At 43.0% G+C, this 461,373-nt stretch carries 447 protein-coding genes, 3 tRNA genes and 1 riboswitch (1 of these 451 only partly in view); of the genes, 256 read left to right on the forward strand and 194 right to left on the reverse strand.

Going from position 1 to position 461,373, the window contains the following annotated elements:
• A partial coding sequence (locus tag BMX50_RS05050) for a transposase (protein WP_143065093.1) occupies positions 1–339 on the forward strand: 339 nt, incomplete at its 5' end.
• 364 nt (positions 340–703) lie between these two features.
• The gene (gene abc-f / locus BMX50_RS05060; RefSeq protein ID WP_091208672.1) at positions 704–2,293 is read left to right on the forward strand and encodes a ribosomal protection-like ABC-F family protein; all 1,590 of its coding nucleotides are present in this window, start codon (positions 704–706) and stop codon (positions 2,291–2,293) included.
• 407 nt (positions 2,294–2,700) lie between these two features.
• Here the strand turns inward: abc-f and BMX50_RS05065 are convergent, their stop codons facing one another.
• The 7 genes from BMX50_RS05065 to BMX50_RS05095 all read right to left on the reverse strand — a co-directional run bounded on the left by BMX50_RS05065 (position 2,701) and on the right by BMX50_RS05095 (position 13,764).
• Complete coding sequence (locus BMX50_RS05065; protein WP_091208675.1) at positions 2,701–3,789, reverse strand: efflux RND transporter periplasmic adaptor subunit; 1,089 nt, start codon at positions 3,787–3,789, stop codon at positions 2,701–2,703.
• A 4-nt stretch (positions 3,790–3,793) separates the two neighbouring features.
• Positions 3,794–7,045, reverse strand: a complete 3,252-nt coding sequence (locus BMX50_RS05070) for an efflux RND transporter permease subunit (RefSeq protein ID WP_091208677.1) — start codon at positions 7,043–7,045, stop codon at positions 3,794–3,796.
• 7 nt (positions 7,046–7,052) lie between these two features.
• Complete coding sequence (locus BMX50_RS05075; RefSeq protein WP_091208681.1) at positions 7,053–8,450, reverse strand: TolC family protein; 1,398 nt, start codon at positions 8,448–8,450, stop codon at positions 7,053–7,055.
• 165 nt (positions 8,451–8,615) lie between these two features.
• Positions 8,616–9,011, reverse strand: a complete 396-nt coding sequence (locus BMX50_RS05080; RefSeq protein ID WP_091208684.1) for a hypothetical protein — start codon at positions 9,009–9,011, stop codon at positions 8,616–8,618.
• Positions 9,012–9,615: 604 nt separating this feature from the next.
• A complete protein-coding gene (locus BMX50_RS05085; RefSeq protein WP_091208687.1) occupies positions 9,616–11,874 on the reverse strand; it encodes a response regulator in 2,259 nt (752 codons plus the stop codon).
• A 23-nt stretch (positions 11,875–11,897) separates the two neighbouring features.
• The gene (locus tag BMX50_RS05090) at positions 11,898–12,494 is read right to left on the reverse strand and encodes a TlpA family protein disulfide reductase (protein ID WP_091210321.1); all 597 of its coding nucleotides are present in this window, start codon (positions 12,492–12,494) and stop codon (positions 11,898–11,900) included.
• A gap of 184 nt (positions 12,495–12,678) precedes the next feature.
• Positions 12,679–13,764 (reverse strand): acyltransferase family protein, encoded by a 1,086-nt coding sequence (locus BMX50_RS05095; protein ID WP_091208689.1) that lies wholly within the window; start codon positions 13,762–13,764, stop codon positions 12,679–12,681.
• A gap of 171 nt (positions 13,765–13,935) precedes the next feature.
• Here BMX50_RS05095 and BMX50_RS05100 point away from each other — a divergent pair, with 171 nt between their 5' ends.
• The 7 genes from BMX50_RS05100 to BMX50_RS05130 all read left to right on the forward strand — a co-directional run bounded on the left by BMX50_RS05100 (position 13,936) and on the right by BMX50_RS05130 (position 21,452).
• The gene (locus tag BMX50_RS05100) at positions 13,936–14,388 is read left to right on the forward strand and encodes a carboxymuconolactone decarboxylase family protein (protein WP_091208692.1); all 453 of its coding nucleotides are present in this window, start codon (positions 13,936–13,938) and stop codon (positions 14,386–14,388) included.
• Between the two features lie 35 nt (positions 14,389–14,423).
• A complete protein-coding gene (locus BMX50_RS05105) occupies positions 14,424–14,768 on the forward strand; it encodes a YciI family protein (RefSeq protein WP_091210322.1) in 345 nt (114 codons plus the stop codon).
• Between the two features lie 48 nt (positions 14,769–14,816).
• On the forward strand, positions 14,817–16,061 hold the full coding sequence (locus tag BMX50_RS05110; protein ID WP_091208695.1) for an RNA polymerase sigma factor: 1,245 nt from the start codon (positions 14,817–14,819) through the stop codon (positions 16,059–16,061).
• A gap of 404 nt (positions 16,062–16,465) precedes the next feature.
• Positions 16,466–17,338, forward strand: coding sequence for a hypothetical protein (locus BMX50_RS05115; RefSeq protein ID WP_091208698.1), 873 nt, complete (start codon positions 16,466–16,468; stop codon positions 17,336–17,338).
• 129 nt (positions 17,339–17,467) lie between these two features.
• Complete coding sequence (locus BMX50_RS05120; RefSeq protein WP_244280865.1) at positions 17,468–20,215, forward strand: DEAD/DEAH box helicase family protein; 2,748 nt, start codon at positions 17,468–17,470, stop codon at positions 20,213–20,215.
• A gap of 256 nt (positions 20,216–20,471) precedes the next feature.
• Positions 20,472–20,945, forward strand: a complete 474-nt coding sequence (gene greA / locus BMX50_RS05125; protein ID WP_091208700.1) for a transcription elongation factor GreA — start codon at positions 20,472–20,474, stop codon at positions 20,943–20,945.
• 114 nt (positions 20,946–21,059) lie between these two features.
• Positions 21,060–21,452, forward strand: a complete 393-nt coding sequence (locus BMX50_RS05130; protein WP_091208703.1) for an HIT family protein — start codon at positions 21,060–21,062, stop codon at positions 21,450–21,452.
• A 137-nt stretch (positions 21,453–21,589) separates the two neighbouring features.
• Here the strand turns inward: BMX50_RS05130 and BMX50_RS05135 are convergent, their stop codons facing one another.
• On the reverse strand, positions 21,590–22,090 hold the full coding sequence (locus BMX50_RS05135; protein WP_091210324.1) for an RICIN domain-containing protein: 501 nt from the start codon (positions 22,088–22,090) through the stop codon (positions 21,590–21,592).
• Between the two features lie 252 nt (positions 22,091–22,342).
• Here BMX50_RS05135 and BMX50_RS05140 point away from each other — a divergent pair, with 252 nt between their 5' ends.
• On the forward strand, positions 22,343–24,916 hold the full coding sequence (locus BMX50_RS05140) for a TonB-dependent receptor (protein WP_091210325.1): 2,574 nt from the start codon (positions 22,343–22,345) through the stop codon (positions 24,914–24,916).
• 191 nt (positions 24,917–25,107) lie between these two features.
• Here BMX50_RS05140 and BMX50_RS05145 read toward each other — a convergent pair whose 3' ends face one another.
• Entirely contained in the window at positions 25,108–26,379 is a 1,272-nt protein-coding gene (locus tag BMX50_RS05145; protein ID WP_091208706.1) for a DUF1501 domain-containing protein, read from the reverse strand.
• Positions 26,380–26,397: 18 nt separating this feature from the next.
• On the reverse strand, positions 26,398–28,335 hold the full coding sequence (locus BMX50_RS05150; RefSeq protein ID WP_091208708.1) for a DUF1800 domain-containing protein: 1,938 nt from the start codon (positions 28,333–28,335) through the stop codon (positions 26,398–26,400).
• Positions 28,336–28,502: 167 nt separating this feature from the next.
• Here BMX50_RS05150 and BMX50_RS05155 point away from each other — a divergent pair, with 167 nt between their 5' ends.
• The 4 genes from BMX50_RS05155 (at position 28,503) to BMX50_RS05170 (ending at position 31,347) form a co-directional block, all read left to right on the forward strand.
• On the forward strand, positions 28,503–28,874 hold the full coding sequence (locus BMX50_RS05155) for a hypothetical protein (protein WP_091208711.1): 372 nt from the start codon (positions 28,503–28,505) through the stop codon (positions 28,872–28,874).
• 165 nt (positions 28,875–29,039) lie between these two features.
• The gene (locus tag BMX50_RS05160) at positions 29,040–29,939 is read left to right on the forward strand and encodes a LysR substrate-binding domain-containing protein (protein WP_244280867.1); all 900 of its coding nucleotides are present in this window, start codon (positions 29,040–29,042) and stop codon (positions 29,937–29,939) included.
• A gap of 77 nt (positions 29,940–30,016) precedes the next feature.
• Complete coding sequence (locus BMX50_RS05165; protein WP_091208714.1) at positions 30,017–31,027, forward strand: NAD(P)/FAD-dependent oxidoreductase; 1,011 nt, start codon at positions 30,017–30,019, stop codon at positions 31,025–31,027.
• Positions 31,028–31,029: 2 nt separating this feature from the next.
• The gene (locus tag BMX50_RS05170) at positions 31,030–31,347 is read left to right on the forward strand and encodes a 2Fe-2S iron-sulfur cluster-binding protein (protein WP_091208717.1); all 318 of its coding nucleotides are present in this window, start codon (positions 31,030–31,032) and stop codon (positions 31,345–31,347) included.
• Positions 31,348–31,609: 262 nt separating this feature from the next.
• Here the strand turns inward: BMX50_RS05170 and bshC are convergent, their stop codons facing one another.
• The 6 genes from bshC to rpmB all read right to left on the reverse strand — a co-directional run bounded on the left by bshC (position 31,610) and on the right by rpmB (position 36,772).
• Positions 31,610–33,277, reverse strand: coding sequence for a bacillithiol biosynthesis cysteine-adding enzyme BshC (gene bshC, locus BMX50_RS05175; protein WP_317040865.1), 1,668 nt, complete (start codon positions 33,275–33,277; stop codon positions 31,610–31,612).
• 132 nt (positions 33,278–33,409) lie between these two features.
• A complete protein-coding gene (rimO, locus tag BMX50_RS05180) occupies positions 33,410–34,744 on the reverse strand; it encodes a 30S ribosomal protein S12 methylthiotransferase RimO (protein ID WP_091208719.1) in 1,335 nt (444 codons plus the stop codon).
• Between the two features lie 108 nt (positions 34,745–34,852).
• Positions 34,853–35,818, reverse strand: a complete 966-nt coding sequence (ftsY, locus tag BMX50_RS05185) for a signal recognition particle-docking protein FtsY (protein ID WP_091208722.1) — start codon at positions 35,816–35,818, stop codon at positions 34,853–34,855.
• Positions 35,819–36,013: 195 nt separating this feature from the next.
• Entirely contained in the window at positions 36,014–36,178 is a 165-nt protein-coding gene (locus tag BMX50_RS05190) for a DUF4295 domain-containing protein (RefSeq protein ID WP_022830074.1), read from the reverse strand.
• A 95-nt stretch (positions 36,179–36,273) separates the two neighbouring features.
• Positions 36,274–36,456, reverse strand: a complete 183-nt coding sequence (rpmG, locus tag BMX50_RS05195; protein ID WP_022830075.1) for a 50S ribosomal protein L33 — start codon at positions 36,454–36,456, stop codon at positions 36,274–36,276.
• A gap of 82 nt (positions 36,457–36,538) precedes the next feature.
• Positions 36,539–36,772, reverse strand: coding sequence for a 50S ribosomal protein L28 (rpmB, locus tag BMX50_RS05200; RefSeq protein WP_022830076.1), 234 nt, complete (start codon positions 36,770–36,772; stop codon positions 36,539–36,541).
• Between the two features lie 616 nt (positions 36,773–37,388).
• Here rpmB and acs point away from each other — a divergent pair.
• Positions 37,389–39,290 (forward strand): acetate--CoA ligase, encoded by a 1,902-nt coding sequence (acs, locus tag BMX50_RS05205; protein ID WP_091208724.1) that lies wholly within the window; start codon positions 37,389–37,391, stop codon positions 39,288–39,290.
• 5 nt (positions 39,291–39,295) lie between these two features.
• Here the strand turns inward: acs and BMX50_RS05210 are convergent, their stop codons facing one another.
• Positions 39,296–40,612, reverse strand: a complete 1,317-nt coding sequence (locus BMX50_RS05210; protein ID WP_091208726.1) for an amino acid permease — start codon at positions 40,610–40,612, stop codon at positions 39,296–39,298.
• Positions 40,613–40,814: 202 nt separating this feature from the next.
• On the opposite strand from BMX50_RS05210, the gene BMX50_RS05215 reads away from it, so the two are divergent.
• The 5 genes from BMX50_RS05215 to BMX50_RS05235 all read left to right on the forward strand — a co-directional run bounded on the left by BMX50_RS05215 (position 40,815) and on the right by BMX50_RS05235 (position 52,048).
• On the forward strand, positions 40,815–42,560 hold the full coding sequence (locus BMX50_RS05215) for a PQQ-dependent sugar dehydrogenase (protein ID WP_091208730.1): 1,746 nt from the start codon (positions 40,815–40,817) through the stop codon (positions 42,558–42,560).
• A gap of 62 nt (positions 42,561–42,622) precedes the next feature.
• The gene (locus BMX50_RS05220) at positions 42,623–44,293 is read left to right on the forward strand and encodes a tetratricopeptide repeat protein (protein ID WP_091208733.1); all 1,671 of its coding nucleotides are present in this window, start codon (positions 42,623–42,625) and stop codon (positions 44,291–44,293) included.
• Between the two features lie 117 nt (positions 44,294–44,410).
• On the forward strand, positions 44,411–46,009 hold the full coding sequence (locus BMX50_RS05225) for a S8 family peptidase (RefSeq protein WP_091208736.1): 1,599 nt from the start codon (positions 44,411–44,413) through the stop codon (positions 46,007–46,009).
• 12 nt (positions 46,010–46,021) lie between these two features.
• The gene (locus BMX50_RS05230) at positions 46,022–47,530 is read left to right on the forward strand and encodes a carboxylesterase/lipase family protein (RefSeq protein WP_091208738.1); all 1,509 of its coding nucleotides are present in this window, start codon (positions 46,022–46,024) and stop codon (positions 47,528–47,530) included.
• A 258-nt stretch (positions 47,531–47,788) separates the two neighbouring features.
• On the forward strand, positions 47,789–52,048 hold the full coding sequence (locus BMX50_RS05235; protein ID WP_091208741.1) for a hybrid sensor histidine kinase/response regulator: 4,260 nt from the start codon (positions 47,789–47,791) through the stop codon (positions 52,046–52,048).
• A gap of 236 nt (positions 52,049–52,284) precedes the next feature.
• Here the strand turns inward: BMX50_RS05235 and BMX50_RS05240 are convergent, their stop codons facing one another.
• Both BMX50_RS05240 and BMX50_RS05245 read right to left on the reverse strand, forming a co-directional pair.
• On the reverse strand, positions 52,285–52,515 hold the full coding sequence (locus BMX50_RS05240) for a hypothetical protein (RefSeq protein WP_091208744.1): 231 nt from the start codon (positions 52,513–52,515) through the stop codon (positions 52,285–52,287).
• A gap of 32 nt (positions 52,516–52,547) precedes the next feature.
• The gene (locus BMX50_RS05245) at positions 52,548–53,483 is read right to left on the reverse strand and encodes a DUF6268 family outer membrane beta-barrel protein (protein WP_091208747.1); all 936 of its coding nucleotides are present in this window, start codon (positions 53,481–53,483) and stop codon (positions 52,548–52,550) included.
• Between the two features lie 184 nt (positions 53,484–53,667).
• On the opposite strand from BMX50_RS05245, the gene BMX50_RS05250 reads away from it, so the two are divergent.
• The 3 genes from BMX50_RS05250 (at position 53,668) to BMX50_RS05260 (ending at position 56,091) form a co-directional block, all read left to right on the forward strand.
• Complete coding sequence (locus tag BMX50_RS05250; RefSeq protein WP_091208750.1) at positions 53,668–54,546, forward strand: helix-turn-helix domain-containing protein; 879 nt, start codon at positions 53,668–53,670, stop codon at positions 54,544–54,546.
• 93 nt (positions 54,547–54,639) lie between these two features.
• Entirely contained in the window at positions 54,640–55,683 is a 1,044-nt protein-coding gene (locus tag BMX50_RS05255) for an NAD(P)-dependent alcohol dehydrogenase (RefSeq protein WP_091208751.1), read from the forward strand.
• An 81-nt stretch (positions 55,684–55,764) separates the two neighbouring features.
• Positions 55,765–56,091, forward strand: coding sequence for a hypothetical protein (locus BMX50_RS05260; RefSeq protein WP_208864653.1), 327 nt, complete (start codon positions 55,765–55,767; stop codon positions 56,089–56,091).
• A 73-nt stretch (positions 56,092–56,164) separates the two neighbouring features.
• On the opposite strand, the gene BMX50_RS05265 is transcribed toward BMX50_RS05260, so the two are convergent.
• A complete protein-coding gene (locus tag BMX50_RS05265) occupies positions 56,165–57,397 on the reverse strand; it encodes an MFS transporter (RefSeq protein ID WP_091208754.1) in 1,233 nt (410 codons plus the stop codon).
• Between the two features lie 228 nt (positions 57,398–57,625).
• Between BMX50_RS05265 and BMX50_RS05270 the strand changes: the two genes are divergently transcribed.
• From BMX50_RS05270 to BMX50_RS05280, 3 genes are read left to right on the forward strand one after another with little or no spacing between them, the layout of a single operon-like run.
• The gene (locus BMX50_RS05270; RefSeq protein ID WP_091208756.1) at positions 57,626–58,453 is read left to right on the forward strand and encodes a hypothetical protein; all 828 of its coding nucleotides are present in this window, start codon (positions 57,626–57,628) and stop codon (positions 58,451–58,453) included.
• The gene (locus BMX50_RS05275; RefSeq protein WP_091208759.1) at positions 58,450–59,412 is read left to right on the forward strand and encodes a hypothetical protein; all 963 of its coding nucleotides are present in this window, start codon (positions 58,450–58,452) and stop codon (positions 59,410–59,412) included. Before BMX50_RS05270 ends, BMX50_RS05275 begins: the two co-directional genes overlap by 4 nt.
• Positions 59,413–59,440: 28 nt before the next feature.
• Positions 59,441–59,824 carry a hypothetical protein gene (locus BMX50_RS05280; protein ID WP_091208762.1) on the forward strand — a complete coding sequence of 128 codons (384 nt, stop codon included), beginning with the start codon at positions 59,441–59,443 and terminating at the stop codon, positions 59,822–59,824.
• Between the two features lie 172 nt (positions 59,825–59,996).
• On the opposite strand, the gene BMX50_RS05285 is transcribed toward BMX50_RS05280, so the two are convergent.
• Complete coding sequence (locus BMX50_RS05285; RefSeq protein WP_091208765.1) at positions 59,997–62,261, reverse strand: TonB-dependent receptor; 2,265 nt, start codon at positions 62,259–62,261, stop codon at positions 59,997–59,999.
• A gap of 301 nt (positions 62,262–62,562) precedes the next feature.
• Here BMX50_RS05285 and BMX50_RS05290 point away from each other — a divergent pair, with 301 nt between their 5' ends.
• Together BMX50_RS05290 and BMX50_RS05295 are read left to right on the forward strand one after the other, a co-directional pair.
• A complete protein-coding gene (locus BMX50_RS05290; RefSeq protein ID WP_091208768.1) occupies positions 62,563–63,687 on the forward strand; it encodes a sensor histidine kinase in 1,125 nt (374 codons plus the stop codon).
• Positions 63,688–63,689: 2 nt separating this feature from the next.
• Positions 63,690–64,400 (forward strand): LytR/AlgR family response regulator transcription factor, encoded by a 711-nt coding sequence (locus BMX50_RS05295; RefSeq protein WP_091208771.1) that lies wholly within the window; start codon positions 63,690–63,692, stop codon positions 64,398–64,400.
• Between the two features lie 104 nt (positions 64,401–64,504).
• Here the strand turns inward: BMX50_RS05295 and BMX50_RS05300 are convergent, their stop codons facing one another.
• From BMX50_RS05300 to BMX50_RS05320, 5 genes are all read right to left on the reverse strand, one after another.
• Positions 64,505–65,401 carry an SDR family oxidoreductase gene (locus BMX50_RS05300; protein WP_091208773.1) on the reverse strand — a complete coding sequence of 299 codons (897 nt, stop codon included), beginning with the start codon at positions 65,399–65,401 and terminating at the stop codon, positions 64,505–64,507.
• A 75-nt stretch (positions 65,402–65,476) separates the two neighbouring features.
• Positions 65,477–66,055, reverse strand: coding sequence for a Crp/Fnr family transcriptional regulator (locus tag BMX50_RS05305; protein ID WP_091208776.1), 579 nt, complete (start codon positions 66,053–66,055; stop codon positions 65,477–65,479).
• 127 nt (positions 66,056–66,182) lie between these two features.
• Entirely contained in the window at positions 66,183–67,004 is an 822-nt protein-coding gene (locus BMX50_RS05310) for an alpha/beta fold hydrolase (RefSeq protein WP_091208779.1), read from the reverse strand.
• 262 nt (positions 67,005–67,266) lie between these two features.
• On the reverse strand, positions 67,267–67,644 hold the full coding sequence (locus BMX50_RS05315) for a VOC family protein (protein WP_091208781.1): 378 nt from the start codon (positions 67,642–67,644) through the stop codon (positions 67,267–67,269).
• 64 nt (positions 67,645–67,708) lie between these two features.
• Positions 67,709–68,515, reverse strand: a complete 807-nt coding sequence (locus BMX50_RS05320) for a helix-turn-helix transcriptional regulator (RefSeq protein WP_091208784.1) — start codon at positions 68,513–68,515, stop codon at positions 67,709–67,711.
• A 105-nt stretch (positions 68,516–68,620) separates the two neighbouring features.
• Between BMX50_RS05320 and BMX50_RS05325 the strand changes: the two genes are divergently transcribed.
• Complete coding sequence (locus BMX50_RS05325; protein ID WP_091208787.1) at positions 68,621–69,097, forward strand: hypothetical protein; 477 nt, start codon at positions 68,621–68,623, stop codon at positions 69,095–69,097.
• A gap of 49 nt (positions 69,098–69,146) precedes the next feature.
• Here BMX50_RS05325 and BMX50_RS05330 read toward each other — a convergent pair whose 3' ends face one another.
• Genes BMX50_RS05330 through BMX50_RS05340 form a run of 3 tightly spaced genes read right to left on the reverse strand, consistent with a single transcriptional unit; the run spans position 69,147 to position 72,926 of the window.
• Positions 69,147–69,449: a hypothetical protein gene (locus tag BMX50_RS05330; RefSeq protein WP_091208790.1), complete on the reverse strand. Its 303-nt coding sequence runs from the start codon at positions 69,447–69,449 to the stop codon at positions 69,147–69,149.
• Positions 69,450–69,490: 41 nt separating this feature from the next.
• Positions 69,491–71,308, reverse strand: coding sequence for a serine hydrolase domain-containing protein (locus BMX50_RS05335; protein WP_091208793.1), 1,818 nt, complete (start codon positions 71,306–71,308; stop codon positions 69,491–69,493).
• Entirely contained in the window at positions 71,295–72,926 is a 1,632-nt protein-coding gene (locus BMX50_RS05340; RefSeq protein WP_091208795.1) for an amidohydrolase, read from the reverse strand. The genes BMX50_RS05335 and BMX50_RS05340 overlap by 14 nt, the downstream gene beginning before the upstream one ends.
• Positions 72,927–73,053: 127 nt before the next feature.
• On the opposite strand from BMX50_RS05340, the gene mutL reads away from it, so the two are divergent.
• The 5 genes from mutL to cysS all read left to right on the forward strand — a co-directional run bounded on the left by mutL (position 73,054) and on the right by cysS (position 79,225).
• On the forward strand, positions 73,054–74,913 hold the full coding sequence (gene mutL, locus BMX50_RS05345) for a DNA mismatch repair endonuclease MutL (protein ID WP_091208798.1): 1,860 nt from the start codon (positions 73,054–73,056) through the stop codon (positions 74,911–74,913).
• Positions 74,914–74,931: 18 nt separating this feature from the next.
• On the forward strand, positions 74,932–75,657 hold the full coding sequence (locus BMX50_RS05350; RefSeq protein ID WP_091208801.1) for a rhomboid family intramembrane serine protease: 726 nt from the start codon (positions 74,932–74,934) through the stop codon (positions 75,655–75,657).
• A gap of 33 nt (positions 75,658–75,690) precedes the next feature.
• Entirely contained in the window at positions 75,691–76,563 is an 873-nt protein-coding gene (locus BMX50_RS05355) for a rhomboid family protein (protein ID WP_091208804.1), read from the forward strand.
• Positions 76,564–77,673: an endonuclease/exonuclease/phosphatase family protein gene (locus BMX50_RS05360; RefSeq protein WP_091208805.1), complete on the forward strand. Its 1,110-nt coding sequence runs from the start codon at positions 76,564–76,566 to the stop codon at positions 77,671–77,673. It begins immediately after the preceding gene.
• An 85-nt stretch (positions 77,674–77,758) separates the two neighbouring features.
• Positions 77,759–79,225: a cysteine--tRNA ligase gene (cysS, locus tag BMX50_RS05365; RefSeq protein WP_091208808.1), complete on the forward strand. Its 1,467-nt coding sequence runs from the start codon at positions 77,759–77,761 to the stop codon at positions 79,223–79,225.
• A gap of 16 nt (positions 79,226–79,241) precedes the next feature.
• On the opposite strand, the gene BMX50_RS05370 is transcribed toward cysS, so the two are convergent.
• Positions 79,242–79,916, reverse strand: a complete 675-nt coding sequence (locus tag BMX50_RS05370) for a hypothetical protein (RefSeq protein WP_091208811.1) — start codon at positions 79,914–79,916, stop codon at positions 79,242–79,244.
• Positions 79,917–80,189: 273 nt separating this feature from the next.
• On the opposite strand from BMX50_RS05370, the gene BMX50_RS05375 reads away from it, so the two are divergent.
• Positions 80,190–81,053, forward strand: a complete 864-nt coding sequence (locus tag BMX50_RS05375; RefSeq protein WP_091208813.1) for a Cif family virulence factor — start codon at positions 80,190–80,192, stop codon at positions 81,051–81,053.
• 301 nt (positions 81,054–81,354) lie between these two features.
• Here BMX50_RS05375 and BMX50_RS05380 read toward each other — a convergent pair whose 3' ends face one another.
• Both BMX50_RS05380 and BMX50_RS05385 read right to left on the reverse strand, forming a co-directional pair.
• Complete coding sequence (locus BMX50_RS05380) at positions 81,355–82,317, reverse strand: AAA family ATPase (protein ID WP_091208816.1); 963 nt, start codon at positions 82,315–82,317, stop codon at positions 81,355–81,357.
• Between the two features lie 4 nt (positions 82,318–82,321).
• Positions 82,322–83,791, reverse strand: coding sequence for a peptidylprolyl isomerase (locus BMX50_RS05385; protein WP_091208819.1), 1,470 nt, complete (start codon positions 83,789–83,791; stop codon positions 82,322–82,324).
• A gap of 177 nt (positions 83,792–83,968) precedes the next feature.
• Here BMX50_RS05385 and BMX50_RS05390 point away from each other — a divergent pair, with 177 nt between their 5' ends.
• The 4 genes from BMX50_RS05390 (at position 83,969) to BMX50_RS05400 (ending at position 86,049) form a co-directional block, all read left to right on the forward strand.
• Positions 83,969–84,562, forward strand: a complete 594-nt coding sequence (locus BMX50_RS05390; protein ID WP_091208823.1) for a hypothetical protein — start codon at positions 83,969–83,971, stop codon at positions 84,560–84,562.
• A gap of 23 nt (positions 84,563–84,585) precedes the next feature.
• Positions 84,586–85,170: a non-canonical purine NTP diphosphatase gene (locus tag BMX50_RS05395; RefSeq protein ID WP_208864654.1), complete on the forward strand. Its 585-nt coding sequence runs from the start codon at positions 84,586–84,588 to the stop codon at positions 85,168–85,170.
• Positions 85,171–85,349: 179 nt separating this feature from the next.
• Entirely contained in the window at positions 85,350–85,517 is a 168-nt protein-coding gene (locus BMX50_RS34440; RefSeq protein WP_167667819.1) for a hypothetical protein, read from the forward strand.
• Positions 85,518–85,566: 49 nt separating this feature from the next.
• A complete protein-coding gene (locus BMX50_RS05400) occupies positions 85,567–86,049 on the forward strand; it encodes a hypothetical protein (protein ID WP_091208828.1) in 483 nt (160 codons plus the stop codon).
• A 148-nt stretch (positions 86,050–86,197) separates the two neighbouring features.
• Here BMX50_RS05400 and BMX50_RS05405 read toward each other — a convergent pair whose 3' ends face one another.
• Positions 86,198–87,331 (reverse strand): lactonase family protein, encoded by a 1,134-nt coding sequence (locus tag BMX50_RS05405; protein WP_091208831.1) that lies wholly within the window; start codon positions 87,329–87,331, stop codon positions 86,198–86,200.
• A gap of 81 nt (positions 87,332–87,412) precedes the next feature.
• Positions 87,413–88,831, reverse strand: coding sequence for a pseudouridine synthase (locus BMX50_RS05410; RefSeq protein WP_091208834.1), 1,419 nt, complete (start codon positions 88,829–88,831; stop codon positions 87,413–87,415).
• A gap of 246 nt (positions 88,832–89,077) precedes the next feature.
• Between BMX50_RS05410 and BMX50_RS05415 the strand changes: the two genes are divergently transcribed.
• The 5 genes from BMX50_RS05415 (at position 89,078) to BMX50_RS05435 (ending at position 95,345) form a co-directional block, all read left to right on the forward strand.
• Positions 89,078–89,848, forward strand: a complete 771-nt coding sequence (locus tag BMX50_RS05415; protein WP_091210329.1) for a lytic transglycosylase domain-containing protein — start codon at positions 89,078–89,080, stop codon at positions 89,846–89,848.
• 215 nt (positions 89,849–90,063) lie between these two features.
• The gene (gene uvrA / locus BMX50_RS05420) at positions 90,064–92,910 is read left to right on the forward strand and encodes an excinuclease ABC subunit UvrA (protein WP_091208836.1); all 2,847 of its coding nucleotides are present in this window, start codon (positions 90,064–90,066) and stop codon (positions 92,908–92,910) included.
• Positions 92,911–92,948: 38 nt separating this feature from the next.
• Positions 92,949–93,260 (forward strand): type II toxin-antitoxin system Phd/YefM family antitoxin, encoded by a 312-nt coding sequence (locus BMX50_RS05425; RefSeq protein WP_244280869.1) that lies wholly within the window; start codon positions 92,949–92,951, stop codon positions 93,258–93,260.
• Positions 93,257–93,511: a Txe/YoeB family addiction module toxin gene (locus BMX50_RS05430; RefSeq protein WP_091208842.1), complete on the forward strand. Its 255-nt coding sequence runs from the start codon at positions 93,257–93,259 to the stop codon at positions 93,509–93,511. Before BMX50_RS05425 ends, BMX50_RS05430 begins: the two co-directional genes overlap by 4 nt.
• A gap of 46 nt (positions 93,512–93,557) precedes the next feature.
• Positions 93,558–95,345 carry a DUF885 domain-containing protein gene (locus tag BMX50_RS05435; protein WP_091208844.1) on the forward strand — a complete coding sequence of 596 codons (1,788 nt, stop codon included), beginning with the start codon at positions 93,558–93,560 and terminating at the stop codon, positions 95,343–95,345.
• A 127-nt stretch (positions 95,346–95,472) separates the two neighbouring features.
• On the opposite strand, the gene lpxB is transcribed toward BMX50_RS05435, so the two are convergent.
• The 3 genes from lpxB to surE are packed head-to-tail and all read right to left on the reverse strand — an operon-like array spanning position 95,473 to position 97,630.
• Entirely contained in the window at positions 95,473–96,588 is a 1,116-nt protein-coding gene (lpxB, locus tag BMX50_RS05440; RefSeq protein ID WP_091208847.1) for a lipid-A-disaccharide synthase, read from the reverse strand.
• 2 nt (positions 96,589–96,590) lie between these two features.
• Positions 96,591–96,854, reverse strand: coding sequence for a hypothetical protein (locus BMX50_RS05445; protein ID WP_091208850.1), 264 nt, complete (start codon positions 96,852–96,854; stop codon positions 96,591–96,593).
• A 2-nt stretch (positions 96,855–96,856) separates the two neighbouring features.
• On the reverse strand, positions 96,857–97,630 hold the full coding sequence (gene surE, locus BMX50_RS05450; RefSeq protein WP_091208853.1) for a 5'/3'-nucleotidase SurE: 774 nt from the start codon (positions 97,628–97,630) through the stop codon (positions 96,857–96,859).
• 98 nt (positions 97,631–97,728) lie between these two features.
• Between surE and BMX50_RS05455 the strand changes: the two genes are divergently transcribed.
• Positions 97,729–98,274, forward strand: coding sequence for a Uma2 family endonuclease (locus tag BMX50_RS05455; protein ID WP_091208855.1), 546 nt, complete (start codon positions 97,729–97,731; stop codon positions 98,272–98,274).
• Between the two features lie 29 nt (positions 98,275–98,303).
• On the opposite strand, the gene BMX50_RS05460 is transcribed toward BMX50_RS05455, so the two are convergent.
• Positions 98,304–98,489 carry a CsbD family protein gene (locus BMX50_RS05460; protein ID WP_091208858.1) on the reverse strand — a complete coding sequence of 62 codons (186 nt, stop codon included), beginning with the start codon at positions 98,487–98,489 and terminating at the stop codon, positions 98,304–98,306.
• An 87-nt stretch (positions 98,490–98,576) separates the two neighbouring features.
• Positions 98,577–99,587, reverse strand: a complete 1,011-nt coding sequence (locus BMX50_RS05465; RefSeq protein WP_091208861.1) for a dipeptide epimerase — start codon at positions 99,585–99,587, stop codon at positions 98,577–98,579.
• Between the two features lie 27 nt (positions 99,588–99,614).
• Here BMX50_RS05465 and BMX50_RS05470 point away from each other — a divergent pair, with 27 nt between their 5' ends.
• Positions 99,615–100,631, forward strand: a complete 1,017-nt coding sequence (locus BMX50_RS05470) for a hypothetical protein (RefSeq protein WP_317040866.1) — start codon at positions 99,615–99,617, stop codon at positions 100,629–100,631.
• On the opposite strand, the gene BMX50_RS05475 is transcribed toward BMX50_RS05470, so the two are convergent.
• From BMX50_RS05475 to BMX50_RS05495, 5 genes are all read right to left on the reverse strand, one after another.
• A complete protein-coding gene (locus BMX50_RS05475; RefSeq protein WP_091208865.1) occupies positions 100,600–101,229 on the reverse strand; it encodes a rhomboid family intramembrane serine protease in 630 nt (209 codons plus the stop codon). The two genes, BMX50_RS05470 and BMX50_RS05475, sit on opposite strands and share 32 nt — an antisense overlap.
• Positions 101,230–102,975: a M14 family zinc carboxypeptidase gene (locus BMX50_RS05480; protein WP_091208868.1), complete on the reverse strand. Its 1,746-nt coding sequence runs from the start codon at positions 102,973–102,975 to the stop codon at positions 101,230–101,232.
• A gap of 64 nt (positions 102,976–103,039) precedes the next feature.
• Complete coding sequence (locus tag BMX50_RS05485) at positions 103,040–103,441, reverse strand: ribonuclease E inhibitor RraB (protein ID WP_091208871.1); 402 nt, start codon at positions 103,439–103,441, stop codon at positions 103,040–103,042.
• Between the two features lie 19 nt (positions 103,442–103,460).
• On the reverse strand, positions 103,461–103,814 hold the full coding sequence (locus BMX50_RS05490; protein ID WP_091208873.1) for an MmcQ/YjbR family DNA-binding protein: 354 nt from the start codon (positions 103,812–103,814) through the stop codon (positions 103,461–103,463).
• Positions 103,811–104,551, reverse strand: coding sequence for a hypothetical protein (locus BMX50_RS05495; protein ID WP_143065094.1), 741 nt, complete (start codon positions 104,549–104,551; stop codon positions 103,811–103,813). The genes BMX50_RS05490 and BMX50_RS05495 overlap by 4 nt, the downstream gene beginning before the upstream one ends.
• Positions 104,552–104,628: 77 nt before the next feature.
• On the opposite strand from BMX50_RS05495, the gene pepT reads away from it, so the two are divergent.
• A complete protein-coding gene (pepT, locus tag BMX50_RS05500) occupies positions 104,629–105,879 on the forward strand; it encodes a peptidase T (RefSeq protein ID WP_091208879.1) in 1,251 nt (416 codons plus the stop codon).
• 109 nt (positions 105,880–105,988) lie between these two features.
• On the forward strand, positions 105,989–106,483 hold the full coding sequence (locus tag BMX50_RS05505) for a GNAT family N-acetyltransferase (RefSeq protein WP_091208880.1): 495 nt from the start codon (positions 105,989–105,991) through the stop codon (positions 106,481–106,483).
• A gap of 6 nt (positions 106,484–106,489) precedes the next feature.
• Here the strand turns inward: BMX50_RS05505 and BMX50_RS05510 are convergent, their stop codons facing one another.
• Genes BMX50_RS05510 through BMX50_RS05520 form a run of 3 tightly spaced genes read right to left on the reverse strand, consistent with a single transcriptional unit; the run spans position 106,490 to position 107,788 of the window.
• Positions 106,490–106,681, reverse strand: a complete 192-nt coding sequence (locus BMX50_RS05510) for a hypothetical protein (RefSeq protein WP_091208883.1) — start codon at positions 106,679–106,681, stop codon at positions 106,490–106,492.
• A complete protein-coding gene (locus BMX50_RS05515) occupies positions 106,671–107,249 on the reverse strand; it encodes an ATPase (protein WP_091208885.1) in 579 nt (192 codons plus the stop codon). The genes BMX50_RS05510 and BMX50_RS05515 overlap by 11 nt, the downstream gene beginning before the upstream one ends.
• A 20-nt stretch (positions 107,250–107,269) precedes the next feature.
• Complete coding sequence (locus BMX50_RS05520; RefSeq protein WP_091208887.1) at positions 107,270–107,788, reverse strand: GNAT family N-acetyltransferase; 519 nt, start codon at positions 107,786–107,788, stop codon at positions 107,270–107,272.
• Between the two features lie 69 nt (positions 107,789–107,857).
• On the opposite strand from BMX50_RS05520, the gene BMX50_RS05525 reads away from it, so the two are divergent.
• A complete protein-coding gene (locus tag BMX50_RS05525) occupies positions 107,858–110,218 on the forward strand; it encodes a S9 family peptidase (protein ID WP_091208889.1) in 2,361 nt (786 codons plus the stop codon).
• Positions 110,219–110,311: 93 nt separating this feature from the next.
• Here BMX50_RS05525 and BMX50_RS05530 read toward each other — a convergent pair whose 3' ends face one another.
• Together BMX50_RS05530 and BMX50_RS05535 are read right to left on the reverse strand one after the other, a co-directional pair.
• Positions 110,312–110,527, reverse strand: coding sequence for a DUF6358 family protein (locus BMX50_RS05530; protein ID WP_091208892.1), 216 nt, complete (start codon positions 110,525–110,527; stop codon positions 110,312–110,314).
• On the reverse strand, positions 110,527–110,841 hold the full coding sequence (locus BMX50_RS05535; protein ID WP_091208895.1) for a rhodanese-like domain-containing protein: 315 nt from the start codon (positions 110,839–110,841) through the stop codon (positions 110,527–110,529). Before BMX50_RS05535 ends, BMX50_RS05530 begins: the two co-directional genes overlap by 1 nt.
• Positions 110,842–110,957: 116 nt before the next feature.
• Between BMX50_RS05535 and BMX50_RS05540 the strand changes: the two genes are divergently transcribed.
• The 3 genes from BMX50_RS05540 to BMX50_RS05550 all read left to right on the forward strand — a co-directional run bounded on the left by BMX50_RS05540 (position 110,958) and on the right by BMX50_RS05550 (position 115,239).
• Entirely contained in the window at positions 110,958–112,076 is a 1,119-nt protein-coding gene (locus BMX50_RS05540) for a DUF4407 domain-containing protein (RefSeq protein WP_091208897.1), read from the forward strand.
• 245 nt (positions 112,077–112,321) lie between these two features.
• Positions 112,322–112,957: a DNA-3-methyladenine glycosylase family protein gene (locus tag BMX50_RS05545; RefSeq protein ID WP_091208899.1), complete on the forward strand. Its 636-nt coding sequence runs from the start codon at positions 112,322–112,324 to the stop codon at positions 112,955–112,957.
• 338 nt (positions 112,958–113,295) lie between these two features.
• Positions 113,296–115,239: a glucosidase family protein gene (locus tag BMX50_RS05550; RefSeq protein ID WP_091208902.1), complete on the forward strand. Its 1,944-nt coding sequence runs from the start codon at positions 113,296–113,298 to the stop codon at positions 115,237–115,239.
• Between the two features lie 115 nt (positions 115,240–115,354).
• Here the strand turns inward: BMX50_RS05550 and BMX50_RS05555 are convergent, their stop codons facing one another.
• Positions 115,355–117,334 carry an alpha-ketoacid dehydrogenase subunit alpha/beta gene (locus BMX50_RS05555; protein ID WP_091208906.1) on the reverse strand — a complete coding sequence of 660 codons (1,980 nt, stop codon included), beginning with the start codon at positions 117,332–117,334 and terminating at the stop codon, positions 115,355–115,357.
• A gap of 59 nt (positions 117,335–117,393) precedes the next feature.
• On the opposite strand from BMX50_RS05555, the gene BMX50_RS05560 reads away from it, so the two are divergent.
• A complete protein-coding gene (locus BMX50_RS05560; RefSeq protein WP_091208908.1) occupies positions 117,394–118,245 on the forward strand; it encodes a DUF4198 domain-containing protein in 852 nt (283 codons plus the stop codon).
• A gap of 359 nt (positions 118,246–118,604) precedes the next feature.
• Here the strand turns inward: BMX50_RS05560 and BMX50_RS05565 are convergent, their stop codons facing one another.
• From BMX50_RS05565 to BMX50_RS05585, 5 genes are all read right to left on the reverse strand, one after another.
• A complete protein-coding gene (locus BMX50_RS05565; RefSeq protein WP_091208911.1) occupies positions 118,605–119,912 on the reverse strand; it encodes a carbohydrate porin in 1,308 nt (435 codons plus the stop codon).
• A gap of 41 nt (positions 119,913–119,953) precedes the next feature.
• Positions 119,954–120,601: an HD domain-containing protein gene (locus BMX50_RS05570; RefSeq protein WP_091208913.1), complete on the reverse strand. Its 648-nt coding sequence runs from the start codon at positions 120,599–120,601 to the stop codon at positions 119,954–119,956.
• Between the two features lie 53 nt (positions 120,602–120,654).
• Positions 120,655–120,894, reverse strand: a complete 240-nt coding sequence (locus tag BMX50_RS05575) for a helix-turn-helix domain-containing protein (protein ID WP_091208916.1) — start codon at positions 120,892–120,894, stop codon at positions 120,655–120,657.
• Between the two features lie 272 nt (positions 120,895–121,166).
• Positions 121,167–121,664, reverse strand: coding sequence for a hypothetical protein (locus tag BMX50_RS05580; RefSeq protein ID WP_091208919.1), 498 nt, complete (start codon positions 121,662–121,664; stop codon positions 121,167–121,169).
• Complete coding sequence (locus tag BMX50_RS05585; RefSeq protein ID WP_091208922.1) at positions 121,665–122,840, reverse strand: THUMP domain-containing class I SAM-dependent RNA methyltransferase; 1,176 nt, start codon at positions 122,838–122,840, stop codon at positions 121,665–121,667.
• 88 nt (positions 122,841–122,928) lie between these two features.
• Between BMX50_RS05585 and BMX50_RS05590 the strand changes: the two genes are divergently transcribed.
• Both BMX50_RS05590 and BMX50_RS35105 read left to right on the forward strand, forming a co-directional pair.
• Positions 122,929–123,297 (forward strand): DUF3127 domain-containing protein, encoded by a 369-nt coding sequence (locus tag BMX50_RS05590; RefSeq protein ID WP_091208925.1) that lies wholly within the window; start codon positions 122,929–122,931, stop codon positions 123,295–123,297.
• Between the two features lie 151 nt (positions 123,298–123,448).
• The gene (locus tag BMX50_RS35105; RefSeq protein ID WP_091208928.1) at positions 123,449–123,661 is read left to right on the forward strand and encodes a GDCCVxC domain-containing (seleno)protein; all 213 of its coding nucleotides are present in this window, start codon (positions 123,449–123,451) and stop codon (positions 123,659–123,661) included.
• A gap of 28 nt (positions 123,662–123,689) precedes the next feature.
• On the opposite strand, the gene BMX50_RS05600 is transcribed toward BMX50_RS35105, so the two are convergent.
• From BMX50_RS05600 to BMX50_RS05630, 7 genes are all read right to left on the reverse strand, one after another.
• A complete protein-coding gene (locus BMX50_RS05600; RefSeq protein WP_091208930.1) occupies positions 123,690–124,424 on the reverse strand; it encodes a metallophosphoesterase family protein in 735 nt (244 codons plus the stop codon).
• A complete protein-coding gene (arsB, locus tag BMX50_RS05605) occupies positions 124,424–125,509 on the reverse strand; it encodes an ACR3 family arsenite efflux transporter (protein ID WP_091208933.1) in 1,086 nt (361 codons plus the stop codon). The genes BMX50_RS05600 and arsB overlap by 1 nt, the downstream gene beginning before the upstream one ends.
• A gap of 102 nt (positions 125,510–125,611) precedes the next feature.
• Positions 125,612–125,941, reverse strand: coding sequence for an ArsR/SmtB family transcription factor (locus BMX50_RS05610; RefSeq protein WP_091208936.1), 330 nt, complete (start codon positions 125,939–125,941; stop codon positions 125,612–125,614).
• Between the two features lie 70 nt (positions 125,942–126,011).
• The gene (locus BMX50_RS05615) at positions 126,012–126,428 is read right to left on the reverse strand and encodes an arsenate reductase ArsC (protein ID WP_091208939.1); all 417 of its coding nucleotides are present in this window, start codon (positions 126,426–126,428) and stop codon (positions 126,012–126,014) included.
• Between the two features lie 10 nt (positions 126,429–126,438).
• Positions 126,439–126,933 (reverse strand): GNAT family N-acetyltransferase, encoded by a 495-nt coding sequence (locus BMX50_RS05620; protein WP_091208941.1) that lies wholly within the window; start codon positions 126,931–126,933, stop codon positions 126,439–126,441.
• A gap of 37 nt (positions 126,934–126,970) precedes the next feature.
• Positions 126,971–127,534: a DUF6428 family protein gene (locus BMX50_RS05625; protein WP_091208944.1), complete on the reverse strand. Its 564-nt coding sequence runs from the start codon at positions 127,532–127,534 to the stop codon at positions 126,971–126,973.
• A gap of 59 nt (positions 127,535–127,593) precedes the next feature.
• On the reverse strand, positions 127,594–127,923 hold the full coding sequence (locus BMX50_RS05630) for an ArsR/SmtB family transcription factor (protein WP_091208948.1): 330 nt from the start codon (positions 127,921–127,923) through the stop codon (positions 127,594–127,596).
• A 190-nt stretch (positions 127,924–128,113) separates the two neighbouring features.
• Here BMX50_RS05630 and BMX50_RS05635 point away from each other — a divergent pair, with 190 nt between their 5' ends.
• Both BMX50_RS05635 and BMX50_RS05640 read left to right on the forward strand, forming a co-directional pair.
• Positions 128,114–129,925, forward strand: coding sequence for a sensor histidine kinase (locus BMX50_RS05635; RefSeq protein WP_091208950.1), 1,812 nt, complete (start codon positions 128,114–128,116; stop codon positions 129,923–129,925).
• A gap of 137 nt (positions 129,926–130,062) precedes the next feature.
• Positions 130,063–130,755, forward strand: a complete 693-nt coding sequence (locus BMX50_RS05640) for a response regulator transcription factor (protein ID WP_091208952.1) — start codon at positions 130,063–130,065, stop codon at positions 130,753–130,755.
• A gap of 7 nt (positions 130,756–130,762) precedes the next feature.
• Here the strand turns inward: BMX50_RS05640 and BMX50_RS05645 are convergent, their stop codons facing one another.
• Positions 130,763–131,494: a hypothetical protein gene (locus tag BMX50_RS05645; RefSeq protein ID WP_091208955.1), complete on the reverse strand. Its 732-nt coding sequence runs from the start codon at positions 131,492–131,494 to the stop codon at positions 130,763–130,765.
• Between the two features lie 322 nt (positions 131,495–131,816).
• Here BMX50_RS05645 and BMX50_RS05650 point away from each other — a divergent pair, with 322 nt between their 5' ends.
• The 8 genes from BMX50_RS05650 (at position 131,817) to BMX50_RS05685 (ending at position 143,726) form a co-directional block, all read left to right on the forward strand.
• Complete coding sequence (locus BMX50_RS05650; RefSeq protein WP_091208957.1) at positions 131,817–132,548, forward strand: hypothetical protein; 732 nt, start codon at positions 131,817–131,819, stop codon at positions 132,546–132,548.
• Between the two features lie 78 nt (positions 132,549–132,626).
• Positions 132,627–135,401 (forward strand): TonB-dependent receptor, encoded by a 2,775-nt coding sequence (locus BMX50_RS05655; protein WP_091208962.1) that lies wholly within the window; start codon positions 132,627–132,629, stop codon positions 135,399–135,401.
• Between the two features lie 9 nt (positions 135,402–135,410).
• Positions 135,411–136,586 carry a DUF4249 domain-containing protein gene (locus BMX50_RS05660; protein ID WP_091208965.1) on the forward strand — a complete coding sequence of 392 codons (1,176 nt, stop codon included), beginning with the start codon at positions 135,411–135,413 and terminating at the stop codon, positions 136,584–136,586.
• Positions 136,587–136,615: 29 nt separating this feature from the next.
• Positions 136,616–137,764 carry a DUF4249 domain-containing protein gene (locus tag BMX50_RS05665; RefSeq protein WP_167667820.1) on the forward strand — a complete coding sequence of 383 codons (1,149 nt, stop codon included), beginning with the start codon at positions 136,616–136,618 and terminating at the stop codon, positions 137,762–137,764.
• 49 nt (positions 137,765–137,813) lie between these two features.
• Positions 137,814–140,201, forward strand: a complete 2,388-nt coding sequence (locus BMX50_RS05670; RefSeq protein WP_091208970.1) for a hypothetical protein — start codon at positions 137,814–137,816, stop codon at positions 140,199–140,201.
• A 186-nt stretch (positions 140,202–140,387) separates the two neighbouring features.
• Positions 140,388–140,461: transfer RNA gene (locus BMX50_RS05675), tRNA-Asp, on the forward strand.
• A 189-nt stretch (positions 140,462–140,650) separates the two neighbouring features.
• Entirely contained in the window at positions 140,651–141,958 is a 1,308-nt protein-coding gene (locus BMX50_RS05680) for a site-specific integrase (RefSeq protein WP_091208973.1), read from the forward strand.
• A gap of 388 nt (positions 141,959–142,346) precedes the next feature.
• Positions 142,347–143,726 (forward strand): PAS domain-containing protein, encoded by a 1,380-nt coding sequence (locus BMX50_RS05685; protein WP_091208975.1) that lies wholly within the window; start codon positions 142,347–142,349, stop codon positions 143,724–143,726.
• 41 nt (positions 143,727–143,767) lie between these two features.
• Here BMX50_RS05685 and BMX50_RS05690 read toward each other — a convergent pair whose 3' ends face one another.
• Positions 143,768–144,136, reverse strand: a complete 369-nt coding sequence (locus BMX50_RS05690) for a winged helix-turn-helix transcriptional regulator (protein ID WP_091208978.1) — start codon at positions 144,134–144,136, stop codon at positions 143,768–143,770.
• Positions 144,137–144,196: 60 nt separating this feature from the next.
• Between BMX50_RS05690 and BMX50_RS05695 the strand changes: the two genes are divergently transcribed.
• A complete protein-coding gene (locus BMX50_RS05695) occupies positions 144,197–144,940 on the forward strand; it encodes an SDR family oxidoreductase (RefSeq protein WP_091208981.1) in 744 nt (247 codons plus the stop codon).
• A gap of 255 nt (positions 144,941–145,195) precedes the next feature.
• Positions 145,196–145,501: a helix-turn-helix domain-containing protein gene (locus BMX50_RS05700; RefSeq protein WP_091208985.1), complete on the forward strand. Its 306-nt coding sequence runs from the start codon at positions 145,196–145,198 to the stop codon at positions 145,499–145,501.
• Positions 145,502–145,612: 111 nt separating this feature from the next.
• On the opposite strand, the gene BMX50_RS05705 is transcribed toward BMX50_RS05700, so the two are convergent.
• The 12 genes from BMX50_RS05705 to BMX50_RS05760 all read right to left on the reverse strand — a co-directional run bounded on the left by BMX50_RS05705 (position 145,613) and on the right by BMX50_RS05760 (position 155,509).
• On the reverse strand, positions 145,613–146,158 hold the full coding sequence (locus BMX50_RS05705) for an SRPBCC domain-containing protein (protein WP_091210330.1): 546 nt from the start codon (positions 146,156–146,158) through the stop codon (positions 145,613–145,615).
• Between the two features lie 57 nt (positions 146,159–146,215).
• Positions 146,216–146,506 carry a hypothetical protein gene (locus tag BMX50_RS05710; RefSeq protein ID WP_091208987.1) on the reverse strand — a complete coding sequence of 97 codons (291 nt, stop codon included), beginning with the start codon at positions 146,504–146,506 and terminating at the stop codon, positions 146,216–146,218.
• Positions 146,507–146,522: 16 nt separating this feature from the next.
• Positions 146,523–146,813 (reverse strand): hypothetical protein, encoded by a 291-nt coding sequence (locus BMX50_RS05715; protein WP_091208989.1) that lies wholly within the window; start codon positions 146,811–146,813, stop codon positions 146,523–146,525.
• A gap of 341 nt (positions 146,814–147,154) precedes the next feature.
• Positions 147,155–148,387, reverse strand: coding sequence for an MFS transporter (locus BMX50_RS05720; protein WP_091208992.1), 1,233 nt, complete (start codon positions 148,385–148,387; stop codon positions 147,155–147,157).
• 84 nt (positions 148,388–148,471) lie between these two features.
• Positions 148,472–149,380, reverse strand: a complete 909-nt coding sequence (locus BMX50_RS05725; RefSeq protein ID WP_091208995.1) for a helix-turn-helix domain-containing protein — start codon at positions 149,378–149,380, stop codon at positions 148,472–148,474.
• A gap of 179 nt (positions 149,381–149,559) precedes the next feature.
• Positions 149,560–150,108 carry a hypothetical protein gene (locus tag BMX50_RS05730; protein ID WP_091208998.1) on the reverse strand — a complete coding sequence of 183 codons (549 nt, stop codon included), beginning with the start codon at positions 150,106–150,108 and terminating at the stop codon, positions 149,560–149,562.
• Between the two features lie 146 nt (positions 150,109–150,254).
• Complete coding sequence (locus tag BMX50_RS05735) at positions 150,255–151,256, reverse strand: quinone oxidoreductase family protein (RefSeq protein WP_091209000.1); 1,002 nt, start codon at positions 151,254–151,256, stop codon at positions 150,255–150,257.
• Positions 151,257–151,374: 118 nt separating this feature from the next.
• The gene (locus tag BMX50_RS05740; RefSeq protein WP_091209003.1) at positions 151,375–151,665 is read right to left on the reverse strand and encodes a hypothetical protein; all 291 of its coding nucleotides are present in this window, start codon (positions 151,663–151,665) and stop codon (positions 151,375–151,377) included.
• Positions 151,666–151,706: 41 nt separating this feature from the next.
• Positions 151,707–152,324, reverse strand: coding sequence for a TetR/AcrR family transcriptional regulator (locus tag BMX50_RS05745; RefSeq protein ID WP_091209006.1), 618 nt, complete (start codon positions 152,322–152,324; stop codon positions 151,707–151,709).
• Between the two features lie 54 nt (positions 152,325–152,378).
• A complete protein-coding gene (locus tag BMX50_RS05750; protein ID WP_091209009.1) occupies positions 152,379–153,254 on the reverse strand; it encodes a PhzF family phenazine biosynthesis protein in 876 nt (291 codons plus the stop codon).
• Positions 153,255–153,362: 108 nt separating this feature from the next.
• Positions 153,363–154,457: an alkene reductase gene (locus tag BMX50_RS05755; protein WP_091209011.1), complete on the reverse strand. Its 1,095-nt coding sequence runs from the start codon at positions 154,455–154,457 to the stop codon at positions 153,363–153,365.
• A 56-nt stretch (positions 154,458–154,513) separates the two neighbouring features.
• On the reverse strand, positions 154,514–155,509 hold the full coding sequence (locus BMX50_RS05760; protein WP_091210331.1) for a cyclase family protein: 996 nt from the start codon (positions 155,507–155,509) through the stop codon (positions 154,514–154,516).
• Between the two features lie 206 nt (positions 155,510–155,715).
• Here BMX50_RS05760 and BMX50_RS05765 point away from each other — a divergent pair, with 206 nt between their 5' ends.
• The 10 genes from BMX50_RS05765 to BMX50_RS05810 all read left to right on the forward strand — a co-directional run bounded on the left by BMX50_RS05765 (position 155,716) and on the right by BMX50_RS05810 (position 165,808).
• On the forward strand, positions 155,716–156,141 hold the full coding sequence (locus tag BMX50_RS05765) for a MarR family winged helix-turn-helix transcriptional regulator (RefSeq protein ID WP_091209013.1): 426 nt from the start codon (positions 155,716–155,718) through the stop codon (positions 156,139–156,141).
• A 44-nt stretch (positions 156,142–156,185) separates the two neighbouring features.
• The gene (locus tag BMX50_RS05770) at positions 156,186–157,049 is read left to right on the forward strand and encodes an NAD(P)H-binding protein (protein WP_091209016.1); all 864 of its coding nucleotides are present in this window, start codon (positions 156,186–156,188) and stop codon (positions 157,047–157,049) included.
• A gap of 325 nt (positions 157,050–157,374) precedes the next feature.
• Positions 157,375–158,304 (forward strand): AraC family transcriptional regulator, encoded by a 930-nt coding sequence (locus tag BMX50_RS05775; RefSeq protein WP_167667821.1) that lies wholly within the window; start codon positions 157,375–157,377, stop codon positions 158,302–158,304.
• 152 nt (positions 158,305–158,456) lie between these two features.
• Positions 158,457–159,320: an AraC family transcriptional regulator gene (locus BMX50_RS05780; RefSeq protein WP_091209021.1), complete on the forward strand. Its 864-nt coding sequence runs from the start codon at positions 158,457–158,459 to the stop codon at positions 159,318–159,320.
• 57 nt (positions 159,321–159,377) lie between these two features.
• The gene (locus BMX50_RS05785) at positions 159,378–159,980 is read left to right on the forward strand and encodes a short chain dehydrogenase (protein WP_091209024.1); all 603 of its coding nucleotides are present in this window, start codon (positions 159,378–159,380) and stop codon (positions 159,978–159,980) included.
• A 251-nt stretch (positions 159,981–160,231) separates the two neighbouring features.
• Entirely contained in the window at positions 160,232–160,936 is a 705-nt protein-coding gene (locus BMX50_RS05790; RefSeq protein ID WP_091209026.1) for an alpha/beta fold hydrolase, read from the forward strand.
• Between the two features lie 60 nt (positions 160,937–160,996).
• The gene (locus BMX50_RS05795; RefSeq protein ID WP_091209029.1) at positions 160,997–162,067 is read left to right on the forward strand and encodes an L-dopachrome tautomerase-related protein; all 1,071 of its coding nucleotides are present in this window, start codon (positions 160,997–160,999) and stop codon (positions 162,065–162,067) included.
• Positions 162,067–164,574, forward strand: coding sequence for an excinuclease ABC subunit UvrA (gene uvrA, locus BMX50_RS05800; protein ID WP_091209032.1), 2,508 nt, complete (start codon positions 162,067–162,069; stop codon positions 164,572–164,574). The genes BMX50_RS05795 and uvrA (BMX50_RS05800) overlap by 1 nt, the downstream gene beginning before the upstream one ends.
• A 290-nt stretch (positions 164,575–164,864) precedes the next feature.
• Positions 164,865–165,257, forward strand: a complete 393-nt coding sequence (locus BMX50_RS05805) for a VOC family protein (RefSeq protein WP_091209035.1) — start codon at positions 164,865–164,867, stop codon at positions 165,255–165,257.
• An 11-nt stretch (positions 165,258–165,268) separates the two neighbouring features.
• Entirely contained in the window at positions 165,269–165,808 is a 540-nt protein-coding gene (locus BMX50_RS05810; RefSeq protein WP_091209037.1) for a dihydrofolate reductase family protein, read from the forward strand.
• A gap of 152 nt (positions 165,809–165,960) precedes the next feature.
• Here BMX50_RS05810 and BMX50_RS05815 read toward each other — a convergent pair whose 3' ends face one another.
• The 3 genes from BMX50_RS05815 to BMX50_RS05825 all read right to left on the reverse strand — a co-directional run bounded on the left by BMX50_RS05815 (position 165,961) and on the right by BMX50_RS05825 (position 167,975).
• On the reverse strand, positions 165,961–166,569 hold the full coding sequence (locus BMX50_RS05815; RefSeq protein WP_091209040.1) for a Crp/Fnr family transcriptional regulator: 609 nt from the start codon (positions 166,567–166,569) through the stop codon (positions 165,961–165,963).
• Positions 166,570–166,667: 98 nt separating this feature from the next.
• Positions 166,668–167,474: a PhzF family phenazine biosynthesis protein gene (locus BMX50_RS05820; protein WP_091209041.1), complete on the reverse strand. Its 807-nt coding sequence runs from the start codon at positions 167,472–167,474 to the stop codon at positions 166,668–166,670.
• Positions 167,475–167,618: 144 nt separating this feature from the next.
• Positions 167,619–167,975, reverse strand: coding sequence for a hypothetical protein (locus BMX50_RS05825; protein ID WP_091209044.1), 357 nt, complete (start codon positions 167,973–167,975; stop codon positions 167,619–167,621).
• 105 nt (positions 167,976–168,080) lie between these two features.
• On the opposite strand from BMX50_RS05825, the gene BMX50_RS05830 reads away from it, so the two are divergent.
• The 4 genes from BMX50_RS05830 to BMX50_RS05845 all read left to right on the forward strand — a co-directional run bounded on the left by BMX50_RS05830 (position 168,081) and on the right by BMX50_RS05845 (position 170,379).
• Positions 168,081–168,440 carry a winged helix-turn-helix transcriptional regulator gene (locus BMX50_RS05830; RefSeq protein WP_091209047.1) on the forward strand — a complete coding sequence of 120 codons (360 nt, stop codon included), beginning with the start codon at positions 168,081–168,083 and terminating at the stop codon, positions 168,438–168,440.
• 153 nt (positions 168,441–168,593) lie between these two features.
• On the forward strand, positions 168,594–169,160 hold the full coding sequence (locus tag BMX50_RS05835; protein WP_091209050.1) for a Crp/Fnr family transcriptional regulator: 567 nt from the start codon (positions 168,594–168,596) through the stop codon (positions 169,158–169,160).
• Positions 169,161–169,468: 308 nt separating this feature from the next.
• Positions 169,469–169,831 carry a response regulator gene (locus BMX50_RS05840; RefSeq protein WP_091209052.1) on the forward strand — a complete coding sequence of 121 codons (363 nt, stop codon included), beginning with the start codon at positions 169,469–169,471 and terminating at the stop codon, positions 169,829–169,831.
• A gap of 20 nt (positions 169,832–169,851) precedes the next feature.
• Positions 169,852–170,379: a DUF892 family protein gene (locus BMX50_RS05845; RefSeq protein ID WP_091209055.1), complete on the forward strand. Its 528-nt coding sequence runs from the start codon at positions 169,852–169,854 to the stop codon at positions 170,377–170,379.
• 137 nt (positions 170,380–170,516) lie between these two features.
• Here BMX50_RS05845 and BMX50_RS05850 read toward each other — a convergent pair whose 3' ends face one another.
• Positions 170,517–170,885 carry a YybH family protein gene (locus tag BMX50_RS05850; RefSeq protein ID WP_091209058.1) on the reverse strand — a complete coding sequence of 123 codons (369 nt, stop codon included), beginning with the start codon at positions 170,883–170,885 and terminating at the stop codon, positions 170,517–170,519.
• Between the two features lie 86 nt (positions 170,886–170,971).
• Positions 170,972–171,970: an MBL fold metallo-hydrolase gene (locus BMX50_RS05855; protein WP_091209061.1), complete on the reverse strand. Its 999-nt coding sequence runs from the start codon at positions 171,968–171,970 to the stop codon at positions 170,972–170,974.
• Positions 171,971–172,085: 115 nt separating this feature from the next.
• On the opposite strand from BMX50_RS05855, the gene BMX50_RS05860 reads away from it, so the two are divergent.
• Together BMX50_RS05860 and BMX50_RS05865 are read left to right on the forward strand one after the other, a co-directional pair.
• Positions 172,086–172,442, forward strand: a complete 357-nt coding sequence (locus BMX50_RS05860; protein WP_091209063.1) for a winged helix-turn-helix transcriptional regulator — start codon at positions 172,086–172,088, stop codon at positions 172,440–172,442.
• Between the two features lie 334 nt (positions 172,443–172,776).
• Positions 172,777–173,559, forward strand: a complete 783-nt coding sequence (locus BMX50_RS05865; protein WP_091209066.1) for a hypothetical protein — start codon at positions 172,777–172,779, stop codon at positions 173,557–173,559.
• 63 nt (positions 173,560–173,622) lie between these two features.
• Here BMX50_RS05865 and BMX50_RS05870 read toward each other — a convergent pair whose 3' ends face one another.
• Complete coding sequence (locus BMX50_RS05870; RefSeq protein ID WP_091209068.1) at positions 173,623–174,327, reverse strand: LytR/AlgR family response regulator transcription factor; 705 nt, start codon at positions 174,325–174,327, stop codon at positions 173,623–173,625.
• Entirely contained in the window at positions 174,302–174,934 is a 633-nt protein-coding gene (locus BMX50_RS34445) for a sensor histidine kinase (RefSeq protein ID WP_167667822.1), read from the reverse strand. The genes BMX50_RS05870 and BMX50_RS34445 overlap by 26 nt, the downstream gene beginning before the upstream one ends.
• Before the next feature lie 876 nt (positions 174,935–175,810).
• Here BMX50_RS34445 and BMX50_RS05880 point away from each other — a divergent pair.
• The 12 genes from BMX50_RS05880 (at position 175,811) to BMX50_RS35040 (ending at position 181,173) form a co-directional block, all read left to right on the forward strand.
• On the forward strand, positions 175,811–176,209 hold the full coding sequence (locus tag BMX50_RS05880; RefSeq protein WP_091209072.1) for a single-stranded DNA-binding protein: 399 nt from the start codon (positions 175,811–175,813) through the stop codon (positions 176,207–176,209).
• 80 nt (positions 176,210–176,289) lie between these two features.
• The gene (locus tag BMX50_RS05885; RefSeq protein ID WP_143065096.1) at positions 176,290–176,655 is read left to right on the forward strand and encodes a hypothetical protein; all 366 of its coding nucleotides are present in this window, start codon (positions 176,290–176,292) and stop codon (positions 176,653–176,655) included.
• Positions 176,656–176,659: 4 nt separating this feature from the next.
• Complete coding sequence (locus BMX50_RS05890; RefSeq protein ID WP_091209078.1) at positions 176,660–176,905, forward strand: hypothetical protein; 246 nt, start codon at positions 176,660–176,662, stop codon at positions 176,903–176,905.
• Positions 176,886–177,509, forward strand: a complete 624-nt coding sequence (locus BMX50_RS05895; protein ID WP_091209081.1) for a PRTRC system protein E — start codon at positions 176,886–176,888, stop codon at positions 177,507–177,509. The genes BMX50_RS05890 and BMX50_RS05895 overlap by 20 nt, the downstream gene beginning before the upstream one ends.
• 9 nt (positions 177,510–177,518) lie before the next feature.
• Positions 177,519–177,734, forward strand: coding sequence for a PRTRC system protein C (locus tag BMX50_RS05900; protein ID WP_244280872.1), 216 nt, complete (start codon positions 177,519–177,521; stop codon positions 177,732–177,734).
• A gap of 2 nt (positions 177,735–177,736) precedes the next feature.
• On the forward strand, positions 177,737–177,910 hold the full coding sequence (locus BMX50_RS34450) for a hypothetical protein (RefSeq protein ID WP_167667823.1): 174 nt from the start codon (positions 177,737–177,739) through the stop codon (positions 177,908–177,910).
• 113 nt (positions 177,911–178,023) lie between these two features.
• Positions 178,024–178,890 carry a hypothetical protein gene (locus tag BMX50_RS05905; protein WP_091209087.1) on the forward strand — a complete coding sequence of 289 codons (867 nt, stop codon included), beginning with the start codon at positions 178,024–178,026 and terminating at the stop codon, positions 178,888–178,890.
• Positions 178,891–178,898: 8 nt separating this feature from the next.
• On the forward strand, positions 178,899–179,648 hold the full coding sequence (locus tag BMX50_RS05910) for a hypothetical protein (protein ID WP_091209090.1): 750 nt from the start codon (positions 178,899–178,901) through the stop codon (positions 179,646–179,648).
• Positions 179,645–180,469, forward strand: a complete 825-nt coding sequence (locus BMX50_RS05915; RefSeq protein ID WP_091209092.1) for a PRTRC system ThiF family protein — start codon at positions 179,645–179,647, stop codon at positions 180,467–180,469. Before BMX50_RS05910 ends, BMX50_RS05915 begins: the two co-directional genes overlap by 4 nt.
• A gap of 4 nt (positions 180,470–180,473) precedes the next feature.
• Positions 180,474–180,614, forward strand: a complete 141-nt coding sequence (locus BMX50_RS34455) for a hypothetical protein (protein WP_167667824.1) — start codon at positions 180,474–180,476, stop codon at positions 180,612–180,614.
• A gap of 107 nt (positions 180,615–180,721) precedes the next feature.
• Positions 180,722–180,931: a macro domain-containing protein gene (locus BMX50_RS35035; protein ID WP_091209095.1), complete on the forward strand. Its 210-nt coding sequence runs from the start codon at positions 180,722–180,724 to the stop codon at positions 180,929–180,931.
• 11 nt (positions 180,932–180,942) lie between these two features.
• Positions 180,943–181,173: a macro domain-containing protein gene (locus BMX50_RS35040; protein ID WP_262494030.1), complete on the forward strand. Its 231-nt coding sequence runs from the start codon at positions 180,943–180,945 to the stop codon at positions 181,171–181,173.
• A 205-nt stretch (positions 181,174–181,378) separates the two neighbouring features.
• Here the strand turns inward: BMX50_RS35040 and BMX50_RS05930 are convergent, their stop codons facing one another.
• Together BMX50_RS05930 and BMX50_RS05935 are read right to left on the reverse strand one after the other, a co-directional pair.
• Positions 181,379–181,912 (reverse strand): hypothetical protein, encoded by a 534-nt coding sequence (locus tag BMX50_RS05930; RefSeq protein WP_091209101.1) that lies wholly within the window; start codon positions 181,910–181,912, stop codon positions 181,379–181,381.
• Positions 181,913–181,994: 82 nt separating this feature from the next.
• Positions 181,995–182,273: a helix-turn-helix domain-containing protein gene (locus BMX50_RS05935; protein WP_091209104.1), complete on the reverse strand. Its 279-nt coding sequence runs from the start codon at positions 182,271–182,273 to the stop codon at positions 181,995–181,997.
• Between the two features lie 375 nt (positions 182,274–182,648).
• Between BMX50_RS05935 and BMX50_RS05940 the strand changes: the two genes are divergently transcribed.
• From BMX50_RS05940 to BMX50_RS05955, 4 genes are all read left to right on the forward strand, one after another.
• Positions 182,649–182,927 (forward strand): hypothetical protein, encoded by a 279-nt coding sequence (locus BMX50_RS05940; protein WP_091209106.1) that lies wholly within the window; start codon positions 182,649–182,651, stop codon positions 182,925–182,927.
• 141 nt (positions 182,928–183,068) lie between these two features.
• Positions 183,069–183,623, forward strand: coding sequence for a TlpA family protein disulfide reductase (locus tag BMX50_RS05945; RefSeq protein ID WP_091209110.1), 555 nt, complete (start codon positions 183,069–183,071; stop codon positions 183,621–183,623).
• A 9-nt stretch (positions 183,624–183,632) separates the two neighbouring features.
• Positions 183,633–186,839 (forward strand): SusC/RagA family TonB-linked outer membrane protein, encoded by a 3,207-nt coding sequence (locus BMX50_RS05950; protein WP_091209112.1) that lies wholly within the window; start codon positions 183,633–183,635, stop codon positions 186,837–186,839.
• A gap of 6 nt (positions 186,840–186,845) precedes the next feature.
• Positions 186,846–188,219 carry a RagB/SusD family nutrient uptake outer membrane protein gene (locus tag BMX50_RS05955; protein WP_091209115.1) on the forward strand — a complete coding sequence of 458 codons (1,374 nt, stop codon included), beginning with the start codon at positions 186,846–186,848 and terminating at the stop codon, positions 188,217–188,219.
• Between the two features lie 25 nt (positions 188,220–188,244).
• Here BMX50_RS05955 and BMX50_RS05960 read toward each other — a convergent pair whose 3' ends face one another.
• From BMX50_RS05960 to BMX50_RS05970, 3 genes are all read right to left on the reverse strand, one after another.
• Complete coding sequence (locus BMX50_RS05960; protein WP_091209117.1) at positions 188,245–188,565, reverse strand: hypothetical protein; 321 nt, start codon at positions 188,563–188,565, stop codon at positions 188,245–188,247.
• A gap of 137 nt (positions 188,566–188,702) precedes the next feature.
• Positions 188,703–189,191 carry a MauE/DoxX family redox-associated membrane protein gene (locus BMX50_RS05965; protein WP_091209120.1) on the reverse strand — a complete coding sequence of 163 codons (489 nt, stop codon included), beginning with the start codon at positions 189,189–189,191 and terminating at the stop codon, positions 188,703–188,705.
• A gap of 76 nt (positions 189,192–189,267) precedes the next feature.
• Positions 189,268–189,834 carry a Crp/Fnr family transcriptional regulator gene (locus tag BMX50_RS05970; protein ID WP_091209122.1) on the reverse strand — a complete coding sequence of 189 codons (567 nt, stop codon included), beginning with the start codon at positions 189,832–189,834 and terminating at the stop codon, positions 189,268–189,270.
• 170 nt (positions 189,835–190,004) lie between these two features.
• Between BMX50_RS05970 and BMX50_RS05975 the strand changes: the two genes are divergently transcribed.
• Both BMX50_RS05975 and BMX50_RS05980 read left to right on the forward strand, forming a co-directional pair.
• The gene (locus BMX50_RS05975) at positions 190,005–191,270 is read left to right on the forward strand and encodes an aminotransferase class I/II-fold pyridoxal phosphate-dependent enzyme (protein ID WP_091209124.1); all 1,266 of its coding nucleotides are present in this window, start codon (positions 190,005–190,007) and stop codon (positions 191,268–191,270) included.
• A 75-nt stretch (positions 191,271–191,345) separates the two neighbouring features.
• Positions 191,346–192,524 (forward strand): hypothetical protein, encoded by a 1,179-nt coding sequence (locus tag BMX50_RS05980; protein ID WP_091209126.1) that lies wholly within the window; start codon positions 191,346–191,348, stop codon positions 192,522–192,524.
• On the opposite strand, the gene BMX50_RS05985 is transcribed toward BMX50_RS05980, so the two are convergent.
• Entirely contained in the window at positions 192,521–192,754 is a 234-nt protein-coding gene (locus BMX50_RS05985) for a hypothetical protein (protein ID WP_167667826.1), read from the reverse strand. The two genes, BMX50_RS05980 and BMX50_RS05985, sit on opposite strands and share 4 nt — an antisense overlap.
• A 291-nt stretch (positions 192,755–193,045) precedes the next feature.
• On the opposite strand from BMX50_RS05985, the gene BMX50_RS34190 reads away from it, so the two are divergent.
• The 29 genes from BMX50_RS34190 (at position 193,046) to BMX50_RS06120 (ending at position 215,690) form a co-directional block, all read left to right on the forward strand.
• A complete protein-coding gene (locus tag BMX50_RS34190; RefSeq protein ID WP_143065097.1) occupies positions 193,046–193,315 on the forward strand; it encodes a hypothetical protein in 270 nt (89 codons plus the stop codon).
• A gap of 345 nt (positions 193,316–193,660) precedes the next feature.
• On the forward strand, positions 193,661–194,599 hold the full coding sequence (locus BMX50_RS05990) for a hypothetical protein (protein WP_091209132.1): 939 nt from the start codon (positions 193,661–193,663) through the stop codon (positions 194,597–194,599).
• A 138-nt stretch (positions 194,600–194,737) separates the two neighbouring features.
• Positions 194,738–195,136, forward strand: a complete 399-nt coding sequence (locus tag BMX50_RS05995; RefSeq protein ID WP_091209134.1) for a plasmid mobilization protein — start codon at positions 194,738–194,740, stop codon at positions 195,134–195,136.
• Positions 195,137–195,452: 316 nt separating this feature from the next.
• Positions 195,453–196,403 carry a relaxase/mobilization nuclease domain-containing protein gene (locus BMX50_RS06000; protein WP_091209137.1) on the forward strand — a complete coding sequence of 317 codons (951 nt, stop codon included), beginning with the start codon at positions 195,453–195,455 and terminating at the stop codon, positions 196,401–196,403.
• A gap of 12 nt (positions 196,404–196,415) precedes the next feature.
• Positions 196,416–197,057: a ParA family protein gene (locus tag BMX50_RS06005; RefSeq protein ID WP_091209140.1), complete on the forward strand. Its 642-nt coding sequence runs from the start codon at positions 196,416–196,418 to the stop codon at positions 197,055–197,057.
• On the forward strand, positions 197,041–197,355 hold the full coding sequence (locus BMX50_RS06010) for a hypothetical protein (RefSeq protein WP_143065098.1): 315 nt from the start codon (positions 197,041–197,043) through the stop codon (positions 197,353–197,355). The genes BMX50_RS06005 and BMX50_RS06010 overlap by 17 nt, the downstream gene beginning before the upstream one ends.
• Positions 197,352–197,630 carry a hypothetical protein gene (locus BMX50_RS06015; protein ID WP_091209145.1) on the forward strand — a complete coding sequence of 93 codons (279 nt, stop codon included), beginning with the start codon at positions 197,352–197,354 and terminating at the stop codon, positions 197,628–197,630. The genes BMX50_RS06010 and BMX50_RS06015 overlap by 4 nt, the downstream gene beginning before the upstream one ends.
• The gene (locus BMX50_RS06020) at positions 197,627–197,920 is read left to right on the forward strand and encodes a DUF4134 family protein (protein WP_244280874.1); all 294 of its coding nucleotides are present in this window, start codon (positions 197,627–197,629) and stop codon (positions 197,918–197,920) included. The genes BMX50_RS06015 and BMX50_RS06020 overlap by 4 nt, the downstream gene beginning before the upstream one ends.
• A gap of 141 nt (positions 197,921–198,061) precedes the next feature.
• Complete coding sequence (locus BMX50_RS06025) at positions 198,062–198,367, forward strand: DUF4134 domain-containing protein (RefSeq protein ID WP_073404471.1); 306 nt, start codon at positions 198,062–198,064, stop codon at positions 198,365–198,367.
• A complete protein-coding gene (locus tag BMX50_RS06030) occupies positions 198,367–198,654 on the forward strand; it encodes a plasmid transfer protein (RefSeq protein ID WP_091209147.1) in 288 nt (95 codons plus the stop codon). Before BMX50_RS06025 ends, BMX50_RS06030 begins: the two co-directional genes overlap by 1 nt.
• Entirely contained in the window at positions 198,632–201,046 is a 2,415-nt protein-coding gene (locus tag BMX50_RS06035) for a TraG family conjugative transposon ATPase (RefSeq protein WP_091209150.1), read from the forward strand. The genes BMX50_RS06030 and BMX50_RS06035 overlap by 23 nt, the downstream gene beginning before the upstream one ends.
• A 1-nt stretch (position 201,047) precedes the next feature.
• Positions 201,048–201,713: a hypothetical protein gene (locus BMX50_RS06040; protein WP_091209153.1), complete on the forward strand. Its 666-nt coding sequence runs from the start codon at positions 201,048–201,050 to the stop codon at positions 201,711–201,713.
• Positions 201,710–202,372 carry a hypothetical protein gene (locus tag BMX50_RS06045; protein ID WP_091209156.1) on the forward strand — a complete coding sequence of 221 codons (663 nt, stop codon included), beginning with the start codon at positions 201,710–201,712 and terminating at the stop codon, positions 202,370–202,372. Before BMX50_RS06040 ends, BMX50_RS06045 begins: the two co-directional genes overlap by 4 nt.
• Before the next feature lie 35 nt (positions 202,373–202,407).
• Entirely contained in the window at positions 202,408–203,028 is a 621-nt protein-coding gene (locus tag BMX50_RS06050) for a hypothetical protein (RefSeq protein ID WP_244280876.1), read from the forward strand.
• Positions 203,025–203,804 carry a hypothetical protein gene (locus BMX50_RS06055; protein WP_091209161.1) on the forward strand — a complete coding sequence of 260 codons (780 nt, stop codon included), beginning with the start codon at positions 203,025–203,027 and terminating at the stop codon, positions 203,802–203,804. The genes BMX50_RS06050 and BMX50_RS06055 overlap by 4 nt, the downstream gene beginning before the upstream one ends.
• The gene (locus BMX50_RS06060) at positions 203,801–204,955 is read left to right on the forward strand and encodes a TraJ family protein (protein ID WP_091209164.1); all 1,155 of its coding nucleotides are present in this window, start codon (positions 203,801–203,803) and stop codon (positions 204,953–204,955) included. The genes BMX50_RS06055 and BMX50_RS06060 overlap by 4 nt, the downstream gene beginning before the upstream one ends.
• Before the next feature lie 64 nt (positions 204,956–205,019).
• Positions 205,020–205,634: a conjugative transposon protein TraK gene (gene traK / locus BMX50_RS06065; RefSeq protein WP_091209167.1), complete on the forward strand. Its 615-nt coding sequence runs from the start codon at positions 205,020–205,022 to the stop codon at positions 205,632–205,634.
• Positions 205,612–206,016 carry a hypothetical protein gene (locus BMX50_RS06070; protein ID WP_091209170.1) on the forward strand — a complete coding sequence of 135 codons (405 nt, stop codon included), beginning with the start codon at positions 205,612–205,614 and terminating at the stop codon, positions 206,014–206,016. The genes traK (BMX50_RS06065) and BMX50_RS06070 overlap by 23 nt, the downstream gene beginning before the upstream one ends.
• Before the next feature lie 4 nt (positions 206,017–206,020).
• Positions 206,021–207,166 carry a conjugative transposon protein TraM gene (gene traM, locus BMX50_RS06075; RefSeq protein ID WP_091209172.1) on the forward strand — a complete coding sequence of 382 codons (1,146 nt, stop codon included), beginning with the start codon at positions 206,021–206,023 and terminating at the stop codon, positions 207,164–207,166.
• Position 207,167: 1 nt separating this feature from the next.
• On the forward strand, positions 207,168–207,962 hold the full coding sequence (locus tag BMX50_RS06080) for a DUF4138 domain-containing protein (RefSeq protein ID WP_091210333.1): 795 nt from the start codon (positions 207,168–207,170) through the stop codon (positions 207,960–207,962).
• Positions 207,963–207,973: 11 nt separating this feature from the next.
• Positions 207,974–209,947, forward strand: coding sequence for a type IV secretion system DNA-binding domain-containing protein (locus BMX50_RS06085; protein ID WP_091209175.1), 1,974 nt, complete (start codon positions 207,974–207,976; stop codon positions 209,945–209,947).
• Positions 209,948–209,967: 20 nt separating this feature from the next.
• On the forward strand, positions 209,968–210,378 hold the full coding sequence (locus BMX50_RS06090) for a hypothetical protein (RefSeq protein ID WP_091209177.1): 411 nt from the start codon (positions 209,968–209,970) through the stop codon (positions 210,376–210,378).
• Positions 210,375–210,812, forward strand: coding sequence for a M23 family metallopeptidase (locus BMX50_RS06095; RefSeq protein WP_091209180.1), 438 nt, complete (start codon positions 210,375–210,377; stop codon positions 210,810–210,812). The genes BMX50_RS06090 and BMX50_RS06095 overlap by 4 nt, the downstream gene beginning before the upstream one ends.
• A complete protein-coding gene (locus BMX50_RS06100) occupies positions 210,796–212,004 on the forward strand; it encodes an ArdC family protein (protein WP_091209182.1) in 1,209 nt (402 codons plus the stop codon). The genes BMX50_RS06095 and BMX50_RS06100 overlap by 17 nt, the downstream gene beginning before the upstream one ends.
• Before the next feature lies 1 nt (position 212,005).
• The gene (locus BMX50_RS06105; protein WP_091209185.1) at positions 212,006–212,782 is read left to right on the forward strand and encodes a DUF4099 domain-containing protein; all 777 of its coding nucleotides are present in this window, start codon (positions 212,006–212,008) and stop codon (positions 212,780–212,782) included.
• Entirely contained in the window at positions 212,782–213,375 is a 594-nt protein-coding gene (locus BMX50_RS06110) for a hypothetical protein (protein WP_091209188.1), read from the forward strand. The genes BMX50_RS06105 and BMX50_RS06110 overlap by 1 nt, the downstream gene beginning before the upstream one ends.
• The gene (locus BMX50_RS06115; RefSeq protein ID WP_091209191.1) at positions 213,359–213,817 is read left to right on the forward strand and encodes a PH domain-containing protein; all 459 of its coding nucleotides are present in this window, start codon (positions 213,359–213,361) and stop codon (positions 213,815–213,817) included. The genes BMX50_RS06110 and BMX50_RS06115 overlap by 17 nt, the downstream gene beginning before the upstream one ends.
• A gap of 134 nt (positions 213,818–213,951) precedes the next feature.
• Positions 213,952–214,257: a hypothetical protein gene (locus BMX50_RS34195; protein ID WP_143065099.1), complete on the forward strand. Its 306-nt coding sequence runs from the start codon at positions 213,952–213,954 to the stop codon at positions 214,255–214,257.
• A gap of 161 nt (positions 214,258–214,418) precedes the next feature.
• The gene (locus BMX50_RS06120) at positions 214,419–215,690 is read left to right on the forward strand and encodes an amidohydrolase family protein (RefSeq protein WP_091209194.1); all 1,272 of its coding nucleotides are present in this window, start codon (positions 214,419–214,421) and stop codon (positions 215,688–215,690) included.
• Positions 215,691–215,837: 147 nt separating this feature from the next.
• Here BMX50_RS06120 and BMX50_RS06125 read toward each other — a convergent pair whose 3' ends face one another.
• Positions 215,838–217,076 carry an IS110 family RNA-guided transposase gene (locus BMX50_RS06125; protein ID WP_091209198.1) on the reverse strand — a complete coding sequence of 413 codons (1,239 nt, stop codon included), beginning with the start codon at positions 217,074–217,076 and terminating at the stop codon, positions 215,838–215,840.
• Positions 217,077–217,248: 172 nt separating this feature from the next.
• On the opposite strand from BMX50_RS06125, the gene BMX50_RS06130 reads away from it, so the two are divergent.
• The 4 genes from BMX50_RS06130 to BMX50_RS06140 all read left to right on the forward strand — a co-directional run bounded on the left by BMX50_RS06130 (position 217,249) and on the right by BMX50_RS06140 (position 219,603).
• Positions 217,249–217,809 carry a GNAT family N-acetyltransferase gene (locus BMX50_RS06130; protein ID WP_143065100.1) on the forward strand — a complete coding sequence of 187 codons (561 nt, stop codon included), beginning with the start codon at positions 217,249–217,251 and terminating at the stop codon, positions 217,807–217,809.
• A 99-nt stretch (positions 217,810–217,908) separates the two neighbouring features.
• Entirely contained in the window at positions 217,909–218,349 is a 441-nt protein-coding gene (locus BMX50_RS06135) for a hypothetical protein (RefSeq protein ID WP_091209205.1), read from the forward strand.
• 94 nt (positions 218,350–218,443) lie between these two features.
• A complete protein-coding gene (locus tag BMX50_RS34200) occupies positions 218,444–218,692 on the forward strand; it encodes a hypothetical protein (RefSeq protein ID WP_143065101.1) in 249 nt (82 codons plus the stop codon).
• A gap of 2 nt (positions 218,693–218,694) precedes the next feature.
• Positions 218,695–219,603, forward strand: a complete 909-nt coding sequence (locus BMX50_RS06140; RefSeq protein WP_167667827.1) for an SOS response-associated peptidase — start codon at positions 218,695–218,697, stop codon at positions 219,601–219,603.
• 19 nt (positions 219,604–219,622) lie between these two features.
• On the opposite strand, the gene BMX50_RS34860 is transcribed toward BMX50_RS06140, so the two are convergent.
• From BMX50_RS34860 to BMX50_RS06165, 5 genes are read right to left on the reverse strand one after another with little or no spacing between them, the layout of a single operon-like run.
• Complete coding sequence (locus BMX50_RS34860) at positions 219,623–220,228, reverse strand: cupin domain-containing protein (protein ID WP_244280878.1); 606 nt, start codon at positions 220,226–220,228, stop codon at positions 219,623–219,625.
• A gap of 26 nt (positions 220,229–220,254) precedes the next feature.
• Entirely contained in the window at positions 220,255–223,467 is a 3,213-nt protein-coding gene (locus tag BMX50_RS06150; RefSeq protein ID WP_091209211.1) for an error-prone DNA polymerase, read from the reverse strand.
• Positions 223,464–224,966 carry a Y-family DNA polymerase gene (locus tag BMX50_RS06155; protein WP_091209215.1) on the reverse strand — a complete coding sequence of 501 codons (1,503 nt, stop codon included), beginning with the start codon at positions 224,964–224,966 and terminating at the stop codon, positions 223,464–223,466. Before BMX50_RS06155 ends, BMX50_RS06150 begins: the two co-directional genes overlap by 4 nt.
• Complete coding sequence (locus BMX50_RS06160) at positions 224,959–225,690, reverse strand: ImuA family protein (protein ID WP_091209217.1); 732 nt, start codon at positions 225,688–225,690, stop codon at positions 224,959–224,961. Before BMX50_RS06160 ends, BMX50_RS06155 begins: the two co-directional genes overlap by 8 nt.
• A gap of 10 nt (positions 225,691–225,700) precedes the next feature.
• Positions 225,701–226,015 (reverse strand): hypothetical protein, encoded by a 315-nt coding sequence (locus tag BMX50_RS06165; RefSeq protein ID WP_143065102.1) that lies wholly within the window; start codon positions 226,013–226,015, stop codon positions 225,701–225,703.
• 127 nt (positions 226,016–226,142) lie between these two features.
• Here BMX50_RS06165 and BMX50_RS06170 point away from each other — a divergent pair, with 127 nt between their 5' ends.
• Both BMX50_RS06170 and BMX50_RS06175 read left to right on the forward strand, forming a co-directional pair.
• The gene (locus BMX50_RS06170) at positions 226,143–226,412 is read left to right on the forward strand and encodes a hypothetical protein (RefSeq protein ID WP_091209223.1); all 270 of its coding nucleotides are present in this window, start codon (positions 226,143–226,145) and stop codon (positions 226,410–226,412) included.
• Positions 226,412–227,005: an alpha-ketoglutarate-dependent dioxygenase AlkB family protein gene (locus BMX50_RS06175; RefSeq protein WP_091209227.1), complete on the forward strand. Its 594-nt coding sequence runs from the start codon at positions 226,412–226,414 to the stop codon at positions 227,003–227,005. Before BMX50_RS06170 ends, BMX50_RS06175 begins: the two co-directional genes overlap by 1 nt.
• On the opposite strand, the gene BMX50_RS06180 is transcribed toward BMX50_RS06175, so the two are convergent.
• The 4 genes from BMX50_RS06180 to BMX50_RS06195 all read right to left on the reverse strand — a co-directional run bounded on the left by BMX50_RS06180 (position 227,006) and on the right by BMX50_RS06195 (position 228,304).
• Positions 227,006–227,575 carry a hypothetical protein gene (locus BMX50_RS06180; protein ID WP_091209230.1) on the reverse strand — a complete coding sequence of 190 codons (570 nt, stop codon included), beginning with the start codon at positions 227,573–227,575 and terminating at the stop codon, positions 227,006–227,008.
• Positions 227,568–227,798 (reverse strand): hypothetical protein, encoded by a 231-nt coding sequence (locus BMX50_RS06185; protein WP_091209232.1) that lies wholly within the window; start codon positions 227,796–227,798, stop codon positions 227,568–227,570. Before BMX50_RS06185 ends, BMX50_RS06180 begins: the two co-directional genes overlap by 8 nt.
• A 100-nt stretch (positions 227,799–227,898) precedes the next feature.
• Complete coding sequence (locus BMX50_RS06190) at positions 227,899–228,096, reverse strand: DUF2188 domain-containing protein (protein ID WP_091209235.1); 198 nt, start codon at positions 228,094–228,096, stop codon at positions 227,899–227,901.
• 16 nt (positions 228,097–228,112) lie between these two features.
• On the reverse strand, positions 228,113–228,304 hold the full coding sequence (locus BMX50_RS06195) for a hypothetical protein (RefSeq protein ID WP_091209237.1): 192 nt from the start codon (positions 228,302–228,304) through the stop codon (positions 228,113–228,115).
• A gap of 111 nt (positions 228,305–228,415) precedes the next feature.
• Between BMX50_RS06195 and BMX50_RS06200 the strand changes: the two genes are divergently transcribed.
• Genes BMX50_RS06200 through BMX50_RS06220 form a run of 5 tightly spaced genes read left to right on the forward strand, consistent with a single transcriptional unit; the run spans position 228,416 to position 230,904 of the window.
• Positions 228,416–228,688: a hypothetical protein gene (locus tag BMX50_RS06200; protein ID WP_091209240.1), complete on the forward strand. Its 273-nt coding sequence runs from the start codon at positions 228,416–228,418 to the stop codon at positions 228,686–228,688.
• The gene (ku, locus tag BMX50_RS06205) at positions 228,685–229,455 is read left to right on the forward strand and encodes a non-homologous end joining protein Ku (protein ID WP_091209243.1); all 771 of its coding nucleotides are present in this window, start codon (positions 228,685–228,687) and stop codon (positions 229,453–229,455) included. The genes BMX50_RS06200 and ku overlap by 4 nt, the downstream gene beginning before the upstream one ends.
• An 18-nt stretch (positions 229,456–229,473) precedes the next feature.
• Positions 229,474–229,716, forward strand: coding sequence for a hypothetical protein (locus BMX50_RS06210; protein ID WP_091209246.1), 243 nt, complete (start codon positions 229,474–229,476; stop codon positions 229,714–229,716).
• Positions 229,717–230,256, forward strand: a complete 540-nt coding sequence (locus BMX50_RS06215) for a lipocalin family protein (RefSeq protein ID WP_091209249.1) — start codon at positions 229,717–229,719, stop codon at positions 230,254–230,256. It abuts the gene before it with no gap.
• A gap of 12 nt (positions 230,257–230,268) precedes the next feature.
• Positions 230,269–230,904, forward strand: coding sequence for a hypothetical protein (locus tag BMX50_RS06220; protein ID WP_091209251.1), 636 nt, complete (start codon positions 230,269–230,271; stop codon positions 230,902–230,904).
• A gap of 13 nt (positions 230,905–230,917) precedes the next feature.
• On the opposite strand, the gene BMX50_RS06225 is transcribed toward BMX50_RS06220, so the two are convergent.
• Positions 230,918–231,709: an HAD-IIA family hydrolase gene (locus BMX50_RS06225; protein WP_091210335.1), complete on the reverse strand. Its 792-nt coding sequence runs from the start codon at positions 231,707–231,709 to the stop codon at positions 230,918–230,920.
• A 338-nt stretch (positions 231,710–232,047) separates the two neighbouring features.
• On the opposite strand from BMX50_RS06225, the gene BMX50_RS06230 reads away from it, so the two are divergent.
• On the forward strand, positions 232,048–232,890 hold the full coding sequence (locus BMX50_RS06230; RefSeq protein WP_091209254.1) for an NmrA family NAD(P)-binding protein: 843 nt from the start codon (positions 232,048–232,050) through the stop codon (positions 232,888–232,890).
• A 153-nt stretch (positions 232,891–233,043) separates the two neighbouring features.
• Here BMX50_RS06230 and BMX50_RS06235 read toward each other — a convergent pair whose 3' ends face one another.
• The 6 genes from BMX50_RS06235 to BMX50_RS34205 form a co-directional block, all read right to left on the reverse strand.
• Positions 233,044–233,427 carry a response regulator gene (locus BMX50_RS06235; RefSeq protein WP_091209257.1) on the reverse strand — a complete coding sequence of 128 codons (384 nt, stop codon included), beginning with the start codon at positions 233,425–233,427 and terminating at the stop codon, positions 233,044–233,046.
• Between the two features lie 314 nt (positions 233,428–233,741).
• Positions 233,742–236,636 carry a DNA ligase D gene (ligD, locus tag BMX50_RS06240; RefSeq protein WP_091209259.1) on the reverse strand — a complete coding sequence of 965 codons (2,895 nt, stop codon included), beginning with the start codon at positions 236,634–236,636 and terminating at the stop codon, positions 233,742–233,744.
• Positions 236,633–236,881, reverse strand: a complete 249-nt coding sequence (locus tag BMX50_RS06245; RefSeq protein ID WP_091209262.1) for a hypothetical protein — start codon at positions 236,879–236,881, stop codon at positions 236,633–236,635. Before BMX50_RS06245 ends, ligD (BMX50_RS06240) begins: the two co-directional genes overlap by 4 nt.
• Positions 236,878–239,526, reverse strand: coding sequence for a DNA ligase D (gene ligD, locus BMX50_RS06250; RefSeq protein ID WP_091209265.1), 2,649 nt, complete (start codon positions 239,524–239,526; stop codon positions 236,878–236,880). The genes BMX50_RS06245 and ligD (BMX50_RS06250) overlap by 4 nt, the downstream gene beginning before the upstream one ends.
• A 5-nt stretch (positions 239,527–239,531) precedes the next feature.
• The gene (locus tag BMX50_RS06255; RefSeq protein WP_143065103.1) at positions 239,532–239,729 is read right to left on the reverse strand and encodes a hypothetical protein; all 198 of its coding nucleotides are present in this window, start codon (positions 239,727–239,729) and stop codon (positions 239,532–239,534) included.
• Between the two features lie 58 nt (positions 239,730–239,787).
• Positions 239,788–239,961: a DUF3606 domain-containing protein gene (locus BMX50_RS34205; protein WP_143065104.1), complete on the reverse strand. Its 174-nt coding sequence runs from the start codon at positions 239,959–239,961 to the stop codon at positions 239,788–239,790.
• Between the two features lie 61 nt (positions 239,962–240,022).
• Between BMX50_RS34205 and BMX50_RS06260 the strand changes: the two genes are divergently transcribed.
• From BMX50_RS06260 to BMX50_RS06270, 3 genes are read left to right on the forward strand one after another with little or no spacing between them, the layout of a single operon-like run.
• A complete protein-coding gene (locus BMX50_RS06260; RefSeq protein WP_091209270.1) occupies positions 240,023–240,250 on the forward strand; it encodes a hypothetical protein in 228 nt (75 codons plus the stop codon).
• Between the two features lie 17 nt (positions 240,251–240,267).
• Positions 240,268–240,498 carry a hypothetical protein gene (locus BMX50_RS06265; protein ID WP_091209273.1) on the forward strand — a complete coding sequence of 77 codons (231 nt, stop codon included), beginning with the start codon at positions 240,268–240,270 and terminating at the stop codon, positions 240,496–240,498.
• Positions 240,499–240,501: 3 nt separating this feature from the next.
• Positions 240,502–240,903: a DUF5655 domain-containing protein gene (locus tag BMX50_RS06270; protein WP_091209276.1), complete on the forward strand. Its 402-nt coding sequence runs from the start codon at positions 240,502–240,504 to the stop codon at positions 240,901–240,903.
• A gap of 76 nt (positions 240,904–240,979) precedes the next feature.
• Here the strand turns inward: BMX50_RS06270 and BMX50_RS06275 are convergent, their stop codons facing one another.
• Positions 240,980–241,903, reverse strand: coding sequence for an EamA family transporter (locus tag BMX50_RS06275; protein ID WP_091209279.1), 924 nt, complete (start codon positions 241,901–241,903; stop codon positions 240,980–240,982).
• Positions 241,904–241,997: 94 nt separating this feature from the next.
• Between BMX50_RS06275 and BMX50_RS06280 the strand changes: the two genes are divergently transcribed.
• A complete protein-coding gene (locus BMX50_RS06280) occupies positions 241,998–242,615 on the forward strand; it encodes a CGNR zinc finger domain-containing protein (RefSeq protein ID WP_091209281.1) in 618 nt (205 codons plus the stop codon).
• 112 nt (positions 242,616–242,727) lie between these two features.
• On the opposite strand, the gene BMX50_RS06285 is transcribed toward BMX50_RS06280, so the two are convergent.
• Complete coding sequence (locus BMX50_RS06285) at positions 242,728–244,815, reverse strand: PAS domain S-box protein (protein WP_208864656.1); 2,088 nt, start codon at positions 244,813–244,815, stop codon at positions 242,728–242,730.
• A gap of 157 nt (positions 244,816–244,972) precedes the next feature.
• Between BMX50_RS06285 and BMX50_RS06290 the strand changes: the two genes are divergently transcribed.
• The 3 genes from BMX50_RS06290 (at position 244,973) to BMX50_RS06305 (ending at position 247,424) form a co-directional block, all read left to right on the forward strand.
• Positions 244,973–245,782 carry a helix-turn-helix transcriptional regulator gene (locus BMX50_RS06290; protein ID WP_091209285.1) on the forward strand — a complete coding sequence of 270 codons (810 nt, stop codon included), beginning with the start codon at positions 244,973–244,975 and terminating at the stop codon, positions 245,780–245,782.
• A gap of 13 nt (positions 245,783–245,795) precedes the next feature.
• Positions 245,796–246,245, forward strand: a complete 450-nt coding sequence (locus BMX50_RS06295; RefSeq protein WP_091209287.1) for a hypothetical protein — start codon at positions 245,796–245,798, stop codon at positions 246,243–246,245.
• 573 nt (positions 246,246–246,818) lie between these two features.
• On the forward strand, positions 246,819–247,424 hold the full coding sequence (locus tag BMX50_RS06305) for a hypothetical protein (protein ID WP_091209290.1): 606 nt from the start codon (positions 246,819–246,821) through the stop codon (positions 247,422–247,424).
• A gap of 226 nt (positions 247,425–247,650) precedes the next feature.
• On the opposite strand, the gene BMX50_RS06310 is transcribed toward BMX50_RS06305, so the two are convergent.
• Genes BMX50_RS06310 through BMX50_RS06320 form a run of 3 tightly spaced genes read right to left on the reverse strand, consistent with a single transcriptional unit; the run spans position 247,651 to position 253,555 of the window.
• A complete protein-coding gene (locus BMX50_RS06310; RefSeq protein WP_091209292.1) occupies positions 247,651–249,990 on the reverse strand; it encodes an ATP-binding protein in 2,340 nt (779 codons plus the stop codon).
• Complete coding sequence (locus BMX50_RS06315; RefSeq protein ID WP_091209294.1) at positions 249,990–251,468, reverse strand: metallophosphoesterase family protein; 1,479 nt, start codon at positions 251,466–251,468, stop codon at positions 249,990–249,992. The genes BMX50_RS06310 and BMX50_RS06315 overlap by 1 nt, the downstream gene beginning before the upstream one ends.
• A gap of 29 nt (positions 251,469–251,497) precedes the next feature.
• On the reverse strand, positions 251,498–253,555 hold the full coding sequence (locus tag BMX50_RS06320) for an ATP-binding protein (RefSeq protein ID WP_091209296.1): 2,058 nt from the start codon (positions 253,553–253,555) through the stop codon (positions 251,498–251,500).
• A 366-nt stretch (positions 253,556–253,921) separates the two neighbouring features.
• Between BMX50_RS06320 and BMX50_RS06325 the strand changes: the two genes are divergently transcribed.
• The 9 genes from BMX50_RS06325 (at position 253,922) to BMX50_RS06365 (ending at position 269,374) form a co-directional block, all read left to right on the forward strand.
• Complete coding sequence (locus tag BMX50_RS06325; protein WP_091209297.1) at positions 253,922–254,395, forward strand: hypothetical protein; 474 nt, start codon at positions 253,922–253,924, stop codon at positions 254,393–254,395.
• A complete protein-coding gene (locus BMX50_RS06330; RefSeq protein ID WP_091209299.1) occupies positions 254,385–258,050 on the forward strand; it encodes a DUF6079 family protein in 3,666 nt (1,221 codons plus the stop codon). Before BMX50_RS06325 ends, BMX50_RS06330 begins: the two co-directional genes overlap by 11 nt.
• 1 nt (position 258,051) lies before the next feature.
• On the forward strand, positions 258,052–260,691 hold the full coding sequence (locus BMX50_RS06335; protein ID WP_091209302.1) for a DNA methyltransferase: 2,640 nt from the start codon (positions 258,052–258,054) through the stop codon (positions 260,689–260,691).
• A 17-nt stretch (positions 260,692–260,708) separates the two neighbouring features.
• A complete protein-coding gene (locus tag BMX50_RS06340) occupies positions 260,709–263,510 on the forward strand; it encodes a helicase-related protein (protein ID WP_091209304.1) in 2,802 nt (933 codons plus the stop codon).
• A complete protein-coding gene (pglZ, locus tag BMX50_RS06345) occupies positions 263,503–265,344 on the forward strand; it encodes a BREX-3 system phosphatase PglZ (protein WP_091209306.1) in 1,842 nt (613 codons plus the stop codon). The genes BMX50_RS06340 and pglZ overlap by 8 nt, the downstream gene beginning before the upstream one ends.
• Complete coding sequence (locus tag BMX50_RS06350; RefSeq protein ID WP_091209308.1) at positions 265,337–266,050, forward strand: hypothetical protein; 714 nt, start codon at positions 265,337–265,339, stop codon at positions 266,048–266,050. Before pglZ ends, BMX50_RS06350 begins: the two co-directional genes overlap by 8 nt.
• 617 nt (positions 266,051–266,667) lie before the next feature.
• Entirely contained in the window at positions 266,668–267,939 is a 1,272-nt protein-coding gene (locus tag BMX50_RS06355; RefSeq protein ID WP_091209310.1) for a site-specific integrase, read from the forward strand.
• Between the two features lie 429 nt (positions 267,940–268,368).
• Positions 268,369–268,842, forward strand: coding sequence for a hypothetical protein (locus BMX50_RS06360; RefSeq protein WP_091209312.1), 474 nt, complete (start codon positions 268,369–268,371; stop codon positions 268,840–268,842).
• Positions 268,826–269,374 carry an XRE family transcriptional regulator gene (locus BMX50_RS06365; RefSeq protein ID WP_091209314.1) on the forward strand — a complete coding sequence of 183 codons (549 nt, stop codon included), beginning with the start codon at positions 268,826–268,828 and terminating at the stop codon, positions 269,372–269,374. Before BMX50_RS06360 ends, BMX50_RS06365 begins: the two co-directional genes overlap by 17 nt.
• Before the next feature lie 416 nt (positions 269,375–269,790).
• On the opposite strand, the gene BMX50_RS06370 is transcribed toward BMX50_RS06365, so the two are convergent.
• The 3 genes from BMX50_RS06370 to BMX50_RS06380 all read right to left on the reverse strand — a co-directional run bounded on the left by BMX50_RS06370 (position 269,791) and on the right by BMX50_RS06380 (position 273,989).
• Positions 269,791–271,014: a YozE family protein gene (locus BMX50_RS06370; protein WP_091209316.1), complete on the reverse strand. Its 1,224-nt coding sequence runs from the start codon at positions 271,012–271,014 to the stop codon at positions 269,791–269,793.
• Positions 271,015–271,250: 236 nt separating this feature from the next.
• Entirely contained in the window at positions 271,251–272,303 is a 1,053-nt protein-coding gene (locus tag BMX50_RS06375) for a hypothetical protein (RefSeq protein ID WP_091209318.1), read from the reverse strand.
• Between the two features lie 87 nt (positions 272,304–272,390).
• The gene (locus BMX50_RS06380; RefSeq protein WP_091209320.1) at positions 272,391–273,989 is read right to left on the reverse strand and encodes a reverse transcriptase domain-containing protein; all 1,599 of its coding nucleotides are present in this window, start codon (positions 273,987–273,989) and stop codon (positions 272,391–272,393) included.
• Positions 273,990–274,452: 463 nt separating this feature from the next.
• On the opposite strand from BMX50_RS06380, the gene BMX50_RS06390 reads away from it, so the two are divergent.
• From BMX50_RS06390 to BMX50_RS06400, 3 genes are all read left to right on the forward strand, one after another.
• On the forward strand, positions 274,453–275,589 hold the full coding sequence (locus tag BMX50_RS06390; protein ID WP_091209324.1) for a WYL domain-containing protein: 1,137 nt from the start codon (positions 274,453–274,455) through the stop codon (positions 275,587–275,589).
• 674 nt (positions 275,590–276,263) lie between these two features.
• Entirely contained in the window at positions 276,264–277,238 is a 975-nt protein-coding gene (locus tag BMX50_RS06395; RefSeq protein WP_091209326.1) for a DUF4238 domain-containing protein, read from the forward strand.
• Positions 277,239–277,384: 146 nt separating this feature from the next.
• Complete coding sequence (locus BMX50_RS06400; protein WP_143065105.1) at positions 277,385–279,085, forward strand: hypothetical protein; 1,701 nt, start codon at positions 277,385–277,387, stop codon at positions 279,083–279,085.
• 1 nt (position 279,086) lies between these two features.
• Here BMX50_RS06400 and BMX50_RS06405 read toward each other — a convergent pair whose 3' ends face one another.
• The gene (locus BMX50_RS06405; protein WP_091209330.1) at positions 279,087–279,854 is read right to left on the reverse strand and encodes a hypothetical protein; all 768 of its coding nucleotides are present in this window, start codon (positions 279,852–279,854) and stop codon (positions 279,087–279,089) included.
• A gap of 339 nt (positions 279,855–280,193) precedes the next feature.
• Here BMX50_RS06405 and BMX50_RS34460 point away from each other — a divergent pair, with 339 nt between their 5' ends.
• Positions 280,194–280,352 (forward strand): hypothetical protein, encoded by a 159-nt coding sequence (locus tag BMX50_RS34460; RefSeq protein WP_167667828.1) that lies wholly within the window; start codon positions 280,194–280,196, stop codon positions 280,350–280,352.
• Positions 280,353–280,694: 342 nt separating this feature from the next.
• Here the strand turns inward: BMX50_RS34460 and BMX50_RS06410 are convergent, their stop codons facing one another.
• Together BMX50_RS06410 and BMX50_RS06415 are read right to left on the reverse strand one after the other, a co-directional pair.
• On the reverse strand, positions 280,695–281,456 hold the full coding sequence (locus BMX50_RS06410) for a LytR/AlgR family response regulator transcription factor (RefSeq protein ID WP_091209331.1): 762 nt from the start codon (positions 281,454–281,456) through the stop codon (positions 280,695–280,697).
• Complete coding sequence (locus tag BMX50_RS06415) at positions 281,453–283,480, reverse strand: tetratricopeptide repeat-containing sensor histidine kinase (RefSeq protein ID WP_167667829.1); 2,028 nt, start codon at positions 283,478–283,480, stop codon at positions 281,453–281,455. Before BMX50_RS06415 ends, BMX50_RS06410 begins: the two co-directional genes overlap by 4 nt.
• A 215-nt stretch (positions 283,481–283,695) precedes the next feature.
• Here BMX50_RS06415 and BMX50_RS06420 point away from each other — a divergent pair, with 215 nt between their 5' ends.
• From BMX50_RS06420 to BMX50_RS06465, 10 genes are all read left to right on the forward strand, one after another.
• Entirely contained in the window at positions 283,696–284,244 is a 549-nt protein-coding gene (locus tag BMX50_RS06420) for a hypothetical protein (protein ID WP_143065106.1), read from the forward strand.
• A gap of 15 nt (positions 284,245–284,259) precedes the next feature.
• A complete protein-coding gene (locus tag BMX50_RS06425) occupies positions 284,260–284,823 on the forward strand; it encodes a hypothetical protein (RefSeq protein WP_091209338.1) in 564 nt (187 codons plus the stop codon).
• A complete protein-coding gene (locus BMX50_RS06430; RefSeq protein ID WP_091209340.1) occupies positions 284,820–286,649 on the forward strand; it encodes an RCC1 domain-containing protein in 1,830 nt (609 codons plus the stop codon). Before BMX50_RS06425 ends, BMX50_RS06430 begins: the two co-directional genes overlap by 4 nt.
• A gap of 565 nt (positions 286,650–287,214) precedes the next feature.
• The gene (locus tag BMX50_RS06435; RefSeq protein WP_091209341.1) at positions 287,215–287,541 is read left to right on the forward strand and encodes a helix-turn-helix domain-containing protein; all 327 of its coding nucleotides are present in this window, start codon (positions 287,215–287,217) and stop codon (positions 287,539–287,541) included.
• Positions 287,531–287,779: a hypothetical protein gene (locus tag BMX50_RS06440; RefSeq protein WP_208864657.1), complete on the forward strand. Its 249-nt coding sequence runs from the start codon at positions 287,531–287,533 to the stop codon at positions 287,777–287,779. Before BMX50_RS06435 ends, BMX50_RS06440 begins: the two co-directional genes overlap by 11 nt.
• A gap of 176 nt (positions 287,780–287,955) precedes the next feature.
• Positions 287,956–288,363, forward strand: coding sequence for a plasmid mobilization relaxosome protein MobC (mobC, locus tag BMX50_RS06445; RefSeq protein WP_091209345.1), 408 nt, complete (start codon positions 287,956–287,958; stop codon positions 288,361–288,363).
• Positions 288,348–289,619 carry a relaxase/mobilization nuclease domain-containing protein gene (locus tag BMX50_RS06450; protein WP_091209347.1) on the forward strand — a complete coding sequence of 424 codons (1,272 nt, stop codon included), beginning with the start codon at positions 288,348–288,350 and terminating at the stop codon, positions 289,617–289,619. Before mobC (BMX50_RS06445) ends, BMX50_RS06450 begins: the two co-directional genes overlap by 16 nt.
• A 3-nt stretch (positions 289,620–289,622) precedes the next feature.
• A complete protein-coding gene (gene mobC, locus BMX50_RS06455; protein ID WP_091209349.1) occupies positions 289,623–291,560 on the forward strand; it encodes a conjugal transfer protein MobC in 1,938 nt (645 codons plus the stop codon).
• A gap of 201 nt (positions 291,561–291,761) precedes the next feature.
• Positions 291,762–292,238: a MauE/DoxX family redox-associated membrane protein gene (locus tag BMX50_RS06460; protein ID WP_091209351.1), complete on the forward strand. Its 477-nt coding sequence runs from the start codon at positions 291,762–291,764 to the stop codon at positions 292,236–292,238.
• Between the two features lie 96 nt (positions 292,239–292,334).
• Entirely contained in the window at positions 292,335–292,628 is a 294-nt protein-coding gene (locus BMX50_RS06465; RefSeq protein ID WP_091209353.1) for a hypothetical protein, read from the forward strand.
• A gap of 43 nt (positions 292,629–292,671) precedes the next feature.
• On the opposite strand, the gene BMX50_RS06470 is transcribed toward BMX50_RS06465, so the two are convergent.
• From BMX50_RS06470 to BMX50_RS06480, 3 genes are read right to left on the reverse strand one after another with little or no spacing between them, the layout of a single operon-like run.
• Positions 292,672–294,012 carry a RagB/SusD family nutrient uptake outer membrane protein gene (locus tag BMX50_RS06470; protein ID WP_091209355.1) on the reverse strand — a complete coding sequence of 447 codons (1,341 nt, stop codon included), beginning with the start codon at positions 294,010–294,012 and terminating at the stop codon, positions 292,672–292,674.
• 15 nt (positions 294,013–294,027) lie between these two features.
• Positions 294,028–297,261, reverse strand: a complete 3,234-nt coding sequence (locus BMX50_RS06475; RefSeq protein ID WP_091209357.1) for a SusC/RagA family TonB-linked outer membrane protein — start codon at positions 297,259–297,261, stop codon at positions 294,028–294,030.
• Positions 297,262–297,290: 29 nt separating this feature from the next.
• Positions 297,291–298,721 (reverse strand): TlpA family protein disulfide reductase, encoded by a 1,431-nt coding sequence (locus BMX50_RS06480; protein WP_091209359.1) that lies wholly within the window; start codon positions 298,719–298,721, stop codon positions 297,291–297,293.
• A gap of 495 nt (positions 298,722–299,216) precedes the next feature.
• Between BMX50_RS06480 and BMX50_RS06485 the strand changes: the two genes are divergently transcribed.
• On the forward strand, positions 299,217–299,435 hold the full coding sequence (locus BMX50_RS06485; protein WP_091209361.1) for a helix-turn-helix domain-containing protein: 219 nt from the start codon (positions 299,217–299,219) through the stop codon (positions 299,433–299,435).
• Between the two features lie 38 nt (positions 299,436–299,473).
• Here the strand turns inward: BMX50_RS06485 and BMX50_RS06490 are convergent, their stop codons facing one another.
• Positions 299,474–299,734: a hypothetical protein gene (locus BMX50_RS06490; protein WP_091209363.1), complete on the reverse strand. Its 261-nt coding sequence runs from the start codon at positions 299,732–299,734 to the stop codon at positions 299,474–299,476.
• Between the two features lie 391 nt (positions 299,735–300,125).
• On the opposite strand from BMX50_RS06490, the gene BMX50_RS34465 reads away from it, so the two are divergent.
• On the forward strand, positions 300,126–300,302 hold the full coding sequence (locus BMX50_RS34465; RefSeq protein ID WP_167667830.1) for a hypothetical protein: 177 nt from the start codon (positions 300,126–300,128) through the stop codon (positions 300,300–300,302).
• 430 nt (positions 300,303–300,732) lie between these two features.
• Here BMX50_RS34465 and BMX50_RS06495 read toward each other — a convergent pair whose 3' ends face one another.
• The 7 genes from BMX50_RS06495 to BMX50_RS06525 form a co-directional block, all read right to left on the reverse strand.
• Positions 300,733–301,803, reverse strand: coding sequence for a serine hydrolase domain-containing protein (locus BMX50_RS06495; protein ID WP_091209365.1), 1,071 nt, complete (start codon positions 301,801–301,803; stop codon positions 300,733–300,735).
• A 5-nt stretch (positions 301,804–301,808) separates the two neighbouring features.
• A complete protein-coding gene (locus BMX50_RS06500; RefSeq protein ID WP_091209367.1) occupies positions 301,809–302,198 on the reverse strand; it encodes a hypothetical protein in 390 nt (129 codons plus the stop codon).
• A 10-nt stretch (positions 302,199–302,208) separates the two neighbouring features.
• A complete protein-coding gene (locus BMX50_RS06505; RefSeq protein ID WP_091209369.1) occupies positions 302,209–302,940 on the reverse strand; it encodes a hypothetical protein in 732 nt (243 codons plus the stop codon).
• A gap of 44 nt (positions 302,941–302,984) precedes the next feature.
• Complete coding sequence (locus tag BMX50_RS06510; protein ID WP_091209371.1) at positions 302,985–303,200, reverse strand: hypothetical protein; 216 nt, start codon at positions 303,198–303,200, stop codon at positions 302,985–302,987.
• 57 nt (positions 303,201–303,257) lie between these two features.
• Positions 303,258–304,073, reverse strand: a complete 816-nt coding sequence (locus BMX50_RS06515) for a sterol desaturase family protein (RefSeq protein WP_091209373.1) — start codon at positions 304,071–304,073, stop codon at positions 303,258–303,260.
• A 97-nt stretch (positions 304,074–304,170) separates the two neighbouring features.
• Positions 304,171–304,950, reverse strand: a complete 780-nt coding sequence (locus BMX50_RS06520; protein ID WP_091209375.1) for a LytR/AlgR family response regulator transcription factor — start codon at positions 304,948–304,950, stop codon at positions 304,171–304,173.
• Positions 304,947–305,969 carry a sensor histidine kinase gene (locus tag BMX50_RS06525; RefSeq protein WP_091209377.1) on the reverse strand — a complete coding sequence of 341 codons (1,023 nt, stop codon included), beginning with the start codon at positions 305,967–305,969 and terminating at the stop codon, positions 304,947–304,949. The genes BMX50_RS06520 and BMX50_RS06525 overlap by 4 nt, the downstream gene beginning before the upstream one ends.
• 595 nt (positions 305,970–306,564) lie before the next feature.
• On the opposite strand from BMX50_RS06525, the gene BMX50_RS06535 reads away from it, so the two are divergent.
• Entirely contained in the window at positions 306,565–309,618 is a 3,054-nt protein-coding gene (locus BMX50_RS06535; protein WP_091209381.1) for a lantibiotic dehydratase, read from the forward strand.
• 6 nt (positions 309,619–309,624) lie between these two features.
• Here the strand turns inward: BMX50_RS06535 and BMX50_RS06540 are convergent, their stop codons facing one another.
• Both BMX50_RS06540 and BMX50_RS06545 read right to left on the reverse strand, forming a co-directional pair.
• Entirely contained in the window at positions 309,625–310,359 is a 735-nt protein-coding gene (locus BMX50_RS06540) for a LytR/AlgR family response regulator transcription factor (RefSeq protein ID WP_091209383.1), read from the reverse strand.
• Positions 310,356–311,375: a sensor histidine kinase gene (locus BMX50_RS06545; protein WP_091209385.1), complete on the reverse strand. Its 1,020-nt coding sequence runs from the start codon at positions 311,373–311,375 to the stop codon at positions 310,356–310,358. The genes BMX50_RS06540 and BMX50_RS06545 overlap by 4 nt, the downstream gene beginning before the upstream one ends.
• 389 nt (positions 311,376–311,764) lie before the next feature.
• Between BMX50_RS06545 and BMX50_RS06555 the strand changes: the two genes are divergently transcribed.
• The 22 genes from BMX50_RS06555 (at position 311,765) to BMX50_RS06670 (ending at position 330,084) form a co-directional block, all read left to right on the forward strand.
• Entirely contained in the window at positions 311,765–312,973 is a 1,209-nt protein-coding gene (locus BMX50_RS06555; protein ID WP_143065107.1) for a hypothetical protein, read from the forward strand.
• Between the two features lie 98 nt (positions 312,974–313,071).
• Positions 313,072–313,923 carry an RteC domain-containing protein gene (locus BMX50_RS06560; RefSeq protein ID WP_091209391.1) on the forward strand — a complete coding sequence of 284 codons (852 nt, stop codon included), beginning with the start codon at positions 313,072–313,074 and terminating at the stop codon, positions 313,921–313,923.
• Positions 313,924–314,081: 158 nt separating this feature from the next.
• Positions 314,082–314,621, forward strand: coding sequence for a hypothetical protein (locus tag BMX50_RS34210; RefSeq protein ID WP_143065108.1), 540 nt, complete (start codon positions 314,082–314,084; stop codon positions 314,619–314,621).
• Between the two features lie 11 nt (positions 314,622–314,632).
• Positions 314,633–314,980, forward strand: coding sequence for a DUF4134 domain-containing protein (locus tag BMX50_RS06570; protein WP_091209396.1), 348 nt, complete (start codon positions 314,633–314,635; stop codon positions 314,978–314,980).
• Positions 314,977–315,312, forward strand: a complete 336-nt coding sequence (locus BMX50_RS06575; RefSeq protein ID WP_091209398.1) for a DUF4133 domain-containing protein — start codon at positions 314,977–314,979, stop codon at positions 315,310–315,312. The genes BMX50_RS06570 and BMX50_RS06575 overlap by 4 nt, the downstream gene beginning before the upstream one ends.
• On the forward strand, positions 315,299–317,746 hold the full coding sequence (locus tag BMX50_RS06580; RefSeq protein ID WP_091209400.1) for a TraG family conjugative transposon ATPase: 2,448 nt from the start codon (positions 315,299–315,301) through the stop codon (positions 317,744–317,746). Before BMX50_RS06575 ends, BMX50_RS06580 begins: the two co-directional genes overlap by 14 nt.
• A 29-nt stretch (positions 317,747–317,775) precedes the next feature.
• Positions 317,776–318,150, forward strand: a complete 375-nt coding sequence (locus BMX50_RS06585) for a hypothetical protein (RefSeq protein ID WP_143065109.1) — start codon at positions 317,776–317,778, stop codon at positions 318,148–318,150.
• Positions 318,151–318,155: 5 nt separating this feature from the next.
• Positions 318,156–318,839 (forward strand): conjugal transfer protein TraI, encoded by a 684-nt coding sequence (locus BMX50_RS06590; protein WP_091210336.1) that lies wholly within the window; start codon positions 318,156–318,158, stop codon positions 318,837–318,839.
• Complete coding sequence (locus BMX50_RS06595; protein ID WP_143065110.1) at positions 318,826–319,464, forward strand: hypothetical protein; 639 nt, start codon at positions 318,826–318,828, stop codon at positions 319,462–319,464. Before BMX50_RS06590 ends, BMX50_RS06595 begins: the two co-directional genes overlap by 14 nt.
• Positions 319,451–320,083 carry a hypothetical protein gene (locus BMX50_RS06600; protein WP_091209406.1) on the forward strand — a complete coding sequence of 211 codons (633 nt, stop codon included), beginning with the start codon at positions 319,451–319,453 and terminating at the stop codon, positions 320,081–320,083. The genes BMX50_RS06595 and BMX50_RS06600 overlap by 14 nt, the downstream gene beginning before the upstream one ends.
• Positions 320,084–320,085: 2 nt before the next feature.
• Positions 320,086–321,210, forward strand: a complete 1,125-nt coding sequence (gene traJ, locus BMX50_RS06605) for a conjugative transposon protein TraJ (RefSeq protein ID WP_091209408.1) — start codon at positions 320,086–320,088, stop codon at positions 321,208–321,210.
• Between the two features lie 51 nt (positions 321,211–321,261).
• Positions 321,262–321,870 (forward strand): conjugative transposon protein TraK, encoded by a 609-nt coding sequence (gene traK / locus BMX50_RS06610; RefSeq protein ID WP_091209410.1) that lies wholly within the window; start codon positions 321,262–321,264, stop codon positions 321,868–321,870.
• Positions 321,867–322,058 carry a hypothetical protein gene (locus BMX50_RS06615; protein ID WP_091209412.1) on the forward strand — a complete coding sequence of 64 codons (192 nt, stop codon included), beginning with the start codon at positions 321,867–321,869 and terminating at the stop codon, positions 322,056–322,058. The genes traK (BMX50_RS06610) and BMX50_RS06615 overlap by 4 nt, the downstream gene beginning before the upstream one ends.
• A 2-nt stretch (positions 322,059–322,060) precedes the next feature.
• Positions 322,061–323,158 (forward strand): conjugative transposon protein TraM, encoded by a 1,098-nt coding sequence (gene traM, locus BMX50_RS06620; protein WP_091209414.1) that lies wholly within the window; start codon positions 322,061–322,063, stop codon positions 323,156–323,158.
• A gap of 16 nt (positions 323,159–323,174) precedes the next feature.
• The gene (locus BMX50_RS06625) at positions 323,175–323,954 is read left to right on the forward strand and encodes a hypothetical protein (RefSeq protein ID WP_091209416.1); all 780 of its coding nucleotides are present in this window, start codon (positions 323,175–323,177) and stop codon (positions 323,952–323,954) included.
• Positions 323,955–324,183: 229 nt separating this feature from the next.
• Positions 324,184–324,471: a hypothetical protein gene (locus BMX50_RS34215; RefSeq protein ID WP_143065111.1), complete on the forward strand. Its 288-nt coding sequence runs from the start codon at positions 324,184–324,186 to the stop codon at positions 324,469–324,471.
• Positions 324,472–324,488: 17 nt separating this feature from the next.
• Positions 324,489–325,088, forward strand: a complete 600-nt coding sequence (locus BMX50_RS06635) for a hypothetical protein (RefSeq protein ID WP_091209420.1) — start codon at positions 324,489–324,491, stop codon at positions 325,086–325,088.
• Positions 325,089–325,461: 373 nt separating this feature from the next.
• Positions 325,462–326,526, forward strand: coding sequence for a DUF932 domain-containing protein (locus tag BMX50_RS06645; RefSeq protein WP_091209422.1), 1,065 nt, complete (start codon positions 325,462–325,464; stop codon positions 326,524–326,526).
• Positions 326,527–326,978: 452 nt separating this feature from the next.
• The gene (locus BMX50_RS06655; protein WP_091209426.1) at positions 326,979–327,356 is read left to right on the forward strand and encodes a hypothetical protein; all 378 of its coding nucleotides are present in this window, start codon (positions 326,979–326,981) and stop codon (positions 327,354–327,356) included.
• Positions 327,357–327,491: 135 nt separating this feature from the next.
• On the forward strand, positions 327,492–328,028 hold the full coding sequence (locus BMX50_RS06660; protein ID WP_091209428.1) for an OmpA family protein: 537 nt from the start codon (positions 327,492–327,494) through the stop codon (positions 328,026–328,028).
• A gap of 216 nt (positions 328,029–328,244) precedes the next feature.
• Complete coding sequence (locus BMX50_RS06665; protein WP_143065112.1) at positions 328,245–329,783, forward strand: hypothetical protein; 1,539 nt, start codon at positions 328,245–328,247, stop codon at positions 329,781–329,783.
• A 58-nt stretch (positions 329,784–329,841) separates the two neighbouring features.
• The gene (locus tag BMX50_RS06670; RefSeq protein WP_091209432.1) at positions 329,842–330,084 is read left to right on the forward strand and encodes a hypothetical protein; all 243 of its coding nucleotides are present in this window, start codon (positions 329,842–329,844) and stop codon (positions 330,082–330,084) included.
• Between the two features lie 134 nt (positions 330,085–330,218).
• On the opposite strand, the gene BMX50_RS06675 is transcribed toward BMX50_RS06670, so the two are convergent.
• From BMX50_RS06675 to BMX50_RS06685, 3 genes are all read right to left on the reverse strand, one after another.
• Complete coding sequence (locus BMX50_RS06675) at positions 330,219–332,024, reverse strand: chloride channel protein (protein ID WP_208864658.1); 1,806 nt, start codon at positions 332,022–332,024, stop codon at positions 330,219–330,221.
• Positions 332,025–332,059: 35 nt separating this feature from the next.
• Complete coding sequence (locus BMX50_RS06680) at positions 332,060–332,458, reverse strand: response regulator (protein ID WP_091209435.1); 399 nt, start codon at positions 332,456–332,458, stop codon at positions 332,060–332,062.
• 68 nt (positions 332,459–332,526) lie between these two features.
• The gene (locus BMX50_RS06685) at positions 332,527–334,227 is read right to left on the reverse strand and encodes a tetratricopeptide repeat protein (RefSeq protein WP_091210337.1); all 1,701 of its coding nucleotides are present in this window, start codon (positions 334,225–334,227) and stop codon (positions 332,527–332,529) included.
• A gap of 960 nt (positions 334,228–335,187) precedes the next feature.
• On the opposite strand from BMX50_RS06685, the gene BMX50_RS06690 reads away from it, so the two are divergent.
• Positions 335,188–335,652 carry a DUF2147 domain-containing protein gene (locus BMX50_RS06690; protein ID WP_091209436.1) on the forward strand — a complete coding sequence of 155 codons (465 nt, stop codon included), beginning with the start codon at positions 335,188–335,190 and terminating at the stop codon, positions 335,650–335,652.
• A 25-nt stretch (positions 335,653–335,677) separates the two neighbouring features.
• On the opposite strand, the gene BMX50_RS06695 is transcribed toward BMX50_RS06690, so the two are convergent.
• Positions 335,678–336,256 (reverse strand): DUF4396 domain-containing protein, encoded by a 579-nt coding sequence (locus BMX50_RS06695; RefSeq protein ID WP_208864659.1) that lies wholly within the window; start codon positions 336,254–336,256, stop codon positions 335,678–335,680.
• A gap of 341 nt (positions 336,257–336,597) precedes the next feature.
• On the opposite strand from BMX50_RS06695, the gene BMX50_RS06700 reads away from it, so the two are divergent.
• Positions 336,598–337,836, forward strand: coding sequence for a cation:proton antiporter (locus BMX50_RS06700; RefSeq protein ID WP_091209440.1), 1,239 nt, complete (start codon positions 336,598–336,600; stop codon positions 337,834–337,836).
• Between the two features lie 7 nt (positions 337,837–337,843).
• Complete coding sequence (locus tag BMX50_RS06705; RefSeq protein ID WP_244280881.1) at positions 337,844–339,166, forward strand: DUF389 domain-containing protein; 1,323 nt, start codon at positions 337,844–337,846, stop codon at positions 339,164–339,166.
• Positions 339,167–339,206: 40 nt separating this feature from the next.
• On the opposite strand, the gene BMX50_RS06710 is transcribed toward BMX50_RS06705, so the two are convergent.
• The 4 genes from BMX50_RS06710 to BMX50_RS06725 form a co-directional block, all read right to left on the reverse strand.
• Positions 339,207–340,583, reverse strand: a complete 1,377-nt coding sequence (locus tag BMX50_RS06710) for an ATP-binding protein (RefSeq protein WP_091209444.1) — start codon at positions 340,581–340,583, stop codon at positions 339,207–339,209.
• Entirely contained in the window at positions 340,580–341,260 is a 681-nt protein-coding gene (locus tag BMX50_RS06715; RefSeq protein WP_091209446.1) for a response regulator transcription factor, read from the reverse strand. Before BMX50_RS06715 ends, BMX50_RS06710 begins: the two co-directional genes overlap by 4 nt.
• A 144-nt stretch (positions 341,261–341,404) precedes the next feature.
• Positions 341,405–342,631 carry a Na+/H+ antiporter NhaA gene (gene nhaA / locus BMX50_RS06720; protein ID WP_091209448.1) on the reverse strand — a complete coding sequence of 409 codons (1,227 nt, stop codon included), beginning with the start codon at positions 342,629–342,631 and terminating at the stop codon, positions 341,405–341,407.
• A 72-nt stretch (positions 342,632–342,703) separates the two neighbouring features.
• Positions 342,704–344,233: an ammonium transporter gene (locus tag BMX50_RS06725; RefSeq protein ID WP_091209450.1), complete on the reverse strand. Its 1,530-nt coding sequence runs from the start codon at positions 344,231–344,233 to the stop codon at positions 342,704–342,706.
• Positions 344,234–344,582: 349 nt separating this feature from the next.
• Between BMX50_RS06725 and BMX50_RS06730 the strand changes: the two genes are divergently transcribed.
• The gene (locus BMX50_RS06730) at positions 344,583–344,765 is read left to right on the forward strand and encodes a hypothetical protein (protein ID WP_091209452.1); all 183 of its coding nucleotides are present in this window, start codon (positions 344,583–344,585) and stop codon (positions 344,763–344,765) included.
• Between the two features lie 596 nt (positions 344,766–345,361).
• On the forward strand, positions 345,362–345,931 hold the full coding sequence (locus tag BMX50_RS06735; RefSeq protein WP_091209454.1) for an RNA polymerase sigma factor: 570 nt from the start codon (positions 345,362–345,364) through the stop codon (positions 345,929–345,931).
• Positions 345,932–346,133: 202 nt separating this feature from the next.
• Here the strand turns inward: BMX50_RS06735 and BMX50_RS06740 are convergent, their stop codons facing one another.
• Entirely contained in the window at positions 346,134–347,072 is a 939-nt protein-coding gene (locus tag BMX50_RS06740) for a serine hydrolase domain-containing protein (RefSeq protein WP_167667831.1), read from the reverse strand.
• An 835-nt stretch (positions 347,073–347,907) separates the two neighbouring features.
• Between BMX50_RS06740 and BMX50_RS06745 the strand changes: the two genes are divergently transcribed.
• Genes BMX50_RS06745 through BMX50_RS06755 form a run of 3 tightly spaced genes read left to right on the forward strand, consistent with a single transcriptional unit; the run spans position 347,908 to position 350,630 of the window.
• Positions 347,908–349,659, forward strand: a complete 1,752-nt coding sequence (locus BMX50_RS06745) for a hypothetical protein (protein WP_091209459.1) — start codon at positions 347,908–347,910, stop codon at positions 349,657–349,659.
• Positions 349,656–350,375, forward strand: coding sequence for a hypothetical protein (locus tag BMX50_RS06750; protein ID WP_091209461.1), 720 nt, complete (start codon positions 349,656–349,658; stop codon positions 350,373–350,375). Before BMX50_RS06745 ends, BMX50_RS06750 begins: the two co-directional genes overlap by 4 nt.
• 12 nt (positions 350,376–350,387) lie before the next feature.
• On the forward strand, positions 350,388–350,630 hold the full coding sequence (locus BMX50_RS06755) for a hypothetical protein (RefSeq protein ID WP_091209463.1): 243 nt from the start codon (positions 350,388–350,390) through the stop codon (positions 350,628–350,630).
• Here the strand turns inward: BMX50_RS06755 and BMX50_RS06760 are convergent.
• Positions 350,627–350,992: a hypothetical protein gene (locus BMX50_RS06760; RefSeq protein ID WP_091209465.1), complete on the reverse strand. Its 366-nt coding sequence runs from the start codon at positions 350,990–350,992 to the stop codon at positions 350,627–350,629. The genes BMX50_RS06755 and BMX50_RS06760 overlap by 4 nt on opposite strands.
• A gap of 1,205 nt (positions 350,993–352,197) precedes the next feature.
• On the opposite strand from BMX50_RS06760, the gene BMX50_RS06765 reads away from it, so the two are divergent.
• The 3 genes from BMX50_RS06765 to BMX50_RS06775 are packed head-to-tail and all read left to right on the forward strand — an operon-like array spanning position 352,198 to position 354,861.
• Positions 352,198–352,908: a COG1470 family protein gene (locus tag BMX50_RS06765; RefSeq protein WP_244280882.1), complete on the forward strand. Its 711-nt coding sequence runs from the start codon at positions 352,198–352,200 to the stop codon at positions 352,906–352,908.
• A gap of 23 nt (positions 352,909–352,931) precedes the next feature.
• The gene (locus BMX50_RS06770) at positions 352,932–353,912 is read left to right on the forward strand and encodes an ABC transporter ATP-binding protein (protein ID WP_091209469.1); all 981 of its coding nucleotides are present in this window, start codon (positions 352,932–352,934) and stop codon (positions 353,910–353,912) included.
• Positions 353,893–354,861: an ABC transporter permease gene (locus tag BMX50_RS06775; protein WP_091209471.1), complete on the forward strand. Its 969-nt coding sequence runs from the start codon at positions 353,893–353,895 to the stop codon at positions 354,859–354,861. Before BMX50_RS06770 ends, BMX50_RS06775 begins: the two co-directional genes overlap by 20 nt.
• A 133-nt stretch (positions 354,862–354,994) precedes the next feature.
• Here the strand turns inward: BMX50_RS06775 and BMX50_RS35185 are convergent, their stop codons facing one another.
• Entirely contained in the window at positions 354,995–355,114 is a 120-nt protein-coding gene (locus BMX50_RS35185; RefSeq protein WP_394332298.1) for a hypothetical protein, read from the reverse strand.
• Positions 355,115–356,008: 894 nt separating this feature from the next.
• On the opposite strand from BMX50_RS35185, the gene BMX50_RS06785 reads away from it, so the two are divergent.
• The 5 genes from BMX50_RS06785 (at position 356,009) to BMX50_RS06805 (ending at position 362,302) form a co-directional block, all read left to right on the forward strand.
• Complete coding sequence (locus tag BMX50_RS06785; protein ID WP_091209476.1) at positions 356,009–356,209, forward strand: Arm DNA-binding domain-containing protein; 201 nt, start codon at positions 356,009–356,011, stop codon at positions 356,207–356,209.
• Positions 356,196–357,263: a hypothetical protein gene (locus BMX50_RS06790; RefSeq protein WP_091209478.1), complete on the forward strand. Its 1,068-nt coding sequence runs from the start codon at positions 356,196–356,198 to the stop codon at positions 357,261–357,263. Before BMX50_RS06785 ends, BMX50_RS06790 begins: the two co-directional genes overlap by 14 nt.
• A 411-nt stretch (positions 357,264–357,674) precedes the next feature.
• Positions 357,675–358,457 (forward strand): Cthe_2314 family HEPN domain-containing protein, encoded by a 783-nt coding sequence (locus BMX50_RS06795; protein ID WP_091209480.1) that lies wholly within the window; start codon positions 357,675–357,677, stop codon positions 358,455–358,457.
• A gap of 38 nt (positions 358,458–358,495) precedes the next feature.
• Positions 358,496–360,412: a hypothetical protein gene (locus BMX50_RS06800; protein ID WP_091209482.1), complete on the forward strand. Its 1,917-nt coding sequence runs from the start codon at positions 358,496–358,498 to the stop codon at positions 360,410–360,412.
• 96 nt (positions 360,413–360,508) lie between these two features.
• Positions 360,509–362,302: a DUF4365 domain-containing protein gene (locus tag BMX50_RS06805; protein WP_091209484.1), complete on the forward strand. Its 1,794-nt coding sequence runs from the start codon at positions 360,509–360,511 to the stop codon at positions 362,300–362,302.
• On the opposite strand, the gene BMX50_RS34470 is transcribed toward BMX50_RS06805, so the two are convergent.
• Positions 362,299–362,640 (reverse strand): hypothetical protein, encoded by a 342-nt coding sequence (locus BMX50_RS34470; RefSeq protein WP_167667832.1) that lies wholly within the window; start codon positions 362,638–362,640, stop codon positions 362,299–362,301. The genes BMX50_RS06805 and BMX50_RS34470 overlap by 4 nt on opposite strands.
• Positions 362,641–362,733: 93 nt before the next feature.
• Here BMX50_RS34470 and BMX50_RS06820 point away from each other — a divergent pair, with 93 nt between their 5' ends.
• Both BMX50_RS06820 and BMX50_RS06825 read left to right on the forward strand, forming a co-directional pair.
• Positions 362,734–364,404 (forward strand): ATP-dependent nuclease, encoded by a 1,671-nt coding sequence (locus BMX50_RS06820; protein ID WP_091209488.1) that lies wholly within the window; start codon positions 362,734–362,736, stop codon positions 364,402–364,404.
• Positions 364,401–365,828 (forward strand): UvrD-helicase domain-containing protein, encoded by a 1,428-nt coding sequence (locus BMX50_RS06825; RefSeq protein WP_091209490.1) that lies wholly within the window; start codon positions 364,401–364,403, stop codon positions 365,826–365,828. The genes BMX50_RS06820 and BMX50_RS06825 overlap by 4 nt, the downstream gene beginning before the upstream one ends.
• Here the strand turns inward: BMX50_RS06825 and BMX50_RS06830 are convergent.
• Both BMX50_RS06830 and BMX50_RS06835 read right to left on the reverse strand, forming a co-directional pair.
• Entirely contained in the window at positions 365,822–367,450 is a 1,629-nt protein-coding gene (locus BMX50_RS06830; RefSeq protein ID WP_091209492.1) for a hypothetical protein, read from the reverse strand. The two genes, BMX50_RS06825 and BMX50_RS06830, sit on opposite strands and share 7 nt — an antisense overlap.
• A gap of 128 nt (positions 367,451–367,578) precedes the next feature.
• On the reverse strand, positions 367,579–368,910 hold the full coding sequence (locus tag BMX50_RS06835; RefSeq protein WP_091210338.1) for an ATP-binding protein: 1,332 nt from the start codon (positions 368,908–368,910) through the stop codon (positions 367,579–367,581).
• A 108-nt stretch (positions 368,911–369,018) separates the two neighbouring features.
• Here BMX50_RS06835 and BMX50_RS06840 point away from each other — a divergent pair, with 108 nt between their 5' ends.
• The gene (locus BMX50_RS06840; protein ID WP_091209495.1) at positions 369,019–369,897 is read left to right on the forward strand and encodes a hypothetical protein; all 879 of its coding nucleotides are present in this window, start codon (positions 369,019–369,021) and stop codon (positions 369,895–369,897) included.
• A 30-nt stretch (positions 369,898–369,927) separates the two neighbouring features.
• Positions 369,928–370,869 (forward strand): phage exclusion protein Lit family protein, encoded by a 942-nt coding sequence (locus BMX50_RS06845; RefSeq protein WP_167667833.1) that lies wholly within the window; start codon positions 369,928–369,930, stop codon positions 370,867–370,869.
• On the opposite strand, the gene BMX50_RS06850 is transcribed toward BMX50_RS06845, so the two are convergent.
• The 3 genes from BMX50_RS06850 to BMX50_RS06860 form a co-directional block, all read right to left on the reverse strand.
• Complete coding sequence (locus tag BMX50_RS06850; protein ID WP_167667834.1) at positions 370,866–371,741, reverse strand: hypothetical protein; 876 nt, start codon at positions 371,739–371,741, stop codon at positions 370,866–370,868. The genes BMX50_RS06845 and BMX50_RS06850 overlap by 4 nt on opposite strands.
• A gap of 313 nt (positions 371,742–372,054) precedes the next feature.
• Positions 372,055–372,495 (reverse strand): hypothetical protein, encoded by a 441-nt coding sequence (locus BMX50_RS06855; protein ID WP_091209501.1) that lies wholly within the window; start codon positions 372,493–372,495, stop codon positions 372,055–372,057.
• A gap of 218 nt (positions 372,496–372,713) precedes the next feature.
• The gene (locus BMX50_RS06860) at positions 372,714–373,007 is read right to left on the reverse strand and encodes a helix-turn-helix domain-containing protein (RefSeq protein ID WP_091209503.1); all 294 of its coding nucleotides are present in this window, start codon (positions 373,005–373,007) and stop codon (positions 372,714–372,716) included.
• A 391-nt stretch (positions 373,008–373,398) separates the two neighbouring features.
• Between BMX50_RS06860 and BMX50_RS06865 the strand changes: the two genes are divergently transcribed.
• On the forward strand, positions 373,399–373,968 hold the full coding sequence (locus BMX50_RS06865) for an RNA polymerase sigma factor (RefSeq protein WP_091209505.1): 570 nt from the start codon (positions 373,399–373,401) through the stop codon (positions 373,966–373,968).
• Positions 373,969–374,040: 72 nt separating this feature from the next.
• Here the strand turns inward: BMX50_RS06865 and BMX50_RS06870 are convergent, their stop codons facing one another.
• The 8 genes from BMX50_RS06870 to BMX50_RS34220 form a co-directional block, all read right to left on the reverse strand.
• Positions 374,041–375,252 carry an efflux RND transporter periplasmic adaptor subunit gene (locus BMX50_RS06870; RefSeq protein ID WP_091209507.1) on the reverse strand — a complete coding sequence of 404 codons (1,212 nt, stop codon included), beginning with the start codon at positions 375,250–375,252 and terminating at the stop codon, positions 374,041–374,043.
• Positions 375,245–376,510 carry a heavy metal-binding domain-containing protein gene (locus BMX50_RS06875; protein ID WP_091209509.1) on the reverse strand — a complete coding sequence of 422 codons (1,266 nt, stop codon included), beginning with the start codon at positions 376,508–376,510 and terminating at the stop codon, positions 375,245–375,247. Before BMX50_RS06875 ends, BMX50_RS06870 begins: the two co-directional genes overlap by 8 nt.
• Positions 376,485–377,714: a TolC family protein gene (locus BMX50_RS06880; RefSeq protein WP_091209511.1), complete on the reverse strand. Its 1,230-nt coding sequence runs from the start codon at positions 377,712–377,714 to the stop codon at positions 376,485–376,487. The genes BMX50_RS06875 and BMX50_RS06880 overlap by 26 nt, the downstream gene beginning before the upstream one ends.
• A complete protein-coding gene (locus BMX50_RS06885) occupies positions 377,714–379,606 on the reverse strand; it encodes an efflux RND transporter permease subunit (protein ID WP_091209513.1) in 1,893 nt (630 codons plus the stop codon). The genes BMX50_RS06880 and BMX50_RS06885 overlap by 1 nt, the downstream gene beginning before the upstream one ends.
• A complete protein-coding gene (locus BMX50_RS06890) occupies positions 379,603–380,877 on the reverse strand; it encodes an efflux RND transporter permease subunit (RefSeq protein ID WP_091209515.1) in 1,275 nt (424 codons plus the stop codon). Before BMX50_RS06890 ends, BMX50_RS06885 begins: the two co-directional genes overlap by 4 nt.
• A 51-nt stretch (positions 380,878–380,928) precedes the next feature.
• Positions 380,929–381,177, reverse strand: coding sequence for a heavy metal-binding domain-containing protein (locus BMX50_RS06895; protein ID WP_143065113.1), 249 nt, complete (start codon positions 381,175–381,177; stop codon positions 380,929–380,931).
• Positions 381,178–381,301: 124 nt separating this feature from the next.
• A complete protein-coding gene (locus BMX50_RS06900) occupies positions 381,302–381,685 on the reverse strand; it encodes an HYC_CC_PP family protein (RefSeq protein WP_143065114.1) in 384 nt (127 codons plus the stop codon).
• Positions 381,686–382,035: 350 nt separating this feature from the next.
• Positions 382,036–382,365: a hypothetical protein gene (locus BMX50_RS34220; protein WP_143065115.1), complete on the reverse strand. Its 330-nt coding sequence runs from the start codon at positions 382,363–382,365 to the stop codon at positions 382,036–382,038.
• A 173-nt stretch (positions 382,366–382,538) separates the two neighbouring features.
• Here BMX50_RS34220 and BMX50_RS06910 point away from each other — a divergent pair, with 173 nt between their 5' ends.
• Genes BMX50_RS06910 through BMX50_RS35110 form a run of 3 tightly spaced genes read left to right on the forward strand, consistent with a single transcriptional unit; the run spans position 382,539 to position 383,730 of the window.
• Positions 382,539–382,907 (forward strand): ArsR/SmtB family transcription factor, encoded by a 369-nt coding sequence (locus BMX50_RS06910; protein WP_091209523.1) that lies wholly within the window; start codon positions 382,539–382,541, stop codon positions 382,905–382,907.
• Positions 382,904–383,509: a mercuric transport protein MerTP gene (gene merTP, locus BMX50_RS06915; protein WP_091209524.1), complete on the forward strand. Its 606-nt coding sequence runs from the start codon at positions 382,904–382,906 to the stop codon at positions 383,507–383,509. Before BMX50_RS06910 ends, merTP begins: the two co-directional genes overlap by 4 nt.
• A 14-nt stretch (positions 383,510–383,523) precedes the next feature.
• On the forward strand, positions 383,524–383,730 hold the full coding sequence (locus BMX50_RS35110; RefSeq protein ID WP_091210339.1) for a GDCCVxC domain-containing (seleno)protein: 207 nt from the start codon (positions 383,524–383,526) through the stop codon (positions 383,728–383,730).
• Positions 383,731–383,734: 4 nt separating this feature from the next.
• Here BMX50_RS35110 and BMX50_RS06925 read toward each other — a convergent pair whose 3' ends face one another.
• The 20 genes from BMX50_RS06925 to BMX50_RS07020 all read right to left on the reverse strand — a co-directional run bounded on the left by BMX50_RS06925 (position 383,735) and on the right by BMX50_RS07020 (position 404,051).
• On the reverse strand, positions 383,735–384,148 hold the full coding sequence (locus BMX50_RS06925) for a bleomycin resistance protein (RefSeq protein WP_091210340.1): 414 nt from the start codon (positions 384,146–384,148) through the stop codon (positions 383,735–383,737).
• Between the two features lie 275 nt (positions 384,149–384,423).
• Positions 384,424–386,511, reverse strand: a complete 2,088-nt coding sequence (locus BMX50_RS06930; protein ID WP_244280883.1) for a copper-translocating P-type ATPase — start codon at positions 386,509–386,511, stop codon at positions 384,424–384,426.
• A gap of 11 nt (positions 386,512–386,522) precedes the next feature.
• Positions 386,523–389,198: a multicopper oxidase domain-containing protein gene (locus BMX50_RS06935; protein ID WP_091209528.1), complete on the reverse strand. Its 2,676-nt coding sequence runs from the start codon at positions 389,196–389,198 to the stop codon at positions 386,523–386,525.
• Positions 389,199–389,210: 12 nt separating this feature from the next.
• Positions 389,211–389,669, reverse strand: coding sequence for a heme-binding domain-containing protein (locus BMX50_RS06940; protein WP_091209529.1), 459 nt, complete (start codon positions 389,667–389,669; stop codon positions 389,211–389,213).
• 5 nt (positions 389,670–389,674) lie between these two features.
• Complete coding sequence (locus BMX50_RS06945) at positions 389,675–390,247, reverse strand: DUF3347 domain-containing protein (protein ID WP_091209531.1); 573 nt, start codon at positions 390,245–390,247, stop codon at positions 389,675–389,677.
• Between the two features lie 127 nt (positions 390,248–390,374).
• A complete protein-coding gene (locus BMX50_RS06950) occupies positions 390,375–390,875 on the reverse strand; it encodes a DUF3347 domain-containing protein (RefSeq protein ID WP_091209533.1) in 501 nt (166 codons plus the stop codon).
• A 77-nt stretch (positions 390,876–390,952) separates the two neighbouring features.
• Positions 390,953–391,363 carry a hypothetical protein gene (locus tag BMX50_RS06955; protein ID WP_091209535.1) on the reverse strand — a complete coding sequence of 137 codons (411 nt, stop codon included), beginning with the start codon at positions 391,361–391,363 and terminating at the stop codon, positions 390,953–390,955.
• A gap of 76 nt (positions 391,364–391,439) precedes the next feature.
• Positions 391,440–392,690 (reverse strand): hypothetical protein, encoded by a 1,251-nt coding sequence (locus BMX50_RS06960; RefSeq protein WP_091209537.1) that lies wholly within the window; start codon positions 392,688–392,690, stop codon positions 391,440–391,442.
• Between the two features lie 95 nt (positions 392,691–392,785).
• Positions 392,786–393,424, reverse strand: coding sequence for a hypothetical protein (locus BMX50_RS06965; protein ID WP_091209539.1), 639 nt, complete (start codon positions 393,422–393,424; stop codon positions 392,786–392,788).
• A gap of 233 nt (positions 393,425–393,657) precedes the next feature.
• Positions 393,658–394,077 (reverse strand): HYC_CC_PP family protein, encoded by a 420-nt coding sequence (locus BMX50_RS06970; protein ID WP_091209541.1) that lies wholly within the window; start codon positions 394,075–394,077, stop codon positions 393,658–393,660.
• Positions 394,078–394,189: 112 nt separating this feature from the next.
• Positions 394,190–394,642, reverse strand: coding sequence for a DUF305 domain-containing protein (locus BMX50_RS06975; protein WP_091209542.1), 453 nt, complete (start codon positions 394,640–394,642; stop codon positions 394,190–394,192).
• A 64-nt stretch (positions 394,643–394,706) separates the two neighbouring features.
• Entirely contained in the window at positions 394,707–395,042 is a 336-nt protein-coding gene (locus tag BMX50_RS35115; protein WP_091209544.1) for a four-helix bundle copper-binding protein, read from the reverse strand.
• Positions 395,043–395,115: 73 nt separating this feature from the next.
• Positions 395,116–396,603, reverse strand: coding sequence for a TonB-dependent receptor (locus tag BMX50_RS06985; protein WP_091209545.1), 1,488 nt, complete (start codon positions 396,601–396,603; stop codon positions 395,116–395,118).
• Between the two features lie 11 nt (positions 396,604–396,614).
• Positions 396,615–397,178: a helix-turn-helix domain-containing protein gene (locus BMX50_RS06990; protein WP_091209547.1), complete on the reverse strand. Its 564-nt coding sequence runs from the start codon at positions 397,176–397,178 to the stop codon at positions 396,615–396,617.
• A 65-nt stretch (positions 397,179–397,243) separates the two neighbouring features.
• The gene (locus BMX50_RS06995) at positions 397,244–397,717 is read right to left on the reverse strand and encodes an HYC_CC_PP family protein (protein ID WP_091209549.1); all 474 of its coding nucleotides are present in this window, start codon (positions 397,715–397,717) and stop codon (positions 397,244–397,246) included.
• A 108-nt stretch (positions 397,718–397,825) separates the two neighbouring features.
• Positions 397,826–398,038 carry a heavy-metal-associated domain-containing protein gene (locus BMX50_RS07000; RefSeq protein ID WP_091209551.1) on the reverse strand — a complete coding sequence of 71 codons (213 nt, stop codon included), beginning with the start codon at positions 398,036–398,038 and terminating at the stop codon, positions 397,826–397,828.
• Positions 398,039–398,050: 12 nt separating this feature from the next.
• Positions 398,051–400,291, reverse strand: a complete 2,241-nt coding sequence (locus BMX50_RS07005; protein WP_091209553.1) for a heavy metal translocating P-type ATPase — start codon at positions 400,289–400,291, stop codon at positions 398,051–398,053.
• Positions 400,292–400,383: 92 nt separating this feature from the next.
• Positions 400,384–402,024, reverse strand: coding sequence for a dolichyl-phosphate-mannose--protein mannosyltransferase (locus BMX50_RS07010; RefSeq protein ID WP_091209555.1), 1,641 nt, complete (start codon positions 402,022–402,024; stop codon positions 400,384–400,386).
• A gap of 95 nt (positions 402,025–402,119) precedes the next feature.
• Positions 402,120–403,124 carry a hypothetical protein gene (locus BMX50_RS07015; protein ID WP_167667835.1) on the reverse strand — a complete coding sequence of 335 codons (1,005 nt, stop codon included), beginning with the start codon at positions 403,122–403,124 and terminating at the stop codon, positions 402,120–402,122.
• A gap of 552 nt (positions 403,125–403,676) precedes the next feature.
• A complete protein-coding gene (locus BMX50_RS07020) occupies positions 403,677–404,051 on the reverse strand; it encodes a response regulator transcription factor (RefSeq protein ID WP_091209560.1) in 375 nt (124 codons plus the stop codon).
• Positions 404,052–404,338: 287 nt separating this feature from the next.
• Here BMX50_RS07020 and BMX50_RS07025 point away from each other — a divergent pair, with 287 nt between their 5' ends.
• The 4 genes from BMX50_RS07025 (at position 404,339) to BMX50_RS07040 (ending at position 412,046) form a co-directional block, all read left to right on the forward strand.
• Positions 404,339–405,451 (forward strand): FecR family protein, encoded by a 1,113-nt coding sequence (locus tag BMX50_RS07025; protein WP_167667836.1) that lies wholly within the window; start codon positions 404,339–404,341, stop codon positions 405,449–405,451.
• A 150-nt stretch (positions 405,452–405,601) separates the two neighbouring features.
• On the forward strand, positions 405,602–409,120 hold the full coding sequence (locus BMX50_RS07030; protein WP_091209564.1) for a SusC/RagA family TonB-linked outer membrane protein: 3,519 nt from the start codon (positions 405,602–405,604) through the stop codon (positions 409,118–409,120).
• A 17-nt stretch (positions 409,121–409,137) separates the two neighbouring features.
• The gene (locus tag BMX50_RS07035; protein ID WP_091209566.1) at positions 409,138–410,520 is read left to right on the forward strand and encodes a RagB/SusD family nutrient uptake outer membrane protein; all 1,383 of its coding nucleotides are present in this window, start codon (positions 409,138–409,140) and stop codon (positions 410,518–410,520) included.
• 20 nt (positions 410,521–410,540) lie between these two features.
• Entirely contained in the window at positions 410,541–412,046 is a 1,506-nt protein-coding gene (locus BMX50_RS07040) for a TlpA family protein disulfide reductase (protein ID WP_091209568.1), read from the forward strand.
• 37 nt (positions 412,047–412,083) lie between these two features.
• Here the strand turns inward: BMX50_RS07040 and BMX50_RS07045 are convergent, their stop codons facing one another.
• The 7 genes from BMX50_RS07045 to BMX50_RS07075 all read right to left on the reverse strand — a co-directional run bounded on the left by BMX50_RS07045 (position 412,084) and on the right by BMX50_RS07075 (position 417,951).
• Entirely contained in the window at positions 412,084–412,455 is a 372-nt protein-coding gene (locus BMX50_RS07045) for a hypothetical protein (protein WP_091209570.1), read from the reverse strand.
• A complete protein-coding gene (locus tag BMX50_RS07050) occupies positions 412,452–412,925 on the reverse strand; it encodes a MauE/DoxX family redox-associated membrane protein (RefSeq protein WP_091209572.1) in 474 nt (157 codons plus the stop codon). Before BMX50_RS07050 ends, BMX50_RS07045 begins: the two co-directional genes overlap by 4 nt.
• A 338-nt stretch (positions 412,926–413,263) precedes the next feature.
• Entirely contained in the window at positions 413,264–415,204 is a 1,941-nt protein-coding gene (gene mobC, locus BMX50_RS07055; protein WP_091209574.1) for a conjugal transfer protein MobC, read from the reverse strand.
• A gap of 11 nt (positions 415,205–415,215) precedes the next feature.
• Positions 415,216–416,448 carry a relaxase/mobilization nuclease domain-containing protein gene (locus BMX50_RS07060; protein WP_091209576.1) on the reverse strand — a complete coding sequence of 411 codons (1,233 nt, stop codon included), beginning with the start codon at positions 416,446–416,448 and terminating at the stop codon, positions 415,216–415,218.
• Positions 416,415–416,825: a plasmid mobilization protein gene (locus BMX50_RS07065; RefSeq protein WP_091209578.1), complete on the reverse strand. Its 411-nt coding sequence runs from the start codon at positions 416,823–416,825 to the stop codon at positions 416,415–416,417. The genes BMX50_RS07060 and BMX50_RS07065 overlap by 34 nt, the downstream gene beginning before the upstream one ends.
• 181 nt (positions 416,826–417,006) lie before the next feature.
• The gene (locus BMX50_RS07070; protein ID WP_091209580.1) at positions 417,007–417,279 is read right to left on the reverse strand and encodes a hypothetical protein; all 273 of its coding nucleotides are present in this window, start codon (positions 417,277–417,279) and stop codon (positions 417,007–417,009) included.
• 66 nt (positions 417,280–417,345) lie between these two features.
• Positions 417,346–417,951, reverse strand: a complete 606-nt coding sequence (locus BMX50_RS07075) for a ParA family protein (RefSeq protein ID WP_091209582.1) — start codon at positions 417,949–417,951, stop codon at positions 417,346–417,348.
• A gap of 166 nt (positions 417,952–418,117) precedes the next feature.
• Here BMX50_RS07075 and BMX50_RS07080 point away from each other — a divergent pair, with 166 nt between their 5' ends.
• A complete protein-coding gene (locus BMX50_RS07080) occupies positions 418,118–419,305 on the forward strand; it encodes a hypothetical protein (protein WP_091209584.1) in 1,188 nt (395 codons plus the stop codon).
• Between the two features lie 103 nt (positions 419,306–419,408).
• Here the strand turns inward: BMX50_RS07080 and BMX50_RS07085 are convergent, their stop codons facing one another.
• Positions 419,409–419,735, reverse strand: a complete 327-nt coding sequence (locus BMX50_RS07085; RefSeq protein WP_091209586.1) for a hypothetical protein — start codon at positions 419,733–419,735, stop codon at positions 419,409–419,411.
• A 299-nt stretch (positions 419,736–420,034) separates the two neighbouring features.
• Between BMX50_RS07085 and BMX50_RS07090 the strand changes: the two genes are divergently transcribed.
• Positions 420,035–420,108 (forward strand) — tRNA-Asp (locus BMX50_RS07090).
• A gap of 290 nt (positions 420,109–420,398) precedes the next feature.
• The gene (locus BMX50_RS07095) at positions 420,399–420,755 is read left to right on the forward strand and encodes a hypothetical protein (RefSeq protein WP_143065116.1); all 357 of its coding nucleotides are present in this window, start codon (positions 420,399–420,401) and stop codon (positions 420,753–420,755) included.
• Between the two features lie 220 nt (positions 420,756–420,975).
• Here the strand turns inward: BMX50_RS07095 and BMX50_RS07100 are convergent, their stop codons facing one another.
• Both BMX50_RS07100 and BMX50_RS07105 read right to left on the reverse strand, forming a co-directional pair.
• Positions 420,976–423,162: a M56 family metallopeptidase gene (locus BMX50_RS07100; protein ID WP_091209590.1), complete on the reverse strand. Its 2,187-nt coding sequence runs from the start codon at positions 423,160–423,162 to the stop codon at positions 420,976–420,978.
• On the reverse strand, positions 423,159–423,527 hold the full coding sequence (locus BMX50_RS07105) for a BlaI/MecI/CopY family transcriptional regulator (protein WP_091209592.1): 369 nt from the start codon (positions 423,525–423,527) through the stop codon (positions 423,159–423,161). Before BMX50_RS07105 ends, BMX50_RS07100 begins: the two co-directional genes overlap by 4 nt.
• Positions 423,528–424,160: 633 nt before the next feature.
• Between BMX50_RS07105 and BMX50_RS07110 the strand changes: the two genes are divergently transcribed.
• Complete coding sequence (locus BMX50_RS07110) at positions 424,161–425,399, forward strand: site-specific integrase (protein WP_091209594.1); 1,239 nt, start codon at positions 424,161–424,163, stop codon at positions 425,397–425,399.
• Between the two features lie 175 nt (positions 425,400–425,574).
• Positions 425,575–425,931 carry a helix-turn-helix domain-containing protein gene (locus tag BMX50_RS07115; protein WP_091209596.1) on the forward strand — a complete coding sequence of 119 codons (357 nt, stop codon included), beginning with the start codon at positions 425,575–425,577 and terminating at the stop codon, positions 425,929–425,931.
• 6 nt (positions 425,932–425,937) lie between these two features.
• Here the strand turns inward: BMX50_RS07115 and BMX50_RS07120 are convergent, their stop codons facing one another.
• From BMX50_RS07120 to BMX50_RS07135, 4 genes are all read right to left on the reverse strand, one after another.
• The gene (locus BMX50_RS07120; RefSeq protein WP_244280887.1) at positions 425,938–427,122 is read right to left on the reverse strand and encodes a Fic family protein; all 1,185 of its coding nucleotides are present in this window, start codon (positions 427,120–427,122) and stop codon (positions 425,938–425,940) included.
• A gap of 171 nt (positions 427,123–427,293) precedes the next feature.
• Positions 427,294–428,178 (reverse strand): twin-arginine translocase subunit TatC, encoded by an 885-nt coding sequence (gene tatC, locus BMX50_RS07125; protein ID WP_091209599.1) that lies wholly within the window; start codon positions 428,176–428,178, stop codon positions 427,294–427,296.
• 18 nt (positions 428,179–428,196) lie between these two features.
• Positions 428,197–429,228 (reverse strand): hypothetical protein, encoded by a 1,032-nt coding sequence (locus BMX50_RS07130; RefSeq protein ID WP_091209601.1) that lies wholly within the window; start codon positions 429,226–429,228, stop codon positions 428,197–428,199.
• A complete protein-coding gene (locus BMX50_RS07135; protein WP_091209603.1) occupies positions 429,204–429,542 on the reverse strand; it encodes a PadR family transcriptional regulator in 339 nt (112 codons plus the stop codon). The genes BMX50_RS07130 and BMX50_RS07135 overlap by 25 nt, the downstream gene beginning before the upstream one ends.
• Before the next feature lie 184 nt (positions 429,543–429,726).
• Between BMX50_RS07135 and BMX50_RS07140 the strand changes: the two genes are divergently transcribed.
• From BMX50_RS07140 to BMX50_RS07200, 13 genes are all read left to right on the forward strand, one after another.
• Positions 429,727–430,563: an ATP-binding cassette domain-containing protein gene (locus BMX50_RS07140; protein ID WP_091209605.1), complete on the forward strand. Its 837-nt coding sequence runs from the start codon at positions 429,727–429,729 to the stop codon at positions 430,561–430,563.
• Positions 430,564–430,566: 3 nt separating this feature from the next.
• Positions 430,567–431,358 carry a hypothetical protein gene (locus BMX50_RS07145; protein ID WP_091209608.1) on the forward strand — a complete coding sequence of 264 codons (792 nt, stop codon included), beginning with the start codon at positions 430,567–430,569 and terminating at the stop codon, positions 431,356–431,358.
• 12 nt (positions 431,359–431,370) lie between these two features.
• Positions 431,371–431,772, forward strand: a complete 402-nt coding sequence (locus tag BMX50_RS07150; RefSeq protein ID WP_091209610.1) for a GntR family transcriptional regulator — start codon at positions 431,371–431,373, stop codon at positions 431,770–431,772.
• Positions 431,756–432,490, forward strand: coding sequence for a hypothetical protein (locus BMX50_RS07155; RefSeq protein WP_091209612.1), 735 nt, complete (start codon positions 431,756–431,758; stop codon positions 432,488–432,490). Before BMX50_RS07150 ends, BMX50_RS07155 begins: the two co-directional genes overlap by 17 nt.
• A gap of 20 nt (positions 432,491–432,510) precedes the next feature.
• On the forward strand, positions 432,511–433,398 hold the full coding sequence (locus tag BMX50_RS07160) for an ABC transporter ATP-binding protein (RefSeq protein ID WP_091209614.1): 888 nt from the start codon (positions 432,511–432,513) through the stop codon (positions 433,396–433,398).
• Between the two features lie 12 nt (positions 433,399–433,410).
• Complete coding sequence (locus BMX50_RS07165; RefSeq protein WP_091209616.1) at positions 433,411–437,046, forward strand: ABC transporter permease/M1 family aminopeptidase; 3,636 nt, start codon at positions 433,411–433,413, stop codon at positions 437,044–437,046.
• An 830-nt stretch (positions 437,047–437,876) separates the two neighbouring features.
• Complete coding sequence (locus BMX50_RS07170) at positions 437,877–439,031, forward strand: hypothetical protein (RefSeq protein ID WP_091209618.1); 1,155 nt, start codon at positions 437,877–437,879, stop codon at positions 439,029–439,031.
• Positions 439,032–439,102: 71 nt separating this feature from the next.
• On the forward strand, positions 439,103–439,390 hold the full coding sequence (locus tag BMX50_RS07175; protein ID WP_091209620.1) for a helix-turn-helix domain-containing protein: 288 nt from the start codon (positions 439,103–439,105) through the stop codon (positions 439,388–439,390).
• An 8-nt stretch (positions 439,391–439,398) separates the two neighbouring features.
• A complete protein-coding gene (locus BMX50_RS07180) occupies positions 439,399–440,625 on the forward strand; it encodes a primase-helicase family protein (protein WP_091209622.1) in 1,227 nt (408 codons plus the stop codon).
• A 252-nt stretch (positions 440,626–440,877) separates the two neighbouring features.
• The gene (locus tag BMX50_RS07185; protein WP_091209624.1) at positions 440,878–441,795 is read left to right on the forward strand and encodes a toprim domain-containing protein; all 918 of its coding nucleotides are present in this window, start codon (positions 440,878–440,880) and stop codon (positions 441,793–441,795) included.
• A 207-nt stretch (positions 441,796–442,002) separates the two neighbouring features.
• Positions 442,003–442,380: a plasmid mobilization protein gene (locus BMX50_RS07190; protein ID WP_091209626.1), complete on the forward strand. Its 378-nt coding sequence runs from the start codon at positions 442,003–442,005 to the stop codon at positions 442,378–442,380.
• The gene (locus BMX50_RS07195; protein WP_091209628.1) at positions 442,370–443,350 is read left to right on the forward strand and encodes a relaxase/mobilization nuclease domain-containing protein; all 981 of its coding nucleotides are present in this window, start codon (positions 442,370–442,372) and stop codon (positions 443,348–443,350) included. The genes BMX50_RS07190 and BMX50_RS07195 overlap by 11 nt, the downstream gene beginning before the upstream one ends.
• Before the next feature lie 38 nt (positions 443,351–443,388).
• A complete protein-coding gene (locus tag BMX50_RS07200) occupies positions 443,389–443,991 on the forward strand; it encodes a hypothetical protein (protein ID WP_091209630.1) in 603 nt (200 codons plus the stop codon).
• Between the two features lie 384 nt (positions 443,992–444,375).
• Here the strand turns inward: BMX50_RS07200 and BMX50_RS35190 are convergent, their stop codons facing one another.
• On the reverse strand, positions 444,376–444,897 hold the full coding sequence (locus tag BMX50_RS35190) for a GtrA family protein (protein WP_091209632.1): 522 nt from the start codon (positions 444,895–444,897) through the stop codon (positions 444,376–444,378).
• Between the two features lie 1,036 nt (positions 444,898–445,933).
• On the opposite strand from BMX50_RS35190, the gene BMX50_RS34475 reads away from it, so the two are divergent.
• The 3 genes from BMX50_RS34475 (at position 445,934) to BMX50_RS07215 (ending at position 447,146) form a co-directional block, all read left to right on the forward strand.
• A complete protein-coding gene (locus BMX50_RS34475; RefSeq protein ID WP_167667837.1) occupies positions 445,934–446,092 on the forward strand; it encodes a hypothetical protein in 159 nt (52 codons plus the stop codon).
• Positions 446,089–446,751: an ATP-binding cassette domain-containing protein gene (locus tag BMX50_RS07210; protein WP_091209634.1), complete on the forward strand. Its 663-nt coding sequence runs from the start codon at positions 446,089–446,091 to the stop codon at positions 446,749–446,751. The genes BMX50_RS34475 and BMX50_RS07210 overlap by 4 nt, the downstream gene beginning before the upstream one ends.
• 89 nt (positions 446,752–446,840) lie before the next feature.
• Positions 446,841–447,146 (forward strand): hypothetical protein, encoded by a 306-nt coding sequence (locus BMX50_RS07215; RefSeq protein ID WP_143065117.1) that lies wholly within the window; start codon positions 446,841–446,843, stop codon positions 447,144–447,146.
• 476 nt (positions 447,147–447,622) lie between these two features.
• Here the strand turns inward: BMX50_RS07215 and BMX50_RS07220 are convergent, their stop codons facing one another.
• From BMX50_RS07220 to BMX50_RS07230, 3 genes are all read right to left on the reverse strand, one after another.
• Positions 447,623–447,820 (reverse strand): hypothetical protein, encoded by a 198-nt coding sequence (locus tag BMX50_RS07220; RefSeq protein ID WP_091209638.1) that lies wholly within the window; start codon positions 447,818–447,820, stop codon positions 447,623–447,625.
• Complete coding sequence (ccsA, locus tag BMX50_RS07225) at positions 447,807–448,478, reverse strand: cytochrome c biogenesis protein CcsA (RefSeq protein ID WP_394332299.1); 672 nt, start codon at positions 448,476–448,478, stop codon at positions 447,807–447,809. Before ccsA ends, BMX50_RS07220 begins: the two co-directional genes overlap by 14 nt.
• 1,165 nt (positions 448,479–449,643) lie before the next feature.
• Positions 449,644–449,717, reverse strand: a tRNA-Ala gene (locus BMX50_RS07230).
• Between the two features lie 210 nt (positions 449,718–449,927).
• On the opposite strand from BMX50_RS07230, the gene BMX50_RS07235 reads away from it, so the two are divergent.
• The 5 genes from BMX50_RS07235 to BMX50_RS07255 all read left to right on the forward strand — a co-directional run bounded on the left by BMX50_RS07235 (position 449,928) and on the right by BMX50_RS07255 (position 456,979).
• Positions 449,928–451,130 (forward strand): PQQ-dependent sugar dehydrogenase, encoded by a 1,203-nt coding sequence (locus tag BMX50_RS07235; protein ID WP_091209640.1) that lies wholly within the window; start codon positions 449,928–449,930, stop codon positions 451,128–451,130.
• A gap of 242 nt (positions 451,131–451,372) precedes the next feature.
• A riboswitch (cobalamin riboswitch) is annotated at positions 451,373–451,573 on the forward strand.
• Between the two features lie 104 nt (positions 451,574–451,677).
• Positions 451,678–453,762: a TonB-dependent receptor gene (locus tag BMX50_RS07240; protein WP_091209642.1), complete on the forward strand. Its 2,085-nt coding sequence runs from the start codon at positions 451,678–451,680 to the stop codon at positions 453,760–453,762.
• 2 nt (positions 453,763–453,764) lie between these two features.
• Positions 453,765–454,907 (forward strand): YncE family protein, encoded by a 1,143-nt coding sequence (locus BMX50_RS07245; RefSeq protein ID WP_091209644.1) that lies wholly within the window; start codon positions 453,765–453,767, stop codon positions 454,905–454,907.
• Between the two features lie 29 nt (positions 454,908–454,936).
• On the forward strand, positions 454,937–455,824 hold the full coding sequence (locus BMX50_RS07250; RefSeq protein WP_091209646.1) for a cell surface protein: 888 nt from the start codon (positions 454,937–454,939) through the stop codon (positions 455,822–455,824).
• A gap of 42 nt (positions 455,825–455,866) precedes the next feature.
• On the forward strand, positions 455,867–456,979 hold the full coding sequence (locus BMX50_RS07255; RefSeq protein WP_091209649.1) for a DUF5074 domain-containing protein: 1,113 nt from the start codon (positions 455,867–455,869) through the stop codon (positions 456,977–456,979).
• A gap of 62 nt (positions 456,980–457,041) precedes the next feature.
• On the opposite strand, the gene BMX50_RS07260 is transcribed toward BMX50_RS07255, so the two are convergent.
• Complete coding sequence (locus tag BMX50_RS07260) at positions 457,042–457,290, reverse strand: hypothetical protein (protein ID WP_091209651.1); 249 nt, start codon at positions 457,288–457,290, stop codon at positions 457,042–457,044.
• Positions 457,291–457,987: 697 nt separating this feature from the next.
• Here BMX50_RS07260 and BMX50_RS07265 point away from each other — a divergent pair.
• From BMX50_RS07265 to BMX50_RS07270, 5 genes are all read left to right on the forward strand, one after another.
• Positions 457,988–459,199 (forward strand): MFS transporter, encoded by a 1,212-nt coding sequence (locus tag BMX50_RS07265; protein WP_208864660.1) that lies wholly within the window; start codon positions 457,988–457,990, stop codon positions 459,197–459,199.
• Between the two features lie 170 nt (positions 459,200–459,369).
• Positions 459,370–459,576, forward strand: a complete 207-nt coding sequence (locus BMX50_RS34235) for a hypothetical protein (RefSeq protein WP_143065118.1) — start codon at positions 459,370–459,372, stop codon at positions 459,574–459,576.
• 43 nt (positions 459,577–459,619) lie between these two features.
• Positions 459,620–459,748 (forward strand): hypothetical protein, encoded by a 129-nt coding sequence (locus tag BMX50_RS35045; RefSeq protein WP_256464355.1) that lies wholly within the window; start codon positions 459,620–459,622, stop codon positions 459,746–459,748.
• A gap of 45 nt (positions 459,749–459,793) precedes the next feature.
• Positions 459,794–459,958, forward strand: a complete 165-nt coding sequence (locus tag BMX50_RS34480; protein WP_167667838.1) for a hypothetical protein — start codon at positions 459,794–459,796, stop codon at positions 459,956–459,958.
• A gap of 238 nt (positions 459,959–460,196) precedes the next feature.
• A protein-coding gene (locus BMX50_RS07270) for an inorganic phosphate transporter (RefSeq protein WP_091209653.1) crosses the window boundary here: on the forward strand, positions 460,197–461,373 show its 5' portion. 248 nt of this gene lie beyond the right edge of the window; 1,177 of the gene's 1,425 nt are visible here — the first part of the coding sequence; it begins with the start codon at positions 460,197–460,199; its stop codon lies off the right edge, out of view.

A 461,373-nucleotide genomic window follows, 5' to 3' on the forward strand; every position in this document is an offset into this window, starting at 1 on the left:
GTTACAACCAATGAATTCAAAGACATTAATGACCCGAAGAAATTTGCCTGCTATTCAGGTGTGGCCCCCTTTACAGATGAATCCGGTAGAGTTGTCAAAAAAGCCAGGGTCTCACACATGGCTAATAAGAAGGTGAAGACATTGCTGCATTTGGCAGCAATAGTTGCTATACAACATAATAGCGATCTAAAACGCTTCTACGAACGTAAAGTAGAACAGCAAAAGAAAAATAAAATGAGTGTAATTAATGCTGTCAGAAACAAACTCATCCTAAGAATCTTCGCATGTGTCAATCAAAATAGACCCTATGAAAAAAATTATCAAACATCTATTGCCTAAATCATAGAAATCGACGAACCAGCGGAGGGATAGGTGCGCCGGAGGCGAGGAGAAATCTTCTACGCCCTGCCTTTACAGGCATAGTTGTAGAGCCTGATGCAGAAGATTTCTCTTTCGCTCCACCACGCAGCCCGCCCTGCTCTATCGAAATGACATTTCTTTTTAAAACAGGCTCCATAGCAGCCTCCTGTTGGCCATTTAATTGGTTTTTGCGATTGAATAAGCCATTTATAATATAAAATGCTACCTTTGCCCCGGTAACCAACCACTCCCTCTATGTGATAAATAATTTCTTTCAGGACAAATAAACCAGTGCCGTTGTTGCAACGCCCCTGTATTTATTCACCTTTTTAAGAAAGAAATTATGCTTATTCTTCACGATATTACCTATATACACCCCAACCGTGATCTTTTATTTGCCGGTATTGATCTCGTAGTTAACAAACATGATAAAATAGCCCTTATAGGCAACAACGGCACCGGAAAATCAACCCTGCTTAAAATCCTGGCCGGAAATTTAAAACCAGCCAGTGGTGTTGTTAAAACTGATTCGCGGCCGTATTTTGTACCCCAGATTTTCGGTCAGTACAATGAACTTACCGTTGCCGAAGCTCTGCAAATAGCTGATAAGCTAAACGCCCTGCAACAGATTCTTGACGGTAATGTAACCGACGAGAACATGACCATACTCAATGACGACTGGGCCATTGAAGAACGCTGCACCGAAGCTTTTATTCACTGGCAACTTACCGATATCGATCTGGCGCAAAAAATGGGCTCGCTTAGTGGCGGTCAAAAAACAAAGGTATTTTTGGCAGGTATAGCCATTCATCGCCCTGATATAGTTTTACTGGACGAACCAAGCAATCACCTGGATGTCGCTGGGCGCAAACTGCTTTATAACTATATCCAAACAACAAATAATACTTTGTTGGTAGTTAGTCATGACCGTATCCTGCTTAACCTGCTCAACACGGTATGTGAACTCAGCAAACGCGGCATAACCGTTTACGGCGGCAACTATGATTTTTATGCCGAACAAAAATATATTGAAAGCGAGGCCCTGAATCAGGATGTAAGGAGTAAGGAGAAAGCTCTCCGTAAGGCCAAAGAAACCGAACGGGAATCCCTTGAACGGCAGCAAAAACTGGATGCGCGCGGCAAAAAGAAACAGGAAAAAGCCGGTGTACCCACCATTATGATGAAAACCCTGAAAAACAGCGCCGAAAAAAGCACCTCAAAAATGCAGGGGGTACACGCCGAAAAAACCGGAATCATTGCACAGGAACTGAGCCAGCTGCGCACCCAACTGCCTGATATCGATAAAATGAAGATGGACTTTGATAACTCCGCGCTTCATAAAGGTAAAGTGTTAATAACCGCCAGGGAGTTGAATTTTGGATATGATGGGCAATCACTTTGGAACCCGCCGCTTAGCTTTCAAATAGTTAGTGGCGAAAGGTTAGTGATCAGGGGGTCAAACGGTTCTGGTAAAACAACGCTGATAAAAATGCTGCTTGGAAAACTGGAGCCACAATCCGGAACCATTGAACAGGCAAAAGTTAAAGCCATATATATTGATCAGGATTATTCGCTGATCAATAACAAGCTCAGCGTTTACCAGCAAGCCGAAGAATTTAATTCCGGGGCATTGCAGGAGCATGATATCAAAATCCGGCTTAACAGGTTTCTGTTTACCCGCGAGGATTGGGATAAACCGTGCAGTGCCCTCAGTGGCGGCGAAAAAATGAGGCTGATGCTTTGCTCGTTAACCATCGGCAATCAGGCACCTGATGTGATCATCCTAGATGAGCCTACCAATAACCTCGATATTCAAAATATCGAAATATTAACCGCAGCCATTAATGATTATCGCGGTACGCTGATCGTAGTATCACACGATGAATATTTTTTAAAGCAGGTTAATGTGGAGCGGGAGATTTTGATAGGATAAAAACAAAAACGAGGGCCTGTGCGATTCCCCTCTTGAGAGGGGCGGAGGGGTGTGTTTCCTGCTTTGATAAGTCAATCGTCCAAACACACCCCTGCTACCGCTCTTTCCTTTCGCGCCCCCTCTCAAAAGAGTAATAGCCCATGAAAAGACATAAGTGAAGAATTAACCGCCATATCGACTCACCCCGACATCGCTACGCTCGTCACCCCTCTCTACGCAAGCGTAAAGAGGGGATTTTAATTTGTTTTTTTTCTTACCCTCTTTATCCGAAGGATAGAGAGGGTTGTCCAGCGTAGCGTAGACCGGGTGAGTCAACTGTACGGCTTGTCATTTCCCGTCACTGTCTTTTTATGGGCCATTACTCTCAAGAGGGGATTTGAAAATCCAGGTTCAATTATTAAAGATTTCTAATTTATCACCGCACCATCCTTAATCTCATCACTTGCGTTTTTAAGGATAGTATCATTGGCTTTCAAATTACCGAATACCTCTGTCGAATCATGCCTTGTAAGTCCCTCCTTGATGTCGGTTAAAACGGCTTTGCCATTTTTTACTGCAATCACATATTCCCGCTCGGTAGAACGGATAATGGCGTTATTGGGAACCAATAATGATTTTGCGCCCGAGAGCATCGGGATTTTTACTTCGGCATACATGCCCGGCTTCAATATTCCATTTTGGTTTTGCACGTCTATTTCAATAGCTTCAGAACGCATGCTCCCTAAAGCGTTGGCCGAGCGACTAATTTTAGCTGTTTGCTCCTGCCCCGGCATAGCATTAAAAGTGAATTTTACCTGTTGTTTCAGGTCAACTTTATCTACAAAATCTTCGGGGATGTAAACCTCTAAACGCAGTTTGCGGGTATCCTGCAAAATAAGCATAGGCAAATCTGTACCTTTACCCGGAGCCACCAAAGCTCCCGGAGATACGTTACGCTGAATGATCATACCATCAAAGGGAGCACGGATGTTCAGGTAATCCTGCATGGTGCGTACAGATGCCACGATTGAGCTTTCCGAACGGGCCATAGCGTCATCAGCCTTCATTTTTGACAAAGCGTTATCTAATTCAAGCGGAGATACCGAGCCGGGCTCTTTCGCGGCTTCTTTTAAACGCTGATATTTTTCCTTGCTGGCTACGGCATTTTCTTTGGCCTGCATATATCGCGAGTCGGCAGCCTGCAGTTGTGATTCCATTTCTGGTGCTTCTAAGGTTACCAATAATTGTCCCTTTTTAACCAGTGTACCCCGATCAACAAAAACAGTTTTCACAAACCCATTTATTTTCGGAAACAGGTTCACCTCGTTATAAGGCTTTAATTGCCCCGGAAGGCGGGCTTCGCTCGACAATGCTTTTTCCGACACTTTACCGGTTTCATACTCGGTTGCTTTTTGGGTGGATTTTTTGTTTTCTGTAAGGTCCACCGGTTTTTGATTGCCTGCACACGCGGCCATCAGACTGATACTGCTTAGCAGTATGATATATTTTAGTTTCATGATATTAGCTATTGGAAGTTTCAAGTTGTTGCGGTTGGTTAACGTTTACATCTTTTAATAGAGAAGGGGAATCGTATGTTGTATTTTGCTGAACCCAGGCAAATACCTGCGGCAGTATAAACAACGCGGCCAGGGTTGAGGCAAACAAACCACCTATTACAGCGCGACCTAATGGTGCAGTTTGCTCTCCGGCTTCACCCATACCTGATGCCATCGGAACCATGCCTGCCATCATGGCTAAACTGGTCATAAGGATCGGCCTTAACCTGATAGAGGCACTGGTAATGGCTGCCCTTGTAGAGTCCTTATAATCCAATCTCAGGGTTTCGGCATTGGTTACGATCAGAATGGCATTGGCTACCGATACCCCCGTAGACATAATCATGCCCATATAACTTTGCAGGTTAAGCGTTGAACCTGTAAGCAGCAAAGCCGTTAACGAACCTAATATTACCGCCGGTACGGTAGATAACACCGTAAGGGATAATTTGAACGACTGGTAATTGGCAGCCAGCAGTAAAAAGATCACCAAAATGGCAAACATCAAACCGTTTTGTAAGCTATCAAGCGTTTCAGTCAATAAGCTCGACATACCTTTAACTTCCGCAATCAAGCCTTTAGGCGGAGCACCTACCGATTTAATTACTTTTTGTACCGCGGCGGTAGCTGTACCCAGATCTTTTTTATAAATATTAGCACTCACAGTTAAAAAGCGGCGCGGGCCGGTACGGTCGTACTCGCCGGGAACGTAGTTAACCTTAAAGCTGGCAATATCGCCCAATACCGGTGTGCTTTGGCCTTTTACCAGTGGAATTTCCTTCAGCTCATCCATGGTATTCATCACATACTCCGGAATTTGTACCTGCACCTGGTAAGTATAGGCCGATTTATCATCCAACCAAAGGTTCTTTTCGGTAAAACGGCTTGATGATGTACTGGCCGTAACCGAGCGGGCAACATCTTTAATATCCAGGCCTAACTGAGCGGCCTTCAGCCTGTCGAGCGTTATGGCAACAACCGGGAATTTTAAAGGCTGGGTAATCTGCACATCTCTTAAATAATCTATCTTTTTAAGCCCTGCCAAAACTTTGTTGGAGTAACCTTGTATTTGCGCCATATCCTTGCCGGCTACCCTTATTTCGATAGGGGTTGATGCGCCCTGGCTCATGATCTTTTCAGTCATGTCAATAGGTTCAAAAGTGATGCGCAAATCAGGTAAGCGCGATGCTATATTTTTACGTAATGCATCTTTAAGCTCATCCATGTTGATATGGTAATCCTCGTCAAGGTTAACCTGCAATACGGCCTCGTGCGTACCGGTATTAAACACATAAAGGTTACTGGTACCGTAGCTGCTGGGCACAATGCCCACATAGCCTGACGTAATTGCCACGTGATGATTAACCGTACTGTCGATGATCTGCAATACCTGTTTCAGCCCATCTTCGGTACGTTCAAGCCTTGTACCGTCCGGCTCTTTAATCCTGATCTGGAACTGCCCGTTGTTAAGTTTCGGCATCATATCTTTACCAATGGTAACAAAACAAATACCGGCAAGCGCCAGCACCGCAACAAGGTAAACAGGTACAATTATCCGTTTATTTGGCATCCATTTTTTGAGGATGTTCATAAAGCGCATTTTTATCCGTTCAAACAGATCGTTTTTTTCGGGATGTTGTTCTTCCTGCTGCAGGTGATGGTTTACCTGTCCTTCCTCCGGCCTGTCCATAGCTTCGCCAGCGTGGGCGTGCAGTTTGCCATGCTCGTAATGCTGATATGTTTCGGCCTTGATAAGCCAGTTCGACATGATGGGCACCAGCGTTTGCGCTATAATGTACGATACGATCATGGTTAAACCGATAGACAACGACAACGGCAGGAACATGGCTTTAGGTACGCCATTCATCATAAATGACGGCGCAAACACCGCCAGGATACAAAGCAGGATCAGCAACAGCGGAAAGGAAATTTCCTGGCAGGCATCAAAAATTGCCTGTGCTTTACTTTTACCCATCTCCAGGTGTTGGTGAATATTCTCGATAGTCACCGTGGCCTGGTCAACCAAAATACCAATGGCAAGCGCCAGACCGCTCAGGGTCATGATATTAATGGTTTGGCCGAATAAGCCAAGTAGCAATACGCCTAATAAAATAGATACCGGGATAGTGATCACTACAATCAAGCTGCTGCGCCAATCGCGCAAAAACAGTAACACCATTAAGCCTGTGAGCAGCGCTCCTAACCCACCCTCGGTTAACAAGCTTTTTACCGCGTTTATTACGAATATAGATTGATCAAACTCGTACGAGATCTTAACGTCATCAGGCAAAAGGCCTTGTATTTCGGGGATTTTCTTTTTCAAAGCTTGTACCACGCTCCATGTGCTGGCATCGGCAGTTTTTACTACCGGCAGATAAACGGAGCGTTTACCATTGATCAGGGCGTAATCCACGGTAACGTCGGTGGCGTCAGCAACGCGGGCTACATCTTTTACTAAAATGGGGACACCATTTTTGGTTACTACCGGAATGTTGCCAAACTCATCGGTTTGGTTGATCAGCGTATTTACAGTAGTTACAAACATGGTATTACCCAACCTCAGGTTACCCGACGGCGACATTACGTTGAACTTAGCCAGCGCGCTCACCACCTCATCGGGGGTAAGGCCATAACTTCTGAGTTTGTTAGGATCAACATTTAAGGTGATCGACCTGGCGTTTGAACCAAACGGCGGAGGGGCCGATAAACCCGGAACGGTGGCAAACATCGGCCTTACCTTAGTTGCAGCCATATCGTAAATATCCTTCAGGCTGCGGTTTGGAGCAGATAGCACCAATTGCCCTACAGGTAATGATGAAGCATCAAACCTTACCACCTGCGGCGGCAATGCGCCCGGCGGGAAAAAGCTCATCACACGGCTTACCTGCAAAGCCACCTGGGCCTGTGCTTCGGCCATATCTGTGCTTTCGTAAAAGCTCAGCTTCACCATGGTTAAGCCCTGGATGTTTTTACTGGTGATACTTTTGATGCCGTTCACATACAGGAACTGATCCTGCAAACGGGTAGAAAAGAACCCCTCCATTTGCTGGGGCGACATGCCCCCGTATGATTCAATTACATAAATGGTGGGCAGGTTTAATTTCGGGAAAATATCTATTGGTATATTGATAGCACTAAGCACCGCGAAAATGAGCAGGCTCAAAGTAACCACCACCGTTGTGATGGGCCTTTTAAGTGCGGATGTGACCATTGACATAGCTAAATTATTTTAAAAGGTTTAATACAGAACTTACCTGGTTTTCGGTAATGGCTTTCTGGAACAGCGCGTTCGAGTAAGCATATTTAGCCTGTACATAATCTGTTTCGGCGCGGTAAAGGATGTTTAGCGCGGCATTGAGTTCGATAATATCGGTTAAGCCGTTTTTATATAACGACAGCTTTTGGCGATAGCCATCGGTTGCGGCTTTAAGCTGATGAGGAATTTCCAGCAGGCGTTCGTGCGCTGTTTGCAATTCAACATTTGATTGATTGGCACTTACAGCCAGCAATTGCTTTTGCTCTTCCAGCTTTTTCCGGGTATAATCGGTATTGGCGCGCTGCGTCCGCAGTTTTAACTGCCGGCGGCGGATATCAAACAGGTTATAGGAAACACCTATACCTACCAGATAATTATTCCTGTCGAAACCCCAGCCGCTGCTCAGGCTATTAAAATGATCGTTAGCATCAACACTTGAGCCTCTGCCCCAAACCGCACCCTCGAGCATTATTTTAGGATTGTAACTTTTACTAACAAGTTTTTCCCGTTGCAGGCTATTTTGATACACTGATTTATAGTAGTTGATCAGCGGGTGATTGGCGGTGTCAACTTCGGTTGGCAGCAGGTTGTTTTCGGTACTGACCAGCTCCTGCTCAAGAGTGGTATCAGGTACAATAGTTTGATAAGGCAAGCCACTAATAGCCGACAATTGCAACTGAACCTGTTTTAACTGGTTATTGAGCTCAATATAATTTAAGCGGGCTTTAGATAGCTCAGCTTCTGCTATACTGGTATCAACTCCTGCACGCACCCCGCTTTTAGCAAGTGATTGTACCGAGCGCCGGATCTCCTGATTTCGCCTGATGTTGCGGGCCTGGATAGATAGAAAGTTCTCCAGTTTTAACAATAGCAGATAATTGCCAATAGTGTAAGCCTGCAACTGGTACTTTGAATCGGCAAACTGGTTTTGTTGCACCTGGATATCAGAGTTGGCCACTTTGTTCTGCGCTCCATAAGCCCCGAAGTTATAGATCTCCCAGTCGAGCGCGGCAACGCCTACATTGGCAGATACCGTGGTAGTATTACTTTCGGTACGCACACCTCTCGAGTTTGAGGGGATAATACCAAAACCAAAATACGGACCAGCCACGTTATTGTTGGTACCGTAATCGGCCTGGTAATTTAATTTAAGGTTGGGCAGCCAGCTGCTGCGGGTTTCGGTTGCCATGGCTCTTTTTATGGCTATTGCTGCCGAATCGGTTAGTAAAGTTGGTGCGTTTTGATTAACGCTACTGAGCAACGTTTTTAAGCTAACCGGAGTGTTATTTTGCTGTTGCTGTGCATAACTGCAGGCTGTTATAAACAAGCCCACCAGTAGGCAGCAGCTTTTCTTTGAAATTAACATATATAAATTCCGAAAAATGCTTACCTACATTTACGGGTATAAAAAACTGATCACAAATGATAGTCAAAACCTATTGCGGTTAATACCAATAAATGAGGAATGAATTAATTAAAAAATGGATAAGCAGGATGTAGCTGTGGACGGGACATCCACTGCATAATTACATCAGATCCGGAAGTTACAAAGGAAAAGGTAAACGTATTGGCGGTCTATCAGCAACCTAAGCGCACTTACATATGGCTTAGGACTTAATTTCCATAGCTGGAATACGAAAAACAGTAAGGTAAACGATCCTATGACTGCTGTAAGCCAATCGGTAGCTGATTTTTTTTCTTCGAGGGTTGATTTATCCGGCCGTTGAACATAGCTTGATTCGTTGAAGCTACTGCGTACTGTTTCAATTTTTCGTTTAAAAACCGAATTAAATGCGGTTGAATGTGCACCTCTTAATTCCGTTAACCGGGGCAGAAAAAAAACATGGCTGCTTGCAATAAGCAGATAAAAAACCATCACTGACATTACCAGTAATGATTTTGAAGCCTCATGTTTCCTCTTTTTCAATATATTAGCTTGTACAATACAAAAATGAGAAAAAATGCCAATTTGTTTTGCAACAGTATTGTTGCAATTATCCTTTTATAAAAAGCAGTATGGACTTTGACTTGCACTCTTTTTATTTGCGCGATTGGCATGTTGCCCCCCGGCTCACTCTCGTCCCGCTACCCGGGGTGTAATTAAAATAGGGGACATGCGAGTGTTTAAATCCGGTGAAATCTGAAAGTGAAATAACATCTCCACCACGTCATTGCTTTAAGGTACGAAGAAATCTCCGACAGGCAGGTAACGATCTTTGTTCTATTGACTAACATTGTCGCGCTCCTGGCCGCGCGGGGCCAGGTACTTTTGTCTTGATACAAAAGTACCCAAAAAATCAAGTCAGCAGATAGGCTTCTTTGCGCACAAGGCCTTTGCCCTGCAAATCGGCCAGAACCACGGGCTGCAATTATTTTGCCCCGCTGTGCTCCCGCCTTCCCAATGCTTCTGCAAAAACTTGCTATGCCCCTTCCTGCACTCAAGGCCACCATTGTTCCGCCCGCTTTCACCCGAAGCTTACCTGCTGACGGGAACATCCTTCATTTATTATATCAGGGGGTAGTATTTTATATCAATCCTGACGGACTGCAGCTTTATTAGCCGTTACGGTATACCATTTTGAAAGCTTATTCATGAGCTCATCAAGCTTCACAGGTTTGCTGAGATAGTCGTCCATACCGGCCTGCAAACAATCCTGCTCATCGCCGGTCATGGCGTTGGCCGTTAGCGCTATGATAACCGGCTGCTTAATATCTTCCTTGCGGATTACGCGGGTGGCTTCAAGCCCATCCATAACAGGCATCTGCATATCCATTAATATCAATCCATAATCATTTTGATAAAGAGCCTCTATGGCATCGAGCCCGTTTTTGGCGATACCCGGTTTATAGCCCATTTTACTTAAAATGTGCTTAATAACATGCTGATTAATCTCATTATCCTCGGCAATCAAAATATTGAAGGGGTACTTATCACTAAAGTCGACCGATAATTTGGTTTTAAGCTGTTTATCGTCATTTTGCCCCGAACCGTTCTTAAGCGCTATGAAAACCTGTTTACCAAGTACCTGTTGCTTTATCGGCTTGCTCATAACAGATGTGAAAAGCGCCCTTCTGTCTTTGATAAAATCTTCGCCAATTGAGCTTAACAATATAATTGGCAAGTGGCTGTATTCATCCTTGATAATTTTTGCCAGCATAGCGCCATCCATTACCGGCATATGCATATCAGTAATAACCAGGTCGATATCTTTATTTTTTTGCAATATCACCAATGCCTCGGCGGCAGATTCGGCTGTTATTGCTTTAAGGTTCCAATTATCAAACTGCCGTTCAAGGATAGACAGATTGGTATGGTTATCATCAACCACCAGTATTTTTTTACCCTGTAATTCAGTAAGATCGAAACTTGCAGATTGTTGATTAGCGCTCTCACCTGGATAGGCATTTATCGTAAAAGTAAATTTTGCACCTACGCCAGGTAAACTTTGAACGCCTATGGTCCCGCCCATTAGTGTAACCAATTTTTGGCAGATTGCCAGGCCTAAGCCCGTACCGCCATACTTGCGGGTAGTGGATGAATCAACCTGCGAAAACGCGCGGAACAGACGATGGAGTTTATCTTTCGGAATACCAATGCCGGTATCCCAAACATCAAACTGTAATTTCAGCAAACCATCAAATTGTTTTTCCACGCAGCTAACATGAATACCTACTTCGCCTTTTTCGGTAAACTTAATGGCATTATTTACCAGGTTAATAAGCACTTGTTTAAGCCGTAACGGATCGCCGATAATACAGGGCGCTACCTCTTCATCTATCTCATAAACAAGATCAAGCCCTATTTGCCCGGCCTTAACGGCAAACATGTCCATCACGTCTTCAATACTTTGCCGCAGACTAAAATCTTCCTGTTCAAGGTCGAGACTACCCGCTTCTATCTTCGAAAAATCAAGGATATTATTGATCACATGGATCAGTGTTTCGCCGCAGTTGATGATGGTTTCGGTAAACATCCGCTGCTCCTCATTAAGCTCTGTTTCATTTAGCAGGGCCGACATGCCGATAACCCCATTCATAGGCGTACGGATCTCGTGGCTCATGGTAGCGAGGAATATACTTTTTTCCTGATTAGCCTGGTCGGCCGCCAGACGAGCTTTTTGAAGCTCCAGGTTTGAGTGGTTCAGTTCTTTATTTGCAGCCGCCAAAACCTCTTCGTTGTACTTGCGCTCCAGGGATAGCTGAGCTTCGCGCTGCAGATCGGCCATTTGCAGGGTTTGCACAATTCTTAATTCATTGTATTTGCGCAACTGGTATGCCCAAAGGCCGCAAATAAACATGATCACCCCGGTAAGCAATATGTGGATTACAAACGTTTGAAGGTCGAAATAATTGAGCTGCGTAAAAAATATATTTCCAAACCCAATATCCTGTAGGTAGCTAAAAGTGGCATGATGTATAATAACTACTATAAGCAGCGGTATTTGCAGCTTCCAGTTTTGGTAGGTGATAAGCAGAGCGCTTGAAATAAATGCGAAAAAATGCATTTCAAACATGCCATGCATCTGGTAAATATACTGGGCCATGAAAATGCCCAGTACAGCGGCCAGCACATACTGATACAAAGCAGATTGGGGCAGGGCTATTTTTGCGGTATAGTAAGCCAGCAGGCAAAGGCCGCCAACACCAAAAGCTATAAGCCAGGTACCGTAAAAAAAAGCCAGTGCCAAACCAACGGCAAAATGCACAGGCAGAAAATAGTCCATCAACCTGTCTGATCGGTCCTTGATCTCGGTTTGGAAATTAATGTTATGAGCTATGGCTGCTGTCACTTGTATTTAAAAATAGGGATATGTTAATTATGACAATCGGGCAAGCGACAGCCATATGATGTTAGCGCCAATTTATTAAATGTGAGTCGGGTATTGCTACTAAGTAAACCGTTAATTGCTATTTTGGCAAAGCTCGTTTTTTCGTTGGTACAGTAACGGCTTATATTGTAATTGCCACGATAGTATAGTTTACTTGCGGTATCAATCAGCGCAACCTGTGGTGTTGAGTAAACCCCGCAGGCTTCGGCAACGGAAGGATCAAATATTACCGGCAGTTTCATGCCAAATTTATCCAGGATCTCGCCCTCGGTAAAATGCTTGCTACTCATGATCACGATAGCAAAATTTACCTGCCCGCGATATTGCTCAACAATGGCTTTAAATTGTTTAACATTAAATCTTGAGCAGGGACAATCCGGGTTAAAAAAATGCAGAAACAACGGTTTGCTGTGGTCTTTATAATGCTTTGGATTAATGGAAATAACCGTACCTTGTTTTACCGGTTTATAGTTTTCGGGCACCGGCGTAGGTAGCTGATATTGCAATTCATTATACCAAAATAATGCGCCAATAACAGCAAGTAATATTACAAGCCAACCAATAACTAACGTTTTCCTCATTGTGCCAAAGCCCCCTGCATGCCATCCCAAACGAATGAAAAATGCAAAAAACCAACAGTAAACATACTGTTTTTTTAGTGTATAAGAAACACTTTTTCAGCATTTTAAACATACAGGTTTTAAATTTACCCGTTAACGAAACCCGGCTTTAATCTTTAATTAAACCTATCAACTGCCACTCATTTTATTTAATAGCCTGTTTTCTTCTTTCGGTTAGATAGCGGCGTAAAGGAACATCGTATACCTTCATAACAAGATAGGCAAATGTAACCAGGATAATTAAACCGGGTGCAATGATATAGGCTAAGTGAAGCGCATCGGGTTTATTTGCTGCGTAATAACTACCAAACATCCACATTACAAAGTAATGCGTCATGTATAACGGATAGGAGATATTGCCAGAAAAAACACAGATTTTACGCAGGCCTTCATTAAGAACAGTTCCCGCCCCCAGTGCAACAAGTAAGGGGAAATAAATGATAACTATAAAAGGCTCGCTAAGCCAGTTCCAGGATGAGAATGGCGATAGGAAAGCCAGCATTAATAAAACCGAAAGACCAATAAAACCAAGCCTGTTTTTAATGATCAGGTTATGCCGGTAAACCAGCAAACCGGCGGTAAAAGAGTAGGCTATACGCACACCTCCATCCCAGAAAGTTTCGCCGCTCCAGCCGCCCATCAAATTACCTGAACGGTTGGCCACATAGCAAATTGCCGCCGCCGAAATCACAACAAGCACTATCAGGTAGCGACGGTGAAGGCGGCATAGTACAAGGGCATAAACAATGTTAGCCACATACTCCCAAAATAACGACCATGCGGGCGCATTAAAACCAAACAAATTAAAATACCTCTCGCTCATGATTGCGTTAGGAATCATGAATATCGAACTAAGAAACAACAGTAATATACTCCCCGCACTACGGGCAATAGGCTGTGCATTAAACGGATCAAATATAAAACCCAGCAAGCCTAATACTGAGCCAAAAACAACAAGCGGATGCAGCCTGATTAATCTTGATTTAAAAAACTCCTTTATACCCATCTTACCTATCCTATCATCATAAGCGTAGCCAATTACAAAACCCGACAAGCAAAAGAAAAAGTCGACCGCCAGGAAACCGTGACCTATAAAATCCTTGCTGTAATCAGAGTAAGCTATCTCCATAAAATGGAAGGTAACAACAGCTATAGCAGCTACGCCGCGCAGACCGTCAAGAATTTCAAAATGCTGTTTAGTTTTAAGGATTCCGGGATTTAGTTTTTCCATATTAAATTATCCAGGTTAGTTGCAGGAGCCTGGTTTGCTAAATAAACAAAAATATGCCGGATGAAAAACCCTGATTTTATTCTGACAAAAAAATAAAAATATTTTTCTCCATTTTGTCCAATCCACAAAACATGGTTGTCATTCGGTTTTAACAACATAATTTAAAACAAAATGGAACAGAGACTTAGCATGTGGGAAAAAGGACAGAACGCCTTAAAACCATTATTTGGCATGGGCGCTTATATTAAAAAAGCATCAATTGAAGAGGCTTTGCTTGAACTGGTAAACTTCAGGGTATCCCAAATTAACAAATGCGCTTATTGCCTCGATATGCATTATAAAGATGCCCGTGCCAATGGCGAAACCGAACAACGCTTATACGGCCTGAGCGCATGGGAAGAATCACCTTACTACACCGACCGTGAAAGGGCCGCCTTTGCCTGGGCAGAAGCGGTTACTGCCTGCCACGTAACTGATGAGGTATATGCAACCGCTAAAACCCAGTTTAGCGACACAGAACTGATAGACCTTACCATGGCCGTTACCACCATTAACACCTGGAACCGCCTTAACCTTTCGTTCCCTAACGTAGCAGGCACTTACCAGGTTGGTCAGTTTTCATAAAACAGCTTATATTAACCATGTTAAAACATAGCCTTATGAATGAGTTTTTGTTAGTGATCCACAGGGATCTGAAAAGCAAGGATGCAAGCCCTTCGCCCGAGCAAATGCAGGCGGCTATAAAACCTTTCCAGGATTGGATAGGCGGTATTGCAGCCCAAAACAAACTGGTTGGCGCTCCTAAACGCTGGGATGGCGACGGCCGGGTGATCAAACAAAATACTGTGATCAATGGCCCCTACGCCGAAATCAAGGAATCAATTGGAGGCCTGTTCCTGATCAGGGCCGAAGATTATGATGACGCCGTTGAAATAGCCAAAGGCTGCCCGGTTTTGCAATGGGGAGCTACTGTTGAAGTACGAATGGCTGTGCCTACTGTATAAAACCGAAAATGCCTTTGTACCTTTGCAAAGGCATTTTTATTTTAACCTATGCAACCTAAAGAACTCCTACCTCATTTGTTCCGCACCGAATACCAAAAAATCGTAGCGGTACTTTGCCGCCTTTTTGGTATCGAACATATTGAAATTGCAGAAGATATTGTTAGCGATACTTTTCTTTCGGCCACAGAGAACTGGAGCCTGAAAGGTTTGCCGGATAACCCTGCCGCCTGGCTTTATACCGTCGCCAAAAATAAAACCAAAAACTACCTTAAACACGATACCATTTTTAAGCAAAAGCTTTCGCCCGAAATAAAATATACTACCGACAGTACCGGTGAAATAGAGATTGATCTGTCAACCAAAAACATCGCCGATAGTCAGTTGGCCATGATCTTTACGGTTTGTAACCCGGTTATCCCTGCCGAATCGCAGGTGGCGCTTGCTCTTAACCTGCTTTGCGGTTTTGGGATACAGGAAATTACCGATGCCTTTTTAGCAAACAAGGAGATTATTTACAAACGGATAAGCCGCGCAAAAGAAAAGTTGAAAGAGGCGGGTATCCAAATTAAACAGCCAACCCTGAACGAGATCAATAACCGACTTGAAAATGTTTTGACAACTGTTTACCTGCTGTTTTCTGAAGGATATTACTCAACTTCCCAAAACATCACCCTTCGCCATGATCTTTGTGCCGAAGCAATGCGGCTTAATTTTCTGCTGATAGAAAATCCCGCTACCAATACCCCGGCTGTAAATGCCCTGTTTGCACTAATGTGTTTTCATGCCTCGCGGTTTGAGGCCCGCACCAATGATGATGGTGCCATGGTCCTTTACGAAGATCAGGACGAATCACTTTGGGACAAGGATTTAATTAATCAAGGCATTTATTACCTAAACCAGGCCTCAACCGGAACAACGTTAACTAAATATCATTTGGAGGCGGGCATTGCCTATTGGCATACTATTAAAGAAGATACGGCCGAAAAATGGGAGAATATATTGCAGTTGTACAATAACCTGCTTATCATGGAATATTCGCCGATAGCAGCACTGAACCGAACTTTCGCCCTTGCAAAAACCAATGGCAAGCAAGCCGCAATTGCCGAAGCCGAAAAACTGAACCTGAGCAATAATCATTTTTATTATTCATTACTGGGCAACCTATATACCGGCATAGATAACCCAAAAGCGTTGCAGCACTATGAAACGGCTGTGAAACTGGCTACATCAGCAAGTGACAAAGCGACAATAGCCATTAATATAAACCGGCTTAAACAGTATCAGAACCAATAATATCTAATGATAGAAACCAACTTATCAAACAAAAATTTAAAAGCGCCATACGCCGGGGAACCGGCGAAACGCATCTGCTGATTCAAAACCATCCGGAGATTGATTTTTCGGGGGAGATCATCAAAGCTTGTGTTAAGAATTTCGCGCACGACGGTCAATGTGAACACAGCAGGGAAGAGTATCTTGTTGAATTAATCAACCTATCAGGTAAAAAGGACAAAATAAAGAAAGCTGTACTGAAAGCCCTTTTAAAACCTCAAAATGATACCTGGACACTAACACAGCTTTTTGACCTGGCTAAAATATTTGCCCTTGAGGGGGATTCCGAAGCAAAACATGCTATTTATGATGGCTTCGTTCATAATCCTATCTGGAGATCGGACTGGGCTGGTACATACCAGATCATGGAACTTGATGGCCTGGAAGGCCTCAAATTTATTGCAGAAGAATTTGGCAAACGCCTTGAAAAAGATCCGGAAGATTGGCAGGACGATGACCTCATTAAAAGCTTTCAAAAAGAAAACCCGGAAATTGATGTATGGGCCGAACTTGATGCCGCCGCTACACAAAATCGTTTTATCAAGATATATACTGATGATGTACGGCGCAATATAGATCAGCGCAATGAACGGGTTAAACCCACTCTCATTTATAAAAACATAGTTGAAGAAGCCCTGTTGCGGCAAAGCAGGACTTGGTTTATTAATAGAAAACTAAAACGCGCCGAACTCGAATTAATAGCACAGCAACTTTTAATTGAACGAAATAAAAGTAACATCGAAAAATTGCTGCGAGTTTTCACAAAGCACAAGTTTCCGCTTAATAAAGAGCCCCTTTTTAATCTGGCCCTTAAAGATCCGGCAAGGAACATGAGAATTGTGATATTGGCTATTCAGGCGCTTGGTCTTTTCAAAGGTAAAAATATCAGGCAGCTTGCTTTGAAACAAATCGCTGTTAGCAAGCGCCCTGCATTTTTTGCTAAAATTCTAATAGAAAATTATAAAAAAGGTGATCAAAAACTGCTGACCACTCTCGTGAAAAAAGCCGGTACGGGCGATGAGTTAGAAGGTTTGATAATTGACATTACCAATATTTATTACGCCAATAAAACACCGGAATGCCGGGAACCATTGGAGGCCCTTTATGATAAACACACCTGCGGCTTGTGCCGGAAACGTGCTGTTGAAATATTAAAAGAGAATGATGTGCTGAGTGAGCGAATAAAAAATGAGATCAGATTTGATTGTAATGAGGATACAAGGGAGCTATATGAATGACAGAGTTCATCAGCGTAAACCGCGCACCAGTATATCAAACGCAGAATAATTGGCAATCAAAAAGATCATGGCTATATTGAGCCTTTAAATTATCATTCATAACAAACCTGGACTTTAAACCCAAACATATTGGAACTGCAAATAGATAGGCTTACCGCTTTTCCGGAGGGAATACATTTTCAATATAACTGGCGTAAATACCAGCAACGCGTGCTCGACAGCCTTGACGAACATTTGGCCGACGGACATCTGCACGTAATAGCCCCACCCGGTTCAGGTAAAACCATTTTAGGATTGGAGGTAGCCAGGCGCATCAACAATGCCACGTTGATCCTTGCACCATCCATTGCTATCCGCAACCAGTGGATCCACCGGTTTTGCGAAATGTTTTTGCAAACAGAACATATGCCTGCCTGGATTTCGAAAGATATTCGCAAGCCGGCATTTATGACCGTAATCACTTACCAGGCACTGCATGCCGCCTGCAACAATTTACGGATTGCTGACGAAGACACTGAAATTGATGAAGAGGAAGCGGATGATGAACTAATATCAGCATCACACAATCAAAACCTTCAGAACATCATTGATGGGCTAAAGCAGCAAAATATAAAAACCATAGTTATTGATGAGGCCCACCATCTTAAAAATGAATGGTGCTATACCCTTAGTAAAGTTAAAGAAGCCATTGAGCCGGTAACCATAGGTTTAACTGCCACACCTCCTTATGATGTTACACCTAACGAATGGCAACGATATATCGAATTAAACGGGCCCGTGAGCGTTGAAATTACCGTACCTGAACTGGTTATTGAAGGCGACCTTTGCCCGCACCAGGATTATGTTTATTTAAGTTTACCAACTCAAACCGAGGCCGAAAATATTAGCAATTTCAGGTTACGGATGAAGGTGCTTTTTGAGGAGATAAAAAATGATAAGATTCTGATAACGGCAATTGAAAACCACCCTGTTTGGCTTCAGCCGGGAGAGCATCTTGATTGGATTTATACTAACCTGTCCTGCTATTCAGCTTCGCTAATATATTTAAATGCCAATGGGCGGCAAATCCCTAAAAGCCACCTTGATGTTATTGATGACAAAAATTTAAAGATTCCTGAGTTTGATTACCAATGGGCAGAGGAACTTCTTGATTTTTACCTGTACAAAGAAAAGCAATATTTTAAAGGCTTTGACGAACATAAAAAGAACCTGGAGAATAAATTACGCCGAAATGGCGCCATTGAAAAACGACAAATATGCTTTTCGCAAAACAAACAGGTTACCGGACTTTTATCATCAAGCATAAGCAAGCTGGAAAGCATTAAGCAGATAGCTGATTTTGAATATCAACAGTTAAAGCACAACCTGCGCATGGTAATACTTACCGATTATATCAGGAAAGAGTATTATGCTGCTACTGTTCAAAACAACATTGAGCTTAATAAAATAGGGGTAATAACAATTTTTGAAAAACTACGACGCGAAAACACAACCGAAATAAAGATCGGCATATTAACTGGCTCGATGGTGATCATTCCGCGATCTGCTTACCCCGCGTTTGAAACATTAACCGAGGGGCAAGGGCTCAGAAATATAGTATGCAAACAAGTCTCTTTTGACGAAAATTATATTTTAGTTGAAGAGTGCAGCCAGCTCAAAAATGAGATAGTTCATATCATCACCACAATTTTTGAACAAGGTGGTATCGAATTGCTTATCGGTACAAAATCATTATTGGGCGAAGGTTGGGATGCTCCGGCTATCAACACTTTAGTGCTGGCAAGTTTTGTTGGTTCGTTTGTGCTTTCAAACCAAATGCGGGGACGGGCTATCCGCAGTCAAAACGGCAATCCCGGTAAAACCGGTAATATCTGGCACCTGGCCTGCGTTGATACCACATCAACAACCGGGGGCGACGATTTTGATACACTTAAACGGCGGTTTGGGAGCTTTGTTGGTATCTCGTTTAAAGATAACTATGGCATTGAAAGCGGTGTGGCCCGGCTAAACATTCCTGAAAGGATCAGTGATGCAATACAGATTGAATTAGGGAACAAAGAAAGTATTAAACGGGCCGCCGATAGAGAAGCACTTAAAAAACATTGGATAGCAGCGCTTGAAAAAGGGATAACAATGGTTGAAGAAATTAAAGTCCCTTTTCCTGATGAACGCGAATACCAGGCGGTTAAAAGCATGCATTTTAACCATACCATAAAAAATCTGATTATGTCGCTGGTTATCGGCTTGTTTGATTATTTAATTAATACCATCCGCTCGATAGGACGAATGGGCCGGAGTATTAACTCCAGAGAAGGCTTATATACTTATTTAGCCATTGTTTCTCTAATAGGCATAGTAATATTTGGTCGTAAAGCTTTTAAAGCATTCAGGTTGTATATTAAGTATCGAGACATAGCAAAAGATGTACAACAAATTGGTGATGCCTTGCTGAATGCCATGATAAAAGCAGGGTTAGTCAAAACATCTTATGATAAAATAAGCATTAACGCTTCAGTTGATAGCCTGGGAGCAGTTTACTGTTATATTGATGGAGGATCAACCTTTGAAAAATCAACTTTTATAAATATGCTCCATGAGGTAATAAGCCCTATTGATAATCCACGGTATGTGATTACGCGTAAGAGCCTTTTTATGCGCTTTATTAACCAGGAAGATTTTCATTCGGTGCCTGAAGTTATCGGGCGGAATAAAAACACGGCAGTTTATTTGAGCCAGCAATGGGACCGATTAGTTGGCCCTTGTGAACTTATTTTTACCCGAAGTATTGAAGGACGCAGATTATTGTTAAAAGCAAGGATAAAATCATTATCAGCACAGTTTCAGAAAAAGCCCGAAAGGATAAATAAGTGGCAATAAGAACTTTGAGTTATGGCTTTATTAATCTCCGATAAAAATAAATCGTCATAAACACAATAAAAAATCCCTCTTTAAAAATTTGGATAATAAAACTTAAATCACTTATCTTCGTTAATTACCAAATAGCAAGACTATGTAAGCAAAGGGCTTATATAGTCTTGTTTGCTTTTATAAGCGTTGCGTCCTTTCTTAAAACAGGGAAGGGCGGTTTTTTTTGGTTTACAGACAGGAATAAATATTAATTAATTTTTGCGTTATGGCAGAGGTATCATACTATACCAAAGATGGTTTAGAGAAATTAAAAGAAGAACTACAAAGATTAAAAACAACCGGCCGTGCCGATATATCAAGAGCAATCGCTGAAGCACGTGACAAAGGCGATCTTTCGGAAAATGCCGAATACGATGCTGCTAAAGAAGCCCAGGGTTTACATGAGGCTAAAATAGCTCAGTTACAGGAAACATTGGCAAATGCCCGCCTGCTTGATGAATCAAAAATAGATACATCAAAAGTGCTGGCACTATCTGTTGTTAAAATCAAGAACCTTAAAAATGGTGCTACCATGAGCTATCAGCTGGTATCAGAAAGTGAAGCCGATTTAAAAACCGGCAAAATCTCTGTAGCATCGCCGATAGCTAAAGGCCTGCTTGGTAAAAAAGTTGGTGAAAAAACCGAGATCACCGTACCTGCAGGTAAAATTGAATTTGAGATCCTGGAAATAAGCAGGTAATTGGTTAAGTGATTAGGTGAATGGTTAAGAGGTTATAACCAATCGTTCACCTAATCAATTATCTAAACAAATCCAACCACTCACCCAATCAACACAATCAACCACTCACTACCAATGACCATCTTTTCAAAAATAGTTGCAGGCGAAATCCCGGCTTATAAAGTGGCCGAGAACGATGATTTTTTGGCCTTTTTAGATATTTTTCCGCTTACAGAAGGTCACGTGCTGGTGATCCCCAAAAAGGAAGTTGATTATCTCTTTGATCTGGATGATGATACTTATACCGGTTTGCAGCTATTCGCCAAAAAAGTAGCTGTTGCCTTAAAAGAAGCTGTTCCGTGCCCCAGGGTTGGTGTAGCTGTGATGGGACTTGATGTTCCTCATGCACATATCCACCTTATCCCGATGAATGGAATGAGCAGCATTAACTTTTCGGCCCCAAAACAAAAATTCACACCCGAGCAATTCAATGCCACTGCCGAAAAGATCAGGCAGGCCATTGGCTAAGCAGAGAAAGAGCTTTTTACATTATAACACTATAAACGCTGCATCAAATATAACGATGCAGCGTTTTTCTTTTTTTGGCTAAGTAAGCTGATAATCAATCCAAGAACTTACAACCAAATTTAATCTCTTCTAATATATTACATAGTAGGCGATTGCAAGTAGATATCCCAGTATTGATCTTTAGTATTAGTCTTTTTAGCGAGGATGATCTTTGAATTGACGCTACCCTTTTTGTCGGATGGGGTAAGGTACAGATCAGTACCTTTTAGTTTAATCAGGAAAGTATCTTTATCTATCGGCTCAAACTCGTATTGCTGATTAGCATTATCTGCATTAAGTGGTTGTTCTTCCAAAGCGATTCCGGCATTGGCTTCGGCCACGGGTTGAAAGGTTTTGCTGGTGAAAAGGTTTTTCAGTTTATAAGTATTACCCTCCACATGCTGAAAATCCCAGGTCATGCATTTCCAGTTTTCGGGGTAATAGGCTACCAGCTGGGTACCATTGGCCGATTGCGCGTCTTTAACCCGTAACAGCATACCGGTTTGCTCATTTTTAATAGCATAAGTCCCTTTAATTTGCTGGGCCGAAACGGCAAGACCAGGCAACAGAAAACATAACAAAAAGGCAAATCTTTTCATAGGTATATCGGTTTTAACAAATTTATATACAAAGCATAAACAGCTGTTATACAAATCAGTTCAGTTTTTCGTCAATACGTATCAAAGCAGGCAAATTGCGTGTAAGGTTTTAGCGATAAAACCGACTAACACGCCAAAATCTTAACCACGGCATAAACTATGAAAATTCCAATTTTGCCATCATCGATATATTTTATAAAACATAACGTTATTTTTACATTTCACTTTAAGGGTCGCAACCTAAAAAACCACATGAACAAAAAACTACTTTTAATTTTATCACTATCAGGCACGTGCTTAGCCGCTAAAGCGCAAGACACGCTCAGGAAAACTCAGGCCGATACAACGGCCATTAAAAAGAAGCAACTACAGGAAGTAGTTGTCTCCGCATCCCGCATCAGCGAGAGTATTTTACGCTCGCCGGTAAGTATCGAAAAGATCAGGGCATCAGCATTCAAACTTTCGGCAGCACCGTCATTTTTTGATGCCCTTGAAAATGTAAAAGGCGTGCAGCTTGTTACCCCCAGTCTTGGCTTCAGGATCATTAACACCCGCGGCTTTGCCAACACCACCAATGTGCGCTTTACCCAGTTGGTTGATGGAGTTGATAACCAGGCCCCGCATTTAGGAGCCCCTATAGGCAACGCATTGGGGCCAAGCGATCTTGATATTGAAAGCGTAGAGATCATCCCCGGTACCGCATCTGCACTTTACGGCCTGAACGCGATAAACGGACTTGCAAATTTTATTACCAAAGATCCTTTTACCTCGCCAGGTATTACCATTCAACAAAAAACGGGTATCAACCACGTAGGCGATAAAGAAACGGGAGTAAAAGGCTTTTCAGAAACAAGTTTCAGGATAGCGCAGGTACTTTCGCCTAAATTCGCATTTAAACTGAATGGCACTTATACCACTGGTTACGATTGGATAGCCGACAACACAACCGACCAAAACGCCGCGGCCAATGCTAAACTGGGCATTCCGGGCGGGCCGCAAAACCCCGCCTATGACCCTATAAACGGCTATGGCAATGAATCATCCGACAGAAAAACCATCACTCTCGGCGGTAAACAGTATTCTGTTGCCCGCACGGGATATGCCGAAAAAGACCTTACCAGCTACGGGCTGCACAATGTAAAGCTGGATGCAGCATTGGCTTATAAATTCAATGCCAACACGCAGCTTACCTATACCTTCCGTTTTGGCGACCTGGATAATATTTATCAGCGGGCCAACCGTTTCAGGCTTAAGGGCTATACCTTGCAGCAGCACGCGCTGGAGTTAAAGAATGATATTTTCCAGGTGCGTACTTACCTTACTATCGAAAATACCGGCAAATCATACAATCTGCGTTCTGCCGGCGAAAACATAGACCGCAACTTTAAAAGTGACAACGACTGGTATGCCGATTTTACCAAAGGTTTTAATAATGCCACCTCGGCAGGGGCCAATGTGCAGCAAGCCCTTAATCAAGCCCGCCAGTTTGCCGATGCAGGCAGATATCAACCCGGAACGCCCGCCTTTAATGCCACCCTTAACAAACTTGCCGATATTAATAACTGGGATGTGGGTTCGGCCCTGCGTGTTAAAGACGATCTGTTTCACATAGAAGGCCAGGCAGATATTTCAAAAGCCATTTCAAAAGATTTTATCAAACAAACCGGGCTGGATCTGCTTGCCGGATTTGACCATCGTACTTATATCATTCATCCCGATGGCAATTACTTCATTAACTATGTGCCCGGCAAGGAGTTCAGTAATTTAGATTACAGCAAAACGGGCGGTTTTATACAAGCCTCAAAAGAGCTTTGGGACAATAAACTTAAACTATCGGCCACCCTGCGCGGCGACAGGAACGATTACTTTGACCTAAAGCTGAACCCTCGTTTTACATTGGTGTTTTCGCCGGTTGTTGAGCATAATATCCGGGTATCATTTCAAAGTGGCTACCGGTTCCCGAGTATTTTCGAAGCTTTTTCAAACGTAAACAGCGGCGGGGTTAAACGCATTGGAGGTTTACGCGTGGTATCAAACGGCATTTTTGAAAATTCCTATCTGCGGACTTCAATTGATGCTTTCCAAACAGCCGTTAAAAATGATTTTAACCAGGGGATTTCAACAAACGCAGCTATCGAAAAGGAAAAAGGATTATTAAAAAAGAGCCCTTATACCTATTTGCAACCAGAACATATCAATTCATTTGAAGCGGGATACAAGGCGTTATTTTTTGAAGGAAGGCTGAGTGCCGATGCCGATTTTTACTACAACAAATATGATCACTTTATTGCCCAGGTAGAGATCAATGTACCCAATACCCAAAAAGCCGATTCGATCCCTTACTATTTGAATGATAAAACTAAACAGGCCCGCTACCGCGTATGGACCAATTCGCAAAGCAAGGTTACCAATATTGGCGGCAGCATTGGGCTTACCTATCACTTGCCAGCCAACCTGCAATTATCGGGCAATGCGTCGTATGCTAAGTTGCAGCGCACAACCAATGAGGACGCGCTTGAAGATGGTTTCAACACACCGCAATGGATCACTAATTTCTCTTTCGGTGGTAACCATGTGGCTGGTAACTTAGGGTTTAATGTAACCTATAAGTGGCAAAGTGGCTATTACTGGCAATCGTTTTTAGTAAATGGCAATGTAGACCACTATGGTACCATTGACGCGCAGGTTAACTATGATTTCCTGAAAACAAAACTTAATGTAAAACTGGGTGCCAGCAACCTCACCAATAAATATTACAACTCCTTTTTAGGAGGCCCCTCAATTGGTGGCTTTTATTATACAACGCTTACTTATACCATTAAGTAATTGTTTGTTTCCTTTTGTTTCAGACTTACGAAGTTTTGAAAACTTCGTAAGTCTTTAAGAGTATAATTCTGGCCTGCTTTCAAGTACTTGAACTACAAGTCCGTCTCATTTTGGCGCTGAAGTTGGAAACTTCAGCTATGTTTAACCACGGGTTACGCTATCGCTAAACCCGCGGCAGAATTACAATTATTTTATCCCCTCATCACATTCACCCTGTCCCCTTTCCAATCCGGGAAAAGTATGTGATCATTATTTATCTCGAGGTGCTTATCGGCAACAGCGCTGAACACGCTCCTGAAATCGGTGGTTACAGCAAGGTCGCGGCCATCTTCAAGGTTCTCGATAGCTAATGGTTTTACATCGCCATAAACTAAACCACCGTTTACATCATTGCCTAAAATAAAGTTGCAGGAGGCGCGGCCATGATCTGTACCGCCGGTTCCGTTTTGATGAACGGTACGGCCAAATTCGGTCATAGTCATTACGGTAACATCATCCTGATAAGTTCCGAGGTCTGTCCACAGCGCCATCATGCTATTGCTTAAGTCGGCAACGTTACGGGCAAAGATGCCGTTCTCGGTACCCTGGTTAAAGTGGGTATCCCATCCGTTTGATTCGGCAAAAGCTACCTCAAGGCCTACATCCATTTTAATAAGCTGGGCTATTTGTTTTAACGAATTGCCCAATGCCGAATTAGGGTAAACGGCACCGTTGGCTGGTGCATAGTTTTTAATGTCGGTTTTCTGCAGCATCTTCATGGCTTCAAAGCTTTCCTTCCCGGTTTGTTTCAGCAGACCGGATGCGGTTTGATCATAGAGGTCTTCAAAGCTTTTGGCCGCCATGTTGGCTCCTGTAGGATTACCACGCATCTGGATAGCAAAATCCTGCAGGTTACTGATGGCTACAGAAGGGTTATCGCCATAAAAAGAACGTGGCATGGCCGAGGTCATGCTCACAGCAGTAAAAGGCGTAAGCGCATCATGGCCAAGTAATCCTACAGCACGGTTAAGCCAGCCGCTTGATGTACCTTTATTAAATGGTGTACCCGATTCCATGTAATCCTGGGCATCAAAATGCGACCGGGTATTATTGGGCGAACCAATACCATGCACTATCCCTAATCTTTTTTCACGAAACATAGGTTCAAAGGCTTTCATGGCAGGATGCAGACCAAAACGGCCATCCAGATCAATCAGCGGATTACCTGCACCACTTCTTGCTGCCGACATAAACAGGTTTGGCCGGGCGGCTTTCAAATAGTCATCGGTAAAAGGGGTAACCGCCATGAGGCCATCCATAGCACCGCGCTGGAAAATGCACACAAGCGTTTTTTTCTTTTTATAGGGCGATAAGATCTTTTCGCTTGCAGCAGCCTCCGCCAAAAAGCCTGGAATACCGCCCAGCAAACCTACGCCTAAAAGGGCCAGTCCGCCCGATTTTAAAAATCCTCTTCTTGATACCATTTTTAAATCCTCCTGCTGTTAACGCCTCTGATACTCGGGCGAACCAATAATTACTCCAACCACCTGTGCCAGCATTGAATTATTGCCAGTTGTGGCTTGCATCGCTATAAAATTATTTTTTCGCTTGCCTTTTAAGCCCGCTTGTTGTTCCATCATTCCGTCATTAGCGGGCGCCATAGTTGCAGCAGGAGTTTTGGCACTGGCTTCGTCAACCTTTTCCATCAGTTTGGGATCATTAAGCATAGGGGTAAGCCGTTTGATGGTTTCATCAAGCGGACGCCCGGGCAATATCAATTTACTATAGGTGGTAAGCGCCGCCTGGGCGCTTTCGGGTTCGTGATGATTATTAAGCGCCGCCAGATCAACCTTTACACCGGGGATCCTCCCCGATGCCAGGGCCAAACCAAAATTCATCCGGTTGAGCAGCGCACCGGTATTGATCCAGTACTGGCCCTTATCAGGAAAGCCTGTTGGGGCCTGGTAGTAATAAATCTTTTCGCCCATTTTATTGATCCAGTTAAACAGCTGGTAAGGCTGGTTAACACCGGCATGCAGTGCACGCACCGAACCTATGGCAAGCTCAAACGGCGATTTTGTTTTTTCCCTCACCGCCGCCGCACTCCAAAATTCAGGCGCATCAACCATGGTGATCAATACTTGTTTAATATCTCCGTCTTTATTTATAAAAGTGCGGGCCATTTTATCAATAAGCGATTGCGGAGGGTTGTCGCTCACAAAACGGATAGCCAGTTTCTTTGATATAAACTTTGCCGTAGCTTGCTGATGGGCCAGCATAGTAAGCAGCTGTACCCCTTCATCGTAACCGCCGCCAGCAGCAAAACGATGACCTAAAACCGTTTTTTCACCATTATCATGCCTGTTGGGATTAAACAGAAAATCGCCTTCATGAACAAAACCACGGCTTTGCAATTTATCATCACCAAGGCGGTTCATTAACTTTTGACCGGCATTACCATAAGCGCCCATCGGGTAAACAGACCAACCAGTAAGTACTCTTGCTGCCTGGGTAACATCCTGCTGGGTATAGCCACCATCTACCCCGAGGGTATGCAGTTCCATTACTTCTCGGGCGTAATTTTCATTAAGTCCCTGGGCTTTTTTTGCCTTTAGTTTGGGCATATTAGCCACACGGCTTGTATCCGCATTTTGCATTTGCAGTACTAAACGCCGACGAGGAGGCTGATTACCTTGCTGCATGTTATCGTTATTGCCCGAACTGCTGAAATTATCCAGGTAATATAGCATAGCCGGCGATTTGGCAGTGGCCAGTAACAGGTCATTAAATTTCCCCAAAGCATTAGGACGGATCACATCCCGCTCATAAGCCGGGATAAATTGAGAGCAATCATTTTTAACAACGGACACGTTGAAATGGTTAAACCAGAAACTGGTCATCACTTCCTGCAACTGGTTATTACTGTAAGCAGCCCTTAATATTTTTTGATTGATGAATTGGCGCAATAACTCCTGCTCGGGTTTCAAGCCATTTTGCTGCATATAGTTTTGCAGCTGATCGCGATAGGCTTTTCTATCAGTTTTTACCGAATCTTTGTTAACCACACCATCCTTTACGGCCATTCGTAAAACCTGGCCACCTTTGGGGTATTGCGCAACAACTTCGGCATTGCTAAGCCTCAGCGCATCGTATTTATCCAGAAGCTGATTTAAGGAATCATCACGCATTTGGACATTCAGTTGAGCGGCGAACCATTTTTCAGGGCCAATTTTAACTACTTCTTCTACTTCGCCGGGTGTAGCACCGTATGTGAAACGGCTTAGTAAATGAGCAGCCGCCTGTTCGGGGGTTAAGCCTGCTTTTTTATAAGGAAATTTTAAATCGGGATTTGCAGGGTAGCCCGGCAAAAAGGCAGAAAGTACGGTAAAAACACACAACAACAAAACAAAGCCACACCAGTACTTAACAGCCTTTTTCATTATATCCGGGTTATTAATTAAAAGATTTAACTTATATGCTACAGTATGACCATAAAAAGGCCGCTTGGTTTAATTTAATTGTAAAACAAAGTTAATTGCTTAGTTATTTAAACTAAAACCCAGCTATATTGTCAATAGCTTTAAATTATCTGAAAAAATAACGAACCATGAAAAAAATACTGATGATGCTGGCCCTGGCCGGTGGCCTGAGCTTCACTGCAAGCGCACAACAAAAAGTTGAAAAAACACCTGCTCAAAAAGCCGGCAATAAAACCGAGCATCTGCAAAAACATCTGAAACTCACTGCCGATCAAACCAAAAAAGTAAATGCGGTTTTACTGGCCCAGGCTACAAGCATTGATAGCCTGAAAAAATTAAAACAAGATAAAAAAACAAGTCACCTGGCCGATCAGAAGATCAAAAAACAGGCAGCTGAAAAACTCGACAAGATATTTACACCGGAGCAGAAAAAGGCTTACGCTGATATGAAAGCCGAAAAGAAAGCTAAAAAAGATGCGGTAAAAAAAGCGGCTCAATAAGAACCCTGATTTTCGGGATTAAGGGATTGCCTTGATCCTTTCAAACTATTTTAAAAAGCGGGACAGTATCCCGCTTTCTTGTTTTCTGGCTTTGATTGCTTAGTACTCCCAGTATTGACATATTGAATACAAGTGTTCTTAACTATTTATTCCTAAATTGGCTCAATGATATTTGATTTCAGGCTAAAGGTTTTTTATACGGTTGCACAGCGCTTGAGCTTTACTAAAGCTGCATCCGAGTTATTTATTACCCAACCTGCTGTTACCAAACATATCAAAGAACTGGAGCAGCAGCTCAGTGTGCAATTATTTAAACGCAATGGCAATAATATAGCCCTCACCCCGGCCGGTAAAATTTTGGAGAAATATGCCGAAAAGATTTTCCAAACTTATACCGAGCTCGAAACCGAACTGGCTCAGCTTAACAACTTAGAAGCCGGTACACTGCACATAGGCGCAAGTACCACGGTAGCTCAAACTATTTTGCCCAAGCTGCTGGCTATGTTTAAAAAAACATACCCAAAAGTCACCTTCAACTTTATCCAGGCCAATACCGATCAGATCACACAACTGGTTTTGGCCGAAAAGATTGACATTGCTATTGTGGAAGGCGCTGCCCATTCGCCTCAATTATCCTATACAGATTTTATTAAAGATGAGATTGTATTGGTAACCAGCGCTAACAATAAGTTATCCAAAAAGGCCGAGATCACGCCCAAGCAACTACCTTCTATTCCGCTGGTATTAAGGGAAGCCGGGTCGGGTACACTGGATGTTATTTTCAATGCTTTGGCAGCGGTACAGATCAACCCTAAAGATCTTAATATTGAGATTCAACTGGAGAGCAGCATTGCCATAAAACAATACCTTTTATACTCAGAAACAGCTACATTCCTCTCCATCCAATCGGTAGTAAGCGAATTGAAATACAACGAGCTCAGCATTATTGATGTTAAAGGGTTGGAGATTTTCCGTACTTTTCAATTCATCCAGCTGCACGGAAAACACAGCAAGCTAATTGAGCTTTTTAAACGTTTTTGCCTCGTCAACTATAACTTAAAGTAATCTCATATTACTTTATATCATTTGATTACCAACGAGTTTAGTTCCAAATTTGATTGCTGAACAAAAGGCAATCACACATGGAATATATTACTACCGATATCTGTATTATAGGCGCCGGGCCTGTTGGTTTATTTGCTGTTTTTGAAGCCGGGCTGCTTAAAATGCGCTGTCATCTTATTGACGTACTGCCGCAGGTTGGCGGTCAGCTTTCTGAAATCTATCCGCATAAACCGATATATGATATCCCCGGCTATCCCGATGTTACTGCACAGCAATTGGTAGATAACCTGATGTTGCAAATAGCGCCGTTTCACCCAACTTTCAGTTTAGGCGAACGGGTTGAAAACCTGCAGCGCAATGAAGATGGTTCCTATAATATCATCACCAACGATGGTACCGTTGTGCATTGCCAGGTGGTAGTAATTGCCGGCGGACTTGGCTGCTTTGAGCCCCGCAAGCCGGAAATTGACCGCCTTACAGATTTTGAAGGTAAAGGCGTAGCCTATATGGTGAAAAACCCCGAACATTTCCGCGATAAAAAAATAGTATTGGCTGGCGGAGGAGATTCCGCGTTAGATTGGGCAGTTTTCCTGAGCAATGTAGCCGAACGGGTTACGCTTGTTCACAGGGGAGATACCTTCCGCGGGGCGCCGGATAGCGCTGAAAAAGTATTTGAACTGGCCAGGGAAGGAAAAATCGATTTGATCCTTAAATCAAATGTGGTTGCCTTAACAGGCGATGACCGCCTGCGCGAGATCACCTTGCTTGACCGCGACCAGCAGGTTAGCCATATTGAAGCAGATCATCTCATTCCGTTATTTGGCCTTAGTCCTAAACTTGGCCCCATTGCGGATTGGGGGCTAAATATTGACAGATCGGCCATCGCAGTAAATACAACTGATTACAGCACCAACATTGAACGGATCTATGCCATTGGCGATATCAACACCTACCCGGGTAAACTTAAGCTGATATTGTGCGGCTTCCACGAGGGGGCGTTGATGGCGCAGAGCGCTTTCAAATATGTTTACCCCGAGCAAAAACTAAGTTTTAAATATACCACCGTTTACGGTGTAAGCGCTTTTTAGCCATGATAAATTTAACCATAATTGACCGCGACGGCGGCAGCAGGCCCGTCGAAATTCCGGAAGGCATAAACCTGAGCCTCATGGAAGTGCTGAAAGCATCTGAATATGACATCCTGGCCACTTGCGGCGGCATGGCGCTTTGTGCCACCTGCCATGTACAGGTAATAGAGGGGCCTGAAGCATATTTTACCGCTACAGATACCGAACTGGATGTGTTGGATACGCTACCTTACGCCCCACCTGCAAGTCGCCTGGCCTGCCAGATCAGGATCAATGAGGATATGGATGGGATGGTATTTAAGCTGGTGGGGGAAGAGTAAAATCTCAAGTCTTGAGTTGAATTCTTAGGTCGGGTTTAAAAATCCTTGTGTTTTGTGTGCGAGCCCTGTTGCCGGTTTACTATTTTTCTTTCCGGCAGCGGGGTTTTATTGTTTTGAGCGGGGTATAGGCCCGTCATGCTGAACTTGTTTCAGCACCCCACAGGACAGATCACCTATTTGCTCAGCAAGGTTGCTTAGCGAGTGAGGTGTTGAAACAAGTTCAACATGACGAACTTTTATTATGTCATGATGGAGATATCTCCTACTTCTCCGTCAGCACCGTAAACTTAAAATCAAGCGGCTCAAACAGACGAATCAGTTCATCAATAAAAGTTTGTCCCCATTTTACATACATCAGGCCAAAGTTTTCAGAACGTTCCTGCAGGCTATCTTTCGGGAACAGCTCGGCTTTAACGGCGGTTAGCTGCTCTAAGCGTACACTATAATTTCTTTTTTCGGCACGGATCAGTTTCTTTTCCAGGTTATCCATCGCTTTTTTCAACCGGGCCTGTACAGCCGCGGCTGATGGAGAAAGTGTAGGATCGATCTTGTAAGCGCGAAGCTTTATTTTCTCGAACAGGCTTTCCATTTCGCGCCATTCTTCGGCAATGCTCAGGTTATGGTCGCTATGTTTTTTGATCCAGTAGGTTTGCAGGGCATCGCTTTGTTTAAATAAAGCCAGGGCATCCAAATCCATGCGGGATATTTTGGCAGCCTGTTCTTTTTTGATCACTAATGCCGAGTTACGGAGAATCAGGATCGGGAAATCAATTTTATAATGATCAAAGTTAGATTTCAGTTCCAGCCAGTAAACCACCTCTGCGCCGCCACCGATGTAGGCGATGTTAGGTAAAATGCATTCCTGGTACAATGGGCGCATCACTACGTTAGGGCTAAAGCGCTCGGGGTATTCGGCTATCTCCTCTTTAAGTTCAGCTTCGGAAAACTTAATTTCAGTATTAAGGACGTTGTAGCTGTTATTCTCAAAAACTATCCTTTCGCGCAGTTGATCTTTCAGGTAAAAGAAATTGATCTCCCTCGGATTAACCTGGATATGCACACCAAGCTCATGCAGCTTTTGATTGGTTTCGCTGATGTTTTTAAAACTATGCTGACCGATGATATCCTGCTCAATAATTGGCGCGAACTCTTTTTTAAACTCATGGTCATCAGCATCGATAATAACGAGGCCGTATTGACCGAAAAGTGAATTAACAAGGTACCTTGTAGCGTCGGCAAGCTTATCAAATTTGGTGTAGGCCGTTTCAACAATTTCGGCAAGATCGGTCGCGTGGCCTTCCATGCCCAAAACGCCTTTGTACTGGTTAAGCGCCTGACGAATACTCACCGGGTCTATACGACCGGTTGCTCCCGAAGCCTCGTACCACCAATGCACTTTTTTACCGCCAATGTTGGTGTAATTGATCTCGGCAAAATCATGGTCTTCGCTGGCCATCCAGTAAACAGGCACAAAGTTTTTATCGGGATGAGCGGCTTTTAATTGCTGCGCCAGTTTAATGGCTGTAGCAATTTTATAAAGGAAATATAACGGACCTGCGAAGATATTTAGCTGGTGCCCGGTTGTAATGGTATAAGTATTATTCTGCTTTAACAGCTCCAGGTTTTGGGCTGTGAGCGCGGTTGAATAAGTGCATAATTTACCGGGCTCTTTACCTAAACATTCGTACTGCTTAGTTAAAACACGTACCAAAACTTCACGATCTGCAACAACCTTTTTATTTTTCAAAAATTGGGCAAAACCGGCCATATCAGGGCGGTAACCATAAAAAGGTTGTAGTTCGGGTTTATTGTCGATGTATTCGGCAACTGTGTTTGAAAAAAAACCGGTGTCTTTATAACTTATACAGGATGCGTCCATTTCGTTGATTTCGGATTTTTCACTTTTTGACTTGCTTTCTAAGGTGTTCAAGAAGGCTTCGCCGTTTGAGATGTTCGGTTTCAGATTTGCCCTAAAACAAAACATCAGCAAATAAAATTAAATGCTGATGTCGAAATTAGATTATAAATCGCAAATCGCTTTACAGCCGACTGCAAATTAGCATTATTTTACAATTTGTCCATAAAGGTCAAAGTCCTCGGCGCTGTCTATCTTCACGTTAACAAAGCTGCCAACGGTAGCATAATCAATACTGGCGTCAATCAAAACTTCGTTATCAACCTCCGGCGAATCAAATTCGGTACGGCCAACAAAGTAACCGCCATCTTTTTTGTCAATCAGCACTTTATAAGTATTGCCTATCTTTTCCTGGTTTTTATCGAAAGAGATGCCCTGCTGAATTTCCATAATAGCATCGGCACGTTCCTGTTTAACTTCTTCAGGTACGTCATCAACCAAACTATGGGCGTGGGTTTTTTCCTCGTGCGAGTAAGTGAAACAACCCAGACGGTCAAACTTGGTATCTTCAACCCATTGAGCCATCTCTTCAAAGTCCTGCTGGGTTTCGCCCGGGTAACCGGTAATCAGCGTGGTACGCATGGCAATGCCCGGAACGCGGTCGCGGATCTCATTAACGATATCAATGGTTTTTTGCTTGGTGATACCACGGCGCATTGATTTCAGCATATTATCGGTAATGTGCTGCAATGGCATATCCAGGTACTTGCAGATGTTTTCGCGCTCATTCATCACATCCAGTATCTCCATCGGGAAACCTGAAGGATAAGCATACTGCAACCTGATCCATTCAATACCGTTCACATCAGATAAACGACGAAGTAACTCATCCAGGTTACGTTTACCATACAGGTCAAGGCCGTAATAGGTCAAATCCTGCGCAATCAGGATCAATTCTTTTGTACCGTTTTTAGCAAGCTTCTTTGCATCCTCAACCAATTGTTCAATCGGCGAACTCAGGTGCTTACCCCGCATCAACGGGATAGCGCAAAACGAACATGGCCGGTTACAACCCTCAGCAATTTTAAAATAAGCAAAATGCGATGGGGTAGTAAGCAAACGCTCGCCTATCAGCTCGTGCTTGTAATTAGCGCCTACGGTCGCCAACAGGTTTTGCAGATCATTGGTGCCAAAGTAGGCATCAACATTAGTGATCTCGGCTTCAAGCTCTGGTTTGTAGCGCTCGCTCAGACAACCGGTTACAATCACTTTGCCTACCTTGCCCTGCTCCTTAAGCTCGCTGTATTGCAGAATAGTATCTATTGATTCCTGTTTGGCATTATCAATAAAGCCACAGGTATTAATTACTATAATATCATTTTTGCCTACTTTCTCGGCCTCATGCACCACATCAAACTGGTTGCCCTTCAACTGGCCCATCAATATTTCCGAATCGTAAATATTCTTTGAACAGCCTAACGTAACCACGTTTACACGGGGTTTGGCTATCTTTTGGGGCTTATCTAACTCTTTCGTCCTCATACTCTATAAAATCGTCATTGCGACGTAGGAAGCAATCCCAAACTATACAGAGTGGCTCTGCTTATCGGGGATTGCTTCCTACCTCGCAATGACGCGTTTTTTATGTCTTTATTGTTTAAATAGCGAATCCACAAACGCCTGCCTGTCAAACAGCTGTAAGTGATCCATACCTTCGCCTACACCTATATATTTCACCGGGATCTTGAACTGATCTGATATACCAATTACCACGCCGCCTTTAGCTGTACCATCTAATTTAGTAAGTGCTAAGGCGTTTACATTAGTAGCCTCGGTAAACTGCTTGCATTGCTCAATGGCGTTTTGACCGGTTGAGGCATCAAGCACCAGCAAAATCTCGTGCGGAGCTCCGGGAATCACCTTTTGCATCACGTTCTTGATCTTGGTTAGCTCGTTCATTAAACCAACTTTATTGTGCAAACGGCCGGCAGTATCTATAATAGCTACATCATCGCCGTTGGCCACTGCCGAACGCAGGGTATCATAAGCAACCGAAGCCGGATCTGATCCCATGGCCTGGGCAACAACTTTTACGCCAACACGCTCACCCCAAAGCTTGATCTGGTCAACCGCGGCAGCACGGAAGGTATCGGCAGCACCTAAAACTACCTGGTTACCGGCCTGTTTTAATTTGTGAGCCAGCTTGCCAATGGTAGTGGTTTTGCCCACGCCATTAACACCAACAACCATGATTACGTATGGCTTATGATCACCATATTCAAAATTGCGGAAGTCGTTACTGTTGTTTTCGGCAAGTAACTGCTGAATCTCATCCTTTAGCAGGGTGTTCAGCTCGTTGGTGCTTACGTATTTATCGCGGGCAACGCGGGCCTGGATCCTGTCAATGATCTTGAGGGTGGTGCTTACGCCAACGTCTGATGTAACCAATACTTCTTCCAAATCATCAAGCACATCATCATCAACGGTTGATTTACCGGCGATGGCTTTGGTGATCTTTGAAAAAAAGTTATCCTTGGTTTTTTCCAAACCGGTGTCAAGCGCCTGCTGATCCTGCTGCGTATTTTCCTTTTTCTTAAAAAAATCAAATAATCCCATATTACGATGTGCGGATTTTAGATTACAGATGTGCAGATTGTTGTCTGAACCCCGAATTTATAGAATTCTAAGAATTTGCGGCCAGAATTGTTTTATTCTGACAATTCTATTAATTCGTTTAATTCTGGTTCTGACATAACAAAAAAAGCCCTCTCGTAAAAACAAGACGGCTTTAATATTTTAATCAAAGAGTGATTATATAGTTTTACCAGCAATTGCATCCTTAACTAAATCGTTAGGGACAATTTGGGTTTTGAATGAATAAGCACCAGTTTTAGGTGATTTATTCATGGTGATCACTTTTGAATATTCTTTGCCTTTACCTGCTACTTTCAGGGTTGCAACTACTTTCTTTGCCATTTCTTGTTAATTTTTTGAATTAGTGAATGATTTAATTAGCAAGTTAATTGTTGTTAGCATGTTAACCTAATCAACCAATCAACTTCATCAACCAATTATTTTATCTCTTTGTGAACAGTTACTTTACGTAAAACAGGGTTGAATTTTTTCAACTCTAATCTTTCGGTAGTGTTTTTCTTGTTCTTAGTGGTGATATAGCGAGACATGCCTGGCATACCGCTTGTTTTGTGTTCGGTGCACTCTAAAATCACCTGAACCCTGTTGCCTTTTTTTGCCATTTTATTTTTATGTTGTACGTGTCACCTCACGGCTTACGTAATTTTTCAATTTTATTATACTGCTAAACTTGAAAGCCAACTACTAAATGTAGCCTTTTTTAACAAATTTATTAATGCAGGCGGTAATACCGTTTTTGCTGATAGTTTTCACAGCAGAAGTAGATACCTTTAAGGTAATCCATTTATCTTCTTCAGGAATATAAAACTTTTTAAGTTTCAAGTTAGGATGAAACCTGCGTTTTGTTTTAACGTTTGAGTTTGAAACGTTGTTACCTACGATAGATCCTTTTCCTGTTAGATCACAAATTCTTGACATGACAAATATTTTTAATTATCAACCCTTTATCCAAAAAGAGTTTGCAAATATCAGACTTTTAAATCAAATATTCAACAGTGATTTAAAAATTTTTCAAAAAAGATTTTCGATGATGCCAGACACTTATCTAATTAGTTAATAACAGGTTATTTTTTCTTGTGTTTGCTATTGTCTGAACCCGAATTTATGGAATTTAGTGAATTGACAGAATGCTAAACAAATTCCATAAATTCTTTAATTCGTTTAATTCGAGTTCAGACAAAATCCATCGCACGCTGCGGGTTTTCCATTTTTGAGCCTATGATCGGTGTTATCACAGCACCATTTTTGCATACGGCAATTTTTTCATTTGGTAACACTCCTTTTAAATCATGTGGTACGGTGATAACACCAACTACAGGCTTAACCTAATAAACTATACCAAAATCTAAAGTCGCCATTCGTCCAATAATTACTTCTTAAAAAAATTTAAAAAGTAGCGATTTTAGTTTATACATCACACATAAATTATTAAATTACGCCCACCATTTAAACCAGTATGAAAACGTTATAAGCTAAACAGAAACAAACAATTTAAGCGCGTAACAGCCTCATCAACCAACCAAACAACCAACCGATGAAAATTACATCATTTGAAGAGTACAAAAAAGTTTACCAGCAAAGTGTTGAGCAGCCCGAACAGTTCTGGGCCGGCATTGCCGATAATTTTTTATGGCAAAAAAAGTGGGACACTATATTAGACTGGAACTTTAAGGAGCCTAAGATCAAATGGTTCCAGGGGGCAAAACTCAACATTACCGAAAACTGCCTCGACCGCCATCTGGAAACTCTTGGCGATAAACCAGCAATCATCTGGGAGCCAAACGACCCTGAAGAAGACCACCGCATATTAACGTACCGCCAGCTTCATGATAAGGTATGCCAGTTTGCCAACGTACTTAAAAATAACGGTGCTAAAAAAGGCGATCGTATTTGTATCTATATGCCTATGATCCCGGAGCTGGCTATTGCTGTTTTGGCATGTGCCCGCATTGGTGCTATTCACTCGGTGGTATTTGGCGGCTTTTCGGCCCAATCAATTGCCGACAGGATCAACGATGCCGAGTGTAATATCGTGATCACTTGCGACGGCGGTAAACGCGGCAATAAAGAAGTACCGCTTAAAACTGTTATTGATGATGCTTTGGTACAATGCCGTTCGGTTAAGAAAGTGATTGTACTTACCCGCAGCCGCACGCCGGTGTCCATGATCAAAGGCCGCGATGTTTGGTGGGAAGATGAGATCAAAAAAGTGGAAACACAAGGTAACCCAAGCTGCCCTGCCGAGGTTATGGATGCCGAGGATATGCTGTTTATCCTGTACACATCGGGCTCAACCGGTAAACCTAAAGGCGTGGTACATACCTGTGGTGGTTACATGGTTTATGCCGGCTATACCTTTGCCAATGTATTCCAATACAACCAGGGCGAGGTTTATTTTTGTACTGCAGATATCGGCTGGATCACCGGGCACTCCTATATAGTATATGGCCCGCTTTCTCAAGGAGCTACTACACTGATGTTTGAAGGTATCCCAACTTATCCTGATTGCGGTCGTTTTTGGGAGATTGTTGATAAGTTTAAAGTAAACATATTATATACTGCGCCAACCGCCATCCGCTCGTTAATGAGCTTCGGACTGGACAACGTGAATAATAAAGATCTAAGCTCGCTTAAAAAACTAGGCTCGGTAGGTGAGCCTATCAATGAGGAAGCATGGCACTGGTTTGACGATAACATCGGTAAAAACCGCTGCCCAATTGTTGATACCTGGTGGCAAACCGAAAACGGCGGTATCATGATCTCGCCAATTGCAGGCATTACCCCTACAAAGCCAGGTTATGCTACCTTACCCCTGCCAGGCGTACAGCCTGTTTTGGTTGATGAAAACGGCAAAGTAATTGAAGGCAACGGCGTAAGCGGCAACCTTTGTATCAAATTCCCGTGGCCGGGTATGCTGCGCACCACTTATGGCGATCATGAACGCTGTCGCACCACTTACTTTGCTACTTACGAAAACATGTATTTTACCGGCGATGGCTGCTTGCGCGATGAAGATGGTTATTACCGCATTACCGGCAGGGTAGATGATGTATTAAACGTATCTGGTCATCGTATCGGCACTGCCGAAGTGGAGAACGCCATTAACATGCACAGCAGTGTTGTTGAATCGGCAGTGGTTGGTTATCCGCATGATATTAAAGGGCAGGGTGTTTACGCCTATGTGGTTAGTCCGGATAAACATGGCGATGAAGAAATCACCCGCAAGGATATCATCATGACAGTATCGCGTATTATAGGCCCGATTGCCAAACCGGATAAAATTCAGTTTGTAACAGGTTTGCCAAAAACACGTTCGGGCAAGATCATGCGCCGTATTTTGCGCAAGATAGCCGAAGGCGATACTTCAAACCTTGGTGATACCAGCACCCTGCTCGATCCATCAGTTGTGGACGAGATTAAAGCAGGAGCATTATAAAAAAACTAATTCGCGTTCTTTCTGAATGCGGCCCAAACATAAAACGGGATGCCGGCAAGAAGCAGTAAGAAGCCATAATATACTGCTTCTTGCCCAGCTCCCGCAATGGCCCAAAGCGCGTAGCCAAAAGCCATTACAGCCAACGCCACAGCTCCGGCCCAGCCGCCTGCCTGTGGCGTTTTCCGCACCCGGATAACGAGATAAGCCGCCGCGGATAACAAATAAGGGATCAAGACACTCAACAACGAAAGCAGCAGCAGGAATTTAAACTGAGCCACCAAACCTTTGGTATAATTCATGGTCATGAACAACGATACCATTACACTGCTAATGATGATACCCATATAAGGAACACCTTTTTTATTGGTGCGGCTGAATATAGGCGGGAAGAGTTTATCTTTTGAAATTGCATAAGGAACCTGCCCCTGTAGCAACGTCCACCCGTTAAGCGAACCGAAAGCTGCGATAGCAATACCCGCACTTACCCAGTAACGGGCACTGCTGCCATAAATGATCACCGCGGTATCAGCATAAGGCGTAAGTGATTTTTGCAATTGCGCCGCCGGAATAATACCGATAACACTTACACTGCCCAGTATATAAACAAACGTTGTAATAAGCAGCCCCAGCATAGTTGCCCTGGCTACCGTTTTTTCGGGATTAGCCACACTGCCCGCTGGCACGGTAGCGCTTTCAATGCCAATAAAGGCAAACATAGTCATGGTGGCTGTCGCCTGCAAAGCGCTTACTATGCTACTGCCACTTGCGTTAAAAGGTGTAAAATTGGCCACCTTAATAAAAAACAGGCCACCTACAGCCACAAGTAACAATGGTAACACTTTTAAAATAGTAGTAACCAGTTGCAGTTTACCGCCTGCAACAACGCCCAGCGTATTGATATAAGCTAATAACCATATCGAACATAAACCGGTGGTTACAGCAATGATACTACTGCTGCCCAGTACCGGAAAAAAGGTGCTCAACGCACTAACAAATGATATAGTGATAGCGGCATTTGCGCAGGCCACCGCAAGGTAATACCCCCAGGCCACTAAAAAACCAATAAAATCTCCTAGGCCATCGCGGGTATAGGCGTAGGGGCCTCCGGTGGCATGAGGCAGCAATTTGCTCAGGTTACTGAAAACCCGGGCCAAAAAGAACGACCCTATTGCCGAAAACACCCATCCCAATAAACCAATGCTCCCGAATGAAGCCATAGCCGCCGGCATCAGGAAAATACCAGCACCAATCATATTGCCAATCACCAGTGAGGTGCTGGTCCACAGGCCTAATTTGTTTTTCTCGGGAATGGTTTCGGGCATAGATTTTCGTTTTGCTGAAAAGATAGGATTTTTCCGGAGAAATATAACGAAGCCTCCTCCACTTCAATTTTATGTGGCTATAGCTAACTTTTCGATAAAAAATAAGATCTTATCTAAACATTTACCTGCAAAATTGCTTTTATAGCAGGTTATTGCTTTTTAAAAAGCGGTTCTGCATTTGCATACCTTGTTCGTCTCAAAAATGAAAAACAAAAAAACTGTGACCGGCGTGATGCTGGTGCTATGCGCGCTGTTTATTATCAGTTTTAAAAACGCAGGTAAAAGAATCATGCCGCCGGTTAAGGACACTACTAATGGCGGCTTGTTCCTGCCCGGCAAATTTAAAGCTGTAGTGGTTGTTGATAGCCTGGAAGGCAGGGCAAGGCATATTGCAGTAAACACCAATGGCGATGTATACGTAAAACTCCGCTTCCCTGATTCGATAGGCGGTAATGTTGCCCTGCGCGATACCAATGGCGATGGCCGGGCGGATATCATCAAAAAATTTGCCGATTATGAGGATAAAGGTCCCTATGGCACGGGCATGAGAGTGCATAAAGGCTACCTGTATTTTAGCTCCGAGGCAAACGTTTATCGTACCAAACTAAATCCTAAATCGCTTGTGCCAGATGGTCCGCTCGAATTGATTTTGCATGATGCTGCCGCTCCTCATGAACATGATGCCAAGCCTTTGGCTTTTGACAATGCAGGGCACATGTATGTGGCTTTCGGTGCCCCGTCAAATGCCTGCCAGGAGCAAAACAGGGTTCCTGGTTCAAAGGGGATCAAGGGCTGCCCATTATTAAAGCAATACGGAGGCATTTGGCAGTTTGACGAGGCCAAACCCAACCAGGTACAGGCAGATGGTATCCGCTATGCTACCGGAATGCGCAGTGTGGTTGCGATGGACTGGAATACTGCCGATAGTTGCCTGTATGTTGTTGCGCACGGCCGCGATGATTTGCGTTTGCAATTCCCTAAAATATTCAGTGCCTGGCAAAGCGCGGTGCTGCCTGCAGAAGAGTTTATTAAAGTAAAAAAAGGTACCGATGCAGGCTGGCCTTATTATTATTACGATCCTATTAAAAAGAAAAAACTGCTAAACCCCGAATACGGCGGCAATGGTATAAAAGTAGGAAACGGCGCTAAATATGCTCAACCGATTATGGCTTTCCCGGCTCACTGGGCTCCTAATGATCTGTTCTTTTACACTGGCAATCAGTTTCCTGCCAGATACAAAAACGGAGCTTTTATTGCCTTTCACGGTTCAACCAATAGGTCTCCCTATCCACAGGCTGGCTTTTTTGTGTGCTTTGTGCCGTTTAAGCACGGAAAGCCCGCCAGCCAGTGGGAAATCTTTGCCGACGGCTTTACCGGTAAAAGCACAGTAGTAAGTGTAAGCGATGCTGTTTACCGGCCTATGGGCCTGGCCATGGGGCCGGATGGTTCATTGTACATCAGCGAAACAGAAGAAGGGAAGATCTGGAAAATCTCCTATACCGGTGGTAAATCCGGGTTCGGCAAGGCAGATCTTGCCAAAATGGAATTGCGCAAAAAACTTCCCGCCTTCCGGCTACCCGATGTTCTAAAGAGCGACCTCCAAACCGGCATGCTAAAAGGCGGCGCTAAAATTTATAATACTTACTGCACCAACTGCCACCAAAAAAATGGCCGCGGCGATGGTAATATGATCCCTCCGCTCAGCGGCTCGGAATGGGTTACCGGAGGCAAGTATATGGAAAAAGATTTGGCTATAAGGGTAGTATTAAACGGGTTGGAGGGGCCTATCAAGGTAAAGAACCACCCTTACAACAGTGCCATGCCCAAGCATAACTTTTTAAGTGACGCCGATATTGCAGCTGTGCTCACCTATATCCGTAACAATTTTGGCAATAACAGTAGTTTGGTTACCGCAGCTGAAGTTAAAAAGATAAGGGCGGAGAAATAATAGTTGCCAATCAGTCCCCGGTCGTATTTTTTAATATTAACCGGATATGCTAATTTTATAGCATGACCTTATCATTCAAATTAATCGCTTTTTGGCTTTTCATTTTTGGCCCCTTAACCGCAGTTGCGTTATCGCCTGCTGATACGTCAAGTAAAAAAAGTCCGCTGCAGATGGAAGCATCAGGCTATCGGCTCAATGACTATACTTTGTTTTTAAAAGATGCCATAACCTTTTTTAAACAGGATAGTGTTGACAAAGGAATGGAGTTGTTGTCAAAAACTATTAAAAACATCAGGTCACAAAGGGATGTAAAACGGATCATGCCCTACCAGGGATATGAAATTATCTCCCTCATTGAAGATATCAATAGCAGCAACCTTTCTCCTGCCGAAAAACAATTAGGAAAAACTTTCTTTAAAATAGTATTTACTACGCAGCCTGGAGATAAAAATTCTGATAACGTTTGGGATGGACTTTTAAAAAATGCGCCCAATACTGTTTTTACACAACGATTAAAGTTACTTACTGCATCATTAAAAGGAAAATCAGCAACAGGCCTTGAACTGATCAGGTTACTGAATAATAACCCGGGACTGGTATCGGCCAATATCATGAAAGCGGAGGCGCTTTTTGACCAGCATAAATACAAGGAATGTATAACATATTGCGATAAAACAATAGCAGCCTGGCCTCAGTATGCCCATGCCTACCATGTACGTGCCCAATGCTATAATAAACTTGATAAGCCAGAAAACGCAGTTGCTGATTATGATAAAGCTATACAGTTTTCCCCCGGGTATTTTATATTTTATTATGACCGGGCCGATTGCCTGCTTGACCTTGAAAAGTACAGGGAAGCAGCAACAGATCTGAGATTGACCTTACGGCTAAGACCAAACTACAACTGGACTTATTATAACCTTACACGGTGCTATAAAAATATGAACATGCCCGATAGTGCTCTTTACTTTATCAATCAGCATATCAGTCAAAACACCGACGATGGTGACGGCTATGACCTGAAAGGCGATATTTACTGCGCCCGGAACGAATATGAAACAGCTATCACTCTTTATACGCAGGCCATCAATTTAGAACCTGAAAGGCGCACTTTTTACGCCGACCGGGGAGATGCCTATTATTATTCCGATAAACTGGATGAGGCTATAAATGATCTTCAAAAGGCTATCAGCATAGATAAATCTTATCCTTTCCCTTATGACAGGATAGGCGATTGCTTCTACAAGAAAAAACAATATGAAACAGCCATAACCTATCATCAAAAAGCTATAAAAGTTAATCCCGAATATAAATATGCCTACGTTGGCCTCAATCTAAGTTATACCCAATCGGGCAAATACCAGGAAGCCATTGATGCTGCCAAAAAAGCGGTAGCTATTGATAGTACTTATGCAACCGCTTTAGGTAACCTGGGGTGGTCATATTATTGTGCAGGTAAATTTGACGACTGTATAAAATACTCGTACAAAGCACTAAAATACCAGGAGGATGCAACTTATGCCATGTTCAATATAGCGCTTGCCACCCTTGCAAAAGGCGAAGCAGAGAAAGCGAAACAATTGTATGCCGGCTTTTTAAAAACCTGCAAAGAAAAGAACTATGAGATAAGGGATGGCGCCACCGAAGATTTGCGGGACCTGATCAAAAAGAAGGTCCGGGTGGAAGAGTCAAAGTTTATAATTGAGCACATTTTTGAACAAAAGGTACAGTAATCAGAAAACAATTTCCCTCAAAAAGATATTAAAATCATCAAACCCGCACATTTTTGCGACAATTAAAAACTTACTTTAGAGTTTTTGTACCATATATAACTATTACTGAAAGTATTGATGATTAACAATTTTCCGCTTAAAAAGCTTGTGCTGGTAGCCGGGCTTTGCTTACCTGTGTTCGCTTATGCGCAGGAAGCGCCAAAAACTAAACCTAACTGGCAAAATCTCGACCTTAAAACCGATTCCGTGTTCGGCATCAGTACCGAAAAAGCATATAACGAACTGCTAAAAGACAAAAAACACGTTACCGTGCTGGTAGCCGTAATTGACGGTGGTGTTGATGTTGACCATGAGGACCTTAAAAAAGTGATCTGGAACAACTCGAAAGAAATTGCCAGAAATAAAAAAGATGATGACAAAAACGGCTATGCCGATGACATTCATGGATGGAATTTTATAGGTTCGGCTAAAGGCGATGTGCATTACGACAACCTGGAGCTTACACGCCTTGTACGTATCGACAATGCACGTTTTGCCAATGCTGACAGTACAAAGCTTTCCGGTAAAGACCTTGCTGATTTTAAGGCATACGGCGCTATGAAAGCCGATATGGACAAACAGGTTAACAAAGCACAGAAAACATATGACATCATCAATAAATTCAATACCCTGCTTGATGGCGTACTGGCAAAACTGGGCAACCAAAACCCAAGCCTTGACGATATCAAAAAATTTGAGCCTAAAGACAATGGAGAAGCTTATGTTAAGCGTGTACTTGAAAGTGCCCTGCCCGATTTTAAAGATGTAGCTGATTTTAGGAAGAAAGAGGTAAACGGCGGCTTAACTCACTATAAGGAGCAACTGGATTATCACCTAAACCTCAATTTTAATTCGAGGGATACTGTTGGTGATAACTATAACAATGCTAACGAGCATTTTTACGGCAACAATGATGTAACCGGCCCCGATGCCGATCATGGCACCCACGTTGCAGGTATCATAGGCGCAGTAAGGGATAACAATTTGGGTATTATGGGTGTAGCCAATGACGTGGCAATTATGTCGGTACGTACAGTGCCTACCGGCGATGAACGCGACAAAGATGTTGCCAACGCCATCCGCTATGCTGCGGCTAACGGTGCCAGGGTGATCAACATGAGCTTTGGCAAAAGCTATTCATACAATAAAAAAGCGGTTGATGAAGCAGTAAAATTTGCATTAAGCAAGGATGTATTGCTGGTACATGCCGCAGGTAATGACAACAATAATACCGAGGTTGAACTCAACGTGCCTAACAGAACTTATGAAGATAAAAGCGGTGTAGCCGGTGCATGGATTGAAGTTGGCGCATCAGGCCCCAAAGATGACGAAACGTTGAAAGCATCGTTCTCCAACTATGGCAAAACCAGTGTTGATGTATTTGCACCAGGCGTAGCCATCAACTCAACTACACCAAAATCAACTTATGCCGAGCACGATGGTACCAGCATGGCGGCTCCTGTGGTAACAGGCCTGGCAGCGCTGATCCGTTCTTATTATCCTAAATTAACAGCTACGCAGGTTAAGGAGATCATCATGAAGTCGGTAGTGAAAATATCACATAATGTAGAAATCAAAGACGGTGAGACTAAAAAAGAAGTTCCATTTAGCGATCTTTGTGTAACCGGCGGTGTAGTTAATACTTATAACGCGCTTCAGCTGGCTGCCACTTATTAAGATCAACCATTTATGAAGAATATCATCCGCCGGATACCGGTATGCACATTTTTACTGGGTATTTTTTTGGGTTTTAATGCCCGAGCCCAAACAGTTGTAACCAAAGTATCAGGCGGATGGATAAAAGGTATTGAAGAAGGGCCAACATTGGTGTTTAAAGGTATTCCGTATGCCAAACCACCGGTTGGCCCTTTACGCTTTATACCACCACAGCCAATGACATCGTGGAAAGACACTCTCTCCTGCATGAAGTTTGGCAGTCCGGCATCACAGGGCGGTGGCGCTGGCGGGCTTAAAGGCAGTGAAGATTGCCTTTCTTTAAATGTTTATACCCCTACAAACGCCAGAGATGCCAAGCTTCCGGTACTGGTATGGGTGCACGGGGGCTCGCTTACAGGCGGCTCGGGTATGGGGATGAACGGGCACGCCTTCGCCGATGATGACAGCGTTGTTACCGTTACGATCAATTATCGTCTTGGTGTTTTTGGCTTTATGTATTTGGGGGATGTAGGCAAAGCCTACCAATCGTCGGGTAATAATGGTTTGCTTGATCTGATCATGGCGCTGAAATGGATCAGGCAAAACATTGCTGCCATGGGCGGCGATGCATCAAATGTTACCGTAATGGGCGAGTCGGCAGGCGCCAAACTAACCAGTGCCCTGTTGGCAACACCACAATCTAAGGGCTATTTTAATCAGCAAATTTTAGAAAGCGGTGCCGTGCAGTGTATCAGAGATTCTGTTACCGCTAAAGGCATCAGGCAGCGCTTAATGACCGAACTGGGTGTTACCAGGCCTGCCGAACTGCTCAAAATTTCTGCCGATAAACTTATAGCAGCACAGGCAAAGATCAGCAATGGGGCACAGGGCACCAATTACTTCGGCCCCGTAATAGACGGTTCTGTTATTTTAGAAGACCCTTATCAATACATTCGTAAAAACCGGAACGACAAAGTACGTTTCCTGATCGGCACCAATAAATTTGAAAGCAAAATGTTTATGGGGTTTGATAAGCGCCTTAATCATCCCGATAGCACCGTGCTTTACGGATGGTTTGGTGATAACTACCGTTATGTTCTGTCAAACTTTGAAAGTGAAGCTAAAAATGACAACGCCGATAATGCGGCCATAAAAGTACTTACACAATACATGTACCAGATGCACAGCTATCGGCTGGCCAATACTTTGGCGCAGGCAGGTAACCATGTTTGGATGTACCGCTTTGACTATAAGCGTGATGGTACCGGCGCTACCCACGCCGACGAATTAGGCTATGTTTGGTTTCTGCCTCATCAAAATAATTTTAATGATACCGAGCTGAAGCTCGCTAACCAAATACACCAAACCTGGGTTAACTTCATAAAGGGTAAAGCTCCCGGCCTGGTAAACGACAAACCTTGGCCGCATTTTGTAGCCGGCGAAAACAATATCATGTTTTTTGATGCTACGTCAGGTCCGGCGCAACTTAGCAGCGTTTATAATGACAAGGCCAGCCCATCTTCGTGTTTTACCTTGAAGTAGATTTTTTATACTCCTTGCAGCCCCCTGTTAGCCGTTAACCAACATTTGTTTATCAACAAATTACTAAAGCTTTATTTACTTTAAAACCCGGTTGTAAATATTACCGTATACAGCATAAAATTATTGAGAAAAACATAGCCTAATTAAAATCCGGTTAACATATTAATAACGTATATGCAAGATGCTTAAAGAGTTTCATAAATATTATGAGATAATTTAAGTATTATTGCTGTTACTTAATGACACCCCTAACGTTAAATGGCTGATCCAAAATTTGAGGCTTATCGCCGTCACGCTGCACAATTTCTGGCGTTTTTATTATTTTTTATTTCGGGGGTTTCGCTTAATTTATATGCCCAGATCTCCGATTCCCGGTTCAGGCACATCAGCAATGAACAAGGACTTTCAAATAGTACCGTAAATTGCATTTTTCAGGATAGCCGCGGTTTCATGTGGTTTGGCACGCGAGATGGCTTAAACCGGTATGACGGTTCAAAGGTGATCATCTATCAAAACAATCCCATCGATAAAGCCAGCATCAGCGATGGCTTCATTAATTGTATTTACGAAGATGCTGCTCACAAACTATGGATAGGCACCAACTATAATCTCAACACGTTTGATCCGGTCACCAACAAATTTTCGGTATGGGGTTTTAAAAACACAACTGTTACTGCCGTAACGGCGCAGGACGACACTCATTTATGGGTAGGCACACAAGGGAACGGATTAAGCCTGCTCGATATTAAAACGGGCAAGACTATACATTACGGGCATAATAAGCAAAACGGAACAGGGCTTAACTGCGACACTGTAAATACCCTTTATAAAGATAAAAAAGGCACCCTATGGGTAGGCACCCGGCATGGCCTTTGTGTGTTTGATGCAGCTAAATCGGCATTCAAACCATTTACAATCAACGGCCCGGTTGCTGGCTGTGATATTACATCTATTGCAGCCGATAAAGCCAATAACATCTGGATAGGCACAAACGGACAGGGCGTGGCTACCTTTGACACACAGGGCAAACATTTCAGATTGTTTGTGCACGATGATATGGATAGCGGCAGCTTATCGGGCAACCTGGTATTACAAGTACTTTGCGACAGGGATGGCAATGTCTGGATAGGCACCATCAACCAGGGAATGAACTGGTACAATGCCAAAACCAATAAGTTTGTGAGGTATTTCCCTCGACCCGAAAATGCCGGCAGCCTTTCAAACACTACCGTTTCGGCAATTTATGAGGATGTGCAGCATGACCTTTGGATAGGTACACACCGCGGCGGGGTTAATTTATATGTAGCCGAAACTGATAAATTTAAACTCTACAGGCAGGGCGTCAATGAGACTACTTTAAGCTATAATGATGTCAAGGCATTTTTCGAGGATAGCCGGGGCAATATCTGGATAGGTACCGATGGCGGCGGCCTTAATAAGTTTAACCGTCAAACCGACCAATTTCGCCAGTATAAATTTAATCCTTATGATGCTGCAAGTATCTCCACCAACGCCATACAGGATATTGCAGAAGATGCACAAGGCAACATTTGGGTAGGCACCTGGGGCGGAGGCATTAACCTCATGAACCCGGCAACCGGAAAATTCACCCGCTTTAAAGCTAATGCCGCCGATCATAACGCAGTAAGCTCGGATTTTATGCAGCGGATGCTGCTTGACAGCCGGGGTAATTTTTGGATAGCGACCTATTTTGGAGGCCTTAATTTGCTGGATACCAAAACGCACAAATTTACCCGCATACTGAAAGACCCGGATGGCAAAACCTCATTTGAAGGGAACAACGTTGTTTCGGTGGGCGAAGATAAAGATGGCAACGTTTGGTTTGGCACCGATGATGGCGGCCTCAACTGTTACAATCTTAACACCCGCCATTTTTCGCATTATTTTGATCACGAGAAAAAGAAAACAGATTCGAGGGTAATTTTTGCTGATAGTAAAGGCCGGGTTTGGATTGGTATGGCCGGGTTATACCTATTTGATAAAAGCAGTAATAAATTCAACCTGTTTACCACTAAAGGCAATTTAAGTACCGACTTCATTAAGGGTATTACCGAAGATGAGAAACACAATCTTTGGATTTCTACATCTACAGGGATTAATCGCTTAAACCCAGAAACGGGAGATAATAAGCAATTTAACACTTATGATGGCTTGCAGGGTACCGAATTTGAGGCCAATGCCTACCTTAAAACCCGCGATGGCGAAATGTATTTCGGCGGCGTTAAAGGCTTCAACAGGTTTTATCCCGAAAAAATAAAGGCCAATACATTTATCCCGCCGGTTTACTTAACCGATTTTCAATTGTATAATAAGCCTGTAATCCCCGGTGGTAAGGATTCTTTGCTCAAAGCAGATATCGGCTTTACGCAGAAAATCACGCTCAATTACAATCAATCATCCATAGCTTTTAATTTCATCGCGCTTAACTATATCGTAAGCCGTAACAACCTTTACCAGTATAAGCTGGAGGGATTGGATAAAGAATGGATAAATGCAGGTATGGAGCGGCGGGCAGCTTACACCAATCTCGATCCGGGGACTTATACATTTCATGTAAAGGCATCCAATAACGATGGCGTTTGGAACAATACCGGAGCATCAGTTACCATAGTTATCACCCCTCCGTTTTGGGTAAGGTGGTGGTTCAGGCTACTGGCTTTGCTCCTGGCCATAGCTGCGGCTTACAGCTTTTATGCCTATCGTATTAATACTATTCAGAAACAGAAAGCCCAGCTTGAAAAGCTTGTGCAGGAACGCACCCGCGAGGTTGTGCAAAAAGCAGGTGAGCTGCAGGTAAAATCAGATGAATTACAGGAGGCTTACGAAGAGTTGCAGGCCCAATCAGAAGAGTTAAAAGCACAATCGGAGGAACTGCAGGTTCAGTCGGAACATTTGCATGACCTCAATGGCAAACTGGTACTGCAAACAGAACAGGAACAACAGGCAAGGGAAGAAGCAGAAAAAGCCAACCAGGCCAAGAGTATTTTCCTGGCAACAATGAGCCACGAAATCCGCACACCTATGAACGGCGTTATAGGCATGGCCTCGCTGCTTGCCGAAACAAAGCTTGATTATGAACAACGGGAATATACCGATACCATTATCAGTTGTGGTGAAGGTTTACTGAGCGTAATAAACGATATCCTTGATTTTTCGAAGATCGAATCGGGAAAAATGGAGGTAGAGCATGAAGACTTCGATCTGCGCCATACCGTTGAAGAAGTGATGGATATTTTTGCACAAAGGGCAGCCCAGCAAAAAATAGACCTCATCTACCAGATCGATGCAGATGTTCCGCTGTACATTGTAGGCGATAGTCTTCGTATAAAGCAGGTATTGATCAACCTTATCAATAACGCCATTAAGTTTACCTCCAAAGGTGAGATTTTCATTAAAGTATTTTTAAAGGAACAAATTGGTGAAGAGGCAGAAATTGGGTTTAGTGTAAAAGATACCGGCATCGGTATCCCTGAAGAAAAGATCTCGCGTCTGTTCAAAGCCTTTTCGCAGGTTGATTCATCTACTACCCGTAAATATGGCGGTACGGGGCTTGGGCTGGCCATTTGTCAACGATTGGTGAATTTGATGGGGGGCGATATTTCGGCAACAAGTAAGTACGGCGAAGGTTCGGTGTTCAGTTTTTCTATCAAAACCATTAAAAGCAAAAACCCGGTACGTACACCGCTGCTTTGCGATCTGGCCGCATTAACCGGATTACGGGTGCTCATAGTTGATGATAACGGCACTAATTTATTTATACTCCGAACCCAGCTGGAGCATTGGAAACTTGAACCGGTAACAGCCTCGTCAGGGCCCGAAGCTTTGGCGATACTCCATAATGACAGTAGCTTCAAACTACTCATAACTGACATGGAAATGCCCGAAATGGACGGTGTTGGCCTGGCAAACCAGGTTAAGGTTAAATATCCAAAACTGCCTATTGTGATGCTGAGCTCTATTGGCGATGAAACCAAAAGCAAATTTCCGGGGCTATTTTCATCCATATTGGTTAAGCCTGTTAAGCAGCACCATTTATGCATGAGCATCCAGAAAGCATTTAACCAGGATAATACGGTAACAACCGAAATTGCAGCCAAAAGTGTATTGTCGGCTGATTTTGCCAAAGATCACCCGCTTAGGATCCTGGTGGCTGAGGATAACCCAATAAACCAGAAATTGATTGAGCGTGTACTGAATAAATTAGGTTACCAGCCTGATATGGCTACCAACGGTGTTTTTGTACTGGAAAAACTTGGCGAAAAAGATTACGATATTATTTTGATGGATATCCAGATGCCTGAAATGGATGGACTGGAAACCACGGCCCAGATCCGCCTGCATGGCGGCAGCCAGCCATATATTGTGGCCATGACAGCTAACGCCATGCAGGAAGACCGCGACATTTGTATGCAGGCCGGCATGGACGACTACCTGTCCAAACCCATGCGTTTGGAAGACCTCGTGACCATACTCCAAAAGGTACAGGTTTTAGGATAACCGGCATAAGTGTTCGGAAGATGCAGATCAATTGAAAGTGTTGGTTTAAAAAGCCATGTCATTGCGAGGAGGAATGACGAAGCAATCTCGTAGCTATACAGATCGGACATGCACTGGCTACGAGATTGCCACGCTACGCTCGCAATGACATACTTTTTTAAGAGGTGATTTCATCTTCCGAACACTCGTTGGATAACCTGCACCTTTCTCTAATAAATCTGCAAAGGCTTCAAATCTTATTCAAGCAACTGGCATAGATAACCATGATCTTCAAAAATGCCGGTAACCAATTGAGTCGAAATATCCAGACCTTCAATCCTTAATATTTTATCGCAATCTTCCAGATCAAAATTTATGCGACTATTGGTGATAAGCTTTTGAAGCAAACCAACCAACATTGCTGCCCCGGCCAAGTCCTCAACATCGGTTTTAAAAACCTCCACCGTTAAATTAATAGTTGTTTCCATACTATGCCTGACTTAGTTTTAAAAGAAATAACCTAAAAGTGATAACTAATCCCCGACTCAACAGTAAGGCCTGTCTTTTTCAATTCGGTAAGTGGTACACGTTTGTTCAGGTCATTAAATGGTGCCCAGTTAACTTTTTGATCTTTATTATATAGGTCAAGCTTCTGCACAAAATTATAACCACCGCTTATTTGTACCGAAAAGTTTTTAGCGAGCTGATAATTATAAAAAAGTGTGTTTTTATACTGCTGCACCTGTAAATAATTGGATCCCGTTTTCTTTGATAAGCGGTATGAGCCTCCGCCGATACCAAAGTCACTGCTGAAACCTATGATGCTTTTATCGCTTAGCTGGTATTTCAATTTTTCGGAAACCGGCAATGTACCGCTTAGACTTAACCTTTCGCTGATCTGCCATTCTATCCCGATAACAGGAAGCAGTATCGTACCGAAGAACTGGCGTGAATAACCCGCTCCAACTGCGTAGGAAAAGTTTTTCGATGTACGGATCTTCAGCATGGCAAAACCAGAATACAACATGTCATCGCCGGATACATCTTTCAAGTCTGACGACAACGTAGGGATTGCAGATATCAGCAAGGCATACTTTTGAGAAAAGGACTTTTGGAATGTTATTGGCACTGAAACTGAGTAAAACTCGGTGCCGCCAAACGTTTTTCCCATACCGGATAAGGTAAGGCTGCTATAGCTAACGCCTGCAAGAAGGAAATCAAGCTTCCCATCCTTGAAGTTGTTAATCAGTGGCACGCTTATCGATGCGTTCGATTGCTGTATACTCATGTTTTTATGGTTAACGGTAAATGGCGAATAAGAATAACCAGCGTCAAACGATCCGATTTTGGGCTTAAACACGGTATCGGTATTAGCTGCCTGATTTTGCTGGGCGTTGGCAGTAAACTTAAATGATATTAAAAGGATGACCAGATAAACTAAAGATGTTGCTTTCATTGCAATTGTGTGTTGTTAGAAGATTATTTCAATTTGCCCCTTAAACACTGCTGAAGCAACTTACCCCTATTACTGCCAAATATATTTTTCGGCAGGATGCGCACTGAACCGCATAATCAAATTTTTTGAACGAAATAGAAAAACCCATTCGAGAATTATCCCGTACCTTTACCTATTATTTGAGATGATAGAAAAAGCAGTTAAAGTACCCGACGAATTGGTTTGTGCTCCTTATCACCACAGGGATATCAAGCTAAATGGCTTATCCATAGTGGAGTCATGCACCGTTACATATCGCAGCCGTGGCTCCATGTTCCTGGAAGATCATATGCTGCTTGTTGTTTTGGAAGGTACCAACACCATCACCCATGGCAACATGGACTATATTGTTTCTAAAAATGAGATGGTGTTACTCAAAAAAGCTATCCAGATCAATTATGATAAGGTAGGCAATCCCGAAAAGGGCGCTACCTATAACAGCCTGATGTTTTTCCTGAAGGATGAATTTTTGCGCGATTTTGTTAAAATGGCCAAAATTGAATCGGTAGAAACAGTTGAGCCGGCAAAGGTAGCCGTGAAACCTGTAAAGGAACGCCTGCGTAAATTTTTCGAATCGGTAGTGCCATACTTTGAAGAGCCCGAAAGTATTGATGGCTCATTGATGCGGCTAAAAATGCTGGAGTTACTTTATGATTTGGTACATGTGGATAAGAACATGCTTCAGCAATTGCTGCAGCTTAAACAGCAGGTTCATGGCGATATCCGCAATGTAGTGATGGACAACTATGCCTCACCCGTTTCTATTTCCGAACTGGCGTATCTTTCAGGCCGCAGCCTTTCCAGTTTCAAGCGCGATTTCTTTGCCATTTACCAGGTTACTCCTGCCCAGTGGATTCGTGAAAAACGATTGGCTAAAGCTAAGGAGATGCTTACGGCAGATATGGCAGTAACAGATGTTTGCTATTCACTTGGTTTCGAAAACCTGGCTCATTTTTCGCGTCTTTATAAAGCCTATCATGGTTGTTCGCCATCGGCCCACCGGCCAACTGTACAAATGCAGTAAAGGGATTTGGACAGAATAGTCAAATAACTTGAACTTTATAAAATAACGCCTTCTTGTTATAGTCTGCATCTTTGTATCATAAAACATTTTGATATGATACAAACAAAAGCATACGCTGCACAAACCAAAGAAACTGATCTTGCACCATGGACATTTGAGCGCCGCGAGGTTGGCCCTCATGATGTACAGTTCGATATTTTATTTTGCGGTGTTTGCCACTCCGATCTGCATCAGATCAAAGACGAGTGGGGCGGCTCTATATTCCCGATGGTTCCCGGTCATGAAATAGTTGGCCGTGTGGTAAAAGTTGGCGATCACGTAAAAAAATTCAAAGTTGGCGATCTGGCTGGTACCGGCTGCCTGGTTGATTCATGCCGCGTTTGTGATAACTGTAAAGATGGCCTGGAGCAATATTGCACCAACGGTCATTCGCAAACTTATAATGGTTATGAGCAGGACCACCAAACACCTACCTACGGCGGCTATTCAAACACTATCGTAGTTCATGAAGATTTTGTTCTCCGCATTTCTGATAAACTTGACCTGGCTTCCGTAGCACCTTTGTTATGCGCCGGCATTACCACCTATTCGCCGTTACGCCACTGGAACATTGGCAAAGGTCATAAAATAGCAGTCGTTGGTCTTGGCGGTTTGGGGCACATGGGCGTTAAATTTGGTGTTGCCTTTGGTGCCGAAGTAACAGTATTAAGTACTTCAGGTAAAAAAGAAGAAGACGCAAAAAAATTAGGCGCTCATCACTTTGTAGTAACTTCCGATCCGGAGCAAATGAAAGCTGTAGCCGGCACTTTCGATTTCATCCTTGATACAGTATCTGCCGAGCATGATCTGAACGTATACCTTGGCTTACTGAAAACCAATGGCACACATGTTTGTGTAGGTGTACCTACCAAACCTGCTGAAATTGCTGCATTCAGCATTATCGGCGGCCGCAAAAGCCTTGCCGGTTCAATGATCGGTGGCTTGCCTGAAACCCAGGAAATGCTTGATTTCTGCGCCGAACATAACATCGTTTCAGACATCGAACTGATTGACATGAAAGATATCCACACGGCTTATGACCGCATGCTGAAAGGCGATGTGCGTTACCGCTTTGTGATAGATATGGCAACATTGTAATCAACAAGATAAAGTCTCCCAAAAAGGCGATGGCATTGAGTCATCGCCTTTTTGTTTTGTAGGGTATCATGTGATTTGTTATTGAAAAAGAATTTAAATCCCGATATTGACATTAAATACAACATCATGTGGACAAAAGACAGCAATAAGAAATTACAGAGTGCTAAAGCCACAGGCGCTTATGCATTAGGCGCAAGGGCGATAGGGGCCGGTGTAACAGGGGCCTTTGCATTGGGATGCGTTGCAATTGGATCAATTGCTATAGGCGCGTTTTATCTTGGGCGTTTATCTGTAAAAAAGGCATCAATTGATCAAATGCGTATCGGCAAGCTTACCGTCGACAATTTGGAAATTATAGATGGAAAAATCAACGCTAAGGGGTATTCTGATAAAAAGAAGTCTAAATAAAAACCCACGAAAACTGACGGCTTCCACTTGCTGAATAGGTAAACAGCCTACCTCCGGTAATCCGATAACACCCTTAGTTTTCCTCCGTTAAATGAGCTTTGGAGTTTCTGTTTAACCTGAACAGTACCAGCATTACAACAACCGATAGCAGGATAAACACCAAATAGCTATAACTCAGGTTACGCTCATCCTTAGCCGGGATAGCGGCAACAACCACATAAGTAAGCAACGAAAGTATCACATATACCATACCGCCGGTAAGCCCGCCAGACATGGCCGCATTTTTGGGGAACCGGCCTAAACAATAAGTAAAGTAGTTATTATACGTAAATCCCGCTCCTACGTGTATCACAAAAGCAAATAACACCATCACATAAACATTGCTTACAAAGTTTACGCTAATGATCATTAATGTAACCACTAATAGCTGTAGCAAGATATTAACGAACAGCTTACTAAAAAATGGACGGCTGATCAGAGCCCGGCCGATAAAGCCCCCTACCATCCAGGCCAGGCCCAAAATAAGCGAACAATAACCTGCAACTACCGGCGTAAAATTAAAGTGGTGCTCAACAATAAAAGGCCCTGTCATGTTGTACATGATCACCATTGAATAAGCGAAACACAGCATCAGGATACCCAGGCTAAACGTAGTGGTCTTGATCATTTCGGCATACAAACCGGCTATTTTCTTCAAATGAAATTCTGTGCGGTGACGAATAGTTTCGCCGCTATAAAACACCTCAAGCACAGCTATAACCGAAGCCAATGCTGCCAGGAAATAAAAGTTAGACTGCCAGCCGAACGTGGTTTGAAAATAACCACCCAAAAACGGTGCAACAATGGGCCCGGCCGACCAGATGATGGTAAACATACTGAGATAATGTTTTAGCCGCTCACCTTCGTAAACATCCACAAAATAAGCCCGTTTAGCCACTACTATCATGGCTACTGCTATGCCGTGGATGATCCGCATGGCATAAATAACATAAATATTATGTGTAACGGCAATAGCCACACTGGCCAAAATAAATACCACCAGTGCGCCAAGGCTAAACTTATACCGGCCGTATGAATCTAAAACGCTTCCCAAAAACAATTGCGATACACCATAGCTGATCAGAAACAATGTAAGGGTTAATTGAACCTGGATGCTGCTGATATGCATATCAGCACCCATGCTGGGCAATGAGGGAATATATATGTCGGTTGCGAAACCCGAAAGCGGCAACAAAGCAAAAGCTAATACTGTTGAAACAGCACGATTTTTAAGTTGCGGCGTTGTTATGGCGGTTGTAGTAAGCATTTGCCGCAAAATTAACAATACCTAAAATGGGGATTGTTGGCTGGAAGTAATAAAGAGCCTGCGAGGGTATCAATCTCAAGGCAACAAAAAATTAATTATTAATCGTGCGACTGCTGATTTGCCTTAAATTATTTCAAATCGAGCATATAGTAAATTCCTGCGAGTTAAAAAGTTGTATATTATAAATTAAATTATGCTTAACTTTATAATACACAGCCTGTTACCGCCATGCCTGCAGAAGCCAATAAAGCTGTATCGCCTTTGAGTTGGGTTATTATAACCGGATTAGGCTTTGTGCTGTTTGTGGCGGCTGCGGTAATATTGATGATCTTTAGTAATAAAGCGGCAAGTTTGAGTCCCCAGCTTTATTTTTTTCTGTTGATTTTTGCGGCCTTAATTGCATCGGGTTTTTTATTTGGGGCATTAAAGGCACATGCAAAATATAGCGGCCAATTACATAATGGAACTTTAGCACTTGGCGGGCCGGCCGTGATCTTTTGCCTGATCATCTATTTTGGCCTGAAGCTTAAGCCCGAAGCCGATTCATTTGATGCGAAATTCATTGTTTTTGGCGATGAAAGTAAAAATGAACTTGTAAATGGCGGATTACTTAAGGTACTGTTCAATAAACCCGACTCGGCAAGGATCGAAAACGGCGTAGTAACTTTTAACGAACAGCCCGCAACCTTATTAGGAAAAAGTATTACTGTTACTCCCGCCGTTGCTGGTTATTACCGGAAAAGCCAGCAAATAGTTATTCCTGTTGACGGGCGTACGCCTATTGAACTGCATCTTAAAAAAAAGCCAGATTCATTGATTGTAAGCGGCTTGGTTGTAGATATGCAAGGGCAGCCAGTGCCCGATGTATTGATTGTACTGGCCGACGGGCTTTATAAAACCAATGCCGATCAATTAGGCAATTTCAGCCTAACCTTGCCGATAAAAGATGGAACTGAGCTCCCTGTAAGGGTTTATACCGGAAAAAAGCTGCGTTTTAACAGCACCCAGATTTTTTCGTCGAAAGTACCGCTTACCCTTCAACTGAATAAGTTATGAAAGGGATAATTTGCATCATTGGTTTATGCACAGTCGTATTTAGCGCTTACGGACAAACTATTGTTTTTAAAGGGGAGCTGTTAAGCAATAATGCTTTAGTTAAAAATTACACCATAACTATCGACGGCAACCCGGCAACAACAAACGAATCCGGCGTGTTTACCGCAGCCATTAACAGCAATACCACGCAGGTAGAGATTAAAACTTCCGACAAAAGCTATATCGTTTTATACCCACTTGGCGGGCGGGTGCTTATTCCTAAAAATCCGTCGCTGCTAACGCAGATAGTGTTGGAAAGCTTTCAATCAAGCGGGCAGATCAAGAGCTATATGGCATCATTGTCGCAATTAAAAGATGCCGCTAAAAAGGGACAATCTGACACGAAAGCGTTGCAGGGCAAAATTGATTCTATCGCTGCTAATCTTAAAAAGTTGGGTTATTCGAACGATGATTTGAGAGCTGCACGGGAAAAACAGGATGGTATAGACGTGTTTTATCCTGAAATCAGCGGGGCCCTGCAAAACTATATCCTCCAGGCACAAAGCTTAATGATTGCTTTTAAATTTATAGGTGTTTATGCCTTTGTAAATATCAACGCGCTTTCCCAATATGCACAAACCCAAAATGGTTTTAACCAGGCATTTGAAAAATTATATGTCAACTATCCCACCTACTCAAAAAAAATAGCCGATTACTGGGACGATCCCTTACTTCCCAAAACGTTTGAAGGGATAGCTGATACGCTCATCTATGGTATCGGCAAAAATAAGATAGTCCCTTTAAACGACCTCAAAAACCAGATCAACCAATACTTCCAAAATCAAATACCTGAAAAAGATAAAGAAAACTTAAAAAAACAGATACAATCACAAATAGAAACACAGGTTCCACCCATTAGTGATCAGCTTATTGGCATGGAACAACGTGTAAAGCAATTCCTGGGCCTGTTAAAAAATTAATAATCATTAATAACTAAAGCATTTAATCATGAAAAAGTTAAATCCCCCTCTCTATGTTATTTTGATCGTTATTATAGCTTTTGGTACCACAACCTGTGGTAAAAGTAGTGATGGTGGCGGTGGCGGCGGTGGTGGCGGCGTCATTGTTCTTTTGGGCGATCTGATAGGTTTTTGGCAAACCAGTACCGATTCATTTACGTTTGGCAATCAGGATGGCAAGCTTAGCGGCTCCGGTACTGTTGGAGGTAAAACCGGTGATGTCACCAATAGTAAAATCGATAAGTACCAGTTTTCTTTTGACCTTTTGTTTAACGACAATAGCTCAAAGAGTTATACCGGTACCATAGATGAATCAAAAAAGGTTATAAAGTTAACCACAGGAGGAACAACGACCGCTTTCAATAAACAATAGCAAATTGAGCCACTGTTAGCCAATGACTATAGGTGTTCAGAATACAAAAAATCATGTCATTGCGAGGAGGAACGACGAAGCAATCGCATACTATACAGGGCAGCTATGCTTTCTTGCGGTTGCCGCGCTTTGCTCGCAATGATATGGTTTCCGTTTCTTTTTCAAACAACTTTCATTTAAAAAAATAAGTGAGATGCAATAAAGCGGCAAACTTTGTCCCCGCCGTAAATGCTATGCCATCAACAGGGGCCTGGTTTTTTAAGCGGGTTATTGTTTCAAATTGAGTTTCTTTCCACCGCGCATTGAAGAGGTTGTTGATTGTTAAGCCTACTTCATATTTGGGCCTGGTATAATTCAACACCATGTCATTAATAAAATACCCTTGAGCAGTCAGACTATAATCGGCATTTGCAGGGCGGTCGCCAAGATACCGGTAGCGTAAGCTTCCATTAAAGCCCTTTTTTAAAATATAGGTTATACCACCTGCGCTGCTCCAAACCGGCGCCAATGGAATATAATTTGCTCCGGCCGGATCATCAAGCGAACGCCCGTGTGCGTAATTTAGGTCAACATCAAAATATAATGACTTGAGCGGTTGGTAACGTGCAGACAAGTCCAAACCAATGCGACGGGTGCGACCGCTAAAATCTACCGAGCCCCCATCGCCGGCGTACACATATTCTTTTTGCAGGTAACTATACCATAAGGCCGCGTTAAACAGCAGGTTTTTGACTGGTTTAAATACTGTACCCAAATCTGCACCATATGCTGCAGGCAGAGTTTGCAAACCGCCCTCCGCTATCACTACCCGCGTATCGTTGGAATGGAAGCCTTTTCCTGTTAATAAGTAAAACTGGGTTTTATCATTAAGCTGATAGTAAAAATTTAGTTTGGGGCTCACAATATTATTGGCGGCGGTATAAATACCAATACCGTGAAGTGTACTGTCGGTAGCCAGTTTATTGTTATAACGGTAATAGAACTGATCAAACCTTAATCCTGCACTCATAGTGAACTTTGAGTTGAACTGAAATATCTCATTCAAATAAACTCCCGCACCCAGTTCGGTAATATCACCTGATTTGATAGGATTAATAACTGTGGAGTTATTGACAGTGTGCGACAACTCCGAGCCCTTTGTTATATCCAGCCTGGCGTTGATCCCCACTTCTGTTGTCAGTTTTGCATTTCCAATAAACCCTTCGTGTTTGTAACTACCGTTATAGCCGTACAAATTGCGTGCTTCCCGCTGACGAATTTCGTCGCCATTAACGGTATCTGCGAGGTAAAATGTAAAATTGGTGTGCAGGTCAAATTTATAACGCGAATAATAGAGCTGGTTTTTAAGGATATCATGATTAGACAATTGAGTTAAAAGCTGCGCGTTTACATTGATACGCGACGTGATCCCCCCTTCGTTGGGATCAAGCGCACCGTAAAACCCTATCAAACCATCGCTCACTGCACTTTCCGGAATCTGGCCCGAAGCTTTCCATGAGCTTGATAAGGCAGAAGCACTTACCGTTAGCCAATTGTTAATATTTAACCGGCCATGATATTTGGTGAAAAAGTTGAAGCGTTTAAAATGCTGCGGGTTGTCGAAATAACCGTCGCTGTACCTGTATTCTGAAGCTGCATACCAGGATTGGTTGTTGGCTTTTGCTTTATTGCCGAGCAAGTTAACCATGCCAAACACACGGTAAGTATCAAACTGCCCACCTTCTATTTTAATCTGATTAGTATTTATCGCATTGGCTGTGTTAAAATTTACATACCCGGTAACGGCCAGGTCACCTTTCTCCGCATTATACATGCCCTTTTGGTAATCTGTGCTCTCAATGGTTTCGGGGATGATAAAATGACTATCGGCATACCCCTGTCCATGGGCCTGTGATACCATGTTGATGGGCATACCGTCAACACTCATGTTGATATCGGTACCGTGGTCATTGTCAAATCCTCGCAAAAAGATCTGTTCGGCTTTACCTCCGCCCTGGTGCTGGCCAATAAACAAGCCCGGAACAATGCGCAGTACTTCCTGCGAATTAGACACACCGCGTAATTTTATATCCGTTTCGCTGATAGCTTTATTAGGATTGAGGTTGTTTGCCGTGATCACCACATCTGTCAACAAAGTTTGCTTCGGGCTCAGGCTTATCAGTGGAATAAAGCTATCCCGGGTAAGTTCAATTACTTTTTTTTGATAGCCCACAGCCGTAATGGTAAGGGATAGTACTTTCGGCTCTACATTTCTGTAGGAGAAATGCCCGGTTTCGCCGGTAACGGTTGTTTGATTTATTGGGTTTAAAATAACGGTAACTCCGTTAATCGGTATACGGGAGGCGCTGTCGATAACAGTTCCTGAAATTGTTTTTTGTTGTGCATATAGTCCGCTGCTGTTCAATAGTAATATTAATACCAATAATTTAAATTTCATATTATCAGGTTACATAATGGCACCCTGCTCACATTTCTGCCTGGTTGTTGTAAATGCACAGGAACTTCTTAATCCAACATAAACGTAGCAGTAAACCTTGTTTTATGGCCGCAGGCATAGATGAATGGTCTTTTTTTAATGATGAAAGGAGTATTGAAGCTTTAAATCAGTGTCTTTTATGCCGATACCGGTTTGGCCAGGATTCGCCTTTCGGGGATTTGTATTGGCATTTCATCTATACATTTAGCCTGATCACCGATTGTTTGTTTTCCTGTAAAAATCGTTTGTGTTACTTTATTGTATGTCTCGTATCAAAACCATTTCGGTCATTCTGCATATTGCAGGGTGGATAACGCTCATGGCCATTCCGCTGGTCTTTCTGAATAGTGGCAGCGGATTTGGCGATATCATGATCCTGTTGCATAACACCGATTACTGGTTGTTCGGGCTTACTTTTATGGTTGTTTTTTATAGCAATACCTTTTTTGTTAAATGGCTGCTGCTCAATAAAAGATATGTTGCATATGGCTTTGCTGCATTTTTTTTGCTGTTTGGTGTATTTTGTATCCGGCCTTTTGACAGGTTGCTTCATATCAGCGAGCATGAAAACATTGGTCGCCCGGTAATAGCACATCAACCTGATAACGAAAAACATCCGCCTGGCAAACCACCCGGGCAAAGCCCCGGGCGGTCCTCGTACCGGGATAGGCCCTTAAGCAGATCGCCATTTAAACAGCCCCTGGATATTACAAGTTTCTTTATCTTCTTTACGCTTTTAGCCTTTAGTGCCGCTACCAAAATCATCAGGAAATGGCTAATTACCGAACAAAGGGCCTCCCGGGCAGAGGCAGACAAGGCAACCGCCGAGCTCTCTTTTTTGAAAGCACAGATCAACCCGCATTTTTTGTTCAATACAATGAACAATATTTATACCCTTGTTTTAACAAGAGATGACCATGCAGCCGACAGCGTGTTGCGACTGTCAAAAATTATGCGTTATATTACAGAAGATATAGCTGGGAATTTTGCCCCACTGCAACGCGAAATTGATTGTATTACCAGTTATATCGAATTACAGCGTTTACGCACAGGTAACCTTACCATTGTTGACTTTGAAGTAGATGGAGACATTGACCAAAAGCAAATAGCGCCGCTGTTATTAATGACCTTTATTGAAAACATTTTCAAATACGGCGTTAGTAAACACGAAGCATCGACTATCAGTATTAAATTGAATATCAGCGAAGAAAGCTTGCTTTTTTATTGTAAAAACAAGATTTTTAGCTCAAATAGCAAATACGAGGGCACCGGGATAGGCATTAAGAACACCCGCCGCCGTTTAGAGCATTTATATAACGGCAGGTATTTATTAGATATCAGCGATAATAACCAGGAATATATTGTTCAACTAACTTTACAAAATTAGTCATGACTTTAAAATGTATAGCTATTGATGATGAGCCTTTGGCATTACGGCTCATAGAAGAGTATGTATCACGCTTTCCTGACTTGCAGCTTATCAGAACATTTGAAGACGCAGTTTCAGCTGCCGAATTCTTGAAAAGCAAACCGGTCGACCTGATTTTTTCGGATATCAATATGCCCGATATTACTGGTATCGACCTGGCAAAATCGTTAACGATAAAGCCAATGATCATTTTCACCACTTCCTACCGGAACTATGCTTATGACGGTTTTGAGTTGGAAGCTATAGATTTTATTGAAAAACCAATTGAATTTGAACGCTTTACCCGTGCGGTAGAAAAAGCACTTATGATTCATCAATATAAAAACGCGGCAAAAGGCAAACCAAATGAAACAGACGAAAGTTTGTATGTGCAATCGGAGTACCGGGTTATAAAGATTGCCTTGAGCGCCATCAGGTATATTGAAAGCATGGAAAATTATATCCGGATCCATTTAACCAATGATAAACCGGTTCTTACATTGATCCCCCTAAAAGAAGTATTAAAAAAGCTGCCTGCTGCCAAATTCCAGCGGATCCACCGCAGCTATATTGTTCCGGTGGGTAAAATAAAATCCTTACAAAAACGTAAGGTGCAATTAGCAGGCATTGAGCTGCCCGTGAGTGACGCCTATTATGAAATTATCCGTGGTTTAGTTACCTGGGGGGCATAATCTTCTTTGTTATAACTACCTCTGTTAATCATAGCAAAGAGGCTGTTGTTATTGTATAACGCGGGCCTCTTTGCTGTGCATTAAGTTAAAAAGTCATCAATTGTTTATTTCCTGAGATAGCCGGCTGCAGCAATATCGGTAACTAACCCTTCGGCTTTAGGTTGCCAATTTAAAGCGGTACGTGTTTTTTCGCTGGATGCAGGGCAATTCATTGAGGCAAAATGCAGAAACCAGCCAAAATGTGCCGCAGCCTCGTCGCCGGTTTTACTAACCACGGGCAAATGCAGGCCCCGGCCAATAGCCCCGGCAATTTCACGGAATGCGATACCTTCCTCGTCTACCGCATGAAGCACCCGGAGTTCCGGTTGTTTTTCTACAATGAGGCGATATAAAGCCGCAGCATCTGAACGGTGAACGGCAGGCCAGCGATTGTTTCCCTCTGCTATATAAGCCGATTCGCCTTTTTCCTGCGCCATGTTGATAACCATTGGTACAAAGCCATGATCGCCCTCGCCATGTACGCTTGGCGGCAGGCGCACCGTATAAACTTTTACGCCTTTTGCAGCTACAGTTGCAGCAGCCTCCTCAGAAGCCACACGCGGAATAACGTCTGATGCAGCGGGCGGCACATCATCTTCGGTAGCCAGGCGGCCATAATTTAAAAGCCCGACACCAGAGGTGATAACCATAGGTTTATCTGTTCCTGCCAGGGCGTCGCCTAAAGCTTCAATTACCTTCCGGTCGGCTTCACAATTGGCCTTAAACTGCGAAAAATCATGATTGAAAGCCGTATGGATAATTGCATCACAAGCGGCGGCACCTTTCTGAATAAGCTCCAGGTCGTTTACATCGCCGCGGTACACTTCGGCGCCGGTTGATGCTAATTGTTCGGCACCTTTATCTGAACGGACAAGGCCAAGTACCTGATGGCCTGCCCCTAAAAGTTCTTTTACTATTGCTGAGCCTACAAATCCCGAGGCTCCGGTTACAAATACACGCATAAGTCAATGATTTTATTTGATACAAAACTCTCCAATAAAATCCTGCCAAAGATGGTCACATGACCATAATTACAATTAACGCTGAAGCTGCGCGTGCCTGATGCGGGTAAGTGTTTTTATGGAGATGCCCAGATAGGCGGCTATCATGCGCAGGGGCAAACGGGCAAGGTAGTTTGGAAAGGTTTGAACAAAATCTTCATACTTTTCTTCAGGCGTGGCGCTTAATGAAAGTAGGATCCGCTTACGGCTGTAATGGGTGTTACGGGCAATAAGATCTTCGGCAAATTTTTTCAATTGCGGCACTTTTGCCAGCAACATATCGAAATCCTTTTTTTGCCAGCTGAGCACACTGCTGGGCTCTACTGCACCAATACTTACTTGCGAAGGTATCTGCCTATCATAACTTTCAACATCCAGCGTCCAGCTGTTTTCGGGCGAGAATTGAAGAATATGCTGATTGCCATCAGCAGAAATGTTGAAAGTATACAACAATCCGCTCATCACAAAAACTTTATGCCTGCATACCTCGCCTGCACTGAAAAGGACTTCGTTACGGCGCAAGTTTCGCGGCACGGCCAGGTCACTGATCCGGCGGATCGTTTCTTCAGCCATGTCGCTACCGTTTCGCAGGTATGTTTCAAATTCCGGATGCATTACTCAAAAATAATAAACATTTCAGTAGCAAGCCTTCAGATATTATTGCGATAAACGATTATGACAAAATACAAACGGCTATCCTTTGCGGGATAGCCGTTTGATTAATACAGTAATTGATAAAAGATTATTCTTTAATAAAAGCTAAAAGATCCTTGTTGATGGTTGCAGCCTCGGTAGTGGGCATACCATGCGGGAAACCCGGATATGAAATCAATTTGCCGTTTTTCAGGTGTTTGATAGATTTTAGCGCTGAGTTTGCAAACGGAACTATCTGGTCATCTTCGCCATGCAAAATAAGTACAGGAATATCTACACTTTTAAGGTCTTCTGTAAAATCTGTTTCCGAAAAAGCTTTTACGCAATCATAATGTGCTTTAATGCCGCCCATCATGCCCTGGCGCCACCAGTTGTCCCTGATACCTTGCGAAACTTTAGCACCTTCGCGGTTATAGCCGTAAAACGGAATAGTTAAATCCTGGTAAAATTGGTTCCTTTGAGTTGCGGTGCTTTCACGGATGCCGTCAAATACAGCAATCGGAACGCCATCAGGGTTGCTTTCGCTTTGTACCATAACCGGAGGAACCGCGCTGATCAGCACTGCTTTGGCTATACGGCCTTTTCCATATTTTGCAGCGTAGTGGATAACCTCACCACCACCGGTAGAGTGCCCGATGTGGATAGCATCCTTCAGGTCAAGCGCCTCAACAAGTTCGGCAACATCAGCTGCATAAGTATCCATTTCGTTGCCGGTTGCAGTTTGGCTTGATCGGCCATGTCCGCGACGGTCATGCGCTATAACCCGGTAACCTTGCTCAAGGAAAAAGAACATCTGGGCATCCCAGTCATCGGCAGACAGCGGCCAACCGTGATGAAAAACCAATGGTTGTCCGGTTCCCCAGTCCTTGTAATAAATTTCGGTTCCGTCTTTTACTGTAATTTTACTCATTTTGTTTTTCAGTTATGGTGATTAATAAAACGCTGAAGATGTAGGGCTGCTAAGCAAAACATTGTCGATGAATACCTTATGTTCCGGGGCTGATTTCTTACCCTAACCAAAGCTTATCGACAGCCTAAAAGTAATAAATTAAAGGCAGGAGGCGCCCCGGCGTCCTTCAAAAATTACCCTCATACGATAAATCATCACGTTTTTTTGACAGCTCCATTTGAAAGCCCGCAGGCAACTGCTTTTATAATCACCGATACAAAAATCAGGGATTAGTGATCCACCAGGTATTGCCGAACGGGTCTTTTACTCCCGCACTCCGGCCATAGGATTGATTGGCCGGGGGCATAATACTTTCCGCGCCGTTGTCCAGCGCTTTTTGGTAGGTTGCATCGCAGCTTTCAACGTATATAAACATACCAGCATTTTGCTGTTGATAAGTGTCTGTGCAATCGGCAAACATGATGGTGCTACCATTGATATTAACTTCGGCATGCATAATGGTGTGCTCATCACGCATGGTTTTGAATTGCTCGGTTGCGCCGAACACATCCTGGGTAAATCTGATAAATCTACCTGCGTTTTTAACAATGAGGTAAGGCATTACTGCCTGGTAATTTTCGGGAATGTTTAATGTTGCCATAGCTTGTTGGTATTTTACTCAAAATTAGGCTTCTCACAATTCTTAAAATTGTAAAAACCAGACATTATGTATTCCGGTATTCTGTCCCCTCGGCCTTGCCCGAAAAATAAAAACCCGGGTGATAGCCCGTAAATTCCTTTACATCATGAATAAAATGCGACTGATCATAATAACCACATTCCATGGCTATCCGGGTTAATGTTTTATCGGTATTGTACTGCCTCAATGCATCCTGAAGGCGCGTAAGCCGCATATAGGTTTTGGGGCTAAAACCTGCATATTCCTTAAACTTTCGGTCGAAATGCCTTTCAGATAAATTATAGGCATTGGCCAGCTGGGCAACTGTCCTGTACTGTTTGTTATGGATCACATCCCTGATGGCGATAGCCATACGTTCATCCTTTAACCCGTTTTTACGTAAGCGGGCAATTAAAAAAGCGGAAAGTACCTCCGCACGTTTATTATTATCGGCTGCCAGCATAATCCGTTCCTCCAGCTCACGACCAGGACGGCTTAAAAATGTATCGAAATCAAATGCGAGATTGCTGGTCTGACTGCTTGCGATATTAAAGAAACAGGGCACAGCAAAAGGATAGATATAAGCACCAAAAATCCCAAAGCTTTCAGTTGTAATAAAACGCCGGTATTGCGTGGTTTGAAACTGGATGCCTGACGGACCCGCGTTTTGCCCGGTTTTATTGTCCAACTCATCAAATGCCGAACGATAGTGAAACACCATTTCGGTACAACCATCGGCAATAGAACGATAAATATATGATGGCTCATCAGCGCCCAGCTCATGCTCAAGCACCCAGTAAAATCTTACATAAGGTTTCAATTCGGCCGGCGGCTGGATGGTGAAATAGCGCATCTTTTGATTGGCAATTCGGATGTTCGATTTCGGAATTAAATAAATTTAAGACTTTATTTTCAGATATTTGAATAGTCAGCTAACCCATTCACTATAAAAACAAACATGGCATTAATACTACATGGTAAATCAACATGCTGTTTTTGTAACCAGGTACTTAATGACGATGCTGATTACAGAGGCTTTCCTCATTTTGTAGGAAATTCAAATGACGAACTATTTAAGTATTCTGACAATGCATTCCATATAGATTGTTTAAACGCGGCTCCAATTGGAGCCAAGCTCATTAGATACGCCGATGAGTTTATAAGATTTATTGCTCCGGGCAACCGTAAATGTGTTGTAACCGGTGAACTTATAACCAAACAGGAAGATCATATAATGATCGGGTATCTTACTTCTGATGAAGCCTCGGCATTACATCAGTTTAATTTTACACATATTCATCGAAACAATCTTGCAAAATGGCAAGACCAGTCTAAACTACTGTCATTGCTCCTCTCCCTTAGGGATTCAGAAAACTGGCAGAATCATTACCCGCAGCAATATCTATCAATGCTAATACAGAGCATTACATTATAACAAACTGGGAAACTAAGGCAATAATTAAATGTTAGTTATAAAAGGATACTCAGTCCCCCACAATTATAAAACCATCTTTAACACTTTCAAGGCGAGCGACCAACTCGTTTAGTCTTTTCTTAACCCTTTGTTTATCGTCTTTTAGATTTGACAAATGCTCCTTAATGAGCAGTATGATAACCCGGGCGTGACCTGCATAAATTCGCGTGGTGCCATAGGGATCTATTGTTATACCCGTTGCTTTTTTAAAACTGAAGGCAACTGATTCTGCGATTTCGAGGTCGGCATATTCAATTTCAAATAATTTCTCATTCAATTGAATATCGTTTATATCGTAAAAATCCAGCGGCATTTTATTTTAACCAAAACGAACAAACCAACCCCTAAATCCTCTTACAAACCTTTCGCTATTGCCTCATAAACCACATCCTGAATCCTTGGCCTGATGTTAAGGCTTCCTAATTTACTACCTACAGAAGGATTTACCCTGTTTGACAGGAATATATAAACCAGGTTATATTTCGGATCGACCCAGATACAGGTGCCAGTGAAACCTGTATGCCCATAAGTTTGATCAGATGCCAGTTTTGAGGGGTAGTGCCTGTCGGCTATCGGGTCCCAACGGTCAAATCCCAAACCACGGCGGCTTACCGGCGATTGTTTGGATGTAAACAGATCAACTACTTCCGGCTTAAAATACTGGGTGCCGCCATAACTACCTTTGTTTAAAACCATTTGATATAATATGGCCACATCATTGGCACTGCCAAACAAACCGGCGTGCCCGGCAACCCCACCTAAAAGTGCCGATGTTGGATCATGCACATAACCATCCAATAACGACATACGGTATTCCTTATCATTTTCGGTTGGTATTATCCTGTCGGGCGTAAAACGATACAAGGGCAAAAAGCCTGCAGTTTGCATCCCCAGCGGTGTATAAAAATGTTGCTGCACATAGGTATTGAGTGGTACGGCAGTAATATTTTCAACCACCTCCTGCATAAATAACATGCTGACATCACTGTATACGTACTGCCCACGTGTTTTCAGGGGCGAACTTAGCATCTCAGGGAACATTACATCTTTATAATAGTCCTTACGCAGATAATAATGGTCAGATACTTTTGTAGGATAAGCTGCCGACGAGTCGGTGCTGTGATCAGTCGGCTTCACCTTTTCAAATGACTGGATATCTGGAATTAAACCGGCCTGATGCAGCAACACTTCCCGTATCTGGATATCGTTCTTATTACTTTTGCGCGCCAGCGGAATATAATCGCCAAGGGTTTTCTCCAGGCTTAACTTACCCTGATCGGTAAGTTGCATAGCCTCCATAGTAGTTGCCGATACCTTGGTCATGGAAGCCAGGTCAAAAATATCGGTAAGCTTATCGGGCATCACATTATCATAGGTGTGATAACCATAGGCTTTATTAAATATCACCTTGCCATCTTTAGCCACCAATACTACGCAGCCCGGCGTAGCGTGTTCCCGGATAGCTTCCTGTGCTATTTTGTCAATGCCCTGCAGGTTGGCAGCATTGATGCCGGCCTCTTCCGGAACAGTATATTGAAGACGGGTTTTATCAGTAATAAAGCCCATTCCTGTTTTATAAACGGGGCTATAATTTTTTGTTAGCTTTTGCGAGATGCCTATCCCTCCAAATATAGCCTCAGCACTGTACATGGCCGATACCTGTGATACCCGCTCCGTCCAGATCACCGGGGCAGTAATTACGTCAAGCTTACCTAACACCGAACCATTACCAAAAGCGGCAACAATAACATTCTTGTTTTTTTGGTTAGAGCTGATAAAGTCGATCAAATCGGGGTTACTCAGGTCCGCATCGTTTACCTGCACTATAACAGTGTTGTAAAACTTCAGATCGGAAGTAAGATTGGCCAACGTTTTATTGCCAGAATAGGTTGTACCATCATACAGATCAACCTTATTATATTTATTTAAAAGGCTATCAAAAACAGTAGCGTATTGATTGCTGAAATGCACACTGGCAATTTTCAATTCCTCCAGCTTTTGTAGCGGTACCAGGTATGAGGCATTATTAAGTAATACGGTTGAGTTACCAACCAATCTTTCTTCGGCAATGAAGGCCTGCCCTGTTAATGGCGGGTTTTGAGCACAAGCAGTATTAAATAATGCAAACCCTAATAGTACTAAAGGAACACGGCCCCATTTATTTTTTATCATATACTTTAACTCCGTTTATATAGGTTTTTGTCACTTTGATTGCCGGGATCTCGCTGCCTTTTACTTTCATGATATCCTTATCCAACATCACAAAATCGGCGTATTTTCCCGGCTCAATACTACCCTTTTCTTTTTCTTCAAAGTTGGCTTTGGCAGCCCATATGGTCATGCCTTTTAACGCTTCAATCCTGCTTAAAGCATTTTCGGGCTGGAAACCACCTTCAGGAAAACCCTTCAGATCCTTACGCTCCACCGCTGCATAAAACGTATGAAGCGGACTTATGTTCTCAACCGGAAAATCGGTACCCAACGGTAGCCATCCATTTTGCTTCAGCAATTGTTTATAGGCATAAGCAGTTTTAAGCCTTTCGCTGCCAAGTCTTTTACCGGCCCAGTACATATCTGATGTTGCATGTGTAGGCTGTACCGATGGGATAACGCTGTAAGCTCCAAATTGATCAATGTCTTGAGGTGATACTATTTGCGAGTGCTCAATACGCCATCTCAAATCGTTTTTACCTTTTAAATTAGCAGCATAAATTTTAAGCATCACCCGCACTGCCGAATCGCCGATAGCATGGGTGCACATTTGGAAACCATGGGCAGCTATCTTTGGCGCAATCTCTTCAAAATGTTTTTGACTGCTCAGCAAAAAGCCATTCCATTTGGCCGAATCGGCATAGGGTTTTAACAAACAGGCCCCTCTTGAACCAAGCGCTCCATCAGCATAAACCTTAAAAGCCCTTACATTTAAGCCAGGTGTTTTAATAATGCCGTGTTTAAAAAGATAGTCATAGTTTTCCTGTCTGTCGGCAAGCATCACATACAGGCGCATTTTCAGGTCGCCTTTATGTTGCAGCTCATTAATTGTATTTATCATGGTGTAAGGCAATCCGCAATCATCAATTGTAGTTAACCCCACAGCAAAACAATTTTTCTGTGCCGAAAGCAGGGCCGTATCTACCATAGCTGCTGTTGGCTCCGGAATTTTGCGGGTAACTATACCCACCGCGTTATCAACCAGTATCCCGGTAAGCTTTCCTTTACTGGTTTCTATTTCGCCACCGTTAATGGTTTGCCCGGGCTTAACACCTGCAATGTTTAGTGCAGCCTGGTTAGCTATGGCGGCGTGGCCGTCAACACGGCTAAGTATCACCGGCCGTACCGGGAACAGCGAATCCAGCTTTGCCTTATCAGGGAAATGTTTATTAGTCCAGTCGTTCTGGTCCCAGCCATTACCGATGATCCAGCCATCAGTATTACGCTCGGCGTAAGTTTTTACCGAGTCGATAATTTCGGGCCAGCTATGGGTGCCTACCAGGTTTACCTGTTGCAGGCCCATACCATACTCATAAAAATGAGCGTGGGCATCAATAAAGCCAGGGTAAACAGCCGCACCGTTTGCATCAAGCACTTCGCGGGCATTGTACTTTTGTTCAAGGGAATCGGCATTGCCTACTGCAAGGATCTTTCCACCACTTACTACAAATGCACTTGCTGTTGTAAAATTACTATCTACGGTGTAAACAACCGCGTTTTTTACCAGCATATCGGCATTGTATTCCTTTTGTTTGCAGGCTGCTGCCAGTAATAGCAGCGCGGGCAATAGTCTCTTCATAAAGTGATTGTATGATTATTGTAATTGTATTAAGTCACAAAAGTATATACAACTATCAAATCATAAAGTTATGCCATCAAATATTTAATTTAGCATCGAAATAGAAATTGAAGGGAATTTTTTTTAGATGTCAGACATTATTCAGCTTTTACCGGATGCCGTTGCCAACCAGATTGCCGCAGGCGAAGTAGTGCAGCGACCGGCTTCTGCAGTAAAAGAATTGGTTGAAAACGCTATTGATGCAGGTGCGGATAAAATCCAGCTTATTATTAAAGATGCCGGTAAATCACTGATCCAGGTTATTGATAATGGTTGCGGTATGAGCCTTACCGATGCCCGCATGTGTTTTGAGCGCCATGCAACTTCAAAAATACGTAAGGCCGATGACCTGTTTGCCATTCGTACCATGGGTTTCAGGGGAGAGGCTATGGCATCAATCGCCGCTATTGCCCAGGTTGAGCTTAAAACCCGCCGACATGAAGATGAGCTGGGTAGCTGTATAACCATCGAAGGTTCGGAGGTGATAAGCCAGGAGCCATGTGCGGCTAATACCGGTACTTCTATATCCGTAAAAAATCTGTTTTATAACACTCCAGCCCGCCGAAACTTTTTAAAAAGTAATCCGGTAGAAATGCGTCATATTATTGACGAGTTTCAACGTGTGGCGTTAGCAAACCCTCAGATATTTTTCACCCTTCACCATGACAGCCAGGAGGTTTATCACCTGCCGGGGACTACGCTTAAACAGCGCATTGTACACCTGTTTGGCAATAATTATAACCAGCGGCTTGTCCCGGTTGAAGAAGAGACAACCATCATTAAGCTGCGCGGCTTTGTGGGCAAGCCAGAGTTTGCGCGTAAAACCCGCGGCGAACAGTTCTTTTTTGTAAACAACCGCTTCATCCGCGATTCGTATCTTAACCATGCAGTGACTACTGCGTTTGAAGAATTGCTGCCGGATGATTGCTTCCCGTTTTATGTATTGTTTATTGATATTGATCCTTCAAAGATCGACATCAATGTGCATCCTACTAAAACAGAGATCAAATACCAGGATGAGAAGGCCATTTACGCCATTATCCGTTCGTCGGTGAAGCGATCATTAGGCCGGTATAACATTACGCCAAGTTTAGATTTTGACCAGGAAAACAGTATTGAGCACCTGATCACCCCCAAGCCATTTGAGGAGATCATTGCACCTACTATTTCCTTCAATCCGGATTTTAACCCTTTTGCCAATAAAGAAGAAAGGCCCAAACAGGAGCATCCTTTTTTAAGAGATAGTGGTGGCTACAAGAAAGATCCGATACCGCAAAACTGGGATACTTTGTATGAGATCAGCAAAAAAGAAACCCTTTTTCAGCACGAGATTCATGAGGAAAAAACCATAGCGGTTGATGAGCAGGATGTGAGCAAGCCGAGCGAACGCCAACTGTTCCAGATTCACAACCGGTTTATCCTGTCGCCAATAAAATCCGGCTTTATGCTTATCAGTCAGCAGGCTGCTCACGAACGGATTCTGTACGAACGCTTTTTGCTTCAGTTGCAAAATCATTCGGGGGTAAGCCAGCAAAGTTTATTTCCGCAGTCGGTAACACTAAATGGTTCTGATTTTGAGTTATTGAGAGAACTTTTGCCTGACATCCGCGCGTTGGGATTTGATATCCGCGAATTTGGCAAAAATACAGTAGTTGTTGAGGGAATCCCGGCCGAACTAAATAACGTAGGTGAACATGAACTGTTAGAACATTTGCTGGAAGGTTTTAAAAACAATCTGGCTATTCTTAAATTAGATAAACGCGATAACCTTGCCCGTTCACTGGCCCGTAACGGAGCCATTAAAACAGGCACAAAATTATCGGTAGAGGAAATGAACCAGCTTATCGACCAGCTTTTTGCCTGCCAATCACCTAACCAGGCGTTGAACGGTAAGCCCGTAATCAGTACCTTTACTATGAACGAATTAATGGAACGATTTGAAAAATAGCCTCGGGCTAAATTATATATGAACGGATACAATCAATCACCTTTTGCCAACCTTACACCTGTTGTTAAAAACCTGCTGATTATAAATATTATATGCTTTTTGCCATTTGTATTGTTCGGGCAATTTTATGATGCTAAAATAGTGCCCCTGTTGGGCGGCTTTTATTTTAATTCACCTTACTTCAAGCTATGGCAGCTTATCACCTACATGTTTCTTCATGGCGGTTGGAGCCACATTTTCTTCAATATGTTTGCCCTGTTTTCTTTTGGCCCTATTGTAGAATATGCCATCGGCTCAAAAAAGTTCTTTAACCTGTATTTTTTATGTGGAGTAGGTGCAATTCTTTTTCAAATAGCGGTGCAGGCAATAGAGGTGCATGGCATAACCGGCAGTTTTACCATTGATCATCCGGCATTGCAGTCATCTTATTTAGAATATGGTGCAAATGCGCAGAAACTTTTTGATATTTATGGAACACCTATCGTTGGTGCATCAGGAGCGATATTCGGTTTGTTGATAGCTTTTGGCATGTTATTCCCCAATCTCGAACTGATGATATTGTTTATACCCGTACCTGTTAAGGCAAAATACATTATTCCCGTATACGTGGTGGTGGAATTATTTTTAGGGGTTAAACAATTTTCCGGTGATTCGGTGGCACACTTTGCGCACCTCGGCGGAGCGCTTATCGGGTTTTTATTAGTTAAAATTTGGCGATTACAACGACCAAACAATTTTTATTAATAACAGTAGTTATCTTTGTAATACAGCTTTATTATGAGCACTCTTTGGCAAAATATCCACTACAAAATGCTGCGCTCCGGCAATAGGCTGAACCTGCTTATCGGCATCAATGTGATTGTTTTTCTGGTAATAAATATTTCGGCAATAGTTGAGCAACTACTAACTCGTTTTGGAGGCAGCATCATTTTACTTTATGCCGATAAATATTTAAATATGCCGGCATACCTGCCCGATTTGCTTAAGCGCTTCTGGACGCCCTTAACATATATGTTCATGCATGCGGGTGTACTCCATATCCTGTTCAATATGCTTTGGCTTTACTGGATGGGGCAGATCTTTGAGGAGTATCTTGGCAATAAACGCACCATAGGTTTATATTTAATGGGCGGTATTGCTGGTGCGTTACTATACTTGCTGGCCCTCAATTTGCTTCCTGCATTTACCAGCGCTAATGCGGCGCAGAGCAGCACCATTGTTGGCGCATCGGCCAGCGTAATGGCCATTGTTGTGGCAACTGCTACATTACTGCCCGATTATACCATATCATTAATTTTATTTGGGCCTGTAAAATTAAAATGGCTGGTATTTGTGATTCTTGTTATTGACTTTTTGGGCATAGTTGGCGCAAATGCCGGCGGCGAAATTGCCCACATAGGTGGTGCTTTAATGGGATTTGTGTATATTAAACAGCTGCAAAAGGGACACGATTGGGTTGGCGGTATAACCAAACTATTTAAATCGAAACCTAAACTGAAAGTGGTTTCAAATAATATGGGTAAAAATACATCCGATTATCCACGCCAGGAAGAGATTGACCGCATTTTAGATAAAATATCGCAATCCGGGTATAATAGTTTAAGCAAGCAGGAACGGGAAATTTTATCGCGCGCAAGCAAACAGGACTAAATGATTAAAAAAAAGCAAAGTATCTTCAGCAGGGTTTTATTATGGATAAACCTGTTTTTCTGTTTTGCTTTATTGATAGGTTATCTGGCTCCTTCCATTGATCCCCGAAAGTATTGGATATTTGCTTTCTTCGGTCTGGCCTATCCTCCAATACTACTGCTCAATGTAATTATGATGTTGTACTGGCTGCTGCGTAAGCGCTGGCAGTTTCTGCTTTCGCTGGGGAGTATTTTACTTGGCTGGGGAGTACTTAATAACAATATCGGACTCAGGTTTAAATCAAGCTTTTCATTACCTCCCGGGCTCAATGTGGTGCACGTAATGACCTATAACGTGCATAATTTCAAGCATTTTGGTTTCAGTAATGATATCTCAACCAAACATGAGATCCTGTCGCTCATTGACAGCGAGCAGCCGGACGTGATAGGCTTCCAGGAGTTTTACACACGCAACAAAGGCCAGTACGAAACACGGGATTCCCTTTGTAAGATCTTAGGCAGCAATAACTTTTATTTTGAACCTTTCAGCTTTAACAGTCTCGAAGCTATTGGAATGGCTATCTTTTCTAAATACCCCATTATATCAAAGGGAATGATCCGTTTGGCGGCTGACAGAACATCAGGTAATCAGTGTTTATATGCCGATATTAAAAAGGGCGATAAAATTTTCAGGTATTACAATGTGCACCTGCAATCCATCAATTTTGATCCGGATGACTATAAATATATCGACAGCGTATCCAAAAAAGGCAAAACAGATATCAAATCAACCAAACGCCTCGGGAGCAAACTGAAAACTGCATTTATGAAAAGGGCCGAGCAGGTTTTTAAAGTAAAGGAACATGCAGCCCAATGTCCGTATCCTTACATTATAGCCGGCGATTTTAATGATACGCCATCATCATTCGCGGTTAACCAAATGGCCAAAGGATTAAACAATTCATTCCGCGAAAAAGGCTCGGGCTTAGGACGCACCTATAATGGCGATTTCCCTAATTACCAGATAGATTATATCATGAGCAGCAAGCAATTTTCGGTTTTTAACTACAAGGTGATCGAAAAAAAACTGTCTGATCATTATCCATTACGCAGCGACCTCATATTGAATTAATAAACCATTGCCGTTCCTTTGTAAAAATAAAGCCGAAAGCTAACGGGCGGTAGCTTGAAATTGAAAAAATCGTAAGTTTGCGCTCATGCAACAAAATTTGTTTGTTTACAACACTTTAACACGTAAAAAAGAATTATTTAAGCCCATTAACGCGCCGCATGTTGGCATGTATGTTTGCGGGCCTACTGTTTATAGCGATGTTCACTTAGGCAACTGCCGTACTTATATATCTTTCGACCTTATATTCAGGTACCTTACAGCCATTGGCTACAAGGTGCGCTACGTGCGCAACGTTACTGATGCCGGCCACCTTGAAGGAGATGCGGGCGACGAGGGCGAAGACAAAATTGCAAAAAAGGCCAAGCTTGCACAGCTTGAGCCCATGGAGATAGTGCAAAAATATACTGTTGGTTTCAGGGATGTAATGAAGGTATTAAACAACCTGCCACCAAGTATTGAACCTACTGCAACCGGGCATATTATTGAGCAGATAGAGATGGTGAAAGCCATTCTTGAAAAAGGCTATGCCTATGAGGTTGATGGTTCTATTTACTTTGATGTTGAAAAATACAACAAAAGCCAGGACTATGGCATATTAAGTGGCCGTAACCTTGAAGACCTTTTAAATAATACCCGTACACTTGGCGGTCAGCAGGAAAAGCATGGCAAACTTGATTTTGCCCTGTGGATAAAAGCAAAGCCCGAGCACCTGATGAAATGGCCTTCGCCATGGGGTGTAGGTTTTCCGGGCTGGCACCTGGAATGTTCGGCCATGAGCCAGAAGTATCTTGGCAGTCACTTTGATATTCACGGTGGCGGGCTTGATCTTGTACCTACGCACCATACCAACGAAATTGCTCAAAACGTGGCTTGCTGCGGCACTAACCCGGCAAACTACTGGGTACACACCAATATGCTTACGGTTAATGGGCAAAAAATGTCAAAATCATTGGGCAACAGCTTTCTTCCGCATGAACTGTTCAGCGGCGAAAACTCTATACTGAACAAAGGCTACAGCCCTATGACGGTGAGGTTTTTCATGTTGCAGGCGCACTACCGCAGTACGCTCGACTTTGGTAACGAGGCCATGGAAGCGTCTGAAAAAGGTTTTAAACGCCTTATGAATGCCTTTGCACTGCTTAACGACGGCTTAAAAGCCTCTGCTACTACCGAAGTTGAAATTGCGCCGTTAATGGAACGCTGCTACGCGGCTATGAACGATGATTTTAACAGCCCGGTTTTAATTGCCGAGTTATTTGAAGCGTCGCGCATTATCAATTCGGTATATGATGGCAAAATGAAAATTGATGCTGCTAATCTTGAGCTGTTAACTGCATTGATGAATTTATTTGTGGTTGAGGTACTTGGCTTACAAAACGAACAGGCAGCCAATGACGATTTGCCCAAGGTGTTAAACTTTATTGTAGATCTGCGCAGCGAAGCAAAATCTAATAAAGATTATGCTACCTCAGATAAGATCCGCGACGGTTTATCACAGATAGGTTTTCAGTTAAAAGACAGTAAGGAAGGCACAACCTGGAGCAAGGCCTGATAATACCGGTTATATTTTAAAGCGAGTTGTAATAGCTGAATAGTTTGGCTAATGCAACATCGCTTTTAAAGTCAACTTTATTGGTTTTAACATATTGCTGCATTTTATCCGCCTTATCGCTCAATGCATCAAGGATGTTTTTTTGCGTCGGTTTAATCTTGGTCATTTGATTGTTGTTGAAAAGGTAGTAAGCATTTGCCAGCAAAAATGATTTCGTTTTAATCATCGACGTGAAATCCTGCGATTCAACCACTCTTTTCTTGTAATATTTTAATAGCTTAACTTTTCCCTCGCCTACAACCATGTAAAAAGTTTTGGTTGTTTGATCATCTACAGGTGGAAAACCACTGCTAAAACTAAAATCAGTTGCGTCACTATTTTCAATTGCCGCATCCTTTAATGTAAAACCTTTAACCGGATCAACAAATGCCTGTACTGATGAGTCCTTAGGGTTCTTAAACAATAATTCATCTCCGTAAGCATTGTAATCCAATACAGCGGCGGCTGTTTTACCATTTACAAATTCAACTGTGCCTTTAAACCATGTATCGGTAAGTAAAGGATTTCCTTGTACGTCATCATGGGTTGGTAAAAAATACGGCCTGCCCGAGTAATCAGAAAGATATTGTGCTTTAGCTTGTGCGCAAAGAAATATGAATACAAACAGGCAGTATAGCTTATAATTTTTCATGAAAGCAATTTATATTGGTTTAAACAAAAACAGATGTGATTGGTTATGAAGATAATTAATTTTTATTCACTCAGCATAAGTAAATTTAATTATTTACGCGTATTTCAGATGATCAAACCCCTTTGCCGCAATTATTCGACCATATCTTCGTTTCAGCATAAAGCAAAAAATAATTCTATTGTTAAATTATGGTACCTGCTTAATGCATTTTGACTATTGCGTTTCCCACTTAAAATTTATTACTAAATTGCTCCCTAAAACCCGAATATAAATATGAAGAAAATAATATTAGCTGCTACATTTATTGGTTATAGTGTTTTTGCCATGGCGCAGGATGCTGTTAATGTAAACAAGGTAGTTAGTGTTGAACAAGCTTTTGATAAGTTAGTTGAACGTAAAGGAATAAAAGACGGCTTCCTGGCAGTTGCCGACCCTGACGGCATTATATTTAAGCCGGATGCTGTTAAAATTGTTGACTTTTATAGCAAAATAGATAAACAGGCCGGCAAGTTAAGTTGGGAACCCAAATTTGCCCGTATCTCTGCCAATGGTGATCTGGCATTCACCGCCGGCCCTTATGTATATCAAAATGGCAAAACCGATGATGACAAGGTATATGGCGATTATGTATCTATCTGGCGTACTAATACCGATGGTAAGTTCAAATTACTGATGGATCTCGGCATCCAGCACCCCGAAGCCGAAGAAGAAGCCGTTACCGATTTTAAAGAGCCAGATCCCGCGCAACGTTCAGGCCCAAGTAAAGACCCATTTGGAGCTAAAAATGTTATTATAGGTACCGATAAAACTTTCAATCATGGCTTAACACTATCGGCCATGGCCAGCTACAAGGAGTTTTTAAGTCCGGAGGGCCGTTACTACTTCCCCGGCTTTCCGCCAATGACCGGAACCGATGTAGTAATGAAGTTTATTAACAACGAAGCTATAAGCATCACTGCCGAAACAACAGACGGTGGCCGTGCTGCAAGTAACGACCTTGCTTATACCTATGGCCATGCCCGCATCACCAAAGGCAATGTTGTTGGCAACTATAACTATGTAAGGGTATGGGAAATTGACAAAGCAAAAAGGTGGAATATCCTGCTTGAAATTTTCTCGCCGATTGAGAATGAGTAATCGTCGGATTTGGTGATTAGAGGTTGGAGATCAGAGACTAGTTTGAATACACTTCATAAATAAAAGAAGAGCGCCTTGCGATTTATCACAAGGCGCTCTTCTTTTATAAACTATTCCGGGCGCCAGTGTCCTCATGTGACAACGCATGCACGGAAAATTATCAAACAGCAAGGAGACGGTAGGTTGTCCGTGAGGACGGACAAAAGCGATAAAAGAAAGGCCTTGCGGTATCGCAAGGCCTTTCTTTTATTATGATTGATACCAAAACTAATCTCTGATTTCCAACCTCTGATCGCTAAAATCAAAACAACTGCTCAATAATATCAGCTGCAGATAAGCCTTCAGCTTCTGCGTGGTAGCTGCGTACTATACGATGGCTCAAAATAGGTTTAGCTACAGCCTGTACATCTTCAATATCGGGCGAATATTTGCCGTTAAGCACCGCGTGGCATTTAGCACCTAATACCAAAAACTGCGATGCCCTTGGCCCGGCACCCCAGCTAAGCAGACGGTTAATTTGCGGTGTGGCAAACTCGCTGTTGGGGCGGGTTTTTGATACCAGCTTTACCGCGTATTCCATCACATTATCAGTAACCGGGATATTACGTACCAATTGCTGAAAATAGATGATCTGCTGGGCATTCAATATTTTATTAACCTCAGTTTTATGCGTGCTTGTAGTGTTTTTAACAACCTGCAGCTCCTCTTTAAATGAAGGATAGCTTAAGGCTACGTTAAACATAAACCTATCCAACTGGGCCTCTGGCAAGGGATAAGTACCTTCCTGCTCAATCGGGTTCTGGGTAGCCAGTACAAAAAACGGCTGCGCAAGCTTGTGTGTAATGCCTGCTGCGGTTACCGCTTTTTCCTGCATCGCTTCAAGCAGGGCTGCCTGTGTTTTTGGCGGCGTACGGTTTATCTCATCGGCCAGGATAATGTTTGAAAAAACCGGTCCTGGGATAAATTTAAAGTTACGGTCTTCACCTAATATTTCAGAGCCGATGATGTCTGACGGCATCAGATCGGGGGTAAACTGGATCCTTTTAAAATCAAGATCAAGCACCTGCGATACCGTTTGCACCAGTAAGGTTTTTGCCAAACCAGGTACACCAACCAATAAACAATGCCCGTTACTGAAAATAGAGATCAGCACAAATTTGATCACTTCATCCTGGCCTACAATTACTTTACCTATTTCGGCACGAATTTGCTGGTAGGCCTGCTTTAAAGCGTCTGCAGCTTCAACATCAGAACGGTGTTGCATAAAATTATTTAGATGATGATTTGATTTTGGTTTCGGGTATTACCAGTGTAGGATTGGTGTTTACCCATTTCTTCAGCACATCATATTGCTGATACTCTTTATCAATTTTGATGAAAGTTTCCTTGCGGCGTTTTTCAAACCACTGTGATACTGTTTTGTTTACCTTATCATTGTAGGCATACTCCTTAAGCTTAGGAAAATCCTGTTCTAAATTAGCTTTATGGGCGTTGGTAGCCGATTTAAGCAACAAGATCTTGTAGCTTTTTTTACCATCGGCACCGGTAAACAGATCGGGCTTTGAAATGCTACCAACTTTCATGGTATCGGTAATAAGCGCCACTTTAGGGTCAAGCTTATCGGTAGGGATAAAGGTTGAACGGCTTTGTACATCTTCGGCATTCAGCATCATACCGCCGTTGTATTTGGTATCCTTATCGTCTGAGTAATATGCCGCCGCGCTTGAAAAGTCAACAGCCATGTTTTTATCTTTTACAAGCAAATTGTAAATACTATCGGCCTTGGCCTTCGCCCTGTCTAAACTTGCCTGGGTAACTATCGGTGTAACCAGGATATGCCTTACGTGCACCTGCTCACCGCGGCGTTCAATCACCTGCAAAAAGTGGAAACCAAAATCTGTTTCAAATACCGGCGAAATCTCACCTGCTTTTAATTTAAAGGCATTAGCTGTAAACTCCTTTACAAAAGTGGTACGGTCGGCAAAACCAAGGTCACCACCCTCTGGTGCCGAGCCCGGGTCTTGCGAGTAAAGCCTTGCCAATGTACCAAAGTCTTCACCTTTTTTAACACGCTGCCTTAACTCTTCGGCTTTAGCTTTATAAAGGTCTTTTTCTTCTTTAGTTAACTTAGGCTGAAAAACAATTTCACCCACTTCAACTTCTTTGTTAAATGAAGGCAAGCTGTCTTTAGGGATTCCGTCGTAATATTTTTTAACATCCTGAGGTGTAACGTTCAGTTTTTCGGTAATGTGCTGCTGCATTTTCTGAGCAACCATTTGCTCTTTCAGGTCAGGCCTGATCTCATCTTTATATTGGATAACCGACCGGCCTAAAAATGCTTCCAGTTTTTCCTGTCCGCCGGCACGTTGTGTCATTTCGCGCATACGGCGGTCAACGTTAGCATCAACATCTTCTTCTTTTACCTCAATACTATCAATAGCAGCCTGTTGTGCCAACAGTTTTTGAGTTAACAGTGTTTGTAAAATACGGGCTTTAACCGATGGATCCGGCTGGTTACCCTGAACAAGAAAGTTAGCGTATGACAATTCAATATCTGATAGCAATATCGGGCTGCTCCCAACTACTGCTGCAATTTTATCAAGCGTTTTGCCGGGTGTAGTGGCAATAACCGAATCGGCTTTAACCAGTTTTTTTGCCGACGTATCTGATGCTACCTGTGCCTTTGCAAATGTTATTGTTAAAATAAAACTTAGTACTAATACTCCTAACTTTCTCATGTAACGCTGTTATGCTAAATAAAACGGGATAGTTAACCCGTTAAAAACTACGAATTTCGGTAAAATTTATTAATTATAGCCGAACAAAATTTTCTATAAAATCAGCTGACTATAATTGTGCTAATATGCCTATAAAGCTTGAGATCGTTTAACTACTTTTGGTTAAAATTTGTTAAAGTGAAAGTTGAGAACCCGGCCGCGTTTCGTTTTTTGTTAGAGGATGAGCTTTACCTGCTTAATGCAGATAAAATGTTGTATGATAAAATCGCTGAACCAGAACCCACTGCAGCAGAATCATCTTCTCCTGTTATTGAACAAATAACACCCGCACCTGCAACAACCAGCCCTTCTTTAGCTCCTGAACCTCAGCCTGTAATACAAACGCCGGTTGCCGGGTTTAAGTATAAGGGCCAAAACCTAAAGAACTTCCTGGTAATTACACATTACAAAACCGACGAATTTATAAATGCAGGGCATTTAACAGCCCTCGAAAACATCCTTAAACGCAAAGAACTTGGCCCCGATGATGTAGCTATATTTAACCTGGCTAATTACAGTGAAACTAAATTTAGCCAACTGAAGCCATTTTTTAAGCCAACCAAAGTGCTTGTTTTGGGAGGAGACGCACTTCCGCACGACATCAAAGTGCTTAAACCCAATAAACCGGTAACCTCAAACGGAATTACCGTGCTTTACACATATTCGTTTGATGAAATGATGGATAATGTGGATAATAAAAAAGCCTTTTGGGAACTGGTAAAAACATTATAAAGCAAACTCATCATTAAATTACTATGCAGCAATTAGTTTTCGCTACCAATAACCGTCATAAATTGGATGAGGTTTCGGCCAAGCTCAATGGGGCCATTCAGCTTTTAACCCTGCAAGATATTGGCTGCTATGATGATATTGAAGAAACCGGCACTACTTTTAAAGCCAATGCCTCTATCAAAAGCCATCATGTTTATACCGAATATAAGCTTAACTGCTTCGGCGATGACAGTGGCCTTGAAATAGATGCCCTGAATGGAGAGCCGGGCGTATACTCGGCCAGGTATGCCGGCACGCATGGCAACCATGCAGCTAACATCAGCAAGGTACTTGATAACCTGAAAGGCGAGACCAACCGCAAAGCCCGGTTTCGTACCGTAATTTCATTGATTTGGAATGGGGACGAGCACTTTTTTGACGGAACGGTTGAGGGCACTATCCGGCAAGAGGTGAGTGGTAACGGCGGTTTTGGCTATGATCCTATTTTTGAGCCTGAGGGTTATGATATAACTTTTGCTGAAATGAGCATGAGCGAAAAAAATGCCATCAGCCACCGCGCAAAAGCTATGGAGCAACTGATCGCATTTTTAAACCAGGCAGGCAAATAAGCGGGCAATCCATCACTTATTAACTTATACTTAAATACACTATTTTACAAGCTTTTTTTCTAAATCGCTTTTTAGTTCCTGTCAGATAAAACGTTTAACCGGATTTTATTCAATATTTTAAAAAATAATGCAACCTTCCCTGTGTTTACCCCGTAAAATAGAGCTATAAGGAGTAACCTATGAACATTATCAAGCGGATCGGTAAAATTTTATCGGACAGGGACACCAATCCCAAGTTTATTAATAGCCTTAAAAAAGTTCGGGAGGCCGACCAAATTGCCGAATCTATAAACAAAAGGTTAAACGAATTAGAAAAACGCACCCGGCAGCAGGCTGTAAATTTATAATTGTGCATTTTGGCAGGATTTATGCTATTTATGCATAAAATATACTGTCATGAAAAAGTTAATTCAAACCTCAATCGCAATCTTTTCGCTTGTTCTGGTCATTTCGGCCTGTTCAACAACTAAAAACACTACTACTTCTAATGTTTCGCGCGGTAAATTTGTGGGCACCTGGACCTGCAATAACGTAAGTTATGATGGCCTTGTACAAAATGCAGTACAAAGCGTATTTGACCAGGCACCTCCCGAAGCTTTTGTTGGCAGCACATGGAAGCTTACCAACAGCGGCAACGGCATTTACACTTTAACCAACGGGACATCGCAAACCATATTTTGGTCGGTTTATAACGGCGGCACAACCGGCACCCAATTCCAGTTCAAAAAACTTTACGAAGGCGATAAAGCCAAAAATGTAGCCGAAGGCTACCGTTTGGATATTGCAAATAATGACGGATCAGCAATGACCTTGAAATCGCCGGTTACCGTAGGTAACAGTACCGGATATATTGTTTATTCGTTTACTAAAAACCCGTAATTTTAGGTTAAAGGTCAAAGGCGAAAGGTTAAAGGCTCCTTTCCAGTCCATAAAATAAAAAAGGCGAAGTTCGGAATATCCCGACTTCGCCTTTTTTACTTTCAGCGCGAGGCAAAAACCTTTCGCCTTTTACGTTTGTCCTTTCACCTTATTCCGCTGGTGCAAATTTCAAACAAACCGGGTTACCGATATCAACTTTTATACCTGTTTGGTTAAGTTTTCCGGTATTTTGATCTATCCTGAAAACCCACATATTATCACTGTTTTGGTTTGCAACGATCAGGAAGTTACCTGTTGGATCGATAGCAAAATCACGGGGATTTTTACCAAAAGTTGATTGGCGTGCTACAAAGGTAAGCAAGCCTGTTTCCTGATTTACTGAGTAGATATTGATCTCATTGGTTTCTAAACGGTTTGAAGCATAAAGGAAACGGCCATCGGGCGACAAGTGGATAGCTGCGCCTGCTGTTTGACCTTTAAAGCCATCAGGCAGCATGGTAATAGATTGCTTTTGCTTCAACTTCCCGTTGTTATAATCAAACGCAATTACGTTTGATCCCATTTCAGTTACCAGGTAAACAGTTTTTTTATCGGCCGAGAACTCCAGGTGCCTTGGGCCTTCGCCGGGAGCAACACTTACAAATGCCGGAGTTGCAGGCTCAATGCGGGGTTCTTTGGAAGGGCGATAACGGAAAATATTTATCTTATCGGTACCAAGGTCATTGTACAACACATATTTTTCATCGGGTGTTAATATCGCCATATGCGCGTGGGCCGATTCCTGCCTTTCTTTATTTACACTATGCCCGTCATCATGCACAGTTTGCATGCCGTTAGCTATCGACCCATCTTTATTTAAAGGCATCACCGCAACATTCCCGCTTGAGTAATTGGCGATCAATAGGTTTTTCTGCGCTTTATCAACCGAAATATGGCATGGATCTGCTCCTAAGGTTGATTGTTTGTTGATGAAAGTAAGCTTACCGGTTTTAGGCTCAAAAGAAAATGCGCTTACTTCACCTTTAGGCAATTCATTAACAGCATAAATAAATTTATTGTTGGCACTTAATGTTAAGTATGATGGATTGTTAACACCATCAATTTCACTAAGGTAGGCCAGCTTGCCGGTTTCGGCGTAAAAACGGTATACTACAATGCCCTTGCTTTTGCCGGTGGTGTAGGTACCTACCACGAGGTCGAAAGTTTTAGGCCCTGTTTTTTTATTTTGGGCGAATGTGAGTGCCGGTGAAAGCATAGCTATGATCAAAAGAAATTTCTTCATGGTTGATAAATGATGATTATTGCTGTGCAAGATAGTAAAATAGACAAAAAAAATGCCCCGCGGATTAGCGGGGCATTTTTTTTATTTCATCAGGTGTTTTAACTGGATCACCTCTTTTTCATCAAGGTAACGCCAGCGTCCACGCGGAAGGTCTTTTTTGGTAAGGTTGGCATAAACCACCCTGTCCAGCTTTACAACTTCGTAACCAAGGTGCTCAAACATACGGCGCACAATACGGTTTTTGCCGCTGTGAATCTGGATGCCTATCTCACGTTTTGAACCTCCGGTAACGTATGATACCGAATCAGGTTTAATAACACCATCTTCCAGCTCAAGGCCAAAAGTTAATTTATTCAAATCGCCCTGGCTTAAACTTTTGCTTAGTTCAACCTGGTATAGTTTGGTGATGCTGTTACGCGGGTGCGAAAGCTTATCAGCCAGATCGCCATCGTTAGTCATCAATAACAAACCGGTAGTGTTACGGTCAAGGCGGCCAACCGGGTAAATACGCTCGCGGGTAGCTTTTTCAACCAGGTGCATTACTGTACGGCGCTCTTGCGGATCATCAGTTGTTGTGATATAATCTTTTGGTTTATTTAATAATACATAAACCATTTTTTCGCGTTTAAGCGTTTCGCCGTTATATTTAATAGTGTCTTTAAGTGGGTTCACTTTAGTGCCCAGCTCAGTTACCACTTCACCATTTACAGATACTACACCGGCCGTAATCAGTTCATCAGCCTTACGACGTGAACAGATACCCGCGTTTGATATATAACGGTTTAAACGGATCAGTCCGTCATCTTCTGATTTTTTTGCGGGAGAATTTTTACGGCCACGCATGGTTTTAGGAGCATCCTGTTGGTTCTCCCTGTCATGCGGTCTGTGAGCAGGCCTTTCGCCAAATGGTGATTTTTCCTTAAAACCACCTTCGCGTTTTTTGAAGCCGCCTTCGGTTCCTCTTGGTGCAAACTTACGTTCGCCGCCTGCATCGCCGCCAAAGCTTCTTTTAGGTTTACCCTCAAAGCTTGCTGATGAACGTGTACGCGGAGATGAGTAAGGTTTCTTTTCGCCTTGTGCATCACCGCCAAAGCTTCTTTTTGGCCTTTCATCATCGCCGGTTGGCCTGCCGCTGTAAGGTTTGCGCGGGGCACCACCAAATGATTTCCTTTCGCCGGTATTGTCACCGCCAAAGTTTCTTTTTGGTCTGTCGTCGCCTCCACTTGTTGGCCTACCTGAATATGGCCTTGACTTAGCGCCTGATCTTTTATCGCCAGATGATGATCCGTCCCTAAAATTGCTTTTGGGCTTATCGTCACTGAACCTGTTGCTTTGGAATGTTTTTTCCGGTCTGGAAAGTATTTTTTTCTCTCCGTTTGGAGTAGCTTTACCCTTTGGGGTTGATGCTGATTTTTTTGGTCGGTCGTCGGATCTTGAACTCCTTGATGACGACTTTCCGGGTTTGTCGTCGCGACTACCTGCTGGTCTCTTAAATACCATAATTTTTTGTTTAGCGCTTTCGCAGCGTGAGGGTCAAAGTTACGCTTTTTTGCCAATTTTTATCTAAAAAGATCAAAAAAATATCATCAAACAAAATCGCCGTTTAAACGGTTTTAAAGGCGGTTTTTGAACCGAAAACCACATCTAAAAAAATTAGCAAAATGGTAAGTATTTGATTATGTGATTCGTATGACATACCTTTGCAGCGCATTCTACCAAATGTATAGTTAAATGATAGGACAAGAAATGATTAAAAAACACTTACTTACGTGCTCCGTAACGCTGGTGCTGGTTCTCATTTCCGGGCTTAATATTTTCGGTAAAATTGTTACCCAAAAAGGCGCAAAAAAGACAGCTTTAAGCCCCCGAACCTCAGATTTTATTTTTCTTAAAAGCGCAGAAGCAGTTGCTTACAACTTTGCCGATGAAGCTTTACCAGTTAATGACGCAAGAGTTACCTTTAAACTCAATAAATCGCTCAGGCAACATGACTTTAAAAGCGTGCAAAGTAATATTTTGCATCGCAAGGCCGAGTTATGGTTCCCGATTATTGAACCAATTTTGAAGTTTTATGGTATCCCCGAAGATTTTAAGTATGTACCTCTGGTCGAATCAGGCCTTAAATCAGGTACTTCATCTAAAGGCGCGTCGGGTTTTTGGCAATTTATGCCGGGTACAGCACGTACCTACGGACTTAGAGTAGGCCATGGTGTTGATGAGCGGAAAAATCTTCGCAAGTCAACCATTGCAGCCTGCAAGTATATCAAAGAACTATACGATGAATTTAACAGCTGGACATTGGCGGCTGCCGCTTACAACAATGGCTCGATCAAATTAGCGCGGGCTATTAACAAGCAAAAAGAAGATAACTACTTTCGCATGAAGCTGAACCGCGAAACCGGTTCATACGTTTATAAGCTGATTGCCATGAAAGCAGTTATTGAGCAGCCAAAAGAGCACGGGTATGATAACTATTTTTATATCCCGCCTGCATCGCAATTGCTGGCAATTAATTAATGACAGGTAATCATACTGTAAATTAATTAAAAGATTACATTACGGAGCACTTTGAGGCCGGTTATCCACAGTGGATAACCGGCCTTTTTTGCTTATATTTGTAGCAAACTATTGATAGTTTAAGCCAAAAATATTAGGAAAGTCGCGTTTTGTAAAAAACTGACAACTATAATAATTAGCTTCAAACAAAGTCAATAAATCCATATTAATAATATATGAGTACAAAACCTCTTGTTGACCTGGGCGAGCAAAGTGAAGTTGAAGTTTATGGTGCCCGGGTGCATAACCTGAAAAATATAGATGTTTCGTTTCCGCGCAACCAACTCGTGGTAATTACCGGGTTGAGCGGCAGCGGTAAATCATCCCTTGCATTTGATACCATTTATGCCGAAGGTCAGCGCCGTTATATGGAAACATTTTCGGCCTATTCGCGCCAGTTTATGGGCGGGATGGAAAGGCCGGATGTAGATAAAGTATCGGGCCTGAGCCCGGTGATTGCCATTGAGCAAAAAACCACCAGCAAAAACCCGCGTTCAACCGTGGGTACCATTACAGAGATCTACGATTTTATGCGATTGCTTTTCGCTCGTGCGGGCGATGCTTACTCTTACACCACTGGTGAAAAGATGGAACGCATGAGCGAAGATCAGATCCTGAAAACCATCAGCGAAAAATTTGACGGGCAACCGGTTAATATTCTGGCCCCGGTAGTTAAGGCCCGTAAAGGCCATTACCGCGAATTATTCGAATCCATCCGCAAACAGGGCTTTCTAAAAGTTTGGGTTGATGGCGCCATTGCCGATGTTGAACCTAAAATGCAGGTTGACCGTTACAAAATTCACGATATTGATATTGTGGTTGACCGGCTGGTAGTTAGCGAAAAAGATAGCAAACGCCTATACACCTCTGTTCAGCAGGCTTTAAAAATCGCTAAAGGCATCATCCGTATTGCCGATAAAGACAACAACGTATCTTATTACAGTAAATACCTGATGGACCCGGTTTCGGGCATCTCGTATGATGAGCCGCAGCCAAATACTTTTTCGTTCAATTCGCCATATGGCGCTTGTGAAAAGTGTAACGGACTGGGCTATATTTTTGAGGTGGATGAAGCTTCGGTAATCCCTAACCCGAAACTGAGCATCATGAACGGCGGTTTAGCCCCAATTGGCGAGTACCGCGAAACATGGATCTTCCAGGTATTGAAATCGCTGGCAAAAAAATACGAGTTTTCGTTGTCAACCCCTATCGAAAAACTCAACCGCGATCAGCTGGATATTATCCTGAACGGTGCGCCAGAAACCTTAAGTGTTGCTGTTGAATACAATAAGTGGAACGTTCAAAGCTACCAGATCACGTTTGAAGGAATCATACGGATGCTGGAAGAACAGCAGGAACGCCGTAACGATGAAGGTATGGATGATATGGAAAACTATCGTGTGCTCCGTACCTGCCCGGTTTGTGAAGGCGCCAGGCTTAAAAAAGAGTCGCTGCATTTTAAGGTAGATGGTAAAAATATATTTGAACTGGCCTGCATGGATATCAACCACCTGCAGGAATGGTTTGATGGACTGGAAGACCGCCTTAACGAACGTCAGAATGTAATAGCCAAAGAGATCCTGAAAGAGATCCGCGCGCGTATTGTGTTTTTACTGGACGTTGGTTTGAGTTATTTAACACTCGACCGTACTGCAAAAACCCTTTCGGGTGGTGAAGCACAGCGCATCAGGCTGGCTACACAAATTGGTTCGCAGTTGATGAATGTGATGTACATTCTGGATGAGCCAAGTATCGGTCTGCACCAGCGTGATAATGAGCGTTTGATCAACGCACTTAAAAACCTGCGTGACTTAGGCAATACCGTACTGGTTGTTGAACACGATAAAGACATGATACTGGAAGCCGACCACGTAATTGACATGGGCCCGGCAGCAGGTGTACATGGCGGCCAGGTTGTTGCCGAAGGTACTCCGGCCCAGTTAATGGAAAAGCATACGCTTACCACATCATATATCAACGGTGACCGTGAGATTGCAGTACCTAAAAAACGCCGCGAAGGCAATGGTAAAACCCTGAGCCTGAAAAAAGCTACCGGCCACAACCTTAAAAAGGTATCGGTTGATTTTCCTCTGGGTAAACTCATCGGTATAACCGGTGTATCGGGCAGTGGTAAATCAAGTTTGATCACCGAAACTTTATACCCCATCCTCAACCATCATTTTTTCAGGGCAAAAAAACAACCCTTGCCTTATGAAAAAATCGAGGGTCTGGAGCATATTGATAAAGTAATTGAGATAGATCAAACCCCTATCGGTCGTACGCCGCGCTCAAATCCCGCTACTTATACCGGGGTGTTTTCGGATATCCGCAATTTGTTTGTGGCATTGCCCGAGTCAAGGATCAGGGGGTATAAACCCGGTCGTTTCTCGTTCAATGTAAAAGGCGGCCGTTGCGAAACTTGCCAGGGTGCAGGTATGAAGGTAATTGAAATGAACTTTTTACCCGATGTACAGGTACCTTGCGAAGAATGTGGAGGCAGACGCTACAACCGCGAAACGCTTGAAGTACGTTACCGTGGCAAATCCATCAGTGATGTACTGGATATGAGTATTGAAGATGCGACTCCATTTTTTGAGCACATTCCCTCCATCTACCGTAAAGTAAAAACGCTGAACGATGTAGGCTTAGGTTATATCACCCTGGGCCAGGCTTCAACCACATTATCAGGCGGTGAAGCACAGCGTGTTAAACTGGCCACCGAGCTATCTAAAAAAGATACCGGCAACACTTTTTATATTTTGGATGAACCTACTACAGGTTTACACTTTGAAGATATCAACGTATTGTTAGGCGTACTTAACCAATTGGTTGATAAAGGCAACACCGTTTTGGTAATTGAACACAACCTTGATGTTATTAAGGTGGTCGATCACGTCATAGACCTTGGTCCTGAGGGTGGCTCTGGCGGTGGTAATATCCTGTTCTCCGGTACACCCGAAGGCTTGTGCAAAGTAAAGAACAGCTTCACCGGCAAGTTTCTTAAAAAGGAAATGGGGTTGTAGTAACCTGTCAAAACTTCGTAAGTTTGAAAAAAAACGACATGTACAGAAACTTGTACATGTCGTTTTTGCTTTGTATCTTTATAAAAAGCATTCAAATGGAGATCACAACATACACTACGTTCAGGCAACAACTCAAATCCTTTTTGGATAAGGTGCGAAATGATCATAAGCCCTTGATTGTGACAAGTGCTAATGCAGAAGATATCGTCGTGATGTCAAAGGCCGATTATGAAAGCATGGAAGAAACTTTCTATCTCTTGAAAAGTCCTAAAAATGCAGAAAGATTACTTCAAGGTATTGAAGAGTATGAAAAGGGGTTAGGTCAGGAAAGAAAGCTGATCGAAGAGTGAAGATAATTTTCCAAAATCCTGCATGGGAGGATTACCTTTATTGGCAAACCACAGATAAGGCCACTTTAAAGAAGATTAACTCTCTTATCAAAGAAATAGAACGACCTCCATATGAAGGAAGTGGAAAGCCCGAACCTTTAAAACATAATTTAGCTGGCTGGTGGTCACGCCGGATAAACCTCGAACACAGGTTAATCTATGGGGTTGAAACGGACTCAATATTTATTCTGCAATGCAGATACCATTATTAAATCTCCGTTCCATTTTCTTAGCTTTATCTTTTTAAATTGACTCTCCATGAAAAAAATACTACTCATGCTATTCATAGCAGGTTCATTTGCCGCCTGCAATCAACCAAAATCAACAGATTCAGGTAGCGCCATCCCAGCCAATAAGGATCTTGCCAAAGTTTTTGAAGATTATTTCCAGGATGGCCTAAAGCTTTACCCGCTAAATGCCACCTACATTGGCGACAGGCGCTACAACGACCTGCTCCCTAATGATGGCTCTGCGGAGTTTCTGAAAAAGGCGTATGATTATAACTCAGTTTACCTGTCGAAAGTGAAAAACTTTGAAAGGGCAGAGCTAAATACAGACGATCAACTATCCTACGATATTTTTACTTACGAGGTGCAGCTGGCGCTTGATAACTTTAAGTATCATTTTGAGTATATGCCTTTCAACCAGTTTTATGCCTTGCCAATTACCATGGGGCAATTGGGCTCGGGATCCGGCGCACAGCCTTTTAAAACCGTTGTTGATTATAACGATTGGCTGAAACGCTTATCAGCTTTCCAGATCTGGGCAGATACTGCCATCTCCAATTTTAACAAAGGCATCAAAGCGGGCGTAGTATTGCCAAAATCGCTGGTTGTTAAAATGGTTCCCGAGATGCAGGACCTTGTATCAAAGAATGTTGAAAAAAGCTTGTTCTATGGACCAGTTACCAACATGCCGAAAGACTTTTCAGAAGCCGATAAAAAACAACTGACCGAGGCTTATAAAAAAGCTATCACTGATATAGTTAACCCAACATACCAAAAACTGGCCGATTACTTGAAAAACCAGTACCTGCCTCATGCCCGTACTACTTCGGGATTTTCATCGCTGCCGGATGGCACCGCTAAATACACCTACTTAGTTAAACAGCAAACCACAACCGATAAAACTCCTGAAGAAATTTACCAGTTAGGACTAAAAGAAGTTGCCCGTATCCGCGGATTAATGGATAGCATTAAAACCAGCGTAGGCTTTAAAGGCGACCTGAAGGCTTTTTTTGAATACATGAAAACCGACCCTAAGTTTACGCCTTACAAAACACCTAAAGATGTGCTTAATGCTTTTGAGAACATTCATAAACGCATGGAGCCAAACCTGAAGAAGATGTTTAATCATGTGCCTAAAACGCCATTCGAGATCAGGCAAACAGAGGCCTTCCGTGCGGCATCGGCCAGTGCGGAGTATAACCAGGGTTCAGCAGATGGTACCCGTCCGGGAATTTTTTATGTGCCGATACTGGATGCTACCAAGTTTAATACTACATCGGGTATGGAGTCATTGTTTTTGCATGAAGCTATTCCTGGTCACCATTACCAGATCTCGCTGACTCAGGAAAACACATCATTACCTAAATTCCGCAGGTTTGATGGCGGTGAAACTGCTTACGTAGAAGGCTGGGCGCTGTATTGCGAATCATTAGGTAAAGAATTGGGCTTATACACCGATCCATACCAGCACATGGGTGCCTTAGGCGATGAAATTCACCGCGCCATCCGTTTGGTAGTTGATGTTGCCATCCACACCAAAGGCATGACACGCGAGCAGGCTATTAAATACATGATGGATAACGAAGCCATCAGTGAACAGGGTGCTACTGCCGAAATTGAACGCTATATGGCTATCCCCGGTCAGGCCTTAAGCTATAAAATAGGAGCACTTAAAATTCGCGAACTGCGTAGCAAATATGAAAAGCAGTTAGGCAGCAAATTCAATATTGCCGAATTCCATAACCAGGTACTAAAAGACGGTGCAATGCCGATGGCTGTTTTTGAGGCTAAAATGGACGCCTGGGCTGCGAAGCAATAAAAAGAAATTATAAGCCGAAGCAATCCCCTTTCTACAAAGCCAGTCTGTGTAGTATAGGGATTGCTTCGTTTATTCCGGCCAAAGTTAAAAGAGGCCCAATGGCTTTAACCATTCAGCATCCCCCTTTTTAACTGTCTTGAGCAGTGTATTTAATAATTAACCTTGCCGTTTGAGCTGATGCTCCGGGCTGTCCCATCCTTACATCAAGCTCATCATAATTGTTGAGCATAGTTTGACGGTAGCCGGTGTTGTTGATCAGCAGATTTAACTCTTCAATAATTTTGTTAGCAGTACACTCTTCCTGTATCAATTCCTTAACTACAGCTTTGTCCATGATCAGGTTTACCAGTGAAATAAATTTGAGCTTCACCAACATGCGGGCTATAGCAATAGTTAATTTCCCTCCTTTATAAACTACTACCTGCGGTACATTAAACAAGGCCGTTTCGAGTGTTGCTGTGCCTGAAGCTACAATAGCTGCCTGCGCATGATTTAACAGATCATAAGTAGCATTGAATACAACCGGGATCTTTGCGCCGTTTAAATAAGGAGCATAGTAATCGGCCTGAAAAGCCGGAGCCCCGGCAATCACAAACTGATATTCAGGAAAATTAGCAGATGCTTCAATCATATCAGGCAGCAACCTGCTGATTTCCTGTTTACGGCTACCGGGCAGTAACGCAATAATGCTTTTGCCGTTAAGATTATTCTTTTCCAGAAAGCCTGGATCTGCTTTAAATGCCGAAACAGCATCCAGCAGCGGATTACCTACATAATCAACATCCATTCCCCATTCTTTGTAAAATGCAACCTCAAATGGCAGGATACAAAACAGATGGTCAACAATGCGTTTGATCTTAAGCACCCGCTTTTGATTCCATGCCCAAACCTTTGGCGATATATAGTAGCAAACCAAAAATCCTTGCGCTTTGGCATACTCCGCTATTTTAAGGTTAAAGCCCGGAAAATCTATCAGGATCAATACGTCAGGTTGGTAGGCCGAAATATCCTGCTTGCATGATTTCATGTTTTTAAGAATGGTTTGCAGGTTAGCTACCACTTCCACAAAGCCCATAAAGGCCATATCGGCATAATGCTTTACCAGTGTGCCGCCCTCGGCCTGCATCAGGTCGCCGCCAAAAAACCTAAAGTCGGCCTGTTGGTCAAGCGCCTTCAGGGCTTTCATCAAATTAGCTCCGTGCAAATCGCCCGAGGCCTCGCCGGCTACCAGGTAGTATTTCATTATCAGGATTGCAGTTTAAAAATGAATATGGCCAGCATAAACAAAAGCGAGATCATGGCAATGCCATTCCCCGTTTTATCGGCCCCTTTACCATAAAAGTAACGGATAATAAACAGGTTGATAGCAAAAGCGACAAAATAGGGAATGCCAGGCTTGTGCATGAAAACAAACTTATTTTTAAGCAGAAATCCAAAAACAAACAGGCTGATACCCGGCAGTATAGCACCAATAAGTAAGCCCGCAGATATGCCGTTCTTCTTTAACATAGCTACAGGTTAAATTTCCAGTTGTTTAAGTATGGGATAACGTGATGGGCAGTCATATCAAACTGCACTGGTACAACCGAAGCATAGCCTTGTTCCAATGCCCAAACATCCGTATCCTCACCACCATCATTTAGCTGAAACACACCGGTAAGCCAATAATATGGCCTTTTGTGCGGATCAATACGTTCGTCAAATTCTTCGGCCCATTTGGCAGCTGCCTGCCTGCAAATTTTAATGCCTTTAATATGTTTTATATTGGGGAAGTTTACGTTCAACAAACTGGCCTGAGGTAAACCATTGGCCAAAACCTGCAAGGCAAGTTCTTTTACAAACTTAATGCAAGGCTCAAAATCTGCCTGTAAGGTATAATCATCCAAAGAAAAGCCTATTGATGGGATACCCTCAATAGCTCCCTCAACCGCTGCCGACATGGTGCCTGAATACAGCACATTGATAGAGTTATTTAAACCATGGTTAATACCGGATACACAAAGATCGGGCTTCTGGCCTTTAAAGATCTTGTTAACAGCCAGCTTCACACAATCAACAGGAGTGCCTGAACAACGGTACATTTCAATACCATCGTAAATATCAACCTGATCGAGCCGTAGCGGCTTGCCTATGGTTATGGCATGCCCCATTCCCGATTGCGGGCTATCGGGAGCAACTACTACAACGCGGCCAATATCGGTCATGGCATCCATCAGGGCTTTAATTCCCGGCGCGGTAATGCCATCATCATTTACAACAAGTATGGTTGGTTTGGTAACTTTCATTAGGCAAAGTTAACAATCCTCAACAATGTAGCTGGGGATAATAGTTTCGACGGAATTAATAATCATTGGAATGAAGTTGTTTTTGATTAAATTTAGATATGCTAACAGCAGCTAAGAAAATTACCCTTGATGAATATATGAGTATGCCCATTGGAGCACCTTATCAATATATCAATGGTTATCTTGTTGATTGGCCTTCAAGAACAGTTGACCATCAAATCGCGCTTGGAAATTTAGTCCAAATGATTATGAATTGTGAGGATCGATTGCAAAACAAGGGAATTTATTTGATGGGACCAATAGAGGTTGTATTAGATGATCAAAATTCATTTCAACCCGACTTTGTTTACATTTCAAAGGAGCGGGGTGATATCATAAAGGACTATATTTATGGCGCTCCTGACCTGGTTGTTGAAATTTTATGGGAGAAAAATGCCTGCTATGATCTTCGACCTAAAAAAGACGCCTACGAAAAATATGGTGTTAAAGAATATATCATCATTGACCCTATTCAACAAAACGTTGATTTATATATTCTTAAAAATGGAGTTTTTATACTGGAACAAAAAGCACAGTTAACCGAGATCCTTAAATCCGCGTTATTGCGTGGCTTTAATATTGAAGTGTCCAAACTATTTCAATAAAAAAAGCTCCGTTCCCGGAGCTTTCAATTTTATAAACTATTGATCCACTTCACCAGCTCATCGCGGGTTTTGCCCGTTTTTTGCTGAAGTTTGCCAAGTGTTTCATCATCTTTACCTTCCTGCCAGGTAAGGTCATCGTCGGTAAGGTCGCCGTAGGCTTGTTTGATTTTCCCTTTCAACTCGTTCCATCCGCCTTTTATTTCTAACTTATCCATAATGTTTTTTATTTAGATGTATTAGGATAACCGATGTGAGGTAGGGATGGTTTGAAGAATATTGGATTTATATAGAAGCTAAAAGTTTTAAAACCTCAAGCCCAACCCTGCATCGTGATTCAGTATGTATTTCCCGTCATTAAATCCGGGCATTACATAAGGGTTATTGCTTACTAAAAAGGGGCCGTCAAGGTCCACCCAATCAGCCTGCGGGGCGAGGGCCAAACCGGCAAGGGCGGCGCAGCTGGTTTCTGTCATACAGCCTATCATGATCTTCAGGTCAAGCTCGCGGGCTTTGTCAATCATCCGCTTTGCTTCATGCAAACCTGCCGATTTCATCAGTTTGATATTGATCCCGGTATAAACACCCTTGGCCTTTTCTACATCTTCAAATCGTTGCACAGCTTCATCGCCAATAATAGGAATAGGGCTGCGCTCGGTAAGCCAGGCATTGCTACCGGGGTCGGTTTTGAGCATGGGCTGCTCTATCAATTGTACGCCTTGTTCATGCAACCAGTAGGTCATATCCAGGCTTTGCTGTAAATCTGTCCAGCCCTGATTGGCATCTACATAAAGCGGCACATCAGTGACAGACCGGATAGTATTGATCAATTCTTTATCGCTATCTCTGCCCAACTTAACCTTGATCACCTTAAACCCTTCGGCTTCTTTTACCTTTTTGATGATCATTTCGGGCGTATCAATCCCTATGGTAAAACTGGTAACAGGCATCAGGGCGGGGTTGCTGCCAAGTAATTGCCAGCAAGACTGTTGTTTTAGTTTACCATCGAGATCATGAAGAGCAATATCGATGGCTGCTTTAATTGCCGGGTTGCCGGGAGCAATACTGTCGAGGTAATTGATGATGGCTCCAAAATCAAAAGGATAACTAAACCGGTCAGTATCAACCTTGCTCAAAAATTCGGTAGCACTTTGATGGCTTTCGCCCATGTAGGGCACCATTGAGGCTTCGCCGTAGCCGGTTTTACCTTCGTGATTGATCTGTACCAGCATAACCGGGGTAGAAGTACGCGAAAATTTGGCTATCGTAAAAGCATGCTTCAGCTGAAGCTCGTAGGGTTGATATGTCAGTTCCATGTTAAAAACCAAAGCTAAAATTTTAGTATGAAAATCGTGCTTATCTTTGCGACCATGCCGGCACAAATTTATTCACCGTTCACCAATTTCAATTTCAGCAACAATAAATGTTTCCTTACAGGGCAAAACCTTAATTCGCCCGAGGAACAGATCCAGGTATTTCCGCAATGGCTCATGAGCCGTTATGAACTGGAAAATAAGCCTTTTAAACTGCTCGACGAAAGTATGGCAACTTATAAAGACCTAAAGCTACCCTGCACCGCCGAAGTTAACGAACGCTATCTTGAACCGCTCGAAAACGAAATTGCGGCCGCTTTTGATACCGGTTATGAGGCCTTGAAAGCGCTTGATGAGGATAAATTATTTCTGTGGGCTGGTAAATTGCTGTACGGAATTATTTTTAACGAGATTCAGGCAGGCATTAAACTGCAACATTCGCAAGGCGAAGAATTTAATATATCTCAATCTATCATCCATAAGTTCAACAACCTGCACATGATGCTGCAAAGCCTCAATTTGCCGGTCGAGTTTGATGGCTTTAAACCTTACAGCCTCGTATTGTTTAAGGTAGATAATGCTGAAAACGTTTTTGGCTATCGCGATGAAATCAACACGCTTACCTTTTCATTAAGGATAAAAGATTTTGGCCTGATCCTATGCCTGCAGGATAACGGAGCCAATGCACGTTATCATAAAGAGGCTTTAGATAAAATTGCAGATCATACACTGCATCCTATCCAGTTTGAAGAGTTAAACGCCAGGTTCTTTTACTCAGCATATTTGTTTAACCGCCTGCCGGAGTATGATATTTTCACTATTGGCGAAACTATATCATTAGAGGCCCTGCCCTTGCGTGGTACCAGCAGCAAACCACTGTTTGACGACTGGATGAACAAAACTTACGGACAGGTACTGGAAAACTTCTGGAAAAACTGGGGGTTCCTGCTGTTAGAGATCATCAAGAACCCCGAGAAGCCTATGAGCTTTTTGTTTAATGCGGATGGGGAGTTTATTAATGGCCAAGATTTGAAACTGCCATTGTAATCTGCTGCCAAAAATCAGGCAAAATTTCGTGATGAAATATAATGGTGATCATTAAGCCGCTTAGTGCACCATAAAAGTGGGCATCATGGTTGATCTGATCGCGCGAGTATTTTGAGGCATAATGACAATATACTAAATACAATACGCCAAATATCACTGCTGGGATAGGAATTGGGATTGGCAATATCATCATCTGGGCCAGCGGATTATATAATATCGCGCTAAAAATAACCGCACTTACTGCTCCGGAAGCTCCTAAACTGTAATAGCTGTAATGATCTTTATGCTTAAGTACAGTAGGCATATCGCTCAAAATCAAACTTATGGTATATAAAATGGCAAATTGAACATGTCCCAATAAAGGCTCCAACCCGAACGCGAAAAAATAAAACGACAGCATATTGAAAAACAAATGCATCCAGTCGCGGTGAATGAGCCCACTGGTAATGATGGTGTGGATATCCTTTCCGCGCGAAACGGTATAAGGATGCAGCATCATGCGGCCATAAAGGTTATTGTTTGAAAAAGCTAAAAGCGAAGTAATAATTGTTATTGCGAAAATAGCACAAGCCACCGGGGCCGTTTGTAAATATTCCATTTATTTAAGGTCGAGTTTGGTATTAGTTAAAAGTCTGCCTACCGGGTAGCGCATAAAAGTTTTTTCAAAGTAAGGCGAATTGCGGTAAACAAAGAATAATTGCGCACCGGCATTATTGGCCAGCTGCGGATCTTTCGCTTTGGCATCGTCCAGTTTCTGTTTAATTGAGGGATCTTTTTTAAGCAGATCGGCAGCTATATCCTCAAAAACATAATCCGAAAAATACTCCTTTTCGCCCAGTACCGAATCAAAAAAGTTCCAGGCAAAAAACGAGTCGACACCCTGCGGTTCCAACGTTTCCACGATATAACGGTTTATTGGCTGATTAGTATACACCACATAATCGCCGGTATAAAATTTAACCGGCATATCCACTGGGTTAAGCTTCACGCCGGTATGCAGATAATGCCCCTCAAAAGGTCGTGCCGGCGTTTTCAGATCGGCTATATAATACATTTGCAGGTTAAGCGTGGTGTCATGAGCCAGCTGTTTCATCTGCACACCGTTTAGCTTAAACAGATCAATTACCTTACCCCAGGCCTGCGGAATTACATAAGCCACCGGTTTATTGGCAGTGGCTGTGACCTTATAGGTATTAAAATATTTGATGGTTTTGGTGTAAGGTTTATCGCGATCATAATACAGCCTTGGCAATCCGCTCACTCCGCTGGTTTTATGGCCAGCCTCGTAGCCTTTAAAGGTAATGGTATCAACCTTGTCCATATCAACCGCCCAGCTTAATGCAAAAGTTTTTTGATCGGTTACCTGCTCATCGGCTTTGCGTTTTAGTTCGCCAATTAGTTTTGCATCGCGCTGATTAATTTCAATAAGATGCTGCATAAAATCATAAGTGGCATACACGCGCTTATCAAAAGGTTTAAGCATATGCGTTTCGGTGATATAGCTGATGATATTATGCTGGGCTGTAAAACCGGTAGCAAAACGCGGGGTTTCCAAAAAACTTACTATACCCGAATCCGGTAAACCCTCTTCACCGGCACCGTAAGGAATCATTTCATAGCCACTCTTTTTCATTTTGCTGTACAGATACGGTGTCAGCGTTTTGGTAGTATAATCGGCAAGGATAGGGTTTTGCTTTTCCTTTTGGGTTTCAATGAGCGTCATCACATACTGGTAATCGGCACCATCGCTGGTATGATTATCTAAAAACACTTCAGGCTTCCAGGTAGTAAGGATCTGCGTAAAGGCCAAAGCATTGCGGCTATCGGCCTTGATAAAATCCCGGTTTAAGTCAAGGTTACGATAATTACCTCTGAAACCGTAAGCAGATGGGCCATTCTGGCTTACACGGCTCAGACCGCGGTTAAGGTTGCCGTCGATATTATACAGGGCTATGAGGCAGATCACCACATCTTTTGGCAGTGTATTATTTTTAAGCATATCGCGCACCAGCATCATACTGGCATCAATACCTTCCGGCTCGCCGGGGTGGATGCCGTTATTAATAAGCAACACCCTCTTATTTTGCTTTTTAATTACCGCCGGATCAAATATCCTATCCTTTGAAAGTACAACGAGTGTCAACGGCTTGCCAACGTCGGTTGTGCCATAGTTGATCAGCTTCATTTGCTGCGGATATAGCTTATTTAGCTTTTGGTAGTAGTCAATTACCTGGGCATAGGTGGCCGTATAATTTTTATCCTTACTTAACTCAAAAGGGGTTAGCTGAGCTTTGGCAGAGAAGGTAACAAAACAGATAATAAGGGCAGCAAAAACTATCTTCATAAGTAAATACGTTGCTCAAATATAGTTTAAGAACGCCAATTAGCTGTGCAGGCGCACAATAATATTACTGATCGGGAATGGTACCCCAGCCATCAAACTCACAATCAAATTTATACCCAAGGTTACACATCTGGTTAATCCATCCTGCCACAACAGCATCGCTCATTTTTACTTTGGTTGTCCATCCGGTAATAAGAAAGAGCTTTTTAGCCCCTTCAGCAATGCCGTATTTTACCTGGTAGCTTAAATTGGATAGTTCCTGCGCAAATGCCTGGGCCTTTTGATAGGCATTGGTATAAAAGAAAAACTCAAGCATCAGCTCCCTGTCCTCGTCAACATTTAACTCCCTGAGCTTTTCCATAAGTACTGGCAGCATATTAAGCTGGATTGTCGATTTTTCCTCGAATGCTTCTGCCGATACAAATTGCCTGTTGTCTTTTTTACTCAAAAAGCTGAATAACCCCATAAGGATAATATGTTTTTTCCTATAGTGCAGCTATCTCCGCCTGCACCTTTTTTGGCAAGCTTTTAACTACTTCATTATAGGAGTGATCAATCATTTCACAGAGCTGTTTGCGGGTGAGGGAGCCATTCATTTGCACGGTATTCCACATTTTTTTATTCATGTGGTAGCCAGGCTGCACTTCGGGGTGGCGTTCGCGGAGCTCAACAGCCCATTCGGGGTCGCATTTAACATTGAACCTGTCGCCGGTTTGCAGGCCGGTTAGTAAGAAGATTTTTTCGGCAATTTTAAAAACCAGGGTATCTTCTCCAAAAGGGAAACCTTCGGTAACGCCCGGCTTTTGCAGGCAATAGTCACGCAACTCTTCTATGTTCAATTTCTGAAATTTCTAACAAGTTTGGTATATGATACAGTATTGCCGAAATTATATTTGAACCCAAGCGTAAACATCGCAAATTGGTCTGGCGCGTTATTTTTAAATTTTTGTGTATTATCGTTATACCCATCCAATCCCTCACCAAAAACATAACTATGCTGATAACCAAGCGTTATCGTATAACCTACCTGATCGTAATCATCATAAATTTTAAATTCGTAACCGAGGCGCAAGGGCACCATCAGGTTAACACTTTTATCTTTCCCGGGAAAGACATATGTATTCGGGCCGTTATACAGATATAGGTTGGTACGCTGAATATCCTTCATATTGTTGAACATGGCTCCAATTCCGGTCCCGCCGTAAAAGTTTTTAATAACATTTAAAAAACCGCTGTTATCATAGTCAATTATTTCGCCCAACTGTAAATCGGCATGAAGTAGCAGAGCCTTATAATTATTTTTTGAATAACGGCCAAACTGATCCTTATCTGGTGTACGACCGCCGCCTTCAAGCGTACCAAACTGAAATTCAAGACTCATTGGTACATATGGGCTGTAGTTATAAGTTAAATTCAGACTTCCTCCTGGATGCCAAACCTGCCGGTTAAGATCATCAAACCCCCGGCCATAGCTTCCGCCAAAACCGGCACCCCATTCATAATAGTTAAAACCACTTTGCGCTTTTGCCATAACCGAGGCAAAAGCCAAAACAAAAAGTAGAAAATATTTTTTCAAAGTATAATTTTATCAATATTTACAATTGGTGAGGGTGTTAGCCGCCGCCTAAATTTCTACTAATATAAAAGCTTTATATGAATTTTAGCTCATTCATTAAGTTCACTGTAACCGAACGCTTTTTGCGCTACGTTACCATTGATACACAATCAGACCCCACTTCTGTTTCATTTCCATCAACAGAAAAGCAAAAAAATCTTGGCCGGATGCTGGTTGATGAACTTTTGGCCATAGGCGTAACCGATGCGCATTTGGATGAGTATGGATATGTTTATGCAACTATACCCTCCAATACCGACAAGCAAGTTCCGGTTATCTGCTTTTGTTCGCATATGGATACCGCACCAGATTGCAGTGGAAAAGACGTTAAGCCAATTGTTCATAAAAACTACCAGGGGCAGGATTTAATACTACCGGATGATAACACGCAAGTGATCCGCATGGCGGAATACTCCGACCTCAAAAACCAAATAGGTAACGATGTAATAACCGCCAGTGGTACAACCCTGCTCGGGGCTGATAACAAAGCTGGTGTAGCCGAAATTATGGATGCCTGCTACCAACTCATGAACCATCCCGAAATTAAACATGGTGATATCCGTATTTTATTTACTCCTGATGAAGAGGTTGGTCATGGCGTTGATCACGTGGACATCGCAAAGCTTGGCGCTTTTGCCGCTTATACTATGGATGGAGAGAGTGCGGGCAATATGGAGAATGAAACCTTTTCGGCCAATGGTGCAAGGCTTACAATAAATGGCGTAAGCTCACACCCGGGATTTGCCAAAGGAAAAATGGAAAGTGCCATTAAAATTGCCGGACAAATTATTGCTGCCTTGCCCGATGAACTTTCGCCGGAGTATACCGAGGGCATGCAAGGCTTTGTACACCCGGTAGGTATAGAAGGCCATGTTGAAACCGCTGCTATCGACTTTATAATCCGCGATTTTGATGAAGCGAAACTTGCAGATCATGTGGAGGTTATCCGTAAAACAGCAACCGGGGTATTAAAGAAATTCCCAGGTTCAACGTTTGATATTGCCGTGAGCCAGCAATACCGCAATATGAAAAGTGTACTTGATCAGCACCCGCAAATTGTTGATTATGCCATGGAAGCTATTAACCGTACAGGTTTAACCGCTAAGTTGTGCAGCATCCGTGGCGGCACCGATGGCTCAAGGCTCTCATTTATGGGATTGCCTTGTCCCAATATTTTTGCGGGAGAACACGCTTTTCATAGCAGGCATGAGTGGGTATCGGTACAGGATATGCAAAAGGCAGTTGAAACCATTTTACACCTGTGCATGATCTGGGAAGAAAGAAGTTAGGATGAAGTCGATAGTCTTAAGTTCTAAGTTGAAAGTGTGTTTTTGACATCGGGCTTAAGACTAACCGCTTTGAACAAATCATAATTATCAACACGTCACTAAATTAAAAATGTATACGATACGCACCGCCACCGTAAATGATATAGAAACCATCCGCGATATTGCTGATAAAACCTGGTGGGTGACTTACAGCCCTATACTTGAGCGCGAACAAATAGCTTTTATGCTGGGCGAGATTTATTCGACAGAGAAAATAACTAAACAGGTTAAAGAAAATCAGCAAACTTTCCTTCTGTTGGAAGAAGAAGGCAGACCGGTAGCATTTGCAGCATACTCGCCCCGTGAAGAAAATCCGGAGATTTATAAACTGCACAAGCTATACTGCCTGCCCGAAACCCAGGGCAAAGGCTACGGTAAGGTATTAATTAACGAGGTAGCTCAAAAAACCAAAGATGCCGGCAAGCAAACGCTTGAACTTAATGTGAACAGGTATAACAATGCCAAGTCGTTTTACGAAAAGATGGGATTTGCAGTAGCTTATGAAGAAGATATAGCTATTGGTAAATACTGGATGAATGATTATGTGATGCGGAAAGAATTATAATTAAGCTTATTTGGGAGGAAGTGTTTTCAAAAGTTCTTTAGCCGGTACCGCTTTAAAACTGCCATCTTTCTCGCCAATGATTAAGCTTTCATTATTAGCAGCTGCTGCTTCAACCAGTTTGCGGTTTGCTCGTTTCATACCTTCAAGCACCTTTGCCTCTAACTCATTCATGTCCATTTGTTGTGCCTTAGTTGTCATTTGCTTGATCTAAAATTACTTTCCAATCATCGGATTTTATTATTGTTTTTTCCGATGCTTCCAAACCTCTTGCCACTACTTGAGTGCCAGTCCCCATGTTATTTATTACAAACCATCTATCACATAGAGGAGTATACAAATGTACCAAATTTCTTATTCCTCTGTAATACCTCCGCTCTATTACATCAGCCGGAATATTATGCCCGCCTCTGCTCACTCGTTTAGCAACCCGTTCCATTGCCATCTGTGGTGAACTTAGCCAAAAAAACAATAGAATAACTTCGTATCCTTTTTGCTGCGCTCTTTTAACTAAGGAAACGTAACTCCTGGTTGAAAGCGTAGTTTCAAAAGCAAAATCAACTTCCCGACTTAGCAATTCATCAATTCGCTGTAACATGATCCGGCCTGCTTCAAGTGCAACGCTTTCCGGGTTAAAGGGCGAAAGCCCAGCTGCAATATTATCAGCATTTACAAACTCATTGCAGTTAAGCAATTCGGGCAAAACCGTGTAGCTTGCAGTGGTTTTACCGGCACCGTTACAACCTGCTATGATGTATAAATTGGGCATCTGTTTTGAAATAGGTTCAATTAATCTTCCTTAAATATAGCATACATATGCTTGTCCATTACCTCACCATTCTTAATGATTGATCTTCGCAACACGGCTTCCTTCATATAACCAGCCTTTTCAAGCACCCGCATGGATGCCGTGTTTTTATCATATACGTCGGCTTCAATACGTATCAACGCAAAATGTTCAAATGCATACGTAGTTACCAATTTTAGGGCTTCGGTCATGATGCCTTTCCCCCAGTGTTGTTCGCTAAGCCAATAGCCTATCTCGGCAGTGATGCGGCTTTCGTCATTAAATGGTTCAATACCTATGCCGCCGCAGGCTTCGCCGTTAACTATAATGGCAAAGCTGGTTAAAGGTTGCTGTTCTTTTACTGTATTTATCCAAAACAAGGCATCATCAAGGGTATAAGGGTGCGGGAACCTGTCACGCAAAAAAGCCGCTACTTTTGCATTGTCTGCGTGGTGTTGAAGCGATACTTCATCTCCCTGTTGCCATGCCCTCAATAAAAATCCGTTGCCCTGTAGTTCCATTTGTAACAATAAAATGCTTAAAAATAGCAATCATTGGCTAAACTGCTAAATTGCATGCTTTATTGAGATATGAAAAAACTTTTAAGCTTATTGTTCCTGATGCCGGTAACGGGCGCTTTTGCACAAAAGCTGGACACCCTTACTATCGAAAAAATTATGCGCGACCCAAAATGGATCGGCGTATCTCCCTCCAATGTTCGCTGGGCTAACGACAGTAAAAAGATCTACTTTAAATGGGATGATGATGCTTCGGGTGATACGCGTTTATATGCTGTTAACCCGGCTGATAACAGGGTGCAAAAGGTTAGCATTGCCGGGCAGCGTGATCTGGCACCAGGCGGCGGCGAATGGAATAAAAAGCATACTCAAAAAGTTTTTAGTAAAAATGGCGACCTGTTTTTATACGATGTAAAAAGCAATAAAACCACCCGCTTAACCAATACTGTAGGGCAGGAAGATAGCCCCGCTTTTAACGGTGATGAAACAAAGATTATTTATAAAGAAGATAGCAATCTCTTTGCCCTGAACCTGAATGGCGGTAGCCTGGTACAGCTTACCAACTTTGTAAGGGCGGCAAGTGATAAAAAAAACAAGGATAAACCTAACGAGCAGGAGCAGTGGCTCAAAAAACAACAGCTTGAACTGTTTGATATCATCAAAAAAGAAGCGAAAGATGACAAAAAAGATTCGGCAGAAACGGCATTACTCAAACCTGATAAATTAAAAGAAATTGCCTTTGGCGAAAAAAGGCTGAGCGCTGTACAGATCAGCCCCGATGGCCGTTTTATAACTTATAACCTTGTCAAACGTGCCGAAGGGGTTCAGAATGCTATCGTACCAAACTATGTTACCGCATCAGGCTTTACAGAGGATATTCCTAACCGCTCAAAGGTTGGCCGCCCTTCATCAACTTCAGAGACTTTTATTTACGATAAGCGCCGCGAGGCCGTTTACCCGGTTATTACATCAGAGATTCCCGGTATTAAAGATCTGCCCGATTATTTAAAAGATTATCCCGAAGAATTAAAAGCCCGCCAAAAGGAAAATGCCGACAGGCCAGTAAACGTCGATGGCGTGATATGGAACCAAAGCGGCAGCAATGCCGTGGTTATTATCTCGGCACAGGATAATAAAGATTGCTGGATCATGCGCCTCGATCCGGTAACCGGGAAACTCAACCTGCTTGATCGTCAGCGTGATGAGGCCTGGATAGGTGGCCCCGGCATTGATGATCCCGGAAATACAGGTTTTATTGACGACACCCATTTTTATTACCAAAGCGAAGCCAGCGGCTACTCACATATTTATGTGGTTGATGTAACCAGCGGTGCAAAAAAACAGCTTACCAACGGCAAATGGGAAGTGCAAACCTTACAGCTAAGCAACGATAAAAAAACATTTTACTTTACTGCCAATATTGATCATCCGGGTATAACCCATTTTTACAGGATCCCGGTTAGCGGAGGAACCCCGGTTAAAATTACTGGTATGAAAGGCGGCAACGATGTAACGCTTTCTCCGGATGAAAAATGGCTGGCTATCAGGTATTCTTATTCCAACCGCCCCTGGGAGTTATATATCCAGGCTAATAAGCCGGGGGCAAAAGCAATCAAGCTAACCAACTCAGTTTCGGCCGAGTACCTGTCGTACCCATGGCGCGACCCGGAGATCATCTCCTTTAAAAACCGTTATGGTAGCGATGTTTATGCACGCCTGTATCAGCCTAAAAAAGCCGATCCTGCAAAACCGGCCGTAGTTTTTGTACACGGTGCAGGCTATCTGCAAAACGTTACCTATTCATGGAGTTATTATTTCCGTGAATTTATGTTCAATAACATGCTGGCCGATAATGGATATACCGTACTGGATATCGACTATACCGCAAGCGCAGGCTATGGCAGGGATTTTCGGACCGGCATTTATCGCCACATGGGCGGCAAGGACTTAACAGACCAGGTTGACGGTGTAAAACTGCTGGTTGAAAAATATGGTGTAAACCCGAAGCATGTAGGCTTATATGGTGGGTCATACGGCGGCTTTATTACCCTGATGGGTATGTTTACAGAGCCCGACGTTTTTGCGGCAGGCGGCGCTATCCGCTCCGTTACCGATTGGGCACACTATAACCATGAGTATACATCGAACATATTGAATGAGCCTTTTACCGATGAGCTGTCCTACCGCAAAAGCTCACCTATTTACTTTGCCAATGGTTTAAAAGGTAACCTGTTGATGCTGCATGGCATGATAGACCAAAACGTGAACTACCAGGATATCATTCGCCTTACCCAAAAACTGATAGAGTTGCACAAAGAAAACTGGGAACTGGCTTCATACCCTGTAGAGGATCACGGCTTTGAACAGCCCAGCAGCTGGACCGATGAGTATAAACGGATTTATAAGTTATTTGAAGGGACTTTGAAGAAATAAAAAATCTTCTCCGACGATAACACATTAACAAGCTCTAAAGCAAGACTTACGAAGTTTTTAAAACTTCGTAAGTCTGCAAGTATTAACATTGGGTTACTTAGTCCCTTTGCCTTTTTTATTTTGTGAGGCGTCCTGGGTGTCCTTAACCTCTTTCAAAAGCCTGAGCTTCATAAAAATCACCACTACACCAACAATGATGGCCCCTGCCATTACCGGGTAATTGTGGGTTGTAAGCATTTTATAGGCAACAATAAAGCACAAGGCTACACCCATGGTGTAAAGCACATTGAGCACTAATTTAAAGCCCATTAGTATACGTTTAATTCAGGGTCAATTTCGGCCTGCCACGCAAGGATACCGCCCCTTAAGTTAGACAGGTTGGTAAAACCAAGCTGCTCCAGCTGCATAATTGCGGCTGCGCTACGTTTACCGCTGCGGCACATTACTACCACGGGTTTATCTTTACTTATCTTTTCTGATTCTATTACTACGCCGCCGAGCGGTATAAGTTGTCCGCCAAGGTTTGAAGTTTCGTATTCAAAATCTTCCCTAACGTCAATCAGTTGAAAGTCTTCGCCTTTGTCAATTTTTTCTTTTAGTTCCTGTACGGTTATCTCGTTCATGTTAAATGTAATTATAATCCAAAGGTAGTTTTTTTCTTAATCAAATATTTAGGCTTGTTATTTGTAACAATCAAAGTGTATGAGCGTTTCATATATGTTTACACAATAATTACTTAATGAAAAAAGTTACACGCTTTTTCTGGTTCTGTTCAGGAGCACATATCGATACCTTAAAAAAGTACCCTATCGAGCATAATAAGTATGTTGGTATTGGGGCAACTATATTTTTCACCGCTTTGTTTGCGGCTTTATCGGGCGGCTATGCCATGTACTTTGTTTTTAACGGTGATGGTTTTGCTGTAGGCTTTGCTATACTATTTGGTTTGCTTTGGGGAACGGCCATTTTTAATATGGACCGTTACATTGTATCCAGTATTAACAAAGAAGGTACAACCAATCAGCAGATTTTGCAGGCATCGCCGCGTATTTTGCTGGCCATTATGATAGGTATTGTGATATCGCGCCCGCTTGAGCTCAAGATTTTTGATAAAGAAATTCGCCAGAAACTAAAAACCGCCTATTTAAAGGGGCAACGCAGTAAGATTGATACCCTCGAAAAAACCTACATGCAGAAGTATGCCATGGAGCTGGGTAAAAATACCGATCTTAAAAAGGAAAAGGATTCGCTTGAACGGGATATTAACCGCTCACGCTACCAGCTTAACCAGGAAGTTTTCGGCGATAAAACCAACCAAACATCGGGTATCACCGGTTACGGAACTTACGCCAAGCAAAAACAATCTGTACTGGAAGAAAAAGAAGCCCGCCTTAAAACTGTTACTGATAATTTAGGGCAGATGGACCAGTACCTGAGCGCCCGTAAGGATTATGAGGGACTAAACAGTACGCGCCTCTTTACCGAACATCAACTGGATAGTCTGGCCAGCATTGCAGGTTTCTCTGACCGTAACTGGGCATTGGGGCAACTCACTTACACAGAAAACGGGAAGCGCGACCTGGATACTTACCTGGCTATCTCATTTATTGGGTACCTTTTTATTTTGTTTGAATGTTTACCGGTGTTTGTAAAGCTGATGTCCCCCAAGGGGCCTTATGATACAGCCATAGCCAAAACCGCCGAAGCCAATATTCACCTGGCCGAACGGGACAAGGAACGGGATATGGCAGTTACGGATAATATTTATGACCATAACCTGGATACGGATATCCAGCGGCGAAAAAAGATCATTACTTCACAATCTGATTATGATTTTGAGCGGCATAGTTATGAGTAAATTGTGAATGCGAAGACACATAATTGATTGGCTAAGCGTAGGCGTTGCGCGATTCCCCTCTTGAGAGGGGTGGAGGGGTGTGTTTCTGTGCACAATTTATGAATGATGCAGAGACACACCCCTCCACCCACAGAGCCATCGCGCCCCCTCTCAAGAGGGGATTTATTTGAGCAATTATGCGTCTCTACGTTATTTTTTGCAATTCCCAGCCTAATCCCTCATCTTGCACAACATATCATCAACCTATGTTTGAGCAATTTTCCCATTCAAACTTTCATCTCATCTGCGATAAGCTTGCTGCTAATGACCCTGATCTTGCCATGATCATTCAAAATCATGGCTATCCGCCCTTATGGTCGCGGCCTAACAGTTTTGAAACATTGGTGCATATTATTTTGGAGCAGCAGGTATCGCTGGCGTCGGCATTATCTGCCTTAAATAAACTGCGGGAAAGGGTGCAGCAAATTACGCCAACCCGGGTACTGCTCCTTACCGATGAGGAATTTCGCGCATGCTATGTAAGCCGGCAAAAAACTATCTACATAAAATATCTTGCCGAAGCCATTGTGAACGGACAAATTAACCTTGCCGAAATGGAACAAATGCCTGATGACATTATCCGCGCCAAACTAACCGCCCTCAAAGGTATCGGCAACTGGACAACAGATGTGTACCTCATGTTTGTACTGCAACATGCCGATGTTTTCCCTATCGGGGACCTTGCGGCAGTTAATGCGCTGAAAAGGGTAAAAAACTTGCCAAAAGATACATCAAGAGAAGAATTATTATTGGTAACCGAACAATGGAAACCTTACCGCACCATTGCATCAATGTTGTTATGGCATTATTACCTGTCGTCGCCACGGCCTCCGAGGAATTAGTAAGCCGGTAACTTCCCCGTACGCTCTTCCAATCTCGCCTTCGCCAAAAACCGGCCTTCTGGTGCTTTGTTCATCAATACAATTGTATCTAAAGCCTATTGGATATTTAAACAATACCCTGTAATGTGAGCGAAAAACATTTATATTAGTTACCAAATAAACCTGAAATAGTAAAAGCAGATCGCCGGTACAAAATATATACTACGGGATTCTTTTATTTTGCCAATAATAATACCTGTAAAATTGACATTATTTAATTACAACCAATATAACATCAACATGTGTGATGCACGAATAGTTGTGAAAAATTTAGCCTGCTCCCCCAATCTATTACTTATATGAGAAAACTTTTAACCTTGTTTTTTTTACTAAACGTCGTTGTAACCTATGCCCAAGTTAAGCCTTCGGGCATTTTGCTAAACCTTAAAAATGCAAACACCAAAGCTGTAAAAGGCATTTCAGAGGTGAGGGCTTTGGATAGCAGCCACCCTGTTGAACTAAGTTTTCAAACGCATACTTGTGTTGGTGTAAACCGGGAAGACAATAAATGGTACGTGCTTCCTTTAAATGATGTTTCCGGCAAAATTAGTGCGAATACAAATTTGTGGATCTTACCGCAGGACGCGCTTTCAAAAGATAATGCTTACCTGATCAAATTATCAGGCAGCGATTCGGTCACTGTCGTTTCAGAAAATGACCGGCTGAGGGTGAATGTATATTCTCCCAAATTTGAGTTACATACAGCCGAGGCCCGGCCTCATAGTGATTGTTTTAATAATCGTTATGCCCTAAACATACAGGGTGGCGATGCCTTTGCAAATACCTTAGCCGGTTTTTACTGGGGAACCATGCTGCAATCGGTAATAGAAAAAACCAAGGCTAAAAACTATCCTTACTCAAGCGGGTACGTTATCAGCACATTAAACCCAAAGGCTTACGCCGGTTCCTATCCCGACGTTGATCACGAATTTCAGATAAAAGGGCGGCTTGCCTTCGCTTCCGACCTTGATATTGATGTAGTGAAACGGATGATGGAACTTCAGTTTAAATTAATGCAGGACGATCCGGAAGGCTTGTTCCGGGATCCTTGTTCTGTTCAGCCAAGCGGCGAGCGTGAATACCATATCCGCAGAAACAGCCAAAACAATAAAGTAAATGCCAACATGTTTTTATTAACCGGCAATATGGAAATTCAGGAGGAGGCCTTCCATTATTTTGAAGCTACAAAAGATTCTGCCTGGCTTAATAAAAATATCGACAACCTTGAAAAGGCCGCCGCGCTTACCATTGCAAATACCGACCAGTATGGACGTGTATGGTCTGACGTATATTATGAAGACCAGGTAATGAAAGATGGCCGGGAAACGATGTCGGGCGCATTGGCGGCCTATACATTTAAGTTGCTGGCACAAATGGAAAATATTTTAAACCGTGGAGACAAGTCGGGTTACTACAGTGAGCTTTCAAAAAAGATAGCCCAACAATTGGTTAAACCATTACCACAAGGATTTTGGGACGAGCAGGAACAAAGGTTTGTTGATTGGGTAGATAGAAGCGGCGTAAAGCACAATCATATCCATTTACTGGCTAATATTTTACCGGTGATCTTTGGTTATACAACCGAAGCTCAAACCAGGGCAGTAGCTAAACTTGTTAATTCAAACCTGGCCGAATTTCAACGGTTCCCAAGCTTTATTTCGGCAGATGTTGCGGCTTACGACAAAAATGAGATTGGCGACGGCGGCCCTTACGACCTTTGTGCCGCCGGGCGCTATTGGTGGTGGGATGCATCATACTGGAAATGGCTCAATAATACCGATATGCTTTATAAACAACTTAAAACTGTTGCCGCCGAAGCCGTTAAAGACTCCTACTACATGGGCGAACGGTACGACATGAACCATGTTTATTATGTTGACAATAAAGATTGGCACGGTGCTGATATGTATTACGAATACCCATGCGTTTATACATCGGTACTGATAGATAATTACTTAGGCATTCAGCACAGTTTAAACGCCGATTTAAGCATTAACCCAAAGGTTAACGGTTACGGTACGGTTGAATTTACAAACCCGCTATACAACATTCGTTATACAGTTACTGCGAAAGGGTTCAAATTAAAAAACCTATCCAACAAGCCACGCCGGTTTGCTGTAGATTTATCATCGGTGTTTAAAGGGAAACGGTTGAAGTTTGTTGGTAAGTCAAAAGCAGAAAGCCCAGATGCTGTAATTTCATTAGCGGCGAATGAAGAAGCGAGTTGGGTTATAAGTAAATGATGAAAAGGCTTTCCATCACGTCATTGCGAGGCACGAAGCAATCCCCAACTTACAGAGCTGATCTGCAGAGTTCGCGATTGCTTCGTGCCTCGCAATGACGTTTTTATAAGTGTTGCTAATACCCCAACAATCTTTCCATACTCTCCTCCAGCCTCGTCTTAGCCAAAAATTGCTCTTCCAGGGCTTTGCTCATTGGGATAGCGGTATCCAGGCTACCGCAGCGCATTACCGGGGCATCAAGATATTTAAAACAATGCTCGGCAATGTGGGCGGCAATTTCGGCACCGAAGCCATTGGTTAGGGTATCTTCATGCAATATCAGCGCCCTACCTGTTTTTTTAACGCTGGCTTCAACAGTTTCCTGGTCCCAGGGTTGCAGGCTGCGCAGGTCGATAATCTCTATAGATTGATCTGGGTGCTTATCAGCATATTCCAGTGCCCAGTGCACGCCAAGGCCAAATGTAATGATAGTAGCCTTTTCGCCCTGCTTAATGATATTGGCCTTGCCAATCTCAATCATTACATCATTATCAGGTATATCGGCACTGATACTTCGGTACAGGTATTTGTGTTCAAAATAAATTACAGGATTGGGGTCGTCAATGGCAGCGAGCAACAGTGCTTTGGCATCGGCCGGGAAGGCCGGATAAACGACTTTTAAACCCGGAGTTTTGGTAAACCAGGCTTCGTTGCTTTGTGAGTGGAACGGGCCGGCACCGGTGCCGGCGCCCGCCGGCATCCGGATCACTACGTCAACACCTTGCGCCCAGCGATAGTGCGTTTTGGCAAGGTTATTAACAATTTGGTTAAAGCCACACGTGACAAAATCTGCAAACTGCATTTCAACTATCGCCTTATAACCGTTAAGGGCAAGCCCCATACCTGCGCCAACAATTGCCGATTCGCATATCGGCGTATTACGAACGCGGGCTTTGCCAAACTCTTCCACAAAGCCCTGTGTAATTTTAAAGGCACCTCCGTATTCGGCAATATCCTGCCCCATGATCACCAGGTTGGGGTGTTTGCGCATGGCCTGCTTAAGGCCATCGCTAATAGCATCAATATAGCGTTTATTGGTAACCGGCGAAGCTTTTGGCTGTACAACCGGGAAACTGTAAGGCTTATACATATCCTGTACTTCCGTGGCTACATCAGGTACAATATCGGCTTCGGCGTAAACCTTTTCAATTTCGGATTCAATGAGGGCAGCAAATTCCTTACGGATCACTGGGATCATGTCTTTAAGTAAAACTCCTTCGGCAAGCAGGTATTTTTCAAAATTCGCTACCGGATCTTTTCCCGCCCACCATTCAAACAAGTTATTGGGTACGTATTTGGTGCCCGATGCTTCTTCGTGCCCACGCATCCTGAAAGTCATACATTCCAGCAAAACAGGGCGAGGGTTTTCACGAATAGCTTTATTAATTGCAGTTATGGTATTATAAACTTCAAGCAGGTTATTACCGTCAATACGGCGGCCTTCAATACCATAGCCAACGGCTTTATCAACCAGTTCGCGGCAGTTATATTGCTCGTTTGTTGGGGTAGAAAGGGCGTAACCATTGTTTTCGATCAGGAATATCACCGGCAGTTTCCAAACAGAAGCAATATTGAGTGCTTCGTGAAAATCTCCTTCACTGGTAGCACCCTCACCGGTAAAAACAAGTGTTGATTTTTTTTTGCCCGATAATACATCGGCTAAGGCAATACCATCGGCCAGGGCAAGCTGCGGACCAAGGTGCGAGATCATCCCGATGATCTTATATTCCTGGGTGCCGAAGTGGAAGGAGCGGTCGCGCCCTTTGGTAAAGCCCGAAGGTTTGCCCTGCCATTGCGCCATTAAGCGGGAAAGAGGGATATCTCTTGATGTAAAAACACCAAGATTGCGGTGCATGGGCAAAATATATTCATCGGTATTCATGGCCAGGGCGCTTCCTACAGCTATGGCTTCCTGGCCAATACCCGAAAACCATTTGCCAATGCGCCCCTGCCTTAGCAGGATCAGCATCTTCTCTTCAACCATGCGCGGGAATAGCAATTTTTTATAAAATGCCAGCAAAGTATCATTATCGAGGTTTTTCCTGTCAAAAATCATAACGTAAAACTAACGAAGTTTTTAAAACTTTGTATGTTTGATGATACTATCAAAAAACTATGAAGCGCACCTCTATTTTAATCATTATACTCCTGCTCATGATCGGTTTTGTGGCCAGCTCGCAGGACTTTTTTCTATTGCCACATAATTTTTACGTTCATAAAGGCGACAAGCTCAACCTGCATTTGTTGAGCGGCAGCGAGTTTAAACCCGAAAATGAATTTAAGTACGCCACAGCAAAGGCAACTAAGTTTATGCTGTACGAGGGCTCAAAAAAAACCGACCTTTCAAAACTTACCAACACCGCCGACAGCAGCCTGCTTACCTACGAGCTTCAAAACTCGGGCCTTGCACTGTTTGAATTGGTAAGAGATGACGAAACAGAATCGGAAAGAAATAAATTTATCAGGGCGCTGGAAAGCGAAGGGCTTGATAAAATGGCCGAAGAAGCCCGCGCCAGCAGTCAGCAGTACTTTGTTGAAAGATATCATCAGTCAACAAAAACCCTTATTTCTGTTGATAAGGCTAACGGAAAGGATTTTGATAAACCGCTGGGCGAAGATTATGAAATTGTGATACAACAAAACCCTTATAAAGCTGCCTACGGCGACGATGTAACTGCCCAGATACTTTTCAAGGGTAAGCCAATGAAGGACGCCGTGGTAATGCAATATGTACGTACTTTAAACGGCACCATTATTCCACAAAAGCTGCTGAGTGATAACAGTGGTTTGGTTTTCTTTAAGCTGAGCCGTGAGGGAGTTTATATGATCAGCTCAACACATGTTGAGCCATCGCAGGATAAAAAGGCTGATTATGAAAACTGGACTGCCACATTCACTTTTGCATTCAGCAATACTGATGATGCACCAAATACTTACCGTGAATTTGGCTTTGGAAACAAGCATTAATTAGCGACAGGTTTAAGTAGCAGTGGCAGTAATGAAAACGGCAGTTTTATAAGGAAAACAAACCATGTCATTGCGAGCGCAGCGCGGCAATCGCACGGAAGCATATCCGCTTTGCATTGCATGCGATTGCTTCTCTCTTGCGCTCATCTGCGATGAGTGCTTAATATGGGCTTACGTTTGTAACGTAAGCGCCGTAAATGGCGTTACAAACGCCAAACCATATTAAACCCTCGTTAAAAACGAGCGCAAGTCAGACAAGCATTAATTAGCGGCAGGTTTAAGTAGCAGCGACAGTAAAGAAAACGGCAGTTATATAACAGGAAAGCTCATCTATCCCTGTTATATAACTGCCGCTTCGTCTAAAATTCAATATGCGCCCTTAGTGAAAATACGTTTACCGGCCCCCTGTCTTTATTATAGGCAGGGTTTAGTAAAAACTGGTATCCCGGTGTAAGCCAGAATTTCTTTTGATAGGCGTTGATCTTATAATCAAGCTCGGCAATAAATTCGGTGCCATAATTGAGTTTTCCATCACCTATTATAAAACCGTAGCCTCCTGCTGCAAGATAATCACGATGAGCGTTTGAGATGCCATTAGCTACAAAAGCCAGGCCTAACTCATCATCGCCACGGTTCCATGAACTGCCTTTAAGCACACCACCAAAGCTTAGCGAGCGATCAATTTCGGTAAAATACCAGGTTTCGGTTTTGCCGTCATTATAACTTACTTTGGCAAACACGCCAAAATCTTTGGTTAAATACTGATCGGCACTGATACCAAACCCATATTTGTGCCTGCCCCAGGCTTGGGTAGTATCAACATTTGGTGCAGTCGGACTAAGCGCCAGTGCCTGACGGTAGTCGCCCATTTTACCATTATTACGGAATCCCAGGATCCTGAAAGTACCTTTTTGGCCATTTAATGTATAGCGTTTTTCGTACTCTAAAGTCTGGGTATTGGCCCTGCCTACTTTCTGATCCCAGATGGCACCATTGGCAGTAGTGGTCGACATGGTGAAGGCAAAACGTAATGTCCAGTTTGGCTGTCCTAACTCGGTGTGTACGCCCAAAACGTAACCACGGGTGTTTGCCGGATAATCCCATGCTCCGTTATCCATCAAGCTCCAGTTCATGAACTGTGTACGCGGGTCATGGCTAAATTCATTGCCGTCATAAAAATCGGCCATGCCAAATTTACCTACAGTAACCGAAAAGTAGCGCTTGCTTTTTAACCCGGCTAATTGGTTGGCATCATCGCTAATGGTGTCTTTATCCTTACCCCATTCAAAGTTTTGGGTAAAGTATAACCGGGCAATATAGATCTTTGGTTCCGCACCACCCACACGAAAAGTTTCGCCATTAGGGAAACCCGCTGCTCCTAAAGTTTTGCTCAAGCCAGCCCCACCGGAAAGCTCAGGGTTAAAATAAGCTTCGGCACCTTTCCAAAGTCTTGCGCCGCCAAAAAGTGTGGTGGTAATTGAGCTTTGTGTTTCCTCGCCGGTAAGCAGGCTGTTATCGCCGGTATAATCGGCATGGAACGATGGTTTGTATTGGGTAATTACTGTTTGCTGAAAATGGAAATTAAAACGCTGACGTTTAACGGTGTCCTGGCCAAAAGTAAGGCCGGCAATTAAAACAGGTATTATAGTAAGTATTAATTTCTTCATGGGTTATCAAAATTTGGCGCAAAAGTAAGCTTTCGCGTTAACTATGAACCACATTCCTCAAAAAACTGTTTCAAATAATCTTCCATAAAAGCGTGCCGTTGCGCAGCAATCGCTTTCCCGGCAGGAGTATTCATTTTATCCTTAAGCAATAACAGCTTTTCGTAAAAATGATTAATGGTTGGGGCGGTTGTGTTTTTGTACTCTTCTTTGGTCATATTAAGCTTTGGCTCAATTTCCGGGTTGTACAATTCCCGTCCTTTGAAACCGCCATAGGTAAAAGCACGGGCAATGCCTATAGCACCAATGGCGTCCAGTCTGTCGGCATCCTGTACTACCTCTAACTCCGGTGAATGAAACGATTTTTGATCAAAGCTGGCCTTGAATGACATGTGCCTGATGATTTGCTGTACATGTTTGATAACATCAGCATCAACATTCATGCTTTGCAGATAGTTGCCGGCCGTACGGGGTCCAATCTCCTCATCGCCGTTATGGAATTTACTATCGGCAATATCATGCAGCAAAGCAGCAAGTTCAACTACAAGCTGATCAGTTTTTTCTGTTTGATTGATGAGTTTTGCGTTGGTCCAAACGCGGTGAATATGCCACCAGTCGTGGCCGCCTTCGGCATTTTTGAGGGTATCGCGTACAAAATCAACAGTAGCGGCAATAAGTTTATCGTGTTCCATCTTTTGCAAAGATACTAAGCAAAAGATGGAACATTGGTATTGTGTATAAAACGTTAAGCCGCTACCGTTTTTTCTGTATTGATAAGTTCAGAAACTTCAACCTCTAAAATAGAAGCAATCTGAAACAGCCTTTCAACGGTTATTTTTGTATAACCTAACTCTATTTTACTGTAGGCATTTTGCGATATACCTAACTTGGCTGCAAGGTATTCCTGGGTATAATTTAATCCTTCCCTGGTATGCCTGATGTTAGCGGCGATGGCCTTGATCTTAAAATTTAGCATATCTTTCATCCAATTATATTTTAATTCAATTATAACTAACGAGAATAATTGAAGCCCGGATTTCAGATTTTGTAAAAAAAATCCAACTCGCCCGCCAGGATACAGGAGATTTTTTTAGGTTTTAATTAAAAGTAAATGCCATTAATGGCCCTATAAGCATGATTACGAAAAAAGTTACGCTTTGGTTTTAACTAAAACTATATTTTTTTTTAAAAAAGATTTTTTTAAAAAAAGCGACAGGCCTTAAGATCTGTCGCTTCCAAATATGTTTTATTAATAAACTATTCGCTTAAATCGTAACTAACCGTAACCGAAGGCAATAAAGTAGCCGTTTCAAGCGGTACCTGGTTGTAAGATATGATAGGCCTGCGTTTGCTGTAGTAATCAAATGCGGCCTTCATGGTTGCATTACTGGTATTTGCCGGCGCATTAAAGTTGATAGAAAATGGCAAAATAAAATCATGCAGTTTTTCATGATCAGGAATAATCCATTTATGGTTCGATTTTTTTAGCGCCTCAATGATAGGCACTACCAGTATAGCATCATCGGCATAGTAAACTATGATCTTTTTAATGGTGCCTTTATCATCTGCAGTAAATTTAAACACAGCCGTGCCGGTAGCTTTCTTTTTAATGATCTCGGGCGATACAACAAGGCTGTCTTTAAAAAAGCGGTTCATAATAGGACTACCGCCCTGAAATGGAAATGCTAATTGTGTTTGTGCCTTAACTAATACTGATGATAAAATAAGTGTTATAAATAACAGGATCTTTTTCATTTAATTTTCTTCTTTCGGTTCGCGTTTGCTGCCCTGATACAGTTCATACTCAAACAGGCGGCAATCAAGCTTACCATTATAAAATTCAATTTTGCGGGCAGCCTTTAAGCCTATTTTCTTGGCTAAATCGGGATTGCCCGTAAAAACGTAACCATTATACCCGAGGCATTTCTTTTTCAGGAAATCGCCCATACGTTTATAGGTGATCTCCAATTTGGTGTGCACACCCAAACGCTCGCCGTATTCAGGGTTAAACATCACCACGCCTGTTGCTTCAGGCACCTCGGTATCTTCAAAGTCACAAACGGCAAAATCGATTAAATGTTCTACGCCGGCAGTTTTTGCATTTTTGCGGGCAATGTCAACAGCATCTTCAGAAATATCTGTAGCGATGATTTTAAAGCCGGTTTCTTTTTTGGCTTTATCTTTTAATGCACGGCGCTCAGCAAAAAATACGGTTTCATCATAACCAAGTACGTGCATAAAGCCGTAGTTCATCCTGAACAAGCCAGGATGTTTATCGGTAGCCAGCAAGGCGGCTTCAATAGCCAGGGTGCCCGAACCGCACATGGGGTTAATGAAAGTACTTTTCATATCCCATTTGGTAGCCATAATGGTTGATGCCGCTAATGCCTCAAGCATAGGTGCTTTGCCCGGTATTTTACGGTAACTGTGTTTTGCCAGGGTTTCGCCGGATGTATCCAGGAAAATTTCGGCACGGTCATCCTGCCAGTAAAGGTGCACCAGCGCTTTATTAACCTCGGGGCCAGAGTCGGGCCTGATGCCTTTGATAGATTTGATCCTGTCAACAATGGCGTCTTTTACCTTTACATTGGCAAACAAAGGGGTAAGGATGTGCTCGTTATTTACGTTTGATGATACCGAAAAATAGCCGGTAAAATCGATCAGCTTTTCCCATTCAATGGTTACCAACTCATCGTAAAGCTCTTTCGGGTCGCGGGCGGTGAAGGTTTTTAACGAATACAGGATCTGACTTGCGCAGCGCAAATTCAAATTAAGCGGAATGGTATCTGTAACGGTACCTTTTAGTTCGACCCCCGTGGGGAAAACACGCACCGGCTCAAAGCCTAAAGCTTCAACTTCCCGTTGCAGGTAAGTTGAAAGCCTTTTGTTACATGTAATTATGATTTTACTTTCGGTGTGGAAAACTTGCATATTAATTCGGTAAAATTAAGAATTAAAAAGCCCCTATTTTAATTTCTTAACTATTAACTTTACATTTTAAATTATTTGAAGACTAATTATGGAAGTTAAAGGTAAGGTACATGAAGTATCGGCTACCCAGCAAGTAACCGATTCACTTAAAAAACGCGAACTTATACTTGAATATATTGAGAACCCTCAATACCCTGAATATTTAAAGTTTGAAGCTATACAGGATCGTTGCAATTTACTTGATAACGTTAAAGTTGGTGATGATGTAGAGGTGTCATTTAACCTTAAAGGTCGCCCGTGGACAGATAAAATGGGTAAAAAAAGTTATTTTAACTCGTTACAGTTATGGAGGGTTACTCCGCTGGCTGCAGCTAACAACGCATCTGCTGCGCCGCAATATGCAGCTCCATCTGCTGATATCAGTTCATCTGCCGATGATGACGATCTGCCGTTCTAAACAGAAAAGAATAAGCAAGATATTTCAAAAGGCCCTTCATCAGGGCCTTTTGTTGTTTGCTGGATTTCATATTACTATATTGAATCCATCGGTAATAAGATTGATCAAATTGATTATCATGTAGCGGCAATCAAAGAACGAGCAAAATAATATGGCAACAATTCAAACGCAATCCTTGCTTACCTGTCCTGCTTGCGGACATCAAAAAGAAGAAACTATGCCCACTAATGCCTGCCAGTACTTTTACGTATGTGAAAACTGCCAGACCATGCTAAAGCCGCTTGCCGGGGATTGCTGTGTATATTGCAGTTATGGAACAGTAAAATGTCCGCCGGTACAGGCTGGCACTTCCTGCTGCCGATAAACTGGTCATACCTCGCTAAAAGTTGTCTTTATCCGTTTCTTAACATATCCGCAAATTCATTCGGTAACGGGCTATCCTCAACTGCTCGCGCAGCCCTTTCAACATCATAAGCAACACGTATAAATTCAACCAGAACACTGCTTGGATCAGTAACAGAGCTTGTTTGGCTGAGTGTTAAAATCACATAACAGCCGTTGGGATTACCATCTTTCGGCTTACCCACAGAACCCAGGTTAACAACGTGCTTATAGTTGCTATCATCAGCTTTGAGAATACGATGATAGGGTTTGTGCGAGTGACCGACACACAAAATGTCAGCCTTTGCTTCGTCCATCATTTCTAAAACATAAGTCTCATCGAGATCTTCTAAAACATATTCGTCAACACTCCGTGTGCTGCCATGAGCCAGTACGATGTTTAACGCATCGTCATTTAGTTTAAATTCCAGCCGGATATGAGCGGGAAGTGTTGCAAGGTATTTTCTGCCATCGATATCAACTAAATGATAGGCGTAGTTTTTACCAAGCTCACTTAAACTGTGTTCTGTTGTTACCAGTTTTTTTACTTTCAGGTCATGGTTACCTGCAAGCGTTGCAATATTACGTTTACGGATTTCACCGATCACCTCGTTAGGCCAAACGTTGTAACCTACGAGATCACCGAGACAATAAACGGCATCTACATGACGGGCATCTAAATCTTTCAGCATGGCTTCCAATGCCGGAAGATTGGCATGAATATCGGAGAAAAGTGCAATTTTCATTATTCTACGACAGTTATAGTTTTAGACGTATAGTATTTCTTACGGAAGTAAAAAGCAAGGTTAACCAATGCGATCAGGGCAGGCACTTCGACCAGTGGCCCGATAACCCCGGCAAATGCTTCGCCGGAGTTAATGCCGAACACACCAATCGCTACAGCAATCGCCAGCTCGAAATTGTTACCGGTGGCAGTAAATGCAATAGAAGTACTTCTCGAATAATCGGCTCCAAATGATTTGCCCAGGAAAAAGGCGATCACGAACATGATGGCAAAATAAATCACCAGCGGAATAGCGATCCTCACAACATCCATCGGTATTTGCACGATCAGGTTACCCTTAAGGCTGAACATCACCACAATGGTAAACAGCAGGGCGATCAATGTTATTGGTGAAATGAACGGCACATATTTGGTTTGAAACCATTCTTCGCCTTTGATTTTGATCAGTGTGTAACGGCTGATAACACCGGCTGCAAACGGTATCCCTAAGTAAATGCCTACGCTCTTAGCAATCTCGCCAATGGTAATATTCACTGCCAGGCCTTGCAGCCCGAATAATGGCGGCAATACCGTAATGAACAGGTAAGCGTAAACGCTGTATAATAATACCTGGAAGATGCTGTTTAAAGCGATCAGCCCGGCAGCGTATTCGCGGTTGCCCTCGGCCAGTTCATTCCATACCACCACCATCGCAATACAACGGGCAAGGCCGATCAATATCAGGCCGACCATATAAGCCGGGTGGTCACGCAATAAAGTTATCGCCAATACAAACATCAGTATCGGGCCAACGATCCAGTTAAGCACCAGTGAAGCGCTTAATACTTTGGTATCCTTAAATACCTGTCCCATGTTCTCATATTTTACTTTGGCAAGCGGCGGGTACATCATCAGGATCAGGCCAATAGCCAGGGGGATGTTGGTTGTACCGCTTGAAAAAGAATTGATGAACCCGGAAGATGAGGGAATGAAATAGCCAATCCCTACGCCAATTGCCATGGCAAGGAAAATCCAAAGGGTTAGGTACCGATCAAGGAAACCTAATTTTTTACGCTCGGCCACGGGGGCACAGTTATTTGCTGACATGTGTTTTACTGTATAGTTAATGTGAAGCAGGGGTTAAACTATATTCCATTTAGTTATTTATTGCATTAAAGCAATATTACGATTGATATTAACAAAAAAAGCTCAGCAACAACTATCGTCACAATTTACCTCTACAAAAAAGCTGGCAAGTAAGGTTCTGTATTTTGCCCAGGTTTTATTGTTGATACAGTAACACATACTGGTGCCTTCTATTTTTCCTTTAATGATCCCCACATCTTTCAACTCTCTCAAATGTTGGGAAATGGTAGGTTGTGCAAGGCCGAGCAAATCGACCAAATCACTTCCTATACATTCATTGGCTTTGATCAGGTGTTCAATAATGGCAATACGGGCAGGGTGCGCCAATGCTTTTAACATTATCGCCAGCTCATTTTGTGCGTCTGTAAAATTTGCTGTTTTTGTTACTCCCATATTGCAATGTCACGATTAATTGGTGAAGTAAAAAAAGCTTTTGGCTATTTATTTTTCAACCGTCCTGCTCTCATGTTAAATTCTCTTTTACAAAGTTTGCCGAAAAGATTCTTATCATGTCCCTTACCTCGCGGAATTTATCCATGATCTCTTCCGGTGTACCGGTAGCTTTTGCCGGATCAGGGAAGTTTTGATGGAAGCGTTTAACATTGCCCGGGAAAAACGGGCAGGCCTCATTGGCGTTATCGCAAACCGTGATCACCATATCAAACGGAATGGCCGAATATTCGTCCACATGGTTTGAGGTGTGTTTTGAAATATTAATGTGATCTTCGGCCATCACCTGTATGGCTTTAGGGTTTACGCCGTGTGTTTCAATCCCGGCGCTGTAGATCTTTGCTTTGTTCCCGGCATAAAACCGTAAATAACCTTCAGCCAACTGGCTACGGCAGCTATTACCCGTGCATAGTACTAAAATATTTGTCATGTTATTTCCTTTAATTGATCCCTGTAACTTTACTTCTTCTTTCCAACAGCAATACGTTGCGCCATATACCGTTCATTTTCCCAACCCTTTCCCGGTAACCGATTTGCCTGAAGCCATGCTTTTCATGCAAAGCAACACTTGCGGCATTTTCAGGAAATATCCCGGCCTGTAATGTCCAGATATTTTCTGCCTCGGTATTGCTGATCAGCTTTTCGAGCAAAGCCGATCCGACCTTTCGCCCATGGTAGGCTGTACCTACATAAACACTCACTTCGGCAACCCCTGCATAAACGCAACGGCTTGATACCGGTGTTAAGGCAACCCATCCGGCAATTTTGCCATCAATTTCTGCAACAAAACGGTGCTTTTCCATGTGCGATTTATTCCATGCAGGGCCATCGGGTGCGCTGGTTTCAAACGTGGCGTTGCCGGTTGTAATGCCTTCCTGGTAAATGCGCAAAACGCTGTCCCAGTCTTCATCGGTCATCGGTCGTATTGCTATCATCGTGATTTTAGTCAAAAGTTCAGAAATCGGTTTGTTTTTAGCAGCAGCCTGAACCGGGTTCGCAGCATGGAGCAGCAACGGCAAGGTTTTTCAATTCAACCTTTTGTTTTGCAGGTGCAGGAGTGCAGCACTCTTCACCTTTATCATTCGTGCCGCAGCTTCCGCCCCTTGTGATGGCTTTGCATTGAACAGCATCCGGGCGCAGGTCAACGATCAGGTTATCGCCATCAATGATAAATTCACCCGGAAACATCTGGCGGGTATCAAATCCTGAATTTCCGAACTCGATCTTCACCGTTCCAAGCGGGTTAAGCGGTAGGGATTTTTCGACAATGGCAACGATAGATAAGGCTTTGCTTACTTTCATTGATCTTTCCTGCTGCTCGTTTTCAGGCTCCCATAGCTGTACGATAATTTCTGTCCAGCTATTCATCACGCCGCCGCAATCAACAGAAACAATTGGTGCTTGTTTGATCTCGGTAATGTGATAAGAAGCATCAACCCATTTGTTTTCTGCATACTGGAACTGCAAATTCAGATCGGGGTTCTTTACCAGTTCTCCTTTGAACTGGCTCCAGTTCAGGCTATCTGTTTTGTTCATGACTTCGTTCTCCTTTACTTGTTTTATTGCAATATTGCGATTGATTTGTTCAAATTTTTTTAGCAGCAAGATTGGGTTTTATTGTACGACTGCATGAACTGGCCCAGCTGATGTTCCAGCTTTTCCCATGCTTTAGGCTCGATGCAGTAACATACGCTTACGCCCTCTATTGTGCCTTGTATCAACCCAGCATTTTTGAGCTCTTTCAAATGCTGTGAAATTGTTGGTTGTGCCAAACCCAGTTCATCAACCAAATCACCGCAGATACAAGCATTTGTTTTGATCAGATATTGCAGGATGGCAATACGGGCAGGATGCGCCAATGCTTTTAACATTGTTGCCAATGCATTTTGCTCATCTGTGAATATTTCTGTTTTGGTAAGTCCCATAATAAATATATCGCAATATTACGATTAATGTTTTATAGTGCAAATAATTTTTTGCTGATCCATTATACAGCTTTCAGGTATCGGCGCAATAAAACCGTAGAAAACAACACTTTAATATTAATTACATTTGTTAAATTTTGTTAAATGCAATTTTTGTGTGCGGATTTAGGATAATTTTGTTGTTTAATAAATGAAGAAGAGGAGCATAGGTTTAATTATTGGCTTAATGAGCTTTGCGCTGTTGGGCGTAATGGCTATGCAATTTTATTTCCTGCGGCAATCATACCAGATGCAATCCGATTCGTTTGACCGCCAGGTGAGGGAGGCCATGAATAATGTGGTAGATAAAGTTACCCGCCAGGATGCCAATAACTTTTTGAAAACCAAAACCCAGCAGGCTGCCATCAGCACCGATAACGAAGAAACGGGTATCAGCACTATAAAAGTAACAGGGTTACCTAAAGAAAAAAAACATTCTACCGCCCGGGAAAAACGAATTGCTTTACTGCGCGATAGCTTGCAGCGCATGATTGAGCGTAAAAAAATGGATGATGAGCTTAACGGCTTATTACAAACTGAGGGTACCGTTGATTTTAAAGTACGTGTTGAAGAATATACCGATGAGTTTGGCGTTGTACACGAGCAGCTTACGCCCGAGATTGTACATACCCGGATCACCCGCAGAATGGGCCGCCCTAAAAAGCTTCACAAATACGATACCTTGAGGTACGTTTATGTCGATCCGCAGTTTGGTAAGCAAATGATCTCGGTACCGCGCATCAATCCGTTATGGGTGCAGGAACAAACCCGCAGGCAAAAAGAGCGTCAGGTTCAGCAAATCAAAAAAATGCTTGAAAACGATTCGCTTGAAAAAGTAAACAATGCAGGGGCTAAACCAACTGTTATTGAAAACCTGGCCGAAGAATATCGTAAGTCAGGAGAGCCGTTGAATAAGCGGATCAACCCCTTCTGGATAGATTCGTTACTGCGCTTTGAGCTCCATAATAAAGGCATTTTCCTGCCTTTTAGCTATGAGGTTACCACTGCCAACAGCGATTCACTGATATTTTCGAACGCCAGCGACAGCCAGGGCGAAAAGCTGCCCGTATTTGTGGCGGCTAATACTTATCAAACCCCTATTTTCACCAAAGAGGTGATCAATGATCCGGGGAAGATCAGGCTTTCGTTCCCGCAAAAAAACTCATTGATATTGAGCAACATGACCGCTACCATGGCTACAACCGGCGGCCTTACCATGGTGCTGATCCTTTGTTTTGGTTATACTATATTTTCGATATTAAGGCAGAAAAAGATCTCCGAAATGAAGATCGATTTCATTAATAACATGACCCACGAGTTTAAAACCCCGGTATCAACAATTATGATAGCCAGCGAAGCTTTAAGGGATAATGAAATTGCCGAAGATAAAAACCGGGTAGCCCGTTTAGCTAACATCATTTTTGAAGAGAATGCCCGTTTAGGCAGTCACATCGAACGGGTATTAAATATTGCCCGTATTGAACGCAACGACTTTAAACTGGAGAAAAAGCCGGTTGACGTTAACGAGATGGTGAGCATCGTGCTTGATAGCATGGCGCTCAAACTGCAAAAATGCAATGCCCAAACCACACTGCACCTCGATGCTGAAAATGCTTATATCATTGCCGATGAGCTGCATTTTTCGAACGTATTGTATAACCTGGTTGATAACGCCATTAAATACAGTAACGAGGCACCCGATATAACTATAAGCACGTTTGTTAAAAGCGGACAGGTTGTTATTAAAGTGGCTGATAAGGGTATAGGCATGAGCCGCGACCAGCAATCCAAAATATTTGAGCAGTTTTATAGGATACCTACCGGTAACCTGCACAACGTTAAAGGCTTTGGCCTTGGCTTAAGTTATGTTAATACAATAGTTAAACGCCTTAATGGTACTATAAGCGTAAAATCGGAAAAGGAAAAAGGCTCGGAGTTCGAGCTAAAATTCGCGGTAGCGTAATTCTTGAGTCGGAAAATCGGGATATCCGCAAGATAAACTCAGACGCCGTCTTAGTATAAAACAACTTAATAAATAAAGAGCTTACGGACTTTCCGACCTCGGACTTCCGGACTAAAAATCTTCCGGACAAAAAATATATGAAGAAAATACTACTGGTTGAGGATGACGCCAATTTAGGCCTGTTACTGCAGGATTACCTTCAATTGAAGGGTAAATTTGATGTGGTTTTATGTAAAGATGGCGAAGAAGGTTTACGCGCTTTTACCAAACAAACGTATGACCTGCTGATACTGGATGTGATGATGCCTAAAAAGGACGGCTTTACCCTTGGTAAGGATATTCGCAAAATTAACGCCCAGGTACCTATTATTTTTGCTACCGCCAAGGGTATGATAGAAGATAAAACCCAGGCCTTTAATTTGGGTGGCGATGATTATATTACCAAACCTTTCCGTATTGAAGAATTATTATTGCGCATAAACGCCTTGTTAAAACGTACAGATAATGCCGGTAAAAAGGAGGAGGAAAAACAAACATCCTTTAAAATTGGAAAATATACATTTGACTATACCACTCAAATGATCATGACTGCAGATAATCAGCAAAAGTTATCGACTAAAGAGGCCGAATTGTTGCGCCTGTTATGTGTTCATAAAAATGAAGTCCTTACCCGCGAAGAAGCCCTGCTGAATATCTGGCATGATGATAATTATTTTAACGGCCGCAGCATGGATGTATTTTTGAGCAAAATCCGCAAATATCTAAAAGACGACTCCAACGTAGAGATCATTAACGTGCATGGTCGTGGATATAAGTTGCTGATTAACTAAATTAAGGTTATTTTACAGGGGCTTTAAAATAACCCCTGAAATAATATTTTTTTGCAGTTTGTTTTTTGTCGCTGCTGTATGTGATCTCTTCGAACACGGCGTTAATATAACCTGCAATCGTTTTATAATTGTTATCATCAAGTATAAGTTTACTGCTAACGGGCCTATATATTAATTTTTCGTTAGGTGTAAGTTGAGGATAGATAATCTTCGGCTCAAAAGAAAATCTATCCTTTGTAATATAGATATTAAACTCATTGGCATAAGCAGGTAAGCCATCGGCAAAGTTCAATCTGATAGTATCTTTATTTTTTGAGGCGTAGCAGTATCTTATTGAATAGCCTCCCTGTACATCGGTTTCGCAATTGGCCGTGAAGTACAGCCGTGCAACTTTGCCTTTAATTATTGTTCCACTTTCGGTGTCTTCAAACCTGCCGTCTTTAATCTTTATAACATTCCACGGATACGCCCATTTTTTAACAAATGTGAGTCGCCCTTCCGGGATTTTACCAATAGCTACAGTGGAGTATGTTTTTGATTGAGCAAAGGATGATGATACCATTAACATCCAGTTCACAAAAACTAATACCCGTTTCATATTATTCTTCATCTGAAATATCTTCACCGAAATGGATGATGTTCCCGTTATTATCCAAAATAACGAACTCCTTTGTTTTCCAGGGCCGTATTTGTAAATCGGCATTTGGGTGTAGTATTCCCAGTGGTTTATATTCAGCATAAAGCTTATCAACTTCGGTTACAAAAATGTAACAGCCTATTTTTTGAGCATAAAAGATTCTATATTTTTATAAATCTACAAAGATCGCCCAGTCCTGCATATCCTTAGGATGAATTATCCAAAACTCGCTTTTAATTGCTTAATAGATAAATATTTAGCAGTTTCTGTTGCATATATTTTAACCCATGCGTAATAGATAAGAAACAGCTTTCGTAATATATTTTCATGTAACATGATTAATACACGTGTATCGATGTATTAAATGAATCGTATTTGGTAATTAGTTGAAAGTCATGTAAATTCCATTTTTATAAAAACCTAAATGGCAAAAAAAATACTCCTGGCCTCGGCAATCATCTGGGGCATAATATCAAACGGCCATGTTTTTGCGCAAACGGGCGTTGATAGCGTGGGCTTAAGTCTCGCAGTTGCTAATTACGATACAGCCATAGGTCAGCAATCACATTTGTATAACGGACCGGAATATGAATTTTATGATCCTTTAATAAAAGGCAATGCATACGTTTTTGATAATAAAGTATTTACCCCTGGCTCGGTTAGCTACGGCGCTGCAGTTTACAGCGATATCCCGATGTTATATGATCTTAATAAAGATGTAGTAGTTGTATTGCTTTATAACCGTTTCACCAAATTTTCATTACTAAGTGAGCGTGTGCATGAGTTTTGGTTGCTTAACCACCATTTTATACGCATTAATACCGATTCGACCGGCAAAGCCGCACTTGCTACCGGCTTTTACGATCAATTATATCCGGGTCAAAAAATCGAGATCATAGTAAAAAGGGCTAAGAGCATCCAAACCGCCACCAGCAGTAATACGGTTGAATCTTTTTTTAGCGCAACAAAAGACTACTATGTTAAAAAAGGAGGCTTCTATTTCAGTTTTGGCGGAAAACGCGGATTGTTAGATATCCTTAAGGATAAGAAAAAAGAGCTGAAGCAATATATAAAAGCAAACAATATTGACTTCGACGAAAACTTTGAACGGGCTACAGTCAACGTAGCTACTTATTATGATCAATTAACTAAATAATGCGTTGAGCCATGTTAACAATGCATGGCTCACATGATATTGCATTGAGTTTGTACGGCAGGAAAATAAAATAACCGGATGAAAAAAATTTACTTTCTAAGTTTTTGTTTCTTGATTTTAATTAAACTTTGCCACGCGCAGCAGGGGCAGGGAAAATCAATCAGCGTAAACTTTCAGCAAGCTACTATTGAACAGTTTGTAACAGAACTGGAAGCAAAATCTGGCTTTCATTTTTTTTACGACCCAATGCAGTTTGACAGCTTGAAAGTAACCCTGCAAATGACAGACAAACCTATGGAAGCCATATTGGGCCAGGCTTTCAAAAACACCGGTTTTAGTTTTGCCATCACCAAACAGCAACAGGTATTTTTAACCAAAGGACGCGAAATACAAACCGGGCTGGCAGTTGGTTATTTTGGCATTACAGCAGCCAATGCAACCGCAGCCAATATCAGTGTTTCGCCCGCCAATGCCGATCCCGATAAAGATAAAAAGATACCTGAAGCAACTACCGAAAACAAGCTGTATGAAATTGGCCTTAAAACCAATACCATTGAGGCGGGTACGGCAACACTTTCCGGTTACGTAAAAGAAGCTAAATCCGGCGAATCAATAAACGGTGCCAGTATTTATGTTACCAATACAAAAACGGGCGTAGCTACAGATCAGTTTGGTTATTTCACCATCAAATTACCAAAAGGCAGGCAGGTTTTAAGTGTAAGGGGCATTGGTATGCGCGATACCCGCAGGCAGATCATGCTTTACTCGGACGGGAAGATCATCATTGAAATGCAGGAACAGGTAACCAGCCTTAAAGAAGTAAAAATATCTGCCGAAAAAGTGGCTAACGTGCGCAATGTACAACTGGGGGTGAACAGGCTCGATATTAAGAGTATAAAACAGGTGCCTACCGTATTTGGCGAGGCCGATATCTTAAGGGTAGTGCTTACCCTGCCCGGGGTTCAATCGGTAGGTGAAGCCACTACTGGTTTTAACGTTCGTGGTGGTTCGGCCGATCAGAACCTCATCCTGATGAATGATGCAACCATTTATAACCCATCACATTTTTTCGGCTTCTTTTCATCATTTAACCCCGATATAGTCAAGGATATCGAACTTTACAAAAGCAGTATCCCTGAAAGATTTGGCGGGCGTTTATCGTCGGTACTGGATGTTACTAATCGCGAGGGAAATAAGAAGAAATTTACCGGATCGGCAGGGATTGGCCTAATCACCAGCAGGCTTAATGTTGAAGGGCCTATCATCAAGGATAAAACCTCGTTTTCATTTGGCGGCCGTACCACTTACTCCGACTGGCTCCTTAAACTCCTGCCCGATGCGTATAAGCATAGTTCGGCCTCGTTTTATGACCTCAATCTTGACATAAGCCACCAGATTGATGATAAAAATAACCTGTATTTAACCAGTTATATAAGCAGGGATAAATTTAAGCTCAACAGTGATACTGCCTACAGTTACAGCAACAGGAACATCAACCTTAAATGGAAGCATAATTTTAACAATAAACTATTCAGTGTTATTACCGCGGGTATAGACAGGTACCAATATGATGTTTCAAGTGCCGATAACCCGGTGAATGCTTACAAGTTAAATTTTGACATCAACCAAAGCAATTTCAAAACAGATTTCACTTATTACCTAAACCGTAAAAACACTGTCGACTTTGGGTTGAGCTCCATTTATTATAAACTCCACCCAGGCAGCTTTCAGCCCCTTGGCAATCAATCCTTAGTAGCCCCCGATGTTGTGGCCACACAGCAGGCGCTTGAAAGCGCCTTGTACCTTGGCGACAAGTTTGACGTAACCGATAACCTGTCGATAAGCGGCGGCGTCAGGTATTCTATCTATAATTTCCTGGGGCCGCAAACGGTTTATAACTACGCGCCTAACCTGCCTAAAACAAGCGCCAACCTGTTGGATAGTACCAATTATTCGAGCGGAAAATTTATTAAAACTTATTCGGGGCCCGAGATCAGGCTTTCGGCCAGGTACCAACTGGGCGATAACCTATCCATAAAAGGAGGTTATAATACATTAAGGCAGTACATCCACCTGCTATCAAATACAACGGCCATATCACCTACTGATGTTTGGCAACTGAGTGATCCTAATATTAAACCCCAATACGGCGATCAGGTATCACTTGGCCTCTACCATAATTTGAAATCAAATACCATTGAAACCTCGGTTGAAGTTTATTACAAACGGTTAAGGGATTATCTTGATTATAAAAGCGGGGCCAACCTGGTATTAAACCATCATATTGAAACCGACGTAATAGGCACCCAAGGCAAAGCATACGGTATTGAGTTTTTAATAAAAAAGGCAACAGGCAAAGCAAACGGGTGGATCAGCTACACTTATTCGCGTACCTTTTTAAGGCAAAATGATCCCAATGCAGGCGATTTGATTAATGGAGGTGCTTATTATCCTGCAAATTTTGATAAACCGCATGATTTTAATTTTATTGGCAACTATAGGTTTTCGCACAGGTTCAGTGTTTCTTTAAATCTTACTTATAGTACAGGCCGGCCTATTACCCTGCCTATTGCCAAGTATGAATATGGTGGTTCGGAACGGGTGTTTTATTCGGACAGAAACCAGTACCGCATCCCGGATTATTTCAGATCGGATTTTTCAATGAACATAGAAGGAAATCATAAAGTACACCAGTTAACACATAACTCATTCACCATAGGCGTATATAACTTAACCGGAAGGCAAAACGCTTATTCAACATTCTTTACCGAACAGGGTGGGGCCATTAACGGATATAAGCTATCCATATTTGCTAAACCTATTCCGTTTATTAATTATAATATCAGGTTTTGATTGAAAGCGATGAAAGGAAAACGATATATATTGATTTTAGTGTTATTGGCAGGCATTTACAGTACCTGCAAAAAGCCATATAATCCTAAAATTGTGGATTCGCCCAATCATTACCTGGTTGTTGAAGGGGTGATAAATAACGGCAGCGACTCAACCATCATAAAATTAAGCAGAACGGTTAATATCTCCGGCAATGTAAGTACAAGCGGCGTTGATAATTGCACAGTATCTGTTGAGGCCGAGGGGGGAACCTCATACTCGCTCACTCCTCAGGGAAACGGGGCTTATGTTACACCAGGCCTTAGTCTGGATGTGTCAAAAAAATACCGGGTGCACATTATTACCAATGATAGTAAAGAATATGCGTCAGATTATGTTGAGGTAAAAAAAACACAGCCCATAGATAGCGTAGGATTTTACATTAAAAATAGCGATGTGCAGGTTTACGTAAATACACACGATGCTACAAATAGTAGCCGCTATTACCGCTGGAGTTTTGAAGAAACATGGAAGTTTCATTCAAAGTATCAGTCGTCGTATGTGGTTGACCCCATAATAAAAGCAGTTGTTGCACGGCCATTTAGTGAAAGTAATTATTACTGTTTCGCCGGAGATAAATCGACAACTATCGTAATAGGTTCATCGGCTAAGCTAACACAAGATGTGATATTTCAGCAACCGTTAACAACCATGGCTTCAACATCCGAAAAAATTGAAATGCGTTATTCTATTTTACTAAAACAATATGCTTTAACAAAAGAAGCTTACCAGTTTTGGGAAAATATGAAGAAAAATACGGAGCAATTAGGAAGTATATTTGATGCCCAGCCATCGCAGTTAACAGGAAATATCCATAACCTTAAAGATGCGTCCGAGCCAGTTATTGGTTATATCAGTGTAACCAATATCCAATCAAAAAGGGTATTTATAGATAATGCAGATCTCCCCCGTGAGTGGGCGCCAAAATACCCTTATGATTGCGGACCGCCTGATACTGCACTATTTTTTAATCCTAAAAGCCGGCAAAACGATGTGTTAAACATGATCATTAATGGCACCGGGATACCTTTAGATGATATTACCCAACAAATGAGCATAATAGGTTATACCTTTTCATCAATTGAATGTACCGATTGCAGGATCAGGGGAAGAGTGCAGACTCCCTCATTTTGGATTGAAAGATAATGAAGCTGTTTAAAAGATATATTGTTTTCATGGCGCTACTAACATGGCTTGTATGGGGATGTAAAAAACCCTATAACCCAGGCGCTATAAGCACCCCCAACCATTATTTGGTGGTTGAAGGTGTAATAAACACCGGTAATGATTCAACGATTATAAAGCTTAGTAAAACGGTAAATATATCCGCCGATGTAAACTCGACGCTTATTAATAATGCTGTTGTTGCAGTTGAAGCCGAAGATGGCGCCAGCTATAACCTCCTATCTGTGGGCGATGGCAGTTATATTTCAACAGGACTAAATCTTAATACTTCAAAAAAATACCGCTTACATATTAATATTGATAATAGTACAGAATACGCATCTGATTATGTAGCAGCAAAAGCCACCCCTCCAATTGATAGTATAGGCTTTAATATTAAAAACAATAAAGTAGCGATTTATGTAAACACCCATGATGCTACTAACAACACCCGGTACTACCGTTGGAGTTATGATGAAACATGGCGGTTTCATTCTAAATATCTGTCGACTTACATAGTTGATAACGACATTCACAAAGTCGTATTCAGGACACAGGCACAGCTTAACTATAATTGTTTTGCAGGCGATAAATCAAGTACAATTGTTTTAGGCTCATCAACAAAACTCTCGCAGGATGTTATATTTCAGGCACCTGTGACTACAATTGATGCCACATCCGAAAAAATTGAAAAACGGTACACCATCTTATTGAAACAATATGCCTTAACAAAAGAAGCGTATCAGTTTTGGGAAAACCTGAAGAAAAACACCGAACAATTAGGAAGCATATTTGATGCCCAGCCATCGCAGTTAACCGGCAATATCCATAATCTCAAAGATCCGGCCGAGCCCGTTATTGGATATATAAGCGTAACCAACGTGCAGCTTAAACGAGTGTATATTGACAATCTTGACCTGCCATGGGACTGGACAGCAAAATACCCTTACGATTGCGGGCCCGTCGATTCAAATTATTTTGTTGATCCGCACACCAAGTCAAATACAGTTAACAGCAACATTATTTTTGGTGGTGCAATACCAATAGATCCTATTTTGGTGGGAGGCAATCTCATTGGTTACACTTCTTCAACGGTGCCTTGTGTAGATTGTACCATCAGGGGAGTAGTCAAGGCTCCTTCGTTTTGGAAAGACAAATAAATAAGATTTTATAACAATGCCATGAAAATAGATCAATAAGGTTTAGGCTATGAAAGAAACTAAAAAAGTTATTACTGCTCCCCTGCTTTTGGGCATGATACTGTTATCATTAAACAGCCTTGCACAAACAGCAACTCAAATTACCGACAGTTTTAATAAGTACTGGCAAACCACCGTACAGGAAAAAGTATTTGTACACACAGACAAGAGCGCATACGTAACCGGCGAAATTTTATGGTTTAAGGCATATGACGTGGATGCCACTTATCACAAGCCATTGGGTTTAAGTAAAGTTGTGTACGTTGACGTATTGGATGACAGGCAAAATGCTATCATACAAACTAAAATAGAAATGAAAAACGGGATTGGAAGCGGTTCTGTTTACGTCCCTGTTTCGGCAAGCAATGGCAATTATAAGTTACGGGCATACACTAACTGGATGAAAAACTTCAGCCCTGATTATTATTTTGAAAAAACGATCACCATTATCAATCCCTTAAAATCACCCGAACCCCAGGCTAAAGTACCATCCCCGGGTTATGATGTCCAATTTTTCCCTGAAGGCGGAAACCTTGTTGCAGGACTCGACAGTAAAGTGGCTTTTAAAGTTACAGCATCAGATGGTACCGGATTAAGTGAATACCGGGGTTTTGTAGTTGATCAAAAAAACGACACGGTAGCAAAGTTTCAGCCGTTAAAATTTGGTATCGGTAACTTTTCATTTACTCCGGCAGCGGGAAATAGCTATAAAGCTATTATCAAATCAGCTAATAGCGCCCCTCTTATCAAAGAGCTACCCACAGTTAATAACCAGGGCTATGTTATGTATGTAAAAGATGCCGGCAGTACACAAATAGAAGTGACGGTAAAGGGAACAGGTGTTGAAGGCCGCGAGTTGTATTTATTTGCCCACACAGGGAAATTAGTTAATGCAGGCATTACAGCTGCAATGAATAACGGAACTGCAAGTTTCACTATTGATAAAGCTAAATTAGGCTACGGCGTATCGCACCTAACCATCTTTAATAGCGCCAGGCAACCTGTATGCGAAAGACTTTATTTTAAACGCCCAAAACAAAACCTTAGCATCGATGCCAATGCCGACCAGTCCTTATATAGCCATCGAAAAAAAGTAAACGTGGCTATCGCAGCTAAAGACTTATCCGGACAGGTAAAGCCAGCCAACCTGTCAATGTCGGTTTATAAGATCGATTCATTACAAAGCACGGATGCTGCAGGCGAGATATTTAGTTACCTGTGGCTAAAGTCGGATTTACGCGGACATATTGAATCGCCTGGCTATTATTTAAGAAATACCGATGCTGAAGCCGACGCCGCCCTGGATAACCTCATGCTTTCACAAGGCTGGCGAAGGTTTCAATGGGATAATGTGCTTGGCAATAGATCTGCTGCATTTAACTTTTTGCCAGAGTATGACGGCCATTTGATTACCGGTAAAATAACCAACACACAAACGGGCAATGTTGCCAAAGATATTGTAGCCTATTTAAGTGTTCCTGGAAAACGGGTACAGCTATATGCGGCCAAAAGCGATTCGGCAGGAAGGTTAATTTTTAATACAAGGCAACTATATGGCCCGGGGGAGATAGTAGCACAAACCAATTCAGAACGGGATTCAACTTACCATATCGATATTTTAAGCCCTTTTTCTGAACAGTACTCAAAATACCCCGCACCAAAATTTAACCTTACCAGGAGCATGCAAAATGCCGTTGAGGAAGGAAACCTTGGCACGCAGGTTCAAAACATTTATTGGGCCAATAAGATCAAGCAATTTTATGAACCGCAGGTTGATAGTTCGGGCTTTTATTCAACACCCTATAAAACCTACCTTTTGGATAATTATACCCGTTTTACAACCATGGAAGAAGTATTGCGGGAATATATAAGGGAAGTGTGGGTTACCCGATCACAAAAGCGCTATCACATTAAGGTACTTAACGGCAATGGCTTTTTAGATGGCGACCCCTTAGTAATGCTTGATGACGTGCCTGTGTTTAATATTGATAAGGTGATGGCTATCGACCCCTTAAAAGTTCGTAAGCTCGAGGACGTTCCTTACCGATATTATTGGGGGCCGTCTGTTTATGAAGGGATTTTAAGCTTCACAACCTATAAAGGCGACCTTGACGGTGTTGAAATAGACCCGCGGGCTGTTGTGCTTGATTACGAAGGTCTACAGCTACAGCGTGAGTTTTATTCGCCGGTATATGATACTGAACAGGCGGCAAAAAGCAGGGTCCCCGATTTCAGAAACCTGCTTTATTGGGCACCAGAAATCAACACTCCGGCTCAGGGCAAACATCAACTGTCGTTTTATACCTCCGATCAAACAGGAAAATATATAGGCATTATACAGGGAATTACAGCAGAAGGCGATGCCGCAAGCCAATATTTTAGCTTTGACGTGAAGTAACTATTTTTAAATTTCCGTGAACCACACCTTACATCATCTTACTTAAACACTGATTATCAGCAAATTAAACCAAAACAAAAAAGACAGATAAATCAAAAAAGCTCTTAATTTTTCAAATAACGAACTTTTTTGAAAAAACAATTTGCGTAAAATGAAATGGTTTGTATATTTGCACACCCAAACGGAGGAGTGGTAGTTCAGCTGGTTAGAATACATGCCTGTCACGCATGGGGTCGCGGGTTCGAGTCCCGTCCATTCCGCTAAAAGGGTGTCAAAACCCACCAAAAGCGCTTAAATCAATGATTTAGGCGCTTTTTTTATGTCAAAAGCGCTCGTTTCAGACTAAGTTTTATGGTTCACTCGGTTACCTATTCGGTTACCTGTTTGAATCACCTAATTTAGGTAACCGAATACAGATTTAATTAATTGATTTTGAATGGATTAACTCGATGCCAGACAGCATCAAAATGATTCAAATTTTATTAAATCTTTTATTAAAAAAATGGTTACTTATGAAGAATTCTAACAGCTTTTCTATCCTGATCTGGGCGAACAAAGCAAAATCAGATGTTAATGGGATGATGCCCCTTTACGCGAGAGTTACTGTAATGGGCAAAAGGGCGGAAATCTCGCTAAAAAAGAAAGTCAATCCCGCAAAGTGGGATGCCAAAACCGGCTTCATGAAAGGAAGCGGAAACGAAGTCCGTACGGTCAATAATCACATACACCAAGTCTCCGAAGAAATTTTCCGGATATACAGTGAACTACAAAAGAACAGCGATTACATTTCGGCTGAGGAAATAAAAAATAAATTCACCGATGGACCGACTGAAAGGCGTACGCTTTTGGCAGTCTTTGACGAGCATAACAACGATGTTGAAAGTCTGGTGGGCAAGGATTACGTCAAGGCTACGCTTACAAAATATAAAACCATCAGAAGCAAGGTTGCCGAATTCATTTCCTCAAAATATGGCAGGAACGATGTATACCTGGATCAGCTTGAGTTTGGCTTCATTACCGGTTTCGAGAAACACCTCAAAATAAAATCCGGCATCGATCATAATACGACGATGAGTTATATCAAGCGACTAAAAAGAATTATGACTATTGCAGTCAATAATCATTGGATTAGCATAAATCCGTTTTCTGCGTTCAAATGTACGACGCAGAAAGTTGTGCGGGAAGAGTTGACGGAGGACGAGGTTAAAAGACTGGAAGAAAAAACCTTCTCTGTTAAAAGACTGGAAGAGGTCAGAGACTGCTTTCTTTTTAGCTGCTATACTGGTTATGCTTTTATAGACGCTTCTAAATTAACCGAAGACAATATCGTGAAAGGTAAAGACAACGAGATTTGGATCAGGACTAACCGGACCAAAACTGAAATTGCTGCCAATGTCCCTCTGCTACCTCAGGCCATTCAAATTATCAACAAATACAAAGACCATGAAGATTGCATTTACAGCGGAAAGATTTTACCAATGAAAAGCAATCAAAAAATGAATGCGTACTTAAAAGAAATAGCTGATTTATGTGCTATAGATAAAAATCTTACAACGCACATGGCACGGCATACATTTGCCACCACGATAACCTTAGGAAATGGTGTGCCTATTGAATCAGTAAGCAAAATGCTGGGGCACACAAAAATCACCACGACTCAAATATACGCCCGGGTCAAGGAGCAAAAAGTAAGTAAAGATATGAAGGACTTAAGGTTGAAGCTAAATAACAATTCAATTCTCCTTTCATCGGAATAGTACATTCAGTGTTTGGCATTAAAGACAGGTGAGCTATTTCACCAGCGCAACGATCAGCTTTCCTTGTCGCCCCGTTTTTAATGCTGTAGCGGAAGGTTTCTGGTTTCAGTTGGTCTTTGGCCACCAGCCATGAGGGGATTGCATCAGCCAGAGTAATACCGGCGAACCATTGGGGCGCGCCATATTCATCGTTAATCGCTATTAACAGATCGGCAAGTCTGTAAAACCTTCCGATATATGGGGCTGGTGTTGAATGGCATGACATTAGGAGCAATCAAAAAAAGCGACCGGAATAATCAGCTTGGTTCGAATTTTCAGATATCCGCGCGACAAATAAAAACCATAACTTGCATTTACTTTCGCCGTATAAACCATTTAAGCTTACTTTATGGATGTCGCTGCTGCCGGATTGGTTTTGATGTTTGTTATTGGTCTGGTGTTTTATCTCCGGTTAAGGAAACAGCGGGCAAACAGTTCGGAAGATTACAGGCGCCTGTTCGATGGCATCCCTACACCGATGTACATCTACGACGACCAAACCTTTCACTTCTTGGCAGTTAACGATGCTGCTATTGAGCAATATGGCTATACACGGGAAGAATTCCTACAGGAACTGAAACTCACCGATATCCGGCCGCCGGAAGAGATTCCCGCCCTGCTCAAATTTCATGAAGCCTTACCAAAAGGCCATGTGAATGCGGGGCGCATGCTGCATATCAATAAGGCCGGTCAACGCTTCTATATCAGCGTTTATACCCATCATACCATCTTTGAGGGCAAAGACGCCCGTCAGGTTCTGATCGTCAATATCGACGAAAAAATGCGGGCCGAGCAGATTGTGAGCGAGAAATCCGCGGAACTGGCAAATATGCTCGACAGCATCACGGACGGTTTTTACGCTCTGAATCAGAACTGGGAGGTAACATTTATCAATAAGGCGGCTGAGAAGGCCCTTTCCTGCAGCAAAGAAGAAGTGATGGGCAAGAATCTCTGGGACTTTTTCTCGCATTCCCGGGAAGGGCGTTTCTATCCTGAATACGAACGCGCCATGAAGGAAAGGGTCAGCGTGCATTTTGAAGAACTGTACGCCCCGCTGGGGGTCTGGGGTTCGATGAACGTCTACCCAACCAAGGACGGCATCGCCGTTTATTTCGTAGACATTACGGAACAAAAAAAAATCCAGGAAAAGATTTATATTGACGGCCAGAACCTTCGGGCGATCATCAATAATACCCGCGACCTGATCTGGTCGGTTGACCGGCAGTCCAAGATCATCACCGGTAACCAGGCCTTTTGGGATCGCGTAAAAGAATTGACAGGCAAAGCTGAGGATGAAGTGACTAATGCCGATTTTGTGCAGGAAAGGGTGGCGGTCTTTTTCGAAAGCTACGAACGCGCCTTTAAAGGTGAGGCTTTCAGCGTTGTCCGGCAACGTGAGATCGATGGCAAACAGGTTTACGAGGAACTCAGCTTTAACCCGATCCGTGACCAGCGCGAAGAGGTCATCGGCGTGAATTGCTTCCTTCGCGACATTACCGAATCACAGGAGCATCTGCATAAAATCGAAGACCAGAACAAGCGCCTGCGCAAGATCGCCTGGGTCCAGTCCCACCGTGTTCGTGCACCGTTAGCCAGTATACTGGGCCTTGTCCAGCTTTACGATCCTAATGATTCGCCCAATGCAGAGATCATCCCAATGTTAAAAAAGTCTGCCGAAGACCTCGATCAGGTAATAATGGAAATTACTACACTGACCGATAATCTCTGATCTTCTTAATACTTTAATTTATATGTTGATGTATTAAGCATTCAAACAGTCCTTATCTTTTCCCGGTGCTTTTTACCCCATTTGATCATTTCAAGGATAATATCGCCAAAGCTTTGGCAATAGTCGGTAACGGTGTATTCGACTAGCACCGGGGAATTAGGTGTAACGGTCCGCTTCAGCAATTGGTTTGCCTCCATTTCCTTAAGTTCACGCGAAAGCATTCGGGTGGTAATGCCAGGAATGCTACGCTCTATATCTCGGAAACGCCTGTTCCCGTTGCAGAGCGAATTAATAATCGGCAGCTTCCATTTCCCACCAATAACATAGATGGTGTCTTGTAAAGCCTTTATTTCTTCCTGTTGATTGCGCGGGTCCGATAAGATTTGCGCCGCCTTTTCTTGCTTGGTCATTTTGGTATACTCTATGATACTGGTAACAAAGTTATACCAATTGCCTAATATTTTTGCAGCATGGAAAATTTACGCAATAAAATAGCCGTGATTACCGGCGGAAACAGCGGCATCGGATATGCCACTGCCAAAGAGATGAAGGCACAAGGTGCGACGGTTATCATCACCGGCCGCCGCCAGGATGCGCTTGAAAAAGCCGTTGCTGAACTTGGCGTGACCGGCTTTATGGCCGATCAGTCTAAATTAAGAGAAACAACCGAATTGGTTAGCAAAGTCAGCGAGCAATTCGGACAGATTGATATTTTGTTTATCAATGCCGGCATTGTCGGCACCGCACCGATAGCGGACGCCACCGAAGAACTTTTCGACAGCATTTTTGATATCAATTTTAAGGGCGCTTATTTTACGCTTAGCAAATTTATTCCCTTGCTCAATGATGGTGCTTCTGTGGTGTTCCTTTCTTCCAATACCGCCAGTATGAATGGTGCGCAGTCGTCCATTTATTCTTCCGGTAAAGCTGCGCTAAACTCGATCATGCGAATTGCGGCTGTCGAGCTTGCACCACGCAATATCCGGGTTAACGCGGTAAGCCCGGGCCCTACGCAAACCGAGATATTAAACAAGCTCGGGCTTGATGAGGCGGCTCGTAAGGGCTTGGATGACTGGATGATCGAACGTATTCCCTTGAAAAAGATTGGCACTGCTAAAGACGTTGCAAAGATGGTCGCTTATTTTTGCGGGGACGCAGCCAGTTTTATCACCGGCGCCGAAGTCGTGATGGACGGTGGGATGTCACTTGCTTAATAAAAAAGGTCGCTCTAGTTTCTTTAAGTTTGAACTAAATTGCAGTTCGGTTGGATTTTCATCATGATAAAATGTTAAGCACTCCTTTCATTTGAACTGCTTACAAACAATTTAAGTGCATTAAATAAATGTGCAAAAACTTAGGGGGTGAAACAATTCTTTCACCCCCTTTCACTGTTTTCACTTTTTCCAAAAGCCTTTCTTTGCTTGCAAAACGATTTATTTTAAAATGTTTAGAAACAAAATTTATTAGCTATGGCAGGTATAGAAATCGCAACAAAACAAGATTTACTCGACCTAGAGGAGAGGATCATAGAGGAAATTAGAAAATCAAAAGGAGCACCCGAAGAACCCAGAAAGTTATTAAAGAGCTATCAAGTGAAAAATTTACTTAAAATTTCACCCGGAACTCTGCAGAACTTAAGGGTAAATGGCACGTTGCCTTTTACGAGAGTTGGCGGCATCATCTATTATAAATACGACGATATCATGAAAATTTTTCAAAGGGAGAAAATTGAATCTCCCCCAAAAGCTCCAACGTTAAAAAAAAGAATTCAATGACCATAAATAAGCTGAAAATAAAAGTCTCAAGTGGATCTTTAAATTAGTAATCTCGCCAAATGATCCCGGCCATCGTGCAGCAATACCGTTCTATAGGTTGGAGTACTTCCTTTACCTTGGCTGTCGTTCCAGCAAGGCGGCCAGTTTGCTCAGCGAAGAACGGGTGCCAGCTTCGTTATCTTCGGGTTTGATGCCTGACGGTAGGTCATAAAAAGCAAACGTGACTTTTGTGCCACCGGGCTGAGCCTTCAGTTGGATATCCATGATCATCTCGCCTCCGAAGGCGGGGTCAGCTGTATCGAATTGCACTGCTTCCATCAAACGATGCGGCGGTTCGAGTATGAGAAAACGGGCAATAAAGCGATCCTCTCGTTCAGAAGATTTGCCCTTCATCACTTTTTCCGATTCAGGGTAGCGCAGCGACATTGTATAGCCGCCGCCTTCCCGTAAGTCAAAGGCGTGAATTTGGCCGGTCATCTCACCGGGTACCTGCCAGCGGACCAACATGTCTGGATTCGTAAGCGCTACATAGATCTGCTCGGGCGTCGCTTTGATCAGCTGGTTATTGCTGGTAGCCGGTTGCCTGCGGGTCTTCTTTTCGGCCTGATGTCGAATAAACAGTGCTCTCGTACGGGCCTCTGCTTCTTCTACTTCCATGCGCTGGCTTTTAAGAAAGTCTGATTGCGGCTGTTTATGTTTTTCGCTCATCCCTGTTTAGGCACTCGGCCATATTTTAAAAGTATTTTCGTATTTCGTTTCGGAATCCCGAATCATGATAGAAAGCTGTTCTGTCCGGACAGGAAAATGCTGCTCGACGGACCTATAGATCTGCTGAAGAAGGTTGCCTAGCCGCTGTTCGAAGTCGGTACGGCTGATGCAAATCACGATATGGTTTTCCATTTTGCTTACCGTACCGTGTTCGCCCAGTTCATTTTTTAATAAATTCAATACGCCGGAGCCTAGGTTTTCCAAGGTATGTTCGGCGAGTGAAAGCAGGTCACTCATACATAGCTTATTTAAATCATTTATAACGAGAAGTTATTTGTTCTTTAAACGGATGTTGCTCCAAAGCTATTCCGATATTTACCAGCAGGTCTCTGTCGACCGGGTGTCCGTCTTCAGCCTGCCACGCGCCGGAGCGTCCGGATATCCAAAAGTTTGAACCGTTGGGATGGCGGATTCGAAAGCCTTGCTCGCCATGCCATTTTTCAGGTTTTGCTTCCAGGAGCAGTAAAGCGCCGGTGTAGGGGTCTTTTACCTGTAATTCCACGTTATCCTCCTTCCTTTGTAAGTAAATAGGTTGCCGGATCAAAGACGTAAGGTTAACAACAAATAGGAATATTTTTTAGTTTGTCATTTTTTAAAATTAACTGCAAAATCAAAATACCCCAATCGCTGGCCAACGAAACCCTTCTTAATTATTTTTTTAAAAGGTAAATTGCTAATGGCCTACAGGTGTATAATAATTGGTAAGAAGATCGAGAGCTTAGCTGTTCACACACCTACACACTTGAAGGCCTTAACTTCGAACTAATTGACAAAGCATACCAGATGGAAAATTAACCGTGGTTGTGCATGTGATATGTAAAAACAAAGCTATCCAGGAGTTATTTCAATAGCAGTTATTAAACAAGATAGCAAATTCAAACTTCATTATTCCGTTGCTAGTACCACTTCCTGTTCTTTAATGTTTGTGGATATCGCGCGGCCAAGCCATTTGGTGCGCAAAATAAGTATCAGGACAATTATAATAAATACAGAATAAGCGGCACCTAACCAGGTTTGATTATTGATGTTAATGAGTTTAACTAAGACAAAACTGAAAGCCGAAGTAGAAATAATAAAACCGCCACCGGTTAAGCCGTTAGCCATACCGCCATAATGTGAAAATCGCGTTAAACAATAAGACAACATGCCATTGAACAGGAAGCCTGCTGCCGAGTGCACAAGCACAACATAAGCCATCAACGTATATAGGTTATGAATCTTTAAGGTAAGCAGCATTAAACAACCGGACAATATTAATTGGATTACGGCAGCAGCTAATATCTTTTTAAAGAATGGCCTGGAGATAAGGGCTTTTGATAACAAATTTCCCGCCAGTAATGCTAAACCGGAGATCATGGAACAATTACCCGTCACCGTTGCGGGATAATGCATTAGCTTTTCGATTAGAAAAGGGCTTGACATGTTATAGATCATTAATACACCGTAGGTAAGGCCCAGTACAAGCAATCCGGCAGTAAAATCCCAGGTGCTGAGCATGGAGCGGTAGGCATTACTAATAACGCTCAAGCGAAACGGCGCCTTCACCGCAATAGTTTCGCCACTGAAGATCAACTCCAATATAAGGAACACCAAAGCGAAACAACCAAGGAAGTAGAAGTTTGACTGCCAGCCAAAATGAGTCTGCAAGTAACCGCCCGCAAACGGCGCCACAATAGGCGCGGATGACCAGATCACGGAAAATAAACTGGTATAATGTTTTAGTTTTTCTCCCGAAAAAAGGTCAAAAAAATAAGCTCGTTTACTAACGACCACCACTGCCGACATGACGCCCTGTATTGCGCGCATAACATAGATTGTCTGTATACTGCCCGTATTAGCAATAGTAAAACTGGCAGCACTGAATACGGCTAAGGCAATAATGTTTGGAATAAATCGCCCATAACTGTCCAGAAAGCTTCCAACTAACAATTGCCCTATGCCGTAGGCGGCTAAAAATATGGAAATTGAGAGTTGTACAGCTGCCGGGGTCGCACCCAGTTTGGAGCTCATGGCCGGCAAGGATGGAATATAAATGTCCAGCGCGAAGCCGGTTATCGGAATTAATAAAAACGCCAGAATGGTACCTATACCTTTGTTTGTTTCTTTGATGTATTTCATGACCTTGAATTGTAATCACAAAGGTAACCCGGCCGGAACTCGGGCGATAAGACAAAACAAATCAATGCTTATACAAATCAAATATTAGCTTACTTTTTTTAAATGATCCCTGAAAAGCAACGGGGTAGTGTTTGTGTTCTGTTTGAAATATTTATTAAAATGAGACGGGTACTCGAAACCGAGGGTATAGGCTATCTGGGCGGCATCCCAGTCCGTATTTAAGAGGAGTGTCTTGGCTTCTTCGACGATCCGCTCGTGAATGACTTCACGAGTCGTTTTACCTGTCGCCTTTTTAATAACGTTATTTAGATAATTTACATGCACATTTAACTGATCGGCATAGGCTGCGGGTGTAAGTAAGCTTAATGGATTCTCTGGCGAATCGACAGGGAACTGTTGATTTAACACATTGAAAAATCGCGCTATTAACCGGTCGTTGGAGCTGTCTTGTTGAACCGGACCATTTAATCGGATTCCTTCCAGTATCATCATTTGGAGCAAGCTTCTTATCATATCATATCTATAAAAATATTGGCTTGCTAGGAGTTCCTCCATCTCGTGGTAAAGGCCGATAAAACGATCGCTCTCTCTATCTGTCAAAGGGATTACGGCGGAAATAGCCGGATTGAACAGTGCACTGCGATATCTGATATCTTGCCGGATAGTATTTAACAAAAACGTATCATTGAAAAGACAATAAAAGCCTGACTGTGACTCGGATAAGGAGTGAAAGGAAGAGGGGACACCGGGATTGTAAAAAATAATGCCCCGTCCTTCAACCATTACATCCTGGTTCGCTGTTTTGTGAATACCATCGCCTATGATCAGACATATTTTATAATAATCCCGGCGGTTGTAGGGCGTGTGTTTGGCCTGGCAAATACGTTTCCTTACATTGAAATGGCTGACATCACCGTTCGAAAGCAAGTCTGCGGGCATTTGCTGCTTAGTACGTTGATAGAATTCTGGTAATGTTTCTGTCCCTATTTCCATGGTTGACCTATTATATAAGTCAAATATAATGAAAGAGCATCCGGATTATTTAACCCTCAAAAGAAATGACCACTGCTTAACAAATCCTGCTTTATTCATAAGCCTTTTTTTGGAGTTTAGGCAACATACAGCTCAACTAGCTGCAAAAGATAAATAGTCAATTGATAAATTGGCGATGTTTAATTTACAATGCGGACCATTACATTTAAATCGACACCCCCTATCGCTTTCTTTTTCCAGTGATCATCCTCATAGTACCAGGTGCCACTATTTAATAGGCCTATTGCAAAATGATTATCTGAACTATAATTGTCTAACCATTCTAAAGAGACGAGTACAGTTCCCTTAACTTTAATAGCGTAAGGTGCTAAATCCACCGAGACCCTATTTTTACCTCGCGGTATTGCACCATAAATGATTTGGTCAGTTAACTTTTTGCCGGGCGTTGCATCATTAAAATCATACACATTTATTTTAAACTTTATAGGGTCTGATTCGATGTTTTCTGCATCAAAGTTCAGTTTAAGCATTTGTACAAGTTTACGGCCTGCGTTTATTTTTATGCCTATCTGGTTGCCGAGGGACATATTAAAGTTACAATAGTTTGAACCGGAACGGGGCTTATTGCCGATCAGATGAGTTTTTTCCTGTCCTCGGCTTGTGAGTGCCAGCGAGCCTAACAGCAGTGTGGCTGCAAGGCATTTTAGCTTGAAAGCTTGATAAATCATATATTTAATTAGTTATCTATGGATGATAAAGTTTGACAGAAGATTTGCTATGCCAGGAAAGCTTGGTAACCGAAGCATACATGGCGATACTTGTGAGCTCATTAATCATAAGCTCCCTTCGATATCTAGCTCTGATATCCAAACTATCAGGCAACCTTCATGATGAGTTTTCGGCCGAACACTTGATTCGTTTCCATCATCTCATGTGCTTTCTGAACGGTTTCGACGGCAAGGTTGCCTACTATGTTTATTTCCGGAGCATCTATTTTCCCTTGCTCGATCAACAGGGTTAACAGATGTAGCGTTTGTCCATACCAATTCAATCTATTACTCAATGCAAAAGCATAACCTGATATATTGATAATAGAAGCGCCCTTATCAAATAAAATTTCCCGCGTTTGTTGCGTGCCCAAGAACGTAACGTCAACATAAGTGCCATTGACCTTTAATACTTCGGCAGCTGTATCTGCCATTTGACCACCAACAAGATCAATAGAAAAGTCAAAGCCTTCACCATTACGAGTCGCCTTGATTTGCTCGGTTGCATCTTTGTCCTTATAGTTGATGATCTGATGCTCATTGAGTCCAAGCGATTTTAATGTTTCCTCACTTTCCGAACTTCCTGCAGTGGCCACAATTTTATGTGAGCCGTACGCCTTTAAAAGCTTAATCAAAAACCGGCCGACACCACCGGCGGCCCCATTGATGAAAATGCTGCTTTTTTCGTAGGCGTTCATTCGGGCAAAACAATGCCATGCTGTTACTCCGGATGAAGGTATGGCAGCTGCTGCTTCAAAGCTGATATCTTTCGGTTTTAATGCTAGGAGATCCTGATTTAAGGCGATCAATTCCGCATAGGTTCCATTTGACCCCCGACTGCCCGCTAACGACATTACCTCATCGCCGGGTTTGAAAAAATCAACCTTACTTCCCGTTCTTAAGACGATACCAGAAAACTCTCTGCCTAAAACAGGTGATTTCATCAACCTGCTCTCCCGCCTACCCAACCTCATTTGATAATCAATAGGGTTAAAACCGGTCGCTTTTATTTGAACTAATACTTCATCGTCCTGTATTTTTGGTTCTTCCATTTCCGTAATACTGAAATTGGAAACGTCTCCAAAGGCGTTTAATACAATTGCTTTCATTGTTAACTATTTTGATTTTACACTTAAGGACTTTCCAGGTTTGACCAATATTTGCGCCGGTTGCTCTTGGATAGTTGATTCGTTAAATAGAAATCAACAAGGAATGCGAAAGGCGTGCTTATAAATCTTCTTTTCGTCCAAACGCGCCAGGGCCAGCATGAACGAGTCCGATAACCAAAGCCCCGAATGCGGCTGTAATCAAGCAAGTAAGAGGGGTGCCCCTAATATCAGCAAAATGGAATAGTACAATTGATAGGATAAACATTATCAATCCTGCAATTAAATTAGGGATGGGCGTATTACCAGCAAGACACGGATAGTTTTCTTTTGTAATACCTTTGACAAAATGAGGAACACCGTTGGCGCCAAAAAGGCCGCCGAAAAATGAGAGTAAGATAGATTGCCACATAAACAGAGTAATTATAATTTTTTTAAGGGTATACAAACAGATCAAGGCGTTCCGGCTGCTTTGAAGGCCCAGTCTACTACTTGGGCAATTGTTTCCAGGATCGCATTCGCGCCGTCGCCGGATTTCACGTTAATATCGGCGAATTTGTTGCCGTTGCTACGGGTATGGAGAATGATATAATAGATTCCACCGACCAATAATGCGGCGACAGCCCTAAAATTCACTGTTGAATTAATAAAGTGCGGATCTGTAATCTCAAGAAAGTCCTGGCCAAGACTTTCCCGGGCATTGTGAATACTTTGCATCATTCTATTCCCTCCATTCAATTCCATCAGGATCAAATTCTGCATTTCCTTTTCCTGCAAAAAGAATTTAAATAATTCCTGTAAAATGCCGCTAATGATCATTCCGCTTTCCTCCGTTTTTGCCTCATTGAGAAGTTTTTTAAGTTGATCGCTAAAAAGCATCCAATAATCGTTTTCTATAATATAAGCTTCGGTGAGGTTATTTAAATTCCCAAAATAACGGTAAACCAATTTTCGATCGACACCGGCAATGCGCGCGACGCTACTTGTTCTTACGGCGCGAAAACCCTTCGAATTAATAATTTCCCCTACCGCATCGATAAGCTTTCTTTTAGTGAGATTTTTGTCCTTCATCAGATGAATGTTTACGACAGAATATTACAGCATGATCCAAAGAATACCGGCAACTTATCTGAGCTGATCTGTCACCAAAATCCCTTGAGCAACTTTACACACGTCACCGCTTACAAGAATCTCCATTGATTCTCCTTTTAAAACTGCCTCTACAAAAAGCTGGCTAGGCCGGCCAAGATTTTCTCCTTGACTTAATCGGATAATAGTACCGGGATTTTGAAACCCAAACCTTACGAGATAGGCCCCGATAGGACCTGCGAGACTGCCTGTTGCTATATCTTCCGTAGCTCCATCATTATCCCAACTTCTTATACTTAACGTCGGAATTTCGAGTGTGCCAATGAACATAGCACCCCAATTCCGAATCGTGTTTTCCAGGTCTGGTATGTTTATTTTTGCTGACAAGCCATTTTTTTGCAACGGAATGATAACGTAAGGCAGGCCGGTTGAAACAACTATCGGATTACATCCCGGATATAGATCTTCCGGGTTTAAGCTAATACTCGAAAGTAACATGCCAGTTTCATAGGCATTTAATTCTTTGCCGAACTCTGCAGTTCCCTGATTCATGATCGCCCTATAACATAGGTCCTTTTTTTCCGTGATGATCGAAATCGACTTTTGATTCAATTCAAAAATCCAACTCGCCTTTGCTGCAGCAGGCTGGTAGAGATCGTGTAATGTAGCAGCCGCGCCTAAAATGGGATGGCCCGCAAAATCCAGCTCTTCCTGACGAGTGAAAATACGCGCCCGGGTTTTTTCAGCGTCAGTTTTTAGCAGGAAGATACTCTCAAAATGTCGCATTTCCTGCGTGATTTTAAGCATCTGGACTTCGTTAAGTTCTTCAGCTTCTGTAAAAACTGCAAGACTATTGCCGGAGAATGGTTGGTCTGAAAAAACATCGACGTGGTAATAGGGTATCCTGTTCATATTCGAATGTGATGTTAATTTTTTTTAGTAGTGATTTGATAAGGCGTCAACGCATCCGGCAAAATGAATTGGAAAACTTATCCCACTTATGCTATATGACTCACGTTGTCAGTTTTGTTCTATCAAGCGAGGATAATCGATGTAGCCTATGTCGTTGCCCTCATAAAAGTACTCCGGAAATCCTTCTGTCAATGCTGCTCCTGATCTGAAGCGTTCAACGAGATCAGGGTTTGCAATGAATGGCTTGCCAAAAGCGATCAGATCCGCCAGATTGGCCCTTAATGCAGCTTCCGCAGATTCGGCGGTGAAACCTCCTGCCAGGATTAAAAGATTCTTGAAGCGTTTGCGAACATCCTTGATATATTCAATAGGAATAATAGGTTCGCCATTAATTAAGCCGCTGGACAGATGGATATAAAGAATATCAAGCTTGTCGAGTTCAGTAGTCAGGTATTCCTGCGTGGCCCGTTCTTCTGCATAAGGTGGCAGGTCATTCAGCTTAAGGTACGGCGACAATCTTACACCCGTGCGCTCTTTACCGATGGCCGCGGAAATACCTTCGACAATTTCTAGCAAAAACCTGGAGCGATTAACAATATCCCCTCCATACTGATCGGTGCGTTGATTAGTGTATGGGTGAAGAAATTGTTCAGCTAAAAAACCATGCGCGCCATGTACTTCCACACCGTCAAAGCCTGCGTATATGGCGTCTTTTGCTGCGATAACGTGCTGTTCAACAAGTTCCCGCACTTCTGTTGTACTAAGGGGGTTAGGTTCAGAAATCGGCAGGTGACCCTTATCAGCCACGCGAACCGTATCACGCGCTGTAACTGCAGAAGGAGCCACAAGTGGTGAACCATCTTCGTTATTAGCTACATGACCGATACGTCCCGTATGTACTAGTTGCATGATGATCTTGCCACCTCTCGCATGAACCTCGTCGGCGACTTTTTTCCAGGCGGCCTTTTGTTCAGCATTATAAATTCCCGGGGTGTGCAAGTAGCCCTTGCCGTTTGGCGTAATTGCAGTATTGTCGGTAATAATTAGACCGGCACCGGCCCTTTGGCCAAAATAAGTGATAGCGGAAGATGGTGGGATACCATTTATGGCTCTTCGTCGGTTCATAGGTGCCATGACAACCCGGTTCTTTAGCGTAAGGTCAGCAACAGATAAAGGGGATAACAGGCTTTCAAGTGAATCCATTTGATTTCGATTTTGTAATTCTTTATAAAGGTTTTCAGGCAATTGATCTGTCCAACTTAATTTTTAATTGGGATTGCCAATGGCCTGAGCGGCGAGGCACTGGCACCCCTGAGTTTTAGCGGCAGACCAATGAACAGGAATTCATTGACATTCGCTTTTGACAAGCCTTCGAGGTAAACCAATTCCATAAACATGACGCCTTTTTGTGCCAGCAAATAGGTATGTCCGGGTAGCCAGTTGTTGCTGTCTGAAGAAGGCAGGGCTTCCAAAGCCAGGTTATCACCACCCAAAGTCATCACCCCTTTTTCATCGACCAGCCATTTTAATGCTTCCAGGTTAATACCTACACCATTACCGGTAAATTTTGCAGCGTCTGTATAAAAATATTTCATTAACCCTGTACGGATCAGCACAACATCACCCTTCTGTATTTGCAGCTGTTCCGTTTGCAGTGCGCTCTGCACATCCTTCAAGGTAATCACATAATTTTCAGGCAATATGTCCAGGCCCTTGTATTTCGCCACGTCTATAAGTATCCCCCGGCCGATAACCGGCGGTATATTTTCCGCACCGCCTTTTTTCCAGCCGCGGTCACTGAGATATTGGTCGGCTTCAAATCCGTTGTATATCTTACCGTGCAGACCGAAGTGGGCCAATGCGTCAATATGGGTACCGGTATGGGTGTACATGGATACAGCATCGCCGGTATAACTTACTTTACTGTTCACACTGTCTCCCGCGTGTGTAATATCACCTACCCGGTTACCGCGTGGCGTATGGGTGAGCCAATATTGATAAGGCGGGTCACCCAATGCGGTAAAGCTTGGCATCCCGATGAAATATTCTACGCCTAAATCATACACTTTTCCTGTTCTTATCGCGGAGAAGAGTGCCAGGTTGTTTTTTTCATTTATCAGGTTTAACCTGCCAATCTGGTCGTCCGCCCCCCAGGGGCTGACGCCGGAACGCTCGGTTGAATTGACAGTCTGCGAATAACCTGCAGCGCTGAAGGTAATTAACAAACCGAATAATATTGATCCTTTGATATTCATGTTCAATTCTTTTGTTCCTTCAAAATTACCCCACAATTTCATGGGTGCCTTGTATTCCGAAAGGTTGTTTATGTAAGTTTGGAGGAATCATCGCGCAACCACCGATCCCTTCGAGCTCCGTTCGGGGAAATAACTTCCTGGGATATGTCGGCGAAGATTTACAATATTTAGTTAGTCGGCTAACTAAAATTATTATCTTTGTCTTTATGAATGGACAAAACCCAGGCTCGGTAAGCAAACTGCTTGTTCAGATTTGCAAGCTCCGCAGAAATAAAAGCAATACTTTATTGGCAACGGCAGGCCTGCATTCTGGCCAGGATATTCTTTTATACCACTTAAGTGTAGAAGATGGACAGACCGTTTCCGCCCTGGTAGAGAAAATCTGTATCCAGCATGCCACGATTTCAACGATGATAGACCGGATGGAAGCCGCCGCTTTGATCCGCAAAGAAAAGGATTCGCTGGATAAACGCGTATCAAGAATATACCTGATGCCTAAAGGAAAAGAAGCTTTATCGCAGGTTGTGCATATCTGGAATGAGCTAGAGGCTGTCTCACTAAAAGGATTAACCACAGATCAGCATTCGCTATTGGCTGAGTTATTACAGTTAGTGCTGAAAAATCTCAGCTAAATTTTTTTATTAAAATAGTTAGCCGACTAACAAATACATTAAACATGAGTATAAAAAATCAAAAAAAACAGAGCTCCAAAATATTAGTTGTGGGCGCCACCGGAAAGGTAGGCAGGCAAGTCCTCAAAAATTTGATTGATCTGGGCGAGACTGTCAGGGCCTCAAGCCGAAATCCACAAACTGCAAATTTCCCTGCGGCTGTTGAAGCTGTTACCTTTGATCTGGAGAGGCCGCAAACTTTTACTTCCGCGCTGGAGGGTGTTAACAAGGTTTTTCTTTATGCTAATAACGGGGCAATACAAGACTTTGCTAACTCGGCAATCCTTTCCAGTGTGGAACATATCGTATTGCTTTCATCCTCATCAGTAATTAGCGGCGATGCCAATAACTTTCTTGTACAACGCCATTTGGCAGCGGAGCAAGCGATCATTGAATCGGGAATTCCCTTTACCTTTTTGCGGCCGGGTGCTTTCTCAGCAAACACCTTGCTTTGGCGCCATCAGATCATACAAGCAAATAAAGTCCGTTTTGCCTATCCATTAGCAGAAACAGCCCCCATACATGAATTTGATATTGCTGCCGTTGCAGCTAAGGTGCTCACGACTCCCGGCTACGAAGGCCAAAGCCCGCTCCTGACAGGCCCGGAATCTTTGACTCAGCATGGGCAACTGGAACTCATTTCAGACGCCATCGATAAGAAACTCGTGTTTGAAGAACTCGAACCGGATGAAGCGCTTGCATCAATGAGCAAAAACATGCCGCCAGCGTACGCCAATATATTGCTGAAGGTCATGAAAGACAGGGTTGGCATACCCGCTAAGATTTCCAGCGCGGTGGAAGAAATAACTGGAATTCCACCGAAAAACTTTAGTACTTGGGCACAGGAAAATAGTATGCTGTTTCAATAGCGGCTTTATGATCTGGGCATGCGGATAAATATTCTAAGCCTGAATCATACACTTTTCTTGTTCTTATCGCGGGCACGAGCGCCAGATTGTTTTTTTTTATTTATCAGGTTGGACCTGTCAATCTGGTCATCCGCACCCGGCGGCTATGCCGGGATGCTCGGTTGTGTTGTAGATCTGTGAATAAGCTGTCGCGCTGATGGAACTAAGCAATCTGAAAAATAGAAATTCTTTCATGTTCATGTTCAATTGTTTATGTTTAGTAAAATTACCCCGCTATTTCCGAGTTGCTTGTATCTTAAAGGGTTGTTTATGTAAGTTTGGAGGAATGATCGCGCAACCAAATTTCTATCCGTTTGAAATTCGTACCGAGGAAATGGCTTCCTGGGACTTGTCGGCGAAGGTTTTTAATTTTTTCGAGATCATTCAGATTTTGGATGGCAAGGGCGAACGTCACTTTAACGATATCAAGCTGCCGTATCAGTCGGGCCAAACGTTTATTTATACGCCGCAGGATTGCCGCTCCTTTACAATAGTTGAACCGACCCGGTTTTTATTTATCCGTTTTACAGATGTATTGTTCGCTAATTGTGAGAGCGCCGATCAGCGCGAAAGATTAAGCGCATGGATGAAAAGCCTGGAATATCTTTTTCTGAACCATAACAAGGCAATAAACGAACTGGTACGAACCAGTGCGGATTGTAACCTGGTGCAGGGTGTTATGGCAGCCATTGCTGCCGAAGCTTCAAATCCGCAATTACATTCCCGAAGTAATATTCAGCACCTTTTGCAAGTACTACTTCATATTTTTGCACGGAATATTTTACCTGACACCAATCCGCTGCAGCCCGTGTTTAAGGATGAGCCTTTGATTAACAGGTTGACAGGCTACATTCGTAAGCATATTTATAATGCTGATCAACTTCGGATAGAAGATTTGGCCACATTTGCCGGCTTATCAAAAAACTATATCGGCGAATATTTCAGTAAGCGTACCGGGGTGAGTATCCGGCAATATATTTTGGAGTACCGACTTAACCTGGTGAAAATAAAACTCCAATACAGCGACCTCACGGTCTCAGAAATAGCCCATGAACTGGATTTCAGTGACGAAAGCCATTTAAGTAACTTGTTTAAAAAGTATTTTTTGGTGAGCCCGACCGCGTTTCGGAAGAAACTGACCGAAGGCCAATCACAACAAATAGCTAACCTATCAGGCAAATCGAAGTTCTCAGGTTTACATCTGACGGCTTCCTAGCGCGATTTTACTACGGTAATTTGCATCTTCCAGAATTTCATTTACAGATTCGATAAGAGGCTCTTTCGCACCTTTTTGTGTAGTGCAAATCACCCCCTACACCGATAGCATTATATAAAATCGATAACTTCGTCTGAAACATCTCATCACTTATGTTATTTCGCTTTCCGCCAAATGTTGCCCCCGTGAACGACCCCACTTTTTTAACTGCGGGCGAGTCAGTTTTTGCAAAGCTGAAGATAGAGTCAAAAGCGGGAAAACGAACGGTTTTCCTTACTGAGCATACGCTTATATTTGTGATCAGCGGCATAAAGCTGCTACATTTTGCCGAGCAAACACTTAAGGTTACGCCAGACTGCGTCTTTCTCTTAAAAAAAGGGATTTATGTCATGGCAGAATACATTGAGGAAGGAATGAATTTTGAAGCATTGATGTTATTCATACCCGAAAGTATCTTAAAGTCTTTCTTATTGAATTCGCAACTTCGACTGGTCAATAAAGAAAACGTTCCCTGTGTCGTTTTAGCGGCCAATAGCCTTATCCAAGATTTTAAAGCGCAGTTTAGGCAATATTTCGACCATCAGCTTTTTGATTACCGGCATCTTATTCCACTCAAACAGCAGGAAATATTGACGCTCTTGTTTTCATCCGGATACAAAAATGAAATGACTGCATTTATTCAAAGTGCGGTAAGCATAGATCCTTTAAACATGAGTGCAATTGTAGCGGAGAATATTTTACAGCCAATTACTATCTCCGAACTGGCCAGGCTTTGCAACCGCAGTCTTGCCACTTTTAAGCGGGATTTTAAGAAACACTACGATTGCTCACCGCGGATTTACATCAACAGGCAACGATTGATGCATGCCCGAATGCTATTGCAAACTACAAACAAGCGTATTTCCGATATCGCTTCCAGTTGCGCTTTTGAAAGCACTTCTTATTTTACCCGTGCATTCAAGCGCGAATTTGGCGTAACCCCCCAGGCAATAAGAGCCGTTATTGCTATGGAATGAGCTGTTTGGGCAATATACGTCCACCACAACCCAATACATTTGCTTTAAAAAAAGCATATGAAAATTTTAATAATCGGCGGACATGGAACTATAGGCAAAAAAGTTGTAGCAAGGCTTTCCCAAAACCACCAGGTGATCATCGGCGGTCGCGCGTCTGGTGATCTAACGGTAGATATTACATCATCTTCCTCCATTCTGGCAATGTTTGAAAAAACCGGCAAGATAGATAGTATAATATGCACGGCCGGAACAGGTTACTACGGTCCTTTTTATGGCATGACGGAGGATCACATAATGCCAGGTATTAATGGTAAATTGCTGGGACAAATCAATCTCGTTTTATTGGGGAAGGACTATTTAAATCCGGAAGGTTCAATAACCCTGACAACAGGAATTGCAGCCGTTCACCCTGCCCGAAATGGAGCGGCGGTGGCCATGATCAACGGCGCAATCAACAGCTTTGTGTTGGCGGCATCCCAGGAGTTAAAGAATGATCAAAGGATTAACGCAGTGAGCCCCGGACTCGTAGAGGATAGTAAAGACCGGTATGGCGCTTTCTTCCCAGGCTATAATCTGGTGCCAATGGAAAAGCTGGTGAATGCTTATATCCTTAGCGTAGAAGGTTCTGTTAATGGGAAGATTTTAAAGGTATATTCGTAATATATACCCCGTTTATACCCTAAGAGCAAACCCCGGCACAGCGTTTTCCTTAAAACCAAAAAGTATCCTGACAGGTTAATGCCCATTTGAGCAAAAGGGTTGGTATACCCGATTAATTTTCACAGCAAATAAATTGGTTCGCCTTATCTCTACTGAGCAAAGCTGGATTTTTCCCTTTTAGAGTGACCTGCAGTTTTGTGATTGTAATCACGAACCGGCATCGCTTCCGATCATAATTTTGGTTTAAAAAGATGAAGCAAAATTTGATCTTACTACACGGATTGTTCGGGGGATTAAGTAATTGGAAAGAAGTCATTGATTATTTCAAAGATCAGTTCAATATTTATGTTCCCGAACTTCCGCTTTATGAAGATCACAAGATAGATAGGCTGCATTCTTTGCTTAACTTTCTCGAATTGAGTATTGATGCTGCCGGACTGCAAAATGTAATATTGGTTGGAAATTCACTTGGCGGACATATTGCGATACTTTACACCCTTAAACATCCTGAAAACGTTTCAAAATTGGTGCTAACCGGCAGTTCAGGACTTTATGAAAATACCCAATTTGGCAGTTATTTAAAACGGAACAATTATGAATACATCAAAGACCGGGTGGCTGCCACGTTTCACAATCCTGCCTTCGCAACAGACGAGCTTGTTGCTGAAGTTTTAAATGTGACGACCAATTCTTTTAAATGCCTGTGTGCTATAAAAACTGCAAAGGCAACTCAGCGGGATAACGTGCTCGCCAGACTTCCTCAAATTTCAGTTCCGGTTTTATTAATATGGGGAGATAGCGATCAGATCACACCGCCGGCTGTTGCTTTTGAATTTAAAGATCATTTGCCCAATGTAAAACTTGTGATGATTTCCGAATGTGGACATGCTCCTATGATGGAACATCCGGAAAAATTTAATGATGCTTTAGATCAATTTTTGCAGGAAAACGCCTAGCCGCTTTTAAATTAAAACAATGATTTCGCGGGCCTGTTGAAAAGGGATAAGGTCTACGCTATGAAAACATTAAAACTGACAATTGCGATATTTCTGCTGGCCGCGACAGCAGCTTTTGCACAAACCAAATTACAACCGGTTTACAGCGACAATACTTACCAGTTCACCGGCATTGCCGTTTCGGCAAAGGGCCGCTTGTTCGTTACTTATCCGCGCTGGTCTGACACCTATAAATACGGCGTGGTGGAAGTGGTGGGCGGTAAACCTGTTCCGTATCCTGACGTCGCTACCAATGCCTGGGCGCCGGGCCAGGATGGTATGAACAAATGGGTTTGCGTGCAAACAGCTTACGTGGATGACCAGGACAAATTATACATTGTCGATCCGGCTGCTCCAAAACTGGGCAAGGTTTATAACAACAGCGCCAAAGTAGTCAGATTCGACCTGGCGACCAATAAGGTCGAAAAGGTTTACCGCTTTCCCGGCACCATAGATAATCAAAGCTATTTAAACGATATTCGCGTAGATACCAAAAAGCAAATAGCCTATTTGACCAATTCCGGTACCGGTGGTATTGTGGTGCTGGACCTGAGGACAGGGCAATCAAGGCAGGTTCTACAGGCGCATAAATCCACTCATCCCGATCCGAATGTGAAATTCATCATTGATGGCCATGAATTAAAAAAACAGGGGCAGCCGGTCGCGTTTCAGTCAGATGGTATCGCCTTATCGCCGGACCACTCTTATTTATATTATAAAACGATCACGGATAAAAAGCTGTTTCGGATTCCTACTGCCGCATTAAACAATCCGGCACTGAGCGGGCAGCAACTAGCCGGCCAGGTTCAGGACCTGGGTAATGTCAGCAATACCGACGGCATGGAGTTTGACAGCAAAGGAAACCTTTACTTAGGTGACCCAGTGACCTACAGTATGGTGCAGGTAACGCCTGACCTCAAACCGCATACATGGATTAAAGACAGTAAACTGATCTGGCCGGATACTTACAGCATTTCCAAAGACGGCTTTATTTATATTACTACGTCTCAGATCCACAAGCAGCCGGATTACAATAACGGCGTGAATAAACGTACCAGCCCCTACATGGTGTTTAAGGTAAAATTACCATAATGGAATTTAGGGGATTCGTTAAGGTTAAGGGCGCAAGGGAGCATAACCTCAAAAATATCAGCCTGGAAATACCTCGTGATGCCCTAGTGGTATTTACCGGTATTTCTGGTTCCGGAAAGTCATCACTCGCCTTCGGCACTTTATATGCCGAAGCGCAACGACGTTACCTGGAATCTGTTTCGCCCTACGCCCGTCGGTTATTCAATCAGATGGCGATCCCTGAGGTAGATGAAATAGAAGGCTTACCACCGGCCGTAGCTTTACAGCAGCAGCGCGGCGGAACATCAACCCGCTCATCCGTCGGCAGCGTAACCACGCTTTCCAATCTCTTACGCATGCTGTATTCCCGTGCCGGCGATTATCCGGAGGGACAAGGCATCATTTATGCCGAATCTTTTTCGCCTAATACACCTGAGGGTGCTTGCCCCGAATGCCATGGCTTGGGTAAAGTTTATGAGATCACTGAAAAAACGATGGTGCCGGACGATACCCTAACCATTCGCGAGAAAGCCATTGCCGCCTGGCCATCCGCCTGGCAGGGCCAGAACCAGCGCGATATCCTGACCACAATGGGCATCAGTATCGATACCCCCTGGAAGGATCTCCCTAAAAAAGACCGCGACTGGATCCTGTTCACGGAAGAACAGCCCGTGGTTCCGGTATATTCTGGTTATACGCATGAAGAGATCCAGCGCTTCATCAAAAATAAAAGGCAGCCGGATTATATGGGTACCTTTACCGGCGCGCGCCGCTACGTCCGCCATACCTTCGCCAATACCCAAAGTGCACTGATGAAAAAACGGGTAAGCCAATATATGCTGAGCAGTGAATGCCCGCTTTGCCATGGTAAACGCCTAAGACAGGAATCGCTTTCCATTAAGTTTGCTGGTTACGATATTGCGGAAATATCGCGGCTGGCGCTGAACAGGCTGGCCATTATTTTTGAGCCTTACGCGACGGGCAGCGCACCTGCCCTCAAAAAACTGGAAGCCAAGCATCCCGAAAAAGTAGTAGTGGCCCAACGTATCGCCGAAGATTTCCTGGCCAGGGTACAGGTGATGCTTGACCTGGGTTTAGGTTATTTAACCATAGAAAGAAGCACACCCACTTTATCACCCGGCGAATTGCAAAGATTGAGGCTGGCAACACAAGTACGTTCTAATTTATTCGGGGTGGTGTATGTGCTGGATGAACCGTCGGCGGGACTGCACCCGGCAGATACCGAAGCGCTCTTACGCGCGCTGGATAAACTCAAGGCCTCGGGTAATTCGCTCTTCGTCGTCGAACATGAGATCGATGTGATCCGTCATGCGGACTGGATCGTAGATGTCGGCCCGGCAGCCGGAGAAAAAGGCGGTCATATTTTGTATAGTGGTTTACCTGATGGTTTGAAAAATGTGGAGGCTTCGCTTACCCGGCATTATATCTATAATGATATGCCTAAGCCAACGAGCGATTCCAGGATACCCACAGGCTGGCTGAAACTGGAGGGCGTCACCCGCAATAACCTAAGCCAGCTGGACGCAGCTTTTCCTTTAGGCGTTTTGACCAGTGTAACTGGTGTTTCCGGTTCTGGCAAAAGCACGTTGGTCAGCCAGGTATTAGTAGAATTGGTTGCCGACCAATTAGGTTTACAGGTAGATATATCCGGCGATAACGAAGCCGATCCGCTGGAACACGATGAGGTCGTGACCTTGGGCGGTCAGATCACCGCCGGTATGAAAAACATCAAACGGATGGTCGTTGTCGATCAAAAACCGATCGGTCGGACACCGCGATCCAACCTTGCCACTTATACCGGTCTCTTTGATCATGTGCGCAAACTCTTCGCCGCTACTCCTTTGGCGAAATCTCGGAAATATGATGCCGGGCGTTTTTCGTTTAACGTGGTAAAAGGTCGCTGCCCGCATTGCGAGGGTGAAGGCATGGTCATGGTCGAATTATTATTTCTGCCCAGTGTGTACACACCCTGCCCAACCTGCGGCGGCACGCGCTACAATCCCAAAACACTGGAAATTCAATACAAGGACAAGAACATCGCCGAAGTGCTCTCCATGACTGTAGACGAAGCGGCCAACTTTTTCGATGAGGATGCTGCCGTCAGCCGCGCGCTGGAAGTGGTGAGGGAAGTTGGTTTGGGTTACCTGCGGTTGGGACAGCCCGCCACCGAACTTTCGGGCGGTGAAGCCCAGCGTATTAAGCTGGCAACCGAACTGCAACGCGCCCAGCATGGGCAAACCTTGTACGTCCTGGATGAACCGACCACCGGCTTACATCCATCGGATGTGGAACGGTTAATGCTCCAATTGAATCGCCTGGTCGACGCCGGAAATACGGTGATATTGGTAGAACATGACATGCACGTGATCGCGGAAAGCGACTGGGTAATCGATATTGGCCCAGGTGCGGGTGAGGATGGCGGCAAAATAGTTGCCGCCGGTGTTCCGACAGACATCGTTAAAGTAAAACGAAGTCGTACGGGCCCATACCTGGTCAAATATATTTAAAGCTAAAATTAACTTTTATGACAGACCGGCCCAAACAAACCGGCCTGGACTACAAATAGTTTTCGATCATCTGGCTGAATAAGACCTCGGCTTGCCTGGCTTCATAAGATCCAGCTGCTGCTGCCTGCTGTATCTCCGGTTCGTCAAATTTTGCTGTAACCAGCAGCATGGTCTCAAACGAAACACCCTCGATGCTCTCGATATTTTTGATATAACTATGTCGCAATTTAACCCCCAAATCGTCTCAATTGCCCCTTCCGATATTTCCTGAAAAAACCCAATTTTAGGTTATGAAACTCGACATCTATCTCAATTTTCCCGGCAACTGTGAGCAGGCGTTTAATTTTTACGCGCAGCAGCTCGGCGGTAAGATCACGCTGATGACCGTGCATGAGCAAGCGCCACCCAACTTTCCAAAGGAATGGGCTGAACCCATTTTGCATGCGGTCATCGAAATCGGCGGTACCACCGTCCGGGGAGCGGATATACCCGGCGCGGAAAACATGCGCAGCGCCTATCTGACACTTAACCTGGAGACCGCCGAAAAAGCGGAGGAAGTCTACGCGATACTAAATCAGGACGGCGAAATCTTCATGCCCCTGGCGCAAACACCCTGGGCAAACCGCTTCGCTATGCTGCGTGACCGGTTCGGCGTTTCCTGGATGTTATTGAACCAAGAATAAAAACCATAAAAATGAGAAAAGTACTCTTTGCGATGAATACCAGCATTGACGGCTGCTACGATCACACCTTTGCGGCGCCCGATGCTGAACTGATGTATTATTTCACCGACCTGATGAAGGAAACCGGCGTGATTGTCTATGGCCGCAAGACCTATGAGCTCATGGTGCCCTTCTGGCCCGACCTGGCCAAAAGCAAAGACGGCAGCCCCGAAGACGTCGCTTTTGCCGAAGCCATGACGCCGATACCCAAAATTGTTCTGTCACGCACATTGGCGACCGCCGATGCCCGGATCGTCCGCGAAGATCCCGAAGGACTTATCCGTGAACTAAAACAACAACCCGGCCAAACGATCGCCCTGAGCAGCACGACCTTATTGCCGCAAATGCTCAACGCTGGACTGATCGATGAATTGCGTTTAGTGGTTCATCCGGTATTGATCGGTGATGGCCAGCATTTGTTTAATCAATTGGAGGTAAAAACAAATTTTGATCTGGCGGGAACCCGGCAATTCAAATCGGGCGTTATCGCACTACATTACCAGAAAAAATAAAGGAAGGCGTAATAGTTTTAATGAAAGAATGTTCACGTTTCACGATCCTGTCTTTGCGACAGACGAGCTTGATGGAACATCCGGAAATATCTAATGATGCTCTAGATCAATTTGCATGACAACGCCTAGCAGCCAAAATGATTGGCAGAATTTCAATCACAAAAGCTGCCCCGTAACTTTACCAACTGCAAGCGAGCTCTACTAACCGCCTCCCTGCTTAGGTATAGATACCTTGCGATATTGGTAAGCGATATCTTTTGTATGATCATTGGCCGGCGTTCCAGTAAATACTGATAGCGCTTGACCGGGCTTTTTAAGGATAAAATGTATTGATGTTCGGATTGTTGTTCTGTCAATTCCTCGTACAACTGTAAATTCACATGCAGAAGACTATTGCGCTGTTCGTAAAATGGCTGCAGCCTTTTTAGATTTATTTTTAAGATCAGCGCATCTTCCAGCGCTACAATGCTGACAGCAGAAAGGGCCCGCTTTTTATAACTTTCACAGTTGGCCAGGAGATCATTTGGGAAACCGAATTTTATAATTTTTTCATTTCCACTTTCATCTAAAATAGCATATTTGAACACTCCTGAAATGACAAACGCCGAATGTCTTGCCACCTTTCCATGCTTTAAAAACGCTTCCCCTTTTTTAATTCTTTTGATAGTAGACATTTGGTCAAGTAACCGCCATTCGTGATCATTGACTATTGGGTATCTTTTATGAAGCTGCTCAAACCATTTTGGTAATTCTTGTTTCATCGTATTGAAATTAATTTATGCTGATGTAATAGATAGCTGACTTATCATATGGGCCGCCTCAGCTTAGGCGGCATAAAAGCAGAAGCGCATTTGATAGTTTATAGCTTAATGTCATTGAAAAACTTCAGTTCAAATACGATTACCGCTTCACCAAAAAGATGAACACGATTACCGATCCATTCACATACAATACTACCGGTTCTTTCGGATGCCTGAAAGCCTTTCATTTTTTTCTTTTTCAATTTCCCGCCCCAGTAGGTAGCCAGGTAGCAATGCGCTGAACCGGTGACCGGGTCTTCATTAACGCCAATGGCAGGACCAAAGCACCTGGTTACAAAATCATATTGCGGATCGCCCGACTTCGCTGTGAAGATGAATAGTTGCTGCGTATGTGTCTTCAGCAGTTCAAAATCCGGTCGGATTTTTCTTACTTGTTCATCATTTTCCAGTTCAATCAGGCACCAGCTGCGATCTGTGCCTACGAATAAGGGTTGCGTATCGGCAAACTTTTCAATAACGGAATCACTTATAGCCGCGTTAATGAAATTTGCCGGGAAATCCAGCCGGATCCCATCGTCGCTTAGCGCCGCGGATAATTCCCCGCTTTTCGTATGGAAAATCAAGGGTGATTTGATGTCAGCCAGGCCGGTCTCATAGATGACCTTAGCAGCCGCCAAGGTACCATGGCCGCATATGTCAACTTCCGTTGATGGGCTAAACCAGCGCAGGTTAAACTCCTGCGGATTATCTCCGTAAGTAACGAACGCGGTCTCCGAATAATTAATTTCCTTGGCGATGTCCTGCATCGCTTCGGTCGAAAGCTCGTGGCGGCTAATGTATACGCCGGCCGGGTTGCCTTTGAAGGGTGCGGAAGTAAATGAATCTACGGTGTATATGCTTGACATTTTGAATAGCTTGAATTAATAGGTTTTATATTTTGCCGGTGTATGTGCTCGTTCAATTTGTGGTCAGGTAAAGCTACTATTAGATTGACATTAGCGACTTGTATCCTGAAAGGGTGTTTATGTAAGTTTAAAGGAATAAGAAACTCAAGATAAGTAAGCCATGTAAGCGATGAAACTAAGGAGCGAAATCGTAATCAGGGCCGACCAAAGGCCTTTTAAACTTTCTTTATGCTTTCGCGGGTGCACAGTCAATAAAACGATCATCAGGATAAGCAAGAGGGATGAACCGAACCGGAATTGCTTTATGAGCAGGCCGGGTCCCGCCAGCAATTCAATGACCCCTGAGGCATAATAGACCCAAACCGGGTGATGCTTCAGGTAGCTCGCTTTGGCCCATTTCCAAAATGATAAATTGTTGCCCCATATTTTTAAAAGGCCGGTCAGCAAAAAAAAGATTCCGGCAATTACATTCAGTATAGTTGCAAGGTGTTGAAGGGTCATTAGCATTTTTTCTTTCAAAATTAAAATAAGGTAATTGTATATTCGCCCAGGTTACCTCTTGTTAACCCGGTAACCTATCGTACACCCGGATAATCTTAGAAAACCATGGAACACACCAGCACGGATTGTAAAGAACTATTCCTGTCAATGCAGGATTTCGGGGATCTTTGGAGTGGCAAATGGAAAATCCAGATCATCCTTTATCTTTCCATCAATAAGCATAAGCCGGTCTTTTTCACACAAATGCGGAACGACATTATAGGCATTTCTGCTAAAATGCTCTCAAAGGAGTTAAAGACGATGGAGATGAACCAATTGATCACTCGCATCGTTCATGCTACGAACCCTGTGACTGTAGAATACCGGATCACCGCGCATGGCGAAACTTTTGCGCCTGTTGCACAGACAATGATCTTATGGAGCGTCGGGCACCGAAGGCTTATCCTAAACTCATTTCCCTCCTAGCTTCATACGCTATTCCTGTCCTATAGCAGTTGAAACCACCTGGGTACATTGTTGTTTATCAGTATCATTTTGTAATCTTAAGTTTGTTTCAGCTTTTGAATAACACAAGCTGGTGCTCTTTTCGAAGAATGTGAGACTTTTAATTTACAAGTTATGAAGGAACGACTAAAGTCCTATTTAGAAAAAAATCTGCCTATCGATACTGAGCAGTTGAACGCCATCATGGATCGTTTCACCTTTAAAGCTATTCCTAAAAATACCATCCTGCTTTCAGCCGGAGATATTGCCAGGGATGTTTATTTTGTTTGCAAGGGAAGCATCAGGACCTATTATTACAGCAGGAACGATATGGAAAAAACAAGGTACGTAGGATTCGAGGAGTCCCTGGTCACCTCCATACCTAGTTTTATTTCGCAAAAGCCGTCAATAGAATATGTAGATACGCTGGAAGATTCTGAAGTTTGCGTCATCAGTCGGAGTGATTTTTACCAGCTAGTCGACGAGGTCCCCGCGTGGGCCCGGTTTTATGTAAGGCTGCTGGAAATTGCTTATCAATTTCAAAACGATAAGATTGCAGCCCTTACAACAGTTTCCGCAAAACAGCGATTTGATAATTTACTCAAAGAACATCCGCACTATTATCAGCGCCTGTCTAATCGTATACTGGCTTCATATCTTGACATTAGAGAAGAAACGCTAAGCCGTTTGAAGTCAAAATAGAAGGGACAGTTGTTAGGAACATCTTTGAATGCCCCGCCTCTAAGCGTAACACAATTAGCTTCTATGTCTATCAAATTTAGGCTTTGAGTACACTTTACTTATTATGTGTATCACTCTCATGTCTGCCACCTTTGACTGTCTATATTCTTTTGATTCCTACACATTGTATGGAGAATAGGTGATTTGTAAAAATCGGATATGTGCCTGATAATTATCGAATTAACCTAAACTACTTTTTATTAATCATATTCGGGCTTTTATTATTGATTGGACTGTTATTTGTATAACATTTGAACAACTGGGGACAAATGGGAAAACGTGTATTGGTAATCGATGATGATGAGGATATCCTGGAGATATTGAATATCGTATTTCAGGAAAACGGATATGATATCGTATTGTCAAATACTGGGGAGGCGGCTGAACATATCCGGGTCATTCAGCCGGATATCGTATTACTGGATGTGCGTATCGTCGGATCTGCTAAAAGTGGTCCTGAGATATGCAAGGAAATCAAATCTCAATTAGCAACCAGGCACCTGCCCGTATTGCTGATCTCTGCCGAAACTGATTTGGCCATGTTGGCTCAGGAATGTGGTGCTGATGCATACGTTGCCAAACCGTTTGATATTTTTCACCTGTTATCTCATGTAAAAGATTTTATATCTTAGTTGTGTAAAAGCACAGGCAGATGTCAGATCAACCAGAAAAATCGCGATCACCAAAACATATCAAATTAGGGTCAGAAAAACTAAAAATGTTCTTCGTTAATCACCTTAACCGGATCTATTTTGCCAAGGCCCACCTAGTTAAATGGCTACCTCAACTTAAGAACGAAGTGTCTTTCAACGACTTACAATTGGCCATTCAGGAGACTGTTGATGATGTTGAAAAGCAAATGGCCAGAATGGAGGTCATTTATGAATTGCTTGATGCGCCAATTTCAAAAGGCAGTATTAATGGGTTAACAGGCCTGGTAGATGATGCTTTCGAGGCTATAAAGGAACAGAGGGGTGAAGCCGAACTGCGGGATATGTCAATTATTTTTTATCTGCAAAACATCGAAAGCGTAGAGATGGCGTCATTCCAAGTGTTGCAAATGGCGGCGGTAAAGATTAAAAACAAACAGGTAAAGCAGTTGCTAAGAGAAAATTACGATGAAGCAAAAGCCGACCGTACACTCCTTCTGTTAATAGCGGCAAAGTACATTACCAAATAATGTCCATATTGATTATTCAATTAAGTGTGACATTAAATTAAAAGGTGTAATTGTGAGGTACTATAAAATGTTATTGAAAATTAGCCACCGAATGTAGAAGTTCAAACGGTGATTAAATTTTGCATATATAACTGCGGTTACATTGCGCTATGCATCACCGTTAGCCATTTATCACCGACTTTCGATAATACATGACTGGATCTGGCATTTAATGTCTCACCCGCTTTTTCCCCCGTTCCGATGGCGGTATATTCATTTACTACCAAAACTACTTGTCCTTCAAATTTCGCATGTGTTGTTTTGATGCTGATGCGTGACCATCCCTGATCAATGATTCCGCTTAGAAGTTCAGCGATACCTGTTTTTCCTTGTACCGTAGAATACCCTACCAGAATGCTTTCCTCCGCATATAGATCCAATAACTGATTGATGCCCGCATTCCAGGCTCGTTCATAGGATTGGTTAAAATCTTCGGCAATTGTTTGGGCACTATTTTCCTTTGTCATTTGCTTGTTTAATTTGTTTTGGTAAAATTAAGGTTGCCGAACCAAGGGCGGTTTGACCTAGGTCAAAAAACGTTAAGGGTTGTTAACTAGCTCGCTTCATATAACTGCGGTGTCGAAAATGACATCGGTTTCCAGTCATAATCCTGCTTATAATCAGCAACAATGTAACCCAGGCCTGGCCATGGTAAGTGACAAGAGATAACGGGTGCCTTGCTTGCAGCCAATTGTTTCAGTATCCTTTGTCTTGTAGCGACGGCTTTATTAAAGTTAGTATCCCATTGTGTTCCCCACTCCGGGTGCGAAATCAATAAGGACGTATGAACCAGGTCTACGATATGTTTGAGCTCGTGGTCGCCTGAAAATATCGTTAAACAAGGGTGACCGGGAGTATGACCTTCGGCTAATTCAGTTTTTATGCACCCGAATAAGACCTCTCCAAATTCAAATAAAGCGAGTTTGTGGTTAATAGATTTGATTGTCTTTTTGGCGAGACTGACAGATGGCTCGCTCGACACGGTATTTTTACTTTGCGAAAAATCAGGATTTTTAGACATCCAGAAATCGTGTTCCAATCGGGCTAAGGTGTAAGATGCATTTTTATAAACAAAGTCGCCGTTGTTGTCGAACAATCCACCAATATGATCTATATGCAGGTGCGTGATTAATATGTCTGTAATGCTATCCGGGTGAATGCCAACCGCGATCAAATTCTGGAGCAAACGGCCCGAATTGGGGCCCAGCCCTGATCCGCTGCCGGCATCTATAAGGATAGTTTTTCCTTCTTTGAAAATCACCAATACATTGATAGCCGCATCAATTTCGTCATTCGGCAGGAACTGGGAAGCAAGAGCTGTAGCGAGCAATTCATTGCCTATGCCCGGGGCGATAATTGGTTGTGCCGGCTTGATCAGTATATGGCCGTCCGTAACGATCATCATTTCTAAATCTCCAGCTTTGAATTTCATATGGCCTGCTCCGTTGTTTTGAGTCCAGGCGCGGGCGCCTGCGGTTGCGCTGGCAAAAGTTGGGAGACCAGCGGCTATGGTCAGCAATCCCGTAGCTTTTAACAGTTGTCTTCGTTTCATAATAGCTTTTTGACCAAAAATATTTCCTTATTATCTTTATCGCAATAATGCACTTTTTAGTAACCTACATACCAATAGTATACCAAGCTGATAATCAGCAAATAAAAATGATATTATGACATTAAAACGCTTCAATGATCCCATTTGTGCAGTTGACTATTCTTTTCAAAGGATAGGTGGCAAGTATAAAGGCCGTATCGTATGGTACTTAAACACGCATGAGGTATTACGATATGGTCAGTTGCGAAAGATGCTTCCTGATATTACCCCCAAAATGATGACGCAAACATTGCGGGAGTTAGAGGAAGACGAGTTAGTCAGCCGAAAAGTATACCATGAAGTGCCTCCGAAGGTTGAATATTCCCTAACGGATATCGGCAGGGAACTGATACCATTTATTAACTATCTGGAAGCATGGGGAAGTAAGCAAATGGACAAAAAAAACATCGTTAAAAAAATAGAATGCGTTTAAGTGCATTGAATTATCCTCGTATTTTAAAATTTTCAATTTTCCGGTCGTTGACTCATCCTTGGACCTTTTAGCGATGTATGCGGAGGCGATTAATTCCCGCTCATTTCGTCCTCTTCCGAACCTGCATCTATTTATGTCTTGCCTATATTGCTATAGCCAAAACGGTATTGAAGCTCATATGCCACTGGTGTAGAAGTTAAGCAAATGTTTAGATTGAAATAATTGCCCTTTTGGTTGACTGAATTCCTTAGTTGGTTGATTTGTAAAAATAGATTTAAAAATTTTATTCAAACTTGAATGGAGTCAATTAAATCTTAAACATTAATACCAGAAAATGAAAAAATTAATTACAGGAATCGCGGCAGTTTTCATGCTGATTCAATCAACCTACGCTCAAAAGGCATCCTCTACAGCATTAAATTCAGGGAGTGCCTATCTCACACCTGAATTTAAGATCGGCGAAAAATACGGGACAATATTTTCACGAACGATCGCGCTAACAAGTGACAAATTCCAACCAGTTGTAGTTCGTATAAGCGGTACCGGAATTTATCAGGTGTCATCCGTTGATGAAAAGAAAACCACTTTTGATGCTGAATTTCTTTATGATGGACGTCCGGTGGACCACAGCAAATCGGGCATCACCGACGGAGGCAGAACATTGATTTATAACGATAAACCGTATCTCAATACCGATGGAAGCGGTTTAGCCTACAATCCGTTTCTATGGGGCGATCCTCCGGCCCATCTCAAAAAGGGTGATAGCTGGGAATTGAACATTGCACAACCCTGGGAACTTGGAGGGCCTGGAAAAGAAACAGTAACGGTAATGAGCATTGATCCAGTCAACGCTACAGTAAAGCTGCGGCGCGAGGGCAATGGTACCGGTGCTTTTGCCGGTGATCACGCGGAAACTGAGATCTTGTTAGACGGAAAGCGCATACGCGTAAACATTAATCCGGGTGATAACCACTGGGTGGGTTATGCGATTATACGGAGGGGCATTATTATTAGTGATGAACTTTTGGTCACAAGGCCGGTGACACTCACAGCCGAGAATGTAAACCTTAATGCCAGTCAACGCCAATATATTTTACTGAATCAAATGGCAGATTAAGTAGCTAAATCATGCGTTCCTATTTTTTTAACCAGCCATATTGCCGGGGAAATTACTAACCGGTTATATGGTTAGGTTATTTAAATATCGGTTAAATGCTTCACGGTAGGTGCTGCCAATCGGCAATGATATCCCTGCTATTACAACTTCACCGGATGAAATTTCCTGGATGTGCAGGGTGTTAATGATGTATGATAGGTGTATCCGCTTAAAATTATCCGGTAGCAGCAGCTCTATTTCTTTCATGCGTTTATAAACTAAATGTCTGCTTTCTCCCATATATAATCCCACATATTCCCGCTCTCCCCGGATATACCTGATATCCGCCAAGTAGATTTTTAATAACTTACCGCTGCTCTTAACAAAAATATGTTCTCGCTCTCCCTGCCGATTAGTTTTATCGGAATGACTACCATGCGGGGCAGTAACCTTATCTACCGCCTCCAAAAAACGTTCGAATTCAATGGGCTTTAATAAATAGTCTACCACTTGATAATTAAAACTGTCAAGCGCGTATTCGGCATAGGCTGTCGTAAAAATAAATTTCTGTCGCTTGGGTAGGCAGGATGCAAGCTGCAAACCGGAGATCATTGGCATGTTTATATCCGTGAAGATAACGTCCACCTGCTGGCCTTTCAAAAATTCCATCGCTTCAAGCGCATCAAAAAATTGCCCCATAAGAAATAGCGTGGGAGCTTTCTCTATGTAGCTCGCTAACAATTTCAACGCATTTGGCTCATCGTCAATAATAATGCAACTGATTTTCATAAATTGGAATCATAAGTTCTACAAGGAAAATATCGTTTTCGGATTTGAAATTAAGATCATAGTTGTCACCATAATATAATGTTAGGCGTTTGCGCAGGTTTTGAATACCGGTTTGGGTGCTTTCTTTTTCACCAAGAATTCGGTGAATCTTATTGCGCGTGCTAAAATACAGGTTGCCGTCATTGACAGTCAGGTTGATTTGTGCCATATTATCTTCCCTTCGTCGGTCTATACCATGTTTAAAAATATTTTCTGTCATTGGCAATAACAAAAGTGGTGGTATCAGCACATCTTCTATTTCACCGATTACAGTGAAGTCGATCTGCATAGCATAACGTAAACGAATGCTCTCCAATTCCATATAGCTTTTTAATAAAGTAATCTCATCAATTAGAAATACTTTTTCTTTCCGGCTTTCTTCGATAAAATAGCGAATAATGGAAGATAGCCGCGCGATCAGAACCGCAGATTGAGGAGCTTCATTTTGAATAATGTAATAAATATTGTTCAGCGTGTTGAATAGAAAATGAGGCTGAACCTGATGTTTCAGCATTTGTAACTCTGTTTGAACCTGCTCGATCTTAATTTCAGCATGACGCGCATTCAATTGATAGTAATCTATCGCCAGGCGAAAAATGATGCTGAATATGAAAATTACAATGAAACTAAACGACGTGTAAATAAAAAGGTTAACCGATAATGGCACCCGTTTTACCGCAAAGAAGGCGTTAAAAACTGCATTGACTGCAATGACCCTGATAATGATCGTAGTTAGCAGCAATACAAAAACCCAACACACGTATTTGAATATTTTATGTTGGTAATAAAACCTGGGCAATAAAATGTAAGCGTTTGTATAAAGAATGATCGGGTAGAAAAATACCAGCATAGCCGCGTCACTCAGCGATTCTGCTACGGAGTCGTACTGAAGATTTGAGATAAAGGAGGATATGAAAATTATGATCCAAACTAAAAGCTGTAATTTCCAGGTCAGACCTTTTTTTAATATTAATACCACGTTTACTTAAGATACCCGAAAATAAATAAAAGTTAAGTCGCATTTTTTTTTATTCAATGCGTTGGCAGAATATTTAAACGAAATGTATCGAGAATCTTATTATACTATTCATTCTTTCCAATTTTATCTATATCGGAGATTTAATAGCGCTTACATCATAGCTTACAGTCGCACAGCATTGGTTCATTGGAGGTATTCATTATTATTTTTAGTCGAAACGGGTAAAAAGCGCAGCTAAGGTCTTGCCGTATTCTTTTTTTGGAGTACGCCAATAGACTACGGCATAATGGCTTGGCGCGTTCCTCACCAACCCACCCTCCGGGACTTATTCCGTTTCCTTTTGGCTATGAGCCGGCACTTCCTATGGCTTTCTTTTTTCCCTTTTTCTTTTAAAAATTATCAAGAAAAGCAAAGCGAGATAAGGAAAGCAAAACAGATTTATTCATTTATTAAAGAACAAAAATTATGTTATTCACAGGAAGAATTACCGCAGACGCTCAAACAAGGACAGTTTCAGGCGACAAACAAGTAACCAATTTTACCGTAGCCCTGAACCAACGCTACAAAACCAAAGCGGGTGAAAAAAAGGAAAAGACCGCATTTGTAAACTGCTCATACTGGGTAAACCCCGGTTTGGCCGTGTACCTCACGAAAGGCGCTATTGTTGAAATTTCAGGATGGGTTGAAGCACAAACATGGGAAAACCGTGATGGCAAAGTACAGGCTGATCTGGTTTGCTCGGTTGATACTGTTAAGCTGTTTGGCAACACCACCGCAAAGGCTGCTGACAAAACAGAAGAAAAAAAGGCGCAATCGAAAAAGGCGGTTGCGGGTGGCGAGGAAGATGATGATTTGCCATTCTAATACAAATACCCCACCCTGTACGCAGAGTGTGGGTTACTTCCAAATTCATCAATATAGTTATCACAAAAACATTGCTCATCATGAAAAATGATTTTGATGCCAAACACCTGCTAGACAAATGGGAAGCCATCGGGAAAAAAAACAGGTGGATAAGAGAAGCCCATGACCCTGCATTTGACAAATATATGTTAGTGAGGTGCGCAACCGCTGCTGAATTGGAAGCGGGTTTAAAGCAAGGCAATTGGTGCCTCGGGCAAGGTTTCCACTTCAAAAACCTATGCTTTATCAATCAGATAGACGGTGGTGACGAATGGCTCACCATCAAGGACGATTACGCCTTTGAAAGTTTCACTTTCAGCCGAATTATTGAACGTGGCGAGTTTAAGGACTATCTGCAACGGCTGCTGAACGCTACCAAAGAACAGTGTATCAATTTAGAATATTAAGCACATGAGCCAGTTAACCAATAAAACAGAGCGAAAAGCCATCAAAGTGATAGCGAACACCCTGCGCTTTTTCCAAGACACCAACCTGTTGTTTGTCAGTGCGGAAGATGCTTTTGCAATTAGGCACGCCGAGATAATGCTGCGGGCGGTCATTGAAAGCAACGGGTATAAAGACTACTATAAAAAAGGAAAAGGAACTAAAATTTTAAAAGACAAGAAACCAAAATATCATGCAAACGAACTTTTTTGAACATATCACCGCCCTTGAATTTCAGGGCGCATTAAACCTCAATCTCATTAAAGATGCCGAGGGATTATTAACCGTTTCTGTTTACCTGCCAAACGCCACAGCTGACACCGCAGGAAATGTCATACCGCCAATGATTCTAAAAGGCAATCCTGCGGAATTGGGTGAGGGTTTTTTTGGAGCGATTGCTGCTCCCGTTAAACAAACTGCAAGCCTTTTCGCAAACATGGATGCCTATCAGCAAAGTCTGAAAAAAGCTGCCGAAAATTCAAAAGCCGAACTGGATAAAAAGAATAAAGCAAACAAAGCCAAGACCACAACCGCATCAGCAACCGATACCGACGACGATGATGAACAGGATGAAACTGAAAACCTGTTCTCTGTGCAAGAAAACGAGCAAAAGATACTGGCAGAAAAGAAAAAACGCTACGCTACCGTATTAGAGCAAGTGGCGGAATTAAGCAAAGTATTTAAATATGACGAGGCAATCAGTCTGTTGCAAACCTGTGCCGACTACTTGGAAAAAGCAGAGGAAATCAACGCAAAAGGCGCGGAACTGCAAAAGCATAAAGACAGATACGAAGCATTCATAAATGATTTAGCCTAAAATACTATCATGGAAATTACAACTATCAGCAGAGTATTCCTGCATAAAAATAACGGTCAGGAAGTGCGATTGGCAGACCCCGGCATACACCTTACCAAAGAGGACGTTCGGAATTTTTACGCCAGTATTTACCCCATACTAACCACCGCCAAAATACGAGGCCCCGAATTTAAGGACGACGAAATGCAGTTCCATTTTGAAACCACAATGGGAACGAAAGGCTAAACATGAAAAATAAAATAATCACCAAAGTAAAAGTTGATAAGGATAGTGACTTATGGAGAATTTATGCACAGTTCGGCAATTACGCAGCAAAACTAAACCGACTACCCGATGCAGGAGAAATGCAGCGCAACCCGTTAAGAAGCGCGCCCCCCGCAATGGTGGTAATGGTTTTCTAAACCATACATTCAAACCTTTTTGGTTATTTGACGGCAACACAGAAAGAGCGGAAACGGAATATTTCCGCTCTTTAGAAAACATTTGTAAACACTATGACCTGCAAATACCTGATGTGAGCGGACTATCGTTCCCGCAAAATATCTACCAGTCATGGCAGATTACCAATGAACGTGTAAAAGCCATCAACAAAAAACTGGATTGCATTATCCTGAAAGATGAAGCGCACGAAGCCGTTTTAGCAACTATTAATCAATTTGATACGGGCAGGACATTATACTATATCCCTGTAAAACCCTTATGGAAATGGGTGTCTGATGTTAGGCAGCAACCCGTTGCCGATGTTGTCACCGCCATTTTTGCCTATCTATACCAGGTAGTACAGATTCCGATGTATTCCGATTATAATACATTTTTAGCCGACCAGTATCGCTATGTGGAAGATATGATAAACGACGAAATTTATGAGGATGATGCAGAAGAAACAGCTTATAAGGAGGAACAGTTGGAAGAACTGTCCATGCTCCAAAATTCAGGGATAAAATTGGGCAGGTTAATGGATGAAAAAGACAGGCTCGAACGAATGGAAGATACCGTGCTGAACTATGCCAATGCCGAGGTAAGGGATAACGATCTGGCGATACTGGCCATTGAATTTGTGCAATTGTATAAGGCATATCCGAACCGAAGCATATTTGATTCAATACGTCCCGATCTGTATTACGCCGAAGTCAATGAGCGGATTAAAGCGGATGAATATATCAGCTTTTATTGGAGTGGCGATGATATGGTGATTGAAACGGTTATGTCCATGATTGATTGCAGTTTTCAGGAAATGGGGATTACCGATGAACCAATTGATGTGGTTTTGTTTGATAATCCCAACCTCATAGAACAGGAATGCTTTGGTTTTGAGAGCCGTTTTTTCCCGCTTTTGGATAGGCTATGTACTTTTTTGAACCAATACGATAATTATAAATAAAACTAACCATGACGAATGTTAGCGAACAATTTAACAACCAGTTTGCGCCAGTTAAAGCGCTACTGATATACCAAAATCAAGCCACTGAAAAAGATAACTACGGTTATGAAACCAATAAAAATGAGGCTTATGTAGAAAGCTATGACATTGGAAAACGGGGACAGCCGGTAAATGCCCACCCGTTGAGCATTGCCGAAATGGTGACGTTAAGCAAGCTATTTCAAAGTACCGAGGAACTGAAAAGCAATTACCTTAAACCAAAGGGTTTATTGCCTGTCAACGTATTATACCTTGATGCACAAGCCGAGGGTTATGTGATTTGGTACACGCCACCGATGGTGGTCAATTTGTTTTTTGTAGATGGTTTACAAATACCAACTGGCGAGGCACACATTCCGGCAATGGTATGGAAAGCCAGTAAAAACAGCCTGAATGTTTACGCCCTGAAAGGAAAATCAAAACCAAACGCCAATACGTCTCTTTATCATGCGCCGTACTTCAATATTTATGATAGCGGTAACGTGTGCATGGGAACAGTTCGGATAGCTATCGACCGCTTTACCCGTTTAGAGGATTTTATCAGCAAATGGGAAACCTACTTTTTCGGCAGCTATTTTAGCCACACCATTGGCAACCATAGCGGGGCGCAGGTGGATTTAGTTTCGCTTTGGCAGCAACAGGTTGCTACAGGCAGGCCATTCCCGACCGAACTACTGAATAAACATTACAATCTCCAATTAAAAAGCCTTATCAAATGAAAAAGAAAATTATTAATACAGCCCCGCTTACAGCTGTTCACATTGTGCATAAAGAATTGTTACAGCCATACAATCCCATTAGTATTAACCTGATAGGCGCAGGTGGTACGGGCAGCCAAATGCTTACATCACTGGCAAGAATGAGCCAGGCATTGAACGGCCTGAACCATCCCGGTTTTGTGGTAACCCTATTTGACGATGATAGGGTTCAAACCGCGAATTTGGCAAGGCAATTATTCACCACTGCAGAACTCGGCCAGTATAAATCAGTAGCCTTGATTAACCGCGTTAACCGTTTTTTTGGCCTTAACTGGAAAGCCGAAACTGAAAAGTATGATAAGCAATACTGCTCTATTGCTCAAGGTATGGCACCGATTACCATTTCCTGCGTAGACACGGTGAAAGCCCGTTTTGAGATTGCCGAAATCCTCAATATCTATAAGAAAAATTCAGGGGGACACCGTGACAAACCGCTTTATTGGATGGATTTTGGAAACAGCAAAGACACAGGGCAGGTGGTGCTGTCAACTGTCGGAGAAATTAAGCAACCGACCTCAAAGCAATTCGCTCCTGTAGGCAACCTGCCTTTTGTCACCGAAAAATTCAAAGACCTGTTGTTACAGTCTGAAATGACCGACGACACGCCAAGTTGCTCGATTGCCGAAGCACTGGCCAAGCAAGACCTGTTCATTAATTCCACACTGGTCAATTTCGGGTCTTCCCTTATTTGGCAGATGTTCCGTGAGGGTATTATTTTCAATGATGCTCTTTTTCTAAACTTGAAAGAATATAGGGCGCAACCACTGAAAATAGCTGCATAGTCAAATGAAAATCACAGACACAGAAGGCAAAATCATTACGGTGGAAAACCTGCAACTGGCCTTGTTACAGGCTGATGATTACCGCCATTACCGACATACCGATCCCCGCTTTTCCGATTTTGATGATAGGCAGCAAGCTTATTAGGAGGACATCTATCAGAAGTTATTGGCAACAAGCCTACAGGCTAATAGCAATAACACCAATGAAATCAAGCCACAATAAATTATATTCACGTTCAAATCGGAAAACTGATGCTCACTTATCACAAAGGAGATTTATTAAAGGATGATGCCGACTGTTTGATAAATACCGTCAATACAGTCGGCGTCATGGGTAAGGGCATTGCCCTTGCTTTTAAAAATGCGTTTCCGCATAACTATTTGGTTTATCGTAATGCCTTTGCAGCCAAACAACTTGCTATCGGAAGATTACTGGTTGTTCAGGACGTAAACTTTTATTAGGTCAAAAAACAATCATCAATTTTCCTACTAAGACCCATTGGCGATTACCCTCAGAATACAGTTATGTCAGTCAGGGTTTGGAGGCATTGAAAACTTATTTATTAGAAAACGATGTTAGCTCGGTTGCGATGCCTGCCCCCGGCTGCGGTAACGGCGGGTTGGATTGGGAAAAGGTTAAACCGCTCATTGAAGATAAATTGGGTAACCTAAGCCATGATATCAGGGTGTACGAGCCGTTGTAAGGTCGTATATCTCCGTCGAAAATACCGCGCGCCGGGCCGCCACTTTCTCATTCCAATCGAAACAGGCGACCCCGGCTTGAAATGGTTGCTTGACTTTCCCATGAAATCAATCCGCTGCCGCTACGTTGCTTTCCCGCGAAATACAAGCCGGTTATGATCGAACTGCGTTGAATTTTTATTACAGGGGATAATATGCATATGGATTTTAAAGAAGTTCCTTGAAAAACTCGTTAAAATCTGCATAATAGGCTGTTGTCCAGGTGGCAACTTCATCTTCAAAAACTACCCGGACAACAGGCAGCTTTGCCCATGTACTCATTCCCGATTTCCAGCTTTCCCATGCGCCAATGTCTAACCTGCCCCTGTGAAACCAAAAATATTCCTCAGCGCAAAGATTGAGGTAACTAATGATAAGTTTTAAATCATCATCCCCAATATCGGATAATTTCACTTCGGGGGTATATTCCTTTTCCAGTCGTGGAAACTGATCGCTTAAAGCATTATAACGCTCGTTAAATTCTTTAAAGAGGTCTTTAAATAGCCGGTCCTGCGTATGCTGGTAATTTAAATAGCCTAGAAATAATGATGTAGATAATGTAATGACACCTAGCTGTGATGCTAAGAAATTACCATTAAATAAGAATGGAACGATTAACGTAATTGCAATTGCGGCGGCGTATATGGAGATTGGAGTTTTGTTACGTGATAAAAACTTCGCGAGGCTTCTATTGGTTTTCATATAGATAAGGTAAGTTGTGTACCGATTAATCAGCACGCAATTTTAAGCTTTTCACAGCTTATCCAATGAATTTGGACTCGAATTATTTACCTTTTCTTTCTTTTCTGGTAGGAGCTTGAACTTTCGAAGCATGGTTAAAGTCAAGAAGTTCTTTGGGATGAACTTCCAATGCGTTTGCAATCGCTTCTAAATTGGAAATGGTAAAGTTGCTTTTGCCGTTAAGCATTATCCAAACCTGCTTTAATGTAAACCCAGTACGATCAACGATATCTTCTTGAACAATACCTTTTTGGGTCCGTATCTCCTCAATTCTTTTCGCCACCTTATCTATGAAATCTTGATTCCGATACTTTTCTGTCATGCTTAAGTAAAGCAAGCATCAAACTGAATATTTTATTACGTCCATTTCGACTAAAAAGTTAATTTTTTATTATATTTGATAATTAAATAATTGCTAAATAAACGTATAGGTGATTGAGTCACTTATGTTATTTTTGCGGATACTTCGAAAATATTGAAGCATTCGCTTTGAGTCTTGCGCCGGAAAATTTGCACTTAGAAGGTAAATGCAGGATGAGAAGCTGGAATGCCCATGCTACAGGTATGGGCTCCCTTCTTGTTTGCGTTTACAGGGCGTGCAAACCCTTCCGGTGCGATAAGTTGGGAACCATGCCTGTAGTATTTTACAGAAACAATCTCTCTTGCAGACTCCTGATAATGAACTAATATCATTAAAATGGACGCGAAAAAAGCACTTCCTGAATTGCCTGAATTTGGTTCCCTGACTGAAATCATGGAGCGGTTTAAATCCGTACCCTATGATCAGTTTCAGCATGAATTAAATGACTGGTTTACCCGGAACTTGGCAACATCCCAGGATGCAAATTCTCTGCAAATTCTTGAAAACTCCGGCCTCGGAAACATCCCAGCTTTAGTATCTGAAATTTACCATCGCGCTGAACTACAGCACGCATTGTCAGAAGCTAAAATCACGACTGGGAATGAAGAAAAGTAAGTTCAACGTATGGCAACTGGTCATCTGTCCACCAGAATGATCTTAGGATAATGGCGGCACGGTCAGCTATTAATTAACTATGGCCGCCATTATCGACCGTATTTGATTCTTATTTCCTCAAATTTTCAACTAAAAATTTCCATGAAAAAATTAACGATATTAATCGTAATGGCAAGCTATTGCCTTTACTTTCCTGCCTTCAGCCAAACAAATCCTCAAAAAAAATATCTTCACATCGGTGATAAGATACCCGATCTGATAATTACTAACCTGATAAACTCCAAAAAGAAAATTTTGGAACTCTCCAAGTCGAGGGGCAAGGTTGTGATCCTGGATTTTTGGAATACCTACTGTTCCTCATGTATAGATGGATTCGAAGAGCTAGATTCATTACAAAAAGCGTATCCGGATCAACTGCAGGTATTGCTTGTAAACGCTGGTGGAGATACCAAGCGAACTGTAGATATCGTAATTAAACGAACGAAAGCGTGGTCTTCACATGGCTTTGATCTTCCAATAGTTTTTCCTGATTCCGTGGTTCATCCGTATTTTAAATTCCGACCTGTTCCTCACACTATATGGATCGATAAAAATGGATTCATCATTGGGATAACTGGTAAAAAGGAGGTTAATCCAAAAAATGTAGCGAAGGCTATATCAGGTGAGAAATTAACTATGGAAGAAAAAATCGATTAAGCTATCAGGATGAAAATTTCACATATCTCCTTTATAGTATTTTTAATACTAACTCTTTATTCAGAAAAAACATCGGCACAGAATCCTTTTTACTTTATTTATGGTGAAGTTTATTCCAGTTCGGGAGAGCCAATAGCAGGAGCTAATGTTTATTGGAAAAAAAACAAAACTGAAATGACTTCAGATTCAAAAGGGCATTTTAGGTTAGTTTTTAATCCTCCATCTGATACTTTGATAGTTTCCTGCCTGGGCTATAAAACGCTAACACGAGCCATTCATGAGAATGATCCGACTCCTTTAAAAATTACTTTATTACCTTCTATAACAGAATTGAAAGAAGTAGCAGTTAGCACCGGCTATCAAAATATTCCCAAGGAGCGCGCTACCGGGTCATTTTATCAATTGGATCGCAAAGTTCTGGAACAGCGAGTTGGGCCAGATATTATAAGCAGGTTAGATGGCATCACCAGCGGCTTGATTTTCGACAATCACGATATCGAGCAGCATACCATACAAATAAGAGGTTTAAGCACCCTTATTTATGATGCCGCTTCGCCCTTGATCGTGTTAGATAATTTTCCTTATTCCGGAGATATTAATAACATCAATCCAAATGACATTGAAAGCATAAGTGTTCTTAAAGACGCCGCTGCAGCTTCGATCTGGGGTGCTCGTGCAGGAAATGGAGTAATTGTAATTACTACAAAGAAAGGCCGCGCCGGTCAGCCCATCTCCGTCAGTTTTAATTCAAATTTGACCGTGTCACCAAGGCCCGATCTTTTCAAAGCCAACCAAATTTCTGTTTCAAGTTATATCGATCTTGAAAAACAGCTTTTTGCAAACGGTTTTTACGACGATGCTTTAAATGACCCCAGTTATCCGGGTTATTCTCCCGTTGTTGATTTATTGAACCAGGTGAGAAACGGAGAGATTACGTCAGGAGACGCAAACACGCAGATTGATAAACTGGCCACCCACGATGTAAGGACTGATATGAAAAATTATTTATATCGCCCATCCGTTAGTCAGCAGTATTACTTAAATCTCACCGGGTCCGGTCCTAATGTTCGTTACCTTTTTTCAGCTGGTTATGATAAGAATCTAGCGACCCTGCGCGGCAATGGTAATGAAAGATTTACCATTCGTTCGAATCAGCAGATCAATCTTACGAAGAACTGGACATTACAAACGGACCTGATCTTAACCCGTACAAACGGTCATAATAACAGTCCCGGAGGTTATGGGAGCTATTCAACGTATAACAACGGCATGGCTCCCTATGCAAGCTTGGTGGATGCGGCAGGGCGTCCGGCGGCGATCGACCTATATCACAACCGTGCATTTACCGACACAGCAGGGAATGGAAAATTACTGGACTGGAAATACCGGCCGTTACAGGATTTGGCTAATAATGATAACAGGAGCAGCACCAATGACATTTTGATCAACATTGGCACAAGCTATAAATTTCTTAAATGGCTAACCGCAGACTTTAAATTACAGCATCAGCAGTCCTGGAGCGACAGCCGGCAGGTAAATAACTTAAACACTTATTCTGCAAGAGATTATATAAACACATTTACACAAATAGATGATGGCATACCTGCTTATATTGTTCCAAAAGGTGGTATAGTGTATGCTAATAGTGGTGGAAGCAAGCAGGATGCGGTAAGGGGCCAAATCAATGTCGACCGACAGTGGGGCACAGATCATAGGTTGACTGCGATTATAGGTGGCGAAATCCGGAAAACCCAAAGCGATAATTCCTATCAAACGATTTACGGCTATGACTCAAATACGCTAACCACAAGGCCTGTAGATTATGCAAATATGTATCCCACCTATGATGAGATCAATGGGGATGGCTATATAGCCGATGGCACACGTCTAACGCGTTACGATAACCGCTTTGTATCCGTTTTTTCAAATGCGGCCTATACTTTTTTAGATCGGTATACCATATCTGCAAGCGCAAGGCGGGACGCATCTAATTTATTTGGCGTTGCAACAAACCAAAAATGGCGCCCATTGTGGTCGTCCGGCTTATTATGGCATGTGGACCGGGAGCCGTTTTACCATTTATCCTGGTTGCCGCAGTTAGCATTACGGATAACCTATGGCGAATCGGGAAATCTTTCGCCGAATGAATCTGCGCTCACTCGTATCACTTATTATGATGCTTCCAGATCTCCGGTACATGCACCATATGTGGGTATAAATTCGCCTGCAAATCCCTACCTAAGCTGGGAACAAGTAAAAACGTTTAACGCTGGAATTGATTTCAGTTTTTTAAATAATAGAATAAGTGGTAGCCTGGAATATTATAACAAGCATGCAGATAACCTGATTAATAGCGTTATCACTGATCCGACGACAGGATTTTCCGCAGTAAATAGAAATTCAGCAGCAATATTCACAAAGGGGGCAGACCTGGTGCTTAACAGTATTAACTTGGATGGTAACTTCCGTTGGTCAAGCACTTTGCTCGTAAGTTATATCAATTATAAGCTAACCAAAAATCTTGCCCCTGTAAGCACTGAGGGTTTGGTGAGTGATGGCACTTATATCTTCCCGGTTCTGGGTTACAACCCGTATATAATTGCAAGTTACAAATGGGCAGGTCTTGATCCGCAAACAGGCGATCCAATGGGATATGTTAACGGACAAATTAGTAAGGATTACGCTGCTATAACAAAAAATCCTGTTGATCAACAGGTTATTAACGGTTCAGCTGTCCCTTCTTTGTTTGGCAGCATTCGTAACACCATTGAATATAAAGGTATTGCGGCTGCGTTCAACATAACTTATCGGTTTAACTATTATTTCAGGAAGCCTGCTACGAACTATGGTACTTTGTTAAGTAGCGGTGTAGGTTACAAGGATTATGAAAGTCGTTGGCAAAAGCCCGGCGAGGAAAACAATACAAATGTCCCTTCTTTTATTTACCCTGACGACTCTGAGCGGGATCAATTTTACCACTATTCCGCTGTTAATGTTGCCAAAGCTGATAACGTTAGAATTCAGGATATCTACTTGAGCTATGATGTGCCGCTTAGAAGCTCTTCGCGAATTTTTAAAAAATTGCAGGTATACCTGTACGCCAATCAGCTCAATGTGCTCATTTGGAAGGCCAATAAATTTGGGATTGACCCAGATTTCATCTACGGAATAAAAACACCGGCCGCTTATTCTATCGGCTTTAAAACCAATCTCTAATTGACCATGAAAATCATGATTGCTAATAATACACACGAATGCAAGGTATGGGTGTGCCTTTTAATTGCCTTTAGTTTAACAATTTCAAGCTGTAAAAAATACCTCGATGCAAAACCTGACCAGTCTTTGGCTACGCCTTCAACGATTGAAGACTTAGAAGGGATTTTAAATAACTATTCATTTCTAAATGCTCGTTTTCCCTCAGCGGCCGAAGTGAGTTCAGATAACTATTATTTAAAAGTTTCGGATTGGTCATCAATATTAGATGTTCAACGCAACTTGTACACCTGGCAAAAATATGATTTGATCGGTAGTGATTATATTACGCCATATTCTGCGATTGAATATGCAAACATAATCCTGGATGCAGTCCCAAAAATCGATAATACAGACCCTGCAAGATTAAACGTTGTTAAAGGTAATGCGTTGTTTTTTCGAGCAAGCTATCATTACGCACTGGCCCAGTTGTACTGCAAAGCCTATCAGAGTTCTAGCGCTTCAAATGATTTAGGAATTGCCTTAAGACTAACTTCAGATGTTGCCATCAAGCCAGTCAGGTCAACTATTGCCACTACATACAATTCAATAATTGAAGATCTTAAAAATGCCTCAGCATTGTTGCCACCAGTAAGCGATGTGAAATACCACGCCGGCAAATGCGCTGCATTTGGAATGTTAGCGCGCACTTATTTATCAATGGGTAATTACCGTTCGGCTGGAATTTATGCCGACTCAGCCTTGAACATTTACAATAAATTACTGGATTTCAATAGTATAAATAAGACGTCGGCTATTCCATTTGCCCAATTCAACGCCGAAGTTATATTTGATTGCCGTTCTGCGGCACCACAAGCACTTGCCTCATCGAGAGCGAAAGTAGATACAACCTTATATCGCAGCTATGATTTAAATGATCTTAGAAAGGTATTATTCTTCAAAGCGAATATGGATGGCAGTTATGCGTTCAAGGGAAATTACACGGGTCAAAATAACGCAGCGGTTTTTACCGGTTTAGCCACCGATGAACTGTATTTAATAAAGGCGGAATGTGCTGTCAGACTTGATAGGCATGGAGACGCGCTTGCGGCATTGAACACGCTTTTAAGTTCAAGGTGGAAAAAAGGAGCGTTTGTAAATATTACGATAGCAGGGAAAGATCAATTGCTATCTTTTATTTTGGCTGAGCGACGCAAAGAGTTAGTTTTTAGAAATGCTCGCTGGACAGATTTGCGAAGGCTCAATTCAGACGATAATTTTAAGACAACCTTAACAAGGAATTTAAATGGAACAACTTATACACTGAATCCGGGCAGTGACAGGTTTGTAATCCAATTAGATAGGTCCGCAATAGATTTAAGCGGGCTAATACAAAATCCATAAAAAAGGGGCTCACGCCCCTTTCTTTTTAGTTTTTCATTTCTATGTTGCCATCTGCGGCAGCATGACCTTGTTGAGATGACCACAAGTTCGCTTTTTCTGCATTGAATTCAGATGCCACCGGAGTTTGCCCAGCGGGACGGCTGGTTGTCATTGTTACCCCACAAACATCCGATGAGCCGCTACATGGTGCAAGGGTAGAGCTCTGGTAATTACTGATATTTTGAATATCAGCCTGAGATGTACTACCTGTGTAAATATAAAAATTGCTGTTAGCTTTTTTCGTTGTAAACGCACTTGCGCTTAAAGCTATAACGATGGCTAATACGCCTAAAACTTTATTTTTCATATTGATGTCCGCTTTTATCAATCAAAAGGCGGGAAAAACTTCTGTAATCAAGTTATTTTATACTTATTCGATATTTCGGAATCATGAGCCGTGTTCAACGCAATCTCTTACGCCATTGAACAAGAATGTTTTTTAGATTACTTGCCAATGAACCTCCTTTCTTTCTCATTAATAATTACTCCATACACACTTAGCGACAGGAATATCAAATTAAATACAAGATGCTGGCCCCAACTAAGGTTGTTTATAATTCCACCACATGCGCAAGGCACTTTTCCGAAAGCGCCTGTCATCGCTAGCACAACATACACCGTAAATACAAGCATCAAGAACGCAGCACTAAAAAAGCCGATCATTCTCGTTTTTCTGAAAAGCATTGCAGCAATGGTCACCAGTTCAGAAGCGGGTATCAGCACGATGAGATAATCGACTGACCATTTTGGAACCGGCTGCCTGTGCATTTCAATTTTATAGTTATTGAATGCGATCAATTTGCTAAAGGCTGCGTAACTGAACATGAGTATCAGTAAAAATGAAATCAGGTCAGGTATATCGGTGCGTCTCATCGTTGCCAAATTTGTAGGATAAAGCTCGGTACTCCCAAAAGTTTTAACGATGACAATCATTACAAACAATCAAAACGATTGCTACAACTTTATTAAATTTTTGAACTCTTGAAAGTGATACTTATCACACCTGCGATTAGTGTCTGCCCATCAGGCGGGCGAGTGTTTCCCTTGACATATTGAGATAAGACGCGATGAATTTTGCCGGGCTTTTTTGAAAAATTATGTGATTTTGTTCAAGTAACCGGTCATAACGCTCGTTTGCTGGTAGTGTCAAAATGTTTTGCCGCTCATATTCTTCTTTGCGGCTCTTTAAGAGAGCGAACTTGATCAGAAAAGACGTTTCAAGAAATTTTTTTTGCAGATCGTTCAAATCACTATAACTAAGCACGATGGTGTTGGAGGTCTCCATAAACTCGGTATAGTAAAAAGATGGAACCTTATAATATCCTTCATAAGAGAAAATGAGTTCTCCCGCTGTGTAAAATCTGACGGTGTGTTCAGTTCCTTTGCGGTCATAATAATAGCTCCTGGCAAAGCCGCTTTCGACTATATAGAGATTGGTTTCTATTTGACCGGCCGCATGAATAATCTGTTTGCTTCTATAAATTTCCGCATGTAAATGGCTTTCCAATGATATGGTAAACTCGTTGGAAAAATGACCGGCATCCTCAAGAACCTGACTCACGGTGTTATTTAACATGGCATCCTTATTATCTTATCAGAAACATATCCTCAAATAGTCAAAATTAAAGGGCGAAATTTCTAAAGTTGGGACATGCGCGAGAATTATTAACTAATTGTTAAAGAATTGATTCATGTCCCAATTTTTGGAAAAATCGTGACCTATTTTTATTCTATAACGTCATCACTATGAATAAAAATTTTCAAAATGCTAGTTTCAAGGACTTTGAAAATGTCCCTGGACAAGACCTTTATACTACTGTCAACGAGTTTCATGAATACCTCGACTTCCTGCGAAATAACGGTCATCTTAATTACCGGATTGAATCTGTATCGCCCGTAGGTCCGGAAATGGATTTACTGCTTCCGGGCCATACGAAAACCACCAGGTCGGTCTGCCTCGTCTCAAACGATTATCTGGGCTTTAGCCAGCATCCAAAAATAAAAGCTGCTGTGATAGACGGTATCACCAGGTTTGGCACGGGCTCCGGGGCCTCCCCGGCCATAGGTGGCCATTTCATTTACCACAAATTACTTGAAGAAAAAATTGCCGCATTTTATAGAAAAAGACAGGGCATTTTATATACCACCGGTTATACTGCCAACAGCGCAACATTACAATGCATTTTGCATAAGGAAGACCTGGCCATTTTAGATATGGCCGTACACGCCAGCGTTTACGAAGGCGCACTCAACACCAGTGTTAAAACATTCCTTCATAATGATCTCGACATGTTAGAAAAAGTATTAAAAAATGCGCAGGATAAATATCGTACGCGAATGGTCGTTATTGATGGCGTGTATAGTCAGGATGGGGACCTTGCACCTATCGGGGCCATTGCCGACCTTGCACATAGTTATGGCGCCTATTTGGTAGTCGATGATGCTCATGGTATTGGCGTGATAGGAAACACAGGGCGAGGTGTAATTGAATTAGAAAATGCATTCGATAAAGTTGACATTATAACGGGTACATTCAGTAAGGCCTTGGGAAACATCGGCGGCTACGTTCTCGGTGAACCAAACCTGATCGAATATTTAAAATTTCAATCCAAGCAGCATTTATTTTCGACGACGGCTACGCCCGCCATTTTCGGAATATTAAAGGCAATTGATTTAGTGGATGAAGAGCCTGAATGGCGAACAAAACTGTGGAATAATATCAATTATTTGAAAGCTGGTTTGATCTCCGCGGGTTTCGACGTGGGAACAACTGCGTCAGCTGTTATACCTGTTAAGATCGGCGATATCCCCAAAACACTGGAAGCCGGCCGCTTGCTGCTTAATTCCGGCATTTATACTAATCCTATAATGTACCCTGCTGTCTCGAAAAAGAATGCGCGTATCAGGATGAATATGATGGCTACTCACAGCTTTGAACAGCTAGACAGGGTGCTTGATGCCTTCAAACAAATTGATCAAATACTAAAAATATCAACTAATTATCACGCGTGATCCCCATAAGCAGACTATACAATCTTATCGTCAACAGCTTTTTTAAATACCTTATGGAGGAAAGATATATCCAATATGAAAAACGTCTCCGTTCAACTTCAACAGTTCGTAAAAGAATCGCTGCATCCGAACAATATCACAGGACAATCTTTGACCGATAGTGAGTTCGAAAAATGGAATACTTTCATTATATCAGCAATTACTGAATTATCCCATGATCATATCCGATCAATCTTTGTATCAAATAGTCAGAGAATCGATATTGCTGAACTAATTATTTTCATAACTGATCTCAGTAATACGATTGGTGAATACCTGACCCGGTATAATAAAGTTTGGCAAAAAAATATCATGGCAGCCCGTATAAGACAAAGTTATCTGTCGTCGTGCGAGCTATTTGAAAACTTCCTGGATGTACTTGCAAAAAGATACCCGCGCATTGCCGCCCATACCGCAATTAGCCATTACGCAATCTTTCGGGTTAAGCAAGAACTGAGAGTGTCGGCAAACGCTGCCGCTGTCTATCTGCAAAGCCATCATATTGATGTCAATATCATTTCTTTGCTGACAAGCGGTTTGAACCATATCATCAATCAAAAAACATTAAGCAGAGCAGATGAAAATTATGTTCGAAAGCTTGTCGCGTTATTATTGAAAAGGAAATTTTCCAAGTCTGAAGAGGTCGTTGACTTTTTGATTGTTAACGACTTTAACCTTCCTGATTTTTTTCTTTTTTGCCTGGAACGTTGGAATAAAAGGGTTTCTGAACAGGATGGGCTCCTTGAACAAAAAGAAAAATTGCTGGATTTGAAAAGTCATTTATATGAATTGTCCGTGACTTCTGGCCTGAAATGCCCCTGGGAAAAACAAAAGCTTTATAATGAACTGAATAAATTCCTTTCGGAAAAATATTTTATAGTTAAGGAGCGGTTGAAAATCAGCCTTCAGTTGGCTAATGACATGCATTATCAAACCCGTGGTAGACGGATATTGGTCAATCTTTCGGTGGCTCAACTCGGGCTCTTCCTGCGTTTGCTGGTAGAAAAAGGCGTTTTGGCCAAGGAACATATCGGCGAACTTTTTGCTTTTTTTGCCAAGAATTTTTATACACCAAACACTGATTTTATTTCACCGGAAAGTCTTCAGAAAAAATCCAGTGTGGTGGAACACGCAACGGCTCAAAAATTAAAGGCCATTTTGATCAGCATGCTGAACTGGTTAAATACGAACTATAACCTCTCTAATTATAATTAAGCTTCTAATGTGCGCTTTTGAAATTCGTGCAAAAGACCGTGGCTCTTTAGCATATTCAACATTTCAGCATACCACATATAGTTAAATTCTCTGTGAGCTTTTAGCTTTGATAGATTCACTGACATCAAATCGCCAAGATTAAATAAACCCAGCTTCTCGGCGCGCTCTGTAAACTCACCAGCCATACCTAATTTCGGGAATGAAAATTTAAGCTTTGCGTTTTCTAACATATAAAATGCTGCATTTGTAGTATAGACCAAATTTGCAGCTTTTACGGCAAAATTGAAAATGAATCTTAAAAGCAATTGCCTTTTTAATCTCGATTTACTTTCTTTTTAAATGATGTTCTTTTTAGGGTCTAAACATTTCTTACCAAAAAATGGCATGTTATAGGCCGTTGACTATCAGTCAAATATGTAGATTTCGCTTTGTTTTATAATACCACTTGTCAAAGGGGGTGAAAGGATTCTTTCACCCCCTTTCACTGTTTTAGCGTGTGCTTAAAAACGTGATTTGCCTTCATGAAATTCGAGGGTTTATCTCTGTTAATGCTTAATGCTGACTATACCGGCGCAAATGCAGTTACTGAAAGTAGGGCGATGAGCTATATGATCAGCAATGCAATTGCCCACCTTATCTACAGCCGAGGCAATGTCGACCACTGGTTGACACAACATTTGATTTCCCCTTCCAATGTGCCTGGAAAAAGTTCCGCAAAAATTCTTGATAGAACCACTGGACAGCGTTGCCGCTGCCAGCAACAGGCACAACCATTTGCCACTAGCAGATGAAAAGCTGTAAGCGCTTGGCTTATAACGGTCTTTGACGTATAGGGATGAAACATTATCCTGCTAAAAGCAGGAAATTATGCGAAGGTGAGATTGAAAGTATATCAATATCTGAAAGCGCATAGGCAGGCGAAGGCCCGTATCGTAGGATGCGACGTGAGTAATCCCGAAAAAATCTACCGGCAGAAATGAATTAACGGGTTCGTTACCCGCTGCCGGTACATGGAATCAGTCCTGTTCAAGGCAAACTTTTCCAACTGGTAAGAAAAATCAACATTTGAAGACAGTGATGTTTTCGCCAGGAACCAAGTGCCTTTTCGAGTATTAACCCTTTTAACTTTTAAAAAAATGTCAGTATTACTTACAGCTAAAGAGCTGAAAGATCAGGCGTCTCTTGTCGATTTTTTGGCGCGACTTGGCTATCATCCAGTTAAAAAATCTCGGCGAGAAAAATTATATCTGAGCATGTTGAGGGAAAACGACACTAAACCATCATTTAGTGTAAATGATGAGCTGGGTGTTTGGTTTGACCACGGCACACGCAAAGGCGGTAACATTGTTGACCTCGGCCTGGCAATGTGGAGCCATTTATCCTTTGGCGAGGTCATCAAAAAAATCCAAATGGTATGCGATGTCAGCATTGCCGAAAAAAAACCATTGCGGCCCCGCATTTCGGTTAAGGTGCCCAACTACATTGTAATTGAAACGAAACCCATTGGAACACATCCGGCCATTACCAATTATCTTAAAAGGCGTCAGATTTTTGAACAGGCAAGGGACATCCTTCAGGAGATCTATTATTTCGTACAGGATCAGAAAGGTGATCGAAAAAGCTTTTATGCCGCCGGCTGGAAAAATGAAAAGAATGCCTGGGAAGTTCGGAACAAGTATTTTAAAGGATGTCTCGGGAACAAAGCGATAAGCTTTATACAAGGTCACTCCAAGAAAGCAGCTGTGTTTGAGGGTTTTATAAACTACCTCAGCTGGAAAGTGGAAAATGCGACGGCTGATCATAGTATCATCGTTTTAAATTCAATTGCTTTATTGGCTGACGGAATTGAAAAGGCAAAATCTTTTTCCTTCTTAGACGTCTATTTCGATCGTGATCAATCAGGCTTGACAGCAACAAACGAGTTTATAGCGGCGTTGCCTTATGCCAGTGATCGTTCGGGTACTTTTGATGGATTCAATGATTACAACGATAAACTCGTCGCCGCCGCTAAAATGCACGAACAGCAGGTAAGTATGGAAACCGTTCCAAAAACGGGTGTTTTACGTCGACGTTAGGGTGCAAAAATCGGAATTAGATATCCGGGAAAATCTTTGATTTTCCTACGGCAAGATGTCTTTTTGTCCGACAAAAAGGATCTTGCCCCCGGGGGGAATTGAAAACAGCGCAACTCGTTTTTTTATGGAGGATTATCAATGGCAAAAGGCAGGCCCCAATTAAAAAGTGGAAAAAGAACTAAAAAAATCGATGTCAGATTCACAGACGATGAATATAACCTGATCATCACTTTGGAGCAAACATTAGGGATTAGCAAGACTGAGCTGTTGAGGAAAAGGGTTTTAAATAATGCCCCCACAGTTATAATTAATGCAAAAGAACTTATTATGAGCCTGGATGACATTTTCTCAGAATTGGGCAGGATCGGAAATAATATTAACCAGCTGGCGAAACATGCCAACACCCTCAAACTTCAGGGTGCATTGTCGCCATTAGTTGCCGAACAATTTAATGTTCATTTTCATAAATATCTTCAGATCCAGCTACAACTCGAAATCAGCTTGCGCAAGGTGATCAGGCTGGTGGGAAGATCATAGCTTTTCCATGTACACAGCTTTAATGATCATCAGTTCCATTGGTATACCGATCATTGGAAATATGGATATGGGGATATATCGCTCCACCGTTATGTCGAAACATAGTTACCAGGTTTATAATGATCGCTTGATAGTTGGGTACCTGGTTCCGCAGCTATGCGGTTATAGGATTACACTGATCGTCAGTAATAGCGCTATATGGGAACAAAGTTAAATCGTTCTAAAGTTAGACTGCTCTGCTGATATCGTTTTATACTGTTATCCAAATACCCAGCAACATAGCAACTCAGCTCTACCATTACTCAGCTACATTTTTATGATCGTTAAAATTCTTTCCTCGTCTGCAAAGTTCAGCGGCGTGGTTTACAATACGAACAAAATTGACCGGAATAAGGGAGAATTGATGCATGTGGCCAATTTTGGATCACTACAGGGGCTTAGCCGTTTAAGGCCGCAGGACTATGTCAATTACCTGCAAATGATAGCTGCCCAAAATACCCGGGTAAAGAAACCGCAGTTTCACGCGGTGCTATCCGCAAAAGGGAGAACCTATTCAAGTAAGGAGCTAACGAAAATAGCAATAGCCTGGCTGGATAAAATGGCTTATGGCAGTCAGCCTTACCTGATCATTTACCACAAGGACACCGATAACAACCACGTTCATGTGGTTTCTGTAAGGGTTGATAAACAAGGTAAAAAGATCAATAGCGCATATGAGAAACTGCGCGCTGTAGGCAATCTTAAAGAAGTACTGGGTGTAGAAAAGGCTTTGGCTTATACTTTCAGTACGCGTGCCCAGTTCTTTATGGTTATGGAAAATCTTGGCTTGCCGGGTAAAGAATTCGATGAGCGATTGATCACTGAAAAGATCAGTAAATACCAGCGGCCAATTGATCGGATTTCAGAATTGAGGGAGCTTTTCAAAGGGATCAAACACCGGACCGACTTTAAAGAACTATTGGCGGAGCAATATCAAATCGATCTTATATTTCATTCGGCCGAAGGCAAACAACCATACGGTTATTCGATTATCGATCACAAGCATCAATTGGTTTTAAAGGGTAGTGAAATCCTTTCACTGAAAGAAGTACTGGCAAGTTATGTACAAGAGGATATAGTTGTTTCTGCGGAATCAGAAAAAGAAGATCGCCGCCATGTCGCAGCTTCATTCATCCGCCCGGTATGGATCGCAGACGATGTAGACGACCAGCAAATTCATGGAATGCGCCGAAAGCGGCAAAAGAAAGCAAGAACCAATACGCGTTAAAAACTTTAAATCATGCTTATAATTATTGGAAACCAAAAAGGCGGTGCGGGTAAAAGTACTACGTCACTCGCATTGGCTAACTATCTCACATCGGCAAAAAAATGCCCGGTAACTGTTATTGATATGGATTACCAGCAGTCCTTATATCAGAAATTCGAGAAAGCCAAAATACTGGAAAATAAAGAGCCTTATGAGGTCCTTTCAGCCACGCTTGAAACCTTCCCTGTGCTTAAAGATGTACTGATAAAAAACAGCAAAGATGTTGTGTTGATCGATCTCCCCGGCAAGCTTGATGATGATGGTCTATTAGCTGTCTTTACTGCAGCTGACCTTTTTATCTGCCCGTTTGCCTACGATGAATTCACTTTTGAATCCACTATGTTGTTCACGCTCGTATTGCGGAAAGTGAACCCTAAAATTAAAATGGTGTTCATCCCCAACAGAATAAAGGCGAACGCCAAATTTGAAATCATGGAGGAAGTCAATGCACAGCTTTCCAAGTTCGGGGTAATTACAGATATCCTCCCGGATCGCATCGACTTTCAGCGCATCAACACTTTCCAAACACCTATTTCCCTTTACCCGGTAATCATCCCAGTTTTTGAAAAAATCTATGCTGATCATTTATATGGAAAACATGAAATCGCTGGCTGACCAGCTGAGACAGGAACTCATAAAACCTACTGAAAAACAAGCCAAAAAGCATCGCAAAGCTGAAAAGAAATTCGAGGCCGCCATACTTGAGGCGATTCTCGCATTTGACACCAGTACGAACAAAAGTATGGTACACGTTCGATTTGATGAAAGAACAGTAAGGACAATGAATCAATTTAAAATGGCCACCAGCGTTGACGTTTCCAAACTGGTAGCCTTTGCTGTCAAAAACCTGCTCGATACCCAACCCGAGATAAAAACAATCATTAAACACTTTATTCAAAACAACGATTTATGAACTGGTTTAAATTCATTCTTTGGCTTGGCGGCATTTACGCCGCCTATTATTTGATACTCATTGCGTGGGATCACCTGCGCAACCAACAGGATATTGAAGGCGACACAAACGAACTTTCATTCCATGAACAGGTCAATGCTGTACAGCTTGCACCTGAATTGTCAAGCGCCGACATCGCTTCTCCTATATACGCAAGCGGCGGCGTTTCTCTTAAAAGTATGTTTAATCTCTGCCGCGATGAAGCGGTAGAGTATATTAAACAGGTAAGCTATTGAAGAAAATTCTCCTTGTTCTGGCTTGTTGCTTTGCCGCCTGTTCAGTTTCGGCCCAGCCTGGAATTGCAGAAATGCAACAGGCACAACAGGACTTGAAATTTACCTTTTTCTCTGCTTTTGATTTATCGCTGATAGTTGCCGGTCTCTTCGGCATCATTGGCGGTTTGCGCATTTATAAAAATGCGCAAACGGGCACAGACAAATTTAGCGCGGATGTCGCCGCCTGGTTTTTTGCTGCCATTTTTATGACGCTTGCAGGAGTTTTTCTCCGTGCCATCTTTGGCATTTAGCAGCAACCGTTTTATTCATCCATCTTCCATCGGGTGTATCACTTACGGCGTATATCGTGATCTAAACGCCTGTTATCATACCCAGCCATTTTCTCCATTTGGCTTTAAAAGATCTCCGCCTCGATTTTTTTCTCCTTTTTAATGTTTAACAAAACAAAAAAACTTTGGGCATCAGCCGTGCTGCTTGCTCTTTCTGTGCCTGTATTCGCACAAAGTGGTGTAAATGGTTTAAATACCGCCACATCAACCCTTAAAACCTATGTCGCACCTGTAACGAACATTACCCTTGTTATCGGCGGTATTGTCGGCATCGTCGGCGCAATCCGAGTGTATTCCAAATGGAACTCCGGAGATCAAGACATCAACAAAGAGTTGATGGGATGGGGAGGTTCGTGTGTATTCCTTGTAGTATCCGCTTTGGTCATTAAAGCATTCTTCGGATTGTAATGGCCAGGAAATTTGCTGTTTATAAGGGGCTGCAGAAGCCCCTTATTTTCAAGGGCTTCAAAGGCAAGTTCATCTATTGGGGAATTGCCTCTTTACTCACTGGGCTTGTGGCCGGGGCATTGGTCATGTCATTAATCAATATGTGGCTTGGCGCATTCGTGCTTATCGGGAGCATAGTCGGCGGTCTGCTCTACACTGCATCTAAGCAAAAAGGCGGTCTTCACGCCAAAAGCCGAAATACCAACATTTTAATACTCAATCATTATGTCCGCAAAAAGCTTGTTTAACATTCCGTACGCGGGGGTTAATAAGGACGGCAAATACGATTTGCTCATCGGCTTATCAGGTGAGCATTCAATAGTTATAGAAATAAACAACTCCGTCACCCGCTATTCAGCCGATCCTTCAGGTTATGAAGAATATCATCATCTGTTAATCAATATCATCAAAATCCTTGGCGAGGGCCATCTGCTTCAAAAACATGATGTGATTAGCCGGTACGCCTTTCGGGCCAATGAAGCCAACGAGTATTTACAGCGTCACTACAATGAACATTTTGAAGGTCGGGAATGCCTCCGGATTTCAACCTATATGACCATTACCAAACAGGTAAAAAAAGGTGCTTTTTATACTTATGATGCAAAAGGCTTGAAAGACTTTTTACAGTCTATAAGAAAAGTGCTCGACGTCCTGCCCTCTGCAAGGGTAATGAATGAAGCGGATATAAACCTGCTTGTCCTGCAAATGCTAAGCATGGATTTCAAGAGTGGCAGCATTATCCTGAATAACTTGTCTCCTACAGAGACCGAAGTTAACCTGGGTGATCGTGCGATCCGTAGCATCAGCCTGGTCAATATCGACAGTATTGATCTGCCACCGGAAGTGTCTACACATATCGAGTTAAACGATAAGGAAACCACGCGTGGATTTCCCATAGATTTTTTGTCCTTTCTTTTTAAGGTTCCGGGTTGTGACGCAGTGGTATACAACCAGGTGATTGAAATTCCTAACCAAGTCATGACATTACGGAAACTGGAGCAAAAGAAAAAACGTCATGCAGGAATCCCGGACCCGGCCAACCAGCTTTGCGTTGAGGATATCGATCAATTGTTAACTGATGTGGCGAGGGAAAACCAGTTGCTGGTAAATGCGCATTTCAATATCCTGATCTGCGCTGCCAGGGAAACCCTGGACAAGGCAGCCAACTTTGTCGAAAGTTCCCTCTTTCAGTTAGGGATTATCCCCAGCAAAAATGCTTATAACCAACTGGAACTTTTTCGCACGGCATTACCTGGAAATGGTGGTGAACTAAAAATTTACGATTGGTTTTTGACTACGTGCGACGCAGCCATTTGTTTCTTTTTCAAGGAGTCATTACCCAAAGATGAGCCGTCAGATTTCTTGCTTCGATTTACGAACAGGCAGGGCATACCCATCGGGATTGATCCTGCCGATCTTCCCATGAGGACCGGACGCATCAACAACCGCAACAAATTTGTCCTTGGCCCCAGTGGTTCGGGTAAAAGCTTTTTTATGAATGCCCTGATTGAGCAATACATGCTTTACAACATGGATGTAGTGATCGTCGATACTGGTCATTCCTATTCTGGCTTATGTGCTTATTACAAGGGAAAATACATCACCTATACGGATAAGTCACCCATAACTATGAACCCCTTCAAAATAACAGAAGGGGAGTATAACATCGAAAAGAAAGATTTCTTGTGTACGCTGATTGGTGTTGCGTGGAAAGGAGCGGAAGGGACACTCGCTCCGGTTGAGCGTGATGTGATTTCCAATGTCATTTCGGCATATTACGCTACAAATTTCCCGCTAAACGGAGATTTAAGATTTGACACCTTCTATGATTTTGCACTCCAAAAAATACCTGAAATCAAACAGGAAGAAAGGATCGTTTTTGATTTCGATGAATTCCGGTATGTGCTGAAAAAGTTCTACAAGGGAGGTGAATTTGCTACCATGCTGAATAATGAAACGGATAAAAGTCTCTTTACGGAGCGGTTCGTCGTCTATGAAATTGACTCGATTAAGGAGTCGAAAATTTTGTTTCCCCTCGTTACGCTCTCGATAATGGACGTATTCATCCAAAAGATGCGATATCGTTCTGACCGCAGGAAAGCGCTTATCGTTGAGGAGGCCTGGAAGGCGATTGCCAGTCCCCTCATGGCAGGTTATTTACTCTACCTGTATAAAACCGTTCGCAAGTTTTGGGGTGAAGCCATCGTCGTCACCCAGGAACTTGGTGATATCATCGGCAATAACGTGGTGAAGGATAGCATTGTTAATAATTCAGATACCGTCTGCTTGCTGGATCAAACCAAGTTTCGTGATAACTATAATGAAATAGCCACTTTGCTGTCCATAAGCGAAATTGAACGCCGTAAGATCTTTACGATAAATCAGCTGGATAATTCGGAAAATCGGGGGCGCTTTAAAGAAGTGTATATACGTCGCGGGGCTATCGGTGAAGTTTACGGTGTAGAAGTGTCGTTGCATCAATATTTGACCTATACGACAGAGAAGCCTGAAAAATCTGCGGTAGAAAAATACATTGAAAGGTTCAGTGATTTTGGCCAGGGCCTGGATGCTTTTGTCGAGGATTTTAAATTGAGCGGTAAAACGCTACCCGCATTTATTACCCAAGTAAATCAATCTTAATATGAAAAAGATAATTATGACCATGTTTGGTTGTCTGCTGTATGCAACAATCTGGGCGCAGGAAATCGTCTTCGACCCAGCTGTTTCCGGGGCAATTGCAGTAAGCGCCTCAACTATAAACGGACAATTAAATACTACTAACAATAAACTCGACCTTATTCAAAAAGGTCAGCTGGCGGTTAGCGGGCAGTTGATCGTCGTCAACAATCTGCAAAATAAAATATATCAGGGTTTGAGCCAGGTAGCAGCTGTCATCAGCAGCCTAACCACCATAAAGGAAATAGCAGAGTGCGGCGCAGACATTGTTACTGATATCCAAAGCTCAATTAAGCTTGCACAATCCAACCCGGTGCTATTGCTTTTCGCCGAGCAAGGGGCTCGTGATTTTCAAACACGGGCGGCTATGCTGACGGCAGATGTAAGCGCCTTTGTTTTAAAAGGGGGGACAAATAACCTCATGGATTCAGGTGAGCGCGGCAAATTGCTTAACCATATTGCAACCGAAATGCGCATCCTCCGCGGTATCTCTTATGGTATGAACCGGGCCATGTATTGGGCGAAAATCGATGGCATTTTTCGCTCGCTAAATCCCTGGGCGGAATGGCAAAATCAGGATGTGCGGATTGCCAATGACGTATTGACCAACGCTAAATACCTGAAGCGATGAAAAAAATGATTTTCCTCGTTATGTTTTTGGGATCTAAGTTTGTTCTATTTGCCCAGCAAAAAACATTGGATATCGTTGGCATTCATCAACTGGTATCAGAATCTCAGTCGGAGAACAAATTACAGGTAAGCGCCAGAAATAAACAGGCCACGGTGAGTGCCAATGAACAGGCGAACCTTACCTTGCTCTCAAAAGTAAAAGCGACTTACCGGGAATTACAACAACGTTATAATACGTTAGGGACGGCTATCAATCTCGCGGAGATTGGCATTTATGCAAGCCCGATGGTCAGCCGGATCGTAAGTAACCAGGCACAAATTATCCAGTTGGTACAGAAAAACCCGGCCTTATTGGCTATCGGATATCAATCGGAACTACAATTCGTCATGCAGGCAAAAGACCTGATGGGCTATGTTACCGGACTTACTTTATCCTTAGGAGATGTAAACCAGATGAAAGCTTCGGATCGCAAAATGCTTTTCGATTACGTGATTTCCGAATTAAGTAATATTCAAAACTTGTCCGGCAACATGCTGAGCATGATGCAATATTCCAACCTGGCCTCCCTGCTCAAAGCCGCTAATCCATTTCAAAACTTTATCGATGCCGATATCAACATTGGAAAGGACATTATTCAAAACGCAAAATATCTCAAATGAGAAAGTGGGCATTATGCCTGCTGCTATACAGCGGTATGGCGCAGGCCCAGCAATATGTCGTCGATCCCTGGCATTTTGCTGCCGTATCACAAAATGCCGCGGTCAGGAGCACTGCGGAAGCTACGCATGATCAATATCTCGGCAAAATCAACAACAATATAACGGATCTCAATACCAACGTTGGGTCGGTGGTTTTGGCCCAAACGATTATTTACCGGTCTTTATCAAATGTAAACTCCGCCTTGAAAGATGGATTGGCTGTAAAGAACATGGCTGCTATCATTGCAGATATTACCAGTTATGTGCAACAGGCGCTCTCACTTGCCAAATCAGACCCTGCCCTTTTATTGTTAGCTAACGGTATTACTTCCCAGATGCGGACACGAGCCACCTTGTTGTTAAGCGATGTTTCAGGCTACATTCTCAAAGACGGGGATAACATTTTGGCCAATTACAGCGCAAGAGACGAACTCCTGCACAAGGTTACCCAGCAATTACAGATTCTTGATGGCCTGGCCTATGGTGCTTGGCGCGCAATGTATTGGGCAAAAGAACGCGGAATTATTAGTTCGCTCAATCCCTTCTCCGGCTTTATCAATCAGGACAAAACTTTTGTCAATCAGATTATTCAAAACGCAAAATATTTAAAACAATGAAAAGTATTATTTTAATGCCGCTGCTCATTTTACACTGGGTCAGCGGCTCCTTTGCGCAATCAGTTGTGCAGGATCAAAGCATCAGGTACCAACAGGAACGCATGGTTTACCTGCAATGGGATCAGAATAAATTTACCCCCAAAGCTGGGTTTCTTAGCCTTAACCCATACTACTGGTTGACCTGGGGACTTTTTTATCCCAGTTATCACAAAAAAGATTTGCGGCCACTGAGCGCATCCGGGCCTCAAACACAGCGGCTGGCTTTAGTAGGCGCATTAAACACAACTGATAATAAATACAAACTGCAATCAGATACCGTGAGAAATACTGCCCTTTCTGAGATCGCCAATCAATCTGGTTTGATCAGTGATGCGGATCCTTTGTGGTTGCTTTATTATAAAGGCCAACTTTCACCCGTAATAAACAACTCACCGTCCTCCATTCTCGCCGGGCTTTCGCCACAAGTTTCAGGAAAACTGATGTCCGAGGGCTTGTATAGCTGGTATAAAAACGAATTGGATATGCTCAAACAGCGGGTAGATGCGGCCCATTCCACTGATATGGATCGTGGCGCACGTATTCTGGCATATCACAGATACCTCATGGAATACCGGCGTCTTTCCGGTATTTGGGCCATCAGAACCGCCTCTGCGCAATCTACGCTTGATATGGCTGCGCAGCAGCAGCGCATTAAATTCAACCAGGTTGATGTCCCGGAGTGGACACCCCATGCAGATATCGATATCGCAAATAAAGTATTACAACATGTGCAATGAAAAAGAGAATATCATTATTCATACTGCTTTGCCTATTGGCACCGGCAGTGTTTGCGCAAACGGCAAATATTGACAATACGAAAACTATCGAATTTCTTCAGGGTGATGGCGTTTATGACTATGGAGTCATGTACTTTCTTAAGGGATTAAAGGATTCTGTATGGATCCATTTTGATTTGTTCATAAATGATGCAAAAGCCCTTGCCGCCATATTTATGATTATTTTTTTCGCTATCAAAAGCTACGAGATGATGGTTGGTGATAAGCAGTTGGAGATTATGCCATTGATGAGGCCCTTTGGCTTAGCGATGGTGATTCTTTGGTGGGGAATATTTGTCAAAGTAATTGCTTTCCCAACAGATGTGGTAACCAACCAGACAGAGCAAATGTTTAACAGCGAGCAAACCACCGTCAATAATCTCCGGCTAAATCGGGCTAACCTCATGCTGGCGGTTGCCAACTCTCTTTATACTTATCAGGCACAAACACAAGTCGCGGAAAAAGAGAGCGACACTTGGTACGGTCAGGCATGGGACTCGGTAACCAGTACAGTAAAACAGGGTATTAGTAGTGTTGTGTCTCCTTTATTAGAGCTGAAAAACAGACTACAAGTCGGACTGCAATTACTTTTTACACAAATGCTGGAATTGATTGGTATCTGGATATTGAGAATTGCAGTGTACGTTATTTTCATGATTCAAATTATTTACTCAACCATTTTAATCATACTCGGTCCATTTGCAGTTGCTGTAAGTATTTTGCCAGCCTTCAGAGATAGTTTTAGTACTTGGATCGCCCGTTTTGTCTCCGTGAACCTTTACAGCGGAATTGCTTATCTGATCATGTATTTAACTGGCCTGATGCAGGAATATGCAATGACCTCCGAAATCAGCAAGTATAAAGAACTTGTTGGTGAAAACGGTTTAGATGCTAATCTGGAAAAAATGGCTGTTTTCGCCGGCAACGGCTTATTGTCTTTTGGAACGGTCATCATTGTATTCCTAATCGGTGCGATCTGCATGTTTACGGTACCAAGCATCTCCACCTGGATCATATCAACATCAGGTATTAGTTCCGCCACTTCTACTTTCGGCAGGAGCGCCGGAACAGTTTTAGGAGTTGCGCGCCGCGCGTCCGGAAGCTTTATCTAATTATTCTATCATTCACCCAAAGGCCGCTTTCAAAAAAAAGCGGCCTTTTTTATTTCCACAAATCATGATTATAAAAAACATCGAAGCCAAGATCAGGCTTGCGACGATCATTGCCATTGGAAGTTTATTAACCTCACTATTAATCGTTGGAATGAACTGTCTTTATGCTTATAAGCTGGTTTCCAATGCACAAAAGAGCATTTATCTGCTGGATAATAATGTGCCGATCCTTGCCCGTCAAACCGATATGCAAATGAACCGGCCGGCAGAATACCGCGCCCATGTCGATCTATTTCATTCCCTTTTTTTTTCGCTGACCCCGGATGATAATTACATGGAGTATCAAATGAAAAAGGCTATGTACCTGGTAGATGAATCAGGGATGCAGCAATACAATAACCTCAAAGAGAATGGTTTCTTTAATTCAATCCTGTCATCAAGTTCTGTGCTTACCCTCCAAACCGATTCCATCGTACTGGACATGCCCAGGAAGTATTTCCGATACTATGGCAAGCTGAAAATAGACCGGCGCAGCTCAACGGTGATCCGCTCCCTGGTCACGGAAGGTAACCTGAAAGATATCCCTCGTAGTGACAACAACCCACATGGCGCGCTGATCACCAATTGGAAAACACTCGAAAATAAAGACTTACAAGATGTGGAAAAAAATACATTCTAACCGCGATCCGAGAGATACGCTGTATTCAGAAATACGCAAAGAGTTTGGCGCTTATTTCTTCATCGCGGGTGTCGTCTCAAAGCGCTTACTCAACGCTTACCCTAAAATTTTCCTGGGAGTAATGATTGTGCTCATGCTGGCATCCGCGACGCTGTCTTTTACAGTCTTCCGCCACCCGGAACCTAAAGCGACTCACGTAAAGGAAACGATTAACCCTGTCGGAGATGGGTTTTCCAAAATCCTGCAGACAGCTGCAAAGATTAAGGAGGGCCTGCGTCTTAAAAAACTCATTGACAGTCTTAGCGTAAGCAAGCAACTCTCATCGGCAGATAGCGTGTTGCTTGAAAATGCGCTTGACAGCCTGCAACAAATTCAACATTAAAATCATGAAAATCAATTTTAAACAACCCAAATACATCCTGCCTTTGGTGTTGCTGCCTTTTTTCTGCCTTTTTTATTATGCCTGGCATAGCAGCTTTGACAAACCAAAACAGGATATCTCTCCTAAAGTAGGCCTGAACCCAAGCGTTGGCAACGTATCGAATGATGTTCGCAAGCGGCAGCTTGCCGATAAACTGGATGCCTTCAGAAATACCTACAAACAGGCCGATGGTAATTCAGCTGTGGCTGTTATACCCAAAGAAGCCACAAGTAATCCGGCTTACCATAATGATTACTCCGAGCAGCAGAAAAGAATGCTCGATTCCATCGCGGCAAAAGCAAAATCACGCGAGATGGAGTACGGTACGATGAACCGTGAACGACAACTGGCCAGGATCATTAATGAAAAAGCTGCGCCAGGTCAAAGGAAATCTCTGCCACCAGATCCGCATGAAAAAGATCCTATGGAAGTCTTCAAACAGCAAATGGCAGTTATGGATAGCATCACCAAAGCAAATGATCCTGCCTACAAAGCTGAAAAGCAAAAGCGGGATGCCGCAGAAAAGATCGCTAAAGAAAAAGCTTCGCAAATTAAGTTTACCGTTGCGAGAGCCGGACAGTCTTCGGCGGATTTTAATACGGTTTTACCGGAAAATCGACAGGATTTCATCAGTGCCGTAATTGATGAAAATATTACTGGTTATGCAGGATCACGCTTGCGGCTGAAACTTCTGGAGGATATCAAAGCCGGAGACATTCTGATAGCCAAAGGCACCTATCTCTTTGCTCAGATCAGCGGCTTTTCCGAGCAACGGGTAACCATGTCCATCACTTCAATACTTTACGACAGTAAAATTCTGCCTGTAAAATTAGAGGTCTATGACCTGGATGGTATGCCGGGCCTGTATGTACCAGCTTCATCATTTCGGGAATTCACTAAGGACTTGGGCAGCAATACCGTGCAAGGTGTCACGATTGATGGCAGCTCTAACGGCAGCCAGTTCCTGATGAGCACCGTTGATAAGGTATTCCAGTCAACTTCTTCCGCCATTGCCGACCTAATAAGGAAAAATAAAGCCAAGCTCAAATACAACTCTTACATCTACCTCATCGATACCGATGCATTACAAAACGCTCAAAAAAAATATTAATATGAAAAAGTTACTGCTATACCTCTTCCTGCTTTTTGCTGCCTTTGCAGATGCTCAGGAAAAACTGCCGGTTGTGTATTTGCCGGAAAACCTAACCATCCATTTTATCTCACCTGAACCTGTCCAGTATGTGGACATATCGGATAAAAACCTTATTGGTGATCTACCGCTTAAAAATGTAATCCGGATCAAGCTGAAAGATTCCCTTAAAACGTTTACCGGCTCGGTGATTACCATAGCGGGGGAAAAATACATTGCCCAGTATCAATTATTACCTGGCTATCCTGGCGTTCCGACAGAAATAAATGTCAATCAGGCAGATACCCGCCCATTGGATATTTCCGGGATCGGGTTATCGCAAAACCAGCTTAAACTCCTTTGTCTGAAACTCTATACCGAACGCGCTGATAAGAAGCTGGATAAGGTGAAAGCTTTTGGCCTCAAAGGGCAGGTCAATCACATTGCCACTTTGGGGGATTATATATTTTTAGACATCGGCTTCAAAAACAAAGCCAACCTCAAATATGATATTGAGGATTTTCGGTTCAAGATCGATGATAAAAAGGTTACAAAAGCAACCAACGTCCAATCGGTAGAGATCAGTCCGGTGTTCGTGCTTTCCGGCGTGCCGTCATTTTCCAAATATTACCGCAACATTTTTGTATTTAAAAAAATGTCTTTTCCCGGCAATAAGGTGCTCCGCGCCGAACTCAGCGAAAAGCAAATTTCCGGACGGGTGATAGCGCTTTCCATTAACTACAAAGATTTGCTTGGTGCTGATACAATTGACTTTTAAAGCAATGGTTTATGGAAGAAACCCGTGAACAGCAGAAGTTGCATGGGTTCATGCAAGCTGCTATATACTTATCTGTCCTGCTTGAAGTCGTCATCTTCGTTTACCGCAAAGCCCCTTTTTGGGGCTTTTTTTTTACTCCTTTAGATAAGATCGCTCATATAGCCATTTATGATAGCCTTGTTTACAGCAAGCTCACCACGATGACACTCATGTGTCTGGTTAGTATCGGTACGCTGGCAAAAAAAGAAAAAGACCTGAACCCCAAAAAGCACATTGTTTACCCGCTTAGCCTGGGGCTTTTCCTGTTTTTCGGTAGCATTATTTTACAAGGGCGAACCTCCGCTTTTGCTTTTGCTTATACATCATGGTTTAACCTGGCCTATATTATTTCTTCATTCATAGGTGCTTTAATGACCAGTCTGGCAATGGATAATATTTCCAAGCTGATCAAGTCGGGGCTTGGTAAAGATCAATGGAATACAGAGGCCGAAAGCTTTATGCAACCGGTGGGTAAGCTCGAAACACCGTACTCGGTGAACATTCCCATGCTCTTTTATTACAAAGGCAAAGTCAGAAATGGATGGATCAATATTGTAAATGTGTTTCGCGGCACGATTGTCATTGGTACACCGGGTTCCGGTAAATCATTCTCCGTTATTAATCCGTTTATCCGGCAGCTGATTGCCAAGCAATTTACGGTATGCCTGTATGATTTTAAATATCCTGACCTCGGGCATATCGCATACTATCATTACTTATTGGCAAAGCAACAAGGGAAATTAAAGGGATTTACTTTCCATGTCGTTAATCTTAATGAAGTTGAAAAAAGTAGGCGAATTAACCCCTGGCGGGCTGATTATATCCGATCACTGGCTGATGCTTCCGAAACAGCCGAGGCACTCGTTGAGGCGCTCAAAAAAGGCGATCGTTCAGGTGGAAGCGATCAGTTTTTCACGCAGTCTGCCATCAATTTTTTGGCATCCTGCATCTACTTTATGAGCAAATTCAAAAACGGAGTTTTATCCAGTTTTCCTCACGTTTTGGCCTTGCTCAATTGCAGTTATGAAGAAATATTTAATGCACTTACCTCTGAACCGGAATTGAGGCCTTTGCTGTCTCCCTTTATGACTGCTTATAATGCGAAAGCCTTTGACCAATTGGAAGGCCAGATAGGAACACTAAAAATATTTACCAGCCGCTTAGCCACGAAGGAGACTTTTTGGATTTTTTCCGGAAATGACTTCGATCTGAAAATTTCCTCCAAGGAAAATCCCGCGATGTTGGTATTGGCCAATGACCCGAGCACACAGAATATCAATTCGGCCTGTTATTCAATCGTAGTTAACCGGTTAACCAAATTAATTAATTCAAAAGGCAATCTTCCCTCGGCGCTGATCGTCGATGAATGCCCATCCTTATATATAAATAAGTGCGATAACCTGATCGCAACTGCCAGATCGAATCACGTATGTGTGTGCCTGGGATTCCAGGAAATACCTATGCTCAACCAGCAATATGGCAAAGAAACAGCTGCGGTCTTGACCTCCGTGATTGGAAATGTATTGTCAGGATCGGTAAGAAATAAGGAAACCCTGGAGTGGCTGGAACGCTTATTTGGCAAGAGTAAACAAATTGGCGAAGGCCTTTCTATCGACCGAAATAAAACTTCGACCTCTCTTAATGAAAAGCTGGAGGCGCTTATTCCAGCCGGTAAAATAGCTTCATTAAATGCCGGTGAAATGGTTGGCGTCATCGCGGCGGATGCGCGCGAAACTTACACGGGCCAGTTTGAAACATCCGCAGTCAACTGCCGGATATCACTAGACCTGAAGGCGATTGCGAAAGAGGAAAAAGGATATAAGCCACTACCCACGTTCTACAATTTCGGGGATAAAAAGGACGAAATACTGCGTCAGAACTTTTCACGGATCACGCTGGAAATCCAACAAATGGTTAGCCAGTTCCGCTCATCATCCGCCCAATAAAATCATTCAATCTTAAAATCATGAACAATGAAAGCTTAAACGGCACGCTCGTCCTCGTGCGGCCGGATTTAACCGTAGACCCTGCGAATGGCCAGGGAAAAGTTGCCATCGTAACTTATGATCGGGTACAATCTAAAGAAGTGTATGTCGCACTTAACAATGGCAGCGAAGCCGTTTACCCGCCTGAGTTTTTACTCAAATTAAAAGATAAAAAAACTATTCTTAACGATTTGACGGCCAATGGCTCTACAATGCCACTTGCCAATTTCAAAGATTTATACAAGATCGGCTTGCTTTTGGAGCGGGGCACGAATACCGCGCACTGGCAGTCGCTTGAAGTCGCAGCACATAATCCCGGAATTTGGGATAAAGCATTGCAGCCCGCAAAACCGGTAGAGAAGCTCGGCCTTGAAAAGGCGCACTCGCGATGAGATCCATTATCGCCATGTGTATCGTTTGCCTGCCGCTCAAATCACTAACCGTTACATCTCCGTTTGGCTATCGTAGCCATCCGCTTACCGGAAAGCTTGATTACCACACCGGTATAGATTTTAGAGCGAATTACGATACAGTTTACGCGGTGCTTAATGGCGTGGTCCGGTCGGTAGATTTCACCCCAAATCTTGGGATGGCGATCAACTTACAGCATGGTGAATTGAATACCATTTACGGGCATTTGAGCAAATCCCTTGTCGCTCTAAAAGATACGGTCATTGCAGGTCAGCCCATCGCCATCAGCGGAGCCACAGGGCATGTAACCGCGGCACACCTGCATTTCAGCGTCCGCTATCAAAAGCGATACCTCAATCCATTGAATTTTCTATACCAAATACTAAAAATTACAGATCATGAGCAAAAATTTTAAACCATTGCACGAGCAAATTGCCAACAAACTCATCGCAGAATTGAAAGAAGGCACGTCGGCATTTCAAAAACCCTGGAACGATTCGGATGCACCCGCATTCACTATTCCTGTAAACCCAACTACTAATAAAAATTATCGCGGAATGAACGCGTTGTGGCTCTCCATGCAAGGCTATCAGGATCCGCGCTGGATGACATTAAAGCAAGCCGACTATGCAGGTTTCACTGTAGAAAAAGGTGCCAAAGCAACACTGATTAACTTCGTCAAAACCTCCAACATGGAAGCGATGCGGGATATCAATGGCGATAAAATCAAAGACGAAAATGGTCAAACCCAAACCCGTGTGACCGCACTTGATAAACCTTTGATCACCAATGCATGGGTTTTCAACGCGGAACAAATTAAAGGAGTGCCGCCACTCGCCGAATATCTTGCACAAAACAGAGCAGAACCGAAATGGACGCCCATAGAGAAGGCAGAAAGTTTATTGTCTGCGAGTGGGGCCAATATCAACCATGGCGGGAATGAGGCATATTATAACAAAACCAAAGATGCTATCCAACTGCCTTTCAAAGAACAGTTTGATAACGAAACCAAATATTATGCGGTCGCTTTGCATGAGCTTGGACATTGGACAGGACACGAAAGCCGCCTTAATCGTCCAATGGAAGGACGTTTTGGATCCGAGCTATACGCCCGTGAAGAGTTGCGCGCTGAGATCGCTTCTCTGATGATTGGCAGCGAGTTGCAAATTGGGCATAACTTCGGTCAGCATGCAGCGTACGTCAACAGCTGGGTAAAAATATTGAAAGATGAGCCTTTTGAGCTTTTTCGGGCATCTGCTGACGCACAAAAAATACTTGACTTTGTGCTTGACCTTGGTGAAAAGCGTGATTTAAAACAGGAGAACAATATGACGGAGCAAAAAGTTGTTGCTGAAAAAGGCGGTGAGACGACAGCATTGGCTAAAGGCGATGAAATCTCCTATAACAACAACGTTTACAAAGTGCTTGATCTGAAAGGTAAAACTTTTAAGATGGAAGATATGGAAGGCAATAAGTTTAACCTCAAACAAACCGATGGTCTTTACAAGTCGCTGCTAGGCGCTAAAAACAATCCGGCTGAGCAGCAATTAGTAGCTGCCGAAGTAAGTGAAGAAGTCACTGTAACCCGTAATAAAATTGGCCGATAAAATGGATGTAATACACTATAACGAAAAGATGCTTCCAATGCAGGATTTGGAAACCATCGGTCTTGCATCAGGCGGCCAGTTGCTGCTCAATGTGGATGATTTAAAAGCGCTATTATCAGGCCGGCGGACAGGTTTAATGCAGCTGCAAAATCTCGAAGCCGAGAACATTAAAATAAAATCAATGGATGCCAAAGTTTCCTTGAAGGCCGATGAAAGTGGCAAAATAAACCTATTAATACACCCTGTATATAAAAAGCCTGCCACGCCATCTTTCCTGGATGATAACGAGGCACAAAAACTCGAAAAAGGCGAAGTTGCTAACTATCTCAAAACTACCACTGATGATAAAGGCAATAAAAAAGAACTGTTGGTGGAGTACGATTCGGAAACCCGCGAGTTCATCATTTCGGATACGGAAAAGATCCTGGCACCTGATATGGTTAACCTCCAGTTTCTGACTGCTGCACAAAAAGAAAATTATCGCAAGGGCAAAGAAGTAACGTTGCCTGATAAAACTACGCTTGGCTTTTCAGCAACCGACACACATGGTATCCGGGCAAATAAGCTGGCATTGGTCGCCTCAATTTTAATCGATGGCGGTTTAACCTATGTGGTTTACAAAGGGTTAAATATGCTGTTTAATCAACAACGGAATGAAGTTGATGCTGCTAAGTTAAGTCCGGGTTATTATCATGCGGTTCAGGATGCTAATGAAAGTAAAAATCAGCACGTTCCCAACCAGGTCAATCGGACATATACCCGTGGCGGTTCACGGTAATGATTGATTATTTGACAAAATTGGGGGTTCCTCCAATAATTCAGGAATTTTTTGCTGCTGAGGAACCCTTCTTTGACTTCGGGGATCAACAGGAACATTTCAGTGAGGCGATACACCGCGTGCCCGCAACCAGGAATCTATGGACTGCGGGAAATCAGTTTGCAAGACAGGTAATCATCACTTTTTCCGCTTTGGAAGCTGTTGCATTCTTAACCCTGAATCAAGCGAACTATCAAAACTTCAATGAACTGCTTTTTATAGCAACGGGTGCAAGAATAAGTGATAGGCAGCTCAAATGGGTGCGCTTGAACCTAAAAGGCCGTGAATTTACGCTGGCGTTTGGCAATGAGTTGATTGGCAGAATCACCGACATCAAAGTGGCGGCCACAATCAGGAACAAACCGGTAAGGCTATACGTTCAGGCCGGTAAGGTTATTGCCCGGCTGAAAGAGCAAACAGCGGTTTTTGAAGAAGAAAAACTAAGCCTGTATGCTTTTGAAACCAGGCTTGGCATCCGGACAATGATCCGAACCTGTAAACCATTGAATCAACTTACCTTTTTAGACCAATTAAAATATGACTCATCAAGATGATATCAAGCTTAAACCATCGGTTATTTTTGCTTTTATAAAGGTATTGCCTTTGCTGGCCTTGGCATTGACCTTTTTGTTTTTAGCCTGGCAGCTGTCCGCATACTTCATTGTATTTAGTTTAGCTTTTACGGGCCTGGCGTGGTACCGCGTCCTTTATCTTAGAAATTATGAATATTTGATCGGTAAAGAATATATACGGATCAGCAGGGGAATTTTTTTTAAGCGGATCGATCAGGTAGAGATGTACAGAATTAAGGATTACATTATTACCCAATCATTTATCCTCCAAATCTTTCGCTTGATGGACGTCACATTGAAAAGTACCGACATTGAGAATCCAGTAATCCAGCTACGGGGGATCTCGTTATCAGATATTATTGAAACCATCAGGGAGCGCGTACAGGATGCGAGGAAAATTAACAAAATCATAGAGTTGAATTGAAATTCCCGGGATGTCCCATTTTTCAAAATGCTGTACTTTATCTTTACGAAAATGCAAACTTTATCATGATAAATTGTCAAAAAAGGCTTGATTAAAACTAAGTTTTTTAGTAACTTTAAATTCACTTTAACACCATGAAAGCTATCGTCAGAAATTTTCTGCTTGCCTGCCTGATCTCCACTTTCGCCTTTTTTGGTATTTTGGGAGCAAGCAATGCGCATCAAAAGTTAGATGCAAAATTACCGGTGAAAGAACGTGTCATCAGGAATGCCGAAGTCAGAAAACAAACATTTACTTTGTTTGGTGTTATAGGATTAACATGGGTGCTATGCTTCTGGCGTTGTGGTGTGATCAATCGGAAGCTTAATGAAGAACGTTTATATAGACAGCGTTTCAATGAATATATGAGAAGCAATGTTTTTCACCGCCAATATCATTGATTACCTTAATGTTTTTTATTTTGCAAGTTCTAAAGCGGATACCTTAACCGCTTTATTGTGATAAGGTTCCTCTAAAAATAAACTCAAAAAGACGCCAGATAAGCATGTCATTATAAAAAATGTGATAAATTGGGCTATATCAATCATTTAAGCGCAAGATCATGAAATTTTATACCTGTTATTTTATACTTGTTTTACTTCCCTGGCTTTCTTTCGCACAATTAAAACCACACCTTTTAATACTTACTGACGTTACCATAATTGATGCCGGGCATCCGGTACCATCGACTCATCAGACTGTTGTTATTACGAATGGGCGAATTGCCGGGGTTTTTCCGACAGGAACTACAGCGCTCCCCGATTCTGCTGTTGTCATTAATTTAAAAGGGAAATATTTGCTGCCTGGTTTGATCGACAGCCATGTGCATATGGCTACCGACCCGGGCGGTACTGATAACCGAGCCCATACTTTAGAAGTATTAAGGCAGATGCTTTATAGTGGTATAACAACAGTTCGGGATATGGCTGGCGACGCAAGGATATTAGCCGAACTTGCCCGCGATGCTGGTGAAGGTGAATTTACGTCACCTGGAATTTACTATTCTGCATTGATGGCGGGACCCCCATTTTTTAGTGATCCAAGAACACAATCATCAACAAAAGGTGGTATGCCCGGTAATATGCCCTATATGAAAGCCGTAACAGATACGACTAACCTGGTGTTGGCGGTAGCGGAAGCCAGGGGTTGCGGTGCCAGTGGCATTAAGTTATACGCAGATCTTTCCGCTGCTTTAGCTAGGAAAATTATAACTGAAGCAAAAAGACAAAACATCCCCGTGTGGTCGCACGCTTGGTTGCAGGGTGCAAAGCCTTCCGACCTTGTTAACGGCGGCTGCATTTCAATTTCCCACGCGCCGCTGCTCATTTATGAAAAAGTAGAAAAGGTGCCTGATTATTGGAAGAAAGGCCACCATGACGCTGCTTTCTGGGATAAATCAGTACCTGCGCTGGATGAGTTGTTTGATGAGATGAAACAACATCACACCGTATTCGACGCAACGCTACTGACTTATAAAAAATGGGCTGATAGTGACACCTCTATGCAATGGGACTATGAGATCGCCAAACGTATTACTACTCGTGCCTATAAAGCAGGCGTTACTATTTGTGCAGGCACGGACGATGATCAGGAACAATTCGTACAGGAAGAGATGCGTTTGCTGGTAACCGATGCCGGGTTCAGCCCATTTGACGCTATCGTAGCGGCAACAAAAAATAGCGCAGCTGCAATTCACCTGAATGGAGTTAAAGGAAGTATAAGTACCGGTATGGATGCAGATATACTCGTGCTTTCAAGCAACCCGCTAAGCAATATAGATAATATCAAATCGGTCGAGATGGTAATTAAAGGAGGTAGGGTCTACCAGAAATAACTTTTCCCGCTACTAACCGTACGCTGATACTGTAAAAAATAAGTTTCCTCTGCGTTCTCATGGAACAAGCCTGGGTGCTATCTACAGTTCTGGCAGCTTAGGTTTCAGACTCTTTATTCTATTACCTTTTCCGTCCTTTTAGTTAGTTTAAATATTATCAGTTTGCGGACATGATAGTTTTGCGGCATGATACAACGCTGATTTTGCCTGTAAGTCCACAAAATGAGCAATACCTTTTTCCTGATATGCAGTTAATGTTTCCAGTCTTTTATACACCACCTTAAGTAATCTTCTTGCGACAGCGACAATGGCTTTTTGCGCTTTCATACGTTTACGTAGCTTATCAAATAAGGCGTGCCAGTAAGAATCTTTCATGCGAACCGCAGCCCATGCCGCGCCAACAATGGCAACTCTTAAATAAGTGTTGCCCTTTTTAATTGCAGTGTTTTTGCGTTTACCTGCACTTTCGTTATTACCCGGCGCGATACCGCACCACGCAGTAAAGTGATCCGCCGTTGGAAATCGGCTCATGTCTTTTCCAGCCTCGCTGATAATGATTTCTGCTGATTTGATACCTATACCACTGATGCTATCAAGACATTCAAAAGCTTGTGCATAATGCTCACTGATGATTTCAGTAATTGATTTGTCTAAAAAGTCGACCTGCTTTTGCACATGATCATAATCTTCCAATAACATCTGTAGTTGGGTTTGGTGATAGGCTTGAAGTGTACCATCCAAAGCTTTAACTAATTGGTCTTTCTTTTTGATTACTTTACCTCTGGCGCAATTCAGCAGTTGTTCCTGATCTGTAACTCCTTTGGCCAATAGTCGTATCATATCCATTGCCGATAAAGTATGTATGGAACTAATGACAGAACGAAGTTTGATATTATTGCTTTCCAATATCTTAAGCAAGCGGTTCCGTATTCGGTTGAGTTGCCAAGTGTAGAATAAGCGATTCCGGCAATAATCTCTGATAATCCGTTGTGTATTGTCTGGCATAAAGCTTGGCCTTACTAACCCGTGCAATAACAACGTACAAAGCCACTTAGCATCTTTGCGATCAGTTTTGCGCTTCGGCATCTGCTTGATATGAACTGGATTCGCCACAATGACTTCAATATTGGCTTCAGTAAGTATAGCGTATAAACTCATCCAATAAATGCCAGTGCTTTCCATCAGACAATGATGAATATCATTCTCCTGCAGCCAGTCTCTGATCTCTTTGAGTTCACAGGTGTAAGTACCAAATTCCCTAAATTCTTGATTGCTGCCATCTTTACCGGAAATAAAGCCAACGATCTTGTCTTTGTGCATGTCCAAACCACAGGCTTTATCTAATTGAGGCATAATGTTTACATCTTCAATTACTTGCTGTTTCATAAATATCCTCCGTTAGTTATCTATGCAATACATTTTTATGAGCCTGGGTGTTTTTCAAATCATAATACTTAGGTTAAAGCCCCCTTGCAGCGAGTGCGAGGGGGCTTTTTTTGTGGTCAAATTTTATTGATTGCTGTTGTTATTAAACTGCGATATCATATACCTTAGCTTTATGTTAACGCCGATACATCTCGAAAAAGAAACCTTAACTATCCAATCTTTTGAAGCCCTTGATTTTCAGCGTTGGTCGGAGATGGTGGAAGATGTTTACGCTTTACTTTCCGATAACCAGGCTTTAAAGTATTTGCCATTTAAACGGCTCCATTCAGTCAATGACGCTGATTTATGGTTAAAAAACGCATTGATCAGCCTTCATTGCGGACGTAAGTATCTGCATTTTATTCGCACGAAAAGTAATGGGCGAATTATCGGGTTTATTGATATCATCTCACCCGGCCTGGCCAAAGAACATTATCAACTTCAGCAATATCCTTATTTTATCGAGTTTTGTATCAAAACCGAATATTCCCAAAAAAAGTTAATGTCTTCATTACTTCCGGATTTTCTGGACTCGCTGCGGAATCAGCAAGTTGGCGAAATAGCAGCAGTAATTAATCGCCAAAATATCGCTGCAAAAAAGTTACTCGCTCGTTCGGGCTTTACCTATTGCAAGTTATTCGATGTAGGCCAGGATATTTATCAATTTTCCGCAGGGCAGGTTAAAGTAGCTTGATTTGTGTTAAATGCTTTAACGATAATAAGTTCAACTGCTCATTCGTCGTTTAAAATTATTTAGTTATTTTCTAAATTTGAATAAACCAAATGAAAAACTATGGGCTTTTTTTCATTTATCTCCAAATTGCTGGGTATCGGCCGGCACTGGAATGGTTCTCCGGAACAGTATTTGGCTATGGTACAATACATGGCGAAAAAGAATAACCCTAATTTTACGCTTCAGGAATTTCTGCAATGGGGTGAAGTCATGCAAAAAGTAATGAAGGTGAATTTGAAACCATATAAAGACTTCAGAGAGTTGCTTGAAAAAGGTGATCCTGATTATTCTATGGTAGAAAAGCTGGATGGAAAATTATCCGAGCTGAATAAACGACGGGAACTTAAACAGGCGATTTATGGTCCGAATGCAAGGCTTGGCGATGATGATGTGATGAATAGCAATTCCAAAAGTGCCATTGAGGCTCGCAATATGGTCAAAGACCTTTCTCAACATGTTCGGTTTTCGGATGACGATCAGAAGATAATTGACGATATGTGAGTGGCCTTTCTTCGGTTTAAACCGATCCGAATAACCCGCTTCCTTAGTTTACTGGTTGTTGTTCATCGTAAAATTGATTAATTTTATTCTGGATATGGAACAAGCGTTCGAGATCGACTATGATGGATTGCCTGCTCAGGTCAGTGAACACCATTTGGAAGATATGCGCGTTTTCCGGATAGTATTTAGCGACAAGCGGAAACCCCTGATTGTCACTGTGGCAGAGAAGCCAGGCGGAAAAAAATGGTGGACATCAGTGCCGCAAGGCCGGCAGCAAGAAGCCGAAGAAGTTGGCAAACTAATTGCGGATTATATCCGTGCAAGAAGAAAGGAAAAAGGATAACCATGTGCTACTACAATGGACAAAAAGTAACAAGAGCGGAATTCATTAAACTGAAATCGCTTGAAAAGGCAGTAAGCAAATACAACTTCCTCAACGTTGGAGTGCATAACGGCTTCAATTATGCGCCTTGCGCCATATTAGTGCCCACGGAAAATGGTAAAGATTTCGAGATCGTGCAGGCGGAATGGGGCTATGTGCCCGGATTTATTAAAACGCGTGCGGAGGCTAATATCTTTCGGGCTAAATACATTACACTTAATTTTAAGTCAGAGAACCTGTTTATTAAGGAGGATGGCAAACGCTCTATGTGGGCCGACGCTGCCAAGAACCGCCGGTGCCTCGTGCTTTCTACCGGTATTGTTGAATCTCGGCATATCCCGAAGATTGGCAAGAAAGGTCAGGAGTTAAAGGAAACCATCAAATACGCCTATAATATACAGGTCAAAGGTCAGGATTACTTTTTCATGCCGGGGCTATACAACGAGTGGCTGGACCCTGAGACAGCCCAGTTCGTCAATACAGTTGCCATTGGTATTACCAAAGCGAATGAGCTGATGAAACAGATACATAACACGAAGCTACGGATGCCGACAATTTTAACGGAAGACCTCGCCTGGGAATGGCTGATGGAGAAACCCGGTGAGGATCGGCTGCAGCAAATTGCCCGGACCCAGATTCCTTCTCGTTTAATGGAATACTGTACAATCGACCCCGATTATCGGAAAACACTAGAGGCAACTCCACGCGATTTTCCGGATCTCGCTCCGCTTAATTCTATTTATTTATACCGCGAAGAACTGGAATTTGATCACTGGCCGGCGCCGGCATTTGAGCCGGAACCTCCGTCGGAGGCAGTGATTAACGAACAAACTGTATTGGCTGGGCGACCGGGAAACTTAACTTTGTTTTAAACGGCCTTCCACTAATTGCCTAACGATCTATTTTGACCGTAGTGGTATAACCGCTTTCAAATGTCAGGTTCACTACGCGTTCGCCCTTTGGAAGAGTGCGGTGAATAACATTGCGTGGAATATTGAATAATTGGTTGGGGGTGAGTTCTACCGTGTCATTTTCCATCTCAATGATCAACGTGCCTTCTAAAACTAGAAAACACTCATCCGAATCAGGATGCAGGTGCCAGAAATAAGGTTCGGTCATCACTGCCAAACGCACCACATGATCATTTGTTAAAGCGACCGGCAAATTTTTGTAAGCTTGTGTGGTCGCTGCTTCACTGAAGAGATCAATCACTTTTAAATTCTCGGTACTGATTCCCGGAATATCAAAATCATTCTCTACTGTGCTGTTAAGCGCATCTCCTTCATCTTCTCCTGCCAGCCAAACCTCTTTGATATAGCCGCAGAAAATGTCAAAATGCTGCCTGGCAAAGGCGATCTTTTCCTCCCACTCGTCATCATTATCCATCTCGCACTGGTTGTAAAAAGAATTAATTACCATGTCCTGCATGGCCGGGTCACCTTGATGCACATTTACAGTATCTAAATAATCATGTAATTTTTGTTCATCTGCCGTCATAGGGTAAAAGTAATTAATAGCCCGCTTTATTTAAAATTCCGGCTTTTTGGAAACGGTTTTTTGAGATCCTCGGCGCTTAATACATTTTCGAAATAAGCATCGGCATACGGGTCGACTTTTTTAGCAGCACTGGAATTTTTGAGCTGACGGGCTTCGGCAGCCTTATCCTGGGTTAGCTGCCCGATCAGCCGCGAATAATCATAACATCTGGTAACGATCAGGTGCGTGCTCCCGCCTTCCTGCTGCACCCGGCCCTCCACGCAGAGCACATCGGAATACAGGATCTCTTTTGTAAACTTCTTAAAATTCTGTTTGAAAACCACCAGGTTACAGGTGTCCTTCTCATCTTCCAGCGTAATAAAGCATACGCCCTTGGCGGTACCCGGCCGCTGGCAAAACAGCATGATCCCGGCCAGGCGGACATAAGTTCCGTTCGGTACCGCTTTGACCTGAGTGGTCGTCAGGGCTTTAAGTTTTTCCAACTGCGGTCGCAGGAAGCTCAGCGGATGTGCTTTTATGGATAGGCCGGTGGTTGCATAATCTTGTAATACATGCTCCGACAACTGCATGAAAGGTAATTGCAGTTGCGGTTCGAACGCGCTGTTGGAGGCCTGCCCGGCGAAAAGCCCGATAGGCCGGTCTTTCAGCGCTTCGGCTTCCCATAGCGCTTCCCGGCGATCCAAGCCGATAGACCGGAAAGCGTCAGCTTTGGCCAGTAACACAATACCGACTTGGCTAACGCCGGCTTCCGCCACTTGTTCCATCCGCTTAAAGGGTATAATCCGTGCCGCCGTCAGAAAATGGATATCTTCTTCCCGCAGGCCCTTGATCTGGCGGAAGCCAATGCGCAGCGCGCAGAACTTGCCTTTCGCCTCTTCCAGGGTATAATCCCAGCTGGAATGATTGATATCCACATGGCGAAGTGAAACACCATGTTTGTAGGCATCACTGACCAGTTGAGCCGGCTGATAAAAACCCATCGGCTGGCTGTTCAGGATAGCCGCGGCAAAGACATCCGGATAATAACACTTGATCCAGCAGGACACGTAGACCAGGTGCGCGAAGCTCACGGCATGGCTTTCAGGAAAACCATAACTGCCGAAGCCTTCGAGCTGTTTAAAGATGCGCTGCGCAAAATCCAGACTATAACCCCGGCTGGTCATCCCATTGATGAGCTTGTGTTCAAACTTGGTCACCAGACCATTGAACTTGAAGGTCGCCATGCTTCTTCTTAACAGGTCTGCTTCGGTGGGCGTAAAGCCGGCGGCCACGATGGCCAGTTCCATGGCCTGCTCCTGGAAAAGCGGGATGCCGAGCGTGCGTTCCAGGATCGCTTTGATCTCGTCGGATTCGTAGGTCACTTCTTCCAGGCCCTGCCTGCGCCTGATATAGGGATGCACCATATCGCCCTGTATCGGGCCGGGCCGCACCAGCGCAACCTGGATCGCCAGGTCATAAAAATTCTTCGGACGCAACTGCGGTGCCATCACCATCTGCGCCCGGCTTTCCACCTGAAATGTACCGGCGGTGTCCGCAGCCGTAACCATCTCGAAAACTTTCGGGTCCTCCTGCGGGATATTGGCCAGCGTCAGGTCGAGCCCATGGTGTTTTTTAGCCAGGTCGAACGCTTTGCGGATGGCGGTCAGCATGCCCAGCGAAAGCAGGTCGACCTTCATAAACCCCAGCGCATCAATATCATCTTTGTTCCATTCGATGTTTGTCCGGTTGATCATCCGCGCATGAAAAACCGGGCACAGGTCGCTCAGCTTACCCTGGGTGATCACGAAGCCGCCGGTATGCTGGCCGAGCTGGCGGGGGAAGCCGATCAGCTGGCTGGTCAGCTGGATAACTTTGCGCAGGTGCCGTTCTTTGGGGTTGAGCCCCAGTTTGATAATCGTTTCACCGTCGATATGATCGTCCACCAGTTCCTCAAAAGCTTTGGATAATTTCTTTACCGTGTCTACCTGTAAGCCCATGGCGCGGCCCACATCCTGGATCGCACCCTTGCTTTGCAACACGGTTACGGTGGGAAGGATCGCCGCGCGGTCACGGCCGAAGCGGTTGAAGACATATTGCATGACCTCTTCCCGGCGCTCGTGTTCAAAGTCGACGTCAATATCCGGTGGCTCGGGGCGGTCGTCGGACATAAATCGGGAGAAAAGCAGCCGGTATTTCATCGGGTTGACCGGCGTTATCCCAAGGCAATAGCACATGGCCGAGTTGGCGGCCGAGCCGCGGCCCTGGCAAAGAATTTTTTGCGAACGCGCCCAGGCAACATAGTCATGCACGGTCAGGAAATATTTGGCGTGGCCGCGACGCTTGACAAAATCTAGTTCGAAGCGAAGCTGTTTTTCCAGTTTAGGTGCCAGATTCTCGCCAAAGAATTCATGTGCCCCGTTAAAGGTTAGTTCGGCGAGGTATTCATCGGCCGTCATTCCTTCAGGCACCAGCTCATCGGGATATTCGTATTGCAGGCTCTTGAGGTCGAAATTACAGGCGGCAGCGATCTTTTGGGTGTTGGCGATAGCTTCGGGGTACTGATAAAACAGGCGCTCCATTTCCTTCGCCTCTTTCAGATAACGCTCGGCATTCTGGTGTAGCAGATAGCCGGCATTAAAGATCGTGCGCTTGTGCCGCACACAGGTCAGCACATCCTGCAGCTCACGCCTGGCTGGGTCATGGTAATGCACGTCATTGGTCGCTACCATCGGGATATCCAGCTCCGACAGCAGGAACAGCCGCTTGGCGTCCCCGTCGGTAAAGGTCCGGCTGGCAGCGAGATAAAGTTGCGGCAAATGCTGCCGGTATTCCCGGACTTCGTTTCTGAACTTTTTGGGTAGCTCGAAATCCGCAGTGATGCTTTGCGGAGGAATAATGACAAAGATACTGCCTTCGCTGTACTGGTAAACGTCTTCCTTGTGAAGATAGCATTTCTCTTTTTCAGCGCGCAGGTTGCCTAGGGTGAGCAGGCCCGACAGCCGGGAATAAGCAGCCTGGTCTGTGGGATAAGCCAGCAGGCTCGGGCCGTCCAGCAGATCGAGCCTGACCGCCGGGATAAACTTAATCCCGCGATCTTTAGCAACCACGTAAGCGCGCACCACACCGGCGAAAGTATTGCGGTCGGTGAGGGCAATAGCGGTGTAGCCGAGATCAGCCGCCTGATCGACGAGTTCCTCCGGGTGGCTGCCGCCGAGCCGGAAGCTGAAATTGCTCGTGACCTGCAGCTCGGCGTAACTCATGGGAAATAACCGTGAATGAACCAGCGGCGGGTCTGGCCCGGCAAATCGTTGGGGGTACCGAACAGCCAGTAGCGCATGCCTTCTTCATCTTCCGCTACATAATAATCGCGGTAACCGCCGTCTTCGATCCACCATTCGTGATTGATCCGTTCAGGGCCGTCGGCCTGAACGATGATGTGTCGCTCATGGCGGTAGACGAACTGCCGGGGCGCGTAATCGGGCGTCAGCGCCATCGCCTCGATAGGCTCAGGTGGTTCCAATAGTTGTACCGGGCGGATCTTGTCTTCCGGCCACTCGCTTTCCGGACTTTTAGCCAGATCCGTCGTATTACCCGCGGCACGTTCAGGCCAATGGTGCTCCTGCGGCAGGTAACGGTGAATATGGTCTTTACCTACCCGTGCGCCCACGTTATCCAGCAGTTCAGCTATCTCCTCGCTGTCCGCGCCGGGTTTGCCGTTCCAGAGCAGGTTTTGCTTGTCGCTGGCGGGTTCGGTCTTCGTTGCGTCCAATATAAATAATTCGATGCCGAGGCCCGGCGCTATTTGGTCAAATTGCAGCGCGAACAACTTAAATAGGTGATCGGTGCGCTGGCTGGGATGATTGGTACCAATCGTTAGGTGACCCGATTTACCATCGATGCGGCAATAGGTCAAAAGAGCGCTGCGCAAACCGAGCCCTTCGCCATAAAGCCGTTTGCATAGGGTATCGATCAGCCCGTGTACGGTGTTCTCAATGACCTCGCGGGTGCGGATCGGTTCAAGCAGGGCAAGCCGTTCTGTATAAGGTACGGGCTCCTTGAGCGGCAGCAGGAACTCGGCTTCCTGCCCGAGCGCCTGGTATAACCGCAGCACCATATTGCCGCCGAAGCGGCGCTTCAGCACGGACTTGGGCAGGTGGATAAAGCTGCCGACCTGGTAAAAACCGAGCTCACGCAATTTGATCAACAGGTCAAGCCCTAAACGAAGGGAGGCGGGCGGCAACGGCATCAGCGCATTGCGCTGAGCGCCGGGCGGCACGATTAGGCCCGATTCGGCGCAGCGGGCAACCGCCCAGGCGCAGCCAATGGTGTCAGCCATACCGGGCCGGGTGGTATAACCCAGGCCTTTAAGTCGGCCGGTTAGATCCTTTAAAAAACCGGCCTCGCCGCCTTTCAGGTGGGTGCAGCCGGTGACGTCGAGCAGCAAGCCATCCGGCGGGTCGACCATGACCAGCGGCGTATAACGCAGGCACCATTCGGCCAGGCCTTTCAGCAGCTTGATATTACGGCCGGGTTTGTGTTCGAACAGCTGGATGCCGGGAGCGATCACGCGGGCATCCGCGACCGTAATGCCCGGCCTGATGCCGGATTGCTCGGCCAGCGCATTCATCGTCATGACCAGCATGCGCCCGTGATCCGCTTCGGTAAACGCCACCGGCAATTCGCGGAGCGACTTCAGACGGATCGCCTCCCGGTCGGTCAGTAAATATTTGAACCATATGGATACAAAACGCTTAGGCATAACGGCGATCACTGACAGGTTGTTGAATAGCTGCGGTTTGCGGATGCTGGAAGGCACTGTTCTTCCATTCCAGGGTCCAGGAACCGGGTTGTCCGTTCTTGACTTTGAGTAAGTCCACCTGCCAGCGCGGGTAGCCCACCCCGGGCATACCGGGGCGCAGTTTACTGCGCAAAGGCTTCACCGTCCAGCGGGCCGTGCAGGCAGTTGTATTTAATTGCTTGACATCCTTTCGCAGGATAAAGCCGGTGACCTGACTTTGTTCGATCGCCAGCTGCAGCCGCCGCGACTCCATAAAGGACAGCAAACGTGTTTCGCAGATGACCGCGGCGATGCCGCCGCACTTCAGGGCTTCTTCGGTGACCCAAAGCACATCTTTCTCCCGTGCCACATCAATAAAAATAATGCGGTCGGGGTTGACGCCGAAGCGTTTCAAGGCGGGCGGATAAATGCGGCGGGTATAGCTGACCCAAACACAAACACCTCCTTTTTCCAGCAGGGTCTGTATGATCCCGGCTATAAAACCGCCGATGGCCGCCGTAAATTCGGGGCGCGTACTGATAAATTCATGCAACGCGCCGGTTGGGAACACTTGGTTAGGAAACGCATTTTCAATGGGGCCCAGGCCAAATGATTGCCGCTCTTCCGGCGCCACGGGGCGGAAGCCTTCCCAGCCAAGGAGGTCCGCGCGAAGTTTGGTAATGATCTCATTTTTTGTCGCTGTCATATCCGTTACTTTAAAGATCAAAATTGAATTCAGGGAAACTGATGCCGGCGTCCCGGTTATATTGTCGGATCGCCGCAGCGATCAGGTTGAGTTCGCTGCTGCTGAACCGTTCATCGTCATCGTCGATAAAGGCCTGGGCCTGTTCCGGATAATGTATAGCCTCATAGTAAATTTCGAAATCTTGCGGGATCACCGGGGGCTGCGGATCTTCATATTCCACATTGACATAAACGATCGCACGCCGCTCACCGGCAATAATGTCATAACGGCAATAGCCGTCCGCATCCGCAAAATTCTGCAGCTGCTCTACCGTGATCGTGATCATTATGTTGTCTAATTCGAGTTCGAGAAAAAACGGGACCATACGCTTCAAATTTGGGACTATAAAGTTATGCTAATATTTTTAGTATTTTCTTCATCTTTTTTACAATTTTTTATTCACATTTGTTTTAGTGAAAAATAAGTTGTTCGACGACCTGCCTAAAACGGTGAAGATTAGCACCGGCAAATGGCTGTATATCCTGCGCGATAAAGGGGAGGGTTATTTACTCTACGATCCTATTAATGAAAAAGAAATGGGGCGTATCCTGGTTGACGATGCCGGCCAATGGATCTATGACGGGGAACAACTGGATGTTTATGAAGCGGAAGAAGTGGCCGGCGCGATCACCGGACACGAGAAGGAAATGGAAGAATTATTAAAGAGCCTGAAGGAAGATTGATGGAGCAATTATGTTTTTTCCCGGAGGCGGGTCAAAGTAAGGGCCTGCCAAAAGAAATGCTGGAATATATGCCGGGACTGTTCAGCAACGAAGAAAGCGATTACCTTTTGGAAAAATTCATAAGGGAATCGCCCTGGAAGCAACGGCTGCAAAAAATGTGGGACAAAGAAGTCCTGACGCCGCGCCTGACGGCGTGGTATGGCGACCGCCTGGAAGAAGATCCGATACCCTGGACGCCTGAACTGCTCATGATCAAGGCGAAAGTAGAGCCATTGGCAGGTGTGGAATTCAACAGCGTCTTATTGAACTACTATCGCGACGGTAATGATTCGGTGGCCTGGCACAGTGATAAGGAGAATGTATTAGGCAAACGCCCGGTGATTGCATCGGTCAGCTTCGGCCAGGTAAGAAGTTTCGATATCCGCAACAAGGCAGATCACAGTGAACAGTATTCCGTCCGGTTGGAACACGGCTCTTTCCTGCTCATGAAAGCCGGGCTACAGGAGGCATTCGAGCACCGTATTGCCAAATCGGCCAGGCCAATGAAAGCGCGGGTTAATTTAACGTTCAGGGTGGTGAAGCATCCCTATTGATCAGGAGTGTGTCCTGATCCGCCTCAAGATTTCAGCTAAGAGGTTTTGATCGTCGATACCCCCTCCGGTAATTTCCCAATCGTCTTCCATGAGTTCGATCTCAGCGCTAAAGCCGCCATTGATAAACACCAGGAAACGGCCCTCATCGGCCATCAACTGGATATATTTGCGCTCGTGAAAACGGTCGAAAGTAAAGGACAGTACGGTTTCCGAGTCATTCCCGGAAAGAAAAACGGGTTGGTTATCCTGAAGGACATCCACGACCTGCAAAATTTCGGCTTCACTCAGACGATTGCCGATGTATTTCCATTCGAAAGCTGTCAATCCGTTAAAATGCAGTTCACCCAAAAAGCCTGGATTAGCTTCGCCTTCCAGCTCCACGTATTCCAAATACTTTTCCAGCCTTTCCTCAAAGTCCTCTCCCTCTTCAGCCGGGTAACCCTTATAGATCCGGTAGGCATGGGTAGCCACATACAAGTCGCCTTCTTGCCGGTAGACCGGGAAAATATCGATGGTCTGTCCCTGGCCATCGTCTCTGATGATTTGCAGGAGTGCCGGATTGTTAAGCATAATGATCTTCGATGCGGTCACAGATTTTATGGAGCAGCGCTTTTTCAAGCGGCTCGCCCGAAAGTTGCTTCCAGTTGGTGTCATTGGTAACTTCGGCAATGACTACACCGTCCTTTTCCACGCCAAAGACATGGTTGGCCATTTCGGTGATCCGGTAGTCATGCTCAACGCCGGAGACCTCCTGGCAAAATTGAAAGCTATGCAGTTCTTCGTCGGGTTCCATAATGCAAGATAACAATCTTTACAGAACTTTGGTTTCGGCTATTATGAGGCTGTTGTAAGCAAATATATATAGCACCTTAGCCAGTATTTCGTAAAGGTCTTTATCCCTTTTTATCCGAAGGAATTTCTTCCGGATGGTGTTCAAAATGGATCCGCGCCTGTTTCAAACCGGTTGCAATAGCTTCACCTTCGTTACCGGTGGTTTTTAATACCTCGTTAGCGATTTCAACCGCTTTTTCACGCAGGTATTTAGGCTGGTTTTTATATGATGGCGGATAATCGCCTTTTGGCCATGGCATAATTGAAAGTTTTTCGTTAAACTTCTGTTTGATTAAATTCCGAACCGCTTTGATCTGGCTGCTGCGGAAGTTCCTGTGGTTCATTAGGCGGCGCTTCCGGCGGTATCGAGGGTGTATGCGGATCGGTTGGTTGCTGTACTTCAGGACTTAACGGCTGTACCGGTGCTTCCTGGGGTTCGTTTGGTATTGTCTCGTGCTGCTTGCTCATAATCTTTTATTGTTTTATCAGACAACAAATAGAAAGGCTAACCGGTTTTTAAATATATTAAAATGAACAAGTTACCCTAAACAATTGTGACCGTTCGGAAGTTGTCCTATTATGGAAAATTACCCGATCACAATTACTGTGGATAAGGAAGTGCATCATTTCGAAGTAGGCGAATATCCGCACCATAACGAAGAACAGTGCAAATTCAAAGTGTTCGAGCAAGGCGTCTATGTGGCCAGCTTTGAACCAGATGCTCAGGATTTTTTGCATATCTGTCAAAATCCCGGAGGCATTGATGAAGAGGTCCTCCATCTATTGGCCGACAAGATCGAAGGGCATCATCCGCATGGAATTAACGACAATATAAGAAAATTGAAGCTATGAGAAGTATCTGGACAGGCTCTATCGGCTTCGGCCTGGTGAGTATCCCCATCAAATTATTTTCCGCGGTACAGGAAACCCGGCTGGACCTGGACATGCTGGATGGCCGTGACCATGCCCATATCAAATTTCAGCGGGTAAACGAGAATACTAAAAAAGAAGTTCCTTACGATAAGATCGTCAAAGGCTACAAATACGATGATGATTACGTGATCATTGAAGATGCGGATTTTGAAGCGGCGGCACCGGAGAAGAGCAAAGTGATCGAGATCGAAAGCTTTGTGGATGTAGCATCGGTCAATCCGATGTATTACGAAACCTCCTATTACACCGAACCCGCTACGAAGAAAAATAAGGCCTATGCATTATTACTCGAAGCGTTAAAGAAATCCGGTAAAGCCGGGCTGGCACGGTTTGTCCTTCGCAGTACTGAAAGTTTGTGTATCGTACACCCGGTGGATAAGGATATCGTGGTTACCCGCATCCGGTTCCAGCAGCAAATCCGGGATCAGGAAGACCTCAACCTGGATGACGATGTGAAGGTTAGCGACAAGGAACTGAAAATGGGTCTGGCGCTGATCGAGCAATATGCGGAGCCATTGGATCTTTCTAAATATAAAGACGAATACCATACGGAACTGATGAATATTATTGAGCAGAAAGCCAAAGGTAAACGTCCAACCATCAAGAAACTGAAACCTAAAGCAGCCAAAAGTGATGATCTGTATGATCAGCTGATGAGCAGTCTGAATGTAAAAAAAGGGGCTTAACAATTTAAACTATCTACGATGAAAAATCCATTTGAAAAAGAAGACCATACCGGCCTGATCGTCGGAATCGCGGTTGGCATAACCGCCGGCATTGGCTTGGGTTGGTTATTTTTAACCGATAAAGGCGCGCAGTATCGCAGGCAAATTAGCCGAAAATTCCGCGAAGGGGTTAGCGATACCGCTGCTGAAGTGATCGATAAGAAAACAATTATTCCTAAAAAAGTGGCAAAGGTGGCGACTGATGCCGTAATCAAAGATTAAATGATGAAAAAAGGTAAAGCTTTAATCGGCTTAGCGGCAGTAGCTGGCGTAGCCGGCATTGCCTACGCACTTTGGCCGAAGAATAAAATTCCCGGCAGCGCCGTTGTCGACCCGTTTCACAAGGAGAGATATTTGGGTAGATGGAATGAAGTGGCCCGCCTGCCTAGTCTGATTGAAAAGGACCTGCGTGACCTGACGGAAGAATATTCACTGAACGAGGACGGCACGATCAAAGTCGTTACCCGCGCCTTCAATCCTGTCAAGAATAAAGCCGTAGAAGCCACGGGCACCATAAAGTTTAAAGGCTCTCAAACGCGTGGCCAATTGGAGGTCGCTTATTTCCTGCCGATCTACCTCGATTATAATGTCCTGGATATCGATGATGATTACCTGTATGCCTTAGTTTCCGGCAGCGGACTAGGTTACCTCTGGTTGCTGTCGCGCGAAAGCAGCATGCCCGAGGAAATGAAACAACGGTTTTTGCAAAAGGCTATTGGCCTGGGCTTTGATATCAGTAAGTTGGAATGGATGGATTATTAAACTTTAATAAATATGAAAACAGCGCTGGAACAATTACCGAAGCAACAGACCGGGCGGCAAACTGATTTTACCCACGAGCAAAAGTTTGACACACTGGATGCCGCGCATAAAGCCTTCCACGCAGCCGCAGGGCGAATGCTTTCGGTCAACAACTGGTATAATTACGCCGGTGCAGGTTCGGCAAAGTTTACGCTATGCAATAACCAGGGCCAGGAATTAGAAGTGATGGCTGAAGAAGGTTTTTTTATCAGTATTGATCTGCCGGGCCCGGGGCCGGATGCCGGCGGCGGTGTCGAGTGGGTACTGGTTGAAAAGCTCGCTTCCGAAGGTGGCGCGCATACGGCCGAGGAATATGTATTGATGACGTTGCGGCCCGTAGCCGATCCGCGCAAGGCAGCCGCTGAAATCGCGCATTTTTACACTGACGAATCGACAAACACCTTTATCGTGCGACGGGACGGCATGGTGTTGAGTGCAGGGGCTCACGGCAGGAACGAGACTCCGAATAACGACGCGGTCGACCTGCATGACAAGATCCGTAATACGACCATCGCACTGATGGCAAGGGTGGGATTGTCCGGCGGACAGTGGCAAAAACTGGTTAACGGTTTGATCGATTACCAGGAAACTAAGGATGGGTTATCTTAACGGCCCAAGTCATCTATGCTTTACGTTTTTCCCACCATGCCAGGGGGAACTTGATTTGGTCCACAGAATCTACGACTAGGTTCGGTTTAAAAGCATAGGCTTTCAGCTTTTCTTTGTCGGCGATCCCGGATAAAACGAGGATGGTTTTGAAACCCATATACACACCACCTTTGATATCAGTTTCCATGGTATCCCCGACAACCGTGGTTTGCGCAGGTTGCAATCCCATATAGGCGCTTGCTGAGCGCATCATGACCGGACTTGGTTTGCCGATCACAAATGCTTCGCACCCACTACCTTCTTCGATCATGGCAGCTGTTGCTGCTATACCCAGGTTGTTCCAGCCTGCTTTGCGAGGCGAAGGATCGCGGTTCGTCGCGATAAATCTTGCGCCTGCAAGGATCATATCAACGGCCTCATGTACCTGCTTCAGGTTAAACTCATGGCCTTCGCCCAGGATCACATAATCCGGCTTTTTTTCTACCACTTTAATTCCGGCATGTTCAAGACTTTTGAGCAGTCCACCTTCACCTAGAACGTAAGCACTGCAGCCGGGATCCTGATCCTGTAAAAATGTAGCAGTAGCCATAGCACTGGTATAAATATGCTTTTCCTCAACCTCAATGCCATACCCGGCTAAATGTTCAACGGCATCGGCCCGGCTGCGCTGGCTGTTATTGGAAAGAAAAGTAAATGGGATTTTTTTCCTAAGCAGGGCTGCCACGAAACGGTCAGCGCCATCTATCAGTTTTTCACCGGCATAGATCACGCCGTCCATATCGATCATCAGTCCGTATTTCTTCATTGCTTTAAAACTCATTTTACGTGGTATATGTTTCGGATAAAACAGGGCAATTTGATTTCTCCGATTGAAGGAATTAATAGAAAGCCATTAGGCAATAGATTCAACATCATCAGTTATGCCATCTTTTATGTACCCAGCGATACACTTCTACTGATGTGCTCTGATATATGATACAGTTGGCGAAACGCCTGCACGATCCATTAGCAAATCATGAAAAACATTCGTCAACTTGAATGTTTTCCCAGTGTCAAAATGAATAACAAATTTTAAATTTTGGAGGAAAATCGAGATTATTATTGCTGGACTCAAAGGCCTGAAAATTTGTTCATGAAGAAAAAATGAAAAACAACATCCTATTATTCAACGGTTCCGGGACGATCAGCAAGCTAACCGCTGAAAATCTAATCCGACAGAATGTTTTTTTTAGCACAACTTCCAGAGGAAACGTAAATCTGTTTCCCGGAATACCAAATTTTCAGGTAGACTTGCAAACCGGAGAAGGATTACCTGCTGCGCTAGCAAATATTGATGCTATATTATTAGTGACGCCGGATAATGATGAGCAGGCCAAGATGGAATTGCGGATAGTGGACGAAGCCGTAAAAGCTGGGGTGAAGAATATCGTTAAAATATCATCGATGAACGCCGATAAGGGTAAATATTTACTTGGCAATATCCATTACGGCATAGAAGAGTATATAAAGCTTAGCGGTGTAAACTGGACTTTTTTAAGGCCTTCGGTTTTCATGCAAAATTTCACGACTTACTATTTAAAAGATATCAGGTCAAGACAGCTGTTACGGTTGCCATGCGGACATGCCCCGATTAATTTCATCGATGCAAAGGACATCGCAAATGTTGCTGCATTAGCTTTGACTAGTACGTTGTTCGAGAATCAAAGCTTTGATATATTCGGGCCGGATGCTTTGAGTTACGAGGATGCTATCGCCATTATTTCAGCAGAGATTGGAATTCCGTTAAAGTATGAAGCAATTTCAAATGAAGAATACAAAACCATCATTGGTGAAGGAGTAACCTATGATCGTATAGTCGATCTTTATAATTATTACCGCAACGGCTACGCCGTTGGAAGGAGCGATAATTTGATTCACTCAACCGGTGAACCTTTTCGCTCATTTAAATCATTTATCAAAGAATACAGGGACTATTTTTGTAATTAAGTCTTCTTTACGCAGCTTGCAAAGGATGGCGTACAATTTCGTCGACCAATCGCTCAAAGGGTAAAGGAAAGCGCCACCGATACAATTGCCGGGCCGTCGGTTAAGAAGGCCTTAATTGCTAAACAAGTAACAATGTAGCGACCGACTCAAGGATTAACGACTAATGCTTTTGTGTTCAGCCGTTCCTAAATAGGTTGCGACTAATTTTAAAATGTCAGCAATATCGAATGGCTTGGCAAGAATATCGTCTGCACCCGCGTTGCGGGCTGTTTCTTCGAGGCCCATTGTTGCGGACATCATCACCACCGGAATTTGACGGGTGGTCGGATCAGCTTTGAGTGCTTGGCAAATGTCGGCGCCCCAAGCTATCTGTAGCCGGTGGTCTAAAAGGACCAAATCAGGTTTATACTTAATAACCTCCTCTAACACCCCAGCTCCTTTAGAACGCACGACCTCATAACCTTCATCAGTCAAAAGGTAATAAATGATATCCAGTATATCCTGGTCATCCTCGACTAACAGTATTGTTTTAGCCATGTGCGTTATGATATCAAAGGTATTGACAATTAATTTAAAAAATAAATTAAAAGTAAACACATGGGCGGTTTGGCATTATTCTGGCTTAAACTAATTCATGAAGATCATCAAATTTACCTCGCGCCAACATCGTTCGCAGAAAAGGACGATGGTGGATAAATTAATCGACCGTTACAAAAAAGCAGGCCACGAATTAAAATTGCAATTCTTACGTAACAATCCCGCTTATAGGCCGCCCGGAATGAGCGCTTAGCGAATGAATCCTTTTCGTCTTTTTTGATTACTATGTGGCAGCACGATACTGTCCTAACCGATTATCGAAAAATTTCCTGCGCTTTCTTTATCGTTTTGGAAAGGTCGATGCCTTCACCCAATACGCCTTTAAACAAATCACCCGTTTCATTCAATCTGGCAATTGAATTATGGATGGTGAAGTGACGCATGGTCAGCCCTGGCTTTACTTCATCCCAGGCCAGTGGCATAGACACTGTCGCGCCGGGTTTAGGGCGTAGGGAATAAACACCGGCGATAGTCGCATCCGGCCGGTTTTGCAAGAAATCCAGGTACATTTTACCACCGCGATTTTTGATCATGCGTTCGAGACTGGTAAATTCGGGAATTTGCTTATGAACTAATGTCACGATAATTTTAGCAAACATCTGGCTTTGATCGTAAGTATATTTCGCCCCCAAGGGAATGTAAATGTGCATACCAGTTGATCCTGACGTTTTGGGATAAGCTTTTACACCAATGGCATCCAATACTTTTTTGACTTCAAGCGCTGCGCTGATCACCTGGTCAAAATGCTGTTTGTCCGGATCCAGGTCAATGATACAGAAATCAGGATTATCCGGCGATTGTACCCTGCTGAACCACGGGTTGATCTCGATACACCCTAATGAGGCCATCCATAAAAGACTCGCTTTGTTCGTGGCTACCAGATATTCTTTTGCTTCGCCTTTGTCGTTGGTATGTGGCATGGTCGCCATGCAATCTGGCACCTTGTCTTTTACATTTTTCTGATAGAAGCTCGGGCCATGGATACCGTTCGGGAAGCGGTTGAGCGACATCGGGCGGTCCTTCAAGTAAGGCATCATGTATTCGGCAACCTGGTCATAATAGTTGAACATATCCCGCTTGGTTATGCCGTCTTCCGGCCAGTAGACTTTGGAAAGGTGGTTAAAGGTAAGCGGGCAGCCGTTGACTTTCACGGTCTGACTATCCTTTTCGGGGTCGAGGAAACTGGCTTCAGGTTGTATATCTTTGTTCATGGCATTTGTCGGGTTGGGTTCGGTTCTTACTTGCTCGAGCATCTCATCAGCTTTGGCGACTGTCTCGGTTGTGTCCGCCGGCACTTCCAGGACGACATCTTTTGGGTCCTTGTCTTTACGCATACCTTTGAATGAGGCTTGTCTTACTTTGCCGTCACTGGTAATTTCCGCGATGTTAACCTCACAGACGAGTTGCGGTTTTAGCCAGAATGGTTTGGCACCTAAACGGCGTGGACGGAATTGGGAGGGTTCGTCCACGTCGGGTTCTACATCAAAAGGACAGATATCCGTAATGAGCGGCTCGAATTCCGACATCATTTCCTTTTGCTTTTTCTCCGACCAGCCAGTTCCAACTTTGCCGATATAACGCAGTACACCTTTTTCATAAACGCCAATGGCCAGTGCGCTGAAAAGTTTTTCCGTCCCGGCATTCCGGGTAAATGCACCGATCACCACTTCCTGTCGACGTTCTACTTTGACCTTCAGCCATTCTTTGGAGCGATCACCTGCGGTATAAGTGCTGTCCGCTTTTTTGGCCATGATACCTTCGATACCCGCTTTCTCGGCGGCATGAAAAAACTCGATGCCGTCGACATTAAAGGCCTTGCTCAACCTAATTGTTTCGTCTGTTGGAAGAATGGTTTCCAAGACGGCTTTTCGTTCGGTGAGCGGCAAATCCCGCAGGTCCCGGCCCTCCAGCCACAATATATCAAACACATTGTAGACCAACTGGCCATCTTTGCGGCGTTGCCAGTTTTGGATGGCGCTGAAATCCGATTTGCCGTCCTCGCCCAGAACGACGATCTCGCCGTCAATGACAGCGTTAACGTTCCATTGGCCCAATGCTTCAGCAATCGGACGGAACTGGTCGAAGGAAATACTATTACGTGATATCAACTCAGCCTGATTATCTTGAATAACAGCCAGTGCACGATAACCGTCCCATTTAATCTCGTAGAGCCAGCCGGGATCATTAAAAGGTTCGCGCACTAATGTGGCTTTCATGGGCTGCAACTTTGACGGTACCTTCCCTTTAGGGGCCCGGGCCAAAATCGTTTCAACGTCCTGCATTGCAGCTGACCTCTTTGTTTCGGGTTTTATTGCTGGCATAGGTGAATTTGCTGTCGTGTCAGTGATTGCTTTTTTGCTTTTTTCGGCATGATCAGGATCTGCGAGTTCAATCCAGACCGGAGCATGGTCGCTGGCATGTTCCCAGCCGCGGACGTGTTTGTCAACCTGCGCCGCCGAAAGACGTTTGGCAATTTTTTTATTGAGCAGGAAATGATCCAACCGCAGGCCGGCATTCCGCCCGTAAGCGCCGCGCATATAGTCCCAGAACGTATAGATGCGTTCGGATGGATATAAATTTCTGATCGCGTCTGTCCAACCTTGGTCCACCAAGTTCTTGTAGGCTTTTTTTGATTCTGGGCGGAACAAGGCGTTATTGATATATTTTTCCGGCTTGTAGGTATCAAGGTCGGTCGGCATCACGTTGTAGTCGCCAATAAGGATGACCGGCAGTTCACGGTTCACCAAGTTCTCTGCGTGATCAGTTAATCTTTTGAACCAGCGCAGCTTATAATCAAACTTTGGACCTGGCCAGGGATTACCGTTGGGCAGATAAATACAACCGATGACGATGCCATCGATGAAGGCTTCGATATACCGGGAATGGGTATATTCCTCATCCTCACCGGGCAGGTCGTTGCGCAGTTCTTTGATCTCGCTTTTTGCGAGTATGGCAACGCCGTTCCAGCTTTTCTGTCCTTGCCAGACCGCGTTGTAACCAGCGGCTTTTAGTTTGCTTTCCGGAAATTTGTTTTGTTCGCATTTAAGTTCCTGCAGGCAAACGATATCCGGTTTCGCCTCATCCAGCCAGCGGAGTAGCACGTCGAGCCGGCTGTTAATGTTATTGATATTGTAGGTCGCGATTTTCATGCCTTACCTTTGTTGTCCCAATGGTCTTTGATAATCTTACCGTCTTTACCGGTTATTAGGCGACGGGCAAAGCGCTCACCCTTGATGTTTCCATCGGCATCCGCAATACCCATAAACAACAGAACCGGCCGGCCTTGTACGTCAGTTTTGAAAGCCAGGTCATAGCGCCCGAAACGCTGGTGAATGAACTGTTCAGCTGGAAAAGGTTTATTAAGTATTTTTAATAGTTCAGGGCCGACTTTCATAGCAGTTCCTTTAATATTTTAGTATTATGTTTTCGCCATTTTGACTCGTGCAATTCAGCAAAAAGGTCGCCCTTTTTCTCCAGGCGTTCAGGCAGTGTATCCATAGTAAATTTGCCAGGGTTAAGTTGATCTCTTACTTCCTTCCAGTCCAGCGGGGTGGAAACGGTCGGATGCTTATAGGGCCGAACGGAATAAACACAAGCTAAAGTATCGGCATAATCATTTTGGCTGGGATCGACAAAGAGTTTGTCCCCGCGGTGGCTGACGTTAACCTCGGTGGTAGCGATTTCCGGCACGCGTTTGGCGATCTCCGCACAGAGTTTTTCAGCGAGGTTCCGGGCCTGCGCATAGCTTAAGCTTTCGCAGGGAAGGAGAAGGTGTATGCCGGTTTTGCCGGATGTTTTTACAAGACTTTGCAGCTTGTGGCCGTCAAATATTTCTTTTGCTGCCCTCGCTGACTTTATGGCTTTGCCAAAATCTTCATCCGACGGATCGAGGTCTATATTGATAAAGTCGGGTTGCTGCGGATTGCTGATAGTTGATGACCAAGGATTCAGGTCAATGTTGCCCAGGTTGATGAGGTAAAGCAAAGCCGCTTCATTGTTGCATATCGCGTAATCGATCCGGGCGTTTTTGCCTTTCTTTTTATGGCGGCGCTGGTCACTGAAGATATCCAGGTAATCCGGCTGACGGCCTTCCATATCCTTGATGTAAAAGCCAGGTGCCATAGCACCGTCCTGTTTGATGTGCAGCGAAAGCGGCCTGTCTTTCAGGTGCGGTAAAATATAGTTACAGATGCTATGGTAATAAGTTATCAGGCGCGCTTTGGTAATGCCCCGCCAGAGTTCTTGTTCAATATTGTTCATTGTTACGTTATGGCCGGCGAACTCAAAGTCGCGCTCGGAGTTGATCTTTTTGCGTTCGACCTTCACCCAGTTGCTGCCCTCGGTCGTCTCGTTTCGTTTTTGTTCCGGTTGGATGACTTCGGGTTCGTTGATGATCGCTTCTTCCTGCGCATCGCTTAGCGGTACTTCCCTTATGACCTGCCTGGCTTTCTTATCCTTGCGGAAACCCAGAAAGGTAGCTGGCTTTCGGATGCGACCGGTCTTGGTCCAGGTGGCGAACTCGAAATTGGCGACCAGTTCAGGTCTGACCCAGTGGATATTCGCACCTTTGGAGTCCAGTACCTTATTGATGAATGGCGTTTTGTCGATCTCCAGCTTCTGTAACTTCGCTAATATACCGGGCATATCTTTTTCTTTGTAGCCGCCGCCGGAACGACCAATCCATTCCAATTCGCCCTTGCTGTTATAAGCGCCAAAAAGCAATGAGCGAAAGGAACGGGATTTGTCAGATTCGGCCCAGCCGCCGATTACGAATTCCTGCCTTTTGCGGGTCGGGGTTTTCAGCCAGTTGTTATCGCGAGCGTCAGGAAGATACCGGCTGTCCCTACGTTTTGCAACAATACCTTCCAGGTCAAGAGCAAGCGCCTGCTGATACAAACTTACACCATCATTGAACGATTCGCTGAAGCGCAGCAAATCATTATCCACCAGCAGATCTTTCAGCATTGCTTTGCGATCAATTAATGGCAGATTCATCAAATTGTAACCATCCAACCAAAGCAAGTCAAACACACAATAATTAATCGGTGTATCATGTCCGTTAAAAGTTTGAAGTGCATCGAAATCCGGTTTACCTTCTTCATTAAAGACGACCACTTCCCCATCGAGCACGGCGTCATGACCCAGCTTCCTAAGAGCATTAGCGATCGGGGGGTATTTTTTTGTATAGTCCAATGCGCTTCGGGAATCCATTCGCACATGGTTATCCTGAATGTAGGAAATGATGCGGTAACCATCCCATTTGACTTCGTAGATGTAATCGGTATTTTCAATGACTTCTTTGGTAAGCGTGCACAGCATGGGTCTGATGACTTTAGGCATGGCCTTCCTGGTACCCTGCTTTTTTAGTTCTTCAGTGCTTGATCCTGACTCTTTTTGCTTTTTGATCTTGCCATCTTTAGATTCGCGGTTACTATTCCATGCCTCAACACCGTGTTTTTCTGCCATCTGTTCGATTGTTAGTTTCGATAGGACCGACTTGGCTTGTTCGAGGATATCGTGTTTAGTGGCGTATTGGTCATCGGCTTTGATAAGCCGCCATCCGCCTTCATATTTATCTTCCTTAAATTTAATGAGGATGAAAACCCCCTTAAGCTTGTGGCCGTGCAAGGTGATCTTTAAAGCATTTTTATAGTAGTTGGACATCATCCAATGCTCTTTGGCGGCTTTATCCTTAAGCTTTTCTCCCACGGCAGGTTCGTACCAGCCTTCATCCCAAACTATTACCGTCCCGCCGCCGTATTGTCCTTTAGGGATAATCCCTTCAAAATCCTTATAATCATAAGGGTGATCTTCGACGGGCATCGCCAGCCGCCTTTCTTCCGGGTCCATAGACGGCCCGCGCGGTACTGCCCAGCTTTTGAGAACCCCTTTTACTTCCAGGCGAAAATCATAATGTAAGTGCGAAGCCTGATGTTTCTGGACAATAAATAAAAGTTTATCCGTTCCCGGTTTGCCGCCAGCCGGTTCAGCTGTCCTCTTAAAGTTTCGCTTCGCCTTATATTGTTCCAGCTCCGCCATAATGATCAGGTTTGGGATTTTTGCTGATTTTGATAAGCCGCTGGTTCAGCACCGTTGTTTTTCCCTTCAGGCGTTTCAAGCGCCACATGAGTCTGTTCACCTAACGTAAAAGTACTGGTGCCCGCAATCAGGTCAAACTGAGAAAGCACATCTTTATCCTCAATGTCCTTGTGCTGTTTATGCTTTTTATCCTTGCCTTTCATAGTCATAGGTTTTAGACAACGAAGCCCCTTGCGGGGCTCAAAAGAAAATCGTTTTGAATTACTTCTTGCCTTCTAATTTTTTTTCAACCGTAGCCCGCTTGTTGCTCCCAGTTGCTTTTTTCGCGGCTTCTACGTTTTTCGCCGTTGTGCCTTCTTTCTTTGCTTCGTATTGAAGTTCGTGCGGCTGCTCCGATACGGAGGTCCTTTCTACTTTTGCGCCTCTTGTTGCCATAATAGTTAATTTTTTTAGTTATAAGAATAACAAAGTCATTATCAATGGGTTTTATCTTTTAATGGAAAAGTTTGAGATCAAGGTCAACGGTCCGGAAGACGTGTATTATTTCGAGATTGAAATTTTAAGGAGTGACCATTGTGCTTATCAGGTTTATGAAAACGGCAAGTTGGTTGCAGTATTTGAACCTGACGAGGAAGAATTTTTGCATATATGTGATAACCCGGGAGGACTCGACGAAGAGGTCATCTATGAGATAGGCTTAAAGATCGAGGCACAAATTATTTAACCATTTAAAATAAATTTATGAGTTCTGCATTTGTCAAAGAAGGGGAATACCAAAAACTAAGCGACGTAGCCCCCGAAATAGGCGCCTTATCTTTTTACTTGCGTCAGGAAAATAACGGTCAGGCCATCCGAGAAATAAAAAACTATTACAGTGAAAAATGCGGGCGACATGTTTACGAAATGAGCGACGGGCTGACCTACGCACTCAGCGATGACAACAAATGGATCATCATTCTGGAAGCATGTTAATTTATGAGCTGGACCTGCCCTAAATGTGAACGGGAACTGCCGTGGACCGACTTCCGTCACTATTGTAAACGCGTCGGCCTGGACACTCTTTTCGAAGGGAGATCGGAGGAACTTATATTAGTCTTTGATAAAATTCTCGCAGAAGTTGCTGAGTGGCCGAAAGTCCTCATAAGCACCACGCCTAATTGCATTGTGTTTTATCTGCGTACCGGATTTTTGGTGATCAGGCCGATGAAAAAATGGCTTGATTTGAAATTTTATTCTAGTACGCCGCACAAAGAAAAACTCATCGTCAAAAGTGTGGCTGCGGGTAAAAAATATGAAAATCATATCCGGCTGTCTAATGTGGATGAACTCAAGCCAGGGATCTTTGTTTATATACGAGAGTCATACGAACTTGTTTAAAATATGTCATGCAACGAGAGCCAATTGTGGACAACGAAATATATTCTGAAAAGGTTGGTTCAGTCAACTATAAACACTAATCAACCGCTTTCTGTTTATTTAACTGTGTGATAAGAACTCCTACAAGTACGATAACCAACGCTACGATTTGTATATTAGCTATGTGCTCGCCGGCTATTAACCAGCCCATCAAGATAGCCACAATGGGGTTAACGTAAGTATGCGTGCTAACGACTGCAGGCGGTTGTACGGTGATCAGCCAGTTAAATGAAATGTAAGCGACGAGTGATCCCATAACGATTAGATAAATTAAACCTATCCAGGCACTAAGGGGTACTGTCTTTACAATCAATTTGGACCATTCACCCATACATCCTGCTACAATCGCTGAGAAAATGCCAGCAGCCAATAATTGTACGGTGCTGTTAACGATATTACCTGTTTTGGATGAAAGATTATGGTTTGCGTATAAGCCTCCCGTAACCCAGGACATAGCGCTGAGTAGCGTAATTACGACCCCGAATACAGGATGCCGGTGTGAGACACTTTGACCCGCCGGAGCAAAATAGGCAAACAGCGCAATGCCTGCAAAACCTATTACCAAACCGGCAATGATCCAACTGTTTGAAAAATATACCTTCCATCGCCGGTGATCGAATAATACGAAGAACAATGGCTCGGTTGCCACGATCACTGCTGCAAATCCTGAACTAATATGTCGTTCACCTAAAACAACAAGTCCCGAGCCGCCGCTAAGCATTAAAACTCCACTAATGATTAAGACCCGCAAGTCTTTACCTTCAGGCCATTTCTGTTTTTTAAACCTTATCCAGCAGCAAAGAATTAATCCCGCTATCAAATACCTAAAAGCCGATATCGTAAAGGGCTTTAAACCTTTTAGCGCATAAGCAATTGCAAGATAGGTTGTACCCCAAAAGAAGTAAATTGCGACGAAAGCAGATAGCAGCAGTAGCCAGGGTTTTTTCTTGTCATTATTCATATCACACTATCTAAAGTCATTTTAATGGTGTTAAATAAAAACTAACGCTGTCAAATAATGTTTTAATGGTGTGGCAATTAATTACATTAAACATATGAGTGAAATCACTACGGTCTACACGATGACGTTTGACGGCGGAAACGCTTGTTTTGATTTTATCAATTCCGGCTATGATCGGAATAAAGGTGTGATCACAGAGCGGCTTAATTTTTATGATGACCTCCTAACGCTCGTTAAGCGGTTGGCGCTTTTTGACGATAATACGGTGAGTGACCTGGAAAAAATAGCTTTAACAGATGAGAACGCAGCTAAAACAGCGTTGGACAGCACCCGGAAAATTAGAACCGTATTGTATCATTTATTCGAAAGCATCGCACTGCAACATTCCGAAAAAATAGAATTGCAATTGTTAAAAGAAGCAAACATGCTATTCGCAGAGGCGCTGCAATTTAAGGTACTTGTAGTCGATGCGCATGAACTGCAATTTAGATTTGACGCCGCACGCGCCGCACTAATGGCACCGGCTTGGAAATTCGTCATATTGGCTTACGAACTGTTAGAAACTGGAGATATTCAGTTTATTCGTCAGTGCGCCGGCTGCGCCTGGTTGTTTCTCGATAAAACAAAAAATCATCGTAAAAAGTGGTGTTCTATGGAATCGTGTGGTAACCGTGAAAAAACAAAGAAGTATTATGCTAATAAAAAATCTTAAGGTTAATTTAAGAAGAAAGCTTTAAATCGATGAGGGTCTCATCCCATTGAATAAAGGCACGCTCCACTGAACTGAAACACGGTTATTTTTATTCCAACTTTAATGGCCCACATCATTTCGGTTGATCACCGGCCGCTTGGATCAGCGGCAAAGTAAAATAAAAGGTCGAGCCTTTACCGAGTTCGCTCTCCACCCAGATCGTTCCTTGGTGGCGCCGGATGATCTCCGCGCTGAGATAAAGCCCGATACCAAAGCCGGAAATATGGTGGCTGCGGTTATTTTCTACACGGTAATAACGCTCAAAGATATGTTTCTTATCCTCCGCGCCGATACCCAGTCCCTCGTCGCTGACGCTGACCTGTACGGCAGAATCTTGCTGGCGGCAGTTGACCGTAATACTCGAGCCGCGCGGAGAATATTTAACCGCGTTGCTTAACAGGTTCACCATGACGGAACTGATCTTGCCATGGTCGGCCAGCAGGACCACTTTGTCGCACTGCTGCAGCTCGATCACGTGGGCGCTGCTGAGATTGACCTCTGCGATCGCCTCCCGGATAAGGTCGCCGATAATGAACGGCTGTTTATCGATCTGCATCTTACCTGATTCCAGGCGCGAGACGTTCAGGAAGCTATTGATCATGCCGGACATTTTTTTAGTTTGCAAATTAGCCTTCGCCAATCCTTCGGTAACAAAGGGATCTTCAATACGCTTCAGTTTGATTTGCAGTACCTGTAAAATGGCCGTAAGGGAGGTCAGCGGCGTCTTCAATTCGTGGCTGACCATACCGATAAAATCGTTTTTCCGTTGTTCATCCAGGTACTGTTCGGTCACATCCATGACCACGCCGGTAAAAGCGGAGAATGCGCCGGAAGGATCGGCCTTCAGGTTGCCGATCGCCCGCAGCCAGCGCAGCCGCTGATCATGTAAGCCGATGACGGAATAGGTAACATCGTAATCACCGCCGTGGTAGATCGCCTTTTCCAGTTTATCCGTTACAAATTCGCGGTAATCGTCGGTGATTTGCGCCAGCGCCTGTTCGATCGAGAGGTCTTCGTCAGGATAATAGCCAAACAGTTCTTTTAAGCGCCTGTCGGTAATGAACTGCCGGGTGACAGAATGAATGAACCAGGTGCCGAAATTGGCTGCGTCGATCGCCAGCCGTAGCGCCGTTTCGCTTTCTTCGATCTTTTTCCGGGCTTCTGTCAATTCAAGGTTTAGGTCCGCTAGTTGCTGGTTGGCGGCTTGAAGTTCCTCATTAGAGGCGAGTTGCTCTTCGTTGGTAGCGGCCATTTCTTCGTTGATCGCTTGAAACTCTTCGGCGCTTTGCGCCAGCGTTTCTTCCAACAGTTTGCGCTCGGTTACGTCGCGGGTCGTACCGGCGACTGCCTGCACCTCGCCCTGAGCGTTGAGCACAGGTGTCAGGATATAATCATAGACCCGCTTTCCCAGGGTGGCATGCGGGAAGGACACCTCCCCGCGGACAGATCGTTTAGTTGCGACGACCTGGTCGATCTCACGTTCATGCATTTCGGCATGCCAGGGTTCATAGCCGTTCTCCAGCAGGCTTTTACCGACCGCATTTTCCCAGGTTTTGCCCCACATCGTTAGTAAAGCACCATTCGCATAGATGAACCGGTAGTCCAGTCCGAAGACATACATCAGATCAGGGGTGTTCGACGCGATCGCTTCATAGACCCGTCGCTGCTCTTCGGATTGATCCCTGGATTCGGCAAGTGCCTGCTCGGCCATTTTGCGGTCGGTGATATCGCTCGCGCTCCCGAACCATTCGATGATCTCACCCTGATCATCCAGGATGGGTACAGCACGCGAGAAGGTCCAGCCGGTAGTGCCGTCCGCCCGGTTAACGCGGTGTTCCAGTTCAAAGACCTTCTTTTCCCGGATGGCCTCGGCGATCCGGGTATTAACCATCTCCATGTCATCGGCATACACATTCCGGATGCGCCAGCCGGTGATGGGCCTGTCTGTATCTTTTAAAAAGCCGCGGCCGTCCAGTTCCCGCATAACTTCCCAGTCGGCACTTAAACTATAGACGACGTCCGCGGTCGCGCTTACCAGCGCCTGTAAACGCTGATGACTTTCTGCTATAGCTTGTTTATCTAGCTTGGGTTTATCTGGCATATAGTGAACGACAAAAACAGTTATATAACGGGCCTCGTTCCTAATTTGTTTGTTAAGCATGCTGATGTATTTCGTACTGATCTACCCTTAGCATTGTCGTTAGCTATTTTTTACCTCATTTGGTGAATATCCAACATCTTTTCCAACCAGAATTATATCTGGCGCAAAGCTGATCGCATATTGCATGGAGTAATTGAATAATCCGTAATTTTCCGGTATGAGTTTCACAAATCTTTTACCGGCTATTGATTGGCGTGAACATATTGCGGCATACTGGGCACGGAAGACGGAGCCGGATGAAACTTCGTTCGCCAGAAGGGTTTATGCCGACGGCTGTATAGACTTGATCTACAATGCGGGTTATAGCATCGCTCACTTTTATCCAATGGCCGGTCAGCAAATGGAAATCCCTTTGCGCCCGGGACAGTTGTACCTTGGCGGAACGATGACTGCTTATGGCGTGCTTAAAAGCGATGTCGGGTGTTTGCTTACCGGCATCCGCTTTTGGCCGGGCGGCTTTTATGCCCTATTCCCCAAAACCACGCAGCCGGCAGTCGATTCATTGATTGAATTTCCTAATGAAGAATTGTGCAAATTGATGGGAGATGCTGAAAATATAGACATAAGGCTTGATCAATGGTTTGCCGACCGCCTGGCTCCTAAACCGGGCAAATATGATTTTGCCTTTCTGAGAAAACGCATGTATAATTCCGGCGGGCAGGTTTCAGTAGAAGAACTGGCCGAAGAAATGTTTGTAAGCAACCGGACGTTGGAACGCATTTTTAAACAAAATGTTGGCATACCTCCAAAAGAATTCCTGCGCATCGTGCGTTTCAGGGAGGTGTTGAAACGCTTGCGCAATGCACCGCCCGCGGCAACAAAAGAAAGCCTTTTACAGATCGCTTTCGAGCTAGGCTATTTTGACCACGCACATCTTACCAATGAGTTTAAAAAATATTCGGGGGTCCTTCCTTCCGAATTGTCGCATTTTTACAAAACCGGAATAGCTGGGGGGCTGTATTTTTGACGGAAAAAAGAATATGGTTATCATTATCACCTGGCTTATTGCCGGCAGCATAGATTTTGCCGCGGCTTTACTGCTCTTCGTTTCCGTTACTAAAAAAAAACCAGCGCTATTATTAAAAGCCATTGCGAGCGCCGCGTTAGGCCCCGCGGCATTCAGCGGTGGCGGCGGAATGGCCTTCCTGGGCCTCGGCTTTCATTATCTCATTGCATTCTTCTGGACAATATTTTACTTTGCATTTTCCCACCTGTTATTTCCATGTGGCGCCATTATTACAAACGCGGTGTTCTACGGACTTTTTGTATGGGTGATCATGAACCTTGTGGTACTTCCGCTTTCGAAGGCAGAACCAAGGCCTTTTTCTCCCATAGTCGCCCTCGTCAATATTTTCATTTTGATCGTGGCGATAGGCTTACCATGCGCCTATGCAGCCGAACACCTTCCGGGATTTTGGTTTAGATTTTAATTCAATTAGCTACAGCAACATTAAGGCTGCACATCAGCTTATTGAATTGATAATGTTCAGTTATCCTTCATTGATAGCAGTAAATGTGTAATTTGATAATTCAAGGATATCCAATCATTTTTTTAACAATTGATTCAGTTGACCTGTTAATACTTTGATTCGAGCCCAGTTTAGGGACGTAATATTGTTTAATCGTTCAGGAACATCGTGTCTCCGGAGAATGGCCTCGAACCAGGAAATTGATTACGATGCCAAGGAAGCCAAACTCATTAAATTCGGGATGAAATGGTTCGAGAAACACCCACTTGGGTGCCGAAACACGATAGTCATGCCGGATTTAGGGCTGCTCCCCAGACCTGGACATAATTCGAACCACATGGTAGAACAATTAAAGGTTTTAAACGAATTAAAGTTGCTTAAAATAAAGATTCGATTCCCCTAAGGGCTAATTGACATATGTTTAAGCAGACCGTAGGAGAAGTATATCGAACCGTTTTTTAAATGATTTAAGACGGTTGGCAGGGTGAATGGTATATCTGTAGCGTATCTTTGAGCTTTTATAAAATAATTTAGATGGCAATAGCAAAAATCACGACTAATCCGAATGTATTTATAATTGAAAGCTTGGATTGGGATGACGAGGAAAACAATCGATTCGAAGGTAGATTACTCGCAGATATGTTAGAATTATCCGGCAAGCAGCCAATTTATAAGTATATAAGAACCTCGCAAGAATTTGAGTACTTTTTTGATGAATTCTGCAATTCTGAATATAGATACTTACATATTTCATGTCATGGAAGTAGTGAATCAATTGCAACTACATTTGGAGAAATGTCATTTGCAGACTTGGCAGAAATAATGGAAGGCAGGTTGAAAGGCAAAAGGATTTTTCTATCAGCATGCGAAGCAGTCAATCAGTCGTTTGCTGATACTATAATTTATGCTTCAGAGTGTAATTCTGTTGTGGGGCCAACGACTAAGCTATATACTAGTGATGCATTAATTTTTTGGTCATCATTTTATCATATAATATTTAAAGAGAATCCAATTAAAATGGATATGCGTATGATCAAAAATGCCCTAAATAATTTAATGAAGCTCCATGGTGGATTCAAATTCAAATATTTTTACAAGTCTAACGGACGCGTTAAGGAAGCCCATATTGTAAACAAATAAAAGGCTCAATAACTGCAAGTTAAAAGCGGTATGTCGCCATATTACATCTAATGCTGATGTAATCAATTGAAGATTGATTACAATTTTAACTTTTACTCTTTTGAAAAATTTGAATATAAGCGACGCTCATTGTGAAAAGGTTTCAACAAAAGCGCATCTCTATAGCGGTTTTCCTTGTATGTATTACCGTTGCTTAAAATATAATATAATCAGTAGCCTTCAAAGTCTAAGGGCGTAAACCCACAGTATTAAAATCTGCTATTACGTCGTATCTTACAAAGAATTCTTTGGTTGTTTCTGAACTGATTTCAAAATAAGGATTGAGTTCTTTAACGATTGGAATAAATACTCTATTCTCTGTTACAACAGTAGTTGTCGGGATGGCTTTCCCCCCTGTTGAGTTATCCCCAAGGCGTTCTTTCAATTCAATTTCGTAGTAGAGCGACAACTGATTGGAAGCATGCGTGAAAATATAGACAATCTTGTGCATGCTCCAAATCACCTTAGTGGTATGTGGCTCAAGAAAAAAGTCACGGTTACTTTTAACAACTTTTTCAGAAAGACTAAGGAATAAATTGAAGAAGTTCAGACTTGGATATTCGTTATCTGTTTTTAGTATCTTTTTATCTGTATTCACCTCCAATCTTAAAATAGGAGGAACGGCGTCAAATTCGTCAAATTCATCCTCCTCTTTTGAGCCTTCATCAATGATGCTTGGTATTTCTTCCTCGACCGAACCGATTTGATTTAATCTCACATATTGTCGATGGGTTCTTGTTATTGTATTTGATTTTTTTATAACCTCCGCGAATGGCATTTCTCCAGTCGCGAAATCTGACAGCAACGATTCGACCTTTCCCATGTCCGCAGAGTCATACTTATATAATTCTTTATTTTTCATGAGAATTTGCTGTAAGGCGTCTGCCCCTTCCTTAGTTGAAGAGGGAACATAATTGGAGAACTTCTGGTAAAGGTGATTACGCACGAAGTCTTTAACAAAACTAGCAAACAGCGACCATTCTGTTTTATATATTTGAAGTACCTGTTTAACAGCGGGCGAAGTACGAGAAATAAAAACATTTACTGTTTTATCTTTTCGTGTTACTAAACTTGGAACGTCGTGGCTGATTTTGGCAATCACTACTTTGACATCCGCAATTAGGTAGTCTTCAGTTAGAACATTAGTTATTCTCAAAATGAGCGTTAATTCCTCCATGGAGAGATTTTTTAGCTCATACTCTTCTAAGACCTGTGCTCCATCTGGCACCTCCTCGATTTTTAAATTTTTTATATACTCTAACTGAATTCTTCTTCTAGGATTTTCCTGGCTAATCAGTAATAGGTATGTGTTTTCATTGCCGAATTGTAAAATAGTTGATTGATCTCTCCCCGAATAATAATACACTTTCTTACCATCAATACTTTGCTGAATTTTTTCCAAATTCCATCGTTCATTGTTAGGTTGCACAACGATTTTAAGCTTCTTCGCAAAATCATATCTCTTGTTCGCTGATATATAATTAAGAAAACCGCTATTTAAATCGGACAGTTCCAGTTCTGAAAGTTCCTTTGCAATAATGTATTCTGCTGCAAACACTATTTTTGAGACGAACTCTATACTTTCCCGGCTAAGCGCCTCCCTGCCAGCAGTCGGATGAAGGTTCGACAAATTAACAACACCACCAAAATTAAAACTACCTGCTATCGGGACCGGTGCTAATCCAAAAAAATTGCGTAAACCATAAATGCCGCCCCCTCCCTGGGACAGCACGATATTTCCTACTATTGAGACCCCATCTCTTGTTATATTTTCACAAAGTATTTTAATTATGTTCTGGTTAGTAAGGTTTATGGTTAAATTAAACTGGACAGCTTTGTCATGAGTGACAATACTTTTTTTTGTCGTGTAGCTTAAATTTTCAGACTCAACTTTAAAGGAATCGTAATATTTGCTCTGACTAACGTTCTTTCCATTTATTAATACTGGAATCTGTAAGTAACGGATATATGGGCTCAAATAATTGATAGCGCCCGTAACAGTTAAATTCAAAGAGTCATCTAAAGTTGCAATTATTGTCGTACCAGGTTCTCTTTTCTCTTGATACCTCATCACATCGATACACTCCTCGGTAATTGACAAGGTATCCCGATTCGCAAAGCTCCTAATTGTAAGATCACCGCCAGCGTAGTGGGTAATCACCTCAATTGAGGTACACACTCCAAAATTTGCCATTGCGCCAATCCCGAAAGTCCCTACAACTCCTGCCTTACGGGCAGTTTCGTTATTTTTACCACTTGATCCGGCTTTCCAAAAGTTGTTTTGTATAACATCTTCATTCATGCCAATTCCATTGTCGGTAATTACAATTTTTGACGATGTTATTTCAACCTCAATCATTGGTTCAAAACTGTCCCCTTCCAGTTGTTTTCTCATCAAAACGGCATCATACCCATTCTGAATATTCTCTCTAAGCAATGCATAAGGAGAATCATAAATATCGTTAGACAATATTTCTAAAATCCGTTTGACTTCGATTTGAAATGAAAGCTTACTTGAATTACTCATTATAACATTGCTTTGGCTTGATTAAATAATTGCTTGACTGTCGGATCCTTGATAATTTTTTCGTCAATAGATGTCACTACTTCATTTATCACATCCATTCGCTTTAATCGTGTGGCAGCATTGAAAACGATTACCGTTTCTTTTATAGACTGAGGTTTTGCGAATTTTTCAATTGCCAATTCATGATCATCTGTCTCAATAATACATTGCAATAAAAAACCCCTTACAAAGGCATCATTTAAATCCATCTTGATTAATTTGGATTTTGCGTTGCCGTAATCGCCGTTACTTATTAGTTTTTCAATATCTAGCATTTGAGTAGTAATATCCACTTTGCGTGGGTCTTTTATTTTAAATGAATAAAAACTCGCGTTACTTGATGCGATTCTCCCAGGAATCCAAATAGGATTGTTAAAAGAAGAAGACTCTGATTTTTCTCTCACATGGAGTGTAACCTCAAGCTTACCTTCGTCCATTTCCCTGTCTAATTCAATTACATTGTATTGCCGATTAGTGCCAGTTGGCAACTCTTCCCGACCACCGCACAACGTGCCAGCACCGATAACAATAATGCTCTTTTGTTGTATTATATCATTGTGTTCATGTATAGCTTCCATTCTGTGTTGATGCCCATGAAATCCAATGGATATTTTTGAGTCAATAAAATTTTTCAGAATACTCCCGTCCATATAATTAGATTCGAAAGGACCTCCTTTAGTATTATGATGCCAAGTTCCTATTATCAGCCTACCCCGTTTGATAAGTTCGCGAATATCAGAACTTGATTTTGAAATACAATCAGGATGAATATCTCCTACAAAACGAAGGTGATCGTTATTATAACAGCTGCTATAAGCTATAACAGATAAATCTAATTCAGGGTAATCAAATATGTCATATTGATCCGCTGGATTTAAACTATATGTCCGATCTCCATCATAAAATTTATGGTAGAATTTTGCAAATGCTGCAAGACGCTTGTTGTAAATATCTGTATTTTTTATTTTGAAGAAAGATAAGTCTTTCCATGACCATCTAGTCGATGATTGTGGTGTGAATGCGTCTTTTAGTATCGCCCAGTTGATATTGTTTTCGGTGTCAAAAACGGCAGCTTTGTCAAGCTTCTCCATACTTTCCTTAGAATACTTCCAATCAATATCATGGTTGCCTGGAATAATAATTAGCTTTTTTTTGTCACCATCAAGAAAATTATCGCATAGGCTTGTAAGAAATTCCTCTGCCTCATTGTACTGATTTTCAATTTCATCAATAGATTGTAAAACGTCGGGATTAGACGAGCCTCGGACTATGTCACCACTAACAATAATCAAATTGGGACTGCAAATATTAGGGGTTTCCTCATCGACATACTTATCTCGATCAGAAATTAAAGAAGAAACTAAGGGGCCGTTTGAAATAGGTAGTTCTTTACTTCTGTGGAGGTCAGATATATGTAAAATCGAAGTTTTATCAGCCATTAGTTTGTAAATTGATATGGTTCGGATCGTTAAGCAATCTTACTTTGAATAAAACGAAGTTGTGAATTAATTTTATCGTTGAGTAGTTCCGGGTATTCCAGTTCAAATTTTGCTCCTACTGCTTTGTCTTTAATTTCAAGTTCTGAAGATAAATACCGAAGTTTACGTTTATTCATTTCAATTAATTCGGACCAAGTCATAACATATACTTCAATGTTTTTTTCAGATTTAATGTCCCAAATAAATGGCTGAGTATACTTTTCCCGGGCTGATTTGACTTTTGATTTTGCAAAAGCAGTAATTCCCGTAGAAATTAAAATTAGCTTATATCTTGTATTTTCGGTAGGAAGACCATTTGCTTCTTCAATTTGAAAGGCATATCTATCAATTTGATTAAGCTCCTTTTGACTAATCTTACAATTTGGAGCTTTTAGTTCTACAACCATAAACTCCTTTACATCATCCCCAGTGATTTTTTCATTATAAAAAAAAAGATCGGTTATATCATTAAATTCCTGTTCTGCCGATACCACTAAATTGTCGTCATCAACGGTGGGGATATAATCCAAAGTGCTTGCACGTATATCATCGAAAATTCCACCAATTTTTTTATCAGACCATAAATGCGGTGTTTGTGTATAATTTTCTCCGAATAACCACAGTTCTTTTTCTACTATTTTGTGGAGTTGTGATCTTTCTTTTATAACACTGGAAATTGATCCATAAGTAATTTCGTGTAGAAATTCTAAAAACTCCAACTTTTGCGCAACCTGAGAGGAAAAGTGAATCACGCTTTCCAATTCTGTCCTTTCCATCAACTCATGAAACTTACCAACAGTTTTATCTTTCATTTTGATAAGCTTAGAAAATAACAACTCTATTTTCCCATTTCTGATTGAATTATCGACAAGTTCATAAACTAAATCTTTGATTCTATCTTCACGCTCGGAAATACGAAATTTGCTTTCGACAAGATATGCTACTTTGTTAAATACTAATTCATGAGTTTCTGAAACAGGTTTGTTAACGAGTAATGGATTGGCTTTATCTTCTTTCAATCTATTAACGAAGTCCTTGAATGCAGTATTTTTTTCCTTAAAAAACTCGTTTAAAGTATCACGAATTAGTGTCTTTAAATTGATGAAATCTTCATCGCCAAATGTTTCAAGCAAAGCATTTTTAAAAAGATCAGAAGTAAACATATTAGATTCAATATAAATGAACCAAGTTCCTAAATCAGGAGTATAATAATCAGATGAGTATGTGTATTCGTTGGCTAATGTTTTTAAACCAGCGTTATCTACCATTGTAAAAATTTTCACCTTATTTAGGTCGCTAATTATATTATATAGCTTGAAATCTATAATGTGGATATCACCTGTGGACGTTTCAAAATTCTTTTTAATTAAAATAGGCTGATCTATTACAAATTGGCTCCTCTCAATTTGTTTGTCGTTTACAAAAAAACGAATATCACCATTAAAAATCTGGTAAATATAGTATTGTGCTAACGCTGCCGGCAGATTGTCACTATAAAACGCTTCCGAAAGTCTATTGTTCTTAGGCGGATTAGCGCTCCTATTTTGATGTAGATTATTAATGCTTACTTTATAATATGTATTGGTCGGCCGACTTAAAATTTCCTCTTTGGTAGGGAAATTTATGTCAGCTAAATTTTTATTTTTTAACGCTGATGCCGTAATTTCAACTTCAACTTTACTGTGTTTCGATTTGGTTTCATCATAACCAACTGTTTCGATTTTCATGCTTTCGCCAATCTGCAATGCGCTAAATCTTCCAATTCCATGCCCCCCTGGCTTAACTGTTGTACCAACTTCAAGAATTTTTTTATCGAAATCGGCCAGTGAGACACCATTCCCGTTATCTATTAGTTCAATTGATTCAATTACAGGGTATAAAGTATTTGAATTTTCATTGATAATAATATACAACTTGATTTCAGTTGCACTTTCCTGAATAGAGTTATTTATAAGCTCAGTAAAAGCTCTAAATGTATCCCTGTAATTTGTAAGGATTTCGCTTACTACTCGTCCGTTAGTATTAAGTTTTCTATTAGTTGCAGGCATTGTGTTAGGTTAAGTTTTTAAAATTAAAAAAACTAAATGAAAAATTAGATGGATTTAACTCTTCATCGTGAACTTATAAGTGTCGACGCATCTTTAGTATTTCAATACATATCATCAATATGGCTTCATGTTAATGCTAACATAAATAATTATATCTTTAAACCACCTAATACCAAAGAATATACACTTCCTTCAGGAGAATATTTTCGAGGCATTAAGACATTTACCTCGGTTTAAAGCTACATGTTCGGTGGTTTTTTCATTACTCAACGCAAAAAATTATTATGCGAGGTGTAGCGATAATCTTCTTAATTTTATGGCTTTTTATCAGAGTAAAGTTGTAATGAGGAACGTTTCGAACAATTTATGAATAATTATACAATTAAAGATTTGTCAGAATCTAAAGATCGATACAAACTTTTCGCTTTTATATCAGATAACGAGCAAGCTGAGAAGCTTAATTATATTGAATCTCTTGGCTTGACAACAATTAATATTGGAAAAGAAGTTGCGATATATATCAATTCTTTATCAAACTATAAATATTTAAGCATTGACGTATACGATTTCGTAAAAAATCATTTAGAGGAAAAAAAATGTAAGATTGATAAAATTGGGAATGAAGTGGTTGCGATCTACAATTTGGGCATTTTATTGGAACCTTTACTAGAGTTGAAAGTGACGCAATTATTAAAAGAAATTTCAAAATCTATTGCATTACTTATTATCTGGGAAAATAATTTAATTACAGAAACGAAACTATGTTGGCCAAATCAAAACAACCAAGTTTATATTGATTTTTCAGATACTAGTTTATTAAAATTGATACATGCTATATAAGGAATTGATACAATTTGAACCAATTACCACTGTGGTGAAATTGGTAAATGCAAGCCAGCAATCAGTTGCAGAAAACTTAGTAAAAACATTTGTTTTTTCCAAAAAAATGCAAGAAGACTTGCGTGAGGTAATATTTAAAAACCTGGCAACAGAATCTATTTATGAGACAAAAGGCATTCAAATAGTCGGAAGTTATGGTACAGGAAAATCCCATTTAATGTCGCTAGTTTCTGCAATCGCTGAGAATGCGGATCTAGTACAACATATTCAATACGAAGATCTAAAAAAGGATTTCAATGAAATTGCTGGGAAGTATAATGTTTTACGTTTCGAAATTGGGACTGACAAGCCACTTAAAGATATAGTGTTTGCTCAAATTGAACGTCACCTGAGTAAACATGACGTTGATTATAAATTTGATAGTGATTCTAATTTCAGTTGGAAGGAACTGATCCAGCAAATGATGGCTGAATTTGAGCTCAAATTTCCTAGTCAGCATTTTTTGATCGTCATCGATGAGTTGCTGGAATACCTCAAAGGAAGGAAACCGAGTGAACTGCACAACGATTTAATGCTTTTACGTCAGTTAGGAGAGGCCTGCGATGACTCCCGTTTCAAACTCATGTTCGGCGTCCAGGAATTATTATACCGCTCACCTGAATTTCAGTTCCAAGCGGACATGTTGAACAAAATCGAAGATCGGTACGCCGACCTGATTATTACCAAGGAAGATGTTTCTTACGTTGTAAAGGAAAGACTGCTAAAAAAAGATGTGCATCAAAAGGCTAAGATCAGAGCGCACCTTTTAAAATTCGCCCATCTTTTTGAAGGTATCAACACCAACTTAAACGACTTTATTGACCTGTTCCCCGTGCATCCTAACTATGTAAGTTACTTTGAAAAGATCAAGCATGGGAAAAGTCAGCGCGAGATATTGAAAGTACTTTCCATTAAGTTCGGAGATATATTGGTCAAAGAGGTACCCACGGAAAATCCAGGGCTGATCACCTATGACACCTATTGGCCTGACTTGGCTAATAACCCGGCGATGCTGGCGATCCCTGACATCAGGGCGGTTCGTGACAAAGTAGATATTATCGCAGGCAGGGTAGCGAATCATTTTACTGGTGCCCGCGCAAACCGAAGGGGAATTGCCGAAAGCATCTCCCAAGCCCTGGCCATCCGTATCTTATGTGATGACCTGGATAAAAGGAACGGCGCCAGCGCGCATAGTTTGAAAGAAGACCTGTGTGTGACCATACCGCAAATAGACGAAGCCGAATTGTTACTCGACGCCATCAGCAGTACGGCCAAGCAATTGGTAACTGCTACTGCTGGGCAATACGTTGCTCAGGATCCGATCAGTGCTGATTTTTATATCCGCACGGAGGGAGGAATTAACATCCCTCAACTGATCCGCGATTATGCTGATGAAGTGATCAAAAAAGATGTCGACCAGGCCGATCAATATTATTTTGACCTGTTGCAGTATATCCTGGAAATACAGCAGGATTCTTACCGCTCCGGCTTTAAAATCTGGGAGCATTCCCTGGAATGGATTGATAAAAAGAGCTTCCGTTTGGGCTATATCTTTTTTGGTAACCCGAACGAACGCAGCACCACCGAACCTATCCAGCAGTATTATATCTTTTTTTGCCCTTTATTCAACAATATCGACAGAAATGATGAAGCAGATGAAGTCTACTTTGACGTAGCCGGTTTATCCGATGAATTCAAAGATACGATCTGCCTTTACGGAGCGGCGAAGGCTAAACATGTGTCAGCGTCAACTGATCAAAAACAATTATTCAGCAACCAGATCGAGCATTACCAACGGAAAGCGATCGCATTGTTTGATAAAGAATATATCGATCAAACCAGAGTAATCTACAAAGGGGATAGTAAATCCTTGAAGTCCTACCCCCTGCTGGGCGACGGGTCGACGAAGGAAATGATTTTCAGAAGTGTGGCAGCAAAAGTGCTGAACAAGAGCTTTAATGAAAAATATACCCATTATCCTGCATTTACAGATCTGCTACAGCCCTTGACCAAAGACAATTTCGAAGGCCGAATAAAAGCCGCTTTGAAAAAGATCACGGCGGCTTCCCAACCAAACCGTGATGGCGAAGCTATCCTCAGCGGGCTCGGTTTATGGGGTGGGCATAATATTATTAGTGATAACAGCAAGTATGCTGAAAGCATCAAGAAAAAAATGAAGGAGGCCGGCGATGGCGCAGTTTTGAACAGGTCAGAGATCATCTGGGCACATTATGCACCAGCCAATTTATGGTATTCGGTCGATTTCAATATCGATTATCAACTCGAATTTATTGTCCTTGCCGCTTTGGCTTACAAAGGGGATATTGAAGTCAACTGGTCCGGTAGTAAAAGCTTATCAGCAACCAATATTGAAACGGTTTTGACCCTAGCTGATGAAGATTATTTTACCTTTCAGCATATCAAACAACCGCAAGGCATTCCCGTAAAACACCTCAAAGCTCTGTTTTCTTGTTTAAGCTTACCGGACTATACTTCTGAACTGGAAAAACCCGAAACGATCAGCAAGATCATCACTGAAGCCAAAGCTAAAGCTGAAAAGGTTGTCAAAACTAGGGCGGCAATCAGCCAGGGATTAAAGTGCAGAAATGTCCCCTTGCTTAGTGAAGAGGAAACGGAACGGATGAAAACCGGATTGGAAGAACTGGGGGTAATGCTGGATAGCATCCAGTCCTACAATTCTTATGGGAAATTGAAGTCATTTAAATTCAAGGATGAAGAACTGGGCCAAACATTTAAAGCATGGTCCTATTGTGAGTTGATTGATAGATTAAAAGAAAAAGCGGAAAAATTTGAAAAATTGGTCGGTTACCTATACACTGCCAAATCCTATGTGGTGCAGGAGGAAAAGCCATTGTTTGGTGATATGAATGCAGCGATCGACAGCCTGCCTTCCGTTGTTTCATCATCTAAAGACTCGGATATCAAGAAATACGAGGCGCTGCTGAATTCTTTGATTGACAGCTATGCGGATTATTATCTCGGCCAATATACACGATCCCGATTATCCAGCCAGGATGGGCTGGCTAAGGAGCGGATTTTAACCGGCGAAAGCAAACGGGTCTGTGATATCATCAAAGATTCTGAGTTGATCAACGCAACTGAATATCAAAATTGGTTGAATAACATTACTTCGCTGCGTGAAGCTGCAGAATCTTTAACAAAATCTAGTGTTATTGAGGAGCCTTATCATGATTTCAACCCCCGTGAATACTACGGGAAACCATCATATGCTATTAGCCAGTTGGAGGAGCAGTTATATGGGATATTAGAAAAATGGACAATGGCTATGCGCTCCGTATTTAGGGACCCTTCTGTTCAGGAGAATATGGATATCCTGACGCCGGCCGATAAGCAATTGGTCGAAGGATTTAGGAGCGGTGCCGTCGCGCTCACCTCAGAAAACGCCCCCAGACTGCGAAACCTAATTGCTCAATTTGCCCGCGGCATTGATAAGGTAGAAATCACAATGGAAGACATTCACAAACAGTTGAACAAACCATTAACACCCGAGGAGGCAATTGATACCCTTACCTCATATATCAATACATTATGTTTAGGCAAGGAAAGAAACAAGGTCCGTATCATTATTAAATAACATGGTCGAAGAAGAAAAAATAGTATGTCTCGGGTTGACATTCGATACTGAAGAACAACGAAGGGAATACTTTCGCAACAAACTCCGGATTAGATTGCCTGAGCTTAAGAAAATAGAAGGATTTCCAATTGGGGATGATGAAGATATCATTCGCCTAAGCGATCCGCCTTACTACACGGCATGTCCTAATCCCTGGGTTAATGATTTTATTGCCGAATGGGAAAAAGAGAAGAAAACTATCAAAAGCCGAATAGCAGACTTTAAGGTAGATGAGCCTTATGCCAGTGATGTAAGTGAAGGTAAAAGCAACCCGATTTATACTGCGCACACCTACCACACGAAGGTGCCTCATCCCGCCATTATGAGGTATTTACTGTATTATACACAACCAGGTGATTCTGTTTTAGATTCCTTTAGCGGCACGGGTATGACGGGTGTCGCAGCACAAATTTGCGAAAATCCAGATAGTGAAACAAAGTATAAAATAGAACACGAGTGGAAACAACTGTTTGGTAGACTTCCCGTTTGGGGACAGAGAAAAGCAATTTGCGGTGATTTATCTCCTTATGCCTCTTTAATTAGTTATAACTACAATATGCCTGCTGATTTGGAATTGGTTGACGCCGAATCACAAGCGCTGTTAAATGACGTGATCAAAGAATGCACTTGGCTTTACGAAACCAAACACACTGATGGTGGGGTGGGTACCATAAATTATACAGTTTGGAGTGATATTTTCAATTGTAAAAGTTGCAGCCAAGAGATTGTTTTTTGGGACGCTGCAATGAACATGGAAAAAAAGGAGTTGTTAGACGACTTTATTTGCCCGAATTGTAAATCTATAAACAATAAAACTTCAGCTGAAAAAACTTGGGTCACTTTTTTTGATACTGAATTAGGTAAAACAATCAGGATAGCCAAAAGTGAACCCGTGTTAATTGTTTATACTTACAAGGGTAAAAGGTTTCAAAAACAGCCAGACTTAAAAGATAAAAAACTTATTAAGGAAATTAATGAATTGAAAATTTCCACGTGGGTCCCGACTTACGAGTTGCCAAAAGGTTTCAATTTAGATCAACCAAAAAAATCCCATGGAGTAAATAATACGCATTTGTTTTACACAAAACGCAATTTAGTTGCATTGTCCTACCTAAACAACCGGATAGATTCTTCTAAATTACCTAATAAGCTAAAATTCATACTTACGGGTATGATCAACCGTTCGACCCAAATGAACCGGCTGCATGTTAGTAACTTCTTTTATGGCGGGGGGGGCTGGAATGTAGGGCATTTAAAGGGCACCTTATATATCCCGTCGCTGCAAATTGAAACATCAATCTTGGAACAAATTCAGGACAAAATAAATAGCCTAAAGAAAGCCGCGCTTCTTTTAGGTAAACAATACAGCAATCTTCAATTTGTTGGATCTGCTTCAAATACATCGATCAAGGATAATTCTATCGATTATGTTTTTACTGATCCGCCGTTTGGAGCGAACATTATGTACTCTGAACTTAATTTTTTACCGGAGACATGGTTAAAGGTATTAACCAATAATATTAAAGAAGCAATCGAGAATAAAACGCAAGGAAAATCTTTATTAGATTACCAGTCACTTATGACCGAATGCTTTAAAGAATATAACCGGGTTTTAAAACCTGGGAAGTGGATGACTGTAGAGTTTAGCAATACTAGCGCTGCGGTATGGAACGGAATTCAAACCGCATTGCAGCGAGCCGGATTTATCATTGCGAATGTGGCGGCGCTAGATAAAAAACAAGGTGGTATGAGGGGTATTGTGACCGCTACCGCTGTGCGACAAGATTTAGCTATAAGCTGTTATAAACCAACCGCTGAATTTGAACAAAAGTTTCAAAATGCTCAGGGATCCACACTAGTTTGGGATTTTGTAGAAGCACATCTATGTCATTTACCGGTACACTTAGTCCGAAAAGACAGTACCACATCGATCATAGAACGTAGCTCCAAAATTTTGTTTGACCGGGTAATCACCTTTTATTTGATGCGTGCTCTGCCTGTACCGATAGATGCCAGGGACTTTCAGGAAGGTTTAAAGCAACGTTTTGCAGAACGGGACGAAATGTTTTTTACTTCAGCACAGGTAGCAGAATATGATGAAAAGAAAGCGAGATCCCCACAATTTGTACAATGGTCGCTCATCGTTACCAATGAATCAGACGCTATTGAATGGTTAAAAGAAAGATTACGCAGGGCAACTCAAAAATACCAGGATATTATGCCGGAGTTCCGCATGGCTACGCAATCGCTAAGAAAGGGTGATACCTTACCAGAGTTGCAAGACCTGCTTAACGAAAGCTTTATTCAGGATGAGCAAGGCAGATGGCGTACGCCTGATCCCAGTGAGGCAAAAGACCGCGATGCCTTGCGAAATAAAGTGCTACTAAAGGAATTCAATGGTTATGTCAGTACGATCAGCCAACCCAAAGCCAAAAAACTTAAAGAGGTTCGTGTCGAAGCCATGCGCTGTGGTTTTAAAAACTGCTGGGAGCGAAAGGACTTTAAGACAATAGTCACGCTGGGTGATATGATTCCGCAAAACATTTTGTTAGAGGATGAACAGTTGCTTATGTATTACGATATTGCTAAAGACAGGGTTTAATATAAGTTCAATCATTAATGCTTTACCAGGGGAAAGAGATAGAAATATTATCAAAAAAGTCGGTATTTGGAAAACAAATAACGGAAGTGAAGATTCTTTCCACTGGCGAGATTAGGTCCGTCCCTTTTTCCGAATTGGTTGACGAACAAAAAACACCAACCGGGACAGCGTTAGCTTTCAAGGCGATTGCTGCAAAGATTAAAAACGAAGTTTTCAAACAGTCCATGCTGGCACCGATTGAAAGCAATATCATTCCGCTGCCTCACCAAATACTGGCTTTAGAAAAGGTAATGTCCGGACAGTTCTTGCGTTTTCTGATGGCCGACGAAGTGGGTATGGGCAAAACCATTGAAACAGGGTTGGTTCTTAAAGAACTGAAATTAAGAGGAATCGCCAAGCGTACTCTGATTGTTGTTCCAAAATCCGCGATGGGGCAATGGCAGCAAGAAATGAAGAAGCATTTCAATGAAGTGTTTCAGATTTATGATACCGATTATATCAATACCTTAAGCCGCACTTTCGCCCGACTGGAGGCGGATAATGAAATTAACCTATTCAGCCAGCATAATCAGATCATTGTTTCCATGGACGCTTTAAAGCCCATTGAAACTCGCCAGGGCTGGAGTAAGGAAAAAGTGAATGAATACAACCGCTACCGGATTCAAAGCGTTTTAGAATCGGAATTTGACCTGCTCGTTATCGATGAATGCCACAAGGTTGGCGGGAGCAGTACCCAGGTCGGCCGTTTTCAGATGGCGGATATCCTGTGCAATGCCATTCCCAATGTTTTGTTGCTTTCTGCCACACCCCACCGCGGGAAAAGTGATCATTTCAGAAGGATCTTACAATTGTTGAATGCCGATGCTTTTGCGGGCGAGGGCATGCCGAGTATTCCCGAGTTGGAAAATTATGTGGTCCGCACAGAAAAAAGACAGGCCATCGATTATAATGGCAAAGCCTTATTTAATAAGCGCCATACTAAAAAAATAGAGGTTGCTTATGATGAAGTACATCATCGCCGGCAAAAGGCCCTATATGATGCAGTCACCGAATACGTTATAACCGGTTTTAACCTGGCCCAGCAGACCAAGAATACTTCTTATGGCTTTGTCATGATTCTTTTTCAACGGATGATGAGCAGTTCGACGCAGGCGATACTGGATGCCATGCACAAGCGGGCCGAGCGGCTTTCGGGTGAAAGACGGGAGGTAAACAAAGAACAAATTATAAGCAATCTGGAGGACTTTGGTTTTGAGGGACAAATGGAACTAGATTTCGAAGAAAAGATTTATTCCATGGTCGAAGAGACACAGGCAAACTACGACGCCGAACTTAGCATTCTTCAAGGTCTGATCCGCGATGCTAAAGACTGCCTCGACGTAGAATCTGATGCCAAAGTGGAGTTTTTGATCCGGAAATTACAAGAGCTAAAAAAGGAAGAACAAAACCCTGATCTTAAATTTCTGATCTTTACAGAATTTACCAGCACCCAACATATGTTGAAGAAGGTGCTGCAACTCAATGGGGGTTATATATGCGAAATCATTAATGGTTCGATGGATTTTGACCAACGGGTAAACGCATTAAAAGAGTTTAAGGCTGCTGCTCAGATCTTAATTTGTACCGATGCTGCCGGTGAGTCGCTCAACATGCAATTTGCTCATATTGTCATTAATTTCGATATGCCCTGGAATCCGATGGTTCTTGAACAGCGAATAGGGCGTGTGGATCGTATTGGTCAATCCTTTGAGGTATTGGCGTTTAATATGATGCTGGACAACTCAGTCGATAAACGCGTATACGAGGTGGTTGAAACCAAACTTTCGCAGATCATGGCAGAGTTGGGTATTGACAAAACATCCGATGTGCTTGACAGCACGCTGGAAAGAGAGCAGTTAAATCGCTTATATTTGACTTCCCTGCTGAACCCTGCCAAATTTGAGCAGGAAAGCAATAACTGGCTTGAAGAGATTAAGGATAAGCTTAAAGAATATAAAAGTACCGAGGGGGCATTACCAACCTTAAGCTCGAAAGACATCAACTTAGATAAAGTGGATGCGATTAAGCATAGTCCGCTCCCAAATTGGTTGGAAAACCTGACCAAGAACTACCTCCAGACCAAAGGTGTTGCCTATCAAGATTTGATAGAGGGGATTCGGTTTAAATTCCCCGGCATCAAAGAAAGTATTTATACTTTCAATGTTAAAGAAAGTGTCAATAATCCGATCCCTGAACCCATTTCACTGCAACACGAGATTATTCAAACTATCTTAAAGGACGCAATACCTTTTACCCCGTCACAACAGATTCCACAGGTCAAAGTTACGCAGGGAAAAGCAGTTTCAGGTTATTGGGCTTTATGGCATTTGGAGGTAAAAAACCAGTTTGAAACCAGCCAGGTCATTCAGCCTATATTTGTTTCCTCAGAAGGTGAAAACTTTGCCGCCTTTGCGCAAAGTGTATGGGATAAACTCATCCAGGAAAGGAATTATTTGGATTGCATTGGCGTTTTACCAGCGGACGTATCGAAACTAAAATTCGCGGAATTTGCGCAGACTGCAGAGCAAGTACTGTTACCCAAGTACGAAGAGTTTGAGCATCATATTACTAGCAACACAGAAAAGATCAAATCCAATAAAGAAAAGTCATTCCTGTTTCAGGAAAAGCAGATGAATAGGATCGGCATCGAAAACATCCGGCAGTCCCGGCTAAACCGCTTATATAAAGATAAAGAAAACTGGGACGAGAACTTTTTATCAGCCGGTCAGATTGTTCCGGTGATTTCCTGTTTATTATTGATCAATATCGTGGATGAATAACTGGATAGATAAATATAAAAAACTGGCGATCTCCAGTCACAAACAGCATATCCTTATCGCTGATCAGGACAATCTTTTCACCTATCTGGAATTAAAGGAAGCGTTTGAAAACGAGGGCTATACCATTATCATTTGTCCTAATGCCTTATCGGTACGGGTTCATTTTGAATTGCAGGTCCGGGAAACGACAGGTCGTTTTCTGATGGTCGCACCTGAAGGATATGTTCCGCTGCCAGACATCGAAACGCATGTCCATTTTCAGAGCATTGGTTTGTTCACGATCTTTCCCAACCTGGATGCCAAGGCGATCAAAGGGTTAGGTTTTAATGCACTCTGCCTGCTAGCCAATATTAAACCCTATGAAGAATTGGGCCATGAAAAAACACTGCGGTTTTTATTGGAGAATCTATATAGCATTGACTTTAACACCCTCACCAGCAGTAAGGCTAAAGAGCGGGTTATGAATGCATTGATCAACGTGTTTTTCGAAAAAGATGGCATTAATGAGCCGCTGACAATTTTCCTCACCCATTTGTCTAAACCTTATTTTCCCACACTGATCGCCCAAGACTTAACCCAGTCTCGTTTACTGAATTTTATTAAGGAGCAATGGCAGCAATTTATCGAAGGAAAAAGCTCCTTACTCGATTTCGCAGAACCTTCACTTAATAAGAACATTGGGTATTTATTTGCTTTTGGGTATTTGGATCCCCTTCAGGTTTCACCTGAGAAATATGATAGTTTCCCAAAGCCCTTAAGGATCGGTATCTATGTTGATGCGGCGTTGAGCAACGACAACGAGCTAGAAGGCTTAACAGAATATTTAAACCAACAAATGGAAGTTATAGAGGACCTGGCTGACCAATGGTTCAAAATTATTCAGGTGCTATCCCAGGCCAAGCTGAAAAGTTTGGAATCCCACAATGCGTCATTAAAGCTAGCATATTTAAAAGTTGAACAAGCACTTAACTATCGTTTTCAAAGGTTTATTGATAACACCTATAATAGTCTTTTTTCTTTGAGCGGCGTCCGGCAGCCGGTTATGGTTACCAGGATACTGGAGCATATTAATGCGCGGTCTGCCAAGAAAAAGGCCCTTCTGGTTATTGACGGAATGAACTACTGGCAATGGACGATTTTAGGAAAAGCATTATTAACTTCAGGGTTAAATTTTTCGTCTAATGCTTCTTTGGCCTTTGTGCCGACAATCACTGCTTGGTCAAGGCAGGCTATTTTTAAAGGGGCCAAACCAGATTTGTTAGAGGATAATTCCCATGAAGGCAAATTGTTTAAGGCCTATTGGCTCAAACAACACGTGCCAGCTTTTCAAATTGATTTGCGAAAAATTAGTGTACATGCTCCGCTCATTGCAACAGATATCCCCACGGACGTTACCGTGCTGGGGTTAATTTGTAATGATTTGGACAACATCATGCACGGTGCCGTCCTGGGTGAACAACAATTAAAAACATCTACCGAACAATGGATCCAGCAATCGCGTATTGTTCAAATTGTCGCACAACTAAAAACACTAGGTTTCCAAATTTTTATCACCGCCGACCATGGCAACGTCGAGGCAAGAGGCGTTAAAAATTTAAGCATTAACGACAAGGTTGGGTCTTTAAGCAGAGGCAAAAGGCATTTGCATTTTACCAATGAAACTTTGTTGGAAAATTTCGTTTTACAGAATTCAAGCTTAACATTAGGCCGAAAAGATCTTTCTGTTTATCTCAAAGCCAATGAGGCATTTACATTAGAGAATACCCGAGTGATTACCCATGGCGGTTCACATTTATGGGAAGTTATTGTCCCTTTTATTAGCATCAATGAATAATCAAGGAAAATATATCGGATTAAATCAGCGGATCCCTTTTGAAGTATTGGATGCCGCTATCAACCTCTATATCGATAGCAGCGTAATTGATAAAGGATATGTATTACAACGCATGCAGGATTTCACCACCGGCTATAATAGGGCTAATAAAGCTGCCAAATATGTAGTTCAAATTTTAAGACGGCAAGCGACTTTATTAGGACAATTAAAAAAAGCAGGCAAGAATACGCCCTATAATGCACTAACAGTTGATGATCGGAAAGCTCTCTGTCTCTGTCTTATCAGCTTAACTTATCCAATTACCTATGATTTGCTAGTAGCCTTGTCACAAGGTCTTAAAGTTCAGCCTCAAATCAATAAAAAATTTATCAGTGAAAAAGTGATGTCAATTTACGGAAGTAATCGTACTGTAGACGTTGCAATAGATGCACTACTTCCTATGATCATAGAACTAAATACAATCAAAAGAGATAAAGTGAGTATTTATTCACTGTCAGCTAAGCTTATTTCTCGAAGTAAATTTGTCTCAGAATTAATCATTTATACAGATATTAAGCTGTCTAATTCTAAATCCATCTTAACAGATGATCTCAACTTTAAGCCGTGGTTTTCTTTTTTTGATTTGTCACCCATAAACAATGACAACTATTTATGGCTCATTACTAAGAAGGATAGTGCAGTTGGGAAAGGTTATTTGACAATATAATTTAAAATCTAATTTTTCAAATAATCAATGAAAGCATGCCATGTTCTGGTCTGACCAAAACCGATTGTTGGGAAGTCTCGAACTTTGAACAATCACTTCGTTAATAGATGATATTTCGCTATGAAAAAGTATTCCTAATGAGTAACAATCAATAATAGATAACTATTTATTATCGCTGCCAGCTTAATGATCAACAATTGAAAATCTAATTGAATTAGGAGGTTATTTATTTGGTTTTGTATATTTGTGTAAGTTCTTTCAAACTCAATCAAAACGAATCAAATTATTCGGTTACCTAATCGGTTACCTTTTAATTTTCAGAAATATCAAATTATTGATAATAAAGCCATTGCGGAAATTTTAACGGACCCGTCCATTCCGCAGAAAACTTAAAAGCCTTACTGAAAAGTAAGGCTTTTCTGCGTTTAAAGCCCTTTTTAAGCGGATTCCTGCAAAAAAGCATATCAGATAAAATCAATTATTTACAGTCTTGTAGGGTACCATTTCGGGTAACACCGAATGTGCCGAAATTTGTTACCCTCGACCCTTTACAATGTGCTATTAATCAGCAATTTGAGGGAAGAATGATTAAAATCATTCATTAAAAATAATTGAGTATGAAAATCAATGAAAGGGTATCATTATTAGTTATGCTGGAGAAATCCAGATTAACCACCGATGGCAAGGCTCCTATTTTTATTCGGCTTACCGTTGACGGCAAGCGCGCGGAAATGTCTTTGGGGCAAAAAGTAAATCAAAAAAACTGGAATCAGGAAACCGGCTATGTGCGGGGAGCATCTATTGAAGCAAGACTGATTAATAACGCCATCGATGCCGCAACGTTAAAGGTCAGGCAGTTGTATGATCAGTTATGTATCAATGAAGAGTATGTTTCCGCGAATATGGTTAAGCAGGCTTACCAGGGAAAACGCGAAAGAGAAAAAACGCTGATGGAAGTTATCGATTTTGTGATTGATAGAGTTAAATTAAAGGTAGCAGGGGACAAACGCTCCCCCGCCACACTTACCAAATGGAACACCGCTAAAGATAAAGTGGTTTCATTCCTTCAATTCGAGTATAAAGCTAAAGACATACCACTCAGTAAAGTCAAAATGTCCTTTGCGGAGGATTTTGTAGATTACCTTACACTTAAAGAGCACATTGGTAATAATACCACCATGTGTTACTTGAAGAAAGTCCGTTCTGTGCTAAAAACAGCTGTTGAAAGGGAATGGCTAAATAGGAATACTTTAAGTTCCTACCAATGCTCTTATATAGAGCCTGAAAAGGATATCCTTGACGAAAAGGAGCTGTTCACCCTTTATGAAAAGAAGATGGCCGTAGAGCGACTGGAAGACGTAAAAAACGCTTATTTGTTTATGTGCTTTACAGGCTTTGCCTATAAGGATGCCAGTAAATTAACCCGTGAGCATATCGTTAATTTTTTTGACGGAGAAGAATGGATTGTAAAGAATCGTCAAAAAGTAACAAAAGCGATATGCCGTGAAAGTGTTCCCTTATTGCCAATAGCCAAAGAAATAATCGAAAAGTATAAAGACCATCCCTACTGTCTACAAAACAATGTGTTATTGCCGATTAGCAGTAATCAAAAATACAATGCCTATCTAAAAGAAGTCGCTGATATCTGTGGTATCAATAAAAATCTGACTACCCATACCGCCAGGCATACTTTTGCCACAACAGTTACGCTGGCTAATGGTGTTCCTATTGAAACAGTAAGCGCTATGTTAGGACATAAATCAATTAAGACAACACAGATCTATGCCAAAATAGTAGCCCAAAAAATCAGTACTGACATGAGTGACTTAAAGAAGAAGCTCATGATCAAAATGCCTAATCTGCAAAAACTAAATGAATTAGTGGCTTAATGAATGAAGAAAGCTGCGATAGAAAACAATAAAGCCCCAGGATTGCCGGGGCCTTAATTCTTAAACTTGATTACGTTTTTATCGCTAAAAAGAGGCTTTATCAAGCATTACGAAACAAATTTACATAATTTACAATTAAAGTCCTTAAAGCAAAAACCAAACATCATCTCCTGCCGAACTACCGAGAATTCCTCGGCAGTTCGGCAGTGTGGGCTATGAAAAATCTATTCCTTAATTCAAAATGTGCGTTTTGTCGTTTAATTAAGGTTTTGTGGATAGCCTGCATGTGGGGACCGCGCAGAATAATTCAATTTTACAGGATTTTATAGAACGGATTTTGCAGATCTAATGCCAGAAATAGATATGGAAAACAAACAGATTAACAATAAAAGTTTACATAATTTGTAAACTTTTTCATATATTTGAATTATGTATGTAATACATGCCGAAACAGGTCAGAAACTTCAAGCTACTATTAGTAAACTGGATGCCAAAGAAATTGCTCAAATCAATAAAACGAAACGATTTGATTTTAATTGGAACAAAGAAAAAAGCTATGAAGTTTATAAGTTAACAGCGGCAGGCATTGACGAGCCTTTAGGATTAATATCATTAGCAGACCGGCCAGATGATATTGCAATAGAAATTAGGTTGTTGGCATCGTCTTTGGAAAATGTGGGTGATAAAAAGCAATACCAAAGAATTGCAGGCTGTATGATCGCCTTTGCCTGTAGGCAATCATTTAAAGCCCAATATGGCGGTTACGTTTGTCTTAAGCCTAAAACTGATCTGAAGGACCATTATCGGGGTATTTATGGATTTGAATCCACGAAACTATTTTTAGTAACAGACGGCGCTAATTCTTTATCTCTAATTAAGAAATATTATGAAGACCAGGAATAATAAAAAGCATGAATTAACTGATTTCTCTAAATTCAGTAATAAAGAACTTGCCGAAGCTTTTGTATTTCCATCAAAAGCTCCCGCCACTGAAAAAGAAAAAAAAGAAGAGAAAGAGTTTTTTCAGGAACGCCGAAAAAAATTCGCGAACAGGACACATCAGCAGCAGATATATGATAAATTATTGCAGTTAAAATTTCAATTGGAAGATTATATCAGCAGTAATCAATATCAGGATGTTCTGAATTTTAGTTATTTCTTAAGTGAATATGTGAACAGGCAAGATAAAAAAGATAAAGACTTTGCCGCCGAGATCGATATTAAACCGGCAGTATTAAGCCAGTATCTTAACAATTACCGTAAACCTCCCGAAAAAATTGTTTTCAGGCTGGAATTACATTCCAATGGCATGATTCCGGCGGTGGCATGGTACAAGCTTTTACAGAAAGATAAAGAACACGAAATCATGACAGATTCCAGCAGCAGAACGGAAGAAAGCAAGCATATTAAAAATAAACTGGAATTTGCATATTAAGTTTTTTTCACACAAAAACGTTAAAGGTTGCCAAAAGTAATTACTACAGTTTTCTGTGTTCACTTGGATATACAGTTAATGATGGGTTTAAGGAAGTAGTGCCTTTTGTTACCAGATTATGCTTTAACTCATACCCTGTCCTTGGGTATAACGATTATAATTATTTAACAAAATCATTGATGTTTGTTTCTATCAAATCAGCAATGGGCTCCTCAGGATAATGTTCAGTTATCCTTTATTGATGGCAAAAAATTTATATTTTAATGGTTGAAGGAATCCATTGATTTGATTCAATCAGTCAATGCTTTGATTCAGGCCTAGTGTAAGGGCACTTTTTTTTAAATGAACTGGCAAAACGTTAAGAAAGTCCTATTATAATTGAAAGCCCCTTACCATCGGGCGAGGGGCTCTTTCAATTAAAGTGTTACGAGATTTGCACAAGCAAGTTCAGGACTACTTCTTACTTCATCCAAAAATAAGCTATGTCGATTTCCTGCCTTTTTACGTGGACTTTCAATTGTTACCGTATAGTGCCTTTCGTCAACTCCAACAACGTTCACTGGAATGGCTTTCTTCCCGTCCCAGGAAATCCATGCTGGATCACCGGGATTAAATTTTTCTATCGTTCGTTTGTTGAAATGTAATGGAATTGCTTTTTTAACAGATACGGTAGCCCGGGTAGCAGGTTTATTTGGCGACGATCTTTTTGCAGCTTGTTCTTTCGGGATAATGACGCTTTTCCGCTTTATGAATGCTTTGTATGTTTTCCATGCGCGCTCTAATGTTTCTATTGCCTGCCAACTTGCTCTTCTTGAATATAAATAATCACGATAATCATCCAGCGTTGAATGGTTTGGCCATGTCTTATCGTCCATCATATCCCTTGCCAAGTCCCCTAACGGGGTATCTCTGTTTTTCTGCTTTGTTAACCATTCTGTAAAATTAGTTTCGCGCTGTTCAATCGGTTGAACGTCATCAAGAGATTGCGCATTACTAATCATTTGATGATAGGCATCTCTCATTTTTACTACCGCCTCATCCAAGGTTTCCGCTTCCACAGAATGGTGATTAGTTTTGACATACCCAATATGGCCAGCTACCCGTTTCATGTTGAATACATCGACAACACCTCTTTTACCTTGTTGAAAAGACAATAAAAGGTTTGGAGAAATGTATTCACGAAAAACCACTATTGCCAGTTCGTCATTTTCAAATTCTAACTTTACACCATGTTTTTGGATTTTCTGATCTCTAAAATAAGTCGGTTTTGATTTCAGATATTGGTCGGCAAGGGCTTTTCCCAGTTCTTCCAATGTTGGCCAAATAGAATGCAAAATCAGTTTTTCATCATAAAGAGGCAGATAAACCCCTTCCGCTAAATCTTCAGGCAGGTCTTGCGGAAGTCCGTTAAGTTTGCTTCTACGTTCCCTAATTAGGGCTGTCGGGGTTAAAACAATAAATTCGGCATCTTTTAAATTGCCAATTGAACATTTTGTGTCCGCAAGTAAAGCTGCACGTGAGGAATAGCCAAAATAAGCCGCTACCAGCTCGTGAGCGTGCGAAGATTTTAATTGAATACCGAATTTGTTAAGACAAAATGCGCGCAGAGAATCGGCGCATAATTTAGTAATGTGCTCCATAGCAATTTTAAGTTAAAGGCTGGACTTTAAATGATTGTCGAGAGTGTTTAAACACAACCTAATGCCAGCGGATTTAACAAAATTTTGCTGTAGGCTTGTCAAATATGAATTAGCCTCGCGTTTCAGTCACTCACAACTACGGCGCTCGATTCCTTATCACTAAGGTAAAATGAAAGGATCAAAAAAGCAAGTAAGAAATTTAAAAAGGTTCATTGACGAATAAGGCAGTGCCTTAACTATAAGGTGTTTAGTATAGCCAATATGGCTTCCGGCTTACTTTCTACCTGGCATTGGAATAGGGTATCCAATTTCTCCTGTCCGATAATGGTATGCAGTTCGCGTTCGGTGAAAAAGTAATCACAATACGGCAACGCGATAGCTGCGTGCATGATGTCCAACGTATCGTTCCCGTCTGTGTATTTCCTATCTTTATTCCAGCGCATCGAACCGGCTAAGGCCGCGGTTATTTTAGCTGTAGGAAACTGCGTTGTTATTTTGCCAAGCTTAAAACACTGATAAATTAGTTTTTGCCACGAAGTTTTGTCAGTGTTGGCAATCTCCTCAGCGGTAGGTAGGTACCCGGTCTTTTTCTGATAATGCTCCTGTATAACCTCATTAAACTGATCGGTAAAACAATCTAAAACACCCCACAGTTCCGAAAAGAACATTTCGGTCCGGTTTTTATTCTCATGCTTATATTTTTCTTTATTGCTGTTCATCAGCTCAACGTCATCGCGGCCGGTGAAAGGGCTAAGTGAAAATTGTGGTTGTTCGATAAGTACAGACAAGGGCATATTACTTACGAAATCAAGGGATGATCTTTTTAGACTATCAGGCAATTCTTCAACTTTATGAGAATAGAAGAAATAGCCCGAAACTAATGGCAGTTTACTCCATACTAAGTTATTAAGTATAAGCTTTTCTTCCGTAGGTAAATTAGCGGAATACCAACATGCAAATTCAATTTTTACCCGCTGTATATCACTAAGTATAGCTATACCCTCAGATAGTCTTTCCACCAACTGGAAGGTCTTTAGCAAGGAAGTTTTGTCATCCTGCTTCATCATTTCCCAAAATACTACTTCGCTTACCGGAAAAATGCACTTTTTGCTTTCGTATAATTCAACAAGTTTGGCTGCTAACTTATAAGTTGTCGTGTCTGGATTGAAGTTCAGCCCATCCCTCAGCAAAATCCAGTATTTTAAATCAAGATAGATGATTTTACGTCCAGCAATCGCTTGACTAATCGCGACGCTTTTCTCTGCTATGTATTGGTCTATGTAGAGCATAAATTGTTCAATTACCTAATTCTGGTATGCTTTACATGATTGTAATAATATCATTCTGTGCAAGTAAAATAATATAAATGTTACTAATTAACGACGTTTAAGGTGCCTCGCCATAGCTTTTCTAAAAACACTACTATGTTTATTAATTTGATCTTTTATTGATTCCTCGGCCATTGTTAAACTTGCACGCCTAACATAAGAAATATAGGTGCTACCTGGTTTTACCTTTACTTCTCGGAATTTGAATGAATAAAAACCCTGGTCATTCTTAACTAATGATTTTCGTTTTCGATATACTTTTTCCTTATTAAGGTTAGCATTATCGTAAATCCGCCTCAATTGTCTTGGAAATATAGCTGGAATTTTATCGGAAGATAGATTAGCGCTTTTGGCCCGTTTAGCCTTACGCTTTACTGATGAAATCATTCTGCGATAGTACTTCGATAGGTTTGCAGATTTTATCAAAGTTTTATAACCGTAAAACTCAAAGCCAAGATAAGTTAACGGCTTACTAATTATCGGAACGCCGTTGAGTAGTAATTGTGCGGTTATCCGATTTATTTTAGGGCTTATTTGCTGTTGCGAAAAAAGGAATTTTTCGGTTTTTTCTTCGCTTATCTCAACAGCACTCTTTTTAATTTCTGTCAAAACAAATTGTTCTATCCAATCCGCATCTTCCGGTTTACATATAATCATTATATCATCGGAATATCGCCTATAATATCCCTCAGCTTTGTTTACAATGCTGTCTAAAATAACTTTATCAAAAGCCAGTAAATAAAGGTTTGCGAGAACGGCACTAATAGGTAAGCCTTGTGGGATGCCGACAGGCTTTTTATCTTTTACAAAAGGATGCTTATATACTTTTAACTTCTTAGTCTTTATCGCATTTTCAAAATCTTCAATCGATGAAAAGAATGCTTCTATACCTTGATATTTCCGTATTTCAGCCAACTTCTTTTCATCAAAACCATTACGTTTACCTCTTGATCTCGAACCAATTCTTAACTCGTCTTTTAAGATATATCTGAAGTTTGTCGCGGCATTAAAAACATTAAAGTTAGCTTTATCCAGCCTCTCAACTTTAAGTAGATCGCACCATGCCTTTTTTAATTTTTCGTGATTTAACTCGCTAAAAAAACTTTTTATATCAAACATTAGGACAACACAGCCCTTTTGTGCGCGTTTTTTTATTTCCTCAAATGCTTCAAAAGCAAAATGGATGGTGCTTTTCCCTTTTTGTTCTTCACTTTCTTCGACATCTGCATTATCCTCTTCTTCATCCGGTACTTCGATTTTACGGTATGCGATTACACAGTCACTAAGTCCGGGATATTCTTTTAATTCATCCTCATATAGCTTTAACAACTTTTCAGCATAACAGCCATAAATTATTGCATCGATATGTGTAGCATAATGCAACGGTCTTAGCTTCGCCGTTTTCTTGTACTCATTACCCTTTTTATACGAATGGCCTCGGCCGTTACCATTAGGCAGTTTTTTATATTTCCGTTCCTTTATAACAGAATGAATGAGAGGAAAGAACCCATGGCGGGCTACAAAATTGGGGTCATTTACTTTCGTATATACCTCCTCGTACCTATTAAAAACGTCGATTTTCGGAGTAATGTGGAGATAACCTCTGCTCTTTAGCCAAGCAGGTCTTTTTTCATAGGGAGGAATCATATAAAAAGCCTCGCAGTATGGTGTAGCGGATTTTGTTGATAAACATAAACTTCCTTATCGTTAAGGCCAGTACCCAATAACTGAGTCACACCGTTTTTTCCAATGTATTACACGGTTCAATGTTTCACCTAACAACACCAATTATGATATTGATTGCTAACATATTTATTCGTATATTCGTAGTTTGCTGTATCAGCACTATAGAACATATTATCGCTCATTCAGTTGTTCAGTTGCTCCGTAGAGCGGTTGAACGTCTGATGGCTCTAACTGGCTCAATAGATGCCTTACATGACAATACCGTACCTGTTATCCTATTTCATCTAACAGTTGATTTTTTCGATCCAGCAAGAAAGTATAACTTTTCCGAAAAAACCTTATAGCCCAACTAAGCGTCTATCACCCTCATACTGCGAGGTTTACAAATATAAGAAACTTGTGATATTATTTTTTAAGTTTACTTATGATTTCTAAGCTTTTTAGCATCGGGGATATAGTAGCCATAAAAAGCCACCCCTATATTCAACAAAATACTGAAATTATTATTAGCGGTGATCATTTGTCACTTTCGCCAACAATGGTGGTGACAGAGATTTATAAAGCCAAATACAGTTTCTCCGGTAAAAAAACCGATAGCTATAAATACAAATGTTTTTGGTTTTCTACCAAATCCTATGAATTTGAATTTGCTGAAATTGACGAAGCCGACCTCAAGCTTATAGCCCCTTGCGCCGCAACCATAAATATTGGATTGCTTAAAAAGGGGGATAAACTGGCGTTCAAGACTATGGCTATCGAATTAGGTAAAAAGAAGTCGTCGTTGAGTTATGAAGATAATTCTGTAAGTGCCGGTGCCGGAAATACTGTAATAAACTCGCTCCTTTCCTTTTTACCACCTGTAATACAATTGGTTGATTTTGAGCCTCACAAAACTAAGCACCAATTAGTAGATAAAAAGGCTGCGCAAATACGCGATGTATCTTCAATAGATGTCAGGGTCACTTTTTTTGACCCAAATGATGATAAATTTTGTACAACGACATTACCGCTTGAAACTTTAGAGATTATAGAAGAAATCGACCCTGAAACAATAGTAGAGCTTACCGCAACTATAGCGCAATCTGGCAACTTGCAAATCACAGATGGCAAAAAGAAAACATTGAAAAAGCCACGTAACCTGGCATACAGAAGCGGTAGTTACTTCCTAAGAGGATATGATTATCTTACAAACAAGGTGGAGGAGATAGAACTTCGTCCATCTGCTGTTTTTAAAGTCATAAAAACGCCGTTCATAGAAACAGCGCCAAAATTTGATATTGCGAGTACACCTGAGGCGGCGACACCACAATACATAGAAAAAGAGATTATAGACGCTATTGACCGCGCCCAAGCTGTATCTGCCTATATAAGAATCAGGTATAAAAATCGCAACGAGCAACTTTCCTATCGTACATTGAAGAATTACAACCTTGTTAAAGTAAAAGAGGGGACATTAGATGTTACCTATATTGTAGGTTTCTGTCTATTACGCCATGATACAAGGAGTTTCAGAACAGATCGCATTCAAAATTTCGAACAATTAGCACTATCTTTTAAATAATTTGCTGCTGATTTAGAATTGCATTAACAGCTTGACATAATGCCCACAGGGGCCGCCCGAGTTTTGAGCGGCCTTTTATGGGAATTTGGAGGTTATATTGGGTATACCGCTGAAATTGATCAGACGTTCCGCGGCAACATGGAAATGTGTTCCGCCGGTATTTGACCATGGCGTTCCGGGAGGCCTGACCAGGTATTCCGGGGCAAACTGACCATGTAACACTCGTAAAGCGACCCACTTCCGGGTTAAACTGACGAGTCATTCCGGGGCAAAATTAAGCTTCAAGACAATTTTAGCGATAGTGAAATTGACCTGATTCAGGCCATTGAATCTTATATCAAATATATCAATACGGGTGATCCAATAAATGACACCTTTCCGTTCGATCAGTTCGTAAAATATCATTTAGAACAAACTCTCGGTGGCCGTGTTAGCCAGCCCAAAATGTTTATCGAAGTTGTAGAACAATATGAACGGGAGGCTGGAAATTGAAATATTAAGTGATAATATGCGATTGCTACATAAGTTTTCGCCAATTAAGATGCCCGCGCCAGGTATTTGAAATATAATTTTGCTTAGCTAATTTTGGTATATACCCAATTAAAGACTTTACTACAATTAATTGCAAACTAAGCATAATAACCTGCATCTTTAATCTCATTTTTTAGTTTAAAATGGAAGAAAATATAAAGGATCAACATTTCCTTCCTCGTTGCTATTTACAGGGCTTCACGAATGAAAATGGCAAACTACAAACCTTGAATCTGGAATTATTTGCGAAGCGCGGCAAGAAGCCATACCCAAGAGAATACGCCCCTTCTCAAATTTGCTACGAGGAAGATTTTTATACTGTTGGAGATATGACCGGCTTTAATGTGTCTGACAATGGGGATAAGTATGTCGTAGAAAAGAGCTTCCACCGATACGAAAACCATTATCATAAACTTATCGATCAGATAAAGGCCGGGCAAGCATTAGCCATCGGTGATGCCGGTTTTTTAATTCAAATTATCTTTGATATAAAACTGCGTAACAAATATTTCCGAGATAAGTACATCGAGCCGAATCAGTCGAAGGTTGTCAATGAGGCGGCGGATGAACTTAAAAAACAGCTTTCAGAGGATGAGGAATATTTCAAAAAGTTTCACGGTGCATCCTTGAAAGACATGCTGGATTTGAATGAGAAAATCAGGAAAATGCTGATTAACGACAAGGACTTTAAGCAGAAAGCCCATTTGTCCACAATGATGCGCAAGGAAGATGGTTATAGGATAGCATTAGAAACCATTATGATGAAGTTTATCCATTGCCCTTGGGTTATTTTAGAGTCTCCCGGTAATTTCATTACAAGCGATAACCCGGGTAGTTCCATGGGTGAAGATGGCGAAATTCATAATTTCTTTTTGCAGAAAGATTTTATTTTTGTGTTTCCGTTAACGTCATCGTTATGTTTAACGATTTCAGACAGTCAAGGTGACCCATATTTCCTGAAAAATCCTGCTATGAAGGTATATGCCAAGGGGCCAGCACCCCAGGATATGCTCGAAACCTCAAATGGGATGTTGTTTCGCCACTATAATAAAATAGTATTTGGCCCCCATAAAAATATCCTGACAGAATATGCCGACAAATTAATAATTAAGAAATAGTCATCATGTTTCAATACTATTTTTAAAAATGAGGTATGATTGATTGAGATTTCTATGATATTTACGGGATGAGCCTTATTACCCTTGAAAGCCTAAATGATACTTACCCAGCAGTTAACCAGATCAGAAAGCAATGTTTTCAAACATTGCCTAATGAATTAAAATTTGCGGATGACTATGTGGCAATCGTAAGATTTTCTATTAAACAATTAGATATTGGCCAGGCAATCAATATGTTCGATATCATTGCTCTCGAAAATTGTTGCCAACAAGTACTCAGTAAGCTTGGATTTTATCATGATGGTAAAATAATTGAACAGTTATGGGATGGCCATTCTGCCTGGTATAATCCGGTGTTTCACTATTTCAGGCATATTCTTGGTTTTAATGATCTTCCTAAAAACAACCTGAATAAGCTTGACCAGATGGTTCGTGAAGATTTGCGGTATTTGTTGACCCTGATCCAACGCTATGAAACTAATGAATCGGCCATTAAAACTTACCTAAACGAAGGTACAAAACGAGGTGAGCACGAGGATAAAATTCGATTGGATTTTTACGCCCGATGCATTAAAGAGCGTGATATCATCGTAAAATATCTGACGTTCAATATCGAAAAACGCGCTTTTGAAAAATCCATTAATGACCATGAATTAGGTGGCGTACAAACTCAATGGATCATTGAATTACAGGATCGTCCATATCGGTGGTGGCATCCATTTGCTAACCCCTACTTTGACTATAAGCTAATTAATACTTACAGACACCGCTTGGGTAATAACGTGTTATTGATAAATAGGCAGGAGCTGGAAGATTTATATGTGAATGGCGAAGTAAATCAGTTTTATTCGAAGCTTGCGGAAACTAAATCACCCGAGCATGTTTTTCACGGGATTTTGAGTTACTATGTTGCAGTGAATAATCTGCTTAGGGACCGCAAACCGATTTTCGAAGAATTGAAGAGGCTTTTTGAAAATGAACTTTGGTACGGATTTACAGCTCTTGCTTTACCTCAGGTAGAGGGAATTTTTTCTGATATGACCGCGTTACTGAAACCGGACAAAAAGTTCAATTCGCTTCCTAATAAAGTGTCGGCCGTACGGCCATTCTATGACTACCACGAAAGCACGTTTGATTATTTTGAATACATCCTGCCACGTTTACGAAATAGGTTCTTACATACTGGCAATTCCGTTGGGAATGACTTTAAAATTTTAGCGCTGGATTTGCTATACGATCTCGACTATATATTGGATGTTTTCAATAGTCTGAAGGATGAACAAATCACCCTAAATAATCTATTGAATAGTAACATTGAACTATATCTAATTTCGATAGAAGATTTTAACAGTTTTTTTAAGTTGTTAGACAAGTTACGGCAAAGGGCAAAGGAATACCCCGAAAATTCTAAACTTGCCGAAGTGCTTGGCCGTTGGGATGATTTTGAAAATGGGCATTTAGCTGAAAGCGGTATCTACGACATGATTTGGAGCAGAATCAAGTTTGAGTTATATGAAAAGACGGTTGATTTATTTAATACGCTCTCTAATCTAACCTCCGATTTGCCTAATCCTATTTCGCTCTTTGCAATAAAAGTTTCCGAATTGAGGTCAAGATTTGATGAATTGAAATCTATCATTGGCAGTGATGCTTCATTTTATAAAAAACAATATGAAGAAATTATGGCAACCTACAATTGGCTCAATGAATATAGAAAACACCTGGTTTCAATAAAACCCGAGTATATTAAAGAATTAAGTGACATTTATAAAGAAGAAAAAGAGAGAGACAGAGTGAAAAAAATGGATATCCTTAAACCCTTGTTTATAACTGACCAGGAAATATAACTTACTTTTTTATTTTGTGAGCTAATGTTGTATCAGGCTCACAAGCTTTCTGCCAACGATCATACATTTGGGGCCGATTGTCAAGCAGCGCATCCCTGGTCTGTCCTCCGGACTTTAAAGTATTTAATATGTCCAAAACTTTATCAATTTTACGTTTTGACCATCCTGATTTTGCAAACAAATAGGCCTCCATTTCATCTGCATTAGTTGAAATGTTATTTTCTAAAACGACTGTAAAAACTGTTTTTATCAAACTTCGATCGCCAGGGTGACTGGCTTCGTCACCAATCGACTGAAGATTTAATAAGGCCTGCTCTAAAAGGCAACTAACCGGTGGATATGGAGTGGCTACTGTTTGTGCAGGGTAAGCGATTGCCCCGGTGATTTTTGCCCATTTGTCAACTGAGCCATCATACCAAGGCGCAACTATCATGAAGTCGGAATTGATCTCCGATTCTAACGCTAACAATTCATCGCTTGATAACCCGAGCGATACAAATGCTTCTTGCTCGACAGAGCGAATACTATTAATTGCTTGATGAACGGTAAATACTTTGGTACCCGGAAATGGCGTCGGCTTCGTTTTTGAAAATTTTCCATTAACGAGCTTCTCGACAATTTCGGTTTGTTGCTTTTGACCCGTAACCAATAGCACACGTCCTTTTTGTCCCTTAGATGCTATGACTCCTTGCACAAGGTTTCTTACATCTTGAAAGCCAGGGGTATTATTAACCAACGGATTTGTATATATGCGAGTTAGGTTTTTCATGATTTATTTAAGTTTAAGTTGCGCAATATCGCTAAAGGCTTTTTGCTGCCAAAATTTAAACTTTAAATAAAGTTAAAGTAAAATATACATATTGTTTTTTCGGCATGTTCATGTCTGAAAACGTCTATAAATAATGTTTTTCCGGTTATATTACATACGATATCAATGACCAACTATTGATAACTATTTATTATCATCAATAATTTTGACAGACAGAAGGCAACCTATTATATGATACTCGAAGCTGAATCCGATTGATTCCAAACAATGTAAAAGAACATCAGGAGCATACAGCAAACATTTCTGTCTGAATCTTATTATAAATAAAACTCTTGGCAAATGATTGACTTAACAACATTTACGGTTTCGATGGATGATAATCGCGATAAAACAATTACCATCGATCCGGTTTTCATAGGCCTGCCTGCCCGGAGTCAGGCAGTTTACAGGCGTGTACCGGATTTTGGAAATTGGTACGACCGGGAAAGAGTTGGGTGAAGCCGCTTTTCATTTTGAGAATTTAAGCCGATTGGAAAATCAAATTTGAGCTATCAATATTTAAGAACATAAAATTGTTAGAAAATGAATGGCCTTCAAGAAATGATATTAACAGATGAAATTGTTCTGCAATCTAAAATTGCTCAAAGAGCCGCTGAACGTTTGCAGTAGGTCCACCTTCATCCGTATTGGTACAAATATTACCTTTATTTTTCTTTTCCCGCTACAAAAAAAGGGCTTTGAAGCTTCATTAATAAAGATATATAGTCAATCGATTGATGTCAAATGATTATTCGGACGAAATCTTATAAAGAAAATAAGCATAGTCTTTTTGATCAATGTTTACCGGAAATTAATTGAGCCGAGTTTCAACAAAAAGTCGTCCTTACGCCGCGAAGATACCTCCAACTCTGTTTTATCTTCCAACAAAACAGAGCCGCCTTTGCCCTTTTGGTAGCTTTTAATGAAAGCAAGGTTAACCAGGTGCGAATTATGAATACGAAAGAAGTGATGATCCGATAATACACTTTCAAATTCCTTGAGTGTTTTGGCCACCATGATTTCTTTTTTGCCTATCAGAAATATAGTAGTATAATTTCCGTCACTCTGGCAGCGGATAATATCTTTTATATTAATAAATTCCAACCCGTTCATGGTCGGAACGGCAATCCGGGGGGCCGGCTGGTTCAATTGCTTAATGTTTTGGAACAACATATCAATTTTACCTGCCTGGGAGACCATATCTATCCTTTCACCAACCCGTTTAATGGTTTCAACCAATTCATCCGGGTCTACCGGTTTTAACAGGTAATCAACAGCGCTGAATTTAAAGGCTTTGATGGCGTATTGCTGGTAGGCTGTTGTAAAAACCACCTGGAAAGGAATGACCGGGTATTGCTGCAACAAATCGAAGCCGGTAAGCTCATGTATTTCAATATCCAGGAATACTAACTGTGGTTTTAGATCACCGATCAACTGCAGGCCCTTTTCAACTGTGCCGGCTGTTCCAATAATGTTCAGGGATGTCTGGCAATAATTATGCGCCACATACAGCAATCGCTCAATACAATGCGGTTCATCATCAATTATTACAGCGCTAATCATGTGTCGGTATCGGTTCTATAGGGTAATGTAATTTCCACACGGGTTCCTTTATCAAGATCGACTATACGAATGCCCATCCTGTTATCTGCAAAAGTATTTAACAGGGCAAGACGGTCGGCAGTGATTTTTACACCCAATGATCTTTTTTGTTTATTTTCCGAGTTGCTGCGGCCTACACCGTCATCGGTGACGGTTAAACGCAATAAGTGCTGTTCACTGTTTACTGCTATGACGATTTTTCCATTTTCTTTTTTGGGAGCCAAACCATGCCAAATGCTGTTCTCTACAAAAGGCTGCAAAATAAGTGGCGGCACCAATACGTCCTCCTCGTTTATCCCATCGTCAACCTGTAACGAAAAACTAAATTTATTATTTAAACGAATTGCTTCCAAATGCATATACATTTCGGTCATTTTTAGTTCGTCAGCCAAACTGATTTCTTTTTCCTGCGAGTTCTCCAAAATGCCGCGCATCAGCCCCGCAAACTTCGACAGGAAATAATCAGCAGTTTTAACATCGTTTTTTATCATGTAATTACTGATAGCATTCAGCGAATTGAAAATGAAATGCGGGTTCATTTGGAGCCGGAGCACCTTGGTTTCGGTTTCGTTGACCTTTGCCTGGAGCGCCAGGTCCTTTTGCGCCTGCAGGGCATCACGCCGTTTTTTATAGGATACAAACAACGCTATTGAAGCAACCAGCACGATAATCAAACCGGCCGTTGCCGCATTTTTGATAACTTTTTCTTTTTGAAAAGCCGCTTGTGCGAGCGCCTCCTTTTTACCGGCTTCAAATTGTATAGCCGCACGCTCTATCTCGATACGCTTTTCATCATTGAAGATGCTGTCCTTTAGCCTGGAAAATTTTTTATAATCGCTTAAGGCTTTATCATACTTTTTCATTTGTTGATGGACGGTGCTCAATGCTTCCCAACCATTCATTTCCCGTTCTATTGAACCGGTTTGTTTACTAACTTTAATCGCCTTCATCGCATATTGTTCTGCTGCTACGTACTTCTCCCGCGGTTTCAGGCCGATGGACTGCAGAGCGGAATCGGGCGCGCTGAGCAATATTCCTGAAAGCTCATTATAAATAACCGCCAGCGTATTTTTGTCAGGGGCAGCCTTATAAAGCCCAAGTGCTTGCTGAAGGTACTGATAAGCAAGATGATATTGTTTTAAGTTATCATAGACAACGCCAATGTCGGTAAGGTTACTGGCCTGCTCGCGCAGCATTTTATTTTTTTTGTTGACAGCGAGTGCCTGGTTAAAAAGCGCCAGGGCTTTCTGATGATCGCCGTACTTATCGTATGCCGACCCCATATTGGCCAACAAACCAGCCAGTTGCTGATCGTCCCCTAATTGCCGGAAAAGGTTAAGGGCGAGCCCATAATAGCGAAACGTTTGTTTGTAGTTTCCCAGTTTTTTATACACAAGCCCGACATTCATCAACGCCCTTGCCTGCCCTTGCTGGTCATGCAGGCGCTGTGCTATCCCCAGCGCCTTAAAATAACTGGACAACGCTTGCGGATAATCACCGAGATATAGATAGGTAACGCCCAGATTATTGGAGATGCCGCCGATAGCTTTTTGATCATGAATTTCCTCGAATATGGCAGAGGCACCCAGTCGTAATTCAAGCGACTTTTGATATTCGGCGCGGTTTGTATATAATATCGCCAGGTTGTTAAGCGCTTTTCCTTCCCCTTTTTTGTTTCCGTTAAACTGCGCCAGCCTGATAGCCTGCCGGTAGCAGTTAATAGCCAGGCTATCCTTGCCGAGACTGGCATAATTCAAGGCCTTGTAATTGTAAGCGGTGCCCAATCTGATATTGTCATGCAGCTGTTGACATAGAGCAATCGCCTTGTCGGCATATTCCAGGCCTTTGTTGGGATCCTGATCGGAATAATCGAAAGCCAGCTCATTGTAGGACTTGATTTTTATGCTGTCAGCCAGTGCATGATTTTTCAAAAGGCGTTCGATGGAATCGATCTCGCTGTTTTGAGCAAAAGTTGCGTACGCCATTAGACAGAATAGTAATAAGGTGACCGTCTGTTTCATCAGAAATCAACATGCGTTTGTGCTCTAATTTAACGATTAATCGCCTTTGCGGCAACTGCCGACATAACAATTATCAGCCGCATCAGCGCAAATAATAAGCGCCAGCCGGCAAACGATAAATGTGCTTTGTCCCGGGTAATTATACAAAGTATTTTTAGTTAAAAATCAATCTGCACCCGATGACAAACGCGTATCGAATAACATTAACAACTTTGTTTTTTGCCTTGATGCTGGCATCCTGCAAAAAGGCTACGGAAAACGCCGGCGCTGGCGGTGAATATTACATCAAATTTAATTTTGATGGCGTAGCCAAAACACTTAAAAACGGGCATGGTGGCCTCTCCAATACCAGCGGCGTATGCAGCGGCGGATTGTATGCCCGTTCCGCCGACACCGTTAAGGAAAGTAACATATTGCTTTTAGACAGCCTTCCGTTTACTACCGGCAAAACTTACAAATGCATCCTGGTTAAGGCCAACAAAATAAACGATGTTCCGCAGACACTCTTGACTTATTATGATGAGCACAATGTGCACTATGGAGCCACCTATGTCGGCTACGATCCGCCTCCACAACCTGCCGAGTACATTAACCTTAAATTTTCGGAAATAACTTCAACATATCTAAAAGGCACCTTTGATGCCGCTGTGGTATTAACGCCTTATCATACATCCTATCCTGTGCACCAGATCACCAATGGCGAGTTTTATCTGAAACGAACCTATTAACCTAATATCTCCGATATGGAACCATTAAAAGCAGGCGGGCGCACTTATGCCCTGCATTATACGACCGGTGTTATACAGGAAACAGGTAAGAATATGGAAACCCGGGTAAGCGGTGGCGGTGGTGGCGGCGCAACTTTTGGCGGATATGGCGCTACCGCCCCGGTTAGTATACGGTCGCAAACCGTCATTCATGACCAGATTTTTATTACCGATGCAAATGATAACGAACATGCCTTCCAGCTCCAGGATTTTAATTTAGCCTGTCGCACTGGTCATAGGGTATCGGTCGTATGGGCTATCAAAAAAGGTAAGAAATCCGGTAAGTATATCGTGGTGGTCAACCATTCCACCAAGACCAATTTTTACAACGAAAAGGCGCTTAAAAATGTGTTCCGGTTTAACGTATGGATTTTTTTAGGTGCTGGCTTCGTACTCGGCTGGTGGCTTGGCGACGGGATTGGCGGCGGCATTTTAGTGAGTATGCTTGCTCTGATTGTTTGGGCTATGGTTTGGGACTTCGCCGGGTTAAAAAATTTCAAATCAACAATAGCTACTACTATTATTAAGGATCAGTTATGAAAATCTATTTAGCAATATTGCCTCTTGCAGTGTTTGGTGCATCGGTTTGCCAGGCGCAAAAACCGACCCAGACACAAAAGGACATACAGCAAGTCGGCCAGTCCATTAAGGCTATCGGTTCCTTATTTAAAAAGAAACATAAACCAGGCGATACGACAGCTGCATCCGCAAAGAATAATCCGGTAGAATCGGGCAACAATGGTACCATGCCTGCGCCTGACGACAAGATGTTTACCGAGCCTGGTGGCGGCGTATTGGTTGCCGACTCGCATGGCGGCACAGTACTGATAAACGGTGTTATATATGAATGGGGCGATAGAACATACGGCTGGACCGGGAATACCGAAGCTACCAAAACCTTTTTTCCGGTACAGGTTACTACCGATAACGACTGGCGGTCTGTTTACACCGGCGGTTATTACAACCTGGGTATAAAAAAGGATGGCAGTCTGTGGTCCTGGGGATGGGGAAATACCGGCGAACTGGGATTAGGTAACGTTTACCGGATGGCTCGTCCGACCCGCATCGGTCGCGACACCACCTGGGTAACCGTTTCCGCTGCGGACGGTCATGCCGCGGGTATCAAAAAAGATGGTTCTTTATGGGTATGGGGAAATAATGTAGACCAGGAATTAGGTGTAGGCCCATCCGTTAACAGTAAGGTTTTGTCGCCCATACAACTGGGCAAAGATCATGATTGGGTTAAAGTTGCTGCAGGCTATGATTATAACCTGGCATTAAAAAAAGATGGCAGCCTCTGGACTTGGGGACGTAATCAGAACGGCGATATGGGCGTACCCACATTGTATGATACACAGCAGGCGCCCATCCGCGTAGGGCATGATAACGACTGGGTAAAAATATTTACCGGTACAAGCGGCAATGCCAGTTTCGGCATCAGGGTTAACGGTACACTATGGGCCTGGGGCAACAACGCCAGCGGGCAGTTGGGTATAGGTAACGTAGGCAACAGCCCTGTGCCGGTACAAGTGGGCGTGGAAAGAAATTGGCTTACCTTATCTACCCGCCTCAATAACACCATTGCCATCCGTGCAGATGGCTCGGTTTGGCATTGGGGTTTTAATATCAAAGGCATACAACGTCTCAATATAAGGGGAAAATACATAGCGGCGGCAGCTGCGCTAAACTTCACCCTGCTGATGCGCAGCGACGGCACTTTATGGGCCATCGGCAACAACTCAGATGGCGGGCTGGGGTACATCAATAACCCTAATTTTTATACGACCGAACCCGTACAAATTACCGAATTTCCGGCACCTGTTATTACGACGAAACCTAAGGCTGTGCTTACCACCATACTTAATGATGATGCTGCCTTACTGTTTAAACAATGCAACAGCCGGCTTTCAGTCTGGGATAAGAACCAGGTGGCCAAAGCGCTTGATTTTAAGCTATCCCGTGATAAAAAGCATTTTATATTGAATGACCAAAGTGCCGATTATCCCTTTGACGTACACGTTTATGCTACTGATATGAACAAAGATGGCGTGGAAGAAATTTTCGTATTCTACGGCAACAGTTTCACATCCGGACAGACTGGCTCAAGCGTAGTACTGCTGATGCGGGATGGCCTTGGTGACTGGCACTCTTACCTGGGAAACGAGGGCATTGCCATTTATGCGCTCGGTACGGGCAGCAAGGGCTATCCCGATCTGGCCGCGGACATTCCGGGATTTCAGTACCCTGTGTTCGGCTGGAATGGAACAAATTACACCCGGGTCAAAAATATCACCCAAACGGAATTAGCTAAAGCGAAGCCCATTAATGTGACTATTTTGAGCACAACGCTATATAAAGGCCGATAAGGTACCCTCTGCATCATTTTAATTGACGGTCTGCCTGGACATTTAAGATAATTGCAATATCTGGAATGCCGCGGATTGCGTAACTGTCAGCAAAAGTGGTAAAATGTCGCTTGCAGAAATGCAAAAAAAGGGGTTAACATTTTGCAGCTGAGCGAAATAAAATCTCCGCGCGTTTGGCGGATCGACATCTTTTCTTCTGTCCGGTGTACCATCCGGCTTGACCGATTTGGACCAGGTCATGTGTTATTTCCATAATAAATAAAAATATCCTAACAATCAAATTTAATAGATTTAAAGAGCCATTGTTTACTGGTTTCCTTAATAGACCGTATCATCCGAAAAGTTTTCAATTTCAGGATGGTTTTCATCGAATTTCAGGTAAGAATGCAGCGTAACCAAAATCAACCAGATAACTATTTTTTATCTCATTAAAGCGCGAATAATCGGCTAGATTTTAATTAAATTGGAGGTGCAAAAGAAAATTGATTTCGCCTCCGACATCCCATCCCGTCGGACATTCCGCACTCTTCCCCATCCCAACTTTGCCTCATCAAACACCAATACGATGAGTGCAACAGATCAAAAACAAAAACTCGGTGGTCATACCCAACTATTCGGCGAACAACTGGTCACCCTGAAAGACCTCCACGAATTTAAAAACGAACTGCTGTTAGAGGTCAAAAAAAGCCTCAAAGACAATGCCGGTCAACCGACAAAAAAATGGCTCAAGACCCACGAGGTCCGAAAGCTTTTAGGCGTATCCATTACCACCTTGCTTACGCTCCGCATCAATGGCATATTGCCTTATTCCAAGATTGGCGGCTGCCTCTACTTCGATTATGAAGACATTCTGAAAGTCATGGATCAGCACAAGCGCCATCATGCCTATTAAGATGATACCGGAAAACAAAGCAGGTTGCGGCGGTCAGGTACCGCCAGCCAGGGAGCATGTGCTCGTCTTTTTTGACCAGGCAGGTTTCGAAGAAACCGAGGCGTATAGCTTCTTTTACCATTATGAAGAACTCCAATGGAAAGGTCTTAAGGGAGGTCTGATCCGCAACTGGAAAACCAAGGCTAATGAATGGATCTGGGAACTTAAACTACTACATCCTTATCTGCGGTTCAAATAAACAAGCTTAATCAAGGGGCTCCGGTTGCGGAAGCGTAAACGAAGTCCGAAGGACGCAAAACGCCGCGTTAGCGCGTTTAGCGAGATGTATTTTTGATTACATCAAAAAGTAATCTCGCCCTTCGGGGAGGTTCCAATCGCTCCGGAGTCGCATTGGAAAAACTTGATCAAATCGATATGGGCAGAAGAAAAGCAAACCAACCGGACGACAACCTGACCCAGGTGATCATGCTAAGGGTTACCGAAAATGCCTGGCGGAAACTGGAAAACATCAGGCTGAACAGTGACTGTCAAACGATACCCGAAGTGATCCGCCGTATCATTGAAAAGGACAAGATCATCTATTACCATAAAGATGCTTCAATGGATGCACCGATGGAAGTCTTGATCGGGATACAAAAAGAACTGAAAGCAATTGGCAATAATATTAACCAGATCACCCGGCAGTTAAACGGTAGCATGAGTGACGGACAGCGCTGGTATCATGTGAAAAGAGCTGCTGTGTACTATAAGCAGGTAGATACTAAAGTTAGCCTGCTTTTATCATTTATCTCTCAACTGGCAAAAAAATGGTTGCAAAAATAACCATCGGGAAAAGTGTCCGGGGCATCCTGAACTATAATGAAAATAAGGTCAAGGAAAGCCAGGCACAATGCATTGCCGCAAGTAATTATGGCGTGGAACACGATGAACTGAACTTTTACCAGAAGCTGAACCGGCTGGAGCATTTACAGGAAAAGAATGGCAGGGTTAAAACCAACTCAGTGCACATTTCGCTCAACTTTGATCCGTCAGAGCAACTGAATCACCGGGCTTTGACCGAAATAGCCGGGAGTTACATGGAAAGGATAGGATTTGGTAACCAACCTTATTTAATCTATGAGCACCGGGATGCAGGTCATCCACATGTGCATATTATTACCACCAACGTGCAGGAAAATGGTAAGGCCATCAGTCTGCATAATATTGGTAGAGAACGTTCGGAGCCGGCCCGAAAGGCGTTGGAGCTGGAATATGGATTGGTACAGGCGGAAAGCCGCTCGCAAAAACAGATACCGGGTTTAAAACCATTTCCGATAGAAAAGCTGCAATATGGTCAGACTGAAACAAAGAGGGCCATTACCAATATCGTGAACACAATTATCCGGCAGTACAACTTTACTTCATTGGCTGAATTGAATGCCGTGCTGAAACAATATAACGTGATTGCCGACCGGGGAAATGAAAATACCAGGATGTATCAGGGCAAAGGCCTGGTCTATAACGCTACAGACGATAGCGGTCAAAAACTTGGTGTTGCCATTAAAGCGAGCGCTATCTATAACAAGCCTACGCTAAAAAATCTTGAGATGCGGTTCCAGAAGAACCAGCAAAGCCGCAAGCTTTATAAAGAAATACTAAAGGAAAGAGTCGATAAAGCGCTAAGCAATCATCCGAAACTGAGTAGGAACGACATGGAGTACCTGCTCAGAAAAGAAAATATTCAAGTGATGTTCAGGGAAAATAAAGAGGGGCAGGTTTATGGTATTACTTATATTGATCAGTTTAAAAAGTCTGTATTTAACGGCCGCGACCTGGGCAAAGAGTATGCCGCTAATGCGATCAGCCAGCGTTTGGTTGCGAAGGATCAGTTACTGCACCCTAAGCAGATGCTGGGCCCCACACGACAAATGGAGCCGGCACAATATCCGCAAATTCATCAAACTAACCAGGAAGAGTATACGCCCAATTTAATAGCGGAACTATTGCAGGGCCGCAGGCTGGATGATTATATCCCCGGGCAGTTAGTTAAAAAGCGTACACGAAAAAGAAAGCAAGTCCAACAACAACGAAAAAATTAAACTATGCAAACCGGGGAAAATGAACAGGGCTTACGCCGCATTATAGACTTTATCAGGCTGGTTAGTATCCTGGTATTGTCCATCCATTTTTATATCACCTGCTATAGTGCGTTTTTGCAGTGGCATCTTAGTGCGGCAATCATTGACCGGGTTATTGATCATATGGTACGTCTGCCGGTGTTTGCAAATAAACTCTCGGCTAAAGGGGCATCTTTATTAATGTTGGTGGTTTCCCTTGTTGGAGCAAGGGGGCGCAAAGATGAAAAGATCCGGCTGAAAAATGCCCTGTCCTATATCGGAATTGGTCTGCTTTTATTCTTCGGCAGTCAAATTTTATTGCTGCTGCGGGTGTCCTTATTGACAAAAGCCTCGGTTTACATGGGTGCAACTACGTTGGGATATATCCTGGTGCTTAGCGGAGGGACCTATATTGCGCGGATATTAAAGCTGCGGTTTCAGCAGGATGTTTTTAATAAAGCGAATGAATCCTTTCCCCAGGAGGAAAGGCTTTTGGAAAATGAATACTCGGTCAACTTACCGGCCCGTTACCATCTTAAAGGTAAAATCCGCAAAAGCTGGATCAATATCATCAATCCTTTCCGGGGATTAACAGTATTAGGTACACCCGGTGCCGGGAAATCCTATTTTGTAATCCGGCATATTATAGATCAGCACATTCGCAAAGGGTTCAGCATGTTCATATACGACTTTAAGTACCCGGACCTGACCTGGATAGCTTATAATATCCTGCTGAACAACTTGCAGGCTTACAGTATCAAGCCCCGGTTTTATGTGATCAATTTTGATGACCTGTCCCGGTCGCACCGGTGTAATCCGCTCGACCCGGGTACGATGGATGATATTACCGATGCGATGGAAGCGGCCAGAACAATTATGATGGGCCTGAACCGGGAATGGATACGCAAACAAGGCGATTTCTTTGTGGAATCTCCTATTACCTATGTCACGGCTATGATCTGGTATCTGAAGAAATACCGGGGTGGCAAATACTGCACCCTGCCGCATGTCGTGGAACTGATGCAGGTGGAATATGCCAAACTGTTTGCCGTGCTCAGGAAGGAAAGAGAAATTGATGCATTGATCAACCCTTTTATTTCTGCATTTGAAAATGATGCCATGGATCAGCTGGAGGGGCAGATCTCCGGAGCCGGTATTGCCATGGCCAGGCTTTCCTCCCCTCAATTGTACTATGTTCTCTCTGGCAATGATTTTACGCTGGATTTGAATAATCCACAGCACCCCAAATTGATCAGTCTGGGGAATAATCCGCAGAAGCAACAGGTCTATGGTGCGGTGCTCTCCCTATATATCACCAAAATGATTAAGCTGGTTAACAAAAAGGATCAGTTAAAGTCCAGCCTGATCTTTGACGAGTTCCCGACGATCTATTTTAACGGCATTGATACCCTCATGGCAACTGCGCGCTCCAATAAAGTAGCGACAACATTGGCGGTACAGGATTTTAGTCAGTTGAAACGCGATTACGGCAAGGAACAAGCTGATGTGGTCATGAATATTTCCGGTAATGTGATCAGCGGGCAGGTTTCCGGTGAAACAGCCAAAGCCCTGTCCGAAAGATTTGGTAAGATCATGCAGGACAGGCAGAGTACCTCAATTAATAGCAGTGATACCTCGGTAAGCTATTCCGGCCAGCTGGATGTGGCGGTGCCTGTTTCGACCATCGCCTCCCTCTCCTCCGGTGAGTTTGTCGGAACGGTGGCCGATAATCCCGAACAGAAAATTGAACTCAAGGCTTTTCATGCAGAGATTATCAACGATCATGAAGCAATCAAAAAGGAAGAAGCGCTTTATCAGCCTTTGCCTTTATTAAGAACCGTAACGCCTGAAATGGTCAAAACGAATTACCTGAAGATCAAAATGGATATCGAGGACCTGGTGCTGGAAGAGCTGAAAAATTAAAGAGAGGTAATCAGGGGGTATATTTAAAGGGTACTTATGGTGTTAAAAATAGTCTTTACTTCGTTTTCCGCCCATTAAAAAGTTTTTTTTGATAAAAGATAACAAATTGGGCTCACTTTTCATGTTTGTTACACCCTCCGTTTTACCCCTGTTTCTGTCTTCCCCGTATGGCTTACTTTGTCTTACACGTAAGCCCATACCTTGAAAAACAAGTTAAACGCCATAAAAAATCTGCCAGCCACGCAAACCGTTTCCGAGGTCATTGTGGGCCTGGTGATTGTATTGTTCGTATATGCTGCCGTAAGTAAACTGGCGGACTTTGATCTGTTCCGCCGCCAGATGCTCATCCAGGTTTTTCCGCTTTGGCTGTCTTCGATTTTAGTTTGGGCCATACCCCTTGCTGAATTGATCGCAGCCATCATGTTATTGTTTTCAAATACAATGCAAAGAGGGCTTTATTTATCCTGTCTGCTAATGACGGTTTTTTCCGGCTATATCTCCTTGGTGTTGCTTCATGTGTTCAAAAAGGTGCCCTGTTCCTGCGGTGGTATTCTTCAGAATATGGGCTGGGAAACACACCTTACTTTCAATGCAGTTTTTTTAATACTGATCATAATGGCCATCATCCTTAAAAAGAAAGGAGGTTTAGTGACAAAGAAGAAAATGATCAAACCTTAGTTGGTGTTAAAGTAGCATTGACAGAGACCAGGAGACGCGAAAACCTGTATAAAAGAGTAAGCATTAATATTATTTGTCATTATTAAATTTATCAAAATGAAAAGTTCAAGAGTATTATTTTTTGCCCTGGCCCTGGTATTGGGCATGGGGAATACATTGGTAAGTAAAGCAGCAAAACCGGTTAAATCTTCCTTTGCCGCTGTATGGTGGGATTACAACGGCACACAAACGCCGGCCCAGCTGAACGACCCGGCTAATTATTCGTTCAGTTCGACGGAGCCCGTTTGTTCTGCCGGTTCATCAAGGTGTGCGATTGAAGCCGACAGAAGCACCGGTAATCCCAATCAACCCAACCTGGCGACAATCGTTCTGGAAAAGGTTAAACCGTAATACACTGCAATGCAAAAGGCTGATTTTCTCAGCCTTTTGCTTTTTAGTTTTGCGTTATTCCCGTATTGTTGATTACATCCTGAGGGATAGGCCAGGTATACCGGGCATCGTTAGGCATCAGTATATATTTATGGCCATTTACACTTTTTTCTAAAGTCGTCTGATAAGCCGGTTCTTTATTCAGTCTCCTCAGATCGGTCCATCTTAACCCCCTGAAACATAACTCTCTTCTCCTTTCCAGCAAGACCAGTTTCAGCGCTTCGCCGGCATCGTTAGCGGTGAATGGCAGGAACCCCGTTTTCTGATATCGGTTTTTCTTCAACGTATTCAGATCGGCAAGGCAGGCCGTGGTATTGCCTGCGCGGGCATAGGATTCTGCACGGATGAGATACATTTCGTCGGTCGATGTACCACTGAATAATATAATGCTGCCGTCATAACTGCCGTTGAAGGTGAAATAGGGTGTTCCGTTAAGTGCTTTAAAGAACAGTTTTTTACGCAGGTCGCTGGCATCATAAGAGGTATACAGGGTGGTGTCTACAAGGTATTTATTAGGCAGCAGCATTGCCGTTGGAAAAACAATTGCGTAGAAGATCACTTCATCATTGAAGCGCGTAAAAGATGGTGAGGACGTGGGTGTAAGCTGGTTATAGTCTAAAAGCTTGCCGTTTAGCTGAAGGCAGGAATCCGCATATAGCCCGGCCTTGTCATATATCCGCATGCTTAAATAGGTCCTGGCCAGCATGGAATAGGCCGCCGCCTTTCCGGGGCGGGTTTTCGTAGGAACGTCCACGGGTAGGAGCTTTGCTGCAATAGACAGGTCAGCTATTATTTGGGCGTAGCTTGCTGCAACCGTTGAGCGGACCGATTTGGCATTCAGATCCGCGGTATGGCGTAGAACGATGCCGGGATCGGTATTCGCTGTCTGGGCATCATATGGCTTGCAGAACTCCTGGGCCAGCTGGTAGTAGGCGGAACCACGGAAAAAGGAAGCCTGCCCTTTAATATTAGACCATTGTTCTGTTTCATCGCCATACTTACTCACCCCTTCGAGTGCGATATTACTGATGTAAACAATATTGTAGGACAGCGACCAGTCATTCCTGGCATTATCGTTGAATACGTTTCTATCCCAGATATACGTATTACGTTCCGTGAGGGTTCCGGTGGCATAGGTCGGATCGGTAACAAAACCTTCATCAGCCCCGGCCGTCCCGGCAAGAGGATTGCCGGGAGACAGATTATTGGTATTATTCAATATGGCCTGGAAATCGCTGACAGTTACCGGTACCTGTAAAACAGAGGATGGCTTCGTCTCCAATTGTTTTTTGCAGCTGAAAACAGGAATGATCAGCAGTATCAATAAAGTGTGTGTTGTTTTCATGAGTTTGTTCGATGATTAGAAGTTGGCTTTAATGCCCAGGGAAATGGTTCGGGGTGGCTTTACAGAATAAGGATAGTCGGGATCAAGGCTTGTTTTTGTTGCTTTCCAAACCACGCCAAGGTTAGCCGCGTATACATATAAGCCCAGGTGTTTGAAAGGCATGCCTTTAAGTTTTCGCTGGTCAAGGTCGTAACCGAAGGTCATGTCCTGCAGGCGGATATGATCCCCCTTTTCTACATTTGCTGACGACGCGTTATAAAAGGCATCCCGCTGGCTGTTGGCTGGGTACGTCAGGGATGGTACATTGGTTGTTTTTTCATCGCCCGGTTTCTGCCACCGTTTCGCATAGTCGCCGCTAAGGGTGTTCCAGTTATTAAACAGCGCGGTATAGGAAACAGCGGAACGAATAAAGTAGTAGTCCAGTTTGTAGCTGAAGTTGACCGAAAGGGAGAATCCCTTGTAATTAAATGTATTCCGGAGATTGCCGTAATATTGAGGTACGGCTGGTCCGCTGTATTGCAGATCACCGACTTTGGTGTTGTTGAGTATACCGGCGTAGTCTTTACTGACTTTTCCATCCAGGTATCCTTGCGGGTCGCCAGTTTCCGGGTCAAGGCCGGCCCATTTATAAGTGAGTATGGCATAAAGCGGTTTGCCCACAATAGGCGTAACGCTAAGCCCGTTGGCCACGAAATTGGCGCCATTGTCAGAATACTGGTAATATTGTGTTACGTTATTTGAAGTATGATTGAATAGCAGGTCGGTCTGCCATTTGAAATTACCATTCAGGTTATTGGAATGCAGGTTGATCTCCAAACCCTGGCCTTTCATTGCCGCCACATTGCCCTTATATTGGAAAAGATTCGTTGCCGGATTCAGAACGCCTGTGGTCTGGTCAAGGGGTTGAAAGCCGATCAGGTCTTTGCCGTTCTTCCGGTAGTAATCTACCGAACCGGTTATCCTGTTTTGCAGCAAGGCGAAATCAGTTCCTATATTGAGCGTTCCTGTTTTTTCCCAGCGCAGGCTCGGGTTCGGTGGGTTGACCACAATCGCATAGGTTTGTTTTCCCAATGAACTTAAACCGACATACCGGATGGTGGTTTGTGCGGCAAGGGTATTATCGACGTTACCTCCGTAACCGTAGGTCAACCGGAATTTGAGATAGGGTAACCAGCCGATATGATAAAAGCCTTCTTTACTGACAGTCCAGGCAGCACCTCCGGCATAAAGGGGGACACCTTTTTGGTTGCTTTCCACGCCAAACAGATTGGATTCATCCTTTCTGGCACTCAGTGATAGCGAATACCGGCTGTCGTAGTTGTATACTGCGTTAGCATAATAAGAGAGATTGTAGTTCCGGCGCGTTTCAAATTGATTGATATAGGGTATCGTATTATCTATATAGTAAGAATAATTGGATAAAAAATAGCTGGTCTTATAATCGACTTGCTGACTGGTTTGTATATCTGCATTGTAGCCGTAATCTCCGGATAAACGGTACCTGTTTTGGTCCGTCCGGTACTCATAGCCGGCCAGCGCAGTCAGCTGATTTTTGCCCCAGTCCTTTTTATAGTTCAGTTGCAGCCGGAGACTATTCGAGATTAACCGGTTGTCAGACGATTGCAGAATACCGCCAAGGGGAATAGGGAGTGTCAGGCTGCCGTTGGCATTCGTCTGGGTATATTGATTGATCAGGTTACGGGCGAAGTAGCTGTCTTTCCCATACAGCTGACTCCCCTGGGTCTGTGCTGTTTCCAACTGGTATTTAGCTTCTGCTTTAAGTCCCGGTAACACCCGGTATGTAATGCCTGTATTGAATAGGAGGTCGGTCAGGTCCGTACGGTTACTGTTGTTTTGATAGTCAGTTAAAGGATAATAATCCCAGTTCTGAAAGCCTTTGGCTTCAGCATCCTGTTTAAAAGACTCCCGGTAATCCTTGAGCACAGGCAAGGCATTTTCCCGGGCATCAGCCAGGCTGGCATAGGGATAAATACTTTTACTGTTTCCGGTGATTAGCGAGGTGTAATCGTCCCGCCCTGCAATGGTTTTGCTATTGGTCAGGTAAGCGCCAACATCGATCTGCAATTGCTCGGTTGGATAAAAGCTGTTATCAGATCGCAGGTTTAAACGTTCATAGGTACCACTCAGCGCACTTAGGTTATGATCATAACCCGCAGAAAAAACAAAGGCCGATTTTTCGCCCCCGCCACTGATATTTAAGGCGTATTGCTGATTAATACTTTGCCGGAACCAGTATTTCTGGAGATCTTTTCTGACGTCTTGTTGCTTATAGGCCTTGATCTTTTCATTTGCCTGCGCCGTGCTGATCGTGCCGTCACGCTGTGCGATCAATGTCTCTACCACAGGAGAGATTGGCGCGTGCAAATAGGAATTTTCATCATCCGAATAAAAGCCCTTACTAAAAAGCATATTTTCCATATCAACGAAATCAGCAGATGACATTCGCGGGAGGTAGAACATGTCCGGTTTGGCAGCCATAGTAGCATTGGCATTAAAACTGACGGCAAGTGCCTGGTTCTTCCTTCCCTTTTTAGTCGTGATCACGATCACGCCGTTACTTGCGCGGACTCCCCAGATCGATGCCGCCGCGGCATCTTTTAAAATGGTAATGCTTTCTACATCATTAGGATTCAGGTTGGACAGATCGCCATTATAAGGAAAGTTATCAACGACAATGAGCGGCGCGGAATTGGCGAACAGCGTACTTCTCCCCCGGATATTGAGGATGTTTTCCTGCCCGATACGTTTATCAAAGGCGATACTGCTTACGCCGTCCAGCCTGCTCAGCACACCCGTTCCGGTTGCCCGGTTGATCAGGGAACTGTTGATCTGTTCAAATGAGCCGGTTGCTTTTTCCTGGGCCAGGGTCTGGTAACCTGTTGAAACAACTTTAATCTCGCCTACCTGCTGAACGTCGGGCCACAGACGGATATTGATAAAAGAACCGCTGTAGATGACCACTTCCTGGTGCATATAGCCGGGTTTTGCAAAGATCAGGGTATCGGAAACGTGGATGTTCTTTAATGAGAATGAGCCGTCTGTGCCGGAGTATGTCTGGGCTTTTTTTCCCTTTACATGAATTTGTACTTCGTTCAGTGGCTTGTTATTAATATCATGCACAACTCCATCGAGCCGGTCGAAGTTCTTACTGTTACTTTGGGCATTCGCTGGTAAATGAAGTGCAAGGCAACAACATGTCAATAGGATGTTTATATACAGGGATTTCATTTTTTAAGTTTGGGGTTTATCAGGTCGTATTAATAGGTTAATGGCTCCGGCCGGTTATATTCGGCCGGGAGCGGCACGATCAGAAATTGTTTACGCTTGATTTTCTTATAGGCCAGATAGACACCACTGCGCTTTAGGGTTTGGTTCATTTCAGAAAGAGGTATCTTTGCTTTTTGAAAAGCGGCGCTTATATGGAAGTGCTTTCCTGAATCATCGATTAGCAATAATTGACTATTACTGCCCTTTAGCCATTCGATAAATGCAGCCGGGGACAGGTTTGCGATCTTCGTTGTCTTTATATCCAATGATATTTGGATATCAGTTGCGGGTTCCTCAACAGGATTAATCGCGGAAAGCGGACTGAGAATAAGTGCCATCGTATCCTTTTCTACCATCGTGGTCCTGACTTGAAAAAAACGGTCGAGATCCTGGTGGATGCTTTCCCGTGCCAGCAATACGGATGTTCCGGGCAGGTCAAGCTCGTAACAATAAAAATGACTCGTCATGTTGCTGTCAACAGCGGTCGGATCAAATGCTAAATGATCAGCAGCCCGATTGATAATCTGGTCTTTCTCCAGGAATTGGAGCTCTTTAAAAGCCAGCGTATACAACCGTCTTGGATTGCCGTTTGTGGATTTGATCCGGATGAACTGGTGTAGGGTATCTTTTTTTAAACTGGATTCTGAAGGCAAACCCTTGAGGTAGCCTGTGATGATCGACCGGTATCGGAAGACGCTGTCGTTCCCTCCGTTATGATTGACCAGTAAGGGGGTTCGGGAATTGTAATCCATAGCGTCCACTTTCATAACGCCGGTCATTTTTGTCCCGTTTAATTGTTTACTGATCGTTTCGGCTGTGATCTGCCATGCTTCCGTGAAAGCAATGACCTTTCCTTGTTCATCAACCCATACATCATGCGGTAACATGCGATGTGGAAAGATCTTTTGCAGTACCGTGTCCTCAACCACTGATGGGAATTTTAAACCCCGCAGAAATTTATTGGATTGCTGGAATGCAAGGATCTTTTCAGCCTTTTCATAGGTTACCGGCAGGATCACTATCCGGTCCTTAAATTGTTGCTGGAGAGAATCGAGCCGGGGCATGGACGAAATACAAGCCCCGCAAGAGGTAGCCCAGAAATCCAGAATAAGTAATTTGCCTTTGAAGTCAGATAGCTTGGCGGACTTTGTAGGATAATTGATCAGTTTACTGATCAACACATCAGGAACCTGATCCCCTATCTTTAATCCTTGTTGTTGCCTGGCCTGGGCATTGCAGGCCGGTTGCCAGAATAACAGCAAGGCCAGCATTACCAAAATGATCACGCCCAGCATATAAGCCCCTGCATAAGGATGGGGTATTGTATTTGACTCAAACACTTCATTGCCAGTGTTTTTATTTGATTTTTGTTGTTTTCCAAAAGGCCATAGGATGGCAGGGAAGCGAATTTTAAGCTTCATTTTGTTTTCAGTTAAAGTGAATTTTGCAAACTAGAAAGACCCAACAGCGCGCAGGCGATTGGCTATGAGTTTTTATTACTCATTCCGGGGGGCAAATCACTAAAGAAAGGATGTTCCTGACAGTTTGCATACCAATAACAATTAAGGTATAGAACACTGTAAGATGAGTCGGCAGCCGGTGCTATGAAAGTAAGGCGTGGAACTCAACTTACCGTCTTAGAGGCCCTGAGATGCCTGGAAACGAATAAGTGAGCCCACGCCTATAGCGTGAGCATTCCACTTATCCTCCCGTTTCCATTGAAATTTCTCAGGTTTCTAAGACGAGATTTAAGTGCGAATGCTTCTATAAATTCGAAGAATCGCGAATATACTATATCTATCTAACTCTACCGTAAAGCAGGCATTAGCTTAATTTCAAATATAATAAATATTTGCTTTTGTTACAAGATCTTGTAACAAAAATTCATTAAAAAAATTTGTCCTTGGCTATTCATTATGAATGAAGCAAGAGACAAAAAGCGCCTAATTGAATTCGGGGATAAAATCCGTCGAATCCGTGAGCAAAAAGGTCTCAGTCAAGATGATGTTGTCAAACGATGCGATGTTACAAAAGGAAACCTTAGTATGATTGAAAACGGAAATAAAGACTTCTTCTTCACAACTTTATTGGAAATAGCAAAAGGAATGGAAATTGATGTTAAAGAATTATTCTAATCTTTAACATTCATAAGCTATTTTGACTAAAAAAGGAGCTATTTATTATAATCCACAAAATATTTTTTGAAGATATTTCTAGCATCATCTTTGATTTCTTTAGGAATATCAATGGCGTGGCTAAAAGATAGCCTGAAGTAGGGAAGGCCGAAGTTTCCAAAAGATAAAACAATATGAAAGCACATCCGGATATCTTTTATAGCATTATCGGCGAGGAAATCTTTATACTGTTCGTTTAAAACAGCGACATGAATCTCAAAATTCCTTTCCCGGCGATGATAGTCTGATTGGTGCTGCATTTTATGATCCAAATATCCATTTGTTTCGCCCGCACTGATAACATTTATACCGCTTAAATGATAACCAGAATAAGCAAACTTTCATCAACGGGCTTTTGGGAATCCTTTTCATATTAGTCCGGCGGCTCCTTCCGCATGGGCATGGATCTTTAATCGGAATAGGTATGATAACAGCCTCACTGATCATATAGTCATTGATTAAATGAAATATCTTCTCCGTGATCTATAAAGGGTTATGTAAATATAGGCAATAGTTGTTAATCTTGCCGTTGGTACCTAGGCCTTTTTGCAATCAAAAAGTGTCTTTGCTCTTCCGTTGCCACGATATTATTTTTGAACCAATTTCGTAGCTTCGCAAACCAATTATCATTGCCATCTCTTGTTTTTTTACATGGCTCATAAACTTTTTTTATTTGTTTTACTTCCTGTTCTGCAATTAATTGTTTACGGAATGCCCGGCTTTGCCGGCAGTCATGGTTTTGGCTTGTACGCTTTAATGACAATGCTGCCGATCTGTGTGGTTATTTGGATCATTACCAGGGATAAAAATACATCCGATAAAGATTAGTTAAGAATAAAGACCTGTTAATTTCAATGACCTTGCCTGACTTAGTCGTAAATCAGGAAAGATGCTCAATTTGAGCAATGGTCGCTTGCCTGTTTATAAAGTTTGACTTGCTGAATGCTACTGAAGTGGTTATTATCGTTTTTAAAGACAACAGGGCATCTGATATGTCACGTATCAAAGCTTCAAAGTAAGCTCACGGAACGGTACCGGAAGGCAGGCAAGAAACTACGTCTAAGACATCCTAGCAAGGATTGCCGCCCGCTTCTTAAAGGTGTATATGGGATTGTTGTAGTGACCATCATGGAATCCCCTCCATATTATATTGCCACGGACAGCATCAAACGATCTGATTGATTTTAAGTCCACAGAGAATCGCTGTCCGTAGCTGCCCGGCACTATCAGATTTCAATACCCCATATTGTCCTCCCGGCTATTGAAGTACCTCGTCAACCAGTTTTTTCAATTCCAGGTAACGTGCCTGCCGACCGTCGCTTTTCAGGTAGAAGGTCATCAGGAAGGCGGCGTATTTTTTCTGCGTGTCGACCCAGGGATAACTACCGAACAGGCCCGGGCTGCTTACGGTATGAGGCCCCATGATCCACTCTCCATAGCCATATCCGAAATTACCCGCTTCGGCAGGCGAATAGGCTACTTTTACATCTGGAGTAATGCGGTTTATCTGCATCTGGGCAATGCTGGCCTCGCTCAGTATCCTTTTGCCGTTAAAGGTGCCCTTGTTTAATATCATCACCAAAAAGTTCAGGTAATCCTGCGGTGTGCTGACCGCACCGCCGGCCGGAAGGGCTACCTTCTTCTTGCCAAAATCGGTGTTCTGCATATTTAATGGCCGGGCTATCCGTTCCGCAAATAGGGTTTCAAAGTTTTTACTACTTATTTTTTCCAAAACAGCGCCGGCTATCTGCAAACCCGCATTACTGTAGTGAAAAACTTTTCCCGGCTCGCCCTCCATGGGTAATATCGCAATATCCTGAATAGCCTCGTCCATGGAACTGATATTTTTCATCTCCTGCAGGTTTTGCTTTAACGGCGCAGCCTTGATGGCCGTAAGGTGCGACAGGCATTGGGCAATAGTGATATGCCCTTTACCATGCTGTGAAAGCACGGGCAAATATTTGCCGACTGTATCACTTAGCTTTAATTTACCCTCATCCACAAATGTCATGACCAGGGCGGCGCTCAGCCATTTGCTGCAACTGGCAATGGCCGCTCGCGTTTTTACATTGTAATCATCCAGATCGGCGGTTTTACCCTGCTTTTCGGCAACCATCCTTTGCACGAACTTTTGTTTCATGCTCATGTCATTTACGCTATGGTTATAAATAACCTTGCCATCCTGATATACCAGCAGGATAGCCCTGCCGCCCATTTCATGGGTATGTTTATTTAGCCAGGCATCAATATTCTTAAACTCTTGTTGTGCCCGGGCCTTACCGTAGGTAACGGAAAGGATGGTTGCCACGATGATTATTTTAATTTTCATGATGATCAATTATTGCTGGCCATTCTGTCTTTCAGCTTCTCTTTCATTTCAGCTTCGAAGTCCTGGTATTGCTTATACTGACTGCCAGTGAATACCGTTTTTAGCTCCGCGTCTTTAGCCTTTTGCAAGGCTTTGACCTGCCTGAAACGCGAGAACCGGCTGTCATCGCTTTTAATAATGGGTTCAAATTTTTGTGCATACTTCAGGTTGATGACCTGCACTTTTAAAACCTGGTCGGAATCAAGATTTAGTTTGCTTTTCATCATCGAAGTTTGAAACGCAGCCCTTTGTTCGGGCGTTTTGTTTTTGAGGTCGGCAGCTTGTTGCGCGATAGCTATCTGCGTGAAAAACAGGATAGCTATCATCAGTATCATGCTGTATTTTATCTTTTTCATAGTTTAAGTATTACCATTGAATAATGTAGGATACCCCGCTGTTTAAAACCAGTGTAGCTTTATTATCGCCATTAAAGGTAAGCGTGCCATTAAAGTTAAAACTTTTGCCAGATGAGGAAGTACCGCTTATGGTTACGGTCCCTGTTCCTGACAGGATTTTAAGGCTGTTTTTGTCGACAGTGAGGTCTGTTGATTTAATCGTAAGGTTGCTGTTGAATATATACCGGCGACCGATTTTTGATGTTTGACTGCCTGTACGGTTATATGTGATATTTAATACATAGGCCGATGAGATGGGGGCAAGCCCTGCTAACACGAAGCCGCCGGTACTTTTATCATCTGATGACATGCGTGGACCATCATATTTACTGCTGCCCGTAAAGTTAAAAGAAAGCTGGCCGGGTACAGCTCCTGAACAATTTAACAGGTAGTTCCAGTTTAAAGCATAGCTATATGACGGATTGGCCCCACTGACACTCGACCGCGTTATCGACGAGTCCTTTTCGATGCCGCATTGCAAGGTAACGGTTTTGTATAGGGTAACAGAACTGTTTACCTGCAGCGTAAGGCCGCCGGCAGTGGGTACAACGGCGTTTGTTGCCAGTTCGGCAGCATCGGCCTCGGTTACGGTCGCATCGGCCTGGGTTGATGCGTCCTTTTTGCATGATGAGATAGCCAGGCCCAGGCCTGCTGCTATCATTAAACCCAATAAGGTTGATCTGCGTTTCATTGCGTTTTTCATGATCGTAATTGTTATAGTTTGATTTATTAAAAAAAAGAAACGGATTAGTGGTGAACTACGACAACACGCCTTCTTACCACTGCCGGGCCTGCTACAACTACAGCTGGCCTAACTACTACGGTTCTTCTTACCGGTGCTATTACCGGCCTGCGGGTAACTACCACCCGGCGGGCTGATGTACGGACAACTACCCTTGTTTGCGCATCGGCGCTTAGCATACCTGCACATGCCAGGCTTAGGATTAAGATGATCTTTTTCATGTTTTTTTATTTTTAATGAACTGATATAGGTTTGACAATAAGCAATAGGCTGAGTTTTTACTTTGGGGGTGAAGCTTCCGAATACGGCGTTGAACTATCTTTGCTTAGGGCTGAACTCACCGGCTTAAACCAATCTATAAACCCTTGAAATACCAGCTTAAAAGGGTTATGGCTTAAAAAGCCCGTGGTTAATCCATAGCGCACCGGCTCTGTTTCGGGCTGATAGGTATTGAAAAGCCGGTCCCAGATGATCAGTACGCCGCCGAAGTTTTTATCGATATAAATGGGGTTGCTGCCATGGTGCACCCGGTGCGATGATGGGGTATCCATCACTTTTTCAATAACGCCAAGTGTGCCCACAGCTTCGGTATGCATAAAGAACTGGTAAGCCAGGTTAAGTACATAGGATATCACAATAAAATCCGACGGCATACCCAGTAATGCAGCCGGTATAAAAAACAAAGGACTTACAATGGCTGAGAACCAGTTGAGCCGGTAAGCCGCGGTAAGGTTCATGTGCATGGCCGAGTGGTGAATAAGGTGGAAGGCCCACAGGGGTTTCCAGCTATGCGATATGCGGTGAAACCAGTAATAAATAAAATCGGCAGTGATGAAGGTCAGTAAAAATACCCAGCCGTTATGCGGTAATTTTAATGGGGTAATATTGGCAAAAAAGCCCAGCATAGCCAGCTGGTAACCGGCAAACAGGTATTTTGAAAATTGAAATCCTGCAAATACGGTCAAGTTGGCCAGGGTTTCCTTAACCTCGTAAACCCCGCGTTCTTTTTTCCAGCTCCAGATGATCTCGGCGGTTACCAGTATCAGCAGGAATAATAATATGTAAATTCTGTAAGGACCAACTTGATGTCTCATTTTCTTGGTTTTTAAATCACGATATAAAAGTGACTAAGAAAATGTGGATAGGGCTGGCAAAACCTGGTGAGGCTGAAAAAGTCAGGGGTGAGGTGTATTAACTGTTCATCCAGCTCTTAAATTCGGGGACCCGTGCTTTGCTGATTAATATACGCTCGGGTGGTTCGGGCTTAACTTTTATGGAGAGACGCCCGTTGAAATAGAAATCAACTTCAGCTATGGCGTAACGGTTAATAATAAATTGCCTGTTAGCCCTGAAAAACAAATGCGGGTCAAGCTGTTGTTCCAGCTGTTCCATGGTATATTCCATAATATACTGCCGGTCGTCGGTTGTATGGCCATAAACAATTTCGTTAGCAGTATAAAACCAGGTGATCTTAGCCGTTTCAACCGGGATCAGCTTTTCCCGAAAATGTACCAGGAATGTTTTTTTGTATGATCGCGTAAGCTGGTTTATCTGTTCAAGCAGTTGCCTTATCTGTAAAGTGTCGGAAGGTTTTTGTCCGGCTAAAAAAAGGCTTTTGTATTTTTGCAGGGCTCTTTGTATCTCCTGCTCATCAAACGGTTTAAGGATATAATCAATGCCATTATTTTTAAAGGCCTGTATGGCGAAATCGTTATAGGCAGTTACAAATATGACCGGCTTCGAAATTACGGCATTTTTAAATATATCGAACGATACACCATCCGCCAGGCGGATATCCATAAATAACAGGTCATACGCATCGGGGTTCAGGTTAAACCATTCCACCGCATCGGTAACGGAGCTAAGTGTGGTCACTACCGTTGTCCCGGCATCAGCACTGCGCAATAAATGCGCAAGGTTGCGCGCGGTAGCCGCTTCATCCTCAACAATTACAATTCGCAGTGAATTCATGCTTTCAGGGGTAGTTTAACCATAAACAGTTCATTGGTCTTTATAATTTCAATTTCCTGCTGCATCATTATCTTAAAACGTTCATTCAGGTTTGCCAGCCCTATGCCGTTGCTGCTCTCTGGCTGTGGGATCCGCCAAATATTATTACTTATCACCAAATGCTCCTGTTGTATATCCACAACCACTTTTAACGGCTTCATGGCGGTAGCCGCATTATGTTTTACCGCGTTTTCAAGCAGGGGCTGTAACGACAGGTGAGGCAACTTGTAAACTAAATAGGGCTCATATACCTGTATGTCCAGTTGAAAGGCGCCTTCCAGCCGCAGGTTGATCAGTTGTGCAAATGAACGCAGCATGGACAGTTCCGCTTCAACGGTTACCAGGTTAGCTTTTGGTCGTGTTATGGCATATCGGAAAACGGTGGATAATTCCCTTAAGTATTTTTGGGCCATTTCAGGATCCTCCCTGATCACACCCGAAAGGCTGCTCAGAGAATTGAAAAAGAAGTGCGGGTTCATTTGTTCCTTCAGCAATTCCAGCTCGGCAACCATATAGGCACTTTTTAATTGCTGGTTCTCTAACTCCTTAATTTTAGCCTCGCGCATTAATAATATAATTTTAATGATGATGCCTGTTAGCAGGGCGCTGAGTATAAAGCGTGCAAAATAACCACTTCCCAATATCCCCGGCGGTCCTTTATAACCAAAGCAAATACGTTGTATTGCACTGCCCGCAATGATGCATATTAACACAACCACGCTATTGTACAGGAAATAGATGCCGTGTTTTTTTTGATTGCGATATATGGCAAAGTGGCTGCTGCTATTCAGGTTAAGGAAAAACAGCAGCCAGCAAAACACCAGGTTAAATAACACCTGGAAACTCCATTCGCCTAAATTAAAGTGCCAGTAGCGGGCAACTATTCCATTTTCGCGCAAAGCCAGCAGCCTTGGAGAATTCATCATCAGGGCAATTAAAAGGGAACTATACCAGCAAATACGGTTTTCAGTTCTATCCATGGGTGTAAAGCTAATTTACTATTTATTCAATGATTAATCGTTGTCCGGTGAAGCTGAAATATTGGTGGGTGAATTTTATTTAATAAAAAAGTGCTGGGATCAAATAAAGGTTATGCGGTTTTTTGATCCCGGGAATTTTCTGATAAGCTGTAAAAGTTGCCAGGCGGGCATATGATCATAGGCATGGATTCGCCTGTCTGCATGGCAACCTCTATATACATGAAGGGTAATTTACCGGAGGAGTATTCAACATAAAGTGAACTTGTTATTGACTTTGGGGTATTTAAGTTCCCGGTAAATGATTCCACAATTATTTTTAGACGCTATTTTCGCGATGTAAATTTATCATGAAGCCCTTGCCGTAATCTTCTTGAGCCCGGAGATTTTGGACGATGAAAACAGTACGGCATCCGGCATATTGTCGAGTCTGATGGGGCTGAACGCCTGTGATGATACTGGGCACGGCGATGTGATAAAAAGCATTTTTCCGCGATTTCCCTATCAAATATTAGGCGGATAAACCGTTATATGAGGGTAATATAACAGGCTTGTTTTATCTTATCCGCCATCTGGAGGACTATTCAATTGGGAAATTATGATGGAGCAGTATGTATTTTTAAATGATCTGATACTCCGGACTCCGCTCCTCAGCTACAGGGATTATGATTTGAACGCGCTGCCAGATGTCATCAATGATGAATCTTTCAGAGCAGCGCTTTTCCTGGCTAACTTGACGCTATACCGGCTGCTGGAGGCGAAACGTTTTAATTGGTCGGAACTAAGTGCGAAAGAAAGGCTGACCGTATCCCGCTATTATAACCGGATGTGTTTCAGACCTACGCCGTTCGGGGCCTTTGCCGCGTTTTACACCGCTGAATGGGGCAACGATGAGACTTTACTGGTAACGTCCGGTAACAGGAACCGTCTGCACCTTTGGCTGGACCAGGAAATATCCGTCAAGCTGGCGAAGGGCTTGACTGATAGAAATGCGGAGAAGGGGCTGTATTGCTTGAACCCGACCATTTATTTGATCAATCGCGAAGTCCGCTTTGTGAAGACCATCATTAGTAATAAACCTGGGTTTGAATTCTCCGTAGAATCTATGGATGAAAACCAACTGATACGCTCGTTGCTGAAATATATCCGGTCGGAACCAAGGACTGTGTCTGATCTTATTGGACTAATCTGTCAAAAGACGGGATGCAGTTCGGATGATGCGCGGGAATACGTTGATTTTATGATTGATGCACAGCTCATCAGGTCCCTTTGGGAGACCAATATCTCCGGGAAAGATCTGCTGGCCCGCCTGTTGCATGAGGGGCTGGTGGCGGACTCGCCCTTTAAAAAAGACCTTGTTGACCTGCATCAGGCATTAAACGGTATGCGGAGTGCGGATACCCGGGTTCTCAGTCAGTTGAAGGAACGTATCACGGCATTATTACTGACCGAAACCGGCGATGAGCGGTCGCGTCAGGTCTTTTATGTTGGTCTGGAGGGTAAAGTAGCCGAAGGCAAGCTCGGTGCCCATTTTCAGGAGGATATCAGGGGTGCTTTAAGGGCCTTATCATTCCTGGTGCCGCATGTCCGGCCTTCAGGATTGCGGCAATTCATCATTGATTTTAAAGCCCGTTACGACAGGCAGCGTGTTCCGCTGCTACAAGTGCTCGACCCGGAGCTTGGAATAGGTTATGATACCGCGTCCTTGGATAAGGATCAGGCAGATTTATTAAAAGACATAAAATTCAATGATGTTCGTACACGGCACGTACTGGTAGAGTGGACGCCGGTTCACCGGTTGTTATTTCGCAAATGGTGTGAAAACATAGTTCCTGGCTCAGCGCTGGTGATCGATGAAAAGGACCTGACTGACCTGAAGGCCATGGAAAACACGGTTGATTTGCCGGCCTCTTTTCCGGTCATGTTCAGGATATTTGATAGTCAGGTGTACCTGGAATCCGCCGGTGCGGCAACCGCAAACAGCATCATAGGACGCTTTACAATTTGGAGTGAGGAGATTACGCAGATAGCCAGACATATAGCAGAATTGGAACAAGCGGCAACCCCCGACATGATTTTTGCAGAGATCACTCAGCTATCCGGCCATCATGTAGATAACATCAGCCGCCGTCAGGCTATTTATCCTTTTGAGATCCCCGTCAATGCCATCTCTATACTACCGGGAGACAAGCAGCTGCCTTTAGCCGATCTCGTGCTTTCCGTGAGGGATGATGAACTGGTATTGGAGTCGCTGAGTTTAAATCGCCGGGTGATGCCCCGGATGAGCTCCGCTTATAACTATAACCACAACGGGCTTGCTGTCTTTCGTTTGCTGTGTGACCTGCAATACCAGGACATTCAGGCAAACCTGAACCTGGATATGGAACAGCTATTCCCCGGAATGGCCTTTTATCCGAGGGTTAGTTATCGGGGCACGATCCTTTGCCTGGCGAAATGGTATCTTTCCAAACAGCAGATCGCTTACCTGACCGGAGGGGCCCCGGCTGACTTTTCGGTACGTTTAGGCGAAGTTAAGCAGCTGTTAACCCTCCCTGACACCGTTGCCATAACACGGCACGATCAGCAAATTGTTTTTAACCTGTCAGATAAGCTGGATCAGTCATTTTTCAGGGACTGCCTCCGGGGGGCGGAGCAGCTCCTGTTACAGGAGTATCCCATTGCGGCGGGCGATATTGTCCGTCAGGTCAAAGGAAAGCCACTTGCCGGCCAGTTTGTAGCGTTCCTCTTTAACAGTAACATAAAATACCAGGATAAAATAAGCAGGCAAAGCCTTTTGACTGCAGATGTGCAGCGGGACTATATCCTGGGAAGTCAGTGGGTTTATTTAAAGATCTATTGTCATCCCCGTAGTGTCAACCAGTTACTGGTACGGAAAGTGCTCCCGCGGTTACGGGTTTTGGGAAAACAGCGGCTGCTATCCTGGTTCTTTATCCGGTATGTTGATGCCGGGCATCATATCCGTTTACGGCTAAGAATAAAAGACGATGAACTTGGCACTGTACTACAGCAATTGAAGGAGCGTTTAGCCGGGGCGCTCCATTTTCAGTTAGTCCGCGAATACCAGGCCGATACTTACCGGAGGGAACTGGAACGGTACGGAGCCGACATTATTGAGCTGGTAGAAGATCTTTTTTGTGCAAGCAGCGAGATTATACTGGCTTTTATCAGGCGCAGCATGGCCAAAGACTTTCCCTTTTCGTATCACAGCCTGGCATTTGTTACCATTTGCGGGATGGTGGAAGCCTGGTGGGGTTCCCTCGATGAACAGCTTCATTTTTTAAGGCAAATGTCAGGGACATTTTATGCCGAATTTTCGGAGGATAAATCACTGCGTATCGATCTTGATCTCAAATACAGGGCGATCAAAAAAGAAATAAGCGGGCTGCTGAAGGATCATTTATATTTCAGCAGGCTCAGGATCCAAAGATGGGCTGATCTTTTCTATTTGAAGCAAAGCCGAATCCTCGCCTATGCCGAGACATTCCCGGCTGAACGTAAAACGCAGCTTTTAGCTGACCTGATCCATTTGCACCTGAACCGGCTTTTTACCGATAAACAGCGTAATCAGGAGCTGATCGTGTATTATTGCCTTTATAAACAGAAACTGGCGGAGCGGGCGCTCAGTAAATAATCTCCCTTAGTATTTTCTTTTTGTCCTGATCAATAAAGACTTCATTCGTTCCAGGAATGGCCCTTTAAAAGTCCGGCCAAGATTTATTATCCGGTCATTGATCAACGTCACCTGCCCGGGTTCCACGCTCTTGATCTTTTGGTCATTGATCAGAAAGGAATGATGAACCCTTGAAAAGGCGTACCGGGACAGGAAATCGCTGACTTCGGTCATGGTCAGATAAGCCATTATGCGGCCCGAATGTAGATGCAGCCGGACGTAATTCTGCGCGGCCTCTACATAAATGATATCACTGATCGCTATTTTGACCATTTTACCCTTGATTTCGGTGGTAATGAAGAAAAAGTCCTCTCCGGCGGCTGCCGCGGGAGCCTGCCGGATTAAAGCGGCCTTTTTTGCTTTTTTAATGCTCTTGAGAAAACGTTCGTAACTGACCGGTTTAAGCAGGTAATCGAATGCCTGCTTTTCGAACGCTTCTACCGCGTATTCAGGAAATGAGGTTGTAAAGATAATTTCCGTATGCAGGCTGGCCAGCCCGGCAAACTCCATACCCGACAGTTCAGGCATATCCACGTCCAGGAAGGTCAATGCCGGGGAATCGGTTCGGGTAACCTCATTTAAGCCGGTGACGGGGTTAGTCGCGTAGCCGACAAGCTCCAACCCCTCTGTTTGCTCTATATATTGCCGAAGTATTTTAACCGCATGATATTCATCATCCACGATGTAACAGGTTAAGTTCATAATTGCATCTTTAATTCCAACTCATAGCTTTCTTCTTCTTCATGAATGTTAAGTTTAAATTGATGCGGATAACTGTGCTCTAATCGTTTGATCGTGTTTTCAATGCCAATAGACCTGATTCTCCTCCTTTCTGTCTGATTTTTTTTGAGGTTCCAGCTGCGGAAGGTGAGTTCCTGATGCCGGGATATCGTAATGGATAAGCTCGCCTTTTTTTCCGGTACCTTCAGGTTGCCGTGTTTGAAGACATTTTCTGTCAGGGAAAGCAACACCAGGGGAATGATCCTGCAGCCTTCCGCCTCCCCTGTTATTTTTATATCCAATTGCAGATCAAAATCAAAACGATACCGGTTCAGCGTAATGAAATTATTGATCTGCTCCAGCTCATCCCGCAATGCTTTTTTACCGTCAGAATCAGGCTCCAGCATCGTGTAATGCATGATTTCCGAAAGCAGCATCACGCATTTGGCGGCTTCCCTGGAATACTCATAAAAAGTATTGTGGATAAAACTGAGACTGTTAAACAGGAAATGTGGATTGATCTGGTGATGGAGATAGGCGTTCTGTGCGGTAACGAGATCTCTTTCCAGCACGGCTTTTTCTTTTTCAAACGCAAGACGCTTCTGATTAATTATATGGTCCCGTTGCCGGTACTCTATCAATCGTGCCACCGACCAGTATAAAGTACTGATGCTCCAAAAATATAATCCACGCCATAAATTAAGCATAAGATACTTTCCCGCGTGTTCCCAATAGGAGCGAACGATGTGCCGTTCAAGGTCCAGCAGGTGATCCAGCGCAAGCTTGACAGCCAGGTAAATCGCTATTTCGGCTGCAATCCCCATAAAAGCTTTCAGGTAGGACTTATCTCTTTCCGCAAACGAATAAGGTAAAACGAAGTAGGCATTATAGTAGAATAAACCGATGTTTAATATATAAAAAAGCACATAGTCTGCCAGCCGGTAAAAATGCCCCGTTGTGATATAGACAACCCCGATCTCATACAGGGCGAAAATCATCCATCCAAAAAAATGCCATATGATCACCTTTTTTTTCACGTCTCTTTTTCTTAACCGGAATTTGTTGCCGAATTGTCACCTGTTGTTGTCTGTCGCAGGCAAATGGTCGTCGGTGTAACAAATTCATCCTGAGATTTACGGGGCTGATATTTTGCTTAAAAGTTAATAATTATGAAGCAGTTGTCAGTAAAAAATCTAAAAAAAAGAACCCATACCATATTTACATATGGATCAAATATCAGGTCCGCAGGCTCAGAGACCGAAACCGGGAATGACCCGACCAATACCACAGTCACGGTCATAACGACGACTCATATTTTCAGAGGGCTCGAAAAGGACAGGGGACAAAGGATCGGATAAGGGAATCATGAATTAAATCGCATTTGATTTTGCTAAGGGACGAGCTGAAAATATTGAGAGACCTGACGAACACTGTTCTTGAACAGACGCACCTGCGCACGGTAAAATTGCCGGAAGTGCCGGAAAAACAACAGGCGATAGCAACGGAAATCCGGCGCATTAAAACTGCATGGAGCGTACTCTTCACCTCGACGGTAAAGGATTACGTATTGAAAAGATATGTGAATTATCAGCAGGCCGTATTGGTCGATCTTGCTGATCGCCTGTTTGCGCATATCGTTGCAGACAGCCGGCACGGGGATGGTCCTCAGGTTTCGCCCGCCTTTGCTATCGATCAGGCGTTACTCCAGGGGCTGCTGGAACTGCTTGCTTTCCTGGAACAATACTTTGAAGCCGGTTTCAACCGGGCTGGCAAAATACCGGACGCCCTGATACAGGATACTTTAAAAGAGATCAGGGGCCAGGCCGATGCCATAGTCAGACTGCTGGAATCTTCAGATACCGAAGAATCCCTCAAGCAATGCCTGATTGATTACCTCGAACTGATTCCGCAGGAGAGTTACCGCTCAAAATTGAACTTTCATACCCGCCTGTACATCAAAGACCTGCTTGTTTTTTTAACTCCGGTTTACCGGCGCGGCACAGACGCTGATAGGAGTCTCGTGATTGTTGACGTACTGATGTACCTCAACTTTAACTTCTATGGGTTTGTGACCTGGTTGCAGGAACAAATTAATTATAAGATCCGTCGGTTGGCTACCGCTGAAGAGCGGCTGCTGGTCCTGATCGAAGAACTCGTTCGTGTAAAAACAAGCCCGGTCATGTTATCTGTCTCGTGTGACCTGTCCCTGCCGCCCTTGGCCGAGTTGTTAGAGGCCTGGCTGAACGAAGCGATCAAAAAGGAAAGCGGCAGGTATTTTCCAAGGGGGCCGGGAGATTCAGAAAAGAAACTTGGCCTGTCCTTGTCGGTTACGCAGCTATCCCTGTTCATCCGGCTGCTTTACGAAGAGGGTTTCTTTACCCTGAAAAATATAACCGCCATTCTGCGGTTTACCGCTAAACATTTTACGACCAAACGGCAGGAGCATATTTCCGCCGTGAATATGGGCCGGACTTACTACGGTACGGACCAGTTCACCGCCGCGGCGGTGAAGGATCTGCTGCTCCGGATGCTGGCCCGCCTCAACAGGATGTTTTTTCCCTTGATCGCTTTAACTATCATTTTATGGACCTCTTAATCGGAATCGCATGATTTGAAATATTACCAACTGGTTCTGTTTGATACACTTATTGCCTGGGATGGGTGGCGGATCCGGGATAACTCATATTTTATGTTATGATCCTGAAATATAGTGAGCGTTTATATGATGACCTCAACAGAGAACTGACAAATCTGAAATTAGATGAAAAACCGGTATTCAAAAGACTTGAACTTTCCATACTAACCTGTATCCGTACATTGACCAAACTGAAAACGTTCTTCAAGGAAAACGGCCCGCGGACCAAAGCCGAAGAGATCGAATTTTTCAAAAAAGTCAAGCCCAAATTCAAATCCCTGCTCATCTTTCACCAGCAGGTGCTCAATATCGAAAGCCGCAGGCCGGTAGGCGACGCACAGGCGGTCAGCGATTATTACCTCAATGAGCTCAAAGTGCTTACCCATTACTTTGACAGCCACATGTCTTTTTATCAGTATCTCCGGACAGAGGCCACGCATTTCGATGAGCAGTATTTTGTCAGGGATGTTTATCCTATCCATCTGAATCCCTATGAAGGTATTGTGGACTTCGACACTTCTTTTAATACGAGTCATGACAGCCAGGTTGCTCATATCCTGGCGAACGAAATGATCCTGGCTTATCTGGAGAAGCAAATACTGGGTGCAAATAACAAGGAAAATTCTGACCTGAAGACTTTCATGGAAGAGGAACTCGTAACCTGGACCCAGGCCAACACCGCCCTCGTGGAAAATATCTATGGCTGGTACGAAACCAAGGCCCTCAACCATGGCAAGCTCTCGCTGACCCGTATTTCGAAGTATATGGAAAAAGTCTTTCATGTCAAGCTCGACGACTTTTTCGACACCTGGGGCTATATTTCTGACCGGGCCAATAAAACCATTTATATGGACGAAATGAAAGTGGGCATATTAAACAGGATCAGCCAGAAGCTCGGGGTTCGGAAATAGGCGGTCAATGGCTCACAAAGCGGCTCAGGCCGCTTTTTTTATGCATAAATATTAAAAAAAGCTTATCCGACGTAGGATGGCGTCGGATTACCTGCGGGTTTTAACCGGGCAATTTTGCCTCAACATCCGCAATGCAGCGGTTGGGTTAAATCATAGTCATGATCATACATTGCACATGGACACAGTATGGCGTCACGGCCGGGGCCTGCTGCCTGCTGTACTACCTGCTGGTTTTGGGACACTATTACCGGCAGGAGATCACTGCTTTTTTTCACCGGGAAAAAGGGGCACCACCCTCCGTTACAAAGGCCCCTCTTCCAGATGTCTTTGGACAGGTCCGGTCGGACGACACGGAAATGGCGGTGATCTCCGCCGATGAACTGGCTTTTGCAGATAACGACGGCGGGGACGAGCTTTCAACGGAGCCAATGCCCGATAAAGTATTCCTGCTGGGCGGCCTGGCTGATTTTCAGCAGGAACTGAAAACACTGGTCCGTATCACGATTGAATCGCAGGATACCAGGGAGAATTTCCTTGACCTGCTGCGGTTGGTTGCTTCCGGCTATCCGCCGCTGGCCGATCAGCAATACATCGGTCCGATCGCTTCAATGCTGCTCGAAAACAGCGGTGACTTTCCCTTCGAACTGAAGGAGGCCGACATCCGGGAGGCCTTAATCAACACATCCTTTAACGATTAAAAAACACCTTCATGAACAATCAATTTGTAACTCCCCGAAAAAGAATACTGGCCAAAGTCTGGCTGCTGACTGTAACGCTCACCGTATACCAAATGCTGCTGATGGTTTTTGATGCCCGGGCCCAGGATGGCAATTCCGGTATTCAACAGGCCACCACGATGGTCAAAGGCTATTTTGACACCGGTTGTAACCTGATGTATGCCATCGGCGCGGTCGTCGGCATCGTAGGCGCCGTTAAGGTCTATCAGAAATGGAATGCCGGGGAACCGGATACCAGTAAAGTAGCCGCCTCCTGGTTTGGCTCCTGCATCTTTTTGGTCGTGGTCGCTACCGTCATCAAATCATTTTTCGGATTATGAGCAGCGTCTATTTCATCAATAAAGGCATTAATAAAAGTATTGAGTTCCGCGGTTTGCGGGCTCAATACATTGCCTACCTCGCCCTCGGGCTGGTTGGCTTACTGATCTTGTTTGTCGTCCTCTACATGATGGGTGTTAATGCCTATGTCTGCTTAACCCTCATAACTGGACTGGGTGTCACATTGGTGATCGGCACCTTCAGGCTGAGTCATAAATACGGCAAATATGGCCTGATGAAAAAACGGGCCAGGCGAAGCCTGCCGGATTGCCTCAAATCCCGCTCACGGAAATTATTCATTCACCTTAAAGCCAAAACCCATGATCAACATTGAAAAGATACTTCCGATTTATCAGGTGGAGCATGATGCTTTGCTGTCTGCTTATGGTGATATCACGATCGTGTATGAGGTTGCACAACCCGACATTTTTACCCTTTCAGGTAACGACTATGAAAATTATCACCAGTCCTGGATAAGGGCAGCCAGGGTATTTGGAAAATATACGATCCTGCATAAAAAAGACATTTACCGGCGCAACACCTACAGGGCCGACAAGGCGAACCGTAGCTTTTTGTCCGCCGCCGCCGACCGTTACTTTACAGGCCGTACCTGTCTTGATCACCATTGTTATATCCTGGTTACCAAAATGGCAACAGACCGCAAAGCGGCCAGTAGTTCCTATTCCGGCCTGATGCGTAAAAGTATTGTCCCAAGACAGACCATCGACTCCGGGCTGTTTCCCGAATTCCTGGAAAAGGCTGGCCAGTTTGAGCGCATCCTGTCCGACAGCGGTTTTGTAACCTTACGCAGGCTTGGTGATGATGAACTGGCAGGCACGATGGATCATGCCGGGATACTGGAGCAGTATTGCTTCCTTTTAGGATCCGGTGAAAGGCCAATGATCAGGGATGTACAGTTCAAAGAGGGCTTGCAGATTGGTGACCTGCACGGTCAGGTATTTACCTTAAGCGATGTCGAAGACCTGCCGTCGATGTGCGGGAGCCGTATCGATTACGACAAGTTCAGTACCGATCAGAGCCGTTTTCCTATCGGCTTTGTGGCCAGGCTTAACCTGTTACTGGACTGCGACCATGAATACAACCAATATGTTTTTATCGAAGACGCGCAAAAAACGCTCAAGGCTTTGGAAGCCAAAAAGCGCCGTCTGCAATCGCTTTCCGCTTACAGCCGGGAAAATGCCATCGCACGTGACGCTACCAATGATTTCCTCAACGAAGCCATCAGCCAGGGCCGCCTGCCGGTTCGCGCGCATTTCAATGTGATCGCCTGGACGAGGGAAAAAGAACGCCTCCAGGACATTAAAAACATGGTGGGCTCCGCCATGGCGCAGATCGGCGCTACCGCCAAGCAGGAAACGGCCGGCGCACCCCAGATATGGTGGGCTGGGATCCCGGGCAATGCCGCTGATTTTCCGATGAACGATACTTTCGACACTTTTTTAGAACAGGCCACCTGCTTCCTGAACCTCGAAAGTAATTATAAAAGCGACCCGGTTGAAACAGGCATCCGCTTCTGCGACCGATTCGGCAGGCCGGTCTATGTTGACCTGTATGATGCGCCCCGAAGATCGGGAATTACCAGTAACATGGGTACACTGGTATGCGGAACATCAGGAGGAGGGAAATCAATGACGGTCAACCATATCCTGCGCACCATGCACGACCAGGGCGCACATAGTGTGATCGTGGATATCGGCGGCAGTTATAAAGGCTTATGCGAACTTGTCGGGGGGTATTATTTCACCTATGAGGAGCAAAACCCGATCAGCTTCAATCCCTTCTTCCTGTCTGCCGGGCAGCTATTGGACACCGAAAAAAAGGAAAGCCTGAAAGCGCTGTTGGTCGCCCTTTGGAAGCAGGAAAATGAAAGTTTTAACCGGAGCGAGTACGTGGCTTTATCAAACGCCTTGCAGGGTTATTACCGGCACCTGCTGGATGATTCCTCCGTCTTTCCTTGTTTTAATACATTTTATGATTATCTCGAAAACCACTACACGGAAGTATTAAAAGGCCAGCGGGTAAAAGACCGGGATTTTGACATCGATAGTTTCCTGTACGTATTAAGGCCCTTTTATACCGGTGGCGAGTTTGACTACCTGCTCAATGCTACCGAAAACCTGGACCTGCTGAACCAGCCCTTTGTCGTCATTGAACTGGATCAGATTAAGGATCACCCCATCCTGTTTCCGGTGGTGACGCTCATCGTCATGGAGCTTTTCCTATCCAAAATGCGCAAACTGCATGGTGTGAGAAAGGTGCTGTGTATTGATGAAGCCTGGAAAGCGATAGCCAAATCAGGGATGGCCGAATTTCTGAAATATGCATTTAAGACCATCCGGAAATTCAACGGGGTACCCATCGTGATCACCCAGGAACTGGATGATCTCATCAATTCGCCGGTGATTAAAGACGCCATCATCAATAATGCCGACATCAAGATCATGATGGACATGCGCAAGTTCATGCACAAGTTTGATAAGCTGCAGGATACACTTGGCGCTTCAGATAAAGCAAAGACGATGATGCTTTCCGTCAATAAGGACAACCGGGAGATCAGCATCGACATCGGCGGACAGGTCGTCAGGGTTTACAAAAATGAACTCTGCCCGGAGGAATATTATGCCTTTACCACAGAGGGTAAAGAACGGGTGAAGGTTCGTGAATATGCGGCAGCACACGGCGGTATGGAAAAAGGCATCACCGCATTGGTTAACGATGAACGGCGGACCAAACGGGAGAACCCATAAAATTCAACAGCATAAACTAAACAATCCATATGATGAAAACAAGAACCATCGTGGCGGGACTGGCATCAATCCTTGCCGCCTGCAATCCTTCTTCAAAAACCGCGGATTTTATTCCTGGTACCTATGTCAATCATGCGGAAAGTGCCTATAGTGTCGCCAATGACACACTGGCCATCTCGGCAGACCGGGATAATGCCAACGTCTACCATATTGTCCGCCGCACCGGTTTCCGGCGAAAAAAAGAAAGACAGGTACCGCAGTACCAGGTTAAAACTTTTATAGGAATATGGTCTGAACAGCAGCAGATCTTACAGATCAGCCAAAACGGCGTACTGATCCTGTTCCACCCGGATAAGAATGAACTGAGCATCGAAAACAGCACGTATTTAAAACTAAAAAAATGAACCTCATGAGATTTTATAAGATCGTCCTGCCCATCAGTATGGCGGTGATACTCATTGCCTTGCCGGAAAAAAAGGCGGAGGCGCAGGTGGTGATCACGGAAGTGCTCAACCAGACCGTTGGTAAGATCATTCGCGCCATTGACCTCGGCGTGCAAAGGGCGCAGAATAAAACGATCTGGCTGCAAAACGCCCAAAAGGTGATCGAAACCCAGCTTAACCAGCTTAAGCTGACCGAGATTGCCGGGATCGGCCAGCAGCAAAAAGACCTGTTCAGCAATTATTACCAGGAGCTGTATCAGGTCAAGTCCATCATCAGCGGTTACCGGCAGGTAAAAAACATCACGCTCCGGCAAGCCGCTTTGGTCAAAGAATATCAGCGTGCCTGGGGCATGACGCAGCAGGATGATCATTTCTCGGCCGCTGAATTGCAAAATATAGCTGCCGTATATACCGGGATACTACAGGCCAGCGTCAAAAACCTGGACGAGCTCATGGTCGTGATCAATTCCTTCCGGACCCAAATGAGCGATGGCGAGCGCATGGAACTCATTGATCGCATTGCCGCCAGAATAGACCGGAACTACAATGACCTTAAACAATTTAATAACCAGAACATCCTGTTAAGCCTCGGCAGGTCGCGCAATGCACAGGATGTTCAAAGCCTCAAAAACCTGTATGGCATCAATTAAAAAAACATGGATACTCATTTTTCTTGTTGCTTCCTGCCTGCGGCTTTCGGCGCAGTCTTTCAGCTTCGGCGACCTGTTCGGACAGGCCGGCAAGCTGCAGAAAAACTACCTGGCGCAGATCGCCGCTTACCGCATGTTTGAATCGGAATTAAAGCAGGGTTATAACGTCATCAGGCATGGTCTCGGCGGCATCCGGGATATCAATGCCGCAGAACTGAACGCCCACAGCAGTTATTACCAATCACTTGTTCAGGTGAACAGCGCCGTAAAAAATGATCCGCGCCTTGCTGGAATGCTGCAATGGCAGCGCGACATCAACGGGAGTTTTAATCAACCGGTCAAGGGGCTGACAGGTGATGAGCAAACCTACTGGGCCAATGTAAAGGCCGCGGTGCTCAAAGGATGTAATGACGACCTTACCAACCTCCAACACCTCATGCAGGAAGGTGATCTGCAAATGACTGACGACGAGCGGCTGCAAGGCCTGGCGAAGATCCATGCTTCCATGCTGGAGAAATACGAGTTTACCCGGCGCTTCATCGCCGCCGCCCGGCTCCTGGTCGCGCAGCGGCAGCATGAAATTAACGACACACAAACTTTAGTAAAATTATATGAAAACCATTAGATCATTTTTTGCAATGGCGGTTCTCTTGATCATGACAGCTACCGCCGACAGGGCACGGGCGCAAAGTTCCGACCTGATCCAGCTGATACTGGATATAGAAAAGCTGACACAATTGAAAAGTATCCTGACCGATATGAAGACCGGTTACGACATCATCAATGGGGGGTATAACCAGGTTAAACAGATCGCCGGCGGGAATTTCAGTATTCATTCCGTGTTTCTCAACGGCTTGTTAGCCGTTAACCCCGGGATCGCCAAATATGGACGCGTCGCGGATATTGTCCTGGATCAGGCTGCCATAGTCAGCGAATACAGCCGCTATTACCGGTACTTTAAAAATGGTGGAAATTTCAACCCTGATGAGATCGGCTATATGGCGAATGTCTACAACGAGCTGCTACAGGAAAGCCTCAGCAATCTCGACCAGCTAACCAGCGTAGTGGTGGCAGGCAAGCTGCGCATGAGCGATGACGAGCGCATCAAAGCCATCGACAGGATTTACACGTCAACCGCTGACCAGCTGCAGTTCCTGCGGCATTTCAACCGGCAGGCCAACTTATTGGCGGCCGAACGCCAAAAAGAACAGCATGAAATAACCGTAACACAAAAACTCTATTAATCATGGATAACCTTACAGGCCTGCAGGCCACCCTACAACAGGTCTATGACCAGATGCTGCCGCTTTGCGGTTCCCTGATCGGGACCGCGCAAGGTTTAGCCGGACTGGCGGCGCTGTTATACATCGCTGTGCGGGTATGGCGCCACATCGCCGCCGCCGAACCCATCGATTTTTTTCCTTTACTCCGACCCTTTGCATTGGGGATAGCGATCCTCTTGTTTCCCGCTGTTATCGCCGTGATAAACGGTGTGCTGCAACCTGTTGTCGGCGCAACCAATAATATGGTGCAAAACAGCAACCAGGCTATCGCCCTGTTGCTGCAGCAAAAAGCCGAAGCAGTAAAAAAGACGGATGCCTGGCAAATGTTTGTCGGTTCCGACGGTGAGGGCGACCGGGACAAATGGTATAAATATACCCATCCCAACGACCCCGGTGATACAGGAGAGGGGATCTTGGGCAGCATTGGTAACGATATGAAATTCGCGATGGCCAAAGCTTCCTACAACTTTCGCAATAGTATCAAGGAGTGGATGTCTGAAGTTTTGCAGCTGCTTTATGAAGCAGCCGCGCTTTGCATCAATACGATCCGCACCTTTCAGCTCATCGTCCTGGCTATCTTAGGACCTTTAGTATTCGGTATTGCGGTCTTTGACGGCTTTCAGCATACCTTAACCGTATGGATGGCCCGTTATATCAATGTATTCCTGTGGCTGCCCGTCGCCAACATCTTTGGCAGCATTATCGGAAAAGTTCAGCAGAATATGATCCAGCTGGACATTTCCCAAATTCAAAGCTCCGGGGATACCTTCTTTTCCAGCACGGATACCTGCTATCTGATTTTTTTGCTGATCGGCATTGTCGGCTATTTTACCGTACCGGGCACCGCCAATTATATCGTTCATGCAGGCGGCGGTAACGCCTTGCTGCACAAGGTGAATACCCTGGTCATCAGCTCTTCACGGTCGGCAGGCAGCCTGATTTCAGGCGGTATGACGGCCGATGCCTATGGTAACCAGCGGGAAAATGTCAGCCAAGGCATGGCCGCTACCGCGATGACCGGGGGCTATTTTAAAGACAAGGACGATAACGGCAGCAACTACCAGAAAGATAAATTATCAGGTAAATGATCAATTATTAACCATTTAAATGCTTCCGCCTCGGGCGGAGATTGGAGGCCTATGTTTACACAAACCAAAAACATCGATACCGTTGCCAAACTGAACAGACGCTTTAATGTCATGCTCATGCTGGTTACCGCCGCTGTTTTATGCTTCGGCATCTATAAAAGTTATGATTTCGCCGACCGCGCGCAAAACAGGGTGCGTATCCTCTACAATGGGAAAGTACTGGAAACTTTGCTTTCAGACCGGAAACATTCCAGGCCGGTTGAACTACGCGACCATATCAGGACTTTCCATGAGGACTTTTTTAACCTGCTGCCTGACGATAAACAGATACAGGCTAATATCGCCAAGGCATTGTATCTCGCCGACGAGAGCGCCAAACGTCAATACGACGACCTGCGGGAAAAAGGCTATTACGCCAACCTCATTGCTGGTAATATCAGCCAGCAGATCAGTGTCGACAGCACGGTATTGGACCTTGACCAGCTACCATACGCTTTTACCTGCTATGCTACCGAAAAGCTGGTTCGGGCAACCAATACCGTCACACGTAAGCTCGTTACAAAAGGCAGGGTCCGGGAGCTCAGTACCGAAACCGACAATAACCCGCATGGCTTTCTGATCGAACGCTGGGAGATTGTCAATAACGCTGACCAGCCATGAAGAAAATCACCAGCGATGCTTTGGCCAGGCATATCGCGGATCAGATCATCCGTATACAAACGCGCCTGGCCAACGTCCTCAACCGCAAAACGCAGCACTGGAATAAGACATCCAAACTGATCGCCTTAGCAGCATTCATGATCGTCTTTGGCGGCCTGAGCATTTATTTAATCATTAAATCAATTTAATTATGGAACGACAACATTCAATTCAGTTTTTGCGGACACGCAGATTCCTGCTTATCCTGCCCCTGATGGTCTTACCGTTTTTGAGCCTGGCTTTTTATGCAGCTGGCGGAGGACGGGGCAGCATAGCGGCTGGCCCGGCGGAACAAAACCGGGGATTAAATACCAGCCTGCCGGCCGCGGCCTTTGGCAAACATGAAAAGCCCAAAGATAAAATGGGGTTTTACGACCAGGCCAAACTGGATTCCGCCAAAGAACAATCTTACAGCAATAATCCTTTGCTGCAGGAAATGGGGATCAAAAAGGACAAGGCAATGATTCCCGACATCAGCTCTTCCGGTTTGCCTTCAAGTCAACCCGATGTGCACCTGATCAATCAAAAGCTGGCGGCTATTGACCGGGAGATCAGCCGGCCCGCCGTGCCATCCGTACCGGCAGCCGCGCTGAACCAGCCTGTTGAAAATAAACAGCTCACCGAGCAGGTGAACCGGCTGGAAACGATGATGAGATCCATGAAAGCGGATAGCGGGCCGGACCCGGAGATGCAGCAGTTGAGCAAAATGCTTGAACAGATCCAGGCCATCCAGCGCCCCGAAACCCCTAAAGCCGATCATCAAGCCGATTCGGCAGCGACGAATCCGTTTAAAGCTATTCCTGCGGCAATAGATGGCAATCAGAAGATCAAACAGTCGGGGGCTGTCAGGCTTTGCTTAAATGATACGGTCACCATTAAAGGGCAATTGATCCCTAAAGGAACTCCTGTTTACGGTACAGCCAATATGATCAACCAGCGCCTGCTGATCGTTATTAAAAATATCCGGCTGGGTCAGTCCATTATACCGGCAGATCTAACCGTGTACTATATGGACGGGATGCCCGGAGTACCTGCACCGGAGGCTGAATTGGGCGAAGCGGCGGGCAACGGTGCCGGCAATGCCCTGCAAGGTATGCAGTTCCTTAGTATGGATCAGTCCCTGGCCACCCAGGCCGCCGCAGGCGGCATCAATGCCGCCAAGGGGCTGTTCAGCAAAAAAGTCAGGCGCATCACCGTTCATCTCAAAAACGGCGATGCCGTACTGCTGCGCAATAACCAGATTCGTTAACCTTAAATAATAGACCATGAATACCGAAAATTTAGATTTCCTGAAAAACAACCTGTTGAACCTGGGCTTCGGCGATAAGGTCAACGCGGAAATGGAGAAACAGATCAAAGCCAAAGTTCCCGAGTTTAGCCTCAGCACGGAACAAACGTACAACCAGAAGAAAATGGATTATACCCTCCATTTTAAAGCTGGCGATCAGCATGACATGTATTTTTTCAACCGCTACGATGCTTCGCTCAAAAATGAAGCCGATCCCGCTAAAGACCGGATGCAGACTATGTATATCAATAAAGGCAACGGCATTACGGCTAAGGAAGCATTTAATTTATTAGAGGGACGGGCTGTCGAAAAGAAACTGTACAATAAAGAAAGCGAGCCATACATCGCCTGGCTTAAACTTGATTTCAAGGATACCGACGATCGCGGTAACCATAAACTGCTTAAATTTGGCGAAGGTTATGGCTACGACCTGGAGAAAACCCTGGCCCAATATCCGATCAAACAGCTGGGGGACCAGCAGCAAAAAGAGGAATTACTGCGTTCCCTGAAAAAAGGGAATGCACAGCAGGTCACGATAGAAAAAGACGGGCAAAGCCATAAGTATTACCTGGCCGCCGAACCCCAGTATAAACAGGTCAACGTTTATGACCAGAACCTGAAAAGTGTCAGGCGTGAATCCCTCAAACAGGATAACGCCCAGGACCAAAGCCAGGCCAAAAGCAACAAGCAAAACCAAAAACAGCAACCGGACGATCAGCCCCGGAAGCAACAGTCACGCAAACAAAAGGTCCATTGATCACAAGCCCCGAAAGGGGCTTATTTGTTTCCAGATGTTCCGGTCTGCTGCGTATGATTTATCAGCCTCTCCTTAACCGGGACAGGATAAAGGCGCAGTAAAAACCGCTTCGCTCATTTGCTCCATTACATTCCGTTCATTCCCTCAGCCATTTTTACTGCTTTAGGCAAAAGCCTTCCTGCCGTATCCCCAATCACCGCCTGGTATCCCCGATCCGGCAGGCAGGCATTTGCTTTTTCTTAAAGACATCATTACGGAAGACCTTCATTTTTTCAAAAGAAGGAAAAAAAGGCAGCCAAGTTGTGCCTTTAGAGCGGCGATTGCTGCAACAACAGCAAAAAGCTTCCGGCATAATGGCGCCTGTTATTTTTTTTGGCGCGCCACCCTGCGGGACTTATTCCTTTTCCTTTTTGCCTATGCCAGGCACCTTGTATTGCTTTCTTTTTTTCCTTTTTCTTTTGAAAAAAAGCTTTTAAGGGAAAGGGTTGAAAGAGAAAAGAATAAACAGATTTTTTAACACTTAATTTTTTAACCATGCAAAACGCAGAAAAAAATGCAAAGGAAGTACAAGTTGCTGCTGCCGGTGCCAAAGGAACAAATCCCGCAAAAACTGAAAACCGCCCCAACATTCCGGGCAAAGCCAAAAATGATGAACCCCTTAAAAATCAAAACCCCGGCACTGCGCCGGAAGCTGCGAAAGCCAATGGTGCCGAAGCTAAGACCGTTCAGCCCGCTGCCGGCAATAACCAACCCCTTAACGGTACAGCCGCAGCCGAGAAACAGGAACTGAGCGGTTCGGAGCCGAAAGCAGAAGTGAAGTACATCAAACCTGTGATGAACTTGGAACAAACTATTAAAACCGTGAACGACCTCCACCGCAGGAGTATTCAGCGATTGGCCCTGATTGTCCGCATCAAATTACTCGAAGATTTTGAGGTGAAACTGGTGGAAGAAAACGACGAACTGGAAAGCAACCCTTATCAGGGCTGCAAACTGATCATTAAAGATGACAAGGGCAGGGATTTTACCACCAATACACCCGGCCTTATCCGCATGGTGGCGCAATTCATTTTTGATGCCTGCCATGAGAAACTGGCGGAGATCGAAGCCAATATCGTGCTTCCAAATGCTTAAAGGCGGATGCTCCCGGCTGTTGCCGGGAGTATTTTTTACGGTTTACCAAAAACAGGAATTAAGATGTAAGAGCAATTTATCGAACTGACCGACCAAATATTTTGGGACGGCTACGCTGCAAAACTGGCTGCGGAAGACCCGGCCAAATTCAGATTTGAATTCAACGAGTTCTTAAATACTTACGAAAATGATGACAGACAAAATGTTTTTACTGGTGAAAATTACGATTAGCACCGGGCATCGGGACATACACCATGCCATAGCGGAACTACAGGCGAACACCCGGCTGTCCGTTAGCAGCACCCGGAATGTAAAGGTCCTGAAAACAGAAATTATAAAACTAAAAACAAGGAAACACTAAAAATTTAAGCAGATGGCACACCATATCAATTTTAATGAAAAAACAGGACGGCACAGCTTTATGAGCGTGAAGGAAAAAGCCTGGCATAATTTAGGGCAGATTGTTGAACGCTACCCCACGAGCAGCGAGGCGATACAATTTGCCGGGTTAGATTATATTGTGGAAAAACGCCCGTTATTTACATACGACACCAATAATCATTTGTGGAATAATGGCGAAGCCATTCCCGACATAGCCGTACCGAATTATTACGCCACTGTACGCGCCGACACGGAACAGGTATTGGGCGTTGTGGGTAATGATTATGAAGTCGTACAAAACCGGGATGCGTTCAGCTTTTTTGATGCCATCGTTGGTGGCGGGGATGGTATTCTTTATGAAACCGCCGGAGCTTTAGGGCAGGCAGGTGAGCGTATATTTATCACGGCCAAACTACCGGGTTATATCCGGGTGGGAAGGGATGATTTGATTGAGAAATATATTTTTCTGACCACCTCGCATGATGGGTATGGCAGTATAACCGCCGCCTTTACGCCCACAAGGATTTGCTGTAACAATACCCTGCATGCCGCCTTAAATAATATGACCAACTGCGTAAAGATACGCCATACACAAACCGCTCAGGAGCGGTTGACACAGGCGCATAAGGTTATGGGTATTTCCAATAGTATTTCCAGTCAGTTAGACGATATCTTTAATCGCTGGGCTCACGTCCGGATCAGCGATAAAGAGGTGTTGCGACTGGTGCAACAGGCCATGGCGCCCAGCAGGGAAGTTTTGCAAAAGGTGATGGACGAGAATATAGATGAATATTCCAGCCAGTTTTTGAACACGGTGGAAAAAGTATGTGAATTTGCTTTCAGCCATCCCACCCAGCAGACCGATACGACGAGGGGAACCCTTTTTGGTGCGTATAATGCGATCAGCGGCTACCTGCAAAATATCAGGTCCTACAAAACTGAAGATGCCAAGCTCAAATCCATCCTTTTCGGCAATGGCTTTAATAAAATCCAATCTGCGTTCGACCTCTGCGGTGAATTTGAAAAGCGGGGCGGGACGGTTTTTGAAAGGAATTAACACAAGGGGCGATGAGCCCCTTTTTTATGGTTCAAAATTCCCGGACGCTACTTTTCTTTCTTTCAGTCGCCGGAAAGAAAAGTAGCAAAAGAAAGAGGCTCCAAACAGGAAGAATATAGCTCTGGCAGTATGATTCAATGATTTGCAAACCGGGCCCATATTATTCCATGCCCAGGAAGCCGCTTTTAATGCCTGCACAATTTCCGGCCCGCTGTTGGTAAGATCTGGTATCCGCAAAGATTACAACGTACATTGTTTAAAATCTGCCGGGCCTAAATCAAAATTTTATACGCTTGTAAACAATTATAATCCAATTTCGTAGTTTATATTAAATTGAATAAGCTGGGATATTCAAAAACGATATCTTCCTGTTCGGGTGATGATAAATCAGCTTCAATTAAAAGGTTTTATACATAGTTTCAATAGCTTTTGTAGTAATTTGTCCAACGCGAATGAACACATATAGGTCTAACAGGCTTTTTAAGGATTGGGTAGTGTTTTTTCTGCTCCTGTATCTTTTTTACGTCTTAACCAATTTGTTTTTCATCCCTAATTATAGCACGGCAACTGCTGCCATGCTGCCCGTACATGGGATAAGAAGACAAACCATACAAGTTCATCACGACGCACCTGGTTTTATCAATATTGGCGAGAAATCTGTCATAGACGATGATCTGCTGAATTTCATCAAATCAGTCCCCGTTTTTTTCCTCATCGCATTCTTCGGGTATCGCTTTCTTCGCATTGAAATGCGAGGGATTGCACGCCCGAGGTCCGTATTAGCCAACTCACAGCATTCCTACCTTTCTTTTGGTATTTTGAGGATTTGATAAGTAATCAAGATTGATTTTCGAGTTGATGGCTTCTTTGCCATCTTCCGCCGCTTTTTCCTGACCCAAGGTCAGCGGAACAGGTTCGTCCTTTATTGTAAACTCAAATCTTCATTACCAAAAGAAAATTCACTCATGAAATCTATAAAGTCAGGCTTCTTGCCCGTTCTCCTGTTGTTCGCAATAATTGCATTACAAGCATGTAAAGCGAAAAAGTTAGTTCAGAAACCCATACCGCCAACAGAAACTGCAATCGCAGCTCCGAGTGTGCAGCCGAAACCAAAGCCTGTTACGGAAGCGAAACCTCCGGTTCCTCCTGTAAAAAAAGAGGATCTTAATATAGATGCTGTTAAAATTCAGTTTGACTTTAATTCCAGCGTTTTACGCACCGGTTCTTACGGCATACTGGATCAGGCGGCATCGGCCATAAAGGCGAATCCCAGCGTTACCTATCAGTTGAACGGCTATGCTTCCATAGAAGGAACACCAGAACATAATATGATATTGTCAAAAGACAGGGCGAACGCCGTTAAAACCTACCTGGTTAACGCTGGGGTAAGTCCGGCCAATCTGAAAGTCAAAGGATTCGGTACGCGCAATCCCGTGGCGGATAATAATACCGAGACCGGAAGGGAGCTGAATCGTCGCGTCGAAATCAAAACAAAATATTAAAAGATGTTTTCGGCACGAACCCGCTATTCGGCAGGTCATCAAAAGCGGCGGAATAGCGGGATCCCAACAGTTTATATCCGGGGGGATATTACTAATTTTTTTAAAGCTAATGCTATGTTTAAATACTTGCAACAAATTTTCAGGCCAGCTTATTCAGCAAAACACCCCGTTAATTTACCGGACCGGTGCATTCCTTTTTCCTTGAAAAAGTTCAGCATGCCCTCTGCTATACTGGCAATTTTCTTCATTTGTTTTCCTGGGATCTCCTTCGCCCACGGGTTTAAATTTAAGCTGAAGAATACATCAAAAACCGATGTTGCTGTATTTTATAAGGTCAGTAAAAAATCAGGATCAGCTAAAATTAAAGCGCTGATGAACCTGAAACCAGGCGAGGAAAAATTGAAGGATATCAAAGTAGATAAGGAGGATACGGTGGCCTTTTATGGACAGGATACTGAAAACAATACCTCCGTGATGATCAAAAAGGACTATAATTCCCTGGAGAAAAACAAAGACGGGGTTTGCTATGTGCCTATTATAGTTCCGCAGAAAGAAAGCTCCAATTTCGAATCGCTGGATGGTCTCAGCGTAAAGCTGGAACATAATAAAGTGCTTAGTTTTCTGCTGAAAATGGATTCGACCTCTATGAGCAGCCTCTCCATGCTGGAAAATAACTTTCAGAATATTTACCCGCTGGGCACTTTTATTTTTGTAGATACGAAAACCAACCGGTTGTTGCTTCCCCCCTTAGAGCCATCGTTCTGGAACAGCAATGAAACTTACCTGACGATCCAGGATAGCCTTTACGCCATGGTCAATGCAGAACACAGGGGCATGGCCAATGCACAGGTCGCCTATTTCGTTGCAAAAATGTTCGATTCTTTACGGGTTAACAATACGGCCGAACTCGAATTCAAAGCCCGGCTTTCCCTGTTAAGATGGAAACCAACGCCCAGTGCCAATATTTACCAGGTATTTAATGACAAAGCTGTGCAGGGCTTTCTCCAGAATTGCTATGCCCAGATCGATAATCCTGACGTGGAATACCAGCGGTACCGGCTTTATTTCCTTTCGTCCTATGAGCGGATAGATGACCTGGAAATATTCGGAAAACAGTATTATAACTTTGGTAACGAAACGGACTTGTCTTTGGGTAATATCGCCCAGGTATTCAGTACCAGCCTTGGTGTAATGTATACCAAAAACAAGACATTGAGTAACTATTATTCTGTCCAGGGAGCGGTTTTACGGACCAAAGCCTACGACTTCACTTCCCAATTGTTTAACGGCTTTAAAAATAACGTCAAGAGTAAGATCATTGCCAGTACCTATGCCAACCAGAACAAGATCATCGCGGCAATCGTCGATGAATATAAAAGCCTGGTAGCCTACAACCCCGATCCGATAAGGTTAAGCCTCCAGGCGATTGATCCAAAAGATGCGAATCCATCGCTGGTGCCGATACAAACGACGATCAGCAACCTGTCACCTTATACCTTACTACCGGCTGATACCACCAAACAGGCATCGGCAATAGCCAATAACTATAAGATCGATACCTATAATAACAAGGTCAAATTCTATAATTCGCATTTAAAACAGATCAACGACCTGTTTAAGCAGCTGGATCAGACCAACAGCGATCTCGCCAGAATATCACAATCAAATCCGGATAAAGGATTCAGCAGCTCTGTAAATGCCCCGGGCCTGATTAAAGAAATTGAAGTGAACAGCCAGATTGTGCGGAAAGAGTAGGCAGCGTTTTCCGGGTACACTTTATTAACAAACAAATTCATCATTAAATAAAATCATTATGAAAAACTTCAGTATCGTATTAGCAATAGCAGGCATGCTGCTATTTATAGTTCCTAATTTCTTTTATCGCAATACCGTTAATGCGGTTGACAGTGGAGGCTCTACAGAAATTGTCACCTATCCTGACGGCACCTGGACCAATAAATTGCCGGTCTTTTTTGGGGCGGCAATGATAGGCATTGCCATCGTGTTTTATGTAGCTTCCCGCCCGGTGGTAAAAAAGAACGGGGCTTTGTTGTAGATGAAGTGGAAGTTGCGGATCGGTTAAGAAATCGTCCTGCTGTAGCTTCATAAAAAAGGATAGGCGTTCATCACGCCTGCCCTTTTATTGTTATTAAGGATTTTCATCAACTCATGAATTTTATTCATGGGTTGTTACGAATACGCTTTCAGTAATTGCCGGTAGCGATTCAGAATTCCGGATTTAGAGATATATCCAACGAATCTGCCGTTTTCAACAACCGGCAAGTTCCAGGTATTCGTCTCGTCGAATTTTTTGATAATTTCCCGCACCTCGTCGTTTAGGTCTATAAGTACCGGCGGGGTAGTCATGACGCTTTGAATGCTCAGCTCATGGTAGCGATCCTTGTTAAACATCACCGGCCGGATATCGTCAAGCCTGACGATACCTTCCAGCAAATGATCCTTGTTGATCACAGCTATAAAATTCTTTTTCCCCGTGCGGACCAGCTCGATGAGTTCATGGAATGAAGCATGGATATCGATCTCCTGGATATCTTTATCGATCAGATCAGCGGTGTGGAGTAGCAACAGCAGGTTCTGGTCATGCTCTCTGGTAAATATTTTCCCATCTGCTGCCAACTGTTTCAGGTCAGGAGAGATCGCGGAAAACCGCTTTGCGATTAAAAAAGATATGACGGAAACGATCATTAAAGGAATGAAAAGATCATAACCCGTACTCGACTCCGCGATCAGGAATATGGCGGTTAGCGGCGCATATAAAACACCGCTCATCACCCCGGCCATGCCTACGATGACCAGGTTCGTAGTCGGTACGTTGGGAATACCCAATTGTGTACATAGCAGCGCCATAAAATAACCGACTGTCCCCCCGGCAAATAATGCCGGCGCAAAATTACCGCCGTTCCCGCCACCATAAATGGTGATCGATGTAGCGAAAGCCTTCAAAAGGCAAACCAGGCCGAGGAACAACAATATGAACCATTCGTGAAACGTGAAATATTTGAAAAAGCTTAGCGCAACGATGGATTCGATTTGGCCCGTTGCCAGCCCTTTAATGGTAGAATAGCCTTCCCCGAATAGCGGCGGAAATAAGACGCACATTACCGAAAGAAGGACTCCTGCTATCAAAGCCTTTTGCAGCCTGCTTCTTTTCATATGTTTGAACTGGTGCTCTACCCATTGCGACACGACGACAAAATAGCGGGCATACAGGCCGCAAAGTATCCCCAACAATAAATAGAAGGGAATATTCCTGTAGTTAAATGCATGCCTCAACTGGAATTGAAATAAAGCTTCCTCATTAAGAATGATCCTGGATATAAGGCTACCGCAAACTGCTGCCAAAACCAGTGGAATAAAGTCGGTAAATACAACCCCGGTAAGCAGGATCTCAAAAGCGAACATCATACCCGCAATAGGGGCGTTGAATGCGGAAGCGATACCTGCTGTAGCGCCAGCCGCCAGTAACAAGGTCCGGTCTTTATAATCCAGTTTATAGGTTCTCGCAAAATTAGATCCGATAGCTGAACCGGTAACCGCAATCGGGCTTTCCAGGCCGGCAGAACCACCCAGCCCCACGGTTATCGCGCTCTGCACGATCTGGGAATACATCTTTACCGGCGAAACCATGCTGGAGTTTTGCGCGATCTCATACAAAATCGCCGGAATGCCTTTCCGGTCATTTCCCCGGTAAATGTAAAGTACGACCAATGTGGTCAGCACGATCCCTAATAAAGGGAATACCAGGTAAAAAAAGATCTGTTGCTCAAATTGAAATTTAGAGGTAATTACGGTATGAATATAGTGCACCAGCATTTTTAAAGCCACACCGGCCAAGCCGGCCGTGCAGCCAACGAGAATCCCCGATAAAATCAGAAAATGGCTGTGCGAAATGTAATTGCGGACCCAAAGCAAAATGATCTCGTAGCTTCTAAGCCTACGAACACTTGTTGCTTTAAAATCCCGCTGAAATTTCAAAAAATCGTGTAAATGTCGTAACCTGCTGTATTTACTCAAGGTGTACCTCCGATACTTTTTCGATCATAAAGATTTGTTCTGATTTTTGATAAAAAATCGTGTATGTTAAATGGTTTACTAATATAATCATCTGCATAACAATATTTTGCTATCGATTCTATATCAGGTTCGGCTGAAATTAATATAACCGGTAAGCTCCTGGTATCCGCATGGGTTTTGAGCTTTAAACAAATTTTTGCCCCCGCTTGTGCAGCACCATGCATCCGCAGGTCAATCAATAACAAATCAGGTAAAATCTCGTGTAGCGAATCCGCTTCTTTACCATCTGCAGAGGTTACAATCTGATACCCTTCTGCCGTAAGGATATAAGATAACAATTCGAGTATATCCGGGTCATCATCGATGACTAATATTTTATGTTCATGAGCAGGCATGTGGATGGTTTTTAATGCAGCAGACCCATTTATTTCGGACCTGCTGCAACAATAATATGATCTGTTATCTATTTACCCTTATTATCAGAAGCATCTTTTTTGGCCAGGTAGGCCTTGGCTTGTTTGTTATCAGGATAGATTTCACTTGCCTTTTTGAAGTTCTCCGTAGCCTTATTATCGTCTTTCTCCTTATAGTCATAATAAGCTCCTAAATAGGCATAGGCCTCGCCCAGGTTTTTCTTTGTCCTTTCGTCTGTAGGTGGGGTTACTGTTTCCAGCGCGATGTACTGCTCATATAGAGGCTTGGCAAGCCCTTCGATATTATTCCGGTCTTTTTCTTCCAGGTCCTTGATCCTTGCACGGTACAACAGAACATCCCCGACAGGTTTTGCAACTGTCTTTTGTTGAATATAACTAAAGGCTGAATCCGCTTTGGCCAACAAGGTTGAATCAGGCTTAACACCGTCTTTATTGCCGGTTGAATTGTAATACTGGTTGCTGTAGCCATAATAATAGCTCATTCCCTCGCGGAAATATTCAGTAAGCTTCACATGATGGCTATGTTCTATATATTTTTTATAGGCATCCCCAGCCTCAACATATTTCTTTTTGGTGTACAGAGAAGTGGCTATATCATTATAAGCCTCGTCAAATGTACTATCCAGGGCTATCGCTTTATTTAAGTTTAGGATACCCAATGAATCCTGATTTGTTTTTAGCTGTAACCGGCCCAGGTATAAATAATCCCGCGGAATGATGCGTTTGGCATCCGCTTCTCTGATGAATTTATTTAATGCATCTAAACCCGCCTGGTAGTTCTTGTTTTCATACCCGGCGTACCCCAGGTATCTGTAAATGCGCAGATTTGATTTACTGGATTTAGCCAGATCATTCGCTACCTGTTCCAGCGCTGTATAATCTCCGGCCTGGATCAGGAAATCCGCATAGCGCATTTCTGATTCTGCTGAACGATCCGTTAGATCAAGATATTTTTTATAGTAATCGGCGCCTTCTTTCACTTTTACTGATGCCATTTTGGGATCAGTAAGTGCCCATCTCAGATCTGTCTCAGCCAATTCGCGGTAAGCTGGCCCATAATTCGGATTAATGGCTAGAGCATCTTTAAATTTCTGTGTGGCATCTTCAAAATTATTGGCCTGTTTCCACAGGGAGCCGATGACCACATTGGTTCTTGCCGATTTAGGATCAAGTAGCTGGGCCTGCGAGTAGTTGGAATACGCGTTGTTGTTATCCAGTTTTGAGTGATAAATATCTCCCAAAGTCAAAAAGTACTCCGGATCTTTTGCACCGAACTTTACTGCTTTGGTCAAGGTGTTCAGCGCCAGATCAGCTTTTGGATCCGGTTTTAACAAGTATGCTTTGGCTATATAAATATAAGGCTTGTCGTCCTTGCCTGCCAAAGTGCTGGCTTTATCAAAATTTGATAACATGCTGGCATCATCTTTATCTAATTTGGCAACGATACCTAAACCAACATAATTCAATGCCGATTTAGGGTCTGCCGCAATGCCCTTACTAAATACGGCCTTTGCCGAATCGGGGTAATCCTGCAGTACATACACCCAACCCAAATGAAAATAGTTTTCGTCCTTGGCGGGAGCTGTTGTGATCAGCTGCTGCAATTGCGCTTTGGCTTTCTGATATTGTTCCGCATCAATTGCCTTAAGGGCATCAGCCGTAGTTTGTGCAAAACCCGGGGCAATTATAGATAAACAGCCGAAAAGGCTTAAAATAGTCTTAAGTTTCATAATCAATAAATCGTTAAATAGGTACATCCGTTGAACATGCCCGGATGTGACAATAGTAATTCAGATAAAACGGCAATGATTATCATGAACCTCCCGGAAATGGATATTCGATAAAAAAAGCCTGAAATAACTGTTGCGTTTGCAGGTATTAACCGGGCCGGATGAACCACACGGATAACCCTGCTAATAGGTTTTTAAAACTGATGAAGAGGTACGATCTAAATCCTGAAATTACAGTGCGTTAGGTAAGTGTGCTGAAGATTATAGAATATGGTAAATCGGGGAGGAATTATTTTGGATAAGGCGCGGGATGAATAGAAAACCGTAAAGATCAGGAGCAGGCAAACCGGCAGCAGGCGTTGCTTCAACTGTTCATTTTCCAGGGTGGACTTTTCTATTGCCCGAAAAGAATTATTCCTGTTTAGATGAAAATGCTGGACATGGCTTTTCTCCGCGAAATAGGAGCTGGCTCTCGGACAGGAGCTTACCGGGTTGTACCGGGGCATATTAAGCACATTAGCAATCGTGGCTAATACGTATACCAGCAAGAAGCACACAATAAGAGGTTTAAAAAAACAATACGATTTAAATTTTGTCATTAAAATCACACTTTGCTGGCATCCGGCTAAAAATAACCAGAATAATGTTTGTTGTCAACTAATTCTCAGTTTTTTCATTAAATCAAAATGACGGCAATTCGGAACAGAGCGGCACAAGCTGCTGTAAAGCAATGGCTTGTGTATTCATTATTGTGAGGCTAAGGCATTTTATCTATGGATTAAAACAATTGGGTTGTTTTTTATTCAATTTTTTATATTTAGAAGGAACTGAAATATCATGGTTAACTCTCCCAAAAGTTTTAAGATTTTCCAAGGGACAGGTACTGTGATTTAATGAGCTGCGTTAAATACCTGTTGTTCCACGCCAACCTTTGTTGGATCCTATATTATTAAAACACTGATGATTATTTCCCCTTCGACCAAATATCTGATTTCAACAATTATCTTCTCCCTGTTGGTCATTTTTGCTGCAAACGCACAAGTCGTTCCTCCCAGGGAAAAAATTTGCGGACGTTGGGAGTCTGCAAATAACACCCTGATCATTACCATTTCATTGATGAAAAACGAGTACAAGGCAGTCATAGACTGGTTTAGCGATACAGAAGGGAAGCCGCTGGATTACTGGAAAGACAGGCATAACCCTGATCCTAAACTTCGCAACCGCAAAATACATGGTCTAAGTATCCTTAGAAATTTAACTTATCACGCAGATACGAAATCATGGGAGGATGGAATGATTTATGACTCCAAGCATGGCAAAGAATGGAACGCATCGGCTTACATTGATGGGCAGGGTCTTCTGCGGGTAAAGGGATATTGGCATTTTAAATTTATTGGCCGTACCATGAAGTTCAGGCGGATATAGTTTTTTATTAAAAAGCTATTTCCACTTACATTTTTTCCTTTATTCCCCTTCTGATCAACCACCAGTTCACCGGGTAGGCGGTGACAAAACCCCAAAGCATGGCAATCTGCATCATGAACCAAAATAAAGGATTGGTAACTGGTATTTTGTATCCAAAGATCCAGTAAAAGCTTAACGCCATCCAGCCGTACATGCCAACCTGCCAGGCTGTGAGGGAGAGCGCATCTGCCTTTAAAGCCGCTATCAACGCAGCTTTTACAGTTAAGTTTTTCATGGGCCTAAGGGCATAATATTGAAAGAGTATGCCAAAGGCAAAAGCCAGTAAAAAATCAATTGTCCATGTCCCGGCCAGTTTGCTGCCGAAAATGGAAACCGGGACAAAAAACAAAAATGCTTCGGCGAACAGATCACCGACGGTACACCCGCTGCCACAGTGCAGCGCGCCAATAGCAACGCTTTGCCAGAATGGTTTATTTGGTATGGATATCGCGGCATCGGTTTCTTCTGCGGTTTTCTTCAGTGTACGCTTTTGCCCGATCTTATAATAAAAGATCAATGCCAGGGGCCCGGCATATAATGCGGAGATCGGGTAAACATAATTCATGACCATCATCTTTTGTCGATTTCCCCTGATTATATCTGAAAGAATGATGAAGGAGCAGATGATACCCGAAGCAATTGAGAGAACGGATAGGAGATGCAAATGTTCGTCGGTTATCAATGCATTAAAGTTTATCTAAGAATTATTTAACAATCATACTGCATCTTAGTTTGCATTTAACTGCATACAGCGCGACTAACTCCGGTTAATTTGATAATTTAGCTGAAACGAGCAGAGTGAACGCACGGTATTGTTTAACTGTTAATAAAATCAATTGAAAGTTGGAGACCAGAATGTACTAACACTTACCCCAATTTATCGCGTTGAAATAATGATATGTTCTGATGAATATTAACGAAATACTTACTATTACCATCGTACTGGCTGCGATATTTGCCTATATCAATCACCGGTGGATCAAATGGCCCCCTACAATAGGTATTATGATCCTGTCCCTGGTTTCTTCCATACTCATGGTGGCCCTTGGCTGCTCTCATTACCTGCTCTCCATGAAAGCCATCGAACTGGCCTCTTCTATCGATTTCCAAGATGTACTGATGAATTTCATGCTGAGTTTTTTATTGTTTGCAGGGGCGATTCACATTGATGCGGGCAAATTAAAGCAAGAACGCATCCCTGTTATCGTGCTCGCTACTATCGGTATTCTAATTTCCACTTTTCTGGTTGGCGGAATGGTATGGTTTTTATTTGGGCTATTCCATTTTCCTATTCCTTTTATATATTGCCTTTTATTTGGCGCATTGATATCCCCCACCGACCCGATAGCGGTTTTAGGGATCTTAAAAGAAGCTAAAATACCGGCTTCGCTTGAACTTAAGATCTCCGGAGAATCCCTGTTCAATGACGGCGTTGCGGTAGTAATCTTCATCAGCATTGCTGAGGTAGCCAAATCAGGAGATTTTTCGGCTGTGGATGTGGGAAAGCTGTTTTTTCAGGAGGCCATTGGCGGGCTGTTGTTTGGGGCCATTTTGGGTTACGCCGGCTTCCGGGCGCTGCGTTCCATCGACGATTATAAAGTAGAAACGTTGATAACGCTGGCTGTAGTGATGGGCGGTTATTTTATCGCGGGCCATCTCCATGTTTCCGGACCGCTGGCTATGGTAGTTGCCGGTATGATCATCGGTACCAAAGCCAAAGAGGAAGGCGTTTCTGATATTACCAGGGACTATCTGGGCAAATTCTGGGAACTGATTGACGAGATCCTCAACGCAGTTCTTTTTCTGTTTATCGGATTGGAAATGCTGATCATCAAAGCTAATACGACGGTGCTGATCATTGCCGGTTTTTCTATCCTGATCGTATTGCTGGCCCGATGGATCTCTGTGATCATACCTGTTTTCTTTTTAAGGTATAAAATTAAATTCGAAAGGCATGCTGTTGCCATCCTGACCTGGGGTGGTTTACGCGGTGGGATTTCGGTAGCGCTGGCTCTTTCGTTAGGCAGCAATATGTACCGCGATCAATTTGTGCTTATTACCTATGTCATCGTAGTTTTCTCGATATTGGTACAAGGACTAACCATTGGGAAAATGGCAAAAAAACTTCTTCAACCAGCTAAATGAATAAGTAATGATGAATACCTTACAAAGTATCCGGCGGTTTTTGAACTATCGCTTTAACCTGCAGGAAGATCGCGCGGATGAACAGGTAATTACCGGGTCAATACGCAAAAATGTCGATTTTAAAGGGGCTAATCTGTGGGCCCTGATCTTTGCTATTTTTGTGGCCTGCATAGGGCTTAATGTGAACTCAACGGCAGTGATCATAGGCGCGATGCTGATTTCTCCCATCATGGGCCCGGTTATGGGAATTGGGCTTGGCATTGGGATCAACGACCTGGACCTGGTGAAAAAAGGGCTTAAAAATCTTTTCGTGGCATCGCTTATTGGAATACTCGCTTCAACTGTATATTTCCTGATCACCCCGTTACATGATGCGCAATCCGAACTTCTTGCCCGCACTTCACCCTCTATTTGGGATGTGTTTATTGCTTTCTTTGGTGGTATGGCCGGTATGGTTGCCGCTACCCGCAAAGAAAAAAGCAACGTTATCCCCGGCGTGGCTATCGCGACCGCGCTCATGCCGCCGTTGTGTACCGCTGGATTTGGCATCGCTATGGGCAACTGGTTTTTCTTCCTGGGAGCCATTTATCTTTATTTTATTAACAGCGTGTTTATAGCAATAGCTGCATTTGTCATAGCGCGTTACGTAAAGTTGAAAAGGCATCATTTTGAAGACATAGCAACGGAAAAAAAGGTGAACCGGTACATTATTGCCATTGTAATTATAACAGTTCTCCCAAGTATCATCATGGCTTATCGTATCGTTGATAAAAGTATTTTTGAAACTAACGCCCGTAAATTTGTTGCAGAGCAGTTCAATTTCAATAATACACAGGTGGTATCAAAGTCATTCGCATACAGCACCAAACAAAAATCTATCGAGGTGTTATTAATAGGGGCTGAACTTGATAAACACGTATTGGATACGTTGAACAAAAAGCTGGAACACTACCGTCTTAAAGGGGTTGAACTACACGTCCGCCAGGGGTTGAATGCACAGCAGCACATTGATCTCTCTCAAATAAAGGCGAGCATCCTGGAGGATGTATTCAATCAGGTGCCTAAAGAGGATACTGTTCATACGGTCGTCTTAAAAACTTTATTAGAGGATTCCACGGTGTTGAAAGAAATAAAAATATTGTATCCTCAAATTCGTTCATATGGGCTAAGTAAAGTCGTTTTGCAGCGGACAGATACTTTAAAGGCAGACACGCAGCGGATGGCGCTGATCAGGTTTCAGAAAAGACCGTCCGAATCTGAAGTGAAGAGATTGCAGGAATGGCTTAGGGTGAGATACGGGCAAGGTGATATTAAAGTAATTACCGAATGAATTGAGATATGATTGTAGTTAATAACAATTTCAATCGCTTTTAACTATCCTGTAACAGTGAAAACGATATGTGTACTTGGTTGGTGTTCTGATCAATGATATTATAGCTAACACGGGCCTTATGATATTCGAGTACCCGCTTAACTATACTCAACCCGATTCCGCTTCCGGCAATGTTTCCAATATTGCTGCCTCTGTAAAAGGCGGTAAAAAGAGTGGCTGTATCTTCTATTTTTGGCACTTCACCGGTATTGGTAATCAGAAGCTCCGCTTCCTGATCACGCTGCCGGATCAGGCATTCCAATAAATGATTATCAGAGTAGATATAGGCATTCTTAAAAAGATTTAACAGCACGATCTTTAAAAGGGTTTCGTCACCAAGTATTTCCGGTTCTGCTGCATTCCCCGTGTTGTTTTCTATTTCAAACTTCAATTTAAAATCCGGGAAAACTTTTGACAAGTCGGCTACTGTATTAAATATCAGTTCATCCAGCCTGATCTTCGTGAAAGAAAGTTTATGTTCACTGCTATTGATGTCGGCCAATGCCACCAGTGAACTGATAATTTCGGAAAGCTGAAAGGTGTCTTCGAAAATACTGGTCAGGTTTGCCCTTATAATGTTGTCCAGGTCTGGTCGCTGAATTAAATTCTCTATTTGTGCTGCCACACGGGCAACAGGGGTACGTAATTCGTGGGAAGCATTGCCCGTAAACTCCTTTTGCCTGTTATAGGCATTGTCGATCCGGTCCATCATCTGGTTAAAGGAATGGGCCAGCGCGTTGATTTCATCTTCCCTTTTAGCCTCTGATAGCCTGATCTTTAAATTACTATCCGTGATCTCCTGTATTCGTTTGCGGAAGTTATCCAGAGGCTGTAATGCTTTTTTACTCAGACTGAAAGATAAAAGCCAGACAATGGCGGTACCTATGATAAAGGCACCAAACAGGAGGTATTTTAAATAATTAAGTTTATTGTTGTCGTAGGTGTCTTCGGCCGATACGGCAACATAATAATGTTTGTGGTCATACGTATAGTACAGCCCGAGTACATCATATTGTGCTGTCTTTTTAAATACTCTGCGTTTGGTTCTTATCTGGTCAAGATCGGCTTTTGTTAAATTTACCGTTAGTGTGTCGTTGCTATTGTAAATGAGTTTGTAATTTTCGTCGTATATCTGGGTGTTTTCTTTGTAAAGCTTATTGATACTGTTACTGTCGATGATCTTTTGCATCTTGTAATCGATCTCTTTGACCTCGATCAGCAACTTTGCTGTTGTCTGCGCTTTTTCGGCCATTAATGCAGAAAACTCATCCTGCCTGAAGTGGGCAAAAAGCAGGTAAACTGTTAAAGTAACAGTCGCCAAAAGTACTGAAAACAAAGAGCTGAAAATAAAGGAGAAGCGCTGTTTTAAATTCATTTGAGATAATAGCCAAATCCTGCACGGGTATGAACCAGTGGCCTGTTAAAACCTTTATCAATTTTGTTTCTTAAATAATTGATATATACCTCTATGGTATTGGTACCTGTTTCAAAATTGATATCCCATACCTTGTTCGCAATCGTCTGTTTGGAAACCGGCTTACCATTTTCCATCGCAAGTAATTCGATCAGTTTATATTCCTTGGGGGTCAGGGCGATTTCCTTTCCGGCCCTGGTTACCTTCATCTCGCCGGTATAAATCATCAGGTCATCAACAATAATGGTTTGCCTGTTATCCTCGCCGGTATGATAGCTTCTCCGCAGGAGGGCATTAATGCGTATGAATAATTCTTCCAGGTGAAATGGCTTGACGAGATAATCGTCTGCGCCGGATTCAAACGCTATGATTTTGTTCTCTACGTCACTATAGGCCGTTAACATTAGGATTGGCTTGTTCTTATCTGTTGCTCTGATTTTTTTACATACCTCTATGCCGTTAAGGGAAGGAACATTGACATCCAAAATATACAGTTCATAGTTTTCAATCAGGAGATGCTTGAAAAATAACTTACCATCGTAAACGACATCGCAAAGCAACCCCCGGCTGTCCAGGAAAATCTTGATTTCATTGGACATTTTATAATCGTCTTCTAATAGCAGAATTTTGTAGATCATGTATAATGAAGAGAGAGTTGTAAAAACGTAACGGACAATGACCCAATATACAGATAAAGCTCCGGTTGATTAATCCGAAGCTTTAAATAACAGTCATTATTTCCCTAAAATAATGCCCCGAAACAAGATATATGAGTATATAACTTATCCTAGTTCCAGTTCCAGTTTACCTTCGGCTGTTGAAGGGGCTTGCTCTGTTTCACCATGATGTTCAAATTTCATGTTTACACTAATGATCAGAAAGTAAGCCATACTGAATATCAATGACAATAGAACGCTGACCAATATGGCAACCTTAGCGATATCCTGAAAAGCTTCCGCTTTAAAGGCCAGCATGGTAGTAAATATTGACATCGTGAAACCGATACCTGCAAGTGTTCCCATCCCGAAAACCTGCTTCCACTCCACATTACGCGGTAAACTGGCAACTTTACAGGCCACCAGTATTCTGCTGAACAGGAAAATACCGATGGGTTTGCCAATCACCAGACCGAATATGATACCCAGGCCAACGGTAGTTCCTAACGCACCTATTATATGGTCCGGCATTAATATCGCTGTGTTTGCTAAGGCAAACAATGGAATGATCAGGAAATTCACCCAGCGGTGTATAGCCTTTTCAATTTTCGGTAGTTCCGCAACTGGTGTGGCGAAAGCCACCAAAACACCAACAATGCTTGACTCTATTCCAGAGTTAAAAAAAGCATACCAAAGCCCCAGGGATAATACAATTTGTACAGGACCAAATTTCATCTTTGTATAATTAACAGCTAACAATGCAGCATAGAGGAGGGCACCGACACCAAGAAAAAGCCAATTGATGTGCCCGCCATAAAACAGCGCAATCACAACAATAGCCCCAAGGTCATCAATAATGGCGAGTGCCATTAGCAGTATTTTTAAACCCACAGGTATTCGTTTGCCCAGTAAGGAGGCTATACCAACAGAAAAAGCTATGTCGGTAGCAGTTGGTATCCCCCAGCCGTGCAGGTAACTGGTATGTAGGTTAAAAGCAACAAATATCAGTGCGGGTACGGCCATCCCCCCCAGGGCTGCCCCAAAAGGAAGCACCGCCTTTTTGAAGGATGAAAGTTCTCCGCTGACCAGTTCTCGTTTAATTTCCATTCCGGCCATCAAAAAGAAAAAAGCCATCAGGAAATTGTTGATCCAGCTTAAAAAGTTTTCGGGCAAGGGTATAGATGAGAGAGTTAATAGATCACCATGCCAAAACTGTTTGTAGGCAGTAGCGAATCCCGAATTAGCCAGGCACATAGACAATACAGTGCAGGCTATTAACATCAGGCCGGTAAAACGGCTGTCATTAATCAAGATCCTTAATGGATTGATGGCTTTTAATAATATCCTTTTCATAGACAGTTCCCTTTCCTTTTAATAAAATTACCTGCCCCTCGCAGGCAGGTAATTTTCAACTTTCAAACTAAATTAATCGACGTAGCCCAAAACACCCATTTCTGGTATGTCCAATCCGGCAACTTCGTCTTCCGCTTTAACCCTGATCGGGGTTATTTTATTTGATATCTTAAAGAAGATATACATCACTATGAATACAAAAACTCCGCAGGTGAGCGTGCCTACGCATTGCGCACCAAACTGGCTCGCATCGCCATAAAACAAACCTTTCACTGGTCCGGCAACCCCGTTCCAGCCATCACCATAAGAGCCGTCGGCAAATAGGCCCAACGATAATACTCCCCATGCGCCGTTTACACCGTGTACTGCAAAAGCGCCTACCGGATCGTCTATTCTGAGTTTGTTGTCCATTAAATGAATGGTTAAAACTACCAGACAACCCGCTATAGCGCCGATGATAACCGATGATATCGAGTTTACGAACGCGCAGGGCGCAGTAATTGCCACTAAACCAGCCAGCATACCATTCGCCAGCATACCTGGGTCCGGTTTCTTTTTCTGTATATAAAGAAGTACCAATACGGCCAGTGTTCCGGCGGTGCCGGCCATCATGGTATTAACCGCGACAATGCTGATACGGAAATCGCCGCCGGCTAAAGTTGACCCGGGGTTGAATCCAAACCAGCCCAAAGCCAGGATGAATGTGCCCAGTAAAGCCATCGGTATATTGTGACCGGGGATTGTATTTGCGGTACCATCGGCATTGAATTTGCCAATACGTGGCCCAATAATGATAGCACCGGCAAGGGCAGCGACACCACCCACCATGTGTACAACGGATGAGCCTGCAAAGTCAACCATGCCATGGCCTAAATGAAAGTTAGCACCTAATTGAGACAGCCATCCGCCGCCCCATACCCAGTTGCCATATAATGGATATACAAACATGGAGATAAACAAACCGAAGATAAGGAATGACTTGAACGACCATCTTTCGGCCATAGAGCCAGTTGGGATAGTAGCTGTAGTATCCATAAACACCATCTGGAACAGGAATAATGTAAATACACCCACATCATACACTTTACTGTTCAGGAAAAAACCTACAGAACCGGCAATGCCAAAATCATGACCGAATAAATTTACTACAACTTCATGGCTAACTACGCCGGGAGCACCGCCTAAAGTAGCCGCATTTAGCGCACCGCCAAACATAAAGGCAAAGCCACATATCCAGAAACCAAACATACCCAGTGCGTAAACCAAAAAGTTCATACCCATGGTATGCGCTACATTTTTCTTTTGCGTAAAGCCTGTTTCAACCAGCGCGAAACCGGCCTGCATGAACATTACAAGGAAACCCGCGATAAGCGTCCACATGATGTTGATGGCAATTTTGTTATGCCCGACAGCGTCGCCAAGTTCAGCCGCAGTCGGAGCACCTGGCTTGGCCGCTGTAACATCTGTAATGGTACCGGTCTTTCCTCCAGTTGAATCCTGCGCAAAAGAGCGGACAGGCTCGATTAAAACAAAAGCAATGAGTAAAATCATACCTAAAACCAGGTATGCGGGGATTTTTTTGTGTAGAATTTTAATTTTCATGTGTTAAAAGGGTTAGTTTGGTTTGATTTGCATGTGATTTTTAAGCTTTTTTTAATATTGAATCTAAATACCAGGCATTGCATGGTGTTTTTCAATGAAGTTAAAGTGATTTATGCTAAAAATACACATTAATGAAACGTTAAAACCTTAGAAAAACCTTAGAATTTAAATTAGACCGCGTTTTAAAATGGGTTATAGATAGTTTTATGAAGAATTTCAGACTTTAATGCGTTTTAAAATGGCTTAAGTGATTTAAAATGTCGTTAAAATTCAAATTTTACTATTGGTTTAAATGGAAAATATATTAAATCGACGCTCACTTAAATAAAATGCCATAATTCTAACAAAAATGATAGCTACAATCGCCAAAATTGCGCTGTTTTTGTGCATAATTGCCTTGCCCCTGTTGCCGACTCAGAAAAGAAGGCGAGTTAAGCTTTCCAAAAAGCAGGCAACGGAAGAACGATCACAGTACGCCGTTAACGAGGATGGTTATATCGAAGTGTTCAAGCAAGAGGAAAAGGAGTTTTAGATTACTGCAGAGGCATGATCTATAGTTTTCAAATTAAATACCTCTATAACAGCCAGGTAAACCGATAATGAATCTTAGTAGTTTGGCCAATATGGTTTTAGACTCGGTTTTTGACGTAAAATTTGTCCATAGGCGTAAATATTGCGAATAATAGGAGTAAATAATGTCAATACCATATTAAACATGGTTGAATTTGTTTGTCAATAGTTTGCCCTTGAATTTTTACCCGATCAAGCGCTGCTGCATCCATAATATCATTAAATAATGTTCATGATCGATAGGAGTTCATAAAGCAAAATCCGTTTTTCTTCCGCCAATTTTAATTCTATGCCTGTGCCACGTTCTAATTATGAGCATTGTCCGCGCCAGGATATCCCGAGATATTCTTTTATTATAAATTCGAGCTGCGCAATACCGGAGCCTGCTTAGGCAAAAGTACGGGCAGCCCTGTATATAAGGAAAATTGGGGTGCAAGCATTTCGTTAGCACGGGTCATCAAAAGACATTTAGGCAATTTGTCGATAAAGACAAAGGAAATCTTGATAACGTAAATCTGCCAATCTTCGGTTTTCGTAAATCAGCACAAATACTCATAGATGCGGATCAAAAAAATAAAGCTGAGCGAGGAGATGTTGATTAGGGCTCTGAGAGAACGCCATCCGCAGGGGGCGCGTGCTCTTTACGATATGTATTACGGTGCATTATTCGGTACCATTGCTCGTATCGTTCCGGACCAATACCAAAGTGAAGATGTCCTTCAGGAATGTTTTCTGCGGATCTGGAACCAGATCGACCAATATGATTCCAGCAAGGGTCGACTCTTTACCTGGATGGTTAATATAGCCCGTAATATGGCTATTGACCGGCTGCGTTCTAAAGGTTACCGGAACGACAGGAAGACTGGTGGTTTGGAAGGTTGCGAACATATCGCACAAAGCCATGAGGGAATTTTCGACCGCCTGGACAGCCGCCTTATCCGTAAAGGGATGGTCATATTGCAGCAAAAAGAACTTAATATCGTCGACCTCATTTATTACCAGGGATATACCCATACCGAAGTGGCCGAGGCCCTCCAAATACCCTTAGGTACGGTAAAAACGCGTTTGCGAACAGCGCTTCAACGCCTTCGCGTTTATTACACCTGTTATTCCCTGCAGGCGAGCTGAAATATTTTGATGCGTTTATTCTGACCTTTCCAAAGCTATTAATGTTATTAATTTCAGGCGCTTTGAGTTCTTTAAATCCTACAGTAATTTGTCAATGAAGCTTCCTTTTTACGCGCTGCCGTAAACAATGGTACTACAAAAACAGGCAAAAGGTGACCTAACTTCAGCATTTAAAATATTCAGTTCAACTATTCATCAGCGGTCAATTCATCAAGAATTTTTTGCCAGGCAGGTTTCCGGGGAACATTTCCACGGATTTACGATACATCTCTATTGCTTCTTTCTTTTTGCCGATTTGCTGCAAAGCTTTTCCATAGCTGTCATAAGTATTCCAGCTTTGGGGGTACAGGAGGGTGCATAATTTCAGTGCTTCCAGCGCTTCGAGATCTCGGTGGTCGTCCAGAAGTTCCAGTCCGAGTTCGTTCAGTTCCCGCTCATCGGCGAAATAGTGAAGGGTATCCATCTTTAACCTGTTGTAGAAGGTAGCGGCTGCATCTGGTCCTTCCTTAAAAAGGATACGTGCGTAAGGAAGGAAAAGGGATTGTTTTCCCGGCGGGGCTAGCTTAAAGTTCGAGACATTGTAGACGATGTTAAAGACCTCCTTACAGGCAGAGCCAAAGCCGCTGCTTTCCGCGTTATCGAGCAGGATTAGTGTTCTGTGATGCGTAATGTCATGCCAGAAGAAGGTAAAGAAGCCGGGTTCACGGCCGGTATGCATGACCATTTTACCCAGGTTGTTCACAGGCAGGAACCAGCCCATTCCATATCCTGCCGGGCCGAACTCTCCGCCGGGCATAGCCTCCGCGCCGTCATTCAGGCGGCAGGAAGTAAAGGCCTGGCTAAGCAGTTTTTTGTCTAGTAATTTATACCTGTCCAATGCCTGGGCGAATTTCAGCAGATCAGTTGTCGTGCTGACGATGTTTGTCGGGCCGTACAAATCACGCAGGTTATAACTCCAGCGTCTCACTTTTTTACTTTGGCTGATACTTTCCATGTCTCCGAGGTAATGATGACGAACGAGGTAGCCGGTGACCCGGTTGGAATCACCCTGCCTGTTGCCCAGCAGGTAGCTGTCCTTCATTCCTGCTGGCCGGAAAATATGTTTGTCCAGGTAGGTAGCAAAGGTTTCGCCGCTTATCACAATAGTTTCCCGGTATTGGATTTATCGTCAGCCAGCCGTTATTGCAACCTAGACCTGCATCACTGAAAGGGTACTTGAGTCGGCGATGAGAATAACCCTGATATATATTTTTCTATAAACAATGACTGGTAATTCAACGTTAAATAAGTTGTCCGGTTTTGCTAAAATGCCATTCGGAGTCGTGCTATAGGTTTTATTTGAACTAGCCCTGTAAATCACAATGCAATCAAGTGAACTGAAAGCGCGCCTATTGCTTTTTACGCCTATGTTAATTGAGCAACATTTGGACTATTGATATGCGAAGTTGCTACCTAACAAAACTACGGGTGATAGGGTTTGCCTGTATGTGTTAGCATTTTTATCTTAAAAGTCGTTATTTAGCAATTTTCAATTATAACGACCTGCTTAAATTAAATTTTCCTTCCGTTATATCTGCATAAATTAACGGCGAACTGCCCACCTTATGGATATTCCGGTATGCTTGACCATGTTGTTCCGTGCTCATTGGATCAATGAGTCGTGTTAATGAATATAAATTTCAAATATCTAACTCATAAAGATAGCATGGTCAAAGTGTAACGGAATGCCCTGACCTCTATTTGCGGAACTCATTGATCAACGGCTCCGGAATATCCAGGTTGAGGGCCTGAAAATTTTTGTATCACAACTCCGGACAGGAGGTGGGTACGATTTATTTTCGAAGCAACGCTTTTTCTGTATATGGGAAGGTGATAGATGTAAATATTATTTGAAATATTATTTTGCAACTTGCTGTAAATAAATTGTTTTATGTTTATATTGGTCTCGTTAGACCTAAAGTCTGGCAAACCTTACCATGTCACCATTCGCCCGTTTTAAAAAACGAACGCTTGACCTGCTTTTGCCGGTCGTGTTATTGTTTGTTTGTCTAAATGCCAGCGCTCAGAGTGCCCAGGTGATCAGCATTGACTCCCTAAGCGGCAAGCCCTCGGCAGGTTTTCCTTTTGATAGCCCTTTTGAATTGAAATATTCCTTATCCGGGGGTGTTAAAGCGAGCAGTGCTATTTTATTCAGCGTAAGCAGCCAGGGTTGCCTTGGTAATGTCCTGTCCCAGGATTGCCGGGAGTCGATCCTGAAGACACAGATCGATGCACTTAAGAAAAAGATAGCCGAAGAACAGGATCCCCTTGAAAAGAAGAAGCTAAAAAAACTGCTGGCGCAACAATTGAGTAGCACGATCAGCGTACCGCTAAAGATCAATAAACAGAACGGAGCAGATGTCTATGTTGATATGCCGGCACTTTCACCGAACAGGAGTTACCGGGTGTTCATCTTTGCTAACCCCGTCAAGGTCGAAGGATTGGAAGCTATCCTCAAAAAAATGGATACGGACGCTGTCGGCGCTGAAGCGGATTTCAACAAATTAGCGGTTACCTACAACACCGTTATACAAGTCAATCCCAGCAAGCCTTGTGCTGGCTGCCAAACGATCACTTTTCAGATAGGCCCTTTCGCTGCCTTTCAGCAAGACTACACCAATAAATGGAAAGCGCCCTGGACAGCATTGGTCGCTGAACGGGCAGCTTTGGATAAGTTAAAAGCCAGGTTTGCCGGAACAGCACCTTCAAAAACCTACGATCAAAAATATGACAAGATCATCAAAGATTTCCTGGCCTATGCGCAGGAATGCATCAAATGTGATGTGAAGGCCCCGCAATATGAACTACTATCTAAAACCAAAGTAGATATCCCTTCGGTGCTGATCAATTTACATTCCTCCTTGCTTCCCACGGTATATACAGGGGAAACAGACCTTGCGCTGCTAAATGCCACAGTTCCGAATCCAGACCAGGCCCCTGAAGTGACATTGCAGAACCTGACCAACACGATACTGGAGTTACAGGCGATCGTCGCGCTGACGGATTATTTCAAGTATAAGTATGCTTATACCAATACCGATCTGGCGGCGTTCGAGCTGTTCATAAAAGGTGCGATCACGGACAACGAGGCGAACCTGACCGCGCTGAAAGCCTATCAAAAAGCTATTGCTGATGAGACCGCAAAGGTCAAAAAGATGGAGGCGGCTTTTACTGCTTTAACGGTTCCCTTTTTTAATCAGCCGGTCAATAACGTGGGCTCGAACACCTGGACCTACAGTTTCGATACGCGGGCAACCTATATGATAAGGTCTGATTTTGGCTTCATGGTATATGGCAATCCCTGGAACAATCCGGGTTTGAAAGGTTTTTTACCTTACGTAGGCTTTCACGTTAACCTGCGCCCCATGAACACCGACATCCCATTCAGCCAGATCCCTGATAAAGATATCTTCAGCTATTTATCCCTGAACGCCGGTGCTGTCATCGGTTCGCTGGCACAGGCGGGTGAGCGCGACGGCCTGATCGGCGGAACCTCTATCTATACAGGCCTCGGGGTGAATTTCAGTCACGAAGTGCGGCTTACTTTCGGCGGCGTATGGTACCGCAAATACGATCCCAATCCGCTCATCAACCGCAAAACAGCAGGTGTGACACCTTACCTGGGGCTGTCGATCGACTTTAGGTTAAAAGACATTTATAACGGATTTAAGAAAATTTTTGAGCCATGAAAAAATTGACCTATGGTTTGATCCTGCTGGGCATATTAGCCTGGAACAGCTGCCAGAAAGACCCGGACGAGTACCTGGCTGAAAACAAAAGTAAAATATTCATGATCTCGGCGCCAACATCCGTCCCAGCGGACGGCAAGTCAACGATCCTGATCACCGCAACACTTTCGCCGGCGACCGCCGATAATAGAACGGTGACGTTCACGACGAGTAAGGGGACATTTGCCGATAACGATTCCGTTAAACTTACTACAAACGCTGCAATTACCAACGGTACGCTGGTGGCTTCGGCCTATCTTAGGTCAAGCGTGGATGCCAATGACCGTGTGCTGGTCAAAGTATCTGCACCACGTTTGGACACGACCCTGGTGATCAAATTCGTGACGGCCCTGCCGGATAGCATCCACAGTGAGTCGACGACGGTGATCGCCAGTAAGAATTACAACAACCAAATACCGATCACCACCTACCTTTTCCGCAAAGTCGGTAAAGCAACCACCGGCCAGACAGCGTCTTACCGCGCTATTAAAGCTGATGGCACGGGTATCGGATCCTTTATCGGTATAAGCCCGACCGGTAGCGATGCCACGGGAGTGATCAAATCCACCTTCGTTACACGGGATTCCGTCTATGCTGGAAATATTCGGATCATCACTTCGGTGCTAGGTACGCAAAAAACACTTTTGGATACTGTTAAACTTTTAATAAAACCTTAGCAACATACACAAATGGCACAATTTTCAGAAGAAACGGTGGCTGATGGTATTCAGCAACTCATCAACGCTTTTCAGGAGCAACTCGATGGAAGGATCATCGGCATCAGATCGATCACATTTGAACTTTCTGATGAAACCGAACAAGAGATCGACCTGCCGGAAGACGGACACGGTGTGATCGGTGACCCGGGCTCCAGCCCAAACACGGTTTGCACACCGTTGGGAGGCGGCATGTGGCAGTGTGTCAAAACTTAATCGCCATTACGCCTTTTTAACGGACCTGCCTGTTGCCGTTCCTTTTGAACGCGTGTAAACCACTCCAGGAAACCCGGGGTGTGTTTGGAAGCTGCAAATAGGGCGGCCAGGTATTCGTCTAATATTTTGAGTTGCTTCCATTGTTGGGCTTCGGCTAACAATTCGGCAAGGCCATTCGTCAACATTTCCGGCTCAGTTGGGGATTCTGCGTTCAATACTGCCCGCGTTTCTTCCCTGGGTGGCCTTGCCCTTTCTCGCTCCAGTTGCCGGGCATGAATTTCCATATGGTCTACGATAGCCTGGATCTGTTCCTCCAATAACTTGTTGCCGTCGCGCCAGTCGCGGCCTCCCCACCAGTCCATCCGGAACGCAAGCCGGCCTGTGGGTTTTAGTTGTCGGGTATCATGTTCGTTCGCTTTCGGCAGGGTCTTACATATCTCGTAAAGTCATGGCCTAATTCTCCTTTAAAAATGTTTTAAGAATTACTCTGACAGCCTCAGCAAGCACCATACCAGTAATATGTGCGAAAAAAATTGCAGTATAACTCTGAAAAAATTACAGTGCCAGTGTCAATTTTTCGCCCTAATGCTCCGGGCGGTCAGTTTTCGGTCGGTAAAAGCCGCGCTGGCCGATGATCTTTACCTGTTGTTTGAAGCCGCGCTGATCGGACAAAAAGTACATCGAGATTATAGGCCAGTTGAAAAAGCAAAGCAATTTCGGCAAAGTTAATTTAACTGGAAAAGACAATTACGTTGACCCTCTTCGCCAATTTACCTTATGACTATAATCAACTGTATTTCAGATTTTACAGTGATAAAATCTAAATTGGCAATTGGGGGCAATCAGGTTCGGTTTATCCAATTTGCCAAATTTCAGTGCATTTTCTCCCAAAGATTAATGAGCCTTTTTTGAGCTGAGTGTATGGCTCTCCTTCCTATTGAATGGGAAAGCTTGGCCGACAGATGACGTCTAAAAATGAATGCATTTTATTCGCTGTTTTTAAATAAAAGCAGAACCGGCAGAGCTCGCAGCAATTTTAAAAGAAAACCCGGACAAATAGCCGCTGATCCTTAATGCCCAAGGCCACTTGTAAGCAGGAGCCCTTGAATAAAAACTAATTAATACCTCGTAAGCTTTAAAACATTACTCAGCAGACAAGAAGAGGTCTGGCTGCGCGACTGGTTGTGTTTGCGTTGTAACGACCCTTCCTTAAAGATTATACTGGAAAGGGAAAAATAAATCAATTTTCAGTGTACCCCCTCTGTTTTTAACTCCCATATCAATTTGTTAAAAAGTGTTAAAGCTATTTGATTTTTTTTGACAGCTGTTTTTCTTTGAGCCGTCAATTTTTAAACGTTAAACCAATTATCGAAAAAAGCATTTTTTGAAAGCTATCATTAACCATTTTAGTTGTTAGATCATGTTACCCCAAATCACTATCACCCGTTTCAGCGCAGCGCGCAGCTTGACATTTCTTTTATTATTTCTAACATCCGCCTTCGCATCACAAGCGCAACAGCAGCCAGTCACCTGGCCGGCTGGCAAATCAGGCTTTACCGCCAAACTGATGAACATCGAGGCCGCAACCAATGAAATCTTCCGTTACAGCACGACGCTCCATAACGGCTCGGCCAGCGCCAAGATCTACGAATTTAAAACCGATATTCCCTTTGGCTGGACGATTGCCTACAAGGTGGACGGCAACCAGGTCACTTCCATAAACATGGACGCAGGCAAAACACAGGATATCGCCATCGAGATCAATGCCACGGCTACCGCCTCCCCGAAAAAATACAAGGTTCCGATCAGGGCCGTATCCGGTTCCGATACCCTATCGCTGAATCTGGAAGCCGTAGTTAAAGGCTCCTACAGTTTGACACTAAGTACACCTACCGGAAGATTAAGCGACGAAGTAACCTCGGGCAGCCAAAAAGAGTTGCAGCTGACCGTCAAAAACACTGGTACGCTGCCGTTGAACGACCTGCAGGTTACCGCACAATTGCCTACCGGCTGGGAATCTACTTTTGAACCCGCGAGTATCAAACAACTGGAGGCTGGGAAAACCGTTGATGTTAAAGCGACCGTAAAAGTGCCGGACAAAACCATTGCCGGGGACTATGCTGCTAATTTTACGGCAACTAATAGCAATACCAACTCACAGATCGCTTTCCGACTCGCGGTCAAAACGTCCTTGCTTTCCGGCTGGATGGGTATTTTGGTCATCCTGTTGGCCATTGGCATCGTTTATTATCTCATTCGTAAATATGGCAGAAGATAAAATAGCCAATCCATTTTTTACCAATGAAAGATCCTATTATACAATTAAAGGGCTTAACCAAACAGTATGGCGCTGTTAAAGCGGTAGATGGTTTAAATCTTGATATCGACAAAGGTGAGATCTTTGGATTGCTGGGACCTAACGGAGCTGGCAAAACCACCACCATATTGATGATGCTCGGGCTTACCGATCCCACGAGTGGTACCGCTTTTGTTTGCGGGCACAATGCAACTAGCAACCCTATCTCAGTTAAGAAAAAAGTGGGCTATATGCCCGACAATGTCGGTTTTTATGATAATATGACCGCGCTGGAAAACCTGGTGTATATCGGCAGACTGAACAGCGTACCTGAAAATGAACTAAAAAAGCGTTCTGCCGAAGTGCTGGAGGTTGTGGGCCTTGCCGCAGACCAACATAAAAAGACTTCAGCTTTTTCCCGTGGCATGAAACAACGTCTTGGTCTGGCCGATGTGCTGATCAAGAACCCTGAGGTCATCATCCTGGATGAGCCGACACTCGGCATCGACCCCACCGGGGTTAGAGATTTCCTGGCGCTCATCAAACAGTTGAGCCGGCAGCAGGGGCTCACCGTTTTACTCTCATCGCACCATTTACACCATGTTCAGCAGGTGTGCGACCGCGTAGGGATTTTCGTAAACGGACAATTGTTGGCACAGGGAGATATCGGTGCTTTGTCTGCCCAGTTATTCGGCACCGACAGCCATGTCACTTCTATCAGGCTAGCACAACCCGTTTCACAACCCTGGCAGCAGGAGCCGGAACTCCAGGCATGGGAAGCCATTACCCGGATTCGCATCCACGAAAATGAACTGGAATTTACCAGCAGGCGTGACATAACGGCCGCACTGGTTCGTTTCCTTGTTGAAAAAGGCCATGACGTAATCGGTGTCAATCAAAAAAATTATGGACTCGACGACATTTACCAGAAATATTTTGAATCAAATAATACTAAAAAAACAAGCTATGAAAAGTCAATCTCCTGATCCGGGGCCTTTCGGCGTTATGGTTCACAAGGGAATAGCGGATCATATACGCAGCTGGCGCTTCAGTATACTGATTGCGCTTATTGTTCTTACTTTTATCGCCGCGATGTATGTATCTCTGGCGAATATTAAATCAGCAATAGGAAATACAAAAGATCCGGACCATCTTTTTTTATATCTGAAGTTGTTAACGACAACCGATAATTCCATCCCACCATTTCACGTGTTCCTGAGTTTTCTGGCACCGTTGCTGGGTATCAGCTTAGGGTTTGATGCGGTCAATTCCGAGCAGAACAGCGGTACCTTAACCCGCCTGATGGCGCAGCCCATCTACCGGGATAATTTGCTACTGGCCAAATTTGTAAGCGCCCTGGTTATCGTCAGCAGCTTGTTTTTTGCATTGGCTTTGCTGATGATAGGCGGCGGATTAGTACTGACTGGTGTGCGCATGGAACCGCAGGAATTGTTTCGCATACTGGGGTTTATTGTGATCACTATTGCTTATGTGGCTTTTTGGTTAAGTTTATCTATCATGCTTTCCATCTTGTTTAAGCAAGCGGCAACTTCCGCGCTTACAGCTATCGGGATCTGGTTGTTCTTTACGATATTTTACCAGATTGTCATTAACCTTATTGTCAAGTCCTTCTTACCTGATGCGGCTTACCTTACCCAAGCCGAGATCATTAGTTATAACGATCTTATCTTGAATCTGCAACGTATCGCTCCGAACCAGCTTTACTCAGATGCAGTTACCACTTTACTAATGCCCTCCGTTCGAAGCCTTGGTCCGGTAACCATGGAGCAAATGGCGGGCGCTATACCGGCTCCGCTGCCGTTTAAGGAAAGTGTCATGATCGTATGGCCGCAAGTAAGCGGTTTAATTGCATCAGCAGTAGGGTGTTTTGCATTTGCTTATTACTTTTTTATGCGACGTGAGATACGCAGCTGATGAGAGAGCAAATGATGTAAGAAGTATGGGCAGGTAAACCCTGTTTGATTTGACCCTGACTAGCCTGTTTGGAATGAGTACTTTGATCCAGTGTTGGCTTTCACCGAACAGTCCTGTCTGTTTTTATTGATACTTAGCAGGAACGGAACAGGTAAGCGCCACCGAACGGGCCGCACATAAAGAAAAAAATGATCGCCAGCCGCAGCCTGATGCGCGATTTAAGCAAAGGCCGGTCAGTGTTTGATTTTTGCAATACCTGCGCGAACTCGACACCGAGGTCAGTAACGGTGCCTGTCAGGTGGGTAGCGGACTAAAGAACCGAAAACCATGGAAACCAATGCGTTTTGAAGGCCCATCGCAAAAAGCAGGCTGCCTGCAAACATTTTCTTAGCCAACAGACTGCCATGATAACGGTAACCAGGCAAGGCCAGCAGTTGCAAAACAATTATAAATAAACCGACAATGCTTTTTCAAAATTAATTCTTTAAGTTTGACTTATTAGAAAATGTTCTTTCCAAAAATCGCTAAAATAGAATCAGTGTTATAGGGTAACATTGAGGGTAACAAAGGCGATAATAGATTTTATAATTACTTCACAATAAGGAATATAGTAGCGCATGGGTAAGCCAAAACCGGTCCCGTCCATTCCGCTAAAAGAGCCGCAAGGCACATCAAAAGCGCTTAGATTACTGGTCTAAGCGCTTTTTTTATATCCGAAAAACCGCATAACACCTCAGCATTTATGACTCAGCCAGCGACCTATTCGGTGACTGGTTCAGAACACCTAATTTAGTCACCAAATCAATGATTAACTAATTGTAAATCAATTATTTGCAATCATAAAATTTGGCCTCAAAACACCTCATTTTAACGCAAGTTTCTGGTTTAAAAACGACCTTAATCAGAGGGGATATCAGACCATCTCAGAACCCTGCGGAAATTATGATCCGCAGGGTTCGGGAGCCGGAATAAACGCCGAAAAATACGGTTTTGGTGACTAACTCGGTGACCTAATTTGACATTACAAAAAAGGTCACCGAATAAGGGGTTAATTGATTGATTTTAAAGCACTTGAATAAGTGAAAATTAGTCACGAAAAGCGAGTTTTCGTGACCAGGTTATTTATCAGGTTTTAAAATTCATTCAAATGAAAAATGCACAAAAATTTTCAGTCCTGATCTGGACTGACAAAAGAAAAACAGACTCCCAGGGGTTGGTTCCGCTTTATGCGCGTATTACCTATCTCAGCAAACGGACAGAAATTTCACTTGGACGCAAGGTCGATCCTAAAAAGTGGGACGCGGAAAGCGGTTATTTAAAAGGCAGTGGTCAGGATGGTGCTTGGTGACCATCAACTCCATGATATCTATTCCAAACAGGATGGCGCAGCGTTCACTCTGAGCTATCAGCTGGATGACCCGCACGGCTACCAGCTTTACTGTATCGATGCCTCACTCGACGTGCCGGGCAAAGAAAACCGACAGGTATTTCAATACCTGCAAGCCGACGTACCTGCCAAAACAGCGCTGGAGCTGCTGCAGTTAAAACTTTCCGCACCTGACGGGCAAGACCCATTTAGGCCCCTGAACCTGAAAGAAACAGAACAATATATTCATTTACTAAAAGCAAATCATATGAACACGCAAAATTTAGATTTCCTGAAAAAAAGCCTGCTGAACCTTGGCTTCGGCGAGAAGGTCAACAAAGAACTGGAACAGCAGATCGGTAAGAAAACCCCGGAATTTACGCTGGCGGCAAAACACGAATTCAACCAAACACCCATAGACTACCAGCTTCATTTTAAAGCCGGAGAATCGGAAGGGATGTACTTTTTCAATAAGTATGATGCCACCATTACCAAAGCAAAGGGTGAGGATATCAACCAAACGTTTTACATCAACAAAGGCAATGGTATAACCGCCAAAGAAGCCTTTAACCTGATGGAAGGGCGGGCCGTGCACAAACAGCTGTTCAACAAGGACGGAGAGAAGTACCAGGCCTGGCTACAGCTCGACCCTGATAACCTGACTCAAAACGGCAACAAAGAGATCAAAAGGTTCAATGAAAATTACGGATTCAACCTCGAGCAGGTCCTGACCGGTAAGGGCATCAAAGAAATGGAGAACGCGGAAAGCAAGGAAAGCCTGCTTAGATCCTTACACAAAGGCAATGCCCAGCAGATCACCGTTACCCGTGGTAAGGAAGAAGTGAAATACTTTGTGACCGCCAGCCCGCAATTCAAAACCATCGACCTTTATGATCACCAGATGAAACGCATCAAACGAGAAGAATTGTTGCAGCCGTCTCAAAAGAACACCCAATCCCAAAAGAACAACCGGCAGCAAAAGGAGGGCCTGCCTGAAAAAAAGCAGCAGTCAAGAAAGCGTAAAATGACGGTTTAAATAAAGACTGTACGTACATTTAAAAGGATAGATTTCGTCTATCCTTTTAAGTATCTTATCGGGACCCAATTATGTTTAGATAATGTTCAGTTATCCTTTGTTTAGTTCCAGCCGCCCTTTATTTTTATAGCTGCGCTACTTAGTTTATCAGTGATAAAAACCCAACTCCGCAGTATTTTAGTCCCGCCCGGCCATCGACCGCGGCCCGCAAGATGGGATTGTCAGCAATCCTATATTGCCGGGGCACGCAAAAATTGTGTCCGCTTTTGTTGACCTTGGAATCACTAATTTCATGGCTTTACTTTTTTTAGGGAACCGCATTGGGTTCAATGTCTGGAAATTCAACTCCTCTCTAAGTAATGTTTTTTTTGCTGCGCAGATAGGCTGCGCATTGAGCAACTAATTTTGGGTATGACTAATGAAGAATTTGCCGCAATGAAAGCTGCGGACACGCAATTTATAGAAGCTGTTGCCTGTATGTTTTCGGAATTTTGCGTGGAGTTAAAAGGCGAAAAGCTGAACCGTTTTATAGCCACGCCACTCGGCGGCTACTTATGGAAAACAAACCATATTATTTCCGAGATCAACCAGAACCTGGACGATATCAAGTTGGCCGAAACGCTCATAGCAGCTTTTATGCCCAGCGACCAACCGCTGAAAAAAGAAGTTAATGCGGCAGAACTGATTCGCTATCATTATGAAAATTATTTACTGCGGACGACCAAACTCAAAGACCTGACGCTGACGCTGATTAACACGGTCATGCGGCTAGGTCATAAAAAAGGCCTGGGCCTGGAATCGAAGCTGCTTAAAAACCTTGACCCGACCTACGGACAGTTCGAGGTGATCTGGGGGCATATGAACCAGTTGAATGACCATGTCAAACCCTACCGGAACCACCTGGCCCATAGCGGTACGGTACAGCATCAGGACCTGGCCCTGCTCAACGCCCATTACACGTGGGGAATAAAACCTAAAACGATTGCAGAAGAATTCCGGTATGAAAAAGCGATGATCGAGGTTCAGCGGGAACTGATCGAAAAATTTACGGCGCAAACAAAAGCCTATCCCCTCGCCTCGGACCAGGTGCTTAAAATGATCTATCTTTATCTCGCAAAGCCGTTTTTCGATCAAATGGGGGTCCTGGTCGATGAGCATTATCAGCGAAAACCGGTTGGCAATGCCAAACCATAGTTAAACAGACTTTAGTATTTTCACTTTAATTTTTATCTATGAGCCGACTTGACCAGGTTGTTTTTTTTTCAAAAAGTGATGCGATCGGACCGCATATGCTGGGCAAGGCCGAACGCTTGCTGAATCAAACTATGGATTTTTCGGCGCTGGACTTAAACGGCCTGCTGGAATTCCATCATATCCACCAGTACTTTGAACACGGCTTATATCTTTCTTACTGGACGGAGCAACAGATTGCTGCCTATAAGCTTGTGGTCAAAGAAGCATTTGTTGCCTTACGGAAATTCTTCCTGGGCTTGACCGCGGTCGATGTGCTTGCGGAAGTCGGCCAACTGAGCTTTGACAACCGGGAAAATTTCTGGCAGCTTTACCGGTATTTCGAGTTATATAAGAAACATGACCGGTCGGTTTTCACAGCAATATTAGCCGCTAATCCGATTCATATCCGCGATATACTGAGCATAGAAAAACTCGTGGATTTCTATAATCTGGAATTGCGGGCTTTTCTCCTGACCTATGAGGAAAGCGCAGAGCTGCTGCTGAGTCATTACGAACAAAAACATGACCGGCCTAGTCCTTATAACTTTCCTAAAAGCCTTTCCGATGCAGACAGGGAAGCGATCATTGAAGCTTATCTAGGATCGGCAGAGCCGAACCTTAATTATATTGAGCTGGCGAAGAGCGCGCGGACAATCAAACTGTCGCCTAAAGTACGGCTAAAGGCAAAGCGGGTCGCCGCGAGTATAACGTCCGAAGTTCTTACAGACGATAACTCTATAAGGATGGGCGTTGCTGCAAGCCTCTCTGAAAAACAGACCGAGCCGGTAATTTTCGAAAAGGATAAGAATGGCGACACGATTGCTGTTTATGGTGCCGCTTACCTGAATAAACTGCAAACTGAGCAGCAGCTTTTCGGTGTATTCAGCGATCTTTTTCTGTATACCGATGATGAAGGCCTGATCAGCCTGGTCAACAAAGATTCTGAAATGGACACGCTGGAAAAGATCTTTATGCAGGCTAAAAACCAGTACCAAAAGGGGATCTTATTTGAACGTAAAAATATGCTTTCGCTGGCGCAGCTTGGGGTGTTTAGTCATTACTTAAAGCATAGCGGCCGCTCCATTGAGGCCCTTATCGAAAGTTTTGTCCACACTTTCTTTAAAGATCAAACGAGCATGGCAGGCCTTGTTTTCCGGATGCCTGCGCCTGGTCTGGAGCCTGCAGAAAAAATCAGGTTGATTGCACCGGAAATGGACTATTTACTGCGGCAGTTCAAGAACTTTATTTCAGATAGTGCCATTGACCACGAGTTGCTCAGAATGGACTCGGGGCAACTTCATTTCAGTGAATTGCCGAGCTCCGTCGCTAAAAAATATATCTACGCTTCGCATGATACGATACGTTTGCTGCAGCATTGGTTTTTTGACCCGACCAGCATTCTGGCTGATCGGCAAGATGATATGGAGAACCGGCAAACGGTTTTTTACCGCTTGGTTAACCAGCATGTTACGATTGCAGATTTCGAGGACTATCAACTGCCTTATCTTCAACAAATGATTACAGATGGTTTCCTGCGGACAGACGAGGACGGTAAGATCGAAATAGTTGACCCGATGATGGTCTTTATTGCCGGAAAATTGCGCATCAATGGCTGTATTAGCTATTGGCATATTTCAGAGGTTTTCCGGGGCACATTGGATCGACTGGTTGATGAAGGTTTCTTAAAGGTTTCAGACCGCTTATTGACGACTGAGGAGGTGAGCTACCTTAACTATTACCTCAATATGCGCGAGTTCAGCAACGGTAAAGATTTGCGGAATAAATACCTGCATGGTTCGCATGACAGAGAACCGGAACAACAGCAACTCGATTATCTGTATTTTTTAAGGACACTGATCGTGCTCTTGATTAAACTTAGGGATGATCTGATGCTAAAAATGAATCACGCCAATTAGATTTAGGCATTAAAAGCGCCCGTGCTCCCGATGATAAATCGACGGATTTACTGGCCCGCTGATCCTTAAAACCCAAAAGATTAGTAAATTTAATGAATGAACCGAAATCCGCAATTGCCAAAGTCCAGCCGTCAGGAAACTTTAGAGACAATTTCGCGCAATAAACTCGTCCTGCTATTTGATCCGTCGCTATTTGAATTGCGACCGGAAAATCTGCGGGATAAGGGTATCGATATCATTGGTGAGATCAAGCATGACGAAGTGAACACCAATTTCCGTTTTGCGGTGCAACTGAAGTCTACGGAATCGGTTAAGAAACAAAAGGACGGTTCGATCTCTTACCCGATTGAAATCAGCAATCTAAATTATCTCCTCAACTTTGGCCTTCCGAGTTATTATATTTTGTATGACTATCCGTCTGACTGGTTTTATGTCATTTCGGCCGCTGAAGTTTATCGGGAGTTGCAGCAAAAATACCGGCCCGATCAGTTACCCAAAACCTACAAGGTCAAATTCAGGCAATCGTTAGACCACTCTCAATTGGATGCGATCTACAAGGACACGTTCGAGAGCGGGACTTTGTTGAAAAAGCTGAACGTTCATTTGCGATCGGGTGCTAAAAATGAACCGCGGCCCAGGGGTTTGGTCATTGATGAAAAACAGGATGTTTATAGTGTTGAACAAAATATCGCATTTATCGAACAGTTCGGGATCGAATTACTTAACCAGCATCGTTTTTACCAGGTAGTTGAAATTGAACAGCGAACGCATCCTAGGATCAATGCCTCTGCCAGGTTCAATATGATCTGCGGCATCGCTTATTATCATCAGGCCAGTCTGTTTAAGGCGATTGAATTATTAAAACTGGCGGTTAAGGAAATTGACAGTTTGCATCCGGAAGACAGCAATATGTTGTCCTACACAATGCTGCAGGCCAAATACTTGCTGGGATTGGTAGATGAGGCGGCGTTCCGGCAGGAAAAGGCGCGACTGGTGTCCAACGAGCATGCAGGAACATTTTTACAACTCGAAAACCTGACCAATCAATTTTTTGAAAGCAAAGAACCTGACCAGGGCCGGCGGATTAAGGTGTTTTATGAGGAGGCGCTTCGTGTCGTTGCCAAGCATCCCGAATTCCATGAAATACGCGTGGTGGCTTATGCCAAAATATTAAACATGGAAGCGAGCTTGCTATTGCATGAGTTATCCAAAAATGCGTTGACGACACTGGGCCGGAAAGTAGATGTTTACCGCGATGCGCTAACGTCTGACTGGGCCAATTTTAATCAGCAGTTTTTAGGGCAGTTAAAGGAACTGCATGACTACGCGCTGAAACATCAGAACTTTTTAGCCATCAGTAATTTGGCCATGGAGCAAATCGAATGGCAATTCCGTAAAGCCTATCACTATCATGCGTTTAACAATTGGGTTAAAGAACTGCAAGGTTTCAGGGCGGTAGTTTCTGCAGATGACCACGCATCTTTACATGAGCTTCTTATAGCGCTGGAGAAAGTCGCCGAGAATTACGACCGGTTGCAACATCGGGAAAATCAATTCAATTGTCTGCGTTCGCGCTATGAAATTTTTCACTTTTTGAGGGATCAGGACGGAATGGACAAATGCGCAGCAGAAATGGAAAAACTGATTGATACCTATGACTTGAATATATTGTGCAAATCCTTTGAGCAGATGCGGCAGGGCGATATGAGACACCACAAATTTATGATGGATCTGGCCCAGCGAAGGGCGGCTGTCGACCGGGTAGCGATGAACAGCGGCATCACTGAACATCTTTATTGCGACGTAAGCGCTGAAATGAATGAGGTACTCAAACGTAAACCAAAATGGACTTTAACTGAATTGTTGCCGCTGCCTTACCCGGCAGACTAATAGTCGATCTTTAAGTAGCTGATCGGCAACTTCACCTGATTAAAAATGTAGCTGATCGTTTCCAGCTCATTTTCAAAACCTTTATTTGCGTCCGCGATCACCAATTCAATTTCTTCCTTGTAAATTTTTTCCGCATTTTCCGCATAACCGAGTATTTGCCTAAGTCCGGCGAAAGCACACCTGGTGATCAAAAAAACAAAGGCATAATTGGCATACATTTTGATTGTAAATACATGATCCAGTGGTGAAATTGGCAGACACGCAGGCTTGCCAAGCCTGTGCTTTTTTAAGCGTGCGGGTTCGTATCCCGCCTGAAATAAACACTCGACAGAGTTCATTATATATCAAGCCCGAAAGGGCTTTTTTTATGCTTTTGATGCACAGGGTTTTATAGGCTATATTTGCTTTATATTTGTTCTAAACCTGATCTGATGGCCAAAATCCACACGCTTTCAATTACCAATTTCCGAGGCATTAAATCTTTTCATTATGTCTTTGGCTTCAGCAATTTTGTCTGTCTGATAGGACGCGGAGACTCGGGTAAAACCACGATACTGGATGCGATTTCCCTGGTGCTGTCACCCAGTTGGAATTTGTCATTTTATGATACTGATTTTCACGAGACCAACGTAAACGAACCACTCATTATAGAGGCTTCACTTTATGACATCCCTTCAAGCTTGTTAAAGGAAACCAAATACGGGCTTTACATCAGGGGACTGGATAAATCGACGGGCGCAATTCATGACGAAATCGACGATCATCATATTCCGGCTTTGACGATCAGGTTGTTTGTTGAAAAAGATCTGGAACCCAAATGGTATATTATTGACGGCCGGCATGACAACATGGAGATCAGGAGCGCGGACCGGGCGGCTTTAAATGTTTACCTGGTTTCTGAATATCTTGACCGTCATTTTTCCTGGAACAAAGGCAACCCCTTATATGCATTGCTGAAACAGGATGAAATGGAGCGGGAAAAGAAAGACATTTTTATTGACGCGTTTCGCGAAGCCAAAGCGAGAATCGATGAAAGCGATTTTACGCATCTGGAGATGGTAGAGAAACGGATCAAAACCTCGGCACAAAAACTGGGGATTGATATTGAAAATGCAACCACTACCATTGACCTGAAAGATATTATCATCCGGGACGGCCGTATTTGCCTGCATGAAGACAAAATACCTTTCCGGCTTAAAGGTAAAGGCTCAAAACGTTTAATTTCTATAGCCATCCAAATGGAACTGGCAAATAACGGCGGGATACTTTTAGTGGATGAGATTGAACAGGGTTTAGAACCGGATCGGGCGCAGCACCTGGCTAATTTCCTTAAACACAATAATACGGGCCAGGTATTTCTGACTACGCATTCCAGCGCCGTATTAGTGGAACTGGCTGCGGTCGATCTTTATAAAATGGTTCGCGGTGGTACAGGTCTGTTCAAGCTTACGGCAGATCTTCAGGGCCTGGTTAGAAAAAACCCCGAGGCCTTTTTCGCGCGCAGGGTGATGGTCTGCGAGGGTTTAACAGAAATGGGTATATGCCGTGCGCTGAATAACGAGCGCATGGCAAAAAAAGAATTAAGTGCGGCATTAAAGGGCATTAGGGTTGCTAACGGATCAGGCACAACGCTTATCAGCTACGCTTCAGGGCTTCGTCAGGCAGGCTATCCAACTGCCTTATTCTGTGACGCGGATGTTGCCGACATCAATAATCAAAAAGCTGCGCTCCGCGCAACTGGTGTAGAGATCATCGACCCGGAAGATGGTCATTGTATAGAAGCCCAATTATTTAAAGACCTTCCCTGGGCTGGGGTCAGGGAACTGGTGGCGTATCAAGTGAGCAGTAGTGACGAGCAAAGTGTCAAGCAAAGCGTGGCAGCCCAATTTGGGAAAACGCTAAGCGAAAAATGGCTTGAAACCGATTCGGAAGACTTGAGGACCGCCTTGGCTAAAGCTTCCTGTGTAAAAAACAAGGAGTGGTTCAAACGTATGGATCATGGCGAGGAAGTTGGCCGGGTTTGTTTCAAGTACCTATCGTCCATGCCGGACTGCCGCTTGAAAGCGATGTTAACCGCTTTAAATAACTGGTTTGACGCATGATCGATTATGCTGATTTTCTAAAGCGGCCAAAAAGCCTGTTGATCGCACCGGCCGGTTATGGAAAAAGCCATACCATTATCACAGCTTTGCAGCATTGCGGTGAAGGCCGGCAGTTGATTCTCACCCATACACACGCCGGCATTGCCTCGCTGCTGGAAAAGATCAGGGAAGCGAAGATATCATCAAAGTGTTACCACATCGAAACGATCAGCGGTTTTGCACAAAAATATGCTTTTGCATTTTCGCTGCCGTCTGCCATACCAAACCAGCAGGATGAAAATTTCTATCGCTGGGTATTGCGGCGGGCGCAAAAGCTCTTTAAAATGAAACCGGTACAATCTATTTTACGCCATACCTATACCGGATTATTTGTGGATGAGTACCAGGATTGCAGCACCGAACAACACGCGCTGATCGGACTTCTGGCTGATCTGTTTCCTACACGGATTCTCGGTGATCATCTGCAGGGGATCTTTAACTTTAAAGGGCAAACGTTAGTGGATATGGAATGTGCCGAAACGATGAACGGTTACCTGGATGTTTCATTTTCGCTTGAAATCCCGCAACGCTGGCAGCGCGGCAATAATGCTGCATTAGGAGATGACCTGAAGTTGATCCGTGCGCTGCTGTTACAAAAATCGCCCATCGCACTCGCTAACTTTCCTTCGATCATTTTCCACCAGGCCGAAGAAAGAGATTTGTACGATACCAGGTCAGCTTATTACAAACAGATCAACCAATTATTAAATGAAGACAGTTTGCTGATCCTGCATCCGGAAACAACTAGCGTAAACCCTCGGATCGCGTTGAACAAACTGTTTAAAAACCGGCTTGTGATGATCGAATCGATCGATGATAAAGATTTCTATGGATTGGCAAAGACCCTTGACACCCTGACAAGCGAAAACGTCAGCAAAGTGGTGATCGAAATTGCGCACAAACTTTTTAATAAGACGGCGATAGATAATTGGTTTAACGATAAGTCCATAAAAAACAAAACCAAACCTGAAGAGAAGGCGAAAGCCGAACCGATAAAAAGTCTTTTAGCGGAGTTATCATTGCAGCTTTCCCTTCCGGGGGTAGCTAAACTGCTCCGGATGATTTCCGATCTTCCCGGGGTTTCCTGTACCCGTAAAGAGGTGTTGCAATGTTTAATTAAATCTTTGCTAAACGCAGCCGGAGACGACCTTTCGGTCTATGATGCGATGGTATTAGTGAGAAATTCTATTCGCCGGATGGGAAGAAAAGTAAAGGGAAAAAGTTTTGGGACTACGTTGCTTACCAAGGGTCTTGAGTTTGATACCGTAGCCATTCTTAACGCCGGTAAATTCACCGACCCGAAGCATCTATATGTGGCATTGACCCGCGCTTCCAGGAAGTTGGTCATCTTTAATGTCTCTAACGTCCTTACACCGGCCTACTGAGCTTTTTCAGGCTCTTTGATGTAGTACCGCTCAAGGGTGTTTTTTAGCACCTCCATTCCTTCATTATTGACCAGCCTGATCAGTTTACGCCCGTCATAACCGATATCAATTTTTTTGGGCTTGAGTTGACCGCCATTTAGTTCGATGAGGTATTCCCGGCCATCTTTATCAAATTTACCGGAGTTCACAAATGCAGCTTTAACCTTATAATTTTTGTAGTAACCGGTTACAAAATGCTTTTTATAAGAAGGTAAGGTGCGCCCAAAAAACCACTTTAACGTGTTCTTGGTTTCATAATCCCCCTTGGGGATCGTATAGTTTTTCATGCTGCCTTTTAGTTCGATCACAACAATCTCTTTGGTATCCGTAGACCAGATAACCAGGTCATATTCATAATATCTGCCCGGCTCACCGTAATCATCCATTGCGGGTAGTTTAGCGGACTGCTCTATACTGCAAAGCGGGTAAAGCTGACGGAACAATTGATACATGAGCGATTGAAAAAAATCCCCGATCAAATTCTGAAGGTTGTGTTCGTTGCCCGTTGACTCAATCAGGTCAAGGGTCTGGCTGATCGTTTGAACCGGATCGGTTTGCTGTGGCAGCCCGGAATATTCGCCGAGTTTAACCTCAGCGGTATTGTTAATTATTTCGTAAATACTTGTTCCGAAGAATGCGGCCATATTGTAGGTCAGAATACCCAGCGACCGGGCTGTATTAAGAGCCTCCTGTGAAATCTCCTTATATACGACAACCGGAATTATTTTCCGCTCTTTTCGGGTGTGATTCAGCAATACTTGAACCCTTCCGAAAAAACCATCAAAATCAAACAATTCATAGCTCCGTCCAATCACCACGTCAAGGACAACCAATGCCTGTTTGTTGTTTTTTGTACGCCTGGCACCATAGGTCGTGTTAATTCCTGTGGTTTTTGTATAGGCAAAAGCATCCCACACAAAATTATTGTGGATCGCACCGAGTGAGGGTGTCTTTCTGTTCCGGTAAATAACGTGCTCGTTATCGATCAGGTTAAAATTCTCCAAGCTATTCAGGATGTCGTAAAGAAATATTGCATCAATCACCATCAATGCGAAGTGCTTTGCAACAAGGCTTTCTACCTGCGCCTGATCGACGTAATTCGCTACTAAATACTTGACATTGTTGTCATCCTTATGAAAGCTGATCAGCTCGAAATGATTGAGCTCTTCAATGATAGCATCGAGGGTAGGGTTTTTGCTATTGGATGGGGCGAGCTGACTGCTCGTTACTTTTAAAGCCTCGTAATAGGACAAGACACCGCCGCATTTTTTAATCGCTGACAGCAACCGGAAGAGCGGCGGACGGCGTCCACGGGTCAAACCGATCATGTCATCAAAGGTGACGGTCTTATGCGGTAGATAATATACAAACATCCCCTTACCGAAAGATACCGGGCTGCTGGATTGTGCAAAGCCCTTTTCGACAAAGCGTTCTACGATCTTTCGCGCGGCGGCATTGGATTTCTTAAAAGTTTTGACCAGCTTGTCCCTTAATTCATTACCGAAATAATAACGATCATGTTTCCGAAATAGCTGCTGCAGGAAAGTATCAGGATCTTGGTTTAGGTTGGTTGTTTTTGTCACACTGCTCTTATATTATTTTTAATTTCTGATGATATCCTTATTAGCTTATATAGTTATTAAGTAGTAAAGTTAATTTAATTGGATGTTTATCGGATGTTTACTGGACGTTTAGGACGTTTACCGGACGTTTAGCTTTCTCCTTTGTAAATGATATACCGGGTACTTCGACCGGTATTTCCAACTCTTGACAGAATTTTCTGATCAGCCAGCTGCTGTAATTCAGCCGCTGCTACAGATTTACCGATACTATTTAACTGCTGATATTCAGAATTAGTAATCTGCCCTTTATCTTTTACAAATAGTACGGCTGTAACTTGTCGTGCATTCAGCCCCTGTGCGGTCAATGCTTCCTTGTTGAGGTTGTCTTTGCGGAAGATAACACGAAAGCCTCCCTGATCTTCTTCAATAACTGGTTCAGGCAATCCGGCCTCCAGACAGCTGCTGATAATTTTAGTTGTTCCACGACCCCAGGATTCCACATAGCCGGCTTTAAAAAAAACGTTAGCGATGTTAACGTTGCGCGGATAAGAAGAATGACTCCGCTTTAATTTTTCAATGGTTAATTCTTCCGGTAAAGGGCCAGGGTTCCATAATTCCAACCTGTCATCGTAAACATGAAGAAAAGTAAATGTGCTCGAATAATCCTTATGAATAATCGCATTTAAAATAGCTTCTCTCAAAGCCGCTTCCGGATACTCCAAAGGCTCAATTCGTTCCAGTCCTTTATATTCGATAGGGCGTATAAGGTATTTCGACTTGAGTATCTCTACCACTTTGTCTGCCATCGCAAAAAGATTGGTTTCTACGATGTCCTGAAATAACAGATCGTGGGATTCTTTACCAAATCTTCCAATCTTAAAACTACAGGTTGCATTTACGGTTGATGGGTTCTTGCCGAAAAGTAAAATGGCGGCATTAGTCAAATGGCCTTCCTGTTTCAAATTTAAGTTTTCGAGCAGCGTATCCAAGGTCTCACTTTCTGCAGCAGCAGGGATGCGGTCTTTTTGGATGGCCTTAGAGACAAATGTTTTAATAGCCCCCTCATCAAGGTTATCCAACGTAGCTGAAGGAACAGGTATATCTTCCCAGCGTTTGCCATTTTTCTTCAATAGCCAATTTTGAAGCGCAATGCCTTTTAATTCTTGTTTCGTGCTACCACTTCGATAATGAAATACACCTTGAAAAGAAATAGGCACTTGACTTGGCGGTACGACGATTTCGATGTAATATTGACCTTTGTCTTCATGAAGGTTAATATCCACGACTAACCCCAAATGGCTAACTACTTTGTTAGGAATATCTTCCATCAATTTTTTATAGTCAGCAAGTCCTGATACATTACCTTTATCATCAATACCAATATATATTTTACCACCCTGCGCGTTCGCAAACCCGCAAATCCACTTGAGGTATTCATCCCTCCACGACTGCTTATACTCTATATTCTGTTGTTCAGGCATTTGATTCGTAATTGGCAATACAAATATAACCAATAAGAGACTTAAACTGGCGCCGAATGGGTTTCGGAGTGCAGCTAAATACGTATCTTTCTTGAATATTATAAATCCATGAGCGCCGAACATTCTGATCCCTGTGCCTTTTTTGCAGAGCAAAGTCGTTACATATGGAACCGTATTGCATTTTCCAGGGAAATGAATATCCGCATTAGCGAAACGACCGTAACTGAAGAACTCATTTACCAGTTCTATAGGGCCTTTTGGGAAAAAACTGTAGCCGTGAGGATATTTGAGTCAATAGAGGAGTACAGGAATGGCAGCGATCTGGAAATTCTGATCAACACTAACCGCGGATATATCTTGCTTGCCTGTCAGGCCAAAATAACATACCGTACAGGCAATTATCAATCTTTTTGGCATCAGGTGCGCGGCATAGCACAAATTGATCTTGTGAGGGATTATGCGCGCCGTAAAGGCGGTATTGCGCAATACTTGCTGTATAACTTTCTTCCTGATTGGAAAATGAGCCCGGAATGCCTTGCGCTTCCGGAAATTGAAAATTATGGGCTGACGCACATTTCAGCGGACGAAATTTTTGGTATGCGCGCCGAAAGGGAACGCCAGGGAAGAAAGATGTCCGTTCCAAGTTTTAACTCATTGCACCCCGGGCCTGCGCACCCGCTACATATTTTGATCTGCGCTCTTTTGAAAAACAGTGAGCCATTTGATGATTTCTTTCCCGCCACAGATCTAACCAATTTAAACTATTACCCGGAGTCATCCGTAATGGAGAGTAAAGATTGGAGAGAGATGACTCGCCTCGGTCAAATTGGCTTCATAGAACAACCCTACAGCGACGCAATCAAAGAAAGCGCTGCTGAAGAAAAAAGAAAGCGTCCTGGTAATAAAACAATACCCGTATTTAACCCCAAATTCAGGATTGTGATCGGTGGCAATGTGCAGCGCGGAGCAATTTACCGAATTGAATAGTAACTCCTACTTGCTCAACCGATGCCGATCATGGAAAAAGAATGGTTCAACCCTGTGTCTTTATTAAAGCCTGACCTTCAGAGATTAATGGGTCATATAACTGATGGCTTATCTCCCGTTATTCAAAAAGCGATTCTCACATCAAAAATCCGGATTATCTCTGATGACATTCCCGGCCGGTTGATACCCCCGGTCGCCAACTTGATCACCAAAGAAATTATTTTACAGGATGTCTATTTGTCCTTCCTGTGGTGTTGCAGCTATGCTACCGTTGCCTTCAATAATATGTATTATGAAAAAGCAATGCAAGACCGGGATATTGTTACCTTCAGCGATCGCAACGAACTTTCAAAGGTTAACCTAACGTTGTTTTGGGCCCGTTCCCTTACTGAAAAAGCAACTCACTGGCCGGATGAGGCTGCAAGACCGGACAGACCGGATCAATGGACCGATGCAGCCACCAATTTGTTTCAGGCTTGTGTGGCGTATATTCTTTTCCATGAAATTGGGCATTTGCTGCTTCACACTTGCCTGGTGGATGTGCTGGTACCAGGAAGCAAACTGTCTAAAAATAATGTTAAGCGTGTTCATGACGCGGAAAAAGAAGCTGACGAATTTGCATTGCTGCGTTTGATCGCCAATTCTACGCTGGATGATGTATTGCTGATCAAATACCTTGGCGCTGCGTTGGCCCATTTATCGAATTTCTATTTACTTCGGGAAGCGGACACGCGCGGGGACGCCAAACATCCGGACTTAGATAGCCGGCTGCGCTCAGTAATCAAACATGTGAAATTAAACCGCGAGGCTGATCAAATCCAATTTCAAGCGCATCTTTCGGTTGGTTTGCAATTATTCCTGCAGCTCAGTGGTAAACGTGTTGTCCCTGAAAATCCAGCCGATACTAAGTTTGCAGATTTTGGAAGTCTCGAAAAATATCTTTTTGCGTTAATTACGCAGTTTAAGAATTAGCCTTGGTCGGTGATAAAGTTTAAAAATTGTTGGCCGAAATCAGTGACCCACATTCTCAAAAATGGTGTACTGCCGCCAAAAGTGCCGAATCCTTTGTCAATCAAAAGACCCTTTGAGTACAATGTTTGCTTATAATATAAAAATTCCGAATCACTTATTTCGAAATACTCAGCCTTACGGAACGCCTGCCTGTCGGTGATCTCCTGTCGGATTACTTCTGCCTCGCTATCAAATTTACTTTTAGCCTGCTCATAAATCTTTAATTTATCTTCTTTGATGGGATAACTCTGCTTCAATTTTTCAATATTATTTTGTTCCTTTCTGGCGTTCCCCTCAGTTTTCATTAATTCTAACTCAAGCCTGGCATAATCTATTGAAAATTGACCGTGTACAGCCAGTATCCGGATCGCCATCTCGTCAAGAGTTGCGATCAGATCTAAATACGTTTCCGCATTTTCGACACTTTTATGGGGCTCAAAAACGTGCTGGATCAATATATCCCGGTAACGTACATGTTTCTCTTTAGATTTGGTTAGCATAACTCTCCGTACAACGGACTCGAATATGTCACTAAACTCTTCCGTTTTCAAACTCTCGGTGTCAATTTCTGCATGTTCCACAAAGAAATCGGCCAGCATTTCTGCAAACGCGTTAATTCGGTTCTGCTTTACTCGGCTTCTGAAATCAAAAAATATTTCATTAAGTACGCCACCGGCAAAAGGGACAGCGCCGAAAATTGAACGAACAGCGGAAATGCCAGTCTCTTTGATAATTTCTTTTTTCATAGGAACGAAACGAATATGGAAAAATAAACATAGAAATGATACACCAAAAAGTAAAGAAGCGCAGCGTGATGGTTGTCTGTTTGCCATTTGAGGAGACCGTATCACATGATAAATATAACCATGTTAAACCATTTCTTATGTTATCTGCGTGTTACCTGAAAAATGGGCCTTAAGTTTTGTCGTAAAGACTTGACTATCAATGGTAGAGAATATTGGAGTCGAACCGAGAACCTCTCGCATGCCATTCCAAGTGTTTTATGACTCAATAGTAAAATGATTAGAAACTTGAATGTCATTCGGTAATTAATAACGGATAACTATTTATTATCTTACTTCATACTCAGATAACTGTTTAGGGGGAGAATTTAATTTATCTTTAGCTTAAAATGCTAATGAAATATCATAGTTTACCAAGCTCATCTCCTTGATCTTCCGGAAAATCTACATAATTAGACAAGTCTTTAATCATTTTTCGTGCAAACACCGCACCCTCGCTATTGCTGGTCGTGATATCATCATCACCTAAATTGGCTTTGTCCCCATAGATCGCTTTTTTCAATTCCTGCCGCTGATGCAGTTCGTTCATCTTGCCATTCACCTTTTCGACCATCGAATAGTCGGGTGTACCTCGCTGTAGCAGATCAGGAAAGTCTTTATAAGGTGATAGCTTTACATTGATGACTTTTTGCAGCACCTCACCCCACTGAATCACTTCATGTACCGAATACACCGGATTATTCCGGGCCTGCATATCCATCGCCATGGCCAAAAACATTTCAGGCGTGCCTTTCCAGGATGGCCTTAATTTTATGAAACGGAGAATAAAAGACAAGATTCCCATGGCGCGGCTTTTGGCTTTAAACAAATATCCAGAAAAGACCGGCAATTCGAAAGTATATTATGAAAGACCTGGAAGGCACCTATGAAAACAGCTCGATTATCTGGAAATCAGCTTAAAAAGCAAGCTAATTTCCATTAATTCCGCGTTAAGGATCGGCGAGAAAAGCCCGGAGTAAAACGAGGACTTGCAACAAGAGCCTGGCCAACGGCAACGCCCGATTATTTCTTTTTTGAGCTATTCCCTTTGAGATCTTTTCTTAGTGGCGAGAACTTCGGAATCTCAATATCAAAATTGAAAACTTGCGATGGTTGTAATTCGAGGGCTCTGCAAACTTCCATTACATGACTTACGGAAATATTATTTTTTCCACGTACTATTCTATATACCTGACTATAGCTAAAGTTTGTTCGGTCTTGGATATCTTCTAATGTTATTCCTTTGTTTTGAGAGGCAGCCCACAATTTTTCCCTGACTTTACTAAGGGAATCTCTGTCTATATATTGTGGAGGCATTAAGCAAAGGGAGTGCAAAATGCCATCTTTTATTATTCCAAATTTGGAATAATCTGCACTTATAGTTAAGTTTGATTTGGTATGAATTAATTTTCTTACGCTATTTAAGTAGGTCGAAGTCCATACTGAATTTTATATTATTTATTATTGCAGCTTCTTAGTTGTAAAGAATAAGAGCTGCTAACGAGCCTCGCCGCGAAATCTGGTAAATTAAGTACGCGATGGTAAGTGTAGTTCCGTAACCCTATATCAATAGGGCCGGAGCTCGCTTATGTCATGTGTACATCCTCGAATGAGGACGGCTTACCAGAGCCTCGCGACATGACAGGTGGGTTCCGGCCTTATTTGCTTTAACCCGCTGACAGAGGCTTTCATTTTTAAATGTTAGCACATGGCGGGCCTCAGTTCACTTACCGATAATGAATTACTCCGACTGCTCGGGCAAGACGACCACAACGCCTATTCCGAAATTTACCACCGTTACTTTCACCTGATCTATGTCCATGCTTTCAAAAAAATTCAGGATAGCGAGCAAGCGAAGGACGTAGCCCAGGATGTATTCACCTACCTCTGGTTCAAGCGGGAGAAATCTTCGGAAATAAAGGATTTAGCAGCCTACTTATTCACTTCCGCCCGCAATAAAATCTTCGACCTTTTTGCTCATGAGCAGGTAGCGCAAAAACATATTGATTCCCTGCAGGCATTTTATAGTAAAAACCCTATCCATCCGACCGACCATCAAACCCGTGAAAGGGACTTCCAGGCCTATATCGATAAGCAGATCGCGGAGCTGCCGCCGAAAATGCGCGTGATCTTTGAACTGAGCCGCAAAGAACAACTTTCTTACAAAGAAATTGCGGATCAGCTGGATACAACAGAAAATAATGTATCGAAGCAAGTGAACAAAGCAGTGAGAGTACTGCGTACTAAATTAGGCTCGTTATTTTCCCTTCTTGTATGAAGGGCGGCGTTAACGCCCCAATTAAGCACCAAAAAAGACCCTATCAAGAAGACATGCCGTATCTCTCAGGCGTCACATTTGCATTGCAGCCATATTATCGTTGCCGTTCTTAAAGATCATCTCACTGTTCAACAGATACGCGCCGTTCGTGACCACGACATCTCCCGCATTTAAACCAGACAGTACCTGTACGTAACTTTGATTTTCAGTACCGGTTATTATCATTTTTGGTGAAAAGCTACCATCCCTGTTTTTAAGCCACACTTTGCTGCCTTTTCCATCTGTAAGCACAGCGGAGGCTGCTACCGCCAGGGAACGGCTGCCGCCCTTTGCGATGGAGATATAGGCCAGCATACCGGGCCTGATCAATCCCTGCGGATTCGGAATGCTGATCCTGATCAGGTTTATTTTCGATGCATCCGACAATTCTGGGTTAATAAACTCCACCTTGCCGGTCAACACCTGCCCGTTCAAGTCAGGAAAAGCCACGCTCACCGGGTCATTTACCTTATAGCCACCGGTCTCACCGGCGTAAAGCTGGGCTTCCACCCACAAGCTGTTTAATGCCTGCGTTTTCAGGATGGTCATACCCTCGGTGATATAATCACCCTCATGAACCAGGATGTCGCTTATCGTCCCGCTTACCTTACTCAATAGCGTTGTGGTGGCTGAAGTCTTTCCCGAAGCCGCCAAGTTTTTGATCTGCGCGGGTGTCAGGCCCCATAATTGCAGCTTGCTTTCCGCGCTGCTGATCAACTGGTCGTAATCCACGTCGGGATTGTGCAGCACTTTTTGCTGCTGCCTGGCCAATAGGTATTCCTTTTCAGCTTCCTGTAAGTCTTCGCTGTATAGGGTATAAACCGGCTGTCCCGCAGCGATCTTTACACCTACTGCCCTGATGAATAATTGCTGTATCCGTCCGGCTGTTCTCGCGCTGAGTTCCGTTGCTTTCGTTTCATCCGTCACGACCGTTCCGGTCAAAGTTCTTTCCAGCCCGGTATAGGCTTCCCGAACCGTATCGGTCTGAATGTTGGCCAGTTGTAATTGCGTAGCAGTTAGGGTGATCTTATCCGTAGCTTTATCATCACTGCCGGATAATTCCACCTTAATCAGCTTCATACCGCAAATGGGACAATTGCCCGGATGCTCTTCATGTATCTGCGGATGCATAGAGCAGGTATAGTAAGCTTTGTTTTGTGTTTGTACTGTCGCTTGCAGAGGTTTTTGCTTACAAGCGGCAAAGGCCAGCACTAACAACAATAACCCAATAATGATCTTATTCATTTCCTTTCGTTTTAATAAAACTTTCGCTGTCGGTTAAGTATTCTGCGTGGCTTGCCAGGCTATCCGTTGCAGATAAACCTTTGGTAATTTGGATTTGGCTGCCATTGGTTAAACCGGCGCTGACTTGCCGGGCCTCAAATGCGCCGCCTTTTTTTAACCAGACGATCTTTGTCCGGCCAAGATCCGTTAGCGCAGACCGGGGAATCCAAAGGCCCTTTGCTTCTCCCGTTTGTATTTCAGCTTTGACCAGGCTGCCTACTTTCATGCCGTGCTGGTGATTATTCAGATAAACGCGCACCGATAGGGAACGGTCCCCAGCCTGCAATACCGGCTCGATAAAATCGATCTTGCCGTTCATTTGCATATCCGCATCATCAATCTTAATCGTTACCGGCTGGCCCAGCCTGACGCCATTGACATCAGCTTGCTGGATCTTCAATATGGCCCAAAGCCGGTGCGGGTCAACTACATTAAACAGGGTCTGGCCTTTTTCGACGTACATGCCCTCTTTAACCGCTAAAGGTTGGTTCCTGCTCAGATCCGGCGGCATCTTTGTATCCGCTGCGCCCGGCATCTGGCTATGCGGCATATCATGCACATGGCCTTCGTAAGGACTAAACACCGGCAGGCTATAAAAAGCTTTGCCCGTCTTCAGCACTTGCGCCACCTGCGTACCTGTCATACCCAATAACAGCAATTTCTGTTTGGCGGAATTGACCAACCCGGTTTCCTGCGGCGAGTTCCTGCTCACAAAGATCAGATCCTGCTGCGCCGTAACCAGCTCAGGGCTGTAGATATCAAACATGCGCTGGCCGCGGTGGATTTCCTGGAAAGCGTATTTGATATACAATTTTTCGATACGGCCCGAAAAACGGGCAGCGATATTGTTAAAGGTACGTGTGTCAAAATCCAGGTAGCCGTTTGCCGAAACGGTTGCCGGTAATGTTTTTTGTTCAGGTAAGATGGCTTCAACGGTTGAGATCACCGAAGCATTCACCGGCTGTAAGACCGTATGCAGACTAATGCCCGCACCCTCGCTGGCCTGGCCGTTTTTTTTAACCAGGGTCATTCCACAAATAGGACAATTACCTGGGTGATCTTCCAGTATTTGCGAGTGCATCGGGCAGGTATATTTTGCCGCGCTTTGAACCTGTGCGACAGCGGGTTTATTTTTATGATCGGAACAGGCCGTGATCAGCGCTATGCCGAACAACAGGGCCGCTGTTAGTATTTTAATGTTGCTCATTCTCTTTTTCATAAGCCACCTGTAGGGTTAAAAGTTCCTGTAAACGATCCAAGGCTTCCATCCGGGCTGCCTGTAAATCTTTGATGCCCGTCAATACTGACGGCAGATCGCCGGTGTTCTGGTCGTAAGCCTGTAAAGCAGATTTATAGCTGTTTTGAAAGGCCGGAATGATGTTTTGCTGATAATTATTGACCTGCCGTTTCTTGCTGTGCATGTCGGCCCGGATGCCGGCTAAAGCACCTGCTGCCTGGTTCAGCATATCCAGTTTTTTCTGTTGCAGTTCCGCCACCTCGTATTGTATGCCTTTCAGGTTGGCCTTGTATTCTTTGGAAGACCAGGGAGCAACAGGTATAGTCACCGAAGCCATGAGAATATATTGATTGGCGTTGCCGCCGTAGCTGAACATGTGCCCGGCCTGTAAGCCAAAATCCGGCTTACGTTTGCTGTATTCCATTTGGGCATTTAAGGCCTGCAAGTCCAAATTACGGCTGATCGCTTTAATGTCGCTGCGGCCAGCGGCAAGGGCAGCCGTATCGGTTAGCGCGCTTTCATAATCTTTCACCGCAACATTGGTATCCACCGCAAAAACGGTAGCCTTGTCGCGGTTCATCAGGGTATTGAGCAGGATGTTTTTCCGGCTGATCTCGTTATGGAGCTGTTCGCGGGTATTTTCCAATTCAAATAACTCCGCCTTGGCCTTGTAAATATTGGGCAGCTTTTCCTTGCCATAGGTCAGCCGGATATTCGCGTCCTTGAGCATATATTCCAGTAAGCCCTGCGTGTTTTGCAGCAAGGTCAGTTTCCTTTCCAGTACCACCCGTTCGTAATAAGCTTGCTTGGCCTGTGCGATCAGCTGATTTTTTAGATAGTTCTTATCCTCAGCGGTTACTTTGGACTGCCCCTGCATATAAGCTTGTTTGGCTTTCAGCTTGGCGGGGTTGGTAAACATTTGTTCGGCCTGCACCATAAACGCGCCGGTATTGGGGCTTAATTGGTAAGGCGTCTGGTATTGCCCGGCGCTGATCTTTGGCGCATCCAGGCTTTTTGCGCCGGTCGCATAGGCATCCTGCGCCTGGGCTTTGGCATCATAAGCCTGCAAGGCCGGGTTGTTGCCCACACGGGCTAAAACGCTGTCTAAGGGTAAACGCTGAGCTTTAGCAGATAAAGCCGCAAAGCAAATAAATGCGGTAAGTATGATTTGATCTCTTGTTTTCATTATTCCTTTACCTCCAATATTTCCAGTTTGCCATGTTTCCTGAGTTCGTATTCCTTAACCATTAAAAAGATCAGCGGGGTAACCAGTAGGATATGGGTGGAAGAAGTTAAAACGCCGCCGATCATCGGCAGCACGATAGGCCGCATCACATCGCTGCCGGTACCAGCTGCCCAAAGCACCGGTACCAAACCGAACAGGGCCACGCAAACCGTCATCAGCTTTGGCCGCAGTCGTTTGACCGCGCCGTTCATGACGTATTCCCGCAGGTCTTCCCGTGTGATCGTTTCTTTACTGTTGCCTCTAAGCGCCACCAATTGCTGCATGGCATCGTTCAGGTAAATCACCATCACGATACCGGTTTCAACCGCTATCCCAAACAGAGCGATAAAACCCACAGCCACCGCAACTGACAGGTGAACACCGAAGAAATAAACCATATAGGCACCGCCGATCAGCGCAAATGGAATAGAGATCAGGCTGAAGAATGCTTCGCGGATAGAGTGAAAAGCAAAATACAAGCAGGCAAAAATGATGATCAATACAATAGGCAATATCAGCTTTAAGGTATGCTCCGCACGTATGAGGTTCTCGTATTGCCCGCTCCATTCGATATAGTAACCTTTGGGCAAGGTTTTGACCAGCGTATTTAATTTATCCTGTGCCTCTTTAACCGTGCTGCCCAGATCCCGGTCGCGCACATTAAACAGCACAGTTCCCCGCAATAGCGCGTTTTCCGACTGGATCATGGCCGGACCATCACTGATCCTGATATCCGCCACTGATGATAAAGGAATCGGTCCGTTATTTGGCGTTTGCACTAAGGTACGCTTGATCGCTTCCAGGTTATTGCGGCAATCCTGCGCCAAACGCGCGTTAACGCTGAACCGCTGCCTGCCCTCGACCGTAGTGGTTAAATTCATACCGCCCAACGCACTTTCTACGACCTCGTTCACCTCATCCACGCTCAAACCGTAGCGGCCTATGGCATCCTTATTCACCTGAATATCCAGGTATTTGCCGCCGGTGATCGGGTCAACATACAGATCCTTTACACCATTTAACCCGGTCAACGCCTGCTTCATCCGGTTGGAAAGCGCATTGATCGTGTCTAAATTCTGGCCGTAAACTTTCAGCCCCACATCGGTACGGATGCCGGTGGAAAGCATATTGATGCGATTGATGATGGGCTGCGTCCAGCCGTTCACTACGCCGGGTATTTGCAGCTTGGCATTCAGCTCATTGATGATATCCTCTTTTTTTAAGCCCTTGCGCCATTGATCTTTGGGCTTTAACAGGATGATCGTTTCGGTCATGCTGATGGGTGAATTGTCGGTAGCGGTATTGGCACGCCCGGCCTTGCCTAATACATTGGCCACTTCGGGTACGCTTTTAATGATCTTATCCTGAACCTGCAGCAACTGCTTGGCTTCGGCATTAGAAACATCCGGTTGGGTGACCGGCATAAACAGGATCGTGCCCTCGTCCAACGGCGGCATAAATTCGCTGCCTAAAGAAAGCATCAGCGGTATGCTGATGAGCAAAGCGACGATATTGATCGCCAGCGTGGTTTTACGCCAGGTAACACACCAATTAAGTATCGGGCGATAAATTCTTTCCAGCCCCCGGTTCAGCGGATTATGGTCGTCCGTTCTTAGCTTCCCTTTCAGGAAAAAGGAGATCAGCACGGGCGCTAAGGTTACCGCCAATATCGCGTCTATGGCCAGTATAAACGTTTTTGTCCAGGCTAATGGGCCGAACAATTTGCCCTCTTGCCCTTCCAACAGGAATACCGGCAGGAAAGAGGCAACGATGATCAGCGTGGAGAAGAACACGCCACGGCCAACCTGCTTGCAGGATGCTTCTATAATTTTTATTCTTTCTATCGTGGTCATGACTTTTCTTTTTGTTGTGCGATGGATAAATTCCGGTGTGAGTTTTCCACCATGACGATACCATTATCTACGATCACCCCGATAGCTAGCGCAATGCCTGTTAAGGACATAATATTGGATGATATACCAAATGCATTTAATAGGATAAAGCTGGCGGCTATGGTAATGGGAATTTGGATAATGATGCTTAACGCGCTGCGCCAGCTAAAAAGGAACAGGATAACAATGATGGAAACCGTGATCATTTCCTCGATCAGCGTATGCTTTACGGAGTTCACCGCGTTCTCGATCAGCTCGCTGCGGTCATAGGCAATATTGAAGCTAACCCCGGCAGGTAATCCCTTTTTAATATCGGCCATTTTATCCTTAACCGCATGGATCACCTTATCCGCGTTTTCGCCATAGCGCATCACCACGATACCGCCAACGGCCTCGCCATTGCCGTTCCGGTCAAAGATGCCCAGGCGCTCATCGCCGCCCATTTGTACGGTAGCCACGTCCTTTATCCTCACCGGGTTGGTATTAATCACGCCAACCGGGATGTTTTCTACATCCGTTAAGCTTTTGATATAACCAAGACCACGAACAATATAACCGGTGCCGTTCATTTCAAACTTACGTCCGCCTACATCATTGTTATTGCTTTTGATAGATTTAAGTACCTGTGACAAGGAAATATTATAGTAGTTCAATTTATGCGGGTCGATGGTAACCTGGTATTGTTTTTCAAAGCCGCCGAAGGAAGCAACCTCGCTTACGCCCGGCACGGTTTGCAAACCCAGCTTCACATACCAATCCTGTAAAGCCCTTTGTTCACCCAGGTTCATGCCTTTCGCATCCAAAGTGTACCAAAGAATATGGCCGACACCTGTACCATCAGGCCCCAATGTTGGTGTAATACCCGGCGGCAATAAACGCTGCGCATAATTCAGCCGTTCCAATACCCGGCTCCTTGCCCAATACACATCGGCTTTATCTTCAAATACGATATACACAAAGCTCATCCCGAACATGGAAGTTGCGCGGATGGCCTTTACTTTGGGAATGCCTTGCAGGTTGCTCACCAGCGGGTAAGTCACCTGGTCTTCCATGATCTGAGGGCTGCGCCCTTGCCATTCGGTAAATACGATCACCTGATTATCCGACAGGTCGGGTATGGCATCAATAGGGTTGTCTTTAACCGCGTAGGCTCCCCATGCAAAAAGGGCAACCGCGATCAGCAGAACGATATACCTATTTTTTAAAGACAGGGTAATCAATTGGTTAATCATCTTAATTGCTTTAATCCTCCCCTTCGCTAATAGCAAAGGGGAGGAATGATTTTACATCTTCATTTTTTCTGCGGGTTTCTTTTTGGCATCGGTCTTTTTAACCAAAGCCATACCGCATTTCGGACATTTTCCAGGCTTGTTACTTAATACCTCCGGGTGCATCGTACAAGTGTATTGCACTTTAGCCGGTTTTAATTTTTTGGTGGTGTCGGAAGCCATTTTACCGGTGTGCGTGTCAGCGGCAAAAACGGTCGCGGCAGAAAACAGCATGGCGATAGCCATCAGCGTTACTTTTTTCATGTTTTTTAAAAATTGAAAATGGATAAATAGCATAGGCAAAGCCTGTGCGTGAATTATAAATTAAGATGGATTACAAGGGAGTTACAGCCGGGTACAGAAACGCAGGGCCATAGGAATTGCAGGATCAGATCCTGTAAGTACAGTTAAGGGTATAAACGGGTGTATCGGAATGTCCAGGGGGAGCATTGCCGTTATACGTGATCTTCGGTTGTAACTGCGTTAAAGCAAGTTCGCAATACGGCGTTATAAATGACGGGATAACCGCAAGTACTGGATGATCCAAAGCCGCAATGGCTGCACTAAAATGACTATCCTTTACCTTGAAACTTTGCTTTTCGTGCTTGCAGCAATTATCCTTATCACCTGAATCTTTGGTATTATTGTCCGGCATGGCGTAGGTCAGAGTAACTGAAGCCAGTTTACCACAGCAATAAAAACGGTTTATCCCGATACCCACACAGGATAAAAGATAAATAGCCGTTAATAAGATGAGGGTAGTACGTTTCACAAACCGAAGATAATAAAATTATACGTTCTGAAGGACAATTTAGTTTCAAAGCCGCCCCATACGAGGCGGCTTTAATTTGACATTATAGTTTACATATAGTCTTGCAAACATCGGATTCCTTACAAGTCTTGCTGCAATAATCTTTGCAGTTCGGCCCGCAGTTTTTAGCACAAGTTGTACAGTGGTTCATTTTGCTGTTGCAGCAAGGGGTATTGGCATAAGTTATTGATATAGCGGATAACAACATCATCATAGTGATGAAAAGAAACTTTTTCATGATCTTGAATTTTAAGATTAATAATAAATTGAATAATACGGCCATAGACCGGCCGAAAAAACGAAATGAATTATTAAGCTTTTGGAGGGTTCCAGCCATTGCCATGATAGTCGGATAGGTCACCAACTAAAAAAGGGTAAGCTGGTTGTTGTTGAAGATCAACAACCGCAGGCGAAAATGATGACGGCTGAACAACGATAAAACTGCAAGTTCCGCAATTGACCATTGCATCACAATTTCCTTTGGCGCAATCGCCGGCAGATTTTTGTTTTTGCTGTTTACAGCAATCCTGATGCATTTTTTGTTTACAACACCTTGCTGCTCCATACTGAATACCGGCTATCCCCGAAAAGGAGGATAACAGCAGCAAATTCAGTATAAGGAAAACAGCGAAATATTTCATATTGTTATTAAACTGCGTATTGTCGAATTTATTATACTGCTAATATACCGGCAATCTTTTAGAGCGATTTATATAATTCCGTTAAAAATTTACAGCCTATTGTATCAGTTTAATTTTACTTAATTGTATTTAAGTAACTGCTTAAATACTTATCTTTGGATAATATAACCTTTATGAGTGCATGTAAGCGGATTTTTGCCGACAGCGGGCAAATCAATAATTGCCGAAAAGTGATCAAAGATAATCAGCGATTTTTTGCTGACTTGTCCCGGATTGTAGCTTTAGCCGGGAATGAAGTCCGTTTGAAGATACTTTTTCTTTTAGATGAGGAACGAGAATTATGCCCGTGTGACCTGAGCGACATACTGGAAATGACAATCCCGGCAATATCCCAGCACCTCCGAAAGTTAAAGGACGGCGGTGTTATACAATCGCGGAAGACTGGCCAAACGATATTCTATTCGGTTTGTACCGTCCAATTGCCACTGCTTAAACTGTTTTTTAGTATGATCAGCGGCTCACCAATGGAAATAAACGCATGAAAGCAATTAATCAAAAAAGTTGGATCGGTGGCATCGTGGCGGCTATGGCCGCATCACTTTGTTGCATTGCCCCTTTACTTGCAATCTTTGGCGGGATAGGCGGGGCGGCGACTTACTTTAGCTGGATCGAACCTTTCCGGCCCTATATCATAGGATTAACGGTGCTGATTTTTGCCGTGGCCTGGTACCAACAATTCAGCGTGGTCCTTCAAGATAAAAAAGATTGCTGCGTTCCCGCAAGGCGTTCCTTCTGGCAATCCAAAAAATTCCTGTTGATCGTTACCATGCTTTCAGGTTTATTAATCGCTTTCCCCTCGTATTCTTCTTTGTTTTACAAGTCAGCACCACGATCAACTGCTATCATCATTCCGCAAAGCAACCTCAAATCTATCATGCTGCGTATTAAAGGAATGGGCTGCGCTGATTGCACCAAACATATCGATGGCATACTAATGAGGCTTAACGGGGTGGCGTCGTCCAATACCTCGTTTGAAAAAGCACAAACCATTGTTCGTTTTAATCCGGCTAAGACAAACACCGACAGTATCAAACATAAAATAAAAGAAATAGGCTACGAGCCCATATTAGTAAAAAACAATTAACCCTTATGTCAACCATGATCCTGCTTCATTCTGTCATTACCTGCCCGAGTTGCGGTTTTAAAAAAGAAGAAGAAATGCCGACAGATGCCTGTCAATATTTTTATGAATGCGAAAGCTGTAAGGCCCGCTTAAAGCCCCTGGCAGGTCATTGTTGTGTGTTTTGTAGCTATGGCTCCGTTAAATGCCCGCCTATCCAGCAAGGCACATCCTGTTGCGGGTAGCCAACTAACTGATAACTTCAAAAAAAGTAATCAAGTTACCATATAGATCCAAAACAGGAAAGTCACGGTGCCCCCAAGGCTGCTCTTCTATGACAGTATTAGAATTATAAATAACACCTGAAGCTTTATACTCCTGATAGAGTTCGTCTATTCCTCTTACTTCAATACGGCAACTGGCGGTTCCAGCTAAAAAACTTTCAGCTCCACTTACAATCGGTCGGAATATCCACCATAACCGAAACTTCCAGCGCTTGTCACATGCTTGCCAAAGATGGATCTCAATATCGTCCCGAACTACTATCGCAAATTCCTTCTCTTGGTGGCGTGCCTTAAAGCGCATCTTGTCTTCATAAAATTGCACAGCTTTTCTTATATCTACGGCAGGAAAAGTGGGAATGGCATTTTTGAAGTTGATCATAAACATCGGAGCTGTTTTAATTTATAAATATCTTCCTGGCCAGTTATCGTAAGCTTTAAACGGATTCGGCATTGAACCGTGTTGCTTTTGAACTTGGTGAGCGCATAAAAGTAATTGATTTACAGAGCAATCAGCAAGAAGACAAACTGCCGTTCATAAGATTAGCACTTATAAATCGAAGTTAAGTATTTTCAGTTTAGGCTAAAATTAAGTTCTCTATCAATGTCGCTGAATCGCCATGTTTTATAACCTGACACCACATTAGTAGAAAGCAATCATCCGGTTTTTACTTTGAGCATAGCAGCATTAATTGCTACAACCACCGTGCTAACTGTCATTAATACTGCACCTGCCGCAGGGCTTAATACTATGCCCTGGTTATATAATACGCCTGCCGCCAATGGCAGCGCAACGACATTATATCCGGTTGCCCAAGCCAGGTTTTGGATCATCTTACGATAAGTTGCCTTGCCAAACAAGATTAAACTAACGATATCTTTAGGATTGCTGTTCACCAAAACAATCCCGGCTGTTTCTGCTGCTATGTCACTTCCCGAACCAACTGCAATACCGATGTCTGCCTGGGCCAGTGCAGGAGCATCATTTACCCCGTCGCCGGTCATGGCTACAAACTCGCCTTTGCTTTGCAGTTCTTTAATTTTCTCTAATTTTTGATGCGGTAATACTTCGGCTATAAAACTATCCATACCCAAAGTTTTGCTTACACTGGCGGCTACTTTGTTGTTGTCACCCGTAAGCAGGATAGATTTGATGTTTTCAGCATTTAAGGTCTTAATAGCCTCTGCCGATTCCGGGCGTATCTCATCTGACAGTGAAATATATCCCGCCAATTTCTTATCAATTAGCACAAACACAACTGTTTCCGTGTCATTGGCCGCAAAGCCATCCGGCAGGGCTAATTTATTTTCTTTTAAATAACCGGGGCTAACCACCATTAACTTTTTGCCATCTACGGTGGCTTGAACCCCCTGGCCGGTGATGGCCTTAAAGTTTTCGGCTGGCGGAATGTCTAATTTCAGGTCTTTCACTTTTAGCAGGATACCTGTAGCAATAGGGTGTTCTGATTTTTGTTCTAATGCCGATGCTAAACGTACCAGTTCATTTTCTTTGATGGTTTTATCTAACGATACTATTTTAGATACTTCAAACTTACCTACGGTTAGTGTCCCCGTTTTATCAAATACAATGGTGGTGATCTTCCTTGCGTTCTCAAATGCCGTCCGGTTTTTGATCAACAAGCCATGTTTGGCCGATAAGGCAGTTGACTTAGCTACCACAAGAGGCACAGCCAAACCCAAAGCATGGGGGCAGCAAATAACAATTACCGTTACCATTCTTTCCATCGCGAACGCCAAACTTTGCCCTGTTAAGTACCAGTACAGAAAAGTACCTATACCTGTAACCAATGCGATCAGGGTTAACCATTTTGCCGCAGTATCGGCCAATAGCTGCGTTTGAGATTTTGACTTTTGCGCATCGTCTACCAGTTTGACTACCTGCGACAAATAGGAATCTTTGGCTGCGTGAGATACCGTTACTTTAAATGAACCATTTCCATTGATTGAACCCGCGATCACTTTATCGCCTTTCACTTTTTGAACGGGCTTGGATTCACCGGTTAACATGGATTCATTCAAATAGCTTTCACCATCCAGAATAATCCCGTCTGCGGCCACTTTTTCTCCCGGTTTTACCAAAATTACATCGTTCTCTTTTAACGTATCTGTTTTTACATCATGTACTTTGTTACCCATGACCATGTGCGCATCTGCGGGCATCAACTGAACCAATAACTCCAGTTCATTTGAGGCACCCATGACTGACCGCATTTCTATCCAATGCCCTAAGAGCATGATCAGGATCAGGGTAGCCAGTTCCCAAAAGAAATCCATACCCTTCAGTCCGAACACCGTAGCTGCGCTATAGGCATAGGCAACGGTGATCGCAAAACCGATCAAAGTCATCATGCCGGGATTTTTAGCCTTCATTTCGCTCATCCAGCCGCTTAAAAATGGCCAGCCGCCATAAACAAATACGACAGATGCTAAAGCAAAAAGCAGGTACGATGAACCGGCAAAATTAATATCCAGGTGCAGCCATTGCTGAATTTGCATAGACAGCAGCATAACCGGAAGTGTCAGTACGAGCACCACGTAAAAACGCTTTTTAAAATCAGCGATCATCATGCTATGGTGATCATGCTCCGACATACCCATATGCCCGTCACTGCCATGGTTCATTTTACTATGATCTATAGTTTCAGCTTTAGCCTTGGGTCCTGGTTGTTTTATAGCTGGGATTTTATGCGCTCCCATAGTGTGATGATCGTGTTGATTTTTCATAGCTGTAAAATTTAATACGTTAGTGTTAATCCGCCACCGAGGCCCATGTCACTGTCGTAATGCGTTGATAAAGAGAAGTATTTTGTAAAAATATACCGCAGTCCAGCCGCGTATTCTTTATCTGTATTCACCATGATATTAAAACGCAGCCGCTGGGTAACCGGCACATCTTCCCGGCCTAGCTGAAAACGCAATTTACCATTACCGTCAATTCGCGCATCGGCCACAAAAAGCATCGGCAAAGTGTAGGCGATACCCGCTACGACCGTATGCCTGTTTTCCTTATTACTGACCTGGCCGAATAAATTCCTGTAATCACTGCCAAAGATGTTTTTTTCATCAGGATTGAACTTTTTATAGTGATAATCAAACCCAACATAAGGATACAGCCATTGATTCCTGCCAATATACCGACCGATCATGGTTTCACTTTCGTAACCCATCATAGCATCCGTGCCTAAATGCCACATCGTACTCGCCTTCCAGCGGGTGCTGCCCAGCATGACCTGGCCATCACTTCCATTGCTCTCCAGTCCTATCCTTCCCATCAGATGCGGCATCTGGTCATCCCAAAAAAGCCTGCGCTGAGCCAGCTTGGGGTCGGGTACATCCGGATTAGGTGGTGAATTTTCATAACTGAATACTCTGCCCATACCGCTCATCATATGGTACAAAATATGGCAGTGGAAGAACCAGTCTCCGCCGGCCTCTGACGCGGCAAACTCTATGGTATCCTTTTCCATAGGCATAATATCGATCACGTTTTTCATAGGGGCATTTTCCCCCTGACCGTTGAGCACACGGAAGTCGTGCCCGTGCAGGTGCATGGGATGCCGCATCATACTGTTATTGTAGAGTATGATCCGCAGGTTTTCACCTTTTCTGATTAAGATCTTATCCGATTCTGACACAGTTTTATTATCCAGCGTCCATACATAACGGTTCATGTTCCCGGTCAGGTCGAATTTCAGCTCCCTGGTCGGCCCTTTGGGAAGTGTAGTTTTATGTGGATCGCGAAGCATATTATAGTTGAGCGTAACCATATCTGAATTATCGGCGGCCATGTTCATACCGGCCATGCTATTGTCATTCGGCATCTGCATACCCGGCATGCTGCTTTTTTTATCTTCTGCTTTAGGCTTCTCCTCACCGGTGATTTCCGGATACATCACGGTGTTCATGTCCATGATCTGGTTTTGCATGTTCATGCCTTCCATTTGAACCATGTTTCCGTTCATATCCATCATATCGTTCATCATTTTCATACCAGCGAAATACTTCAGCTTCGGCATTTTTCCCGCATATACTTTCGGCCCGCTGCCCAGCCAAAGCGAAGCTGACTTGGTACGGTCCTCCGGGGTCACCAGGAATTCATAGCTCTTATTCTCCGGTATGGTCACGACAACATCGTAGGTTTCTGAAACGGCAATGATCAGCCGATCAACTTCAACGGGCTCCACATCATTGCCGTCTGTCGCTACCACGGTCATTTTTCCACCGGCATACTTTAGCCAGAAATAGGAGGATGCGCCGCCATTGGCAATACGCAGCCTGACCTTATCACCGGCTTTGTACTGTGGCTGCTCATTCTGATTTTTCCCATTGACCAGAAATTTGTCGTAATACACGTCGCTCACATCCATGGCGTTCATGCGCTTCCACTCATTGGCCACTTTGGTTTTGAAATGTCCCGATCTGATCGCTTCAAGATAGCTTTGCGTCGAACCTTTTTGTATAGCAAACCAGTCCGATGCCGCGTGCAGGCTACGCTCTACCCCCTTCGGGTTCATATTCGTCCAGTCGCTCAGTACCACGGGAAGCGTGGGTATATCCCACTCTTGTCGCTTATTCATGATAAAGGCGCCATACATGCCGATTTGCTCCTGTAAGCCGGTATGGCTGTGGTACCAGTGGGTGCCATGCTGCCTGATCGGAAATTTATATAAGTGCGTTTCCCCCGGCATGATCGGCATCTGCGTCATGTTTGGAACACCATCATAGCGGTTAGGCAGAAAGAGGCCATGCCAGTGCAGGGAGGTTTCTTCCTTTAATTGATTATGGACGTAGATCTCTGCCGTATCTCCCTCCGTGAAGGTCAGCGTAGGCATCGGGATACTGCCGTTGACAGCGATAGCGCGCTTCGGCTTTCCCCCGTAATTAACTATGGTATCGGCCACATACAGGTCATAACGAACCGTATGCGGCGGCGTTTGGCTGACCAACGTTTTAATGGGGCCCAGGTTGGCTTTCGCGTCTTTTGATGCTGCCGCAGTTGGATTTTGGTCATCCATCTTCATGCCCTCCATTTGCGATCCGTCCACGTCACCCGCTTTTTTGCCCGGTTCTTTCAAGGGCATGGTCATGCTTCCGGTTTTTTGCGGGGCTGAGCCGGACTTTTTCCGGTCCATTTTCATTCCATTCATATCGCCCGCCTTTTTGAGGGTATCTTTCACGGGCATCATCATATCCCCGGACTTTTTGACAGCGGCTTTGGGCTTTTCTTTGACCAGCTTCATACCGCATTTGGGGCAATTGCCTGGCTTCGCGGCGTGTATTTCCGGATGCATGGGACAGGTGTAGGTAACCGGCTGTTGTGCTTGCATACCGGGCATATTTTTCATATCCGTTTGCGCCAGCGCCAATTGTCCCCAAAAAAGTATCAGCACAATAATTTTTATTTTTTTCATCTTTTATTTTTTCTATTGCTGGCTAACACCGGCCGACTTCAGCCAGTTCTCCAGCAGCAACTTATCTTCTTTAGTAAGCACTGCATCTCGGTGTATCATGGTATAGGAGGACAAAGGCATGGAGCCTTCATCCAAACTTTCACCAATAGCCCTTAACCTGCTTCGTTGCCTTCTGGGTGTATAAGAGCCGAATTCATCAAAATTCAGCTCCGCTTTACCATTCCGGATATGCCCGTCCAAAATCAATCTAAACGGCTGCAACTGCGCATACCAGGGGTAATTGGTATGATTGCTGTGGCAATCATTACAGGACTTTCTGAGAATAGCGCCCACATTTTCGGGAACAGGAACTACTTTATCGATACCATTCACCCGCTTTGGTCCATTCTCATTATGGTCACGGGGTATCAGCTGGATAAGGATAAACACAGCTATCAATATCGCCCCTGTAATTTTAATGGTCCGTCTCATCCTGTTTATTTTAATTCTTCCTTGATGCTGCCGCAGGTTGACATGCCCGCTCCCATGTAGGGATTTTTGATGTCCTTTGTCTCACTTAGCCAGATCGCTCCTTTTTTATTATTGTACATCGGACAATGATCGACATACAAGGCTTGCCCGGCACCAAATAATTTAATGAGATCATACATATCCTTACTCAGCATATCAAAATGCTCGCGCTGATGGGGCAGCTTACCCGCACTTTCCCCGATATGCTCCGACATTTCGTGCGCATCATCGGCGATGTCCGTAAAAGATTTCTTTTGCGCTTCCGTTAATGCAGATTTGTTAAATTTTCCAAATCCTTCGGCTAAAGCTTTGCCGGCTGTAGCTGCGTCGTTGCTGTTGTCTTTCGCCAGCGCGTTTTTTAATTGCAGGTAGCTGGCCAACAGCGGCTTCACAGATTCGCTTGCTGTAGCGCCCATCCCAGGTTTTGCGTTGGTCGTCATTTTTGCCGTATCTGACGAAGCTGTCTGATTGGTATTGTTACAGGCTACAAAAGAAAAGGCTGCGATGGTCAATGCGGTTGCGATGATTAAATTTTTCATATTGTTGATTGTTTTTTAGCGGTCATTTAAAAGGCTTCGCCGTTTTCCTGATCGTAAATATGTTTATACAGCAGCTCCAATGAACTGATTATCATGTTCATGCAGAGCCGCTGAGGTGTATATTGAATTATTGATTAAGGGTTTCGGTGACTTTTCCGCAGGTCAGCATCTGGTTACCGAAGTAAGGGTTTTTGATCGCTGCCTCGGCAGATAACCAATAGCTTTTCTTCATCGGGCAGTAAGCATAATAGACTGGTTTGTCTGTCAGTTTTATTGCTTTCGCCAGCTTAAAGAAATTGGAAGAAAAATTGGCAAAATGCTCGCGCTGATGTGCAATGTCTTTGCTTTCTGAGATGTGCCTGGCGTCGAATGCCAGCTTTTCCTGCAAGGCCATAAAGACCTCCATGTCATTTGCCGGCAATGCCTTCATGTCTACAGAGGCAAGGGTTTTGAGAAATGAGGCCGAACTGGCGGCAGCATCGGTACTATTCGAAGCGACGAGCGCATTTTTAATACCGTAATAAGAAGTTAACAACGGACCGGGCGCAGGTGATTTGGTATCCTGTGCAAAAATTTGTTGGGTAAATACGGTCGCGATCAACGCAACCATTAAGAATATTTTTTTCATGATCTTTTAAATTTGAATTACTTAATAGCTTTATATAGTCAGCCTGGCAAAGCCGCGGCAGGTTTAGCTTGCAGTAATCAGATCAGGAAACTCTGTATGGTCGTGCGTATATCTCTTTCCGGCGGCCGCCGTCGCTTATCCTTGATCTGAAATTTGGATAGGCGCAGGCTACTTACCGGGCTTAAATAAAAGTCGATCGGTTTGCTGATAAGGACAAATGGTGCAAGCAATAATACAGGGTTACTTGCAGGCACCTGTTTAGCCTGAGATACAAAGTTATTGACGGCTCCCTGACAGCAGGGATCATTGGCGGTAATGATAAGTTCCTGGCTTGTATGTTCATGCGGAGCAGTTACGAACAGCGCATGATCGCTTAGATGAGCATCAGCTTCGCCATGGTCGCGATGCGTCATATGTATAGCGCAGCTGAAACCGACAACGGTGTTCAGCAGGAATACGATTAACAATATCAGGGCTTTAGCTCTCATGTCAGTACAAACTTAAAAATAAACATGCCGGGAGATTTATATAATTCCGTGATATTGTTATATTTTAATGTAACCGTCATGAAGCAACCCTGGCTATCTTTTGCATAATGGAATGGTCATCGCCGAATTTACATAGCGCATCACAATGCTGACGCAGGTCTGAAAAACAGATGTATTTCATTTCCATATTGCCGCTGCGGATGGATGGTCGTGACAGTTGCATAATGACGTCCTTTTCGCGGTCATCAGGCACAACCAGGTAAAGGACCTCCTCTTTATTACTCAGGCTGCAGCTCAGGTCGGTCAACCGCAGGATACCGGAATAAATACTGGTGCTCTTTTCCACTTCAAAGGCGGCAATTACTTTTGATGTGCCTTTTTGAAACCAAAGGACGTCTATTAATTTTACCGTATTCAATACTTCTTTTTCCAGCGCGATCTGCGGAAAGTCGGGCAAGGAGATAAAGCTGAACTTATTTCCGCCCCAGGCTTTAGAGCGGTCATTGGAAGCGGCGATCACATCATAGCCCAGCGCGTGCCCGATCTTCAGCAAGTGATACTGCATTTCGTTATGGAGATGCTCATCCGCGGTTTCCGTTCTTTTTTCTTTATGGCGTTTTTCGATCAATTTTTCCAGGCGGTTCCGCTCAGCTTCTGATAGATATTCGTCCTTGCCCAAAAGCAATTTTTGCGTTCCGACCTCGAAAAGAAGTCCGGCAAATGCGCCGGTGTCCAGGGAAAGCTCGTTGCAATATTTCTTATTCACATCCATGATCACTTCCCGGATCCTCAGGTATTCGCTCCAGCTACCCAGCTTTTTTTTATCCTTAAACAGATAATTAAAGCCGTTGATAATAGCCGTATTAAATGGCGGTATCCATGTCGGGTGAAGAAAGTACAGAATGCTTGCAACTGCAGGGCCGAGCCCTTTGATCTTCAGCGCGTCCAGCTTTTCGATCTCCCGGATGACCTGTTCTTCATTTTTCGCATAAATGCAGTTTTCCAGGAACTGCCCGAAGGCGGTTTTATTTTCCTGGTTCTCGTAGATGTCAGGTATCCTTAATTTAGGTTTCCAATAAAAAGGGTGAGAAGCGCCTTCAAAGACCTGTTTTTGCTCTGTGATACACGAAAGAACAAATTCCAGGGATGTCCCTTTGAAATCGTTTCCAAAGCGTTTGGTTTTGATGTCATCGATCACCTGTAAAACTCCCCGTCTTATAGACCGAAACGCCTTTAATCGTTCTTCATTATTAATGAACCAGGTATTATATACTGACTCCTGATCGCTTTTGTATTGATTGATAATGGACTGCAGGTTTTCACTCATGGGTTTTGGATAAGTAAAGGTATCCGCACTGCGGCGGATACCCTAAATTAGACAAGTTAGCGTGAATTATAGCAAAATGATTTGAATAACCGTTTTTATAATTCCCGTATTGCCCGAATCCGCCGCACGATCTCTGTGGTCAGTGCCGGATCGCTAAGTGCCCCATTGACGATTTGATATCCCCCCAATTGTGGAACCTTTATATAGGCAGCTATGGTGCCGTTAATATGAATATCAAAGCCCTCACCGTTTTGCACGATCCCGATAAGGTCATCAGCGGGGCCGAAAAGGAAATAGGGGGCGATATCATACAAGGGATGTTCCATGATCGCAGCGAGCTGTTCATCACTCAAGTACAAAGCGCTTTCTGGATCCTGCAGGTCTTCCTCGCGCAGCCGGGGCTGGTTATCCTCTTCTTCGAACCATTCTTCCACATGGTCCTGGATGATCTTTACCAGTTGGGCAATCTCTGTTTCGGTCAGTATCTGCCCGTCATACCGCCATTCGAAAAAGTTTTCATTCAGGAACGTAAGTTTGCCGACGAAACTCATATAACTGTCCATGTCCGGCTCTTTTGACCTGTTGGCAAGATTATCGGGAAGCATGTAAAATAACCGGAAACCACCGGTAATACCGGTGCGTCCGTTGACGCCGGGACTGGTTTCCGGCACGATCTTGACATCCGCAGCGCCGCCTGTTTGTTTGGTTATTGTATAAACGATATGCTGCTTCATGTCCATTGTGTTTGAAAGTTGGACAAAAGGCAGCCGCCGTTAATTATTGGTAATATCTGGCATAATAATGTATGCACGAAACGTTGGCCTGTAAATAAGTAGAGGGCAGGCCGGGCGGGCATTTTTTTTGATCGGGAAAATGCCTCGCTTAGAATATTAAGTGAAATCATCGTAAAAATTCAAGCTAAGTGAGAAAATAGATTTCCTGGCCGGGAGATCCGGCGTAGCTTGAATCAGATGAGAAACGCTTGATTAAAAAGATAAATTGGCTTTGATGAAATGAAAGGCGGGCCGGTCGATCTTGGCCAGCTGACCTTATTGGTAATTTTTAATGGAATATGCAAAAAGGCTTCCGTGGGCAGCAACGGAAGGCCAAAATCCGTTAGCGACTGGTTGAAATGTGTAGTGCCTTTCGCGACTTCCTTGACCACATAGGTTCCATGATGATAGCAACAGGTGCAATTGCCCGAACGGCAGTCATCATCATTTTCTTTTTCGTTACGGCCATCATCGCCGTCTGTGTGGCGGGTGTCTTGTTTATTTTCGAACTGTGCGGCAACATAGTCCGTCGCGCAATGAAGCAGACAGGCATAAGCGCCCGTTGCCAACAACAGGTAAAATGATATCAGAACTAACGCACAGGTCTTTTTCATTTGCACAGGCGAGCCAGGGGCTAAAGATATTATTAATAAAAATATTTATTATTCCTGCTGCGTTTTTAACACAAAAAAAAACAAATATTTAAAATGCTTTGCTGCATTGCCTTTATTTTTCCATTCGGGCCAGTATGATTTTCATTTGGGCGATCTCCTTTTCCTGGGCGCTGATAATGTCTTGCGAAAGCTTTTTGACCTCGGGGTCCTTTAAATGCGCCTTTTTACTGACCATGATCGCGATCGAATGGTGCGGTATCATTCCCTTCATATATTGCACGTCACCTATACCTGCCTGATGGCGAACACCTGCCAGCGCCAACATAAAAACGGCAATAGCAGAAACGGTAATAATCAGGTTGCGTATTTTATTCTGATACATCATTCGCATCGTCCATAGCATCAACAATGCCATTGCGGAAACCATCAACAAAGTCATATAGAGCCGGGTTGTATTCAGATAAACATGGTCGATCTGATCTACATTGAGATACATGATGCTGTACATTAAAACAAATGATCCCGCTAACATTAAAGCGAATTTTGAATAATTTCCTTTTTTCATGACTGTTAGGTTAAATCAATAAAGTGATAACCTGTGCGAAAAAGGCACAGGTTATCTTGAGGGATTAAGCCGCTGTTGCCATTTTTTCACAGAGTTCCGCACACCGGCCGCATACTTCAGCGCATACCTGGCAATGTTCCATTTCGTGCCTGCTACATTCTTCGGCACAAGCTCTACAAATATCAGCGCATAAGCGACACAGCTGAGCGCTATATTCGCTGCCTAAGCTCATCAGTTCTGCGGCGGACCGGCAAATCGCGGCGCACTCCAGATCAAGCCGGATACACTTCGTCATCATTTTAACATCATCTTCGCTTAAGCAAGATGCCGCACAATAATTGCAAGCGGCGGCACAAGCGACGCAAGCATCCATACATTCCTGAAATTTTTGATGTGACATAATTTACTTGTTTTATTGTTAGAGATTCATTTATCAGACCAGTTTATATAATAGCGTATTAATCAACCCTGCTTTACATTTTCATTTTCATCATCCTCGGGTACAGGCGCAGGAATACTTCGCCTCCCACTGGGTTCTTTCCATAAAGAGAATTTAGCTTACTGTCGGCGGCATAATAGGTAAGCTGACCGCCCGCGGCCAAATTTAACGGCCCCACCCTGAACAGATCGTAATTTAAACCGAGGGTTATCGCATTAATGGGAAAGATGGTATCATCGCCGTAGACAACGGGGTTCAGCACCAGTTCCTCAGTGGTTTTCTGCACAAATTCATAGCGGCCATAGATCGCCAGCTTTTTCAGGCGAACATCCGCTTCCAATAAAGCGGAATTATCCCCTTGCTGGTCGCGCACCTTATTCAGTCCCCACAGCGCCGTGGCATTTATAGTATTTTCGTCCCCCAGGGGCAGGCTGTAAGTAGCCGAGGCAGTGGTGCGGTAAATATTTTCACCGGGGTGAAGTTCTTCCGGACTTTTAATGAAGCCATGGGAAACCTGCAAAGCCCAGTTCGCCGAAGGGTTATAATCTAAACGGCCGCTCCAGGAATCAAATCTGGGCTTGTCAAAATCATAGCGATTCTCATCAGGCTCCCTGCCGGTAAAGGAAGAGGCTTCGATCTTAAAGTCATCAAAGCGAAATCCGACGGTAGCGACCCCGAAAGTGATGTGGGTCGCATCGGACCAGTGATGGCTGATAGGAGCATCGGGGTTGGACATAGCCGAAGGGCGGTGCATAAAAGCGACCGGGCCTAAGGCGGGCTCACCCGGGTAACCCACATAAATACTCAGGTCGGTGTTTTTTGAGAAAGCATAAGCGTAGCTTGCAGAAAGCTCCGAAAAAAGGTCATGCGGGTGCTGATGATCAACCAGGGGCTGGCCTTTCCAGCTTTCCCCGGACTGGAACAGCAATGGGTAACCGCCCCCGCCTTCGGTCAAACGGTCAAGCGACATCATGACGTTGAAATGTAGCAGCCCGTTTTCCCCGATTTTTCGCTGGGCCATGCCCATAAACCAATTGGGAGCATCGAATTTGTCGTCTCCCCGGCTGCCTTTATTTCCCAGATCCTGTTTGGTGTAGCGCAGCGAGATGTTTCCGTGGAGCATATAGTTCCATTTTCCGCTGTTCAGCATGATACCATACATTGGTGAGGCGTCCGGCAGCCAGCTGGTGCCCGAACCGTCGCGCGTCATGGGCAGGTTAAGCGATTGAGAACTGGTCATCATTGGCATGGACATGCCTTTCATTTTCATACCAGACATATCCATACCTGCCATCGCCGTATCCTTCATGCTTTTCATCTTCGGTGACTTCATGGGCATGCCCGCATTCTTATTTTTTGGCTTCTTTGTGGTATCTGGCATTTTCATGCCATCATGCTTCATCGGCATGCTCATTTTTTTGTTTTTTTGAGACTTGGTAGTGTCGCTCATTTTCATGTCCTGGGCCGGTAATGTTGTATGTAGCCCCAACAGAATGATGGTGATTAGCAGTAAATTTTTCATAGGATAATGTTTTAAATTTTATCAATGGGCTTACGTTGCCGCTGTTCAGAAATTTTGAACTGGCTCGGTGTCAGGCCCGTTATCGTTTTAAACTGCGCAGACAAGTGGGCGCTGCTGCTATAGCCCATCGTCCAGGCGATCTCGTTCAGGTTAAGCTCACCGTATTCCAGCAACTCTTTTACTTTTTCTATCTTTTGCTGTATGATGAACTTCTCGATAGTCGTATCTTCCGATTCAGAGAACATACGGCTGAGATAGGTGTAGTCCTTGTGTATCATGTCGGACAGATACTCCGAAAAACTAAGGTGTGTGTCAGCAAGGTCGCTATGATGTACTTTTTCTATGATCAGATCTTTAACACGCTGCACTATCCGCGCTTTTTCATTGTCGATCAGTTCAAATCCGAGCAGCTTTAGGGACGAAGAAATAGCGCTGAGTTGTACCGCATCCGGCTCAGGCTGGACCACGGCGCTGCCGAGCGTGATGGAAACTACCCGGAATCCCGAGTTTTCCAGTTGTTGCTTAACGACCATAATGCAGCGGTCGCAAACCATATTTTTGATATATAATGTCATGTTTGATTCAAGCTAAATGAAATGGCAATAACTTTTAAGGCCGCGAAGATGCGGCTGTGCCTGAATCAGATCAGAAGGGAACGGTTGAAAATAAATAGTGGCTGTACAGTTGCACGCGGTGGCCCTGTCGTATTTAACCAGGAAACCTTAGCCAGGTAAACACCTGCTACGGGTTTGAGCGAGTAATACGGCAAAGGAAAAGTAGCGACCAGCGATGCGTTCAGTTGGAACGCTTCCGCCCCGGACGTATTTTCCTTGATTACATAATTATCGTGCTGGTTACAGCAACTGCAATTTTTTCCTTCACCACAGGAATTTTTATGATCGTGTGTTTTACCTTCTTTAGGGTCCTTATCATGACCGGCGGGCGGCATCGCTTCGTGGTCATGATCGTCCTGGTCGCCGTCCTGATGGGCCACTGATGCCTGCGCCGGACTTCCGAGCAGATATTCGGCGCTGCAATGTACCAGGCAAACGAACATACCTGTTGTCAACAACAGGTAAAACGAAGCCAGACATATTGCACCAAATTTCCTCATTATTGTTACTACACAAAAATGTTACAATTGTTTAAAATTAGGATATTTTCCCGAAAACAGCCAAGCCTGCATGCAAGTACACACAGGCTTAGCTGCAAAAGCCCTTGTTCAGACCGATTCTGCCTGGTAGCCTTTGGTTTGCAAGGCGCTGATCACCTCACCTGCGCTTAATTCCGGTGCGGCAGTTACTGTTAGTATTTTATCCGGGTCAGCTGTATCTACTTCCCATTTTTCCACGCTTTTCAGCGTATCTAAAACAGGTGTAACCGTTGCTATGCAGCCACCGCATTTGATGGTGGTTTTGAATTTTAATGTTTGCATGGTTGATAATATTTAAAAATTAATCTTTGAAAATTTAAGCCGAAGGCTGTTGCTCACCACCGACACCGAACTTAAAGCCATCGCGGCTCCGGCGATCATCGGATTCAGTAAAAAGCCGTTGATCGGATAAAGCACACCGGCCGCGAGGGGTATCCCGATCAGGTTATAAATAAAAGCCCAGAACAGGTTTTGCCGGATAGTGCGGACGGTAAGCCTGGAAAGTTTCAGTGCTTTGGGTATTTGCAGCAGGTCAGATGAAACAAGCGTGATCTTGGCCACATCGATGGCAATATCCGAGCCGTGTCCCATGGCGATCGACAGGTTGGCCTGTGCCAGCGCCTGGCTGTCGTTGATGCCATCACCGACCATGGCCACCGTCTTGCCCTGGGCTTGCAACAATTTGACAAAATTCGATTTATCGGCAGGCATAGCATTAGCAATGATGTGACTATCGCTGATCCCCGCCTGCCGGCCAATATGGATGGCCGTAGCTGCCTGGTCGCCTGTGAGCATATAGACTCCGATACCACCGTTCTTTAACTCCGCGATAGCTTTTGCGGAGTTTGTTTTTACACGGTCCTGCAATGCGACAATCGCCATCACTGTGGCATGCGAGGCAAAGTAGATCACCGTTTTGCCGGTTTGAGAAAGCACAGCTGCGGCCGTCTGCAGTTCCTCTGGCACGGCCGTTTTACAAGATTCCACCAATTTCAGATTACCCGCATAATAGGGCTGACCATTGAACAGGCCTTCCACACCCTGACCGGTTAGGCTATGAAAATAAGCAGATGGGAGGCTATTGACCTGCTGCGCTTTCAGATGCTTTACTACCGCCATGGCCAGGGGATGTTCAGATTGCTGTTCCAGCGACAGCAATACCGCTGCGAGCTTATCTTTTTCGTTAACCGCCTGAGCTGACCATAAAATATCCGTTACAACCGGCTTACCTTCCGTGATGGTCCCGGTCTTGTCAAAGATGACCGCATCGACTTTGTAACCCAGTTCCAGCGCTTCGGCATCTTTGATGAGAATGCCGTTCTCGGCACCTTTACCAATGCCTACCATGACAGCGGTCGGTGTGGCCAGGCCCAAAGCGCAGGGACAGGCGATCACCAGCACGGTTACCATCGCCAAAAGGCCTTGCGTCAGTGCCTGAGCACCTCCCAAAAGAAGCCAGGCCATCAAGGTCATCAATGCGATCACTATGACGACTGGCACAAAGATCCCGGCAATCTTGTCGACCAGCTTTTGAACCGGTGCCTTAGAACCCTGGGCATCCTGTACCAAATTAATGATCTGGCCCAGCAGGGTTTCACTGCCTATCTTTTCAGCAGTAAATTGAAAGCTTCCTTTTTGATTGATCGTCCCGGCGAACACCGGGTCGCCCTTGCTTTTTTCTACCGGTATAGGCTCGCCGCTGATCATGCTCTCATCAACAAAGGAAGTCCCTTGTTCTACCCGGCCATCCACAGCGATCTTTTCACCAGGCCTTACCAGGAGCAAGTCACCGATCTTCACTTCTTCCACCAGGGTAACTTTTTCGCCTCCGGCTGTGATCAATGATACAGTCTTCGGCTGAAGCCCGATGAGTTTTTTAATAGCAGCGGACGTGTTTGATTTTGCGCGTTCCTCCAGCATTTTGCCCAGCATGATAAATAGGATCACTACCGATGCCGCTTCATAATAAACGTGTGGATGCATCCCCCGGCTGTGCCAAAATTCAGGATAAACCGTATTAAATAAGCTGAACAGAAATGCGATTCCTGTACTCATGGCAATCAGCGTGTCCATGTTGGCGCGGCCATGCCGCGCTTGCTTCCATGCGCCGGTAAAAAAGTTTCGGCCTGCGATAAACAGGACGGGGGCAGTCAATGCCAGCATCAAATAGTTGGCATAGGCTTTATCCATGAAAAACATGCCCACAATGACCACAGGCAAGGTGAGCAGGCCCGCCCAAATGATATTGCGTTTAAGTTGCTGATAATGTTTTTGCTGTACCTGCTCCTGTTTCTCTTTGCCGTTTTGCGTGTCTAAAATAAGGTCATAGCCCACCGATCGTACAGCCTGACGCAGACCCTCAGGTTGCACAACCTCTGGGTGAAAAGCGACCTTTACCGATTGCGTAGCATAGTTTACCTCGGCTTTTTCCACGCCGTTTTGCGCACCGATCATCGATTCAACGCTCGCTGCACAACCGGCACAGGTCATCCCGGTTACCGGGAAAGTAAATGTTTCTGTGGATAGTGCTGTCATAATATTGAATTAACAGCACAAAGTTACGCCCGTTGCAGGCCGGGGATTTTACAGGATTCGGGAAAAGATTTATATAATCCTGTAATTCTGACCTATATTGAATTGCGTAGCGCGATGAGGGTAAACGAGTTGTTTTTAAAAACTACGCTGCTGCTGATAGAAGCAGGGCTTTTATAATTTTTGTAATGTTCATTGGTCAGTAGTACGTAATCCACATGATAAGCTGCAAATAAATTTTCAGCAGATTTAGGCTGAGCTGTGGTCAGGTACGAAAGCATCGCGTTTCGGTCATCCTCGCGTTTTTCGAAGCTGATGTACGGGTTGGAAAAGTAGATTTCAATGGAAACCATTTTGACGCCGGTCGCCATGACAGGAAAAAGTGACTGATCATGCCCGCACAACATTACTTTATCCAGCGGGATGTTCTTGCTGATGTAATTATACACCGCTATTTTGTCTGTTTGCCTCTCTTTTACAAGGGCTTGCTGTCGCGGCTCGACAAAATCCTTCCGGGTACTATAGACGGGATAATAAGCCAGTGCGAACAACAAAATACCGGCCACTATTAAATTATCAGGAAAACTGAGCGGAGCTTTAATACCTGTCCTTTTGCTAATATGACCTGATAGCCATTTAATAGCAGCGCTGAACAGGGCGATAAAGCCAAAACCGAAAAAGACCGACTGCGCTGCCTTAAAGTAAAAGAAGTAATGAAAGGCCGGAATAGTGTCAGGAAGGGCAATGTGAAGGATCCGGTTCGCCGCAGGCAACACTGCTTCATAGCAATACATCAGCAGTGTGATGCAGAACCAGCTGAATATAATTTTCCGGATGATCGGATTTTTATAATTCCGGTAAAACCAAACGAAACCAATAAGGGCTATTATTAAGGGAAAAGTGACGTTCAGTTTCAGGAGTTCCAAAGTATCCTTTCTCGCAAATACACCCGGTGCGCATTGCAGGATGGTCCGGTTGACAAAGTGTAGGTGATATTTAACCAGTACAAAATAAAGGAAAGGGAAACTAAAAATGACGAAGGGAACCACGGTGAAAAAACCCTGAAGAAAATAAGTTTTGATAGCGGTAACCTTTCTTTCTTTGACGGCTATTAGGATTTTTTGTCCCTGTAACCACATCAATATCAAGATAACGATAATCGTCGGTGCCGAATGCCCCAGGAAGCTGACGCCAAGGAAGATTCCCAAGAGGATGAACCAAGTCATCTTCTGCGTAGAAAATGCTTTATAGCAAAGAAAAATATTCAGGTAAAAGATAAACTGTACATAACTGTCCGCCAAGGGCCACGGTGAATAGGTCGCCCCTCCCCAACCAGGCAGATCCCCGGTCGCTAAAAAAAGAAATGATGCCAATGCAGCTAAGGCGATCTTGTAATCGAACAGCTTGACCATCATGAAAAAAAAGAATACCGGGCCGAGCAGATTCAGGAAAGCACCGGCCCTTGCCACTACGATATTCACCGGCAGACCGGTAATATAAACGATTGCAGTTTCAGAAAGGTATAACAAAGGATTATACCACATGTATTGTCCTGCAATATTGGGGTCGGAACCAAAACGCCCGTCGAGTGTATTGCTGATGTAGCCAATATCACGGTCAAAATCCGGCTCGAATGCCCAATGCAGGTCGTGAATAGTTTTATAACATTGTATAAAAGCGATCGTCAGCAGGATGATACCGGCAAAAATATATTTAGCATTTTCCTTCAACTGCATAGCGGAATCAATTTAGACGCTGTTTAACGCAATTGAACTTAGATAGTTACATGTTTTATCTAAATCTGGTCAGTGCAAATTTGCAGGCCCCGGTTTTAGATGCTTTTAAACTTAATGCTGTTATCCTGCTCCCAGGCGCAAACTACTTTTCCGTTGGTCAGAATGGCAGACCTCAAGAAAGTGCCGTTTCCGACCAGCTGGGTGATTTTGTTTTTCAGGGAAAATACTTTTAGCGTATCATTTTCCTGATAAGTTATCACACTTGTTGCCCCGCTGCCCGCCATAGCGCAGTTTCTGCCATTGCTCACAAAAACTTCCGGCTGACCCGGCTGACAGTAATAAATCATGCCTTTGCGCTGCCATGTCGTTTGGATAGTATTTGAAGCATTTATAAATAGCCCGCCACCATCCATCGGGCAACCATTCAGCTTCCAGGTATCAAGGCCCAGCTTCTCTGCTCCGGCGAACGTCTTTCCCTGGTTTGACGAACGGGTAACGTAGAGATCGCGCGAGCCATTCAGCCAGTTCCGGAACATGATAGCTACAACGGGGCCCTGTACTGCAATAGTCGGTCTGCAACATTCACAAACATGCTGGTCGGGAGATTGGTATGCCAGCACATTTTTCGACCAATTCTTTTGTGCCGCTTTTAGCGATGAAAAATAGATCTGGTTATGCTTACCGGTTCTTGTATCCAGCCACACCGCGTAAAAATTATCGCTTTTGTCGGCCGCTATGCTCATCAGGCCTTCCGGCGCAGATTCTTTTAAATCATTAACAACACCCATCGCCTGCCATCTGTCAGTCGTGTGATCGAGTTTGAACCAGTGTATATCACCGGCTTTATCCATCGCAGTAATGACAGAATACCGGGCGGAACTCGTCAGTTGAGGCCCGCGGGACATGCCCAAATGCATTCCAGGCACTTTCGCCACTAAAACCGGCTTGGAAAAAGTGCGCCCATGGTCTTTTGAAGTCGCGCAGAATACCTGATCATCCGATCCAAACACGATCCGGACGGTGCCTGCATTGTCTACGCTGACCTGAGGTTGCTGACCTTTCCCGAGACTGTTGCTGTTGATCACGGCATGAGATGACAAAGACAGCGATATTACTAACAGCGTCAATCCAGCTAAAAGCTTTTTCATAAAATTTAAGGTTAACATTGGCAAATTGACCAATAGCAAGAACATATGGTTCTAAAGAACGAAGATACTAACTTCGTTTCATTTCAAATCACGTTAACAATACAGCCAAGGTCCGCAGTCCAGCGAGAATATAAATGAAGATCATATAATTCGATCCGATGGGCTGAGGGTATATCTTTCATCCGTTTTTTGTATATTGATTCGACGATTTGCAGGGACAGACTCGCTAATAACTCGATTTTTCACTTTATGAGACGGTCTGATGATAGCCAGCTTTCCCGGTGGTTATTACGATACGGGCATTAATACGCCTTACGTAGCCTTTAACCCTTAAAAGATCAAAAATATGAAGAACATAAAGTTAAGCATGTTGGCAATCGCATTTGCGCAACTTCCATAATGGGAGATGGTCATGCATCTGTTTAAAAAGTGAAGGCTAACAGGCAACTTGCACAAGCTGCCCCAAAGAAAAGAAATATGCTAAAACAACCTGCGCATATTAGACTATAATTTAACTGCATTTCGGTACAGCAAACGTTTAACCGTTTCGGCCAGTACCTCCAAATCAAAAGGTTTGAGGATCACTTCATCGCAACCGAAATCACTCAGGTCGGAACCTGGTTGGATGTAAGCCGAAAAAATAATAACAGGAATATGTTTTAGAGCGGTGCAGGTTTTCATTTGCTGGCATAGTTCGCCGCCGTTGCCATCGCCCAAACGATAGTCAAGTATAACAAGATCCGGTAGATATTCCTCGGCTATTGCAATTAAACCGTAACCGCTCATCTCAGCCTTAACCTCAAAGCCTTCATAAGCCAGCACTTCTTCAACGATCTGGACGATATCCAAATTGTCATCGACTAACAAGATCTTTTTCATAAAACGCTTTCAGTATGGCGGTAAGCCGAAAAAGCTGAAAGCGATGAATCGTCGTCAGGATGATCAAACCATACCCATGCAAGTTCAGGATAACTTTTTGGAATTCCTAATACTTGCAATACTGAAGTCTTAGCCTTTGTTTATCGTTCAGGGAATTGCGGAGTCCCACTAAAGAGAGAAAACAGTTTCATTAAAAGAGATTATTTACACTTATTTTCAAAAAATCTTCACTCTCCGTTCCTCAATTACACGTGATTGCCGCCATGGTTATAAAAGGGAAACCTACCATGAACAAAGCGGAATTAAAAACACTGTTTGCTAAATATAATGACGGCACTGCCACTGAAGAAGAACGCGCTTTGCTGGAAGCCTGGTACCTTCAATATAATGAAAAGGAAGCTTATCAATTAAACGGGAAAAGTATCAAAGCCGCCAAAGCCGAAATATTCCGGCGCTTACCCGGCAATCAGGGGCAATTCTTTAATATCGGCATCCGGCTGGCCGCGGCAGCCATCCTTATCGGCATCCTATTCACCGTAACCATGCTATTCTTTGTCAACCGCAATCCCGGAAAAGCCTCACAACTGGCGAACGACCTGCCGCCAGGAACTAATAAGGCTGTATTAACCCTCGCCAACGGCCGGCATTTAAATCTATCCGATGCGACCAACGGCCGGTTGTACCAGCAGCAAGGCATAAAGATCGTCAAGGCGCAATCCGGGCAGGTAGTATTTGATTATTCGGGTAATCAAGCGACAGCTGAGCAAAATACAATCACTACCCCTAACGGCGGACAATGGCAGATCAAATTACCAGACGGTTCACAGGTCTGGCTGAACGCCGCATCCTCCCTTACGTTTCCCACTTCCTTTAGTCATGGGATAAACCGTATTGTCAAGCTTAGCGGCGAAGGCTATTTCGAGGTTGCCAAAGATGCCGAACATCCATTCATCGTGATCTCAGGTGACCAGCGTGTCGAAGTATTAGGCACCCATTTCAACATCAGCAGCTATGCGGATGAACCATCGATAAAAACCACCTTGCTGGAAGGCCGTGTAAAAGTCAGCCTATTAGGAAACGTTACTCCAATGTTCTTAAAGCCTGGTGAACAATCAGTAGCGAACGGCCATCAGCTTGATGTTAAGCCGGTTGATACCGAAGAAGCGCTGGCGTGGAGAAACGGTTATTTCCAATTTGATGATGAAACGGTCAGCAGCATTATGCGCAAGCTATCCCGGTGGTACGATGTCGACGTAAGATATGAAGGCAATATTTCAGACGAAGGCCTGAACGGCCGGGTGTCTCGGAATAAAAATATCAGCCAGGTGATCAAAGCACTGGAGGCTACTCAAACTGTCCATTTCAGATTGGAGGGAAGGAGGATCACCGTCATGAAGTAAGAAAGGATCAGTATAGTTAATTAAAGCCAGGGTGCCGGCTGTAACCGGTACCCCTGACTTATATAGGCGATCAATAATTATAAACTATTAACCAACACGGCTGCCCACATCTCGAAAATGAATGGAGCCGGTTAAACCCATGTATTACAAATGTATAAGTTTTACCCTAAAAGTAAAGCACGTATTCCCCTGCGCGCTATCCAAGGCTTACGTATAATGAAGACTATAGTAATTTTAACCATCTTCACTATACTCCAGGCCAGCGCTTTTACCAAAGCGCAAAATGTTACGCTTTCCGAAAAGAATGCGTCGTTGAAGAAAGTATTCCTCGATATCAATAAGCAAACCGGCTATGATTTCCTCGCTTCGAACAGTGTATTGAAAGCAGCAAAACCGGTTAACATTGATGTTAAAAACCAGCCTTTAAAAACCGTATTAGATAACATCTTTACCGACCAACCCCTGCAGTACGTTCTGCAAGAAAAGATGGTGATAGTTTCCCACAAACCTGAAGCTAATTCTGCAGGAACGAAAACGGTTGTCACTCCGGTAACAATAAGCGGAAAAGTCATTGATTCCCTTGGATCACCTTTACCAGGAGCCACTTTAAGAAACTTATCAGATGGTGTAACACAAACGGCCAATGCTGCCGGCGAGTTTACATTACAAGCAAATATCGGCGATCAAATTCAGGTCACATTTATCGGCTACAGCGCTTATACTTTCACCGCAACGGAGAACAATACAACCTTGCTTATTAAGCTATTCCCAATTGCTTCAAAATTGAATGAAGTAAGCGTGATTTCAACAGGGTATCAGCTCATTCCAAAAGAGCGCTCAACAGGAAGCTTCACCCAGGTAGATAATAATTTACTTAACAGGTCGACTTCCACCGCCATTTTGGATAGGCTTAATGGCGTTACAAGCGGACTTATCTTTAATAACAATAACGCACATCAGTTCGGACAAGCAAATATCGAAATTAGAGGAAGAGCAACTATTTTTTCAAACGCAAACCCGCTTATCATAATTGATAATTTTCCGTATGATGGCGATTTATCAAATATAAATCCCAACGATGTTGAGAATATCTCTATACTTAAAGATGCTGCAGCAGCTTCAGCCTGGGGTTCACGTAGCGGTAATGGTGTCATTGTTATAACAACAAAGAAAGGCCGGCTTAACCGCCCGACTACAGTAAGTTTTAATGCAACAACCACCATAGGCGAAAGGCCTGACCTTTTTTATACTCCCCAACTTAGTTCAGAAGATTATATTAACGTACAGCAGTTTCTTTTTAGAAAAGGCGCTTTTAATTCAATTAATAATAATGGCTACTCTGCTATACCACCTGCAGTTCAAATATTTTATGCAAAGAAAAATGGCACTATCTCTGCAGCAGATTCTTTGCAACAAATAAACGCCTTAAAGGGGCTCGACGTAAGAGATCAAATCCGCAAATATTATTACAGGCCATCTGTCAACCAGCAATATCTGACCAGTATAAGTGGGGGAAGTTCTACTCAAAAATTTTACTTATCAGCCGGTTATGATAAAAACCTCAATAATTTAGTAAACAGTGATTATTCCAGGGTAACCGTTAACGCAGCTAACACTTACTATTTTTTAGCGAACAGACTTGAACTATTTTCCAGTCTAACTTATACGAGCAGCAAAACAAATAATGGCCAATTGTATAGTCCTACTTACCCATACCTGCAAATTGCTGATTCAAATGGGCAGCCATTGCCAATTGCCAATACGCTTAGAATCTCCTATGCCTCAACCGCTGGTAACGGAAAGTTACTGAATTGGCTGTATGAGCCATTAGATGAGTTGCGTAATAATTACAGCAATACAATTAACAATCAGAATGACATCCGACTCAATTTCTCCCTTTCCTTTAAAGTATTGCCAAGTCTAAAGGCATCTCTACTTTATTCTTATGAAAGGGGACAGTCTGCCATTAATAACTTAAATGAATTGCAATCTTTTTATGCCCGCAATCTGATAAACACCTATGCCCAGCTAAATACATCAACAGGAGACATAACAAACCCAATTCCAATCGGTGGAATATTGAATACCAGTCAAACAGACATTCATTCGAATGATGGCAGGTTTCAATTAAGTTATGAGAAAGAGTGGGGCAAACACGCGTTAAACGCAATCGCAGGAACTGAAATTGATAACTATAATAATTTTAACAATTCGAATGCCTTATATGGCTATAATCCTGAAACCTCTACCAATCTCAACTCATCATTGAATTTTGTCAGTTTATACAAATATTTCTACAATTCGACTACGGCAAGGATCAGTCCCAACGCCTCGCAGTTGGGGATCACCAACAGGTTTGTCTCCGAGTTTTTCAATGGTTCCTATATTTATGATGAAAGATATATTGCTTCATTAAGCGGTCGACGGGATGAATCGAATTTATTTGGCGTTTCTGAAAATCAAAAAGGAATACCGCTTTGGAGTGCCGGATTAGCATGGATTATAGATAAGGAGTCTTTTTACAAAGCTGAATGGTTGCCCAAATTGAAAATCAGGGCGACTTATGGATATACTGGTAATGTCAATACCAGCGTATCCGCCTATCTAACCGCCGTCCAGGGAAAGGCAGCAACGCTTTACAATGCCCCATATAGCCAAATCGTTAATCCCCCAAATCCTTCGTTACGCTGGGAAAAAGACCGGAACATTGACCTTGGAGTCGATTTCAGTTTAAAAAATGATCGGATTTTCGGAAGCATCGATTACTATCAAAAGAAGGGGGAAGACTTAATTGGAAGCAGTCCCACCGCTCCTCAAACCGGGGTTTCCTTATTCACAGGAAATTCAGCCAATACCAAAACAAAGGGCCTGGATATACAAATCAATACCATCAACCTAACAGGCCCTTTAATCTGGAAAACAACTTTATTATTGAGTCATGTCAAGAGTATTGTTACTAAGTATGATGTAAGTAATGGGACCAATCTAAATGTTGTTTCTTCAAACTATAATAATCCGCTTCCAGGGTTTCCCTATTATGCCATATTTAGTTTTAAATATGCGGGACTTAATAGTACCGGTGATCCCCAGGGATTTCTCAATGGTAAAATCAGCACGGATTACAGTTCCATTATGAACTCGACTGACCGGACCCAATTAGTGTACAAGGGATCGGCATCTCCAACTTATTTTGGCAGTATCAGAAATACGTTTGCGTTTAAAGAATTCGATCTCTCGTTGAATGTAGTCTACAAGCTGGGATATTATTTTCGGCGAAATTCTTTAAATAATAATTCTCTCTATTCCAATGCCGGGGGGCTTAGCAGTTATCAGCAGGCAGATTATAATAAGCGGTGGCAAAATCCAGGCGACGAGCTTGTTACAAATGTGCCGTCATTGATCTACCCTGCCAATGCGTCCAGAACAAATTTATATACGTATTCTGACGCCCTGGTGGAACGTGGGGATCATATCCGGATTCAAGATCTTCGATTGGGTTATACGGTAAAGCTGCACTCCAACAGCGCAGTTAAAAGCATTAACCTATTCACTTACCTAAATAATATCGGAATTCTTTGGAGAGCCAATAAAGAGCGGATTGATCCTGATTATCCTACCGGAACCCCACTTCCAAGAACTCTCTCAATCGGGTTAAAAACAGATTTATAATTAATACTCAAAAAGCCATGAATAATAAGAAATTGCTGCTGCTACTCAACTTCGGTATAGTAATGCTATTCGCATGCCGTAAATCGGAATTTTTAGATAAAAAACCATCATCAAGTATCAGCACACCGGTCACTTTAACCGATTTTCAATATATATTGGATAATACCGTTGTCATGAATGTGACCGGCGGATTAGGCCAACTTTCCGCAGATGAATATGTTCTGAGCGATGCAGATTGGTCAACAGGTTCTGCAACCGAGCGTAATGCTTACATATGGTCTAAGGACCCTTACGGTGGCGACGTTGGAATCGCTGACTGGAATAAACTCTATACGGAGGTCTTTTACTGCAATAGTGTACTGGACAAACTAGCAAAATCCGACAGCATCAACACTGCTCAAGGGCAATTTATCAAAGGCTGGGCGCTGTTTGACAGGGCCTACTGCAATTATGATCTTATCCGCAACTTTTGTAAGGCATACAATAATTCCACTGCAAGCAGCGACCTTGGAATTCCATTAAGATTGACTTCAGGAATCGATAAGCTGCAGCAGCGGGCTACTTTAGAACAGTCATTCAGCCAAGTATTCACCGATCTTGCCGCTGCCGTAAACTCACTACCGTCCGCCCGGCCATCAAATAATTTGAACAGGCCATTCAAAACGGCCGTATATGCGTTGCTGGCACGCATTTTTTTGGACATGAGAAATTATCAAATGGCTGAAACCAATGTTGATCTTGCACTAAATTCTTATAACACGTTAATTGATTACAATACGGTCGACCAAAATCAGTCAACTCCTTTTTCAACGACAAACGATGAGTTAATTTTTAATACCAGTCAAGTTGTAGCTTATGGTGATTTCACACCGGTTGGTGACTTTCCTGGGATTGCAAAAATACCTCCGACCCTGATAAATTTATATTCTTCAAATGACCTTCGGCTGTCGATTTTTTTCGGGAAATTCCCCGACAATACTTACTACAAAAAAGCGGGCTACAATGGTGTTAATGGATATCCTTTCACTGGTTTAGCCACAGATGAATTGTATCTGATAAAATCAGAATGCCTTGCGCGCGAGGGCCAGGCCAGTCAGGCGATGGATATGCTCAACAAATTACTTATCAATCGCTTCAAAACTGGAACGTTTGTCCCTTTGGCCTCAACTTCAGCAAGTGATGCTCTCAACAAAGTAATGTTAGAGAGGCAAAAAGAACTGATTTGGAGAGAAACAAGATGGGCCGACTTGAAAAGGCTGAACGTTGACGGTGCGAATATTACATTGACCCGTACCGTTAATGGCCAAATTTATTCCCTTCCGGCTAATGATAATCGATGGGTATTTCCTATACCAGCTGATGAAATCGCTATATCCGGTATTCAACAAAATCCCCGCTAGCTAATTGAAAATCCAATCGTATGAAAACTAGTAAAACAATAAAAAGGCAAATTTGGCTTGTCTTTTTACTAACAATGGCCTTATCAGCAAAAGCTCACCAAAATGAATCTCAGTCGTTTGCAACCCTATCCATTATAATAAAAGACCAAGTTCAAAATCGTCTTAAATTTATTGAAGCAACCATCGAAAAAAGTGATGTAAATAGCAGCTTAACTCCGACAACAACACTACGTTTTGAAATTAACAGGCAATTAAATTACTTCAAAATCCCCTTACCGGCACAGTTAAGTTATGTTCGTCTCCTGGGCTTAGATGATAAAAATCAACCAGTCCCGCAACTTGAATATAGCCGTAACTTATTTCTTGTAGCAGATAAGGATTCCTTAAAATTTGAATTTTCCAATTCCAGTAATGATTTGAAATTTAAAGGAAAAGATGCCGCTAAGTATACTTGCGAGTACCGTCTAAATTGTAATGATGGCATCAACAATAAATCGTTTAATTATTATTCGAACTTAAAACAATATGATGCTGCATTTGAATCTTTAATTGTCCAACGGGATTCACTTAACAGACTACATTCCGCCGTAATCAATCATTACGCTGAATATTTAGATCCTGTGGAACTTAAGGTATTAGAAACCGATTGTATGGCGAACAATAATAAAATGATTTTGGGATTTCCCTATTCAGCTTTTGCCAATCATTTGGAGGAACAATACCCTGCTGCATTGCGCTTTTACAATAAACATTTCGGACAAAGGGAGGCTGAGTCTGAAAATATATCAATATTACTCTGCTCTTATGAATTTGGTGATTACCTGCTTTTCAAGGAAAGGACCGGCGTGATTGCAGCGAACGCAAAAACAGGCGAAAGCTTTTTTAAAGATTTTAAATTTTCATTTATGAATAGTGTTATCAATAGAGATTTCGCCTCCGGTTCGCTAAAAGATAAACTTAAACTACTTGCATTTTGGGATGTTGATCAACACCAGGATGATTATATAAATTTCTTAGATGAGGCTATACAAGGAGCTAAACCCGGATCATTTAAAAATTCAATGGTTGCGATCAAGAAACTAAAGGGTTTTGGTGCTCAAATCAAGGGGTTTCAATTTTTAGATCAAAATGGACAATTGGTAGACTTAAAATCTATAAGCGGAAAATTGATTGTACTTGATTTTTGGTTTAGCGGATGTCACGGTTGCTTACAAATGGCAGAAAAGCTGAAATCAATAATGAAAAAGTACAAAGATAATCCTGAGGTGCTATTTGCATCGTTAAGCATAGATAGGAGTAGAGAAGTTTGGATACATAGTCTGAAATCAGAGCTATACAGTTCCCCGGATGAACTGAACCTATTGGAGGGAAAAAATGGGCAATCTCAGTTTATCAGAGCCTATAACATACAGGAATATCCAACCCTATTTCTGATTTCAAAAAAGGGGACACTAATTAGCGCAAACCCGCCTGATCCGCGAATAGATGAAAATGCATTTTTAAAAATGATTGACAACAATTTATAAAAACGAGGCCAAGAATTTCTTGGCCTCGTTTTACCTTTTACGGGTGGTATTGGGCGTTAGAGGCGCTTGCATCAGGTTCTATCCAATCATTAGCCAGGTAGGTGTCAATCTCTGACTTAGTATAAGAACCTTGGTTCGGAATGTTTGCCTTTCCGTCGGCAGTAACATCGTAAACGCACAACCGGTCGGAAGTTCCTTTGCAATCCGAAAAGTTAGGTGTGGATGCTAACTGCGCAAAGCTGTCCAAAGTCGGTTGATTCAAAAAATTAGCGGTGATACTCAATTTTGCACCTTTTGGCACAAAAAATTTGGGACCTGTTGGGACTTTACTTGCACTAGTAAAAGCGCTAAAACCCAGTGCTAATGCGCCTACCATCAGGCCAAAAGCGATTTGTTTGAAATTTTTCATGATACTTGTTTTTTTAAAGATTTACTAAAGTTTAATAGCCAGAGCGCTATAATAGTCAGTATTATAAATGCGAGATTGAACCATATATGCTGCATCCAGCTTAATTTTTCGATAGCGCCGCCACAATGACAAGGAAGTTTTGGCTCCCAGATCATCGCACAGATAATGTAGACCGTGAACGCTGTCATCGTCGTCATAAATGAAATCAAACCTATTTTCACGGTATTGGGAATGATCAGTAGAATGGAGATCAGTATCTCAATAGCGGGCACGAGGTAAGAGATTACCATCGCATAGCCACTAACCAAATGTACCTTGGTCAAACCCTTATAAAATCGGTCATGATCGGCTAATTTGGCATAGGCAGTATAAATAAATAGGAAAAGGCATAGATACTTTACTATCGAAATGATCAGTTCCTTTTTATTTGAAGTTAGGTATGAGTTTATGGTTAAGGTTAATGAATTCATAATCTATTGGCTTTGCTGTTAATAACTGGTAAAATCCATTACCTGCGGGTGCGTAACCCGCGAAATCTTGTTCCGTTTTTCTTTGTCACAGAAGTTCCTTTCTTTTTGTATTACCCAGGGGCCGGTAAGCGGTAAGTTTTTGGGTTTACAGATCAAAGGAACGATGAAATGAAAAGCAGAAACAGTTAGAAATGGGTGGTTACTAAAAACGCATTCTTTTACAAAGAGAGATCAGTATAACCGTCAATCTCTGCTGTTATTAAAGGATAGCAGTTGGGAAAATTTATCGATAAGCGTCATATTAATTACCACCCCTTACCACCCCTGGTTGTAATGCATCACCCAGCCTTCGCGGGAATTTCCTTTCGAATAATTTCCTCTATGTCTGCCTTTATTGAAAAATAATTGGCGGTTAAAGTTTCATTATCAATTTTTCTGATAGCCGGTATAGGCTTGTAATTATCAGCCTCGATCTTTAAAGCATCGTGATCATTGATAATTGAGTTGTGAAATACTTTAAGATCAATTTTTTCATCTGGGTTATCGGCTACCAAGCCCACAAACTCACCGGACGAAAGGGTTGAAATTTTGGAGGCCGGTATCGCGAAATCTAATTGCGTGGATTTACTGATTGAAGTATCCTGGCTGTTGATAGAAACGCTTTGACGCTCCTGCATAATTTTGCCAAATCGCTCACTCAACTGTTTAGCCGTGTCACCAGTTACCTGCCCCGAGATAATGTTACCGACAATATTCATAATTACCTCAGCTTGTTCCCGCCCATAGTCTTTCTTTAACTGACTATAATCTTGCACTGCTAAAGTGGTAGCTACCTTATTGCTACGGGCTGTTGCGATCAGGCTGTCGATGTTGTTGAAATATATCGTTGGAAACTCATCGAATATTAGATTGCTTTTTAGCTTGTTCTTTTGATTGACCAGCTTAATCCCTCTCGAAATATACAGGCTTAATACCGCGCCATAAACCTGCTGCTTTAACGGATTATTACCCAGACAAATAATTTTTGGCTCTTCCGGATTGTTCAAATCAAGTGAGAAATCATTCCCGCTAAGCACGTAATATAATGCAGGTGATACCAGTCTGGCCATACTAATTTTAGCACTGGCAATTTGCCCTTCCAATTGGTCGTAGGCTTCATTCTTCCATGCAGATATAAAGGGATTGATTAACACCTCAATTTCAGGCTCCTTTTGTAATAATGCAAAGAGGTTTTCATAATCCACCTGCGCTAATTCAATTGCGTGAGGTAGCGTGCAATACTTACCGTTCTCATACTTTTTCAGGAACCAGAATAAGGCGGTAACAAAGTTGATCGGTGATTCCACAAAAAAGTCCCCCTGTTTTTTTTTCCACTCGCGGTTCAGGCCTAACATAAAAGTTCGTGAAGATTCCATGGCATCTGTGATGTCTTCCATTCGGTCGGGATCAAGCGGATTGCACCGATGTTTAATATTATCAAAATCGATGAACCAAATACTTGGCTTTTTTTTATAGTTGCCCGCATATTTTAACAAAGCATTATAAGCGATAATAGAAAGGTCATCAAATTTGAAATCATATATGAGCATGCTAAAACCCTTTTTAATATGCTGGGTAATTATATGCCTTATTACAAAGTAAGATTTACCCGCACCAGGTGTGCCTAATATTAGTGATCCTCTGAATGGGTTAATTACATTTATCCAACTGTCTCGTCTTTTGCCTTTATAATTATATTGCGCTGGAAGATTAATTGAATATTCGTTTTCCAATTTTCGCTCTTCCTGGGGGAAGGTTTCATTTTCCGCATTAAAAATATCCGTAGTCAATTTGAGACGAATGATGCGGAACATCTTACTTACCCCTGCCAGGAACAATAAAAAACCTATAGAGGTTAATGAGAGATATAAACCCGCTATGGTCAACAAGGCAAGTTTCCAATGCAACAAAATTCCTGAAAAGAAATAGATACCTAACCCAATACCCGCATAGATGATGTTTTTGGCCCATTTAACTTTTTCATCTTTTTTACCTTTGGTGCCGATAAGGGATACGATCAGAAGTAACAGGGCCACCGATTTGGTCAGCAAACCATTTCCGAAGAATGATAGCTTAAAAATATTCACCAGTATATGATCGGTAACTTTATGTGTTAAATGCAATTCCCGAAATGCTGCATAGCAGCTAAAATAAAAATGTAGCATTAAAATCACGACGGCTAAGAACCTGGTAAAGTCGGTGATTTTCCTGAGCGCTTGTTCGTTCTCTCCTGTTTGCATAGCTGTAATTTTTAGAGCCTGAGCTTTTTGCGTTTTTTCTTCTTTTTCTTTTCAAACAGATTTTGTGAATTCGACTGGTCTACCGGATTTAGTAAATCGCCCAACAAGTCAAAGCTGGTTGATGTTAATTCTTGCTTGTTGGTTTGGCCTCCTGCAGCAACCTGGCTCAACATAGCGGTATCTATTTCCGCCTGCGGTTTCCGGTTAGTTTTAAAAGTGCTTTCTATGGCAGCTGCACTATAACCTTTTTCAAGATCACTGCCGTTAAACACCACTTTATTTTGGTGGTCAATAAATGTTAACCCGTAAATCCGACCTTCCGGATTTTTGCGAATGAGTAATTCAATATTGTCGCCAGCGAGGTGCTGTTTAAGGCACTGGTGGCTTGTCGATTTTGCGAGTGCCTTATCAATTGATTTACTAATTGCCCCTTTAAATGGCTTCCGTAGAAATTCATTTAACTTGAATCGTTCATTTAATAATTTCAAAGTTGGTTTTTTATAAAGCGAACTGGCTTTGAGGGGAATGCCTGTTTTGACGCCATTCTCATCCAAAGCCCAATATCTTAATCCACCTTGATTGAACATTACTGTTTCTTTTGGCCCTCTGTCGGCCATGACATTGTAACCTGCTAACACTGCATTAAATTCCGGAAGGCTGGTAAACTTATAGGCTTGTGCAACATGATTTACAATGTTGGTCATTGCTCTTTTGGTGTCAATCATACCATAGATCAGAGGTTTTATTTGCTGAATGTTTTGCGATGCTTTCAGTTGTTCTTCCGCTTTCACCAGGCCAAACTCTAATTCAATTGCTTTCCTCGCAGGTTCTGATTTAAGTTTGCCTATATTGTGCAGGCTGATTCTTGTACCATCAGCATCTACATTGGTGGTTAGTATGTGGATATGGTTATGACCAGCGTCAAAATGCTGATAAACCAAAAACGGTTGTTGCCCAAAGCCGATCCTATCCATATAACTCTCAGAAATCTGGCAAAGTGTTTCCGGGGTAAGGTTCTCACTCAGATCAAAATTCAGCGATAAATGGACGGTGTTTGTTTTTGTTCTGAAATTACGCGATGCTAAGTCAGTTAATCTGAAAAGCTTTTCGTCAAAAGATAAATGACCTGGCTCGTTCGGATATAATTGCGCCATGATCAGTTTAGCCTTACCCGCTTTGACCTTTCGCTCATTATAATGTAATGCGCCGATCAAGCTTTTTCCGCTTTCAATTTTTGCGACCATAACTGTGAATAATTAGCTATCCTGTCTTTGATCTCGGAAACCTTCGGATTGAGTTTACCATTAATTAGCTGAAGCAAAACTTCCCAAAGCCGGTCATCAGTATCACCACGTGCACTGTTGATATTCCTAACAGCTTGATTAAGGTTATTACCGACCGCATTAAGTTCCCTGCGTAAAAGCATTAATTCCTCAAGTACCTCATCCATGGATTTATCGCGGGTAATTATCGTTACGGGTTTGCCTAACAATAGCGTCCGGGCATATTCACTTAAACAATGGAAAGTGGTTTTCTTGTACCGCTTTTCCAGCAGTTCCTGCTCCGTGGGTTTCAGTCTAATCTTGATCCATTTGGACCTGTTTTCTTCAGCCTCTGCCATGATATTAATTATCAGATCAAACCGACTTCGGAGTGTGTGATCACTATTTCCCTGACGACTTTGGAGGAAGGCAAGATTCGTTTGTGGTACAAACGTACATCTTGCTAACTGCAAAAAGACAGCAGTTTAATTCCTTGCCAGGTCAAATGATCTGGTGATGTCCATAATGACGGATGATGATTTAATTCTCTATTTCTGTTGACGTCTTTAAGTTGATATTGAGGAAGGATTGCAATGCCAGGATATTAATATCCTTTAATGAAAGATCATGATCAATGCCATATCCTTTCATTTGCTTAAGAAGACTTTTAGGTATCCAAACATTTAGTTGGGCCTCGGCTTCTTTAGGTTCTTCAACACTCTTAACCGGGTGTACTTCTTGAATTGGCGTTTTAGGAGGATCTTTTTTTAGCTTGTCAGCCAGCCCCCCTAGTTTCTTCTTATAATCTTCCATTGCACCTTAATCATATGTTTATGTAATCCTGCAATTATGTAATTACAAAAAACTGTAGTTCTATATTTATGCACTTATGTACTCTACTACTTCTTCCGCAAGCGATGTAAATTCCTCCTTGGCTTTTTGATCGGCACCTGTTAAAATTCCCGCCGTTATCGCGCTCCGGGTAATGCTTACACGATCGTGCACCATCGTTTTTAATACAGGTGTTCCCATATCCTTTAAAAGTCCGGCAACATCTTTAGTAACCCCGGAACGGTGTTTTATCATATTCAGAGCGATGCCTGCTTTTAAACTTGGCTTTTTAGCCTGAGCAAACCTGATTAACGCCAAGGTTGACCGGATAGCCATAACATCAAAAAAACCTGCCTTAGTTGGAACTAACACAAAATCTGAAAGCAAGAAAAAATCGGTGAGCCGGTTTGATAAATAGGGTGGGGTATCAATGATAATAAGGTCGAAATCCATTTTCTGAATATCACTAACCTTTTCAGCTGTTAAAACTGTCAAATCCGGAAAGTCTTCCCTTGCATGATATAAACTACCCTGCAAATCCGAATCTACTAATGCTACGTTTAATTGGTCTTTAAAACATAGTGCCAGGTTTAATGCTATGGTGCTTTTTCCTACACCTCCCTTTTGATGCGCAATGGTGATGATCTTTGCCATAATTACATAATTCTAAAAGTTTGTAAATACATAATTCTTCAATTCTGTAATTGTAGAATTACATAGCAAAGGTGAGATTATCACTACCTTTAGTTCTCCGAGTTCGTCCGACTCGGATACCATTTTTCTGTAAATTTTAAAAAGTTAACAATACCACAGTAGTTCGATGGAAACACATAAGGAAATTGGAGATGAAGGTGAAGCTTATGTAATGAAACTTGCCTATGGTACGTACCTGAAGTACTGGTGTTATCCTAACCCTAAGGATGAAAATGGGGACTATAAAGAAATATGCGATCTTCTTATCCTCTTTAGAAATACTGCAATCATCATCTCTGTAAAAAATCACCACTATGATGGTGATTATGATAAGTATCAGAAAAAGGTAATTGAAAAATCTACCAAGCAATTAAATGGAGCCTACAGGAAACTTTTTGAAAACGGAAAAGAGGTTTATATTAAACATCCCGACCGGGAATTGGAAAAGTTTGATCCCCTGCGCTACCAACATATATTCAGGATTACAATTAATGTCGGTGAACAATTTGAAAAATACAATTTGTCCGACTACGTTGAGGGAAAAGGATTTATCAACATATTTGATAAAGATACATTTGAAGTAATAATCAACGAACTGGATACTATTAATGATTTAACCGATTATCTGATCAAGAGAGAGAGATTATTGTCGAGTGAAATTAAGTTAAGTGACCAATGCCGAGAAAAAGATCTGTTGGCGTTATTCGTTACTAATGCCCGCGAGTTTCCAGAATTTGTCAATTCTACCGAAGAGCCTGAAAATTCAACCTGTGTTGGTGCATGGGAGAAATACATATTAAGTGAAGCTTATGAATATAAAAAGGACAATGATGGGTCAAGTTATTTCATTGACCAAATGGTAGCCAAAGAAGTTCTCAAACTACGAGATGGCGAAAGTTTAGCAAGAGAATTGATGAATACCTCCAGGTTCGAGCGAAGACAACTGGCCAATAATATTTTTTCACTCATTAAGAAATATCAAAACACTTCAAAAGATATCCTTGTAAGGAGATATCATGTTCATAATGATATCGGTCACTTGGTAATTTATTACAGTCCTGATTTGCCAGAAAAGAGTGTTGATGAGATTGTAAAACTCGCAGCGGAGATTTATGCATATAAATATGGAGAGAAAGATGTTGTGGTTATAGCAGTCACGGACAAGTTAAAACAGTACAAATTCGGCTTGTTTAAAAAACATGAAGGCCCCATTGCTCCAGAGGCAATGGAATGGTTGAATGCTATGATTGCAAAGTTCGGATGGTTCCAAAATGAACAAAGAATTGAACAACACGATTCCGAGTTTCCTAAATAGATTTGGCTGCTACGATTTTTGACCTACAATTAGGCGAATGCATAATTATGTAAACCTGTAATTCCATAGTCATGTATTTATGTAATTACAAAAATCTACAGTTTTATTGTCCAAAGAGTCCAATTAAGGATGTTATAGCCTCTGGCGATGGGTTTGCCTTAATAGCCGCTGCAACATTTGCAAGATCCAATTCGGTATCAATCAAATCCCATTTTTCATTTGGTGTCCACGTAATCTCTGACCAAATCGGCCTTCCTGCTCCATAAACCTTAATATCATTGCCTTTAAAACCTTCAACCAGAATAGGATCAAAATTTGTTATTCGATATACCTCAAATGCATCTATAACATTGGTATCATGGTGCCCGATGACCGCCAATACCTGGCCAGCGTCCTCGCCGTTTGCTTTTTTATATAGGTTGTAAATCATAAAATAAAGGTAGATTTTATGACCGAAAGTTCGGGTCAAATTCGTATATTTGAATTAACAAAAGTTCTTTATATCAATTGAAAACCCCTCAAAGTTAACTCGTGACCTCCACGGTGACTAATAGGTTTCTTAAAATATAAATGCCTGTAATATAAAGCATTACTGGAATGGTCACGGTCCCGTCCATTCCGCTAAAAGCCTTAACTTGAAAAAGTTGAGGCTTTTTTGCGTTTAAAGCTTTTTTCGTTTTACAATTTGCATAAATTAAAAAGGTTTGTATATTTGCAACCCCAAACGGAGGAGTGGTAGTTCAGCTGGTTAGAATACATGCCTGTCACGCATGGGGTCGCGGGTTCGAGTCCCGTCCATTCCGCTAAAAATGATAAAAAGCCTGTAAGTTATTGACTTACAGGCTTTTTTTATTTTCATTAGACGAAACTCGAACCTAACTCCCAAATTCTATCAAATACACTCAAATAAGCACGTTTTAGACCGAAATTGGCTTTGGTCGCGATATTGAACCTGTCCGAAAAGGTTACCAAAAAGGTTACCATTTTGTTGTGTCGATTTAAGGTGTTGAACTACAGTATTGTATGCTCCATGATTAGCATGATACTGAAAGGCCTAACGGAAGTGCCCGCTAAACTTACCCCAATGCTTATAATGAGTGAAATTAAATTTGCCTTGTTCGATTGCATTTTATTCATCACTTTTTATACACTGGCCGTTATCAATCGTAAAAACTTTCAGCAGCATGGCGCATTTATGATAGCCACCGGCCTCATCTTCATTAATCCGAGCCTTGCCAAGGCTACTGTTTTTTATGACGCACCTGCCCTTCCCGGTTGCAGAAATAACTGCCGTTATACTGATAGACCTTTGCGTACTTTCGCTGCTACTTTATTTCAGGCAAAAAAAGCTAAGTACCAAACCTTACGGGTTTGTGCTATTGGCTTTTATATTTTGCCAGGTGATTACCACCAGCATCATGATCTGGGGACCTGTACCGGTGTAGGGTAAAGAAGAGAAATCCAGGGAGTAACAATTCCGGTTGCACATAGCCTTGCCATTGCCTTAGAGAACAATCGCGCATTTATGTTAATAAATATCTCAAAAAAACCAATCGTCAGCTTGATTTTGATGCCTTGACGAATCAAGAAAGATTCAATTACACTCAACAAAAAACTCTGCTTTCCATTTCTGAAAACAGAGTTACAAAAAGTTCTGTTGAATTTACCAACTAAGCTTTTTCGTAGTATTTTGAAAACAGCTCGGGATTTTTGATCCCATAATCTTTTATATCTGTTGTTAGTGTTACCCAGTCGTTTACAGTATACTCCTTACTCCCGGTTTTCCTTTCGCCAATAAAACGAAATCTTACATGATCGCCAGACTCAATACCTTCAAAACTTGGGGCATCAGGCTTAATATTAAATTTAATACGATAACCATTCACCACTTCCACTACCGCGCTTTTCCATTTTCCATTCGGATATTTGGTTATTGAAGTGATTTGCCCGTCGGTAAAACGAACCTTGTTAGCTTCAAACAAGAAAGGCACTTTTGGAATTTGATCAGCTTCTGCAAGCTGGAATATTTTTTCACCATTAAAAACAATTGTAGCGGGCTGTATTTGCACAGGCTCTCCCTGGCCCATGGCAGCCGTAAACACTTTAACATTCAGTACATCGCCAATCTTAAATTTATTTTGCAGCTGTTTTTCCTGACCATAACTGGTACGCATATAAAAGACATAGCCATTATTTTCGAGTTTAATACAGCTTCCGTTTCCGGCAAGGCCAAAAGTGCCAAACCCAACTACTTTGTATGGCAGCTCTTTGCCCATTACACGTTCAGTTTGCTCGGCCTTTTGTTTATACTCATCAGTTTGTCTAAAATTCTCCGCCTTCTTCTGCGCTTTTTCGTACTCAAGCTCTTGCTGTTGCGTACGTTTTATCTTCTGCCTAAACTTAACGGTATCCTGGGCAAAGAAAAAATAGTTGTCAAACCCCGACAGATCCACGCCGAACTCAGGCTGAGGTCCATGAAGTGTAGAACCGGTGCCAAAAGTAGTCTGCTTTTGGTCTCTAATCATTTGCTCAAGTTTATTTACATCTGCTTCAGAATATATCTTTTTACCAAACACCAGGGCCGGCTTCTCATTCAGGGCAAGCTGCGAGCTCATGCTCCCGCCTCCCGGCATCTTGAAAAACACCTCATCATATTCGCTGCCGTCGTCATTTTTCAACCTTAGTCTTGAATAAAACTTCCCATTGGGAATGGCCGCTATTTCAAGCAGGTTTGCCTTTTCGATCGGTGTCATGGTTAAAATTATCCGCCTTTTAGTAAGAATCGCTACTACACCATCCTTTGCCTTTTCTCCATACTTGTCAACTCCAGATTTGCTTATACTTGATGACGAGATACATCTGCCGCTAATGGTGTAAAGGATATCATCTTTATACTCTTTTTCATCAATAATAACAAGCGGATGCGGGCCAAGCAAACGCAGGTCGCCAACGGCACTTACACGCTTGTCCTTTTCATCGGTTTTGCCTTTTACGTTTGCAAAAGCCAGGCAGCTTACTATTGCCAGTGGCAATAGCAGCACATAAATGATCTTTTTCATATTAGAAGAGGGTTGGTTAAATAACATGGCGATGCGCTTTTTAAGCGGGGCTTTACTAAAGCTATTATACAAAACATGGTTAGCGGATATCGACAACCGAAGTAACAGACTGGCATATATATTCTTACCGGCGTCATTCGCAGCAATACGGTCAACTTCAAACTCGTGATTTTCCTCAATAGAGCGAATGTAGCAGTACACAAAAGGATTAAACCAAAGTACTACCTGTGCAATCCGGGCTACCATCCTGTCGGCCGAGTGCATTAACCTGACATGCAGCAGCTCGTGAGCCAACACCTGTCTTACCTCTTCAGGCCCAAGCTCGTCATCGTTCAAAAACACCACGTTGGCAAATGAACTGTTGGTGAGGCTGTCTGCGCTTTTTATCACCTTAATATGCCCAATTTGTAAAAGTTGCTGCCCTTTACTGCGACGCCAAAAAACAACGAGAGTAACTAACAGGTGCAGGAAAAAGATAACCGCCGCCACATAATAAACATTGGTAAACAGATATATCCAATTAAACGGTGCCGCCTCTGCTACTGTAGGAGTTATTGCTTGTACTTGCAGAGGCTGCTCCATATAATATTGGTAAATTACAGGTTGCCTGATCACCATTTGCGGCACCGAGCTTACAGGAATGGTAATTAATGGAATACCAAAACTCGCCATAAGCGTAAGCAGCAGATACCAGCGGTTAAGGCTGAAAAAGGTAAGCCTACGCAAACAAGCAAAATAGAACAGATAAAAAACGGCTGTACAGGCCGACACCTGCAGCAAATACGTCAGCATGCTCATGGTTGTTGGTTTTTATTTATAATATCCTGGATTTTTTTGATATCATCGGCACTAAGATTTTCTTCTTTGGCCATAAAAGACAGCAAGCTACTTGATGAGTTATCAAAGTAACCCGCCAACATTTTTTTGAATGACACTTTACGGTATTCTGATTTTGATATCAATGCAAAGTACTCGTAGGTTTTGCCGTAGGCCTTGTAACCCACGTAGGCTTTTTTTTCCAATAACCTGACAACAGATGATATGGTATTGTAAGGTGGTTTTGGATCGTCGGGCAGGGCGTCGATAATATCTTTCACAAAAGCTGCCTTTAGCTTCCATATCACCTGCATAACCCGCTCTTCTGTCTTAGTTAATTCTTCCATAACCAAACATAAAACTAATTTTTTAGTTTTACAACTGTTTTTTCAGTTTTACAATTTATTTTTCAGTTTTAAATCACGATTAAGATTCTCGAATCGCTGAATAACTATAAACTACCTATGCTTTCCTATTTTGAATTTACTGTAGTCGCTTCCGCTACTTTAGTTTCTGAAATAAACGATATAAAAAAATAAAGCAAGCGCCGCGTTTATCGTGCTTGCACATTCTGCCCAAAGTGGGCTCGAATCAAGTAAAAGAAATCAGCAAGCTTTAGATGGCAGTACCCTCGTACCTGGATGGTAATTTAAGTCAATTCAAGCGTGTACATTCTACAGATTTAACCAGTTGAATTTCCTTAAAGCTTAAATCAATCTTAAATTGAAATAAAAAAGGGTTTACGAAATTTCGTAAACCCTTTTTTAAGGGTGGAGAATATCGGAGTCGAACCGATGACCTCTTGCATGCCATGCTTTTAAGTCGCCTATTTTTTACATTTTGTAGTTTCCTAAATTATTGTTAATTTGCTGACAAACAAGTTGTTGATTATTTTAATTAATATTGCTTAATTAAAATTAGACATCATTTGTTGTACCTATGTTGTACCCAAGGTAACCCCTTGCACTAACGATTGCAGTATGTCAGTTTCTAATAAAATTGTATTAAGAACGGCCAAACTATTAAACAACGGTGAATATCCGATCATGCTTAGGATAACGATCAACCGTCAAAGCCAGTTCGTCAGCATCAAAAAATCATCTACAGTTAACAACTGGGATGAAAAGGGGCAATGTGTCCTTAAATCCCATGCAGATTGCAAAACGCTCAATCCTTTGTTAAAAAATATCATGACAAAGATAGACCTTTATCTTTTGAATGCAGCTGACAGTGAAACAGTCGTCAGTTTTAATGATATTAAGGCAATCGTGCTGAAGGTCACCAATTCGAATCCGGAAATTAAGGCGGAGACGCTTTTCAAATTCTTTGAATCGGAGATCAAGCGTTTAACTGACGAGGAACGGCTGGGTTATGCGGCGACTTATAAATCCACACTTAATTGCCTTAAAAATTTTACCGGCAATAAAGACGTGCCATTTGTTAATATCACCTTGGATTTCCTCAAAAAATACGAAGTCTACCTGGTAAAAAAAGGGAATGCGACCACGACCAGGAGTGTTTATTTCAGGACTTTCCGCACGCTATTTAAAACGGCAATCAATGATAAGATTTGTCCAGAAATCCACTATCCTTTTAAAGGGTTTGCATTTGGTAAATACAATAATCCCCGCACGAAAAAAAGGGCGATATCCAAAGCCCAGATCGACCTGATCGCCGGTAAAGAGATCGATATAAAAAATGATGCCATGATCAATTCCCGCAACTATTTTATGTTCAGTTTTTATTGCAGGGGTTTAAATTTTATAGATCTGGCTAGCCTTAAATGGGAAAATATCAAGGATGGGGAAATCCAGTACACCCGCGCGAAGACCAAAGAGGACTTTCAATTCAAGTTACACCCGGAAGCCTTCAAGATACTGGAACATTATCGGGAAATGGAAGGGAATAGTGATGCCGGGTATATTTTCCCGATTCTTTATAAAAGACATAACACACCGCAGTCTGTCAAGTATCGCAAGCTAAAAGTGCTTAAAATGGTAAACACCCATATTAAAGAAATTGCGGAATCTGTTGGTATCGAAAAGACCGTTACCACATATGTAGCGCGCCACTCATATGCCACTGCTTTAAGGAGAAACGGAATTTCGAAAGAAATGATAGGGCAGTCTTTGGGTCATAATGACCTAAAGACGACTAATATCTATCTTGATGACATCGGCGATCCGGTAATGGATGAAATGATAAATAGTGCGATTTAAAATAGCGCTATTATTGTCATAAAGGAAATGTCCTACCATATAGCTAGCTTTATAGTTTCGAATATTCTACACAGCATGTAGAATATTTGCCATAAGCTCCGTACTGCCTAATTTGAGGAACTAATGCTATTATCATTAGTATTTGGCTCTGGCATAGTGATGATAATTTTACACCATGGCTATAGATAAAAACACGCGCTTAATTGATTTGACAGTTACGGATCTAATAATTATTGTAAAAGAATGCATGACCGAGTTCATGCCTGCTAATCAAACTATTAGTGACGAAGACGAAATCGGGGGGTACGAAATAGCGGAAACCATAACAGGTTATTCCCGTCAAACGCTATACCAGTTAAAATCTGCCGGAGAATTACCTTATATTGGTTTACCTGGCGGCGGCATAAGGTTTTCAAAAAAGATGTTAATAAACTGGTTACTATCCCATAAAAAGCTCACAAATCAGCAAGTGCAGGAAAAAGCAGAAACTATAAAACTTAAGCGAAAGTTGCGGAGAACAAATAGTCTTTAATAAAGCTTATTCGGATAGTATCCTGTATAGTTCCAGGTTTAAGTAATAGTTGCCTTTACCAATTACTCTCTTTTCCAAAACCCCCATGTGGGTTAATTGGTCAAGATACTTTCTAGCTGTGTTTTCCGCATAAATATTACCGCCAACAAGGTGCTTTACACGTGTATATGGTTGGGTGAATATGGCATTAACCAGCGATTCAGGGCGTGCTATTTCAGTATCGTCGACAACAGCTTTTAAAATGGCATCTTTTGCACTTACAATGTCGTTGATCTTGTCATAGGTGATGTTCGAAGTCACCTCGACGGCTTTCAGCATATATAACAACCAGTTCTTCCAACTTCCTCTTTGAGTTACCCCGGCAAGTCCTGCGTAGTAATCTTCTTTATGATCCATGATATAGCGACTTAAAAACAGAATCGGATAATCGAGTAAGCCTTTTTTTGTTAGATAATGGATGTTGAATATCCTGCCAGTGCGCCCATTGCCGTCGCGGAAAGGGTGTATCGCCTCAAATTGCAAATGACCAATAGCCATTTTAAGTAGTGGATCTATCGGGTAAGTTTTATCATCGTTCAAAAACTCAATTAGGTTATGAAGCTTGGCTTCGACTATTCCCTTACCTCTTGGGGGCGTATAAGATACTTTTCCGGCGTTAGGCCCAGTGCCGCCCTCTTTGATGACGATCTGGGCAATTGGTGTTCTTATGCCGTCATTGAACTGGCTGACTATACGGTACATTGTCACGAAGTAATTTTCGTCAAAAACTTGGTCTTTATTCAAATATGCATAACCTTTCCATAAGGCTTCACGATAATATAGTACTTCTTTAGATGGACCTGTCAATTGCTGAATTTGTTCTTCACTGTAAGCTTGGTACAGCTCATCATCAGTCGTAAAGATATTTTCTATTGCACTTGATGCTTTTGCTTCCTGTAAGCTAATAGAGTTAATAAGCAACGCCTGGTTAGGTATTACGATGCTTCTGCCCTGTAAGCGTCCCAGCGCAGCTTTGGCATTTCCTAGTTGACTGTAGATTTCCACATCTTCATATAGGTGTTTGTCAATTGGCAGTTCCGGCAAGGTATTCCAAGGAATAGTTCGATCAGGATTTACTTTGTAAGGCATTCTCAAATCTACACCATTGACATTAAATATCCAATATTTTGAGGTCAATAAGATTTTTGGCATTAAAGCTTAGTATACTAATCATAACGACCTTAAAATTTAGCGATTTTAAGGTATAAGTTAATTTGGGCATCAAATACTTCATATGCATATCAGCGAATTCTCCAAGGAAGCCGCTAAACAGGTGGATGTTATTAACAACGATGCATTAACAATAGTATAGCTTTGAAATAACTAGCAGGATGGATCGTTGTACGCCGAATGCCAGGTTTTCTTTTCTACCCGACTCGAAACAACGATACTAATTTCATATAATAGTAGCAGCGGTAATGTTACTATGAGCATAGTTTGTATATCTGGAGTCGGCGTTACGATTGCAGCGACTATCAACATTACTATGATGGCATATCTGCGGGACGATCGCATAAACTGAGGCGAGAGTAAGCCCAGCTTTGATAATATCAAGGCAAGCATTGGTAGTTCAAATACTATTCCCGTGCAAAGGGTAAGCGTTACTACCGACGACAAATATGAATCAATGGTGATTTGATTCGAGATCAGACCACTTACCTGAAAACCTGCTAGGAACCGAATCGAATATGGCGCAATAATATAATAGCCAAATAAAACACCTAACCCAAATAACAAACTGGCGTAAAAAACAACGCCGTTTGCTGCTTTTCTTTCGGCCGAACTTAAAGCCGGTTTGATAAACTGCCATACTTCAAATAGTAAATAAGGAAAGCCTAAAACGATTCCAAGGATAAGAGATGAATTAATTTGCAGTGTAAACTGTCCAGCTAATTCTGTGTTTATAATATTAAATTTAATTTCTTGCATGCAATATCCCCGCCCTAGGTGGAAATATTGTCCGGCCAGGCACATCATTCGATACGTCCAAAAATCCGGTCGTTTGGGCCCCATAATTATCCGGTCAAAAACAAAGTCAAAATAGTTGAAGGACAAGATGGTAAATACTAAAATAGCGATAGCAGAACGTATCAGATGCCATCTTAATGCTTCCAGATGGTCAAAAAAAGACATATAAGTTCCGGTACTGGTTTCTGCTCTGCTTTTTACAGCTTTAAACCAGTTGGTAAGTGCGTTTTCCTTACTCATGTTATTATAGAGGTTTTATTATATGTTCATAGGATGGCTCATAGCTAATCGTGATCGTCCAAATATGTACCCGATTATTAAAAAAGACAAAACGGTGAAATAGTAAAAGTGGAAAATGGAAGCGTACTCACCCAGGATTCCAGAAAACCACAAGGCCATAAGGTAGAATTGAGCTGTAAATAAATTAATAATATGTTTTTGAGAAAAACTTATCATCCAGCCAATCACGGCAAATAATGGGCAACCTATAATAGCGGGTAAATAACTGACGTGGTAAGTATAGCCAAGTGTTACCGCCAGCCCGGCTAATATTCCTATCAGGAGAGCCGTTTTCCAATTGATCCTCCTGTTAAATGCTTGAATTGTTCGGAGATCAATTTTATCAACTAGACAAACTACATAGACTATTGCAATCATTATGGCCATGTAAAAAAATATTGAAAGTGTCTTAAAGGAAGTTTTAATCTCCCCAGGAATATTCCACCCCTGTAGATCTATCAATTGAATAGTGAGAAAAGCGGATGACAGTAGAACAGTAATAACCAAAAAAGCAAATCCGACTTTAAAGCGTCTTATTAAAAATTTAGTACGGAAAACCATCCGTTTTCCTATAAGTCCCAATAATATGGCTAAAATTAAAATACTTAAAGCCAATCCCGTAAAAAGCGTAACCCAATCAGTACTTCCAGATACGTTGTTTATAAGTTGTTTGCTTTGCTGTCTGATTAAATAGGCTGGTAAAAGAATGAAGATGAACTGTATAAACATAAAGGCCGATGCTCCGCACACTAACAATATACAATTTTTTCTAAAGCTGATATCAGGCGTGACTTTGCTAAATTCAGCTTCGATGAGATCTATACTGCCAATGCGTTTCATGGCCAAAAGCCATACTTCATCATCCGGCAGGCCATTGGCGCTTAACTCATTGATCACGTCGTCCAGGTGACCTTTCAATTCATCTTGATCGTCCTTGCTAATAGAAGTTTTGCTCAGGGATAGCTTCCAACCTTCTATTTGTCGGTCTAAGTAAGAGAAGGCGGTGTCCATAACGTATTCAATAATTCATTCATGAAATTCCAGGATTGTTGTTCAGCCTTTAGGTGTTCCAAGCCTTTTATAGTAATCTTGTAATATCGCCTCCGCTTGTCATTGTCTGCTACTCGCCATTCAGAAATAATTAATTCTCTATCCTCAAGTTTCCTGAGTACCGGATAGAGCGTACCATCAGAATACGTTAATTTATCATTAGATACTTCTTTCACCTTTTTTATGATTTCGTAGCCATAACTCTCATTTCGAACAAGGGTAGATAAAACAATAGGGATGGAAGAAGCAGCAATCAGATCTTTAGAAATTACCATATTTGGATTTTAAGACTCAAATATACATAGAATTACAATGTATTATGATTTTTTTATTTTTTCTTGAAGCGGATCTTTAATGAGTGAATAACGTCCCTAATAATTTTTTTTCAAATCATTAGGAAATATCAAAAATAGATACGTGATTTGCAGTGTGTTAGATAACCAACACACCGCTACTTCCATGATAGAAATAAGGGATCTGAGTTTTGGCTACAATAAGCAACATTTGCTCTTTAATAACCTAAACCTCCAATTGGAGCAAGGCCATATTTATGGCCTACTCGGTAAAAATGGCGCAGGGAAATCAACCCTGTTAAAGAATATGGCTGGACTGGCGTATCCAAAACGGGGGAAGTGCCTCCTAAGGGGCCACAGCGTTTCTGGCAGACCTGTTTCGATATTGGAAGAAATCTACTTCTTAGCCGAAGATATATACGTGCCTTCTTTTACACCGTCGAGATTTGTGGCCAATACCGCAGAGTTTTATCCTAAATTCAGTAAGTCTGATTTTTATAGCTATCTCAAAGCTTTAGATGTTGATGAGAACGCTGTGATGAACAAACAGTCTTTTGGGCAACAAAAGAAGGCCATGATTGCCTTTGGGCTTGCCACTAACACCAGCTTGCTTATTATGGATGAACCTACCAACGGATTAGACATACCATCAAAAGTACAATTTAGAAAGCTGATTGCTTCGGTGCTTACCGATGAGCGCTGTATCGTAATATCAACTCACCAGGTCCGGGACTTGGATAGCTTGATTGACACCTTGTTAGTTCTGCATGAAAAGGAAATTTTAGTTAACCGGGCTATGGACGAGGTAGTTGAAATATTATCTTTTGGATTTTATACTGATACAGAAGGTTTGAAACCATTATATGAAGAAAAAGATATGCGTGGTACCAATGCCATTTTAGAAAATACCACGGGCCGATTCAGCAAGGTTGACCTTGAGTTATTATTTAACGCGATCATTTGCGGGAATAAAAAAATAGTCGAATTATTAAAAGCATCGTAAATTATGTTAAAGTATTTTAATCCGGCTCGGTTCAGCAGGCTTTTTATAAAGCATACCCAAGAGCACTATACCCGGTATTTGATGTCGACGGTAGTATTGATAGGTGTGATGGTTTTGGGCGGCAGTTTTTTAATATATATGATCAATACTTCGCTTGATCCTGTTTTCCAGATGCTTTTATATGCCTGGTTGCTTTTACTGGGAGGAACAATTTTCACCAGCAATATATTCGCAGAATACGGCAGTAGTAAACAAGTTATAGCAACGTTGTCACTACCAGCCAGCCATTTCGAAAAATACCTGGTGGCGTGGTTATACTCATTCCTAATTTTGTTCACGGTGGTTACCGTTAGCTTTTATGGTGTAATGGCGTTCCTGATCAACATAAAGCATTTCCCGCAGCAGCGACCTGAATTAATAAATCTTTTGCAGAAACCTGGAGCTCTCGAATTCCCTATACTATTTATAGTACTGGTACTCTACGCTCTTTTACATTCAATCGTTTTTTACGGTGCAATCCATTTTAAAAAACTCCACTTTATTAAAACTGCTTTTTCATTTTTTATAGGGATAGCTGTAATGATGTTTGGTAATAAGCTTTTATATGATCTTTTATTACACAAAGACGCCATCGCCGGTTTACCTTTTACAAACGTAGCCTATATGGAAAAGGGGCGTGTAATAGTCATTAATCTTACGGATAACAAGGAATTTTATGCGTTAATCATGTATATGGTATTAGCTCTAATGTTTTGGATCGCGGCTTATTTTAGATTAAAGGAAAAGCAGGCATAATTTAAAGAATGCATGGATTTTAAAGAAAACGAACCAATATATCTGCAGATTGCCGGATCGGTAAGCGAAAACATATTGACAGGCAAATGGCCTCCCGGTGAAAAAATCACTTCTATACGCGATTTGGCTATTGAACTGGAGGTAAACCCTAATACGGTTAACCGTGCTTATGAACTTTTGCAAAATCAGGAGGTGATCATCAACAAACGCGGTATGGGACTTTTTGTAGCAGCAGACGGGGCGGCAAAAATAAAAACCATTAGGAAGGAACGCTTCATGCAGCAGGAACTTCCCGAATTTTTCAGGAACATCCTGCTGCTTGACATCGAATTAAACGATCTGCAATCGGTTTATCAACTTTACAAAAAAGAAAATAAAACAAATAAAGAAACTGGCCATGAAAACGAGCAATAAAATTTTATTAGCCATTTTATTTACACTGATTATTTCAAATATAGTGTACGCTTTAGCCATGCGAAAAGAGTATTTGACGGGTAATTATAAAAAGCCGGATTTCAATTATAAAGTCTTGCCGTACCGCGATTTTAATGAGATTATCATTAATCCATCCGACAACGCAAATGTAAAGCTGGTGCAAGGGCCATTTAAAGTGATGGTTTATAATTTAAGGCATGAGTATTTAGTAATTAAGCAATATGGCGGCAAACTACAAATTGACCTGGACTGGGGATATGCCCGTTTCAACACTGGTGATAAATATATGATCATCATATCCTGCCCGGACCTTAAAGCAGTGCACGCAAATGCCTTTTACACATTAAATAATGAACACTATATTGATACGGTAGCTACCGATGGATGGGTATCTCACCATGTGTTAATTGATGGTTTTAAGCAGGATAGCTTAACAATTGAACAGCAATGGGGCAGCAAGGTGGAGCTAGCAAATAACACCCTAAATTATTTAAAAACGGTAACTAGTATTGGCGACCGGAGCTTATCTAAATTGACAGTACTCAAAACCAACATTATTCAACATGCCAATTTTGACATCAGAAATAGAGGGCAACTCATTTTAAGCGAAGCCAATATCGCCGATTTACATTATCAATTGGCCGATAGTGCTTTGTTGGTTATAAATGGGGCCGCCGATAAAACCATGAAAAGATAACGACTAAACCTTAAACGCTTATGAAATTACAAATCAACTCACTCTCCAAAACATACTCCAATGGCGTACACGCGCTCAAGGATGTATCACTTACCCTGAATAATGGCATGTTTGGCCTTTTAGGGCCGAATGGAGCAGGAAAATCATCTTTGATGCGCACGATAGCAACGCTTCAGGAAGCCGACGCTGGCAGCATTTATTTAGATGACCTTAACGTGCTTAAACATAAAACAGAGGTTAGGCAATTGCTGGGTTACCTGCCGCAAGAGTTTGGTGTTTATCCTAAAATAAGTGCAGAGCGCATGCTTGATCATATTGCTCAATTGAAGGGTGTAGGCAATAGTGCGGAACGAAAGGAGTTGGTCGCCGCCCTGCTCGATAATGTGAACCTCGGCAAGGATAAGAAGAAAAACCTTGGCACCTATTCGGGTGGAATGAAACAGCGTTTCGGCATAGCGCAGGCACTGATTGGTAATCCCAAACTCATTATAGTTGATGAACCTACTGCAGGTCTTGATCCGGCAGAACGTAATCGCTTTTATAACCTGTTGAGCCAGCTAGGGGAAAACACCATCGTGATACTCTCAACCCATATTGTGGAAGACGTAAGCACACTTTGTTCAAACTTTGCCATTATTTGCCAGGGTGAGGTATTGTACGCGGGCGAACCGGATATCGCGGTTAACGAAATGGAAGGTCGGATTTTCAGCAAGGCTATAGATAAAGCGGAGTTGAGTTTTTACCAGGATGACTTTTCTGTGATCTCAACCCAATTAAAAACGGGCAAACTGCATATCCGTATCATTTCGGAAATGGATCCGGGTAAGGGATTTGCTCCGGCTGTGCCCAACCTTGAGGATGTTTATTTCAGCAACATTGCGACCCGCGTAGATGTAAATTCCATTTAAAACCCTACCTTTATGTTTTGGAAAATTTTTGCTTTTGAGGTGCAGAACCGCCTCAGAAGGCCCTTGGTGTATGTTTATTTTTTTGCTACCCTCATCTTTATAACCCTCTCCTTTGCAACGGGATCATTGCCTGTGGGTGAAAAAGAACATATTAACAGCCCTATGCTGATCGCTTTTTCTATGGGATGGATCAGCATTTTCATGATGCTGGTAACCTCGGGCATTATGGGCATGCCTTTGTATAAAGACATTGAACACAATACAAAAGATTATTACCTGACATACCCTATTACTAAAGCTGGCTATTTCTGGGGGCGTTATTTCAGTTCACTGGCATTCGTACTGATTATCGGCAGCGCAGTTATGATGGGTGTGTTTTTAGGTACGAAACTCGGGCCGATCATGAACTGGAAGGATACCAGCAATTACGGACCTAATAATATCATGTATTACTGGCAGCCGTTTTTATTGATAGCAGTGCCGAACCTTATTTTTACCTCATCGTTATTTTATGGTTTGGTAGCCATTACCCGCAATATTAAGGTGATCTACAGCGGCGGAATCATCCTGTTTTTGGGTTATATGATAGCCTCCTTCTTCTTGCAGCGTACCAATAACCAGTTTGTCATTAACCTGGCCGATCCGTTTGCTTTTATTGGTATTAGGTCGCAGAAGCAAATAGCCACTGCCGCCATGCAAAATACCAATATGATTGAGTTTGGCGGCCCCTTATTACTTAACCGTATCCTGTGGCCTAGTATAGGATTGCTCTTATTATTATTCACTTACATTCGCTTTAACTTTGAAAATTTTTTTAGCGGCAGACGTGATAAAAAAGTGATCAAAGACGGGCTTGTGAACCGCAGTGCGGTACGTCCTAAAGTAACCACCTCGTTTAGCGGCAGCTATAACTATAAAACGCTAATAAGCCTTACGAAAACGGAGCTGCTTAATATAGTCCGTGACAATTATTTTTGGATCATTATTATTTGCGGGCTTCTTTTTTTAGCATTTGCATTTTCGATGGGGAATAGCTTTTACCGAATCCCTGATTTCCCGCGGACGGTTGAATTGCTGGACATCTTTAATGAAGTTTTTCTTTTCTTTATTTTCTTCATCATCATTTTTTATACCGGCGAAACCGTGCATCGCGACCGGATAACCCGTTACGCCTTTATCAACGATTCCTTGCCGGCACCAAATTGGGTGTTAAACGGATCGAGGTTATTAAGTCTGATGTTGTTGGGCCTGGGTTTATCATTGGTGCCGATGATTTTAGGCTTAGGAGTCCAAATCGCCAAAGGCTTTACGCAGTATAACTTCCCGGTTTATCTGCTGTCGGTATTTGGGCTTATACTGCCACGATTTCTCGAAATGGTCGTGTTTTCATACATGATCCATGTGATAGTAAATAACAAATTTGCAGCGCATGGAATTGGTATTGCCATTTGGGTGGCCTTATATTTTTTACATACGACATCCATTTTTAATTACAACCTGTTATTGTATTCTTTCACTCCCGGCTATCACATTTCAGATATGGATGGCATTGGCCATATGGCGGCTCCAGTGGCCTGGTTTAATGTATACTGGTTAGTAACTGCCAGTCTTTTAATTATTGTAGCAGCACTATTTTATTACCGTGGTGTTTCGTCAACTTTTAAAGAAAGGTGGCAGTTAGTTACCGGCAGGTTTAACAGACCAACCCGCGTCATAACCTTCATATTGCTGTTTGGCTTTTTAATTTTATTGTCATTCCTTTATTACAATGTTAGCTATTTGAACATCTATCTCACCAAATCAGAAAACGATGAGCGGGCTGTGTTATACGAACGAACGCTTAAGTCTTATCAAAACCTGCCCTTACCCAGCGTAACGTCTGTAAAGTTAAATGTGGATATATACCCTGATAAGCAACAATCTGTTACACATGGATATTTTACGGTGGTCAATAAGACCCCAAAGGCCATCGGCCAGATACTCATGGATGGCGATGGTATTCCCGAATACGGATTGAAGATAGCGGGCCAATCAATTCCTTTTACAACGCCTCTGATTTACGATCAAGGTAAATTCAATTGGTTCAGGCCTAAAAAAGATACCGCCGACTTCAGGTTATATCATTTGAGAAAACCGCTGAACCCCGGAGATTCGGTCATGGTAGAACTAAACTCGGCTATTTATTACCATGGTTTTAGCAATGATCTATACAGCGCCGATATATTGAACAACGGTACCTTTTTTAAAGGGGGTATACCTGGCATAGGATATGATGAAGATGATGAACTGAGCAGTCCTTACGAACGTAAACGTCACGGCTTGCCGCTTCGGAAAGAAGATGTGTTTGAACAAAATGATCCTAATGGCATCAATGTTTTAAGGGTCGGTAAAAGTGCTGGCGTGCAAAGTTTTGATATTACTATAAGCACGATTGCCGGACAAACTGCAATTGCAAATGGCAGCTTACGTAAGCAATGGACCAACAATGGGCGCAGTTATTTTCATTACGTGCAAAATAATCCAGGCATGTATCCGCCATTTGGTATTTTGAGCGCGAAATATGCCCTGCAACGTTCATCGATCAGTTTAGATAGCAGCCGTCATGTTAACGCCGAAGTGTATTATATACCAGAACACGCCGCAAATATTAGCAGATATAGCGATGCCATTAAAGATGGGATTCGATATTTTTCGGCTATGTATGGCAATTATCCTTATAATGATATGCGAATAGTTGAAACTGGCGCTTACGGCGCTCAGTCGGCCTCATTATCAACATTAGATACTTATTCGGAAAGCAATGGATGGACGGCGGATTTTAGAAGACCTGGTTTGTTCGACTTTTGTTATTATGCCGCTATCAGACAGGTATCGCAGCAGTGGTGGCGTTACCAGGTGTCGCCGAACAGTACCATTGGATCTTTCGTGATTCCGGAAGGACTGGCTTTGTACGATGCTTATATTATGATCGAAAAAAAATATGGGAAGGATAACATTCATGATGTTTTGGAAGACGAAATGTGGCGATACCTTTATTTTCATAGCAGGGGAAGCGAACCTGAACATACTTTGCTTAGGGCCAACGAGTGGCACCAATACCAGGGAAAAGCAGCCAATGTATTATACGGTTTAAGAGATCTTATCGGAGAGCAGAATATGGATGCCGCTCTGCGTGAATTTAGAGATGCGTATATGTTAAAAAAAGAGGCTCCCTACCCCGGCAATAATGATTTGTATCGCTATTTGAAAAAGCATACTCCTGATTCGCTGCGGTATTATTTAACTGATTCATGGGAAAAGATTACTTTTTATGATAATCATGTGGTAAAGGTCAATGCTACGGATATTGGAAGCGGTCAATACAAGGTAACGCTGAAGGTTAGCACAAGTAAAATTTATATTAACAACAAAGGTGTTGATGATCCAGCTTTTATGAACGATTACGTTGACGTAGGTGTTTTTGGAGCTAGTAAACGAAACAAAAATGGTCAAAATCAGGTGAATCCTTTATACTTCAAAAAGCATAAACTCACTGCAGGACAGCATATATTTACAATCATTGTCAAAGGCAAGCCTGAAAGCGCTGGGATAGATCCATATAATAAACTAATTGATCGTGTCCCAAGGGATAACAATAAAACGTTTTGATTTTGATACGGAGGGGGAAAGCCCCACTTTATCGCCTCTCCGTCGTTCGGGATAATAACATTCAAACTTTAAATAACCACTCTCATTTAATTTCTCCAGTTTAACTAAAAGTTATGAATCTTCTGCTAAACTCCATCCGTGTAAATTTCGTTTTTTGCCTGATTATTTATGGCATCTTTGCTTTGCTTTCGTCAACTTTAGATCCATCATTATGGACATGGTATATGAAAACGCTTTGGGAAATGTTAACAGGGTTGCTTATTTTAATCTCGACTGTGCTATATTTTGTCGTTAGGGAGTAATAAGCAAAAAGCTATACTCCGGATTTTTTTGGATAGTCAATGTTGAAACTATCTTTGGACAATGTAGATTTAGTCGTTTAATTAATGGGATCCGGGATAATTCAAACTGCATGATTATTCGAAAACTATTTAAATCGCGGAAATGAGAAAAAAAATTCAGAACAAGGGCAATAATGATAAAGTTCAGTCGGTGCTTAAATTATAAATACTGTAGAACAATCTATTTGTAACAGAATTTCTAATAGTAAATGGTTTCATAACATCAGATATTAGAGTCTTAATTAGAGATTGTCGTATAAATATAGGATGACAATATCCTGGTGCACTTTTTTGTCATTAAAGTTGGCATTTGTTAATTAGAGTGAATGTATGGGTGAGGCTCGTATAATATTGACTGATGAGCTAAACCGGTATATCAAAATACCTGAGTTATTAGCATGATTAAAAAATTACATGTGTAGATGTTAATCCGGTTTGCATCAGTCAAAACTATTTTTGAGGTTTGGTCGTTAGCTTTTTAAGTTGTCTATGTATTTTTTAAATCTCAAAGGATTTCATCCCATTAAGGGTATCAATACCGATAACCACAACAAATACCCGTTTCTGGAATCGACCGATGGCTTGTTCGAACCGGATGATTTTGAATACAACTTTAATAGAAGTTTTCCTTTTGAACAGATCGAACTAAGTGAAAGCAGATCAATTTATGTGAGTGAACCGAACTTACTAAAGGTTTTTAAGAATACTGCAACAGTTGATAACAAGATATTGGTCAACAACGTCAAGCCGATTGAAGAGGCATATACCAAAGAACTGGCTGACATATTCTATTCCGGCTATGATGAGGGTATGGCAAATTTCTATGAGGAGATCGGCCAAACCTTTTTATCGCTGGGGCTTGAGCAAAAAAAGCAGGCGCTTCGGGATTTCATCACTTACTGTCATACCAACTTGTATTTTGAAGGCTTTGCTGTTCCCGAGGTGATTTATGCATTGGGCTACATTCAGGCATCGCTGGTCAAAGGATTTCAGGAGTACAGCAACCTGAAAAACTTGAACGAAAAAGAGCAGGCATCACCGGTGGTTAATGTTTATCCTGTTTTCAAAATGCCTGAGCCGGATGTAAAACCTGATTATGTATTTGAGGCATCTGTAGAAGCTGCGCCGAAACCGTCACCGCCGCAAATTACACGGCCTGATGCTGATAGCCATATCCTTTTACGATATCCAGCTAGTAAAATATTCGACCTTTGGTGCGCTTTATTGGACGCCCAACTTTGCCAACTGATGCAAGTGCCGAAAGTCTTTAATAGCGAAGATGAGATCAAAGAACTGCTGGGCAGACTTTTCAAATTGGATGACCAGGAACAAATGTGGTCGTTAAGCGATAGCGAATATTATTATCAAATGGCACCAGGCTATCAGAATCTTTTATGCCTGTTAATGCACGCCACCTATAAGCTCAATACTACCTATCTGAAAGTACCACAGGTGAAATACTGTGAACTCCTTAAATCCAACTTCTCTTCCTTTGAAACATACGAGTCGGTGGGTGACATTCAACGGAATATGACCAAGAAGAAAGATACAGCTATCGACTTTGTGCATAAAAGCAGCGGGTCCTATGCTAAAAAAGCCTACAAAGTCTTAAAGAAAGTACCTACTTATATACTGAGATCCTAACGACGTTCAACTTCGTTCATTAACGTTGGGTTATTTTCATACTCTTTTGTGTTCATCAAATTTTTTAATTTATGAACACAACTTTTTTTACTACCCTATCGACACAGGAGTTCCAGGAACTCATTGAGTCATCTGTCAGAAACGTGGTCCACTTAAAACCACCCCGCCCGGACGATGAGGAAGATACTTTGCTGGACACCAAGGAAGCAGCCGAGCTGATCAAGTACGAAGTCACATCAGTCTACGGGCTGGTGAAAAGAAAAAAGATCCCTTTCTGTAAAGTAGAAGGCAAGCTGCTTTTCTCGCGTAAAAAACTATTGGCATGGATCGGCAGCGGCCAGCAGGTCGTTGCGCAATAAGTACGGTCATGGCTGATCAGTTCTTTCCTTTAAACCAACCGGGCAGCTACATCCGTGTACAAACCTCGTATTACAAACGGACCCGGCAACCGATGGTTACCGGCGGCTATACAGACGGCTGGTTGCTTTGGTCATCGGAAACACTCAAAAAAGATTTGAGTGCGGACGCGATCAAGAAGATCCGCAAGTTCGATGCGTATTGCTGTGTCCCCAGCCATACCGATTACCGGGAAACAATCGGCAACTATTTTAACAGGTACCATCCTTTGGAATTCAAACCGGAGCCGGGTTCCTGCGAGACCATTTTGTGCTTTCTGCAGCACATCTTTGGCGAGCAATATGAACTGGGACTGGATTACATAGCCCTGCTCTATACGAGGCCGGTCATTAAACTGCCTATTCTTTGCCTGGTATCCAAGGAACGCAAAACAGGTAAGACTACTTTCCTGGACCTGCTCAAAGTCATCTTTGGCAATAACATGACCTTTAACGGCAACCATGATTTCCGGTCACAGTTCAATTCCGACTGGATGAATACGCTCATCATCGCGGTGGAAGAAGTGTTGCTGGACAAAAAGGAAGATTCGGAAAAGATCAAAAACCTGAGCACTGCAAAAGTATCCAAGGTGGAAGCCAAAAGCAAGGATAAGCGCGAAACGGAATTCTTTGGCAAGTTCATCCTTTGTTCCAATAACGAGTACAATTTTATTGTCATTGAACCGACGGAAACACGCTACTGGGTAAGGAAAGTACCGGTATTTGAAAAGGAGAATGTCCGGCTTCTGGAACAGATGACCGGGGAGATCCCCGCTTTTCTGTTCCATCTGTTAGAACGGCCGTTATCGGTGCCGGTTGGTAACACCCGCATGTGGTTTTCTGAGCAGCAGATCCGAACGGATGCTTTATTGCGGGTGATGCGCAATAACCGCAATCGGCTGGAAACCGAACTGTTGTTATTGTTCAAAGAGATCCAGGAGCATGATCCCGGCCAGAAAATGTGCTTTGCGAATAAAGATATTCTGGATCTGCTAAAAAAAAGCATGCCGCGCCTGACAAGACAGGACGTATCGCAGCTGATGCAGCAGGAGTGGGGCCTTGTCCCGGTGCTCAATAGTTTAAGCTATTCGACTTATTGCTATAATAACCTCAACGAATTGGTAACAGTCGCCAAAACGGGCCGGTATTATACCATTACGGAAGAGTGGCTCCGGCAAAAGCTTGATGAGTCAGGCTAAGTGCGCATTTATCAATTGCTTTTCAGCGCATTACACATTCATCATAGTTTGATGAGGTTCGATGAGCAATGATGAGCGCGATGAGCAAACTCATCAAAGTAGAAAACCATGATGAGGCAATGATGAGGATATAAATAATTTATTTATAAATAGTTACAGCTATAGCTCATCATTCATCATAAATGTAAGGGCAGCCCTCCCGTATGGTTTGGCACCTGCATCATTTAAAAACAAGCATTTAGATTTTACAACATGACACGATATAACTGTAAAACAGCAAAAGAACTCTCTATCATTAGTTACCTGGAGCAATGCGGTATCCAGCCGCAACGGATCAAAGGTCATAACTACTGGTATTTATCACCACTGCGGGAAGAAAAGACCGCTTCATTCAAAGTAAATACTAAGCTTAATGCCTGGATGGATTTTGGCGAAGGTACCGGGGGCAATTTAATTGACCTGGGCATACGTATGCACCATTGTTCCGTGGAGGAGTTTTTGGAGCGTTTAAATAATGGCAATCCTGGTTTTTCTTTTCATCAGCAAACTTCGCGAAAGGCAGAACCTCAGCCGGATAATCCGGTGATCATTACCGGTGTGAAAGCGCTTGAACATCCGGCTTTGATCGCTTACCTGAAAACGCGCGGTATTGATCCGGCCATTGCCGCTACCTATTGCAAAGAGGTCGATTTTACAATAAGTGGCAAATCCTATTTCGCCATTGGGTTTGCCAACCGTTCGGGTGGTTACGAGCTGCGGAATAACTGGTTCAAAGGGGCATCGTCGCCCAAGGACATTACCATCATTGGCGGCAGTCATAAAGCCGCCATCGTGCTGGAAGGCTTTACTGATTTTCTTTCGCTCTTGCAGCTGAAATGTGGTCAATCCCAGTCGGATTTTATCATCCTGAATTCTGCTGCGCTGGCTGAAAGAGCGGTGCCTGTTTTAAAAAAATACCCGGAAGTTTTTCTGATGCTTAACCATGACAAAGCCGGAATTGCAGCTGCTGAAAAGTTGCAGGCTGCGGGTATCAGCTTCACCGATGCATCTGGTTTTTACAAGGGTTTTAACGACATCAACGAATATCTGGCTGCTCAAAGACAGGCTTCTTTAAAACCGCAGATCCGGCGCAGAGCACCGGAAGAAAGGAGCCGGGGAATTGGGCGCTAAGTCAAATTTTGACATGGGCTACGGATACGGGTTTACTGTACCCGGTATATATACAGATAGCTGAATATATCACCGCCCCATTTTTCGAATTGTAAGGAGCGAGTTAATGTTTTTGCTACACAAAAACCCGAATTCACCCCGACGGGGTGATTCGGAACTCGCTCCCGTTGGTCGAACTTTTATAGCAACAAAAAATGAAATGAACACATGCTAACAGTTAATGAAAACAAAACAATAAAAAAAGTGAGGCCCCCCGGCAGACCCAAAAAGACGATCAGGCGGAGTGATTTTTTAATGGTGCGTTTAACGCCAACGGAAAAAATTCTGATCGAAGGCAGAGCGAAAAATGCCGGGCTGAAACCCAGTGAGTGGTTTCGGAGGGCCGCTAAAAACGCCAGGGTTTTTCCGCGATTTACCCCGGAGGAAAGCGGCTGGTTCAGGATGCTGGCTGGGGTAGCGAATAACCTCAACCAGTTAACGCACTTAGCGCATGTGGCAGGCCTATTTACGCTTGCCATGAAATGCCAAAACATCCTTAAACAAGTGGACGAGTTAATTACAAAACTTAGCAGCCATGATGGGTAAACCAATAATCGGGAAAAGCTTCGGCGGCTGTATCCGCTATGTGGTGAATAAGCCGGAAGCCAAGATTTTATCAGCAGAAGGCGTTCGCATGCAAAATGCTAACGCTATGATTCAGGATTTTAACCTGCAACGTAAAATGCGGCCTGGTCTGGGTAAAGCGGTCGGGCATCTGGTACTCAGCTGGAGTAAGGAAGACCTGCTTAAATTAAGCGATGATATCATGGTGGAGCGGGCGAGAGAATACATGGAAAAAGTAGGTGTTCGAAATACGCAGTATGTGATCGTTCGTCACAGCGACCGCGATCATCCACATCTCCATATTGTTTACAACCGGGTGGATAATAACGGCAAGACCATTAGTGACAAAAACAATTTCGCTAAGAATGTAAAAGCCTGCAAGGAGATTACCCTGAAATACGGCTATCATATAGGCGAAGGTAAAGATCTGGTGAACCGCCAGGCGTTAACGGGCAGGGAGAAGGTTAGGTACGAATTGTACGATGCTATTAAAGCAGGCATGAAAACGGCCACTAACTGGAAACAATTGGAAGGGCAGCTTGCCAGGCAGGGAATTACCATTGCTTATAAATTCCTTAGCGGTACCAATGAAGTGCAGGGTATATCCTTTGAAAAGGGCAATATTAAAATGAAAGGTTCCGCTATTGACCGGAACTTGAGCTTTGTCCGTATAGATGCGACTTTAAACCGGAACCAACAGGTACAGCAGTATCATGGGGCAAGGGAAGCCAATCAACTATTGGTAGCTAACCAGTTGCGTGAATCAATCCGGCAGAACGTTCAGGCGGAATACAGCCATAACCACGGTGCAGGTAAAGGCATATTGGAAGTGCTATTGGAGCCACAATTTGTAGCCGGGCCACCTGACCCAATGGGTGACGCAGATATCGCCCGCAGAAAACGGAAGAAGCACGAGGCGGAACACTCCCAGTCACAGGTTATAAGCAGGTAGAAGAATAAAAATTAAGATTAACCTTAAAATGATTTGTTATGCAAAACGAAGAATTAGAAGAGAAAGTAAATATTATGGAAGAACTGATCCAGGGTTTTGCCGGTAGGATCAGTGAGATGGAGACCAGTGTGGCCGAATTCCTAAAAAGCTTTTTGGAACAGTACCGGGGCACATTGGAAACGATCTCATCGCGAATTGAAACGGCTAATAAGCGGTATAGCGATCAAAAGATCCAGGAGCAGATCGATGAATTAAATGGCGTGGTAGCGACAGTACCGAAAGTCATTCGTGTGAAAAACAGTCACCATTTAGGTGCCTGGTCGAGTAATTTGATCATTGGCATGGTTGTTTGTTTTATAATAACAGCCGGATCATTCGGAAGTACTTTATATCTCTATCATCAAAATGATGACCTGAATCGTGAAGCTTATAACTTCTGGCTGGTCAGGGCACTTTATCCAAAGGTTGCTAAGACCATCGATACAAGGTTGGCGGAAGATCCGAGGGGTTTTATAGATAAAGCTGAAAAAGCAATGGTTAAACAGCAGGCGATCAGTGCTGCCGAAGCCGTAGCTGCGCAGGCAGAAGAGGATCGAAAGGAAGCTAAGCGGAAGCAGGAAAAGGTAAAAGCAAATAAGTGATGGGGATATGATGGAGAGGCCACTCAGCTGCGGCAGGCTGCTGCATTGCACAGGCAAGTATTCGTTTCTCATACACACCCTGTCTTCCAGATGGGTATATAACCACAACACCGCAGTCACAAATTTAGCGACACAGGAAAACGGTCAAGGGTATAGTAAACCGCGGCTTCACCGCGGCCCTTGACAATTTTCTCGTTATAAGCTTCTGGTTGTTTAAGTGGTAATGTGTGTGAACTTTGGAATTATTTTGCCTCTTTTCTTCAGAATTATTTTGCTGAATTTTAACGGTTAATTTTGTTGTTCTTTTTTTGACCAATTTCCAATAGCCACCGTTGCAAATAAGAAGAAAAAATTTTTTCTTCATTAATTGGCTCATTTAGAAAATCACCTTTCTTGACGCATCACGTTTCCCCTTAATTTAAAGACAATGTGAGTTTGCAATAAATAGCTTGTGATAGCAATAATTATAGTGGCAATGATCTTTGCTACTGTAGGATATAGACCGAAATAGCCTACAAAAACTTTAAGAAATATTGTGTTTAAAACGATACATACTACGTTCACCGCTATAAATCTATAAAGTTGGGCGCTTTTTCTCAGTCCTGAATCCCTGAAAACTATATATCTATTTAAGTAGAAACCCGAACAAAAGGAAATACTAAACGAGAGAAATAATGAGGCAATATAAGGGCTTAACGTAAAATGTCCAATATGGAAGTTTTGCTTTTTGAAGACAAAATTATAGCAAACTGTAAAAAGTAATATATCAAACGCCGTATTTCCACCACCACAAGCAGCGTAACGAAATGTGTGCAATGGCATCCATTTTTTAAATGGGCTGTAAAAAAAATCAAGAAAATTAAAGATAGAATGCCTTAATAAATGATTGACTTTATTCAGGCTCATCTTCCTTATGAATAAAAATGTAAACTTTGATACTTCATTACGGGATTGTAATCGTAGACAATAATAAATAAAAATAATTAAGTGACATAACTCCCGATATTAAGCAAATCAATTATGGCCTCCAAGAGTAAGACATACCAATGTCAAATTGCGAGTTTAAGGGTTTTATATATGAAAAAAATTCATCAAAGTTAGTGGAAGGTGGTCCTGTCTTATTGAGTCCAAAGACAATTTCCTTACTATTTACATTGAAAAAATTATAAAATAGATCTTGGTTTCTTTATTGAGCTGTTCAATTGCGAAAACATAAACACAACTGTCATTTTAAGGAGCATAACACTCTGAGAGTAATTAGCAAGGTTACGAATTACGTACAAGTAGTAATTAATTCTTCAGTTCTGGTTGGTTAAAAGACTATGGAGAAGTTTAAAGGAATGGCGACGTTATGTATCTATTACTAACGACGGTAGGCTAAAGGCTTAAATTTTGCTTCCAGCAATCATCAAGATAGATCAGTCTTTTCGCAATTATTACAAATCTGTTGGGATACCAACTTAAACTATCCTTTAAAGAGGCGCATTAGTAAGTTGGTTGTATTCGTTGATAGTATTAAGTTAATCATTATTAATAATATTAACCCGTAACGCGATTATCAACGGTATTTTATGTGTTATGTAAAGCATAACTTACGAACTTTGATTCGAATCAATTATGGGGATGTTAACTGTATGACGCCACTATTTAGCTAAGTTTTCGAAACAGGGTTATTTATTGTTCCATTGACCTAACGATGGATATCGATGCGGCAATGTAAATTCTTTCAATCTAAAAAAGTAAAATCGGCTAAAGATGCCAATATTTTATTTCGAATGTCGTTTGAGAGATCATGCGACCTATTCTCTTGATCATTCGGTTTTATTCGTCTTTTTTCATTGCCAATTTTTGTATCACGCTGAGTGCTTTAGGATTGATCGAATATTACGGCTCCAGAGCGCACTTGATAATAACAACTTTGATTTGGTACAAAATTCTTACAATGGCCGTTATTCTCTATACGGTGTTCATTTGGAAAAAACATGAATTATACTATTATCAAAGCCTTGGTATTACTAAGTTTAAACTGATCTGGAGTACATCGGCTATCGATTTCTCTTTATACCTTGTACTACTATACGTAACCTACAATAACTTATGAATCATATCCTACAGGTCGACAGTGTAGAACTGAGTTTTAATGGAAACAAGATACTGTCTGATATATTCATCAAGCTTCAAACCAACCAGATAATTGGCCTGCTTGGAAGAAACGGTAGCGGAAAGAGTAGCTTAATGAGGGTTATCATGGGTAACCTTAAACCTGCCAACGGCTATGTTGCCTTTAATGGGAAAAAGTATTCGGATGCATTCAAATACCCGCAATTAATATTATTTCTGCCTCAATTTAATTTCATCCCCAAAGCTTTAAAAGTAGCCCGGGTACTCGAAGATTTTGATCTTGATTATCGAACTTTTGAGGAAGAATTTCCCGAGTCGGGGATGCGTGCTGAAAGTAAGGTTCATTCACTTTCCGGAGGGCAGCGGAGAATACTTGAAATTTACGTGATCATGAAATCACAATCCCTTTTCGCAATGTTGGATGAACCGTTTACACATTTAAATCCTTTACAAATAGAAAATGTTAAGACGTTTCTATTGCGGGAAAAAGAGACGAAAGGTATTATCATTTCAGATCACATGTACAAGCATGTTTTATCAATCAGTAATTGCCTGTATGCACTTTCACACGGAAAAACTTACCCTATACATAGCGAATTAGAATTATTTAATTTAGGTTATATCCCTGATTTGAATTAGATCCTTAACAAAAAGTGGATAGTTTACGCCAGTAAATCAATCTAATTCCCATTCTGTTCACAATGGCCGAGAACTAGGAAAGCACCCTGTTGCCTTTGCCACTGCTCGTCAAGAAGATCTCCTTGTTCCCCGGATTTTTGCCGGCCAGCCCGGAGATATCGCAGAAATCGACGGGGGGAGTTTTAACCCAGCTCCCTTTCGTTCTGACTGCGGTGCCGAAAGCCGATATCTGTGAAACCGACGCTGAATTCATCCATAATCAATCGACCTTCGTACGTGCGCCTCGCCCTGAAGTGCAGCTGTTGATGACCGGCCAGCTCGCTCATGTTGGAAGAAAAATTGACGGAATCGTGAAATACGCGGCATTAAACAGGAAACACTTGCTACTGAAATAGGAGTAAGTAATATATAAAGGATAGAGCAAAGCGAACCAATGGAAGATGATGTTTTTAGAGAATATCCTAAAGATTTTGGCACGCCTGCTTCCACGGAACATAGTGGTCAAGTCCAACATAATTTCCACACCTGCTTAGACAATTAAGAACTTCAATAATGAAGCTGTAATCAATATAATGGCCAGAAAGGTGAATAATAATGACCAGTCGACATCAGTATTTTCTATCCTACTTTCAATCCAATAGATTAATTGATGGAACTTGTTGAAGAGAATAAAAAGCTATGTGAGCGTTTATTGCAAGCAGGAAAAGAAAAGAATGAGCTATTTAAGAACAAATAATATTTTCGATTAATCTTATTGACGTATTACTGTTAAATTCAAATAGCAATCGTGAACTTGTATATTCTTAGTCTTAAAAGCTTCCTTTAACGACTATGATAAGCTTTCCTCTAACAATAGGAACAATTATAATAATCAAGCGCCTTTCTTAGAAATAGCTTTTTTCAATTTTTTATTTATTGACCAAACGAATATTCCAAACCCCAAAAGAAGAATTATCGTTACTAATATTACTATATTAATTTTCCCATCGCTATCCATAAACTCTCTAAATGTTTCTGATTTACGGTTTTCGGCCATTAAAAGAATATTCAATACTTTAAACGTTCTCATTGTTGCGGTTTTCTATTAATCTAATTCTAAATCTTAATGAGGCAATCCATATCGCCATCATAGCCCATCCAATGAAAGCTGGATAGAGCACCATGGCCATACGTTTATCTAAATACTTGCCGAATGCTGGGTTTCCACCATTTCCTGGGTGCAGTGAATCCGTCATTCGCGGTAAAATAATGAGTAATACAATCATGATCGGAAATGCAAATACGTTATAGATTGCAGATATTTTTGCTTTTTTCTGCTCTTCCTCTATTGAATTTCGGAGAACCAAGTAAGCACAGTATAATAAAAATGCGATAGCAACGCTGTTTTCCTTTGGATCATTACTCCAAGCCTCTCCCCATGTAATGTATGCCCACGTCATTCCTGATATTAGTCCCAAAATATAAAAGCCCATTCCAGTGTTAACACACTCTACAGCAATCAAATCAAAACTCTCTTTACTTGATCGAAGGTATCTAACGCTATAAAAAACAGAAATGCCGAAAACTGTAAACATCCCTATCCACATTGGGACATGAAAGTATACATTTCTTATAGTCTCATGTAAAATTGGCAACGCTGGAACAGGTTCCAAATATCCAGCGATAAAGCTGTATAAAATTAATATTATAGAAATGACTTTCCACCAGGTTTGGTAAATGATTCGCATAAATTTTAATCGTTGTGCAAATATGGTAGAATCTTAACGAAACCGAGAAAGATAAAATAATTTATAATATATATAAGAACGATGGTAAACGTTAACTATTTGGCTTATAAATAGATAAAATTTACAACGAAGCTAATTCGATAAATACTGTAGAATAGAATGGCACAGAAATACTTTAGTGCCGTCTGTTCTACCTATAGATTAGATGGTGGCCGCTTAAACACATCGATCATTTATTTAGGTAGAATAGCTTCCCCTTAAACTTCTCTACAAATACAGCATTCTTTTGAAATTCGTTTCTTTTCTTTTCTTTTTTAACTATGGCGTGTTAGCGGACTCATTTTAGGTAAAATAAATTAAGTTCTGTACCTTTATTACTCGCAAATTCACGCTTTAAAGAAGCTGTCATATATTGTTTGCTTCTTCTTCGTTTAAGCTTTCATTTGCGATTAATTCTAATGCCTCTGCTATTGGTTTGCCTTGCGTATAAAGAAAGAATGAATCTATAATATTCGCTCTATCTTATATCTTGTCAAGATCAGTTTCATTAATAAAATAAGCTATTAAATTTCTTTCGCTCTGTTTCCAATACTTGCACTGACAACGCCACGGGTTTCATCTACTAAGGTGGCCTCATCTTAAGTTTTCTTATTGCGTTCAAATATCAACTTAAGAACATATTCAAGGTTTTATCTTACCTAAATAATTGAAATGATTGTTTTGACTTAAACAAACATCTTTAAACGTAGAGAAAGTGTTAGACCCGTGTTAGACTCGGCAAAAAAGGACTTAGATTTTCAATTCATAAGTTCTTGATTTTCAAGTCGTGATGACAGGATTGGAACCCACGACCTCCAGCACCTCATGATTTCTACGAATTGCCTTTTATCAGTTGGGGTAAATTACTCATCTTTCAAACTGCATTAAAGATGATTTAATAATCTGATATTAAGAGTCGAGAAAAAGCGCACATAGGATAAAATCAGTTCTCGGCATACACACAACGTTACCTTATTTTTGACTAAAAAATCTTAAATAAAATCATTTCGCGCGTTTCTCGAAGCAGTTAAACTTAATAATTAGGAGAGAAAGTGTTGTACCTATGTTGTACCTGCAAAAAAAATAGGCTTTTAGAAGTTAATCTAAAAGCCTGTTAATCAGCGGGTGGAGAATATCGGAGTCGAACCGATGACCTCTTGCATGCCATGCAAGCGCTCTAGCCAGCTGAGCTAATCCCCCGGGATGGGTGGCAAATATAGTATAAGTTGTATATATCTAAAATATAATTTTTATTTTTTTAATGAACTGTAATTAATGCCGCTAATCATTTGTATTCAAATACCTAACCACTCGCAGGCATGTAACAAAAGGCAGACATAAAAACCACTGCACATCATATTTTGTTGTTTATATTTGACGCAACAATTGTATAGTTAACAGTTAATCATCATGCCAATAACCAATAAATCTATCTTAATGGTCGCCCTGTGCGCAGGCGTCTTCGTTACGCAGGTTAAAGCGCAATCGCTGCCACCTGTTGAAACGCAGAAGCCCAACAGCGATTACAAACCTGCTTTTACAGGTCAAACCCGAATCGGCGGCATTCAGACTAAAACCAAACTAAGTGTTACTGTGATCAATCATCAGTTAAAATCACCCTGGGCTTTGCGTTGTTTGCCCGATGGTCGCTTTCTGATCACTGAAAAGGGCGGCGCCATGAAGATATTAAAAGCCGATGGCAGTTTAGATAAAGATATTACTGGACTGCCAGCAATTGCCATTGGTGGCCAGGGCGGTTTGCTGGATGTTAATTTCGATTCGTCGTTTACTAAAAATCGCACCTTGTTCTGGACTTATTCTGAGCAGGCTGATGGCGGTTTCCAACTGGCAGTAGCAAAGGGAAAACTATCTGCCGATGATAGCAAACTTGAAAATGTACAGGTAATTTATCATGCCAAACCGGCTTATAACGGACATTTGCAGTTCGGGTCGCGCGTGGTGTTTGACAAACAAGGCAACTTATTTGTAAGCACAGGCGAGCATGGCGCCGAAGACATCCGCATGAAAGCACAGGACCTTGCGGCTGCAGTAGGCAAGGTTATCCATATTACCCGCGATGGCAAACCTGTTCCCGGCGGACCATTTGCCGGCAAAAGCGGTGTACTGCCCGAAATTTACGCTTATGGATTAAGAAACCCCGAAGGTATGACCACCAACCCCTTAACAGGCGAATTATGGGAGGCAGAATTTGGTCCGCGGGGTGGCGATGAGATCAATATCATCCGCGCGGGTAAAAATTATGGCTGGCCGGTGGTTACCTATGGCATAGAATATAGCGGCCAGAAAGTTGGTGACGGCATCCAACAAAAAGACGGCGTTACCCAACCGGTTTATTATTGGGACCCGAGTATTTCGCCCTGCGGCATCACTTTTTACACAGGCAACCTAATCCCCGAATGGAAAAACAATTTATTTGTTGGCGCACTCGGAGGCTCACACATTGCCCGCCTGGTGATCAAAAACAACAAAGTAATAGCCGAAGAGCGTTTACTTAAAGATAAAAACGAACGCTGGCGCTCACTTGTTACCGGAAAAGACGGTGCTTTATATGGTGTTACTGACAATGGCAACTTGTACAGAATAGGGAAGTAATTAAATAAATTTGTCATTTCCGACGAATGGACGAGGTCGTGCGGGAGCGTGAGGAAAAATCTTGCACGCCCCGTTTACCGGTTTGTAGGGAGTATGGGATTCTCTTTCGCACCACACAGCGAGCGCTTTACCCGGCTCAATCGAAATGACATTTTTTATTTTTTCTCATCGTCTGCATGCCTCATCAACCTCTCATTGGTTGTTTTACAAACCTCCACTTGCTTAATTAAACTTTTAATATATACCTTTGCCCTGCTTTTGGTTCACGGATAATTAACGCCCGTGATTAAAAGGGAACCCGGTGTAAATCCGGGACTGTCCCGCAGCTGTAAGCTCCATAACACCGAAGCCCATTCTTATTGTCACTGTCCCGATCAGATCGGGATGGGAAGACAGGGCCGGGGGGAGTAAGTCAGAAGACCTGCCATAGCACATATTAATTCATAGCTTTCGGGGATTGAGGCTGGAATGAGGATACCTGTCGTGTATTTCATTTTTTGTAATTCGTCATTCTGTTTGCTGTGAGGTTTTTTAACCCACAACACTCATGAAATTAACTGTGCGCCAAACGTTCGCAACACGTAATGGCTGTATTAAAGGTTTACTATGGCTTGTTTCCATCGGGATAACAACGGCCTGCAACTGCCTGCAGGTTTCAGCTCAATCCCTGGCTCATAAAAAAGACTCGATTCAAACAGATTCGGCCAGGATCAACCATCTTAAGCAGGTAGATATCCGGGCTGCCAAAACCGACATTCGTAATACATCGCCCACACCGGTACAAGTACTTAAAGGCGAACAATTACAGCGCCTTAACAGTTTTTCTGTGGCCGACGCCCTGCGCTTTTTCACCGGGGTGCAACTTAAAGATTATGGTGGGGTTGGCGGTTTAAAAACAATTAACGTACGAAGTTTAGGCACCAATCATGTGGCTGTATTTTACGATGGCGTGCAATTAGGGAATGCCCAAAACGGCCAGGTCGACCTCGGCCGGTTTTCGCTTGATAATATTGACGAGGTAGATCTGTACAATGGGCAGAAGAGTGATATCTTCCAGGCAGCCAGGTCATTTTCGGCAGCAAATAGTATATATCTGCAATCTGCAAAGCCAAAGTTTGCAGCAGGCGAGCATACGCATATACGTTTTAGCTATAAAACCGGATCCATGGGCCTGGCTAACCCTTCTCTATTGTGGCAGCAGAAACTGAGCAATAAAATTACCAGCGCCATCAGTGCCGAATGGGTGCGATCTGACGGACGCTATAAATTCAGATATACCAATAGCGTGTATGATACTACAGCCGTACGCAATAATGGTGATATAGATGCATACCGGATAGAAGCCGGGCTTAAAGGCAATACTGCCGATAGTGCCGCATGGGATATTAAGGGATACAGCTACGTGTCCGAACGCGGTTTGCCCGGCGCTATTGTATCTAACAAATTCAATTACTCACAACGGCAGTGGGACCGCGACCAATTTATTCAGGCTAATTACGAAAGTAACATACGTAACCGGTATAGTTTTAAGGCGATTGCTAAATACAGCAGCAATTACGAGCGATATCTTGACCCGGAATTTGTAACTACCACGGGGTTCCAGGATAATCGCTTTTATCAGCACGAGCTTTATACCTCCATAGCTAATCGTTATCGGATTTTGCCGGTTTGGGAAACTGCACTTTCTGCCGATTTTCAGATGAACAACCTTGATGCTAATTTATATCACTTTCCGTATCCTACCCGCTATACCAAACTGGTTTCACTGGCTTCTCAACTTAAATTAAGGCAGTTTAATATACAGGCTTCTTTACTGGCAACTTACATTGATGATAAAGTTAAAGTATTTACAGGAGCCGGGCGTAAAACGGCCTACACACCAACAGTAACAGCAGCGTGGCGGGTATTGAACAATAATGACCTGATGTTTCGGGCATTTTATAAAAACATCTTCAGGCTTCCTACCTTCAATGATCTTTATTATACCGTTATCGGTACTACATCACTCCGCCCCGAATACACCAAACAATATGATGCAGGCTTCACCTATAATCATCAATTTAAAAACCGATCTCTTGCATCTTTTTCAGTGCAGGCCGATGTGTATTACAATCAGGTAAAGGATAAAATTGTGGCAATTCCCGGTGCCAACCTTTACCGGTGGATAATGTATAATGTAGGCGATGTACACGTAAAAGGTGCGGAAATTAATATTCAATCCGGATGGAACATATCCGGCGAACTTATCCTCACTGCCGGCCTCAACTATACTTATCAGCAGGCTTTTTATAAAGATGGCGGTGTCACCTTTCATTATAACATCCCTTATATACCTTACAATAGCGGCTCTGTTACTCTTGGGGCAGACTATCGTAAGTTTCAATTCAATTACAGCTATATATATACCGGCCTCCGCTACAATGAATTAAGCAATGACCTTAATCACAGCAATAATGAAGTAGAGCCCTGGTATACGCATGATCTTTCGGCAAGCTATCTTACCAAAATATATAAGCGCAATACCAAATTTACTATCGAGGTCAATAACCTGCTGAACCAGGACAGGGAAGTTATCTCCAACTTCCCGATGCCGCGCCGCTTTTACAGGTTCAAATTAAGCTACACCATTTAGCCATGAAAATATCAAAAATAGCCCTATATCTACCCGTTGCCCTGTTTATGGTATTGCTTGCGGCATCATGCCGCAAGGCTCCGCAGGTAATACCCGAACAGGTGGAGCGTTTTGCCGACCCCGATCCTTCAAGCCAGGTAAAGGGCATATACCTCCTTAACGAGGGCAATATGAACATGAACAAGGCTTCTCTTGATTTTGTCAACTTCCGTACCGGTATTTACCAGCGCAATATCTACAATCAGGCAAACCCTTCGGTAACTAAAGGGCTTGGCGATGTTGGAAATGATATTGGCATTTACGGCTCAAAAATGTACGTAGTGGTCAATATCTCAAATAAAGTAGAGGTGCTCGATGTAAAAACAGTAAAAAAAATAGCTCAGATAGATATCACGAACTGCCGCTATGTTACCTTTCACAAAGGTAAAGCCTACGTAAGTGCTTACCTTGGCAAGGTTGGTGACCCCAAAGCGCCAAATGGTATTGTAGCCGAAATTGATACCGCGAGCTTGCAGATAAACCGAAAGGTAACCGTTGGCCGGCAACCGGAAGAAATGGCCATCGTAGGCGAAAAATTATATATTGCCAACTCCGGTGGTTACAGCCCGCCTGATTACGAACGTACAGTGTCTGTAATAGACCTGGCTTCGTTTACCGAAATCAAACGGATTGATGTAGCCATTAATCTTGACAGGTTAAAAGCCGATAAATACGGCGACCTGTATGTTACCTCCCGTGGCGATTATTATACTATCCCATCAAAGTTATTTGTAATCGATACTCAAACCGATGCAGTTAAGAAAACCTTTGATATAGCCGCCAGCAATCTTTGGATAGATGATGATACTGCTTATATCTATAGTACCGAATGGAGTTATCCGCAGCAAAAAAACGTTATCACCTATGCCATGCTAAATGTTAAGGACGAAACCGTGCTTAACAGCCGGTTTATTACCGATGGTACCGATAAAAGTATAGTAGTACCCTATGGCATAGCCGTTAACCCTTTCACCAAAGATGTTTTTGTTACCGATGCCGGCAATTACGTTGCCGCGGGCAAGATTTATTGCTTTGATAAAACCGGCAAAATGAAATGGCAGAAAGAAGGTGGAGATATCCCCGCGCATATGGCCTTTGTTTATTAATTCAATCTTTCAAATACACACAGATCTTTATGAAAATCAAACAACTTAAACCATTATTACTGTTAATTGCCCTGTGCGCTTTTACCTGGGCATCCTGTAAAAAAGATAAGGTTACAGATACCGCTCCGCAGGAAGCTCCTATTCGCCCGATAACGGCATCGAGTAATGCTTACGTTACTACACTTTTTGATTTTAACCCGGCCCCGGGGCAGTTTACCAATACCGGTCTGGGCGACACTACTGCTGCAAAAGCAACATTAAAAACAGACCAGGGGCTTGTAAGCCTCGGTGGCTGGGGCGGATACATCGTGGTTGGCTTTGATCATACTGTGCTTAATGCTGATGATAAAACCGACTTTATTGTTTATGGCAATGCTTTCGCCCAGTTTGCCGAACCCGGTGTTATTTGGGTTATGCAGGATAAGAATGGCAACGGCCAGCCGGATGATACCTGGTATGAGATAAAAGGCAGCGCTTTTTATAAAGATGGCTACACCCGCAATTATTCGGTAACCTACACCCGCCCGGCCTGCGATACCTGCAGTGTGCCCTGGAAAGATAACAAAGGCAATACCGGTGTTGTGCAAACCAACATGTTTCATTCCCAGCCATATTACCCCATCGGCCTAAAAAACAATACCTATACTTTAACAGGAAGCCTGCTGCCATCAAGCAATATCAATATGGACGATCCTACCTACATCACCAGCGCATCCTTTGATTATGGCTATGCCGACAACAGCGGCGGCGGCGATAAAATTGATATCAGCAGCGCTATTGACGACAAAGGCAATAAGGTAAACCTGAAAGGGATCGACTTTATTAAGGTTCAAACGGGAATACTGGCCAATATGGGTTGGTTGGGCGAGCAGTCTACAGAGTTTACCGGAGCTGCCGATCTGAGCCTGCTTAAATAACCTGCAACGCAAATCAAACAACTATTATAAAAAATCATCATCATGAAAAAAACAATTACAACGAAGCTTGGTGCGGTTGCATTTTCGTTACTGGTTTTAGTCGCTTCGTCATGTAAAAAAGACGCGGTAAGTTCAAGCAATAACAAAACCCTTAAAACCGAATCATTAGGTAAGTATGATAACGGCTTCTTTTTAATTAACGAAGGCTGGTACGGTCACGGAACCGGCAGTGTAAGCTTTTACAGCTTTGCTACCAATACCAAGCAGGATAGCATCTTTACTAAAGAAAACCCGGGCAAAACGCTTGACCCGGCTACTTCAACTTTAGAGTATGGAACCATATATAATAACAAACTGTTCCTGGTGTCAAAAGTTGGAGGGCCTGTTGTGGTTACGGATCCGTACTCGCTTAAAGAACTTGGACGCATTGCGGCCGTTGGTGGTAATAACTGGCAGGCTTTTGTTGGTATTGATGCTACAAAAGGTTTGTTAAGTTCGGCAAGCGGTATTTACCCTTTTGATTTAACAACCTATACAACCGGCACCAAATTAACAAGTGTTACGGGCAGCGTTGGCGACATGATAAAATCAGGTAATTATATTTTTGTACTGTCACAAAGCAAAGGCGTAATAATACTCAACGTGGCCGACTATTCGGTTGCCAAAACCATTTCGGGCATGGTTGTAGCTTTCACTAAAACGCCCGATGGCTCGGTATGGGCAGCAGGCGGCACTTCACTTATTAAGATCAGTCCGGCTACTTTGGCTGTAACAACTGTTACTTTGCCATTCACTGCAAACAGCACCTGGTTTGCATGGCATCCGGGATCAATCACAGCGTCAACCCAAAACAATACTGTTTACATAGCCAACAACGGTACATTTAGTGGTGCCACCACCATTTACAGGTATATTGATGGAAATGCTGCTTCATTGGCGAGTCCGTTCATTACTATCCCTACAGGTAAAGAATTATATGGTTCGGGCATAGGTTATGTGCCGCAAACTAACCAACTGGCAGTTACAACGGTAAAGTCTGGTTTCGGCACTAACTACGGCGTTAATGATCTGTATTTCTATGACCTGAACGGCACACAGGTAGGCGATTTAAGTTATTCAGGTTATTACTTTCCGGCAATACCGGTATTCCATTAACCAGGAAGCTATTAAACGAAAAAAGCTTAGAACTATGATCTAAGCTTTTTTCGTTTTGCAGTTTATTCAGTTGATCTTTTTTTCATGATGTGGTGTAATTCCAGTATAGTACCCGAAGAAATGGAGTTAACAAGCTCCCATCCCTGCGCCGACATGTAATTTAAAGCATCTACCACAGATGTAAATTTCTCAACCGTTTCAAATTCTTTACTGAAGTTAATTTCCATACCAAAGTCAACTGTAATATCAACCTTGCTTGAAAATGCATGTTTAATTGTTTTGATGATACAATATTTCTCTTGTAGTGACATAGGAAGCAGCTTGTTTAAATGATGGTTCAGATTTTATAAATATACAATCTTGATATTTAAATGGAGAAAATGCGTGGATTTAAAAAAGCTTATTAAAAAGTAAAGCCCCTGTTGGGCAGGGGCCTTTACTAACCAATTATAAACCTAAATTATGAGAAGACTATTTTATGTGTTGTGCTATCTTTAACACGGTGTAAAAGTAACACTAAGTTTTGATATTCGGAAAATTTATTTTGTAATTTTTTTGTAAGTTTTACCAATTACTTGTACTTCCGATATCTTATTGTCAAAAATAAGAATAAATCGTTATTAATCTAATAAATTTTTGAAAATTGTTTATCATTTTTACTTATCTCTGTTTTTCGAATAAAAAATCTGCCATTTTTAGATTAAAAGTTTACAAAAATTTAATTTTAAGTGTTTTTTAAATTAAAATTAAGATTCAAAGACGAATTAAAACCAAAAAACAAGGGAAAAATCAGATTAGATAGTATTTATAGGCCTATTTTAAATCAAAAACAAAAAAATCGACCTAATTTCATCCGCCAAACCCTTTCTTTTCAACATTTAAAGAACAACTCTTTGCTAAATCAATTTATGTCCTAAACGCTACAGGGTTATAAAAATTACTTTACAAAGGCTTTTTTTTAAATACGCTTTAACATTTTTGCAGCGAAAATACACTACTCCTTAAAATATGTCCTCAACTCATACCGCAAAACAACATCCGCACCTTACTCCTCTAACACTATGGATCATGACCATAGCTACGGGCCTGGTAGTGGCAAACATATATTACAACCAGCCATTACTGGCAGATATGGCGCACACCTTTGGCGTAAGCGATAAAATAGCGCAGCAAATATCACTTTTTACGCAAATAGGCTATGCCACCGGGTTATTATTTATAGTGCCGTTGGCTGATATGCTAAAACGTAAGCGCCTTATTTTGATTGATTTTGTACTCATTATAGCATCGTTAATAGCCAGTGCCATGGCTCCATCTGTAACTATACTTACAATAGCCGGCTTTTTGGTAGGTGTATCATCAGTAATACCACAGTTGCTGATCCCTATGGCGGCGCACCTGGCTAAACCACATGAGCGGGGCAAAAAGATTGGTTTTGTAATGAGCGGCTTATTAATAGGTATCTTGCTGTCTCGTACATTAAGTGGTTTTATAGGCGAACAATTTGGCTGGCGATGTATGTATTATATAGCAGCCGGCCTGATGCTGCTTATTTGGCTCATGATATTTTTATTTCTGCCCGAAATAGAACCTGATTATAAAGGTAATTATAGCAAACTAATGAAATCGTTAATCCATTTAGTAAAAACACAGCCACAATTAAGGCTGGCTGCCTTCAGAGGAGCTTTGTGCTTTGCCGGCTTTAGTGCTTTTTGGACAACATTAGTATTTCTGTTAAAGGAACCACAATTTAATGAAGGCAGCGCGGCTGCGGGCATGTTTGGCCTGGTTGGCGCTTTTGGCGCAGTGGCCGTGGGCTTCATGGGCCGGCTGAGCGATAAAATGGACGCGTATAAGCTATCTATTTATACACTTTCACTTATCCTGATCTCCTTTATTGTATTCTATTTCTCGAGCCATAGTATAATTGGGCTTATCATCGGGGTTATCCTACTGGACATGGGCGTTCAGGCTACGCATATCTCCAATCAGTCTATCATTTTCGCGTTGATCCCTGAAGCCCGTAACCGGATCAATACAGTATACATGGTGTCTTATTTTATAGGCGGGGCATTAGGCACTTTCTTCGCCAGCCTGGTTTGGAAAAATTACGGATGGAATGGGGTATGCGCTATCGGAGCTACCTTATCAGTAATAGTAATCATTGTGCATTTGTTAAACTACAGAAAATCGTCCGTTGCTGTATCTGATGTTCGGTAATGCATACCTGCCTTTTGGTTTCAGTAAGCGATTTAAAGCATATCAATTAAAAAAAGTTAAAATTTCGCCTCAAAAAACAACATTGAATTTCAATGATTTACATTATATTGTAAAATAAATTTGAGGTTTTTATGACTTTTTAACCCGTTTGATAAAAGTTTGGCATTGATTTGGAGAAGTACCAATCAAACGCAGCTGTTATGGAAGCAAAAGATAAAGCGGTTAAAACTGAAGAAGAAAAAGAATGGGAGAACCCGGTAGAACCGACCAAAACTTCAGACCCGCGCGACGAAGAACAAGTGTTGAGGCAATATAAGGAAGCTAAACGCCGCCACGATAACCTCAGCGAGAACGAAGACGACAAAAAGAAAGACTAAAACGAAAACATTAAAATATTAAAAACACTCAAAAGCCTACAACATGAAAACGCAAAAACAAACATCAACCACTAAACTAATAGCAAGTTTTGATAATGCGCTTAAAAACATCATTATGAGCGATTTGAAAGCTATCAAAGCTAAAACACCATATTTAACACCGGCAGCTTAATTTGACCATATAATACAACCTACACTACCTACAAAACATCTACCTATGAAAGCATATAAACCAACACCAGCAATAACTAAATTACTTGCACGATTTGACGCCGAATTATTGGAGCTGTTAAGTGAAGATCTGAAAAACTACCGGGCTAAAACCCAGTTCATGAGCAACAACAAGCAGGTAGCAGCACAGCAAACGCTGTCTGCCGCTTGATCAACATATATATACATCTACCTATCAAGTACTAACATCACCTATGAAAAAATAGAGCCCTGCCAAAAACAGGGCTCTATTTTTTTGGCAACCCGGTCAAATTTAATTGCACGTTAAATTTGCATAATATTAAATAACAATATGTTAACACCTTGGTCACTTAAAGGAAATGCCTGAAACGGTTATTTGAAGTAAAAGCAACAGACGAAACATATTCGCCTGTCATTAAAAAAGTTTTATGCATTTTTCAATCCCCGCGGTTATTCTCCCCTTCCTTGGCCAGGTGGATCTGAGCGGCTCGCTGCTTACTGTTTTTCTCCTTTGTATACTGGCAGTTATTGGTTTTGAGTTTGTAAACGGCTTTCATGATACAGCCAATGCAGTAGCTACAGTTATTTATACTAAAGCCCTGCGGCCGGTTTATGCTATTCCGTGGTCGGGGTTCTTTAATTTTTTAGGTGTTTGCCTGGGCGGTGTTACCGTGGCTATGGGCATTTTAAAACTTGTGCCATTAGATACCCTGATGACCCTCCCGGTTAGTGTTGGGGCCTGCCTTGTACTTGCCGTACTGTTAGCGTCTATCGTATGGAACCTGGGCACCTGGTACCTGGGTATTCCCTGCTCAAGTTCACACACTATGATAGGTGCCATGATAGGTGGCGGCCTTGCATTTACCTTTTACTATAACGGCCCCGGTGTAAACTGGGGTAAAGCAGGCGAAATAGGTTCGTCACTTATATTATCGCCAATAATTGGTTTCGGAGCCGCAGCGTTACTCATGCTGTTCCTGAAACATGTAACCAAATCACACGCCTTGTTTCATATCCCAAGCGGCGAAAACGACCGGCCGCCAATACATATCCGTCTTTTATTAGTTACTACATGTACGCTGGTGAGCTTTTTTCATGGCAGCAATGACGGGCAAAAAGGTGTGGGTTTATTTATGCTGATATTGATAGCATTTTTGCCGGCCCGTTTCGCGGTTAACCATGCTGTTCCTAATGGCAAAGTTTTATCAGCATTAAACCAAACGGAGCAGGTTATTAATCACGAACTTGCAAACAACACCGAAAAGAAACCTGTTTTAACTGAACTGACTGTAGCTATTAATCAAACCAAAGCTTCGCTGGCCGAAAAAAATGAAAAAGAAGTAGCAAAAACTTACCGTTACCGTAAACAGGTTGAAGGGATTATTAAAGATATAAGGGCGGTAATTAAAGATCCCCTGGTAAATCTTGAGACCAAAGATAAGGAAGTGCTTAGTACTGCAGCCAATGAGCTTGAGCATGTGACGGATTTTGCGCCGGTGTGGGTTATTGCTATTATATCACTTTCGCTTGGTGTGGGCACCATGGTTGGCTGGAAAAGAATTGTAGTTACTATTGGCGAAAAAATAGGCAATGAGCACTTGAACT

The organism is Mucilaginibacter gossypiicola, assembly GCF_900110105.1.
GTDB lineage: Bacteria > Bacteroidota > Bacteroidia > Sphingobacteriales > Sphingobacteriaceae > Mucilaginibacter > Mucilaginibacter gossypiicola.

Coding starts and splice junctions, on each gene's coding strand:
- abc-f (WP_091208672.1), top strand. CDS start 704: ATGCTTATTCTTCACGATATTACCTATATACACCCCAACCGTGATCTT.
- BMX50_RS05065 (WP_091208675.1), bottom strand. CDS start 3,789: ATGAAACTAAAATATATCATACTGCTAAGCAGTATCAGTCTGATGGCC.
- BMX50_RS05070 (WP_091208677.1), bottom strand. CDS start 7,045: ATGTCAATGGTCACATCCGCACTTAAAAGGCCCATCACAACGGTGGTG.
- BMX50_RS05075 (WP_091208681.1), bottom strand. CDS start 8,450: ATGTTAATTTCAAAGAAAAGCTGCTGCCTACTGGTGGGCTTGTTTATA.
- BMX50_RS05090 (WP_091210321.1), bottom strand. CDS start 12,494: ATGAGGAAAACGTTAGTTATTGGTTGGCTTGTAATATTACTTGCTGTT.
- BMX50_RS05095 (WP_091208689.1), bottom strand. CDS start 13,764: ATGGAAAAACTAAATCCCGGAATCCTTAAAACTAAACAGCATTTTGAA.
- BMX50_RS05100 (WP_091208692.1), top strand. CDS start 13,936: ATGGAACAGAGACTTAGCATGTGGGAAAAAGGACAGAACGCCTTAAAA.
- BMX50_RS05105 (WP_091210322.1), top strand. CDS start 14,424: ATGAATGAGTTTTTGTTAGTGATCCACAGGGATCTGAAAAGCAAGGAT.
- BMX50_RS05110 (WP_091208695.1), top strand. CDS start 14,817: ATGCAACCTAAAGAACTCCTACCTCATTTGTTCCGCACCGAATACCAA.
- BMX50_RS05115 (WP_091208698.1), top strand. CDS start 16,466: ATGGAACTTGATGGCCTGGAAGGCCTCAAATTTATTGCAGAAGAATTT.
- greA (WP_091208700.1), top strand. CDS start 20,472: ATGGCAGAGGTATCATACTATACCAAAGATGGTTTAGAGAAATTAAAA.
- BMX50_RS05130 (WP_091208703.1), top strand. CDS start 21,060: ATGACCATCTTTTCAAAAATAGTTGCAGGCGAAATCCCGGCTTATAAA.
- BMX50_RS05135 (WP_091210324.1), bottom strand. CDS start 22,090: ATGAAAAGATTTGCCTTTTTGTTATGTTTTCTGTTGCCTGGTCTTGCC.
- BMX50_RS05140 (WP_091210325.1), top strand. CDS start 22,343: ATGAACAAAAAACTACTTTTAATTTTATCACTATCAGGCACGTGCTTA.
- BMX50_RS05145 (WP_091208706.1), bottom strand. CDS start 26,379: ATGGTATCAAGAAGAGGATTTTTAAAATCGGGCGGACTGGCCCTTTTA.
- BMX50_RS05150 (WP_091208708.1), bottom strand. CDS start 28,335: ATGAAAAAGGCTGTTAAGTACTGGTGTGGCTTTGTTTTGTTGTTGTGT.
- BMX50_RS05155 (WP_091208711.1), top strand. CDS start 28,503: ATGAAAAAAATACTGATGATGCTGGCCCTGGCCGGTGGCCTGAGCTTC.
- BMX50_RS05160 (WP_244280867.1), top strand. CDS start 29,040: ATGATATTTGATTTCAGGCTAAAGGTTTTTTATACGGTTGCACAGCGC.
- BMX50_RS05165 (WP_091208714.1), top strand. CDS start 30,017: ATGGAATATATTACTACCGATATCTGTATTATAGGCGCCGGGCCTGTT.
- BMX50_RS05170 (WP_091208717.1), top strand. CDS start 31,030: ATGATAAATTTAACCATAATTGACCGCGACGGCGGCAGCAGGCCCGTC.
- rimO (WP_091208719.1), bottom strand. CDS start 34,744: ATGAGGACGAAAGAGTTAGATAAGCCCCAAAAGATAGCCAAACCCCGT.
- ftsY (WP_091208722.1), bottom strand. CDS start 35,818: ATGGGATTATTTGATTTTTTTAAGAAAAAGGAAAATACGCAGCAGGAT.
- BMX50_RS05190 (WP_022830074.1), bottom strand. CDS start 36,178: ATGGCAAAGAAAGTAGTTGCAACCCTGAAAGTAGCAGGTAAAGGCAAA.
- rpmG (WP_022830075.1), bottom strand. CDS start 36,456: ATGGCAAAAAAAGGCAACAGGGTTCAGGTGATTTTAGAGTGCACCGAA.
- rpmB (WP_022830076.1), bottom strand. CDS start 36,772: ATGTCAAGAATTTGTGATCTAACAGGAAAAGGATCTATCGTAGGTAAC.
- acs (WP_091208724.1), top strand. CDS start 37,389: ATGAAAATTACATCATTTGAAGAGTACAAAAAAGTTTACCAGCAAAGT.
- BMX50_RS05210 (WP_091208726.1), bottom strand. CDS start 40,612: ATGCCCGAAACCATTCCCGAGAAAAACAAATTAGGCCTGTGGACCAGC.
- BMX50_RS05215 (WP_091208730.1), top strand. CDS start 40,815: ATGAAAAACAAAAAAACTGTGACCGGCGTGATGCTGGTGCTATGCGCG.
- BMX50_RS05220 (WP_091208733.1), top strand. CDS start 42,623: ATGACCTTATCATTCAAATTAATCGCTTTTTGGCTTTTCATTTTTGGC.
- BMX50_RS05225 (WP_091208736.1), top strand. CDS start 44,411: ATGATTAACAATTTTCCGCTTAAAAAGCTTGTGCTGGTAGCCGGGCTT.
- BMX50_RS05230 (WP_091208738.1), top strand. CDS start 46,022: ATGAAGAATATCATCCGCCGGATACCGGTATGCACATTTTTACTGGGT.
- BMX50_RS05235 (WP_091208741.1), top strand. CDS start 47,789: ATGGCTGATCCAAAATTTGAGGCTTATCGCCGTCACGCTGCACAATTT.
- BMX50_RS05240 (WP_091208744.1), bottom strand. CDS start 52,515: ATGGAAACAACTATTAATTTAACGGTGGAGGTTTTTAAAACCGATGTT.
- BMX50_RS05245 (WP_091208747.1), bottom strand. CDS start 53,483: ATGAAAGCAACATCTTTAGTTTATCTGGTCATCCTTTTAATATCATTT.
- BMX50_RS05250 (WP_091208750.1), top strand. CDS start 53,668: ATGATAGAAAAAGCAGTTAAAGTACCCGACGAATTGGTTTGTGCTCCT.
- BMX50_RS05255 (WP_091208751.1), top strand. CDS start 54,640: ATGATACAAACAAAAGCATACGCTGCACAAACCAAAGAAACTGATCTT.
- BMX50_RS05265 (WP_091208754.1), bottom strand. CDS start 57,397: ATGCTTACTACAACCGCCATAACAACGCCGCAACTTAAAAATCGTGCT.
- BMX50_RS05270 (WP_091208756.1), top strand. CDS start 57,626: ATGCCTGCAGAAGCCAATAAAGCTGTATCGCCTTTGAGTTGGGTTATT.
- BMX50_RS05275 (WP_091208759.1), top strand. CDS start 58,450: ATGAAAGGGATAATTTGCATCATTGGTTTATGCACAGTCGTATTTAGC.
- BMX50_RS05280 (WP_091208762.1), top strand. CDS start 59,441: ATGAAAAAGTTAAATCCCCCTCTCTATGTTATTTTGATCGTTATTATA.
- BMX50_RS05285 (WP_091208765.1), bottom strand. CDS start 62,261: ATGAAATTTAAATTATTGGTATTAATATTACTATTGAACAGCAGCGGA.
- BMX50_RS05290 (WP_091208768.1), top strand. CDS start 62,563: ATGTCTCGTATCAAAACCATTTCGGTCATTCTGCATATTGCAGGGTGG.
- BMX50_RS05295 (WP_091208771.1), top strand. CDS start 63,690: ATGACTTTAAAATGTATAGCTATTGATGATGAGCCTTTGGCATTACGG.
- BMX50_RS05300 (WP_091208773.1), bottom strand. CDS start 65,401: ATGCGTGTATTTGTAACCGGAGCCTCGGGATTTGTAGGCTCAGCAATA.
- BMX50_RS05305 (WP_091208776.1), bottom strand. CDS start 66,055: ATGCATCCGGAATTTGAAACATACCTGCGAAACGGTAGCGACATGGCT.
- BMX50_RS05310 (WP_091208779.1), bottom strand. CDS start 67,004: ATGAGTAAAATTACAGTAAAAGACGGAACCGAAATTTATTACAAGGAC.
- BMX50_RS05315 (WP_091208781.1), bottom strand. CDS start 67,644: ATGGCAACATTAAACATTCCCGAAAATTACCAGGCAGTAATGCCTTAC.
- BMX50_RS05320 (WP_091208784.1), bottom strand. CDS start 68,515: ATGCGCTATTTCACCATCCAGCCGCCGGCCGAATTGAAACCTTATGTA.
- BMX50_RS05325 (WP_091208787.1), top strand. CDS start 68,621: ATGGCATTAATACTACATGGTAAATCAACATGCTGTTTTTGTAACCAG.
- BMX50_RS05330 (WP_091208790.1), bottom strand. CDS start 69,449: ATGCCGCTGGATTTTTACGATATAAACGATATTCAATTGAATGAGAAA.
- BMX50_RS05335 (WP_091208793.1), bottom strand. CDS start 71,308: ATGATAAAAAATAAATGGGGCCGTGTTCCTTTAGTACTATTAGGGTTT.
- BMX50_RS05340 (WP_091208795.1), bottom strand. CDS start 72,926: ATGAAGAGACTATTGCCCGCGCTGCTATTACTGGCAGCAGCCTGCAAA.
- mutL (WP_091208798.1), top strand. CDS start 73,054: ATGTCAGACATTATTCAGCTTTTACCGGATGCCGTTGCCAACCAGATT.
- BMX50_RS05350 (WP_091208801.1), top strand. CDS start 74,932: ATGAACGGATACAATCAATCACCTTTTGCCAACCTTACACCTGTTGTT.
- BMX50_RS05355 (WP_091208804.1), top strand. CDS start 75,691: ATGAGCACTCTTTGGCAAAATATCCACTACAAAATGCTGCGCTCCGGC.
- BMX50_RS05360 (WP_091208805.1), top strand. CDS start 76,564: ATGATTAAAAAAAAGCAAAGTATCTTCAGCAGGGTTTTATTATGGATA.
- cysS (WP_091208808.1), top strand. CDS start 77,759: ATGCAACAAAATTTGTTTGTTTACAACACTTTAACACGTAAAAAAGAA.
- BMX50_RS05370 (WP_091208811.1), bottom strand. CDS start 79,916: ATGAAAAATTATAAGCTATACTGCCTGTTTGTATTCATATTTCTTTGC.
- BMX50_RS05375 (WP_091208813.1), top strand. CDS start 80,190: ATGAAGAAAATAATATTAGCTGCTACATTTATTGGTTATAGTGTTTTT.
- BMX50_RS05380 (WP_091208816.1), bottom strand. CDS start 82,317: ATGCAACACCGTTCTGATGTTGAAGCTGCAGACGCTTTAAAGCAGGCC.
- BMX50_RS05385 (WP_091208819.1), bottom strand. CDS start 83,791: ATGAGAAAGTTAGGAGTATTAGTACTAAGTTTTATTTTAACAATAACA.
- BMX50_RS05395 (WP_208864654.1), top strand. CDS start 84,586: ATGCAGCAATTAGTTTTCGCTACCAATAACCGTCATAAATTGGATGAG.
- BMX50_RS34440 (WP_167667819.1), top strand. CDS start 85,350: ATGAACATTATCAAGCGGATCGGTAAAATTTTATCGGACAGGGACACC.
- BMX50_RS05400 (WP_091208828.1), top strand. CDS start 85,567: ATGAAAAAGTTAATTCAAACCTCAATCGCAATCTTTTCGCTTGTTCTG.
- BMX50_RS05405 (WP_091208831.1), bottom strand. CDS start 87,331: ATGAAGAAATTTCTTTTGATCATAGCTATGCTTTCACCGGCACTCACA.
- BMX50_RS05410 (WP_091208834.1), bottom strand. CDS start 88,831: ATGGTATTTAAGAGACCAGCAGGTAGTCGCGACGACAAACCCGGAAAG.
- BMX50_RS05415 (WP_091210329.1), top strand. CDS start 89,078: ATGATTAAAAAACACTTACTTACGTGCTCCGTAACGCTGGTGCTGGTT.
- uvrA (WP_091208836.1), top strand. CDS start 90,064: ATGAGTACAAAACCTCTTGTTGACCTGGGCGAGCAAAGTGAAGTTGAA.
- BMX50_RS05425 (WP_244280869.1), top strand. CDS start 92,949: ATGTACAGAAACTTGTACATGTCGTTTTTGCTTTGTATCTTTATAAAA.
- BMX50_RS05435 (WP_091208844.1), top strand. CDS start 93,558: ATGAAAAAAATACTACTCATGCTATTCATAGCAGGTTCATTTGCCGCC.
- lpxB (WP_091208847.1), bottom strand. CDS start 96,588: ATGAAATACTACCTGGTAGCCGGCGAGGCCTCGGGCGATTTGCACGGA.
- BMX50_RS05445 (WP_091208850.1), bottom strand. CDS start 96,854: ATGTTAAAGAAGAACGGCATATCTGCGGGCTTACTTATTGGTGCTATA.
- surE (WP_091208853.1), bottom strand. CDS start 97,630: ATGAAAGTTACCAAACCAACCATACTTGTTGTAAATGATGATGGCATT.
- BMX50_RS05455 (WP_091208855.1), top strand. CDS start 97,729: ATGCTAACAGCAGCTAAGAAAATTACCCTTGATGAATATATGAGTATG.
- BMX50_RS05460 (WP_091208858.1), bottom strand. CDS start 98,489: ATGGATAAGTTAGAAATAAAAGGCGGATGGAACGAGTTGAAAGGGAAA.
- BMX50_RS05465 (WP_091208861.1), bottom strand. CDS start 99,587: ATGGAACTGACATATCAACCCTACGAGCTTCAGCTGAAGCATGCTTTT.
- BMX50_RS05470 (WP_317040866.1), top strand. CDS start 99,615: ATGAAAATCGTGCTTATCTTTGCGACCATGCCGGCACAAATTTATTCA.
- BMX50_RS05475 (WP_091208865.1), bottom strand. CDS start 101,229: ATGGAATATTTACAAACGGCCCCGGTGGCTTGTGCTATTTTCGCAATA.
- BMX50_RS05480 (WP_091208868.1), bottom strand. CDS start 102,975: ATGAAGATAGTTTTTGCTGCCCTTATTATCTGTTTTGTTACCTTCTCT.
- BMX50_RS05485 (WP_091208871.1), bottom strand. CDS start 103,441: ATGGGGTTATTCAGCTTTTTGAGTAAAAAAGACAACAGGCAATTTGTA.
- pepT (WP_091208879.1), top strand. CDS start 104,629: ATGAATTTTAGCTCATTCATTAAGTTCACTGTAACCGAACGCTTTTTG.
- BMX50_RS05505 (WP_091208880.1), top strand. CDS start 105,989: ATGTATACGATACGCACCGCCACCGTAAATGATATAGAAACCATCCGC.
- BMX50_RS05510 (WP_091208883.1), bottom strand. CDS start 106,681: ATGACAACTAAGGCACAACAAATGGACATGAATGAGTTAGAGGCAAAG.
- BMX50_RS05515 (WP_091208885.1), bottom strand. CDS start 107,249: ATGCCCAATTTATACATCATAGCAGGTTGTAACGGTGCCGGTAAAACC.
- BMX50_RS05520 (WP_091208887.1), bottom strand. CDS start 107,788: ATGGAACTACAGGGCAACGGATTTTTATTGAGGGCATGGCAACAGGGA.
- BMX50_RS05525 (WP_091208889.1), top strand. CDS start 107,858: ATGAAAAAACTTTTAAGCTTATTGTTCCTGATGCCGGTAACGGGCGCT.
- BMX50_RS05530 (WP_091208892.1), bottom strand. CDS start 110,527: ATGGGCTTTAAATTAGTGCTCAATGTGCTTTACACCATGGGTGTAGCC.
- BMX50_RS05535 (WP_091208895.1), bottom strand. CDS start 110,841: ATGAACGAGATAACCGTACAGGAACTAAAAGAAAAAATTGACAAAGGC.
- BMX50_RS05540 (WP_091208897.1), top strand. CDS start 110,958: ATGAAAAAAGTTACACGCTTTTTCTGGTTCTGTTCAGGAGCACATATC.
- BMX50_RS05545 (WP_091208899.1), top strand. CDS start 112,322: ATGTTTGAGCAATTTTCCCATTCAAACTTTCATCTCATCTGCGATAAG.
- BMX50_RS05550 (WP_091208902.1), top strand. CDS start 113,296: ATGAGAAAACTTTTAACCTTGTTTTTTTTACTAAACGTCGTTGTAACC.
- BMX50_RS05555 (WP_091208906.1), bottom strand. CDS start 117,334: ATGATTTTTGACAGGAAAAACCTCGATAATGATACTTTGCTGGCATTT.
- BMX50_RS05560 (WP_091208908.1), top strand. CDS start 117,394: ATGAAGCGCACCTCTATTTTAATCATTATACTCCTGCTCATGATCGGT.
- BMX50_RS05565 (WP_091208911.1), bottom strand. CDS start 119,912: ATGAAGAAATTAATACTTACTATAATACCTGTTTTAATTGCCGGCCTT.
- BMX50_RS05570 (WP_091208913.1), bottom strand. CDS start 120,601: ATGGAACACGATAAACTTATTGCCGCTACTGTTGATTTTGTACGCGAT.
- BMX50_RS05575 (WP_091208916.1), bottom strand. CDS start 120,894: ATGAAAGATATGCTAAATTTTAAGATCAAGGCCATCGCCGCTAACATC.
- BMX50_RS05580 (WP_091208919.1), bottom strand. CDS start 121,664: ATGAAAAAGATCCTGTTATTTATAACACTTATTTTATCATCAGTATTA.
- BMX50_RS05585 (WP_091208922.1), bottom strand. CDS start 122,840: ATGCAAGTTTTCCACACCGAAAGTAAAATCATAATTACATGTAACAAA.
- BMX50_RS05590 (WP_091208925.1), top strand. CDS start 122,929: ATGGAAGTTAAAGGTAAGGTACATGAAGTATCGGCTACCCAGCAAGTA.
- BMX50_RS35105 (WP_091208928.1), top strand. CDS start 123,449: ATGGCAACAATTCAAACGCAATCCTTGCTTACCTGTCCTGCTTGCGGA.
- BMX50_RS05600 (WP_091208930.1), bottom strand. CDS start 124,424: ATGAAAATTGCACTTTTCTCCGATATTCATGCCAATCTTCCGGCATTG.
- arsB (WP_091208933.1), bottom strand. CDS start 125,509: ATGTCAGCAAATAACTGTGCCCCCGTGGCCGAGCGTAAAAAATTAGGT.
- BMX50_RS05610 (WP_091208936.1), bottom strand. CDS start 125,941: ATGGGAGTAACAAAAACAGCAAATTTTACAGACGCACAAAATGAGCTG.
- BMX50_RS05615 (WP_091208939.1), bottom strand. CDS start 126,428: ATGACAAATATTTTAGTACTATGCACGGGTAATAGCTGCCGTAGCCAG.
- BMX50_RS05620 (WP_091208941.1), bottom strand. CDS start 126,933: ATGATAGCAATACGACCGATGACCGATGAAGACTGGGACAGCGTTTTG.
- BMX50_RS05625 (WP_091208944.1), bottom strand. CDS start 127,534: ATGAACAAAACAGATAGCCTGAACTGGAGCCAGTTCAAAGGAGAACTG.
- BMX50_RS05630 (WP_091208948.1), bottom strand. CDS start 127,923: ATGGGACTTACCAAAACAGAAATATTCACAGATGAGCAAAATGCATTG.
- BMX50_RS05635 (WP_091208950.1), top strand. CDS start 128,114: ATGAAGAAGAGGAGCATAGGTTTAATTATTGGCTTAATGAGCTTTGCG.
- BMX50_RS05640 (WP_091208952.1), top strand. CDS start 130,063: ATGAAGAAAATACTACTGGTTGAGGATGACGCCAATTTAGGCCTGTTA.
- BMX50_RS05645 (WP_091208955.1), bottom strand. CDS start 131,494: ATGCTGAATATAAACCACTGGGAATACTACACCCAAATGCCGATTTAC.
- BMX50_RS05650 (WP_091208957.1), top strand. CDS start 131,817: ATGGCAAAAAAAATACTCCTGGCCTCGGCAATCATCTGGGGCATAATA.
- BMX50_RS05655 (WP_091208962.1), top strand. CDS start 132,627: ATGAAAAAAATTTACTTTCTAAGTTTTTGTTTCTTGATTTTAATTAAA.
- BMX50_RS05660 (WP_091208965.1), top strand. CDS start 135,411: ATGAAAGGAAAACGATATATATTGATTTTAGTGTTATTGGCAGGCATT.
- BMX50_RS05665 (WP_167667820.1), top strand. CDS start 136,616: ATGGCGCTACTAACATGGCTTGTATGGGGATGTAAAAAACCCTATAAC.
- BMX50_RS05670 (WP_091208970.1), top strand. CDS start 137,814: ATGAAAGAAACTAAAAAAGTTATTACTGCTCCCCTGCTTTTGGGCATG.
- BMX50_RS05680 (WP_091208973.1), top strand. CDS start 140,651: ATGCCAGACAGCATCAAAATGATTCAAATTTTATTAAATCTTTTATTA.
- BMX50_RS05685 (WP_091208975.1), top strand. CDS start 142,347: ATGGATGTCGCTGCTGCCGGATTGGTTTTGATGTTTGTTATTGGTCTG.
- BMX50_RS05690 (WP_091208978.1), bottom strand. CDS start 144,136: ATGACCAAGCAAGAAAAGGCGGCGCAAATCTTATCGGACCCGCGCAAT.
- BMX50_RS05695 (WP_091208981.1), top strand. CDS start 144,197: ATGGAAAATTTACGCAATAAAATAGCCGTGATTACCGGCGGAAACAGC.
- BMX50_RS05700 (WP_091208985.1), top strand. CDS start 145,196: ATGGCAGGTATAGAAATCGCAACAAAACAAGATTTACTCGACCTAGAG.
- BMX50_RS05705 (WP_091210330.1), bottom strand. CDS start 146,158: ATGGAAGTAGAAGAAGCAGAGGCCCGTACGAGAGCACTGTTTATTCGA.
- BMX50_RS05710 (WP_091208987.1), bottom strand. CDS start 146,506: ATGAGTGACCTGCTTTCACTCGCCGAACATACCTTGGAAAACCTAGGC.
- BMX50_RS05720 (WP_091208992.1), bottom strand. CDS start 148,387: ATGAAATACATCAAAGAAACAAACAAAGGTATAGGTACCATTCTGGCG.
- BMX50_RS05725 (WP_091208995.1), bottom strand. CDS start 149,380: ATGGAAATAGGGACAGAAACATTACCAGAATTCTATCAACGTACTAAG.
- BMX50_RS05730 (WP_091208998.1), bottom strand. CDS start 150,108: ATGATTTATCAAGCTTTCAAGCTAAAATGCCTTGCAGCCACACTGCTG.
- BMX50_RS05735 (WP_091209000.1), bottom strand. CDS start 151,256: ATGAAAGCAATTGTATTAAACGCCTTTGGAGACGTTTCCAATTTCAGT.
- BMX50_RS05740 (WP_091209003.1), bottom strand. CDS start 151,665: ATGTGGCAATCTATCTTACTCTCATTTTTCGGCGGCCTTTTTGGCGCC.
- BMX50_RS05745 (WP_091209006.1), bottom strand. CDS start 152,324: ATGAAGGACAAAAATCTCACTAAAAGAAAGCTTATCGATGCGGTAGGG.
- BMX50_RS05750 (WP_091209009.1), bottom strand. CDS start 153,254: ATGAACAGGATACCCTATTACCACGTCGATGTTTTTTCAGACCAACCA.
- BMX50_RS05755 (WP_091209011.1), bottom strand. CDS start 154,457: ATGGATTCACTTGAAAGCCTGTTATCCCCTTTATCTGTTGCTGACCTT.
- BMX50_RS05760 (WP_091210331.1), bottom strand. CDS start 155,509: ATGAATATCAAAGGATCAATATTATTCGGTTTGTTAATTACCTTCAGC.
- BMX50_RS05765 (WP_091209013.1), top strand. CDS start 155,716: ATGAATGGACAAAACCCAGGCTCGGTAAGCAAACTGCTTGTTCAGATT.
- BMX50_RS05770 (WP_091209016.1), top strand. CDS start 156,186: ATGAGTATAAAAAATCAAAAAAAACAGAGCTCCAAAATATTAGTTGTG.
- BMX50_RS05775 (WP_167667821.1), top strand. CDS start 157,375: ATGATCGCGCAACCAAATTTCTATCCGTTTGAAATTCGTACCGAGGAA.
- BMX50_RS05780 (WP_091209021.1), top strand. CDS start 158,457: ATGTTATTTCGCTTTCCGCCAAATGTTGCCCCCGTGAACGACCCCACT.
- BMX50_RS05785 (WP_091209024.1), top strand. CDS start 159,378: ATGAAAATTTTAATAATCGGCGGACATGGAACTATAGGCAAAAAAGTT.
- BMX50_RS05790 (WP_091209026.1), top strand. CDS start 160,232: ATGAAGCAAAATTTGATCTTACTACACGGATTGTTCGGGGGATTAAGT.
- BMX50_RS05795 (WP_091209029.1), top strand. CDS start 160,997: ATGAAAACATTAAAACTGACAATTGCGATATTTCTGCTGGCCGCGACA.
- uvrA (WP_091209032.1), top strand. CDS start 162,067: ATGGAATTTAGGGGATTCGTTAAGGTTAAGGGCGCAAGGGAGCATAAC.
- BMX50_RS05805 (WP_091209035.1), top strand. CDS start 164,865: ATGAAACTCGACATCTATCTCAATTTTCCCGGCAACTGTGAGCAGGCG.
- BMX50_RS05810 (WP_091209037.1), top strand. CDS start 165,269: ATGAGAAAAGTACTCTTTGCGATGAATACCAGCATTGACGGCTGCTAC.
- BMX50_RS05815 (WP_091209040.1), bottom strand. CDS start 166,569: ATGAAACAAGAATTACCAAAATGGTTTGAGCAGCTTCATAAAAGATAC.
- BMX50_RS05820 (WP_091209041.1), bottom strand. CDS start 167,474: ATGTCAAGCATATACACCGTAGATTCATTTACTTCCGCACCCTTCAAA.
- BMX50_RS05825 (WP_091209044.1), bottom strand. CDS start 167,975: ATGACCCTTCAACACCTTGCAACTATACTGAATGTAATTGCCGGAATC.
- BMX50_RS05830 (WP_091209047.1), top strand. CDS start 168,081: ATGGAACACACCAGCACGGATTGTAAAGAACTATTCCTGTCAATGCAG.
- BMX50_RS05835 (WP_091209050.1), top strand. CDS start 168,594: ATGAAGGAACGACTAAAGTCCTATTTAGAAAAAAATCTGCCTATCGAT.
- BMX50_RS05840 (WP_091209052.1), top strand. CDS start 169,469: ATGGGAAAACGTGTATTGGTAATCGATGATGATGAGGATATCCTGGAG.
- BMX50_RS05845 (WP_091209055.1), top strand. CDS start 169,852: ATGTCAGATCAACCAGAAAAATCGCGATCACCAAAACATATCAAATTA.
- BMX50_RS05850 (WP_091209058.1), bottom strand. CDS start 170,885: ATGACAAAGGAAAATAGTGCCCAAACAATTGCCGAAGATTTTAACCAA.
- BMX50_RS05855 (WP_091209061.1), bottom strand. CDS start 171,970: ATGAAACGAAGACAACTGTTAAAAGCTACGGGATTGCTGACCATAGCC.
- BMX50_RS05860 (WP_091209063.1), top strand. CDS start 172,086: ATGACATTAAAACGCTTCAATGATCCCATTTGTGCAGTTGACTATTCT.
- BMX50_RS05865 (WP_091209066.1), top strand. CDS start 172,777: ATGAAAAAATTAATTACAGGAATCGCGGCAGTTTTCATGCTGATTCAA.
- BMX50_RS05870 (WP_091209068.1), bottom strand. CDS start 174,327: ATGAAAATCAGTTGCATTATTATTGACGATGAGCCAAATGCGTTGAAA.
- BMX50_RS05880 (WP_091209072.1), top strand. CDS start 175,811: ATGTTATTCACAGGAAGAATTACCGCAGACGCTCAAACAAGGACAGTT.
- BMX50_RS05885 (WP_143065096.1), top strand. CDS start 176,290: ATGAAAAATGATTTTGATGCCAAACACCTGCTAGACAAATGGGAAGCC.
- BMX50_RS05890 (WP_091209078.1), top strand. CDS start 176,660: ATGAGCCAGTTAACCAATAAAACAGAGCGAAAAGCCATCAAAGTGATA.
- BMX50_RS05895 (WP_091209081.1), top strand. CDS start 176,886: ATGCAAACGAACTTTTTTGAACATATCACCGCCCTTGAATTTCAGGGC.
- BMX50_RS05900 (WP_244280872.1), top strand. CDS start 177,519: ATGGAAATTACAACTATCAGCAGAGTATTCCTGCATAAAAATAACGGT.
- BMX50_RS34450 (WP_167667823.1), top strand. CDS start 177,737: ATGAAAAATAAAATAATCACCAAAGTAAAAGTTGATAAGGATAGTGAC.
- BMX50_RS05910 (WP_091209090.1), top strand. CDS start 178,899: ATGACGAATGTTAGCGAACAATTTAACAACCAGTTTGCGCCAGTTAAA.
- BMX50_RS05915 (WP_091209092.1), top strand. CDS start 179,645: ATGAAAAAGAAAATTATTAATACAGCCCCGCTTACAGCTGTTCACATT.
- BMX50_RS34455 (WP_167667824.1), top strand. CDS start 180,474: ATGAAAATCACAGACACAGAAGGCAAAATCATTACGGTGGAAAACCTG.
- BMX50_RS35035 (WP_091209095.1), top strand. CDS start 180,722: ATGCTCACTTATCACAAAGGAGATTTATTAAAGGATGATGCCGACTGT.
- BMX50_RS05930 (WP_091209101.1), bottom strand. CDS start 181,912: ATGAAAACCAATAGAAGCCTCGCGAAGTTTTTATCACGTAACAAAACT.
- BMX50_RS05935 (WP_091209104.1), bottom strand. CDS start 182,273: ATGACAGAAAAGTATCGGAATCAAGATTTCATAGATAAGGTGGCGAAA.
- BMX50_RS05940 (WP_091209106.1), top strand. CDS start 182,649: ATGGACGCGAAAAAAGCACTTCCTGAATTGCCTGAATTTGGTTCCCTG.
- BMX50_RS05945 (WP_091209110.1), top strand. CDS start 183,069: ATGAAAAAATTAACGATATTAATCGTAATGGCAAGCTATTGCCTTTAC.
- BMX50_RS05950 (WP_091209112.1), top strand. CDS start 183,633: ATGAAAATTTCACATATCTCCTTTATAGTATTTTTAATACTAACTCTT.
- BMX50_RS05955 (WP_091209115.1), top strand. CDS start 186,846: ATGAAAATCATGATTGCTAATAATACACACGAATGCAAGGTATGGGTG.
- BMX50_RS05960 (WP_091209117.1), bottom strand. CDS start 188,565: ATGAAAAATAAAGTTTTAGGCGTATTAGCCATCGTTATAGCTTTAAGC.
- BMX50_RS05965 (WP_091209120.1), bottom strand. CDS start 189,191: ATGATTGTCATCGTTAAAACTTTTGGGAGTACCGAGCTTTATCCTACA.
- BMX50_RS05970 (WP_091209122.1), bottom strand. CDS start 189,834: ATGTTAAATAACACCGTGAGTCAGGTTCTTGAGGATGCCGGTCATTTT.
- BMX50_RS05975 (WP_091209124.1), top strand. CDS start 190,005: ATGAATAAAAATTTTCAAAATGCTAGTTTCAAGGACTTTGAAAATGTC.
- BMX50_RS05980 (WP_091209126.1), top strand. CDS start 191,346: ATGAAAAACGTCTCCGTTCAACTTCAACAGTTCGTAAAAGAATCGCTG.
- BMX50_RS05985 (WP_167667826.1), bottom strand. CDS start 192,754: ATGTTAGAAAACGCAAAGCTTAAATTTTCATTCCCGAAATTAGGTATG.
- BMX50_RS34190 (WP_143065097.1), top strand. CDS start 193,046: ATGAAATTCGAGGGTTTATCTCTGTTAATGCTTAATGCTGACTATACC.
- BMX50_RS05990 (WP_091209132.1), top strand. CDS start 193,661: ATGTCAGTATTACTTACAGCTAAAGAGCTGAAAGATCAGGCGTCTCTT.
- BMX50_RS05995 (WP_091209134.1), top strand. CDS start 194,738: ATGGCAAAAGGCAGGCCCCAATTAAAAAGTGGAAAAAGAACTAAAAAA.
- BMX50_RS06000 (WP_091209137.1), top strand. CDS start 195,453: ATGATCGTTAAAATTCTTTCCTCGTCTGCAAAGTTCAGCGGCGTGGTT.
- BMX50_RS06005 (WP_091209140.1), top strand. CDS start 196,416: ATGCTTATAATTATTGGAAACCAAAAAGGCGGTGCGGGTAAAAGTACT.
- BMX50_RS06010 (WP_143065098.1), top strand. CDS start 197,041: ATGAAATCGCTGGCTGACCAGCTGAGACAGGAACTCATAAAACCTACT.
- BMX50_RS06015 (WP_091209145.1), top strand. CDS start 197,352: ATGAACTGGTTTAAATTCATTCTTTGGCTTGGCGGCATTTACGCCGCC.
- BMX50_RS06025 (WP_073404471.1), top strand. CDS start 198,062: ATGTTTAACAAAACAAAAAAACTTTGGGCATCAGCCGTGCTGCTTGCT.
- BMX50_RS06030 (WP_091209147.1), top strand. CDS start 198,367: ATGGCCAGGAAATTTGCTGTTTATAAGGGGCTGCAGAAGCCCCTTATT.
- BMX50_RS06035 (WP_091209150.1), top strand. CDS start 198,632: ATGTCCGCAAAAAGCTTGTTTAACATTCCGTACGCGGGGGTTAATAAG.
- BMX50_RS06040 (WP_091209153.1), top strand. CDS start 201,048: ATGAAAAAGATAATTATGACCATGTTTGGTTGTCTGCTGTATGCAACA.
- BMX50_RS06045 (WP_091209156.1), top strand. CDS start 201,710: ATGAAAAAAATGATTTTCCTCGTTATGTTTTTGGGATCTAAGTTTGTT.
- BMX50_RS06050 (WP_244280876.1), top strand. CDS start 202,408: ATGGCGCAGGCCCAGCAATATGTCGTCGATCCCTGGCATTTTGCTGCC.
- BMX50_RS06055 (WP_091209161.1), top strand. CDS start 203,025: ATGAAAAGTATTATTTTAATGCCGCTGCTCATTTTACACTGGGTCAGC.
- BMX50_RS06060 (WP_091209164.1), top strand. CDS start 203,801: ATGAAAAAGAGAATATCATTATTCATACTGCTTTGCCTATTGGCACCG.
- traK (WP_091209167.1), top strand. CDS start 205,020: ATGATTATAAAAAACATCGAAGCCAAGATCAGGCTTGCGACGATCATT.
- BMX50_RS06070 (WP_091209170.1), top strand. CDS start 205,612: ATGTGGAAAAAAATACATTCTAACCGCGATCCGAGAGATACGCTGTAT.
- traM (WP_091209172.1), top strand. CDS start 206,021: ATGAAAATCAATTTTAAACAACCCAAATACATCCTGCCTTTGGTGTTG.
- BMX50_RS06080 (WP_091210333.1), top strand. CDS start 207,168: ATGAAAAAGTTACTGCTATACCTCTTCCTGCTTTTTGCTGCCTTTGCA.
- BMX50_RS06085 (WP_091209175.1), top strand. CDS start 207,974: ATGGAAGAAACCCGTGAACAGCAGAAGTTGCATGGGTTCATGCAAGCT.
- BMX50_RS06090 (WP_091209177.1), top strand. CDS start 209,968: ATGAACAATGAAAGCTTAAACGGCACGCTCGTCCTCGTGCGGCCGGAT.
- BMX50_RS06095 (WP_091209180.1), top strand. CDS start 210,375: ATGAGATCCATTATCGCCATGTGTATCGTTTGCCTGCCGCTCAAATCA.
- BMX50_RS06100 (WP_091209182.1), top strand. CDS start 210,796: ATGAGCAAAAATTTTAAACCATTGCACGAGCAAATTGCCAACAAACTC.
- BMX50_RS06105 (WP_091209185.1), top strand. CDS start 212,006: ATGGATGTAATACACTATAACGAAAAGATGCTTCCAATGCAGGATTTG.
- BMX50_RS06110 (WP_091209188.1), top strand. CDS start 212,782: ATGATTGATTATTTGACAAAATTGGGGGTTCCTCCAATAATTCAGGAA.
- BMX50_RS06115 (WP_091209191.1), top strand. CDS start 213,359: ATGACTCATCAAGATGATATCAAGCTTAAACCATCGGTTATTTTTGCT.
- BMX50_RS34195 (WP_143065099.1), top strand. CDS start 213,952: ATGAAAGCTATCGTCAGAAATTTTCTGCTTGCCTGCCTGATCTCCACT.
- BMX50_RS06120 (WP_091209194.1), top strand. CDS start 214,419: ATGAAATTTTATACCTGTTATTTTATACTTGTTTTACTTCCCTGGCTT.
- BMX50_RS06125 (WP_091209198.1), bottom strand. CDS start 217,076: ATGAAACAGCAAGTAATTGAAGATGTAAACATTATGCCTCAATTAGAT.
- BMX50_RS06130 (WP_143065100.1), top strand. CDS start 217,249: ATGTTAACGCCGATACATCTCGAAAAAGAAACCTTAACTATCCAATCT.
- BMX50_RS06135 (WP_091209205.1), top strand. CDS start 217,909: ATGGGCTTTTTTTCATTTATCTCCAAATTGCTGGGTATCGGCCGGCAC.
- BMX50_RS34200 (WP_143065101.1), top strand. CDS start 218,444: ATGGAACAAGCGTTCGAGATCGACTATGATGGATTGCCTGCTCAGGTC.
- BMX50_RS06140 (WP_167667827.1), top strand. CDS start 218,695: ATGTGCTACTACAATGGACAAAAAGTAACAAGAGCGGAATTCATTAAA.
- BMX50_RS34860 (WP_244280878.1), bottom strand. CDS start 220,228: ATGACGGCAGATGAACAAAAATTACATGATTATTTAGATACTGTAAAT.
- BMX50_RS06150 (WP_091209211.1), bottom strand. CDS start 223,467: ATGAGTTACGCCGAGCTGCAGGTCACGAGCAATTTCAGCTTCCGGCTC.
- BMX50_RS06155 (WP_091209215.1), bottom strand. CDS start 224,966: ATGCCTAAGCGTTTTGTATCCATATGGTTCAAATATTTACTGACCGAC.
- BMX50_RS06160 (WP_091209217.1), bottom strand. CDS start 225,690: ATGACAGCGACAAAAAATGAGATCATTACCAAACTTCGCGCGGACCTC.
- BMX50_RS06165 (WP_143065102.1), bottom strand. CDS start 226,015: ATGATCACGATCACGGTAGAGCAGCTGCAGAATTTTGCGGATGCGGAC.
- BMX50_RS06175 (WP_091209227.1), top strand. CDS start 226,412: ATGGAGCAATTATGTTTTTTCCCGGAGGCGGGTCAAAGTAAGGGCCTG.
- BMX50_RS06180 (WP_091209230.1), bottom strand. CDS start 227,575: ATGCTTAACAATCCGGCACTCCTGCAAATCATCAGAGACGATGGCCAG.
- BMX50_RS06185 (WP_091209232.1), bottom strand. CDS start 227,798: ATGGAACCCGACGAAGAACTGCATAGCTTTCAATTTTGCCAGGAGGTC.
- BMX50_RS06190 (WP_091209235.1), bottom strand. CDS start 228,096: ATGCCATGGCCAAAAGGCGATTATCCGCCATCATATAAAAACCAGCCT.
- BMX50_RS06195 (WP_091209237.1), bottom strand. CDS start 228,304: ATGAGCAAGCAGCACGAGACAATACCAAACGAACCCCAGGAAGCACCG.
- BMX50_RS06200 (WP_091209240.1), top strand. CDS start 228,416: ATGGAAAATTACCCGATCACAATTACTGTGGATAAGGAAGTGCATCAT.
- ku (WP_091209243.1), top strand. CDS start 228,685: ATGAGAAGTATCTGGACAGGCTCTATCGGCTTCGGCCTGGTGAGTATC.
- BMX50_RS06210 (WP_091209246.1), top strand. CDS start 229,474: ATGAAAAATCCATTTGAAAAAGAAGACCATACCGGCCTGATCGTCGGA.
- BMX50_RS06215 (WP_091209249.1), top strand. CDS start 229,717: ATGATGAAAAAAGGTAAAGCTTTAATCGGCTTAGCGGCAGTAGCTGGC.
- BMX50_RS06220 (WP_091209251.1), top strand. CDS start 230,269: ATGAAAACAGCGCTGGAACAATTACCGAAGCAACAGACCGGGCGGCAA.
- BMX50_RS06225 (WP_091210335.1), bottom strand. CDS start 231,709: ATGAAGAAATACGGACTGATGATCGATATGGACGGCGTGATCTATGCC.
- BMX50_RS06230 (WP_091209254.1), top strand. CDS start 232,048: ATGAAAAACAACATCCTATTATTCAACGGTTCCGGGACGATCAGCAAG.
- BMX50_RS06235 (WP_091209257.1), bottom strand. CDS start 233,427: ATGGCTAAAACAATACTGTTAGTCGAGGATGACCAGGATATACTGGAT.
- ligD (WP_091209259.1), bottom strand. CDS start 236,636: ATGAAAATCGCGACCTACAATATCAATAACATTAACAGCCGGCTCGAC.
- BMX50_RS06245 (WP_091209262.1), bottom strand. CDS start 236,881: ATGAAAGTCGGCCCTGAACTATTAAAAATACTTAATAAACCTTTTCCA.
- ligD (WP_091209265.1), bottom strand. CDS start 239,526: ATGGCGGAGCTGGAACAATATAAGGCGAAGCGAAACTTTAAGAGGACA.
- BMX50_RS06255 (WP_143065103.1), bottom strand. CDS start 239,729: ATGAAAGGCAAGGATAAAAAGCATAAACAGCACAAGGACATTGAGGAT.
- BMX50_RS34205 (WP_143065104.1), bottom strand. CDS start 239,961: ATGGCAACAAGAGGCGCAAAAGTAGAAAGGACCTCCGTATCGGAGCAG.
- BMX50_RS06260 (WP_091209270.1), top strand. CDS start 240,023: ATGGAAAAGTTTGAGATCAAGGTCAACGGTCCGGAAGACGTGTATTAT.
- BMX50_RS06265 (WP_091209273.1), top strand. CDS start 240,268: ATGAGTTCTGCATTTGTCAAAGAAGGGGAATACCAAAAACTAAGCGAC.
- BMX50_RS06270 (WP_091209276.1), top strand. CDS start 240,502: ATGAGCTGGACCTGCCCTAAATGTGAACGGGAACTGCCGTGGACCGAC.
- BMX50_RS06275 (WP_091209279.1), bottom strand. CDS start 241,903: ATGAATAATGACAAGAAAAAACCCTGGCTACTGCTGCTATCTGCTTTC.
- BMX50_RS06280 (WP_091209281.1), top strand. CDS start 241,998: ATGAGTGAAATCACTACGGTCTACACGATGACGTTTGACGGCGGAAAC.
- BMX50_RS06285 (WP_208864656.1), bottom strand. CDS start 244,815: ATGCTTAACAAACAAATTAGGAACGAGGCCCGTTATATAACTGTTTTT.
- BMX50_RS06290 (WP_091209285.1), top strand. CDS start 244,973: ATGAGTTTCACAAATCTTTTACCGGCTATTGATTGGCGTGAACATATT.
- BMX50_RS06295 (WP_091209287.1), top strand. CDS start 245,796: ATGGTTATCATTATCACCTGGCTTATTGCCGGCAGCATAGATTTTGCC.
- BMX50_RS06305 (WP_091209290.1), top strand. CDS start 246,819: ATGGCAATAGCAAAAATCACGACTAATCCGAATGTATTTATAATTGAA.
- BMX50_RS06310 (WP_091209292.1), bottom strand. CDS start 249,990: ATGAGTAATTCAAGTAAGCTTTCATTTCAAATCGAAGTCAAACGGATT.
- BMX50_RS06315 (WP_091209294.1), bottom strand. CDS start 251,468: ATGGCTGATAAAACTTCGATTTTACATATATCTGACCTCCACAGAAGT.
- BMX50_RS06320 (WP_091209296.1), bottom strand. CDS start 253,555: ATGCCTGCAACTAATAGAAAACTTAATACTAACGGACGAGTAGTAAGC.
- BMX50_RS06325 (WP_091209297.1), top strand. CDS start 253,922: ATGAATAATTATACAATTAAAGATTTGTCAGAATCTAAAGATCGATAC.
- BMX50_RS06330 (WP_091209299.1), top strand. CDS start 254,385: ATGCTATATAAGGAATTGATACAATTTGAACCAATTACCACTGTGGTG.
- BMX50_RS06335 (WP_091209302.1), top strand. CDS start 258,052: ATGGTCGAAGAAGAAAAAATAGTATGTCTCGGGTTGACATTCGATACT.
- BMX50_RS06340 (WP_091209304.1), top strand. CDS start 260,709: ATGCTTTACCAGGGGAAAGAGATAGAAATATTATCAAAAAAGTCGGTA.
- pglZ (WP_091209306.1), top strand. CDS start 263,503: ATGAATAACTGGATAGATAAATATAAAAAACTGGCGATCTCCAGTCAC.
- BMX50_RS06350 (WP_091209308.1), top strand. CDS start 265,337: ATGAATAATCAAGGAAAATATATCGGATTAAATCAGCGGATCCCTTTT.
- BMX50_RS06355 (WP_091209310.1), top strand. CDS start 266,668: ATGAAAATCAATGAAAGGGTATCATTATTAGTTATGCTGGAGAAATCC.
- BMX50_RS06360 (WP_091209312.1), top strand. CDS start 268,369: ATGTATGTAATACATGCCGAAACAGGTCAGAAACTTCAAGCTACTATT.
- BMX50_RS06365 (WP_091209314.1), top strand. CDS start 268,826: ATGAAGACCAGGAATAATAAAAAGCATGAATTAACTGATTTCTCTAAA.
- BMX50_RS06370 (WP_091209316.1), bottom strand. CDS start 271,014: ATGGAGCACATTACTAAATTATGCGCCGATTCTCTGCGCGCATTTTGT.
- BMX50_RS06375 (WP_091209318.1), bottom strand. CDS start 272,303: ATGCTCTACATAGACCAATACATAGCAGAGAAAAGCGTCGCGATTAGT.
- BMX50_RS06380 (WP_091209320.1), bottom strand. CDS start 273,989: ATGATTCCTCCCTATGAAAAAAGACCTGCTTGGCTAAAGAGCAGAGGT.
- BMX50_RS06390 (WP_091209324.1), top strand. CDS start 274,453: ATGATTTCTAAGCTTTTTAGCATCGGGGATATAGTAGCCATAAAAAGC.
- BMX50_RS06395 (WP_091209326.1), top strand. CDS start 276,264: ATGGAAGAAAATATAAAGGATCAACATTTCCTTCCTCGTTGCTATTTA.
- BMX50_RS06405 (WP_091209330.1), bottom strand. CDS start 279,854: ATGAAAAACCTAACTCGCATATATACAAATCCGTTGGTTAATAATACC.
- BMX50_RS34460 (WP_167667828.1), top strand. CDS start 280,194: ATGATTGACTTAACAACATTTACGGTTTCGATGGATGATAATCGCGAT.
- BMX50_RS06410 (WP_091209331.1), bottom strand. CDS start 281,456: ATGATTAGCGCTGTAATAATTGATGATGAACCGCATTGTATTGAGCGA.
- BMX50_RS06415 (WP_167667829.1), bottom strand. CDS start 283,480: ATGGCGTACGCAACTTTTGCTCAAAACAGCGAGATCGATTCCATCGAA.
- BMX50_RS06420 (WP_143065106.1), top strand. CDS start 283,696: ATGACAAACGCGTATCGAATAACATTAACAACTTTGTTTTTTGCCTTG.
- BMX50_RS06425 (WP_091209338.1), top strand. CDS start 284,260: ATGGAACCATTAAAAGCAGGCGGGCGCACTTATGCCCTGCATTATACG.
- BMX50_RS06430 (WP_091209340.1), top strand. CDS start 284,820: ATGAAAATCTATTTAGCAATATTGCCTCTTGCAGTGTTTGGTGCATCG.
- BMX50_RS06435 (WP_091209341.1), top strand. CDS start 287,215: ATGAGTGCAACAGATCAAAAACAAAAACTCGGTGGTCATACCCAACTA.
- BMX50_RS06440 (WP_208864657.1), top strand. CDS start 287,531: ATGCCTATTAAGATGATACCGGAAAACAAAGCAGGTTGCGGCGGTCAG.
- mobC (WP_091209345.1), top strand. CDS start 287,956: ATGGGCAGAAGAAAAGCAAACCAACCGGACGACAACCTGACCCAGGTG.
- BMX50_RS06450 (WP_091209347.1), top strand. CDS start 288,348: ATGGTTGCAAAAATAACCATCGGGAAAAGTGTCCGGGGCATCCTGAAC.
- mobC (WP_091209349.1), top strand. CDS start 289,623: ATGCAAACCGGGGAAAATGAACAGGGCTTACGCCGCATTATAGACTTT.
- BMX50_RS06465 (WP_091209353.1), top strand. CDS start 292,335: ATGAAAAGTTCAAGAGTATTATTTTTTGCCCTGGCCCTGGTATTGGGC.
- BMX50_RS06470 (WP_091209355.1), bottom strand. CDS start 294,012: ATGAAAACAACACACACTTTATTGATACTGCTGATCATTCCTGTTTTC.
- BMX50_RS06475 (WP_091209357.1), bottom strand. CDS start 297,261: ATGAAATCCCTGTATATAAACATCCTATTGACATGTTGTTGCCTTGCA.
- BMX50_RS06480 (WP_091209359.1), bottom strand. CDS start 298,721: ATGAAGCTTAAAATTCGCTTCCCTGCCATCCTATGGCCTTTTGGAAAA.
- BMX50_RS06485 (WP_091209361.1), top strand. CDS start 299,217: ATGAATGAAGCAAGAGACAAAAAGCGCCTAATTGAATTCGGGGATAAA.
- BMX50_RS06490 (WP_091209363.1), bottom strand. CDS start 299,734: ATGCAGCACCAATCAGACTATCATCGCCGGGAAAGGAATTTTGAGATT.
- BMX50_RS34465 (WP_167667830.1), top strand. CDS start 300,126: ATGGCTCATAAACTTTTTTTATTTGTTTTACTTCCTGTTCTGCAATTA.
- BMX50_RS06495 (WP_091209365.1), bottom strand. CDS start 301,803: ATGAAAATTAAAATAATCATCGTGGCAACCATCCTTTCCGTTACCTAC.
- BMX50_RS06500 (WP_091209367.1), bottom strand. CDS start 302,198: ATGAAAAAGATAAAATACAGCATGATACTGATGATAGCTATCCTGTTT.
- BMX50_RS06505 (WP_091209369.1), bottom strand. CDS start 302,940: ATGAAAAACGCAATGAAACGCAGATCAACCTTATTGGGTTTAATGATA.
- BMX50_RS06510 (WP_091209371.1), bottom strand. CDS start 303,200: ATGAAAAAGATCATCTTAATCCTAAGCCTGGCATGTGCAGGTATGCTA.
- BMX50_RS06515 (WP_091209373.1), bottom strand. CDS start 304,073: ATGAGACATCAAGTTGGTCCTTACAGAATTTACATATTATTATTCCTG.
- BMX50_RS06520 (WP_091209375.1), bottom strand. CDS start 304,950: ATGAATTCACTGCGAATTGTAATTGTTGAGGATGAAGCGGCTACCGCG.
- BMX50_RS06525 (WP_091209377.1), bottom strand. CDS start 305,969: ATGGATAGAACTGAAAACCGTATTTGCTGGTATAGTTCCCTTTTAATT.
- BMX50_RS06535 (WP_091209381.1), top strand. CDS start 306,565: ATGATGGAGCAGTATGTATTTTTAAATGATCTGATACTCCGGACTCCG.
- BMX50_RS06540 (WP_091209383.1), bottom strand. CDS start 310,359: ATGAACTTAACCTGTTACATCGTGGATGATGAATATCATGCGGTTAAA.
- BMX50_RS06545 (WP_091209385.1), bottom strand. CDS start 311,375: ATGATTTTCGCCCTGTATGAGATCGGGGTTGTCTATATCACAACGGGG.
- BMX50_RS06560 (WP_091209391.1), top strand. CDS start 313,072: ATGATCCTGAAATATAGTGAGCGTTTATATGATGACCTCAACAGAGAA.
- BMX50_RS34210 (WP_143065108.1), top strand. CDS start 314,082: ATGATCATACATTGCACATGGACACAGTATGGCGTCACGGCCGGGGCC.
- BMX50_RS06570 (WP_091209396.1), top strand. CDS start 314,633: ATGAACAATCAATTTGTAACTCCCCGAAAAAGAATACTGGCCAAAGTC.
- BMX50_RS06575 (WP_091209398.1), top strand. CDS start 314,977: ATGAGCAGCGTCTATTTCATCAATAAAGGCATTAATAAAAGTATTGAG.
- BMX50_RS06580 (WP_091209400.1), top strand. CDS start 315,299: ATGATCAACATTGAAAAGATACTTCCGATTTATCAGGTGGAGCATGAT.
- BMX50_RS06585 (WP_143065109.1), top strand. CDS start 317,776: ATGATGAAAACAAGAACCATCGTGGCGGGACTGGCATCAATCCTTGCC.
- BMX50_RS06590 (WP_091210336.1), top strand. CDS start 318,156: ATGAGATTTTATAAGATCGTCCTGCCCATCAGTATGGCGGTGATACTC.
- BMX50_RS06595 (WP_143065110.1), top strand. CDS start 318,826: ATGGCATCAATTAAAAAAACATGGATACTCATTTTTCTTGTTGCTTCC.
- BMX50_RS06600 (WP_091209406.1), top strand. CDS start 319,451: ATGAAAACCATTAGATCATTTTTTGCAATGGCGGTTCTCTTGATCATG.
- traJ (WP_091209408.1), top strand. CDS start 320,086: ATGGATAACCTTACAGGCCTGCAGGCCACCCTACAACAGGTCTATGAC.
- traK (WP_091209410.1), top strand. CDS start 321,262: ATGTTTACACAAACCAAAAACATCGATACCGTTGCCAAACTGAACAGA.
- BMX50_RS06615 (WP_091209412.1), top strand. CDS start 321,867: ATGAAGAAAATCACCAGCGATGCTTTGGCCAGGCATATCGCGGATCAG.
- traM (WP_091209414.1), top strand. CDS start 322,061: ATGGAACGACAACATTCAATTCAGTTTTTGCGGACACGCAGATTCCTG.
- BMX50_RS06625 (WP_091209416.1), top strand. CDS start 323,175: ATGAATACCGAAAATTTAGATTTCCTGAAAAACAACCTGTTGAACCTG.
- BMX50_RS06635 (WP_091209420.1), top strand. CDS start 324,489: ATGCAAAACGCAGAAAAAAATGCAAAGGAAGTACAAGTTGCTGCTGCC.
- BMX50_RS06645 (WP_091209422.1), top strand. CDS start 325,462: ATGGCACACCATATCAATTTTAATGAAAAAACAGGACGGCACAGCTTT.
- BMX50_RS06655 (WP_091209426.1), top strand. CDS start 326,979: ATGAACACATATAGGTCTAACAGGCTTTTTAAGGATTGGGTAGTGTTT.
- BMX50_RS06660 (WP_091209428.1), top strand. CDS start 327,492: ATGAAATCTATAAAGTCAGGCTTCTTGCCCGTTCTCCTGTTGTTCGCA.
- BMX50_RS06665 (WP_143065112.1), top strand. CDS start 328,245: ATGCCCTCTGCTATACTGGCAATTTTCTTCATTTGTTTTCCTGGGATC.
- BMX50_RS06670 (WP_091209432.1), top strand. CDS start 329,842: ATGAAAAACTTCAGTATCGTATTAGCAATAGCAGGCATGCTGCTATTT.
- BMX50_RS06680 (WP_091209435.1), bottom strand. CDS start 332,458: ATGCCTGCTCATGAACATAAAATATTAGTCATCGATGATGACCCGGAT.
- BMX50_RS06685 (WP_091210337.1), bottom strand. CDS start 334,227: ATGAAACTTAAGACTATTTTAAGCCTTTTCGGCTGTTTATCTATAATT.
- BMX50_RS06690 (WP_091209436.1), top strand. CDS start 335,188: ATGATTATTTCCCCTTCGACCAAATATCTGATTTCAACAATTATCTTC.
- BMX50_RS06695 (WP_208864659.1), bottom strand. CDS start 336,256: ATGAATTATGTTTACCCGATCTCCGCATTATATGCCGGGCCCCTGGCA.
- BMX50_RS06700 (WP_091209440.1), top strand. CDS start 336,598: ATGAATATTAACGAAATACTTACTATTACCATCGTACTGGCTGCGATA.
- BMX50_RS06705 (WP_244280881.1), top strand. CDS start 337,844: ATGATGAATACCTTACAAAGTATCCGGCGGTTTTTGAACTATCGCTTT.
- BMX50_RS06710 (WP_091209444.1), bottom strand. CDS start 340,583: ATGAATTTAAAACAGCGCTTCTCCTTTATTTTCAGCTCTTTGTTTTCA.
- BMX50_RS06715 (WP_091209446.1), bottom strand. CDS start 341,260: ATGATCTACAAAATTCTGCTATTAGAAGACGATTATAAAATGTCCAAT.
- nhaA (WP_091209448.1), bottom strand. CDS start 342,631: ATGAAAAGGATATTATTAAAAGCCATCAATCCATTAAGGATCTTGATT.
- BMX50_RS06725 (WP_091209450.1), bottom strand. CDS start 344,233: ATGAAAATTAAAATTCTACACAAAAAAATCCCCGCATACCTGGTTTTA.
- BMX50_RS06730 (WP_091209452.1), top strand. CDS start 344,583: ATGATAGCTACAATCGCCAAAATTGCGCTGTTTTTGTGCATAATTGCC.
- BMX50_RS06735 (WP_091209454.1), top strand. CDS start 345,362: ATGCGGATCAAAAAAATAAAGCTGAGCGAGGAGATGTTGATTAGGGCT.
- BMX50_RS06745 (WP_091209459.1), top strand. CDS start 347,908: ATGTCACCATTCGCCCGTTTTAAAAAACGAACGCTTGACCTGCTTTTG.
- BMX50_RS06750 (WP_091209461.1), top strand. CDS start 349,656: ATGAAAAAATTGACCTATGGTTTGATCCTGCTGGGCATATTAGCCTGG.
- BMX50_RS06755 (WP_091209463.1), top strand. CDS start 350,388: ATGGCACAATTTTCAGAAGAAACGGTGGCTGATGGTATTCAGCAACTC.
- BMX50_RS06760 (WP_091209465.1), bottom strand. CDS start 350,992: ATGGACTGGTGGGGAGGCCGCGACTGGCGCGACGGCAACAAGTTATTG.
- BMX50_RS06765 (WP_244280882.1), top strand. CDS start 352,198: ATGAACATCGAGGCCGCAACCAATGAAATCTTCCGTTACAGCACGACG.
- BMX50_RS06770 (WP_091209469.1), top strand. CDS start 352,932: ATGAAAGATCCTATTATACAATTAAAGGGCTTAACCAAACAGTATGGC.
- BMX50_RS06775 (WP_091209471.1), top strand. CDS start 353,893: ATGAAAAGTCAATCTCCTGATCCGGGGCCTTTCGGCGTTATGGTTCAC.
- BMX50_RS06785 (WP_091209476.1), top strand. CDS start 356,009: ATGAAAAATGCACAAAAATTTTCAGTCCTGATCTGGACTGACAAAAGA.
- BMX50_RS06790 (WP_091209478.1), top strand. CDS start 356,196: ATGGTGCTTGGTGACCATCAACTCCATGATATCTATTCCAAACAGGAT.
- BMX50_RS06795 (WP_091209480.1), top strand. CDS start 357,675: ATGACTAATGAAGAATTTGCCGCAATGAAAGCTGCGGACACGCAATTT.
- BMX50_RS06800 (WP_091209482.1), top strand. CDS start 358,496: ATGAGCCGACTTGACCAGGTTGTTTTTTTTTCAAAAAGTGATGCGATC.
- BMX50_RS06805 (WP_091209484.1), top strand. CDS start 360,509: ATGAACCGAAATCCGCAATTGCCAAAGTCCAGCCGTCAGGAAACTTTA.
- BMX50_RS34470 (WP_167667832.1), bottom strand. CDS start 362,640: ATGAACTCTGTCGAGTGTTTATTTCAGGCGGGATACGAACCCGCACGC.
- BMX50_RS06820 (WP_091209488.1), top strand. CDS start 362,734: ATGGCCAAAATCCACACGCTTTCAATTACCAATTTCCGAGGCATTAAA.
- BMX50_RS06825 (WP_091209490.1), top strand. CDS start 364,401: ATGATCGATTATGCTGATTTTCTAAAGCGGCCAAAAAGCCTGTTGATC.
- BMX50_RS06835 (WP_091210338.1), bottom strand. CDS start 368,910: ATGCCTGAACAACAGAATATAGAGTATAAGCAGTCGTGGAGGGATGAA.
- BMX50_RS06840 (WP_091209495.1), top strand. CDS start 369,019: ATGAGCGCCGAACATTCTGATCCCTGTGCCTTTTTTGCAGAGCAAAGT.
- BMX50_RS06845 (WP_167667833.1), top strand. CDS start 369,928: ATGGAAAAAGAATGGTTCAACCCTGTGTCTTTATTAAAGCCTGACCTT.
- BMX50_RS06850 (WP_167667834.1), bottom strand. CDS start 371,741: ATGGCAAACAGACAACCATCACGCTGCGCTTCTTTACTTTTTGGTGTA.
- BMX50_RS06855 (WP_091209501.1), bottom strand. CDS start 372,495: ATGGGAATCTTGTCTTTTATTCTCCGTTTCATAAAATTAAGGCCATCC.
- BMX50_RS06860 (WP_091209503.1), bottom strand. CDS start 373,007: ATGCCTCCACAATATATAGACAGAGATTCCCTTAGTAAAGTCAGGGAA.
- BMX50_RS06865 (WP_091209505.1), top strand. CDS start 373,399: ATGGCGGGCCTCAGTTCACTTACCGATAATGAATTACTCCGACTGCTC.
- BMX50_RS06870 (WP_091209507.1), bottom strand. CDS start 375,252: ATGAATAAGATCATTATTGGGTTATTGTTGTTAGTGCTGGCCTTTGCC.
- BMX50_RS06875 (WP_091209509.1), bottom strand. CDS start 376,510: ATGAAAAAGAGAATGAGCAACATTAAAATACTAACAGCGGCCCTGTTG.
- BMX50_RS06880 (WP_091209511.1), bottom strand. CDS start 377,714: ATGAAAACAAGAGATCAAATCATACTTACCGCATTTATTTGCTTTGCG.
- BMX50_RS06885 (WP_091209513.1), bottom strand. CDS start 379,606: ATGACCACGATAGAAAGAATAAAAATTATAGAAGCATCCTGCAAGCAG.
- BMX50_RS06890 (WP_091209515.1), bottom strand. CDS start 380,877: ATGATTAACCAATTGATTACCCTGTCTTTAAAAAATAGGTATATCGTT.
- BMX50_RS06895 (WP_143065113.1), bottom strand. CDS start 381,177: ATGAAAAAAGTAACGCTGATGGCTATCGCCATGCTGTTTTCTGCCGCG.
- BMX50_RS34220 (WP_143065115.1), bottom strand. CDS start 382,365: ATGAAATATTTCGCTGTTTTCCTTATACTGAATTTGCTGCTGTTATCC.
- BMX50_RS06910 (WP_091209523.1), top strand. CDS start 382,539: ATGAGTGCATGTAAGCGGATTTTTGCCGACAGCGGGCAAATCAATAAT.
- merTP (WP_091209524.1), top strand. CDS start 382,904: ATGAAAGCAATTAATCAAAAAAGTTGGATCGGTGGCATCGTGGCGGCT.
- BMX50_RS35110 (WP_091210339.1), top strand. CDS start 383,524: ATGATCCTGCTTCATTCTGTCATTACCTGCCCGAGTTGCGGTTTTAAA.
- BMX50_RS06925 (WP_091210340.1), bottom strand. CDS start 384,148: ATGATCAACTTCAAAAATGCCATTCCCACTTTTCCTGCCGTAGATATA.
- BMX50_RS06930 (WP_244280883.1), bottom strand. CDS start 386,511: ATGAAAAATCAACACGATCATCACACTATGGGAGCGCATAAAATCCCA.
- BMX50_RS06935 (WP_091209528.1), bottom strand. CDS start 389,198: ATGAAAAAAATAAAAATTATTGTGCTGATACTTTTTTGGGGACAATTG.
- BMX50_RS06940 (WP_091209529.1), bottom strand. CDS start 389,669: ATGAGACGGACCATTAAAATTACAGGGGCGATATTGATAGCTGTGTTT.
- BMX50_RS06945 (WP_091209531.1), bottom strand. CDS start 390,247: ATGAAAAATTTAATCATCGCAACCGCATTGACCATCGCAGCCTTTTCT.
- BMX50_RS06950 (WP_091209533.1), bottom strand. CDS start 390,875: ATGAAAAAAATATTCTTAATGGTTGCGTTGATCGCGACCGTATTTACC.
- BMX50_RS06955 (WP_091209535.1), bottom strand. CDS start 391,363: ATGAGAGCTAAAGCCCTGATATTGTTAATCGTATTCCTGCTGAACACC.
- BMX50_RS06960 (WP_091209537.1), bottom strand. CDS start 392,690: ATGAGTGAAAACCTGCAGTCCATTATCAATCAATACAAAAGCGATCAG.
- BMX50_RS06965 (WP_091209539.1), bottom strand. CDS start 393,424: ATGAAGCAGCATATCGTTTATACAATAACCAAACAAACAGGCGGCGCT.
- BMX50_RS06970 (WP_091209541.1), bottom strand. CDS start 394,077: ATGAAAAAGACCTGTGCGTTAGTTCTGATATCATTTTACCTGTTGTTG.
- BMX50_RS06975 (WP_091209542.1), bottom strand. CDS start 394,642: ATGAAAAAAGGAAATTATTCAAAATTCGCTTTAATGTTAGCGGGATCA.
- BMX50_RS35115 (WP_091209544.1), bottom strand. CDS start 395,042: ATGTCACATCAAAAATTTCAGGAATGTATGGATGCTTGCGTCGCTTGT.
- BMX50_RS06985 (WP_091209545.1), bottom strand. CDS start 396,603: ATGAAAAATTTACTGCTAATCACCATCATTCTGTTGGGGCTACATACA.
- BMX50_RS06990 (WP_091209547.1), bottom strand. CDS start 397,178: ATGACATTATATATCAAAAATATGGTTTGCGACCGCTGCATTATGGTC.
- BMX50_RS06995 (WP_091209549.1), bottom strand. CDS start 397,717: ATGAGGAAATTTGGTGCAATATGTCTGGCTTCGTTTTACCTGTTGTTG.
- BMX50_RS07000 (WP_091209551.1), bottom strand. CDS start 398,038: ATGCAAACATTAAAATTCAAAACCACCATCAAATGCGGTGGCTGCATA.
- BMX50_RS07005 (WP_091209553.1), bottom strand. CDS start 400,291: ATGACAGCACTATCCACAGAAACATTTACTTTCCCGGTAACCGGGATG.
- BMX50_RS07010 (WP_091209555.1), bottom strand. CDS start 402,024: ATGCAGTTGAAGGAAAATGCTAAATATATTTTTGCCGGTATCATCCTG.
- BMX50_RS07020 (WP_091209560.1), bottom strand. CDS start 404,051: ATGAAAAAGATCTTGTTAGTCGATGACAATTTGGATATCGTCCAGATC.
- BMX50_RS07025 (WP_167667836.1), top strand. CDS start 404,339: ATGAACAAAGCGGAATTAAAAACACTGTTTGCTAAATATAATGACGGC.
- BMX50_RS07030 (WP_091209564.1), top strand. CDS start 405,602: ATGTATAAGTTTTACCCTAAAAGTAAAGCACGTATTCCCCTGCGCGCT.
- BMX50_RS07035 (WP_091209566.1), top strand. CDS start 409,138: ATGAATAATAAGAAATTGCTGCTGCTACTCAACTTCGGTATAGTAATG.
- BMX50_RS07040 (WP_091209568.1), top strand. CDS start 410,541: ATGAAAACTAGTAAAACAATAAAAAGGCAAATTTGGCTTGTCTTTTTA.
- BMX50_RS07045 (WP_091209570.1), bottom strand. CDS start 412,455: ATGAAAAATTTCAAACAAATCGCTTTTGGCCTGATGGTAGGCGCATTA.
- BMX50_RS07050 (WP_091209572.1), bottom strand. CDS start 412,925: ATGAATTCATTAACCTTAACCATAAACTCATACCTAACTTCAAATAAA.
- mobC (WP_091209574.1), bottom strand. CDS start 415,204: ATGCAAACAGGAGAGAACGAACAAGCGCTCAGGAAAATCACCGACTTT.
- BMX50_RS07060 (WP_091209576.1), bottom strand. CDS start 416,448: ATGGTCGCAAAAATTGAAAGCGGAAAAAGCTTGATCGGCGCATTACAT.
- BMX50_RS07065 (WP_091209578.1), bottom strand. CDS start 416,825: ATGGCAGAGGCTGAAGAAAACAGGTCCAAATGGATCAAGATTAGACTG.
- BMX50_RS07070 (WP_091209580.1), bottom strand. CDS start 417,279: ATGGAAGATTATAAGAAGAAACTAGGGGGGCTGGCTGACAAGCTAAAA.
- BMX50_RS07075 (WP_091209582.1), bottom strand. CDS start 417,951: ATGGCAAAGATCATCACCATTGCGCATCAAAAGGGAGGTGTAGGAAAA.
- BMX50_RS07080 (WP_091209584.1), top strand. CDS start 418,118: ATGGAAACACATAAGGAAATTGGAGATGAAGGTGAAGCTTATGTAATG.
- BMX50_RS07085 (WP_091209586.1), bottom strand. CDS start 419,735: ATGATTTACAACCTATATAAAAAAGCAAACGGCGAGGACGCTGGCCAG.
- BMX50_RS07095 (WP_143065116.1), top strand. CDS start 420,399: ATGAGTGAAATTAAATTTGCCTTGTTCGATTGCATTTTATTCATCACT.
- BMX50_RS07100 (WP_091209590.1), bottom strand. CDS start 423,162: ATGAGCATGCTGACGTATTTGCTGCAGGTGTCGGCCTGTACAGCCGTT.
- BMX50_RS07105 (WP_091209592.1), bottom strand. CDS start 423,527: ATGGAAGAATTAACTAAGACAGAAGAGCGGGTTATGCAGGTGATATGG.
- BMX50_RS07110 (WP_091209594.1), top strand. CDS start 424,161: ATGTCAGTTTCTAATAAAATTGTATTAAGAACGGCCAAACTATTAAAC.
- BMX50_RS07115 (WP_091209596.1), top strand. CDS start 425,575: ATGGCTATAGATAAAAACACGCGCTTAATTGATTTGACAGTTACGGAT.
- BMX50_RS07120 (WP_244280887.1), bottom strand. CDS start 427,122: ATGCCAAAAATCTTATTGACCTCAAAATATTGGATATTTAATGTCAAT.
- tatC (WP_091209599.1), bottom strand. CDS start 428,178: ATGAGTAAGGAAAACGCACTTACCAACTGGTTTAAAGCTGTAAAAAGC.
- BMX50_RS07130 (WP_091209601.1), bottom strand. CDS start 429,228: ATGGACACCGCCTTCTCTTACTTAGACCGACAAATAGAAGGTTGGAAG.
- BMX50_RS07135 (WP_091209603.1), bottom strand. CDS start 429,542: ATGGTAATTTCTAAAGATCTGATTGCTGCTTCTTCCATCCCTATTGTT.
- BMX50_RS07140 (WP_091209605.1), top strand. CDS start 429,727: ATGATAGAAATAAGGGATCTGAGTTTTGGCTACAATAAGCAACATTTG.
- BMX50_RS07145 (WP_091209608.1), top strand. CDS start 430,567: ATGTTAAAGTATTTTAATCCGGCTCGGTTCAGCAGGCTTTTTATAAAG.
- BMX50_RS07150 (WP_091209610.1), top strand. CDS start 431,371: ATGGATTTTAAAGAAAACGAACCAATATATCTGCAGATTGCCGGATCG.
- BMX50_RS07155 (WP_091209612.1), top strand. CDS start 431,756: ATGAAAACGAGCAATAAAATTTTATTAGCCATTTTATTTACACTGATT.
- BMX50_RS07160 (WP_091209614.1), top strand. CDS start 432,511: ATGAAATTACAAATCAACTCACTCTCCAAAACATACTCCAATGGCGTA.
- BMX50_RS07165 (WP_091209616.1), top strand. CDS start 433,411: ATGTTTTGGAAAATTTTTGCTTTTGAGGTGCAGAACCGCCTCAGAAGG.
- BMX50_RS07170 (WP_091209618.1), top strand. CDS start 437,877: ATGTATTTTTTAAATCTCAAAGGATTTCATCCCATTAAGGGTATCAAT.
- BMX50_RS07175 (WP_091209620.1), top strand. CDS start 439,103: ATGAACACAACTTTTTTTACTACCCTATCGACACAGGAGTTCCAGGAA.
- BMX50_RS07180 (WP_091209622.1), top strand. CDS start 439,399: ATGGCTGATCAGTTCTTTCCTTTAAACCAACCGGGCAGCTACATCCGT.
- BMX50_RS07185 (WP_091209624.1), top strand. CDS start 440,878: ATGACACGATATAACTGTAAAACAGCAAAAGAACTCTCTATCATTAGT.
- BMX50_RS07190 (WP_091209626.1), top strand. CDS start 442,003: ATGCTAACAGTTAATGAAAACAAAACAATAAAAAAAGTGAGGCCCCCC.
- BMX50_RS07195 (WP_091209628.1), top strand. CDS start 442,370: ATGATGGGTAAACCAATAATCGGGAAAAGCTTCGGCGGCTGTATCCGC.
- BMX50_RS07200 (WP_091209630.1), top strand. CDS start 443,389: ATGCAAAACGAAGAATTAGAAGAGAAAGTAAATATTATGGAAGAACTG.
- BMX50_RS35190 (WP_091209632.1), bottom strand. CDS start 444,897: ATGAGCCTGAATAAAGTCAATCATTTATTAAGGCATTCTATCTTTAAT.
- BMX50_RS34475 (WP_167667837.1), top strand. CDS start 445,934: ATGGCCGTTATTCTCTATACGGTGTTCATTTGGAAAAAACATGAATTA.
- BMX50_RS07210 (WP_091209634.1), top strand. CDS start 446,089: ATGAATCATATCCTACAGGTCGACAGTGTAGAACTGAGTTTTAATGGA.
- BMX50_RS07220 (WP_091209638.1), bottom strand. CDS start 447,820: ATGAGAACGTTTAAAGTATTGAATATTCTTTTAATGGCCGAAAACCGT.
- ccsA (WP_394332299.1), bottom strand. CDS start 448,478: ATGCGAATCATTTACCAAACCTGGTGGAAAGTCATTTCTATAATATTA.
- BMX50_RS07235 (WP_091209640.1), top strand. CDS start 449,928: ATGCCAATAACCAATAAATCTATCTTAATGGTCGCCCTGTGCGCAGGC.
- BMX50_RS07240 (WP_091209642.1), top strand. CDS start 451,678: ATGAAATTAACTGTGCGCCAAACGTTCGCAACACGTAATGGCTGTATT.
- BMX50_RS07245 (WP_091209644.1), top strand. CDS start 453,765: ATGAAAATATCAAAAATAGCCCTATATCTACCCGTTGCCCTGTTTATG.
- BMX50_RS07250 (WP_091209646.1), top strand. CDS start 454,937: ATGAAAATCAAACAACTTAAACCATTATTACTGTTAATTGCCCTGTGC.
- BMX50_RS07255 (WP_091209649.1), top strand. CDS start 455,867: ATGAAAAAAACAATTACAACGAAGCTTGGTGCGGTTGCATTTTCGTTA.
- BMX50_RS07260 (WP_091209651.1), bottom strand. CDS start 457,290: ATGTCACTACAAGAGAAATATTGTATCATCAAAACAATTAAACATGCA.
- BMX50_RS07265 (WP_208864660.1), top strand. CDS start 457,988: ATGTCCTCAACTCATACCGCAAAACAACATCCGCACCTTACTCCTCTA.
- BMX50_RS35045 (WP_256464355.1), top strand. CDS start 459,620: ATGAAAACGCAAAAACAAACATCAACCACTAAACTAATAGCAAGTTTT.
- BMX50_RS34480 (WP_167667838.1), top strand. CDS start 459,794: ATGAAAGCATATAAACCAACACCAGCAATAACTAAATTACTTGCACGA.